This is a genomic window from Duganella aceris (assembly GCF_011090165.1).
Taxonomy (GTDB): domain Bacteria; phylum Pseudomonadota; class Gammaproteobacteria; order Burkholderiales; family Burkholderiaceae_D; genus Rugamonas; species Rugamonas aceris.
Map to the genome: position 1 here is coordinate 170659 of NZ_JAADJT010000004.1, position 335478 is coordinate 506136.

General features: G+C 64.6%; 277 protein-coding genes, 5 tRNA genes and 4 pseudogenes (1 of these 286 only partly in view). 146 read left to right on the top strand and 140 right to left on the bottom strand.

The features are described from left to right. From GW587_RS10360 to GW587_RS10370, 3 genes are all read right to left on the bottom strand, one after another. On the bottom strand, window positions 1-448 hold the 5' portion of the coding sequence (locus tag GW587_RS10360; RefSeq protein ID WP_207393425.1) for an alpha/beta hydrolase. 662 nt of this gene lie to the left of the window's left edge; only the first 448 of its 1110 coding nucleotides appear in the window; its start codon is at window positions 446-448; its stop codon lies off the left edge, out of view. Continuing rightward, window positions 445-840 carry a hypothetical protein gene (locus GW587_RS10365; RefSeq protein ID WP_207393426.1) on the bottom strand — a complete coding sequence of 132 codons (396 nt, stop codon included), beginning with the start codon at window positions 838-840 and terminating at the stop codon, window positions 445-447. Before GW587_RS10365 ends, GW587_RS10360 begins: the two co-directional genes overlap by 4 nt. Before the next feature lie 199 nt (window positions 841-1039). Beyond that, entirely contained in the window at window positions 1040-2539 is a 1500-nt protein-coding gene (locus GW587_RS10370) for a peptide MFS transporter (protein ID WP_166102040.1), read from the bottom strand. A 231-nt stretch (window positions 2540-2770) separates the two neighbouring features. Here GW587_RS10370 and ppnN point away from each other — a divergent pair, with 231 nt between their 5' ends. Continuing rightward, window positions 2771-4141, top strand: coding sequence for a nucleotide 5'-monophosphate nucleosidase PpnN (gene ppnN, locus GW587_RS10375; protein ID WP_166102043.1), 1371 nt, complete (start codon window positions 2771-2773; stop codon window positions 4139-4141). A 49-nt stretch (window positions 4142-4190) separates the two neighbouring features. Here the strand turns inward: ppnN and lysS are convergent, their stop codons facing one another. From lysS to prfB, 3 genes are all read right to left on the bottom strand, one after another. After that, the gene (gene lysS, locus GW587_RS10380; RefSeq protein WP_166102045.1) at window positions 4191-5720 is read right to left on the bottom strand and encodes a lysine--tRNA ligase; all 1530 of its coding nucleotides are present in this window, start codon (window positions 5718-5720) and stop codon (window positions 4191-4193) included. A gap of 25 nt (window positions 5721-5745) precedes the next feature. Then, window positions 5746-6423 (bottom strand): HAD family hydrolase, encoded by a 678-nt coding sequence (locus GW587_RS10385; RefSeq protein ID WP_166102048.1) that lies wholly within the window; start codon window positions 6421-6423, stop codon window positions 5746-5748. 11 nt (window positions 6424-6434) lie between these two features. After that, a protein-coding gene (gene prfB, locus GW587_RS10390) for a peptide chain release factor 2 (protein WP_166102051.1) occupies window positions 6435-7539 on the bottom strand; the annotation gives its coding sequence in 2 pieces (ribosomal slippage) (window positions 6435-7457 and window positions 7459-7539; 1104 coding nt in all). 223 nt (window positions 7540-7762) lie between these two features. Here prfB and GW587_RS10395 point away from each other — a divergent pair. The 6 genes from GW587_RS10395 to GW587_RS10420 all read left to right on the top strand — a co-directional run bounded on the left by GW587_RS10395 (window position 7763) and on the right by GW587_RS10420 (window position 15343). After that, window positions 7763-9766, top strand: a complete 2004-nt coding sequence (locus GW587_RS10395; protein ID WP_166102053.1) for a bifunctional 2',3'-cyclic-nucleotide 2'-phosphodiesterase/3'-nucleotidase — start codon at window positions 7763-7765, stop codon at window positions 9764-9766. Between the two features lie 11 nt (window positions 9767-9777). Continuing rightward, the gene (locus tag GW587_RS10400; RefSeq protein ID WP_166102056.1) at window positions 9778-10311 is read left to right on the top strand and encodes a tetratricopeptide repeat protein; all 534 of its coding nucleotides are present in this window, start codon (window positions 9778-9780) and stop codon (window positions 10309-10311) included. Between the two features lie 218 nt (window positions 10312-10529). After that, window positions 10530-11687, top strand: a complete 1158-nt coding sequence (locus GW587_RS10405; protein WP_166102058.1) for an ABC transporter substrate-binding protein — start codon at window positions 10530-10532, stop codon at window positions 11685-11687. A gap of 80 nt (window positions 11688-11767) precedes the next feature. Then, window positions 11768-12658, top strand: a complete 891-nt coding sequence (locus GW587_RS10410; protein ID WP_166102060.1) for a branched-chain amino acid ABC transporter permease — start codon at window positions 11768-11770, stop codon at window positions 12656-12658. Between the two features lie 3 nt (window positions 12659-12661). Beyond that, entirely contained in the window at window positions 12662-14611 is a 1950-nt protein-coding gene (locus GW587_RS10415) for a branched-chain amino acid ABC transporter ATP-binding protein/permease (protein ID WP_166102063.1), read from the top strand. Window positions 14612-14620: 9 nt separating this feature from the next. Beyond that, entirely contained in the window at window positions 14621-15343 is a 723-nt protein-coding gene (locus GW587_RS10420; protein ID WP_166102066.1) for an ABC transporter ATP-binding protein, read from the top strand. 10 nt (window positions 15344-15353) lie between these two features. Here GW587_RS10420 and GW587_RS10425 read toward each other — a convergent pair whose 3' ends face one another. Next, on the bottom strand, window positions 15354-16223 hold the full coding sequence (locus GW587_RS10425; protein WP_166102069.1) for an REP-associated tyrosine transposase: 870 nt from the start codon (window positions 16221-16223) through the stop codon (window positions 15354-15356). A gap of 103 nt (window positions 16224-16326) precedes the next feature. Here GW587_RS10425 and GW587_RS10430 point away from each other — a divergent pair, with 103 nt between their 5' ends. From GW587_RS10430 to GW587_RS10455, 6 genes are all read left to right on the top strand, one after another. Then, window positions 16327-17166 (top strand): aldo/keto reductase, encoded by an 840-nt coding sequence (locus tag GW587_RS10430; protein ID WP_166102072.1) that lies wholly within the window; start codon window positions 16327-16329, stop codon window positions 17164-17166. Window positions 17167-17180: 14 nt separating this feature from the next. Further along, entirely contained in the window at window positions 17181-18254 is a 1074-nt protein-coding gene (locus GW587_RS10435; RefSeq protein WP_166102076.1) for a DUF4272 domain-containing protein, read from the top strand. 78 nt (window positions 18255-18332) lie between these two features. Continuing rightward, the gene (locus tag GW587_RS10440) at window positions 18333-18746 is read left to right on the top strand and encodes an RcnB family protein (protein WP_166102078.1); all 414 of its coding nucleotides are present in this window, start codon (window positions 18333-18335) and stop codon (window positions 18744-18746) included. 55 nt (window positions 18747-18801) lie between these two features. Then, window positions 18802-19257 carry a YbaK/EbsC family protein gene (locus GW587_RS10445; protein WP_166102081.1) on the top strand — a complete coding sequence of 152 codons (456 nt, stop codon included), beginning with the start codon at window positions 18802-18804 and terminating at the stop codon, window positions 19255-19257. A 36-nt stretch (window positions 19258-19293) separates the two neighbouring features. Then, on the top strand, window positions 19294-21306 hold the full coding sequence (locus GW587_RS10450) for an alpha/beta hydrolase domain-containing protein (protein WP_166102084.1): 2013 nt from the start codon (window positions 19294-19296) through the stop codon (window positions 21304-21306). Beyond that, window positions 21303-22667, top strand: a complete 1365-nt coding sequence (locus tag GW587_RS10455; protein ID WP_166102087.1) for an 8-oxoguanine deaminase — start codon at window positions 21303-21305, stop codon at window positions 22665-22667. Before GW587_RS10450 ends, GW587_RS10455 begins: the two co-directional genes overlap by 4 nt. Here GW587_RS10455 and GW587_RS10460 read toward each other — a convergent pair. Together GW587_RS10460 and GW587_RS10465 are read right to left on the bottom strand one after the other, a co-directional pair. After that, the gene (locus GW587_RS10460; RefSeq protein WP_166102089.1) at window positions 22664-24268 is read right to left on the bottom strand and encodes a 2Fe-2S iron-sulfur cluster-binding protein; all 1605 of its coding nucleotides are present in this window, start codon (window positions 24266-24268) and stop codon (window positions 22664-22666) included. The genes GW587_RS10455 and GW587_RS10460 overlap by 4 nt on opposite strands. Before the next feature lie 23 nt (window positions 24269-24291). After that, complete coding sequence (locus GW587_RS10465; RefSeq protein ID WP_166102093.1) at window positions 24292-24837, bottom strand: carboxymuconolactone decarboxylase family protein; 546 nt, start codon at window positions 24835-24837, stop codon at window positions 24292-24294. Between the two features lie 119 nt (window positions 24838-24956). Here GW587_RS10465 and GW587_RS10470 point away from each other — a divergent pair, with 119 nt between their 5' ends. Beyond that, window positions 24957-25856 carry a LysR family transcriptional regulator gene (locus GW587_RS10470; protein ID WP_166102096.1) on the top strand — a complete coding sequence of 300 codons (900 nt, stop codon included), beginning with the start codon at window positions 24957-24959 and terminating at the stop codon, window positions 25854-25856. On the opposite strand, the gene GW587_RS10475 is transcribed toward GW587_RS10470, so the two are convergent. The 3 genes from GW587_RS10475 to GW587_RS10485 are packed head-to-tail and all read right to left on the bottom strand — an operon-like array spanning window position 25853 to window position 27308. Then, window positions 25853-26182 (bottom strand): DUF2288 domain-containing protein, encoded by a 330-nt coding sequence (locus tag GW587_RS10475; RefSeq protein ID WP_166102099.1) that lies wholly within the window; start codon window positions 26180-26182, stop codon window positions 25853-25855. The two genes, GW587_RS10470 and GW587_RS10475, sit on opposite strands and share 4 nt — an antisense overlap. Window position 26183: 1 nt before the next feature. Beyond that, window positions 26184-26873 (bottom strand): RES family NAD+ phosphorylase, encoded by a 690-nt coding sequence (locus GW587_RS10480; protein WP_166102101.1) that lies wholly within the window; start codon window positions 26871-26873, stop codon window positions 26184-26186. Then, window positions 26874-27308 (bottom strand): antitoxin Xre/MbcA/ParS toxin-binding domain-containing protein, encoded by a 435-nt coding sequence (locus GW587_RS10485; protein WP_166102104.1) that lies wholly within the window; start codon window positions 27306-27308, stop codon window positions 26874-26876. A 92-nt stretch (window positions 27309-27400) separates the two neighbouring features. Between GW587_RS10485 and GW587_RS10490 the strand changes: the two genes are divergently transcribed. Beyond that, entirely contained in the window at window positions 27401-27841 is a 441-nt protein-coding gene (locus GW587_RS10490; RefSeq protein ID WP_166102106.1) for a YybH family protein, read from the top strand. A gap of 393 nt (window positions 27842-28234) precedes the next feature. Here the strand turns inward: GW587_RS10490 and GW587_RS10495 are convergent, their stop codons facing one another. From GW587_RS10495 to GW587_RS10505, 3 genes are all read right to left on the bottom strand, one after another. After that, window positions 28235-28855 carry a hypothetical protein gene (locus tag GW587_RS10495; RefSeq protein WP_166102109.1) on the bottom strand — a complete coding sequence of 207 codons (621 nt, stop codon included), beginning with the start codon at window positions 28853-28855 and terminating at the stop codon, window positions 28235-28237. Beyond that, complete coding sequence (locus tag GW587_RS10500) at window positions 28848-29651, bottom strand: endonuclease NucS domain-containing protein (RefSeq protein ID WP_166102112.1); 804 nt, start codon at window positions 29649-29651, stop codon at window positions 28848-28850. The genes GW587_RS10495 and GW587_RS10500 overlap by 8 nt, the downstream gene beginning before the upstream one ends. A gap of 288 nt (window positions 29652-29939) precedes the next feature. Further along, a complete protein-coding gene (locus GW587_RS10505) occupies window positions 29940-30239 on the bottom strand; it encodes a YajD family HNH nuclease (protein ID WP_443090647.1) in 300 nt (99 codons plus the stop codon). A gap of 377 nt (window positions 30240-30616) precedes the next feature. Here GW587_RS10505 and GW587_RS10510 point away from each other — a divergent pair, with 377 nt between their 5' ends. From GW587_RS10510 to GW587_RS10520, 3 genes are read left to right on the top strand one after another with little or no spacing between them, the layout of a single operon-like run. Continuing rightward, complete coding sequence (locus GW587_RS10510; RefSeq protein WP_229259386.1) at window positions 30617-31120, top strand: carboxymuconolactone decarboxylase family protein; 504 nt, start codon at window positions 30617-30619, stop codon at window positions 31118-31120. Further along, window positions 31113-32303: a patatin-like phospholipase family protein gene (locus GW587_RS10515; protein ID WP_443090649.1), complete on the top strand. Its 1191-nt coding sequence runs from the start codon at window positions 31113-31115 to the stop codon at window positions 32301-32303. Before GW587_RS10510 ends, GW587_RS10515 begins: the two co-directional genes overlap by 8 nt. Window positions 32304-32312: 9 nt before the next feature. Next, entirely contained in the window at window positions 32313-33095 is a 783-nt protein-coding gene (locus tag GW587_RS10520) for a 3-hydroxybutyrate dehydrogenase (protein ID WP_166102117.1), read from the top strand. A 1-nt stretch (window position 33096) separates the two neighbouring features. On the opposite strand, the gene recJ is transcribed toward GW587_RS10520, so the two are convergent. Together recJ and GW587_RS10530 are read right to left on the bottom strand one after the other, a co-directional pair. Continuing rightward, window positions 33097-34791 carry a single-stranded-DNA-specific exonuclease RecJ gene (gene recJ / locus GW587_RS10525; RefSeq protein ID WP_166102120.1) on the bottom strand — a complete coding sequence of 565 codons (1695 nt, stop codon included), beginning with the start codon at window positions 34789-34791 and terminating at the stop codon, window positions 33097-33099. Window position 34792: 1 nt separating this feature from the next. Continuing rightward, window positions 34793-35830: a hypothetical protein gene (locus tag GW587_RS10530; protein WP_166102122.1), complete on the bottom strand. Its 1038-nt coding sequence runs from the start codon at window positions 35828-35830 to the stop codon at window positions 34793-34795. A 255-nt stretch (window positions 35831-36085) separates the two neighbouring features. On the opposite strand from GW587_RS10530, the gene GW587_RS31635 reads away from it, so the two are divergent. The 6 genes from GW587_RS31635 to GW587_RS10560 all read left to right on the top strand — a co-directional run bounded on the left by GW587_RS31635 (window position 36086) and on the right by GW587_RS10560 (window position 47961). Continuing rightward, on the top strand, window positions 36086-41593 hold the full coding sequence (locus GW587_RS31635; RefSeq protein ID WP_166102124.1) for an SdrD B-like domain-containing protein: 5508 nt from the start codon (window positions 36086-36088) through the stop codon (window positions 41591-41593). A 28-nt stretch (window positions 41594-41621) separates the two neighbouring features. Then, window positions 41622-42326, top strand: coding sequence for a PEP-CTERM sorting domain-containing protein (locus GW587_RS31265; RefSeq protein ID WP_229259387.1), 705 nt, complete (start codon window positions 41622-41624; stop codon window positions 42324-42326). 119 nt (window positions 42327-42445) lie between these two features. After that, window positions 42446-43711 (top strand): lipoprotein-releasing ABC transporter permease subunit, encoded by a 1266-nt coding sequence (locus GW587_RS10545; RefSeq protein WP_166102127.1) that lies wholly within the window; start codon window positions 42446-42448, stop codon window positions 43709-43711. Then, window positions 43704-44399, top strand: coding sequence for a lipoprotein-releasing ABC transporter ATP-binding protein LolD (lolD, locus tag GW587_RS10550; RefSeq protein WP_166102130.1), 696 nt, complete (start codon window positions 43704-43706; stop codon window positions 44397-44399). The genes GW587_RS10545 and lolD overlap by 8 nt, the downstream gene beginning before the upstream one ends. Before the next feature lie 6 nt (window positions 44400-44405). Further along, window positions 44406-45206 (top strand): TatD family hydrolase, encoded by an 801-nt coding sequence (locus tag GW587_RS10555; protein ID WP_166102133.1) that lies wholly within the window; start codon window positions 44406-44408, stop codon window positions 45204-45206. 115 nt (window positions 45207-45321) lie between these two features. Next, on the top strand, window positions 45322-47961 hold the full coding sequence (locus GW587_RS10560; protein ID WP_166102136.1) for a TonB-dependent receptor: 2640 nt from the start codon (window positions 45322-45324) through the stop codon (window positions 47959-47961). A gap of 101 nt (window positions 47962-48062) precedes the next feature. On the opposite strand, the gene GW587_RS10565 is transcribed toward GW587_RS10560, so the two are convergent. Then, window positions 48063-48221 (bottom strand): hypothetical protein, encoded by a 159-nt coding sequence (locus GW587_RS10565; protein ID WP_207393427.1) that lies wholly within the window; start codon window positions 48219-48221, stop codon window positions 48063-48065. Between GW587_RS10565 and GW587_RS10570 the strand changes: the two genes are divergently transcribed. The 5 genes from GW587_RS10570 to GW587_RS10590 all read left to right on the top strand — a co-directional run bounded on the left by GW587_RS10570 (window position 48220) and on the right by GW587_RS10590 (window position 53236). Further along, on the top strand, window positions 48220-48648 hold the full coding sequence (locus GW587_RS10570; RefSeq protein ID WP_166102138.1) for a LysR substrate-binding domain-containing protein: 429 nt from the start codon (window positions 48220-48222) through the stop codon (window positions 48646-48648). The genes GW587_RS10565 and GW587_RS10570 overlap by 2 nt on opposite strands. 128 nt (window positions 48649-48776) lie before the next feature. Then, window positions 48777-51263 (top strand): DNA internalization-related competence protein ComEC/Rec2, encoded by a 2487-nt coding sequence (locus GW587_RS10575; protein ID WP_166102141.1) that lies wholly within the window; start codon window positions 48777-48779, stop codon window positions 51261-51263. A gap of 68 nt (window positions 51264-51331) precedes the next feature. Continuing rightward, window positions 51332-52168, top strand: a complete 837-nt coding sequence (locus tag GW587_RS10580; RefSeq protein WP_166102143.1) for an alpha/beta hydrolase — start codon at window positions 51332-51334, stop codon at window positions 52166-52168. A gap of 56 nt (window positions 52169-52224) precedes the next feature. After that, on the top strand, window positions 52225-52791 hold the full coding sequence (gene dcd / locus GW587_RS10585; RefSeq protein ID WP_166102146.1) for a dCTP deaminase: 567 nt from the start codon (window positions 52225-52227) through the stop codon (window positions 52789-52791). Between the two features lie 91 nt (window positions 52792-52882). Next, window positions 52883-53236, top strand: a complete 354-nt coding sequence (locus GW587_RS10590) for a FlxA-like family protein (RefSeq protein ID WP_166102149.1) — start codon at window positions 52883-52885, stop codon at window positions 53234-53236. Here GW587_RS10590 and GW587_RS10595 read toward each other — a convergent pair. Beyond that, window positions 53226-54812: a sensor histidine kinase gene (locus tag GW587_RS10595; RefSeq protein ID WP_166102152.1), complete on the bottom strand. Its 1587-nt coding sequence runs from the start codon at window positions 54810-54812 to the stop codon at window positions 53226-53228. The two genes, GW587_RS10590 and GW587_RS10595, sit on opposite strands and share 11 nt — an antisense overlap. A 4-nt stretch (window positions 54813-54816) precedes the next feature. Beyond that, window positions 54817-55509: a response regulator transcription factor gene (locus tag GW587_RS10600; RefSeq protein ID WP_166102155.1), complete on the bottom strand. Its 693-nt coding sequence runs from the start codon at window positions 55507-55509 to the stop codon at window positions 54817-54819. Window positions 55510-55683: 174 nt separating this feature from the next. Between GW587_RS10600 and GW587_RS10605 the strand changes: the two genes are divergently transcribed. The 3 genes from GW587_RS10605 to GW587_RS10615 all read left to right on the top strand — a co-directional run bounded on the left by GW587_RS10605 (window position 55684) and on the right by GW587_RS10615 (window position 57884). After that, window positions 55684-56208, top strand: coding sequence for a Spy/CpxP family protein refolding chaperone (locus GW587_RS10605; RefSeq protein ID WP_166102158.1), 525 nt, complete (start codon window positions 55684-55686; stop codon window positions 56206-56208). 28 nt (window positions 56209-56236) lie between these two features. Then, complete coding sequence (locus GW587_RS10610; protein ID WP_166102160.1) at window positions 56237-56905, top strand: hypothetical protein; 669 nt, start codon at window positions 56237-56239, stop codon at window positions 56903-56905. A 67-nt stretch (window positions 56906-56972) separates the two neighbouring features. Next, the gene (locus GW587_RS10615; RefSeq protein WP_166102162.1) at window positions 56973-57884 is read left to right on the top strand and encodes an intradiol ring-cleavage dioxygenase; all 912 of its coding nucleotides are present in this window, start codon (window positions 56973-56975) and stop codon (window positions 57882-57884) included. Here GW587_RS10615 and GW587_RS10620 read toward each other — a convergent pair whose 3' ends face one another. The 5 genes from GW587_RS10620 to GW587_RS10640 all read right to left on the bottom strand — a co-directional run bounded on the left by GW587_RS10620 (window position 57885) and on the right by GW587_RS10640 (window position 65126). After that, entirely contained in the window at window positions 57885-59321 is a 1437-nt protein-coding gene (locus GW587_RS10620) for a DUF1501 domain-containing protein (protein ID WP_166102165.1), read from the bottom strand. A 10-nt stretch (window positions 59322-59331) separates the two neighbouring features. Beyond that, window positions 59332-61095, bottom strand: a complete 1764-nt coding sequence (locus GW587_RS10625; protein ID WP_166102167.1) for a DUF1800 domain-containing protein — start codon at window positions 61093-61095, stop codon at window positions 59332-59334. Window positions 61096-61553: 458 nt separating this feature from the next. Further along, on the bottom strand, window positions 61554-63806 hold the full coding sequence (locus GW587_RS10630) for an arginine/lysine/ornithine decarboxylase (protein WP_166102170.1): 2253 nt from the start codon (window positions 63804-63806) through the stop codon (window positions 61554-61556). A gap of 197 nt (window positions 63807-64003) precedes the next feature. Next, a complete protein-coding gene (locus GW587_RS10635) occupies window positions 64004-64606 on the bottom strand; it encodes a DUF4337 domain-containing protein (protein ID WP_166102171.1) in 603 nt (200 codons plus the stop codon). Window positions 64607-64640: 34 nt separating this feature from the next. Then, window positions 64641-65126 (bottom strand): dihydrofolate reductase, encoded by a 486-nt coding sequence (locus GW587_RS10640; protein WP_166102174.1) that lies wholly within the window; start codon window positions 65124-65126, stop codon window positions 64641-64643. A 120-nt stretch (window positions 65127-65246) separates the two neighbouring features. Between GW587_RS10640 and GW587_RS10645 the strand changes: the two genes are divergently transcribed. Further along, window positions 65247-68129, top strand: coding sequence for an insulinase family protein (locus tag GW587_RS10645; protein WP_166102176.1), 2883 nt, complete (start codon window positions 65247-65249; stop codon window positions 68127-68129). 6 nt (window positions 68130-68135) lie between these two features. Here GW587_RS10645 and GW587_RS10650 read toward each other — a convergent pair whose 3' ends face one another. The 12 genes and pseudogenes from GW587_RS10650 to wrbA form a co-directional block, all read right to left on the bottom strand. Beyond that, window positions 68136-68831 (bottom strand): alpha/beta fold hydrolase, encoded by a 696-nt coding sequence (locus tag GW587_RS10650; RefSeq protein ID WP_166102178.1) that lies wholly within the window; start codon window positions 68829-68831, stop codon window positions 68136-68138. Further along, on the bottom strand, window positions 68828-69799 hold the full coding sequence (locus GW587_RS10655; RefSeq protein WP_166102181.1) for a thymidylate synthase: 972 nt from the start codon (window positions 69797-69799) through the stop codon (window positions 68828-68830). The genes GW587_RS10650 and GW587_RS10655 overlap by 4 nt, the downstream gene beginning before the upstream one ends. 578 nt (window positions 69800-70377) lie before the next feature. Then, a pseudogene (locus GW587_RS10660) lies at window positions 70378-71799 on the bottom strand (DEAD/DEAH box helicase); the annotation flags it as partial. Between the two features lie 60 nt (window positions 71800-71859). Further along, window positions 71860-72945: a threonine aldolase family protein gene (locus GW587_RS10665; RefSeq protein ID WP_207393428.1), complete on the bottom strand. Its 1086-nt coding sequence runs from the start codon at window positions 72943-72945 to the stop codon at window positions 71860-71862. A 32-nt stretch (window positions 72946-72977) separates the two neighbouring features. After that, window positions 72978-73748, bottom strand: a complete 771-nt coding sequence (locus GW587_RS10670) for a sterol desaturase family protein (protein ID WP_166102183.1) — start codon at window positions 73746-73748, stop codon at window positions 72978-72980. A gap of 67 nt (window positions 73749-73815) precedes the next feature. Further along, window positions 73816-75651, bottom strand: a complete 1836-nt coding sequence (locus tag GW587_RS10675; RefSeq protein WP_166102185.1) for an ABC transporter transmembrane domain-containing protein — start codon at window positions 75649-75651, stop codon at window positions 73816-73818. 61 nt (window positions 75652-75712) lie between these two features. Continuing rightward, complete coding sequence (locus tag GW587_RS10680; protein WP_166102186.1) at window positions 75713-76801, bottom strand: lipocalin-like domain-containing protein; 1089 nt, start codon at window positions 76799-76801, stop codon at window positions 75713-75715. Further along, window positions 76801-79389: an FtsX-like permease family protein gene (locus GW587_RS10685; protein WP_229259389.1), complete on the bottom strand. Its 2589-nt coding sequence runs from the start codon at window positions 79387-79389 to the stop codon at window positions 76801-76803. Before GW587_RS10685 ends, GW587_RS10680 begins: the two co-directional genes overlap by 1 nt. Continuing rightward, entirely contained in the window at window positions 79389-79823 is a 435-nt protein-coding gene (locus GW587_RS10690) for a DUF4124 domain-containing protein (RefSeq protein WP_166102189.1), read from the bottom strand. The genes GW587_RS10685 and GW587_RS10690 overlap by 1 nt, the downstream gene beginning before the upstream one ends. An 11-nt stretch (window positions 79824-79834) precedes the next feature. Next, window positions 79835-81241, bottom strand: a complete 1407-nt coding sequence (locus GW587_RS10695) for an FAD-binding oxidoreductase (protein ID WP_166102191.1) — start codon at window positions 81239-81241, stop codon at window positions 79835-79837. Further along, window positions 81238-81645, bottom strand: a complete 408-nt coding sequence (locus tag GW587_RS10700; protein WP_166102194.1) for a DUF2069 domain-containing protein — start codon at window positions 81643-81645, stop codon at window positions 81238-81240. The genes GW587_RS10695 and GW587_RS10700 overlap by 4 nt, the downstream gene beginning before the upstream one ends. Before the next feature lie 13 nt (window positions 81646-81658). Next, entirely contained in the window at window positions 81659-82270 is a 612-nt protein-coding gene (gene wrbA / locus GW587_RS10705) for an NAD(P)H:quinone oxidoreductase (protein WP_166102196.1), read from the bottom strand. Window positions 82271-82335: 65 nt separating this feature from the next. On the opposite strand from wrbA, the gene GW587_RS10710 reads away from it, so the two are divergent. Beyond that, window positions 82336-83712, top strand: a complete 1377-nt coding sequence (locus GW587_RS10710) for a YihY family inner membrane protein (RefSeq protein ID WP_166102199.1) — start codon at window positions 82336-82338, stop codon at window positions 83710-83712. On the opposite strand, the gene GW587_RS10715 is transcribed toward GW587_RS10710, so the two are convergent. Together GW587_RS10715 and GW587_RS10720 are read right to left on the bottom strand one after the other, a co-directional pair. Further along, window positions 83696-84517, bottom strand: a complete 822-nt coding sequence (locus GW587_RS10715) for an alpha/beta fold hydrolase (protein WP_166102201.1) — start codon at window positions 84515-84517, stop codon at window positions 83696-83698. The genes GW587_RS10710 and GW587_RS10715 overlap by 17 nt on opposite strands. Before the next feature lies 1 nt (window position 84518). Then, the gene (locus GW587_RS10720; protein ID WP_166102204.1) at window positions 84519-85829 is read right to left on the bottom strand and encodes an O-acetylhomoserine aminocarboxypropyltransferase; all 1311 of its coding nucleotides are present in this window, start codon (window positions 85827-85829) and stop codon (window positions 84519-84521) included. Between the two features lie 198 nt (window positions 85830-86027). On the opposite strand from GW587_RS10720, the gene GW587_RS10725 reads away from it, so the two are divergent. Next, a complete protein-coding gene (locus GW587_RS10725; RefSeq protein ID WP_166102206.1) occupies window positions 86028-86483 on the top strand; it encodes a CBS domain-containing protein in 456 nt (151 codons plus the stop codon). Window positions 86484-86518: 35 nt separating this feature from the next. Here the strand turns inward: GW587_RS10725 and GW587_RS10730 are convergent, their stop codons facing one another. Then, window positions 86519-88780, bottom strand: coding sequence for a putative bifunctional diguanylate cyclase/phosphodiesterase (locus GW587_RS10730; RefSeq protein WP_166102209.1), 2262 nt, complete (start codon window positions 88778-88780; stop codon window positions 86519-86521). Window positions 88781-89033: 253 nt separating this feature from the next. Here GW587_RS10730 and aroC point away from each other — a divergent pair, with 253 nt between their 5' ends. Together aroC and GW587_RS10740 are read left to right on the top strand one after the other, a co-directional pair. Further along, entirely contained in the window at window positions 89034-90131 is a 1098-nt protein-coding gene (gene aroC / locus GW587_RS10735) for a chorismate synthase (protein ID WP_166102211.1), read from the top strand. A 3-nt stretch (window positions 90132-90134) separates the two neighbouring features. After that, the gene (locus GW587_RS10740) at window positions 90135-91286 is read left to right on the top strand and encodes an MFS transporter (RefSeq protein ID WP_166102213.1); all 1152 of its coding nucleotides are present in this window, start codon (window positions 90135-90137) and stop codon (window positions 91284-91286) included. On the opposite strand, the gene GW587_RS10745 is transcribed toward GW587_RS10740, so the two are convergent. From GW587_RS10745 to GW587_RS10760, 4 genes are all read right to left on the bottom strand, one after another. Continuing rightward, window positions 91287-92777 (bottom strand): HDOD domain-containing protein, encoded by a 1491-nt coding sequence (locus tag GW587_RS10745; protein WP_229259390.1) that lies wholly within the window; start codon window positions 92775-92777, stop codon window positions 91287-91289. Further along, a complete protein-coding gene (locus tag GW587_RS10750; protein ID WP_166102214.1) occupies window positions 92774-94447 on the bottom strand; it encodes a putative bifunctional diguanylate cyclase/phosphodiesterase in 1674 nt (557 codons plus the stop codon). The genes GW587_RS10745 and GW587_RS10750 overlap by 4 nt, the downstream gene beginning before the upstream one ends. A 135-nt stretch (window positions 94448-94582) precedes the next feature. Then, window positions 94583-95962, bottom strand: coding sequence for an enoyl-CoA hydratase-related protein (locus tag GW587_RS10755; RefSeq protein ID WP_166102216.1), 1380 nt, complete (start codon window positions 95960-95962; stop codon window positions 94583-94585). Window positions 95963-95972: 10 nt separating this feature from the next. Next, window positions 95973-97175 (bottom strand): acetyl-CoA C-acetyltransferase, encoded by a 1203-nt coding sequence (locus tag GW587_RS10760; RefSeq protein ID WP_166102218.1) that lies wholly within the window; start codon window positions 97173-97175, stop codon window positions 95973-95975. Window positions 97176-97313: 138 nt separating this feature from the next. Between GW587_RS10760 and GW587_RS10765 the strand changes: the two genes are divergently transcribed. From GW587_RS10765 to GW587_RS10780, 4 genes are all read left to right on the top strand, one after another. Next, on the top strand, window positions 97314-98999 hold the full coding sequence (locus tag GW587_RS10765) for an isovaleryl-CoA dehydrogenase (protein WP_166102220.1): 1686 nt from the start codon (window positions 97314-97316) through the stop codon (window positions 98997-98999). Window positions 99000-99050: 51 nt separating this feature from the next. Continuing rightward, window positions 99051-99701: a uracil phosphoribosyltransferase gene (gene upp / locus GW587_RS10770; protein WP_166102221.1), complete on the top strand. Its 651-nt coding sequence runs from the start codon at window positions 99051-99053 to the stop codon at window positions 99699-99701. 4 nt (window positions 99702-99705) lie between these two features. Continuing rightward, on the top strand, window positions 99706-100059 hold the full coding sequence (locus GW587_RS10775; RefSeq protein WP_166102222.1) for an Hpt domain-containing protein: 354 nt from the start codon (window positions 99706-99708) through the stop codon (window positions 100057-100059). 277 nt (window positions 100060-100336) lie between these two features. Then, entirely contained in the window at window positions 100337-100540 is a 204-nt protein-coding gene (locus GW587_RS10780) for a cold-shock protein (protein ID WP_020703630.1), read from the top strand. Between the two features lie 71 nt (window positions 100541-100611). Here the strand turns inward: GW587_RS10780 and GW587_RS10785 are convergent, their stop codons facing one another. Next, window positions 100612-101523, bottom strand: a complete 912-nt coding sequence (locus tag GW587_RS10785; protein ID WP_166102224.1) for a LysR family transcriptional regulator — start codon at window positions 101521-101523, stop codon at window positions 100612-100614. Window positions 101524-101676: 153 nt separating this feature from the next. Here GW587_RS10785 and aceB point away from each other — a divergent pair, with 153 nt between their 5' ends. Then, window positions 101677-103275 (top strand): malate synthase A, encoded by a 1599-nt coding sequence (gene aceB, locus GW587_RS10790; protein ID WP_166102226.1) that lies wholly within the window; start codon window positions 101677-101679, stop codon window positions 103273-103275. Between the two features lie 38 nt (window positions 103276-103313). Here aceB and gloB read toward each other — a convergent pair whose 3' ends face one another. After that, entirely contained in the window at window positions 103314-104120 is an 807-nt protein-coding gene (gene gloB / locus GW587_RS10795; protein ID WP_166102228.1) for a hydroxyacylglutathione hydrolase, read from the bottom strand. A gap of 20 nt (window positions 104121-104140) precedes the next feature. On the opposite strand from gloB, the gene GW587_RS10800 reads away from it, so the two are divergent. The 4 genes from GW587_RS10800 to GW587_RS10815 all read left to right on the top strand — a co-directional run bounded on the left by GW587_RS10800 (window position 104141) and on the right by GW587_RS10815 (window position 106246). Beyond that, complete coding sequence (locus GW587_RS10800) at window positions 104141-104917, top strand: class I SAM-dependent methyltransferase (protein ID WP_166102230.1); 777 nt, start codon at window positions 104141-104143, stop codon at window positions 104915-104917. Further along, complete coding sequence (gene rnhA, locus GW587_RS10805; RefSeq protein WP_166102231.1) at window positions 104910-105353, top strand: ribonuclease HI; 444 nt, start codon at window positions 104910-104912, stop codon at window positions 105351-105353. Before GW587_RS10800 ends, rnhA begins: the two co-directional genes overlap by 8 nt. A gap of 41 nt (window positions 105354-105394) precedes the next feature. After that, a complete protein-coding gene (gene dnaQ / locus GW587_RS10810; protein ID WP_166102233.1) occupies window positions 105395-106111 on the top strand; it encodes a DNA polymerase III subunit epsilon in 717 nt (238 codons plus the stop codon). Between the two features lie 60 nt (window positions 106112-106171). Further along, window positions 106172-106246 (top strand) — tRNA-Val (locus GW587_RS10815). Between the two features lie 185 nt (window positions 106247-106431). Here the strand turns inward: GW587_RS10815 and GW587_RS31640 are convergent. Beyond that, on the bottom strand, window positions 106432-106569 hold the full coding sequence (locus tag GW587_RS31640; protein WP_166102759.1) for a helix-turn-helix transcriptional regulator: 138 nt from the start codon (window positions 106567-106569) through the stop codon (window positions 106432-106434). A gap of 295 nt (window positions 106570-106864) precedes the next feature. Here GW587_RS31640 and GW587_RS10825 point away from each other — a divergent pair, with 295 nt between their 5' ends. From GW587_RS10825 to GW587_RS10845, 5 genes are all read left to right on the top strand, one after another. Next, complete coding sequence (locus GW587_RS10825; protein WP_166102235.1) at window positions 106865-107242, top strand: hypothetical protein; 378 nt, start codon at window positions 106865-106867, stop codon at window positions 107240-107242. Window positions 107243-107312: 70 nt separating this feature from the next. Further along, window positions 107313-107864 carry an RHS repeat-associated core domain-containing protein gene (locus GW587_RS10830; protein WP_166102236.1) on the top strand — a complete coding sequence of 184 codons (552 nt, stop codon included), beginning with the start codon at window positions 107313-107315 and terminating at the stop codon, window positions 107862-107864. Between the two features lie 511 nt (window positions 107865-108375). Next, a complete protein-coding gene (locus tag GW587_RS10835; protein ID WP_166102238.1) occupies window positions 108376-108978 on the top strand; it encodes a tetratricopeptide repeat protein in 603 nt (200 codons plus the stop codon). Between the two features lie 592 nt (window positions 108979-109570). Next, the gene (locus tag GW587_RS10840; protein WP_166102240.1) at window positions 109571-109717 is read left to right on the top strand and encodes a hypothetical protein; all 147 of its coding nucleotides are present in this window, start codon (window positions 109571-109573) and stop codon (window positions 109715-109717) included. A 70-nt stretch (window positions 109718-109787) separates the two neighbouring features. After that, a complete protein-coding gene (locus GW587_RS10845; RefSeq protein WP_166102243.1) occupies window positions 109788-110036 on the top strand; it encodes a hypothetical protein in 249 nt (82 codons plus the stop codon). 332 nt (window positions 110037-110368) lie between these two features. On the opposite strand, the gene GW587_RS10850 is transcribed toward GW587_RS10845, so the two are convergent. Then, a complete protein-coding gene (locus GW587_RS10850) occupies window positions 110369-110974 on the bottom strand; it encodes a PEP-CTERM sorting domain-containing protein (RefSeq protein ID WP_207393429.1) in 606 nt (201 codons plus the stop codon). 242 nt (window positions 110975-111216) lie between these two features. On the opposite strand from GW587_RS10850, the gene GW587_RS10855 reads away from it, so the two are divergent. Continuing rightward, window positions 111217-112035, top strand: coding sequence for a dienelactone hydrolase family protein (locus GW587_RS10855; RefSeq protein ID WP_166102246.1), 819 nt, complete (start codon window positions 111217-111219; stop codon window positions 112033-112035). A gap of 71 nt (window positions 112036-112106) precedes the next feature. On the opposite strand, the gene GW587_RS10860 is transcribed toward GW587_RS10855, so the two are convergent. Next, complete coding sequence (locus GW587_RS10860) at window positions 112107-113552, bottom strand: NAD-dependent succinate-semialdehyde dehydrogenase (protein WP_166102248.1); 1446 nt, start codon at window positions 113550-113552, stop codon at window positions 112107-112109. A gap of 172 nt (window positions 113553-113724) precedes the next feature. Here GW587_RS10860 and GW587_RS10865 point away from each other — a divergent pair, with 172 nt between their 5' ends. After that, complete coding sequence (locus GW587_RS10865; protein ID WP_166102251.1) at window positions 113725-114171, top strand: TadE/TadG family type IV pilus assembly protein; 447 nt, start codon at window positions 113725-113727, stop codon at window positions 114169-114171. A 23-nt stretch (window positions 114172-114194) separates the two neighbouring features. Here GW587_RS10865 and GW587_RS10870 read toward each other — a convergent pair whose 3' ends face one another. After that, window positions 114195-115562: a UDP-glucose dehydrogenase family protein gene (locus tag GW587_RS10870; protein WP_166102254.1), complete on the bottom strand. Its 1368-nt coding sequence runs from the start codon at window positions 115560-115562 to the stop codon at window positions 114195-114197. Between the two features lie 236 nt (window positions 115563-115798). Here GW587_RS10870 and GW587_RS10875 point away from each other — a divergent pair, with 236 nt between their 5' ends. Then, the gene (locus GW587_RS10875; protein ID WP_166102256.1) at window positions 115799-117904 is read left to right on the top strand and encodes a PAS domain-containing sensor histidine kinase; all 2106 of its coding nucleotides are present in this window, start codon (window positions 115799-115801) and stop codon (window positions 117902-117904) included. Between the two features lie 13 nt (window positions 117905-117917). Here GW587_RS10875 and GW587_RS10880 read toward each other — a convergent pair whose 3' ends face one another. From GW587_RS10880 to GW587_RS10890, 3 genes are read right to left on the bottom strand one after another with little or no spacing between them, the layout of a single operon-like run. Beyond that, window positions 117918-118865 (bottom strand): sensor domain-containing diguanylate cyclase, encoded by a 948-nt coding sequence (locus GW587_RS10880; protein ID WP_166102272.1) that lies wholly within the window; start codon window positions 118863-118865, stop codon window positions 117918-117920. Then, entirely contained in the window at window positions 118859-119272 is a 414-nt protein-coding gene (locus tag GW587_RS10885) for a hypothetical protein (RefSeq protein WP_166102274.1), read from the bottom strand. The genes GW587_RS10880 and GW587_RS10885 overlap by 7 nt, the downstream gene beginning before the upstream one ends. 9 nt (window positions 119273-119281) lie before the next feature. After that, window positions 119282-120064, bottom strand: coding sequence for a Crp/Fnr family transcriptional regulator (locus tag GW587_RS10890; protein WP_166102276.1), 783 nt, complete (start codon window positions 120062-120064; stop codon window positions 119282-119284). 325 nt (window positions 120065-120389) lie between these two features. Here GW587_RS10890 and GW587_RS10895 point away from each other — a divergent pair, with 325 nt between their 5' ends. Both GW587_RS10895 and GW587_RS30980 read left to right on the top strand, forming a co-directional pair. Continuing rightward, window positions 120390-121127: a polysaccharide deacetylase family protein gene (locus GW587_RS10895; RefSeq protein ID WP_166102279.1), complete on the top strand. Its 738-nt coding sequence runs from the start codon at window positions 120390-120392 to the stop codon at window positions 121125-121127. A 439-nt stretch (window positions 121128-121566) separates the two neighbouring features. Beyond that, the gene (locus tag GW587_RS30980; RefSeq protein WP_207393430.1) at window positions 121567-124086 is read left to right on the top strand and encodes a hypothetical protein; all 2520 of its coding nucleotides are present in this window, start codon (window positions 121567-121569) and stop codon (window positions 124084-124086) included. Here the strand turns inward: GW587_RS30980 and GW587_RS10905 are convergent, their stop codons facing one another. The 14 genes from GW587_RS10905 to GW587_RS10970 all read right to left on the bottom strand — a co-directional run bounded on the left by GW587_RS10905 (window position 124087) and on the right by GW587_RS10970 (window position 141790). Further along, window positions 124087-124374, bottom strand: a complete 288-nt coding sequence (locus GW587_RS10905; RefSeq protein ID WP_166102281.1) for a hypothetical protein — start codon at window positions 124372-124374, stop codon at window positions 124087-124089. It abuts the gene before it with no gap. Further along, entirely contained in the window at window positions 124371-125132 is a 762-nt protein-coding gene (locus GW587_RS10910) for a WecB/TagA/CpsF family glycosyltransferase (RefSeq protein ID WP_166102284.1), read from the bottom strand. Before GW587_RS10910 ends, GW587_RS10905 begins: the two co-directional genes overlap by 4 nt. Beyond that, the gene (locus GW587_RS10915; RefSeq protein WP_166102287.1) at window positions 125125-126291 is read right to left on the bottom strand and encodes a glycosyltransferase family 4 protein; all 1167 of its coding nucleotides are present in this window, start codon (window positions 126289-126291) and stop codon (window positions 125125-125127) included. Before GW587_RS10915 ends, GW587_RS10910 begins: the two co-directional genes overlap by 8 nt. After that, window positions 126288-128246, bottom strand: coding sequence for an acyltransferase family protein (locus GW587_RS10920; protein ID WP_166102289.1), 1959 nt, complete (start codon window positions 128244-128246; stop codon window positions 126288-126290). The genes GW587_RS10915 and GW587_RS10920 overlap by 4 nt, the downstream gene beginning before the upstream one ends. Continuing rightward, complete coding sequence (locus GW587_RS10925; protein ID WP_166102292.1) at window positions 128233-129555, bottom strand: O-antigen ligase family protein; 1323 nt, start codon at window positions 129553-129555, stop codon at window positions 128233-128235. Before GW587_RS10925 ends, GW587_RS10920 begins: the two co-directional genes overlap by 14 nt. Then, complete coding sequence (locus tag GW587_RS10930; protein WP_166102294.1) at window positions 129536-130456, bottom strand: glycosyltransferase family 2 protein; 921 nt, start codon at window positions 130454-130456, stop codon at window positions 129536-129538. The genes GW587_RS10925 and GW587_RS10930 overlap by 20 nt, the downstream gene beginning before the upstream one ends. Further along, entirely contained in the window at window positions 130431-131717 is a 1287-nt protein-coding gene (locus tag GW587_RS10935) for a polysaccharide biosynthesis protein (protein WP_166102297.1), read from the bottom strand. The genes GW587_RS10930 and GW587_RS10935 overlap by 26 nt, the downstream gene beginning before the upstream one ends. Window positions 131718-131723: 6 nt before the next feature. Continuing rightward, window positions 131724-132803: a GDP-L-fucose synthase family protein gene (locus GW587_RS10940; RefSeq protein ID WP_166102300.1), complete on the bottom strand. Its 1080-nt coding sequence runs from the start codon at window positions 132801-132803 to the stop codon at window positions 131724-131726. Between the two features lie 12 nt (window positions 132804-132815). Then, entirely contained in the window at window positions 132816-133964 is a 1149-nt protein-coding gene (gene gmd / locus GW587_RS10945; protein WP_166102302.1) for a GDP-mannose 4,6-dehydratase, read from the bottom strand. Window positions 133965-134003: 39 nt separating this feature from the next. Then, the gene (locus tag GW587_RS10950) at window positions 134004-135377 is read right to left on the bottom strand and encodes an undecaprenyl-phosphate glucose phosphotransferase (RefSeq protein WP_166102305.1); all 1374 of its coding nucleotides are present in this window, start codon (window positions 135375-135377) and stop codon (window positions 134004-134006) included. Window positions 135378-135505: 128 nt separating this feature from the next. Beyond that, the gene (locus tag GW587_RS10955) at window positions 135506-137170 is read right to left on the bottom strand and encodes a GMC oxidoreductase (RefSeq protein WP_166102308.1); all 1665 of its coding nucleotides are present in this window, start codon (window positions 137168-137170) and stop codon (window positions 135506-135508) included. A gap of 33 nt (window positions 137171-137203) precedes the next feature. After that, on the bottom strand, window positions 137204-138325 hold the full coding sequence (locus GW587_RS10960; protein WP_166102311.1) for a GNAT family N-acetyltransferase: 1122 nt from the start codon (window positions 138323-138325) through the stop codon (window positions 137204-137206). A gap of 27 nt (window positions 138326-138352) precedes the next feature. Then, window positions 138353-140617: a polysaccharide biosynthesis tyrosine autokinase gene (locus GW587_RS10965; RefSeq protein ID WP_166102314.1), complete on the bottom strand. Its 2265-nt coding sequence runs from the start codon at window positions 140615-140617 to the stop codon at window positions 138353-138355. 48 nt (window positions 140618-140665) lie between these two features. Continuing rightward, complete coding sequence (locus GW587_RS10970; RefSeq protein ID WP_229259391.1) at window positions 140666-141790, bottom strand: polysaccharide biosynthesis/export family protein; 1125 nt, start codon at window positions 141788-141790, stop codon at window positions 140666-140668. 215 nt (window positions 141791-142005) lie between these two features. On the opposite strand from GW587_RS10970, the gene GW587_RS30985 reads away from it, so the two are divergent. The 3 genes from GW587_RS30985 to GW587_RS10990 all read left to right on the top strand — a co-directional run bounded on the left by GW587_RS30985 (window position 142006) and on the right by GW587_RS10990 (window position 144823). Continuing rightward, window positions 142006-144249: a glycosyltransferase family 4 protein gene (locus GW587_RS30985; protein WP_207393432.1), complete on the top strand. Its 2244-nt coding sequence runs from the start codon at window positions 142006-142008 to the stop codon at window positions 144247-144249. 28 nt (window positions 144250-144277) lie between these two features. Then, complete coding sequence (locus GW587_RS10985) at window positions 144278-144544, top strand: hypothetical protein (RefSeq protein WP_166102318.1); 267 nt, start codon at window positions 144278-144280, stop codon at window positions 144542-144544. 87 nt (window positions 144545-144631) lie between these two features. Further along, the gene (locus GW587_RS10990; protein ID WP_166102321.1) at window positions 144632-144823 is read left to right on the top strand and encodes a hypothetical protein; all 192 of its coding nucleotides are present in this window, start codon (window positions 144632-144634) and stop codon (window positions 144821-144823) included. 25 nt (window positions 144824-144848) lie between these two features. Here GW587_RS10990 and GW587_RS10995 read toward each other — a convergent pair whose 3' ends face one another. Beyond that, the gene (locus GW587_RS10995) at window positions 144849-147011 is read right to left on the bottom strand and encodes a TonB-dependent receptor (RefSeq protein WP_166102322.1); all 2163 of its coding nucleotides are present in this window, start codon (window positions 147009-147011) and stop codon (window positions 144849-144851) included. A 120-nt stretch (window positions 147012-147131) separates the two neighbouring features. On the opposite strand from GW587_RS10995, the gene GW587_RS11000 reads away from it, so the two are divergent. Then, entirely contained in the window at window positions 147132-152213 is a 5082-nt protein-coding gene (locus GW587_RS11000; RefSeq protein WP_207393433.1) for an alpha-2-macroglobulin family protein, read from the top strand. A 125-nt stretch (window positions 152214-152338) separates the two neighbouring features. After that, the gene (pbpC, locus tag GW587_RS11005) at window positions 152339-154732 is read left to right on the top strand and encodes a penicillin-binding protein 1C (RefSeq protein ID WP_166102768.1); all 2394 of its coding nucleotides are present in this window, start codon (window positions 152339-152341) and stop codon (window positions 154730-154732) included. A 180-nt stretch (window positions 154733-154912) separates the two neighbouring features. Here the strand turns inward: pbpC and GW587_RS11010 are convergent, their stop codons facing one another. Together GW587_RS11010 and GW587_RS11015 are read right to left on the bottom strand one after the other, a co-directional pair. Then, window positions 154913-156193, bottom strand: a complete 1281-nt coding sequence (locus GW587_RS11010; protein ID WP_166102325.1) for a M20/M25/M40 family metallo-hydrolase — start codon at window positions 156191-156193, stop codon at window positions 154913-154915. A gap of 13 nt (window positions 156194-156206) precedes the next feature. Beyond that, on the bottom strand, window positions 156207-158414 hold the full coding sequence (locus GW587_RS11015) for a hybrid sensor histidine kinase/response regulator (protein ID WP_166102328.1): 2208 nt from the start codon (window positions 158412-158414) through the stop codon (window positions 156207-156209). A 69-nt stretch (window positions 158415-158483) separates the two neighbouring features. Here GW587_RS11015 and GW587_RS11020 point away from each other — a divergent pair, with 69 nt between their 5' ends. The 8 genes from GW587_RS11020 (at window position 158484) to GW587_RS11055 (ending at window position 169040) form a co-directional block, all read left to right on the top strand. Next, window positions 158484-159638 carry a branched-chain amino acid ABC transporter substrate-binding protein gene (locus tag GW587_RS11020; RefSeq protein WP_166102330.1) on the top strand — a complete coding sequence of 385 codons (1155 nt, stop codon included), beginning with the start codon at window positions 158484-158486 and terminating at the stop codon, window positions 159636-159638. A gap of 78 nt (window positions 159639-159716) precedes the next feature. After that, window positions 159717-160232: a sigma-70 family RNA polymerase sigma factor gene (locus tag GW587_RS11025; RefSeq protein ID WP_371875576.1), complete on the top strand. Its 516-nt coding sequence runs from the start codon at window positions 159717-159719 to the stop codon at window positions 160230-160232. Then, window positions 160225-161175 carry a FecR domain-containing protein gene (locus GW587_RS11030; protein ID WP_166102335.1) on the top strand — a complete coding sequence of 317 codons (951 nt, stop codon included), beginning with the start codon at window positions 160225-160227 and terminating at the stop codon, window positions 161173-161175. The genes GW587_RS11025 and GW587_RS11030 overlap by 8 nt, the downstream gene beginning before the upstream one ends. A 2-nt stretch (window positions 161176-161177) precedes the next feature. Next, entirely contained in the window at window positions 161178-163541 is a 2364-nt protein-coding gene (locus GW587_RS11035; protein ID WP_166102338.1) for a TonB-dependent siderophore receptor, read from the top strand. Window positions 163542-163633: 92 nt separating this feature from the next. After that, the gene (locus tag GW587_RS11040) at window positions 163634-164095 is read left to right on the top strand and encodes a Fur family transcriptional regulator (RefSeq protein WP_166102340.1); all 462 of its coding nucleotides are present in this window, start codon (window positions 163634-163636) and stop codon (window positions 164093-164095) included. 81 nt (window positions 164096-164176) lie between these two features. Continuing rightward, a complete protein-coding gene (locus GW587_RS11045; protein ID WP_166102343.1) occupies window positions 164177-166492 on the top strand; it encodes a TonB-dependent receptor in 2316 nt (771 codons plus the stop codon). A gap of 319 nt (window positions 166493-166811) precedes the next feature. Beyond that, entirely contained in the window at window positions 166812-167180 is a 369-nt protein-coding gene (locus GW587_RS11050) for a hypothetical protein (RefSeq protein ID WP_207393434.1), read from the top strand. Window positions 167181-167378: 198 nt separating this feature from the next. Continuing rightward, on the top strand, window positions 167379-169040 hold the full coding sequence (locus GW587_RS11055; protein WP_166102346.1) for a glycosyltransferase family 39 protein: 1662 nt from the start codon (window positions 167379-167381) through the stop codon (window positions 169038-169040). On the opposite strand, the gene GW587_RS11060 is transcribed toward GW587_RS11055, so the two are convergent. Continuing rightward, window positions 169037-169717 carry a Fe2+-dependent dioxygenase gene (locus GW587_RS11060; RefSeq protein ID WP_166102349.1) on the bottom strand — a complete coding sequence of 227 codons (681 nt, stop codon included), beginning with the start codon at window positions 169715-169717 and terminating at the stop codon, window positions 169037-169039. The two genes, GW587_RS11055 and GW587_RS11060, sit on opposite strands and share 4 nt — an antisense overlap. Window positions 169718-169909: 192 nt before the next feature. Between GW587_RS11060 and GW587_RS11065 the strand changes: the two genes are divergently transcribed. Further along, on the top strand, window positions 169910-170950 hold the full coding sequence (locus GW587_RS11065; RefSeq protein WP_166102350.1) for a bifunctional UDP-4-keto-pentose/UDP-xylose synthase: 1041 nt from the start codon (window positions 169910-169912) through the stop codon (window positions 170948-170950). A gap of 7 nt (window positions 170951-170957) precedes the next feature. Here the strand turns inward: GW587_RS11065 and GW587_RS11070 are convergent, their stop codons facing one another. After that, window positions 170958-171392 (bottom strand): EamA family transporter, encoded by a 435-nt coding sequence (locus tag GW587_RS11070; RefSeq protein ID WP_166102352.1) that lies wholly within the window; start codon window positions 171390-171392, stop codon window positions 170958-170960. 86 nt (window positions 171393-171478) lie between these two features. On the opposite strand from GW587_RS11070, the gene GW587_RS11075 reads away from it, so the two are divergent. Together GW587_RS11075 and GW587_RS11080 are read left to right on the top strand one after the other, a co-directional pair. Further along, window positions 171479-172477 carry a glycosyltransferase gene (locus GW587_RS11075; protein ID WP_166102355.1) on the top strand — a complete coding sequence of 333 codons (999 nt, stop codon included), beginning with the start codon at window positions 171479-171481 and terminating at the stop codon, window positions 172475-172477. A gap of 11 nt (window positions 172478-172488) precedes the next feature. After that, window positions 172489-173151 carry a response regulator gene (locus GW587_RS11080; RefSeq protein WP_166102770.1) on the top strand — a complete coding sequence of 221 codons (663 nt, stop codon included), beginning with the start codon at window positions 172489-172491 and terminating at the stop codon, window positions 173149-173151. Between the two features lie 9 nt (window positions 173152-173160). Here the strand turns inward: GW587_RS11080 and GW587_RS11085 are convergent, their stop codons facing one another. The 8 genes from GW587_RS11085 to GW587_RS11120 all read right to left on the bottom strand — a co-directional run bounded on the left by GW587_RS11085 (window position 173161) and on the right by GW587_RS11120 (window position 181110). Further along, window positions 173161-174213, bottom strand: coding sequence for a PstS family phosphate ABC transporter substrate-binding protein (locus GW587_RS11085; protein WP_166102357.1), 1053 nt, complete (start codon window positions 174211-174213; stop codon window positions 173161-173163). After that, window positions 174213-175286 carry a PstS family phosphate ABC transporter substrate-binding protein gene (locus tag GW587_RS11090; RefSeq protein WP_166102360.1) on the bottom strand — a complete coding sequence of 358 codons (1074 nt, stop codon included), beginning with the start codon at window positions 175284-175286 and terminating at the stop codon, window positions 174213-174215. Before GW587_RS11090 ends, GW587_RS11085 begins: the two co-directional genes overlap by 1 nt. Beyond that, complete coding sequence (locus GW587_RS11095) at window positions 175283-175975, bottom strand: hypothetical protein (protein WP_166102772.1); 693 nt, start codon at window positions 175973-175975, stop codon at window positions 175283-175285. Before GW587_RS11095 ends, GW587_RS11090 begins: the two co-directional genes overlap by 4 nt. Window positions 175976-175998: 23 nt before the next feature. After that, complete coding sequence (locus GW587_RS11100; RefSeq protein ID WP_166102363.1) at window positions 175999-178113, bottom strand: TonB-dependent siderophore receptor; 2115 nt, start codon at window positions 178111-178113, stop codon at window positions 175999-176001. 69 nt (window positions 178114-178182) lie between these two features. Beyond that, the gene (locus GW587_RS11105; RefSeq protein WP_267878061.1) at window positions 178183-178806 is read right to left on the bottom strand and encodes a response regulator transcription factor; all 624 of its coding nucleotides are present in this window, start codon (window positions 178804-178806) and stop codon (window positions 178183-178185) included. A 21-nt stretch (window positions 178807-178827) separates the two neighbouring features. Next, the gene (locus GW587_RS11110) at window positions 178828-179121 is read right to left on the bottom strand and encodes a PepSY domain-containing protein (protein ID WP_166102368.1); all 294 of its coding nucleotides are present in this window, start codon (window positions 179119-179121) and stop codon (window positions 178828-178830) included. 64 nt (window positions 179122-179185) lie between these two features. Then, window positions 179186-180298 (bottom strand): DegT/DnrJ/EryC1/StrS family aminotransferase, encoded by a 1113-nt coding sequence (locus GW587_RS11115; RefSeq protein ID WP_166102371.1) that lies wholly within the window; start codon window positions 180296-180298, stop codon window positions 179186-179188. Continuing rightward, window positions 180295-181110, bottom strand: coding sequence for an undecaprenyl-diphosphate phosphatase (locus GW587_RS11120; RefSeq protein ID WP_166102374.1), 816 nt, complete (start codon window positions 181108-181110; stop codon window positions 180295-180297). The genes GW587_RS11115 and GW587_RS11120 overlap by 4 nt, the downstream gene beginning before the upstream one ends. Window positions 181111-181263: 153 nt before the next feature. Here GW587_RS11120 and GW587_RS11125 point away from each other — a divergent pair, with 153 nt between their 5' ends. Then, window positions 181264-182622 carry an ATP-binding protein gene (locus GW587_RS11125; RefSeq protein WP_166102376.1) on the top strand — a complete coding sequence of 453 codons (1359 nt, stop codon included), beginning with the start codon at window positions 181264-181266 and terminating at the stop codon, window positions 182620-182622. On the opposite strand, the gene GW587_RS11130 is transcribed toward GW587_RS11125, so the two are convergent. Next, a complete protein-coding gene (locus GW587_RS11130) occupies window positions 182540-185611 on the bottom strand; it encodes an efflux RND transporter permease subunit (RefSeq protein ID WP_166102379.1) in 3072 nt (1023 codons plus the stop codon). The genes GW587_RS11125 and GW587_RS11130 overlap by 83 nt on opposite strands. Then, window positions 185608-186747 carry an efflux RND transporter periplasmic adaptor subunit gene (locus tag GW587_RS11135; protein ID WP_166102382.1) on the bottom strand — a complete coding sequence of 380 codons (1140 nt, stop codon included), beginning with the start codon at window positions 186745-186747 and terminating at the stop codon, window positions 185608-185610. The genes GW587_RS11130 and GW587_RS11135 overlap by 4 nt, the downstream gene beginning before the upstream one ends. 182 nt (window positions 186748-186929) lie before the next feature. Here GW587_RS11135 and GW587_RS11140 point away from each other — a divergent pair, with 182 nt between their 5' ends. From GW587_RS11140 to GW587_RS11150, 3 genes are all read left to right on the top strand, one after another. Next, entirely contained in the window at window positions 186930-187592 is a 663-nt protein-coding gene (locus tag GW587_RS11140) for a response regulator (RefSeq protein ID WP_166102384.1), read from the top strand. Continuing rightward, the gene (locus tag GW587_RS11145; RefSeq protein ID WP_166102386.1) at window positions 187589-188896 is read left to right on the top strand and encodes an ATP-binding protein; all 1308 of its coding nucleotides are present in this window, start codon (window positions 187589-187591) and stop codon (window positions 188894-188896) included. The genes GW587_RS11140 and GW587_RS11145 overlap by 4 nt, the downstream gene beginning before the upstream one ends. Window positions 188897-188997: 101 nt before the next feature. Beyond that, window positions 188998-189540, top strand: coding sequence for a VTT domain-containing protein (locus GW587_RS11150; RefSeq protein WP_371875571.1), 543 nt, complete (start codon window positions 188998-189000; stop codon window positions 189538-189540). Between the two features lie 38 nt (window positions 189541-189578). Here GW587_RS11150 and GW587_RS11155 read toward each other — a convergent pair whose 3' ends face one another. Then, entirely contained in the window at window positions 189579-191756 is a 2178-nt protein-coding gene (locus GW587_RS11155; protein ID WP_166102388.1) for a TonB-dependent receptor, read from the bottom strand. A 203-nt stretch (window positions 191757-191959) separates the two neighbouring features. Here GW587_RS11155 and GW587_RS11160 point away from each other — a divergent pair, with 203 nt between their 5' ends. Further along, window positions 191960-192436: a Fur family transcriptional regulator gene (locus GW587_RS11160; RefSeq protein ID WP_166102390.1), complete on the top strand. Its 477-nt coding sequence runs from the start codon at window positions 191960-191962 to the stop codon at window positions 192434-192436. 94 nt (window positions 192437-192530) lie between these two features. On the opposite strand, the gene GW587_RS11165 is transcribed toward GW587_RS11160, so the two are convergent. From GW587_RS11165 to GW587_RS11175, 3 genes are all read right to left on the bottom strand, one after another. Beyond that, window positions 192531-194810, bottom strand: a complete 2280-nt coding sequence (locus tag GW587_RS11165; protein ID WP_166102391.1) for an outer membrane beta-barrel family protein — start codon at window positions 194808-194810, stop codon at window positions 192531-192533. A gap of 85 nt (window positions 194811-194895) precedes the next feature. Further along, window positions 194896-195396, bottom strand: a complete 501-nt coding sequence (locus GW587_RS11170; protein ID WP_166102393.1) for an Ohr family peroxiredoxin — start codon at window positions 195394-195396, stop codon at window positions 194896-194898. 39 nt (window positions 195397-195435) lie between these two features. Then, a complete protein-coding gene (locus GW587_RS11175; RefSeq protein WP_166102396.1) occupies window positions 195436-196179 on the bottom strand; it encodes an SDR family oxidoreductase in 744 nt (247 codons plus the stop codon). 176 nt (window positions 196180-196355) lie between these two features. On the opposite strand from GW587_RS11175, the gene GW587_RS11180 reads away from it, so the two are divergent. The 5 genes from GW587_RS11180 to GW587_RS11200 all read left to right on the top strand — a co-directional run bounded on the left by GW587_RS11180 (window position 196356) and on the right by GW587_RS11200 (window position 199472). Next, window positions 196356-197387 (top strand): GlxA family transcriptional regulator, encoded by a 1032-nt coding sequence (locus tag GW587_RS11180; protein ID WP_166102398.1) that lies wholly within the window; start codon window positions 196356-196358, stop codon window positions 197385-197387. Window positions 197388-197413: 26 nt separating this feature from the next. Continuing rightward, a complete protein-coding gene (locus GW587_RS11185) occupies window positions 197414-197809 on the top strand; it encodes an OsmC family protein (protein ID WP_166102435.1) in 396 nt (131 codons plus the stop codon). Between the two features lie 148 nt (window positions 197810-197957). After that, window positions 197958-198437, top strand: coding sequence for a carboxymuconolactone decarboxylase family protein (locus tag GW587_RS11190; protein WP_166102438.1), 480 nt, complete (start codon window positions 197958-197960; stop codon window positions 198435-198437). 10 nt (window positions 198438-198447) lie between these two features. Beyond that, window positions 198448-198855 carry a cupin domain-containing protein gene (locus GW587_RS11195; RefSeq protein WP_166102441.1) on the top strand — a complete coding sequence of 136 codons (408 nt, stop codon included), beginning with the start codon at window positions 198448-198450 and terminating at the stop codon, window positions 198853-198855. A gap of 5 nt (window positions 198856-198860) precedes the next feature. Next, window positions 198861-199472 (top strand): LuxR C-terminal-related transcriptional regulator, encoded by a 612-nt coding sequence (locus GW587_RS11200; RefSeq protein WP_166102443.1) that lies wholly within the window; start codon window positions 198861-198863, stop codon window positions 199470-199472. 44 nt (window positions 199473-199516) lie between these two features. Here GW587_RS11200 and GW587_RS11205 read toward each other — a convergent pair whose 3' ends face one another. Beyond that, entirely contained in the window at window positions 199517-200641 is a 1125-nt protein-coding gene (locus GW587_RS11205; RefSeq protein WP_166102446.1) for a mechanosensitive ion channel family protein, read from the bottom strand. A 242-nt stretch (window positions 200642-200883) separates the two neighbouring features. Between GW587_RS11205 and GW587_RS11210 the strand changes: the two are divergent. After that, window positions 200884-202263, top strand: a pseudogene (locus GW587_RS11210) (RecQ family ATP-dependent DNA helicase); the annotation flags it as partial. Window positions 202264-202318: 55 nt separating this feature from the next. Here the strand turns inward: GW587_RS11210 and GW587_RS11215 are convergent. Next, complete coding sequence (locus tag GW587_RS11215) at window positions 202319-203728, bottom strand: MFS transporter (RefSeq protein ID WP_371875572.1); 1410 nt, start codon at window positions 203726-203728, stop codon at window positions 202319-202321. Between the two features lie 79 nt (window positions 203729-203807). On the opposite strand from GW587_RS11215, the gene GW587_RS11220 reads away from it, so the two are divergent. Then, window positions 203808-204677, top strand: coding sequence for a LysR family transcriptional regulator (locus tag GW587_RS11220; protein WP_166102451.1), 870 nt, complete (start codon window positions 203808-203810; stop codon window positions 204675-204677). Here GW587_RS11220 and GW587_RS11225 read toward each other — a convergent pair. Beyond that, entirely contained in the window at window positions 204674-205588 is a 915-nt protein-coding gene (locus GW587_RS11225) for a LysR family transcriptional regulator (protein WP_166102454.1), read from the bottom strand. The genes GW587_RS11220 and GW587_RS11225 overlap by 4 nt on opposite strands. 113 nt (window positions 205589-205701) lie before the next feature. Here GW587_RS11225 and GW587_RS11230 point away from each other — a divergent pair, with 113 nt between their 5' ends. Beyond that, a complete protein-coding gene (locus GW587_RS11230) occupies window positions 205702-206433 on the top strand; it encodes an SDR family NAD(P)-dependent oxidoreductase (RefSeq protein WP_166102458.1) in 732 nt (243 codons plus the stop codon). Window positions 206434-206437: 4 nt separating this feature from the next. Here GW587_RS11230 and GW587_RS11235 read toward each other — a convergent pair whose 3' ends face one another. From GW587_RS11235 to GW587_RS11245, 3 genes are all read right to left on the bottom strand, one after another. After that, window positions 206438-207583 carry an esterase-like activity of phytase family protein gene (locus GW587_RS11235; RefSeq protein ID WP_166102460.1) on the bottom strand — a complete coding sequence of 382 codons (1146 nt, stop codon included), beginning with the start codon at window positions 207581-207583 and terminating at the stop codon, window positions 206438-206440. A 15-nt stretch (window positions 207584-207598) separates the two neighbouring features. Further along, window positions 207599-208762 (bottom strand): GTP-binding protein, encoded by a 1164-nt coding sequence (locus GW587_RS11240; protein ID WP_166102462.1) that lies wholly within the window; start codon window positions 208760-208762, stop codon window positions 207599-207601. A gap of 84 nt (window positions 208763-208846) precedes the next feature. Then, window positions 208847-209275: a Fur family transcriptional regulator gene (locus tag GW587_RS11245; RefSeq protein ID WP_166102465.1), complete on the bottom strand. Its 429-nt coding sequence runs from the start codon at window positions 209273-209275 to the stop codon at window positions 208847-208849. Window positions 209276-209390: 115 nt separating this feature from the next. Here GW587_RS11245 and GW587_RS11250 point away from each other — a divergent pair, with 115 nt between their 5' ends. Then, window positions 209391-209732 carry a hypothetical protein gene (locus GW587_RS11250; RefSeq protein ID WP_166102468.1) on the top strand — a complete coding sequence of 114 codons (342 nt, stop codon included), beginning with the start codon at window positions 209391-209393 and terminating at the stop codon, window positions 209730-209732. 95 nt (window positions 209733-209827) lie between these two features. Next, window positions 209828-211813 carry a TonB-dependent receptor gene (locus GW587_RS11255; protein WP_166102470.1) on the top strand — a complete coding sequence of 662 codons (1986 nt, stop codon included), beginning with the start codon at window positions 209828-209830 and terminating at the stop codon, window positions 211811-211813. 4 nt (window positions 211814-211817) lie between these two features. On the opposite strand, the gene GW587_RS11260 is transcribed toward GW587_RS11255, so the two are convergent. The 4 genes from GW587_RS11260 to hmpA form a co-directional block, all read right to left on the bottom strand. Beyond that, window positions 211818-212528 carry an ABC transporter ATP-binding protein gene (locus tag GW587_RS11260; protein WP_166102473.1) on the bottom strand — a complete coding sequence of 237 codons (711 nt, stop codon included), beginning with the start codon at window positions 212526-212528 and terminating at the stop codon, window positions 211818-211820. After that, window positions 212525-213511 (bottom strand): ABC transporter permease, encoded by a 987-nt coding sequence (locus tag GW587_RS11265; protein ID WP_166102475.1) that lies wholly within the window; start codon window positions 213509-213511, stop codon window positions 212525-212527. The genes GW587_RS11260 and GW587_RS11265 overlap by 4 nt, the downstream gene beginning before the upstream one ends. A 9-nt stretch (window positions 213512-213520) precedes the next feature. Next, window positions 213521-214516, bottom strand: coding sequence for an aliphatic sulfonate ABC transporter substrate-binding protein (locus GW587_RS11270; protein ID WP_166102478.1), 996 nt, complete (start codon window positions 214514-214516; stop codon window positions 213521-213523). Window positions 214517-214611: 95 nt separating this feature from the next. Beyond that, window positions 214612-215793, bottom strand: coding sequence for an NO-inducible flavohemoprotein (gene hmpA, locus GW587_RS11275; protein ID WP_166102479.1), 1182 nt, complete (start codon window positions 215791-215793; stop codon window positions 214612-214614). Window positions 215794-215939: 146 nt separating this feature from the next. Here hmpA and GW587_RS11280 point away from each other — a divergent pair, with 146 nt between their 5' ends. After that, window positions 215940-218024: a TonB-dependent receptor family protein gene (locus tag GW587_RS11280; protein WP_166102481.1), complete on the top strand. Its 2085-nt coding sequence runs from the start codon at window positions 215940-215942 to the stop codon at window positions 218022-218024. A 33-nt stretch (window positions 218025-218057) separates the two neighbouring features. On the opposite strand, the gene GW587_RS11285 is transcribed toward GW587_RS11280, so the two are convergent. Continuing rightward, window positions 218058-218906, bottom strand: a complete 849-nt coding sequence (locus tag GW587_RS11285; protein WP_166102483.1) for an REP-associated tyrosine transposase — start codon at window positions 218904-218906, stop codon at window positions 218058-218060. A gap of 279 nt (window positions 218907-219185) precedes the next feature. On the opposite strand from GW587_RS11285, the gene GW587_RS11290 reads away from it, so the two are divergent. After that, window positions 219186-219935, top strand: a complete 750-nt coding sequence (locus tag GW587_RS11290) for a Crp/Fnr family transcriptional regulator (RefSeq protein WP_166102484.1) — start codon at window positions 219186-219188, stop codon at window positions 219933-219935. On the opposite strand, the gene GW587_RS11295 is transcribed toward GW587_RS11290, so the two are convergent. After that, complete coding sequence (locus GW587_RS11295; protein WP_166102486.1) at window positions 219936-220166, bottom strand: hypothetical protein; 231 nt, start codon at window positions 220164-220166, stop codon at window positions 219936-219938. Between the two features lie 169 nt (window positions 220167-220335). Between GW587_RS11295 and GW587_RS11300 the strand changes: the two genes are divergently transcribed. Further along, window positions 220336-221784 carry a SulP family inorganic anion transporter gene (locus tag GW587_RS11300; protein WP_166102487.1) on the top strand — a complete coding sequence of 483 codons (1449 nt, stop codon included), beginning with the start codon at window positions 220336-220338 and terminating at the stop codon, window positions 221782-221784. A gap of 15 nt (window positions 221785-221799) precedes the next feature. Here the strand turns inward: GW587_RS11300 and GW587_RS11305 are convergent, their stop codons facing one another. The 5 genes from GW587_RS11305 to GW587_RS11325 all read right to left on the bottom strand — a co-directional run bounded on the left by GW587_RS11305 (window position 221800) and on the right by GW587_RS11325 (window position 228708). Continuing rightward, the gene (locus tag GW587_RS11305) at window positions 221800-223239 is read right to left on the bottom strand and encodes a catalase (protein WP_166102489.1); all 1440 of its coding nucleotides are present in this window, start codon (window positions 223237-223239) and stop codon (window positions 221800-221802) included. Between the two features lie 46 nt (window positions 223240-223285). Next, window positions 223286-224635, bottom strand: a complete 1350-nt coding sequence (locus tag GW587_RS11310; RefSeq protein WP_166102491.1) for a chloride channel protein — start codon at window positions 224633-224635, stop codon at window positions 223286-223288. 65 nt (window positions 224636-224700) lie between these two features. After that, entirely contained in the window at window positions 224701-225234 is a 534-nt protein-coding gene (gene pal, locus GW587_RS11315) for a peptidoglycan-associated lipoprotein Pal (protein ID WP_166102494.1), read from the bottom strand. Window positions 225235-225372: 138 nt separating this feature from the next. Continuing rightward, window positions 225373-227565: a UvrD-helicase domain-containing protein gene (locus GW587_RS11320; protein ID WP_166102496.1), complete on the bottom strand. Its 2193-nt coding sequence runs from the start codon at window positions 227563-227565 to the stop codon at window positions 225373-225375. Window positions 227566-227580: 15 nt separating this feature from the next. After that, window positions 227581-228708, bottom strand: coding sequence for a LacI family DNA-binding transcriptional regulator (locus GW587_RS11325; protein ID WP_166102499.1), 1128 nt, complete (start codon window positions 228706-228708; stop codon window positions 227581-227583). Window positions 228709-228880: 172 nt separating this feature from the next. On the opposite strand from GW587_RS11325, the gene GW587_RS11330 reads away from it, so the two are divergent. The 3 genes from GW587_RS11330 to GW587_RS31745 all read left to right on the top strand — a co-directional run bounded on the left by GW587_RS11330 (window position 228881) and on the right by GW587_RS31745 (window position 232080). Next, complete coding sequence (locus tag GW587_RS11330; RefSeq protein WP_166102502.1) at window positions 228881-230131, top strand: Hsp70 family protein; 1251 nt, start codon at window positions 228881-228883, stop codon at window positions 230129-230131. A gap of 13 nt (window positions 230132-230144) precedes the next feature. After that, window positions 230145-230765, top strand: a complete 621-nt coding sequence (locus GW587_RS11335) for a 3'-5' exonuclease (RefSeq protein ID WP_166102505.1) — start codon at window positions 230145-230147, stop codon at window positions 230763-230765. A 106-nt stretch (window positions 230766-230871) separates the two neighbouring features. Then, the gene (locus tag GW587_RS31745; RefSeq protein ID WP_166102508.1) at window positions 230872-232080 is read left to right on the top strand and encodes a tetratricopeptide repeat protein; all 1209 of its coding nucleotides are present in this window, start codon (window positions 230872-230874) and stop codon (window positions 232078-232080) included. Here GW587_RS31745 and GW587_RS11345 read toward each other — a convergent pair. Continuing rightward, entirely contained in the window at window positions 232077-233846 is a 1770-nt protein-coding gene (locus GW587_RS11345) for a GGDEF domain-containing protein (RefSeq protein WP_207393456.1), read from the bottom strand. The genes GW587_RS31745 and GW587_RS11345 overlap by 4 nt on opposite strands. A gap of 215 nt (window positions 233847-234061) precedes the next feature. Here GW587_RS11345 and GW587_RS11350 point away from each other — a divergent pair, with 215 nt between their 5' ends. The 4 genes from GW587_RS11350 to GW587_RS11365 all read left to right on the top strand — a co-directional run bounded on the left by GW587_RS11350 (window position 234062) and on the right by GW587_RS11365 (window position 239030). After that, complete coding sequence (locus GW587_RS11350) at window positions 234062-234703, top strand: methylamine utilization protein (protein WP_166102510.1); 642 nt, start codon at window positions 234062-234064, stop codon at window positions 234701-234703. Window positions 234704-234723: 20 nt separating this feature from the next. Next, a complete protein-coding gene (locus tag GW587_RS11355; RefSeq protein WP_166102512.1) occupies window positions 234724-237141 on the top strand; it encodes a putative bifunctional diguanylate cyclase/phosphodiesterase in 2418 nt (805 codons plus the stop codon). Window positions 237142-237492: 351 nt separating this feature from the next. Next, window positions 237493-238302 (top strand): hypothetical protein, encoded by an 810-nt coding sequence (locus tag GW587_RS11360; RefSeq protein WP_166102515.1) that lies wholly within the window; start codon window positions 237493-237495, stop codon window positions 238300-238302. 329 nt (window positions 238303-238631) lie between these two features. Further along, window positions 238632-239030: a VOC family protein gene (locus tag GW587_RS11365; protein WP_166102517.1), complete on the top strand. Its 399-nt coding sequence runs from the start codon at window positions 238632-238634 to the stop codon at window positions 239028-239030. Here GW587_RS11365 and GW587_RS11370 read toward each other — a convergent pair. Both GW587_RS11370 and GW587_RS11375 read right to left on the bottom strand, forming a co-directional pair. Then, complete coding sequence (locus GW587_RS11370) at window positions 238957-240189, bottom strand: MFS transporter (protein ID WP_166102520.1); 1233 nt, start codon at window positions 240187-240189, stop codon at window positions 238957-238959. The genes GW587_RS11365 and GW587_RS11370 overlap by 74 nt on opposite strands. A gap of 247 nt (window positions 240190-240436) precedes the next feature. Beyond that, on the bottom strand, window positions 240437-240862 hold the full coding sequence (locus GW587_RS11375; RefSeq protein WP_166102523.1) for a DUF4019 domain-containing protein: 426 nt from the start codon (window positions 240860-240862) through the stop codon (window positions 240437-240439). A 252-nt stretch (window positions 240863-241114) separates the two neighbouring features. On the opposite strand from GW587_RS11375, the gene GW587_RS11380 reads away from it, so the two are divergent. The 3 genes from GW587_RS11380 to GW587_RS11390 all read left to right on the top strand — a co-directional run bounded on the left by GW587_RS11380 (window position 241115) and on the right by GW587_RS11390 (window position 247264). Further along, window positions 241115-243289 (top strand): prolyl oligopeptidase family serine peptidase, encoded by a 2175-nt coding sequence (locus GW587_RS11380; protein ID WP_207393437.1) that lies wholly within the window; start codon window positions 241115-241117, stop codon window positions 243287-243289. After that, entirely contained in the window at window positions 243286-245889 is a 2604-nt protein-coding gene (locus GW587_RS11385) for a zinc-dependent metalloprotease (RefSeq protein WP_229259392.1), read from the top strand. Before GW587_RS11380 ends, GW587_RS11385 begins: the two co-directional genes overlap by 4 nt. 172 nt (window positions 245890-246061) lie before the next feature. Continuing rightward, window positions 246062-247264: an ammonium transporter gene (locus GW587_RS11390; RefSeq protein WP_166102526.1), complete on the top strand. Its 1203-nt coding sequence runs from the start codon at window positions 246062-246064 to the stop codon at window positions 247262-247264. Here the strand turns inward: GW587_RS11390 and GW587_RS11395 are convergent, their stop codons facing one another. Next, complete coding sequence (locus GW587_RS11395; RefSeq protein ID WP_166102528.1) at window positions 247265-247840, bottom strand: helix-turn-helix domain-containing protein; 576 nt, start codon at window positions 247838-247840, stop codon at window positions 247265-247267. Window positions 247841-247999: 159 nt separating this feature from the next. On the opposite strand from GW587_RS11395, the gene kbl reads away from it, so the two are divergent. Genes kbl through GW587_RS11410 form a run of 3 tightly spaced genes read left to right on the top strand, consistent with a single transcriptional unit; the run spans window position 248000 to window position 251596 of the window. After that, window positions 248000-249205: a glycine C-acetyltransferase gene (kbl, locus tag GW587_RS11400; protein ID WP_166102531.1), complete on the top strand. Its 1206-nt coding sequence runs from the start codon at window positions 248000-248002 to the stop codon at window positions 249203-249205. A 25-nt stretch (window positions 249206-249230) separates the two neighbouring features. Continuing rightward, complete coding sequence (locus tag GW587_RS11405) at window positions 249231-250202, top strand: NAD-dependent epimerase/dehydratase family protein (protein ID WP_166102534.1); 972 nt, start codon at window positions 249231-249233, stop codon at window positions 250200-250202. Next, window positions 250202-251596, top strand: a complete 1395-nt coding sequence (locus GW587_RS11410) for an L-serine ammonia-lyase (protein ID WP_166102537.1) — start codon at window positions 250202-250204, stop codon at window positions 251594-251596. Before GW587_RS11405 ends, GW587_RS11410 begins: the two co-directional genes overlap by 1 nt. Here the strand turns inward: GW587_RS11410 and GW587_RS11415 are convergent. Beyond that, complete coding sequence (locus GW587_RS11415) at window positions 251577-254330, bottom strand: putative bifunctional diguanylate cyclase/phosphodiesterase (protein ID WP_166102541.1); 2754 nt, start codon at window positions 254328-254330, stop codon at window positions 251577-251579. The genes GW587_RS11410 and GW587_RS11415 overlap by 20 nt on opposite strands. Window positions 254331-254504: 174 nt before the next feature. Here GW587_RS11415 and thrC point away from each other — a divergent pair, with 174 nt between their 5' ends. Genes thrC through moaD form a run of 3 tightly spaced genes read left to right on the top strand, consistent with a single transcriptional unit; the run spans window position 254505 to window position 257457 of the window. Beyond that, window positions 254505-255980, top strand: coding sequence for a threonine synthase (gene thrC, locus GW587_RS11420; RefSeq protein WP_166102544.1), 1476 nt, complete (start codon window positions 254505-254507; stop codon window positions 255978-255980). A gap of 2 nt (window positions 255981-255982) precedes the next feature. Then, entirely contained in the window at window positions 255983-257203 is a 1221-nt protein-coding gene (locus GW587_RS11425; RefSeq protein ID WP_166102547.1) for a molybdopterin molybdotransferase MoeA, read from the top strand. Further along, window positions 257203-257457 carry a molybdopterin converting factor subunit 1 gene (gene moaD, locus GW587_RS11430; RefSeq protein WP_166102550.1) on the top strand — a complete coding sequence of 85 codons (255 nt, stop codon included), beginning with the start codon at window positions 257203-257205 and terminating at the stop codon, window positions 257455-257457. Before GW587_RS11425 ends, moaD begins: the two co-directional genes overlap by 1 nt. A 67-nt stretch (window positions 257458-257524) precedes the next feature. Here moaD and GW587_RS11435 read toward each other — a convergent pair whose 3' ends face one another. After that, on the bottom strand, window positions 257525-257770 hold the full coding sequence (locus GW587_RS11435; RefSeq protein WP_229259393.1) for a hypothetical protein: 246 nt from the start codon (window positions 257768-257770) through the stop codon (window positions 257525-257527). A 31-nt stretch (window positions 257771-257801) separates the two neighbouring features. Between GW587_RS11435 and GW587_RS11440 the strand changes: the two genes are divergently transcribed. Next, on the top strand, window positions 257802-259073 hold the full coding sequence (locus tag GW587_RS11440) for a TIGR03862 family flavoprotein (RefSeq protein ID WP_166102553.1): 1272 nt from the start codon (window positions 257802-257804) through the stop codon (window positions 259071-259073). 1 nt (window position 259074) lies between these two features. Here the strand turns inward: GW587_RS11440 and GW587_RS11445 are convergent, their stop codons facing one another. From GW587_RS11445 to hpnD, 4 genes are all read right to left on the bottom strand, one after another. Then, window positions 259075-259881: a head GIN domain-containing protein gene (locus tag GW587_RS11445; RefSeq protein WP_166102556.1), complete on the bottom strand. Its 807-nt coding sequence runs from the start codon at window positions 259879-259881 to the stop codon at window positions 259075-259077. 10 nt (window positions 259882-259891) lie between these two features. Continuing rightward, on the bottom strand, window positions 259892-260692 hold the full coding sequence (locus GW587_RS11450) for a DUF1700 domain-containing protein (RefSeq protein ID WP_166102559.1): 801 nt from the start codon (window positions 260690-260692) through the stop codon (window positions 259892-259894). Window positions 260693-260803: 111 nt separating this feature from the next. Continuing rightward, the gene (hpnE, locus tag GW587_RS11455) at window positions 260804-262240 is read right to left on the bottom strand and encodes a hydroxysqualene dehydroxylase HpnE (RefSeq protein WP_371875573.1); all 1437 of its coding nucleotides are present in this window, start codon (window positions 262238-262240) and stop codon (window positions 260804-260806) included. Beyond that, window positions 262233-263066 carry a presqualene diphosphate synthase HpnD gene (gene hpnD, locus GW587_RS11460; RefSeq protein WP_166102562.1) on the bottom strand — a complete coding sequence of 278 codons (834 nt, stop codon included), beginning with the start codon at window positions 263064-263066 and terminating at the stop codon, window positions 262233-262235. Before hpnD ends, hpnE begins: the two co-directional genes overlap by 8 nt. A 154-nt stretch (window positions 263067-263220) precedes the next feature. Between hpnD and GW587_RS11465 the strand changes: the two genes are divergently transcribed. Then, window positions 263221-263628: a hypothetical protein gene (locus tag GW587_RS11465; protein ID WP_166102565.1), complete on the top strand. Its 408-nt coding sequence runs from the start codon at window positions 263221-263223 to the stop codon at window positions 263626-263628. On the opposite strand, the gene GW587_RS11470 is transcribed toward GW587_RS11465, so the two are convergent. The 3 genes from GW587_RS11470 to hpnC all read right to left on the bottom strand — a co-directional run bounded on the left by GW587_RS11470 (window position 263617) and on the right by hpnC (window position 265188). Beyond that, window positions 263617-263811: a hypothetical protein gene (locus GW587_RS11470; protein ID WP_166102567.1), complete on the bottom strand. Its 195-nt coding sequence runs from the start codon at window positions 263809-263811 to the stop codon at window positions 263617-263619. The two genes, GW587_RS11465 and GW587_RS11470, sit on opposite strands and share 12 nt — an antisense overlap. A gap of 64 nt (window positions 263812-263875) precedes the next feature. Continuing rightward, entirely contained in the window at window positions 263876-264280 is a 405-nt protein-coding gene (locus GW587_RS11475) for a hypothetical protein (protein WP_166102569.1), read from the bottom strand. A gap of 65 nt (window positions 264281-264345) precedes the next feature. Next, the gene (gene hpnC / locus GW587_RS11480) at window positions 264346-265188 is read right to left on the bottom strand and encodes a squalene synthase HpnC (RefSeq protein WP_166102570.1); all 843 of its coding nucleotides are present in this window, start codon (window positions 265186-265188) and stop codon (window positions 264346-264348) included. A gap of 203 nt (window positions 265189-265391) precedes the next feature. Here hpnC and GW587_RS11485 point away from each other — a divergent pair, with 203 nt between their 5' ends. The 13 genes from GW587_RS11485 to GW587_RS11545 all read left to right on the top strand — a co-directional run bounded on the left by GW587_RS11485 (window position 265392) and on the right by GW587_RS11545 (window position 279480). Continuing rightward, on the top strand, window positions 265392-266459 hold the full coding sequence (locus GW587_RS11485) for an efflux RND transporter periplasmic adaptor subunit (protein ID WP_207393438.1): 1068 nt from the start codon (window positions 265392-265394) through the stop codon (window positions 266457-266459). Then, entirely contained in the window at window positions 266456-269545 is a 3090-nt protein-coding gene (locus GW587_RS11490; protein WP_166102574.1) for an efflux RND transporter permease subunit, read from the top strand. Before GW587_RS11485 ends, GW587_RS11490 begins: the two co-directional genes overlap by 4 nt. After that, the gene (locus GW587_RS11495) at window positions 269545-269958 is read left to right on the top strand and encodes a DUF4124 domain-containing protein (RefSeq protein ID WP_229259406.1); all 414 of its coding nucleotides are present in this window, start codon (window positions 269545-269547) and stop codon (window positions 269956-269958) included. The genes GW587_RS11490 and GW587_RS11495 overlap by 1 nt, the downstream gene beginning before the upstream one ends. A 173-nt stretch (window positions 269959-270131) precedes the next feature. Then, window positions 270132-270218, top strand: a tRNA-Leu gene (locus GW587_RS11500). 32 nt (window positions 270219-270250) lie between these two features. Beyond that, a complete protein-coding gene (gene tig / locus GW587_RS11505; RefSeq protein WP_166102578.1) occupies window positions 270251-271591 on the top strand; it encodes a trigger factor in 1341 nt (446 codons plus the stop codon). Window positions 271592-271679: 88 nt separating this feature from the next. Then, a complete protein-coding gene (gene clpP / locus GW587_RS11510) occupies window positions 271680-272297 on the top strand; it encodes an ATP-dependent Clp endopeptidase proteolytic subunit ClpP (RefSeq protein ID WP_371875574.1) in 618 nt (205 codons plus the stop codon). A 162-nt stretch (window positions 272298-272459) separates the two neighbouring features. Next, entirely contained in the window at window positions 272460-273728 is a 1269-nt protein-coding gene (gene clpX / locus GW587_RS11515) for an ATP-dependent Clp protease ATP-binding subunit ClpX (protein WP_166102582.1), read from the top strand. A gap of 281 nt (window positions 273729-274009) precedes the next feature. Then, complete coding sequence (gene lon / locus GW587_RS11520) at window positions 274010-276421, top strand: endopeptidase La (protein WP_166102586.1); 2412 nt, start codon at window positions 274010-274012, stop codon at window positions 276419-276421. A 217-nt stretch (window positions 276422-276638) separates the two neighbouring features. Beyond that, on the top strand, window positions 276639-276911 hold the full coding sequence (hbs, locus tag GW587_RS11525; protein WP_070266615.1) for a non-specific DNA-binding protein Hbs: 273 nt from the start codon (window positions 276639-276641) through the stop codon (window positions 276909-276911). Between the two features lie 50 nt (window positions 276912-276961). Further along, window positions 276962-277037: transfer RNA gene (locus tag GW587_RS11530), tRNA-Val, on the top strand. A gap of 45 nt (window positions 277038-277082) precedes the next feature. Further along, window positions 277083-277159 (top strand) — tRNA-Asp (locus GW587_RS11535). 25 nt (window positions 277160-277184) lie between these two features. Next, a tRNA-Asp gene (locus GW587_RS11540) sits at window positions 277185-277261 on the top strand. A gap of 305 nt (window positions 277262-277566) precedes the next feature. Continuing rightward, on the top strand, window positions 277567-279480 hold the full coding sequence (locus GW587_RS11545; protein ID WP_166102589.1) for a SurA N-terminal domain-containing protein: 1914 nt from the start codon (window positions 277567-277569) through the stop codon (window positions 279478-279480). A gap of 49 nt (window positions 279481-279529) precedes the next feature. Here the strand turns inward: GW587_RS11545 and GW587_RS11550 are convergent, their stop codons facing one another. The 3 genes from GW587_RS11550 to GW587_RS11560 form a co-directional block, all read right to left on the bottom strand. Continuing rightward, window positions 279530-281968, bottom strand: a complete 2439-nt coding sequence (locus GW587_RS11550) for a TonB-dependent receptor plug domain-containing protein (RefSeq protein WP_229259394.1) — start codon at window positions 281966-281968, stop codon at window positions 279530-279532. 292 nt (window positions 281969-282260) lie between these two features. Beyond that, window positions 282261-283322, bottom strand: a complete 1062-nt coding sequence (gene mnmH / locus GW587_RS11555) for a tRNA 2-selenouridine(34) synthase MnmH (RefSeq protein WP_166102591.1) — start codon at window positions 283320-283322, stop codon at window positions 282261-282263. Then, a complete protein-coding gene (locus GW587_RS11560; protein ID WP_166102593.1) occupies window positions 283319-283969 on the bottom strand; it encodes an arylesterase in 651 nt (216 codons plus the stop codon). Before GW587_RS11560 ends, mnmH begins: the two co-directional genes overlap by 4 nt. Window positions 283970-284000: 31 nt before the next feature. On the opposite strand from GW587_RS11560, the gene GW587_RS11565 reads away from it, so the two are divergent. Further along, on the top strand, window positions 284001-284720 hold the full coding sequence (locus GW587_RS11565; RefSeq protein ID WP_166102596.1) for an ABC transporter ATP-binding protein: 720 nt from the start codon (window positions 284001-284003) through the stop codon (window positions 284718-284720). Next, window positions 284720-286243, top strand: a complete 1524-nt coding sequence (locus tag GW587_RS11570; RefSeq protein WP_166102599.1) for a S41 family peptidase — start codon at window positions 284720-284722, stop codon at window positions 286241-286243. Before GW587_RS11565 ends, GW587_RS11570 begins: the two co-directional genes overlap by 1 nt. A gap of 103 nt (window positions 286244-286346) precedes the next feature. On the opposite strand, the gene GW587_RS11575 is transcribed toward GW587_RS11570, so the two are convergent. Beyond that, on the bottom strand, window positions 286347-287864 hold the full coding sequence (locus GW587_RS11575) for an NAD(P)H-hydrate dehydratase (RefSeq protein WP_166102601.1): 1518 nt from the start codon (window positions 287862-287864) through the stop codon (window positions 286347-286349). A 92-nt stretch (window positions 287865-287956) separates the two neighbouring features. Between GW587_RS11575 and GW587_RS11580 the strand changes: the two genes are divergently transcribed. The 3 genes from GW587_RS11580 (at window position 287957) to GW587_RS11590 (ending at window position 293751) form a co-directional block, all read left to right on the top strand. Next, complete coding sequence (locus GW587_RS11580) at window positions 287957-291550, top strand: hydantoinase B/oxoprolinase family protein (RefSeq protein ID WP_166102603.1); 3594 nt, start codon at window positions 287957-287959, stop codon at window positions 291548-291550. 121 nt (window positions 291551-291671) lie between these two features. Then, window positions 291672-292490, top strand: coding sequence for an alpha/beta fold hydrolase (locus tag GW587_RS11585; RefSeq protein WP_166102605.1), 819 nt, complete (start codon window positions 291672-291674; stop codon window positions 292488-292490). A 262-nt stretch (window positions 292491-292752) separates the two neighbouring features. After that, the gene (locus GW587_RS11590) at window positions 292753-293751 is read left to right on the top strand and encodes a TraB/GumN family protein (protein WP_166102608.1); all 999 of its coding nucleotides are present in this window, start codon (window positions 292753-292755) and stop codon (window positions 293749-293751) included. On the opposite strand, the gene GW587_RS11595 is transcribed toward GW587_RS11590, so the two are convergent. Beyond that, on the bottom strand, window positions 293748-295388 hold the full coding sequence (locus GW587_RS11595; RefSeq protein WP_166102611.1) for a response regulator: 1641 nt from the start codon (window positions 295386-295388) through the stop codon (window positions 293748-293750). The genes GW587_RS11590 and GW587_RS11595 overlap by 4 nt on opposite strands. Window positions 295389-295635: 247 nt before the next feature. Between GW587_RS11595 and purL the strand changes: the two genes are divergently transcribed. Continuing rightward, window positions 295636-299685, top strand: coding sequence for a phosphoribosylformylglycinamidine synthase (purL, locus tag GW587_RS11600; protein WP_166102613.1), 4050 nt, complete (start codon window positions 295636-295638; stop codon window positions 299683-299685). A 127-nt stretch (window positions 299686-299812) separates the two neighbouring features. On the opposite strand, the gene GW587_RS11605 is transcribed toward purL, so the two are convergent. Next, complete coding sequence (locus GW587_RS11605; protein ID WP_166102616.1) at window positions 299813-300661, bottom strand: oxidoreductase; 849 nt, start codon at window positions 300659-300661, stop codon at window positions 299813-299815. A 100-nt stretch (window positions 300662-300761) separates the two neighbouring features. Between GW587_RS11605 and GW587_RS11610 the strand changes: the two genes are divergently transcribed. Beyond that, the gene (locus tag GW587_RS11610) at window positions 300762-301661 is read left to right on the top strand and encodes a LysR family transcriptional regulator (RefSeq protein WP_166102619.1); all 900 of its coding nucleotides are present in this window, start codon (window positions 300762-300764) and stop codon (window positions 301659-301661) included. Here GW587_RS11610 and GW587_RS11615 read toward each other — a convergent pair. Beyond that, window positions 301645-302364 carry a DNA alkylation repair protein gene (locus tag GW587_RS11615; protein ID WP_229259395.1) on the bottom strand — a complete coding sequence of 240 codons (720 nt, stop codon included), beginning with the start codon at window positions 302362-302364 and terminating at the stop codon, window positions 301645-301647. The genes GW587_RS11610 and GW587_RS11615 overlap by 17 nt on opposite strands. A 36-nt stretch (window positions 302365-302400) precedes the next feature. Between GW587_RS11615 and GW587_RS11620 the strand changes: the two genes are divergently transcribed. After that, window positions 302401-302715, top strand: a complete 315-nt coding sequence (locus GW587_RS11620) for an ArsR/SmtB family transcription factor (RefSeq protein WP_166102621.1) — start codon at window positions 302401-302403, stop codon at window positions 302713-302715. Between the two features lie 2 nt (window positions 302716-302717). Next, window positions 302718-303203 (top strand): SRPBCC family protein, encoded by a 486-nt coding sequence (locus GW587_RS11625; protein ID WP_166102624.1) that lies wholly within the window; start codon window positions 302718-302720, stop codon window positions 303201-303203. A 41-nt stretch (window positions 303204-303244) separates the two neighbouring features. Here the strand turns inward: GW587_RS11625 and GW587_RS11630 are convergent, their stop codons facing one another. From GW587_RS11630 to GW587_RS11655, 6 genes are all read right to left on the bottom strand, one after another. Further along, window positions 303245-304021 carry a peptidylprolyl isomerase gene (locus tag GW587_RS11630; RefSeq protein ID WP_166102626.1) on the bottom strand — a complete coding sequence of 259 codons (777 nt, stop codon included), beginning with the start codon at window positions 304019-304021 and terminating at the stop codon, window positions 303245-303247. 99 nt (window positions 304022-304120) lie between these two features. Continuing rightward, the gene (locus GW587_RS11635) at window positions 304121-304900 is read right to left on the bottom strand and encodes a peptidylprolyl isomerase (RefSeq protein WP_166102629.1); all 780 of its coding nucleotides are present in this window, start codon (window positions 304898-304900) and stop codon (window positions 304121-304123) included. Window positions 304901-305023: 123 nt separating this feature from the next. Continuing rightward, a complete protein-coding gene (locus tag GW587_RS11640; protein WP_166102632.1) occupies window positions 305024-305305 on the bottom strand; it encodes a BolA family protein in 282 nt (93 codons plus the stop codon). After that, window positions 305302-305931, bottom strand: a complete 630-nt coding sequence (locus tag GW587_RS11645; protein WP_166102634.1) for a septation protein A — start codon at window positions 305929-305931, stop codon at window positions 305302-305304. Before GW587_RS11645 ends, GW587_RS11640 begins: the two co-directional genes overlap by 4 nt. 9 nt (window positions 305932-305940) lie before the next feature. Continuing rightward, the gene (gene msrB / locus GW587_RS11650) at window positions 305941-306339 is read right to left on the bottom strand and encodes a peptide-methionine (R)-S-oxide reductase MsrB (protein ID WP_166102637.1); all 399 of its coding nucleotides are present in this window, start codon (window positions 306337-306339) and stop codon (window positions 305941-305943) included. Window positions 306340-306353: 14 nt separating this feature from the next. Beyond that, a complete protein-coding gene (locus tag GW587_RS11655) occupies window positions 306354-307835 on the bottom strand; it encodes a protein adenylyltransferase SelO (RefSeq protein ID WP_443090658.1) in 1482 nt (493 codons plus the stop codon). Between the two features lie 127 nt (window positions 307836-307962). Here GW587_RS11655 and GW587_RS11660 point away from each other — a divergent pair, with 127 nt between their 5' ends. Together GW587_RS11660 and GW587_RS11665 are read left to right on the top strand one after the other, a co-directional pair. Continuing rightward, the gene (locus GW587_RS11660) at window positions 307963-309609 is read left to right on the top strand and encodes a 3-(methylthio)propionyl-CoA ligase (protein WP_166102639.1); all 1647 of its coding nucleotides are present in this window, start codon (window positions 307963-307965) and stop codon (window positions 309607-309609) included. 234 nt (window positions 309610-309843) lie between these two features. Further along, on the top strand, window positions 309844-311436 hold the full coding sequence (locus GW587_RS11665; RefSeq protein ID WP_166102642.1) for a methyl-accepting chemotaxis protein: 1593 nt from the start codon (window positions 309844-309846) through the stop codon (window positions 311434-311436). A gap of 10 nt (window positions 311437-311446) precedes the next feature. Here GW587_RS11665 and GW587_RS11670 read toward each other — a convergent pair whose 3' ends face one another. The 6 genes and pseudogenes from GW587_RS11670 to GW587_RS11690 form a co-directional block, all read right to left on the bottom strand. Next, window positions 311447-312139 carry a DUF4197 domain-containing protein gene (locus GW587_RS11670; RefSeq protein ID WP_166102645.1) on the bottom strand — a complete coding sequence of 231 codons (693 nt, stop codon included), beginning with the start codon at window positions 312137-312139 and terminating at the stop codon, window positions 311447-311449. A 45-nt stretch (window positions 312140-312184) separates the two neighbouring features. Then, on the bottom strand, window positions 312185-312697 hold the full coding sequence (locus GW587_RS31825; RefSeq protein WP_371875577.1) for a chemotaxis protein CheW: 513 nt from the start codon (window positions 312695-312697) through the stop codon (window positions 312185-312187). A gap of 75 nt (window positions 312698-312772) precedes the next feature. Further along, window positions 312773-313726, bottom strand: a pseudogene (locus GW587_RS31830) (chemotaxis protein CheW); the annotation flags it as partial. Next, complete coding sequence (locus tag GW587_RS11680) at window positions 313704-314291, bottom strand: chemotaxis protein CheD (RefSeq protein WP_166102650.1); 588 nt, start codon at window positions 314289-314291, stop codon at window positions 313704-313706. The pseudogene GW587_RS31830 and the gene GW587_RS11680, both read right to left, overlap by 23 nt. After that, complete coding sequence (locus tag GW587_RS11685; RefSeq protein WP_166102653.1) at window positions 314260-315126, bottom strand: CheR family methyltransferase; 867 nt, start codon at window positions 315124-315126, stop codon at window positions 314260-314262. The genes GW587_RS11680 and GW587_RS11685 overlap by 32 nt, the downstream gene beginning before the upstream one ends. Window positions 315127-315128: 2 nt before the next feature. Then, entirely contained in the window at window positions 315129-316826 is a 1698-nt protein-coding gene (locus GW587_RS11690) for a methyl-accepting chemotaxis protein (protein ID WP_166102655.1), read from the bottom strand. Between the two features lie 363 nt (window positions 316827-317189). Between GW587_RS11690 and GW587_RS11695 the strand changes: the two genes are divergently transcribed. The 3 genes from GW587_RS11695 (at window position 317190) to GW587_RS11705 (ending at window position 320716) form a co-directional block, all read left to right on the top strand. Then, window positions 317190-319277 carry a 3-hydroxyacyl-CoA dehydrogenase NAD-binding domain-containing protein gene (locus GW587_RS11695; RefSeq protein ID WP_166102659.1) on the top strand — a complete coding sequence of 696 codons (2088 nt, stop codon included), beginning with the start codon at window positions 317190-317192 and terminating at the stop codon, window positions 319275-319277. A gap of 179 nt (window positions 319278-319456) precedes the next feature. After that, window positions 319457-320125, top strand: a complete 669-nt coding sequence (locus GW587_RS11700) for a PEPxxWA-CTERM sorting domain-containing protein (protein WP_166102662.1) — start codon at window positions 319457-319459, stop codon at window positions 320123-320125. A 219-nt stretch (window positions 320126-320344) separates the two neighbouring features. Beyond that, entirely contained in the window at window positions 320345-320716 is a 372-nt protein-coding gene (locus tag GW587_RS11705) for a response regulator (protein ID WP_166102665.1), read from the top strand. On the opposite strand, the gene GW587_RS11710 is transcribed toward GW587_RS11705, so the two are convergent. Both GW587_RS11710 and GW587_RS11715 read right to left on the bottom strand, forming a co-directional pair. Next, window positions 320713-321873: a sensor histidine kinase gene (locus tag GW587_RS11710; protein WP_166102668.1), complete on the bottom strand. Its 1161-nt coding sequence runs from the start codon at window positions 321871-321873 to the stop codon at window positions 320713-320715. The two genes, GW587_RS11705 and GW587_RS11710, sit on opposite strands and share 4 nt — an antisense overlap. Window positions 321874-322000: 127 nt before the next feature. Then, complete coding sequence (locus tag GW587_RS11715; protein ID WP_166102671.1) at window positions 322001-323698, bottom strand: MFS transporter; 1698 nt, start codon at window positions 323696-323698, stop codon at window positions 322001-322003. Window positions 323699-323906: 208 nt separating this feature from the next. On the opposite strand from GW587_RS11715, the gene GW587_RS11720 reads away from it, so the two are divergent. From GW587_RS11720 to GW587_RS11745, 6 genes are read left to right on the top strand one after another with little or no spacing between them, the layout of a single operon-like run. Continuing rightward, on the top strand, window positions 323907-325085 hold the full coding sequence (locus GW587_RS11720) for an acetyl-CoA C-acyltransferase (RefSeq protein WP_166102674.1): 1179 nt from the start codon (window positions 323907-323909) through the stop codon (window positions 325083-325085). A 5-nt stretch (window positions 325086-325090) separates the two neighbouring features. After that, window positions 325091-326962 carry an acyl-CoA dehydrogenase gene (locus GW587_RS11725; RefSeq protein WP_166102676.1) on the top strand — a complete coding sequence of 624 codons (1872 nt, stop codon included), beginning with the start codon at window positions 325091-325093 and terminating at the stop codon, window positions 326960-326962. 12 nt (window positions 326963-326974) lie between these two features. Next, complete coding sequence (locus GW587_RS11730; protein ID WP_166102681.1) at window positions 326975-327277, top strand: Dabb family protein; 303 nt, start codon at window positions 326975-326977, stop codon at window positions 327275-327277. A gap of 9 nt (window positions 327278-327286) precedes the next feature. Beyond that, window positions 327287-328069 (top strand): SDR family oxidoreductase, encoded by a 783-nt coding sequence (locus GW587_RS11735; protein WP_166102684.1) that lies wholly within the window; start codon window positions 327287-327289, stop codon window positions 328067-328069. An 11-nt stretch (window positions 328070-328080) separates the two neighbouring features. Further along, window positions 328081-329076, top strand: coding sequence for an MDR family NADP-dependent oxidoreductase (locus GW587_RS11740; protein WP_166102791.1), 996 nt, complete (start codon window positions 328081-328083; stop codon window positions 329074-329076). Between the two features lie 4 nt (window positions 329077-329080). Then, a complete protein-coding gene (locus GW587_RS11745) occupies window positions 329081-329989 on the top strand; it encodes an SDR family oxidoreductase (protein ID WP_166102686.1) in 909 nt (302 codons plus the stop codon). Here GW587_RS11745 and GW587_RS11750 read toward each other — a convergent pair. After that, window positions 329986-331053, bottom strand: a complete 1068-nt coding sequence (locus tag GW587_RS11750; protein WP_166102689.1) for a tartrate dehydrogenase — start codon at window positions 331051-331053, stop codon at window positions 329986-329988. The genes GW587_RS11745 and GW587_RS11750 overlap by 4 nt on opposite strands. An 82-nt stretch (window positions 331054-331135) precedes the next feature. Here GW587_RS11750 and GW587_RS11755 point away from each other — a divergent pair, with 82 nt between their 5' ends. From GW587_RS11755 to GW587_RS11765, 3 genes are read left to right on the top strand one after another with little or no spacing between them, the layout of a single operon-like run. After that, window positions 331136-332059 carry a LysR substrate-binding domain-containing protein gene (locus GW587_RS11755; RefSeq protein ID WP_166102692.1) on the top strand — a complete coding sequence of 308 codons (924 nt, stop codon included), beginning with the start codon at window positions 331136-331138 and terminating at the stop codon, window positions 332057-332059. Between the two features lie 2 nt (window positions 332060-332061). Beyond that, window positions 332062-332493 carry a GNAT family N-acetyltransferase gene (locus GW587_RS11760; protein ID WP_166102694.1) on the top strand — a complete coding sequence of 144 codons (432 nt, stop codon included), beginning with the start codon at window positions 332062-332064 and terminating at the stop codon, window positions 332491-332493. A gap of 12 nt (window positions 332494-332505) precedes the next feature. Further along, window positions 332506-333003, top strand: coding sequence for an SRPBCC family protein (locus GW587_RS11765; RefSeq protein ID WP_166102697.1), 498 nt, complete (start codon window positions 332506-332508; stop codon window positions 333001-333003). Here the strand turns inward: GW587_RS11765 and GW587_RS11770 are convergent. Further along, entirely contained in the window at window positions 332982-333386 is a 405-nt protein-coding gene (locus GW587_RS11770; RefSeq protein WP_166102699.1) for a GFA family protein, read from the bottom strand. The two genes, GW587_RS11765 and GW587_RS11770, sit on opposite strands and share 22 nt — an antisense overlap. Before the next feature lie 965 nt (window positions 333387-334351). Here GW587_RS11770 and GW587_RS11775 point away from each other — a divergent pair. Together GW587_RS11775 and GW587_RS11780 are read left to right on the top strand one after the other, a co-directional pair. Further along, window positions 334352-334807: a hypothetical protein gene (locus GW587_RS11775; RefSeq protein WP_166102702.1), complete on the top strand. Its 456-nt coding sequence runs from the start codon at window positions 334352-334354 to the stop codon at window positions 334805-334807. Further along, on the top strand, window positions 334785-335228 hold the full coding sequence (locus GW587_RS11780; RefSeq protein ID WP_166102704.1) for an Imm42 family immunity protein: 444 nt from the start codon (window positions 334785-334787) through the stop codon (window positions 335226-335228). The genes GW587_RS11775 and GW587_RS11780 overlap by 23 nt, the downstream gene beginning before the upstream one ends. Here GW587_RS11780 and GW587_RS11785 read toward each other — a convergent pair. After that, window positions 335225-335353 (bottom strand): annotated as a pseudogene (locus tag GW587_RS11785) (IS3 family transposase); the annotation flags it as partial. The gene GW587_RS11780 and the pseudogene GW587_RS11785 overlap by 4 nt on opposite strands. Window positions 335354-335478 lie beyond the last annotated feature (125 nt).

Genomic DNA, 335478 nt, shown 5'->3' on the forward strand with positions numbered 1-335478 from the left:
CGACCGAGACCACGATGGCGCCCGAACGCGAGGCCAGTGCCCGTATCGACGCCTCGTAGGCCAGCGTGCCGCCGGTGACGAAGCCGCCGCCATGGAAGTACAGCAGCACCGGCAGCGGATCCTTGCCCGCATCGGCGGGGGTGTAGACGTATAAAGGGATTTTGCCTAGCGGGCCATCGATCTGCAACGGCGTCAGCGTGACATTCGGTGCCGGCGCATCGCCCTTGCCGGCGGCGCGCAGCAGCTTGCCGACCGCGTCGGCGGTGGTGGGCTGCCGTCGCGCCTCGTCGGGCGACAAGGACTCCACCGGCTTGCCGCCCAGGGACTCCAGCGCATCGAGCACCAGCTTCATGGCCGGATCCGGGCTCGGCGGCGGCGACTGGGCCGGCGCGGCGCCGGCCGCCATCGACAAACAGACGGCGACGGCAAGCGGTGCGATTGTTTTCATGTGGGCGGTCCGTGAACTAAGTCGGAAGTCATTGTCTCACCCAAGCGCCGCGTGCGGCGCACGTCGAAGGCGACGTCTTCGATCCGGTAGCGGAATTTTCGGCGTTCGGGCTCCGTCCAGCCGGGACCGGGGACGACTTGGCGCTCCAGCATCGGCGATATGGAGATGACCGTGCCGCCGTCGCGTTGCGGAGCGAAAGGTTGATGTGGCGCCGGCAGCGACGCGGGCGTGGCGAGATGCGCTGGTGTGGGCGGCTGCGGCGGCTTCGGCATGGGCGGCGCCGGCGTGCCGGCCCCGCTGCCCTGCTTCATCGCGGCCAGCCAGTGCAGCACGGCGGCATCGACCGCTTCGGCCGGATCGGTGGCGGCGCCGCTGTCGCGCAGGTGGTCCATCAGCGCTGACTCCTACTGAGTAAAACCACGTCAGTGGGATTCAGTTCCATTCAGTAGAATTCAGTAAAAATTTCAGTAGGTCTGCCAGAAGGAGAATATAACGACACCCAGGGTAGATACTCCTCCGGCGCGGTAGTGGCTGATCACGTCCATGAAAAAAGGCGCCCGCAGGCGCCGTCTATTTGTGAAGCGTGCGGGGTTACTTCACGCCGTGCATCAGCTTCTGGATCAGCGGAGCGACCAGGAACAGCAGCACGCCGCCTGCCATCAGCGAGTAGAAGCCGAAGGTGTAGCCGGACAGCGCCGACGTCACCGACATGCCGCTTTCGCCGCTCACCGCCGAAGCGAAGATGCCCGACAGGTTGTTGCCGATACCGGTCGACAGGAACCAGCCGCCCATGCCCAGGCCGACCAGACGCGTCGGCGCCAGCTTGGTCACCATCGACAGGCCGATCGGCGACAGGCACAGCTCACCGACCGATTGCAGCACGTAGACCATGAACAGGGTCCAGAACGGAATCTTGTTATCGATATTGACCAGCATCGACAGCGCGTACATCAACAGGCCGAAGGCGGCGCCATTGAACAGCAGGCCCAGGCCGAATTTGCGCGGGATCGATGGGTTGTTGCTGCGCAGGGCGATCCAGACGAAGGCCACCAACGGTGCGAAGGCGATGATCGCCAGCGAGTTCACGGTCTGGAACCACGCCACCGGGAAGGTCCAGTTGAACATCTCGCGGTCGACGATCTTATCGGCCAGGAAGGTGAACGAGCTGCCCGCCTGTTCGAAGAACATCCAGAACATGATATTGAAGAAGAAGATCACCAGCATCGCGATCACCTTGTCGCGCGCGACCTTGCCGTTCTTGATCCCCTCGACCATCAGCATCACCGACAGCAGGATGAACAGCACGCTCAGCACCACTTGCAGCTTTTGCGCGCCGGCGGCCAGCAGGAAGTACACCACCGGGATCACGCACAGCGAGCCCAGGATCACGTACATCATGCGTTTCGGATCGGCGTTGACCGCGTCCGGCGCGCCGATGCCTTTCAGCTGGCGGCGGCCGATGAAGAACCATACGAGGCTGATCAGCATGCCGACGCCGGCCGACATGAACACCACTTTATAGGCCGGCATGCCGCCGGTGCCGAAGATGGCGGTCGCCAGCCACTCGGTCAGGACCGGTGCGACCAGCGCGCCGGAGTTGATGCCCATGTAAAAAATCGTAAAGCCCGAATCGCGGCGGGTATCGGCGGTGCTATACAGCTTGCCGACCATGGTCGAGATATTAGGCTTGAACATGCCGTTGCCGACGATGATGGTGGCCAGGCCGATCTGGAACACGGTCTGGTCGGGGAAGGCGATCATGAACAGGCCGGCCGCCATGAAGGCGGCGCCGACAAGGATCGAGCGCTGGTAACCGAGGACGCGGTCGGCCACATAGCCGCCGAACAGCGCGGCGGCGTACACCAGCGCCAGATAGGATCCGTAAATCAGGTTGGCGTGCGACTCGCCGGTGGCATCGCCATTGTAGAACTGTGCGACCACGTAGAGCACCAGCGCCCAGCGTATGCCGTAGAACGCGAAGCGCTCCCAGAACTCGGTCATGAACAACATCCAGAGCGGAGCAGGGTGGCCCATGATCTGCTTGAATTCGGGGATAGCGACTTCCGTGTTGGTGGTGGTAGCACCGCTCATGCGGTTTCTCCTAATTTATGTTCAAAAAAATGGATAGTATTCCCTCGTGAGGAATCCAGCGCGCGCCATTTTAATCTACAAATCGGTCCAGACGCACCTTTTGATGGGCTTCCTGCAAAGCTGTGTCATTTGTGCTAATAAACCGCGCGCGCATTCTCCGACCCAAAAAAGGCCGAGTTGTCGTATATTGGCACTGCAGGCCCTCAGAATATGAATAAGGATTTACGCATCATGGAACATGACGTTGTCGATACCCTGATTTCGCCCGAAGGACAGCTGGAGATCCTTTCGAAGGCGGAAGTGAACAAGCTGCTCGACACAAGCCAGGGCGGCCTCTATAACATCTTCCGCAACTGCGCACTCGCCGTGCTCAATTGCGGCAGCACCATCGACGATGGAAAGGAACTGCTGGAGCGGTACAAGTCGTTCGACATCAGCATCGTGCAGCGCGAGCGCGGCATCAAGCTCGATATCAAGGGCGCGCCGGCGATCGCCTTCGTCGACGGCAAAATGATCAAAGGGATCCACGAGCACCTGTTCGCGGTGCTGCGGGATATTATCTTCGTCAGCAACGAGGTCACCGACAATTCGGAATTCGACCTGGCCAAGACCGAAGGCATCACCGACGCCGTGTTCCACATCCTGCGCAACGCCGGGGTGCTGAAGCCGATGCTCAACCCGAACCTGGTGGTGTGCTGGGGCGGTCACTCGATCAACCGCGCCGAGTACAACTACTCGAAGGAAGTCGGTTATCAAATGGGCCTGCGCGGGCTGGATATCTGCACCGGCTGCGGTCCCGGCGCGATGAAGGGCCCGATGAAGGGCGCCACCATCGGCCACGCCAAACAGCGCATGGCCGCGGGCCGCTACCTGGGCATCTCCGAGCCGGGCATCATCGCGGCCGAGTCGCCGAACCCGATCGTCAACGAACTGGTGATCATGCCGGACATCGAGAAGCGGCTGGAAGCGTTCGTGCGCACCGGCCACGGCATCGTCGTGTTCCCGGGCGGCGCCGGCACCGCCGAGGAGATCCTTTATATACTGGGCATCCTGCTGCATCCGGATAACGCCGACATCCCGTTCCCGCTGGTGTTCACCGGACCGGAGACCTCGCGCGAGTACTTCGTGCAGATCAACCAGTTCATCCACGACACGCTGGGACCGGAAGCGCAGCAGCGCTACAAGATCATCGTCGACGATCCGGAGCTGGTGGCGCGCGAGATGCAGGCGGGGATCAAGCAGGTGCGCGAATTCCGCAAGTCGCGCAGCGACGCCTACTACTACAACTGGGGCCTGAAGATCGACCAGGAGTTCCAGAAGCCGTTCGCGCCGACGCACGAAAACATGCGCAACCTGAGCCTGCACAAGAACCAGGAAGTGCACCTGCTGGCGGCCAACCTGCGACGCGCGTTTTCCGGCGTCGTCGCCGGCAACGTCAAGGACGAAGGCATCCGCGCGATCGAGAAGTACGGCCACTTCGAAATCCACGGCGACAAGCAGATCATGGGGCCGATGGACGAACTGCTGGCCTCCTTCGTCGCGCAGCACCGCATGAAACTCGCCGGCAAGGCCTACACGCCTTGCTACCGCGTGATTCAGTGATCAAATGATCCCTTAAACGAAAAAGCCGCTCGATTGAGCGGCTTTTTTATTACTCTTCGCGGCGCAGGTGCGGGAAGAGCAGGACGTCGCGGATGTTCGGCGAGTCGGTGATGATCATCATCAGGCGGTCGATGCCGATGCCGCAACCGCCGGCCGGCGGCATGCCGTATTCCAGCGCGCGGATGTAGTCGGCGTCGTAGAACATCGCCTCTTCGTCGCCTGCGTCCTTGGCCGCCACTTGCGCCAGGAAGCGCGCCGATTGGTCTTCGGCGTCGTTCAACTCGGAGAAGCCGTTGGCGATCTCGCGGCCAACCATGAACAGTTCGAAGCGCTCGGTGATGCCGGCGGCGGTATCCGATGCGCGCGCCAGCGGCGACACTTCGGCCGGGTAGTCGATGATGAAGGTCGGTTCCCACAGCTGCGCTTCGGCGGTTTCCTCGAACAGCGCCAGTTGCAGCGCGCCCAGGCCGGCCGTGGCGAACGGCTTGACGCCGAATTTCAGCAGTTCCTTCTTGATGAACTCAGCGTCGGTCAGCTGCTCCGGCGTGTAGCCCGGCGCGTACTTGTTGATCGCTTCGACGATGGTCAGGCGGTGGAACGGCTTGGCCAGATCCAGCTCGCGGCCGCCGTAGGTCAGCGTCGCGGTGCCGTGCGCGTCGACGGCGGCCTGGCGGATGATCTCTTCGGTGAAGGTCATCACCCATTTGTAGTCGGTATAGGCCGCGTAGAATTCCATCATCGTGAATTCGGGATTGTGACGGATCGATACGCCTTCGTTGCGGAAGTTGCGGTTGATCTCGAACACGCGGTCGAAACCGCCGACCACCAGACGCTTCAGGTACAGCTCGGGCGCGATACGCAGGAACATCTGCATGTCCAGCGCGTTGTGGTGGGTGATGAAAGGCTTGGCCGCCGCGCCGCCTGGAATGGCGTGCAGCATCGGCGTTTCCACTTCCATGAATTCGTTCTTTTCCATGAAGCGGCGCATCGACGAGATCGCGGCGGTGCGCGCCTTGAAGGTGCGGCGGGTCTCTTCGTTCATGATCAGGTCGACGTAGCGCTGGCGGTACTTGGTCTCCTGGTCGGCCAGGCCGTGGAACTTGTCCGGCAGCGGGCGCAGCGACTTGGTGATCAGGCGCAGTTCGCTGACCTTGATGGTCAGTTCGTCGGTCTTGGTCTTGAACAGCGTGCCGACCACGCCCAGGATGTCGCCCAGGTCGTAGTGGTGCAGCGCGGCCATCGCGGCTTCGCCGGTCAGGTCCAGCGTGGCGTAGATCTGGATGCGGCCGTCCGCTTTAGGGCCCGACGAATCCTGCAGCGTGGCGAAAGCGGCCTTCTTGCCGGCTTCGCGTTTCAGCATCATGCGGCCCGCCAGCACCACGCTGACCGGATTGGCTTCCAGCTCTTCGCGCGTCTTCTCGCCATGCTGCGCGTGCAGGTCGGCGGCCTTGTTCTCAGGCTTGAAGTCGTTCGGGAAGGCGATGCCCTGTTCGCGAATGGCGGCCAGCTTGGCGCGGCGCTCGGCGATGATCTTGTTTTCATCAGGAGCGGCTGCTTGTTCTTGGAGATCCGTAGTCATGGTGTATTTCTGGTTGAGGTGATGATTAGTTGGTGGCCGCTGCGAACAGCGCGTCGATATCGAGTTCGCTGAAGTCGCGCGCCATGGCGATGACGTTGTCGAATTCGGCGAAGGCTTCGGCCGGCAGGGTGGTGGTCAGCACCACCGCGCGCATGCCGGCGCGGCGCGCCGCTTCCACACCCAGCGGCGCGTCTTCGAACACGATGCTGTTGACGGGCAGGGCGCCGCTGCGCTCCGCCGCCAGCAGGAACACATCCGGATTCGGCTTGCCGCGCGCGACGTCGGCGGCGCCGGCGATGGCGTGGAACTCCTTGCGCAGATCCAGGCCGTCCAGCGTGAAGGCGATGTTCTCGTTCGGCGCGGCGGTGGCCACGGCCAGCTTGATGCCGGCCTCCTTGGCGCGGGCGATGAAGTCGACGAAGCCGTCGACCGCCGCCAGGTGCGGGCCGTACAACTCGCGGTACAGCGATTCCTTCTCAAAATCGAGCGCGGCGCTTTCTTCCTTGGTCAGGTGCGAACCCATATAGGCGCTCATGATCTCGTGACCCTGGCGGCCGGCGGTGGCGCGGAAGAATTCATCCGCGTCCAGCGTCTTGCCGCGACGCTCGAAAAACGCCAGCCACGATTTGGTGTGGAAGGCCATGTTGTCGACGATGGTGCCGTCCATGTCGAAGATGAACGCGCGCTGCGATGGTGAGGTCATCGGGTTTGCCATTAAACGCCTTGCTTGAGCGATGCCGAGATGAAGTCGTCCAGGTCGCCGTCCAGCACGCCCTTGGTATTACCGGTCTCGAAGTTGGTGCGCAGATCCTTGATGCGCGACTGATCCAGCACGTAGGAGCGGATCTGATGACCCCAGCCGACGTCGGTCTTCGAATCTTCCAGCTTCTGCTGCTCGCTCATGCGCTTGCGCAGTTCCATCTCGTACAGCTTCGCCTTCAGCATTTCCATTGCCTCGGCCTTGTTGCGGTGCTGCGAGCGGTCGTTCTGGCACTGCACGACGATGCCGGACGGGCCGTGCGTCAGACGCACCGCGGAGTCGGTTTTATTGATGTGCTGACCGCCGGCGCCGGACGCGCGGTAGGTATCGATGCGCAGGTCGGCGGGGTTGATCTCGATGTCGATCGAATCATCCACTTCCGGGTACACGAACAGCGACGTGAACGAGGTGTGGCGGCCGTTGGCCGAGTCGAACGGCGACTTGCGCACCAGGCGGTGCACGCCGGTCTCGGTGCGCAGGAAGCCGTAGGCGTACTCGCCCTCGACCTTGATGGTGGCGGTCTTGATGCCGGCCACCTCGCCGTCGGACTGCTCCATGATCTCGACCTTGAAGCCCTTGCGGTCGGCGTAGCGCAGGTACTGGCGCAGCAGCATCGACGCCCAGTCCTGGGCCTCGGTGCCGCCGGCGCCGGCCTGGATGTCGATGAAGCAGTTGTTCGGGTCCATCGGATTGTTGAACATCCGGCGGAACTCCATGCCTTCGATGACCACGCGCACGGCTTCCGCGTCGACGATCAGCGCTTCCAGCGTGTCGTCGTCGCCTTCTTCCTTGGCCATGGCGAACAGGTCGCCCATGTCTTTAAGGTCGGTGTCGGCCTTGGTCAAGGCGAACACGATCGCTTCCAGGGATTTCTTTTCCTTGCCGAGGTCCTGCGCCTTTTTAGGGTCGTTCCAGACGGCAGGGTCTTCCAGCTCTTCGTTTACTTGTTCGAGTTTCTCTGACTTTTTATCGAAGTCAAAGATACCTCCGAAGTTCGGCTTCGCGCGCCGTGAGGTCGCTGAGCAGGGCGGAGAGGGAGTTGATGCGTTCGGCTTCCATGGTTTTCTTCTTTTCTATGGCTACAATCAAACCTCGGATTATACCCTAGCCGGCGGCACTCTCCCAGCGCCGCGCGGCGACAGGGAAAAGCTGACATTTTCACCACAAAACAACAAAAATATTGTGCTTTCTACTTAAATGCTTGATCCAAAGAAACCCGCTGCGTATGATGTTGCGCATCGGTCCGTTGCCTAAAAAACCGCAACTTTTTTTTGGTTGATCCATGCGTTTAGCGTATTTTGCGTTGCCCACTCTGCTGATCGGCTGTTCCAGCCTGCCGCACGGTGTCGTGCCGCCGGTCGGCACCGAGGCCACGCTGGCGCTGCTGGAGACCACGGATCTGCACGCGAATGTGCTGGGTTACGACTATTACAAGCTGCAGGCCGATCCTTCGATCGGCCTGGAGCGCACCGCGACCTTGATCAGGCAGGCGCGCGCCGAATTCCCCAACAATCTGCTGCTCGACAACGGCGACGCGCTGCAAGGCACGGCGCTGGCCGACTACCAGGCGCTGGTCAAGCCGGTCGCCTGCGACCAGACGGTGGCGATCTACAAGGCCATGAACCAGCTGGGCGTCGACGGCGCCGGCATCGGCAACCACGAATTCAATTACGGCCTGGCCTATCTGAGCCAGGTGACCGGCAACCGTTTCGACGTCGACGGCGTGCCGGCCGACGCGCCGCGCTGCGCCGGCCCGAACTTCCCCATCGTGCTGGCGAACATCTACAGCCTGAAGACCAGGCGGCCGCTGTTCGAACCGTTCCGCATCCTGACGCGCGAGATCGCCGCCGCCGGGCCGGATGGCAAGCCGCTGAAGGCGTCGATCAAGGTCGGCATCATCGGCTTCGCGCCGCCGGGCGTGCTGTCGTGGGACAAGCGCTGGCTGGACGGCAAAGTCTACGCCGAAGGCGTGCGCGAATCGGCCGAGAAGTACATCCCGCAGATGCGCGCGCAGGGCGCCGACATCGTGGTCGCCATCTCGCACGGCGGCATCTCCGGCGCGCCGTACACGCCGGAGATGGAAAACGCCAATTACTACCTGGCGCAGGTGCCGGGCGTGGACGCGATGCTGATCGGTCACGCCCACCTGCCGTTCCCCAACGCCGCCAGCACCACGCCCGGCTTCAACCTGCCGGAGGTGGACAAGGTCAAGGGCACGGTGCGCGGCGTGCCCGCCGTGATGGCCAACCTGTGGGGCAAGCACCTGGGTGTGATCGGCCTGCACCTCGCCTACGACGGCAAGGCCTGGGTCATCGACAAAAGCCGCACCACGGTCGAGGCGCGCGGCACGCAGAATCCGGACCGCAGCTACGTCGCCGCCGATCCCGCCATCGGCGCGCTGATCGCCGACGAGCACGCGGCCACCATCCGCTACGTGCAAACGCCGGTCGGCAGCAGCGATTTCCGCATGGCGTCGTACTTCGCCGATGTGGGCGACGTCAGCGCCATCGAGCCGGTCAACCAGGCGCAGACCGCCTACGTGCGGGACTTCGTCAAGGCCAGCATGCCGCAGTACGCGGCGCTGCCGGTGCTGTCGATGGCGTCGCCGTTCAAGACCGGCGCGGCCGGCGTCGGCGACTACACCGACGTCAAGGCGGGCGGGCTGGCGCTCAACAACGCCGCCGACCTGTATCTGTATCCGAACGCGCTGCACGCGGTGAAGATAGACGGCGCCGGCCTCAAGGCCTGGCTGGAAAAGGCGGCCGAGCGCTTCAACCGGATCGACCCGTCCAGCGCCGCGCAGCAGGAGCTGGTCAACACCGCCTTCGCCGGCTACAACTTCGACATGCTGACCAGCGCCGACGTCACCTATCAGATCGACGTCACCAAGCCGCTCGGCCAGCGTATCACCGCCTTGCACTATAAAGGTGCGGCGATCGCGCCGTCGCAGGAATTCCTGGTCGCGACCAATAACTACCGGGCCAGCGGCGGCGGCGGATTCCCCGGCCTGGACGGCGGCAAGACCGTGCTGGCCGCGCCGGATTCCAGCCGCGATGTGCTGATCGCCTACATCCGCGACACCAAACAATTGACGCGCGCGCGCAACGGCGCCACCCGCAGCTGGCGTTTCGCGCCGGTGGCGACCAAAGGCGCGGTGGTGTTCCACTCGGCGCCGGGCATGCTGCAGCTGGCGCGTGAGGCGGGCCTGAAGTCGGTCACGCAACTCAAACAGGACGATGGCGGCGGCAAGGGCTTTGCCTTGTACGCCATCGATTTGTCGCAATGAGCGGGGCGCGCATGCGGAGCATGATCGCGGCCTTGCTGCTGGCAGCGGCCGGTTCGGCCGGCATGGCCGGCGCGGCGGGCACCATCGCCGCCAATCCGGTCGAGGAAGCGCGCCTTTACCTGCGCGGCTCCGCGCGGGCGCCGGCGAATCTGCCCAAGGCCTTCCAGCTGTTCAGCGGCGCAGCCAGGACCGGCGATCCGCTGGCAGCCTATTATCTGGGCATGATGTACAAGAACGGCATGGCCGTGGCGCGCGACGCCAAAGTCGCCGCGCAGTGGCTGCAGTTCGCCGCCGACCGCCAGATGCCGGCGGCGATGTTCATGCTGGCGAATCTGTATCTCAGTGGCGACGGCGTGCCGCGCGACGACCAGGCGGCGCGACGATTGATCGAAAAAGCCGCCGATCTGGAGTATCCTGAAGCGGTGATGGCGATGGCCATCGGCCTGCGCGACGGTTCCATGGGCTTCGAGCGCAACGAGGCGCTTGCCGAGACGCAGCTGCGCTTCGCCCACCGGGCGCTGGCGAAGCGCGCTCCGGCGATGTAATCCCTGCACGATCCCTACACGATCCATACACCTTATCCTTACTGCTTGCTTACATCCGCGCGGCCTTTGCGCTTGCTGCGATGCCGCACATCTATCTGTTGCTGCTGTCGTTCTACTAACCTACAATGTTTCATCGATGGGGCGACTTTCCAGCCGATTTTCCAAGCGTTTTACACCTAAGCGATTATTATAAAAACGTTGTAAACAGGAGATGACACATGAATTTCAAATTGAAATTGCTCGTTGCAGGCATGGCACTCGGTTTCGCGGCTTCCTCCCAGGCGGCTGACCCCATCAAGATCGGCGTCGCCGGTCCGTTCACCGGCGGTTCCGCGCCGATGGGCGTATCGATGCGCGACGGCGTCAAGCTGGCGGCGGCGGAGATCAACGCCAAGGGCGGTGTGCTCGGGCGCCAGATCCAGCTGATCGAACGCGACGACGAGGCCAAGAACGAACGCGGCGTGCAGATCGCCCAGGAACTCATCAACAAGGAAAAAGTCGCCGCCACCGTCGGCTACATCAACACCGGCGTCGCCCTGGCGTCGCAGCGCTTCTACCAGGAAGCCAAGATCCCGGTGATGAACAACGTCGCCACCGGCTCCATCATCACCCAGCAGTTCGCCAAGGAACCGGAGAACTACATCTTCCGCAATTCCGCCAACGACCAGATCCAGTCGCACATGATCATCAAGGAAGCGGTCGATAATCGCAAGTTCAAGAAGGTCGCGATCCTGGCCGACTCCACCAACTACGGCCAGCTGGGCCGCGAGGACCTGGAAAAAGCGCTGGCCGAGAAAAAAATGACGGCGGTGGCCATCGAGAAGTACAACATCAAGGACGTCGACATGACGGCCCAGCTGTTGAAGGCCAAGCAGGCCGGCGCCGAAGTGGTGCTCACCTACGGCATCGGCCCGGAACTGGCGCAGATCGCCAACGGCATGGAAAAACTGGGCTGGAAAGTGCCGCTGATCGGCAGCTGGACCCTGTCGATGGCCAACTTCATCGACAACGCCGGCAAGAACGGCAACGGCACCCGCATGCCGCAGACCTTCATCCAGGACGGCACCACGCCCAAGCGCAAGGCCTTCATCGACGCCTACGTCAAGGCCTACAACCCGCCGGGCGGCCGCATGCCGTCGCCGGTGTCGGCCGCACAGGGCTATGACTCGATCTACCTGCTGGCCGCCGCCATCAAGCAGGCCGGTTCGACCGACGGTCCGAAGGTCAAGGCCGCGCTGGAGAACCTGAGCGAGAAGGTCGAAGGCGTGGTCACCACCTACGCCAAGCCTTACTCCAAGGACGACCATGAGGCGATCACCGCCGACATCACCGTCTTCGGTGAAGTCAAGGACGGCAAAGTAGTCCAGGCCAAGTAAGGCCGCGCCGCTGTAACACTGGCCAGACTTGAGGATTCAAGCCTGGCCTTTTTCTTATCGTCCGCAGCAAAGGTGAAATCATGGAAATCCTCTTGCAACTGGTCTTCAGCGGCATCGCGCTCGGCATGATCTATGCCGTCATCGCCTTCGGCTACCAGCTTACGTTCGCCACCTCCGGCACACTCAATTTCGGCCAGGGCGAATCGCTGATGCTCGGCGCGCTGGTCGGCCTCAGCCTGGTCGGCACCATCCACGGCGGGCCCTATATGAGCTACCTGCTGATGATTCCCCTGGTGATCGTGTTCGGCGCGCTGCAAGGCATGTTCGTCGAATGGATAGGCGTGCGGCCGGCGATCAAGATCAAGTCGGAATTCGGCTGGATCATGTCGACCATCGCGCTGGCCATCATTTTCAAGAACGTCGCCGAGAACATCTGGGGCAAGGACGACCTGACGTTTCCGTCGCCGCTCAGCTCCGCGCCGATCAATATCCTGGGCGCCAACGTGCAGCCGATGCAGTTCGCGGTGGTGATCGGCGCGCTGGCCATGATGGCGGCGGTCGAGATCTTCAACCGCAAATCGATCTACGGCAAGGCGGTCGTCGCCACCTCCAACGACCGCGACGCGGCGGGGCTGATGGGGATTAACACCGGCGTCGTCATCACCTTTTCGTATGCGCTGTCGTCGGCGACGGCGGCCTTCGCCGGCGTGCTGGTGGCGCCATTGACGCTGACCGGCGCCACCATGGGCGCATCGCTCGGCCTGAAGGCATTCGCGGTGGCGATCATCGGCGGCCTGACCTCCGGCGTCGGCGCCATCGTCGGCGGACTGATACTGGGCATCGCCGAGACCACGACCGGCTATTACATCTCGACCGGCTACAAGGAAGTGCCGGGATTGCTGCTGCTGTTGCTGGTGCTGGCGATCAAGCCGTCCGGCCTGTTCGGCAAAGCCGCCATCAAAAAGGTCTGATCCATGAACAAGAAAATCCTCGCGGCGAGCATCGTGGGTCTGGCGGTGCTGGTGCTGTATCCGGTGCTGATTCCGAATCCGTACTACATTCATTTGTTTGAAACCATCCTGATCTACGCCATCCTGCTGTTCGGGCTCGATATCGTGGTCGGCTACACCGGGCAGGTGTCGCTGGGCCACGCCGGCCTGTTCGGCATCGGCTCCTACGCCACCGGCGTGATGGTGTTCAAGCTGGGGGCGCCGTTCTGGGTCGCGATCCCGGTCAGCATCGGCAGCGCCGCCATCTTCGGCGCCATCCTCGCGCTGCCGGCCTTGCGCGTCACCGGCCCGTATCTGGCGATGGTGACGCTGGCCTTCGGCACCATCATCCAGATCCTGATCAACGAGATGACCTTCCTCACCGAAGGGCCGATGGGCTTGAAGATCACCAAGCCGCTGGTCTTCGGCCAGAAGCTCAGCGAGGTTGAGTACTACTATATGTGCGCCGCGCTGATGGTGGTGTCGCTGATCGTGGTGCACCGGATCCTGAAATCGAACCTGGGCCGCGCCTTCGAGGCGCTGCGCGACAGTCCGATCGCCTCGGATTGCATGGGCGTGTCGGTGTACCGCTACAAGGTGTACGCCTTCATCATCAGCGCCGGCTTCGCCGGGCTGGCGGGCAGCCTGTATGCGTATTCGGAGGAGTATATTTCGCCGAACACCTACAACTTCGAGCTGACCATCCTGTTCCTGCTGGCGGTGATCATGGGCGGCCGCAAGACCCGCTCCGGATCGCTGATCGGCGCGTTGATCGTGGTGATGCTGCCTAGCCTGTTGGCGGACATTGAGCTGTTCCGCAAGATCGCCGTCGCCGCCGCCGTGCTGGGCGTGATCGGCTCCGCCTTCATGGTGGCGAAGAAGCGCTCGACGCCGCGCGACGTGCTGATTCCGCTGATCGCCACCATCGGCATGGCCGCCTTCTCCTACAAGCTGGAAAACATCGTCGACTGGCGCCTGACCGTGTTCGGCTTGATGACGCTGTTCGTGGTCTACTATCTGCAGGACGGCATCATCGGCTTCCTGTTCAGCCTTATCGGCAAAGGCGCCGTGCATGCCAAGGCGGTGGCGGCCAGCGGAGTCGAACCGTTCGACCGCGCGCAGGGCGGCAAAACCGGTGAGACGCTGCTCGACGTCGAACGCATCCTGATGCAGTTCGGCGGCCTGAAGGCGCTGAACCAGGTCGACCTGAAGGTGGCCCAAGGCTCGGTGCATGGACTGATCGGCCCCAATGGTTCGGGCAAGAGCACGATGATGAACGTGCTGACCGGGATCTACAAGCCGACCGACGGCAAGGTCTCGTTCGCGGGCGCGGTGATTTCGGGCCGTACGCCATCCGAGATCGCGCTGGGCGGCGTGGCGCGCACCTTCCAGAACGTGCAGCTGTTCGGCGAGATGACCGCCACCGAAAACGTGCTGGTCGGCCTGCACAACACCTTCAAGTCGAACGTGCTGGACGTGATGTTGCAAACGCCGCGCTACAAGCGCGAGGAGCGCGCCGCGCGCGAACGCGCCGCCAGCATTCTGGAATTCGTCGGTCTGTCGGCGATGGCGGACGAGGAGGCGCGCAATCTCCCGTACGGCAAACAGCGGCTGCTGGAGATCGGCCGCGCGCTCGGACTCAGCCCGCGCCTGCTGCTGCTGGACGAGCCGGCGGCCGGCCTGACCGCTCCCGACATCAAGGAGCTGATGGCGATCATCCGCAAGATCCGCGACCATGGCATCACCATCATCCTGATCGAGCACCACATGGATGTGGTGATGGCGTTGTCCGACACCGTCACGGTGCTGGACTTCGGACAGAAGATCTGCGAAGGCGCGCCCGCGATGGTGCAATGCGATCCGAAGGTGATCGAAGCCTACCTGGGCGGCAGCAGCGAAGAACACGGTGGAACCACGGCGCCGGCGGCGCATTAAGGACAGCACATGCTATCGATCACCAATCTGCAAGCGTCGTACGGCAAAGTGGAAGTCCTGCACGGCATCTCGCTGGAAGTCCCGAAGGGCAAGCTGGTGACGCTGATCGGCTCCAACGGCGCCGGCAAGACCACCACCATGCGCGCCATCTCCGGCATGATCAAGCCGAAGGGCGGCAAGGTCACGCTGGACGGCAAGGACATCACCGGCGCCGATTCGCACAAGATCGCGCGCGCGGGTCTGGCGCATTCGCCGGAAGGGCGGCGCGTGTTCGCCTCGATGACGGTCACCGACAACCTGCTGCTGGGCGCCTTCCCGCGGTTCACCCGCGCGCGGCCCAAGGGCGACATCAAGCACGACCTGGAAAAGGCGCTGGAACTGTTCCCGCGCCTGAAGGAGCGGCAAGGGCAGCTGGCCGGTACGCTGTCCGGCGGCGAGCAGCAGATGCTGGCGATGGCGCGCGCCATCATGCTCAATCCCGACGTGGTGCTGCTGGACGAACCGTCGATGGGCCTGGCGCCGATCCTGGTGGAGGAAGTGTTCCGCATCATCCAGCGGCTGAAGTCCGAAGGCGTGACGATGCTGCTGGTGGAACAATTCGCCGCCGCCGCGCTGAACGTCGCCGACTACGGCTATGTGCTGGAAAACGGCAGCATCTCAGTCCACGGCCCCGCCGAAAGTCTGAAAACCGACCCCAAAGTCATCGCCGCCTACCTCGGCGGCGGCCACTGACCCCCGGGGCTTAGGTGTCAGTGCCGACATTTGGACACGGACTGGGCTGTTCGAAGCGATTCACGGCCCGGCTGACCGTCTTGGCGGAGACGCGGAAATGTGTGGCTATCTGCTCCATCGTGTAAGCGGTGGAGTGGTATGCGCGTGCCATCGCCTCATCGCGGGTTGGATAGCGCTGTTGATATTCCGCCAAAGTGAGGCTGACGGCACGACGCTGCGTTTTCGCAACGGCCACAAGCTCGCCGGGGAGGGCGCCGCCTTGGGTCTTGGCGATAAATGCGTCATCCCCTAGTATTAGCTGATGCCGGAGGTCTTTAAGCGGGCTGCCGCAGCCTATCCCGGCGAGAACGAAACGGTGATATGCATGTATTGCCGTAGCGCGCTCGCCGCCGAATTGCTGAAGCGTTGTCGAGGTGTCCAGCCAAGCCGGTGCTGGCCTACTCCCCATCATGTACGCATGACTGCTCCAAGGCCAGTCCTCCAGTGAAGTCACGATGCCGGCCCGCAAGGGATTCAATACCACATAGCGCGTCAGTTCAAGGAGGTAGGATTCCCGTTGCACCAGAATCGCGTGATAACGCCCCTGGAAGACGTGCCCGAGCAGTTCGTGGCGGCGATTGAAGTACTGGGAGTATGTACCGTTCAGTACGCGCATCCCTTGCGACAGATTGCCTTCGATGGTCTCCAGCACGACGTGGTAGTGATTTGTCATCAGGCAAAAGCCATGGATGACGAAATTGTAGCGGGCGCATACCTGAGCGAGTATCGCCATCCAGACGGTGCGGTCGACATCATCCAGAAAGATCGCTGCCTGCCGGTCGCCCCTGGAGGTTACATGGTAAAGCGCGCCTGCGAATTCGATTCTGAGAGGGCGGTTCATCCGGCTATACTAGCTTTGGGATCACGCGCGCGACTGCGCCGCATCAATTAAGTTCATATTTGTCCGAATGTCGGCACTGACACCGGGTTGGAAAGGGTTTGCAATGAAGACAATCAGTTTTCCTTCCGGCGCGGTGGTGCCGGTGTTGGGGCAGGGCACCTGGAATATGGGCGAGGTGGCGCTGCGCAAGGCCGATGAGGTGCGCGCGCTGCAAACCGGCCTCGATCTTGGTATGACTTTGATCGATACCGCCGAGATGTATGGCGAGGGCGGGGCGGAGAGCGTCGTCGGCGAGGCGATCGCCGGCCGGCGCGACGAGGTTTACCTGGTCACCAAGGTGTATCCGCATAACGCCAGCTTCGAGGGGGTCCAGGCGGCGTGCGAACGCAGCTTGCGTCGTTTGAAGGTCGATTGCGTCGATTTGTACCTGCTGCATTGGCCCGGACCGTTTTCGCTCGACGAGACTTTCGACGCTTTCGCGGCGCTGAAGAAGGCCGGCAAGATCAAGGACTTCGGCGTCAGTAACTTCGACCTGGAAGGTATGCAGGACGCCGTCGATTGCGGCGCCGTCGCGACCGACCAGGTGCTGTATAACCTGATGAAGCGCGGCGTCGAGTTCGATCTGCTTCCTTGGTGCCGCCAACAGCGCCTGCCGCTGATGGCCTACTCGCCGCTCGAATCGGCAGGCCGCGAACAGGCCGCGTTGCTGGATAGTCCCGGCCTCCAGACCGTCGCCGCCGCCCATGGCGTGACGCCGGCGCAGATCGCGCTGGCCTGGGTGCTGCATCAGGACGGCGTGATCGCCATCCCCAAGGCCGTCGATCCTGTACACTTGCGCGCTAATCGCGCCGCCGCCGATATCGTGCTGTCGACGGACGACCTGGCGGCGCTGGACCGAGCGTTCCCGCCGCCGCGACGTAAGCGGGCGCTGGATATGCGTTAATTGATAAATAATTTATGTTAAATCGACTTAAACAGCTGTTCTCACCCAAAGACACCAGTCACCTCATCCTGATCAACGCCTACTGCACCGTCGCCGATGCGCCGGAGCCGGGCTTCGCCCATGTGCTCAACGGGCGCCGCGACCTGTCCGATCCTGAACTGTCGCCGCATCTGAACGGCTTCATGAACCATCTGGCCGACGCGGGGCAGGGCAAGATGTCGCGCGTCCGCTACCATGTGATCCGCCATCTGCAACGTGTGCGCCAGCATGTCAGCCTCTCCATCGAGCCGAGCGAAATGGATCGGTTCCGCGCCTGGGCCGAGGCGGCGAACGCCATCGTGTTCATGGAAGACGGCGCCGTGCGCGATCCGCAGGGACGCATCCTGTTGCCGGCCTCCGGCGACGATGGCGATCCGCAAGCCGTCGTTCCATATCCGCCGCAGGCCTGGCAACGAAAGGCGCGCTCCGACCTGGCCATCGCCGCGCGCAAGGTGTCAGTGCCTGCGGATCTGCCGCCCGTGGTCTCCGAGCCCGAACTGCGCCTGCGCACGCCGGAGGATGTGCTCAGGCGGATGCTCGCCCTGTTCGTGGTGGCGATCCGCGCCGAGTCGCTGACCGGCGATAATCCGATCAGCGCCGCCGATCTGCAACAGCGTTTTCCACCAGCCTTCGCCGGCCTGACCGACGCGGAACGCGACTTCATCGCGCAGGAGGCGCCGACCGAACAGGAGATCACCCGCTTCCTGTGGCGCTACGAAGCCATCCTGGTGCTGCAATGGGTATTGGGCCTGCAGGACGCGCTGCCGTTCGCCGACGCGATCTGCGATGTGTCGGCGATTTCGCGCACCGCCATCGAGCGCGGCACCGAGGGCTTGCGCAAGCAGCCGGCGATGCGGCCGGCGGAGGAGATCCTGGACGCGCTGGACCTGCACTACCGCCTGCACTGGGCCACGCGCCAGGCGATTTTGAAGAAGCTAACGGCGCCGGCGGGCCTGAACGACGGCGTGCTTCAGGAGCGCCACCATGCGCTGAACTGGCTGGTGCGCTTCGAGGATCGCGAATGGGACGACGTCGATACGCCCACCTGAGGCTGTGTACGCTAGCGAACGGAACACATTGCCGGCGGGGAGTACATTGGCTCATTGAAGCGCAACCAAGGAGCTGACATGAACAAGAAAATCATCATCGCCGCCGTACTCGCCGCCTATCTGGGCGCGGTCGGCGCGGCATCCGCACAGGATCGCGGCAACCGCGATAACGATCGTGGCAACGGCAAAAGCCGTGGCGATCAGCGCGATGACCGTCGTGACGACCATGACAACGGCGATCGCCGCAACGATCGTAATGATTACCGCCATGACGACCGTGGCGGCGATCGCGGCGCCGGCCCGCGCCATGACCTGCGCAAAGGCGGCCGTCTGCCGTCCGAATATCGCGGCCGCCAGTACGTGGTGGATGACTGGCGCGGTCACCGTCTGAGCGCGCCGCCGCGCGGCTACCATTGGGTGCAGACTGGCGGCGACTACGTGCTGGTCGCTGTGGCCACCGGCATCATCGCCAACCTGCTGCTGAATAACTAAGCAAGCCGGCGGCTCTGCTACACTGCTGGACAGTGCAAACTGTCCAGCAAATTCCATGAGCCTGCAATCCGTACGCGATTTTTTCCTCTCCCGCGACATCCAACTCCCCATTATCGAAACCGACGTGAGCACCGCGACCGTGGCGCTGGCCGCCGAAGCGCATGGCGTCGAGCCGGGCCGCATCGCCAAGACGCTGGCTTTCCGCGTCGCCGAAGGCCGCGTGATCCTGCTGGTCGCCAGCGGCGTGGCGCGCATCGACAACCGCAAATTCAAGGACACCTTCGGCAAGGGCAAGATGCTGCCGCCCGATGAAGTGGCCGCGTCCACCGGCCATCCGGTTGGCGGCGTTTGTCCGTTCGGCCTGGCGCAGCCGCTGCCGATTTATCTCGACAAGTCGCTGAATGATTTCGATGAAGTGCTGCCCGCCGCAGGCTCGGTCAACAGCGCGATCCGCATCACGCCGGCGCTGATGGCTTCCGTGACGCTTGGGCAGTGGGTCGACGTCTGCTAGCATAGGTGGTTTGCAATCGGACGGGGGCGGGGAATAATGAACAAGCATAAGCTGGCGCTGGTGGTCGCCGTCGCGGCGGCCTCGCTGTCGGCGCGGGCCGCGGTGGAACGTGTCGAAGTCATCGAGCGGGTGCCGTTCGCCGCCGGCGTGGCGTTCCGCGAGGCCGGCGCGTATGAAAAGATACGCGGCGTCGCCCACTATGCGCTGGACCCGAAACTGAAGGCCAACCAGGCCATCGCCGATTTGAAGCACGCCAAGCGCGACGCGCGCGGCCGCGTGGTGTTCTCCAGCGAGTTCATTTTGCTGCGCCCGACCGGCGCCCAGCCTTCCACCTTGCTTTACGACGTGAACAACCGTGGCGGCATCGCCATCATGGGGCAGGTCAACGGCCGCAGCCCGGTCAACAACGATCCGACCAGCGCCGCCGACGCGGGCGACGGCTTCCTGATGCGGCACGGTTTCTCGTTGCTGTTCTCCGCCTGGACCTGGGACGTGGCGCCGCAACCGGCCGGCGCCAGGCCGCTGGTGTTCGCGCCGCCGGTCGCCAGCGGCATCAAGGGCAAGGTGCAGAACGAGTTCACTGTCAACGCGCCGACCGATATCGTGACCTACGCCGGCATGCGCGGCCTGACCTATGAGCCGGCGACGCCGGAGGATCCGCACGCGCAGCTGACCGCGCGCGCGCGTCCCGACGACAAGCGCCGCGCCATCCCGCGCAGCAGCTGGCATTTCGTCGCGCCGGAGCAGAAGGGCGGTCCGGGCCGCGTGCAGCTTGAAGGCGGCTTCAAGCCGGACACAATTTATGAGCTGAGCTATGTGGCGAAGGATCCGTATGTCACGGGCGCCGGCCTGGCCGGCATCCGCGACCTGCTGGCGTATTTCCGCGACCAGCCGTTCGAAGGCGCGGCGACGCCGAGGAATGTGCTGATGTTCGGCATCAGCCAATCCGGCCGCGTCATTGGCCGCATGCTGCACGATGGCCTGAACCTCGATGAATCCGGCCGCATGGTGTTCAACGGCGCGTATCTGCAAGTGCCCGGCGCCGGCGGTTCGGCGGGCTTCAACAGCCGCTTCGCCCAGCCGACCCGCCATCCGTCTATGCTGGAGGAGCACGACTATCCGGCGGACGCCTTCCCGTTCACCACCGCGCCGTCGCGCGATCCGGCCAGCGGCAAGACCGCTTCCTATCTGGACAAGGCGCGCGACCAGCAGGGCAACGCGCCCAAGCTGATCTTCGCCAATACCTCCACCGAGTTCTGGAATCGCGGCGCCTCGCTGATCGCCACCACGCCGGACGGCGCGCGCGACGTGGCGCCGGCGGACAATGTACGCATCTACGGTTTCATGGGCGCGCAGCATTACGTCGGCCGTTCGCGCACGCGGGCGCCGTTCACCGCCTGCGTCTCGACCAGCGATCACTACCTGCCGATGCGCGCGCTGATCGTGGCGCTGGACGACTGGACCGTCAAGGGCAAGCAGCCGCCCGCCAGCGCCTATCCGCAGATCGCCGACGGTACCTTGACCACAGTGGCCGATTACCGCGCCATCTTCCCGAAAGGCTTCGGCCTGACGCCGCCGGAACAGAACCTTCGCCAACCGCGCCTGATCGGCGACGCCATCCCGCCCAAACACGGCGATGACTTCGAGACCCGCGTGCCGACGCCGGATGCGGACGGCAACGACCGTGGCGGCGTGCGCCTGGTCGAGTTGCAGGCGCCGCTCGGCACGCACACCGGCTGGAACCTGCGCGCGCCGGAGACCGGCTTCGCCTGGGCGACGTCGCGCTTCGACGGCAGCTTCGTGCCGTTCGCGCGCACCGAGGCCGAGCGTGTGGCGGCCGGCGATCCGCGGCCTAGCCTGGAGCGCCGTTACGCGTCGCGCGACGATTATGTGGCTGCGGTACGCGCGGCGGCCGAGCGCCAGGTCGCGGCCGGCCTGCTGCTGCCGGAAGACGTCGAGCGCACCATGACGGAAAATGTCGGCCTTTATGACCGCATCCTGGCGCGCGACCCCGCCGACCAAGGCTGCTCCTACCTCTACGCACAATGAGCAAAACGCTACTGATCAAGAACGCCCGCATGCTGGTGACCATGGACGACGAACGGCGCGAGATCGCCGACGGCGCCGTGTTCATCCGCGACAACGTCATCGAGCAGGTCGGCGCCAGTGCAGACTTGCCGCAGCAGGCCGACGAAGTCATCGACGCCACCAACCACGTGGTGATGCCTGGCCTGATCAACACCCACCACCATATGTACCAGAGCCTGACGCGGGTGATTCCCGCCGCGCAGAACGGCGAGCTATTCAACTGGCTGACCAACCTGTATCCGATCTGGGCCAACCTGACGCCGGAGATGGTGCACGTGTCCACGCTGACGGCGATGTCGGAACTGATCCTGTCCGGCTGCACCACCAGCAGCGACCACCTGTACATCTACCCGAACGGTTGCAAGCTCGATGACAGCATCGAGGCGGCCGGCAAGATCGGCATGCGTTTCCATGCCGCGCGCGGCTCGATGAGCGTGGGCCAGTCCAAGGGCGGCCTGCCGCCGGACCGCGTGGTGGAGGAGGAGGGCGCGATCCTCAAGGATACGCAGCGCCTGATCGAAACCTACCATGACGCCGGCCGCCACGCGATGCAGCGGGTGGTGGTGGCGCCATGCTCGCCGTTCTCGGTCTCGCGCGACCTGATGAAGGAATCGGCGGCGATGGCGCGCGCCTTCGGCGTGTCGCTGCACACCCACCTGGCGGAAAACGCCAACGACATCGCCTACAGCCGCGAGAAATTCAATATGACGCCGGCCGAATACGCCGAGGATTGCGGCTGGGTGGGACACGATGTGTGGCATGCGCACTGCGTGCAGCTGGACGACGACGGCATCTACATGTTCGCGCGGACCGGCACCGGCATCGCGCATTGCCCGTGTTCGAACATGCGGCTGGCCTCGGGCATCGCGCCGATCCGCAAGATGCTGGATGCCGACGTTTCGGTCGGCCTGGGCGTGGACGGCAGCGCCTCCAACGACGCCGGCCACATGATGGGCGAGGTGCGGCAGGCGATGCTGTTGCAGCGCGTCGGCTACGGCCCGGATGCGATGACGGCGCGGCAGGCGCTGGAAGTGGCCACGCTTGGCGGCGCGAAGGTGCTGAACCGCGACGACATCGGCGCGCTCAAGCCCGGCATGTCGGCCGACATCGTGATGTTCAAGCTGGACGGCATCGGCTTCGCCGGCGCGCTGCACGATCCGGTCGCGGCGCTGGTGTTCTGCACGCCGCCGAATGTCTCGTACAGCATCATCAACGGCAAGGTCGTTGTGCGCGACGGGCGGATATGCAGCATCGACCTGCCCGTCGTCATCGAGAGCCACAACGCGCTGGCGCATCAACTGGCGCTGGCCACCGGCGCTTAAAGATCCAGCGTCAGCGCCGGCCCCTTGGCGCGGGAGACGCAGATGCACATGCGGCCCTGCGCCCGTTCCTCTTCCGACAGCGCTTCGTCTCGATGGTCCGGCGTGCCGGCCAGCACGTCGACCGCGCAGGTGCCGCAGTTGCCGATGCGGCAGGAGGCCGGCGCCGCCACGCCCGCCGCCTGCACCGCATCCAGGATGCTGGTGTCGGCCGGGACCTCGATCACCTTGCCGCTGCGGCTCAGCGTTACGAACACCGGCTGGTCGTCCGGCCGGGCCGCGTCGCTGGCGAAGCGTTCGAAGCGCACGCGGTCCGTCGCGATGCCGGCGTTGGCTGCGGCGTCGCGCACGGCGTCGATCATGCGCAGCGGGCCGCAGGTGTACAGCACCGTCGTGGCGTCCATGCCGGCGACGATCTCGCCGATATCCATGCGTCCGCCATCATCGACGATGTGCATCACGACGCGCTGGCCGAAGTCCGCGATCAGCTGGTCGGCGAACGGCGCCTGTCCGCGCGAGCGTGCCGCGTAGTGCAATTCGAAGTCGCGGCCTTGCGCCAGCAGTTGATGCGCCATCGCCTTGATCGGCGTGATGCCGATTCCGCCGGCGATCAGCAGTGCCGGCGAGCCGTCGTCGGCCAGTGCGAAATCGTTGCCGGGCATCGAGCAGTTCAACTCCAGTCCTAGCCGGAAGTCGGCATGCACCGCCTCCGAACCGCCGGTGCCATGCTCTTCGCGCAGCACCGCGATCTCATAACTGTTCGGCAGCGCCGGATTGGACGAGATGGAGTAGCAGCGGGTCGTGCTGCCACCTTCCGCCAGCAGCATCGGCACGTCCAGATGCGCGCCGGCGCTCACCGGCGGCAGCGGCGAGCCGTCGGCGCTGCGCAGTTCATAGGCGCGCACGCGCGGCGTCAACTGGCGCACGCCGGCGATGACCAGGGCCAGCGGACCGTCGCCCAGCCGGGTCGGCGGCGCCGCCTGCAACTGCGCCTGCAATTGTGTCAGCTGCGACACCTGCTCCTTCAGCCGCTTGATCTGCGCGTGCAGCGGCGCGCTGAGGATGCCCACCTCCTGCTCGGTGAAGCGCGGCGTGATGTGCTGCGGGCAGTTCCAGTCATAGCCCTCGACCGTGATGATGAAGGCGCGCTCGATCCTGGCGCGGTAGCCGGGCATCCGCAACCGCTCGATCAGCGCCGGATCGTCCGCCGCTTCCACGGTGCGGGCGCGGCCGATGATCTTCAGCCGCACCTGCTCCGCCTGGTCGACCAGGATCAGCGAGATGCGGTCGTCCTTCTTCAGGTTGCCGACGCTGAGATACTGCACATTGCCGTGGAAATCGGCGAAGCCCAGCGTCTTCGGATCGATCACCTTCAGGAAACCGGCCGGGCCGCCGCGATGCTGCACATACGGCCAGCCCGTTTCGTTGACCGTGGCCTGGAAGAAGTGGTCGCGCTGCTCGACGAAGCGGATCTCCTTGCGCCCCAGGCTATCCTGGCGCTGTTCGAAGTCGTCGAGGAATTCGTACTGGGCGCGGCTGCCCATCCTGCGTTGAACGTCACGCACGGCCGGCGTGAAGGTGATGTCAGAATAGGCGCGTCCCATGATGTGCTCCTTGCTTGGGTGAGTTAGGCGGCGATTTTCAGTTCGACTTTCGGGAAGTCGATTTCAACCCGGCTGGCTTTACCCAGGATGTTGGTGAGGAAATTCATACCGACGTGGGTGATGATTTCGACGATGTCGGATTCACTGTAGCCCGCACCGCGCACTTCCGCCAGTTCCAGCGCGCTGATTTCGCCCTTGTTCTCCATCAGACTTTGCGCGAACTTGACGGCGATGGCGGCTTGCGCATCTTCGCTGGTGCCGGCGCGGGCGGCGGCCATTTCGTCGCCGCTCAAGCCGGTTTTGCGGCCGATGGCGGTGTGCGCGGAGACACAGTATTCGCAGCCGTTCTGCTGGGCCAGCGCCAGCGCGATGCGTTCGCGGGTCGCGGCGCTCAGCGTCCCGTCGGTGGCGACGCCGTGCAGGCCGAGGAAGGCGCGCAGCGCGACCGGCGAGTGGGCGAAGATCTTCAGGAAGTTGGGCACCATGCCGAGTTTTTCCTGGATCGCGTCCAGCAGGGCTTTTTGTTCCGGGGTGGCGGTGTCGTTTTCGATGGTGGCGATGCGGCTCATGCTGTGCTCCTTGGGGTTGGTTGGTCGGTTCGTCTTGCGAACACTTGCAGTTTCGACGATTGCTGCGGTAATGTGAATGCGCGGCGTTCGCAATGGACTGTTTCGGATTCGGGAATAATATGGACAAGCTCTCGGCCATGGCAATTTTCGTGGCGGTGGTGGAAGAAGGGGGATTCGCGCCGGCGGCGCGCCGGCTGCAGATCTCGCCGCCGGTGGTGACGCGCGCGATCACCGAGCTGGAGGAGGTGATGGGTGTGCGCCTGCTGTCGCGCACCACGCGCGTGGTGCGGGTGACCGACGTCGGCGCGCGCTATGCGGTCGACTGCCGCCGCATCCTGGCCGACGTCGCGGACACCGAGACCTCGGCCGCCGGCACCCATGCCGCGCCGCGCGGGCGGCTGGTGGTGACGGCGTCGGTGATGTTCGGCGCGATGTACGTCACGCCGATCGTGACCGACTACCTGCGGCGCTATCCGGAGACCGAGGTCGAATGCCGCTTCCTCGACCGGGTGGTGAACATGATGGACGAGGGCGTCGACGCCGCGATCCGTATCGGCACGCTGCCCGATTCAAGCTACCAGGCGGTGACGGTGGGGCAGGTGCGGCAGGTGGTGTGCGCTTCGCCCGGCTATCTGAAAGAGCGCGGCATCCCCCTTGTGCCGGAGGATCTGGCGCGCCACGATATCGTCGCGGCGCTGCCGGTGACGCAATCGCTGGACTGGAAGTTCGACCGCGACGGCAAGCCGCTGGTGGTCCGGGTGCGGCCGCGCCTGAGCAGCACCAGCAACGACGCGGCCTTGCGCGCCGCGCTGGACGGCTTCGGGCTGACGCGGGTGATTTCCTACATGGCGGCGCCGCATCTGGCGGCGGGGCGGCTGAAGACGGTGCTGACGCAATTCGAAACGCCGCCGGTGCCGGTCAGCCTGGTGCATCACGAGGGACGCCAGTCGACCGGCAAGGTGCGCGCCTTCCTCGACCTTGCGATCGCTTCCCTGCGCGCCAACACCGCGATGAATTAGTGGACCTGGTCGGCGACGGCCTTGTCCTGTTGCACCAGGATGAAGGGGTGGACCACCACCGCCCACAGATGGGCGTCGGCTTGCAGCCAGCCCTGCGCCTGTTCGTCGCTGACCTTGCCCAGCAGGCCGGCGCCCATCCACTGCGCGATGTTGGCCTTGTCGTCGTGCGAGACGCGCACGGCGACATCCACCAGGTCGAGCGAATTGGCGACCCATACCACGTTGCCGGCGGCGAAATGCTTGAGCAGTTCGGTCCATGGCAGGCGCGCGGTTTCGCGGTTGACTTTGAGGCGGAGGTCGGTGTCGTTTTCAGGTTTGGTTTGCATATTAAATAATATCGATGTCTGGTACCGGGTTGCCGCGCCATGTTAACCGATACGCCGCGCCTTTGCGCACATTCCCCACCAGCGCGGGACGGAAGCAGGCCAGGTTGATGCCCTCGGGGCGCCGCACGCTGGGGTAGATGATGCCGAGCGAGCCGCCGTCCAGCAGGCGTTCCGCCAGCGTCTGCGATTCGATATAACTGTCCGGCGCCAGGCAGGCTTCGTAGCGCGCCTGGCCGCGCAGGTCGTGGAAGGTGGCGGTGAAATCGGCCAGCATGCACTGGTACTGCACGCTGTCGTCGAAGCGGTTGATCTCGGCGTATTCGACGGCTTTGTGGAAGCTGACTTCCGCCAGCGCGGTCTCGACGTCGAAGGCGCAATACCACGCGCCGCGCCGGCCGTCGTTGAAGCGGCTGCCCTGCGGATGGGCGTAGGTAAAGGCGGCGTTGACGATGCGGAAGTTGGGCACGCCGAACACCAGCTCGTCGACATTGATGCCGGCCGCGCCGCCGTTCTGCGTGCGCAGGCGGGCGTTGGTGGCATTATCCAGGTCGAACAGGTCGCGCAGGTGGTCGTCGCTGTCGGCCAGCGGCGCCAGCACCGAATCCTCGACGTCGGCGAAGCGGGAGGGCAGCAAACGGCAAGTGTCGAACTGGCGCAGCGTGGTTAAAGGGGGAATCAGGCTGACCGGCACTTACAGTCCTCCACGGCGCGCGTCCAGCAGCTGGCGCACGGTTTGCATCGCCAGCAGGCCGCCGCCCAGCATATACGCCAGCGGCGTGCGGCCTTCGAAGATCTGGTTGCTGTTGGGCAGGCCGATCCATTCATCGGCGAGCTTGTCGCCGTAGATGATGTGCAGCGCCTTGTAGATGCCGAGCAGGTAGCTGATGCGCGTGATGCAGTCGACTTCCAGCGTGCGCTCGGGGTTCTTTTTCCAGTCGTAGTAGCTGCTGTTGGAGAGGCCGCCGAGCAGTTGGCGCGCGTCCTCGTCGCGCACCTTCCAGGTGGCGACCAGCTTGAAAAAGCCCTTCAGGGCGGACTTGGACAGCCGCTCGCGCTCGGCCTTGGCGTTCAGATCCACCAGTACGGTCGGCTCGAAGCGGCTGCGGGGGTAGGCATAGGTCAACATAAATCCTCCGTTAATGGATGATTTATACTCCTATTTCGGAAAAATGGCAATCCGTGTGCAACTGGATTAACATCGCTGCAGGGAGGTGGGTGATGAAAATACTATCTATTGCAATGCTTGCCGCGCTGGCCATGCCGGCATGGGCGGCGCCGGTATTCACCGGAAGACAGCTGGAGGTGGCCAGTGTCGAGCGGGCCTTCGCGGCGACCATGAAAGCGCGCGACCATGCGGCGTTTGCGGTTTTTTTGTCGGAGGAGGCGGTCTTCACTGGTGACGGCAAGACCTTGCAAGGCAAGCAGGCGGTGGCGGAGGACTGGAAGAAGTTCTACGCCAAGCCCGACGCGCCGTTTTCGTGGGAGCCGGATCAGGTGGATGTGCTGGCCTCCGGCACGCTGGCGCGCACCTCGGGCCCTGTCTACGCGCCGGACGGAAAGCTGATCGCCCGCTTCAACTCGATCTGGCGGCTGGAGGCACCGAACACTTGGCGCGTCGTCTTCGATGGCGGCACGGAAGTGTGCAGCTGCAAAAAGTAATGTTGCCGTACCGTTGATTCAATGAGGTGGTTGATGGACTTCCGCTAACGCCCCATAGCTGCCGTTTGAGTTTCGATAGCCAATGTCTACTTTGCAGCGAGTTGCCGTCTCTCATATTGCGCCACGAACGTCTTGTGTACGACTTTGTGCCGACGAGTATCCGCGCGAGAAGTTCTGTGGCAGAAAGACTGAAAAACCGAGCCTCAGTCGTTAGCGACTGCTCGAAAGGTCGCCAATCCTCATGTCAGCCCTGAGCGTTCGCGCATTTCTCCTGGTAATACATTTCGGATGAGAGTTCAATCTCGTCGACCATGTTCTGACCTCCAACAACTCCAGATCGTCCGTGTAATGCGGCTACGCGGCCAATGCTGTGGGCGCCGTGCCGTTCAGACCTCAGCGTTTAGGCCGGGCGTTTCGCTTCGCATCGGCCTCGTCAAGGAGGCTCGTGATCTTGGGAAACTTTTCGAGGTAGATCCTCAAACTGTGGTTGCCCTTGCGCACGTCGTGCGATGCGGCAATGCCGATAAGGTCCGCCTGGTCGATCGGATCATCCTTACCCTCCGGCCATGAGGCGAACCCGTAAATGATTAGAAGTGAGGGCGGCGCCAATCCTAACTTCCCCGTGGCCCGGTCCTCGTCGTACCATCCCGGCTGGTGCAGGGCGTGCATGTCGATGGCCAAGTAGACCCGATGTCGCCAATACTCCTCGTGATCCTCGCAAAGCACCTTGTGCGACAGCTCCGTCACGCCCCGTTTGAGCACTTTGTACGTTTCGATGTGCCGCGCAGCGGTCAACCAGACCAGACGGTCCGGACGGACATGCTCGCACCGTCCGTCGTCGGTCAAGGCCGCGTGGGCTCGTTGAAGTGAAAGGATCGCCTGATCGAGGTGGTTCTTACTTTCGCGATCTTTCCGGTTAACGTTGATCGCCAACCACGCGAAATAGCCTGACACGCACATGGCGACGACCGAGGCGGCCGGGGCGAGCAAGGGCACGATATTGATATCAGCCATGGAGCGCTACCGGTCGCAGGTCCACTTTCAGGTCGTACTCCATGAGACGAACGTTGGGCACCTGCGTCGCTGCATACCGGAGTTTCTGCCCGATGTCGGACGCAACGATGACTCCGTAGACCTTCTTCTCGCCAGCCAGGTGCTCTTTCACCCAGCCCATGTAGCGCAGGATCTGCCCTAGCGTGGCGTCGGGGCCGCGACCCAGTTTCAGTTCAAGCACGTAAAAATCGCCGCTGCTAGTAGCGAGGATATCAATCGGTCCAACGTCCGTCTGGAACTCAACACCGTCACGGTCGTCGGTGCGGTAAAGAGTCAGCGGTGCGGTGTGATCGGGAAGCTTGGGTAAGTTTCTGGCGAGGTAATCGCGCAGGTGCGCTTCGAGCGCGAACATACCGTACGCGTTGTCCGTCACTTCGATGGTTTCGACGACTGACGGCGAGTTTTCGCCAACACCGTCCGCTAGGCGCACCACTAAATCCCCATCCGTCGCCTTGGCGATCTCCCAAACGCCATGCTTTTCAGGCTCATACCGAACGACCTTGCCGCGACCGGTGTTGAACAGATAGTCGTAGGGCGTGTCGGAGATCCGGGGCTTCTTGTTCTCGCTGTAATGAATACGTGACGGGTGATTCACCGCGCCCGAAATGATGCTACACGTCATTGAACTGTCGTTGACATCGTCCCCATACATCGAGCGGATCTTCGCCTTAATGGCGGGATAGGTGCATTCCCCGTTCATCTGCTGTACCGCTTCCTTGACCATTTGCCAGACTGGTTTCTTGCTCCCGTTGTTCATCGTTTGTCGCCCTCGCATTCGTTGGTGGTTTTGTCGGGATGGGACGGATCCGTCCTGCTGCGTCGAGAATTTTTACATAGCGAGGCAGTCGACGAAATTCGTTACAGAAGCATCGACGTCACAGATGAAGCCAGAAGCGGTCAGCCATCCGGTTGGATCGAATGTCGCCTTTTGGCCGATTGTGCTCATTTACGCCGTCGGTACCACCCTGATTTTATTCTTTCTTTTTCATCAGACCGGCTAATGAGGCAAACGGATTATGCGTTGCCGGCGCGATCTCGACCGATTTCAGACTAGTCCCCGGTCGGCCTCAAGATAACGCGAGTGTTCGTTATCGTGGCAGTAGAGACACAGCAATTCCCAGTTGCTGCCATCAGGCGGATTGTTGTCGTGATTGTGGTCACGATGGTGCACGGTAAGTTGCGACACATTGGTATGCGTAAATTCGCGCATGCAGCGACCGCACACCCACGGATACATTTTCAGCGAGCGCTCGCGATAGCCTAGATCGCGCTGGTCGGCCGCGCGTCGGGCTTCAGCCACAATTTTGTCCAGCCGCGCGGCGTCCGGCTTTTTTCCAACGGTCATAATTATTTCCTTCCCCAAAGGCAATCGGATTCGCTCAGCATAGCATTCTCACTCAACACCGAGGCCACCCCAACGCCGTTGGAGGATGCAAGCATGATGGAAATCTCATTAAGACATTACATGTTCGTAAGGTTCAGTGGTTGCCGACTGCTGTGTCATTAGGCCTCATCACCTGGGTCCCCCTATGAAAACATTCGTGAGTCGGCGAAAAATCGTGGTTGTCCGCATAAATTCGCGGCGCCAATCGAACGCGCAACTGATTTCTAAACTGCCAGAATAAAAACCGAGGCAACCCATCAACATGCGAGGACACATTGCGACTTCCACTCATCCCCCCGAACCAACTCACCCCCGAACAAAAGCCGCTGTACGACAGCATGCGCAAGGGGATTGCCAGCAACTTCAACGCCTTCAAGGTCGAGAACGAAGAGGGCGCCTTGATGGGGCCATGGAATCCCTGGCTGCATGAACCGGGCATCGGCAAGGCGATCTGGGATCTGACGCTGGCCATGACCGCGAATGCCGTCTTGCCCGACAACGTACGCCAGATCGCGATCCTGGTGGTCGGCGCCCGTTTCGACGCGGCCTATGAGTTGTATGCCCATGTCGCCGTCGCTGAAAAAGAGGGCATGTCGGCCGAACGTCTGGCCGCGCTGGTGGCGGACCTGAAGCCGGCCGATCTTTCCAAGGAAGAGAACGTCGCGTTCGATTTTTCCTACGCTTTGAGCCGCGGAGGCACGCTGCCCGAACCGCTGTACCGCCTGGCGGTGAGCACGTTCGGCCAGCACGGCACCAACGAGCTGATCTACCTGGTCGGCCTGTATGCGCTGGTGTCGACGACGCTGAACGGTTTCAACGTGCCGGTGCCTGAACGTGAATAAACGTGATCCTGCGGTGTCGCGCGACGCCCGTATCGCGCCGGCCAGCCGGGCCGGGTCCGAGTTCGGCAGCGTCGCCCTGGTGCTGCAGGGCGGCGGCGCGCTTGGCGCTTACCAGGCCGGCGTGTATGAGCGCCTGCTGGAAGGCGGCATCGAGCCTACCTGGTTGGCCGGCATTTCAATCGGCGCCATCAACTGCGCCATCATCGCCGGCAACGCCAGGGAGAACCGGGTCGCGCGCCTGCGGGAATTCTGGGAGCTGGTGAGCGACAGCGATCGCGGCGCGCCCGGCGTCTTCACCGGCCTGCCGATGGTCGATGCCACGCGGGCGTGGGTCAACCAGCTGGCGGCCGGCCGTGCATTCGCGCAGGGCGTGAGCGGCTTTTTCGAACCGCGCGTGCCGCCGCCTTATTTGCTATGGAACGGCGGCGGCGCCACCAGCTACTACGACACGACGCCGTTGCGCGCCACCCTCGAGCGGCTGGTCGATTTCGACCGCATCAACGCCGGGGAGACTCGCCTCAGCGTCGGCGCGGTCAACGTCCGCACCGGCAATTTCGCTTATTTCGACAATACCTCCGACCTGATTATCCGGCCCGAGCACATCATGGCCAGCGGCGCCTTGCCGCCGGGCTTCGATGCGGTGGAGATAGACGGCGAAAAGTATTGGGACGGTGGCATGGTGTCCAACACGCCGCTCGATTGGGTGCTGTCCAACAGCTCCGGGCGGGATACGCAGGTGTGGCAAGTGGACCTGTGGAGTGCCCATGGTGAACTGCCGAGCGACCTGGCCAGCGTCGCCACGCGCATGAAGGAGATCCAGTATTCAAGCCGCACGCGCAGCGCCACCGACTCCTTGCGCAAGGTGAAGAAATTGCGCGCCGCGCTGAGCGAGCTGCTGGCCCTGATCCCCGCCGACATCGCGGACTCGCCTCAGGCCCGTTTGCTGGCGGGGGCGGCCGACGCTACGCTCTACAACATCGTTGAACTGGTGTACCGCTCGGCGACCTACGAGGGCCAGTACAAGGACGTGGAATTCTCACGCCGGACCATGACCGAGCATTGGCAGGCCGGCTATACCGACGCGGACGCCACGCTCGCGCATCCGGAAATCATGAAGCTACCCAGTATCGAAAACAACCCAGCCATTTTCGACTTCCTCACGAAGCCGGCTCAACCTATTTAAAAGACCATCATGAATCTTCAAGACAAAGTCGCAGTCGTCACCGGCGCCGCCAGCGGTATCGGCAAACAGATCGCCACCGTATATTTCCAGAACGGCGCCAAGGTCGTCATCGCCGACCTGAACCTGGAGCAGGCCCAAGCGGTCGCCACCGAACTCGATCCATCGGGCCAACGCGCGATCGCGGTGGCGATGGACGTCACCAATGAAGAGCAGGTCGAGGCCGGCATCGCCGCCGCCGCGGACCAGCTCGGTGGAATCGACATTCTGGTGTCGAACGCCGGCATCCAGATCGTGGCGCCGATCGAGTCCTTCGATTTCGCCAACTGGAAGAAGATGTTGGCGATCCACCTGGACGGCGCTTTCCTGACCACGCGCGCCTGCCTGAAGCGCATGTACGCGCAAAAACGCGGCGGCAGCGTGATCTACATGGGTTCCGTGCACTCAAAAGAAGCCTCGGTATTGAAGGCGCCGTACGTCACCGCCAAGCATGGACTGATCGGTCTGGCCAAGACGGTGGCGAAAGAGGGCGCGGCGCACGGTGTGCGCGCCAACGTCATCTGCCCGGGCTTTGTGCGCACGCCGCTGGTGGAAAAACAGATTCCAGAACAGGCCAAGGAGCTGGGTATCACGGAGGACGAAGTCATCAAGAACGTGATGTTGAAGGAGACGGTCGACGGTGAATTCACCACGGTCGACGATGTGGCGCAGACGGCGCTGTTTCTGGCGGCCTTCCCGAGCAATGCCTTGACTGGACAGTCGATCGTGGTCAGCCACGGGTGGTTCATGCAATAGATTACATCGCTTCGGCGTGCTCCACCAGCAGCTGCACCTTGGTGACGCCGTTGTATTCGTTGGCGTCGAGGCGGAAGGCGACCTTGGCGCGTTCGCCCAGCGAGTCGACGTGGCTGAACCAGATGGCGTCGTAGCGGGCGCCGTTTTTTTCCAGCACCAGCTTGAGGTGGCGCTCCTTTAAAATCCGCTGGCTCACCACGCGGAACTCGTCGCAGAACACCGGCGGCGCGAAACCCTGGCCCCACACCTGGCCGGCCATCAGCTCGATGAAGGCGGTGGTGTAATACGCATCCTCCAGCGGGCCGTCGGTCTCGATCACGCGCTCCAGCTGCTGCTGGCTGAGCCACGAACGGCCCACTTCCTCGAACGCGGCGGCGAAGGCGTCGAAGGCGTCGGCGCGGATCGTCAGGCCGGCCGCCATCGCGTGGCCGCCGAACTTGTCGATCAGCGTCGGCGCCTTCTTGTACACCAGGTCCAGCGCGTCGCGCAGGTGGAAGCCGGGGATGGAGCGGCCGGAGCCCTTGATCCAGCCGTCCGCGCCCGGCGCGAAGGTGATCGTCGGGCGGAAGAACTTCTCCTTCAGCCGCGAGGCGACGATGCCGATCACGCCCTGGTGCCAGCTGTCGTCGAACACGCAAATGGTGCTGCTGGCGGCCGGCTCGTACGCGTCCAGGTGCAGCAGCGCCGTGTCCTGCATTTCCGCCTCGATCTCGCGGCGCTTCAGGTTGATCTCGTTGAGCTGCTGCGCCAGTTGCCAGGCGCGTCCCTCGTCGTCGGTGATCAGGCATTCGATCCCGAGCGACATGTCTTCCAGCCGGCCGGCCGCGTTCAGCCGCGGTCCCAGTGCGAAGCCCAGGTCGAACGGGCTGGCGGTGCGCGGTTCGCGTCCTGCGACGCGGAACAGTGCAGCGACGCCGGCGTGCATGCGGCCGGCGCGCATGCGCTTCAGCCCTTGCGCCACCAGGATACGGTTGTTCGGATCGAGCCGCACCACGTCGGCCACGGTGCCCAGCGCCACCAGGTCGAGCAGGGCGTCGAGCTTGGGCTGCGGTACGGTCTCGTAGGCGCCGCGCTTGCGGAACTCGGCGCGCAAGGCCAGCAGCACGTAGAACACCACGCCGACGCCGGCGATATGCTTGCTCGGGAAGCCGCATTCCGGCTGGTTCGGATTGACGATCACGCGCGCGGCGGGCAGGGTGTCGGCCGGCAAGTGGTGGTCGGTCACCACCACTTCGATGCCGCGCCGGTTGGCTTCGGCCACGCCGTCGATGCTGGCGATGCCGTTGTCGACGGTGATGATGATGTCCGGCTGCTTCTCGCGCGCCGTCAGTTCGACGATCTCCGGCGTCAGGCCGTAGCCGTATTCGAAGCGGTTCGGCACGATGAAGTCGATGTTGGCGCCCATCGCCTTCAGCCCGCGCAGCGCGACCGCGCAGGCGGTGGCGCCGTCGCAGTCGTAGTCGGCGACGATCACCATGCGCTTGCCGGCCGTGATGGCGTCGGCCAGGAACACGGCGGCGAGGTCGATGTGCAGCAGGCCGGCCGGCGGAATCATCGACGCCAGTTCACTCGACAGCTCCTTCGGATCGGTCAGGCCGCGCGCGGCGTACAGGCGCGCCAGCACCGGGTGGACGCCACCCTGGCGCAGCATTTCGGATTCGCGGTAAGGGCAGGGGCGGATGGCGATACGGGTCATGTCAGGCTTGCTTTAGTGAGTTCAGGGTGGGCTTGCGCCAGAATTTGCGCTGCGCCAGCTTGCCGCCGGCGACCGTCATCCAGCCGTTGCGGTGGCTCAGCATCAAGTTCACGCGGCCGACGCGGCCGTCGTTCAGCGCCGCCAGCAGCGGCGCGAACCACTCCTGCTCGATGCGCTGCATGCGGGCGATCCAGTCCGACCAGTCGCCCGTCTGGGCCGACGGGATCAGTTCCGCCAGGACGACGGTCCCCGGCTGGGCGATCAGCTGGGCGGCGCTCGGTTGCCGCTGGTCCGGCGCGGCCAGCGCCTGCATCCAGGCCGGACCGCCGGCGATCGCCGCCGCTGCCGCCGCCGGCGCCGCGTGCGAGCCGCCCCACATCCAGAATGAATTCACCGGCTGCAGGCCGCGCTCCTGGCGCGCCACGTTGATCGGATGCTCGTGCCACAGCATCTGGATCTCGTTTTGCAGCTTGCGGTAGTCGCGCGCGTGCTCGCCTTCCGGCATCCAGTCGCTCAGGTTCTGGGTGGCGGCGGCGTCCGGCGTGGCGGTGCTCAGGCCGGTCCAGTCGTCGGCACGCACGAACCACAGCCCTGGAGCGCCGTGCAGCAGCGGCTTGCCCAATTCCTCGAAATAGCCGCGGGCGATGTCGTACAGGCCGCGCGATTCCGCTTCCGTCAAATGCAGCGCGCGCAGGTCGGACAGCAGCAGGTGGGTGCGCGATAGCTGGATATGGGCCGGTTGCACCATGAACCAGTGGCCTTCTGCGGCCTCGGCCTGCAGGCCGCAGCCGCGCATCGCCGCGATCGCCAGCGGCGCGCCGGTGTCCGGCCGGTCCGGCGGGCTGGCCAGACCGAGTTCGTGGGCCAGCCAGGACTCGTGCGGCAGCACCCGGCTGTCGTTGTCGTAGATGTGATATTGCAAATTGTTGTTGCGACTTAGCAACGCAGCCAGCGCGGGCATTTTCAGCGCGCGCATCAGGTCGGGCGCCATCTCCGGCGGGGGCAGGGCATAGGGCAAAGCCAGTGTTATTTCGGTCATGCCGAGATTGTAGGGCATTGCGCGATTTGGCGAATTAATTCTTTAAAGAACTAAATTGGTAAAAAAATCATTCACATGGAAAAATTTTAATTATTTCGGGAAAATATTAGCTATAATTGCGACAACTTAAATGTATTGAGAGCATTACTTGAATCCCGTGATGCTTGTGCTCCACCTAGCCACTGCCTACCCAATCCCGTAGTCAAGTCGGCTTGTTCGATAACTCCAAAAAACGACTTTTTCAAGGCTAAAAGCATGAGCGTCATTAATATCGCCACCACAATTCATATTTGCGAAGATACCAACGGTACCTTCGACATCCGTGAAATCCTGAAGGATGCTGGCTACATCAGCACCAATACGTTGAAAATCGACGAAATGACGGTGAACTTGCCCGATGGCACGGTCGCCGAGGAGAACACGCCGCTGTTCGGCATGGTGGACCAGGACACGATTTATGTGCGCCCTGGCCAATGGCACGTGGACTACAACGGCACGTTCAAGACCATCGAATTCGTGCTGGACCAAGGTGTCGATGAAAACTCCATCTCGTTGAAGCTGCAGATCATCGTTGATCCGGTCAACGACGCGCCGACCGGCGCCAACAAGACGTTCAGCCTGAGCAACGGCGCGCCGGTAGCGCTGGCGCAAGCCGACTTCGGCTTCGTCGACGCGGTCGAGCACGACGCCTTCCAGTCCGTCATCATCACCTCGCTGCCGACCGCCGGCAAGCTGACGTTGAACGGCGTGGCCGTGGTCGCCGGCGCGGAAATTTCCGCCGCCGACATCGCCGCCGGCAAGCTGGCGTTCGAGCCGAGCCAGAGCACCTCCGGCAGCTTCGACATCGGCTTCAAGGTGCGCGACGCCGGCGGCCTGGTCGGCTGCGGCGCGGCCGACACCAGCGCCACGCCGAACTATCTGACCTTCAAGGTGCCGCAAGCCCACCTGGGCGATTTCGTCTGGGAAGACGGCAACGCGAACGGCGTGCAGGATGCGGGCGAAGCCGGCATCGCCGGCGTCGTGGTGCAGCTCAAGGCCACCGACGGCCACGTGGTCGCCACCACCACCACCGACGCCAGCGGCAATTACCATTTCGACGTGGACGCAGGCACCTACTCGGTGACCGTGCAGGCGCCGGCCGGCTATGCCGTCGCGCCGCAGCACCAAGGCGGCAACGACGCCCTGGACAGCGATATCGACGCCAGCGGCAACACCGGCGCGATCGTGCTGACGCCGGGCGAGACCAATAACAAGGCCGACGCCGGCCTGTACCGTTCGGCTTCGCTGGGCGACACCGTCTGGTACGACACCAACCGCAACGGCGTGCAGGACGCGGGCGAAGCCGGCGTCAAAGGCGTCAAGGTCACGCTGCTGGACGCCAGCGGCAACGCCGTCGGCGCCAGCGTCACCACCGACGACAGCGGTCATTACCAGTTCAGCGGCCTCAAGCCTGGCGCCTACAGCGTGCAGTTCGACAAGGCCAGCCTGCCGGCCAACTACCTGTTCACCGGCCAGGGCCAGGGCGGCGACGCCGCCAAGGATTCCGACGCCGACGTCACCACCGGCAAGACCGCGCAAGTGACGCTGGCCTCGGGCGACAGCAACCAGCATCTGGACGCCGGCATCGTCATCGAGCAGGCCACCGTGGGCGACCGCGTGTGGGAAGACACCAACGGCAACGGCGTGCAGGACAACGGCGAGTTGGGCGTGGACGGCGTGGCCGTCTCGCTCAAGGACGCGTCCGGCAACACCGTCGGCACCGTCACCACCCACGACGGCGGCATGTACAGCTTCACCGTCGATCCAGGCACCTACACCGTCTCGGTGGCGCCGCCTGCGGGCTACAGCTTCACCGGCAGCGGCAAGGGCGGCAACGGCGCGACGGACAGCGACGTCAACGCTTCCGGCGTGGCCAGCGTCACGCTGGGCGCCGGCGAGCACAACAACAACATCGACGCCGGCATCTACCGTCCGGCCTCGCTGAGCCAGGTGGTCTGGTTCGATACCGACCGCGACGGCCGCCTGAACAACGGTGAAACCGGCGCCGCCGGCGTCAAAGTGATCCTGCTGGACGCCAACGGCAACCCGATCCCGGGCGCCGTGGCCACCACCGACGCCAACGGCCACTACCAGTTCACCAACCTGGCACCGGGCAGCTACAGCGTGCAGTTCGACAAGAGCAGCCTGCCGGCCGGCTATGACTTCACTAGCGCCGCACAAGGCGGCCCGGGCAGCGGCGGTTCGGATGCCGACACCGGCACCGGCAAGACCACCCAGGTCACGCTCGCCTCCGGCGAAGACATGACGCTGCGCGCCGGCCTGGTGATCCAGCAAGCGACGCTGGGCGACCGCGTCTGGGAAGACACCAACGGCAACGGCATTCAGGACGCGAACGAAGCCGGCATCGTCGGCGTCAAGGTCGACCTGAAGGACGAGGCTGGCAATGTGGTCAAGACCACCACCACCGGCGCCGACGGCAAGTACAGCTTCACCGTCGATCCGGGCAAGTATTCGATTTCCGTCACCGCCCCGACCGGCATGACCGCCACCGGCGCACACACCGGCGCCGACGGCGTCGACAGCGACATCGATGCGGCCGGCCAAAGCGGCGTGGTGACCCTGACCGCCGGTCAGACCAACAACAACGTCGACGCCGGCTTCTACAAGGGCGCGACGCTGGGCGACCGCGTCTGGCTGGACACCAACCGCAACGGCGTGCAGGACAGCGGCGAAGCGGGCGTTTCCGGCGTCAAGGTCATCCTGCTGGATGCGGCGGGCAATCCAACCGGCGCCACCGCGACCACCAACTCCGACGGCGTCTACAGCTTCACCAACCTGAAGCCGGGCACCTACAGCGTGCAGTTCGACAAGACCACGCTGCCGGCCAACCACGTCTTCACCACCGCCGACCAGGGCAACGACGCCAGCGATTCCGACGCCAACGTCAGCACCGGCAAGACCGCGCAGGTCACGTTGGCCTCCGGCGACGTCAACAACACGCTGGACGCGGGCATCGTCACCACCAAGGCCAAGCTGGGCGACTTCGTGTGGGAAGACAGCAACGCCAACGGCGTACAGGATGCGGGCGAAGCCGGCATCGCCAACGTGACCGTGCAGCTGAAGGACAGCACCGGTAAAGTGGTGCAGACCACCACCACCAACGCCGACGGCAAGTACAGCTTCACCGCCGACGCGGGCAACTACACGGTATCGGTCACGGCGCCGAAGGACTACGTCTTCACCGGCAAGGATGTCGGCAGCGACGACGCCAAGGACAGCGACTTCGGCAGCACCGGCCAAAGCAATTCGGTCACGCTGAAAGCCGGCGACGAGATCACCAGCGTCGACGCGGGCCTGTACAAGACCGCCTCGATCGGCGACAAAGTCTGGCTGGACAGCAACAAGGACGGCCTGCAGAACAACGGCGAAGGCGGCATCTGCGGCGTCAAGGTCACGCTGCTCGACGCCAACGGCAACAAGGTCGGCAACTCGGTCACCACCGACGCCAACGGCAACTACCTGTTCACCGGCCTCAAGCCTGGCACCTACAGCGTCCAGTTCGACAAGGACTCGCTGCCTGAAGGCATGACCTTCACCGTCGCCAACAAAGGCGCCGACGACGCGGTCGACTCCGACGTCAACGCCAACGGCCTGTCGCACAGCGTCACGCTGACTTCCGGCCAGGTCGACAAGACCGTGGACGCCGGCGTGCTGGCTGCCGCCACCATCGGCGACCGCGTCTGGCTCGACAAGAACGGCAACGGCGTGCAGGACGACGGCGAAAGCGGCAAATCCGGCGTCACCGTGCAACTGCGCGACAGCAGCGGCAACGTCATCAAGACCACCACCACCGACAGCGACGGCAACTACAAGTTCAGCGTCGCCGCCGGCACCTATTCGGTGGACGTCAAGGCGCCGACCGGCTACCTGTTCACCAAGCAAAACGTCGGCACCAACACCAACACCGACAGCAACGCCGACGCCAACGGCAAGCTGGGTTCGGTCACCGTCACCGCCGGCCAGAACGTCACCAACATGGACGCCGGCCTGGTCACGCCGAAGAGCGAAATCGGCGACAAGGTCTGGTGCGACGCCAACGGCGACGGCATCCAGAACAACGGCGAAAGCGGCGTCAAGGGCGTGAAAGTCACGCTGCTGAACGAAAAAGGCGTGGCGATCGCCACCGCTACCACCGACGCCAACGGACTGTATTCGTTCAAGGATCTGGACGCGGGCAAGTACTCGGTCAAGTTCGGCGCGGTGGACGGCTATGCCTTCACCAAGCAGAACGCGGGCAACAGCGACCTGCTCGACTCCGACGTCGACAGCAGCGGCCAGGGCGCCCAGTTCACGCTGGCGGCGGGCGTGGTCGACAAGAGCCATGACGCAGGCATCGTCAAGACCGGCAGCATCGGCAACCGCGTGTGGGAAGACAGCAACGCCAACGGCGTGCAGGACAGCGGCGAAGTGGGCGTGGACGGCGTGACCGTCAAGCTGTACGACGCGGTCACCGGCGCGCTCAAGGGCACCGTGGTCACCAAAGGCGGCGGCCAGTACCTGTTCGACGACCTGACCGCCGGCAGCTACAAGGTGGAAGTGGTGAAAGACACCGCCTGGACCTTCAGCAAATCCGGCGCCGGCAACGACAGCACCGATTCCGACATCACTGTCATCTCGGGCAACAGCGGCAAGACCGGCGCCATCGCGCTGGGCATCGGCCAGGACATCACCACCGAGGACGCCGGCATCTACCGCAAGGCCAGCATCGGCGACAAGGTATGGCGCGACGCCAACCACAACGGCGTGCAGGACAAGGGCGAGGAAGGCATCGGCGGCATCACCGTCTCGCTGTTCGACTCGGCCACCAACGCCAAGCTGGGCACGGTGAAGACCGCCGCCGACGGCACCTACAAGTTCGACGGTCTGACGCCAGGCAACTACTACCTGCAGTTCGACAAGACCAACGTCAAGGTCACGTTCGCCTCCGATCACGCCACCTACAACATGAGCGACTGGAAGTGGGGCGTGAAGAACGTCGGCAGCAACGACGGCATCGACTCCGATGTGGCCGGCGACGGCAAATCGCTGGTCAACATCACCAAGACCGACACCATCACGCTGACCTCGGGCGAGAACGACATGAGCTGGGACGCCTCGATCACGCCGATCGCGATCGACCTGAACGGCGACGGCATCCACACCATCGCCCGCCAGAACATGACCGGCACGTTCGACCTGCTGGGCACCGGCAAGGCGATCCAGTCGGGCTGGCTGAGCGGCGACGACGGCTTCCTGGCCATCGACACCAACGGCAACGGCCAGATCGACAACATCAGCGAACTGTTCGGCGGCGCCAGCAAGGGTTCGGGCTTCGCCAAGCTGAGCAGCTACGACAGCAACGGCGACGGCCAGGTCAATGCCGCCGACGCGCTGTTCAGCAGCCTGATGATCTGGCAGGACGCCAACAGCAACGGCAAGACCGACGCCGGCGAACTGATCAGCCTGGCGAAGGCCGGCGTGGTCAGCCTGACGGTGGCCTACACCGAGCTGCCGTTCCTGGACGCCAACAACAATTTGCACCTGGAGCGCAGCAGCGTCACGCTGAGCAACGGCAAGACGGCCGACATGACCGACGTCTACTTCAACGTCGCGGCATCCGATGCCGCCGCCGCCGGAGTCAGCGCGCCGACCATCGCCGACCTGATGCAGGATGGAACGCAAGCGGCCCAGCTGGTGGGTCAGTGCCCTGTAGTTACTGCTTAACTTGAATCAACCACTAAGAGAAAATATTATGACCATCAAATTCGCACTGAAAACCATCGCCGTCGCCGCCGCCCTGGCATTCTCCACCGCCGGCCAGGCCGCTATTCACTACAGCAACGCCGGCCATGCGACGGTCAACGCCGCCGGCACCACCTGGACCGGCGACACGCTGGACGTCGCGGTCTACGACCTGACCGGCACCACGCTGGGCAACCACATCCTGGCCTTCTGCATCGAGCCTCTGGTGGAACAGGCGCAGGGCACGGTTTATACCCAACAAGGTACGACCTCGAATCTGACCTTCTTTAACGACGCGGCCCACGCCAGCCGCGACACCATGGTCAAGGCCCTGTTCGAGACGCAGTACGCGTCGCTGACCAACGCCGACCCTACCATTCAAAAGGTCAACCGCGTGGCCTTCCAGCTGGCGCTGTGGGAAATTGTTGCGGACAACGCCAATATCACGAGCGGCGACTACCTCTACAACTCCCTGTCCAACAAATACGTGTCCGCCGCTAACAACATGCTGCTCGGTATCGACGGCTACACCGTACTCGGCAAATACAACTACACGACCTTCAACGGCGTGGCCGGCAGCAAAGGCTCGCAGGATCTGATCAGCGTTTCGGCGGTGCCGGAAGCCGACACCTGGGCCATGCTGGCCGCCGGCCTGGGCCTGATCGGCTTCATGGGCCGCCGCAACACCCGCCGCACCGAAAAGTTCGCAGCTTAATTCGTGCTTAAAAACGCCGCACCGCGCCCGGTTTTTCGGGCTGGGTGCGGCGTTTCACCCATGAAATCCTATTTATATGGCACACTGCGGGCTCAATCACGTTGATCCCTGCGGAGCCCATGAGTATTCTCAAGAATTTGCCGTTTGAATGGCTGGTCGGACTGCGCTACACGCGCGCCGGCAAGCGCAGCGGCCGCAATAGTTTTATCTCCTTTATCTCCCTCATTTCGATGGCCGGCATCGGCCTTGGCGTCGCCGCGCTGATCGTGGTGCTGTCGGTCATGAACGGCTTCCAGAAGGAAGTCACCGACCGCATGCTGTCGGTGCTGGCCCACGTCGAGATCTTCGACGCGCGTGGCTCGATGCCGAACTGGGAAGCCGAAGCGGCCCAGGCGCGCAAGAATCCCGAAGTGATCGGCGCCGCGCCGTTCGCCGAAACCCAGGGCATGCTGGTGCGCGACGACGTGCTGCGTCCGGCCATCATCCGTGGCGTGCTGCCCGAGCAGGAACCGAACGTCTCCGACGTCGCCAAGCAGACCAAGCGCGGCAACTTCAACGCGCTGCAGGCGGGCACCTACAACATCGTGCTGGGCATCGAGCTGGCGCGCTCGCTGCGCGTCAACCTCGGCGAGAAGGTCACGCTGGCGCTGGCCCAGGGCCAGCCGACGCCGGCCGGGGTGCTGCCGCGCCTGCGCTCCTTCACCGTGGTCGGCATCTTCGAAGCGGGCCACAACGAATTCGATTCCGGCCTGGCCTTCGTCCACCTGACCGACGCCGAGAAACTGCTGCGCATGGACGCGCCGGCCGGCCTGCGGCTGCGCCTGTCCGACATGCATCGCGCGCCGCAGGTGGCGCAGGACCTGAAGAACTCCATGTCCGGCGACCTGATCGTGCGCGACTGGTCCAAGCTCAACGCCAACTGGTTCGCCGCCGTGCAGACCGAAAAGCGCATGATGTTCATCATCCTGACGCTGATCATCGCGGTGGCCGCGTTCAACCTGGTGTCGACGCTGGTGATGACGGTGACCGACAAGCAGGCCGACATCGCCATCCTGCGCACGCTGGGCGCCTCGCCGCGCTCGATCATGAAGATCTTCATGATCCAGGGCGCGCTGGTGGGCATCCTCGGCACCGCGCTGGGCGTGGCCGGCGGCGTGCTGGTGGCGCTCAACATCGACGTCATCGTGCCGTTTATCGAACATTTATTGGGAGTGCAGTTCTTGTCGAAGGATATCTATTACATCAGCACCGTGCCGTCCGACCTGCGCTGGCCGGACGTCGGCAAGATCGGCGGCGTGGCCGTGGTGCTGGCCTTCGTGGCCACGATCTACCCGAGCTGGTGGGCCGCCCGCGTCAAACCTGCGGAGGCGCTGCGCTATGAGTAATCTTGAACCAGTTGTTCTGTCCAGCCGCAACCTCGGCAAGACCTTCACCCAGGGCGCCTACTCGGTCAAGGTCTTGGCCGGCATCGATATCGACGTGCGGCGCGGCGAGCGCGTGGCCATCGTCGGCGCCTCCGGCTCCGGCAAGTCCACCTTGCTGCACCTGCTGGGCGGACTGGATACGCCGACCAGCGGCAGCGTGACCCTGCTGGGCAAGGACTTCGCCAGCCTGAACGAAACCGCGCGCGGCGATCTGCGCAACGCGTCGCTGGGCTTCGTCTACCAGTTCCACCACCTGCTGCCGGAATTCACGGCGCTGGACAACGTCGCGATGCCGCTGATGATACGCCGCGTCAAGCGCAGCGAAGCCACCACGGTGGCGCAGCAGATCCTGGCCCGGGTCAACCTCGCCAAGCGCGTGACGCACGTGCCGGGCGAGCTGTCCGGCGGCGAGCGGCAACGGGTGGCGCTGGCGCGCGCGCTGGTGACGCAGCCCGCCTGCGTGCTGGCCGACGAACCGACCGGCAATCTCGATCACGCCACCGCGCAGCAGATCTTCGACCTGATGCTGGAGCTGTCGCGCACGCTGGGCACCGCCTTCGTCATCGTCACCCACGACATCGAACTGGCGCGCCGCTGCGACCGCGTGCTGCGCCTGACCGACGAAGGCCTCAAGCCCTACCTGGAGTAAGCCGCCATGTGGATCGACACCCACTGCCATCTCGACGCGCACGAATTCGGCGACGAATCGGCGGCGCAGGCCGTGCGGGCCAGGGCGCAGGGTGTCGGCATGATCGTGATCCCGGCGGTGGAGAAGGCCAACTTCGAGGTGGTGGCGCAACTGGCCGCCAGCGTCGACAACGCCTGCTACGCGCTGGGCATCCACCCGATCTACGTGCCGCACGCCGACGAGGACGACCTGCGCCTGCTGCGGGTGCGGGTCGAAGCCGCGCTGAGCGATGCGCGCTTCGTCGCCCTCGGCGAGATCGGCCTGGACTTCTTCATCCCGATGCTGACCGAGCCGGCGATGCGCGACAAGCAAATCTTTTTTTTCCGCGAACAGCTGAAGATCGCGCGCGACTTCGAGCTGCCGGTGCTGATGCACGTGCGCCGCTCGCAGGACGTGGTGCTCAAGCATGTGCGCCAGATCCGGCCCGCCGGCGGCATCGCGCACGCCTTCAACGGCAGTTTCCAACAAGCACAGGGCTATATTGAGCTGGGCTTCAAGCTGGGCTTCGGCGGCGCCATGACTTTTACCCGGGCGTTGCAAATACGCCGCATGGCGAGCGAACTTCCGCTTGAATCCATCGTGCTGGAAACCGACGCGCCCGACATTTCCCCGAGCTGGATCCACCCCGGCCGCAACTCGCCGGACCAGATTCCGCGCATCGGCGCGGTGCTCGCCGAGCTGCGCGGCATACCCTTGGCGGAGGTGGAAAGCGTGACCACCGCCAGCGCCCAGGCGGCCATGCCGCGCATGCATCTCCCAGGCAAGTGATACGCAAAAGAGTATCGGGAGGTGAAAAAAAACGATTGGATCGTTTGTTGTGATCTCCATAAGATGATTTTCAGCAGTGCTAAAACTGCACTAGAAAATTACAAAGGGAGACAATATGAACCACCACACCGGCCGCCTCGCGGCGCATGCCGCACGCCCATTCACCCTCAAGATATCGACCGCCTTGCTGCTCGGCGCGGGCTTGCTCAGCAGCGCATCCGTGTGGGCGCAGGACGCGCAAGCCGCCGCCGACAAGGACCAGGCCGCGCCGCTGACCACGGTGCAGGTCAGCGGCGTGCGCCGCGCCGCGCAAAGCGCGCAAGCGATCAAGAAAAATTCCGACGAAGTGATCGACTCGATCGTCGCCGAGGAGGCCGGCAAGTTCCCGGACAAGAACGTGGCCGAGATCCTGGGCCGCGTCTCCGGCGTGCAGATCCGGCGCGAATTCGGCGAGGCCAGCTCGGTGGTGATCCGCGGCCTGTCCGGCCTGGTGACGCTGCTCAACGGCCGCGAAGTCTACACCTCCAACAGCCGCAGCCTGTACCTGGCCGACATCCCGACCACCATGCTGCAGCGGGTCGACGTCTACAAGACGCAGGGCGCGGAGATGGTGGAGGGCGGCACCGCCGGCGTGATCGACGTGCGCACCGCGCGTCCGTTCGACAACAAGGGCTTCAGCGCCAACATCGCCGGCCGGGTCGAGAACCGCGACAAATCCAAGACCAACGACCCGCAGGTGTCGGGCACCATCAGCAACCGCTGGACCACCGGCATCGGCGAGGTCGGCGCGTTGCTGGGCCTGTCCTACCAGAAGGGCAACTACCACGACGAAGTGACCTTCAACTCGCCGCCGGAGAAGGTGCTGGGCGCCGCCTCGCCGGTCACCGGCCCGTTCGACCTCGGCCACGTGCTGTACCAGGGCGAACGCAAACGCCTCGCCGCCAACTGGGCGCTGCAATGGCGGCCGAACCGCGAAGTCGAAGTGTTCGCCGAAGGCTGGTCGACCCGCATCGACCATGACGCGCAGCGCCAGTTCTTCGTCGCCAACCTGGGCTGGAACGCCGGCTCGCAGTACACGCTGATCCCCGGCACCAACCAGATCGCCACGGTGACCAGCCCGAATTCGAATCCGTTCTCGCTGTCGTCGACGCAGGCGCCGAACGACGACTCCGAAACCCACCAGGGCGCCATCGGCGCGCGCTGGAAGGTCAACGAAGACTGGACCGTCAGCACCGAATTCGCCCGCACCAACAGCAAATGGAAGGAGGAGTTCCCGATCCTCGACTTCCTGGCCTCGCCGCCGACGGTGCACGGCGAGACCTACCGCAACGGCGGCGGCTACTTCACGTATCCCGGCTACGACATGATGAACCCGGCGAACTTCCGCATGAATACCTTGTTCGACAACTGGAGCAGTTCGCACGGGCAGTCGAACGACTGGCGCGCCGACGTCGTCTACAACCCCGGCACGGACGGCTTCTTCCGCGAATTCTCGTTCGGCACGCGGATCGCGAAGCGCAAGGCATCCTACCAGCACGAAAGCAACGGCCTGATCGCGGTGCCGGCCGGCGGCGTGCCCTCCGTCGCCTCGCTGCCCGGCCTGTCGTGTCCATCGATGGAAATGGCCAACGACTACGGCCTGGCGCAATGGCAGACGCCCTGCGCCGGCTACCTGCACACCAATCTCGACCAGTTGCGGGTGCTGTTCGGCCGCCCGGCCGGCCGCCAGCCGGCCGACCCGTTCTCGCTGTACAAGAACCAGGAAGACACCACCGCGATCTACGGCAAGACCAAGTTCGGCTTCAACCTGGCGGCGGTGCCGGTCGAAGGCACGGCCGGTGTGCGGGTAGTGCGCACCGAGCTGGATGTGAACGGCTTCAACGGCGTCTACACCGACGGCGTGCTGACGCCGATCGCGGTCAGCAAGAGCACCTCGACCACCGACGCGATGCCCAACCTGACCTTGAAGGCCTTGCTGACGCCGGACCTGATCGCCCGCTTCAACGCCGGGAAAGCGATCCAGCGTCCGGTGTTCGGCGACTTCAATCCGGGCACCACCTACAACGCCGGCGGCGGCGGCACGGTCGCCCCGACCGCGACCGGCGGCAATCCGGACCTGAAGCCGATCGAAAGCACCAACGTCGACCTGGCCGGTGAATGGTACTTCGCCCCGACCGGCAGCCTGACCGCCACGCTGTTCCGGCACGACTTCAAGAACTACGTGATCCGCCGCTCGACGTTCGAGACCGTCAACGGCATCCGCTACCTGATCGACCGCCCGCGCAACTTGAACGGCGGCGAGCTGAAGGGCGTGGAGCTGGCCTACCGCCAGTTCTACGACTGGCTGCCGGGCTGGCTGAACGGCTTCGGGCTGGAGGCGAACTACACGTACATGAAAGGGCACCTGGACGACGAAGGGGTGCAGACGCCGTTCGTCAACATGTCGAAGAACGCCTACAACGTGGTCGCGCTGTACGAGCGCGGCCCATGGTCGGGCCGGCTGGCGTACAACTACCGCTCGAGTTTCGTCGACACGTACAACTATCGCGGACTCGGCTTCGACCTGATCGTCGACCCGATCAAGACCGCCGACGCCTCGATCACGTACAAGATCAGCGACAACGTCGGCGTCACGCTGGACGTGGAGAACCTGACCGACCGCACGTACAACGACTACCACGGGATCGCCTCCAATCCGCGCGACATCCGCCGCTACGACCGCGTGATCGGCCTGTCGCTGCGCTGGAAGCTGTAATGTCCTAACTCCGGGGTCAGAGCTAAAAACTGGACACGGGCTCTACCGTAGCGTCCGCTACGGTAGAGCCCGTGTCCAGTTTTTAGCTCTGACCCCGGAGTTTAGCGGCGAGTGCCGATCACCGTCAGGCCGAAGCCGGCGTCGATCGTTACCCCGCCGGCCCAGGCGCCCATCGCGTTGCCCAGGTTGCAGGCCGCCAGAGTCATCGCGCCCATCAGCAACGGCGCTTCCGGCGCCAGCGTGGTCAGCCGCACCTGCATGGTCGGAATCGACCTGTCCGAAACCGGCGTGATATCGGGCACCACCGACATGGTGATCGGCCGCATGGTCGATCCGCCGGACAACCTGATTATTCAGCACCTGATGGACGATGGCCTGGCCTGCGTGGTGCGGGCCGACCACCCCGATCTCGGCGACAGCATCTCGCAGGAGCAGTACGAGCGCATGCGGCATGTCAATGTGCTGCCGCCGGGCCGCATGCGCATCGGGCTGTTCCAGACGCTGAAGCAGCATGGTTTGCGGCGCGAGCTTGCGATTTCGGTCACGCACTTTCTGGCGGTGCCGGAAATCATCGCCATCACCGATTACTGCGCGACGCTGCCGCGACTCATTTGCGATCGGATCGCCAGGGATCCGCGCCTGAAGATGCTGCCGCCGCCGAGTTGGCCGATTGGTGACCGGCCATAATCCGCACCGGATGGGCCGCTGGCCCAGGCGATCGTCAAGCCGCTGAACTGATCCGCATCAAACGGCGGCGGCTTGCGAGCGTGCCGCCGTGGTTGTTTGCGTAGTATCGCCGGGAGGGAGGCGATGCTATGCGGATGGCGATAATCGGCTTTGCGGCAGGCGCGGCGTGCTTGCAGATGCGGGCAACACTGCCCGCCGTTTCCTTGATCGCCACGGCCGCCGCCGTCCTGCCGGTCTGGTTGATTTTTATGCGGCGGATGCCGTCGGCCTGGCGTCCCTGGGCGGCGCTGCTGGCCGGCGCGGCCGCCGGCTTTCTCTGGGCCGCCTGGCTGGCGCATCGCGCGCTGGCGCCGCAGTTGGCGGCCGAGGATGAAGGGCGCGACTTCACCGTCATCGGCACCATCGATAATCTGCCGTATCGCTTCGCGCAAGGCGTCCGCTTCAATTTCGCCGTGGAGCGGGTGCTCGACGCGCCGGGCCGGGTGCCGCCGCGTATCGCGGTGTCCTGGTATTCCGGTTATCGCGGTGAGACGGCCAGGGCGGCCGAAGTCGGCGACGTGCAGCCCGGCGAGCGCTGGCGGCTCACGGTGCGCTTGCAGCGGCCGCACGGCAACGCTAATGCCTACACCTTCGACTATGAGGCGTGGCTGCTGGAGCAGGGCGTGCGCGCGACCGGTTATGTGCGGCAGGCCCGCGACAACCGCCGGCTGGACAGCTTCGTCTTCAGTCCCGGCAACGTCGTCGAGCATGGACGCGCGTTGCTGCGGGCCCGTATCCTCGCCGCGCTGCCGGGTAGGCCGTATGCCGGCGTGATCGTCGCGCTCGTGGTCGGTGATCAGCGCGGCATCGACCAATGGGACTGGAAGGTCTTCAACCGCACCGGGATCGGGCATCTTGTCAGCATCAGCGGCTTGCATATTACGATGGTGGCGGGGCTGTTCGCCTTGGCGGCTTTCACCTTGTGGCGGCACTCGTTTTTCACCGGCGCGCATTTGCCGCTGCTGCTGCCGGCGCAAAAAGTCGCGGCCCTGGTCGGCGCGGCGACGGCGTTGTTGTATGTGCTGCTGGCCGGCTTCGGCGTGCCGGCGCAGCGCACGCTGTATATGCTGATGGTCGTTGCCGCCGCGTTGTGGCTGAACCGGATCGCCGGCGTCTCGCACGTGCTGTGCGTCGCGCTGGGGGTGGTGGTGATGATCGATCCCTGGGCCGTGTTGTGGCCCGGGTTCTGGTTGTCGTTCGGCGCGGTCGCCATCATCCTGTATGCGACGGTCGGCCGCGTGATCCGGCGCACGGCGCCCCGGCTGCGCGGTACGCCGCAACGCGAGCCCATCGCCGGGCCACCGCCGCAGCGCGCGCCCGGTGCCGCGCCGTCGTCGCTGGCCGCGCGCCGCGAAAAACTGTGGCACGCGCTGCGCGCCGCCGCCCACACGCAGTACGCGGTGACCTTCGGCCTGGTGCCGCTGACGATGCTGCTGTTCGGCCAGGTGTCGGTGGTCAGCCCGCTGGCGAACGCCGTGGCGATCCCGCTGATCAGCCTCGTGGTCACGCCGCTCGCGCTGGTCGGCAGCATGCTGCCCGCGCCGTTGATGGACCCGGTGCTGGGTCTCGCGCATCTGCTGGTCGAGTGGCTGGCGGCCTGCCTGCAATGGTTCAGCGCGCTGCGCTACGCCGTCTGGACAGCGCCGGTGCCGCCGTTCTGGCTGTTTTGCTGGGCGATGCTGGGCACCATCTGGCTGCTGGCGCCGCGCGGTTGGCCGGTGCGCTGGCTTGGACTGGCGACCTGGATTCCGCTGCTGGCCGCCGAGCCGTCGCATCCGGACCCGGGCCGCATGACCGTCACCGCCTTCGACGTCGGCCAGGGCATGGCGCTGCTGATCGAAACCAGCGGCCACCGGCTGCTGTACGACACCGGCCCATCCTACGGCCCGGAATCGAACGCCGGCAACCGCATCATCCTGCCCTACCTGCGCGCGCGCGGCGTCGCGGCGCTGGATGGCGTCGTCATCTCCCACAGCGACACCGACCATGCCGGCGGTGCGCTGTCGGTGCTGGACGGCGTCAAGGTCGGCTGGATGCTGTCGTCGCTGCGCCGCGAGCATCCGGTCGCCAAGGCGGCGCGCCAGCATGTGCAGTGCGCGGCGGGGCAGGGCTGGACCTGGGATGGCGTGCGCTTCGAAATGCTGCACCCGCTACCAGCCAGCTACGCGGACGCCACGCTCAAGCCCAACGCCCGCACCTGCGCGCTGAAGGTCAGCACCAAAGGAAAGTCGATCCTGCTGGCGGGCGACATCGAAGCCGCGCAAGAGGCGCAACTGCTGGAGCGCGACGCCGGCCGCCTGCAGGCCGACGTGCTGCTGGCGCCGCACCACGGCAGCGGCACCAGCTCGACGCCGGCCTTTCTGCTGGCCGTGCGCCCGCAGGCGGCGATATTCCAGGTGGGCTACCGCAACCGCTACCAGCATCCGAAAAAGGAAGTCTACCAACGCTACGCCGAGCTGCACATCCAACGCCTGCGTACCGATCAAGCGGGTGCGCTCACCATCAAGTTCGGCGAGGAGATCCAGATCGAAAGCCAGCGCGAAGTCCGCGCCCGCTATTGGAGCGCGCGGGATTAGAGCCTTTCCACCAGCCAATTCCGGGAACTGCCATTACAATTGGTCAAAAATAACCATATGGAGACCTTGTGAGCAAGCCCAAGCTGCATTTCGCCCACGCCAACAGCTATCCGGCGGGCGTCTACCGCCAATACTTCGCGCTGCTGGCCGATGACTTCGACATCCAGGCGCTCGACATGCACGCGCACAACCCAAGCTACCCGGTCACCGACGGCTGGCCCCGACTGGTCGATGAATACATCAACGAACTGACCACGCGCTACACCGAACCGGTGATCCTGGTCGGCCACTCGCTGGGCGGCATGCTCAGCCTGATGGTGGCGCACGCCCGGCCTGACCTGGTGCGCTGCGTCGTCATGCTGGACGCGCCGGTGGTCGCCGGCTGGCGCGCGCTGGCGTGGCGGCTGATCAAGCTGAGCGGCCGCGCCAACAGCGTCGCGCCGGCCAAGTTCTCGATCCGCCGCCGCAACGTGTGGCCCAGCGCGGAAGCGGCCTACCAGCATTTCGCCGGCAAGGACCTGTTCGCTGCCTGGGCGCCCGGCGTGCTGGCCGACTACATGGACAGCGGACTGAAGCCGCATCCCGACGGCGTGCAACTGCGCTTCACCCGCGAGCAGGAGACCAAGGTCTACGCCACCTTGCCGCACCATCTGCCAAAGCTGGTGCGCAAGCCGTTCCCGGCGCCGATCGGCTTCATCGGCGGCATCGATTCGTGGGAGACCAGCCAGTCGGGCCTGGGTCACACGCAGGCGCTGGTCGGCGAGCATTTCCGCATCATTCCCGGCGGCCATCTGTTCCCGATGGAGAATCCGGCCGCCGCCGCCGAGGCGACCCGCGAAATGATCGCCGGTCTGCTGGGCGGGGAATCGCTCAAAACTGTTCAGAAAAGCCAAGCTTTAGCGTAAAATCTCGTGCATTCGGCGCAGCCGCGCCCCCTCAGCAATTTTAGGAATGCCTTGCGATGACGATTAAGAGCGATAAATGGATACGCCGTATGGCGGAGCAGCACGGAATGATCGAGCCGTTCTACCCGGACCAGGTGCGCATGGAAGGCGACCGCAAGGTAATCTCCTACGGCACGTCCTCTTATGGCTACGACATCCGCTGCGCCGACGAATTCAAGATCTTCACCAACATCAACAGCACCATCGTCGATCCGAAGAACTTCGATTCGAACTCCTTCGTCGACATCAAGAGCGATGTCTGCATCATTCCGCCGAACTCGTTCGCGCTGGCCCGCACCATCGAGTACTTCCGCATTCCGCGCAACGTGCTGACGGTCTGCCTGGGCAAGTCGACCTATGCGCGCTGCGGCATCATCGTCAACGTGACGCCGTTCGAGCCGGAATGGGAAGGCTACGTCACGCTGGAGTTCTCCAACACCACGCCGCTGCCGGCCAAGATCTACGCCGGCGAAGGCTGCGCACAGGTGCTGTTCTTCGAAAGCGATGAAGTGTGCGACGTGTCGTACAAGGACCGCAACGGCAAGTACCAGGGCCAGCACGGCGTAACATTGCCGAAAGCCTAAGCTCCTTTACCTGTCTTTACACCAGGCGGGCTACGGCCCGCTTTTGTTTTGCCGATAATGTCATTAATGAACAAATTAATGGAGGTGAAACATGGTCACAGCAGTGGGATCGAGCACGGCCGTCGCGAGCAGCAGCGGCTCGGATAGCGGCAGCGCCATCGCGGCGTTGCAAAAGCAGTTGCAGGCAGCGCAGAAGGATTTGCTCGAAGCGACCAAGGATACCTCCGACGCCGGCAAGCAAAAGGCGCAGCTGCTGCAAACGCAGATAGAATCGATCTCGGCCCAGATCGCCCAATTGCAGGCGGCCGCCGCGCAGAAGGCCGCGCAGCAGGCGCAGGCCGCGGCCGAGGCCAAGCAGCAATCGTCGGCCAGCATCAGCACCGGCGCCGATAGCGAAAAGTCGCGTTACGCCACCATCGGCAGCGTGATCGACACTACCGCTTAACCGGCAATATCATCTCCACACACAAGCCACCACCCGCACGGTTGGTGGCTTTGATGCTTCCGCCGTGCGCTTCGATGACGTGCTGGGCGATCGCCAGGCCGAGGCCGTGGCCCTCGGTGCTGGCGTTACTCGCCCGGAAGAAGGGCTGGAAGATGGTCTCCAGGTCGGCCGGCGACACGCCCGGTCCGCGATCCAGCACCAGGATGCGCAGTTGCCGCGCCTCCGCCTGGATGCTCGATTGCAGCTGGACTTCGCCGCCCTCTGGGCTGTGCTTGATAGCGTTGCGCACCACGTTCTCGATGGCGCGGCCCAGCAAATCGGCCTGGCCGGCGACCAGCACGTCGGCATCGCCGAGCTGCACTACGCCGCGCCGCTGGCTTTCAGCCTCGTAACGGGCGTCGTCGGCGATCTGGTCGAGCAGCTCGGCCATGCTGATTTCTTCATGGCTGGCGCGGATGGCGCCGGCTTCCAGCCGCGCCAGCGTCAGCAACTCGCCGACCAGCTTGTCCATGCGCACGCTCTCGCGTTCGATGCGCTCCATCGACGCGCTCCATTTTTCCGGCTGCTGGTAGGCCAGACCGATGGCGGCCTGCAAGCGCGCCAGCGGCGAGCGCAATTCGTGCGAGACGTCGTGCAGCAAACGGGTCTGGCCATCGATCAGGCTGCGCAGACGCGCGGTCATGCGGTCGAAGTCTCGGCCAAGATCGTTGAGCTCGGTGCCGCTCTTGCCGGACGCGGTGGCGAAGCGCGGCGCCAGGTCGCCGCTGGCGGCGGCGTCGAAGGCTTGCCGCAGCGCGCGGATCGGGCGCGAGAAGTACCACGCCAGCAGCACCGCCACCAGCAGACTGGCCACGGTGGCGGCCGCGACCGGCGCCCACGGCGCCAGCGGCTGGAAGCGCGGGCCCCAGGGACCGCCGCGTTGATCGCCGCCCATGTCGTGGCGATCGCCCTGCATGCCGGGACCGCCGGGGGCGGGGCCCGCGCCGATGTCCGGGCTCGCGCGCCCGGCCGCGCCGGGGCCGGCGGCTCCGCCGGCGTTGAAGTCTGGGCCGGGGCCGTAGCCTTCACCGCGGCGTGAGCGATCGGCTGCGAAATCCGGACCCGGTCCGCCGCCGCGCGCGGCGTTGGCGAGGCCGGCCAGCAGCGGCCGCGTCTCGGCTTCGAGACTGCGCAGACGCTCGCCGTACGGCAGGAACAGCAGATAGCGCTTGCCGTCCGGCGCCGCCACCTCACGCACCACGCGGCGTTTGCCTTCTTCCTTCAGGCGAACGCGCGATTCCCGCAACGTCGTCGGGCTGACGGCGCGGCCCAGCAGCTCATGCTCCTGCTGGTCGACCGCATACACCCGATGCCGGTCCATATTCTCCAGCATGCGCCGCAGCGCCTGCTCGCCGCCGTACTCCAGCGTGGCGGCGGCCGAGTTGATCGCCATCTCGGCCGGCGGGCTGGTGTCCAGCACCACCGGGGTGGTTTGTTGATTGCGGTTCTTGAGCCACAGCGCGCCGCCGAAGCCGGCGGTCGCGGCCAGCTGCGCCAACAGGATGGCGAGGAAAAACTTCCAGAACAGACGGCCCACAGGCTTACTCCTTGATCAGCTGATAGCCCAGGCGGTACACGGTCTGCAGGCAGGAACGGCCGTCGGCGATGGTGCCGAGCTTGTGGCGCAGGCTGCTCAGGTGGACGTCGATATTGCGGTCGAAGCGCGCCAGCGGACGGCCCAGGCCTTGCTCGGACAGGGTGTTCTTGCTGACCGGGCGGCCGGCGTTGCGGGCCAATACTTCGAGCAGATTGAATTCGGTGCTGGTCAGCTCCAGCTTGGCGCCGGCCCAGGCGGCGCGACGCTGCTCCGGCCACATGGTCAGCTGGCCGACGGTCAACGAGGCTTGCGCGCCGCTGTCGACCGGCGCGCTCTGCGCGCGGCGCAGGATGGCGCGGATGCGGGCGGTCAGCTCGCGCGGGGTGCACGGCTTGGCGACGTAGTCGTCGGCGCCCAGCTCCAGGCCGACGATGCGGTCGGTGTCGTCGCCGCGTCCGGTCAGCATCAGGATCGGCAACTGGCTGTTGGTGCGGATCCGGCGCAGCGTCTCCAGCCCGTTCATGCGCGGCATCATCACATCGAGGATGGCGATCGAATACAGGCCGGTGAAGGCTTCGGCGGTGCCGGCCTCGCCGTCGTGCACGGCTTTGACATCGAAACCTTCCTGCTCAAGGTACTCCTTGAACATGCCCACCAGTTCGATGTCGTCGTCTATCAGCAGTACTTTGCTCTTCATTTGCCGCGCGTTTTCTTTACATGTAATCGCCCATGATAGCAGCCGCCACGCACCGACTATCCCCGATTTACCCGGTTTTACAAGCCGTCTTTACCCTGATTTACCTTGCCCTTACCGCACTTTACACGGCCGGATCCGAGAATGATAGCTCTCTACCAACTGAGGATTCCTTGCATGAAAACACCTAGCATCTTGTTGGCCGCGATCGTGGCGCTGCCGCTGTTCGCCGCCACCGGCCCCGCCCGCGCCGACGATGGCGAACCCGGCCGCCCACCTGCGATGCAGGGCGACGACCACGACGGCCCGGGCCGCGGCGGCCCGGAGCAGGGCGGTCCAGAGCACGGCCCCGGCCCCGGCTTCGGTCCTGGCTTCGGCCCCGGCCGCCCGCCATTCTTCCGCGGCATCGAGCTGAGCGACGCGCAAGAGGACAAGGTCTTCACGATTCTGCACGCCGAAGCACCCTACCTGCGCGAACAGTCCCGCGCCGCCGCAAAGGCGCACGAAGCGCTGCGCGCCCTGGCCAGGGCCGACAAATACGACGACGCCAAGGCGGTCGCACTGGCGCAGGCCGAAGCCACCGCCGAATCCAACATCGCGCTGCAACACGTGCGCACCCAGCAAAAGCTGCTGGCGGTGCTGACCCCGGAACAGCGCAAACAACAGGCCGAAGGCAAGCCGGGCCGTCCAGCGCGTCCTTGATTTTACTCACCCACCAGAGGAGAAACGTATGTCGATCAGTGCCGTCAGTTCCACCAGCGCCGCCAGCCAGCTCAGCTTCCTGAGCCGCCTGAGCAGCACCAATTCCGCCAGCAGCGCCCAGGGCGTTCGCCCGCCGCCACCGCCGGCCGGCGGCGGCTTCGCCGACGCGATCGCCGAAGCGCTGAAGTCCGTCGGCATCGGCGATAGCAGCAGCGACGGCACTACCACCACGGCCTCTGGCACCGACGGCACCGATACCACGGACACCACCGACGTCGCCGCCGCGCTGGGCAGCTTCCTGCAAAGTCTGATGGGCGCGCTGCACGCGCAGAACAGCGAAAGCGCCGACGCGCCGCCGCCATATGGCGAGCAGCAGGGCGGCGGCTCGGGCGGCCCGGGGAAATTGCAGTCGGACCTGCAAAGCCTGCTGTCCAAGCTGACCTCCGGCACGGCCGACGCCTCCACCAGCAGCGACGGCAGCGACGCCGTCAGCGAACTGGAAAGCAGTTTCGCCAACCTGCTGGACAAGCTGGGCGGCACGAGCAGCACCAGCACCACCAGCACCGACGACGCCAGCGGCACCGACAGCACCAGCGGCACCGACGCCGCCAGCAAGCTGGAGGCCTTCCTGCAAGCGCTGTCGACCAAGGTCGGCGGCAGCGGCAGCAGCGGCAATCTGGTCAACACCAGCGTTTAATTCACCGATGACAAAGCCGCGCCGCCGGGAGCGACGCGGCGGTTTTCTCACCCAAGCAGGAGTAGGTATGGAATTCCATGACGATACGCATGAACACAGCCTGGCGGCCGATCTGAGCGCCATGTTCAACCTCGCCAGCGACCGGCGCCAGACGCTGCGCTGGCTGCTGGCCGGCGCCTCGGCGTTGCCGGTGCTCGGTTGCGGCGGCGGTTCCGGCAGCGACAGCGTCAGCAGCAGCACCACCTCGACGGCCACCACCACCACGCCGACGGTCACCACCCCGACCACGACGACGACCACCACCACCACCACCACGACGCCCGCAAGCGGCACCTGCGCGGCGATCCCGGAAGAAACCGGCGGCCCGTATCCCGGCGACGGCACCAACACCGCCAACGGCAGCGTGGTCAACGTACTGACGCAATCGGGCGTGGTGCGCAGCGACATCCGCAGCAGTTTCAACGGCGCCACCGGCGTCGCCACCGGCGTGCCGCTGACCATCAAGCTTCAGATCGTCAACACCAACGGCAGCTGCGCCGTGCTGGAAGGCTACGCGGTCTACCTGTGGCACTGCACGGCGGACGGCCTGTACTCGCTGTACTCCAGCGGCGTGACCAATCAAAACTACCTGCGCGGCGTGCAAGCGGCCGACAGCAGCGGCAGCGTGACTTTCCAGTCGATTTTCCCGGGTTGTTACTCGGGGCGGGTGCCGCACGTGCACTTCGAGATCTACCCGACGCTGGCCAAAAGCACCAGCGCCGCGAACCGCATCAAGACCTCGCAGTTCACCTTCCCGGTCGCGACCTGCAACGAGGTCTACGCCACCAGCGGCTACAGCGCCAGCGTGCGCAACATGGCGCAGATCAGCCTGGCGAGCGACAACGTCTTCAGCGACGGCTACTCGCTGCAGATGGGCACCGTCACCGGCAACGTCACCGACGGCTACGTCGTGACGCTGACGGTCGGCGTGGCCGTCTGATCAGGCGGTCATAAAGCCCAGGTTGCGGGTGCTGAAGTTGCCGATGTTCGGGAAAACGTCGGCGATTTCGGTGGCGGTGAGGCCGAACCAGCTGGCCAGCGTGGCGCCGTACTGGTCCACCGAAGTGGTCGGCAGCAGGGCGCCGGAGCCGACGTCGAGCTCATGGCCCAAACCGGTGGTTGGGAAGGCGCCGTAAATATTGCCGCCCTTGACCGCGCCACCGACCACGAAGTGGTGCGAGCCCCAGCCGTGGTCTGTCCCGTCGCCGTTGCTGCTGAAGGTACGGCCGAAATCGGACGCGGTGAACAGCGTGACCTGCTTGCGCAGGTCGGTGCCTTGCAACGAAGTCATGACGCCGTTGAAATAATCGATGGCGTGCGCCAGGCGCGCCAGCAAATCTGCCTGCAAGGAGATCTGGTCGTCGTGCGTATCGAAGCCGCCCATGGACACGTAAAACACCTGACGCTTGAGCCCGAGCGCGTTGCGGGCGCCAATCACCCTTGCCACGGTCTGCAATTGCACCGCCAGCGGATTGACGCCGGACGCCTTGGTCAGTGGGTTGACGTAAGGCGTGGGGTCGGGGATGCCGCCGGCGCCCGCCGCGAGCATGACTCCGCTGAGCGTGCCTTGCGCTGCGACGGCACGGTTCAGCGCGTCCGTATAGGTCTTTTCGAATACCGAGTTGCTGCTGGCGGCGGCGACCGACAACAACGGGTTGCTCATGTTTTGAGCGTGGTACAACATGCCCGTCGAGGCGCGCACCGGCACGGCGCCGGCGGCCAGCAGCTGGTATTGGCGAATGGCCTTTCCCGACAAGAAAATCGGTCTGCCGGAGGTCGAAATCGAGGCGAAGGTCGGGGCTGAATTGGCCGACGCCAGGATATCCAGCATCCGGCCGCCCCAGCCATAGGCCGCGCCTTCCGGCTGGTAGGCTTGCCATGCGGACGTCTGGTCGTTGTGCGAGAACAGTTTGGACGGCAGCGTGGTGGTACCGGCGGCGTACTGCGCCTTGGTGGTGGGCTGCACCAGCGTACCCACGTTGGCCAAAATCGCCGCGCTGCCGCCATCGAACAGCTGTTTCAGCGGTCCCATGCTAGGGTGGAGCGCGAAGGTGCGGCCAGCTTGGGCGGTGAGGGGCTTGATCGATAACACGCCGCCGGCGGCACTTGGTCCAGGTAGCACGATGGAACCGCTGTCGGTGGTGGTGCGCAGGCGGACGTAGTCGTTCCATGACGTGCTGTCGGTCGCCAGTACCGTGTTGTGGCCGTCGTTGCCGCCATTCATGAACAGACAAACCAGCGCCTTGTAGTCGGTCGCGGTGGCCGCCGCCGCCGTGCTCATGGCGGCCAGGTTCAACGTGAAGGGCAGCGCGCTGCTGCCGGTGGCTGCCAGCATCTGGCCCAGAAAGCGACGGCGCGAGGTATTTGGAGTGGTCATGGTCGGGTACTCACTTCTGGATCAAATATTCGGGGGAGATCATGGCCAGGTAGATCGCGATATAGACGCGATGATACCTGGCGGTCGTCTGGGCCTCGGCGGTGGTGCCGGCGGCCACCGGAATCGGGGTGGCGTTGATCGCGGCGATGATTTGCGCGCGTAACCCGGCCGACATATTGCCGTTCAATATTAATAAATTGATTCGATCCGCCAGCTTTTCCGGCTGGTTGGACAAGGACATCTCCGACACATAATTCGGCACCATGTCGCGCCCCCCGCCCATGCCATACGCAATAGCGATCTGCATGTAGTTCAGGTAGCCGATGATTTCCGGCTCGGACACCAGTTGCATTTCCGGCGCCACCTGGTTGGCGGTGGCGATCGGCGTATTCGGCGGGACGTAGCCTGGGCGGAAGAAATTAAACACCGACGGCGAGCGTAGCGGCGTTTGGCCCAGCGCGCTCAACGGATCGTCGGTATTGTCGATGTTGAAGTTGCCGGACAGCGAATTGACCTTGAACGCGCGCATCCAGTTGGCCAGACGCAGCACCGGCTCACGCACTTTTTCGCGTCCGCTGACACCCACGGCACGGGCTTCCGGATCCAGCAGGATGGCTTTGATCAAGGCTTTCATATCGCCCCGCACGCCGGCGCCGTTGTCGGCGAAGACTGCGGAGACCCGGGTAACATAAGCGCGACTCGGGTTGCTGGTGACTAAACGCTGAATCAACTGCTTGCCGATGAACGGACCCACATTGGGGTGCTGGAACAGGGTATCCAGAGCGACTTTCAAGTCCGCCTCGCCGGTGGTGGCGCCGCTGATGGTTTTCCCCAGGAAGCGTTTTTCAGACGTCGAATGGAACCATGGATAGTTCTGCATCGGTTTCCAGTCGCGGTCGGCGTCCGGTACGCCGCCGAGGAAGCGCGCCGTGCTCAGATCCGGACCGGCCCAGCTCCAGCCGGTGAATACCTTGGCCAGGCCGGCAACGTCGGCGGCGGTGTAAGTCTCCACTGGTTTGCCATTTACCAGCTTCGGCATCCCGTCGGGATTCAGTTGGTACAGACCGATGGTCATCAGTTGCATCACTTCGCGCGCGAAGTTTTCATCCGGTGTGCGGGTGTCGCTTTCCTTTTGATTGCGCAGGTAGCTCAGGTAGATGCCCATCATCGGGTGACGCGCCACCGATTCCAGCAATTGGCGGAAATTGCCGAAGGCTTGCTGGCCCAGCATATCGTAGTAGGCGGCCCCGCCGCGCGGGAAGGTTGCGACATTGCTGTCGAAGGAAATCACAAAGATTTGCGACAGGGCGAATTGGACGCGCTGGCGCAATTGGTCCGGTCCGGTCACCACCTGACGCCAGAACGAATTGTAGAAGGCCGGCGGTGTGACCTTCAAACCTGGCGCCAGCGTCGTGCGGAGTTGATCCAGGGCGATGCGGTGCAGCGATTGTGGCTTGCGGAACTGGGTGTCGAACCACGCTTCCGGGCCGATCGAGGCGACCTCGGCGATCGAACCTTCGGTGGGACCAAAGGTCGCCTGGGCCAGGAATTGAGAGGCGGCGGCCGGCGTCACGCCTGCCGAAACCGCTGCCGTCGTCGCGTCGCCGGTCGTTACCGAAGCGGCGGTGAGCGACGGCAATTCCGCAGCGAGCGAGCGGCCTCCCATCACCGTACGCGCGCTGGTTGCTGTGACGCTGTTGGTCTCGCCGTTGACGTCTGCGGGCGCGGTGGTGCCGCCGCAAGCACTGAGACCAAAAATCAGTACTGCATACATTAGGGTTGGAAACTTGAGCTGCATCAATAATTCCTCGTGGAATTTCAGAAGGCCCAATTTTATTGTGTAATGTTTTAAGATGAAATAACCGATTTCGTGAAGTTTGACAAGTTTGCTTTTTCGTCAATCAAATATGCAAAATTTAGGCGAAGAAGGCCGAATTTAGATGACAGTTCATTAGGGGAAACGAAAATTAATTTTTGATAATGTCGCGTTTACGCGTCAAATATCTTGTCATTGTATACTTTTCCGAGATTTTATTTGCTTATTTCTAAAATTAGGCTTAAGTAATTAGAGTTAGCTATAAGGTATTTTATTTGTGTTGATGATACTTTTTCTCAGCAAATTAAGATTGCAAAATGATAGCTTCGAATCGATTTTTGGTAAAAAATTGATTCCATAATGCAAAACGGCCCGGTCGAGTTACGACCGGGCCGCCTGTTGCTACGGTTTACTGCTTATTGCTTGACGCAATCAACAAAGTAGCCGCGCTTGCCGTCCACTTCGCGTTTGACCAGACCGTGCACGTCTGTCTCGAAGCCCGGGAAGCGCTCGTTGAAGTCGCGCGCGAAGCGCAGGTAGTCGACGATGGTCTTGTTGAAGCGCTCGCCCGGAATCAGCAGCGGAATGCCCGGTGGATACGGCGTCAGCAGGATCGAGGTGATGCGGCCTTCCAGCTCGTCGATGGCGACGCGCTCGATTTCGCGGTGCGCCATCTTGGCGAACGCGTCCGACGGCTTCATCGCCGGGATCATGTCCGACAGGTACATCTCGGTGGTCAGGCGCGCCACGTCGTAGGCTTTGTAGAAGTCATGGATCTGCTGGCACAGGTCGCGCAGGCCCATGCCTTCGTAGGTCGGGTTGGCGGCCGCGAATTCCGGCAGGATGCGCCACATCGGCTGGTTCTTGTCGTAGTCGTCCTTGAACTGCTGCAACGCGGTCAGCAGCGTGTTCCAGCGGCCCTTGGTGATGCCGATGGTGAACATGATGAAGAACGAGTACAGCCCGCACTTCTCGATGATCACGCCGTGCTCGGCCAGGTACTTGGTGACGATCGACGCCGGAATGCCGCTCTCGGCGAACTGGCCATCCAGCGACAGGCCAGGGTTGACGATGGTGGCCTTGATCGGGTCCAGCATGTTGAAGTTCGGCGCCAGGTTGCCGAAGCCGTGCCAGTCGTCCTCGGCCTTGATGATCCAGTCTTCGCGCGAGCCGATGCCTTCGTCGGAGAACTTGTCCGGTCCCCACACCTGGAACCACCAGTCCTTGCCCCATTCCTGGTCGATCTTCTTCATCGCGCGGCGGAAGTCCAGCGCTTCGAGGATCGATTCTTCCACCAGCGCGGTGCCGCCCGGCGCTTCCATCATCGCCGCCGCGACGTCGCACGAGGCGATGATCGAGTACTGCGGCGAGGTCGAGGTGTGCATCAAGTAGGCTTCATTGAATGCGTCGCGGTCCAGCTTGACAGTCTCCGATTCGCGCACCAGCACCTGCGAGGCCTGCGACAGGCCGGCGAGCAGCTTGTGGGTCGACTGGGTCGAGAAGATCATCGACTCCTTGGCGCGCGGACGGTCCTTGCCGATCGCGTGCATGTCCTTGTAGAAATCGTGGAAGGTGGCGTGCGGCAGCCAAGCTTCGTCGAAGTGCAGCGTGTCGATCTGGCCGTCCAGCATTTCGCGCAGCGTTTCCACGTTGTAGACCACGCCGTCGTAGGTCGACTGGGTGATGGTCAGGATGCGCGGCTTCTTGTTCTTGGCTTCGCGGGCGAACGGGTTCGCCTCGATTTTGCGCATGATGCTTTCCATCGTGAACTCTTCCAGCGGAATCGGACCGATGATGCCCAGGTGGTTGCGGGTCGGCATCAGGAACACCGGAATCGCGCCGCACATGATGATCGAGTGCAAGATCGACTTGTGGCAGTTGCGGTCGACCACGACGATGTCGCCCGGCGCCACGGTCGAGTGCCAGACCATCTTGTTCGAGGTCGAGGTGCCGTTGGTGACGAAGTAGCAGTGGTCGGCGTTGAAGATGCGCGCGGCGTTCCGTTCCGACGCGGCGACCGGGCCGGTGTGGTCGAGCAGCTGGCCGAGTTCCTCGACCGCATTGCAGACGTCGGCGCGCAGCATGTTCTCACCGAAGAACTGGTGGAACATCTGGCCGATCGGCGACTTCAGGAAGGCGACGCCGCCCGAGTGGCCCGGGCAGTGCCACGAGTACGAACCGTCGTTGGCGTAGTGCACCAGCGCGCGGAAGAACGGCGGCGACAGGCCGTCGAGATAGGACTTGGCTTCGCGGATGATGTGGCGCGCGACGAATTCCGGGGTGTCCTCGAACATGTGGATGAAGCCGTGCAGTTCGCGCAGGATATCGTTCGGGATATGGCGCGAGGTGCGGGTTTCGCCGTACAGGTAGATCGGGATGTCGGCGTTCTTGTAGCGGATCTCTTCGACGAAGGCGCGCAGCGATTTGAGCGCGGTGTCGGTTTCCTCGGCCGAACCGGCGCCGAATTCCTCATCGTCGATCGACAGCACGAAGGCCGACGCGCGCGATTGCTGCTGGGCGAACTGGGACAGGTCGCCGTAGCTGGTCACGCCCACCACTTCCATGCCTTCTTTTTCCATTGCATCGGCCAGTGCGCGTATGCCCAGGCCGGACGTGTTCTCGGAACGGAAATCCTCGTCGATGATGACGATGGGGAAACGAAATTTCATGCATGTCTCCAAAAAAGCAAGCCGCCCCTGACGGATTTGCAGGGGCGGACAGGGCGCGACCGGTTCGGTCGCAAAAAATAAGAACGGGATTCTCGCAGAAATAGGGCGGCTGCGGGAAAAAAATTATCCTAACAGAATGCATGCCGGACATGACGTCCGTATTACACGTTTTGCCGTTAGTGCAATGTTGTCGGGGCCTATTGGCCGCCGCCCAGCAACGCGCCGATCGGGTCGATGTGCAACCAGGCGAACACGCCCAGCGCGATGCCGACCGCCGCCACACCGTAGGCCAGGCCCATCATCCACTTCTTGCGGGTCAGCAGCGTGATCGCGGCCAGCGAGATCGCGATCTGCTCGGCGGTGGTGGCCAGCGCCCATTGATGGTGCTGATGCATGGCTTCGTCCGACTTGTGGTTCCACTCTTTGGACGATTCCTCCCACTTCTCGGCTTCCTTCTTGATGTCGTCCTTTTCGGTCTTGTAGCGCGCTACTTCCGGCTCGTAGCGCTTCGGATCGACGCCGGGCAAGGTCATCAGCAGCTCGGCCAGGTTTTGCTTGCTGGACTTGGCCTGGTAGTAGTTCCAGCTGTTGGCGGCCTGGGTCTTGTCGATGGCCGCGTTGTTTTTATAGAGCGCCGCGTCGTTCTGCGTCGCGCCGCCGAGGTAGCCGAAGGCCGCGCCGACCGTGGCCAGGATCGCCGTCATGACCGCGATGTTGTTGGAGAAACCGTCGCTGCCGTGTGCTGCGTGTTCGACCGCGTGATCGTGCGGTCCGTGTACGTGAAAACCGTCGCCTGACATAGTGGTGTTGAATCCTTGATGAAGTGGGTGAAGCTTAGGCCTTGCGGCGCAGTGTAACAAAAGCATAGCGCAAACCGGCGGTCTCCGACGTGTGCTGCTCGCGCCCGGTTTCCTGCCAGTCGGCGGCGTCGATCTCGGGGAAGAAAGCGTCGCAGTCGTAAGTGTGGGCGATTTCGGTGATAATCAACTGGTCGGCCAGCGGCAGCGACTGTTGGTAGATCTCGGCGCCGCCGATAATGTAGCCAGGCGCGCCGTCCAGCAGCGCGACGGCGGCCTCGACTGAGCAGACCGTCTCCACGCCGTCGTGGCGCCACTCGGCGTTGCGGGTGATGACGATGTTGCGCCGGTTCGGCAGCGGCCGGCCGATCGATTCAAAGGTCTTGCGGCCCATGACGATCGGGTTGCCGGTGGTCAAACGCTTGAAATGTGCGAGGTCTTCCGGCAGCTTCCACGGCAGGGTATTGTTGATGCCGATGCCGCGCTGGGCGTCGGTGGCGACGATAATGGTGAGCTGGCTCATTCGTGTATGTGTGATTTTTGTTTCCGGAAGCGCGCAATTATAAGTCTCTTTTTCGCGATTCCCACTTGAAACGCCCGATTACCGTATCATTTGATTAGTACCCTTATAGATTGAGTGTTTATGACGACTTTTAACAAAACCGGCAGCCGTGCAATTCCGTCGCTGCAAGCGACCGTAGAAGAATATATCGAGCCGCAAACCGGCGCCCGCCACATCCACCTGGCCAGCGATTCCGGCGAAATGGTGTTCCTGGTCGCCTTCCCGACGGTGCCCGATGTCAGCGACGGCCGTGCCCACATCCTGGAGCACCTGGCGCTGTGCGGCTCGCAACGCTATCCGGTGCGCGACCCGTTCTTCGCGATGATGCGCCGCTCCACCGCGACCTTCATGAACGCCTTCACCTACGCCGACCGCACCGTCTACCCGTTCGCCAGCACCGACAAGACGGACTTCCTGAACCTGCTGGACGTCTACCTCGACGCCACCTTCTTCCCGAACCTCGACTACCTGAACTTCCTGCAGGAAGGTTGGCGCCATGAGCTCAAGGACGGCAAGCTGACCTACCAGGGCGTGGTCTTCAACGAAATGAAGGGCGCCTTCAACGATCCGATCCGCGCCTTGTACAGCGGCGTCGAAAGCACGCTGCTGCAAGGGACCACCTACGAGGTGGAATCCGGCGGCGATCCGCTGGTGATCCCTGAACTGACGCACGCGATGCTGAAGGAATTCCACGCCAGTCACTACCATCCATCGCAAGCCGTGTTCATGACGGCCGGCGACATCAGCGCGGCCGAAGTGCAGGAGCAGATCGCCAAACGCGTGCTGTCCAAGCTGACCGGCACCGCGTCGCGCATGCTGCCCGAGCTGGCCGAAGGCTGGACCGCGCCGAAGGTCAACGAAGTCCGCATCCCGTCGCAAAAAGCCAAGGCCGACGAATACGGCCTGCAACTGACCTGGCTGATGGGCGAATCGGCCGACATGGAAGCGTATTACAACGCCTACCTGCTGTCGGCCGGCCTGCTGGGCGATTCGTCGTCGCCGCTGATGAAGGCGATGGAATCGGCCGGCTATGGCCGTCCCTCGCGCCTGAACGGGCATGACAACAGCCCGCGCCAGTTGATTTTCCACATCGGCATGGAAGGCTTGACCGAGCCGCAGATCGAGAAGGCGCGTGTGCGTCTGTGGGCCGCGCTGGAAAAAGCGGCGGTCGACGGCGTGCCGATCGAAGCGCTGCAAGCGGCGCTGCGCGACATCCGCTACACCCAGCGCGACACCGCCAGCGGCCGCATGCCGAACGCGCTGTCACGCCTGCTGCACGCGCTGCCGGTCGCCATGCGCGACGGCAGCGTGTTCGATTCGCTCGACAGCGACGCCGACCTGGCCAAGCTGGAGATCGCGATCCAGGATCCGGACTATTTCAAGGGCCTGGTGCGCTTCCTGCTCGAATCGCCGACACGCCTGACCACCAGCGTGGTGCCGGACGCCGAATACTTCACCGCGCGCGATGCGGTCGAGGAAGCGCAACTGGCGGCGCGTACCGCCGCGCTGAGCGACAGCGAACGCGCCCGCATCGAAGCCGATACTGCCGCGCTGGACAAGCACCAGAAGCTGCCGTCGAACTCCGAAGTGCTGCCGCGTATCCGTCCGGACGAACTGTCGCCGCAAGTCCGCGCCAGCCTGCCGCTGCCGCCGCATCAGGAAAACGGCATGGCCAAGATCCTGCCGTTCACCATCGCCTCCAACGGCCTGTCGTATGTGCGCGTTGCCTACGACGTCTCCGGCTTCGACGCCGCCGACTGGCCTTGGCTGCACCTTTACTCCGACCTGGCGTCGGAACTGGGTGTGGGCGATATGGACTACGAAGATGCGGACGCCTGGCGTCAGCGCATGGCGCCGTCGTTCAACATCGGCGTCGACGCGTCGCAGCAGCCGGATGGCGCGCTGCGGCTGGAGCTGTGGTTCGGCGCGAGCGGTCTGCGCGAGGAACACGCAGGCATCGCCGAACTGATTTCGCGCACCCTGGCCGAGACGCGCTTCGACGAACACGAACGCATGGCCTTCCTGATCGACAGCGATGTGCAGGACCGTCTGAACGGTCTGGCGCAATCGGGCAACCGCTACGCCATGCTGTCGGCCGCCGCGCCGCTGTCGCAGCTGCGCCGCTTCGAAGACATGACCGGCGGCACGGCATCGCTGCCGTTCGAGGGCCAGATTCTCAAGCAGAGCAAGACGCCGGAAGGCATCGCCGCCATCGCGGCGAAGCTGAGCGAGCTGCATCGCCGCATCACCGCGATCACGCCGACCGTGCTGTCGGCCGGCGCCGGCGATGATGGCAAGGAGCTGGGCGGCCTGCTGGTGCTGCCGGCGTCCGAGCCGGTGGCGCGCGCCGTGGCGCCCGCGCAAACCGAAGTGCCGTTGGAAAGCGCGGCGCTGCACGCGGTCAGCCAGATCAACCACTGCGTCGCCGCATGGCGCGCGCCGATGCTGCACGAGGAGGGCGCTGCTGCGCTGGCGGTCGCCGGCGAGTTGATGACCAACCAGCTGCTGCACACGGCGCTGCGTGAAAAGGGCGGTGCTTATGGCGGCAGCGCGGGCTACACGGGCAGCGCCGGCACCTTCGTGATGTCGTCGTACCGCGATCCGCGTCTGGCTGAAACCTACGCGGACTTCAACATGGCCATCGACCAGATGCTGGAGACGGAGTTTTCTCAGGAAGAATTGGAAGAGGCCATCCTCGGCGTCATCAAGGGCATGGACAAGCCGAACGCGCCGTACGACCAGGTGCTGCACGCATGGAGCCTGCACCAGCGCGGCGTGGACGACACGGTGCGTCAGCGCTTCCGTACCGATGCGCTGAACTGCACGCTGGAGAATATCCGCGCGGTGGTGCGTCAGTGGCTGAAGAACGGCAAGCCAAGCCGCGCCGCCTTCGCCGGCAACCTGACGCAGGATCTGTCGGGACTGAAGGGCGTCGACCTGCTGGAACTGGCCAACGCGGCTTGATCAAGCTTACTGGCCGTCGAAGAAATTTTTCAGATCGGCGGCCAATAGTTCCGGCACTTCCAGCGGGATCATGTGGCCTGTGCCTTCGTACAGGCGCAGGCTGGCATTGGGGAACAAGGGCTGCATCTCGGGCAGGATGGCCGGGTTGACCAGCTTGTCCTCATGCGCCCCGACCAGCAGCACCGGGCAGGTGATCTCGTGCAGGCGATCCATCACGTCGGGGCGGTTCATCGACGCGCGGAACTGCGTGATCAGCACGTCCTTGCCGAGGTCCAGCGCCATTTGCTGGATCAGATCGATGGTGTGCTGATCGTCCTTGTGCGTCGGATGCAGAATCTCGCGCAGCCGCATGCCGGACAGGCCGGCATACACGGTGCGCTCCAGCAGCGGGATGGTGCGCTCGCGCAGTTCCTTTTCCTTCTCGCTCAGGCCTTGCGCCGAACCGGCGATCAGCACCAGCGACTTGACGCGCTCAGGATGCGCCAGCGCGAACTCCAGCGCCATATACACACCCAACGAAAACGCCACGATATTGGCCTGCGGCGCGCAGTGATCGGACAGGATCTGCCGCATCTGCGGCCGGTCCTGCGCCATGTACAGCGGGACGTAATTGAATTCGAAGCCGTCGCCCAGCAGCGGCGTCAGGCGGGACCACATCCGGGCGTCGCATAGCGTGCCCGGGACCAGGTCGAGCCGCGTCATACTGCCATTGGCGCTGTGATCGGCGCGTGGTGCTCGTAGCCTTCCAGCGAAAAGTCGGATGGCTCGACCAGTTCCAGCCATTCGGGCTGGTACTTGCCGGTCTTGGCGAAGTCGGGGACGCGGTCGGAGATGCGGAACTGCGGGGCGGGGAACGGTTCGCGCTTCAGCTGTTCCTGCACCATGTCCATATGGTTTTCATAGATGTGCGCGTCACCGATGAAGTAGGTGAACCAGCGCGGCGTGTAGCCGGTCAGGCGGCCCACCAGGTGCATCAGCGCGGCGCCTTCGGCGAGGTTGAACGGTGTGCCCAGGCCCAGATCGTTGGAGCGGACGTAGAGGCACATCGACAATTCGCGCGTGGTTGGATTCGGGATGAACTGGTACAGCAGGTGACAGGCGGGCAGGGCGACCGCGTCCAGCACGGCCGGATTCCAGCCGTGGAACAGGATGCGGCGGCTGCCTGGGTTGCAGATAATCGTGTCGAGGCATTCGCGCAGTTGGTCGATTGCCTTGTAGAGCAGGACCTTCTTCACGCCGTCTTCTTCAAGCGGCGCGACCAGCGTGAAGCCGTTCTTTTGCGCGTCGGCGATCTGTGCGGCCTGGTCGGCGTCCAGGACTTTGTAGCCTGGCCATTGGCGCCATTGCACACCGTAGACCGGCCCCAGGTCGTCTTCACCGAGGCGGTAGGGGTTTTCCAGCCATTGCTTGTTTTCGTTGGCGTTCTGGTCCCATACTTTACAGCCCAGCGCGCGGAAGTCGGCGGCGCTGCGGGAGGCGCGCAGGAAGGCGCACAGTTCGCCGACGACGGATTTGAATGCCAGCTTCTTGGTCGTCACAGCAGGAAAACCTTTGGCCAGGTCGAAGCGCATCATCGCGCCTGGAACGCTCAGCGTGCGGATGCCGGTGCGGTTGTCCTGCCAGCTGCCGGTGTCGATGATGGTTTGGATCAGTTCCAGGTATTGCTGCATTCAGTTCTCCAACGTGGGGCATGGGCGGCGTGGCCCGCAAAGGTGACTATTTTAACAGGCGTCCGGCCGGCAGCGCAGAGCTAGCGGCGCGGGTCGATGGCCGCTGGCGCGGCGCGGCGGCTTGGCTGAGGCCTGGCCGCGGCCGCGCGACGGATCAGTGTGTCCGGGGTTGGCGTGTCGCCAGTTCAGCGCGGGCCTGGCTTGGCTTTGCGGGCGCCGCCTGGCTTGGCGGTGACCTTGCCGGCGGCGCGGGCCAGCGACTTGGCGCCGCGTCCACCGGTCACGACGACCGCGCCCTTCGGCGCAGCAGGTTTGCCGACACCGCCATAGATACGGCCGCCCGGTTTGCCTCCGCCACCGGAGCGCGCGCCGCCGGCGGGGCCGCCGGTTTTGACAGGCGGCTCCCAAGTGCCCAGCGACGCATCGCCGCCGGCTGGACGAGCGACCACGCCGCTGCTGGCCGGACGTGCGCCAGCCTTGCCGCCAGCTGAGCGCGCGACATCACCTGCCGTCGATCGCGCCGTCGCCTTGCCGCCAGCGGAGCGCGCGACATCACCAGCCGTCGACCGCGCCGTCGCCTTGCCGTCGGCGGAGCGCGCGGCATCACCAGCCGCCGACCGCGCCGTCGTCTTGCCGCCAGCGGAGCGCGGTGTCTCGCTTCCGGCCGACCGCGCGGCCGCTTTGCTGCCGGAGGAGCGGGGCGCTTCGCCGCCGGTCGGCCGCGTGGCGGCGTTCGTCGCGGTCGAGCGCTCGCCCGCGCTGCCGGCGGGGCCGGTGAATGGACGCTTCTTCTTGGCCGGCGCCTCGGCCGCCATTTTCTTGGCCAACGCGATGGCGACGCCTTTCGGGCCGGTCTCCGGCACGCGGTGATCGGCTTCGAATCCCGGTTCCTCCTGGCGCGCGATGACCTGACGCGTCAACGTCTCGATAGCCTTCAATATCTCGACTTCATCGGCGCACACCAGCGACACGGCCTCGCCCTCCATGCCCGCGCGGCCGGTGCGGCCGATGCGGTGAATGTAATCCTCGGCCACGGTCGGCAGATCGAAGTTGACCACCTGTGGCAACGCCTCGATATCCAGCCCGCGCGCCGCGACGTCGGTCGCGACCAACAGCTGCACCTCGGCGTTCTTGAACCGCGCCAGCGCCTTCAAGCGCGCCGGCTGCGTCTTGTCGCCATGGATCGAATCGGCCGAAATGCCATGCTCCTGCAAAGTCTTGACCAAGGTCTCGACGCCCTTGCGCGTCTTGACGAACACCAGCACTTGGCCCCAGCCCAGCTTCTTCAGCAGATGCAGCAGCAGCTCCGGCTTGCGCCGCTTGTCGGTCGGGATCAGCCACTGCTTGACGCTCTTGGTGGCCGTATTGCTGGCACTGACCTGAATCGACACCGGATCCTTCAGCATGCCGCCGGCAAGCTTGCGGATCTCATCCGAGAACGTCGCCGAGAACAGCAAGGTCTGACGCTGCTTCGGCATCGCCGCCAGCAGGATGTCCAGATCGCGCTCGAAGCCCAGGTCCAGCATGCGGTCGGCCTCGTCCAGCACCAGCGTTTGCAGCAGCGCGAAGCTGAGCGCGCCCTGGTCCAGCAGATCGATCAATCTCCCCGGCGTCGCGACCAGCACATCCAGACCTTTGCGCAGCTTGGCGATCTGCGGCTCGATCGGCACGCCGCCGTAGGCCACGGCCGATTTCAGCGGCAGATTGCCACCGTAGCTGCGGAAGCTCTCGTAAACCTGCTCGGCCAGCTCGCGCGTCGGCACCAGCACCAGACAACGCACCGCCTTCGGCTCGGTCACGCCGTCCATGGTCAGCCGCTGCAGGATCGGCAGCGCGAAACCGGCGGTCTTGCCGGTGCCGGTCTGCGCGGCAGCCATCACGTCGCGGCCCGCCAGCACTGCGGGAATGGCCTGCTTCTGGACGGGCGTGGGCTGCTTGTAGCCCAGGGTATCCAGGGTGCGCTGGATAGGATCGATCAGGCCGAGTGCTTGGAAAGTCATGATGTATGCCGTAAAACGTAAAAAGGGCGCAGTGTAGCCGGTTGCACCGGCTTGTGCGAATTAATTGGCGAGCGCCGCCGACCAGATGCCCAGGATCTCGCGCAGGCGCTGATCCGGGATGTTGAGCAGGTTGTCGCCGACGTACAGCTCCACCGAGCTGCGATTCTCAAGCGCCGCATGGCTGGCGCCGTTGAACAGCCAGACGCCGTGCCGCTCCGCAATCTGGTTGCGGATCTCCAGCGCGCGCTCGCGGCCGACCGGCAGGTGCAGGTGCAGCATGCTGGCCTGCGGCTTGGACGGATTCGGCGTCAGCAGCGGATAGTCGCGCAGCGTCTCGTACAGCCACTGCGTGCGTCGGAAGTAGGCCGGCATCGCGGCCAGCCGCGCGTCGAACTGCATCGCCGCCGCGACCACATACGGCGTGCGCTGGTAGACGTTGCCGCCCTGGCGGCGGAACCACTCCTGCGCCTTGGCGACGAAGGCCTCGGTGCCCAGCAGCATGGCGCCGCCCATGCCGCCGATGCCTTTGTATAGCGAGACGTAGACCGAGTCGAAGCCCGCTGCGATCTCGCTCGCCGGACGTTGATACGCGGCGGCGGTTTCCCACAAGCGTGCGCCGTCCAGATGCAAATGGATGGACTGCTCGCGGCAGTAGTCCTTGATCTCGGCCAGTTCGTCCCAGCTCGGGCAACGCCCGCCGATTTCGCGCATCGGCAGTTCCAGCGTGGCGGCGCCCAGTTGGTCCGGGATGCCTTTCAGGTCGTCCAGGGTCCAGGGACGGTGCTGGTCGCCGATTTGCAGCGCCTGGAAATGATCGAACAACTGATGATTGCCACGCTCGTGACGCAGGATGTGCGAGGTCGGATGCAGCGCCACCAGCTTGCTGCCGCGCTCCGCGCAGGCGATGCGCAGCGCGGTCGCTTGCGTCATGGTGCCGGTGATGCAGAACAGCGCCGACTCGAAGCCGAGCAGCTTTGCGACTTTCTGTTCGAAATCCTGTATCAGCGCGCCGCTGCCGTACGTGTCGTGCACCACGCCATTGGCCTCGCACCACGCCGCCATCGCCGCGAACAACTGCGCTGGCGAGGGCTGGCGGTGGCCAGGAAGGTGGGTTGTGCAGCTAAGCCGCAGTTCGGCATCGGTCAAAGCGGTCTCCTGAAAGGGAGAATGTTACCACTTCACCCCGGATCGGCGCGGAATCCGGCCTTGCGATAGTGCTCGTCGTAGTCCGGCGACAAGGTGCCCATCATGCGGTCCCAGAACAGGAAGTACCAGCTGAAGTTGTAGCGCGCCTTGGCGTGATGCAGATTGTGGGCGGTCGAAGTATTGATCCAGCGGCCGAGCCAGTGCCGCGACATCGAACGCGGAAACAGCTCGTAACCAAGGTGCGTGTACACCGCATAGATGGTGTTGATGGTCGTGAAGATGATCAAGGCCCAGCCGGTAATCGGCAGTATCAGCAGGATCAACACGCCGGAGCCGCTGTCCACGATCGCCTCCAGCGGATTCAGTGAATAGGTGGACCACGGATTGGTATTGGTAGAGCGATGATGCGTGCGGTGGAACCAGCGGAACAGGCGGCGGTGATGCATAAGCCGGTGCGTCCAGTAAAAATAGGTGTCCTGAATGATCATCGCCAGCAGGATGCTGAGGAAAAAATACGGCCACCCGTATTCGGCGATGCGTGGATAGAAGTGCGTGTATTGGCCGAGGCCGAGCAGGAACAGGATGGGCAGGAAGCTGGAGAACACGGCGACGCTGCCGACCGACACCAGCAGCTCGCGGCGTATCTGCGGCGCCTCGACCTTTTTGGTCTGAAGCGGCCGGCGCTGACCGGGCCGTGCGCGCCACCATGACCACAACAAGAAAAAGACGCCGGCGATGACCACATAGTACAAAGTGGTGCGCTCAAGATTGAAGAGCATGTTGCGGAGCAGGTTGTCGGACATGGCGTCTACCGAATGTGGTGAGACGCCATGTTAAAGCCAGCGGGTGCCGGCTGTGCTTATGAAATGATTAATGCTCGACGTGGACGTTGTGGAACTGCAGCGCGGCCAGGTTGGCGTAGATGCCGCCCAGCGCCACCAGCGACGAGTGGGTGCCGGTTTCGACGATCTTGCCGTCTTCCATGACGATGATGCGGTCGGCGCGCTGCACCGTCGCCAGGCGGTGCGCGATGATGACGGTGGTACGGCCGACCATCGCCGCCTCCAGCGCCTTTTGCACCAGGCGTTCCGATTCCGCGTCCAGTGCGCTGGTGGCTTCGTCCAGCAACAACAGCGGCGGATTCTTCAACAGCGCGCGCGCGATGGCGATGCGCTGGCGCTGTCCGCCGGACAGGCGCACGCCGCGCTCGCCGAGGAAGGATTTGTAACCCTGCGGCAGGCGTTCGATGAATTCGTGGGCGGCGGCCAGCTTGGCTGCCTGGATCACTTCCTCGTCGCTGGCGCCGGCGCGGCCGTAGCGGATGTTTTCCATCGCGTCGGCCGAGAAGATCACCGTATCCTGCGGCACGATGCCGATGGCGTCGCGCAGCGTGTGCAGGTCGAGTTGCGTGATGTCGACGCCATCGAGCTTGATACTGCCGCTTTGCGGATCGTAGAAGCGCAGGAACAGCTGGAACAGCGTGGTCTTGCCGGCGCCCGAAGGGCCGACCACGGCCACGGTTTCACCCGGCTTGATCTCCAGGGACAGATGGCCCAGCGCCGACGTCTCGGGACGCGAAGGATACGAGAAGGTGACGTCGTGCAGGCTCAAGGCCGCGCCGTTGGCGGCGCGCGGCGGCAGCGCCAACGGCGCAGCCGGCGATTGAATCGACGATTTGACCGACATCAGCTCCAGCAGGCGCTCGGTGGCGCCTGCGGCGCGCTGCGCTTCGCCCATCACTTCGGACAGCGCGCCGATGGCGCCCGCCACGATGGAGGCGTACAGAATGAACTGGCCAAGGTCGCCGCCGGTCATGTCGCCGGACAGCACCGCGTGCGCGCCCAGCCACAGCACGAAGACGATGGTGCCGAACACCAGCACGATGGCGATCATGGTCAGCAGCGCGCGGGCGCGGATTCGGCGCATCGCGGTCTGGAACGCGCCTTCGACCGAGCCGCCGAAGCGCGACGATTCGATGTGCTCGTGCGTGAAAGCCTGCACGGTCGGCATGGCGTTGAGGATTTCGCCTGCCATGGCCGAGGCGTCGGCGATGCGGTCCTGCGAATCGCGCGACAGCTTGCGCACGCGGCGGCCGAACATCACGATCGGCAGCACGGTCAGGATCAGCAGGCCGATGATGATGGCCGACAGCTTGGGGCTGGTCACGAACAGCATCACCAGGCCGCCGAGGAACAGCAGCACGTTACGCAGCGCCATCGAGATGCTGGTGCCGACCACCGCCTGGATCAAGGTGGTGTCGGTGGTGATGCGCGACAGGACCTCGCCGGTCTGCGTGGTCTCGAAGAACTCGGGGCTCTGTGTGACGACGTGTTTGTACACCGCGCTGCGGATGTCGGCGGTGACGCGTTCGCCGAGCCAGGAGACGGTGTAGAAGCGCGCCGCCGTCGCCAGCGCCAGCACCGTGGCCACGGCGAACAGCGCCAGGAACACCAGGTCGACATGCTTGATGCTCTTGGCGCCGTTGCCGCCGAAGCCCAGGTCGATCATCTGCTTGAAGGCGGCGGGAATGGCCAGCGTGGCGCAGGCGGCCACCACCAGCGCGATGGCGGCCATGACGAACTGGCGCTTGTATGGCAACAGAAACGGCGTCAGGCCGCGCAAGGTGGCGAGGCTGCCTTTCTTTAATTCGCGGGCGGTGGTCGGTGCTGCGGTGGACTGCTTGCTGGCGGTGGTGCTGTTGGTCATTGTGTGGCTGCGGTTTCGGTAAGTATGCTGTGTAGACGATTGGTAAGGCTTTATATTGTTTTTACAGTTCCATCGGTCGAACATATCCCGTCATTTCCAGGTAGGCGCGGCCGGCGGGCTTACCATCCCGGCTCAGCGTCACCGCGCCTTCCCAATACACCGCGCCCGTCGATCGGCGCGAATCGAGCTCCTGATCATCCTGCAACGGCACGATCTCCCAGACGGCATCGCCAGTGGAGAGTCGGGTCGCGACCGGATACTCGGCATTGGTGCGCGGCGAACGCCACCGGCGCTGCGGGCTGAAACTGACCTGGTCCGGCGAATACTGCGTGATTCTACCGGATGCGTCGCGCCATGTCGCGTGGGCCCATAGTTTAGCACCGGCCTTGTCGCGGACCTGGAAAGCCATCAGCGCGCCGCCGTCGGCCAGATTGGCGCCGATCCAGTCCCACCCCGATGCGTCGGGATCGAGGGCCTGACTGGACCATTCGTGATCCAGCCAAGCGGCGCCCGTCACGGCGACGGCCTTGCCGGCGCGGGTGACGGTGCCGCTGGCCGTCAGTTGCGGCTCGCTGTAGTAATAACTGCTCTGCGCCGGTTGCGGTCCCTTGCGCGAGTAGCCGCGCTCACCTTGCAGCAGCTTGGGTTGCGACGATGTCAGCTTGATATCGAAGGAGAAGCTGGCGGCGTCGACGCGGATGGCGTAGCCGCCGTCGGCGCCGCGCACCATGCGCCAGTCTTCCAGCTTGACGTCGGTGTCGCCGACCTTTGCGTAGGACAGGCCGAAGCCTTCGCGCGCGTTGCGCTGGTCGTGCAGCAGCTTGCCGTTCGCCGGGTCGGACAGCGCGGCGTGGCCGACGATCAGCTGCTTGGGGGCGAACTGGCTTGGGTTGGCGCGGTCATGGCCGGTGGCGCTGCGGAAGAAGGTGACCTGGAATCCCAGCGGCTTGCCGTCCGGTGTGTTGAGCCAGCCGGTGACGTACCACCATTCGGTCTTGTAGTCGGGATGGGCGCCGTAGTCGGCCGGGAAGCGCAGCGCGGCGTCGGGCGGCAGCGGCGTGACCGGCTTGAATTCCGGCGCGGCGGCGCGCGCCGTCCCCGCCAGCAAAGGCAGCGCGAGCATGGCCCAGGCGAACAACCGTTTGAACATTACCAGTCCTCCCTGACTGCGCGTATCGGTCCGCCGGATAGCGACTGGCGCCCGGCCAGCAGCGCGGTCAGCGCGGCGGCGGCCAGCAGCAGGCCGGCCACGGTTGCCAGCAGCGGCCAGGGCAGGTGCAGTTGCATGGTCCAGTGGAAGGACTGCGGATTGACGACAAAAACCAGTATCAGGCTGATGACCCAGCCCAGCGCGAAGCCGGTGGCGATGCCGAGGCCCGTCAACGCGCCGCCCTCGATCGCCAGTATCGACAGGATCTGGCGGCGCGTGACGCCGACGTGGCGCAGCATGCCGAACTCCTTGGCGCGCGCCAGCGTCTGCGCCGAGAACGTCGCCGCCACGCCGAACAAGCCGATGATGATGGCGATCGCCTCCAACAGATAGGTGATGGCGAAGCTGCGGTCGAACACCTTCATGCTCATGACACGGATCTCGGACGGCACGCTGGCGTCCAGCGCGGCGGCGAACGGCAACTGTTTCAAGGCTTGTTGCGTGTCTTCGGCCTTGGCGCCCGGCTTGAGCGTCAGCGCGACGCCGCTGGCATCGTTGTCGCCGGTGATGGCGCGGTAGTCGCTCAGGCGCATCTGGATGGTGCCGGTCGGCCGCGCGTAATCACGCCACACGCCTGCCACCTGGAACGCATGCAAGGCGCCGTTCAACGGCAACGCGATGCGCTTGCCGACATGCATATCGTACAGATCGACCATCGCTTCCGAGACCCACACCGGCGCCGGCGCGCCGGGTGCGGGCGGCTTGACGTCGCCGACGATGGCCAGCGTGCGGCCCGGATCGGCGGCATCGATGTTGCGCGCCATGAGCATCACCGGCGGCCGGGCGGACGCCAGCGAAACGGATCGGGTGCGCAGGAAGTCGACGCCGGCCACGCCGGGCAGGGCGGCGATGGCGGCCTGCTCTTGCGGATGCAGGCCGGCGGTGGCGCCGCCGCTGGCGGTGCTGACATAGATGTCGGCCGGCAGGATGCGCAGCAGCCAGTCGTCCAGCGAGACGCGGAAGCTGGCGACCATGATCGCCATCGCCACCATCAGGCTGAAGCTGGACAGCACGCCGCCCAGCGCGATGCCGGCCTGGCTGGAGGCGTTGGCCAGCCGCGCCAGAGTGAGCGTCAGCACCGGCGAAGCAACCGGCTTGTCGGCGGTGGCGGCGCTCCAGCGCCGGTGCGCGTAGCGGAACACGATGGCGGCCAGGCGCGGCATCAGCGAAATGGCGCCGATCAGCAGCAACGCGATCGACAAATAGCCGAACAGCGGCAGTTCGAATATCGGCGGCGCCTGCGACAACAGCGCGGCCAGCGAGATGCAGATCAGCGACGGCCAGGCCTTGGCCAGGCGCGACATCGCCGCCTCCTCGGTGCCCGACTTGAGCGCCACCGCAGGCTTGGCGCGCGCCGCGTCCAGCGCCGGCGCGGCGCAACCCAGCAGCGCGACGGCGACGCCGAGCACGAAGTAGACGGCGGCGGCGACCGGCGTGAAGCGCACAGTCGGCTGCACGCCGGAGAAGAATCCGGCGCCCAAATCCGCGCCCATGAAATGCAGTGCGGCGGCCGCCATGCCGTAGCCGGCGGCGATGCCGATGGCCGAACCGGCGATGCCGAGGGCCAGGCCTTCGATCAGGATCTGGCGCAGCAGGCGGTGGCGGTCCATGCCCAGCACGCGCAGCAGCGCGAACTGGCTGCGACGGCGGATCACCGACAGCGCCTGCGTCGAGAACACCAGGAAGGCGCCGGTGAACAGCGCCACCAGCGCCAGCACGGTCAGGTTGACGCGGTAGGCGCGGCTCATGCCTTCGTTGCTGCTGTTCTGTTCCTCGTCGTTGGGCTGGTTGACGCGGAAGCGGCCCGGATAGTCGCGCTGCAGCTGCTGCTCCAGCTGCGCCTTGAAAGCGTCGCGATTGACGCCGTCACGCAGCTTGATGTCGATGCGGGACAGCTTGCCCAGCTTGTCGAAGCGCCATTGCGTCGCGCCCAGGTCCATCACGCCGATGCGCTGGCCGGCGCGGGCGCGTTGCAGCGAGCCGGCCACGCGCAGCTGCAAGGCATGGGTGCCGACTTGCAGCGTCAGCGTGCCGGCGTCGGGCTTCAGCCATTGTTGCGCGGCCGGCGACAGGAACAGCGTGTCGTCGGCCAGCGTATCGCCCACGTTGTCGCCGGCCGGCACGCCGATCAGGTCGGGCGAGATGTAGCCGGCGCGGAAGACGTCGATGCCGATGATCTTCAGCGCGGTGCGCTGGCCGGGCACCGAGGCGTCGAACTCCAGCACCGGCGAGGCCACCGCCACGCCGTCGCGCTGCGCCAGCATCGGATAGACCGCCTCGTCGAAGAAGGGTTCGGTGCCGCGCACCTGTACGTCGGCCACGCCGGACAGGCCTTTGATGGCCGAGGAAAATTCGTTGAAGGCCGCCGCGTTAATCAGGTGGATGGCGAAACCGAGCGAGATGCCGACCGCGATGGCGGCAATCGCCACCAGCGCGCGCACCGGATGCGCGCGCCATTCTCCCAGCAGCAGCCAGCGTGAAAGACGCCGCATCGAGGCGGCCGGCGCTGCGGGGATGGGATGGGACATCAGCGCGGACACTCCAGCGCCATCGCTTCGCCGGCGCGGCGGGCCTTGAGTCGGGCCGGATCGGCGGCCTTGCCGGTGGCGCTGCGGGCGTCTTCGTCGGCCCAGCGCTTGTTCAGCTGCAGTTTCGCGCACTTCTTGCGCTGCACGGCGGCGGCGCGGCTGGCGGCCGCATCTTCGCGCTCGTCTTTTTCCTGGCGTTTGAGGCGCGACTTTTCCAGCGTGTCGGCCTGTTTCTTTTGCTGGCGCAGCGATTTGATGGCTTCCGGATCGGCGGCCGGCGCGGCGGGAACGTCAAGCACGGCGCGTGCGGCGGTGCCTTCGGGGCAGGGCTGGTCGCTGTAACTGACCTTGCCGTCGAGCGTGCATTTGTGGACGGTCTGGGCGTGCGCGGCCAGCGTGGCGGTGCACAGTACGACAACAGCGCAGGTTTTCATCTCGGCCTCACTCAAAGGATTTTACCGGGATTCATGATACCCAGCGGGTCCAGCGCCGCCTTGATGGCCCGCATCATGTTGAGTTCCACCGCCGATTTGTAGTGCGCCAGTTCGTCGCGCTTCAGCGCGCCGATGCCGTGTTCCGCCGATATCGATCCGCCGAAGGCGACCACGCTGTCGTGCACCACGCGGTTCACCTTGTCTTGGTTGACCAGGAAGTCTTCGTTGGAGATGCCTTCGGGCGGCGCCACGTTGTAATGCAGATTGCCGTCGCCGAGGTGACCGAAGCACACCAGCTGGCAGCCGGGGAAGGCCGCCTCCAGTTGCGGGCCGGTGGCGGCGATGAAGTCGGCGATGCGCGACACCGGCAGCGAGATGTCGTGCTTGATGTTCTTGCCGGCCTTGGCCTGCGCCAGCGGGATGTGCTCGCGCAGCTGCCACAGTCCGGCCGATTGCGCCACCGACGTCGCCACCACCGCGTCGGCGATGACGTCGCGATCCAGCGCGGCGCCTATCGAGCGTTCCAGCAGACCGACCGCGTGTTGTTCCGATTCGCTGCTCGACAGCTCCAGCAGCACGTATTGCGGATGCGGCGTGGCGAACGGCTTGGGCAGCTGCGGGAACTCGCGCGCCACCAGCTCCAGGCAAAAGCGCGACATCAGTTCGAAGCCGGTCAGGCTGGCGCCGCAATGGTCCTGCATCAACACCAACAGCTGTTGTGCGGCGGCGGGCGAGGGCACTGCCGCCAGCGCGGTGATGCTGGCCTTGGGTTGTGGGTACAACTTGAGCACCGCGCCGGTGATAATGCCCAGCGTGCCTTCGGCGCCGATGAACAGATCGCGCAAATCGTAGCCGGTATTGTCCTTGCGCAGTCCGCGCAGGCCGCTCCAGATCTCGCCCTGCGGCGTGACCACTTCCAGCCCGAGGCACAGCTCGCGCGTGTTGCCGTAGCGGAGAACCGCCGTGCCGCCGGCGTTGGTGGACAAGTTGCCGCCGATGGTGCAGCTGCCCTCGGCCGCCAGCGACAACGGGAACAGGCAGCCTTCGGCGGCCGCTGCATCCTGCACCTGTTGCAGAACGCAGCCGGCGTCGACGGTCATGGTGCGGTTGACCGTGTCGATTTGACGGATGGTGTTCAGGCGGGCCAGCGACAGCACCACGGCGGCGCCGCTGGCATCGGGCACGCTGCCTAGCACCAGGCCCGTATTGCCGCCTTGCGGCACCAGCGCCACCCGGTGTTCTGCGCAGGCGCGCACCAGCGCCGCCACTTGCTCCACCGAGCCGGGACGCAGCACGGCGGCGGCCTTGCCGGTGAAGCGGCCGCGCCAGTCGGTGAGGAACGGCGCCATGTCGGCCGGCGCGTCGAGTACATAGGCCTCGCCGACGACGGCGCGGCATTGCGCGAGGAAGTCGCTCATTTGACGGTGGTGACTTTCACCTTGTCGAGCAGTTCCTTGGCCATCTTCTTCGCCGCCTTTTTGTAGGGACGCAGATACATGATGGCGCAGACGAAGTAGACGCAAACGATCGCCGCCTCGCCCCAGCCCAGCCAAGCGGACAAGGTGCCCTTGTCGCTCCAGCCGCGCACCACGCCTTCGGTGAAGTACAGCAGGATCATCATCGAGGTCCACTGCAGCGTGTAGATGTCGCGCTTCCACACGCCGTACAGCGGCAGCAGCAGCGGCGCGGCCTTCAGCACCAGCCAGGAGCCGCCCGGCTTGAGCGGCGCCAGCACCATCTCCCACAGCACGCACCAGATAATCAGCGTCACCAGGCTGCCGATGGCGCCCCAGTGAAAATACTTCTGCATCGTGTTTTGCATTTTGCGTCTCCGATCAAGATACAGCGCGCAGCTTGACGGCCGTTTCAGCCAGGCGCCTTCCCAGCGCGATGGCCAGGCGTTTTTCATCTTCGGTAATGGTCTTCTTGCCATCCAGTCCGGCCCAGTGGCTGGCGCCGTAAGGCGTGCCGCCGCTGGCGGTGGTCATCAGTTCAGGGTTGGTGTACGGCAGGCCGAGCACCATCAGGCCGTGGTGGAACAGCGGGATCATCATCGACAGCAGCGTCGATTCCTGGCCGCCGTGCAGGCTGCCGGTCGAGGTGAAGACGCAAGCCGGCTTGCCCGCCAGCGCGCCGGACAGCCATTGGCTGGCGGTGCCGTCCCAAAAATACTTCATGGCCGAGGCCATGTTGCCGAAGCGGGTGGGCGAGCCCACCGCCAGGCCGGCGCATTCGTTCAAATCGTCGAGTTCCACGTAAGGGGCGCCGTCGGCCGGCACGTCCGGCTCGGTCGCCTCGGCCACGGTGGAGACGGCGGGAACGGTGCGCAGGCGCGCGTCGCAGCCCGGAACGCTCTCGACGCCCTGGGCGATCAGCTCCGCCAATTTGCGCGTGGCGCCATGGCGCGAGTAAAACAATACGAGAATAATCAGATTAGGTGGGTTCATCAGCGGTATTATAGGGCGCTTTGGCGGGTGGCATCGCTGCCACTTTTGTAATCCGATTATCGCTCATGTACGCAAAATATATCCGTCCGTTGTATATCTACCTGCACCGCAGCTGCCGTAGCGGCCTGGCGACGGTGCGCTCGCTGTCCTGGCCCGAAGTACGGGACCTGTTTTTGTTCGCGCAGCGCCGCTTGCGCGAGGAAAGCCTGCCGCAGGTCGCCGGCAGCCTGACCTTCACCACCGTGTTCGCACTGGTGCCGCTGCTGACCATCGCGCTGGCGATCTTCACCACCTTCCCGCTGTTTAACACCTTCCGCACATCGCTGGAGGCGTATTTCGTCCAGAGCGTGATGCCGAAGTCGATTTCGAGCACCATCCTGAATTACCTGACCATGTTCGCGTCGAAGGCCACGCGGCTGTCGGCGGTGGGCGCGGTGGCGCTGATCTTCACGTCGATCGCGATGATGAACCTGATCGAGCGGGTGTTCAACCGCATCTGGCGCGTGCGCGAGGTGCGCAGCTGGACCCGGCGCATTCTCGTTTACTGGGCCATCATCACGCTCGGGCCGTTGCTGATCGGCGTGTCGCTGACCTTGTCGTCGCAGGTGTTCATGGCGACCAGCGAGTTCGTGGGCCAGGTGCCGGTGTTGGGTGCGCTGATCTACACCGTGGTGTCGCTGGCTTTGACCACGGCCGGTTTCACGCTGCTGTATGTGGCGGTGCCGAATCGCGACATCGACTGGCATGACGCGGCTTGGGGCGGCCTGGTGGCGGGCCTGGCGTTCGAGCTGGCCAAGCGCGGCTTCGGGATTTTCATCACCCAGTTCCCGACGTATTCACGGATCTACGGCGCGCTGGCGGCGCTGCCGCTGTTCCTGCTGTGGGTGTATGTGTCGTGGATGATCACGCTGATCGGCGCTTTGCTGGTGGCCGCGCTGCCGGTGGTGAAGTACGAGCGCTGGTGGCATGAGGCGCAGCCGGGCGGCGAATTCGTCGACGCGATGGCGATCCTGAAGGTGCTGCATGTGGCCTGCAAATGCGGCGACACGGCGCTGGTCAGCGCCGGCGCGATCCGCGCGCGGACCCGCCTGGGTTTCGACGAGATGGACAATATGCTGGAACGGATGATGGCCGAAGGCTGGGTGGGGCGGGTGCCGGTGGCCGCGCCGAAGCGGGTCCAATGGGGCAAGCGCGTCAGCGACGGCGTCGACCACTGGGTGATCCTGGCCAACCTGGACAAGCTGACCCTGGCCGACGTCTACCGCCTGTTCGTCTTCGCCGGCATGCCGGTCAACGCCGGCGTGGTGGCGGTCGGCGACGACGAGCGCGACCTGTTGGCCGCGCGCGAGGCGGCGATGCTGGCGCGCGAAGTGGAAACCGCCGTCGAGAAGGGCCTGGACAAGACCCTGGCCGATCATTTCGGTCCTATCGACTGCCGCTAAGACTAACGCCGACAAAGCTGAACAGCGCGTCGAGCACGGCGTCCGGCCGCTCGGACATCAATGAATGGCCGCTGTCGACCGTCACCACTTTGGCGTGGGCGATGGCGGCGGTCAGCAGTTTGGTGGATTTGGGGGGCGTCATCATGTCGCGCGCGCCGAACAGGAACAGGGTGGGGCAGCGCACCGCCTGCGCCGCCGCTTCGCCGTTGGCGTAGCCGTTGCAGGCGGCGAAGTCGGTGTAAAACAGCTGCTGCGGATTGATGCGCGAGATGCGCTGCATCAGCCGCCGCGCGCCGCCCGTCACGCTGAAGCCCGGCACCGGCGACGGCGCATTCTGCGCGACCGCCGAGTGCGACCAGATGTTGACCATGTCGATCGCGCTTTGCTCGTCGCCGCGCGCGGTTTCCAGCAGCGCGTCCGAGACCTTCATCGGATAGGTGGTGCCGATCAGCGCCAGATGACTGACCCGCTGCGGCGCCTTGAACGAGGCTTCCAGCGCGACGAGTGAGCCCATGCTGTGGCCGAACAGCGCCGCTTGCGCCACGCCCGCCGCGTCCAGCACCGCCAGCAGCCAGTCGGCCAGCTCGGCCACGCCCGTCTTGGCCGCGCCCTTGCTGCGGCCGTGGCCCGGCAGGTCGACCGCCAGCACGCCATAACCGTGATGGGCGAAATAGCGGGTCTGCAAAGCCCACACCGAATGGTCGTTCTGTGCGCCGTGGATGAACACCACGGTCGGCAGCGCGGGATCGAACGGTTTGCCGCCGGTGTAGCAGTAGGCGTCCACGCCCTGTACGGTCAGCAGCATCTCAGGCTCCCTTCTGCGACAGCTTCAGGCCGCGCGCCAGGTCTTCGATCAGGTCGTCGACGTCTTCCAGGCCGACCGACAGGCGCATCGTGCCTTCGGCGATGCCCGCTGCCGCCAGCTGCTCGGCCGGCACGCGGAAGTGCGTGGTCGACGCGGGATGGATCACCAGCGATTTGGCGTCGCCGACATTGGCCAGGTGCGAGAACACCTTCAGGCCGTCGACGAAGCGCCGGCCGGCCGCGCGGTCGCCTTTCAGGTTGAACGAGAACACCGCGCCGCAGCCCTTGGGCAGCAGGCGCTTGGCCAGTTCGTAGTCCGGATGCGACGGCAGCTCGGGGTACGACACCGTTTCCACCGCCGCGTTCGCGAGCAGGAACTCGACCACCTTGCGGGTGTTGGCGACATGCCGGTCCATGCGCAGGCTGAGCGTCTCCACGCCCTGCAGCACGGCGAAGGCGTTGTGCGGACTCATGACCGCGCCGAAATCGCGCAAGCCTTCGCGCCGCGCGCGCAGGGCGAACGGCGCCACCGTCGATTCCTCCGCGAAGACCATGCCGTGGAAGCCGTCATACGGCTCGCATAGCTCGGCGAAGCGGCCGGTCCGGTCGTAGGCGGCCTGCCAGTCGAAGCTGCCGCCGTCGACCAGCAGCCCGCCGATGGCGGTGCCGTGCCCGCACAGGAACTTGGTGGCGGAGTGGAACACCAGGTCGGCGCCATGCTCGAAGGGCCGCAACAGATACGGCGTGGTGAAGGTCGAATCCATCATCAGCGGCAGGTGATGCTCGTGCGCCAGCGCGGCGACGGCGCCGACGTCCAGCACGTCCAGCCCCGGATTGCCCAGCGTCTCGGCGAACAGCACCTTGGTGTCGGGACGGATCGCGGCGCGCCAGGCGTCCAGGTCGCGCGGGTCGACGAAGCTGGTCTCGATGCCGAAGCGCTTCAGCGTGTAGGCCAGCAGGTTGTGCGAGCCGCCGTACAGCGCGCGCGAGGCGACGATGTGCGAGCCGGCGCCGGCGATCGTGCACAGGCCCAGGTGCATCGCGGCCTGGCCGCTGGCGGTGGCGATGCCGGCCACGCCGCCCTCCAGCGCGGCGATGCGCTCCTCCAGCACCGCGTTGGTGGGGTTGGAGATGCGCGAATACACATGCCCGGCGCGCTCCATGTTGAACAGCGCGGCGGCGTGGTCGGAGTCCTTGAACGCGAACGAGGAGGTGAAATACACCGGCGTGGCGCGCGCGCCGGTGGCAGGGTCGGGCGCCGCGCCGGCGTGCAGCGACAGGGTGTCGAAACCGGGATATTGGGGTCCGCTCATATCGTCTCTGTGGAGTTATAGGTATGCCGGGCATCCTAACCCGAATCGCGCGCGGACAACAGCACGGCAATTATGTTGTGATTTGCTCATCCGCATCGCTGGATTTTTTGCCGGGCATAGGCTACATTCGCTATAAGGCTACAATAACTAGAACCCCTCCATTCACAAAGCCTATATCAGCGGACAGGACGGCCCCAAATGAAAGTCTCCGAAATTCTCCAGGTTAAAGGCAGCATCCTTTACACCATTTCCCCAGATCAACCATTGGCGGATGCCGCCAATACCATGGCTGAAAAGGACATCGGCTCGCTGGTCGTCATGGAATTTGGCGATCTGGTCGGCATGCTGACCTTCCGCGAAGTGTTGCGGGCGTTGCATGACAACGCCGGCACCGTCGGCGCCGGCACGGTGCGCAAGCACATGGACGATCACCCGATCACCGTCACGCCGGACACCGAAGTCAACGAAGTGCGCCGCATCATGCTGGAAAAGCATGCGCGTTACCTGCCGGTGATGAACGCCAAGACCATCCTCGGCGTGATCTCGTTCTACGACGTGGCGCGCGCGGTGCTGGAAGCGCAGAGCTTCGAGAACCGCATGCTCAAGGCGTATATCCGCGATTGGCCGGCCGAGACGGCCGACCAGAACGACTAAGCAAAAAAACGCTATCCTCGGATAGCGTTGTCGTTTCAGGCCGCGCCTTCCAGCGCGTCGTTGCTGAGCCAGCCGTTGAGGGCGGTGGCGGTCATCGGCCGCGCGAACAGGAAGCCCTGCGCCAGCGGGCAGCCCAGCGCTTGCAGGATCTGCGCCTGGCGCTCGTCCTCGACCCCTTCCGCGATCACCGCCAGGCCCAGGTTGCGGCCCAGCTGGATCACCATCTCGGCGATGCTGCTGCCGCGCGCCGAACCGGTGATCTCGGTGACGAAGGCACGGTCGATCTTCAGCCGGTCGATCTGTAGCCGCTGCAAATACGACAGCGACGAGAAGCCGGTGCCGAAGTCGTCGATCGCGATGCTGACGCCGGTTTGCTTGATCTGCCCCAGCATCTTGATCAGCAGGTCCGGTTCCTCCATCGCCATCGATTCGGTGATTTCCAGTTCGATATGCTCGGGCGGCGCGCCGGTATCTTCCAGCGCGTTGCGCAGCATGTCGAGGAAGTGCGGATGACGGAACTGCACCTGCGACACATTGATCGACATCATGAAATCATGGTGGCCGGCCTTGCGCAGGTCGACCAGTTCGCGGCAGGCGGTGCGCAGCACCCACTCGCCGAGGTCGATGATCAGGCCGGAATACTCGGCGATCGGGATGAAGCGGTCCGGCGAGATGAATTTGCCGTCCGGCGTCTGCCAGCGCAGCAGCGCCTCGGCGCCGACCGGACGGCGGGTAGCCAGATCGATCTGCGGCTGGTACACGACGAATAATTGGTTCTGGCCGAAGGCGGTGCGCAGCGCATGCATCATGCGCACCCGTTCGCGGATCTCCACGCCCATCGAGCGCGAGAAGTAGAAGTGGCCGGCGCGCTGCTGCGACTTGGCGCGCTTGAGCGCGATGTCGGCGTCCTTGAGCGCGTCGGCGCCGCTGCCTTCGTGCTCGCCCAGCCGCACCAGTCCCAGCGTGGCGGACAGCTGCACATCCTGGCCGTCGATGCTGAACGGGCGCTGGAACAGCGCCAGGATCCTGGCCGGATTCACCTGCTCGGCGTCGCCCACCAGGCAGAAGATGTCGCCGCCGATGCGCGCCACCGTCAGCTGGCCGCCCAGCTCGTTTTGCAGCCGCCCGGCCACCGCGATCAGCAGCAGGTCGCCGAACTGATGGCCCAGCGCGTCGTTGGTCTCGGCGAAGTGATCCAGGTCGACCAGCGACAACGTGGCGTCGTCGCGCGCCGGTCCGGCCAGCGTGGCGTCGAGGATCTCGACCAGGCGGGTGCGGTTGGGCAGCTTCGACAATTGATCGTAAAAGGCGGCGTTGTGCAGGTGCGTGACCAGTTCGACATTGTCCAGGCCGACCGCCACGTTGCTGGTGAACACCTCCAGCAGCCGCTCGTCGATCTCGCTCGGGGCCCGGACGACGTCCATGAAGGCGACGAAGTCGCGGCTGGCCTTGCCGGCGAAATACAAGGTGATGAAATCGTTGCCGTAGACGTTGCGCCGTTGCGCCAGCGCCAGTTCGATGGCGTCGTGGATGCGCTGGTCTTCGCGCACCGTCAGCGTGACCTTGTCGAGGTGGCGGTAGGCGCCGGCGGTGGCCATCACCATCAGTTCGTTGCAGCCGCTGTCGTGGCATTCCTGTACGCACAACACGCCGCTGGCCTCCTGGCCCAGCAGGTCGGCGATCTGCGCCAACACGCCGGCGGCGAAGTTCTGCACGCCGTGCAGCGCCATCAGCTGGGTGCTGGCGTGGACGATCTGGTTCAGGCCGCGCCGGCTGTCGTTGATCTTGCGGATCTGCTCGTAGGAGCGGATCGCCGCCGTCACCGTGGTGAACAGCTTGATGCGGGTCAGCTCGGACTTGGTCTTGTAATCGTTGATGTCGAAATCGCGGATGGCGTCGATTTCCGGCGCGTAACCGGGTTGGCCGGTGCGCAGGATGATGCGCACGTCGGCCAGTTTCAGCGTCTCGCGGATGTAGCGCACCAGATGCAGTCCGGCGTCGTCCTGTTCCATCACCACGTCGAGCAGGATGACGGCGATCTCCGGCTCGTGCTGGAGCATCTCGCGCGCCTGACCGGCCGAATAGGCATGCACGAATTCAAGCGGACGGTGCTGCATGTCGAGGTTGCCGAGCGCGAAGGTGGTGGTGGAATGAACGTCCTCATCGTCGTCGATGATCATGACCCGCCATACGTTGCGCGCGCCCGTCGATGCGGGCGCTGCCGGATGCTCTTCTAAGAATACCAGATCGTCTTGATCGTCCTTGGATAGCTCAAGGGGGGTGATCGGTGGGGGCATGTGTAGCTTCTCCAGGATTTCACGGTGTTCTTGCGTTTAAGTATATAGCGGATTGTTGAAAACCACGCGGATTTCCAGCGCTTTCGATCGAACCTGAACGGATGATGTGCAAGTTCCACCATACTTGTATCAAAAGAATGAAATATTTCCAAGTGAAACTTGCATTGTGGAAATTATTGTGCGGCCGGGACGCCACAGGCGGGCGACTGGTAGAATTAGGAACTTTCCACCTTTTTCCAAAGATTCTCTTCCTATGTCCGGCAATACATTTGGCAAATTGTTTTCTGTTACCACGTTTGGTGAGTCGCACGGTCCCGCGATCGGTTGCGTGATCGATGGCTGCCCGCCCGGGTTGCCGCTGTCGGAAGCGGATATCCAGCCTGAGCTGGACCGTCGCAAACCCGGTACTTCGCGCCACGTCACGCAGCGCCAGGAGTCGGACACGGTGGAGATCTTGTCCGGCGTCTATCAAGGGGTCACGACCGGCACGCCGATCGCCTTGCTGATCCGCAATGAGGACCAGCGCAGCAAGGATTACGGCAACATCGCCGAGAGTTTTCGCCCCGGTCATGCAGACTACACCTATTGGCACAAGTATGGCGTCCGCGATCCGCGCGGCGGTGGCCGCTCGTCGGCGCGCCTGACCGCGCCGGTGGTCGGCGCGGCGGCGATCGCCAAGAAATGGCTGCAGCAGCAATACGGCACCGTGTTCAAGGGCTGCATGAGCCAGCTCGGCGACATCGTGGTGCCGTTCCAGGACTGGTCGCATACGCAGGACAACCCGTTCTTCGCCGCCAGCGCCGACGCCGACCTGATCGGCCGCATGGAGGCGGCGATGGACGAGCTGCGCAAGGCCGGCGACTCGATCGGCGCCCGCATCGACGTCATCGCGCAAAACATCCCGGTCGGCCTCGGCCAGCCGATCTACGACAAGCTGGACGCCGACATCGCCTACGCGATGATGGGCATCAACGCCGTCAAGGGCGTGGAGATCGGCGCCGGCTTCAAGTCGGTGGCGCAGAAGGGCACCGAGCACGGCGACGAGCTGACCCCGACCGGCTTCGTCGGCAACAACGCCGGCGGCGTGCTGGGCGGCATCTCGACCGGCCAGGACATCACGGTCTCGATCGCCATCAAGCCAACCTCGTCGATCCGCACCCCGCGCCATTCGATCGACAAAGAGGGCAATCCGGTGCTGGTGGAAACCTTCGGCCGCCACGACCCGTGCGTCGGCATCCGCGCCACGCCGATCGCCGAGGCGATGCTGGCGCTGGTGCTGATCGACCACGCGCTGATGCACCGCGCCCAGTGCGGCGACGTCCAGGTGGCCACTCCCAACATCATGTCGTAAGCGGTGCCGGTACAAGCTTTCAGCTTCGCCTTATTCCTCTTCTGCTACTACGCGCACGCCGGCACCTGGAGCACCTACGCCACGCTGTTCTTCGCCGACAAGGGGATGACGGTGGCGCAGATCGGCGTCCTGATGTCGATGATCCAGGTGCTGCGCATCGTCGGCCCCAACGTCTGGGGCTATGTCGCCGACCACTACGACCGCAGGGTATTGGTGTTGCGCGTGGCGGGCTTCTGCGCGCTGGCCGGCTTCTCCGGCTTCTTCTTCGGCGCCGGCTTCGGCCACTTCATGCTGGCGATGATCGTGCTGAACCTGTTCACCAGCGGCCAGGCGCCGATCTGCGAAGCGTTGATGCTGTCCGAGATGAAGGGCGACCTGACCTACTATGGCCGGATCCGCATGTGGGGCTCGATCGGCTTCATCGTCTCGGTGACGCTGGCCTCGCTCGCGCTGGAGCGCTACGGCATCATGACGCTGCCGTGGGTGGCGGCCGCGCTGCTGGTGTGCACCATCGGCGCCGCGTTCCGGCTGCGCGACGTGCCGCGCCGCGTGCACCGGGAAGCGCCGCCGTTATTGAGCGCGCTGCTGCGCCGGCGCGAGGTGATCGCCTTCTTCGCCTCGACCGCGCTGATGGTCGCGGCGCACACTTCGCTCTACACCTTTTACTCGCTCTACCTGGAGCGCAACGGCTACAGCAAGACTGTGATCGGCGCCATGTGGTCGCTGGGCGTGACGGCGGAGGTGCTGCTGTTCTACTTCCAGGCGCCGCTGTTCAAGCGCTGGGGCGCGATGCGCATGATGTACCTGGCGCTGGCGGTGGCGGTGGTTCGTTTCGTGATGATAGGCGCCGGCTCGCACATGCTGTGGCTGCTGATCGCGGCGCAGCTGATGCATGCCGCCACCTTCGCGCTGCATCATTCGTCGTCGGTGATGACCTTGCAGCGCTGGTTCTCCGGATCGCTGCAGGCGCGCGGCCAGGCGCTGTACATGAGCATCTCGTACGGCGTCGGCGGCTCGCTGGGCGGCTTGTTCCTGGCGCAGTGGTGGGAGCGGGCGGGGGCGGAATCGGTGTACTACGCGGCGGCGGCGCTGGCGCTGTTGTCGGCGCTGGCCGCGCTGCTGTCGTTCCGCTGGCAGCGGAACGATGCATACTGACTAGCGGCTCACCACTTCCACCTTGTGGCGGCGCTCGACCGCCCGCATCACCATCGCGCGCATGTCGTTCAGCAGCGCGAACTCGGTGGCGCTGAGGGAGATCGGCGGGAAGGAATCGTCCCAGTCGCCATACAGGAAGCCGGCCGGCTGGCCGTTGGACGACAACGGCAGGATCACGAAGCTGCGCGCCTCGGACAGCGAACTTTTCCACCACAGCGGCAGCTTGGCCGCGAACTTGGCGTCGCGCGCGTTTTCGATGAAGATCACGCGGTCGCTATTGAGCGCGGCGTGGAACACGTTCGGTTCGTAGGCGTCGTCGAAAGTCATCGCGGCCAGCAGCTCGCGGGTACCGTCGCCGAAGCTGATCTTGGCCGAATAGTGGTTTTCCTTGCGGTTGCGGACGAAGGCCACGGCGCGCGAGAAGTCCAGGCCCTTGTAGACCGTCTCCAGCGCGATCTGCACCATCTGGCCGGGACTGGCGGTATCGAGCACGTCGCGCATGTCGGCCAGGCCGCTGAGCAGGATCTTGTTGCCGGCGGCGCGCTGGCGCGTCTTGGCCAGCGCCTTGGCGCGGCGTTCGGCGGGACGCGACAGCGGGGCGATGGTCAGGTCGTTGGCCGCCACCACCTTGGCCTGCTCGATGGCGTGCAGCAGGTTGGCCGGCTCCACGCCCAGCATGCCGGAATAGCTTTCGGTCAGCGCGCGCACCCTGGCGGCGCCGGCTTCGTCGTCGTGCCACAGCGATTCGGCGCACAGCGCCGACATGGTCGACAGGCCGGCGATCCAGTCGGCCGCCGATACCTCGGCGCCCGCTTCGGGCGGTTCCATCTTGCGCATGCCGTCGATCAGCGTGGCCGGCAGGCCCCAGTGCAGCGCGGCGGCGTGGCCGACTTCCTCCAGGCTCAGGCCCAGCAGCACCGGCGCGGTGTCCTCGACCGTGGTGCCGCCCTGGTCCGCCATGCGTTGCAGCTCGTGCCAGCGCTCCGGCATGTAGAAGGTCAGCATCATGCGGCCCAGCGTGTGCAGCATCGAGCACACCACGGCTTCTTCGCCGTGGCGGCTTTCGGCCGCGTACGAGATCTGCTGCGCCACGATCCCGGCCAGCACCGCCTTTTCCATTTCGATGTGGGCGACGGTGGTGTCGTTCGACGTCGCCGCCAGCTCCTCGATCAGCTTCAGGCCCAGCGCCAGATGGCCGATGGCCTCCGTGCCCAGCACCAGCACCGCCTTGCTGACGGTATTGACGTGCTGGCCGAAGGCCGAGTACATGCCGCTGTTGGCCAATCTCAGGACTTTTTGCGTCAGCACCGGATCGGACAGCACGGTGCGGGTCATGTTGAATTCCTGCTCATCCTCGCCGCGCATGGCGCCGAGGATGGCGGTGATCGCCTTGGCGAAGCCCGGCATGTCGCCGCGCCGGCGCGTGCAGTCCCACAGCTGGCCGAGCGTGGTGTCGCCCAGCGGGGTGCCCGCTTTGAAGCCGCCCATCATTGGCCCACCTGGCGCAGTTCCGGCGGCACCACCTTGCGGTGCATGCTTTCCTTGAGCGCGGCCAGCGCCACGTTGGCCGCCATCGGCTTGCCGGTCAGGTAGCCCTGGATGTATTGGCAGCCGCGTTGTTCCAGATACTGCAGTTGTTCCACCGTCTCGACGCCCTCGGCCACCACCGACAGGTCCAGGTGCTTGGCCAGGTCCAGCACCGCGTTGCAGATGGCGCCGTCCTTCTGCGATCCCGGCAGGTCGCGGATGAAGGCGCGGTCGATCTTCAGCACCGAGATCGGGAAGCGTTTCAGATAGGCGAGCGAAGAGTAGCCGGTGCCGAAATCGTCGATCGCGATACGGGCCTTGCGTTCGGTCATTTTAGACAGGATGGACTCGGCGTGCACCGGATCGATCATCAGCGTGCCTTCTGTGATTTCTAAAACCAATTGCTCACCAAGTAGGCCGGAGAAGGCGATGGCATCGTCCAGCACATCAAGAAATTTATCGTTGCGGAATTGTCGCGGGCTGATATTAACAGAGATGTACAGCGGCCGCTTGGCGACCTCCTCGAACTGCTTGAGCTGCACGCAGGCCGCCTTCAGCGCCCAGGCGCCGAGCAGGTTGATCAGGCCGTTGGTCTCGGCGATCGGGATGAAGCGCGCCGGCGGCACCATGCCCAGGGTCGGATGCTTCCAGCGCATCAGCGTCTCGAAGCCCTGGATCTCGCGCGTCTGGGCGTCGACGATCGGCTGGTAGTACAGCAGGAATTCGCCCTCGCGCACCGCCTGGAACATCGCCGCCTCCAGCGAGATGTCGTGCTGTGGCGGGCCGGAGTGCCCCTGGCTGTAGACCACGCAGCGGCCCTTGCCGGTTTCCTTGGCGCGCGACATGGCGGCGTCGGCCAGCGCGACCAGGCGCACTTCGTCTTCGGCGTGCTGCGGGTAGACCGAGACCCCGACCGAGGCGCCCAGATAAATGGTGTGGCTGTCGATTTCGAACGGCGACTGCAGCGTGGCGATCAGGCGGCCGGTGACCAGCTTGATCTGCGCCTCGCTGGCGGTGCCGGGCAGGATGGCGACGAATTCGTCGCCGCCCACGCGCGCCAGGGTGTCGCTGTCGCGCAGGGTCTTGCGCAGGCGGCCGGCGGCCATGCGCAGCAGCGCGTCGCCGATCGGATGACCGAGGCCGTCGTTGACCTTCTTGAAGCCATCGAGGCCGATGGTGGCGACCGAGAAGCCCTGGCCGGAGCGGCGCGCGTTGGCGATCACCATCCGCATGCGGTCCGACAGCAGCAGGCGATTCGGCAGTTCGGTCAAGGCGTCGTGCGTGGCCAGGTGGCGCAGCCGTTCCTCGGTCGCGTGCTGGATGGTCATGTCGCGGCCGACGATCAGCACTTCGGTGGCGTCGTCGGCGGCGGTATAGCAGGACACGCGCAGCTCGTGCCACACCTCGGCCTCGGCGGTCTTGAGGCGGACTTCGAGCAGACGCGTGGCGCGCGACTCGGTCACTTCGGCCAGCACCGCCGTCAGCGGCGCCTGGTCGGCGTCCGCCACCAGCTTGGTCAGCGCGGCGCCGAGCAGCGGCACGGCGCCGCCGATGCGGGCGGCCGCGCGTTGGCTGGCGAACAGCAGCTGGCCGAACTGATCGAGGCGGAATACAACATCGCCAGCCTCCTCCATGAGGTGATCCAATTCATGACGGGGCTGGGAGGAAAGGCTGGATGGCATCGCTGGGTCTAATCTTTTAAATATGAACGAAATGTATCACTGATGAGTGTTAAATTACATGAAAAATAGCAACATCTTTAGTATGTTTTACAGAAAACTGTCGAGTTGGTCATAAAATCCGCCGGGCAGAGGGAAAATTCCGCGTATTTTACCTTCCGCGGGATGGTCTCCGGACTCCTGACCCGGGGGCGGCGCGAAGCGTGGGCCGAGCTCGGCCGCGCGGGCGGCGAAGGTGTCTTTGCCGATGTGCTGGACAAACCGCAGCGCGCCGCCGGTGTGGGCGGGAAAGCCACCGCGCCGCACCGAGATCAGGTCCGCCTCGTCGCGGCTGACGGGCGCGCCGCGCGCGATCGCGTGCAGCGCGGCGACGGCCGGAGCGTACAGCAGGCGGTCGTGGATCTGCTCGAAAGCGGGCGGCGGAGCGTTGTCGCCGCGCTTCGCCCGTTCCGGCGCGGCCGGGGAGGGCGGCGGCAACCCGGCGGCGCGCGCGGCGTTGCGCAGCAGGCCTTCCGCCACGCCTTCCGCGCGCAGCGCGCGCACTTCCTGATCCAGCGCGGCGCGCAGCGTCGCCGCCAATGCCACGGCGGCCGGCGCGGCCAGGTCGGCGCGGATCTGGCTCAAGCGCATCAGATTGCGCGCGACCGGGCAGATCGCGGTCTGGTAAAAATAACGGCTCTCGATCAGCAGCGCGCTGTCGAAATCGACCTGAAGGCCTTCCACCATCGCGCACAGGATGGCTTCCGGCGCCGGCGCGTGGCCGCCGGTGCGCGCCCGCAGCATGGCTGGCGCCACCTGCAGCAAGGCTTGCAGCGGCGCCGACGCCAGCTCGCCACCCGGGAGGCGGAATCCCTTGGCGTCCCATGGCTGTACGGCGGCGTCGGCCAGCGCCGCGCCGACCAGCCGCGCCATCTGCTGCTCGTCCTCGGCGACCGCGCCGACCAGGCCGGCCTGCAAGGCCTGCGCCGCGCTCAATGTCGCGCCTTCCAGCAGCAGCGGCATGGCGGCCTGCAGGCCGGTCAGGCGCACGGTGCGGGCGATCTCGCCGGCCACCGGCGCCAGGCCCAGATGCACCTGCGGCAGGCTGAAACCGGCGTCGGCAAGGCTGATGCGATGATGGCAGGCCAGCACCAGTCCCAGCGCGTGGCCGCCGACGGCGCCGCTCAGCGTGGCGACCACCGGCACGCCCAGCCCCTCCAGCCGCCGCAGCAGCGCGTTGTAAGCGGCCAGCACCTGCATGCAGTCGGCCGCCTGTGTTTCGGTGAGCGCCATCAGGTGTTCCAGTTCGTGCTGCGAGTCGCCCGCCTCGGCGTGGAAGCCGACGACGACGCCGGAAAGCATCGGCCGCTGCGCCTCCAGCTTGTCGAGCAATGCCGACAACTCGCGCTGGAACAGGCGGCTCAACGGATTGATGGTGCGCGCCGCCAGTATGACGGTGACGGTGGCGCCGTTTTGATGGGTGGTGATCATGACGGTTTCCTCAAACGCGTTCGATGATGGTGGCGATGCCCATGCCGCCGCCGACGCACAAGGTGACCAGGCCGCGTTTCAGGTCGCGCGCCTCCAGTTCGTCGAGCAGGGTGCCGAGCAGCATGCAGCCGGTGGCGCCGAGCGGATGGCCCAGCGCGATGGCGCCGCCGTTGACGTTGACCTTCGCTTCCGGCACGCCCATCTCGCTCATGAAGCGCAGCACCACCGAGGCGAAGGCTTCGTTGACTTCGAACAGGTCGATCTGCTCGATGGACAGCCCGGCCTTGCGCAGCGCCTTGCGCGCGGCGGGGGCGGGGCCGGTCAGCATGATGGTCGGATCGGCGCCGGTGACGGCGGCGGCCAGCACCCGCGCGCGCGGCTTGAGCCCGATCCGCTGGCCGGCGGCCTTGCTGCCGATGAGCGCCAATGCCGCGCCGTCGACGATGCCGGACGAATTGCCGGCGGTATGTATATGTGCGATGCGCTCCAGTTGCGGATATTTGCGCAGCGCCAGCTCGTCGAAGCCCATCTTGCCGGCCGCCTCGAACGACGCCTTCAGGCCGCCCAGCGTCTCCAGCGTGGTGGCGGGCTTGATGAATTCATCCTCGGCCAGGATGGTCACGCCGTTCTGGTCGCGCACCGGCACCAGCGAGCGGAAGCGGCCTTCGGCGCGCGCGGCGGCGGCCTTCCGCTGCGAGCGCAGCGCGTAGTCGTCGACCTGGGTGCGGCTGTAGCCGTCCAGCATCGCGATCAGATCCGCGCCTATGCCTTGCGGCAGGAAGTCGGTGCGAAAACTGGTCTCCGGATCCAGCGCCCAGGCGCCGCCGTCCGCACCCATGGCCACCCGCGACATCGATTCGACACCGCCGGCCACCAGCAGATCCTCCCAGCCGGAGCGCACTTTTTGCGCCGCCAGGTTGACCGCTTCCAGGCCCGAGGCGCAAAAGCGGTTCAGCTGCATGCCGGCCACCTTGTTATCCCAGCCCGCCGCCAGCGCGGCGATTTTGGCGATGTCCGCGCCCTGGTCGCCGACCGGCGTCACGCAGCCCAGCACCACATCGTCGATCAGCGCGGTGTCGAGCCGGTGGCGGCGTTGCAGCTCGCGCATCAGGCCGCCCAGCAGCGACACCGGCTTCACACTATGCAGGCTGCCGTCTTTTTTGCCCTTGCCGCGCGGGGTGCGGATGGCATCGTAGATATATGCTTCCGTCATATTGTCTCCATTTATTATTCGCTCATCATAGATGCGACTTATCAGTAAAGCAATTGCTTGATTCGTGCATTTATTTCGGCTAGTGTGGTTTGGGATTGTTAAGCAAATTCGCAGCGTCCGAGTTGCCAGGAGACAAGAATGGATCCGTTCGATACGCATGAGGTACGCAATACGGTGGCGCCGCTGCAGGACATCAACCTGTACGCTGCCGATCCGGCGCTGCAGGAAGCCCTGCTGCGCGAAGGAGGCGGCGCCGACGCCGACTCGCTGCGGGAACTGGGCGCGCTGCTGGGCCGCGCCGACACGCTGGACCTGGCGCGGCTGGCCAACCAGCACGGGCCCAGGCTGCATAACTTCGACCGCAACGGCCAGCGCATCGACGAGGTGGAATTCCATCCCGCCTGGCATAGCCTGATGGCGCTGCTGATCGAACACGGCGCCCACTCGTCGCCGTGGCGCGGCGGCGCGGGCGCGCAGGTGGCGCGCGCGGCCCGCTACATGCTGTTCGGCCAGGTCGAAAACGGCTCGCAATGCCCGGTGACGATGACCTACGCCTGCGTCCCGGCGCTGCGGCAGGCGCCCAGGATCGCCGCCAAGTGGCTGCCGAAGATCCTGTCGAACGACTACGATCCGCGCTCGCTGCCGGTGGAGCGCAAGCGCGGCGCCATCATCGGCATGGGCATGACCGAGAAGCAGGGCGGTTCCGACGTGCGCGCCAACAGCACCCGCGCTGAAGCGGTGCCGGCGGACGAGGCGCGTTCCATGTTCGGCGATTGCGCCGAAGGCTGCGACGAGGTGTTCCGCATCGTCGGTCATAAATGGTTTTTCTCGGCGCCGCAGAGCGACGCGCACCTGATCCTAGCGCAGACCGACGATGCCGGCGGCGCCGGCCTGTCCTGTTTTTTCCTGCCGCGCTATCTGCCGGACGGCAGCCGCAACCAGATCCGCGTGCAGCGGCTCAAGGATAAACTGGGCAACCGCTCCAACGCCTCGTCGGAAGTGGAGTTCACCGGCGCCTACGGCTGGCTGGTCGGCAAGCCGGGGCGCGGCATCCCGACCATCCTCGAAATGGGCGGCCACACCCGGCTCGATTGCGTGCTGGGCAGCGCCGGCGCCATGCGCGCCGCGTTGACGCATGCGCTGCACCACGCGCGCCGCCGCGTCGCCTTCGGCCGCCCGTTGGCCGAGCAGCCGCTGATGCAGAACGTGCTGGCCGACCTGGCGCTGGAGTCGGAAGCCGCCACCGCATTCGCGATGCGGCTGGCGCGCTGTTTCGATCAGAGCGACGATCCGGCGCAGGCGCTGCTGGCGCGCATCCTGACGCCGGCCGGCAAGTACTGGATCTGCAAGCGCGGCCCGGCGTTCGGCGCCGAGGCCATGGAGGTGGTCGGCGGCAGCGGCTACGTGGAGGACGGCCCGCTGGCGCGCCTGTATCGCGAACTGCCGGTCAATTCGATCTGGGAAGGCTCCGGCAATGTGATGTGCCTCGACCTGTTGCGCGCCTTCGGCAAGAGTCCCGCCGCGCGCGAGGCGCTGGCAGCCGAGCTGATGCTGGCCTGTAACGCCGACACTTTCTACATCGCTTACAAAAGCACGCTGCTGGCCGATCTGGCCGAACCGCAGACCGACGAATTCGGCGCCCGCGTGCTGGCCGAGCGCGTGGTGCTGGCGATGCAGGCGGCGCTGCTGCTGCGGCACGCGCCGGATTATGTGTCGTCGGCGTTCATCGCCTCGCGTCTGAAGCGGGAGCCGGGCGGCGCCTTCGGCCGGCTGCCGGCGGGCGTCGATTGCGCCGCCATCCTGGCGCGCGCGCTGGTCGAATGAGGCCGAAGGCCTAGTATAATGCGGCGTATAACGTCTATATAAGAGCAACCAATGAAACAAGATCCGCGCTTCCCGAACCTGTTCATCACCGACCACCCGCTGATCCAACATAAACTGAGCCACATGCGCGCCAAGGATACGTCGACCCGTACCTTCCGCGACCTGCTCAAGGAAATCACACTGTTGATGGGTTACGAGATCACCCGCGACTTGCCGCTGACCACCCGCACCGTCGAAACCCCGCTGATGACCATCGACGCGCCGGTGATCGCCGGCCGCAAGCTGGCCATCGTGCCGATCCTGCGCGCCGGCATCGGCATGAGCGACGGCCTGCTGGACCTGGTGCCGTCGGCCCGCGTCGGCCACATCGGCGTGTTCCGCGATCCCGAGACCCATCAGCCGGTGGAATACCTGGTGCGCCTGCCGGACACGGTGGAACGCACCTTTATCCTGTGCGACCCGATGGTGGCGACCGGGAATTCGGCGGTGCACGCGGTGGACGTGCTGAAAAAGCGCGGCGTCACCGACGAACAAATCATCTTCCTGGCGCTGGTGGCCGCGCCGGAAGGCGTTGAAGTGTTCCAGAAGGCGCATCCGGGCGTGAAGCTCTATTGCGCCTCGCTCGACTCGCACCTGAACGACCACGCCTACATCGTGCCTGGCCTGGGTGACGCCGGCGACCGCATCTTCGGGACCAAATAAGATCATGGCCACGCCCGTCGACCCCGATTTCCGCGCCCGCCTGTCGGCGCTGAACGACAAATTCGCCGCCACCGTGCCGGGCACGATGGAGAAGATCCGCGTCGCGCTGGCCGAGTGCGCCGCCGGCGGCGCGACGCCGTCGTCTGCCGCGCTGCACCAGTTGCATGAAGCGCTGCACGGCGTGGCCGGATCGGCCGGCACCTTCGGCTTCGCCACGCTGGGAACCGAGTGCCGCCGCATCGAACAGACGGTGCGCGCGGTGCTCGCGGGCGGCGACGGATGGGCCACGGTGCCGCCGGCGGTGGAAAAACTGTTGCATTGGGCGTCGATTGATCCTCGTTCCGCCGATTATCAATGAATCATGCGCTTGACATCGATCAAATCGGTTAGTATTAACTTGTCTATAGTGACTTTTACGCCCTGAATCTTTACGACGAAGAGTCAGCAGAGTTCGGTTTTTCTACCAAAAAAAATCGTGCTTTGCATTTATTTTCGTGAATTCGTGCTTTTCTCTCGTAAATGGGTATAATACGGGATCGTTTAGATTCAAGAGTAGTGCAGTTAGTCTGTCATTTCTTTCTTGCCTCAAACGATATCACGGGCGCAAGCCCAACTTAACTGAAATAGGAATTGTAATGGCAACTGGTATCGTAAAATGGTTCAATGATTCGAAGGGCTTCGGCTTTATCACCCCTGACGAAGGCGGCGAAGATCTGTTCGCTCACTTCTCGGCGATTCAGTCCGCAGGCTTCAAGTCGCTGCAAGAGAACCAACGCGTTTCTTTTGAAGTGACCGCTGGTCCTAAGGGCAAGCAAGCTTCGAACATTCAGCCAATCTAATACGCTGAATCTAACGAAATAAAGAAATCCTCGGTATCCGAGGATTTTTTTTCGTCCGCGTTTTCGTAAGGCTACTTTCCGGACTTGCGCCAATAGTCCGGCTGCGCGTAAGTGTGCCGCAGGAAATCGACAAACGCGCGTATCCGCAGCGGCAGATGGCGGCGCTGCGCGAACACCGCGTAAATATCGTTGCCCGGCGCCGCGTGCTGGTCCAGCACCGTCTGCAATTTGCCCGCCTCGATCGCGCTGCCCACCTCCCACATCGAACGCCACGCCAGGCCTTTGCCGGCCAAGGCCCATTCGTGCAGCACCTGGCCGTCGTTGCAGCCCATGTTGCCGCTCACCTTCAACACCACGTTCCGCTCGTTCTCGCGCAGGGTCCAGCCGCGCTGGCTGCCTTCGGAGCTGATCGCCAGACAGTTGTGCCTGGCCAGGTCGGCCAGCGTCTTCGGCTCGCCGTAGCGCTTCAGATACGACGGCGCGCCGACGATCACGCGCTCGTTGTCGGCTAGCTTGACGCTGACCAGGTTGGAGTCGGACAGGCTGGCGATGCGGATCGCCACGTCGATGCCTTCGCCGACGATGTCGACCACGCGATCGCTCATGTTCAGCGTGGCGGTGACGTCGCGGTGCTCGGCCAGGAAAGAGGGCAGCAGCGGCGCCACATGCTGGCGTCCGAAGCCGGCCGGCGCGGAAATCATCAGGTGCCCTGTGGCGTGCGCGCTACGTTCGGCCACCGCCGATTCGGCTTCCTCCAGCTCGGCCAGAATGCGCTGGCAATCCTCCAGGAAGGCGGCGCCTTCGTCGGTCAGCGCCAGTTTGCGGGTGGTGCGTTGCAGCAGCTTGACCCCGAGCCGGCTCTCCAGCGCATCCAGCCGGCGGCCTATCATGGCCGGTGCGATGCCCTCGGCGCGCGCGGCGGCCGACAGGCTGCCCCTGGCCACCACTTCGACGAACGTGGAAATCTGTCTGAATTGCCCCATAGCCCGTTTGTTCCGTCACTTGTGATAAAAACGCATAGATGATGTGATTTATAGTCTTGTTTGCATAACTTATTAGTGAATATACTGTAAAAAAACGCGGCCCAACAAGCTTATAATTTGATCTGGTAGTTAATATTTCTTACGGAGATACTCATGACGCAGTCCACCATCACTCTGCCGGCAGGCATGGAAATCACGGGCGACATCAAGCCCGGCTACGAAAACATCCTGACCACCGAGGCCCTGTCGCTGGTGGTCAAGCTGACCCGCGAATTCGAAGCGCGCCGGCAGGAGTTGCTGGCGGTGCGCGTCGAGCGCGCCAAGCGGCTGGATGCCGGCGAGCGTCCCGACTTCCTGGCCGAGACCGCGCATATCCGCGCCGGCGACTGGAAGATCGCGCCGATTCCGAAGGCGCTGGAATGCCGCCGCGTCGAGATTACCGGTCCGGTCGAACGCAAGATGGTGATCAACGCCTTCAACTCGGGCGCCGACAGCTACATGACCGACTTCGAAGATTCCAACACGCCGAACTGGGACAACCAGATCACCGGCCAGATCAACATGGTCGACGCCGTGCGCCGCACCATCTCGCTGGAGCAGAACGGCAAGTCCTACAAGCTCAACGACAAGATCGCGACGCTGGTGGTGCGCCCGCGCGGCTGGCATCTGGACGAAAAGCATGTGCTGGTGGACGGCAAGCGCATCTCCGGCGGCATCTTCGACTTCGCGCTGTTCATGTTCCACAACGCCAAGGAGCAGCTGGCGCGCGGCGCCGGGCCATACTTCTATCTGCCGAAACTGGAATCGCATCTGGAGGCGCGGCTGTGGAACGACATCTTCGTGCTGACGCAAAACGAACTGGGCCTTCCGCAGGGCACGATCAAGGCCACCGTGCTGATCGAAACCATCCTGGCCGCATTCGAGATGGACGAGATCCTGTACGAGCTGCGCGAACACAGCGCCGGCCTCAACGCTGGCCGCTGGGATTACATCTTCTCGTGCATCAAGAAGTTCAAGCTGGACAAAGAGTTCTGCCTGGCCGACCGCGCCAAGGTGACGATGACCGCGCCGTTCATGCGCGCCTACGCCTTGCTGCTGCTGAAGACCTGCCACAAGCGCAACGCGCCGGCGATCGGCGGCATGGCGGCGCTGATTCCGATCAAGAACGACCCGGAAAAGAACGACATCGCCATGGGCGGCGTGCGCACCGACAAGGCGCGCGACGCCACCGACGGCTACGACGGCGGCTGGGTCGCGCACCCGGGCCTGGTCGAGCTGGCGATGACCGAGTTCACCAAGGTGCTGGGCGACAAGCCGAACCAGATCGACAAGCAGCGCCTGGATGTCGACGTCAGCGCGGAACAGCTGTTGGAATTTAAGCCGGAAACGCCGATCACCGAAGCGGGCCTGCGCTACAACATCAACGTCGGCATCCACTACCTGGGCAGCTGGCTGGCCGGAAACGGCTGCGTGCCGATTCATAACCTGATGGAGGACGCGGCCACGGCGGAGATCAGCCGCTCGCAGGTGTGGCAGTGGATCCGTTCCGACAAGGGCGTGCTGGACGACGGCCGCAAGGTCACCGCCGACATGGTGCGCGCGATGATTCCGGAGGAGCTGGCCAAGGTGCAGCGCGATGCGCCGGGCGGCGACGGTCCGACCTATGTGCGCGCGGGCCAGATCTTCGAGGAGATGTCGACCTCGGAATCGTTCGCGGAGTTCCTGACCTTGCCGCTGTACGAAGAAATCTAAACGCCGACGGCCCATGCAGCGCATGGGCCGTTTTTCATTCAGAAGTCATTCTTCCACAGACGCAGCGCGGTGAAGGTCGCCAGCGGCGTATCGATGCGATCAAGCCGGCCCGCCTTCACCAGCTGTTCGGCGATCGCCGGCTCGCGGTAGCGGAGGAAGGGATTGGTGGCCTTCTCCACGCCGATGGTCGACGGCACGGTCGGCAGATTGTGCTCGCGCTTGTCGGTCTCGACCTTCACGCGCTCCTGCAGCGCCACATTGTCCGGCTCCACCACGCGCGCGAAGCGCAGATTGGACAGCGTGTACTCGTGGGCGCAAAACACCTTGGTGTCCTCCGGCAGCGCCGCCAGCTTGCCCAGCGAGCTGATCATCTGCGCCGGCGTGCCTTCGAACAAACGGCCGCAGCCGCCGGCAAACAGCGTATCGCCGCAGAACAGCCAGGCGGGCTCGTCGCCGGAACGCTCGCGCACATACGCGATATGTCCCATCGTATGCCCCGGCACATCCAGCACCGACAAGCGCAGCGCCAGGCCCGGCACATCGAACTGCTTGCCTTCGCCGACCGGCAGCGTGACGGCCGCGATATGCTCGTTGCGCGGACCGAAAACAGGAACCTGATAATGCTGTAATAATTCAGGAACGCCGCCGATGTGGTCAGCATGGTGATGGGTGAGTAGAATGGCGGTGAGCCTGAGCCCGTTCGCCTTCAGCGCCGCCAGGATCGGTTTGGCGTCGCCGGGGTCGACCACCGTGGCGTGGACGCCATCATGTATCAACCACAAATAGTTGTCGTGGAACGCAGGTACGGTCAGAACACTGAGAGCTTGAGTAGAAGATATGGTCATTGGATTGCTAAAGGCTAAGCATGGATAGGGCGGGATCGGAGAAATCCATTATAGCGCTGGAAGGCTGGATGCAGACGCCCGCAGGCGTGTACTTGCGCGCGTGGGAACAAACCTGTCTCGATAATTTAACAGCCGATATCTTCGGCTACAACGCGGTGCAGATCGGCATGCCGCAAATCGACGCGCTGGCCGCCAACCGCATGCCGTACAAAATCCTCGCCGACCGCAAGGTGCGGCCGGTGCAGGATGCGTTACGCCCGGTCGACCTGACCTTCGATTACACCGAGATGCCGTTCGCCTCGCAAAGCATCGACCTGATGGTGCTGCCGCACGTGCTGGAATTTTCCGACGATCCGCACCAGGTGCTGCGCGAAGTGGAGCGGGTCCTGATTCCCGAAGGGCAGGTCATCATCTGCGGCTTCAACCCGGCCAGCCTGTGGGGCGCGCGCAATATGCTGCGGCGCGTCGGCGGCACCTCGTTCCTGCCGCGCACCGAAGAGCTGATCTCTATGCCGCGCATGAAAGACTGGTTAAAATTATTGAACATGGGCGCCAGCCAGAGTCACTTCGGCTGCTACGCGCCGGCCTGCCGCACAGAAAAGTGGCTCAACCGCTACACATTCATGGATAATGCCGGGCCGCGCTGGTGGCCTTATTTCGGCGGGGTCTACGTCGTACAGGCGATCAAGCGGGTGAAGGGCATGCATTTGATCGGTCCGGCGTGGACCAAGAAAACGGCATCGAACACGGCGGTGGTGCCGGCAACAAATAAAAGACGGGAACAGCAGGATGGATAAGGTTGAGATTTTTACCGACGGCGCGTGCAAGGGCAATCCGGGCCTGGGCGGCTGGGGCGCGTTCCTGGTGGCCGAAGGCGCCGAGAAGGAAATCTGCGGCGGCGCGCGCGACACCACCAACAACCGCATGGAATTGCAGGCGGTGATCGAAGCGCTGATGGTGCTCAAGCGGCCGTGCTCGGTCACGCTGCACACCGACAGCCAGTATGTGCAAAAAGGCATCAGTGAATGGATCCACGGCTGGAAGGCGCGCGGCTGGAAGACGGCGGCCAAGGAACCGGTCAAGAACGAGGATCTGTGGAAGGCGCTCGACGCCGCGCAGGCGATGCACACGGTCGAATGGCGCTGGGTGCGCGGCCATAACGGCCATCCCGGCAACGAGCGCGCCGACATGCTGGCCAATCGCGGGGTCGAGGTCGCGCGGGCCAGCAAGTGATGCCTGTTATACTGCTGCGCTTGAACGGATAACCACACACTATGCGCCAAATCGTACTCGATACCGAAACCACCGGCATCAACCCCAAGCTGGGCAACCGCGTCATTGAGATCGGTTGCGTCGAGCTGGAAAACCGCATGCTGACGGGGAATAACTTCCACGTCTACATCAACCCGCTGCGCGACTCGGAAGAGGGCGCGCTGAACGTCCACGGCCTGACCACCGAGTTCCTGAGCGACAAGCCGCAATTCCACGAAATCGTCGAAGCGCTGCGCACGTATATCCAGGGCGCCGAAGTCATCATCCACAACGCGCCGTTCGATCTGGGCTTCCTGAACCACGAATTCAAGCTGTTGAACCTGCCGGATTTCAGCAGCCACATCGGCGGCGTCATCGACACGCTGGTGCACGCCAAGGAACTGCATCCGGGCAAGCGCAACTCGCTGGACGCGCTGTGCGACCGCTACGGCGTCTCGAACTCGCACCGCAAGCTGCACGGCGCGCTGCTGGATGCCGAGCTGCTGGCCGACGTCTACCTGTCAATGACGCGCGGACAGAACAGTCTGGGCATGGATGTGGAAGAGGAAGTGGTCTCCGGCGCCGAGCTGCTGGCGCCGGTGCCGCTGGCCGACATCATCTTCCTGCCGGCCTCGGCGGAAGAACTGGCGGCGCACGAAGCGACGCTGGCGGGGCTGGACAAAGCGGTCAAAGGGCAATGCATCTGGACCGCGACGCTGGCGCCACAACTGGCCGCATGATATTTTCGCGCCAGGGTCTTCCCATCACGGGAAGTTCTATGCGATAATTCGCCCCGCTTCGGGAGGTTAGCTCAGGGGTAGAGCACTGCATTCACACTGCAGGGGTCACAAGTTCGAAACTTGTACTTCCCACCAGAATACGTTTGAGATAAGGGCTTGGCGAGAAATCGCCAGGCCCTTTTTTCATGCCTAAGAAAAAAGTACGGAAAACGGTGGCGGACATGATCGGACGTGGCTGGACGATGAGGCGACGCTGTGAGTGTGCTGTCAAATGAGGATATGAGAGGCAACAATCTATTCAGTCCACATTTCTACTGTTCCTACTGGCCCTGATGCACGCGTCGTCCCAACTTGACTGGCGCAGGGAACTCTCTTTTCTTGATCGACTCGTATATGCTGCTGCGCGATTTGCCACAAATAGCCAGCACTTCCCTCAGGCGAATGAACCGTAGGAGGATAAATGCCCGCGTCCGCGATCAGGGCAACCCGTTGCTCGCTTATTTTTGAGGAGGCCATGGCCTCCTCCTAATTCGGTGCGCAGGTCATGCCACTCCTGTCGCCGCGGATCCCACGGTAGGTTTCGAATGGCCTCGATGAAGTTAGGTAGTACGTCTACGACACCAACGCGCGACTGTGCAAAACGATCGCGCCGGAGATCGGCGCCACTGTGCTCAATTAGGACGCGGACGGCAACATCGCGTAGCGCGCGATCGGCCTGAAGCTGCCTCGACGGCCACGTGCGACCAGGCCAGCGTGGCGACGACCAAGAAAATCACCTACGGCTACGACGCGCGCAATCGCTTGAAAACCACCACCTACGGCGACGCCAGCCCGGCGATCAGCCGCATCTTCTTCGACGACGGCTTGCCCGCGAAGGTCAGTTCGAACGGCACGGTGTGGACCTACACCTACAACAAGCGCAGGCTGCCAGAACAGGAAAGCCGGGCCTACGCCGGCAAGACCTACAACATCGGCCGTGCCTACGACGCCAACGGTGCGCCGACGAGCCTGAGCTATCCGGGCGCCAGCGCGCTCAGCGTGAACTTCGCGCCCAACCCAACGCGCTGGGCCAGGCGACGACGGTCGGCGGTTACGCCGCCAACATCGCCCACGCGCCGAACGGCGCTGTGAACAATTTCACCTATGGCAGCGTGCTGCATTCGCGGCTGGAGACCATCCGTGGCATGACACCAGCAAGCGCTTGACCTCGATCAGCGGCACCACCGCGCTGACCTTGGGGTATGACACCCAAGGTAACCTGACCAGCCGTGGTGGCGCCGCTTACGTCTTCGACCAAGGCAACCGGATGAGCAGCGCGACCGGCAAGGCAAGCTATGTCTACGATGGCTGGGGCCGCCGCGTGAAGCTGGCCAAGACCGATGGCACGACGGTGATTCAGGTCTACAGCATGGAAGGCAAGCTGTTGTACGGCAGTTCAGCGGTCGGTGCGGCGACGCCGACCGAAAGCCGATATATATACTTAAAAGATCACTTGCTGGCCGAGGCAGGCGTGGCTTACGTGCACACGGATGGACTGGGCAGTCCGATCGCTCGCACCGGTCCGACCGGCACGGCGCTCACGCGTACGCGCTACGAGCCGTATGGCCTGACGGCGGCCGGCACGGCGCCGGCGACCATCGGGTTCACGGGACACGTGAACGATACCGACACCGCGCTGGGGTATATGCAGCAACGGTACTATGATCCGGTGGTGGGACGGTTTATGAGACCGATCCATTGCTCACGAATGTAAGCAATGGGGAAAGCTTTAATCGTTACACTTATGCTAACAATTGCCCATATAAGTTTATTGACCCAGATGGACGAGATCCAGAATTGCCCAGCTTTTTTGGACTGTCAACAGTGGCGGGATAAAGGCGGGATACGACGTTAGATCAGGCAGTATCGCAGGGTAGCGTAGCGAGAGATATTACATTACCTGCCATTGCTGTTGCTGCGGCTCCATCGGCTATTGGGTTAGGGAGCGCTACTGCGGCTGTCCCTTTAACGATTGGAACTGAGGTCATTGCATCTAACGGATCGCTCAAAAATGGACGTTTAGTATTGAAATTTCTGGAGGTGCTGGGTAAGGCGGAGCATGACGCGCCTAAGGCGCCTATACCTCAGACCCTCAAGCCGGCGACGATTGAAAAAATTGTTAAAAAGATAAAAAATATTCGAAGATGCCCGTCGCGAATAAAGATCCAAGCTCTGTACCTCCCCCTCCGCCACCGCCCAAATCATCAATTAACTAGCTGCTAAATATGATGGAAAAAACTCATAATGACGAGAAGTTGCTTTGGCAAATGATTGATACTGCCTTGTCCGACAGTAATCTTAGAGAAGTTGTTTTACTTATGCAAAAGCTCGCCGGACTTGGTGTTTGGAGAGCGCTGGCGCGTATCGGTGAAATTTACGAGTTAGGTGTCGTTGGCGTGGAAATTGATACTGAGGAGGCAGTCAATTGGTATCGTAGAGCTATTTTCGAATGTGACGATCCCATGGCTCACCTTGGCTTAGGTCGCATATATTTTAGTGGGCGCGATTCAATTCAGCAAGATTTCTCAAAATCTTATATTCATCTAATGAAGGCATATTCTCATGGATTAGTTGAAGCTGGAATTTTTCTGGGAATCATGGCGATGCATGGCCATGCAATGGAGCTTAATTGGAATGTGGCAGAGGATTTTTTCATAAATGCCACGAAAGGAAGATTCCCAATCGCCTATCGTTATTTAGCCTACATGGCGGGATGTTCTGGCAAGCCTTATCTAAGGATTTGGTACATCTTAAGAGAATTTTTTTCTTCATCTCGATTAAGAATATCGGATAGAAACCATCCCAATCTGTGGAAGATCCCCGACTAATGGATTTTAAATATTTAGAATCGATTATATCTTTGGTCCGGTGCTGGCGGAAAAAATACTGGCTGCCGAAATACCTCGCCAGCAGATCATCCGAAGCGCCGCGTCCGATGTTATCTGAATGGTCCGGTTCCCTGACCTGAGAATCCATGCGCGGCGCCGATAACTTAACCAGCTGGCGCCGACACTGAATTGAACTATGCGGCCCAGTTACGACGGTGCCAGCAAAATCGTCTGGCCCGAGGGGGATGTTCGATGGGTAACGGCAACGTGACCGGGTTGACGGATATCGGCGAACGGCGCCGGCATGTGGGGCACGGCGAGCTATCTGAGCGACGCGCTTGACAACATCCGCACCATCGCTGTCACCGCCGGCGCGAACACGCGCAATATCAGGCTCAACTATGACACAGCAAGCAATTGACCGCCATCAGCGGCACCACCGCGCTGACTTAGAGCTACGACACTCAAGGCAACCGGACCAGTCGTAGCGCCGCCGCGTACGCGTTCGGCCAGGGCAACCGGATGAGCAGCGCGACCGGCAAGGCGAGCTATGTGTATGATGGCTGGAGTCGCCGCGTGATTCACGGGACATGTGAACGACACCGACGCCGCGCTGATGTATATGCAGCAGCGTTATTATGATCCGGTGCTGGCCGACGCAAATAATGGTGTGAATTTTAATCGGCATATATTGATCCGGATGCGGGTCGTCATGTTTTCTCCGATCAAAAAATTTTAAATTCGACTATTATTAAAAAATGTTATTTAAGAACAAATATAGAGTTATGTTGCATGGTGAAAATCTTTGGATGACTTTCGGTGAAAATAAATGCATCGGTTTTTATGCGACGAGATATGTGAGAGGAATTGATTTTGAAGAGGCATCAAAAATTGCTATCGATTCGGTACAAAATGAACTGCAATTAAATTCTAATGTGTTAAATTCTAAAGAGAATCCAGTAATAGTGGTTGTTGAAGAAATATTTAAATTACCATATTTTAAAAAGCAATTGAGCCCGGGTGTAGGATTTACTTTTTACCTTGAAAATGATGCCTGAACGGCAGTCTATTTGTCCAGTTCCGTGCGATCATATTTCTCGTCGTAGCTGGCCTTTATTTTGGATAAGGCCATGCTGGAAGAATTGATCGCTGATTCATCGCGTTCAGCTAGCCCCCGCCTATCAACGGTAGTGCCACATGGCTCACGGGTGGGGCCTAGCCCTGTTTTGTTGATGGTTGTTCTGGGAATGTCATGAAGGAGTTATAGATGGATAGCAAGTTTGCAAAGCCTATCAATGACTATTTTCCTGAATTCGAGCGCCGGCGCAAAAGCGGAGAACTGCACTGATGCGCAGGCGCGGAATTCGTCTTCTCAATGTACAAGGGAAGATCAAGAGGTTGCGCGCTTGCGCCTCATCAGCCCTAGTAATCCCAATCCGAGACCGAACATCGCGTAAGTGGAAGGCTCCGGGACTGGAGTCGAAATTGGGTATGGTAGCGACGAACCGTACCACAGCGCGCCCGTCAAAATCGCGGGCTCATAGACTGAGTGGAGACTAAAGGTGACGGCAAGACTCTGTATCATGCCGTTCTCAGCTCTCGTCAACTCATATATGTGAAATGACCCTGTGGGGCCGGTTGATAGATTGATGCCTGGGTGGGTCAGATTTAAATACGGTCCGAGTGGATTGGAAGTTTCAGTGGTCGTGTTTACGTATTCGCCGGGCACCAATACACTTCCGTCGCCAGATGAGAAGCCTCCGCTCCACCATGCGGAGTATGCTTCGTCCGCGATCCAGTAGGCCCCGTCGAGCGATTGGCCCGTGTTCATGATCAAGTGCTGATTTGCAGAACTGAACCTCAGGAAATAGTAAACATCATTCGCTTCTGCATTGCCTAGGGGCTGGTAATGGACAGAAAGGAATGTTTCGGCGGCCGCTGGTGGGCCGAGCGATGAAAGCAGGAGAAGAACGGCGCCGAGCATCTTTTTGAACATGATTCATCCCTTGAGTTATATAAGACGGTTGAGAAAGCTCAAGCTTATACAGATGACCCAGTGTCGAGCTTGATGACCGTCACGCGCTGCGATGAAATCAAGGAGCCGCGCCTTGCGGCGCTCTAAGCGCACTGTTTTACGCATCGAAATGGTCTCTTGCTCGATCCGGCCTAGTCGATCACTCCAGGCTTGACTATAGTTCTTATCGTCTCTTCACCTTGATATCACCGAAAGGAGCGCGCATGAAAACGCGAGATGTCAGTATTGACGATCCCTTGGAGGACTTTTCCACGCGGCAGTTTGAATTTGAAGGCGCCAGCAAACGCGTGTTTGTGGCGGGTACCGGTCCCGCCGTCATCGTCATGCCGGAGGTTCCGGGCATTAGCCCTCAAGTCGCCCGCTTTGCCCGCTGGGTGCGGGATGCCGGCTTCCGCGTCTACATGCCCTCGCTGTTCGGCCGCGACGGCGTGGTGGTGTCGGCGGAGGAAGGCTATGACGTCTTCCAGCGTCTTTGCGTCAGTGCCGAATTCAATGCATTGGAGTCGGGCCGGTCCAGCAAGGTCACGACTTGGCTGCGGGCATTGGCGAAGCTCGCGCACGAGGAGTGCGGCGGGGTCGGCGTGGGGGCGGTTGGTATGTGCTTCACCGGAAATTTTGCATTGACGATGATGCTGGATGCGGCAGTAATCGCGCCGGTGCTTGGACAGCCGGCGTTGCCGTTGAACGATCCCGGCGGACTCGAAATTTCGTCCGAGGAGCTGACCCAGGTGCGCGCCAGGCTTGATCGCGAGAAGCTCAAGGTGATCGGCCTGCGCTTCCGCGATGATCCGTTTTGCACCGCAGCCAGGTTCGCTGCGTATCAGCAGGCGCTGGGCGAGCATTTCGAAGGGGTGGTGTTGCCGGACGAGGTGGCGAACAGGAACGTGTCGCCGTTCATGGCCCAGCACGTCCCTTCGCCGCACAGCGTGCTGACGCAGAGCCTGGTCGACAAGGAGGGGGAGCTGACGTTGAAAGTGCGCGACGACGTCATCCAATTTCTCAAGGATCGTCTTCAACCTTGATAAATTCGAGCGCCGCCAGTGCCGCCGTCGACACCACGCGGCGCCTGGCAGCGCTCCGGCTTTCGCTGCGTTTATACGCCCAGCAGCGACACCGACTTGGTGTTCAGGTACGACTCCAGCGCCTCCGGTCCGCCTTCCGAACCGTAGCCGGAGTCCTTGACGCCGCCGAACGGCATCTCGGCGCTCGGCGTGGCCGGCTGGTTCAGCCACAGCATGCCCACTTCGACGTTGTGCATCAGCTGGTGCGCGTTCTTGATCGAGCGGGTGAAGGCGTAACCGGCCAGCCCGAACGGCAGGCGGTTGGCCTCGGCGATCGCTTCGTCCAGCGTATCGAAACCGCGAATCGCGGCGATCGGGCCGAACGGCTCGTCGTTGAACACGCTGGCGTCGAGCGGCACGTCGGCCAGAATGGTCGGCGCGAAGAAGTAGCCCTCGGTGCCGACGCGCTGGCCGCCGGTGGCGACGTTGGCGCCCTTGGCGCGCGCATCCTCCACCACCTGGCTCATGGCGGCCACGCGGCGCGGATTCGCCAGCGGCCCCAGCGTGGTGCCGTCGGCCAGGCCGTCGCCGATCTTCAGCGACTCGGCGTGCGCCACCATGGCGCGGGTGAATTCTTCCTTGATGCTGTTGTGGACCAGGAAGCGGGTCGGCGAGATGCACACCTGGCCGGCGTTGCGGAACTTGGCGCCGCCGCTGGCCGCGACCGCCAGCGCGACGTCCGCGTCCTCGGCCACGATCACCGGTGCGTGGCCGCCCAGTTCCATCGTCACGCGTTTCATGTGCGCGCCGGCCAGCGCGGCCAGCTGCTTGCCGACCGGGGTTGAACCGGTGAAGGTGACCTTGCGGATCACCGGATGCGGAATCAGGTAGCTGGAGATCTGATGCGGATCGCCGAACACCAGGCCGACGGTGCCTGCCGGCACGCCGGCGTCGATGAAGCACTGGAACAGCGCGGCCGGCGATGCCGGGGTTTCCTCCGGCGCCTTGCACAGGAAGGAGCAGCCGGTGGTCAGCGCGGCGGCCAGCTTGCGTACCACCTGGTTGATCGGGAAATTCCACGGCGTGAAGGCGGCCACCGGACCGACCGGTTCCTTCAGCACCAGCTGCTGCGCGGCCGGATTGCGCGACGGCACGATGCGGCCGTAGACGCGCATGCCTTCGGCGGCGAACCAGTCGATGATGTCGGCGCCCGCCAGCGCTTCGGCGCGGGCCTGGGCCAGCGGCTTGCCTTGTTCCAGCGTCAGCAGGCGGGCGATGTCGTCGGCGCGCTCGCGCAGCAGGTTGGCGGCGCGGCGCATGATGGCGCCGCGCTCGAAGGCCGGCACCTTGCGCCAGGCGTCGAAGCCGCGCTGGGCGGCCGCCAGGGCGCGATCCAGGTCGGCGATGCCGGCGTGGGCGACGTTGCCGATCGGCTTGCCGGTGGCGGGGTTCAGCACCGGGATGGTCTTGCCGTCGGTGGCCTCGACCCATTCGTTGGCGATGAGGAGGCGGATGTCTGGGTAGCTGCTGGTGGTCATTGAGGGATCTCCGGTCATTAAGAAATATTGCGGTGTCAGCCCGCAGGCAACCGCTACTGTGCCAGAAATTCGCGAAACCGGTATGGTGGGCGCCAAGTTGCTGTTTATCAATTGCAAACATCGATGGAGCGTATACCATTGCCTAAAGGAACTTTCGTTGGGGAGCGCGGTCATGATACGAGCGGCGAGATGGCGTCAGCGCGGCATCGCGGCGGTCGAGTTGGCGGTGGTCTTGCCGCTGCTGGTGCTGATGCTGGCGTTTCCGGTCTACCTGGGCCGGGTGCTGTGGCACTATGCGGTGATCCAGCAGGCGGCGCAGGATGGCGCGCGCTATCTGTCCAAGGCGCCGCTGGCCGAGATGAGCAACCCGGCGCGCGCGGCGGCGGTGGCGTCGGTCGCCGAGCAGATCGTCGCGGCGGAGCTGGCCGAGCTGGCGCCGGGCAGCGTGCCGTATATCGTCTCGGTCATGTGCGACGGCAGGACGTGCGGCGGGATCGTCAAGCCTGCCAATGTCCGGGTCGGCGTCCAGGTCCTGATGCAGGACTTCTTCTTTCCCGGATACACGGTACTGACCTTGCCCTTGATCGCCGACGTCAATTACCCATATCTCGGTCGATAGAGGGTGCAATGAATGCGTGCTTTTTAGACTCGGGTCAAAATCGAGCGGCCGATGCCGTGGTATTCGAAACCCGCTTCAGCCATCAGGTCCGGCCGGAACAGATTGCGGCCGTCGAAGACGATGGCTTGCTTCAGCGCCAGCTTGATGCGCTCGAAGTCCGGGCTGCGGAAGGCTTTCCATTCGGTGACGATCACCAGCGCCTCGGCGTCGGTCAGCGCATCCATCGGGCTGACCGCGAAACGCACCCGCGCCATGTCGCCGGCGCTTAAGTCCAGCGCCAGCACGCGCCTCGCTTCCTTCATCGCCACCGGGTCGTAGACCGCGACGCTGGCGCCGTCGTCGAGCAATTGCTTGATCAGCACCCGCGCCGGCGCTTCGCGCATGTCGTCGGTGTTCGGCTTGAAGGCCAGGCCCCAGACGGCGAAATGCTTGCCGCGCAGATCGTGACCGAAGCGCTTGGCGATCTTTAGTCCCAGCACCAGCTTTTGCTTGTGGTTGACCTGTTCCACCGCGCGCAGGATCAGCAGCTCCTGGTCGTACTCGCGCGCGGTGCGTTCCAGCGCCTGCACGTCCTTCGGGAAGCAGGAACCGCCGTAGCCGGCGCCGGCGTACAGGAAGCTGTGGCCGATGCGCGGATCGGAGCCGATGCCGTAGCGTACCGCCTCGATGTCGGCGCCGACCTGGTCGGCCAGGTTGGCCAGCTCGTTCATGAAGGAGATGCGCGTCGCCAGCATCGCGTTGGCGGCGTACTTGGTGAACTCGGCCGAACGCACATCCATCCAGAAGGTGCGCTCGTGGTTGCGGTTGAACGGCGAGTACAGCTTCCTCATCAGGTTGCGCGCGCGTTCGCCCTCCGGCGTGGCGTCGCAGCCGATGACGATGCGGTCCGGGCGCATGAAGTCCTCCACCGCCGCGCCTTCCTTCAGGAATTCGGGATTCGAGACCACCGAGAAGGCGGCGCGTTCGCCGCGCGCGTCCAGCTCGGCCTGCACGCAGGCCTTGACGCGGTCCGCCGTGCCGACCGGGACGGTGGATTTGTCGACGATGACCTTGAAGCCGACCATGTGCCGGCCGATGTTGCGCGCGGCCGCCAGCACGTATTGCAGGTCGGCCGAGCCGTCCTCGTTCGGCGGCGTGCCGACGGCGATGAATTGCAGCTCTCCGTGCGCGACCGAGGCGACCACGTCCGTGGAGAAGTGCAGCCGGCCGGCGTCGCGGTTGCGCGCCACCACTTCCTCCAGTCCCGGTTCGTGGATCGGAATGGCGCCGCTGTTGAGCAGCTTGATTTTGAATTGATCGATGTCGAGGCAGACCACGTGGTTGCCCAATTCCGCCAGGCAGGCGCCCGTGACGAGGCCGACGTAGCCGGTGCCGATGATGGTGATGTTCATTTCGTCGATATATGTTTTCCGCGTACCGCTATGCTGCGACCCGAGGCGCAGGTGGGAACCGCCAACTTCCGCCTCGGCTGTAGCGTGCAGCGGGCGTAGTACAGAATACGCGCGCCGTCGCGCCGGCTTCTGATGATTGTCACTTTTTCATTAATTAGTTTATGCCAATTCCGCCGCGCCACGCGCCGTGGCACGTATTATGCAAACACATCCCACTCGCAGCGGCGGAGCACTTGATGAAGTTGAGCGATCTCCCGGACCATTACTATTTCGGCGAACCCGGCGCGACGCTGTTTCATGCGCCGTGCTGCAGCGACGACAAGGACGCCGACGACCCGCTGCTCATCCTGCTGCGCTGCCACGACACCATGGAGCCGTGCGAATATGTGCTGGCCGCCGCGCTGGTGGCCGAGGCCAGCGTCGACAAGATGCTGGCGCTGTTGCTGCCGACGTATGACATCGGGCCGGAGCCGGCCGGGCGCAAGATCGCCTTGCTCAAGGCGTTCCGGCTGATTCCCGAACACCTGCCCGAGGCCGCGCGGCTGCTGGACCAGGTCAGGGAGCAATTCGTCCGCCAGCGGACGGTGACCGGCTTCGCGCAACTGGCGCGCGCCTGTGCGCCCACCGTCCAGGAGCTCAACCGCTTTGGCGCGCGGCGCGGACTCAGCCATGCGCAGGACGGCGATCTGGCCGGCCTGTTCCACCAGGTGGCGGTGCTGGCGATCGGCGGCCTGCATCGGTATGTCGAGAACGTGCGGCGGTACGCGGCGCGGGCGCGCGCGCCGGAGGTCGCGCCAACCGAAGATCCTGATCCGCAGCAGACGCGTCGGCGCCTGGAGGCGATGCGGGCGCTGTATCGCGCCTTGTACCAGGGCGCGCCAGTGGGCTATTGCAGCATCGGCCCCGACGGCGTGGTGTTGCAGACCAATCCGGGCGCGACCGATTTGCTCGACGTACCGCACGAACATCTGCTCGGTTCCATGCTGACGCAGCATATCGCGCCCGCCGACCAGGACGCGGTGCGCCTGCTGAAGGAAAAAGCCCTGGCCGGCGAGCAGGCGCAGCGCTGCGACGTGCGGCTGGCGCGCGCCGGCGAGGCGCAGGCCTGGGCGAGGCTGAGCGCCAGCGTCGGCGTCGACGAGGCGGGCGCGCCGGTGATCCTGATGGCGCTGGAAGACATCAGCGCGCTCAAGCATACCCAGTACCAGCTGAAGGAAAGCGAATACCGCTGGAAATTCGCCATCGACGGCGCCGGCGATGGCTTGTGGGACTGGAATATCCAGGACCACACCTTGTTCCTCAGCGCGCGCTGGAAGCGCATGCTCGGCTACGACGCCGACGAGATCGGCGAGGGCGTCGATGCGTTCTGGGCGCTGGTCCATCCGGAGGACCGGGCGCATACCGCCGACGCCTTGCAAGCCCATCTGGCGGGCGCGACGCCGGTGTTCAACGTCGAGCACCGCTTGCGCCACAAGGACGGACGCTGGATCTGGATGCAGGACCGGGGCGCGGTGGTGGCGCGCAACGACGACGGCGCGACGGCGCGCATGATCGGCATCCACACCGATATCAGCGAGCGGCGCAAGGCGGCGCAATTGCTGCGCCAGCTGCATGCGCAGCTCGGCGAACTCAACCAGCATCAGGACATGGTCAAGGAGGACGAGCGCAAGCGCATCGCCCGCGAGATCCACGACGACCTGGGGCAAAACCTGCTGGCCCTGCGGCTGGACGTGGCGATGCTGCACAACCGCACCGCCGGCGGCCATCCGCGCCTGCACGACCGGACCACGGCGGTGCTGGACTGCATCGACCGCACCGTGCGCAGCGTGCGCAACATCATCAACAATCTGCGGCCGGCGGTGCTCGACCTCGGGCTGGAGGCGGCGTTCGACTGGCAGGTCAGGCAATTCGAGCGCAGCTCCGGCATCCGCTGCCGGCTGACCATCGACGGCGCCGGCGTGGGCCGCGACGAACGGCGCGACACCGCGCTGTTCCGGGTGCTGCAGGAATCGCTGACCAACGTCAGCCGGCATGCCCAGGCGACCCGGGTGACGGTGCGGCTGCGGATCGGCGAGGCCGCGATCCGGCTCGACGTCGAGGACAACGGCCGTGGCATGCAGGCCCTGCCGCGCAACGACGCCACCCGCTCCTACGGGCTGATGGGCGTGAAGGAGCGGGTCGAATCGTTCGGCGGCGACTTCCAGATCCACAGCCGGCCCGGGCGCGGCGTGCGGCTGTCGGTGACGATACCGGGGCCGGGCGCGCCGGGCGCGGCGGCCAGCGGCGCGCCCGGCGTCTGGGGCAACTTCTTCAAGCTGTTCGGCCTGGGGCCGGACGACTAGCCGGCCGGCGCCGCTAGCAGTGCGGGCAGGTGCGCACGCCGTTGCCGCCGTTGTGCTTGACGTCGTACATGGCGCGGTCGGCCTTGATCAGCAAGGTGCGCGCGTCGGCGCCGTCCTGCGGGTAGATGGCGACGCCGATGCTGGCGCTGACCTGGACCTTGTGGTGCTGCAGGATGAAGGGCCGGGCCAGCGCCGCCAGCAGCTTGTTGGCCAGCGACACCGCCATCAGCGCATCCGGCATCTCCTTCAGCAGCACGGCGAACTCGTCGCCGCCGCAGCGCGCGATCACGTCGCCGTTGCGCACCGCGCCGCGCAGGCGGTTGGCGACCGTTTCCAGCAGCAGGTCGCCGACATGGTGGCCCAGCGTGTCGTTGACCGGCTTGAAGTGGTCGAGATCGACGAACAAGGTCGCCAGCAATTGCTGGTTCAAGCCGGCCTGGACGATCGCCGCGCTCAGCTCGCGGCGGAATTTGGTGCGGTTCAGCAGTCCGGTCAGCTCGTCGTGATCGGCCAGGTGCTGGATGTGCTCGCTGCGCTGGCTGCGTTGGGTGACGTCGTGGCGGATCACGAAGAAATGCGTGATGACCCCATGCTCGTCGCACAGCGGCGTGATGATTTCCTCGACCGTGTACGGGGTGCCGTTGCGGTGCGCGTCGACCACCTCGTTGCGCAATTCATGGCCGCGCTGCACCGTGCGCCAGGCCTGGGCGTAATGCCCGGGGTCGCGTTTGCCGTCGCGCAGGATCGACGCGGGCATGCCCAGCAGCTCGCTTTCGGCGTAGCCGCTGAGGGCGACGAAGGCCTGGTTGACCCAGACGATCTGGCCGCGGTAGTCGGCGATGAAAGCGGGGCTGCCGGTGGTCGCCAGCGCCTTGGCCAGCAGCGGTTGCTGGGCCAGGCCCGGCATGACGGCGGCCGGCGGCGCGTCGGGTCTTGCGGGTTGGTCGGTCGACATCAGCATCTTACCTTTTCCTCGCCTGGGGTTGTGGGAGTGTCATCGTCGGCCGGCGGCGGCGCGCGCCAGCGCGGCCGCTGCGGCGGCCTGCCGCTGCGTTCGTCGGATACCGCCGCCGTCGGCTGGTAGCGGGTCAGCCGGTCGTAGATCGTCAATACCTTGGCCACCGCCTGCGCCACCTCGGCATCGCTCAAGCCATCCACCAGCAGCGCGATGCCGCCGGGGTTGCGCTCCCAGTCGTTGCCCAGCAGTTGGATCAGCGCGTCGAAATCGGCCCGCGCCTCGCGTGGAATTTCCTTGCGCTTCATGCCCAGCAGGGCGGGGCCGCAGGCCAGGGCCAGCCGTTGACGCTGCGGCCCGGGGCCGGTCAGCTGCGCCATCGCCTTGTTGAATTCGCGCCACGCGGCCGACATAGGGCTCCCTCAGGTTTGCCGGGCGCGGTGGCGCGGCAGGCGCTTGAGCGTCAGCAACGCTTCGGCGTCATGGATGCAGACGGTGCGCTGGCTCAAGCTGATCAGGCCGTCCTCCTCCAGCGACAGCAGGGCGCGGCTGACGGTTTCCTGCGCCATGCCCAGGTAGTTGCCGATGTCCGAACGCGGCATCGGCAGGTTGAACACGCTGCGCGCATAGCCCATGGCGGCAAAGCGGTCCGCCAGGTCCAGCAGGAAACGGCCCAGCCTGGCCTTGGTGGACAAGCCGCGGCGCATGTTCACCGACAGCTCGCGCGCCAGTTCGCCCGACATCGCATAATAAATGCCGCGGCTGAAGCCGGGACAGCAACGCCCCAGCATGCGGATGGTGGACATCGGCATGACGATCAGTTCGCTGTCGCACAGCGCCACCATCTCCACCATGTGCTGGCCGTAGGCGATGCCGTCGACCCCGACCAGCGAGCCCTTCATCGGAAAACCGACCACCTGTTCGCGGCCGTTGACATCGAGCACCACGGCTTTCAGCACCCCGGCCTTGACCGCATACAGCTGTTTGAACGGCTGGCCGGCGCGGTACAAGGTCTGGTCGCGGTGGACACGCACGTGGCGCAACCGTAAATGTTGGTGGTTTTGCAATTCGGCGGTGATGTCCAGCAACGTGCATAACTCGGCCAGCGTGGAGGATTGGGCCGCCACGGCGGGCACCGTCAGATCCAGCGCGTCGTCGTCGAAGACACCGCCGGCGCGGAGTGGAAGCTCTTGCATGTAAAACATAGTCGTCTCCTGATAAAGAACAAGCACAGTGCATTTTGCAATCGCAAAGAGCCGAAAAATAGATGACCATGGAACAGCCCGCTATTTCTCCTGACGCCTGAAAGATTTTTCTAGGGAATATGTTGATACGCGTAAATGTCAATAGGAGAGTGCTGAATCGCAAGTTAAGATTGATCCTAAAATAATATTTCTTCAACTCCTAAGTTGATGGTTTTCTGATATTGGTCACTTGCGCGCAAATATCTTCTTCAATATCGGCTTAAAAGCGACACAAGAGGGCGCCACGAGGGTGCGCCGGATGAAATTATTACTTGGAGGAATCTAAATGACGATCTTGTTCAGCTGTTCCGTCGACGACGGCCATCCTTCCGACTTGCGTTTGGCGCAACTGCTGGCGGCGTATGAGCTGAAGGCGACGTTTTATTTGCCTATCGCCAATATCGAAGGCCCGCCGGTGTTGCACGGTCCGCAGATCCGTGAATTGGGACAGGCGTTCGAGATCGGCTCGCACACCCACGATCATTGTTTTCTCAGCCTGCTCGGCGAGCGCCAGGCGCGTTTCCAGATAGAACGCGGCAAAAGCGTGCTGGAGAATCTGCTGGGACGCCAGGTGACCGGATTTTGCTATCCGGGCGGGCGCTACGGCGGCGTGCACGTGCGCCAGGTCGAGGCGGCCGGGTTTCGCTACGCGCGCACCACCCGCAACCTGTACCTGGAACCGGGACCGGGCCGCTTCGAGATGGCCACCACCTGCCAGTTCTACCCGCACGGCCGGGCGGTCTACCTGCGCAACTTCGTCCGCGGCGGCCAGTGGCTGAAGCGGCGCGCCTCGCTGCGGCGCGCGCTGCGCCACGACGGCTGGGGCGCGCGGCTGCATGCGATGCTGGACGGCGCGCTGCAGGACGGCGGAGTGTTCCATCTGTGGTTACATACTTTGGATATCGACCGGCTTGGCGCCTGGTCGGAACTCGACGCCTTTTTACGTCGCGTGGCGGCCTGCGTTCCGCCATCCCGGCGTCTCACCAACGGCCAATTGGCCGACCATTTTTTCCCGCCGGCTTGACCCGCAAAGCCTTTAAAACTTTTCCTCAAGGAATTAAATCCGTCCTTGACGGCCAATCGTGCGCGCCGCCGCAAATTTTTTTTTGCTCCTTAAAAATATCCCCGATTCAATACCTATGAACATTTGGAATTTGTTTATATTAAATTAATTTATTCATGTAGAAAAAGCTTCGGCGGACACGCGCTCATAGGTAAATAAACGTCGGAGCTATTGGAGAAAGGAATTTTTTATTTGGTTTGTTGCATCAAAAAAAGTAACATCTAGAACAATTTCTCCATGGAATTCAGATATTTTATTTGTATTGTAGTTTTTCCATGGAAATTTTACACTGTAAAGTTTCTCTTGTGGATATGAAATAACCTGACTTAACATTGCCGTAGAAAAAAAAGATCCAACGAGGTCTGCAAGGTTATTTATTCATTTCTACAAGGAACTTCACATGATGGATTTGTCATTATTGAACCGCTTCGGGATGCCTGCTTTATCGATGGCCGCGTTGGCCTCGCTGGCGGCCTGCGGCGGCGATAATCGCACTGCCGATATCGAAACGGCCAAGGCGCCACAATTGCTGGCGCAGACCGTTGTCAGCGGCGGTACCTCATTGAACGCGGCCACCTGCGGCTTTGCCGACGTGCAGGCGGCGGTGAAAAAAGCCACCACCGGCATGACGGTGCAAATTCCGGCCGGCAGCTGCAGCTGGGGCACCCAGCAGCTGAACGTGCCCGCCGGCGTCTACCTGAAGGGAGCAGGCCAGGACGCCACCGTGATCAGCCGGGTCGGCGCGGTCAGCCGCGAGACCTATCTGGTCGCCTATGATTGCTCCAACGGCAAGGTTGCCGATTTCTCCAACATGACCCTGGTCGGCAATGCCAACGGCACCATCCAGGATACCGGCCTCGGCCTGCTGAAGGGTTGCGCCGGTTTCAAGGTCACCGGGTCCACCTTCAAGAATTTCGTCCATGCGGCGGTGTATGTCGGCGACGCGCCGAACCAGCGCGGCGTGATCGCCAAGAACCGCTTCACCAATAACTACAGCGCCGCGCTGAAAGACCTCGGCTTCGGCGTGCTGGTCTCGGGCGGCGGCGCGTGGAACGCGCTGAGCCTGGGCAGCGTCAACGCCGTGTATGTCGAAGACAATAGTTTTTCGGGCAATCGTCAAAGCATTTCGTCCACAAATGGCGCAAGCTATGTGTTCCGCCACAATACCGTGACGGCGACCGACGCGACGAAAGACTTCTACATGACCGACGTCCAGGGCCTGAGCAGCGCCACGCACGGCACCCGCAGCTATGAAATCTATAGCAACACCTACCAGACCTCGGGCGTCAGCGGGCTGGCGCGCACCGCGATCGGTGTCGACGGCGGCGACGGCGTGATCTACAACAACACCGTTCCAGCCACCATCAGCCGCGGCGTCGAGCTCGACACCTCGGGCTTCAGCTGCGGTAAATATCCAGGCGCGGACCAGATCCGTTCGCTGTATATCTGGGGCAACAGCATCGGCAACACCAGCTACGCCGCCGGCGGCATCGCCAACAACTGCCCGGCCTCGGTGGCGCAGAACCGCGACTACTTCCTGAGCGCCAAGCCTGGCTACACCGCCTACGCCTATCCGCACCCGGCGCTGGCCACCGCCAGCCCTGGTCCGGGCACCACGCCGACCACGCCGACCGCGCCGGTCTGCGACTACCCGAACTGGGTCTGGGGCCGCAACTACGCCGAAGCCGCGATCGTCCGCTACGCCGACAACGGCAAGTTCTACAAGGCGACGCACGCCAATCCGGGTTGGGATCCGACCATCAGCACCTACTTCTGGAGCCCGTACACCTGCAGCGCCGGCACGCCGACCACGCCACCGACCACGCCGCCGACCACGCCGGTGCCGCCGACCACGCCGACCAATCCGCCGGTCGTGGCCGACCGTACCGCGAAGAGCTGCAACTTCGCCGACGTCAGCGCCGCCATCAACACCGCCAGCAAGGGCATGACGGTGGCGATCCCTGCCGGTGATTGCAACTGGGGCAGCCAGCAGCTGAACCTGCAGGCCGGCCTGCACCTGAAAGGCGCGGGCAAGGACAAGACCGTCATCCGCCGCGTCGGCTCGGTGCCGAACACCAGCTACCTGATCGCGATCGACTGCAGCAACGGCGCCGCCGCCGCGCTGTCAGGCATCACCATGATCGGCAACGGCAACGGTTCGATCCAGGACAAGGGTCTGGGCCTGCTGAACGGCTGCCGCGACTTCCGCGTCTTCGACTCGTCGTTCAAGAAATTCGTCTTCAGCGCCATCTATGTCGGCGATGCGGCGAACCAGCGTGGCGTCATTTATAACAATGACTTCATCGACAACTACAGCGCCGACCTGAAGAACCTGGGTTATGGCGTGGTGGTGTACGGCGGCGGCGCATGGCCTGCGCTGGACCTGGGCTCGGCCAACGCGGTCTATGTGGAAAACAACTCGTTCTCGGGCAACCGCCACAACATCGCGTCGAACAACGGTTCGGTCTATGTCTTCCGCTACAACAAGGTGGTCGGCACCGACGCCGCCAAGGACTATGCGATGACCGACGCCCACGGCGTATCGTCCTCGCCGCGTGGTTCGCGCAGCTATGAGATCTACAACAACGACTACTCGACGAATATCAGCGGCGGCCTGCAACGCTCCGCGATCGGTATCCGCGGCGGCGATGGCGTGATCTTCAACAATACGTCGACCCCGACCATCAGCCGCACCATCGAGCTGATGACCGAAGGCTTCAGCTGCGGCGCGTACGCCGGCCAGGACCAGATCCGTTCGCTGTACATCTGGAACAACTCGAGCAACGCGCAGAACGGCTACACCACCAACGGTATCGACAACGAATGCCCGTCGTCGATCGGCCTGAACCGCGATTACTTCCTCAGCGCGAAACCAGGCTACAAGCCGTACACCTATCCACACCCGCTGCGTTCCAGCTAACTAACGCTCGCGCCCATGGTCGCCCGGCATCCGCACCCGCGTACGCCGGTCGCCCATCAGGGCGCGCAGTTCCCCGATGCTGAGGGCGCTCACTTCGTGCATCCTCAGCAACATCGCCGCACCCACCCGGATCCGCTTATGGCGGATCTTGCTGATTGTGGGCGCCTCCACCGCCAGCGCGCGCGACAGCGCGGCATCGTTCTTCAGCCGCATTTTCTCCAGCAGCGCGTCGAGCAGCCGGTTCGGGTCGTATTCCGGCTCGTGTTCCGGTTCGGGCGGCGGGCTCATTTCGGCGCCGCCAGCCGCCCGGCGGCCATCTGGCGCAGCAGGCGCAGCACGAACAGGCTGTTGCCGACCAGATAGCGGCCCGCCAGCCGGCGCGGCTCCTTGCCCAGCCGATACAACCATTCCAGACCATGTTGCTGCCACCACAGCGGCGCCCGTTTCAGCGTGCCGGCGTGGTAATCGAAGGCGGCGCCGACCCCGATCAGCGGCGCGGCGACGCGGCCGCAATGGGCCGCCATCCAGCGCTCCTGCTTCGGACAGCCGAGTCCGACGAACACCAGGCCGGCGCCGCTGCCGTTGATGCGCGCGGTGTGCTCGTTGTCCTCCTCCGGGGTCAGCGGGCGGAACGGCGGCGACAGCGCGCCGGCCAGCCGCAGCCGCGGAAAGCGGCGCAGCGCCGCCGCCTCCAGCGCGGCCAGCGTGGCCGGCGAACCGCCGTAGAAATACACCGACAAGCCCACCTGTTCGGCCGCCGCCAGCGCGCGCCACATCAGGTCCGGGCCGTTGATCCGCTCCTGCGCCGCGCCGGTGAAGTGGCGCACCGCCCACGCCACCGGCGCGCCGTCCGGCGCCGCGATGTCGGCGTTGTTGACGATGCTCTCGAACAGCGGATCGGCGGCGGCGGTCACCGCCGAATGCACATTGCACAGACAGATGTAGCGGCTGTCGTGGCGCCGCCCCCAGTCCAGCAGGCGTTCCAGCGCCGCCTCCCAGGTCAGGCGGTCGATATGTGAGGACAAGACAAGCTGGCGGCTACGCATGATGGTCTCCCGATGACAACACATGTTGATAAATTGAATGCAACAGTTTGAAGTTGCGCTGCGGCGTGTACAGCGCCAGGTAGCGGGCGCGGGCGGCGCGGCCCATCGCCGCCATCGCCTCCGGGTGGCCGCGCGCCCAGGCGATCTTGCGCGCCAGGTCGGCGGCGTCGCCGGGCCGCACATGCAGGCCGGTGACGCCGTCCTCGATCAGCTCGCCGAGCCCGCCGTGGCCGCTGGCGATCACCGGCAGTCCGGCCGCGAACGATTCGATCGCCACCAGGCCGAAGGTTTCCAGGCAGGTGCTGGGCGCCACCAGGAAGCTGCTGGCGCGCATCAGCGCGCCGACCTGGGCCGGGCTGCGCGGTCCCAGGTAGCCGTCGCCGAAGGTGGTCCGCACCGACGCCGCCAGCGGCCCGTCGCCGACCACCCGCAGCGCGCCGGCGCGCTCGCCGAGCAGGGCGGCGGCGTCGATCAGCGCGGCCACGCCTTTTTCCGCCGACAGCCGGCCGACGAACAGGCCGCCGCTGCGCTTCAGCGGCGCCGCCTCGCCGCTGTCGGCGACGAAATTCGGCTTGACGTGGATGCGCTGCTCCGGCAGCCCGCCCAGGATGTACTGGGCCCGGCTGAAGCAGCTCAGCGCGATGTAGGCCTGCACCCGGCGCCGGTAGCTGCCGATGACGCGGTGCGCCACCAGCGCGGCGGCGGCGACGCCGGACTGCGCCGCCGAGCCGTGGTAGCAGCGCCGCGTCACCGCGCGCCATGGCAGCCGGCCGACGCAGTCGTGGCACGGCGCGCCGTCGCGCAGCAGCATCGCCTGCGGGCACAGCAGGCGGAAGTTGTGCAGCGTCTGCACCACCGGGATGTGGCGCGCCGCCGCCGTCCAGTACGGCGCCGCCGACACCAGCGGGAAGGTGTTGTGGAAGTGGATCAGGTCCGGCCGCTCGCGGTCGCACAGCGCGCCGATCTCGCGCGCGGCGCGCTGCGACCACACCGTCGACAGCGCCGCCAGCGCCGCCGGCATGCGCCGCAGCTCGTCGTTGCTGCGCTGGTAGACGCTGACCTCGACCCCGTTGGCGCGCAGCAGCGCGGTCTCGGCCTCGGCCACCACGTCCTCGCCGCCGCGCAGCTGGTAGCGGTTGTGCACGATCAGGACTTTCATGGCGCCGGCTCCTTGTGGGTGTTCATGCTCAGGCGCAGCGGCAGCAGCGGGTTGCCGGCCGCCGCCAGGTAGCGCTGCCCCAGCAGCCGCGACGCTTGCGTGTTCAGATGGTTGTCGTCCTTGTACAGCGCGGTGTTGCCGATCGAGGTCAGGCAGCGCCGCGCGTCGCACAGGATGCGTTTCGAATCGACCACGCGCACCTGCGGCATGGCGGCCTGCAGCGCGTCGATGGTGCGGTCCATCGAGCCCTGCGCGTCCAGCACCTCGGCCCAGGGGAAATCGCAGTCGCGCTCGGGCCCGACCCAGCCGCGGCGCTTGAACAGGATGCAGCGCGACAGGTCGGTGTGGGTCGACGGATTGTCCTTGAACACCACCAGCGTCGCGCCGGCCGCCTCGACCGCCTGCGCCGTGCGCCGCAGCCGGCGCGCGAACAGCGCCTCGTCGCCCTTGTAGGTCCAGCGCCCGGACACCATCACGTAGCGGTACTGGCCGGCCACCGCCAGCAGGTCGGCGTTGCGGCGCTGGCACGAGGTCGGCGCCTGGCCCGGCTCGGCCAGGTCGATCGGTTCGCAGCTGCCTTCGACGTGGAACACCGCGCGCAGCCCGGCCTGGCGCGCCAGCTGATCGACGAAGGGCTTGAAGTGCTGGGCGTGCGAGTCGCCGAACAGCAGCACCTCGGGCCGGGCGTCGCCGTCGCTGCCGAAGGCGCAGCGGCCGCGCAGGTAGGCCGGGGTGACGCCGACGTATTCGCCGGCGCGCAGCGCGCAGGCGCCGCCGAGGTCGCGCTCGTAGGAATAGCTGGCCAGCAGCTCGCGCGCGTCCGGCGAGAAGCGCCGCGGCGCGCCGTCGGTGGCGTACGAATACAGCCCGACCGCGAGGAAGAACGAGGCCGGCGCCACGTAGTAGCGCAGCGCGCTGGCGCGCAGCGGTTCGCGGCGCCGCCGCAGCGGCGTCTCGACGTAGCGCCACGACAGCCACGACACGGCGAAGATCGCGGCCAGCGCCGCCGCGCCGACGCCGGCGTCGAGCGGGATGCGGCGGTAGCGCAGGAAGGACAGCAGCGGCCAGTGCCACAGATACAGCGAATACGACATCAGACCGATGCCGGCCAGCGGCCGCCAGCCCAGCAGCGCCGACACCGGGTTGACGCGCGCGCCGCCGTACAGCAGCAGCGCCGCGCCGGCGCACGGGTACAGCGAATTGAGGCCGGGGTAGGGATGTTCGCGCTGCAGCAGCAGCATCGAGCCCACGGTCAGCGCCAGCCCGGCGAACGCCGCCGGCGCGGCCAGCTCGGCCAGCGGCGGACGGCGCCGCAACAGCCGCGCGGTCAGCGCGCCCAGCACCAGCTCGTGGGCGCGGTAGGGCAGCAGGAAGTAGCTGCCGACCTTGCCGGTCTGCCACTCGGACAGCGCCAGCGTCGCCACGCCGAGCAGCACCAGCACCAGATCCAGGTGGCGCCGCCAGTGGCGGTAGACCAGCATCAGCAGCAGCGGATAGCAGAAATAGAATTGCTCCTCGACCGACAGCGACCAGGTGTGCAGCAGCGGAAACTCCTCGGTGCGCTGGCCGAAGTAACCCCAGCTCAGCATCGAGAAAAACACATTCGAGACGAAGCCCCACGACGCCGCCAGCGAGGTGGTGTAGAACACGTAATCGTCCGGGATCAGCAACCAGCTGGCCACCGCCAGCGTGCAGGCCGCCACCAGCAGGTAGGCCGGCAGCAGGCGCTTGATGCGCTGGTGGTAGAACCCGGCCAGCCTGAATTCGCCGCGGTCCAGCGCGCGCGTGATCAGCTGGGTGATCAGGAAGCCGGAGATGACGAAGAAGGTGTCGACGCCGGCGAAGCCGCCCTGCAGCCAGCGCGGCGACAGGTGGAAGCCGATCACCGCCAGCACCGCCAGCGCGCGCAGGCCGTCGATGTCGGCGCGGTGGCGGCCGAAGTCAGGCTGGCGCATGGAAAGCCTCGCGCATCAGCGGCGCCGGCACCGCGCCGCGCGGCGGGGTGCGGCAGGCGCCGAGGAACAGCAGCGCCAGGAAGATCACCCACATCTGGCCGCGCGGCGACACGTAGGACGCCTCGGTCATGTTGTGCATCATGTAGGCCAGCACGAAGGGCACCGAGAAGCCGGCCACGCGCGGCGCCAGCAGCGAGCGCTGCAGGTGGCGCAGCGCCCAGGTCAGCATCAGCACCCCCAGCAGCAGCACCGCGACCACGCCGCCGTTGACCGCCAGGTCGAGCACGCCGTTGTGATAGCTGGAATACGGCATGCCGGCCGAGGCGATCAGGTAGGCGTGGTCGTCGAAGCCCCAGCCCAGCAGCGGCCGGGCGCGGATCGCCTGGTAGGCGTCGCGCCACACCGAATCGCGCCCGGTCAGCTGGCTGTCGCGGCCGAGCAGGTCGTACAGCCAGCTGAGGTCGATCGCGCTGGAGAGCAGCTTGAACAGCAGGAAGGCCATCACGCTGCCGGCCAGCACGGCCAGGTAGGTGTGGCGGCTGGCGCCGTGGCGGCGCAGGAAGCGCAGGCCGAGCAGTAGCAGCAGCGTCACCAGCGAGCAGACCTTGGAGGTGACGCTGTCGGCGCCGAACACGGCGGCCAGCGCCAGGCCGCAGCCGATCCAGTGCCAGCGCGCGTACGGCGGGCGCGGACCGGCCGCCAGCGCCGCCGCGTTGGCCCAGAAGGCGGTGAAGCCCAGCGCGCCCAGCGTGTTCGGGTGCACCGTCAGACCCTGCCAGCGGCCCTGCCAGTCGATGGCGTAGCCGGGCAGCAGCAGCACCGCCGCCACGTGCAGCCCCATGTTGGCGCCCAGCACCAGCCCCATTTCGCGCGGCAGGCTGGCCGGCTGGTGGCGGTAGTACAGCGCCGACGCCAGCGCCACCAGCAGCACGCCGTTGTTGTGCACCACGTTCATCATCACCTTTTCCGGCAGATAGGTCCACAGCGCGCTGGCCAGCAGCATCGCCATCAGCAGCAGCAGCGGCCAGCTGCGCCCCAGCACCGCCGTCACGCTGCGCGGCCGGCTCAGCAGCATGGCCGCCGACCAGCCGTACAGCCCGCCCAGCAACAGCATGTTGCCGACCGAGTTCAGGGTACTGGCGCTGGACGCCGCCGCCGCCGTCATCTCGGCCGCGTCGGACAGCGCCATCACCCGGGTCGGCTGCAGCGTGTAGCTGATCGGCATCCCCGAGCTGGCCATCAGGATCAGCAGCGGCCAGGCGCGCCAGGCGTCCGGGTGGCCGCGCTGGCTACGGAAGACGGCGTGCATGGTATTCCTCGTAGTCGCGGGAGACCAGGCTGCGCGACAGCTGGCCGGCGGCGCCGGCCAAGCGCAGCGTCAGGCCGACGAAGGCCGGATAGCTGGCCAGCCGCAGCGCCGGCGCCACCGCCAGCCCGAGCAGCAGCTGCAGCGATTTGCCGGCGAACCACAGCAGGCCGGCGCCGCGCGTGTAGCGCCGCACCACCACCCGGTAGTAGGTCTGCCCGCCACGGAAGGCGCGCCGCCGCGCCCAGCGCACCTGCAGCCGCGCCTCCGGCACCGGTTCGCTGGCGGCCGCCTCGTTGCACCACACCAGGCGCTTGCCGGCCAGATGCAGTCGGTAGAACCAGTCGGTGTCCTCGCCGCCGGTCAGCCCGAAGCTGGGATCGAACCACTGCGGATGCAGCGCCAGCACGCTGCGCCGCAGCAGCACGTTGCCGGCGCCGCCGTACGGCATCTCGGCGTCGGTGGCGCGGCTTGGCTTGCTGAAGCAGGCGTGCGCCCAGGCCGGCGCGTCGGCCGGCAGGATGCTGTCGACCGGGCCGAACACCAGGTCGGCGCCGGTGCGCTCGGCGCAGTCCAGCAGCGCCGCCAGCCAGCCCCGGCACGGCGTCTCGTCGTCGTCGATGAAGACGATGGCGTCGGCCTCGCACAGCTGCAGCGCGCGGTTGCGCGCCAGCGCGATGTTTTGTCGCGGCTCGATCTGGTACAGCACCGGCAGTCCGCTGTCGGCGGCGAATTCCTCGGCCGTGGGGCGGGCGGTGCCGGCCAGGTCGTTGTCGATGATGATTACGCGCAGCGTCGCGCCGCGCCTTTCCTGGCGCGCCAGCGCGTCCAGCAGCGCGGCCAGCATGGCCGGGCGGCGGAAGGTGGCGATGCAGATGTCAACGGTGTTCAGCGCGGGCGCCATGGCCGATCTCCTTCCACACAAGTAGGGCGAGCAGCATTTCGCCCGCCAGCACGCCGGCGATGGCGCCGGCTTCCTGATACTGCCGCATCAGCAGCACCGCCGCCGCCACCGCCAGCGCGGCGCTGGGCACGGTGATCAGCGTCAGCTGCTTGAACTTCAGCTGCATCTGCAGCAGCAGCGCGCCGCCGCTGCGTCCGACCTGGAACAGCAGCACCACGCACCACACCGCCACCAGCGCCGGCAGCGCCGGCAGGGTGTAGCCCAGCACCAGCGGCACCAGCCAGCCCAGGCAGGACAGCAGCACCAGCGCGTACAGCGCCGCCAGCAGCACCAGCGCGGCGGTGATCAGCGTCGACAGCCGCCGCATGCGGCGCGGATCGCTGCGCCGCAGCGACACCAGGCGCGGGATCACGATCTTGTTGATCGCCGGCAGCAGGAACGTGAACGGCGAGATGAACAGCCGGCTCAGGTTGGCCAGTCCGGCGCCGGCCGGCCCCAGCATCGCCGCCAGCGTGTAGGTCGCGCTCTGCGCCTGGATCCAGCTGATCGCCACCCCGCCCAGCGCCCAGCGGCCGTGGCGCCAGGCGGCGCGCCACTCGCCGGCCAGCGCGCGCGGCCGCTGGCGCAGCACCAGCGGCGCGCCGGCGCCGGCCAGCAGCGAGCCGAGCGCGGCGCCGGCGGCGTACAGCAGCAACACCCCGGCCGCGGTCGGCGTGTAGCCGCTCAGGTGCAGCGCCAGCAGCCCGCCGGCCAGCGTCGCCATCGCCGCGCCGTTGACCAGCAGCGCGGCGCGTTCCTCGTGGCGCACGTAGGCGTAGCTGATGAAGAACTCGGCGCACAGCAGCAGCGCCGCCGTCAGCGTCACCGGCGCCACCAGCGACAGGTAGGGCGAATCCAGCCACCACAGCCACAGCGCCGCCGCCAGCGCCGGCGGCACCAGCGCCAGGCCCAGCGCCATCACTCCGGCCAGCATGCTGCCGGCGTAGGCGGCGCGCGCCGCCGCCGGCTGGTCGGCCATGCCGACCGTCATCTGGGTCAGCAGCACCGCGTTGCCGACGCCGATGTACAGCATGCAGATGCCGTAGCAGATGCCGAACAGGCCGAACTGCTCCAGCGGCAGGTTGCGCGCCAGGTACAGCCCCACCAGGAAATTGCCGCCGCTGCTCAGCATCTGGTTGCCCAGGCTCAGCAGCAACGGCCGGCCGAGCGCCGCGAGCGCGCGCGCGCGCGGGGCGGCGTCGGTCATGGTCGGCACACGCATGCGCGCTCAGTACGGCGAACGCATGTCGGCATAGGCGTGCTCCAGCGCCACCGGCGGCAGGTACATTTCGCGCCGGCGCCGCGATTGCTGGTCGAGCGCGCGCGCCAGCTGCTGGCGCGTGCCGGCCTGCTCGGCGCGCAGGAAACTGTGGTAGGTTTCGCGCAGGCCGCGCTCCAGCGCCACCTCGGCGCGCCAGCCCAGCGCGTTCAGGATGCCGACGTCGAGCAGCTTGCGCGGCGTGCCGTCCGGCTTGCTGGCGTCGAACACCAGCTCGCCGCCGTAGCCGACCGTCTGCGCCAGCAGCTGCGCCAGGCGGGCGATGCTGACCTCCATGCCGCTGCCGACGTTGATGTGCGAGACCATCGGCAGCGTGGCGCCACGGTAGCGGTCCTCGCTCAGGTTCATGACGAACAGGCAGGCGTCGGCCAGGTCGTCGACATACAGGAACTCGCGGCGCGCCTCGCCGGTGCCCCACACCGCGACCTCGTTGGCGCCGGCCAGCTTGGACTCGTGCAGGCGCCGCATCAGCGCCGGGATCACGTGGCCGTTCTCGTTGTGGTAGCTGTCGCACGGGCCGTACAGATTGGTCGGCATCACGCTGCGGTAGCGCGTGCCGTACTGGCGGTTGTAGCTTTCGCACAGCTTGATGCCGGCGATCTTGGCGATCGCGTACGGTTCGTTGGTCGGTTCCAGCGCGCCGTGCATCAGCGCCGTCTCCGGAATCGGCTGCGGCGCCAGCCGCGGATAGATGCACGAGGAGCCGAGGAACAGCAGCCGTTGGGTGCCGTGGCGCCAGGCCTCGTGGATCACATTGGTCTCGATCGCCATGTTGGAGTAGATGAATTCGGCCGGATAGCTGTTGTTGGCGTGGATCCCACCCACCGTCGCCGCCGCCAGGTAGACGGCGTCGATCTGCTCGCGCTGGAACAACTGGCGCACCTGCGCCTGGTCGGTCAGGTCGAGGTGGGAATGCGGCACCGTCAGCAGATTGTTGTAGCCCTGGCGCCGCAGCGCGCGCACGATGGCCGAGCCGACCAGGCCGGTGTGGCCGGCGACGAATATGCGTTGGTTTAATTGAGTGATCATGGCGCTTGCTCCTTAGACGGGGTGATGAATGGCGGCGCGGGCCGGCGCCGGTTCGGCGCGCACCTGCGCCAGGTCGGACCGCACCATTTCGCCGACCAGTTCGGAGAAGGTGCATTGCGGCGCCCAGCCCAGGCGCTGCATCGCGTCGCCGGAATCACCCAGCAGCGCATTCACTTCGGTCGGCCGGAACATGGCCGGATCGACCCGCACCACCAGCTGGCCGAGGCGGCAGTGGGCGGCCGCGACCGAGGTCGGGGCGATCGCGGCGATGGTGGCGCGCTCCTGCACGCCGCCGCCGTCCCACGCCAGCGTCAGCCCCAGTTCGGCGGCGGCGCAGTCGACGAACTGGCGCACCGTGTACTGCACGCCGGTGGCGATGACGAAATCGCGCGGCTGGCGCTGTTGCAGCATCAGCCACTGCATCGCCACGTAGTCGCGGGCGTGGCCCCAGTCGCGCAGCGAATCGAGGTTGCCCAGCTGTAGCGTGCCTTGCCGGCCGCAGGCGATGCGCGACAGCGCCAGCGTGATCTTGCGGGTGACGAATTCGGCGCCGCGCCGCGGCGATTCGTGGTTGAACAGGATGCCGTTGCAGGCGTAGATGCCGTAGGCTTCGCGGTAGTTGACCGTGATCCAGTAGGCGTACAGCTTGGCCGCCGCGTACGGACTGCGCGGCGCGAAAGGAGTGCGCTCCGACTGCGGCGATTCCAGCGCGTCGCCGTACAGCTCCGAGGTCGAGGCCTGGTAGAAGCGGGTACGCTGCGCCAGCCCCAGCGTGCGGATCGCCTCCAGCAGCCGCAGCGGCCCGAGCGCGTCGGTCTCGGCGGTGTAGTCCGGCGCGTCGAACGAGGTGGCGACATAGCTTTGCGCCGCCAGGTTGTACAGCTCGTCGGGCCGCACCGTCGCCATCACCCGCATCAGCGAAACGCCGTCGCTCATGTCGCCCTCGTGCAGGAACAGGCGCGGCGGCGCGGCGCCGTCGGGCTGCAGCAGGTGGGCGATGCGGCCGGTGTTGGGCGAGGAACTGCGCCGCACCAGGCCATGCACCACATAGCCTTTGTCGAGCAGCAGTTCGGCCAGGTAGGATCCGTCCTGGCCGGTGATGCCGGTGATCAGCGCCACCTTCGGGGCGAGCAGGGACGGCGTCGCGAGCTTGTCGTTCATATCGGTTGTCTCCGGGTTTAAAAATCGGTGCGGCGTTCGTCAATAGACGTTGTTGCCGGTCCAGCCTTTGCAGGCGGTCCACAGGACGATGCGGATATCCATCCACAACGACCAGTGTTGCAGGTAATAGAGGTCGAACTGCACCCGCCGGATCATCTTGTCCAGCGTATCGGTCTCGCCGCGCGCGCCGTTGATCTGGGCCCAGCCGGTGATGCCGGGCTTGGCGCGGTGGCGCACCATGTAGACGTCCAGCTGGCGGCTGTACATCTCGGTGTGCGACACCGCGTGCGGCCGCGGCCCGACCACCGACATGTCGCCCAGCAGCACGTTGATGAACTGCGGCAGTTCGTCCAGGCTGGTGCGGCGCAGGAAGCGGCCGACCCGCGTGACCCGGGCATCCTGGCGCGCCGCCTGCTGCAGCGTGGCGCCCGGCTCGTGGCGGTGCATGCTGCGGAACTTGAACACCTTGAACTGGCGGCCGTTCAGGCCGATGCGCGGCTGCACGAACAACACCGGTCCACGCGAATCGAGCTTGATGGCGGCGACGATCAGCAGCATCAGCGGGGCGAACACCACCAGCGCCGCCAGCGAGAAGCATTTGTCGAAGATGTATTTCTCGATATGGCTGGCGGCGCTGGGCTTCATGCAGTTCAGGTCCATCACCGGGAAGTCGTACAGCGTGCGGCAATTGATGTTCAGGATCTGCAGGTCGCGCACATCCTGCAGCCAGCGGATGTCGACCATGGTGTTGCGCAGCAGGTGCTGCAGCCGCGCGATGTCGCCGGCGTCGCGCAGCGGCAGCGCGATCCAGATCTGGTCGATGCCGTGGCGGCCGACATAGTCGGGGATCAGCGCGGTGTCGGCGATGCAGTCGATGCCGGTGGCCTGCGGCCCGGCGGCGCCGTCGGTGATGCAGAAGGCGTCGATGCGGTACGGGCGGCGCTTGCACAGCCGGTTGCGGCGGTACAGTTCGTGGCTGACGTCGCCCTTGCCGATCACCAGCACCCGGGTGCTGGCCCAGTTCAGGTTGCGCGCCGCCAGGTGCGGCGCCAGCAGCGCCGGCAGCGCCAGCATCAACCAGTGCGCCAGCCACATGCCGGACAGGCGCGCCGTCGGGTGCAGCAGCGCGGCGAACAGCATGGCGCCGGCCATCACCGTCAACAGCGCCGCCGCCAGCCGCAGCGTCAGCGTCGGCGGCGCCTCGGGCGCATCCAGCTGGTACATGCCGAAGCGGGGGAACAGCGCCAGCGACAGCGCGCCGCCGACGTACAGCGAGGTCAGTTGCACCGGCGCCGCGCCGCCGTCGGCCTGCCAGTGCAGGGCGCCGAGGCCGGCCAATCCGAGCAGCGCCAGGTCGCCGAGCCGCAGCGCGAAGCCGAGCCGCTCGGTGTCGTTAAGGAGGGGAATACGCATGATATCGACCGTTATATTCTATGGACATCTCGGTTGTTCGGCGCCGCGAAAACTGTATAAATCATATCGGAAAGCGTCGCCCCGCAGAGCGATATGGAGGCTTCCTTGATGACTATCATTTTCCGTTTTCACACCATGACGCCGGCGCTGTGGCGGCGCGCCGGCGCGGCGTCGGCGTGACGCGCGACGGCGCCCAGATGGTCGGCCAGCCGCAGCGCCAGCGCGGTCAGCGTGATGGTCGGGAAGTTGGCGCCGGCGGTCGGAAACAGCGAGCTGCCGGCGACGTACAGATTACCGACGCCGTGCACGCGGCAATGCCGGTCCACCACGCCGTGGCGCGGCGAGTCGTGCATGCGGGTGGTGCCCATGTGGTGCCAGGTGCCTTCCGGTTCCAGGCTGGCGGGCCAGGCGCCGCCTTCGATCGGCGGGTCCAGCGTCACGCTGGCGACGCCGGAACGTTCCAGCTCGGCGCCGATGATGGCCAGCGTGCGGTCGAAGGTGCGCTGCACGTTGCCGCCCAGGCGCCAGTCGACCCGCACCCGCGGCATGCCCAGCGCGTCGCGCTCGGTGGTCGACAGGGTGACGCGGCTGCGCGGATCCGGTTCCGGTTCGACGATGGCCTGGAAGCGCACGTCGCGGATCAGACAACGCGGTTGCAGCAGCCGCGTCACGCCGTAGCCCAGCGTGTCAAGCGGATGGCGCGCCATCATGGCGGCGTCCTGCAGCGGCCGCCAGCCCGGCTGGTCCTTCTTCAGCACCGCCTGCTTGTAGCGGAACAGCGCCGCCGCCGCCGCGCTGCCTTCGCCGGGGAAGGTGGAGCAAAACCACACCCGCGCGTTGAGCAGGCCTTCGCTGGCCAGCGTCGGTTCGCTCAGCGCCAGCTGCGCCGCGATCTGCGTGCCGCCGGCGGCGACGGCGGCGTTCTGGTAATGGTATTTGATGTCGTACAGCTTGTTGCGGCGCCACGCCGGCTGGAAATCGACCCGGCCCGACAGCATGCGCGGGTGGTCCATGAAGTAGCGGCCGACCAGGTCGTTGCCGTTGCCCAGGCCGGCGCGCTGCACGCCGTTCGACGCCAGCAGCAGCCGCGCGTTCTCGATGCCGCCGCTGGCCAGCACGTAGAACCTGGCCTTGACGCTGAACTTGCGGCCGTCCAGCGTCGCCGCCTCGACCTGTTGCAGGCTGTTGCCGTCGCGCGCCGCCGTCAGGCCGGTGGCGTTGGCCCATAAATACACCCGCACATGCTGCGAGCGCATCAGGTCGCCCCGATACAGCGTGCCGAAGCGCACCGGCGGGCTGAATTGCGAGATCGTGTCGCGCACCTTGCCGCTGGTGAGCGGCAGGCGCCGCACGTCGGCGCGGTCGATCGCGGCGGCCCAGTAGTCCGGCGCGTAGTTCTGCGGCCCGAGCCGCAGCACCGCGTGGGTGCGCAGATAGTAGGGCGCCAGTTCCTCGATGCCGAACGGCCAGCCGCTGTGCGGGATCCACGGCCGCGCCGCGAAGTCCCAGGCGTCCAGCGGCCGGCACCAGCCGCCCCAGCAATTGCTGCTGCCGCCCAGGTAGCGGCTGCGGCAGCCGTCGGCGAAGCGGTAGGGCAGGCCGATGTCGCTGCCCCGGTACAGGTCGCGGGTGGCGTCGTCGGGATGGAAGCCGCCGCTTTCGAGCAGGCAGGTGGCGATCCCCAGCCGTTCCATTTCCAACGCGATGGTGAGGCCGGCCACGCCGCCGCCGATGATGCAGACGGTGGCGTCGATCCGGGCGGCGGGGTCGAGCTGGCGCGAGTCGATGAACATGGGAAGTCTTCCTGTCTGGACGAGGGGTGGAGGTCAGAGCGCCGAATGGCGGGCGCGGCGTTGGCGCCAGCGGCGCGCCAGGTTGTACAGGCCGAGCGCGAAGCGCGCGGCGGCGCCGTCCTGCTGCTTGGCCTGCTGCAGCCACAGCATGGCGCGCCGCTGCTGCGCGCGGTACCAGGTGCGCAGCGCGAGGCGGGCGTGGCGCGCCACCGCCAGCTGCGAGCGGTACAGCAGCAGCTGATCGAGCCGGCGCAACTGGCCGAGGAAATTGCGCTTGTAGTCGTAGCGGCCCCACAGGAAGTGGAATTCCTTGCCGCCGCGCTCGATGCAGGCGCAGATGGTCCAGTAGCAGCACAGGAAGCCCAGGCTGTAGCGGTCGTATTCGGGCGAGTGCGCCAGCACGATCAGGAAGTAGTTGTCGCCGACGCGGTAGCTGATCGCGCCGGCGCAGACGCGGCCGTCGATGGTCACCACCGCCACCAGGCCGCAGCTGCGCACCAGGCTTTGCAGGCGATAGGCCTCGGCGGCGTCGATGATCGATTGCTTGTTCTTGGCCGCCATGCGGGCGTGGTTGAGCGCGATCACGGCGTCGATCTGCGCCGGATCGGCCGCCGCGCCCAGCGCCACGCTGAAGCGGAAGCCGGGCAGCTCCTCGGTCACCGCTTGGCTGTAGCGGCGCACGTTGCGGCGGGTGTTCTTGCTCAGGCTCTCGGTGTAGGCGGCGGCGCCGGCCGGCAAGGTGATGATGGTGTCCTCCAGGTAGTCGTACTGCTGGCTGGGGAAGCGGCGCGGCGCGCGCGCCACCTGCACCGCGCGCAGGCGGACTACCTGCGCCGCCGGGAATTCGGCGAAGACGAAGCGCGCGAAGTCGACGATCTCGTCCTCGCGCAGGCTGATCACCTCGTTGTACAGTTCGACCTCGCCGTCGCGCAGGCCGAACACGAACAGCGTCAGCAGCTCGCCGCGGCGGTACACCGCGTAGGTGTGGGCGCCTTCCAGCCCCCGGCTGAGACGGAACTGCGGCAGCGACGAAAACAGGTTGCCGTACAGGCGCTCCAGCGCCGGCCCGACCCAGTCGGGCACCTGGCCGTGCCAGCAGCGCACGTCCGGGGTGTCGCTGTGGGTCGCTTGCAGGTTATCGATAATCGCTGACATGATGTTCCTATCTAAAAAAGTCGGGCGCTATTGCACCAGGGTGGGCACCGACGGCGCGGCCAGGCGTTGCGGCCCGCTGGCGCGTACCGTCATGTCGTTGAACAGCACCCCCTGCGGCGCGACGCCGGCGTGGTTGAGGCGCTTGACCGATTCGTTCAGGTCGTCGTCGGTGGTCTGGCCGGCGCGCGCCACGATGAACACCGCGCCGGCGTGGGCGCCGACCACCAGCGCGTCCGACACCGTCAGCAGCGGCGGCACGTCGATCAGCACGTAGTCCCAGGTCATCGAGGCCACCGCCAGCAGCAGGCCGACGTTCTGGTGCAGCAGGAATTCGGCCGGATTCGGCGGCAGCGCGCCGGTGCTCAGCAGCTTCAGGCCGTCGATCGCGGTGTCGCGCGCCGCCTGTTGCAGCGTCAGCGCGCCGGCGATGGTCTCGCTCAAGCCGATGCCGCGCTCCAGCTCGAAGTAGCGGTGCAGCTGGCCGCCGCGCAGGTCGGCGTCGATCAGCAGCACCCGCTTGCCGCTGGAGGCCAGCACGGCGGCCAGGTTGGCGCAGACGAAGGACTTGCCCAGGCCCTCGGTGGCGCCGCAGATCTGCACCACGTTGTTGCGGTTGTGCGGCATGCCGATCTGCAGCGTGGTGCGGAAGCAGCGCAGGCTTTCGATCGCCGGGTCGCTCGGCGCCAGCGTCGCCAGCAGCGGCAGCGGGCCGTGTCCGTCCTTGTCGGCGCTGCGGTACAGCCGTTTCTGGGTGCCGCTGTGCGGGATGTTGGCGTACACCACGCGCGAGCCCAGCAACTGCTCGATGGCGCGCGGGGTCTGGATGCCCTTGATCAGCAGCCGTTTCAGCATCACCGACGCCAGCGCCAGGCACAGGCCGATCGCCGCCGCGATCGCCATGATGGTGCCGCGGTTCGGCTTGGCCGGTTTTTCGGGCAGCATCGGCATGTCGATCAGGCGCACGTTGCTGACCTTGCCGGCCTTGACCAGCCGCAGTTGCTGCGCCGAGTTCAGCAGCGCGCTATACAGCTCGGTGTTGACCTTGACTTCGCGGCTCAGGCGCAGCAGCTCCTGCTCCAGGATCGGCAGCTGGCGGATATGGTGGGTGGCGCGGCTGATCTCGCGGTCGAGGTGGGCGATCTGGTTGTCCAGCGATTCGACCACCGGATGGGCGCTGGTGAAGCTGACCAGCTGTTCGTCGCGCTTCTGCAGCAGCTCCAGGCGGCGCGCCTTGACCGCCGCCAGTTGCTGCAGGCTGATCTTGCTTTCCTCGCCGAGGTCGATGGTGCCGCTTTCGTTGCGGAAGCGGTAGTAGGCGCTTTCCGATTCGTCCAGCCGCTGCTTGATGTCGGGCAGTTGCTTGGCCAGGAAGTCCAGCGATTTCTCCGCCTCCTCCAGCTTGCGGGTGACGTTCTGGTGCAGGTATTCGCGGCCGATGGTGGTCAGCGTGTCGTAGGTGGCCTTGGCGTCGGCGCCGCTCATGGTGACGCTGATCAGGCCCGACTGCTTGCCGATCTCCGCCACCAGCATCGCCTTCTGCACCTGCTCGATCGCGGCCAGCTTGGGGATGTAGCGCAGGCTGAATTCGGTGCCGGGCAGGGCGTCGAGCTGCTGGATCGTCAGCAGCAGCTTGCCTTGCGGCAGATCCAGCGCCAGCGGCACGCCGACCCGGCCGGCGACGTCGATCCGCGCCGCCTCCTGCTTCAGGCGGAATTTGCCGTCGCCGTTGGCGAACAACTGGAAGCTGGAATTCTGCAGCGCGTCCGGCACGTAGAAGCGGGTGATGTCGATCGCTTCCGCGCCCCAGGCGTAGCCGCCGTAGCCGAACAGGCCGGGCGTGGACAGCTTGCGGTTGTAGCGCGCGATGGCGGCGCCGATCACCGGAAAATACTTCGGCGTGGCGTCGATGTACAGGCCGAGGTTGTCGACCGACTTGGCGATCACCATGCGCGACTTGATCAACTCCATCTCCGAGATCGCCGCCGCCTTGACGTCGAACATCGCGGAAATCTCGCCGATCATGTTCTTGGTGTTGTTGTTCGGCTGGTCCTCTTCGACGTGGATCAGCATCGTCGCTTCATACACCGGCGCCGACAGCAGCGCGTGCACCGCGCCGCCCAGCAGGCACAGCACCATGATCAGCGCCATGCGCCAGCGCTGGTCGACGAGTATCTGCAGATAGCTCGCCAGTTCGATTTCTTCTTCATAATGCGGCAGCGGCGCCGCCGGCTGCAGCATGGCCGGTGGCTGGATTTCGCGACGCGCTTGCACGCTTCGGCTGAAAGGGGTCATGGCGGTCCTATCGGTGCTTGGGTTGCGGGAGGGGCGGGCCGAGCGGGCTTACTGCTTGCCGGCGCTGACGGCGGAGGTCAGCGAACCGGGGATCATCATGCTGAGCGTGCGGTGCCAGTTGGCCAGGCCGGTGGCGTCGACGAACACCAGGTCGCGCGGCGCCAGCTCGAAGCTTTCGGCGATCGCCAGCGCGCCGGTGTCGCGCGCGTCTAGCTGATACAACTCGATCGGGCCCTGGCCGCGCCGCACCACGAACACGCGGCGCGCGTCGCCGGTCAGCGGATTGATGCCGCCGGCCTCGCCGATCGCCTCGTTCAGCGACAGCCGGCCGCTGTGCATCAGCAGCGCCTTCGGCGTCACCACTTCGCCGCTGACGAACACCTTGCTCTCGTCGAGCGCCTGCACCCGCAGCACGTCGCCGTTGCGCAGCATGATGCGGTTCGGATCCTCGCCATGCTGCACCAGCGCCGGCAGGTCGATGCGGTAGCGCTGGCCGGCGCGCACGATGGACAGCTGGCTCTGGTCGCCGGTGGGGGTGACGCCGCCGGCGCGGTTGATCGCCTCGGTCAGCGTCATCGGGATGTCGTTGATCACCTGCACCCCCGGCGCCTTGACCTCGCCGTCGACATAGATGCGCTGGCTGCGGAAGGCCTGCACCCGCAGCGTGACGTTGGGCCGGTTGATGACCGGCGCCAGCTGCCTGGCCAGCAGGTCGCGCGCCTGCAATTCGGTCAGGCCGGCCACCGCCAGGTTGGCGGCGAAGGGAAACTGGATCGTGCCCTGTTCGCTGACCACGAAGCCTTGCGGCGCGGCGGCGGCGGCCGCCTGTTCGGCGGCGCTGATCAACGGGCTTTGCGCATTCAGCGTGGCGGCCGACAGCTCCGGATGGCCCCACACCAGGATCGCCAGGATGTCGCCGGCGCCGATGGTGTACGCCGCGGCCGGCGCGGTCAGCGGCGCGATATCCTGCACGCCGTCGCGCCGGCGCTGAATCTTCTGGCTGGCCACCAGGTCGGCGGTGATCATCACCGGCACCGTGGGCAGCGCGGTGTCGACGCCGGTGCGGCCGTCGGCGACGTTTCGGGTGGCGCAGGAGCTCAAAACAACTATGCCGGCCAGCATCGCGATGCCGCGGCCAACGAGTGCTAAATTAGATGTGACGCAATAAGACATGACATTTCCTCGCATGGCGTTTGATGCAGATTAAAACCTTCGTGCGCCGAGGATTTGAGCATTGTCACAACAATAAACGAGAGTGCAAAAACAAGAGGCGGGCTGTTGCGTTAACGCGTGAATGCCATGCTTTTGTGACAGTTAGCAAACCGTGTTTGCCTGTGTGGTATTCAATGGCGGTTGGCAAGTGTGCCATCTTGGCCTGAGAGGATTCCATGCTGAAAATCGCTATCGTCACCAACACCCTGGCGCCGTACCGGACGCCGGTCTTTTCCGAATTGTCCGAGCTGCCGGAGGTGGATGTCCATGTCTTCAGCTGCGTCGAGCGCGAGCCGAACCGCGAGTGGGACTATCCGCCGCTGCGCACCGCGCAGACCACGCTGCGGCGCTGCTTCGTGGTGTGGCGCAAGCGCTATATCCACAGCAATTTCGACGTGATCGCCGCGCTGCGCCGCTACCAGCCGGACGTGGTGGTGACCGACGGCTTCAATCCGACTCACCTCTACGCCTGGATGTATTGCCGGCGCAACGGCGTCGCCCATGTCAGCATGACCGACGGCACGCTGGAATCGGAGCGCACGCTGACCGCAGTGCACCGCTGGGTGCGGCGCCGGGTGTACGCCCGTAGCCAGGCGTTCGTCGCCGCCAGCGCCGGCGGCCACGCGCTGTTCGACAGCTACGGCCTGTCGCACGCGCACCGCTTCACCTCGCGCCTGTGCGTCGACAACCAGGCATACCAGCTGGAGCCGGCGCCGCCGCGTTATGACCTGATGTTCTGCGGCCGGCTGGAGGCGGTCAAGAATCCGATGTTCGTGCTCGACCTGGGCGTGGAGCTGGCCAAGCGTGCCGGGCGCTGCATGCGGCTGCTGATGGTCGGCAGCGGCGAGCAACTGCCGCTGCTGCGCGCCGCCGCCGCCTGCTACCCCGGCTTGATCGAGGTCGAATTCGCCGGCTTCGCCACGCAGCAAGCCTTGCCCGCGCTGTATCGCAGCGCGCGCCTGTTCGTGTTCCCGACCCGCTGGGATCCGTGGGGCGTGGTGGTCAACGAGGCCTGTGCGGCCGGGCTGCCGGTGCTGGCCACGCCGGCCGCCGGCGCCTCCGGCGAGTTGGTGCGCGACGGCGAGAACGGCTACGTCGATGAACTCGATGTCGAGCGCTGGGCCGACCGCGCGGCGGAGCTGCTGCGGGACGACGCCTTGTACCAGCGCTTTTCCGAGCGATCGCGGCAACTGGTGGCCGACTACACCTACGCCGGCGCGGCGGCGGGGATGGCGCACGCGTGCCGCCGCGCCGCGCAGCGGCAGCAGGCGCAGCGCCGCCCGGACGGCATCTATCGCTCGCGGCCCCGGGTGCTGATCGTCGAGCGCCAGCTGCTGCAGTACCGGGTCGGCTTCTACCGCAGGCTGCACGAGGTGCTGAACGCGCAGGGGATCGAGCTGCAGCTGCTGGTGGGCGAGGGCACGCCGGCGGAAAAGCTCAAGCGCAACGAAGCGCATCTGGAGTGGAGCATCACCATCCCGACCCGCTACTTCATGAACCACCGCTTGTGCTGGCAACCGTATGGCGACTATGCGCGCCAGGCCGACATCGTGATCGTCATGCATGAAAATAAGATTCTCTACAACCTGTGGCTGATGTTCGTACGGCGCCCGGCGCGGCTGGCGTTCTGGGGCCACGGCGCCAACCTGCAATCGGAGCACCCGGACGGCTGGAAGGAGCGCTTCAAGCGCTGGACCGTCAACAAGGCCGACTGGTGGTTCGCCTACACCGACATCAGCGCCTCGCTGATCGCCCGCGCCGGCTTCCCCGCCGCGCGCACCACGGTGGTCCGCAACGCCATCGACACCAGCGCCATGACCGCGCTGGTGCGGGCGATCGACGCCGACGAACTAGCGCTGCGGCGCGGCGAGCTGGGTCTGGGCGACGGCCCGGCCGCCATTTATCTGGGCTCGTTGTACAAGGAGAAGCGGCTGGAGTTCCTGATCGAGTCCGCGCTCGAAGTGCGGCAGCATATCCCCGATTTCCAGCTGCTGATCGTCGGCGCCGGGCCGGAACAGGCGCTGATCGACGCCGCCAGCGCCGAGCATCCATGGATTTTCGTGCTCGGCGCGCTGCAGGGCAAGGACAAGGCGATCGCCATGTCGCTCGCCGAATTGATGCTGAATCCCGGGCTGGTCGGGCTGGGCATCCTGGATTCATTTTCAAGCGGCAAACCGATGTTCACCACCGATTGCGGCTTGCATTCGCCGGAGATCGCCTATCTGGAGAACGGCGTCAACGGCGTGATGACGGAGAACGATGTGGCGGTGTACGCCGCCGCCATCGTCAAAGTGCTGCGCGCGCCTTCGGAACTGGCGTTGCTCAGCGCCGGCGCGCGCCACAGCGCCGGCAAGTACACGGTCGACGAAATGGCGACCCGCCTCAGTTCCGGCATCGGCTCGGCATTGGCCGGCCATTAGCATTTTCACCCCTCAAGGAGAGACAGCCATGGCTACACCCTACAATCCCGGTAATCTGCTGGACAGCATGATCAGCCATCTTCAACTCAGGACCGACGCCGACCTGTCGCGCGCGCTGCAGGTGGCGCCGCCGATGATCAGCAAGATGCGGCATAGCCGCCTGCCGGTCGGCGGCGCGGTGCTGATCCGCATGCACGAGGTCAGCGGCCTGAGTCTGAGCACCCTGCGCGACATGATGGGCGACCGACGACGCAAGTTCCGCTTTTCCAACGCTTACGGCCGGCCCAAGACCTGACGCCGTCGGCGCTGTATCTGTGCCAGGAGGGCTGCGTGCGCGTGGCCAACCTGCGGCCGATCGCGCCGCGTTGACATTGAGGTACTCATGAACTTCCGTAGACTTCCCGCCATCTTGACGGTGATGGTGGCGAAGTTCAGCGTCAGCGGCCGGCCGAAACGCGCGGCCGGCCAACCATTCCTGTTTTCCGGACGATCGATGATTGTCTATGTGCGCGATGCGCGTAGCCCTAGCGGCTGGGTGACGTATCGGGAAATGATCGTTCCCGAAGCCTCGTAGACGGCGCGATGTCCGCCTTGCGCGATCAGAACTCGGTGCTGGCCGTCAGCGCGAAGGTGCGCGGCGCGCCGAGCACCAGATAGCCGGAGCCTTGCGAGCCGCCGGCCGACGCCCAGTAGCTCTTGTCGGTCAGGTTGTCGACCCTCAGGCGCAGCGTGACGCCGTGGCCGTCCACGTCGAAGTGGTAGCGCGCGCTGGCGTCAAGGCGGTTCCACGACGGCAGGTTCTGGGTGTTGGCCGCGTTGACCGCCTGCGACGCCGTATGCAGCGCCCGCGCCGAGACGCTGAAGCCGCGCACGCCCGGCACGTCCCAGTCCAGGCCCACATTGGCCTGCAGGTCCGGCACGCCGATCACATCCTTGCCGTCGGTCAGGCCGCCGGCGGTCTTCCGCTGCGTGGCATCGAGCAAGGTGACGCCGCCCAGCACGCGCAAGCCGCGCACCGGTTCGCCGAAGGCCGACAGCTCGACGCCGCGATTACGCTGCTCGCCGTCGATGCCGAACACCTTGGTGGCGGGATTCAGCACGCCTTGCGGCTGGCTGGTGCTGAACACGGCGGCGTTGGCGCCGAAGCGGCCGCCGTCGTACTTGACGCCGACCTCACGCTGGCGCGAAGTGTAGGGCGCGAAGATCTCGCCGATGTTGACGGCGGTGGTGCCGGCCACCGGGCCCTGCTGCAAGGCTTCGATGTAATTGGCGTACAGCGACACGGTCGGCGCCACCTTGTAGACGATGGCGGCGATCGGCGAGTTGGCGCCTTCGCTGTAGTAGGAGCTTTGCTTGTTGGTGTTGTAGGCGTAGCCGACCTGCCTGATGTTCTGGTGGCGCACGCCGACCGTCACCAGCACGCTGTCGTCGAGGAAGCCGATGCTGTCGGCCAGCGCCTGGCTGACCAGCGTCAGCTTGTTGGTGGTGCGCGGGTCGTTCAGGTTGTTGCCGAAGGTGGTCAGGGTCGGCAAGGCCAGCGCCGGCGGGTTGTACAGCGACGTGTTCTGGTACGCCGAGGTGGCGTAGGCGTTGCGCGAATCGAGGTCGAAGCCGGTCGCGGTCAAGGCCAGCTTGTGGCTGACCGGGCCGGTGCGCACGGCGGCGCGCAGGCCCAGTTCACCGGTGTTGATATGGTCCACGCGCGCATTGTCGAAGCGGCGGATGGTGCCGGCGCCGGCCGCCGTGGCCAGGTTCAGCGTGCTGGCCAGGCGGTTCAGCTCATGGCCGCGACGGTTGCCGTACGACGCCCACGCCACCACGTCCCTGGCCACATCCCATTCGCCGCGCAAGGTGCTGAACACATCGCGTTCGCTGGAGAAGTCCCACGGCTGGCCGAAGTTGGCTTTGCCGTCCGGCGCCGAAGGCACGGCCAGTCCGGCCGCGACGTTGACCGCCGGCCGGCCGCGATACAGCTTGCTGTCCTGCCAGCCCAGGTCGGCCGACAGGCGGAAGCCGCGGCCGCGGTAGTCGGCGCCGATGGCGGCCAGTTGCAGGTCGCGGTCTTCGTTGTCGATGCCGGTGCCGCCCTTGCGCTGCACCGCGTTGACGCGCACGCCGATGCGGTGGTCGTCGCCGAAGCGGCGCGCGATGTCGGTGGCCAGGTAGGTCTGCCTGCCGGTCTGCAGGCCGGCGCTGACTTCGGTCAGCGCCTGGTTGGGCGCGCGCTTCGGCAGCAGGTTGATGGCGCCGCCGATGCCGCCGCCGCCCGGCGAGGCGCCGTTGAGGAAGGTACTGGCGCCACGGAAGACTTCGACCCGTTCCAGCAGCTCGGCCGCGATGTACTGGCGCGGCAGCACGCCGTACAAGCCGTTGTACGCCAGCTCGTCGGAATTGACCGGGAAGCCGCGAATCACGTACAGCTCCTGGTAATTGCCGAAGCCGCGCGCGACGCGGACGCCCGGATCGCTTTGCAGCACGTCGGCCACGCTGTGGGCCTGCTGGTCCTGGATGAATTGCTGCGTGTAGTTGGTGCTGTTGAACGGCGTGTCCATGCTCTCCATATTGCCCAGCAGGCCGACGCGGCCGCCCTTGGCCACCTGGCCGCCGCCGAAGGTTTTCGACAGGCCGCCGGCGGACGCGTCGGCGCTGGCGTTGATGACGACGGTCTGGACGGGGGCTTCGGCGGCGGTTTGGGCTTGCGAGGGCAGGGCGTACAGCGCGGACAGGACACACACGGTCAAAGGCTTCAAAACAGGATGCATGGCGGCTTCTTTAAATGATAATGATTGCTATTATCATTCAATTCGGATGGCCTGACCACCCCCCAATGGGATAAAGGTAATCTGTTATTATTGGCAATTGGCATTAAAACAAGGAAAATCATGGCGGGGATGAACCGGAAGGCGGCGATCGGGCTGGTGGTGGCTGCGGTGGTGGCGGCGGGCGCCGCCGGCGCCTGGTGGGTGAGCAAGAAGGGGCCGCCGCGCAGCGTCGCCGGCGACGCCGTGATCGCCAATCCGAACGCGCCGTTCGCCGTCAACAGTTGCCAGGCGCGCCTGCACGAGGACCGGCCGGCGTTGGCGCTGACGTTCTCCGCGCCGGTCGGCGAGGGCCAGGCGCTCGACCAGCTGATCGAAGTCTCCGACCTGGGCGAGAGCATGGCCGCGCCGGGCGAGAAGAAGCCGGCGCCCGCCGCCGCCGAAGCCGCCAGCGTGGTCAAGGGCGCCTGGGTGGCCGCCGACAATCCGCGCGTGCTGGTGTTCCCGTTTGTGAAACCTGGCCACCGCTACAGCATCAAGGTCGGGCCGGCGCTGGCCGCCGACGGCGGCCGCAAGCTGAGCGCCGCGCACCAGTGTGATGTGCTGAGCGACGCGATGTCGCCATCCTTCTTCTTCGCCAGCAAAGGCACGGTGCTGCCGGCCGGCCTGAACGGCGGCCTGCCGGTGGTCACAGTGAATATTCCGGAGGTCGACGTCGAATTCCTGCGTGTCGCGCCGGGCAAGATGGCCAAGTTCTTCGACCTGGTGCAGGGCCGCCGCAACCATGAGGGCGAGGACGAGGAGGAGGGCGACGGCTATTTCAATTACTGGAGCAACCGCAACCAGCTCAAGGGACAGACCTCGGGATGGCAGCTCAATAGCCTGCAAGGCATCGCCGACAGCGTGTACTCCAACCGCTTCGTCACCAACGAAGTGAAGAACAGCCGCAAGACCAGTTTCCTGCCGGTCGAGAAGATCAATGAGCTGAAGGAACCCGGCGTGTACGTGGCGGTGATGCGCCGCCCCGGCTTCTTCGACAACGACTACCAGGTCACCTATTTCTACGTCAGCGACATCGGCCTGCACGTGCGGCGCCAGGTCAAGCAGACCGACGTCTTCGTCACCTCGCTCAAGACCGGCAAGGCGCTGGGCGGGCTGGAACTGGAAGTGCTGGGCGAGGGCGGCAAGGTGCTCTTGCACGGCAAGGCGGACGGCGACGGCCACGGCGTGCTGCCCGGCCTGCCGGACGGCGCCCAGCTGCTGCTGGCGAAACGCGACAAGGAAATGTCGGTGGTGGTGCTGCACGAGCCGGGCCTGGACCTGGCCGAATTCGACATCGGCGGCCACCTGCCGCGCGACGTCAAGCTGTTCCCGTGGTCGGGCCGCGATCTGTACCGGCCGGGCGAGAAGTTCACCGTGTCGCTGCTGGCGCGCAGCGCCGACGGCACGGCGCTGGCGCCGCTGCCGGTCAAGGTGGAGTTGAAGAAGCCGGGCGGCGACGTGGTCAGCACCGTGGTCTGGCAGCCGAACGCCAGGACGCCGGGCTATCTGCAGCAGCGCATCGATCTGCCGGCGGATGCGGCGACCGGCAAGTGGAGCCTGGAGTTCCGCGCCGATCCGTCGGCCAGGCGGCCGGACGCGATCTACCAGTTCCAGGTCGAGGAGTTCCTGCCGGAGCGCATGAAGCTCGCGCTGACCAGCGACACCGGGCCGTTGAAGAAAGACGCCGATGCCTTCGCGGTCGCGGTGCAGGGCGATTATCTGTACGGCGCGCCCGCCTCCGGCAACCGCCTGCTGGGCAGCGTGGCGCAGGAGCGCGCCCGCAATCCGCTGCCGAAGGAGTGGCCGGGCTTTATCTTCGGTGACTTCAACGACGACAGCGCCAAACAGCGCGCCGAGTTGCCGGAGCAGACGCTCGACGACAACGGCAAGGCCGAGATCAGCGTGCCGGTCAAAAACGATGCCGATTCGCCGATGCGGGTGCGTGCGTCACTGAGCCTGCTGGAATCGGGCGGCCGTCCGGTGGTGCGCTCGATCGAGCGCGTCTGGTGGCCGGCCGACGCCATGATCGCGGTGCGGCCGGCGTTCGACAGCGACGTGACGCGCGAAGGCAGCATGGCCGAATTCGAGCTGATACGCGTCACCGCCGACGGCAAGTTCGCGCCGCTCAACGAGGTGGCGTTCCGCCTGGTCAAGGAGGACCGTCAATACTACTGGCGCTTCGACGCCGACCGTGGCTGGCATTCGGGCTTCACCGAAGCCGAGGAGGCGGTGCAGGCCGGCGCGGTGGCGCTCAAGGGACGCTCCAAGTTGACCGTACCGGTGGAGTGGGGCCGCTATCGCCTGGAAGTCACCGATCCGCAGACCAAGCTGGTGGCGCGCTACCGCTTCTACGCCGGCTGGAACGCGCAGGACGCCGAGAACATCGGCAATCGTCCCGACCGCGTGCGGCTGCAACTGGAGGGTGCGCCGGCCAAGCCGGGCGACGACATCAAGCTGAAGATCATGCCGCCGCACGACGGCGAGGCGCTGGTGATGGTGGAGGCGGACAAGGTCCTGTGGAGCAAGCGGGTGTCGGTCAGCACCGGCGGCACCACGGTGACGATCCCGGTCGACAAGGCCTGGAACCGCTCGGACATGTACGTGTCGACCGTGGTGTTCCGTCCCGGCAGCCAGGGCGACCGCGTGACGCCGGCGCGCGCCGTCGGCATGACGTGGCTGCCGCTGGCGCGCGAGTCGCGCAAGCTGAAGGTCAGCCTGACCGCGCCGCAGCAGGTGGTGCCGGACAAGCGCATGGTGGCCAAGGTCAAGGTGGACGGCGCGGCCGGCAAGGCGGCGATGGTCACGGTGTCGGCGGTGGACGTGGGCATCCTGAACATCACCAGCTTCAAGTCGCCGGATCCGTTCGACTTCTTCTTCGGCAAACACCGCTTCGGCCCGGAGCTGACCGACATCTACGGCAAGCTGATCGAGCGCATGGACGGCACGCCCGGCAAGATCAAATGGGGCGGCGACGCCGGCAAGCGCGATACGCAAAGCATGCCGAAGAAGGTCAAGCTGGTCGACCTCTTCTCCGGTCCGGTGCAGCTGAACGCCAAGGGCGAGGCCGAGGTGCCGCTGGATATCCCCGACTTCAACGGCACGCTGCGGCTGATGGTGGTGGCCGCGACCGCCGATTCCTACGGCAGCGCCGAGCGCGAGGTGGTGGTGTCGGCGCCGATCGTGGCCGAGCTGTCGATGCCGCGCTTCGTCGGTCCCGGCGATAAATCGACGTTCGCGCTGGACGTGACCAATATGATGGGCGGCGAGCAGGATATCGACATCAAACTCAGTTCCGACAATCTGCTGAAGGTGAGCGAAGGCGATCGCAAACTGAAGCTGGCCAACCGCCAGCGCAAGGTGCTGCGCTTCGCGGTCGAGCCGACCGAGCCTTACGGCCTGGCGCGGGTGGTGGTGGACGTGAAGTCCGGCGGCGCCAGGCCGGTGGTGATCCATCGCGAGTTCGCCTTGCAGATCCAGCCGCCGGTGGCGCGCGAGCAGGATGCGCGCCGTCTGCGCATCGAGCCGGGCGCCAGCCAGAAGATCGATTCGGCCATGGTGGAGCGCTTCTTCCGTGGCTCGGCCACGCTCAACGTGACGGTGTCGAACAAGCCGCCGCTGAATGTGCGCAGCATCGTCAAGGGGTTGCTGGACTATCCGTACGGCTGCCTGGAGCAGACCACCAGCGCGGCCTATCCGCACGTCTTCATCGACGAGGCCAGCGCCAAGGCGGTCGGCCTGGCGCCGCACACGCGCGAGGAGCGCGCCAAGTTCGTCGAAGGCGCGATCAGCCGCATCGCCGGCATGCAGGGCGAGGCCGGCGGCTTCCGCCTGTGGAAGGGCGACTCGGGCGAGTACGAGGGCTGGCTGACGCCGTATGTCACCAGCTTCCTGATGGATGCGCGCGAGGCCGGCTTCAATGTGCCGGAGACCATGACCAAACGCGCGCAGCAGTGGATGGTCGAGCGCCTGAACGGCGCGGGCAGCCAGTTCTCGGCGCTGCCGGCCGGCGTCAAGCCGGATGCGGACGGCCGTTACAACTATCGCGACGCCGAGCTGCTGCGCAACAGCCATCAGCGCTTCGCCGAGCTGGCGCACATCGGCTACATGCTGGCGCGCGAGCAGAAGGCGTCGCTGGCGTCGCTGCGGCTGCTGCACGACCAGTACCGCGACCGTGCGCGCTCGCCGCTGCCGTTGATCCACCTCGGTATCGCGCTGCAGCTGATGGGCGACGCCAAGCGTGCGGAGGTGGCGATCAACGACGCCATGACCCGCCCGTACGGCATCAACCCGAGCTGGGAGTGGGATTGGCTGGGCGACTACGGCACCGACGTGCGCGATCTGGCGATGGGCTACGGCCTGCTGCATCGTCATCAGATCAACCATCCGCAGCGTGAGCTGTTGCTGACCAATGTGTCGGAGCGCCTGAGCAAGCCGCGCGGTTACTATTCGACGCAGGAGCGCATCGCGCTGTTCCTGGCGGCGCGCGCGGCCGGCGGAACAGCCGGCGAGGGCTGGGAGGCGGTGCTGAAGACGGCCGACGGCAATACCGGCATGGCGTCGAAAACCAGCGAGATCCGCAGCATCGATCCGGCGCTGGCGGCCAAGGGCGTCACCATCGACAACAAGGGCACGACGCCGATCTGGGTCGAGGTCGAGGCCAGCGGCTTCCCGCTCAAGCTGCCGGTGCCGAGCACCGAGAAGATGACGCTGGAGCGCAGCTGGTTCGGCACCGATGGCAAGCCGTGGAAAGGCGGCAACCTGAAGGTTGGCGACATGCTGCTGGTGCGCGTCACCGCCAAGGCGAAGCAGGTCATCAACGATGGCATGGTGGTCGATCATATTCCGGCCGGTTTGGAGGTGGAGAACCTGAATCTGTCGCAGGGGCCGCAGGCGGGCGAGTTCGCGGTGGAAGGCGTCAACCTGGCGGAGGCCATGGCCGACAAGCGCATCAAGCATATCGAGTTCCGCGATGACCGCTTTGTCGCGGCGGTGCGCCTGGATGGCAATCCGATCCGGCTGTTCTACATGCTGCGGGTGGTGACGCCGGGACGCTTCAACGTGCCGGGCACCTTCGCCGAAGACATGTACCGTCCAGGCATTCGCGCCTATGGTCCGGCCGGCGAGCCGGTCAACGTGGTCGACCCGGCGGGAGCAGGGAAGTAGGCGCGATGGATGGGCAGGACGCACGTTCCGCGGCCGCCGGCGTGCCTGGCCCGTCCGCCGCCGGCTGGTCGCGCATGCTTCGGGCCGCAACGGCGGCTGGTCCGTCCGCCGCCGGCTGGTCGCGCATGCTTCGGACCGCGGCGGCGTGGTCGCGCCGGCACCCGTGGCGCGCGGGGTTGGCGGCGGCGTTGACCGTTCTGTTGTTGCTCGACCGCCTGTTTCCGCCGCCGCTGCCGCGTGATGCGCCCGGCATGGTGGTGGTGGCGCGCGACGGTACGCCGCTGCGCGGCTGGCCCGACGCGGACGGCGTATGGCGCATCCCGGTCGGGCCGCAGCAGGTGTCGCCGCGCTATCTGGAGGCGCTGCTGACTTACGAGGACCGCTGGTTCTATTGGCACCCGGGCGTCAATCCGGTGGCCATGCTGCGTGCCGGCTGGCAGCTGGCGAGCGAGGGCCGCATCGTCTCCGGCGGCTCGACGCTGAGCATGCAGGTGGCGCGCGCGCTGGAGCCGGTGCCGCGCAGCGTCGGCGGCAAGCTGCGGCAGATCGTGCGCGCGCTGCAGATCGAACTGCGCCTGTCAAAACGGGAGATCCTGACGCTGTATCTGAACCACGCGCCGATGGGCGGCATCGTCGAAGGCGTGGAGATGGCCAGCCGCAGCTACCTGGGCAAGAGCGCCGCGCAGCTGTCGCCGGCCGAGGCGGCGCTGCTGGTGGTGCTGCCGCAGGCGCCGTCGCGGCTGCGGCCGGACCGTCATCCGGAACTGGCGCAGCAGGCGCGCGACAAGGTGCTGCGCCGCATGGCGGAACTGCGCCGCTGGCCGCAAGCCGACGTCGACGACGCGCTGATCGAACGCGTCGGCGCCAATCCGCCGCGCATGGCCTGGCTCGCGCCGCTGGCCGCCGAACGCCTGCGCCAGGCCGCCCGCCGCAGCGCCCGCAACGGCGGCGCCAACGCCGCAGGCTCCGGCTCCGGCTCCGGCTCCGGCTCCGGCTCCGGCAGCGCGGCCATCGTCCAGTCGACGCTGGACCGCGACATGCAGGCCATGTTGGAGCGCACGCTGGCGGACCGCGTCGGCCAGCTGCCCCGCTTCGTGTCGATGGCGGCGCTGGTGATGGACAGCGCCTCGCTGGAAATCCTGGCCTACGCCGGCTCGGCCGACTTCAACGACGCGCGCCGCTTCAGCCACGTCGACATGGTGCGCGGCATCCGCTCGCCCGGCTCCACCTTGAAACCCTTCCTGTACGCGATGGCGCTGGACGAAGGCCTGATCCACTCCGAAAGCCTGATGGCCGACACCCCGCAATCGTTCGGCGGCTACGACCCCGGCAACTTCCAGGCCAACTTCTCCGGCCCGGTCAGCGTCTCGGAAGCCCTGCAACGCTCGCTGAACGTGCCCGCCGTCGACCTGCTGGACCGCGTCGGCCCGGCGCGCTTCAGCGCCAGATTGTCCAGCGCCGGCCTGCGCCTGCGGCTGCCGAAGGACGCATCGCCGAACCTGAGCATCATCCTCGGCGGCGCCGGCACCAGCCTGGAAGAACTGGTCGGCGCCTACCGCTCGCTGGCCGCCGACGGCATGGCCGGCACGCCGCGCATCACGCCGGACGCGCCGCGCCACACGGCGCGCATGATGAGTCCCGGCGCTGCCTACATCATCCGCAGCATCCTGGAGGGCGGCGGCCATCCCGACCAGCCCTTCGTCGAGACCGAACCGGGCGGCGTGCGGCTGGCCTGGAAGACCGGCACTAGCTATGGCTTCCGCGACGCCTGGGCGGTCGGCGTCAGCGGCCGGTACACGCTCGGCGTGTGGATCGGCCGGCCGGACGGCACGCCCAACCCCGGCTTCTTCGGCGCCAACGTCGCGGCGCCGCTGCTGCACCAGATCGCGCTGTCGCTGCCGCGCGGCGGCGAACCGGCGCGCCCGCGTCCGGCCGAGGTGTCGGTGGTGCAGATATGCTGGCCGTTGGGCACGGCGGCCAGCGTGACGCCGCCCGAGCATTGCCATCAGAAGCACACCGCCTGGGCGCTGCGCGACACCGTGCCGCCGACCCTGCCGGACCGCCTGCGTGCGCGCGGGCTGTTGGAGACGGTGTGGATCGATCCGCGCAGCGGACTGCGCACCACGCCGTCGTGCCAGCCGGCGGCCGTGCCGCGCCAGGTGGCGCGCTGGCCGTCGCTGCTGGAGGCGTGGATGCCAGCGTCGGAGCGCAGGCAGCTGGGGTTGGGCGCGTGGTCGCCGGATTGCGAGCAGGGCGCGATCGTGGGCGGCATACGCTTGATGGGACTGCGCAACGGCAGCCGGCTACGGGCGGCGCCGGGTCTGCAGGCGGTCAATGTGACGCTGGAGGCGGTCGGCGGCAATGGCCGCAACTACTGGCTGTTGGACGGCAAGCCGGTGGCCTCGGCCGCCAACGGCGGCAAGCGCCAGGTGTTGGCGCTGTCGGGCAGCGGCGCCCACACCGTGGCGGTGATGGACGCGGCCGGTCACTACGACAGCTTGCAGGTGATTCTGGATTAGCGCGGCGAGCGCCTGAGCGCATTCGCCGGCGGCCCGCCTCGCACCGCGCCGGCCTCGCATCGCACCCGCCTTGCGCCCGCCTCGCACCGCGCCCGCCAGGCGCTCGGTGCCGCATGCCGGCGCGCTGCGGCGGCACGCATTCGGCCGGCGCGCGGCGGCACGGGGTGGCGCAGCGGCAGGTCAGTCGCGCACGCCGGCCAGGCCGAGCAGCGTCAGCATGACGTTCTGCGGCCCGGCGTGGGCGTTCTTCGGCGACCACCATTCGTTTTTCTCCGAGTGGTAGCCGCCCGAAGTCCCGCCGGCGGACATGGTGATGGCCGGGATGCCAAGGCTCATCGGCAGGTTGGCGTCGGTGGAATGGGCGTCGTCGAGCAGCGCCGGCCGGCCCAGCGCGGTGGCGGCCGCCATCGCGGTCTTGACGATGACCGCATCCTTGGCGGTCTGCCCGGCGGGCCGGTCGCCGATCAACTCGATATCGGCGGTGATGGCCTTGCTGTTCCAGCGCTGGTTGGTCTCGTCCGCGCCTTGCTGGATCGCCGTCTTGATCTGCTGCTCGACCTTGGCCAGCAGCGGCGCGTCGGCCGAGCGGATGTCGATCAGCATGGTCGCCTCGGCGGAGATGCTGTTGACCGATTGCCCGCCCTGGACCACGCCGACGTTGAACGTCACCTTGGGCTGATGCGGCACGCGGATCTCGTCGATGCGCGCGATGGCGCGGCCCAGCGCGTGCACCGCCGACGGCAGGCCGAAGCCTTCATAACTGTGCCCGCCGGGACCGCGCATCGTCACCTTGAAGCGGCGGCTGCCGGTGCCGATGTGCGTCACCGGATCGCCGTTGGTGCCCAGCGCCGGCTCCAGGCCGATGAAGGCCTTGATGTCCTTGCGCTGGCTGAACAGGTACTTGACCCCCTTTAGGTCGCCCAGGCCTTCCTCGCCGACGTTGGCGACCACCAGGATATCGTCGGCGGTCCGGAGCTTCGCCTCGCGCATCGCGCTCACGATGGTCAGCATGGCCGCCAGCGAACGGGCATTGTCGGCGATGCCGGGCGAATAGTAGCGGCCATCCTTCTCGCGTACCGTCAGGTCGGTGCCGGCAGGGTAGACGGTGTCCAGGTGCGCCGCCAGCGCGATCACGCCTTTGGCTCGGCCGTCGCCGTCGCCGCGCCAGGTGCCCAGCACATTGCCCGCGCCATCGAGATGCACGTCCTGCAACCCGGCCGCCTTCATCCGCTCCGCATAGTCGCGCGCGCGGGCGCCTTCGGCGAAGGTGGGCGCAGGGATGGCGTTGATGGCCAAGGTGTTGGCGGTGGTGACGGCTTCGTTCTTCTCGATGTAGGCCAGCGCCTGCTTAACCGCCGGCTGCGCGGCGATGCGCGCCATGGAGGTGTCCTGCGCGCGGGCGGGAAGGGCCAGCGCCATGGCGCCGCATGCGATGCCGAGCAACAGATGTCTTGCGGTCATTGGGTTCCTGAGTTTAAGGTAGCTTCGCGATCAGCGCCAACAGCGCTTCGACGTCCACCGGTTTAACGAAATAGTGATCGAAGCCAGCGGCGACGGCCTGGTCGCGGTCCTCGCGGCGGCCGTAGCCGGTCACCGCCACCAGCGTCGCTTTCGCGGTGCCAGCCATCGAACGCAGGCCGCGCGCCAGTTCGTAGCCGGTGATGTCGGGCAGGCCGATATCGAGCAGGCACAATTCCGGCGCGTGCGCCTGCGCCGTCTCCAGCGCCGCCAGCGCGGTATGCACCACCGTCACCTGGTGGCCGCCGGCCTCCAGCAGCAGTTGCAGCGTCTGCGCCGCGTCCACGTTGTCGTCCACCACCAGCACCCGCATGCGACGCGCGGCCCTGGCGGCAGGCGCCGCGCTCGGCGCAACCGCCGGGGAGGCGGCTATGCCGGGCAGCGACATGGTGAACACGCTGCCTTGCCGCTCGCCCGCGCTGTCGACGGCGACGCCGCCGCCGTGCAGCTCGACCAGCGACTTGACCAGCGCCAGCCCCAGTCCCAGCCCGCCCTGCGAACGGTCCGAATTGCGGTCCGCCTGCGCGAACAAATCGAACACCCGGCTGCGCAGTTCCTGCGACATGCCGATGCCGTTGTCGCTGACGACCAGCCTGACCTGTCCGCCGTCGGCGCTGGCGGTCAACTTGACGCTGCCGCCCGGCGGCGTGTACTTGGCCGCGTTGTTGAGCACATTGACCAGCACCTGCACCAGCCGCTTATGGTCGCCGTTGACCATCAACGGCGAATCCGGCAGCTCCACCTCGAAGCGGTGCTGGCGCGATTGCATCAGCGGCTCCGACTGCTCCACCGCGTCCGCCACCACGCCGGCGATATCCAGCGGCGCGCGCGTCAGCGTCACCAGCCCGCGCGTGACGCGCGACACGTCGAGCAGATCGTCCACCAGCCGCGTCATGTGCCTGACCTGGCGCACGATGATGCCGGCCGTGCGCTGCACCGCGTCCTGTCCGGCGTGGCCGCTTTGCAGCAGCTGCGCGCCGGCGCTGATCGGCGCCAGCGGATTGCGCAGCTCGTGCGCCAGCATCGCCAGGAATTCGTCCTTGCGGCGGTCGGCCTCGCGCAGCTGGCTTTCGGCCTTCAGGTGCTGCGCCTCCTTTTCCTGCAAGGCCTCGGCCATCGCGTCCAGCGCCCGCGCCAGTTCGCTGATCTCCTCCTTGCCGTAGACGATGCCGCTGCGCGCGGCCAGCGTGCCGGAGGCGATGTTGTTGGCGGTGGTTGCCAGCCGTTTGACGCGGCTCAGCACCAGCACATCGCCGACGAACCACGCCGCCAGCATCGCCAGGCCGAGCGTCGCGGTCAGCGCCAGCAGGTCCAGGATCTGGTCGTGGCGCGCCACGGCGGTAATGTCGTCGGCCGGAATGCCGATGGTGACCGTGTAGTCGGACAGGCCGTTGTTGCCGACGCGGGCGAAACGGTGCAGCCGTTCGATGCCGTCGGGACCGGTCAGCAGCACCGGTTTGCCCGGTTCGCCGGCCATGGCCGCGCGCATCTCCGGCCATACCAGCTTGCCGAAGCCCTGCTCGGGGTTGGGGCGGCGCGAGATGATGCGGCCTTCGGAATCGGCGGTCAGCAGCAGCGAGCCGGCGGGCAGCTTGATATCGGCGACGAAGCGGTCGAAATTGGTCAGGTCGAGCGCGGCGAACACCACCGCCCGCACCTTCTGATCCTCGTCCAGCACCGGATAGGTGAGGTTGACGGTGTGCTTCTGGATCACGCGGCCGAACACGTAGCCGCCGGCGACGAAGCGCTTCAGGTGCACGGCGCGGCGGAAGTGCGAGCGGTCGGCCAGGTTGACCAGCGTGGTCGACGGGATCGCGCTGCAGGTCACGTCGCCGTTCAACTGGATTAATCCCAGGTTGGCGTAGTCGGGATTCTGGCGCCGGATATTGGCCAGCAGGCGGCTGCAATGCGCCTGGTCGTCCATCAGGTCCGGGATGCTGGCCAGGTCGCGCAGCAGCTGGCGCGCGCCTTCGAGCGACTGCGCCTCGTTGGCGGCGGCCAGGTTGGTGAGGCGCTGCAGATTGTCCTCGGCCACCTGCACCGCATGTTCGCGCTCGCGGAAGCCGCTGATGATGGTCATGATCGCGATCGGGGCGATCGCCAGCGCGACCAGCAGGAGCAGGCGGCCGCGCAGGCTATTGAACTGAAAGAGAAGAAAACCCATGCTGCGTGCGTTCCATGGCGGAGATATATGCCGGATGGTATCCTATCCGGGTTAACTAATGAGGAACTTATGCAGCTCACTACAAAAACAATTTGCCAGGCCGTCGCCCTGGCCTTGATCGCCACTGGCGCCGCGCAGGCGGAAGACATCATCAAAATCGGCCACGTGGCCGCCACGTCGGGCGCCATCGCCCACCTGGGCAAGGACAATGAAAACGGCGCCCGCATGGCGGTCGAGGAGCTCAACGCCAAGGGCCTGCTCATCGCCGGCAAGAAGTACAAGGTGGTGCTGGTGCCGGAAGACGACGCCGCCGACCCGAAGCAGGCCACGGCCGCCGCGCAGAAGCTGGTCGACGCCAAGGTGCTGGGCGTGGTCGGCCACGAGACCTCGGGAACCTCGATCCCGGCCTCGCGCATCTATCACGACGCCGGCATTCCGCAGATCTCGCCGTCGGCCAGCAATCCGCAGTACACGCGTCAGCGTTACAACACCACCTTCCGCAACGTCGCCAACGACGAGCAGCTCGGCGCCGCGCTGGCGCGCTACGCGGTGCAGACCATGCAGGTCAAGCGCATCGCCGTGGTCGACGACCGCACCGCCTACGGCAAGGGCCTGGTCGATGAATTCAGCAAGAACGTCAAGAAGACCGGCGCCACGTCGGGCGCCGGCATCGTCGCCACCCAGTTCACCAACGACAAGGCGACCGACTTCAGCGCCATCCTGACCGCCATCAAGGCCACCAAGCCGGACATGATTTTCTTCGGCGGCATGGACGCCGTGGCCGGCCCGATGCTGCGCCAGATGAAGCAGCTGGGGATTCCGATCAAGTTCATGGGCGGCGACGGCATGTGCTCGGATTCGGTGCCGCGCCTGGCGGGCGAGGGCATGAGCGACGGCCAGGTGATCTGCGCCGAGGCGGGCGGCGTCGAGCCGTCGCAGGAAAAAGGCATGGCCGATTTCCGTGCCGCCTACAAGAAGCGCTACGGCATCGACGTGCAGACCTACGCGCCGTATTCCTACGATGCGCTGATGACGATCGTCGAGGCGATGCAGCAGGCCGGCTCGCCGGACCCGGTCAAATACCTGCCGGTGCTGGCCAGGATCAAACACAAGGGCGTCACCGGCAACATCGCCTTCGACGCGCGCGGCGACGTGCAGGACGGCGTGCTGACCATCTTCACCTTCAAGGGCGGCAAGCGCGCCAAGCTGGCGGTGGTGAAGTAATGTAAAGACCGGGCGGCGCACTAGCCACCCATTGCAATTCGTGGCACAATAGGAATGATTCTCATTATTCATTAGTCTATCGTGTCCCCACCCGCGTCAACCGCCGATGTCGTCGGCTCGCTGTACAGCAGCCATCATGGATGGCTGCACAACTGGCTTTGGCGCAAGGTCGGATGCCGCGACGGCGCGGCGGACATCGCCCACGACACCTTCCTGCGGGTGCTCAGCGCCGATGCGCTGGAAACCCTGCGCGAGCCGCGCGCCTATCTGACTACGATCGCCAACGGCCTGCTGGTCAATCACTGGCGCCGCCTGACGCTGGAACGCGCCTATCTGGAAGCGCTGGCGATGCAGGACGGTGCGCTGGAACCCTCGCCGGAGGAGCGCGCGTTGACCATCGAGGCGCTGATGCAGGTCGACGCCATGCTGGCCAGGTTGGCGCCGAAGGCGCGCGAAGCCTTCCTGCTGTCGCAGATCGATGGCCTGACCTACGCCGCCATTGCCGAACAGCTGCAAGTCTCCGATCGCATGGTGAAGAAATACATGGCGCAGGCGATGCTGCAATGCCTGTTGATCGGCAACGGCGATGCCTGAGCCGGTGGCGCTGGAATTCAGCGTGTTGGAGCAGGCGGCGGAATGGTTCGCGGTGCTCAGCGCCGCCGACGCCACGCCGGCCGAGCGCCGGGACTGGGAGCGCTGGCTGGCCGCCGCGCCCGCGCATCGCGAAGCCTGGCGCCGGGTCGAAGACATCAATACGCAACTGCACGCCTTGCCCGGCGCGCCCGCGCGCCTGGCGCTGGTGGCCGGGCCGAAGCGCCGCCGCGCCATCAAGGCCTTGCTGTTGCTGGGGCTCGGTGGCGGCGTCGGCACCATGCTGGCGCGGCGCGACGACGCCCAGCTCTATCTGGCCGCGCTGAACGCGCAACACCGCACCGCCGTCGGCGTCACGGCGGCCTTGCCGCTGCCGGACCGGACGCGCGCCTGGCTGAACACCGACAGCGCGGCCGACCTGGCCTATGACGACGGCCGGCGCCTGATCGTGCTGCGTCGGGGCGAGATCCTGCTGCACAGCGGCGCCGACGACCATGTGCCGGCGCGGCCGCTGCTGGTCGAGGCGGGCGGCGTGCGCTTGCGCGCGCTCGGCACCCGCTTCTCGGTGCGACTGATGAAGCGCGGCGTGCGGCTGGCGGTGTACGACGGCGCGGTCGGCATCAACGACGGCGCGGTGGTGCCGGCCGGTTCGCAGGCCGATATCGCCGATGGCCAGCCGGGCACGATGACGCCGGCGCTGGAGGAGGGCAGCGCGTGGTCGCGTCATTTGCTGATCGCGACGCAGATGCGGCTCGATGACTTCCTCGCGGAGTTGGGCCGCTACCGGCATGGCCACCTGGCCTGCGACCCGTCGCTGGCGGCCATGCGCCTGGTCGGCAGCTACCCGCTGGGCGACACCGAGCAGGCGCTGGACATGCTGCAAGCAGCGCTGCCGGTGCGCGTCAAGCGCGTCATGCCGTGGTGGGTCACGATCGCGCCGCGCTGACGATGAAGAAGCTTGCCCTGGCGGCGTTGCTGCCGATGCTGTCGGCGTTGGCGACGGCCGCGCCGACCATCCCCGCCGGTGCGCTCGACCAGGTGCTGCGCAGTTATATGCTGGCCAGCGGCGCCTTGCTCAGCGCCGATGGGCGCTTGACGCAGGGCGTCGACAGTCCCGGCTTGAATCAGCTGTCGGCGCCGGAGCGCGATCTGCCGGCCATCCTCGCCGGCACCGGCCTGCAGGCCGCGCGCCAGCCCGACGGCAGTTATCTGCTGCGCGCGGCGCCGCCGGTGATGGCCGGACCGGCGGCCGCCGTTCCGATCAGCGAGGCCGAGATCGACGCCTTGCAGCGCCTGCCCGAGGTGTTGGCCCATGCCGAACCGCAGTCGCCGTACGATGGCGTCAGCCGTTTCGCCGTCAAGGGCGGCGCAGCACTGCGCGACACGCCGCAGGCGCTGACCATCGTCGACGCGGCGCAGATCCGCGAGCGCAACCTGCTCAGCATGGGCGATCTGCTGGAGTACGTGCCCGGCGTGCAGGCCAGCCAAGGCGAGGGCAATCGCGACAACGCGGTGTTCCGGGGCTATAACTCCAGCGCCGACTTCTATCTGAACGGCATGCGCGACGACGTGCAGTACTTTCGCGATTTCTACAACATCGACGCGGTCGAGGTGCTGAAAGGTCCGAACGCGATGGCGCTGGGCCGGGGCGGCTCCGGCGGCGCGGTCAACCGCGTCGGCAAGCAGGCGCAATGGCGCGCGGCGGGCTTGGTGGGCGAGGCCGGCCTGCTGCTCGGCGCCTGGGGCCGGCGCCGCGCCACGCTCGATGTCGGCGATGCCGTCAATCCCGCGCTGGCATGGCGCCTCAACGCGGTCGACGAGGATGCGGACTCCTTCCGCGACGGCGTCTGGCTGAAGCGGCGCGGCATCAGCCCCGCGCTGGCCTGGCGCGACGGCGCCGCGACGCTGGTGCAGCTCAACTACGAGCACTTCCGCGACCGTCGCACCACCGATCGTGGCGTGCCGTCGTTGAACGGCCGCCCGGTCGCCAGCGATGCCTCGACCTTCTTCGGCGACCCGGCCAACAGCCATAATGGCGTCGCCATCGACGGCCTGACCGCGCGGTTGGAGCACCAGCTGTCGCCATCGGCGCGGCTCTATACGCAGCTGCACTACGCGCGCTACGACAAGTACTATCAAAACGTGTTCCCCGGCGGCGTCGACGACGGGGGCGCGACGGTGCGCATGCTCGGCTACGGCAGCACCACCCGGCGCGGCAATCTGTTCTACCAGATCGACCTGGAGCTCGACGCCAGCACCGGCGCGCTGCGGCACCGCGTCACCACCGGCCTGGAACTGGGGCGCCAGCGCACCGACAACGCCCGCACCACCGGCTACTTCGACACGCTGGGGCCGGAGGTGCGCTTCGTCTCGGTGCCGATCGGCAGCCCGAACTTCAGCCTGCCGGTCAGCTTCCGCACCTCGGCCACCGACATGAGCAACGCCAGCACCGCCGAGAATATCTCGCTGTACGTGCAAGACCAGGTCACGCTGACGCCGCAATGGCAACTGCTGGCGGGGCTACGCTACGAATCGCTGGACGTGGACTTCCGCGACAACCGCAACGCGCTTCAATTGGCCAGCCACGACCGCCCGCTGTCGCCCCGGCTCGGAATGATCTACCGCCCGCTGCCGGCTCTGTCGCTGTACGCCAGCTACAGCAAGGCCTACGCGCTGCGCGTCGGCGAGCAAATGGCTTCGCTGACCGTCGACAACCAGGCGCTGGCGCCCGAGACTGTGCGCAACACCGAGATCGGCGCGAAGTGGGTCGGCGGCGCCGGCATGTCGGCCAGCGCCGCGATCTATGGTCTGCGGCGCGGCAATGTGCTGGTCGCCGATCCGGTCGATGCCGGCGCGATGGAGCTGGTCGAAGGCCAGCGCGGGCAGGGCGTCGAGCTGGAACTGGCCGCCAGGGTCAGCGCCGGCTGGAAGCTCAGCGCCGGCTACGCGTGGCAGCGATCGCACCTGACGGCGACGCAGTCGGCCAACTCGCAGGCCGGCGCACGGATGCCGCACGTTCCGCGCCAGACGCTGTCCCTATGGAGCACCCACGCGCTGGGCCACGGCATGGAGGCGGCGCTGGGTCTCGTGGCGCGCAGCGCCATGTTCAGCTCCACCAGTAATCTGGTCACGCTGCCGGGCTATGCGCGCCTCGACGGCTCTCTGTCCTGGCGGCTCGACGCGCACAACCGGCTGCAATTCGGCGTCGACAACCTGCTCGATCGCGCGTATTACATCTCCTCCTACAACGACAACAACATCTCCCCCGGTGCGCCGCGCGCGGTACGTGTCAGCCTGTTTTCCGGCTTTTAAGAAGAATAATAAAAATAATTCTCGTTCTGGTTCCCTTTTTCAAATCTCGCTTGGCAAGGTAGGTACAGGACCAGGCGATAGAGGGGAAGTACATGCAATCACCAGAGGTATCGGCGCCGCACGCTCGCGTAAAGGAGTGGATGCGCAAGTCGCCGTTGCGCATCACGCGCGCCCGCGCCAGCGTGGCGGCCGTGCTGCTGCGTCATGAGCATCCGCTAAGCGCGGAACTGGTGTTCCGCCAGCTGATCGGCGACGGCGAGGACGTCAGCCTCGGATCGGTCTACCGCATCCTGAAGCAGATGGAGGACGAGGGACTGGTCCAGCGCGAGCGCCAGGTCAGCGCCGGCGGCGTCAAGGCGGTCTACGCCATCCCCGACGACGCCGCGCAAAAGCGCAGCTACGTGTTCCACTGCGATGTCTGCCAGCGCCGCCAGCGCATCGCCGACACCAGCCTGGCCGGCCAACTGGCCAACGTCGCCACCCTCGAAGGCTATGCCCTGCCGGCGGAGATCGTCATTCCGGCGCGCTGCCGCACTTGCAAGCCCGGGACCTGAGAAGAATTCAACACCAGCAGCCAGCCACGGAGCCGTAGCTCCCAGCCAGCCAACCACACCATGACCGACCTACGGATGACCATGAAATCGACAGTAAAAACAGCGGGCATTAAAAGCCGCAAGCACGACACCCCAAAACTGAGCCGCATGCACCTCGCCGCGCTGGCGACGCTGGCCATGCCGCTGGCGCTGCACGCGGAGACCACGCCGGATCCGCAGAAACTGCCGGAAGTGACGATCGAAGGCGCGCGTACCAGCGACTTCCAGATCAAGAAATCGGCCAACGAGAAGTTCACCGCGCCGTTGCTGGACACGCCGAAGTCGGTCACCGTCATCACCTCCGAAGTGATTTCGCAGACCGGCGCCGTGTCGCTGACCGACGCGCTGCGCACCGTGCCGGGCATCACCATCGGCGCGGGCGAGGGCGGCAACCCGGTCGGCGACAACCTGTTCATCCGTGGCTACAACGCGCAGAGCGACACTTATATCGACGGCATCCGCGACAGCGGATCGCAGTCGCGCGAGATCTTCGCGCTGGAGCAGATCGAAGTCGTCAAGGGCCCGAATTCAGCCTACGGCGGCCGCTCGTCCGCCGGCGGCGGCATCAACCTGGTGAGCAAAACGCCGAAGGCGGAGAACTTCTTCAACGGCAGCGTCGGCGCGGGTTCGTCCGAATACCGCCGCGTCACGGCCGATATCAACCGCATCATCAACGACGACGTCGCGGTGCGCCTGAACGTCATGGGTCATGACGCCCACGTCGCCGGCCGCAATGAAGTCAACGGCAACCGTTGGGGTGTGGCGCCGAGCATCGCCTTCGGCATGAACTCCAACACCAAGGTCAACCTGGGCTACTACCACATGGAGTCGGACGAGCTGCCGGACACCGGCATCCCGTTCAACAATCCGTTCAGCACCGGCGCCAACGTCGCCAAGAACGGCGACGGCACGCCGATCAGCGTCCCGCGCGACACCTTCTATGGCCTGGTCAACCGCGACTTCCGCAAGACCCAAAGCGACATCGGCACCGTCGACCTGCGCCACGAGTTCGCCAACGGCATGGTGTTCCGCAACGTTACCCGCTACGGCCAGACCGACAACGACTACGTCTGGACCCAGCCCGATGACTCGAAGGGCAACACCATGTTGTACGGCACCGTATGGCGCCGCGCCAATACCCGCGTCACCAGCACCGACTCGCTGGCCAACGCCACCAGCCTGACCGGCAGCTTCGTCGCCGCCGGCATCAAACATAGCTACACGGGCGGGGTCGAGATCAGCCGCGAAGAGACGGACCGCAGCAGCTACATCTTCACGCCGGGCACCAACAATCCGCTGACCGGCACCACCACCTGCCCGACCTCCGGCGCGGCCACGCTGTACAACTGCACCACCACCGTCAATCCGAATCCGTTCGATCCTTGGGCTTACACCGCCAGCGTCTCGCCGGCGCGCACCAATGTGGTCAGCAACACCCGCTCGGCCTACGTGTTCGACACCGTCGAATTCACACCGAAGTGGCTGCTGAACGTCGGCCTGCGCTGGGACGACTTCCGCACCACGATGAATGTGCCGGCGTATGTGCTGAGCGGCGTCACCACCCAGGCGCAGCGCGCCGAAGTCGACGCCGACTTCACCAACTACCAGGCCGGCCTGGTGTACAAGCCATCGACCAACAGCAGCGTCTACGTCTCGTACGGCACCTCGTCGACGCCGCCGGGTAACGACGGCGGTGACGGCCTTGATGCGATCAGCACCACGGTGCAGAACCTGGCGCCGCAGGACAGCAAGAACTATGAGCTGGGCACCAAGTGGGAAGTGCTGCCGGGCGGCCGCCTGTCGCTGAGCGGTGCGCTGTTCAAGAGCGAGATGAACAACGCCCGCGTTACCGCGCCGGACGGCACCACGCAAAACGTCGGCAAGAAGACCATGAAGGGTGTGGAGCTGGGCGTCAGCGGCAACATCACCAAGGAATGGCAGGTCTTCGGCGGCTACACCTACCTGGACGGCAAGGTGGCGAACAACGGCTTCGTCAACACTGGCACCACGGCGGCGCCGGTCTATGCGCCGTCGCCGTACAACGGCAACGTGTTCCCGACCACGCCGAAGAACAGCGCTTCGCTGTGGACTTCGTATGCGGTGATCCCGGGGCTGGTGGTGGGCGGTGGCGTCAACTATGTGTCGAAGGTGTACGCCAACATCAACAACACCAAGTTCGCGCCGGGCTACAGTCGCTTCGACGCGATGGCCAGCTATGAGGTCAACAAGCACATCGCCTTGCAGCTGAACGTGCAGAACCTGGGCGACAAGACCTACTTTGACCGGGTATCGTCGCCGCACTACGCCGGCGTCGGCGCCGGCCGCAGCGCGACGCTGACCGCCAACTTCAAGTACTAAGCACCAAGCCCGCGTCAAGCGGGCTTTTTTACGGAGTATCCGTGTAGGGGGTGTCGTTTTTTCGGTTTTCTCTAAAGCTTACGATTTCATGCTGCCTTGAGATAACCGCCGATATTTCATCAGAGTGGCCACTAATTGGGGAACTAAACGGCGATATCAGGCTCTAACGTTTATAGGCTGTAGAGCTTTTAGTAAGTGGTAGCTGGCGGTAGTAAAGCTTCGCAATGGTTATCAGCGCCTAGTAAAAACCGATTTTCAGGAGCCCCCACCGTGTGTACTGACCTTCCTTTCGCTTTCCCCATTCGCGCTTCCAGATAATTTGCTGGTGGAGTTCGGGAAATTCACCGGCCTGCATTGGAATGATACGTTCAGCATGGAGCCCTTCGTCTGCGAAGCGCTCCGCAACTATATGAATCCGGCCCCGGCCGCGCAGGAGCAAGCGGTGGCGCCGTCCGAATCCGGCTATCAATGGAAGGAAGTGTTTCTTCCCGAAGGGACAAGGCTGCGCGCGAGCTTCGATCGCAAGCAGTACTTCGCCGAGGTGGCGGGCGCGGAAATCAAATACGGCGAGCACGCCATCTCGCCGTCGTGCTTTGCCAATCTGTTCGGTAGCGGCAACCGCAACGCGTGGATAGCCGTGTGGCTGCGCCTGCCGGGAAGCACTGAATGGCTGCTTGCCGATGTCTGACGCTCGGCGCGCAAAGCCGCGATCGCGCGCCTGATGGCAGGCGATGCGGACCAGCAAGGCCAATCGACGCCGGCCGCGCCGTAAGCACATCCCCGCCGATCCGCGATGAACCTTTTTTGTTTGAGGCGGATTGCTTAATGCTCGGTTAATTCTCGGTGAAATAGACTTCGGGCACTTATCCATGATCCCCGCACTCCCATGTCCGATTTCTTCCGCTCCAAGGCGGCGCTGTATTTGCTGGCCGCCTGCTTCATCCTGCTCTCGCTGCTCGTGCTGGATATCCGCACGCTGATACCGCCGGACGAAGGCCGTTATGCGGAGATGGCGCGCGAGATGTTCGTCACCGGCGACTGGGTCACGACGCGCCTGAACGGCATCAAATACTTCGAAAAGCCGCCGCTGCACACCTGGATGAGCGCCTTGTCGTTCACGCTGTTCGGCCCGGGCGAATGGCAGGCGCGCCTGTGGAACGGCGTGTGCGGCATCTTCGGCGTGCTGATGGTCGGCTACACCGGGCAGCGCATTTTCGGCGGCCGCTCCGGCCTGTACGCCGCGATGGTACTGGCCTCGATGACCTTCTGGGCCGCCGCCTCGCAATTCAATTCGCTCGACCTGGGCGTGGCCGCCACCATGTCGCTGGCGTTGTGCGCGCTGCTGATCGCGCAGCAGGACGACGTCGACACCGCGCAGCGCCACCGCTGGATGCTGCTGTGCTGGGCCGGTATGGCGCTGTCGCTGCTGGCCAAGGGCCTGATCGGCATCGTGCTGCCGGGCGGGGTGCTGTTCATCTACGCGCTGACCAGCGGCGACCGTGGCATCTGGCGCCGGCTGCATCCGTTTTCCGGCCTGGCGCTGTTCCTTTTGATGTCGCTGCCGTGGTTCCTGCTGGTCGCGCAGCGCAACCCGGAGCAGCCGCAGTTCTTCTTCATCCACGAACACTGGGACCGATTCTTCCTGAAGACTCACCACCGCGAAGGACCGTGGTACTACTTCCTGGTGCTGCTGCTGCCGGCGACGCTGCCATGGATCGTCGCGCTGCCGGCCAGCCTGGCGCTGGCGCGCAAGCGGATGGAAGGACGCTTCCAGACCACCCGCCTGCTGCTGGCCTGGATAGGCTTCATCCTGTTCTTCTTCAGTATTTCCAAGTCCAAGCTGCCCGGCTACATGCTGCCGGTATTCCCGGCGCTGGCGCTGCTGGCGGGCGTGTACCTGGAGCGGGCCTCGCGCGCCACCGCGCTGTCGCTGGCCGCGCTGCTGGCCGTGGTCGGCGCCATCGGCCTCGCGTTCACGCCCTACACCGGCAAGCTGGCGCAGACCCCGACCAATCTCGCCATCTACGTCAGCATGCAGCCGATGCTGAGCCTGGCCTTCCTGGCGGCGCTGCTGGCCGGCGTCGCGGCCTGGTTCGCCGAGCGGCGCGGCCTGCGCGGCACGATGGTGCTGGCGGCCGCCCTCGGCGGCTGGCTGCTGACGCAATTCACCATGGCCGCCTACGAACCCTATGGCCGCTTCCGCGCCGGCACCGATCTGGTACAGGCGATCCGCGGCGAGCTGACCGAGGCGGCCACCATCTATTCGGTCGGCACCTATCAGCAGTCGATGACGTTCTACATGGGCCACACGGTGATTCCGGTGCAGTACACGGATGAACTGGAGTTCGGCCTGCAACAGGAGCCGCAACGCGGCATCGCCACGCTGGAGCAGTTCTACGCGCGCTGGCGCCAGGACGCCGCCGGCGGCAAGCCGCAATACGCCATCGTCAACGCCGGCCTGTTCGGCCGCTTGCAGCAACAGGGCTTGCCGATGTCGATACGCGCCCGTACCGACGACCTGGTGCTGGTCTCGGGCACCGCGCCTTAGACGTCAGCCCACTGCCGCAGCAGGTTGTGGTAATGCCCGGTGAGGCCGACCATTTCCGCGCAGTCGCCGAGGCGGCCGCGCAGCGACTGGATGTTGCGGTCCAGCTCCAGCAGCAGCGCGCGGCGGGCGTCGTCGCGCACCATGCTCTGGGTCCAGAAGAATGAGCAGACCCGCGCGCCGCGCGTCACCGGCTCGACCCGGTGCACGCTGGTCGACGGGTACAGGATCAAGTCGCCCGCCGGCAGTTTGACTTCATGCACGCCGTAGGCGTCCTCCACGATCAATTCCCCGCCGTCGTATTCCTCCGGCGCGCTGAGAAACAGCGTGCTGGAGACGTCGGTGCGCAGCCACTCATTGCCGGTGGGGATGCGCCGCATCGAACCGTCGATGTGATTGCCGTAATGTTCGCCGCCGGCGTAGCTGTTGAACAGCGGCGGGCAGGTGCGCTTCGGCAGCGCCGCCGAGAAAAACAGCGGATTGTTGGCCAGTGCGTCGAGCACGATCTGGCCCAGCTCGCGCGCCAGCGGCGAATTCTCCGGCAATTGGCGGTTTTGCTTGACCTGGGCGCCCTGGCTGCCGACGGTGGCGCGGCCGTCGACCCAGTCGGCTTCGGCCAGCCGGGTGCGGATCGTGGCGACCTGTTCGGCGGTCAGGACGTCGGGAATGTGCAACATCATGGTGGCTTTACTCCGGTTGAGCGATGGGGTGCGGCAAGCTTAATCGAAGCCGATCAGCCTGGCGATGAGGCAAATTGTCCGCTTCCTTACGGATTGGTAATCTGGCGCCTTACGGATAGGTAATTTTAATGCTCGGTTAATGATCCAGCATGCACAATCCGGTCTTCTTAAGATCAATTTATCGGTGCAACCTTGAAAAAAGTACTCATCCTTGGCGTTAACGGCTTCATTGGCCACCACTTATCCAAACGCATCCTGGAGACCACCGACTGGCACGTCTATGGCATGGACATGAGCACCGACCGTATTTCGGACATGCTCGACCATCCGCGCATGCACTTCTTCGAAGGCGACATCACCATCAACAAGGAGTGGGTCGAGTACCACGTCAAGAAATGCGACGTGATCCTGCCGCTGGTGGCGATCGCCACCCCGTCGACCTACGTCAAGGCGCCGCTGCGCGTGTTCGAGCTGGACTTCGAGGCCAACCTGCCGATCGTCCGCTCCGCCGCCAAGTATGGCAAGCATCTGGTGTTCCCGTCGACCTCGGAAGTGTACGGCATGTGCCACGACGAGGAATTCGATCCGGAGAACTCGGAACTGATCTGCGGCCCGATCAACAAGCCGCGCTGGATCTACTCCAACGCCAAGCAGCTGATGGACCGCGTGATCTGGGGCTACGGCATGGAAGGCCTGAACTTCACGCTGTTCCGTCCATTCAACTGGATCGGCGCCGGCCTCGATTCGATCCACACGCCGAAGGAAGGTTCGTCGCGCGTGGTGACCCAGTTCTTCGGCCATATCGTGCGCGGCGAGAACATCTCGCTGGTCGACGGCGGCTCGCAGAAGCGCGCCTTCACCGACATCGACGACGGCATCGACGCGCTGATGAAGATCATCGCCAACAAGGACGGCGCCGCCAGTGGTAAGATCTACAACATTGGCAATCCGGTCAACAACTACTCGATCCGCGAACTGGCCGGCATGATGCTGGAGCTGGCCGGCAAGTACCCCGAGTATTCGACCGGCGCCAAGCAGGTCAAGATCGTCGAAACGACCTCGGGCGCCTACTACGGCGCCGGCTATCAGGACGTGCAGAACCGCGTTCCGAAAATCACCAACACCTGCGAAGAACTGGACTGGGCGCCGACCACCACCATGGCCGACGCGCTGAAGAAAATCTTCGACGCCTATCGCGGCCAGGTGGCCGAAGCCCAGGCCCTGATGGACTAAGCCGGCTTCAACGCTTCAGCGCGAGCACCAGCACACCGCCACCAACCATGGCGATGCCGGCCCAGTCGCGCAGCGATGGACGTTCGCCGAGGAAGGCGAACGCGAACACAGCCACCAGGACCAGGCTGAATTTGTCGACCGGCGCGACCTGGGACGCCGGCCCCAGTTTCAGGGCGCGGAAGTAGCAGACCCACGACGCACCCGTCGCCAGGCCGGACAGCACCAGAAACAGCCAGGTCTTGGGCGACAGTTGCCACGGCGAGCTCCACTTGCCCGCATAGGCGATGAAGGCCGCCAGCACCACCATGATGATGGCGGTGCGGATCAGCGTGGCGAGATCGGAGTCGACGCCCTGAATGCCGATCTTGGCAAAGATCGCGGTCAGCGCGGCAAAGATGGCCGACAGCATTGCCCAGTAAAACCAGCCGTTCGATACCGTCATGTTGTCTCCTCTACGTGGTGGTTTTAATGCGGCGTTAATTCGCCACTATTTATGATGGCCGTGAGCGCGTCAAGAACAGGACCCATATGAACCGAGAGCCGCATTTTCCTGAAGTGTCCGTCGTTATCCCAGTGTATAACGAGCAAGATGGCCTGGCGACACTTTTTGCACGCCTGTATCCGGCGCTGGACAAGCTCGGGACCAGCTATGAGATCGTGTTCGTCAACGACGGCAGCCGCGACCAGTCGGTGGCCATCCTGGCCGAGCAATTCCGCGCCCGTCCCGACGTCACCCGGGTGGTGCTGTTCAACGGCAACTACGGCCAGCACATGGCGATCCTGGCCGGCTTCGAAGCGTCGCGCGGCCAGATCATGATCACGCTCGACGCCGACCTGCAGAATCCGCCGGAGGAAATCGGCAACCTGGTCGCCAAGATCCGCGAAGGCCACGACTACGTCGGCTCGATCCGCCGCAAGCGCAAGGATTCGGTGTGGCGCACCTACGCCTCCAAGGCGATGAACCGGCTGCGCGAGAAGATCACCAACATCAAGATCACCGACCAGGGCAATATGCTGCGCGCCTACGGCCGCAACGTGGTCGACCTGATGAACCAGTGCGCCGAGGTCAACACCTTCGTGCCGGCGCTGGCCTACCGCTTCGCGCGCAACCCGACCGAGATCGTGGTCGAGCACGAGGAGCGTTCGGCCGGAGAATCGAAATACTCGCTGTACAGCCTGATCCGCCTGAACTTCGACCTGGTCACCGGCTTTTCGCTGGTGCCGTTGCAAATGTTCTCCATGCTCGGCATGCTGATGTCGTTCGCCTCGGCGACGCTGGTGCTGGTGCTGGTGGTGCGCCGCTTGTTCATGGGCGCGGAGGCGGAGGGCGTGTTCACGCTGTTCGCCATCGCCTTCTTCTTCATGGGGGTGATTTTGTTCGGCATCGGCCTGCTGGGCGAGTATGTCGGGCGCATTTTCCAGCAAGTGCGCGCGCGTCCCCGCTATGTGGTCCAGACCATCCTGCAACAGGAAGCCGAGCCTGTTGTCTCGCTACGCGGTAATATGACGGTGTTTCCAACGAAATGACGGGTATTACGGTGCGCTTGCTGTTGGTGGAAGACGATCCGATGATCGGGGAAAGTATCGAGGATGGCCTGCGCGGCGAGAACTACGCCGTCGACTGGGTGCGCGACGGCCGCGACGCGGAACTGGCGCTGGGCGGCGTCGACTACGATCTGATGCTGCTCGATCTCGGCTTGCCCGGCAAGCAGGGCATGGACGTGCTGCGCACCGCGCGCACGCGCGGCGCCGATCTGCCGGTGCTGATCATCACCGCCCGCGACGGCACGCCGGCCCGGGTCGAAGGTCTGGACGCCGGCGCCGACGACTACCTGGTCAAGCCGTTCGACCTGGACGAGCTGCTGGCGCGCATCCGCGCGCTGTTGCGGCGCCGCGTCAGCCGCACCCGTTCCGTCATCGAGCATGGCGGACTGCGGCTGGATCTGGCCAGTCATGAAGTGACCTTCGGCGGCGAGGCGGTCAAGCTGTCGGCCCGCGAGTTCTCCGTGCTGCGCGCCTTGCTCGACAATCCGGGCAGCGTGGTCTCCAAAAGCCAGCTGGAGGAAAAGCTGTACGGCTGGAATACCGAGGTGGAGAGCAACACCGTCGACGTCTACGTCCACCACCTGCGCAAGAAATTCGGCGCCGACTTCATCAAGAACGTGCGCGGCGTCGGCTACAAGATTCCGGCGGCGCCGTAGCGCGGCCTGTCACAGACCTTCCAGCTTCTTCAGCTCCGCTTGCAACGCCTTGGCGTCGAGCGGCACATAGCCTTCTTCCGTGTCGCGCTGCCGTTCCAGGATCGCCTGGCCTTCGGCCGACAATGCCAGTCGCAGATATTCGCGCACCAGCGGATCGAGCGGCTTGCCCGGCGCGCGGTTGACGTAGAACTGCACGGCGGCCGACAACGGATACTCGCCGCGCCGCACCTCGTCGTAGGACGGGCCGTGGAACGCGCCGTCGTCGGCGGCGGCAAGCGGCAGCACCCGCACGGCGGCCGAGGTCCTGGCCGCATCGATCCATCCCAGCAGCGCGATGCCGTACGGGTCGGCGGCGACCGCCTTGATCACCGCCTCGCGGTCGCGCAACGCCTCGTACTTGATGGCGAACGGCCGGCCGCCCAGGCGCGCGATGCGGATGCCGGTGGCGAAGCCGCCGTCGTCGCGCAAGCCGTAGGCGTGGATGCGGCGCTGCGCATAATCTCCTTCCAGACCCAGTTGCGACCACAGGTTGATGTCGCCGCGCGGCGCGCCGGCGGTGAACACCCGGCCCAGCTGCTCGAGGCTCAGGCCGGGAAGCGGGTTGGCGGCGTGGACGTACACCGCCGGCGGCGTCTTGGACGGCGGGCGCGGGCCGTGGCCGTTGTAGCCGATGCGGATCGCCGTGGCGTCGTAGCCGTGCACCTGGCGGAAGGCGCTGCGGTCGCCGGGCCACATGTCGCGCGTCAGCGGCGCGAACGCGGTGGCGCCGGCGGTCAGCGCGGGCATGCCGGCCGACGAGCCCTCCATGCGCAGGCTGAATCGCACGCCCGGATGGGTCTTGACGAACAGCGCGTTGAATTGCTTGATGACGTCCTCGAGGCCGTCGTTGCCGACGATGGCGACGCTGCCGTCGCGCAGCACATAGGGCTGGTCGGGCGCCACCGCGACCGGCAACGGTTGGTAAGGCGCGGGCAGGGTGTCGGCGGCGGCTGCGGCGCCGGCCCACAAGGCCAGAGGCAGCGCGGCGACGAGGCGTAAAGAGAAGGTTGGCATGGTGGGCATCAGTCGAGTTTCGCCAGCTCGGCGGCGGCTTGCGTGGCGGTCAAGGGAATGTAGCCTTTCGGCTGCGAGGCGATGATGGCTTGGCCGTCGCGCGACAGCACCAGGCGCAGGTATTCGCGCACCAGCGGATCGACCGGCTGGCCCGGCAGGCGGCGCACATAGAAGTACAGCCAGCGCGCGTAGGGATAGCTGCCGTCCGAAACCTCGGCGGCGGTGCCGGTGGTGACCCGGCCGTCGGCGCCGACGATCGCCAGTTGCCGCACCTGTGGGTTCTCCATGCCGATCGCCGCCACGCCCATGCCGGCCGGGTCGGCGCCGATCCGTTGCAGGATCGCCTCGGTGTTGGATGCCTGTTCGTGCAGCGGCGCCAGGGTGCGTTTGTTCAGATGCTCCTGTTGCAGATAGTCGCCGAAGCCGGTGTATTCCGGCGTGCCGTAGGGATGGATACTGCGTTGCGCCCAATCGCCTTTGAGGCCGAGCTGGCCCCAGGTCGAATAGTCGCCGCCCGGATTGCCGATCGAGAGCATGCGGGCGACATCGGCGGCGCTGGCCTGCGTCAGAGGATTGGCGCGGTTGACGTAGACCGCCAGCGAGGTCGCCAGGTGGCCGCTGGTGTCGTCCGCCGTGCGGGCGACGCGGATTTCCAGCGCGTCGCGGCCGACGATTTTGCGGTACGGGACCGCTTCGATCGGATTGATCGCGCGGCCCATCGCGCCGAACAGCGTCTTGCCGTGCATGAGCAGCGGCACGGCGCTGGTGGTGCCCTTGCCGTCGACGACGAAGCGCACGCCGGGATGCGTGGCGCTGAACTGGGCGTTGAAGCGCTCGACGATGTATTGCACGTGTTCGGCGCCGTTGATCTTGACCGCGCCGTCCGGCGCCAGGTAGGACGCGTCGGCCGCCACGGCCACGGCCTGCGGCCGGTAGGCGGTCAGCGCCGGGTCGAGCGGCCGCACGCCATCCGCCGCATGGCCGGCCGCGCAGCACAGCAGCAGGGGTAGCAGCAGCGGCGGCAGCTGCGCCGCGCCGACAGCGCGCGGCGGCGAGGCGTTGGTGGACCGGGCGCGCATCATCGGGCCGCCTGCGGCGCGGCCAGCGCCCAGTCGACCGCCGCGTCGAACAGCTTGCGGCCGGCCGGCGACAGGTTGCCGAAGGTCTCGTTATCGAGGAAGAACATCACCCGCCGCGCCGGCGCCAGCGCCTCGTAGTCCATGGTCGCGCCTTGCTCGTAGCCGAAGATGGCCGCCTTTTCCGGCTCGCCGTAGATCGTCGCGATGGTGGTCGCGCCGAGTCCCGGCTTGCCCCAGCTCATGGTGGCCTGTTTTTCATACGCGTCCACCACGCCGGCCGGCAAGCCCGCCGCCAGCGGATGCGGCGCGTTCACCAGCCACAGATAGCGCACCTTCTCGACGGTGCCGTAATCGACTCCGGCGCGCTTGCCGCTCATCGACAGGTCGTCGAGCAAATCCTGTTCCCAGGTCAGCAGCGGCGCCTTGATGTCGCGGTAGGCGCCGAGCAGATCGTGGCTGCGGATGGTCGACGACAGGATCACCAGATCAGCGCCGGCGCTTTCCTCGACCGGCTTGTACTGGCTTTGCAGCGTCACCGCGAAACCGCGCGACTCCAGATGCGCCTTGATCTTCTCGTCGAACGGCAGGCTCTTGCCCTCGACCCGCACCACCAGCATCACCTTCTTGCCGGCCGCCTGCGCCGGCGGCGCCAGCGTGGTCAGGCAAGCCAGCGCCAACCCGGCCAGCAGCATCAGCCGGCGTTGCGGACGCGCGCTCACAGCTCCACCTTCATGGTCAGCTTGATGGTGCGCGGCGCACCGGCGGCGAGGCGTCCGCCCGAGCCGGCCCAGTATTCCTTGTCGCCGAGGTTTTCCACGTTGATCTGCCAGGTGGTGCGCTTGCCCATGGTCTGGTTGATGTAGCGGCCGCCGACGGTGAACAGCGTCACACCGCCCAGAAACGCCTGATCCAGATCGTTGACCGGACGACGGCCGGTGTAATAAGCACCGCTGTTGAGCGACAGCCCCGGCACATATTCATCGAACGCATACGACAGGAAGGCGCTGGCGGTCTGCTTGGACGCGTTCTCCGGCAGTCTGCCGTTGTAGGTCGCGTTGATGTTGCGGAACTCAGGCCGCAGCAGCTGGGCCGAGGTCTGCCACGCCAGCTGGCGCGTCAGCTGGCCCTGCGTCGCCAGCTCGATGCCGCGATAGTGCTGCTCGCCGTCGGCGACGAAGCGGTTGGCGGCGTTGGTGTAGTAGCCGGGACGGTTGATGTCGAACAGCGCGGTCGACAGCAGCGTGCCGCCCGGCGCGCGCCAGCGCATGCCCAGTTCCTTCTGCTTGCTGACGCCCGGCGCCATGCGCTCGTTCTGGTTGACGGTGCCGGTCGGCGCCGGCTCGCCTTCCTCCAGCCCCTGCGCCGCCGAGGCGTAGAACGACAGGTCGGCGCGCGGCTTGTAGATCACCGCCGCCATCGGCGTGGTCTTGTCGGCGGTGTAGTGGTTGACGCCCTGGTCGCTCTTGTAATTGACCTTGCGCGCGCCGCCGATCACCTGCCACTGCGGCGAAAACTCGATGCGGTCCAGCGCGTAGACGCCGGTGTCGCGGGTGTCCAGCGCCGGCGTGGTCGGCGTGGTCGGCAGCGGGCTGTAGGTGATGCTGGTGATCTGCGTCGGGTTGTACAGGTTCTGCGACGCCACGGCGTAGTTGCTCTGGTAGATGGGATCCTGCGTCTTGTCGGTGCGGCTGACGCCGACGGTGATCTCGTGCTTGACCGGGCCGGTCACGGCGGTGCCGAACAGCTCCGCGCGCACCATGTCGGAACCCACCACGTGGTGCTGCGAATTGCCGGCGATGCGGCCGGCGCCGGTGGCCACCGCCGCCGAATTGGTGAAGCGGAAAATCGCCAGGTTGCGGTCGCGCGCCACTTCGGAGTGGCCGCCTTCCAGCGTCAGCGCCCAGCCTTCGGCCAGCGCGTAATCGGCGCGCACCGAGACGCTCTTGCTGGTGGCTTCGAACCTGGCGCTGTCCGGTCCGACCAGGCTGGAAGGATCGACCGGGCGTGGCAGCGGAATCACGCCGTTGACGGCGGCCGGCAGCGCGATGCCCGCCTCCTCGGTGACTTTGCGGTGATCGTATTCCAGGTCGGCCTTCAGCAGCAGGCGGTTGTTGACGCGCCAATCCAGCGCGGCCGAGGCGAAGGCGCGGTTGCCGTCGTCGACATGGTCGAGGAAGCTGCCGAGCGAGCCGCCGGCGGCGTTGACCCGCACGCCGACTTCCTGCTGCTCGCCGAAGCGGCGGCCGATATCGACGTTGGCCACCGCCGTGCCCTTGTCGTCCAGCGTCAGGCCGGCGCTGGTGACCGGGGTGGCGCCGGCGCGCTTGGTGACGAAGTTGACCACGCCGGCCGGCGAGGTGAAGCCGTAGTACAGCGCCGACGCGCCTTTGAGCACCTCGACCCGTTCCTTGTTCTCCATCGGTACCTGCGAGAAGTTCATGATCGGCACCGAGCCGTTGAGGCGATAGTTGGTGCGGTTCTCGACCGCGATGCCGCGGATGACCAGCTGGTCCCAGGTGTCGCCGCCGTTCTGCTGGCGCGTCACGCCGGCGGTGTTGCGCACCGCGTCGTATAGGCCCGCCGCCGCCTGCAGCTCCAGCACTTCGCGCGTGATGACGTTGACCGTCGACGGCACATCCATCACGTCCGAGCCACGGAAGCTGCCCGCCGCGACCGAATTCGGCGTGAAGCCCTGGGCGCGCACGGCGGTGACCTTGACCGCCTCCAGCACGCTGTCGTCGTTGCTTTGTGCGAGCAGATGGCCGTGGACACAGGCCAGCGGCAGGGCGAAGTAGAGGTGGAAGAAGCGAGGGCGTCGGGTCGCGGGCATGAACTATACTTTCAATTGACGGAAAACCGGGATCATATCGTAAATGAGAAGCATTATCAATTGCGGTTGCTACGTAGAAGACGGCGTGGCGCCGCCGAGCTTCTTGCGCAGCGCGTGGATCAGGAATTCGACGGCGTTGCTGTCGACTTCCTCGCCCCAGCCGTAGATGCGTTCCTCCAGCTCCGGGCGCGACAGGATGGCGCCGGGCCGCAGCAACAGCGCTTGCAGCAGCGCGAATTCGCGCTGGGTCAGCTGGACCGCCGGCACGTCCGGCGCCGAGGCCTCCCGCGTCGCCGGATCGAGCGTCAGCACGCCGTTGCTCAACACCGGAGCGCCGTCGCCGCCGCGCCGCCGCAGCACCGCGCGCATGCGCGCCAGCAGTTCGCTCATCTGGAAAGGCTTGACGACGTAGTCGTCGGCGCCGGCGTCGAGACCTTCGATGCGCTCGTCGAGCGTGTCGCGCGCGGTGACGATCAGCACCGACGCCGGATTGCCGGCCGCGCGCAAGCCGCGCAGCACGCCGATGCCGTCGCGCCCCGGCAGGCCGAGATCGAGCAGCACCAGGTCGTAATGCTGGCAGGCGAGCGTGTCGGCCGCCGTGGCGCCGTTGCGCACCCAGTCGGCGGCGTAGCCGGCGTCCTTCAGCGCGGCCAGCATGGCTGCGCCGATCATGGTGTCGTCTTCAACCAACAACGCGCGAGGCCGCCTCCGTGCTTAGTCGTTGTCCTTGTCATGCTGGTCGACGCGGTCCTCCACCGACGACAGCACCTTGCCGCTGGCGGCGTCGACGCGCACGTCGTACACCTTGGCGCCGCTGACGACTTCCACGTCGTAGTGCTGGCCGCCGCGGTCCTGCTCGTACTCGGCGCGCGCCGCTTTGCCGTTGACGGTCTGCTCGGCCATGGTGACGGCCTGGATCAGAGACACCCGCGCCTTGAGCACGGCCTGGGCATCGTTTTCCTGCGTATCCATTTTCTCGGCGGCATACAATGTGCGTTTCTCAAACATGGTGGTTCTCCTGAATTCACGCGGGATTGCGCTGGAACCCAGCATAAGCGGCCCCACTTAGCGCTCACTGAGCGGGCAGCACCTCGGCCACCGCCGCGCACACCAGGTCGACATCGGCGCTGGTCATGGCGACATGCAGCGGCAGGGTCACGGTCTCGCGCGCGATGCGCTCGGCGTGCGGGAACTGGCCATCGGTGTAGCCGAACCCGCGCCCGACGCTGGTCTGATGGCAGGCCTCATACGACATGCCGGTGCCGACGCCCCGGTCCTGCAAGGCGGCGCGGAAGCTCTGGCGCGTATGCCCGAAGCGCTCATACGGGATCAGCAGGTTGAACATATTCCAGCTCTGGCGCGCCACGCCGCGCGGCGGCGCCACCACGCCGGGCAGCGCCGGCAATTGCTGGAAATAGCGATCGGCCAGCGCCGCACGCTGTGCGAGAAACGCCGGCAGTTGCCGAAGCTGATGCAGCCCGATGATCGCCGATACGTCGGACATATTGAATTTGCCGGCGGCGACGGCGACGTCGCGGGTGTCGTCCGGCAGGCGGCGGATGCCGTGGAAGCGCAGCAGGTCCACCAGCGCGGCGTCGTCCTCGCTGGCGACGACGATGGCGCCGCCTTCGATCGAGGTCATGTTCTTGTTCGGGTGGAAGCTGAAGGTGGCGATGTCGCCGAAGCCGCCCACCGGCCGCTCGTTCCAGTACGACCCCTGCACCAGCGCGGCGTCCTCGATCACGCGCAACCGGTGGCGCCGGGCCAGCGCGTACAGCGCATCCAGGTCGCCGAGCGCGCCGGGGAAGTGGGTCGGCATGATCGCCCTGGTGCGCGGCGTGATGGCCGCCTCGACCTGCGCCAGGTCGATGGCGCGCGTGTGCAGGTCGCAATCGACGAACACCGGCGTGGCGCCGACCTTGACGATCATGTTCATCGCCGAAAAGAAGCTCTGGGCCGAAGTGATCACCTCGTCGCCGGCGCCGATGCCGCACACCTGCAAGGCGATCTCGATGGCGCCGGTGGCCGAGGTCACGACCCGCGTCGGCCGGCCGCCGAAGCTGTGCGACAAGGCCTGCTCGAACGCCGTCACATGCGGGCCGGTGGCGAGCCAGTTGGAACGCAGCACGCCGGCCACGGCCTGGATGGTGTCTTCGTCGAGTTGAGGTTGGGCGAATTTGATCATAAGTGACTGCTACCGGAAAAATAATACAGGATGAACAGGCCGAAGCCGATGCGATACCAGGCGAAGCCGGCGAAGGTGTGGTTGGTGATGAAGCGGATCAGCGCCCGGATGGCGAAGAAGGCGCTGACGAAGGCGGCGATGAAACCCACCGCGAATATGCCGGCGTCGTCCATGCTGAGCGTGGCGCGCACCTTGTACAGGCTGTACAACGACGCCGCGCCCAGCGTCGGTATGCCGAGGAAGAACGAGAACTCGGTCGCGGTCTTGCGCGACAGGCCGACGAACAGTCCGCCGATGATGGTGGCGCCGGAACGCGACGTCCCCGGCAGCAGCGCCAGGCACTGCAGCAAACCGACCTTGACCGAGTCGCGCAGCGACATGTTGTCGACGTCGTGCACGCGCGCGGTGTGCTGCAGCCGTTCGACATACAGGATCACCAGCCCGCCGACGATGAAGGCGATCGCCACCGGGACCGGGGCGAACAGATAAGTCTTGATGGCCTTGCCGAACAGCAGTCCCAGTATCGCGGCGGGAACGAAGGCGGCGGACAAACCCAGCAGCAGGCGCCGTTGCGGGCCGCCGCGCGCGGCGCCGACCAGGGTCCCGCCTATCCTGGCGCGGTATTCCCAGACCACGGCCAGCATCGCGCCAAGCTGGATGAAGATTTCATAAATGTCGCGCTTTTCCTTGTCGAGGAAATTGAGCAATTCGCCGGCGATGATCAGATGGCCGGTACTGGAGATCGGCAGGAATTCGGTGACTCCCTCGACCACACCCATGACGATCGAGCTTAGCAACAGCGGTATATCCATGTGACTCCCTGAAAGATCGCGCCACGGCCGGGCACAAGCGTCACGATCATAGCGACGGCAGGGTTAAGTCAGCATTAAAGCCGGCCGAGGGCGATTTCGCGGCTCGGAGTAAAATAACGGTATTTTCAACCAGACAACGGGCATGCAAGCGCCATGAAGACCATCCGCCGCCAATTGTTGCTTGGCCTGCTAGGCGCCACGCTGCTGTGCGTGCTGGTGGCCGGCTATTCGCTGTACCGCTCGCTGCGCCACGAAACCAACGAAGTGGCCGATCTCCAGCTGCGCCAGCTCGCGGTGGCGTTGCCCGACGAATTCGCCCCCGACACCGCCTTGCCCGCCGCCGAAGACCCGGAAGAGGAATTCGTGCTGCAGGCGTGGGATGACGCCGGCCTGCCGGTGCCGATGTCGCTGTCGACCGGCGCGCAGCAGTTGCCGCGCTATCCCTTGAACGGCTTCAGGACCGTCACCTGGAACGGCCAGCACTGGCGCTTGTACGGCCAGACCCGGCACGGCCGCTATGTCCAGGTGGCGCAGCTGATGTCGGTGCGCGACATGCTGGCGGCCCACATGGCGCTGCGCGCCGGCGCGCCGCTGCTGGCGCTGGCGGCGGTGTTGTCGCTGCTGATCGTGGCCGTGGTGGGACGCGCGCTGAAGCCGCTGGACCGGCTGGCGCAGGCGGTGGCCGGACGCTCGGCGGAGACGTTGACCCCTCTGGTCGCCGACGACATGCCGCCCGAGCTGCGGCCGGTGGTGCTGGCCTTGAACGGCTTGATGCGCAAGTTCGACGAGGCGCTGACCGCGCAGCGCACCTTTGTCGCCGACGCCGCCCACGAGCTGCGCTCGCCGCTGACCGCGCTGAAACTGCAATTGCAGCTGGTCGAGCGCGCCGGCAGCGATGAAGCCCGGGCGGTCGCCGTGGCCAAGCTGCACGAGCGGCTGGACCGCAGCACCCATCTGGTGCGTCAGTTGCTGAGCCTGGCCCGGCACGAGGCCGCGCCGCCGCAGGAGCGTCTGCACCAGGTCAACCTGGGGCAGATGCTGGAGGCGGCGGTGGCCGACCATTCGGCGCTGGCCGACAGCCGGGGCATCGATCTGGGCGTCGACGCGCCGGCGCACGTGATGGTGCAGGCCGATCCCGACGGCTTGCAGGTGCTGCTGAATAACCTGGTCGACAACGCGCTGCGCTACACCCAGCAGGGCGGCCGGGTCGACCTGCAGTCGGCCTACGAGCAGGGCCGGCCGCTGCTGCGGGTCAGCGACAATGGTCCCGGCGTCGCGGCGCAGCACCGGGCGCGCCTGTTCGACCGCTTTTTCCGTCCCGACGGCCAGCAGGCCTGGGGTTGCGGCCTCGGTTTGTCGATCGTGCGCAACATCGCCGACAACCATCGCGCCGAGATCAGCCTGGCCGACACCGAGGCTGGACGCGGTCTCAGTGTGACGGTGCTGTTTCCACCGGAAGCCGCGCCGGACGCCGCCCCAGCCGGTCGAACCAGAGAAACAGCACCGGCGTGATGAACAGCGTGATCAGCTGCGAGAACAGCAGGCCGCCGACGATGGCGATGCCCAGCGGCTGGCGCAGTTCGGCGCCGGCGCCGAGGCCGAGCGCGATCGGCAACGCGCCCATGATGGCGCACAACGTGGTCATCATGATCGGGCGGAAGCGCAACAGGCAGGCCTGACGCACCGCGTCCTGCGGCGCCAGGCCGCCGCGCTGCGCCTCCAGCGCGAAGTCGATGATCATGATGGCGTTCTTCTTGACCACGCCGACCAGCAGCAAAATCCCGATCATGGCGATGAAGCTCAATTCCAGTCCCGCCAGCCGTAGCGCCAGCAGCGCGCCGACCGCCGCCGACGGCACCCCCAGCAGGATGGTGACCGGGTGGATCCAGCTCTCGTACAGCATGCCGAGAATGACGTAGATCGCCGCGATGGCGATCGCGATCAGCCACAGTTGGCTGTTCTGCGATTGCTGGAACAGCGCCGCCGCGCCGGCGTAGGCGCCGAAGATGGAGGAGGGCAGGCCGATGCGCTGCTGGGCGTCGGCGATGGCGGCGGTGGCGTCGGACATCGACTTGCCGGCCGCCAGGTCGAACGAGATCGTCACCGCCGGCAGCTGGCCCTGGTGGTTGACCGCCATCGTGCCGCGCGCGCGGCTGACGGTGCTGAAGGCGCTGAACGGCACCAGGTTGCCGGCGGCGTTGCGCACCTGGATCCTGGCCAGGCTGGCCTCGTCGCGGCGGAACTGGTCGGCCAGCTCCATGATGACCTGGTAGCTGTCCTCCGGCGCGTAGATGGTCGAGACCTGGCGCGTGCCGTAGGCGGCGTACAGCGTGTTGCGCACGCTGGCCATGTCGACGCCCATGGTGGCGGCCTGCTCGCGGTCGACCTCGATGCGCGCGTCGAGGCCGTCGTACTGGGCGTCGCTGTTCAGGCCGACCAGCACGTCGCCTTTTTTCAGTTCGGCGATCAGCTTGGCCGACCACAGGTTCAGGTCGCCGGGGCTGACCGACTGCAGCGTGTACTGGTAGGTGCTCTTCGAGCCGCGTCCGCCGATCTTCAGGTTCTGCACCGGGCTGTAGAACACCTGGATGTTGGGCAGGAAGGCGGTGGACTTGCGCAGGCCGGCCAGCACCGCCGGCATGGCCGGGCGCAGCGCCGCGTCCTTCAGGGTGATGTAGAACGAGGTGGTGTCGTGGTCGACCTTGGCCACCACGTCGGTGACGTTGGCGTCGGCCATGATCGCCTGTTGCAGCAGCTTCAGCACCGCCAGCCGGCCTTCGTACGACATGTCCTGCGCCGCCTCGACGTTGGCTGAGATCTGGCCGGTGTCCTCCTGCGGAAAGAAGCCCTTGGGGGCGCTGGTGTACAGCCACGCGGTCAGGCCGAAGGTGGCCAGCGCCGCCAGCAGCACCGGCGTGTGGCGCGCCAGCGCCCACTCCAGCGCACGCGCGTACAGGTCCAGCACGCGCTGGAAACCGGCCTCGAAGGCGCGGCTCCAGGCCGGGGCGGGGCGGTGCAGCTGCGCCACCTTGATGAACTTCGGCACCAGCACCGGGATCAGCGTCAGCGAGGCGGCCGCCGACACCGCGATCGCCAGCGCCACCACCACCGCGAATTCATGGAACAGCAGGCCGATCGTGCCCGGCATGAAGAAGATCGGGATGAACACCGCCACCAGCGACACCGAGATCGAGACCACGGTGAACGCCACCTCGCCGGCGCCGCGCACCGCCGCGTCGTACGGCGCCATGCCTTCTTCGATGTAGCGCATGATGTTTTCCAGCACCACGATGGCGTCGTCCACCACCAGCCCGACCGCGATGGTTAGACCCATCAGCGAGATATTGTCCAGGCTGAGATTGAGCGCGAACATCAGGCCGAAGGTGCCCAGCAAGGACACCGGCAGGCTGATCGCCGGGATCAGCGTCGCCGCCAGCTGGCGCAGGAACAGCAGGATCACCAGCACCACCAGCGCGATGGTCAGCAGCATGGTCAGGTTGACGTCGTGGATGGCGTTGCGGATCGAGGTCGAGCGGTCGTTCAGCAGCTGGATGCGCACCGAGCCGGGCATCTGGCTGGCCAGGCGCGGCAGCATGGCGCGGATGGCGTCGATGGTGGCGACGGTGTTGGCGCCCGGTTGCCGCTGCACCTGCAGCAGGATCGCGTCCTTGCCGTTGATGGAGCTGGTGTTCTGGGTGTTCTCGATGCTGTCGAGCACGGTGGCGAAGTCGGTCAGGCGGATGTTGCGGCCGTTGCGCGCGGCCACGATCAGCGCGGCGAAGTCGTTCGCCTTCATCAGGCCGGGCGGCATCTTCAGCGTCATCATCTGGCGGCTGCTGTCGAACTGGCCCAGCGGCGCGTTGGAGTTGGCGGCCTTCAGCGCCGCGCTGACCTCGTCCAGCGTCAGGTTCAGCGCGGCCAGGCGGTCGGGATCGACTTCGATGCGCACCGAGTAGCGCTTCTGACCGTTGACCGTTACCTGCGCCACGCCGCTCAACGTCGACAGCGCGGGCACGATCAGGTTGTCCGAGTAGCCGTTCAACTCGGTCAGCTTGAGCGACGGCGAGTCGAGGCCGATCAGCAGCACCGGCGCGTCGGCCGGGTTGACCTTGCGGTAGGACGGCGGCGTCGTCATTTCGGTCGGCAGCGTGCGGGTGGCGCGGTACAGCGCGGCCTGGACGTCGCCGGCGGCGGCGTCGATATTGCGGCTCGGGTCGAATTCCAACGTGATCTGGGTCTCGCCCTGGATGCTGCTGGAGGTGGTCGACAGCAGGCCGGGGATGGCGGTGAATTGTTTTTCCAGCGGCGTCGCCACCGAGGTCGACATGGTGTCCGGGCTGGCGCCGGACAGCTTGGCGGTGACCTGGATGGTGGGTGTGTCGTAATTGGGCAGCGCGGCCAGCGGCAGTTGCAGCCAGCAGGCGGCGCCGCCGACGATGATGGTCAGCCAGGCCAGCAGCGTGGCGATCGGACGGCGCAGGCAGAAGGCGGCGATGTTCATGGCGTCACCCCGGCCGGCCTGGCGGCGCTGCTTGCGGTGGCCGTGCTGGTCGCATTGGCCGGCGCAGCGACGCGGATCGGATCGCCGTCGCGCAGATTGGCGCCGCCTTCCAGCACCACGCTGGCGCCGCCGGCAATGCCGGTGACCACCGCCTGGCCGCCCTGGACGCGCAGCAGCGTCACCGCTTGCCGCGTCGCCTTGCCGCCGGCGCCGAGGTAGACGAAGCGGCCTTGCGGCCCCTCCAGCAGCGCTTGCGGCGGCAGCACCACCGCGTCCTTGTCCAGCCCCGCCAGCACGGTGATGCGGGCGTAGGCGCCCGGCCACAAGGTCCGGTTCCGATTGGGCACGGTCGCCTTCAGCGCGATGGTACCGGTGTCGCTGTTGACGATGTTGTTGATGAAACTGAGCTCCCCGGCGATGGGCGCGCCGTCCGGCCCGTCGATGTACACCTTGACCGGCCCGCCCTGGCGCGCGCGCAGGATCGCCTGCAAGTCCTGCTGCGGCAAGTTGAACTCGACGCCGATCGGCGTGAATTGCGCCAGCGTCACCAGGGGCGCGGTGGCGCTGGTCTGGGCCAGGCTGCCCGGATGCACCGCCACCGCGCCGCTGGTGGCGTCGAACGGCGCCACGATGCGGGTGTGGCTTACGGCCAGCCGCGCGCTTTCGATATCGGCCTGCGCCGCCTTGAGTTGGGCCTTCAGCGCATCGACCTTGCTGGATGCCGTGTCGGCCGCGCTGGAAGTAATGAAGTTGGACTTGACCAGCGTGGTGGCGCGGCCGAAATCGCGGTTGGCGTCGACCAGCTGCGCCTGGGTCTGGGCCGCCAGCGCCTTCGCCCGTTGCAGCGCCGCGTTGGCGTCGGCGCCGTCCAGCGTGAACAGCAGCTGGCCGGCCTTGACCTCGTCGCCCTCCTTGAAGTGGATGGCGGTGATGGTGGCGGTCAGCTGCGGTCGCACGTCGACGATGTTGAGCGCGACCAGGTGACCCTGCGCGCTCAGTTCCAGCGGCAGATCCTGGCGCCGCGCCTCGGTCAGGCTGACCAGGGCGATCTTGGCCGGCTTGGGCGCGTCGGCCGGCGCGCTGCGCAAGCTGAACGCCAAAGCGGCGCCGGCGCAGGCCAGCGGGATCAGGAACAATATTGTTTTTTTCAGAGGAGGCATGGGAAGGCGGGACAGCGTTGATGTGCAGCGGATGCTATCGGGCTTTGCATTAACCCCGCATTAAACGCGGACTGAAATTTCGCCGCGCGCGGCGTTAATGGTGGCTTAATGAAGCCCGTTCTACACTGCGATTCGGAAAATGGCCGTAGAGGATAGCCGTGCGCATACTGTTGATAGAAGACGATCCGATGATCGGCGAAAGCATGGAGGAAGCCTTGCGCGGCGAGTGCTACGCGGTGGACTGGGTGCGCGACGGCGTCGCGGCCGAGCTGTCGATCCGGCACGGCATCTACGATCTGCTGTTGCTCGATCTCGGCCTGCCCAAGCGACAGGGCATGGACGTGTTGCGCCGCCATCGGGCGCAGGGCGGCAACACGCCGGTGCTGATCGTCACGGCTCGCGACGCCACCGCATCGCGGGTCGAAGGACTGGACGCCGGCGCCGACGATTATCTGATCAAACCCTTCAACGTCGACGAACTGCTGGCGCGCGTGCGCGCGGTGCTGCGCCGGCGCGGCAGCCATACCAACTCGGTGGTCACGCACCGCGGACTGACCATCGACCTGGCCGCGCACGAGGCCAGCCTCGACGGCGCGCCACTGACCTTGTCCGCGCGCGAGTTCGCGCTGCTGCGGGCGCTGCTGGAAAATCCCGGCAGCGTGGTGTCGAAGATGCAGCTGGAGGACAAGGTGTACGGCTGGGGCCAGGAAATCGAGAGCAACGCCATCGATGTCTACATCCACCATCTGCGCAAGAAGCTGGGCACGGATTTCATCAAGAATGTGCGCGGCGTCGGCTACAAGCTGGCAAGCGTCGTATGAAATCGATCCGCGCGCGCTTGTTGATCGGCCTGCTGTCCGGCACCTTGTTGTGCACGCTGGTCGCCACCTTCATGTTGTATCGCCTGGCCGACCACGAGGCGGACGAGCAGTCCGACCTGCGCCTGTTGCAGGTGGCGTGGGCCTTGCCGTTGCAGATGTCGGACGCGGTGCGGATCCCGGTGGAGCCGGACTTCGACGACGTGGTGCTGGCGCAGGTCTGGAATCGCGACGGCGCCAGGATCTATGTGTCCGAACCGTCGCACGCCTTGCCGCGTCAGGAGGCCACCGGCTACCGCACCATCGCGGCCCGGGGCGAACGCTGGCGCGTGTATGCGGAAGTGCGCGCCGGCTATTTCGTCCAGGTGGCGCAGCCGATCGCGGTGCGCAAGCGGGTCGCGGCGCATATGGCGTTGCGGGTGATGCCGCCGTTGCTGCTGCTGTTGCCGGCGCTGGCGGTGATGATCTGGGTGGTGGTCGGCGCCGCCTTGCGTCCGCTGGAGCGGCTGGCGCAGGCGGTGCGCGGGCGTTCGGCCAGCGCCTTGCAACCGCTCGACACCGACGGCCTGCCGCCGGAACTGATGCCGATCGCCGCATCGCTCAACAGCCTGTTGATCAAGATCGACAGCGCCATGTCGGCCCAGCGCAACTTCGTCGCCGACGCGGCGCATGAGCTGCGCTCGCCGCTGACGGCGCTCAAGCTGCAATTGCAATTGGCCGAACGCGCCGGCGACGAAGCGGCGCGCGCGGAATCGTTCCGCAAGCTGCACGAGCGTCTCGACCGCTCGACCCATCTGGTGCAGCAGTTGCTGACGCTGGCCCGGCACGAGCAGACCCAGGCGCCACCGCCGCGCCTGCCGTGCGACCTGCTGGCGCTGGCGCAGACGGTGGTGTCGGATCACGCCATCCACGCCGAAACCAAGGGCATCGACCTCGGCATCGCCGAGGACGCGTCCAGCCTGGTGGCCCAGGTGCACGTCGAAGGCTTCAAGGTCATGCTGAGCAATCTGGTCGACAACGCGCTGCGCTACACGCAAGCGGGCGGGCAGGTCGATGTGGCGGTCGCACGCGAACACGGCCGGGCGTGCCTGCGGGTCAGCGACAACGGCCCCGGGGTGCCGCCGGCCGAGCGCGCACGTCTGTTCGACCGCTTCTACCGGCCGGACGGCAACGCGCTGTGGGGCTGCGGGCTGGGGATGTCGATCGTCAAAAACGTGGTCGACGGCCATGGGGCCGAGATCGAATTGTCGAGCAACGCCAGCGGCGTGGGTCTCGTTGTGACGGTGCGCCTGCCGGCGGCCGCTTAATCCAAGGGAGTGATATGCAGGAATTTTTTGCGTTGGCGTCGGCGTGGGCGCTGCATCTGGACGTGCATCTGGCGGAGCTGGTGGCCGCGCACGGCGCCTAGGTGTACCTGATCCTGTTCGCGGTGATTTTCATCGAGACCGGGGTCGTGGTCATGCCTTTCCTGCCGGGCGACTCGCTGTTGTTCGTCGCCGGCGCGCTGGCCGCCAAGGGTTTGTTCGACCCGTGGTATCTGCTGGTGTTGCTGTTCATTGCTGCCGCCAGCGGCGACGCGCTCAATTTCGCCGTCGGCAGCGTGGTCCGGCGCCGGGCGGTCGATGCCAGCCGCATCAAATTCATCAAGCCCGAGCATCTGCGCCGCACCCATGAATTCTTCGACCGCCATGGCGGCAAGACCGTCATCCTGGCGCGGTTCGTGCCGATCGTGCGCACGCTGGCGCCGTTCGTGGCCGCGCTGGGCGCCATGCCGCCGCGTATCTTCTTCCTCTACAACGTCGTCGGCGCCGCGCTGTGGGTCGGCTCGCTGCTGCTGGCCGGTTACGTGTTCGGCGCGATTCCGTGGGTGAACAACAACCTGACGGCGGTAGTGCTGGGGATGGTGGTGCTGTCGGTGTTGCCTGCGGCGTTTTCTTTCCGCAAGAACTGATCGCCCGGCCGGGACCGGGCGATCGGCGTCACGCCTTCTTAGAAGTTGGCGTGCAGGCTGACGCGGTAGGCGCGCGGCGAGCCAGGGGTGATGTTGTTGTCACCGTTCGCATACTGGTAGTACTTCTTGTCGGTCAGGTTTTCCACATTGACCTGCAGCTTGTAGTTGGCGTTGACGGTGTAGAACAGCGCCGCGTCCACGCGCGTGTAGCTCGGCAGCACCACGGTGTTGCTGGTCGAGGCGAACATGTCGGAACGGCGGCTCACGCCCAGACCCGCGCCGAACTGCGGCAGGAAGTCGTAGCGGTTCCACAGCGAGATGGTGTTCTTCGGCACCATGCCGACGATGGCGCCGTTGAGCGCGGTGGCCGACGCGGTGGCCAGCAGCTTGGCGTCCTGGTGGGCGTAGCCGCCGTTGATGCTCCAGGCGCTGGTGAGCTTGCCGTTGATGCCCAGTTCCACGCCGTTGGTGCGCTGGCCGTCGACCAAGCGGTCGGCGATGCCGGTGACCGGGTTGGTCACGGCGACGTTGTTGCGCTTGAGGCGATACACCGCCAAGGTCGCCAGCAGGTCCGGATTGATCTCCAGCTTGCCGCCGATTTCGTAGTTGATGAACTTCTCCGGCTTCAAGCCCTGGTTGATGCTGTTCAAGCTGCTTAACTGATCGCCGCCGCGCGGGAACGACGCCACGCTGTAGTTGGCGTACAAGGTCGCGGCCGGCGCCGGCTTGAACACCAGGCCGAGTCGCGGCGAGACCAGGTTGTCGTCGCTGGAGAAGTCGGCCGGACCGGCCGGCAGCGCGCGCACGCCGCCGGCGACGTTGTTGTGGTAGTCGAGCTTGAAGCTGTCGTAGCGCAGGCCGGCGATCAGTTGCCATTGCGGGCTCAGCTCGATCTGGTCCTGGATGTAGACGCCGGCGATCTTGGCGCTGCTGTTGCCGTCGCGGTCGGCCGAGCTGCCGCCGAGGATGTAGTTGACCGGCAGCGTGCCGTCCGGGCTGGCCAGCGGCACGTTGACGCTGGCGGCGTTGCCGGCGAACAGGCCGGTCATGCGCAGGTAATCGGTGTCCTGCTTGCCAAGTTCCAGGCCGGTCAGGATCTTGTGCTTGATGGCGCCGGTTTGCAGGTCGAAGGTCAGGTCGGTCTGGTTGAACAGGTTCTTGCGCCACTGATGGTTGTTGTAGGCCGAGATCGGCACCAGATTGGTTCTGGTGTTGAGCGCGCCGGCGTTGTAGTTCTGGTAGAACTTGTCGTAGTCGGTGTAGCGGGTCTTGTTCGACAGGTGCATGCCGTTGCCGAAGTCGAAGTCGATCAGGCTGCTGAGCGCGTCCGAGTTGAGGCGGGTGGGGCGGGTATCCGGGTTGGCGTCGCCGAAGAAGGTGTCGACCGGCAGGTCCAGCGGACGGCCGTTGAGCGACGGCACGCCGCGATCGGTGGCGCGCTTGTCCTCGAAGTGTTCATAGCCCAGCACGATGCGGGTATCGCGGTTGGGGCGGATCGCCACGGTCGGGTTGATGCCGTAGCGTTTCAGCGTCGCATTGCGCTGATAGCCTTCGGAATCCTCGACCAGGCCGGTGACGCGCAGCGCCACGGTGTCGCTGATGGCCTGGCCGACATCGACCGTCAGGCGGCGTTTCTGCTGGCTGCCGAGGGTCAGGTCGGCGGCGCGCACCGGCGCGTCGAAGTTGGCCTGCTTGGTGGCGCGGTTGATCACGCCGCCCGAGCCGCCGCGACCGAAGATCATCGCATTCGGGCCGGTCAGCGCCTCGACCTGCTCGACGTTGTACAGATCGCGGTAATACTCGACGTCGTCGCGCACGCCGTCGATGTAGAAGTCGCCGGAAGCGCTGGCGCTGCCGCGGAAGATCGGCGAATCGCGGTTGCCCTCGCCGTTGGCCATGCCGATGCCCGGCACATAGCGCACCACGTCGGCCATGCTCTGCATGCTGAGGTCCTTGATCAGCGCCTGGTTGATGATGGTGACGGTCTGCGGCAGGTCGCGGATGGCGGTATCGGTCTTAGTGCCGGCGGTGGTGCGCTTGACCAGATAGGCGTCGGCGTCGCTGTGGCCGGTGACGGTGACGCTCGGCAGCGTGGCGTCGGTTTTCTGTTCGGCTTCGGCGGCGTGGGCCAGGGCGCCGGTGGTGGCGGCGCCGGCGAAGGCCAGGCGCAGCATCAAATTCAGCGGGGACAGGCGTGGGCGTGACGTGTGTTGCATGTGTTTTCCAATCGCAAATATAAATGAGAACGAATCGCATTTTTATTTGCATTGAGGCCGGGCCGCAACGAAAAACATTTATTTTTTGATTACGTCGCTTTGCCGCAACCGCTTAATGATCGGTTAATGCTTGGTTCATTATGATCCGCCGGTTGCGCGGCAATCCGCAGCGGAGCGCCGCATCAGATCTCTACCCGAGGCACATGGAAAAAGCTCAGTTATTCCCTTATCAGGCCCCCCGGCACAACGACGCCTATGTGTTTGCGCAGTTGCGCAAGCTGGGGATGCGGCCGACCAGCGCCCGCGTCTGCGTATTGCAGGTGATGCACCAGCACCCGGACGAACCGCTGGCGGCCGAGCAGATCTTCCAGCATTTCGTCGAAATCGGATTGAGCGTCAGCCTGGGAACGATCTACCGCGTGCTGAACGAGATGGAGCACAGCGGGCTGTTGCAGCGCGAGCGGCGCGCTGACGAAGCCACTGCGAAGTCGCGCTACCGGCTGGCGCCGGAGGTGTTGCCACCGTCATCCTACGCGTTTTGTTGCCGCGTGTGTGCGAAGGTGATGGTGGTGGCGGACAAGCAGTTCAGCGAAACGCTGTACCAGCAAGCCCGCAGCGCCGGCTTCGACCGCATGCTGCCGCAGATGTCGATCCAGGTGGTCTGCAACGACTGCGCATAATCCGGGGTCAGAGCTAAAAACTGGACACGGGCTCTACCGTAGCGGTCGCTACGGTAGAGCCCGTGTCCAGTTTTTAGCTCTGACCCCGGAGTTTTCAGGCGTCGGGCGATGGGCCGCCTGGTGCGCCGGGGCCGCCCGGGCCGCCGGGACCACGGCCTGGACCGAAGCGCGGTGGCTCGTCCTTCGATTCGCCCGAGCTGGAGGCGCCGCCGAAGCGGTACGACAGGCCGACGTACAACACGCGGCCGTCGAAGCGCCGGGTGCTGGTCTCGCGCAGCGTGCTGCTGTTGACCACCGTCTCCATCTTGTTGGTGTTGAACAGGTCGGTGACGTTGGCCACCAGGCTCAACTGCGGCGTCACCGTGTGGCGCCAGCTCATGTTGAAGGTGTGGTTCGGCGAGCGGTAACCCTGGCCCGACAGGGTCTTGCCCATCATTTGCAACGCCATCTGGATCTGGTTGGCGGCGTTGTACTGGTAGTTCAGGCGCGCTCGGCCGCTCAGCGAGTTGGCGGTGCGCGTGACCAGCGCGCCGGTGCTGTCCTGCGTGGTCTGCTCGCTGCGCGCCAGATTGCCGCTGGTGTTCAGGGTCAGCGACGGCGTCAGCTTGCCGCTGACCGTGAATTCCAGCCCGCTCGAATGGCTGCCTTCGCCGTTCTGCTTGGTTGTCAGCAGCACGTTGTTGCCGATGAAGGTGCGGTAGTCGACGATGGCGTCGGTGTCGCGCCGGTAGTAGCCGCGCAGATTGGTCTCCAGCCCGTACATCTTGGTCTCGTAGCCCACTTCGAACGAGTCGGTCTTGGTCGGCTTCAGGTTGGGATTGCCCGACGAGACGTTGAATTCGTCGCGGTACGTCACGTACGGATTCAGGTCGTTGGCGTTCGGACGGCGGATCCGGCGCGCGTAGGCGAAGCGCATGTTCGCCGTTTCGGTCGCCTTGTAGGTGGCGAAGAAACTCGGTATATAGTTTATATAGTTGTTCTTGGCTTCGACGTTGCCGGTGATCTGGTGGATGTCCATGTCGGTGTACTCGGCGCGCAGGCCGGCCAGCGCGCCCCAGCGGTCGTTCAGGCGCATCTGGTAGCTGCCGTACAGCGCCAGCGTGGTTTCCTCCAGCTCGTAGCTGTTGGTGCGGCCCATGTTGACGCGCGCGGCGCCGGTCACGGTGTCGATGTCGGTGTACAGCGTGTCGAAACTGCTGGTGTTGGTGGCGGCCTTGTAGCCGGCCTTCAGCGAGCCGCCCGCCAGCGGTCGTTCGTAGTCGCCGGTGAAGTCGACGATGTGCACGCTGTTGTTGCTGTGCTGGTTGGCGCGGGTGTCGGGCTGGGTGTCGCCGAGGTAGTCGTTGGCGTAGGCGCTGTCGCTGTCGTTCTCCGACGCCGACACGCGCAGGTCGATCTTCAGCGTTTCGCCCGGCAGCTCGCCCTTGTGGTCGTAGCGGCCGCCCCAGCCGAAGTTCTTGCTGTCGCCGCTGCGCGCGGTGGTGCGCACGTAGTCGCTGGCCGGGATCAGCGCGGTGGCGCCGTTCAGGTAGTGGTCGGTCGAGCGCTGGTCGTTGCCCCGGCTGCTGTAATTGGCGCTGCCGGTCAGCGTGTCGGTGGTGCCGAGGTTGTAGCTGACGGTGCCGTTCACGCCGGCCATGTCGTTCAGCCCTCGGCTGACCGACGACTGGCTGCTCGGCACGAAGGCGCCGGTGGCCGGGTCGAGCCGCTCGCGCGTGACTTCGGCGGTCGAGTTGCGGCCGTCGTGGCGTACGTTGGCGCTGCCCTGGAAGCCCCACGGGCCTTCGTTGTAGGTGCCGTTGACGGCGCTGTTGTAGCGGCCGGCCGTACCGGCGTTGCCGTTGACGGTGGCGAAGCCGCCCGGCTTGCGGTTGCGCCGCATCACCAGGTTCAGGATCGGGCCGCCGCCGGCTTCGTTGCCGAACTGCGCGCCGGGATTGTTGATCACTTCCACCGATTCGATGTCGTCGGCGGCCATCGCCTGCAGCGCGGCGCCGCGGTTTTCGCCTTGCAGCATGGCCGACGGCTTGCCGTCCACCAGGATCTGCACGTTGCTGCTGCCGCGCAGCGTCACCGAACCGTCCGGATCGACCGCGACCGACGGCACGTTGTTGAGGGCGTCGGCGGCGGTGCCGTTGGTGCTGGAGACGTCCGACTTCACATCGTAGACCTGGCGGTCGATGCGGTTGGTCGGGCGTTCGCCGGCGACCGTGACGGATGGCGTGGTGGGGGGTTCTGCAACTGGCTGGGCTTTTGTGACCGGCTTTTTATCGCTGGTCGCCTTGCTGGCGGTATCGGTTTGGGCCAAAGTGTCTGGAGGAGCTAACAGCAGGGCGCCGCCGGTGAGGCAGCAGGTCATCAATAGCTTTTGCATGGTTGGGGGCAGGTGGTCTCTAAAATAGCTTGAATGTTGCTATTTTACCTGTTCGCCAACGGAAACTTTTTTGATTTACGACCTTTTACGAGTGTGTCGCGATTGTTGCTGCACTGTTAATGCCATGTAGCGTCATCTTTGTGTACGGACACAAACGCTCGGTGTTGCGCACCAATTCCTCGGCCGTGGCCTTGGGCAGGCTGGGCAGGTGGATTCTAACGTCGGCGCTGAGCAAAAACAAGCCGTCCATCGGATCGCGCGCGAAGGTCACCGCGACCTCGACCGCCGAGCCGGCCACCGACAGCCCGTCGCGCGCCGCCAGCAGACTCATGGCGCCGTGGAAGCAGGCGGCGTAGCCGGCGGCGAACAGCTGTTCCGGATTGGTGCCGCCGCCGTCGCCGCCGAGCTCCGGCGGCAGCCGCAGTTGCAGGTCGAGGTTGCCATCGTCCGAGCGCGCGACACCGGAGGCGCGCGCGTGTCCGGTCGCGCCGCCGGTCACGCGGACCCGGGCGGTGTACAGCGGCAGCACCTCCGGCCCGACATATTTGTCGAGCAGGGTCACCGGTGGCGGCGTGAGTGGTTTCATAGCTTCTCCGGGCGCGGACCGGCCGCGCCGTTGCGCAAATTAGCGGTTCAACCAGCTGTCGATGTGGATCGCGCCCAGGCGTTCCTTGCCGCTGACCGGCACCAGCGTGGTTTCCTTCAGCTCGGCGCCGAAGTAGCGCGCGTGCTCATCGGCCACGACCTTGCGCGGGTCCTTGATCGAGACCAGGTATTTCTGCACCAGGTCCGACAGGCGCATGCGGTCCGGGCCGGCGATCTCGACGATGCCGTTGACCGGCGCGGCCAGCGTGATGTCGGCCATGGCGGCGGCCACGTCGTCCGACGAGATCGGCTGTATCAGCGCCGGCGACAGGTGCACGTCCTCGCCGGCGGTGGCCGAGGCCGCGATGCCGCCGAGGAATTCGAAGAACTGCGTCGAGTGCACGATGGTGTAGGGCATGCCGGATGCGCGGATCAGCTTTTCCTGCGCGATCTTGCCGCGGAAGTAGCCGCTCTCGGACAGCAGGTCGGTGCCGACCACCGACAGCGCGACGTGGTGCTTGACGCCGGCTTCGGCTTCGGCCGCCAGCAGGTTGGTGCCGGATTTGGTGAAGAATTCCAGCACCGCGTCGTCGGCGAACGACGGCGAGTTGGCGACGTCGACCACGATGTCGGTGCCGGCCAGCACCTCGGCCAGGCCTTCGCCGGTCAGCGTATTGACGCCCGACGCCGGCGAGGCGGCGATCACTTCATGGCCACGCTGCTTCAGCAGGGCGACGGTCTTGCTGCCGATGAGTCCAGTACCGCCGATGATTACGATTTTCATGATGCTCTCCAGTTGCACCGCGAGGGATGCGGTATGAGATTCAGTGTAGGCCGGTGCGCCGCGCGGCGGTAGGTCCGTGGCGGGATTTACACTGGTGCACGCCAGGCACCAATGGCGGCGCTGCGCCTTGGTTGTTGATTGACAGTCAATGATATTAATGAAAGAATTCCCCGGCAATGTCCAATAAACAGCATATCCCGCCCAACTCCCTGACGCAGCAGCGCCTGGTGCTGTTTGTCGCCTTTCCCGGCATGTGCATGCTGGACATGGCCGGACCGCAGACGGTGTTCTGGAGCGCCTGCCGCTGGCTGGCCGAGCGCGGCTCCCCTGAATATATCCGCCACACGGTCAGCCTGGAGGGCGGGCTGGTGCAGACGCTCGAAGGCGTGCCGATGCACACCCGGCCGCTGTCCGACTTCGCCGGCCAGGAAATCGACACCATCATCGTGCCCGGCTCGCCGCACATCGAACAGGTGATCGAGCACTCCGGCCTGCTGATCGCGTGGCTGCGCGAAGCGTCGAAGCACGCGCGGCGCACCGCGTCCGTCTGCAGCGGCGCGTTCATGCTGGCCCAGGCTGGACTGCTGGACAACAAGCGCGCCGCCACCCACTGGGCGATGTCGGACCGGCTGGAACAGGTGCATCCCTCGGTGACCACCGACCGCGACGCGATCTTCGTCCAGCAGGGCAATGTCTGGACCTCGGCCGGCGTCACCGCCGGCATCGACCTGTCGATGGCGCTGGTGGAGGCCGATTGCGGCCGGCAACTGGCGTTGCAGGTGGCGCGCGAGCTGGTGGTGTTCGTCAAGCGGCCCGGCGGACAGGCGCAGTTCAGCAGCCTGTTGCAGGCGCAGGTGCAGGACGGCGCGGCCTTCGACGACCTGCATCTGTGGATCACCGACCATCTCGGCAGCGACGGCCTGACGGTGGATGCGCTGGCGGCGCGGGTCAGCATGAGCCCGCGCAACTTCGCCCGCGTCTACAAGGAAAAGACCGGACGCACACCGGCCAAGGCGGTGGAGATTTTCCGGCTGGAAGCGGCGCGCCGTCTGCTGGAGGAATCCGACAAGCATATCGACCAGGTGGCGCGCCAGTGCGGCTTCGGCGACGAGGACCGCATGCGCCTCACCTTCCAGCGCAACCTCGGCATCTCTCCTTCGGAATACCGCAATCGCTTCTCCTCGCCAAGCTTGGGCACGCTAGAATAAGCACCTTACTCTTCAAGGAGCGGCACATGGCCAGCGGCGTTGCACACATCGGCAAGGACACCTATCACACCACGATCGAAGTCGGCGGCCACGCGCTGGTCGGCGACGAGCCGCCGCGCAACGGCGGCGCCGACAGCGGGCCGGCGCCGTATGATTTCCTGCTGGCCGGCCTGGGCGCGTGCACCGCGATCACGCTGCGCATGTACGCCGACCGCAAGCAGTGGCCGCTGGACGCGGTCGACGTGGCGATGCACCTGGCGCCCGACGCCGACGGCGGCCTGCAGGTCAAGCGCACGCTGACCTTGCACGGCGAGGTGGACCAAGCGCAGAAAGCGCGCCTGGCCGAGATCGCCGAGAAGACGCCGGTGACGCTGACGCTGAAGGGCGGCCTGAAGATCGTCACCACGGTCGACGCCGGCTAAGCCTGGCGATTGGTGCCGAACGGGCACCACTGTAAGGCCTGTCACAGGCCTACCGCACTGAAGCGTGTTTACCTAAACTTGGTTCTGTATTGCGAACAGTCGCAACCGGAATTCCCAGCCGCACTGGGGGCACACCAAGGAGGTCATCATGACGCAACGTTTCAATTACCAGGCCGAATCGCCGGAACTGTTCAAGAAGCTCATCGAGTTCAACACCGCGTTCAAGGGCAGCACCATCGAGGAATCGATCCGCGACCTGGTGTCGATCCGCGCCTCGCAGCTGAACGGCTGCGGCTTCTGCCTCGACATGCACATCAAGCAAGCCACCATCCACGGCGAGCGTCCGCTGCGCCTGCACCACCTGGCCTCGTGGCGCGAATCGACGCTGTTCGCGCCGCGCGAACGCGCCGCGCTGGCGTGGACCGAAGTGCTGACCAAGCTGCCGGAGCAGGGCGTGCCGGAGGACATCTACGACCGCGTGCGCGGCCAGCTGTCGGAAAAGGAAGTTTCGGACCTGAGCTTCGCCGTGGCGTCGATCAACGCGTGGAATCGCGTCAACATCGCGGCCAAGTTCGTGCCCGGTTCGTTCGACAAGCCGTTCGGCCTCGACAAAGCCAACTTGGCCTGAGGGGAACACGATGATCCGAATCAAGACCCTGCTGGCCGCCGCCGCACTGGCGACGGCGCAGCTGGCGACCGCCGCGACCGCCACCGATCCGGTGGTGGCCGCGCTGCTGTCGAAAGACCTGGCCAACGTGCCGGGCAAGGAAGTGCTGATGCTGACCGTCGTGTATCCACCCGGCGGCTTCGATCCGGTGCATCGCCACGACGCGCACGGGTTCATCTACGTGCTGGAGGGCTCGATCGTGATGGGCGTCAAGGGCGGCAAGGAAGTCACGCTGAAGCCGGGCCAGACTTTCTATGAAGGCCCGGACGACCTGCACACCGTCGGCCGCAACGCCAGCAAGACCAAGCCGGCCAAGTTCCTGGTGTTCCTGCTCAAGGACAAGGGCAAAGAGCCGGTGATCCTGGTCAACCCGGAGTAACAGCGATGCCAGTTTCCCACCGCACGATCCAGGTGTATCTGCAGCATTCCTGTCCCATCATGCGTGCGGGATTGCACGCCGTGCTGTCCGGGCAGGATGACTTCTCCGTACTGAACGATCCGCATCGGTGCGCGCCGCAAGGCGGCGCCTGCGTGATCGTCACCGACTACGAAGGCGGCCTGCGCGCGGCGCGCGAAGCGCCGCCGCGCCACACCGGCCAGCTGACCCGGCTGCTGGTGCTGACCACGCAGGACAAGGAATGGGAAATCCGTCACGCCATCGAACACGGCGTGCACGGCTACCTGCTGCAAGGCTGCGACGCCGCCGAACTGGTCGACGGCGTGCGCATGCTGAGCCGTGGCAACCGCTATCTATGCGAGACCGCGCACCGCAACGTGGCCGGCTCGTTCGAGCGCGACGTGCTGACGCCGCGCGAAACCGATGTGTTGCGGGTGTTGGCGCGCGGCAGCTCGGACAAGCTGATCGCGCGCGAACTCGGCATCACCGCCGGCACCGTCAAGTCGCACATGAAACAGTTGCTGCACAAGCTGGGCGCCACCGCGCGCACCCACGCCGTGGTGGTGGCGATGGAGCGCGGTTTGCTGGTCGATCAATAATAAACTCCGGATGACGCCGAAGCGACAGCAGGGCAGATCCGCGCTTATCGCGGCTGGACCTTGAGCGCCGGCGGACCGGGGCGCAACGCCGGCGCGTCGGTCCGCAGCTGGCGCTCCAGCACCAGGTGCTGCGCCGGGTTGTTGATGGTCACGCCCAGCTGGTCGAACTTCTCCATGGCGGCCAGCAGGATGGCTTGTTGCGCATCCATGTAGCTTGCGTAGGATGAGTTGAGGATGTAGAACACCAGCTCGAATTCCAGCGCCTCCTGGCTGACCGCTTTCAAGTGCACGCGCTCGAAACGCACGTCCTGCTGCTGCTCGATGATGGCTTTCAATTCGCCCGGAATGCTCGCCGCCAGCGCGGCCGGCGTGGACGGATTGACCCGCAGCGAAAACTGCACGCGGCGCGTGGTCATGCGCTTGTAGTTGCGTACCACGTTCTTCAGCAGGTCGGCGTTGGAGATCACGATCTGCTCGCCGCTGTCGGCGCGGATGCGGGTGGTCTTCAGGCCGACATGCTCGACCGTGCCGGAGGTGTTGAGCACGGCGATGGCGTCACCGACCTCGAACGGTTTGTCGACCGCGATCGACAACGAGGCGAACAGGTCGCCGAGGATATTCTGCACCGCCAGCGCGATCGCGATGCCGCCGATGCCCAGGCTGGCGACGAAGGTGGTGACGTTGATGCCGAAATTCGACAGCACCGCCAGGAAAAAGATCACCCACAACAAGGCTTTGACGCCCATGCTGACCAGCGTGTTGGCGACGGTCGACGGCGCGTCGTCGTCGTCGAGCGGCTGCTGGAAGTAGCGCCGCGTGCCGATGGTGACCGCGCGGTCCAGGTACAGCAGCAGTTGCAGCCCCAGCACGACGAACGACAGGTGTTGCACCCGCTGGTCCCACGGCGGCGCCAGGTCCAGCAACGAGACGCCGATCAGCAGCGAAATCAGGATCACCGCGACATTGCTGGTGCGCGCCAGCGTCCCCTTGAGCAGTTCCGACAGCGGCTTGCCGCCCTGGCCGCGCTCGGCCATGCGGCACAGCGCCTTCCTCAGCAACACCACGCCGCCGTGGATGGCGACGAAGCTGATCACGCTCGCGCCGATGGCCAGCAGCCAGTCCTCGCTGCTGACGCCGACCAGCGGCGTATAGAACTTTTGAATATCCATGGTCGCCTCTTTCGATTCAGATAGCCGCCAGCCTACCCGCAGTTGCGGCTGCGCTCGCACACTTTTCCGCAACGCATCATGTGGCGGCGAGCGGGCGTTAGTTGACGTACATACCGATTTTCGGCCGCTGGCTAATCTGGCGTCAGTGCGGTGCTCATCCGCTGAACCAAGGAATGGATATGGCAAGCCCGCAAACCAAACAGAAAAAACAAATCGCCACCGTGCTGCGCCAGGTGTTCGGCATGGAGGAACTGCGCGACGGCCAGCGGCTGGTCATCGAAAGCGTGCTGGCCGGCCAGGATACGCTGGCCGTGATGCCGACCGGTAGCGGCAAGTCGCTGTGCTATCAGCTGCCGGCCTGTCTGCTGGACGGCGTGACGGTGGTGGTGTCGCCGCTGATTTCGCTGATGAAGGATCAGGCGGAGAAGCTGGAGGAGGCCGGCATCGCCAGCGCCGCGCAAATGAACAGCAGCCTGTCGCGCAGCGACGAGCAGGCGGCGCTGGAGGCCATCGAGCGCGCCGACACCGACATCATTTTTTGCACGCCGGAGCGGCTGGTGACGGCCGAGTTTCTGGCGCTGCTCAAGCAGAGCAGGATCGCGCTGGTGGTGATCGACGAGGCGCACTGCATCTCGCAGTGGGGCCACGATTTCCGCCCGGCCTACCTCGAGATCGGCGCCGCGCTCGATGCGCTGGGCAAGCCGCCGTTGCTGGCCCTGACCGCCACCGCGACCGACGAAGTGATCGCCGATATCCGCAGCCAGCTGGGACGCTCGCGCATGGCGGTGGTCAACACCGGCATCTATCGCCCGAACCTGCATTACCGCGTCAAGCAGGTGACCAACCCAGATGAAAAATACGCGGCCGCGCTGCAACTGGTGCGCGACAGCGAAGGTGTCGGCATCATCTACTCGGCGACCGTCAAGGCGGCCGAGGAAGTGCACCAGCTGCTGCTGGACGCCGGCGAAAGCGTCACGCTGTACCACGGCAAGCTGAAGGCGTCGGAGCGCAGCGAGAACCAGAACCTGTTCATGAGCGGCGAGCGCCGCGTGATGGTGGCGACCAACGCCTTCGGCATGGGCATCGACAAGAGCGATACCCGGTTCGTCATCCACCTGCAGGTGCCGGCCAACCTGGAGGCTTATTATCAGGAGTCCGGCCGTGCCGGGCGCGATGGCCTCGACGCCGAATGCACGCTGCTGTACTACCACGCCGACAAGCGCCTGCAACAATACTTCCTGATCAAGCACTACCCGTCGGCCGACGAGCTGCGCGCCGTTTATGACGCCGCCGTGGCGCTGGGTCAGCGTTCGTTCACCGAGACCGAGCTGAAATCGCTGGTGGAGCAGATGCCGGCCAGCCAGCTGAAGATCTGCCTGAAGATGCTCAAGGACGGCAAGCTGCTGAAGCGCGACCGCAAGCTGGCCTACGCGCTGGCGCCGGCCGATCCGAAGGCCGAGCAGTTCGAGCGCATGGCGCAAGTCTACGTCGACAAGCATGAACGCGACCGCGACGGCCTGGAACAGATAGTGTCCTACGCGCAGAGCGGCTACTGCCGGTGGAAGCTGTTGCTGGACTACTTCGGCGACAGCCCGCCCGGCTTCGAACACTGCTGCCGCTGCGACAACTGCCTGTCGCCGCCGTCGATTCAGGAAAGCCCGCCGCCGCTGGAGCAGATCACGCCCGCGCCCTCGCCGGAACTGGCGCTGGATCTGGATCGCGCCGACGGATACACGCAAACGCCAGCGCTGCCGCCAACAGCAGCCATCCACTCGATATCCCCATCGCCAGCCGAATTCCGCTGAGGATGTCGGCGTTGGCGCCGCCCGCCACCAGCGCGCCGAACACCGCCACGCCGACCGCGCCGCCGACCTGGCGCGCGGTGTTCAGCACCGCCGACGCGGTGCCGGCCTGGCGCTTCTCGACGCCGGACAGGATCGATGTGGTCATCGCCGGCACGCCGAGGCCCATGCCGGCCGGGATCAGCGCCAGGCCGGGCAGCATCTGCATGAAGGTGGCGTCGTTGGAAATGCCGATCCAGCCCAGCAGCGCATAGCCCGAGGCGCCGATCAAGCCGCCCAGGATCATCGGCGTGCGCGGCCCGGTGCGCGCCTGCATCCAGCCGCTGGCGATGTTGGCGAAGATGAAGGTGCCGGTCAGCGGCAGGAACACCAGCCCGGCGTGCAGCACGCTGAAGCCGCGCACCTTTTGCAGATAAAAGCTCAACACGAAGATCACCCCGTAGTACGAGAAATTCATCAATACGCCGAACAGCACCGCGCCGGAGAAGGGCGCGCTGCGGAACAGGCCGAGCGGCAGCATCGGCGACTTGCTGTTCGCCTCGACCCAGACGAACACCCCGGCGGCGACGGCCGCCACCAGCATGCCGCCGCTGACCAGCCAGTGCTGCCAGCCCAGCGCCTCATACTCGATGACGGCGCCGATAAATCCCGTCAGCGTCACGATCGCCAACAGCTGGCCCTTGATATCCAGGCTGCGATGCGGATCGCGCCCGGCCGCCGCCGGCACCACGCGGCTGGTCAGCCAGAAGCCGGCGATGCAGATCGGGATGTTGACCCAGAAGATGCTGCGCCAGCCGGCCACCGACATCAGCAGCCCGCCCAGCACCGGCCCGGCCGCGATCGACAGGCCGCCGGACGCGGTCCACCAGGCGATGGCCTTGGCCAGCATCGCCTTGTCGTCGGCGTAGGTGGCGTTGAGGATGGCCAGTGAACTAGGCACCAGCAGCGCCGCGCCGATGCCCTGCACGGCGCGCGAGATGTTGAGCACCATCGCGGTCGGCGCCATGGCGCAGGCCAGCGAGGCGGCGGTGAACAGCGCGAAGCCGGTCATGAAGGTGCGGCGCGAGCCGAATTTATCGCCCAGCGCGCCGGCCGACAGCAGGAACACGGCAAAGCCGAGCGTGTAGGCGTCGACCACCCATTGCAGGTCGGTGACGCCGGCGCCCAGCTCGTGCCCGATCTGCGGCAGAGCGACGTTGACGATAGTGACGTCCAGCTGGACGATGATGAAGGCGAAGCTGCATGCGAGCAGGATGGCCAGGGAGGGAGCGGTATGGGTTTTCATGACCGTACTATAGAATCCTTTGACTATTTAAAAAAATGAATAATAATGAAGGAATCTATCTCTTTTTAAGAATCAAATCATGGAACTCTCCGCCCTGCGCATCTTTAAAGCCGTGGCCGAGGAGGGCAGCGTGACGCTGGCCGCCTCCCGCCTCAACCGCGTGCAGTCGAACGTCTCGGCGCGCCTGACCCAGCTGGAGGAATCGCTGGGCGTGACGCTGTTCCACCGCGCCAGCCGCAAGCTGCAGATCACCAGCGAGGGCGAACGGCTGCTGGCCTACGCCGACCGCCTGCTGCAACTGGCCGACGAGGCGCAGGCGGCGCTGCGCCCGGACCAGCAGCCGGCCGGCCAGTTGCGCATCGGCTCGATGGAGACGACGGCGGCGGCGCGCCTGCCGCAGGTGCTGGCCGCGTTCAACAGCATGTATCCGGCGGTCGACCTGGTGCTCGACACCGCGCCGACCGACCATCTGATCGACGGCGTATTGAAGCATCGGCTCGACCTGGCGCTGGTGGCCGGGCCGATCGAGCATCCGGAACTGGCGCAGCGCGTGGTGTTCAAGGAAGAGCTGGTGCTGATCACCAACCATGTGCACCCGCCGGTGTCGTCGCCCCGCGACCTGGAACGGCGTACCTTGCTGGCGTTCCGTAGCGGCTGTACCTACAGGCGCCGTCTGGAATCGTGGTTCGCCGAGGGCGATGTGGCGCCGGCGCGGGTGTCGGAGTTCGGCAGCTACGAGGCCATCCTCGGTTGTGTCGCCGCCGGCATGGGCGTGGCGATGATGCCGAGGGAGCTGGTCGAGCAGCGCAAGCTGGCGAAGACGGTGCGCCAGCATGCGCTGCCGCCGCATATCGCCAACGTCGAGACCATGCTGGTGTGGCGCAAGGACGTGCTGCACCATCCGGCGCGGACGGCGTTCGCTGAGAGTCTCGGCGCGGCGGCCAACTAGGAGCGCGGCAGCTTCTCCACCAGGAAGTCGACGAAGGTCCGCACCCGCAGGGACAAATGACGCGCGTGCGGATACAGCAGGATGAAGGGCCGCGACGTGCCGCCGTGCTGCGGCAGCAGTTCCACCAGGTCGCCGCGCGCCAGGTCCTGTTCGACGATGTAGCGGTAGGTCTGCACCAGGCCCGCGCCGCTGCGCGCCAGCGTGACGATGCCCAGCACGTCCTCGGCGCAGCACAAGCCGCCGGTGGTGGGCAGGTCGATCTGCGCGCCGTCGACCATGAAGGTCCACGGAATCTGCTTGCCGGTGCTGGGCAATTCGAACTGTATGCATTCGTGTTTGGCCAGATCTTCGATGTTCTTCGGCTTGCCGGCGCGCTTGAGGTAGGCGGGGGAGGCGACCAGCACCAGTTCCGCGTCCTCCAGCTTGCGCGCGATCAGGTTGGAATCGGCCGGCGAGCGGCCGCGTATCGCCAGGTCGTAGCCCTCGTCGGCGAAGTCGATGTTGCGGTTGCTGACGTGGATGTCCAGCGTCACCTCCGGATACAGCTTGCGGAACTCGCCCATCAGCGGCAACAGCCGATAGTGGGCGTACGGCGTCGGCGCGCTGATGCGCAGCGCGCCTGCCGGCCGGGATTGGCCGCCGGTCACTTCGCGCTCGGCCTCGGTCAACTGCGACAGCGCCTGTCGGCATTGCTGGAAATAGCGTTGGCCGCCGTCGGTCAGGCGGATCTGGCGCGTGGTGCGGACGAACAGGCGCACGCCCAGGCGTTCCTCCAGCCGCGCGATCGAACGGCTGACCGCCGCCGGCGTCACACTGGCCGCCTGCGCCGCCGCCGTGAAGCTGCCCAGCTCCGCCGCGAAACAGAACAACTCGATGCTGCCCAGGAGTACATCGTCGAAATAGCGCTTCATCTCAGCCTCATTAGTTACATGCTGTATGAATTATCTTGTATTCGCGTGTGTTTATCAACGCCTGCGTTGTGAGTACAGTGTTCCTACACCAACCCACTTTGAGGAGCACCACCATGAAAACAGTCATCGTCACCGGCGCATCGAGCGGCATCGGCTTCGGCATCGCCCAGGCTTACCTGAAACGCGGCTACAACGTGGTCGGCAACGCCCGCACCATGGACCGCCTGAAGCAGGCCGCCGAGCAGCTGGGCAACCCGCATAACTTCCTGCCGGTGGCCGGCGACATCGCCGACCCAGCCACCGCCAAGGCTTTGTTCGAACGCGCCGTCGCCGCCTTCGGCAAGGTCGATATCCTGGTCAATAACGCCGGCATCTTCCTGGCCAAGCCGATCGCCGACTACAGCGAGGCGGATGTGGCGTCCATCGTCAACACGAATCTGCTGGGCTTCTTCTATCCGTCTCAGGAAGCGGCGAAGCACATGAGCGCCAACGGCGAGGGTCACATCGTCACCATCACCGCCAGCGTCGCGATGCAGCCTAACGTCAAGGTGCCGGCGCTGCTGCCGGTGTTGATCAAGGGTGGTTTGAACAGCGCGACGCGCGGCCTGGCGCTGGAGCTGGCCGCGTCCAACGTCAAGGTCAACGCGGTGGCGCCCGGAATCATCGCCACGCCGATGCACGGCACGGACGAAGGCACGCAGAACTTCCTGAAAGGTCTGTCGCCGAGCGGCCGGACCGGCGTGGTGCAGGACATCGCGGACGCGGTGCTGTACCTCACCGAGTCCTCGTTCACCAGCGGCGCCGTGCTGCCGGTCGACGGCGGCGCCACCGCCGGCACTTGGTGAGCGCTTAGGGAATAATTTCAAACAGCAGTAGCTGCGTGACCTGGTTCTTGCCGAAGTTATCGTCGGAGATCAAGACCAGGCTTGCGTGGCCGTTGGCCAGCACCGGACCGAAGGACATGCCTTCCAGATTGTCGACGATGGGCAGGTTCAGCGTGCCGACATCCAGCACCAGGCGCTTCTTCATCAGCTTGTAGGAGGCGCCTTTCAGCGTCGGCAGCTTCTGGATGTCGCTGGCGCCGTCGGCCTCGATTTCGTAGATGCGCACGTAGTCGGTGTATTTGCCGTCCTCGCCCTGGACGCCGGCGCGCTCCAGCACCAGCAGGCGCGTGGCGCCGATGGCGAGGATCTCCGAGATGCCGTTGTCGGCGTACTTGCCCTTGCCCGGCGCCGCCGGAATCGGGTCGAGCGGATAGGCGTATTGGCCCAGCACCTTGCCGTCGCGCGCGAAATGCGTGATGCGGTTGACCGCGCCGTTGACCGGGTCGGGCGCCGGGCCGTCCTGGTACATCGGGCCTTCCAGCGACACCCACAGCGTGCGGCCGTCCGGCGAGAAGCTCATGCCTTCGAAACTCTGATTGTTGCGCGGCCCGGACGAGTGATCAGTCGATACGGTGAACATCGGCGGCAGGGGCAGGGTGGACAGATAGCGGCCGTCGCGCGTGGCGTGGCGCACGAACGGATCGAGGCCCAGGCTCACATCGCCTTCGCTGCCGTACCAGATGCTGCCGTCCTGCGGATCGACGCGGATGGTTTCGAGGTCGGATACCACGCCGCCGGCGCGCTTGTAGTCTTCCTTGGACGGATAGGTGCTGCCGTCCGGCTGCAGGAACAGCGCCACGCCGCTCAGCTCCACCGGCTTGAAGGAGTCGCCATCATATTGCAGGCGCGCGCTGTAGAAGCGGGCCGGGTTGTGCTGCGAGCGGTCGTCGCTGATCATCACCCACTCGCCGCTGGCGGCGTCGTAGTCGATGCCGGACAGGCCGCCCACCATGGTGTCCTTGTATTGCAGGCGCCACGGCAGCCGCTGTTCGCCGATGAAGCGCAGGCTGGAAACCGTGTCCGGCATGGCCGGCTTGTAGGGGGTGAATGGAGCGCAGGCGGCCAGCATCAGCGCGCCGGCCAGGGCGAGGATCGAGGTGGATTTTTTCATAAGCCCGCGATGGTATCACCTCTCCGCCATCCAGTCAGGGAAAGGATCGGCGTAGCGTCGCCATGCGGCGACACCGGCCGCGTTCTCGGCATCGCTCAGGACGCAGTCGTCGAAGGCGGCTTCGATCGCGGCGCGGTCCATGTCGCGGCCGATGAATACCAGCTCGTTGACGCGGTCGTCGTAGGGCTCGGCCCACTGGCCGACCGGCTCCACCGAGGCGATCTTGCCGGCCCGGGAATACGCGACCGCCCATTCCGGCCGCGTCGCCAGCCACAAGTAGCCCTTGGCGCGTATCAGGCCGGGAAAGTCCCGGTCCAGGAAATGGTCGAAGCGCTGCGGATGCAGCGCACGTCGGTCGCGCAGCACGAAGCTGGCGATGCCGTATTCTTCGGTCTCCGGCGTGTGGTTGCCGGCCAGTTCCTGCGCCCAGCCGGCCATCTCGCTGGCTTTCTCCAGGTCGAACTTGCCGGTGCCGAGGATCAGGTGCAGTGGCACCCGGCCTTTTTCGGCGTCGATGATGGTGGCGCCGGGATTCAGCGCCTTGATGACCGCGTGGACTTCCTTCAGCTTCGCCGGCGCGACCAGGTCGGTCTTGCTGACCACGATGACGTCGGCGAACTCGATCTGCTCCGACAGCAGCGCCGCCAGCGTGCGGTCATCGCCTTCGCCGGCGGTCTCGCCGCGCTGGGCGAGAAAGTCGACGCTGTTGTAGTCGTCGAGCAGGTTGACCGCGTCGACCACGGTGACCATGGTGTCGATGCGCGCCAGGTGGTTGAGCGAGTCGCCGTGTTCATCCTCGAAATCGAAGGTGGCGGCGACCGGCATCGGCTCGCCGACGCCGGTCGATTCGATCAGCAGGTAGTCGAAGCGGCCGTCGGCGGCGAGCTTGCGCACTTCCAGCAGCAAGTCTTCGCGCAAGGTGCAGCAGATGCAGCCGTTGCTCATCTCGACCATCTTCTCCTCGGTGCGCGACAGCGCCGCGCCGGCGTTCTCGGCACCCTGGCGCAGCAGCGAGGCGTCGATATTCACCTCGCTCATGTCGTTGACGATGACCGCCACCCGCAATCCCTCGCGGTTGGCCAGCACGTGGTTGAGCAACGTGGTCTTGCCGGCGCCGAGGAAGCCGGAAAGAACGGTGACGGGCAAGCGGGTGTCGCGCTTTGGATCGGATACGGTCATGGGAATCTCGCTATGGTTATTGCAAACGAGTTGCATCATAGGCGGATTCAAATCCTAATGCAAGTTAACTGCATTAGTCATGCTTTACTTTTTTCGGGCGCAGTGGGGGCAGGTGCCCTTGATGAGGAAGTCCATTTCCTGGCTCTCGAAGCCGGCCGGCAGCTTGATCTTGCGCGGCAGTTCGACTTCGGTGAAGCACGTGACCTGTTCGCACTTGGTGCACTGGAAGTGCGCGTGTTCGTGCGAATGCTGGCCGGCGCCGGCGCTGAAGCGCCACACCTGGTCGGCGCCGGGGATGCGGTGGATCAGCTCATTTTCGGTCAGCCATTCCAGCACGCGGTACAGCGTGACCGGGTCCAGCGCCTCGTCGGACAGGCGGTCCTGGATTTCGTGGTGGGTCAGCGATTTGTCCTGGCCGAGCAAAAAATCGAGCACGGTGATGCGCTGCCGCGTAACGCGGGCGCCGGTGGCTCGGATCAGCGATTCTGCCTGGTCTGCGGTGGATGTTTGCATCTGGTCTTGGTTAATTTCTACTCGTAGCAGCGCTATGGTAACACGTCGGCCGCTGGCGTTATTCCGGCGCTTGCGGTTAGAATGAGCGCTTCGTTCCTCTCCGGCCCGGCCAAACTTGATGCAACGCCGTTCGATAGTTCATGTATTCCTCGCGCTTCTGCTGCTGTTGACGCAGCAGATCGGGGTAACGCACGTCTATACGCACTGGTCCGACATCAACCAGCAGGTCTCGCAACTCAGCGACGAGGAACATGCCGAGCACCGCAAGAGCGTCGCCGCGCACAAGCTGTGCGCCGAATGTGTCTCGGTGGCGCAGATGGCGGCGGCGATCACCGGCGCGCCGCCGATGCTGGCCCTGGCCACCGTCGGCGCCGGCCCGGTCGCCGTACCCACCACCATGTCCGCCTGCGAGCGGACCACCTGCGTCTTCCAATCCCGCGCGCCTCCTCTGGCCTGACAGCCGAAATCCGTCCTGATTTTTGAGTTGTAGCGTCACCGCGAGCCTTCCGCTGCGCGGTGCGCCCTGTCATCCATTTTTGCTAGAGGTATCACATGAAGAACCAACGCACGCTGCTGGCCAGCGCGATCCTGTCCGCCTTTTCCACGCTGGCTGCGGCCCAATCCAACGACGCGGTCGTGCCGCAAGTGGTGGTGACCGCCACGCCGTTCGGAAACAGCGCCAGCGATCAGATCCTGGCCCCGGCCAAGGTGCTGGCCGGCGACGAACTGCGCGACAAGGCCGGCAGCTCGCTGGGCGAGACGCTGTCGCAGGAGCTGGGCGTGTCCGCCTCGGCGTTCGGCGCCGGCGCATCGCGGCCGATTATCCGTGGCCTGGAAGGCGCCCGGGTCAAGATGCTGGAGAACGGCATGGCCGTCTCCGACGTCTCCGGCCTGTCGAACGACCACGCGGTGGCGGCCGAAGGCGCGGTGGCGCAGCAGATCGAAATCCTGCGCGGCCCGGCCGCGCTGCTGTACGGCTCGGGCGCCATCGGTGGCCTGGTCAATGTGGTCAACGAACGCATTCCGACCGCGCTGGAACCGAAGCTGACCGGGCAACTGGAAGTGCGCGCCAGCTCGGTCGACGACGGCCGCAACGCTTCCGGCACCGTCGACGGCTCGGCCGGCAAGTTCGCCTGGCACGTGGACGGCAACGCCCGCAACGCAGGCGACTACAAAATCCCCGGCAATCGCGTCATGGGCGATCCCGATTCGGCCTCCGGTCATCTGCCGCACTCTGACACCAAGGAACGCAACGCCGGCTTGGGCGGATCCTTCGTCGACAGCTGGGGCTTCATCGGCGCCTCGGTATCGCACCTGACCAATGTCTACGGCATCCCGAGCGACGAAGGCTCGAAGATCGACCAGAAGCAGACCCGCTACGACATCGACAGCCTGGTCAAGGCGCCGTTCGACGGTTTCGAGACCTTCAAGTTCAAGGCCGGCTACACCGACTACCAGCACGCCGAGCTGAATGACGAGAACGCGCCGGAAGTGATCTTCCAGAACCACTCGCTGGAGACCCGCTTCGAATTGACGCACAAGCCGGTGGCCGGGTGGCACGGCACCTTCGGTGTGCAGACCGAGAACACGCGCTTCTCGGCGCTGAGCGCGGAGGGCGGCCCGGACACGGTGCCGGTCACGCGTTCGACCTCCAAAGCCGCCTTCCTGGTTGAAGAAACCGACTTTGGCCCGGTGCGGTTCAACGCCGGCGGCCGCGTGGAGCGCGTCGAACGCGAGCCGGTGACGGGCGTCGACCGCTCGTTCAATCTGCAATCGGGATCGGTGGGGGCGATGTGGCCGTTCATTCCGGGCTATGGCCTGGGCGCCACGCTCTCCTACGCGCAGCGCGCGCCGTCGACCGAGGAACTGTATTCGGCCGGCCCGCATGACGCCACCGTCACCTTCGACGTCGGCAACGCCGATTTCAAGAAGGAGACCTCGCGCAATATCGAACTGACGGTGCAGAAGACCACGGGCCTGGTGCGCTGGAAGGCCAACCTGTTCCGCAACAAGGTCAGTGACTTCATCTATGGCCACATCACCGGCAACCTGCTTGACGCCGAGGGCAACCCGGGCGATGAACTGCGCGAGCGCATCTTCGAGCAGGCCGACGCCACCATCCACGGCGCTGAAGCGGAGCTGGAATACAACCCGACCGGCGCCGGCTGGTCTGGCCGCGTGTTCGCCGATACCACGCGCGGCAAGCTGGATCGCGGCGGCAGCCTGCCGCTGCAACCTGCGACCCGTGTCGGCGCCAGCACCGCCTACAAGATGGGCGCCTGGCGCGCCGGCCTGTCGCTGGTGCACGCGCAGTCGCAGGATCGCCTGGCATCGTTCGAGACCTCGGATACGCCGAGCTACAACCAGCTCAACGCCAATGTCTCGTACACGCAAAAGATCGGCGGCTACGACCTGACCTGGTTCATGCTGGCCAAGAACCTGACCAACGACGAGATCCGTGTTTCGACTTCGGTGCTGAAGGATATCTCGCCGCTGCCGGGGCGTAACGTGGTGTTCGGTGTGCGCGCCAAGTTCTGACGCGTCAGACGTGAAGGCTGTCGAGGATGGCGGCCTTCAATGCCGCCGCGCCGACGTCGCTGCGTTTGCGCGGCGCTGGGCCGGGATGGAATTCCGTCAGCGCCGGTGCGGCCGTGCCGTCCAGCAGGACCACGCGGTCGCTCAGGTACAGCGCTTCATCGATATCGTGCGTCACCAGCAGCACGGTGAGCTGGTGTTCCTGAGCGACGCGCAGCAGCAGGTCCTGTAACTTCATGCGGGTGAAGGCGTCGACAGCGGAAAACGGCTCGTCGAGCAGCAACACGCGCGGTTGCGTGAACAGGCCGCGCGCGATGGCGGCGCGTTGCGCCTGGCCGCCCGACAGCTGCTTGGGCAGCGCGGCGGCGTGGTCGTCGAGCCCCACTTCCGACAGCAGGCGCTTGACCAGGCGCGGGTTCTTGTCGTTGTCGAAGGCGACGTTCTGCGCCACCGTCAGCCAGGGGAATAAACGCGGCTCCTGGAAAATGAAACCGATCTCGCGGCTGACGCCGTGAAGCGGCGCACCGTCCAATTTAATTTGACCGCTGAAGTCGCGGTCCAGTCCCGAGGCGATCGACAGCAGGCTGCTTTTGCCGCAGCCGCTCGCGCCGATCAGGCTCACGATTTCCCCTTGTTGCAGTTGCAGGCTGACGTCGCGCAGCACCGCGCGCTCGCCGTAGCGTTTTTCCGTGATGTGGATGTCGAGGGCGATGCTCATGCGGTTAGCGCTCCTTCGTAGCTGTCGCGCCAGGCGAGGCAGCGGTGTTCGATGGCGGCCATCAGGCTGTCGCTGACTTTGCCGAGGATGGCCAGCAGCGCGATCGCCGCCAGCACGATATCGGCGCGGCTGGTCTCGCGGCCGTCGGAGAGCAGGTAGCCCAGGCCCCGGCTGGCCGCGATCAATTCCGCCGCGACCATGAACATCCACGCCAAACTGAGGCCGTTGCGCAGGCCGGTCAGGATGGAGGGCAGGGCGGCCGGCAGCAGCACGCGCCTGGTCAGCGCGAAGTTGGACAGCCGGTACAGGCGCGCTACTTCTATCAGCTTGCGGTCGACACCGCGGATGCCGGAGGCCACGCCCATATAAATAGGGAAGAAGGCGCCGATGGCGATCAGCACCAGCTTGGGCGCTTCGTCGATGCCGAGCCAGAGCAGCAGCAACGGCACCCAGGCGAGTGACGGGATGGCGCGCAGGGCCTGAAAGGTCGGGTCGAGCAGGGCTTCGGCGCGGCGACTGAGGCCGACCGTGGCGCCGAGCAGCACCGCCAGCAAGGCGCCGATGCCGAAGCCGGCCGCGACGCGCAGCGTGCTGGGGCCGATGTGGCCCAGCAATCCATGCGCGCCGAGATCGGCCAGGGTATCGAGGATTTGCGTCGGCGCCGGCAGCAGATGCGAAGGAATCACGCCGCTGCGCACGGCGATCTCGGTTGCCGCCAAAGCCGTCACGGGGAGCAGCGCGCCAAGCGCCACGCGCCGCCAGCGCTGGCCGCCAGCCGTGAGCGGAGTCCCGGCTGGCGCATTGTGCGGCGTTTGCACGCCTGAGCCGCTGCCCGGGGCGGCCGCTCGCGGCACGGCACCGGCCGCGCCGTCCGCCGGCGGCTGCGCTGCGCGGGCATCGCGCCGCTCGCGAGGAACCAACGCGGCAGTGGTGCTGTTGGCTGCGGTCACGGCTTGCGCGCTGACGGCCGACTGGCTGCTCATGCCGCGCCCCTAGCTGCGCGCAATGAAAGGCTGCGCGAAACGGGTATCGATCAAATCGCCGATGGCCCGATTCAGATCTGTATCCGCCTTGACCAGCGCCTCGTCGCGCAGGATCGGGGCCGCGAGCTGCAAAGCCTTCACATGTTCGCTGCCCGGCTGCGGATTGCTAAAGTCGCTGCGCAGTTTGATTTGCAACAGCGCCACCGGCAACGACACCTTGGCCTCCTCGGACAGTATCTTGGCCGCCTCGGAGGGATTCGCCCTGATCCACCCTCGCGCCTTTTCATAGGCCTTGATCACGCGCGCCACTTCGGCCGGCCGCGTCGCCAGGAACTCCTCGCGCACGTTCAGGAAGCCATAAGTATTGAACGCCACATTCCGATAGATCAGCCGCGACCCGCTCTCCAACTCGCTGGCCGCCATGTGTGGATCGAGCCCCGCCCACGCATCGACCTTGCCTTGTTCGAGGGCCGCACGCCCATCGGCATGCTGCAAGCCGATATGCTCGATATCGCCGCGCTTCAAACCGACCGTCTGCAACGACCGAAGCAAGAACAGATAAGGATCCGTCCCCTTGGTGGCCGCGATCTTCTTTCCCTTCAAATCCGCCAGCGTGCGAATCGGCGAATCCTTGCGCACCACCAGCGCCGTCCATTCGGGACGCGAAAAGATATACGGCGTCTTGATCGGATTGCCGTTGGCCTTGGCCAGCAACGCCGCCAGGCCCGCACTGGAGCCGATGTCGATGCTGTTCGCATTCAGGTATTCGAGCGCGCGGTTGCTGCCAGCGCTGAGAACCCAGCGCACCGACGTGCCGTCGGCCTTGAACTCATCCTCCAGCCAACCAAAGCGCCGCAGCACCAGGCTGGTCGGCGAATAGTAGGCGTAATCGAGCCGCAGTTCCTTGAGCGGCGCGGCGGCGGCAAAGGAGACCGGCGACCAGCCGGAGGCCGCAGCGGTGGCGGCGCCACCGGCCGCCAGTTTCAACAGGGTTCTGCGCTTCATGTTTTCCTAGGGTGAGGGCGACGATGCATAAAGTATTGCACCGCCGCCGTCCCCAGTACACGAAGATATCCGGCTTTACTTAGTTGAAAAACGCATCAGGCCAACGCCTCGGCGGGACCGAAGAACTCATAGTAGGTCTGCGACTGCGGCACGCCCAGTTCCAGCAGGTGCGACTTGACCGCCTTCATGAACGGCGTCGGACCGAGGAAGTAGGCTTCCAGGTCGCGCGTCTCCGGCATCCATGCCGACAGCGTTTGCGGATTCAGGTAGCCGGTTGCGTGCGGCTGCGGACCATCCGCGTCCACCGTCGCGTAGCAATAGAAACGCTGCAGCTGCGGGTGCTTTTCGGCCAAGGCATCGATATGATCGCGGAAGGCATGCACGCCGGCGTGACGCGCCGCGTGGATGAAGTGGATCGGACGGTTGGTGCGCAGCGCCGCCGTCAGCATCGCCAGTGTCGGTGTGATGCCGACGCCGCCGCTGATCAGCACCAGCGGCTTGTCGCTGTCGGCCAGCACGAAGTCGCCGGACGGCGGGAACAGATCGAGGCTATCGCCGACATGGACCCGATCGTGCAGGAAGTTCGACACCAGGCCGCCCGGCTCGCGTTTGACGCTGATGCGGTAGCTGACGCCATTGCTGGCCGCCGACAGTGAATACTGACGGCGCGCCGACTCGCCATCGACCGACACCACCAGGCCGATGTACTGGCCGGCATGGTGCGCCACGACCTTGCCGCCATCGGCCGGTTGCAGCACGAAGGAGGTGATCTCGTCGCTTTCGACCGTCTTGGCGACCACCTTGAAGCTACGGGCGCCGCGCCAGCCGCCTTCGGCCTGCTCGTTCTGCGCATAGATTTTTTCCTCGGCGCCGGCCAGGATGTCCACCAGCTGGCCGTAGGCCGCGCCCCAGGCCTCGATCACCGCGTCGGTCGCGGTTTCTTCACCGAGCACTTCGCGGATCGCCTTCAGCAGCGACGTGCCGACCAGCGGATAGTGCTCGCGCTGGATCTGCAGCGACACGTGCTTGTTGATGATGGTCGCGACCATCGGACCCAGGTTCTCCAGCTTCTCGATATTGCGGGCGTACTTCAGCACCGCATCGGCCAGCGCGCGCTGCTGGTTGCCGTCGGCCTGGTTGGCCTGGTTGAAGAATGGCTTCACTTGCGGGAAGTCGCGGAACAGGGTCAGATAGAAGTGGCGGGTCAAGGCTTCGCCGCCTTGTTCCAGGATAGGGACGGTGGCGCTGATGATGGCTTTTTGAGCAGTGCTGAGCATGGTATGACTCTTTCTCTTTGGTGATGAACTAAAAGAAGTATATCACATGAATGTTTAAAGTGTCGACGCCGAGCTTGCGCTGCCTATGAATTGCGAATGAGAAGTGTTATCATTCGCAGCTTCAGCCACGTTAACTTTTCAGTCTCATGAACAACTTCAATCTGCACGCCGCTCCCTTCAAACCTACCGCGCTGGCCACCGCGATCGCGCTGCTGAGCGCGCCGGTGATGCTGCACGCGCAGGAAGCGGACGCGCCGATCGAATCGATCCAGGTATCGGGCAGCTGGCTGGGCTCGGGGCTGCAGAACAGCGTCAAGAATTTCGCCGGCGCGCGCACCGTGATGAACAAGGAAGAGATCGACGACACCGGCGCCGCCAACATCGGCGACGTGCTGCGCCGCATTCCCGGCGTGCAATCGACCGACAACTCCGGCACCGCCGGCAGCGCGATCTCGCTCAACATCGGCGTGCGCGGCCTGACCGGACGCTACTCGCCGCGCTCGACGGTGCTGCTGGACGGCATCCCGCTGGCGGTGGCGCCGTATGGCCAGCCGCAGCTGTCGTTCGCCCCGGTCAGCCTGAACAATATCGAATCGGTGGACGTGGTACGCGGCGGCGGCGCGGTGCGCTACGGCCCGCAGAATGTCGGCGGCATCATCAACTTCCGCAGCCGCGCGATTCCCGACGGCCCGGGCGTCAGCGGCGACGCCTCGGTGCGCTACAACCACTTCGGCGAAGGCGGCCACAACACGCAATACAGCGCCTTCATCGGCACCACGCTGGACAGCGGCCTGGGCCTGGCGCTGATGTATTCGGGCCTCGACGGCACCGAATGGCGCGCCGGCAGCGACGAGAAGGTCAACGACTTCGCCGCCAAGTTCCGCTACAAGCTCAACGCCAGCAGCGAGGTGTACGGCAAGGTTTCCTATTACGACGTCAACTCGCGCACACCGGGCGGGCTGACGGTGGCGCAATACAACGCCGACCCGTTCCAGAACACCCGCCCGACCGACTTCTGGAGCGGCGACCGCAAGGGCGTCGACGTCGGCTACCTGAACACGCTGTCGGCGACGCAGGAGTTCGAAGTCAAGGCCTACTACAGCAAGAGCTTCCGCCAGAGCGCGCTGATCAACGCCGCCAAGACGCAGATTACCTGGCAACCGCGCAACTACGAAGTGACCGGCATCGAACCGCGCTACACGCAGCGTTTCGCCGGCGGCGGCATGACGCACGACGTCACGGTCGGCTACCGCTATCTGACCGAGCGCGGCGACGACAACAACTACATCCAGACGGTATCGACCGGCGTCAACGGCGCCATCTCGACCTTCGACAACAGCACCGACGCGCACTCGGCCTACATCGACGACCGCATCGCGCTGGGCAAATGGCGCATCACGCCGGGCGTTCGCTACGAGCGCATCTCATCGGAGCGCAACGACCTGGCCGGCAAGACCACGTTCACCACCGACAACAACAAAGCCTTGCCGTCGCTGAACGTGGCGTATTTGATCAACCCAGCGCTGACAGTGTTCACCAACTACACCACCTCGTTCGGACCGGTGCAGAACACGCAACTGAACTCGCAGACCCCGACCAACCCACTGAAGCCCGAGCTGGCCAAGACCGCCGAGGTGGGCGCGCGCTGGAAGACCGGCGCCGTGAGCGCCGAAGTGACCGCCTTCAAGCTGAAGTTCGACAACCAGATCATCCAGGTGCCCGGCATCACGCCGGCCACATTCCAGAACATCGGCGCGACCAAGCACGACGGAGTGGAGACGGCGCTGGACTACAGCTTCGACGACGCCAGCGTGCTGGCCGGCCTGAACGTCTACGCCAACTACACCTACACGAAAGCGATCCAGGATTCGGGCACGACGGCCGGCAAGGACGTCCCGTTCTACTCGCGCAACACCGACACGCTGGGCGCGCGCTACCGCCTCGGCGGCTGGACCGCCAACGTCTCGAGCACGCACCAGACCAAGCAATATTCGGACACCGCCAACACGGTGGCGGAAGCGGCGGCCGGCAACGTCGGCCAGATCCCCGGCTTCCGGCTGTGGAACGCGCAGCTGGGCTGGAAGCTGAAGGGCAAGCCCGGCTACGAAGTGCTGGCGGGCGTCAACAACATCAGCGACAAGCGCTACTACACCCGCAACGTCGACGGCAACGCCGGCCGCATGGTCGGCGCCCCCCGTCTAGCCTACCTACAACTCCGCGTGTCCTACTAACTCCGGGGTCAGAGCTAAAAATTGGACACGGTCTCAGCCGTCGAGCAGCCCGCGCCATCGCTTGATGGCGCGGGCTGCTGTCTTATGCGAGACCTTGAAGTGGCGCGCGATGACGTCGATGGTGTACGACGACGTGGCGTGCGCCCTGGCGATTGCCTCGTCGCGGTCCGGATACTGTTCTAGAAACGCTTGCAGAGGAGGCCCGATTGCCCGCCGGTGCTGGCGAGTGATGCCCTTGTCTTGGACGATCGCCCGAGGCGCCTGGAAGCGGGCAACGAATGCTCCGTCACCCAAGATAAGCTGGCTGTTGACATCGGCGAACGGACTGGCGCATCCGATTCCCGCATAGACGAAAGCGCGGTAGGCCTCGATCGCTTCCGGACGCGATGAATGAAATATCTCCAACGTCCATTGCACGCTCAGCCACGAAGGCGGCGATGCATCGGCGGTTGTCAAACGGTAGCTGCTCCAAGGCCAGTCACCGGGTCGCTTGACGAGGTTGGCGCGCACCGGGTTCAGGACGATGTAGCGTGCCAGTTCGAGTAGATAGCTTTCTTTCTGCACCAGGACCGCATGGTAGCGTCCTTGGAACACGTGGCCAACCAGATCGTGCCGGCGGTTGAAATATTGCGAATATATTCCATTCAATTGCTGCATGCCTGACGCGAGATTGGCTTGCTCGGTTTCCAATAACAGATGGTAGTGATTCCCCATTTGGCAAAAACTATGCACTACAAATTTGAAGCGAGCACAGACCTCCGCCAATGCCTGCATCCAAAACGCCCGATCGGTGTCATCCAAATAGATCAGCTCTCTACGGTCTCCGCGCGCGGTGACGTGATAGAGGGCACCTGCAAATTGGAGTCGTAGAGGTCGTGCCATTCGATGACACTAGCCTGCTGCGAGGATGCGGATTTGAGCCACCTCAAGCGGCGACAAGGCAGTCAGCTGAGCCCGTGTCCAGTTTTTAGCTCTGACCCCGGAGTGCGTAGGACAAAGATGACATTCTGCAATGTTCATAGCCTACATAGGACTACAAGGTGGTCCTATACCGGGGGATTGGGCCGAAAGATATAGTGTCATCAACGGTGAGGCAAACAGAACCCAACCGCGATCCACACGACATTATTCGAAGGATCAACAAGACACTTGAGGTACACCATGAACGCTATCAACACCATGACCACCGCCGCTCCACAATCCATCAGCCTGATCGGCGCTCAGCAGAACGATTTGCTCCGCGCGCTGTCCCGCGATGATCTGACGGCTCTGTTCGGCGACCTGGAATTGGTGACGTTGCCAGCGGGTAAGCACTTGTTCGATTACGGCGATAACGTGGAGTTCACTTATTTCCCAACAAATGCCATCGTTTCCCTCCAGTATGTGATGGAAGATGGCGCGACCACCGAAATCGCCGTCGTCGGCCGCGAAGGTGTCGTCGGCGTGGCGCTGTATCCAACCGAGCGTGCCAGCTACTCGGCAGTCGTGCAGACCGCCGGTTATGGCTACCGTCTGCGCACCTCGGTGCTGCGCGAAGTGTTCTACACCGGCGGCCCGTTGGCCCAGCAATTGATGCGCTACACCAGCGCGATGTTCGCCCAGCTGGCGCAGAGCGTCGCCGGTAGCCGTCACACCAGCATCGAGCAGAAGCTGTGCCGCTGGTTGCTGGAACGCCTGGATCGCTCCATCGGCAATGAATTGAAAGTGACCCAGGAAATGATCGCGAACATGCTCGGCGTGCGCCGCGAAAGCATCACCGGCGCGGCCGGCAAGCTGGCGGAAGAGGGTTTGATCGCTTACCGCCGCGGTTGTGTAACGGTGCTGAATCGCGATGGCATGGAACGCCGCGCCGGTAGCTGCTACCAGGCGCGGGTCAGCAACACGGCGTCGGAACAGCGCTACGCAGCTTGATTAATGTAAGACGCGGGATGGCGGATTCACCAGGAATCCGCTGAAGTCCGCCCGGATCACCACTGGGCGGGCGGCCAGATCCTGGTCCAGCTTGCGCTGAACCAGTTTGTGCCAGGCGCTGGCCCAACGTGCGGCCAGTTGCGATTCCTCCGCCGAACGCGCGTACAGCGTCCTCTCCACGGCGATTTTCTGTCTTTGCAGGGCGTAGGTGGCGGATATCAGAGTAGTCATGGCGTAGTCGGACTAAGAGGTTGAGTGATGATGCCTCGCCATTCTGCTCCGCTCGCCGCCGATTGAATGTGCGCCACTTCACCCATGACGATGAGATTTCAACCTCGGCCGTGTAAAATATGCACGCTGTTGCGTTTTTGCATCCTTCCTCTTTGTCATCACTCCCTCTATGTGGTCATCCAATTTTTCTAAAAACGCGCTCGCCGGCTTGACCACGTCGTTTGCGCTGGTTCCTGAGTGCATCGCTTTCGCGCTGGTTGCGCACCTGAATCCGTTGACCGGCTTGTATGGCGCGTTCTTTATTTGCACTTTGACGGCCATTTTCGGCGGCCGTCCGGGCATGATTTCCGGCGCGGCCGGGTCGATGGCGGTGGTGATCGTGGCGCTGGTGGCGCAGCATGGCTTGCAGTATTTCCTCGCGACCGTGGTGTTGAGCGGCTTGATCATGCTGTTGTTTGGCTTGCTGCGCATGGGTAAGCTGGTCAGCATGGTGCCGCATCCGGTAATGCTGGGCTTCGTCAACGGCCTGGCGATCGTCATTGCGTGGTCGCAATTGCAACATTTCAAGGCGGATGGCCAGTGGCTGCATGGCTCGAACCTGCTGTGGATGTGCGGGCTGGTGGTGTTGACCATGCTGGTGGTGTATCTGTTGCCGCGACTGACCAGGTCGGTGCCGCCGGCGCTGGTGGCCATCGTCGGCGTGGGGCTGCTGTCGGAGGGACTGCGGCTGCCGGCGCGCACGCTGGGCGACATGGCGCATATCGCCGGCGGCTTGCCGGTGTTCGCCTTGCCGTCCGTGCCGTTCAATCTGGAGACGCTGCACATCGTGCTGCCGTACGCGCTGCTGATGGCGGTGGTCGGTCTGCTGGAGACGTTGCTGACCTTTAACCTGACCGATGAGATCACCGAGACGCGCGGTCTGCCGAACCGCGAGTGCGTGGCGCTGGGCGCGGCCAATGTGGCGTCCGGTCTGTTCGGCGGCATGGGCGGCTGCGCGATGATCGGCCAGACCATGATCAACCTCGGTTCCGGCGGCCGCACGCGGGTGTCGGGCGCGGTCAGCGGCATCATGATTTTACTGTTTATACTGTTTTTGTCGCCGCTGATCGAACGCATTCCGCTGGCGGCGCTTGTGGGTGTGATGTTCGTGGTGGCGCAGCAGACTTTCGCCTGGGGCTCGCTGCGGGTGCTGGGCAAGGTGCCGCGTCATGACGCCTTGTTGATCGTGGTGGTGACCGCCATTACCGTGGCGACCGACCTGGCGGTGGCGGTGCTGTGCGGGATCGTGATCGCGGCGCTGAGCTTCGCCTGGCGCCATGCACGCGAGATCCGCGCCGATGTGGCGCTGGATGCGGTCGGCGTCAAGCACTACACGCCGCATGGCACTTTGTTCTTCGCGTCGATCGCGCGCTTCAATGATTTGTTCGATCCGCAGGGCGATCCGCTGCAGGTGGTGCTCGATTGCCGTCATATGCGGCTGGCCGATCATTCGGCGGTGGTGGCGGTGTCCACCCTGAGCGAGCGCTACGCGCGCGCCGGCAAGCATTTGCAAGTCCAGCATTTGTCGAAACGCTGCGGGCTGCTGTTGCAGCGCGCAGGTGTCGAAGTCGCGGCGTAAGTACCGCGACCTAGCTTATTTCCCTTCGAGTGCGGCGATCGCCGCCGCCACGCCCGCGCCGTAGGCCGGATCGGCCTGGGTACAGTTGTAGATGTGGCGTTCCTGCACCGGCTTGGAGACGCCGTGGATGGCGCGCGCGGTGTTTTCGAACAGCAGTTGCTTCTTCTCGGGCGTCATCAGGCGGAACAGGTTGCCCGGCTGCGAGTAGTAGTCGGTGTCGACCCGGTGGTCCCAGTGCGCGGCGGCGCCTTCGATCGACAGCGGCGGTTCGGCGAACTGCGCCTGCTGCTGCCATTCGCCACGGCTGTTCGGTTCATACGGGGTCTGGCCGCCGCCGCTCGGCGTGATGCGCATGGCGCCGTCGCGGTGGTAGCTGTGGAACGGGCATTTCGGCGCGTTGACCGGGATCGAGTGGTGGTTGACGCCGAGCCGGTAGCGCGCCGCGTCGCCGTACGAGAACAGCCTCGATTGCAGCATCTTGTCCGGCGAGAAGCTGACGCCCGGTACCACGTTGGCTGGCGAGAATGCCGATTGCTCGACGTCGGCGAAGTAGTTCTCGGCGTTGCGGTTCAGCTCCAGCACGCCGACGTCGATCAGCGGGTAGTCCTTGTGCGGCCAGACCTTGGTCAGGTCGAACGGGTTGTACGGCACTTTCGACGCGTCGTTTTCCGGCATGATCTGCACCGCCAGTTTCCAGCGCGGGAAGTTCTTGTTTTCGATGGCGTCGAACAGGTCGCGCTGCGAGCTTTCGCGGTCGCCGGCGACAACCGCCGCCGCTTCGGCGTCGCTGAAGTTCTCGATGCCTTGCTGGCTGACGAAGTGGAACTTGACCCAGAAGCGTTCGTTGGCGGCGCTGATGAAGCTGAAGGTGTGGCTGCCGAAGCCGTGCATATTGCGGTAGCCTTTGGGGATGCCGCGGTCGCTCATGACGATGGTGACCTGGTGCAGCGCCTCCGGCAGCAGGGTCCAGAAGTCCCAGTTGTTTTCCGGGCTGCGCAGATTGGTCTTCGGGTCGCGCTTGACGACGTGGTTCAGGTCGGGGAACTTGAGCGGGTCGCGGAAGAAGAACACCGGGGTGTTGTTGCCGACCACGTCCCAGTTGCCTTGCTCGGTGTAGAACTTGACGGCGAAGCCGCGGATATCGCGCTCGGCGTCGGCCGCGCCACGCTCGCCGGCGACGGTCGAGAAGCGCATGAAGATCTCGGTCTGCTTGCCCACTTCCGAGAACAGCGCGGCGCGCGTGTAACGGGTGATGTCGTGGGTGACGGTGAAGGTGCCGAAGGCGCCCGAGCCTTTGGCGTGCATGCGGCGTTCCGGAATGACCTCGCGCGCGAAGTGCGCCAGTTTTTCCAGGTGCCAGACGTCCTGCAGTAGCACCGGTCCATGCGGCCCGGCGGTCTGGGTGTTTTGGTTGTCGACGACGGGGGCGCCGGCTGCGGTGGTGAGGTTTTTCATGAAACTTCCTTCTGCGTGTGATGAATGGAAACTTCCAGCATAACCATTAGCGGAGATTTTGACCGCTCTCTTTGGAGAGAGCCTCGGGCGGAAGTCGGCCCAGCTGCGTCTGCGCCAGCGTCGCGTACAACGGCGGACTCAGCACGTGGGACACGGTGCGCGCCACCAGCGCGCAGGCCATCAGGCTGAGCACCATGGCGTGGCCGTCCACCATTTCCATGACGATGATAAACGAAGTCAGCGGCGCCTGGGTCACCGCCGCCAGGAAGCCGACCATGCCCAGCGCGATCAGGGCGCTGGCGTTTGGATAGTGCAGCAGCTGGGCGATGTCGTTGCCGAGCGCGGCGCCGATCGACAACGATGGGGCGAAGATGCCGGCCGGGACGCCGGACCACGACGTCAGCCAGGTCGCCACCAGCTTGAACAGCACGAAGATCGCCGGCGAGTGATCGGCGCCGGCCAGCATGTCGCGGGTATGACTGTAGCTGCTGCCGAAGATGGCGCCGCCGGACAGCAGCCCCAGCACCGCGACCGCCAGCCCGCAGGCGGCGGCGAACCACACCGGGCGGCGCAGGCGGACCCGGCTGAACCAGTCGCGCGGCGGCCCGCTCAGCGAGGCGATCAGCAGGCGGGAAAACAGACCGCCGGCCAGTCCGCTGGCCAGCGCCACCATCAGCCCCGGCAGCAGCAGCGACAGGTCGATCGCCTGGGCGTGGATCAGGCCGAAGTAGGTGGCGTTGCCGTTGATCGAGACCGCGATCAGGCCGGCCAGCACGATCGCGGCCATCAGCAGGCCGCTGCTGCGCTGCTCGGGCGTGCGTGACAATTCTTCGATGGCGAACATGACGCCGGCCAGCGGCGTGTTGAAGGCGGCGGCGATGCCGGCCGCGCCGCCGGCCACCAGCAGGCCGTGAGTGGAGACGGCCGAGCGTTCCGGCAGCCAGCGCCGCGCGGTCAGCATGATGCCGGCGGCGACCTGCACCGACGGACCTTCGCGCCCGAGCGACAAGCCGGCCACCAGACCCCAGGTGGTCAGCGCCACTTTGTACAGGCTCAGGCGCAGGGAGACGAAGATGCCTTGCTGGGCGGTGGACACCGCCGGCTCCAGCGCGGCCATCACCTGCGGGATGCCGGAACCGCTGGCGCCGGCGGCGTAGCGGCGCGTCATCCAGACGATGGCGGCGGTGCAGAGCGGGGTCCACAACAGCGGCGTCCACCAGTAATGCCGGTACATGGCGCTGAATTGCTCGAAGCCCCATTCGGACACGGCGGTGAAGCCGACCACGCTCAGGCCCGCCAGCACGGCGAAGGCGACCACCAGCGCGCGCGTGATCCACACGCGCCAGTCGCTGAATTCGTTACGGAAGGCGCTGCGGATATTGTGTTTGCTGTTCATCGACGCCGGATTCGTACCCACCAACAAAAACGCCCGGCTTGCGGCCGGGCGTCTGGGACTTCAGATTACTTGCTTGGGTAGGCCAGGTCGGCGCGACGGTTCTGCGCGCGTGCCGCGTCGTCGGTACCGGTGGCTTTCGGCTTTTCCTTACCGTAGCTGACGGCTTCCAGTTGGCCTTCTTTCACGCCTTGCACTTTCAGTGCGGCGACGACGGCTTGAGCGCGCTTCTGGCCCAGAGCCAGGTTGTACTCGGCGCTGCCGCGGTCATCGGTGTTGCCTTCGATTTTGATGGCGACGTTCGGGTTGGCGGCCAGGAACTTGGCGTGGTCGGCGATCAGCGCATCGGCTTCAGGCTTGACGGTGTACTTGTCGAAGTCGAAGTAGACGCTGCGGTTTTTGTAGATCGAGCTGTTTGGGTCCAGGTACGCTGGCAGGGCTGCCGCGACTGGCGCTGGCACTGGCGCTGCGACCGGTGCCGGGGCTGGTGCTGGTGCAGGCGCCGGGGCAGGTGCCGGAGCGACCACTGGTGCTGGGGTCGAGCAAGCGCTCAGCACGGCGACGGTGATGGCTGCCAGCAGGAAATTGGTTTTGGTTTTCATCGAAAATACTCCCGAATTGGTATTTTGTTATGGGTGACACACGTGGGTGTGAGGCTGTTCAGCCAGCCGCGAGCGATATTATATAAGGGTTTCCCTCTGAAATATTGGTGCGGTGCATTATTTTGCGTCATTTTGTCATTATTTTTTTAACCAAGACGCGAAAACCGTCAGATCCTTGCCCGCTTCGACATACCAGGCGCGGCGGGCGATGTCGAATTGGGCGCCGAGCGCCTTGACCTGGTCTTTTTCGTTGAAGCCGGCGGTCAGGTAATGCCGGGCCGGCGCGCCAGCCGGGGCGGTCTTGGCGGCCAACGCCAGCTGCTGGTTGCGGCCGATGGCGCCGTCGGCGGCGGCCGAGGATTTCGACAGCCGCATCTGTGCGATGAAGCCGCTGCGCAGCGCCGCGTCGGACGGCGACAGCAGGGTCAGCCGGGCGCGGGTGCGGGTGGCGGCGACGTAGAACAGGTTTTCCTCGTCCCGCCGGGGTTGCTGCGGGTGCGGGAATTCGCCGACCTGCAGGAACGGCAGGATCACGTGCTCGAACTCCTTGCCCTTGGCGTTGGCGACGCATTCGATCAGCACCGCCTTGCGGTCGCGCTTGCGGCGGGTGAAGGCTTCGCGGGCGTTCATCGCGGTCCAGAAGTCGCGCAGGCTCAGGCCGGAGGCCGCGGCCGATTCCAGCAGGCCTTCGACCGATTTGTTGACCACGCCCGCTTCATACGGACGCACGAAGATGCGGCGCGCGGTGGCCACCAGCTTGACCCGCTCGCACAGCGCGGCCAGCACTTGCGCCGCCGGCGTCGCCGGATCCAGCGCCGACAGCCAGCCGATGGCGTCGATGACGGCGCGCTTGGTGGCCTGGCTGGCGACGTCGCGATAGCCGGGTTCGACGCCGTCGCGCTGCTCGTCTTCGATCAGGAACAGCTCGCCGAGCAGCGCCGGATCCTTGACGATCTGGGTCTTGAGGTTGTCCAGCCGCCGCACCGCGAACTTCATCTCGCTGAAGGCGATCATGGCGTCGACGATGGCGCCGCGCACCTGTTCCGATTTGACGGCGGCGAAATCCTTCAGGCCGATCGCCAGCAGGCCGCGCAGGAACAGGATCTCGTCGCGTTGCAGATAGCCGGCCATGACCGGCGTGCGGTAGTCGATGTCGGCGTCGATCAGCGCGTTTTCGATCGCCATCGATTGATGGCGGTCGCGGATCAGGATGGCGCAGCCGTCCAGCGCGTGGCCGTCGGCCTTCCATTGCTTCACCGCCGCCACCGCCTGCTGCGCGCACTGGGCAGCGCTGTCGTAGTGGGCGTGCAGGATCTCGGTGCGCAACGGCAGGCCCGATTCGACCGGCTTCTGCTTGAACTCGGCCATGGCGTAGGCCAGGTGCGGGCCGTGGCGGTAGGTCTGCGTCAGCGGGTAGCGCGCCAGCTTCGGATAGTGCTGGGCGAAGCGGCGCTTCAGGTAGTCGTCGCTGGCGCCGAGGCGGGCGTGGATCACCTGGTCCTTATCGCCGGCGCCGACGAAGAAGCATTGCGGCCGCCGCACCAGCGCATCGAGGATCAGGAAGGCGGCCTCGTTCAGATCGTGCAGTTCGTCGCACAGCACCAGCCGGTAGTCGAGGAAGCGCTCGGCCAGACGCGCGCCGGCGTCCAGATTGCAGGCCAGGTCGTAGGTGGCGTCGAACGGTCCGCGGAACACCGCGCCGGCGCCGCCGTCGAGGCGCAGGGTTTCGTACTCGACCGTGGTCAGGTAGTCGGCCAGCGGCACGCCCAGCAGTTCGCTGGTTTCCTCCAGACCCATGAATTCGACGTCGGCCGCCAGCGCCATGGTCGCCTTCAGCCCCAGCTGCACGTCGAGGAATTGCGCCAGCGCGATGCTGTGGGTGTTCAGCTCCAGGCCGTCGACCTTGCCGGCGTAGCGTTCGCCGGCGCGGTCGACCGCCGCCAGCGCGTAGTCCTTCAGCTGGCGCGCCTCGTCGCAGACGCGCACCTCGTCGCCGTCGACCGGGTCCAGCTGCTCGCGCGCGAAGTCTTCGAAAGTCAGCACCGCGATGCGCGCCACCAGCGCGGCCGGCACGCCGACGTCGAGCAGGCGCTGGCGCAGTACATCGCGCGCTTCCGGCGTGAAGGTGAGGGCGAGAATGGCTTCCGGCGGCAGCTTGCGCGCCAGCGCTTCGCCGATGCGGATCGCCAGCGTGGTGGTCTTGGCGGCGCCGGCGTTGGCGTCGATCAGCACCACCTTGTTCTGCGCCAGTTGAATGGCGGTCTGTTCAGCGGTGGGGATCAGGCCGTGCGGAGTGAAGCGGGGGGTGTTGGGAGCTGGGGCGGCGGTCATCGCCCATTATAGCTGTTACATGATGGCGACCGGGGCGCGCATGCCGGCCGCGACCGTGGGCGCGGCCGGTCCGACCGGCGTCAGGCGCGCGGTGGCGCCTTCGATGAACTGGGCGTTGAACACGCGCCGTTCGGCCTCGTCCGCGTCCGGGCGGTCGATGATGCTGCTCAGCAGGTCGGCGGCGGCGGCGGCCATTTTCGGCATCGGCTGGCGCAGCGTGGTCAGGTTGTAGCTGAGCCAGTTGGACGGCTCGACCGCGTCGAAACCGGCCACCGACAGCTGGCCCGGCACCTCGATGCCCAGTTCGTGGCGCGCGTAGTCGAGGCAGCCGATCGCCATGACGTCGCTGCCGCAGATGATGGCGTCGGGCACGCCGCCCAGTTGTTCGATGATGGCTTTCAGGCCGACCGCGCCGCTGCGGTAGTCGTATTCGCCCGGCACGATCACCGGCGGCGGCAGTCCCAGCTCGGCGATGCGCTCGCAGGCGCCGCGCCGGCGTTCGCTGGCGACCACCGAATCCTCGGTGCCGGCGATGATGCCGAACTGGCGGTGGCCGGCGGCGGCCAGGCGCGAGGCCAGCATGCGGCCGGTCTCGTGGTGGTCGCAGGTGACGGTGTTGACCGAGTGGTCGCGCAGCGTGCGGTTGAAGACCACCAGCGGCACGCGGCGGCGCTTGAATTCGGCGATGTGCTCGCCGGACAGGCTGGCGGCGGCGATCACGCCATCGACCTGGAATTGCCAGACATCGGCCAGCACCCGGTCGGCGTCGGACTCGCGCGCCAGCGTGAACAGCAGCACGCGCTTGCCGCGCGCCGTGATTTGCTGGCTCAGCTCGGCCAGCAGTTCCGGGTAATACAGATTGGCCTGGTTGGTGATGATCAGCGCGATCATGTTCGAGCGGCGCGTGATCAGGCTGCGCGCGGCGGCGTTGGGGATGTAATCGAGCAGCACCGCCGCCTTCATCACCCGCGCATGGGTGGTCTTGGAAACGCTGGCGCCTGGCTTGAAGCAGCGCGACACCGCCGACTGCGACACGCCGGCCACCAAGGCGACGTCATACGAGGTCACGCGGCGGTTTTCACGGGCGATCGAGGCTCGGTGTTCGGCGGCGCAACGTTCGACTGTCAGCTTGGAAGTGGTCATCGTCTGGGTTCTACTTATGGTCAGACCAGCATAATTAAAATCTTACCGGATGGCAACTAATATCGCCTGAATGTAAAGAAAAGTCAGTCTCCCTTGTGGCTAGGTTGCAATTTTTACTGCGCAAGCGGTTTTTCTGATAGCATAACGCCCCTTTATTACGTGAAGGGTCGACATGGCCATTGCTTGCGGCGTCGATTTTGGCACGTCCAATTCCACCGTCGGCTGGGTGCGTCCCGGCCAGCCGGTGATGCTGGGACTGGAGGACGGCAAGACCACTTTGCCGTCGGTCGTCTTCTTCAATGCGGACGACGAGGAAGTCACCTTCGGACGTGCGGCGCTGGCCGAATATCTGGCCGGCTACGAGGGGCGCCTGATGCGCTCCATGAAGAGTTTGCTCGGGACCAGTCTGATCGACGGTCAGACCGAGGTGGGCGGCCGCGCGCTGCCGTTTCGTCAGTTGCTGGCGCAGTTCATCGGCGAGGTCAAGCGCCGCGCCGAGCAATCGGCCGGACGCGAATTCAGCTCGGCGGTGTTCGGCCGCCCGGTCTACTTCATCGACGACAGCAAGGAAAACGACCAGCTGGCCGAGGACACGCTGGCCGACGTCGCGCGCTCGGTCGGCTTCAAGGACATCGCTTTCCAGTTCGAACCGATCGCCGCCGCCTTCGACTACGAGTCGCAGATCGACCGCGAAGAGCTGGTGCTGATCGCCGACATCGGCGGCGGTACCTCGGACTTTTCGCTGGTGCGCTTGTCGCCGGAGCGGGCCAGGAAAGCCGAGCGCCGCGACGATATCCTGGCCAACGGCGGCGTCCACATCGGCGGCACCGACTTCGATAAATACCTGAGCCTGTCCTCGGTGATGCCGCTGCTGGGCTACGGCAGCCGCCTGCGCAACAACGCCGACGTGCCGTCCAGCTACTTCTTCAATTTGGCCACCTGGCACACCATCAACCAGGCTTACACCAAGAAGATGTGGACCCAGCTGTCCGACCTGCTGCGCGATTCGGCCGAACAGGAAAAGCTGGGTCGGCTGCAAAAGCTGATCGACCAGCGCGCCGGCCACTGGCTGGCGATGAAGGTCGAAGAGGGCAAGATCGCGCTGTCCGACGCGGCCAAGGTGCAACTGGAGCTGGACCGGCTGTCGCCGGCGGTGACGCTGGAGCTGGACCGGGCGCAGTTCGACGCCTCGATCAGCCACCTGGTCGGCTCGATCGAATCGACCGTCACCAATCTGCTGCGCGACGCCGGGGTAGCGGCGGGCGACGTGGATACTGTATTCTTCACCGGCGGTTCCAGCGGCGTGCGCATGTTGCGCGAGCGCATAGGCGCCTTGTTGCCGGCGGCCCGCAAGGTCGAAGGCGACTTGTTCGGCAGTATCGGCGCCGGCCTGGCGCTGGATGCCGTGCGCAAGTTCGGCTAACCAGGAAGTGTAAATGCTCGACAAATCGATCGTCATGCTGGACTTTGAGACCACCGGCCTGTCGCCCGACATGGGCGACCGCATCACCGAGGTGGCGGCGCTGCGCATCCGCGGCGGCCGGGTGGTCGAGCGTTACGTGTCGCTGATCAACTGCAAGGTGCGCATCCCATCCTTCATCACCGGCCTGACCGGCATCACCCAGGCGATGGTGGACGGCGCGCCGCCGGTGGCCAAGGTGTTGCCCGAGCTGCTGGACTTCATCGGCGACGACGCGCTGTCGGCGCACAACGCCAGCTTCGACGAGAAATTCCTGCGCGCCGAGGCGGCCCGGCTGGCGCTGAACCCGCGCCATTCGGCGCTGGTGTGTTCGCTCAAGCTGTCGCGCCGGGTGTTCCCGCAATTGTCGAGCTACAAGCTGGGCAATCTGTCGGGCGAGCTGGGCATCAAGTTCCGCAGCGCGGCCCACCGGGCCGAGTCGGATGCGGAAGTGGCGGCAGAGGTGCTGATCCATATCGGCAAGCACATCGGCTCCGCCTACGGCATCGCCGCCGTCGATCCGGCGCTGCTGGTATCGGTCAACAAGCTGGCGGCCGCCAAGGTCCACCAGTTCCTGCAGAAGCAGTCGGCCGCGTAAAAAACGATAACATTTCATCATCACTCGTTTGAGCGCGCGCAAACCTCGCGCCGGGCCGGGTTTTACACTTTAGCCAACATTGTCACGTTGTTGGCCGAGGTGTACCGTGAAAAATCAGAGCTCCGCCAGGGATGGCTACGACAGTTATCTGTGGTACCGGGAGGCCGCCCAGCGCGGCAACGCCTACGCTCAATTCAACCTCGGCCTGCTGTATAAAAAGGGCCGGGGCGTGGCGCGCGACCAGGCCCTGGCTTTCTACTGGATGAACAAGGCGGCCCGGCAAGGGCTGGCCTTCGCCCAGAACCATCTCGGCGCGATGTACTACAACGGACGCGGCGTGGCCGGCAACGACAAGGCCGCCGTGCGCTGGTTCCGCAGCGCCGCGCTGCAAGGCGACGCCTCGGCGCAGCAAAATCTCGGTCAGATGTATCACAAGGGACGCGGTGTGCCGCACAGCGACGAGATCGCGCTGTCGTGGTTTTACCGCGCCGCCGAACAAGGCCTGGCCAGCGCGCAGACGCTGCTGGGCCGGGCCTACGCGCACGGCCTCGGCGTGCGCCGCAACTTTCCCCTGGCGCTGGCGTGGTTCCGCAAGGCGGCGCTGCAGAACGATGCCGGCGCCCAGCTCAGTCTTGGACAGATGTACAAGCACGGCCATGGCGTGCCGCGCAGCGATGCGCAGGCGCTGGCCTGGTTCCGCCAGGCGGCGGCGCAGTGCGATCCGGTGGCGCAGCGGCTGGTCGGCGTCGCCTACGCCGAGGGGCTGGGCGTGGCAACCGACCTGCTGCGCGCCTACGCCTGGCTGTCGCGCGCCGCCGAGCAGGAGGACGCCGACGCCCAATTCAACCTCGGCATCATGCTGGCCAACGGCAAGGGCGTCGAGCGCGACGACGAGCTGGCCTTCAGCTGGTATCGCCGCGCGGCCGAGTCGGGCCACGTGCTGGCGCAGTACAACCTGGGCGGCATGTATGCGCGCGGGCGCGGCGTCGCGCGCGACGAGCGCAGCGCGCTGGAGTGGTACCGGCTGGCGGCGGAGCAGGGCGCGCCGAACGCGCAGTTCAATGTCGGCGTGATGTACGCCAACGGCCACGGCGTGCCCAAGGACGAGGCGCGCGCCGTGGCCTGGTATCGCAGCGCCGCCGAGCAGGGCGACGCCAGCGCGCAGAACAATCTCGGTGTGATGTACGCCAACGGCCACGGCGTGGCGCAGGACGATGCGCTGGCCGCCGAGTGGTATCGCAAGGCCGCCGCGCAGGGCCATGCCTTGGCGCGCAGCAACCTGGACGGCATGGTCCGCAGCGGCCGCCTGGCCTAGCCGGCGGCCGGGGTTGCGGCGGCCTGGCGGCGGTCGATGAACAGGCTGTTGCCGTGGATTTTCTTGGCTTGCTTCTTGGATTCCGCCGCCGCCGTCGCGATCTGGTGATGGGTGTAATACTGGCGCGGCTCGACACGGATCGCGCCGATCGACAAGCTCATCAGTGAATAAAACACTTTCCTGCCTTGCCGGTCCTCGCTGATATAGCCGCCGCGCTCGCGGTCGTCGATGCTGTAGAAATCCTGCACGTTCTGCTCGAACTCGGCCAGCACCGCCTGGCAGCGCGCCTCCCAATCCTCGCTCTGGAACAGCACCATGAAGTCGTCGCCGCCGATGTGGCCGACGAAGTCGCGGTCGCCGTCGCAATGGCCGGCCAGGATCTTGCCGGTCAGCTGGATCACGTCGTCGCCGCGCCGGTAGCCGTACACATCGTTGAACGGCTTGAAGTGGTCGAGGTCGAAATAGCAGACCCAGAAGCGCGTGCCGGACGCCAGCAGGCGGTCGATATGCTCGTCGATCGGGACGTTGCCCGGCAGCTGCGTCAACGGATTGGCGTAGCGCGCCGCGTTGATCTGCATCTGCGTGATCTCGCGCATCAGGTCGTGGCCGGTGCCCATGCCGAGGTAGCGGCCGTGCTCGGTGATGATGAAGCCGTTGAACAGGTGGTGTGCCGCGGCCTGCACCATGCGGAAGCTGAGGTCTTGCAGGCTGGTGTCCTTGTCGGCGATCAGCGGATTGCGGTCCATGAACTGCTTGCACGACTTTTTGCCGTACAGCTCGCGCTGATAGGGGCGGGCGAAGTGCTCGATCATGTCGAAGCGGTTGATCAGGCCCAGCGGCAGCTCGTCGTCGACCACCGGGATGATCATCAGCTTGGGCTCGCGCACGAAGATTTCGTAGACCTCGTTGTTGCTCATGTAGGACGGCACGGCCGCGACTTCGTTGAGCAGTTTGTACACGCTGACGGCATTGTTCTCGGCACCGCGCTGCGGGTAGACCGCGACGCCGTTGCGCGCCAGCGCCTTGACCACCTCGGCCGGCGCGGCGCGGGCCGGCGCCGGATGCGGGCGGCCGAGGTGGTAACCCTGGCCGAAAGCGACGCCGACGTCGCGCAGAACCAACAGCTCGGCTTGCGTTTCGATACCTTCGGCGATCACCAGCGTGTTGGATTTTTCCGCGATCTCCTGGATCGAGCGGACGAATTGCAGTTTCACCGGATCGTGGTTGATGCCCTGGATGAAGTGCATATCGATCTTGACATATTCCGGCCGCAATTCCGACCACAGGCGCAGGCTGGAGAAGCCTTCGCCGAGGTCGTCGATAGCGATCTGAAAGCCCATCTGGCGGTAATGCAGCACCGCTTCGCGCATCAGGTCGTAGTCGTAGGTCGGCTGGTTTTCGGTCAGTTCGATGATGACGCGTTCGGGGTTGATGCCGATGCGGTGGATGTGCTCCAGCGTCTCGCCGTGGCGGGCTTCGCGCTGCAGCAGGCACTCCGGGCTGACGTTCAGGAACAGCTTGCCCGGCAGTTGCAGCTCGGCGAAGCGTTCCAGCACCACCTTGCGGCACAGGTGCTCGACCTGCACCGTCAGGCCGTTGGCGCGCGCCACCTTGAACAGATTCATCGGCGCGTGCAGCGGACTGTCCGACGGGCCGCGGATCAGGCCCTCGTAGGCGACGATGTCGCCGCTGCGCATGTCGACGATGGGCTGGAACAGCGCACTCAACTGTGCACGAGAAATGATGTCGAGCAGATGCGCGCGCAGCACGGCGTCCTCGTCCTCTTCGCGAGGTTTGAGGTAGGTGACGGTGGCGCCGGCGGGCGCCTGAAGTGCTGGATTCACGATGTACGCTTTGCCAAAGTTCGGTTTAACTGTACGATCCTAATATTATTTTGTGACGGCATGATGAATTGTGGAAACAATTTTTGCCGTGCAGGCGCTACAATATCCTCTCCTTTTAGACCATCGTCAGGGTTTCCATGCACCGTTATGCCAGCCGCCACATCATCTTCAGCCTGTTGTCGCTGGCCGCCGCAAGTGCCGGTGCGACCGGCATCGCCGTGCAGGTGCAGGACGCGAACGGCAAGGTCTTGCCCGACACCGTCATCTACGTCGAACCGGAAGGTGGCGCGGCAGGCGGCAAGACGCCGGCCGCCGCCGAGATCGAGCAGAAGGGATTGAAGTTCATGCCGCTGGTGACGGTGGTGCAAACCGGCAGCAAGATCAACTTCCCCAACAATGACAAGGTGCGCCATCACATCTATTCATTTTCGCCGGCGCACAAGTTCGACCAGAAGCTGTATTCCGGGCAGTCGGCCGCACCGCAGGTGTTCGACAAGGCCGGCACGGTTGTACTCGGTTGTAATATCCATGACAAAATGCTGGCGTACGTGAAGGTGGTCGATACGCCGTACTTCGCCAAGACCGACGGCGCCGGCGCCGCCCGCATCGAGCTGCCGGCCGGCGGCAAGTACGTGGTCAAGGCGTGGCATTTCAACACCGTCGGCGGCGCGACGCCGGAACAGTCGCTGACGGTGAAGGCGGGCGACGCGCTGACCACCGCCGTGTTCAAGCTGCCGATGAAGCCGCCGTCGGCCGACGACGCGTCCACTAATCTTTAAGGGATAGCTCCAGCATGCGCATGCGCCTTCGTTTTCGCAGCCTCGAAAGCCGGATCGTCACGCTGTTCCTGGTGCTGATTGTCGCGGTGCAGGTGATCGGCCTGCTGGTGATCCAGCGCGGCATCGAAAACAATGCGCGGCTGTCGATCAGCGCCGAATTGAATAACGGCGGCAAGATCTTCCGCCGCCTGCTGGACCAGAACGCGCAGAGCCTGCGTTTCGGCGCCCGCCTGCTGGCGCGCGACACCGCGTTCCTGGCGGCGATCGGCAACAACGAAGAGGGCGACCGCGCCACCATCGAATCGGCGCTGGTCAACAGCGGCCGCCGCATCAAGGCTTCGCTGACGATGCTGATCAATTCGGAGCGCAAGATCAGCGTCTCGACCAATAACGCGCAGTCGGCCGGCCTGGAGAAGCTGGTGTCCAGCATGCTCGACGCCGCCGAGGCCGGGGACGGCGCCAACGGCGTCGCCATCGTCGACCACCGGCCGTACCAGATCGTGGTCATGCCGATCAAGGCGCCGATCACCATCGGCTGGATCGTGATGGCGTTCCCGATCGATCGCCAGCTGGCCACCGACATGCGCGAGATCAGCGCGCTGCACACCACGGTGCTGACCCGCGACCAGCAAGGCAAGTGGCTGTCGGCCGGCTCCACCTTCATCGGACCGTCGGCGCAGGCCGTGGTCGACCAGCTGCAAGCGCTGTCCGCCGCGCCCACCGGACCGTTCGATATGACGGTCGAGACCTCGCAATACAGCACCCGCCTGCTGTCGATCGGCGAGGACAACGGCCAGACCGCGAGCGTGCTGTTGTCGCGTTCGATCGACGAAGCCACCGCCGAATACCGGCGCCTGGAACGCTGGCTGATCGGTCTGACGCTGGCCGGCATCGTCATTTCGGCGCTGGCCATCGTGCTGACCGCGAAGCGCATCGCGCAGCCGATCAGCCAACTGGCCGACACCGCCAAGCGCCTGGAGCAGGGCGACTACAAGGGCCAGATCGACACCAGCCGCGAAGACGAGATCGGCGCGCTGGCGCAAGCCTTCGATGCGATGCGCGAAGGGATCGCCAAGCGCGAACAGGAAATCCGCCGTCTGGCGTACTGGGACACGCTGACCAACTTGCCGAACCGCGCGCAGTTCGTGCTGCTGCTGAACGACGCGCTGCTCGACGCCCGCAAGCGCGAGGAGGCGGTGTTCGTGCTGATGATGGACCTGGACCGCTTCAAGCACGTCAACGACGTCATGGGCCTGAGCTTCGGCGACGCGCTGCTGCGCCAGGTGGCGGGCCGCTTGCAGCTGCTGCTGGCCAACCGGCGCCAGTCGTCGGCGCAGGTGGCGCGCCTGGGCGGCGACGAATTCGCGGTGCTGCTGCCTGCCTCCGACGTCGAGGCGGCGCAGCGCATGGCGGCCGAGATCCTGCAGGCGCTGGAGACGCCGCTGTCGCTGGAGGACCAGATGGTCGACATCGGCGCCGGCCTCGGCATCGCCGGATATCCGGAACACGGCAGCGACGGCGAAGCGCTGTTGAGCATGGCCGAGGTGGCGATGTACGCCGCCAAGCAGCGCAACGACGGCGCCGTGGTGTATGACCCGGCGATGGACAAGTCGAGCGAGAAGAGCCTGTCGCTGCTGACGGAGCTGCGCAACGCCATCGAGCGCAACGAGTTCCGCCTGCATGTGCAGCCGAAGATCATGCTCGATACCGGCAAGGTGGTGGGCATGGAATCGCTGGTGCGCTGGGTGCACCCGGAGCGCGGCAATGTGTTCCCCGACGAATTCATTCCGTTCGCCGAGCAGACCGGCTTTATCCGCGTGCTGACGCGCTGGGTGATGGAGAGGTCGGCCGAGCTGTGTCACGAGCTGGCGAGCAAGGGCCATCATCTCAAGGTGTCGGTCAACCTGTCGACGCGCGATTTGCTGGACCAGGATCTGCCGGCCAAGTTCGCCGACCTGCTGGCGCGGCACAAGCTCAGTCCCGGCTCGTTCTGCCTCGAGATCACCGAGAGCGCCATCATGGACGACCCGGTGCGCGCGCAGACCACGCTGGAGCGCTTGAGCGCGATGGGCGTAGACCTGTCGATCGACGATTTCGGCACCGGCTATTCGTCGCTGGCCTACCTGAAGCGGTTGCCGGTGAATGAACTGAAGATCGACAAATCCTTCGTGCTCAACATGGAGAACGACGTGGGTGACAGCAAGATCGTACGCTCGACCATCGACCTGGGCCACAACATGGGCCTGCGCGTGGTGGCCGAGGGCATCGAGAGCGAGGCCGTGTGGCGGTTGCTGGCCAAGATGGGCTGCGACCAGGGGCAGGGCTACTTCATGAGCCGCCCGATTCCCGGCGACCAGCTGATCGGCTGGCTGGAGAAGTGGCAAGCCCCGATCGCCATCGCGGCGCCCGACGACATCGAAATCGCGGTCGATAGCTGAGTGATATGAGCAAAACAGACACCGTGATTAATACCGTTGAGCGATTCTCAATAGGAATTGACCAGAATTCTGGGCAGTATTATTTTTCCATTCCTGTATCGAATCGACTCATTGATTATGAGGAGTACTACGAGGTCACGGAGTTGGAATATCAAAATCTGGTATCCGACTCTGCCCTCGCAAGTCGTTTTGCTGCCGACTGCAGAGCGCACCGCGCGGATGCTCGCTTGATGACTAAACCGGGGACGGATAGAGGGGTATAAGGGCTACGACTGATGAAAGTGAGAAAGCGCGTAAATTTGTAAAATTATCTCGTGTATCCTGTTGATTTTTGGAATCAAAGGATCGCAAATGCGACTTATTCGAATTGCTGCTACTGTATTCTTTTGTATCTTCACCCTAGTCTTAAACGGCTGTGCAACCCCAAATAAGCTATCCATATACGAATCATCTGCGCAAGGCAGCATAACTGAACAACAGATGCCGACGCCGTCTGAAGACACCACGCCGCTCGTGGAGGTTCGCTGGCAGGATCGTAGCACCGACACACTCATGGTTTTTGCTGGCAATGGAAAATGGTTAGCGATTAGCGAACTATGTTATCGATATACAAAAGAAAAGAACATCGAACAGGCTACGATATGGTGCGACAAGGCAGGCACTAAAGATGTGAAAATATATGATTACGATCCGTCCCCGGTTCCTAAGCATGAATTTCTATACAGAATAGAAACCGGTGCGCTGAGCGAGAATTTCTTCCGGTTCGATCCATCCAAGATGCGCAGAGTGAAGGTTAAGCTTAGCAATTCACGGTCTGATCAGCATTGGGGGGCTTTGTTATCCTTATGTCTTGATGGACCAGCATCAATTGATACGGCGTGTCTGTCGGTAACCAGTTACGGTGACAACAATGATAAGCTGATATTCAAAACTTACCGGTATAAGGTAAACAAAAAGTATGCTATTCAAGAGATGCCCACTACCCATAAAATGGGAGATGCCATTGAGCTAGCTATCTATTTGGATGATAAAAAACTGCATTTTATCATCAACGGAAAGGATGATATGGCGCAGGACATCGCCTTCCCCGTGGAGGCGCTTAGCTTGTATTGCACCACAGCGGATTGTGCTTATGAATTTTTTCATGCGCCGAAACTTTGAATTTTTTTTGAAAGTCTCCGTCCGCGTATTTCGAGAAGAAAGTGGTATTTGCATGGGAGCGGTTATGGCCCTTTTAACTTCGGGTGTAAAGCAGTGCGAGCTAAGTCGAAAAGTGGTTAATGTTCTGTAATTAAGCGACAGTCCGCTTTGGGGAATTCTGTATGGCCGTGGCAAAGTATGGTTCTTTAGTATGAGCACGATGCTATCGTATTCACTATCGACCAGTACGTGGTCGAAATATTTTTCGAAAGCGTGTCGATTTGGTGTGCCGCCATCCGTCGTAGGGATGAAGCACCGATTGCCCATTCCACCTCAACCAAGGAACAGCCATGAAAAAACACATCATCCTCAACTTGCCGGTGAAGGACCTGAGCAAGTCCAAAGCCTTCTTTTCCGCGCTCGGCTTTACTTTCAGCGACCGGTTCAGCGGCGACAACGCGGCATTCATGAACATCGCCGGCGATACCATCCAGGCCATGCTGACAACCGAGACCTTTTTCGCGTCCCTGATCGACAAGCCCGTCGCGCAGGCGAAGGAGGCCAATGAACTGGTCATCTGCCTGAGTTGCGACAGCAAGGAGGAAGTCGACACCATCATCGCCAAGGCCGTCGCCGCCGGCGGCCGCACGCCGCACCCGCCGGAGGATCATGGCTTCATGTATGACCAGGGTTTTGAGGACATTGATGGTCACCTGTGGAACCTGGTCTGGACGGCGCCGGAGGCCTGAGCATCAGCAGCGTGCCCGCCGCGAGGAACACGACGATGGCGGCCGCCGCATAGGGCGCGCCGGCGAATAATCCGTACAGCCACGCGCTGGCCAAGGGACCGAACATGCGCGCGATGGATTGCTGCGCCTGATTCGCTCCCTGCACTTCGCCCTGGCGGCCGACCGGCGCCGCGTCCGCGATCAAGGCGCTGACCGATGGCTGGAACAGGCCATCGCCGAAAGTAAACATCGCAATCCCGCAGACCAGCAGCGGCAGCACGGGGAAAATCGCGAGCAGCGCCAGAAGCACCAGCCCCAGGCCATTAATCAGCAGTCCCGAACCGGCTACGCGCCGTTCGCCGAAGCGCGGCAGCAGCCGTGTCGCGACCAATCCCTGGCTGACGATATCCATCACGCCGATGCCGGCCAGCACCAGTCCAATGGCGGCGGGGTTGAAGGACAGCCGCTCCTTCAGCAGCACCGCCAGATTGGATTGCAGCACCACGCTGCCGAAAGCAAAACAGAACACCACCGCGAACAGCAGCCGCAAACGCCGGTCGCGCAGCGCCGCGCCGAGCTGGCCGATGGCGTTGAACTGGCCCCAACGCAGGCCGCCGCTGCGGCTTTCGGCCGAATGGCTCTCAGGCAGATGCAGATAAACCAGCAAGGCATTCAGCAGCGCCAAGCCGGCCGCGCCATACAGCGGCGCGGCCAGCGACATCTGTCCGAGCAGGCCGCCGAGGACAGGCCCCAGCATGAATCCCAGGCCGCCGGCGACACCGAGCATGCCGAACGCCGGCCCGCGCTCCGCCGGCGCATGGGTATCGGCGACATAAGCGTAGAGGGCCGAGATGCTGCCCGCCGTCAGACCTTCCAGCACGCGGCCAAGCACCAGCACCCACAGCGCGCCGCCGACGCCGAACACCGCGAAGCCGAGCGCCGATCCGCATAACGACAGCAATAACACCGGGCGCCGGCCGAAACGGTCGCTCATCGCCCCGAGCACCGGCGCCGCGACGAAGGAACACAGCGCGTAGACAGCCAGGATCGCCGACATCCAGAACGCGACATCGGGCGCGGCGACATAGCGCCCCACCGAAAACGGCAGCACCGGAATAATCAGCGTAAAGCCGGCGAAATTGAGGAAAACGGAAATGAAGAGAACGCGTATGCGTCGCATGAACTACTCCTTTGTCGTTGTCCGACCGGAGCGGTTCATCGGTTGAGAACCACACGGACGAACAATGGACGCTAAACAGCATCCGAAGTTCGTCGAGGGGACTCATGCAAGAAGCAAGGAACAGAACTTTCGTTTCCGAAAGGATTTGGGCTTACCTATGACCAAATCTGCCTTTTCCGACCGAAGTATTATTTCATAGTTGAGCGATATCTGGCAACAACTGCGGCGCCGGTGCCGCTCATGCCTGCTATTTTTTCTCGTCGCTGAAGTTGTAGCCCGTCACCCGCCACTCACCGTCCGCCTCATGGATGGCGGTGATGGTTTCATACACAGTCGGTTTTTTGGTATAGACCGAGACATACTCGAACGACACCGATACGTTTTTTCCGGTCGAGGCCTGCTTGATGTTCGCGGATTTGAACGCGCGCGACTTGAGATCACCCAACGCCAGATGCTTCCCATTGCCGACCACCGACCAGGTAAATTTTGACATGTCTTTCCGCAGTCCCTCGGAGCTGTTGTCCCAGGCCGTCGCGAAATCTTCGGTGTCCATCAATTTCAGCCAATGCTCAGTCGCAGCGCGCGCATTCGCGACATCTTTGTCTCCCTGGGCGTATGCCAGGGAGCCAGTCAACAAGAATACGGCCAGGATGGCCGAAGTCAGTAATTTCATCAGGAATCTCCGGGCGTTTAACGTGAACGGATAGTAAAGCACATCATCCTATCGGGTCACGATCTTGCGATGGAATGCAAAATATGACGCCTGGACCGGAAAATAGGCGCTTTACCCCAGCACGAACAAGATATTGCGTTGAACGCCTTCTAACATTTCATATTTATTACAAAGCAAGTTATGATTTACGGTCGGCGGCGCCACAGCGCGGTCCGCCGCTTCCGAATACTCATCAACGATACGGACTCTCGCATGAAGCAATTGAAACGCGCGGCCCTGGCCGCCGCCGTACTGATGGCGCACGGCGCCATGGCGCAAACCTGCACCGTCGCCGGCGCCGGCCTGACCTATCCGGTCACCCGCACCGTCGATCAGACCGACGATTATCATGGCGTGAAGGTGGCCGATCCGTATCGCTGGCTGGAAGACGCCAACAGCGCCGAAACCGGCGACTGGGTGCAGGCACAGAACAAGCTGACACAATCGTATCTGTCGCAGATCCCCGGCCGCGACGCGATCAGGGCGCGCCTCACCAAATTGTGGAACTACGAGCGTTTCAGCGTGCCGTTCAAGGAAGGCGGCCGCTATTTCTACAGCCGTAACGACGGCCTGCAAAACCAGGCGGTCCTGTACACGATGAAGACGCTGGCCGACGTGCCGCGCCTGCTGCTCGACCCGAACACGCTGGCCGCCGACGGCACGGTGGCGCTGGCCGGCCTCGCCGTCAGCCCGAACGGCAAGTTCCTCGCCTACAGCACCGCCGCCTCCGGCTCCGACTGGAACGAGATCAAGGTGCGCGACATCGAGAGCGGCAAGGACACCACCGATCTGGTGAAGTGGGTCAAGTTCTCCAACACCGCCTGGCTGCACGACGGCTCCGGATTCTTTTACAGCCGCTACGACGAGCCGGAGGAAGCGACCAAGCTGGCCGGCGTCAACTACTTCCAGAAGCTGTACTTCCACAAGCTCGGCACGCCGCAAAGCGCCGACGCGCTGGTCTACGACCGACCAGACCACAAGGACTGGGGCTTCGGCGCCGAGGTGACCGAGGATGGCCGCTTCCTGATCATCACCGGCTCGCAAGGCACGGAGAACAAGAACCGCATCTTCTACAAGGACCTGAGCAACAAGAACGCCAAGGTGGTCGGCCTGCTGGAGGACTTCGACGCGGCCTATAACTTCATCGGCAACGACGGTCCGGTGTTCTGGTTCCGCACCGAGCGCAACGCGCCGCGCGGCCGCATCATCAGCATCGATACGCGCAAGCCGGCGGTGCTGAACTGGAAGCAGATCGTGCCGGAAGGCGGCGACACGATGGTGTCGGCGTCGATGGTCAACAACCAGCTGCTGGTGGACTACCTGAGCGACGCGCATAGCCTGGTCAAGGTGTACGACCTGAAAGGCAAGCCGCTGCATGATATCGAACTGCCCGGCCTGGGCACCGCTGGCGGCTTCAGCGGCAAGCGTTCGGACGGCGAGACCTTTTACTCGTACACCAGCTTCACCGCGCCGACCACCATCTATCGCTACGACCTGAAGGCCAACAAGAGCAGCGTGTACCGCCAGCCCAACGTGGACTTCGACGCCGGCAAGTTCGAAACCCGCCAGCAGTTCTTCACTTCGCGCGACGGCACCAAGGTGCCGATGTTCATCGTCGCGAAAAAGGGCCTGAAGCTGGACGGCGGCAATCCGACCTATTTATACGGCTACGGCGGTTTCAATATTTCGCTGACGCCGACCTTCTCGGTGGCCAATCTGGCGTGGCTGGAAATGGGCGGCGTCTACGTGATGGCCAACCTGCGCGGCGGCGGCGAATACGGCGAATCGTGGCATGAATCCGGCACCAAGCTGCAGAAGCAGAACGTGTTCGACGACTTCATCGGCGCGGCCGAATGGCTGATCGCGAACAAGGTGACGTCGCCGGCCAGGTTGTCCATCGGCGGCGGCAGCAACGGCGGCCTGCTGGTCGGCGCGGCGATGACGCAGCGTCCGGAATTGTTCGCGGCCGCGATTCCGCAGGTGGGCGTGATGGACATGCTGCGCTTCCATAAATTTACCATCGGCTGGGCCTGGACCTCGGACTACGGTTCGTCCGACAACGCCGACGAATTCAAGGCGCTGGTCAAGTATTCGCCGCTGCACAACCTGAAGAAGGGCGTGTGCTACCCGGCCACCATGATCACCACCGCCGACCATGATGACCGCGTGGTGCCGGCGCACAGCTTCAAGTTCGCCGCGACCGCGCAGGCCGACCAGGCGCAAGGCGGCGCGCCGATCCTGATCCGCATCGACAGCAAGGCCGGGCACGGCGCCGGCAAGCCGACCACCAAGCAGATCGAGGAGGTCGCGGACCGCTGGGGCTTCCTGGCGCGGGCGCTGAAGATGGACGATGGCGCCGAGGCGGCAAAGACGGCGGGCCAGCAATGATGCGCCCTCCAATCGCCGTATCGCTGCCACGCGCGCCGGCCGACTCCGCGCCGCTGTCGCGTACGCCGGCGAGCCGCGCGCCGCTGTTGTTCGCCCGGACTGGCCCTGCGCCGCTGCTGCTGGCCCTCATGCTGTCCGGCGCGGTGCCTCTGGCGATGGCCGCCGACGCCGCCGGCGCCGCAGCGGCGTCGGGCGGTGCTTCCGCCGCGGCCACCGCCAAGAAGATCGCGGACGTGACGCGCGGTCTGCAATCGCAGCCCGGCTTCATCGACGTCTGGCGCGACGCCGACAAAGGCCGTGTGCTGCTGTCGGTCGCCGCGCTGGAGCAGCCGTTCCTGCTGGTCAGCTCCCTGCCGTACGCCTTGGGCTCCAACGATATCGGCCTCGATCGGGGCCAGCCCGGCGAGATGCGCATGGTCCATTTCGAAAAGCGCGGCGGCAAATTATTCCTGGTGCAGGAGAACACCGCCTTCATCGCCGCCTCGGCGGACAAGGACGAACGCGCCGCCGTCAAGGAATCGTTCGCCAGCTCGGTGCTGTGGTCCGGCGACATCCTCGCCAGCGACAACGAGCGCCACCTGGTGGACTTCTCCAGCTTCCTGCTGGCCGACCGCCACGGCGTGAGCGCCAGCCTGGCCGCCGCCAAGCAGGGCGGCTACGCGGTCGACCCTGCGCGCAGCGCGGTGCTGGCCGAAGAAGCCAAGGCCTTCCCCGACAACGTCGAACTGGAAGCGCTGCTGACCTTCGCCGGCCCCGGCCAGGCCGATTACGTGCGCAAGGTCGCGCCGGACGCCGCCAGCCTGTCGCTGCGCCAGCGCATCAGCTTGGTGCGGCTGCCGCAGATCGCGGAGCAGGGCGGATGGCGACCGCGCAGCTACCATCCGTATTCCGGCGGCTTCGATGTCAGCTACTACGACTTCGCCACCCCGCTCGCCAGCAGCATCGACGTGCACTGGCAGGTGCGCCACCGCCTGGAGAAGACCGACCCGGCGGCCGCCGTCAGCACGGTCAAGAAGCCGATCGTGTACTACGTCGACCGTGGCGCGCCGGAGCCGGTGCGCTCGGCGCTGATCGCCGGCGCGTCGTGGTGGGCCAGCGCCTTCGAAAAAGCCGGCTTCAAGGACGCCTACCGCGTCGAGCTGCTGCCTGAAGGCGTCGACGCGATGGACATCCGCTACAACGTGATCCACTGGGTGCACCGCGCCACGCGCGGCTGGTCGTACGGGAACGCGCTGGCCGACCCGCGCACCGGCCAGATCCTGCGCGGCGCCGTCACGCTGGGATCGCAGCGGGTGCGGCAGGACATCCTGATCGCCGAAGCGCTGCTCGCCCCGTACGGCAAAGGCGCGCCGGCCGACAAACAGAAGATGGCCGAAGAAATGGCGCTGGCCCGCCTGCGCCAGCTGGCCGCGCACGAAGTCGGCCACACGCTGGGCTTCGCGCACAACTTCGCCGCCAGCCGCATGGGCAATGGCTCGGTGATGGATTATCCGCACCCGATCCTGAAGCTGAACGGCAAGGGCGAAGTCGACTTGGCCGATGCCTACGGCGTCGGCGTCGGGCCGTGGGACGACTACATCGTCAAATACATCTACGGCGATTTCGGCGCCGGCGCGCAGGAGCAGGCGGCGTTGACCAAGCTGCGCGCCGATGCGCGCGGCGCGGGCATGCTGTATTCCAGCGACCAGGACGACCGGGCGCCCGGCGCCAGCCATCCCGACGGCCTGTTGTGGGACTTCGGCCCGGACTCGATCAAGACCTGGGACCAGCTGGGCGCCGTGCGCCAACGCGCGCTGCAAACCTTCTCGCCGGACGTGCTGCCGGACGCGCGCCAGATCGGCGAGCTGGAAGCGCGGCTGGTGCCGGTCTATCTGCTGCAACGCTATCAGGGCGAAGCGCTGGCGCGCCTGATCGGCGGCGGCGATTTCGACTACACCAGCGCTGGCGACGTCAAGGCCGGCATCGTCAAGGCCGGCATCAAGGCCACGCCGGCGGCGGTGCAGCGCCAGGCCTTGAGCCGTCTGGCCGACAGCCTGCGCGCCGAATACCTGGCGCTGCCGGCCAACGTGCTGGATATTCTGACGCCGCCGGCCATGAGCCATGAGCGCAGCCGCGAATACTTCGCCACCCACATGGATTCGGTGTTCGACGCCTTCTCGATCGCCGAAGCGGGCGCCGCGCAGACCGCCGGCTTCCTGCTGGACGCCGGCCGCGTCAACCGTCTGTCATGGCAGCACGCGCGCGACGCTCAGCAGCCGGGCGTGCAGGAAGTGATCTCGCTGCTGTTGCAGAAGACGTGGCAGCGCGAGCCGGTGCCGACGTCGGTTATCGGCGGCGAGGCGGTGCAGCTCGCAGCCAACTGGGTGCTGGCCGACGGCCTGCTCAACCTGCTCGACGGCGGCAAGCTGCATTCGCAAGTGGCGGCCGAAGTGCGGCAATCGGCGCGCGAACTGGTGCAGTGGCTGCAAAAGAATCCGGGCAAGGGCGTGACCGCCAACAGCCGCAAGCAGGCCGCCGAGCATATCGCCGCCTACCTGGCCGATCCGCGCAGCGTCAAATTGCGGGCCGCGCCGCCAATTCCGCCGGGAGCGCCGATCTGAGCGCTGCACCAAAATAATGCCTTGCAACAGTGCGCACCGGGCCGGTGCGTGCTGGCGCACTATTTGAAAACTCATTGAAATCAGTCACTTAAAATTTGCACCAAATTGGAACGATTATTGCTTTTAGGGATATTCGTTTTTAATTTTTGCATTATTTTGGGGAGTGATTTCGATGGGTGAACACAAAGACGGCGCCGACGCACTATTCATTTTGCTCGGCGCCATCATGATCCTGGCCATGCACGCGGGTTTCGCGTTCCTGGAGCTCGGGACTGTGCGCAAGAAAAACCAGGTCAATGCGCTGGTCAAGATCCTGGTGGACTTCGCGGTATCGACCATCGCCTATTTCTTCGTCGGTTACAGCATCGCCTATGGCGTCAATTTCTTCGCTTCGGCCGACCTGCTGGCGGCCAGGAACGGCTATGAGCTGGTCAAATTTTTCTTCCTGCTGACCTTTGCCGCCGCCATCCCCGCGATTATCTCGGGCGGCATCGCCGAGCGGGCGCGCTTCCATCCTCAATTGATAGCGACCGCCTTGCTGGTCGGCCTGGTCTATCCCTTTTTCGAGGGGATCGTCTGGAACAACCGCTTCGGCGTGCAGGAATGGCTGGCGCAGGCTTTCGGCGCCGGCTTCCACGACTTCGCCGGATCGGTGGTGGTCCACGCGGTCGGCGGATGGATCGCGCTGCCCGCCGTGCTGCTGCTGGGCGCGCGTCGCGGACGCTACATGAAGAACGGCGCCATCGCCGCCCATCCGCCGTCGTCGATTCCGTTCCTGGCGCTGGGCGCCTGGATCCTGACCGTGGGCTGGTTCGGCTTCAACGTGATGAGCGCGCAGTCGTTGGACAAGATGAACGGCCTGGTCGCCGTGAATTCGCTGATGGCAATGGTGGGCGGCACACTGGTGGCGCTGCTGATGGGGAAGAATGATCCGGGCTTCGCCTACAACGGCCCGCTGGCCGGACTGGTGGCGGTATGCGCCGGCTCCGATCTGATGCATCCATTGGGCGCGCTGGTCACCGGCGGCATCGCCGGCGCCATCTTCGTCTGGATGTTCACGCTGGCGCAAAACAAATGGAAGATCGACGACGTGCTGGGCGTCTGGCCGCTGCACGGCCTGTGCGGCGCATGGGGCGGCATCGCGGCGGGCATCTTCGGGCATAAGGAGTTGGGTGGCGTCGGCGGCGTCTCGCTGCTGGCGCAACTGGCTGGCACCGCGCTGGGCGTGACGATCGCGCTGGCCGGCGGCTACGCCATCTACGGCGCGCTGAAGGCCACGCTGGGCCTGCGGCTTGATCCGGAGGAGGAATTCCAGGGCGCCGACCTGTCGATCCACCGCATCAGCTCCACGCCGGAGCGCGAAGCCAACTGGTGATCAGCGGTGGATCACCACCAGCAGCGCCTTCGCCTCGGTCTTGCCGACGTTGCGGATGATGTGCTGCTGGTCTCCCGGGTAGCGCGCGGTGCTGCCCAGTTTGATTTTCTTCTTGTCCGCTCCAACCTCCACCTCCACCGAGCCGTGGAGCAGCGTCAAATGTTCCTGCGCGCCGGGATCGTGGCCCTGCGACGCCAGTTCGCCGCCGGGCGCCAGCGTCAGTTCATACCATTCATACTTGCTGGCCAGTTCCAGCGGCCCCAGGATGCGCAACACATAGCCGGCGTGATGGCCGGGCAGGGTGGGGATCTCGTGCGCTTCGATCACGCGCACGGTCTCGGTCTCGCGCTGCGCCGTGGCCAGCAGTTCGCCGATCGGCACCCCCAGCGCATTGGCCAGGCGCCAGGTGATGGCGATGGTCGGATTGGCTTTCTCACGCTCGATCTGCGACAGCATCGACTTCGATACCCCGGCGATACGCGATAAATCCTCCAGCGTCAGGCCTCTGGCAAGGCGCAGCCGTTGCAGGGCGGCGCCGACTTCCGGAGGAGCATTCGTCGAAACGGTTGTTTTCATTGTTTTATTCGGCAGATGGACTAAATTTCAAAGGAATCATTGCGCTCGCGCGTCTTGCGAAGTTCACTGCTTCTCTGTAATATTCGATATATTGAATTTGAGTTCGAAATAACGGATTTCTTCTAACGCGGTGAAATCGTACCATAGACAAGGATCATCATGAGCATCCCGGCAAAAAACACTTTCTTCAGCGGCCTGCAGCAGAACCTGGACCAATTGCGCGAACAGGGCCTGTACAAGCCTGAACGCGTCCTGGCCTCGCGCCAGGGTTCGGAAGTGCAGAGCGAGGATGGCCGAATGCTGATCAATATGTGCGCCAACAATTACCTCGGCCTGTCGGGCCAGGAATGGGTGGCGCAGGCGTCCATCGCGGCCACCGAGAAATACGGCTATGGTCTGTCGTCGGTGCGCTTCATCTGCGGCACCCAGACCGTGCACAAGCAGCTGGAGCAGGCGATCTCCACGTTCCTTGGTACCGAAGACACCATCCTGTACGCGGCCGCCTTCGACGCCAATGGCGGCGTGTTCGAGCCGCTGTTCGACGAGAACGACGCCATCATCTCCGATGCGTTGAACCACGCCTCGATCATCGACGGCATCCGCCTGTGCAAGGCAGCGCGCTTCCGCTACGCCCACAACGACATGGCCGACCTGGAAGCGCAGCTGATCGCGGCCGCCGACAAGCGCCACAAGGTCATCGTCACCGACGGCGTGTTCTCGATGGACGGCACCATCGCCCAGCTGGACAAGATCTGCGACCTGGCCGACAAGTACGGCGCGCTGGTGATGATCGACGAGTGCCACGCCTCCGGCTTCATGGGCAAGACCGGCCGCGGCACGCACGAGCACCACAACGTCATGGGCCGCATCGACATCATCACCGGCACGCTGGGCAAGGCCCTGGGCGGCGCGATGGGCGGTTTCACCTCGGCGCGCAAGGAAGTGATCGACATGCTGCGCCAGAAATCGCGTCCCTACCTGTTCTCGAACACGCTGTCGCCGTCGATTGCCGGCGCCTCGCTGGCGGTGCTGGAGCGCCTGTCGCAATCGACCGAGCTGCGCGACCGCCTGCACGAAAACACCGCTTACTTCCGCAAGGAGATCGAGCGTATCGGCTTCACCATCAAGCCGGGTACGCACCCTGTTGTTCCCGTCATGTTGTTCGACGCGCCCGTCGCGCAGAAATTCGCGGCACGAATGTATGAGCTGGGCGTTCTGCTCAGCGGCTTCTTCTACCCGGTGGTCCCGATGGGCCAGGCGCGCGTCCGTGTTCAACTCTCCGCCGCGCATAGCCGCGAGCAGTTGGACACCGTGCTGAAAGCATTCGAACAGGCCGGCAATGAGCTTGGCCTGCTCAGCAAATAACATGAAAATCGTCAGGAACAATAATATGAATAACCCACAACGCATCCTCGTCATCGGCGCCAACGGTCAAATCGGCAGTGAACTGGTCGAGGCCCTGGCCTCCCGGCATGGCGCGCAGAACGTCATCGCCAGCGACATCAGCCCGACCAACCTGTACAACGCGGCGCGCTACACCCCGCTGAACGTGCTGGATAAGGAAGCGCTGGCGGCGCTGGTCACCGAAGAAGGCATCACCCAGGTGTATCAACTGGCGGCGATGCTGTCCGCCACCGGCGAAGCGGCGCCGCTGAAAGCCTGGACGCTGAACATGGACGGCCTGCTGAACATCCTGGAAGTGGCGCGCGAGCGCGGCGCCATCGGCAAGCCGCTGAAAGTGTTCTGGCCATCGTCGATCGCCGCCTTCGGTCCGAACACGCCGGCCGTCGACACGCCGCAGACCACGGTGATGGATCCGACCACGATCTACGGCATCAGCAAGCTGGCCGGCGAGCGCCTGTGCGAATACTACTTCATCAAGTACGGGGTGGACGTGCGTTCGATCCGCTACCCAGGCATCATCAGCTTCAAGTCGCCACCGGGCGGCGGCACCACCGATTACGCCATCGCGATCTTCCACTCGGCGCTGCGCGGCGAGCGCTATGAATGCTTCCTCGGCCCGCAAACCACGCTGCCAATGATTTACATGCCCGACGCGATCCGCGCCACCATCGAACTGATGGAAGCGCCGGCGGAGCAGGTCAAGGTGCGTTCGGCCTACAACGTGGCCGGCGTGTCGTTCAACCCTGAACAGCTGGCCGCCGCGATCACCCGCGCCGTCCCCGACTTCAAGATCGGCTACAAGCCGGACAGCCGCCAGGGCATCGCCGACACCTGGCCGCAAAGCCTGGACGACGCCACCGCGACCGCCGACTGGGGCTGGAAGGCCCGCATCGGCATCGATGAAATGGTGGCCGACATGCTGGCCAACGTCGATGTCCACCTGGGCAAGGCGGCATAATGGACATGAGCGTTTTCGACCTGTTCAAGATCGGCATTGGTCCGTCGAGTTCCCACACCGTGGGTCCGATGGTGGCGGCCCGCCGTTTTCTGCTCGATAGCGCTCCGCTCGACGATGTCATCGAAGTCAAGGCCGAGCTGTATGGTTCGCTGGCCCTGACCGGCATCGGCCACGCGACCGACAAGGCGGTGATCCTCGGCCTGATGGGCGAAACCCCGCAGGACGTGGTGCCGACCGAGGTCGACACGCAACTGGCCGCAGCCGAAGCGGCCGGTGAACTCAAGCTGCTCGGCAGCCGCACCGTGCCGTTCAAGCGTGGCACGCACCTGGTGTTCCACATGGCCGAATCGCTGGCCGAACACCCGAACGGCATGCGCTTCACGCTGACCCGCGCCGACGGAACCACCTTCAGCAAGGTGTATTACTCGGTCGGCGGTGGCTTCATCAAGGAAGCGGGTGAAGCGCAGCAACCGGCGCCGGTGACTGGCAGCGCGCCCGCCGCCGCCATTCCGTTCCCCTTCGATACGATGGAACAGCTGCTGGCCCACGGCGAAAAGAGCAGCCTGACCATCCCGCAAATGCTGCGCGCGAACGAACGCGTCAAGCTGTCCGACGATGAGCTGAATACCGGTATCGACAAGATCTGGAAGGTCATGCATGACTGTATCGCGCACGGCCTCGACACCGCCGGCACGCTGCCGGGCGGCTTGAACGTCAAGCGCCGCGCCGCCAACCTGTGGACCCAGGCGAACATCAACGGCGCCCGCGCCAACGAACTGCCGCACGACGCGCTGCACCAGGTCAGCCTGTATGCGATGGCGGTCAACGAGGAAAACGCCGCCGGCGGCCGCGTGGTCACGGCGCCGACCAACGGCGCGGCCGGCATCATCCCGGCGGTGCTGCGCTACTACGCGGAAGACTGCAAGCCGAGCGACCCGGTCACCGGCGTGCGCGACTTCATGCTGACGGCCGCCGCCATCGGCATGCTGTGCAAGCGCAACGCTTCGATCTCCGGCGCCGAAATCGGCTGCCAGGGCGAAGTCGGCGTGGCATGCGCGATGGCCGCCGCCGGCCTGGTGGCGGCGCTGGGCGGCAGCAATGGCCAGATCGAGAACGCCGCCGAAATCGGCATCGAACACCACCTGGGCATGACCTGCGACCCGATCGGCGGCCTGGTGCAGATCCCGTGCATCGAGCGCAACGGCATGGGCGCGGTCAAGGCCATCACCGCCGCCTCGCTGGCTTTAAAGGGCGACGGCACCCATTTCGTCAGCCTCGACGAAGTGATCGAGACCATGCGCCAGACCGGCGCCGACATGCAGGCCAAGTACAAGGAAACCTCGCTGGGCGGCCTGGCGATCCACGTCATCACCGTCAATCACGCGGCTTGCTGAGCAGCTGCCGGAACTCCGCTTCCGGCACCGGCTTGCTGAAGTAGTAGCCCTGCATTTCATCGCAGTGCTGCTCGCGCAGGAACGACAGCTGTTCGGCGGTCTCCACGCCTTCGGCGATGGTCTTCAGCCCCAGGCTGCGCGCCATGTTGATGATGGCGCTGACGATGGCCTTGTCCTCGGCATCGGTGCTGATGTCGCGCACGAAGGATTGGTCGATCTTCAGCTTGTAGACTTTGAATTTCTTCAGGTGGCTGAGCGACGAGTAGCCGGTGCCGAAATCGTCGATCGACATCCGTACGCCGCGTTCGTGCAGCTGGTTCATGATGGCGATCGCGCCCTGCGGGTCGTGTGCGGCAACGCCTTCGGTCAACTCCAGTTCCAGGTAGGACGGTGGCAGACCTTCCTCTTCCAGTATTTGCGCGATCAGCTCCGGCAGTTCGGTATTCCGGAACTGCATCGCCGACAGATTCACCGCCATCGCCACCGGCGGCAGGCCGGCGTCGATCCACGCGCGCGCCTGGCGTACGGCCTGGCGCAGCACCCAGGCGCCGATCGGCAGGATCAATCCGCTTTCCTCGGCGGCCGGGATGAATTCCGCCGGCGTCACCGCGCCGCCCAGCTCCGGTGTGGTCCATCTCAGCAGCGCCTCGGCGCCGACGATGCGGCCGGTCGCCAGTGAAATCTGCGGCTGGTACACCACCTGCATCTGCTCGCGCTCCAGCGCGTAGCGCAGCGCGTTGACCATTTGCAGATGGCGCGCCGCGCGGTGCTGCATGGCCAGGGTGAAGAAGCGGTAGTCGTGGCGGCCGGTGCGCTTGACCTGGTACATGGCGGCGTCCGCGCTTTGCAGCAGAGTTTCCAGATCGGCGCCGTCGGCCGGGTACAGGGCGATGCCGATCGAGGCCGAGACCTTGAGATCGTGCACGCCGATGCTGTAAGGCTGCCCGATCATGTCGATCAGCTTGCGCGCCACCGCCGCCGCGTCGGCCGCCTCCACCTGTTCCAGCACGAAGATGAATTCGTCGCCGCCGAGGCGGGCCACCATGTCGTCCTCGCGCAGGCATTGGCGCAGCCGTTGCGACAGTTCGCACAACAGCAGGTCGCCGACGCTGTGGCCCAGCGAGTCGTTGATGTCCTTGAAGTGGTCGAGGTCCAGCATCAGCAGCGCCAGCGAACTGCGGTTGCGCCGCGCCAGCGCCAGCGCGTGGCGGGTGTGCTCCTGCAATTGCGCGCGGTTCGGCAGGCCGGTCAGGGCGTCGTGGTGGGCCAGGTACTGGATGCGTTCATTGGCCTGCTCGCGTTCCGCCTCGCGGTCGAAGTTCTTCAGCGCGAACTCGATATCGAGCGTCATCTCCAGCAGCAGCGCCTGGACTTCGTTGTCGAAAGCATGGGTGGTGTCGGCGCACAGCACGAAGAATCCGATAATTTCGCCGCGGCGCCGCAACGGGATCGCCGCCGACGCCCGCCAGCCGTAACAGGCGCCTTGTTCGTGCCAGCTTCCGGTTTCCGGCGCGGCCTGGAAGTCCTGGCACCAGTGCGGCTCGCCGCCGCTGTATGCCAGGCCTATCGGGCTGCCGTCTTGGGGTTGGCCGGAATCGAGAGGCAGGACCAGCTGGCCCAGATATTCGATGCCGGCACCGGCGGCTGCCGCCGACCGCACCTCGCGCCGCTGCGGATCGATGATGCCGATCCAGGCCATGGTCATGCCGCCGTGATCGACCACGCCGTCGACGATGCGCGCGAACAGTTCGGCCTCGCTGCGGCTGCGGACGATGGCCTGGTTGCACTGGCTCAGCGCCGAATACAGGCCGCTGACGCGTAGTGTGCGCTCCAGCGCGGCGGCGCGCTCGGCGTCCAGCCGCGCCAGGCTTTTCTGCATCGCCGACAGCCAGCTCCAGACGCTGTCGGCCGACCGCGCCGGTACCGCCAGCGGCGTGCCGAAGTCGCCCCGGCCCAGTCGACCCATGGCCGCCTGCAGCTGGTCGACCGAGCAGCCCAGCGCCGTATCGAGCTTGCGCTTGGCGCGCCAGGTCACCGCCACCAGGATCAGCGCGAACAGCACAAACAAGCCGCGCGCCAATGCCGCTTCCTTCACGGTGGACTCGACCTGCTGCCCGGTGCGCCGGTCGACGCTGTCGTTGACATCGGCGATGGGTCGCATGATCGACGCCTTGGCGCGGTGATAGGCGTCGTCGTACAGCATGGCCGTGGCGGCGGCGATCACGCGCGCGTCGCCGTGCGCGCCGTCGCGCATGTTCAGGGCGACGATTTCGGTGGCGGCCAGCTGGTCCGACGCCGATTTGGACCTGGCCAACAGCGCCAGCTCGCCTGGCGAAAAGCCGGCGCGCGCCATCAGGTCCAGCAGCGATATGGCCGGCTCCGAAGGGCGTGGCGGCTGGCCGGCGTCCAGCACCAGATCCCAGTAGACGTTGTCGTAGCCTTGCGGGTGCGGGCGCACGCCATCGCGGATGTCGATGATTTCCTGATAGTGCAGGCGGTATTGCGGCTCGCCGGTGACGACGTAGGTGCGCGCCATGCGCGTCAGGTCGTCCGACGAGTGGCGCAGTTCGTTGACCAGTTTGCGCGCCGCGTAGCGCTGCAGGTTGGCGCGGTCGATGCGCTTTTCGGACCAGACATACAGCACGAAGGCCGCCGTCACCACGCACAGCGCGCCGAGGCATAGCCACAGATAATGGGCGAAACGGCGCGGTGCGGCGGACGGGGGCAGGGACATGATCTTCACACTGTTGCGCAAGCCGCAAGTATAGAGCTTGTCGCCGTGCAAGTGGCCGCCGATACCGATAAAACAACGGTGATTTCACGGATGACGGCCGGGCGCACTATAATATCCGCTCGCTTTGTACCGTTCTGCCTTTTAGCCGTCAGCTCAACCGGACTTTTCTAATTTATGCAATACGTGTCTACCCGCGCCGCCGCATCGGCCGCCGCCTCGTCTTCCCAACAATTCTCGGACATTCTGCTGGGCGGCCTGGCCGCCGACGGTGGCCTGTTCCTGCCCGCCGACTATCCGCAAGTGACCGGCGCCGAACTCGATGCCTGGCGCCAGCTGTCCTACGCCGACCTGGCCTTCGAGATCCTGAAGAAGTTCGCCACCGATATTCCGGAAGCCGACCTGCGCGCGCTGACCGCCAAGACCTACACCAAGGAAGTCTACAAGAACGTCCGCGCCGGCGAAAAAGCCAGCCAGATCACGCCGTTGCGCGTGCTGGAGGAAGAGGGCGGCAAGAAGCTGGTGCTGCAAGCGCTGTCGAACGGTCCGACGCTGGCCTTCAAGGACATGGCGATGCAACTGCTGGGCAATCTGTTCGAGTACGCGCTGGCCAAGCAGAGCGCACAGCTGAATATCTTCGGCGCGACCTCCGGCGATACCGGCAGCGCCGCCGAATACGCGATGCGCGGCAAGAAGGGCATCCGCGTTTTCATGCTGTCGCCGCACAAGAAAATGAGCGCGTTCCAGACCGCGCAGATGTTCAGCCTCCAGGATCCGAACATCTTCAACATCGCCATCGAAGGCGTGTTCGATGATGCGCAGGACATGGTCAAGGCGGTGTCCAACGACCTGGAATTCAAGGCGAAGCAAAAGATCGGTACCGTCAATTCGATCAACTGGGCGCGCGTCGTGGCGCAGGTGGTGTATTACTTCCGTGGCTATCTGGCCGCCACCACGTCCAACGAGCAGAAAGTGTCGTTCACCGTCCCGTCGGGGAACTTCGGCAATATCTGCGCCGGCCACATCGCCCGCATGATGGGACTGCCGATTTCCAAGCTGGTCGCCGCCACCAACGAGAACGATGTGCTGGATGAGTTCTTCCGCACCGGCGTGTACCGCGTGCGCAAGTCGGCCGAGACCTACCACACCAGCAGCCCGTCGATGGACATCTCCAAGGCGTCCAACTTCGAGCGTTTCATCTACGATCTGGTGGGCCGCGACAGCGAGCGCACCCGCGCGCTGTTCCACAAGGTGGAGACGCAGGGCGGCTTCGACCTGTCCGGCAAGCCTGGCAGCGACGGCGACGAGTTCAAACTGGTGGCCAAATACGGCTTCAAGTCCGGCAAGTCGACCCATGAAGACCGCCTGAACACCATCCGCGACGTGGCCGACGATTACGGCATCGTCATCGATACCCACACCGCAGACGGCATCAAGGTCGCCAAGGAAAACCTGGAAAACGGCGTGACCATGATCGTGCTGGAGACCGCGCTGGCGGCCAAGTTCAATGAAACCATACTGGATGCGCTGGGCGAGGATGCCGAGCGTCCGGAAGGCTTCGAGAACATCGAAGACCTGCCGCAGAAGTTCGTCGTCATGAAGCCGGATGTCGAGGTGATGAAGGCTTACATCGCGGCCAATACCGGACTCTGAAGATGAGCGAATACAAGCCGAAGCCGATGTTGGCGGTCAGCGAGGCGCTGGCCTTGATGCTGGCGGCCGCGCGTCCGGTGGCGCAGTCGGAGGTCATCCCGACCTTGTCCGCCAATGGCCGCGTGCTGGCGACGGCGCAGGTGTCCGGCATGAACGTGCCGGGCATGGACAACACACAGATGGATGGCTACGCGGTGCGCGCCGCCGATTGCGCCAGCGGTAACGCGGCGCTGACGGTGTCGCAGCGGATTCCGGCCGGTTATGTCGGCCAGCCCTTGCAGCCGGGGACCGCCGCGCGCATCTTCACCGGCGCGATGATTCCCGAAGGCGCCGATGCGGTGGTGATGCAGGAGCAGTGCGAACTGGTGGGCGACACGGTCACCGTCAAGCACGCACCGAAATCCGGCGAGTGGATCCGCCGCGCCGGCGAGGACATCAAGACCGGCGCCGTGATCCTGCCGGCCGGCGTGCGTTTGCGCAGCCAGGAATTGGGCTTGGCCGCATCGGTCGGGCTGGCGGAGCTCCCGGTCAAGCGCAAGCTGCGCGTGGCGGTGTTCTTCACCGGCGATGAGCTGACCATGCCGGGCGAGCCTTTGGCGCCGGGGGCGATCTACAATTCCAACCGCTTCACGCTGCGCGCATTGCTGGAGAACCTGGGCTGCGAAATCAGCGATTTCGGCATCGTGCCCGATTCGCTGGACGCCACCCGCTCGGTGCTGCGCGAATGCGCGCAAGGCCATGACTTGATCATCACCTCCGGCGGCGTGTCGGTCGGCGAAGAGGATCACATCAAGCCGGCGGTCGAAGCCGAGGGCAAGCTGAACATGTGGCAGATCGCCGTCAAGCCGGGCAAGCCGCTGGCGTTCGGCGAAGTGAAGGATGCGTTCTTCGTCGGTCTGCCGGGCAATCCGGTGTCGAGCTTCATCACTTTCCTGATGTTCGTGCGGCCGTTCATCTTGCGCCTGCAAGGCGTGGAGGGCGACACCGCGCCGCGCGCCTTCGCCATGTGCGCCGATTTCAACTGGCCCAAGGCCGACAAGCGCAACGAGTTCCTGCGCGCGCGCATCAACGCGGCCGGCGGTCTGGAGCTGTTCAGCAACCAGAGTTCCGGTGTGCTGACGTCGACCGTGTGGGGCGATGGCGTGATCGACAATCCGCCGGGCCAGGCCATCGCTTCCGGCGATGTGGTTCGATTTATACCGTTTAGCGAGTTAATGCACTGATGGCTGTTACCGTAAAATTCTTTGCCAGTGTGCGCGAGGCCGTGGGCGCGGCGTCGGAGACAATCGAATTGCCGGCGGGCGTGGCCACCGTCGGCGCGCTGCGCGAGCATCTGGCCGCGCGCGGCGAGCAATGGCGCACCGCGCTTGCCAGCCCGGCGTTGCGCATGGCCTGCAACCAGCAGATGTGCGGTGCCGACACAGCGGTGGGCGACGGCGCCGAGGTGGCGTTCTTCCCGCCGGTTACCGGCGGCTAGGAGCGGCGAGCTGCGGCTTCTGTGGCTGCGGCGGCCGACGGCGGCGCAACAGCCTTCGGCGGCGCGCTTAGCGCGGCTTCTTGACCTTGCCGACGCCCGGCAGACTGTCGCACACGGCGCAAGCCTGGTCGTTGCGGAAGCGGCGCCAGGCCATATAGGTGAAGATGCCCGCCGCTATGGCTGCCCAGACGGCGGCGCTCAGATAATCGTTGGTCGTGGTCGAGCCCTTGAACCATTCCACCGCCGCCAAGATTGCGAACAGCGGCAAGGCGGCCAGCAGATAGCGTTTAATCCAGAATATCGCGCCCATCATATCTCCCTGTAATTAGTATCGGACCGAATGCATGCAGTCTAGTTTGACATCTTTTCGCGTCGCCGTCATCGGCGGCGGTCCCGCCGGGCTCATGGCCGCGCAAACGCTGGCCGAGGGCGGGGCGCAGGTCGACGTCTACGACGCGATGCCGTCGGTCGGTCGCAAGTTCCTGCTGGCCGGGCGCGGCGGCATGAACATCACCCACGCCGAACCGTACCCCGACTTCGTCACGCGCTACGGCAAGGGAGCGGCGCCGCTGCGGGCCATGCTGGACGCTTTCGGCCCGCAGGATGTGCGCGACTGGGTACACGGCCTGGGCGTGGAAACTTTCATCGGCACCTCGGGCCGCGTGTTCCCCACCGATATGAAGGCGGCGCCGCTGCTGCGCGCCTGGCTGCATCGCCTGCGCGAGCGCGGCGTGCAGTTTCATCAACGCCACCGCTGGCTGGGCTGGCGCGACGATGCGCTGCTGTTCGCGGCGCCGCGCGAGGATGGCGCCACCGCCGAGCTGACGCTGCGCGCCGATGCGGTGGTGCTGGCCCTGGGCGGCGGCAGCTGGGCGCGGCTCGGCTCCGACGGCGCTTGGTTGCCTTTGCTGCAAGCGCGCGGCGTCGATGTCGCGCCGCTGGTCCCGGCCAACTGCGGCTTCGACGTCGACTGGAGCGAACATTTCAGCAGCCGTCACGCCGGCGAGCCGCTAACCACCGTCGCCATCGTCTCGCGCGGCGCCGACGGGCAGACCTCGCGCAAGCAGGGCCAGTTCGTGGTGACGCAGGGCGGGGTCGAGGGCAGCCTGATTTACGCGCTGTCGGCCGCCTTGCGCGACCAGATCGCGGCCGACGGCCACACCACGATCCACCTCGACCTGCTGCCCGACCTGAGCGCGCAGCGTGTGGCCGATGAGGTGGCGCGGCCGCGCGGCGCGCGTTCGATGGCCAGTCATTTGCAGAGCCGCCTGGGCATCAAGGGCGTCAAGGCGGGCTTGCTGCGCGAGTGCCTGAGCAAGGAGGAATTCGCCGACGTGGAGCGCTTGGCGCAGGCGATCAAGCTGCTGCCGGTGCGGCTGCTGCGCCCGCGTCCGATCGACGAGGCGATCAGCAGCGCCGGCGGGGTGCGCTGGGATGCGTTGCAGGGGACGATGCTGAAGGCGGCGCCGGGCGTGTTCGTGGCCGGCGAGATGGTCGATTGGGAGGCGCCGACCGGCGGCTATCTGCTGACCGCCTGCCTGGCCGGTGGCTTGGCGGCGGGGCGCGATGCCCTGGCCTGGGGCGGGTCAGGCGGCGGCGCCGGCGCCGGCGGCTGACTTACTCCCAGCTGACTTCGCCGGAGCCGGTGCGGCTGACGTTGCGCTGGTCCGGATTGCCGAGCACGCGGATATCGCCACTGCCGCGCAGCGTCAAGTCGGCCGACTGCTTGGCGAAGACGTGGCTGGTGCCCGAGCCCTTGAGGTTGACCGTGACCTTGTCCGACGCCAGATGCCGCGCGTTCAGGTCGCCGGAGCCGGTCAGCTCGGCGGTCAGTTCCTTGCAACTGCCCGAGGCGGTGATCTGGCCCGAGCCGACCATCTCCAGCTCCACGGTCTCGCTGCTGCCGGCGTTCAGGTTGAGGGTGCCGCTGCCATGCGCGCTGGCGCTCATTTCGCGATAGCGGCCGTTGAAGTTCACATTGCCCGAGCCGTGCAATTGCAGTTCCAGCTTCTCGCCGTTGAAGCCGCTGACCTTGGTGTCGCCGCTGCTGCGCACCACCAGTTCCTCCAGCGACGGCAGCACCAGCTCCACCTGCAATTTGTGCCGCGGATTGAGCAGCATGCCCTTGGTGCCGATGTGCAGGTCGCGGCCATCCTGGATGGTTTCGATATTCGCCAGCGAGCGCTGTTCGCCGCGCACCTTGAGCGAAGCCACCGGTCCTTGGGTCAGCGTCAGGTCGATCGGGCCGTTCAGGTCGATCACCGTGGCCATGGCGTCGATCTTGCGGGTTTCACCGCCCAGCGAACGGCCGGCCACGCTGGTGGGGCTGGTGCTGCCGTAGGCCTTCAACATGCTGTAGGTCACGCCGATCAGCACAAAGGCCAGGACCAGCAGGCCGGCGCCGATTTTCATTAATGCTCGCATCAGTTGCTCCTTAGCGTCCGCGCAGCAGCGAGACGTTCATCGCCGCATAGCGTTTCAGGCCGACGATGGTGTAGCGCGTCAGCACGATGCTGAGCAGGCACAGGCCGATTCCGCCGAGGATCATGCCGAAGCCGATCAGGCTTTGCGTGGTGCGGGCGCCGCTGTCGAAATCGGTGGTGATATGCACGTCGCCGGCGGCCACGGCCTCGGCGCGGTTCAGCAGGCGGCCGCTGCGGCTGAGTTTCTCGTCGCCCGAGGGGGTGCTGTCGGCGCTCGGCTGGTCCTTGCTGACCTGCACGCCCATGCTGTTGATGGCCACGCTCCAGCCTTGGGCGTCCTCTTCCTCTTGCTGATTGTCGAAATGCGCGTTGGTGAATTCCATCACGTGTCGCAGCGGACCCTCCAGCGCCAGCTCGTTCTGGCCGGACAAGCCGCTGGCGGTCAGCGCCACGCCGCCGATGTAGAAGGCGAAGGCGGTGATGTAGACCGCACCCAGCAGGCAGGCGTAGACCATCGCCGGAATCACCATGAACAAGTTGAAGATCGCCAGGCCAACAAAGGAGACCATCATGCGCGCCAGGTTGACCGGGGTTTTCTTTTGCTCAAAAGCATTTAAATGGGCGGTGGCGCGCAGCGTCATGGCGATCTTGCGCGGCTCGTCGAGTTCCTGGTAGACCTCGGCTTCGCTTCGGCCGGCCACCAGGCCGTCGATGAAGCGCTGCTCGTAGTAGGCCAGGGTCTTGGCCACCGTTTCCGGTGGCAGACCCTGCATTGCCTGCTTGAGCGCGTCGAGGTATTGCTGCTTGGTCATGATTTCAATCCGATAGGCTTAGCCGATGGTGCAACTGTACGCAAGCATCTGTCCATACGCCACGGGCATGTGACAGGCTGCATGAATTGCGGAACAGGCGACAAAATAGGGCTACTGGACGGCGCTCCGGTTGAGCAACGCGGCTGCGGCGATGCCGCTGCGCACCGCCGTTTCCAGCGTCGCCGGGTAGTCGCTGGCGGTGTAGTCGCCGGCGATGGCCAGGCCGGGCAGACCGCTGGCGTTGCTCGGGCGCACCAATCCGGGCGAGCAGGCGTAGGTGGCGCGCTTTTCGGTGATGACCTTGAACCAGGTCGGACGGCCGAGTTCCGGGCGCTGGAACACCACCGCCAGCTGCACCGCCAGCGCCTCGGCCAGCAACTCTTGCGGCTGGTCGGCGGCCTTGGCGGAGGCGCTGATGATCACCGCCAGCAGGCCGGCCTGGGCGGGATCCAGCTGGCCCCGGTCGAACACGAACTGGCCGTATTGGTGGTTTTCGGCATCGTCCAGCAAGGCGTAGAACGGCTGGCCAAGTTTGGTGGCCGGGTCGTATTGCAGATAGCAGGTGGTGATGGCTTCCGGCGCGAAGCCGGTCAGCTGGGCGCACAGGGCGGCGGTGTCGGTGTCCGGGATGTCGTGCAGCAGGGTGGCGGCCTGGCTGGCGCCGGTGGCCAGCACCACGCCGCTGAAATAGGTGCTCCAGGTGCCGCCGACCGCCGCGCCGCTGATGTTCAACTGCCACAGCCGGTTTTCGATCGGGCGCAGCGCCTGCACCTTGGCGCCGGTGCGCACCGAGCCGCCATGGGCTTCGACGAAGGCGGCCGCCGCTTGCGGGAACAGCGCGCTCAGGTCGACGCGCGGCAGCAGCATGTCGGAAGCGCTACGGCGGCGCGCGCCCAGGCTGTCGCGCAGCACGTTGAGGAAGATCCGGGCCGAGGCGCGCTCCGGCGGCGTGTTCAGCGCGGCCAGGCACAGCGGGCGCCACATCAGCTGGATCAGGCGCGGAGTCTGGTCGAAGCGTTGCAGCAGTTCACTGACGCTGCAGTCGTCGTTCAGCTGCCAGCCCATCCAGCGGGCGGCGGTCGAGAAGCGCATCAGGCTCAGTTTGTCTTCCCGTTGCAAGCCCTTGGCGCGCAGCAAGGCGGCGGCCAGATGCAGCGGCGCGGGCAGCGGCAGCTCGGGAACGGCGAAGTCCATGCCGCCGCTGCCGTCCGGATAGCGCATTTGCAGCGGCAAGGTCAGCAGCGCCTGCTTGCGGTCGACGCCGGTGAGCTTCATCAGCCGCAGCGTTTCGCTGTAGGCGCCGAGCAGGATGTGCTGGCCGTTGTCGAGGTGGGCACGGTCGGTGTCGACCCGGCGCGCGCGGCCGCCCAGGGTGCGGGCCGATTCCAGCAGCGTGACCTTGTAGCCGGCGCGCGCCAGCTCGACGGCGGCTGCGCAACCGGCCCAGCCGCTGCCGATCACGGCGATCGAGCGCGAAGTCAGATCGGGTTCGGCCTTGGCGGCCAGGCGTTTGTCTTCAGGCGGCTCGGCCACGATCACCTCAGCCACGAATGTAGGTCTTCCACGCCAGCCAGAGCTTGCGGATGGGCGTGAGCGAAATGCGCTGCGAGAGCACGTGGTAGCCGTCGGCTTCCACCTCGGTCAGCAGCGTGCGGTAGATGGCGGCCATCATCAGGCCGGGGCGCTGGGCGCGGCGGTCTTCCTTCGGCAGCAGCGCGAAGGCGTCGTCGTAGGCGGTCTGGGCGCGGGCGATCTGGAACGCCATCAGCTTTTCGAAGTTCTCGGTATGGCGGGCGTTGAGCAGGTCGGCGGCGGTGACGTTGAATTGCTGTAACTCGCTGATCGGCAGGTAGATGCGGCCTTTGCGGGCATCCTCGCCGACGTCGCGGATGATGTTGGTCAGCTGGAAGGCATGGCCCAGCTTTTCGGCGAATTGCAGCGTCTGCGGCTTGGTCACGCCGAAGATGCTGGCCGACAGGATGCCGACCACGCTGGCGACGTGCCAGCAATAGCGGGTCAGGGCGGCGTAGTCGAGGTAGCGGGTCTGGTTCAGGTCCATTTCCATGCCGTCGATGATGGCTTGCAGGTGTTCCTGCTTCAGGTCGTAGACCGCAACATGCGGTTGCAGCGCCAGCGTCACCGGGTGGGTCTGGGTGCCTTCGTACATGTTGGCGATTTCCTTGCGCCACCAGGCCAACTTGATGCGGGCGATCGATTCATCGGTGCATTCGTCGACGGTGTCGTCCACTTCGCGGCAGAAGGCGTACAGGGCGGTGATGGCGCGGCGGCGTTCAGGCGGCAGGAACAGAAAACTATAGTAAAAACTGGAGCCGCTTTGGGCGGTCTTTTGCTGGCAGTAGTCGTCTGGGGACATGAATAAAAAGCAAGATGGACTATCGAAGCCGCTATTCTATAGGAAGGGCCTGCACTCCCGGTTCATTATTTGGCACAAGCAGGTAATTAGCACAGGATGCTAAAGAAAGTCATTTGAGGATACAATACGTTACCTTTGAAGGAGAAGTATCCGTATGAATCCGCAGATAGTCGCAGCTTTGATCCTCATCCCCTTGCTTGGCGGATGCGACGGCTTGTCGGCGGAAGACACGACGCCGATGAAGTCTGCCACCTATTACACCCAGAATCTGCAGGAGGCGAACGACGTGGCCGGCCGCTGCAAGCAGTTGGATGAGCAGAAACAGCGCGAGCTGAGCACCGGCGATTATCAGGAGTGGCAGATCTCCAACGAGGGCATCAATTGCCAGACGGCGATCTCGGTGTCGGAAGCGGCGTCGGTGCGCGAGTTCGTGCTCAAGCAAACCAAGCCGTCGGCGTTGCCGGTCAAGCAATCCGTGCCATCGTCTTCTGCTCCCGCACCGGCTATTCCGGAGCGGACCGCTGAGCGGAAACTTAGCTCCAACCAGAACCTAGCGCCGTAGTCCCGAACGGCGGCGCCATGGCGGGTCCGACAGCACCCGTACGATCACGCTGAACGGAATATCCCGCCGCACCAGGAACTCGGACGCGAATGCGCGGCCCCGGCTATGCAGCAGGCTGATGCCTGTTTCCACAATTTTCGATGTTTCGGTATCGGGTCGCGGCGACCTGTCGATGGCTTGCATCTTATTACCTCACGATTTTTGTGAACGGTAACATGACAATGTGAAATTGTGCAGCGGCAACGAGTTAATCGTGCGCGGCTTGCTTGCCGTATTTTTCCTGCATCTGCTTCAGCAGCGCCGCTGTCTGTTCGACCTGTCTGCGTGTTTCCTGCTGCATCTCCGCGTTGCTTTTTCCGGAGTCATACATCGAAGTCATGTTCGAAAGCAGGGCGGCGTTGAAGCTTGCCACTCCGAAGATGATTGCAAGTGAAGAGCTGATGCCGGTGAGGATGACCGTGGTCCTCAGGCTGGACAGCATCCCGGTCGTGGCTTCGATCGTACGCTCCAGGCGATCCATCCGTTGCGAGTGGCTATCCAGCCTGTTGATGAGGATGTCGATTTTGCCATTGATCGACGCAATCTGGGCATCTCGCCGCGCCTCGGTCGCTTCGAGCTTTGCATCGATCTCCTCGCGCGTCATGTCGTTCATTTCTACGATCCGGAAGTGTGTCTTTCCAGTGTAGTGCTCCCCACGGATGTTTCAATTGAGCGGGATCAAACCGCGCTGAAGGCGGTTTTTAGCTGCTTTTTCATACGCAGCGCGGCCCAGACGATGCCGATATAGTCGCGCCGGGTCAGCTTGGGGCGGTGCAGGAAGACGTCGTATTCGGCCGCTTCGATCGCATCCAGGATGCGCAGCCCGCCTTGCACCACCAGCCGCAGTTCGAGGCCGATCCTGCCCTTCAGGCGCAAGGCCAGCGGCGCGCCGCTCAGCATCAGGGCGCGGGCGCGGTCCACTTCGAACCGCATCAGCGAACGCCAGCGTGGCCGCGCGCTCGCGCTGTCCAGCGCCGCCGGCGAGATGGCGTGACGGTTCAGATCCTCCAGCGGTATATAAATGCGCTCCTTGTGCAAATCCACCGCCACATCCTGCAGGAAGTTGATCAGCTGTAGCGCGGTGCAGATCGCGTCCGAGTCGCGGATGTTGTCCTCGTCCGCCGCGCCGTACAGATGCAGCATCATGAAGCCGACCGGATTGGCCGAACGCGCGCAATAGTCCAGCAGCGACTCGTAGGTCTGGTAGCGGCTGACCACCACATCCTGCTTGAACGCCGACAGCAGGTCGTACATCGGCCGCAGCGGCAGCTCGTACTCGCGCACCACCTGCGCCAGTTGCTCGAAGATCGGCTCATGGCCGCTTCCGCCTTGCTCGATGCGCTGCAACGACGCCTCGTAGGCGTTCAGCGCCGCCAGCCGCTGCTCGGGCGTGGCGTCGCCTTCGTCGGCCAGGTCGTCGGCGCTGCGGGCGAAGGCATAGATGGCTTCGACCGCCGGCCGTAGACGGCTTGGCAACAAAATCGAAGCGACGGGGAAGTTTTCGTAGTGATCAACCGGCATAAAACGGGGCCTAAAGCAAAAATTTAAAATTAATGACGCGAAAGTCATTTGCAAACGAATTTGCTCGGCATATAATTAATTAACGGAAAGTCATTAATTTCCAACCCGTAATAGTAGTGCCATCCAGACTACAGAGCAAGCTAAAGGACAATATCGTGGTTGTGCCGAAAATTCAGCGTCAGATTTCCCCTCTCTTATTCAGTATGCTCTTCGCCGCCACCTTGGCGGGCTGTTCCAAGCCGGCCGAAAAGGTCGAGGATATCCGCCCGGTGCGCGTCATCAAGCTGGCCAGCAACGATATCGACGTCAACGCCGAGTTTTCCGGCGAGGTGCGGGCCCGCGTCGAATCGCGGCTCGGCTTCCGCGTCGGCGGCAAGATCGTCGCTCGCAAGGTCGATGTCGGCACCTTGGTCAAGCACGGCCAGGTGTTGATGCAGCTCGATCCGCAGGACCTGAAATTGTCGCAGGCGCAGGCGCTGGCCGGCCTGCGCGCCGCCGAAACCAATCGCGACCTGGCCAAGGCCGAGCTGCAGCGCTATCAGGAACTGCGCAGCAAGAGTTTCGTCAGCCAGGCGGTGCTGGACGCCAAGGAATCCACCTATAAGGCGGCGCAGGCCAATGTCGACGCCTCGCAGGCGGGGTATCGCGGCCAGTCCAACCAGGCCGGCTACGCGGCGCTGGTGTCCGACGTCGACGGCGTGGTGACGTCGGTCGACGCCGAAGTCGGCCAGGTGGTGACGCCGGGCACGCCGGTGGTGCGGGTCGCCAAGTCGGGCGAGAAGGAAATCGTCATCGGGCTGCCGGAAGACAAGGTCGAGACGCTGCGCCGCGTACAGGACGTGCAGGTGCGCCTGTGGGCCGATCCGAAGAAGCTGGTGGCGGGCAAGATCCGCGAGATCTCGCCGGTGGCCGATCCGGCCACGCGTACTTATACGGTCAAGGTGTCGATCCCGGACAGTCTGGCTGAAGCCAAGCTGGGCATGACGGCGGTGGTGCAGTTCGCCTCCAAGACGGCGACGCCGCAGATCAAGGTGCCGTTGACGGCGCTGTTCTATGAAAAATCCACGACTTCGGTGTGGGTGGTGGAGGGCGGCGCGGTCAAGCTGGTGCCGGTCAGCATCGCCGGCGCCGCCGGCAACGAGCTGGTGCTCGGCAGCGGCGTCAAGGCCGGCCAGACCGTGGTCACGGCCGGCGTCAATCTGCTCAAGCCGGGGCAGAAGGTCAAGATTCTCGGCGAAGACCTGCCGGTCGCCGCAGGGGCCGCCAAATGAAGGATGGCTTCAACCTCTCACGCTGGGCGCTCGAACACATTCCGCTGACCCGCTACCTGATCGCGGTGCTGCTGATCGGCGGCGCGCTCAGCTATTCCAACCTGGGGCAGGACGAGGATCCGCCGTTCACCTTCCGCGCGATGGTGGTGCGGGCCAACTGGCCGGGCGCGACCTCCTTGCAGATGGCCGAGCAGGTCACCGACAAGCTGGAGAAAAAGCTCCAGGAAACCCCCGACATCGACGAGATCTCCAGCTACTCCAAGCCGGGCGAGACCACCATCATCCTCAAGCTGCGCGAATCGGCGCCGCCCAAGGAAGTGGCGCAATCCTGGTATCAGGTGCGCAAGAAGATCGGCGACATCCGTGGCACCTTGCCGCCGGGCGTGCAGGGGCCGTTCTTCAATGACGAGTTCGGCGATACCTACGGTTCGATCTTCGCGCTGTCCGGCGACGGTTTCACCTATGCCGAGATGAAGGACTACGCCGACTTCGTGCGCCAGCAACTGCTGGGCGTGCCGCTGGTGTCCAAGGTCGAGCTGTTCGGCGTGCAGGACGAGAAAATCAATATCGAGTTCTCGCACAAGAAGTTCGCCCAGCTGGGCGTGCCGTTCGAGGCCATCGTCAACCAGATCGCGACCCAGAACAGCGTGGAATCGACCGGCGTGCTGGTGACGCCGACCGACAATCTGCAGGTGCGCGTCACCGGCGCGCTGAAAACCGTCAAGGACCTGGAGGAGCTGGAGCTGCGCGCGAACGGCACCACCTTCAGGCTGGGCGACTTTGCGGTCATCAAGCGCGAATACCAAGACCCGCCGGGCAACAAGATGCGTTTCAACGGCAAGGAAGTGATCGGCCTGGGCGTCTCGATGGAGAAGGGCGGCAACATCATCGAGCTCGGCAAGCACATGGAAAAGACCGTGGCGGCGATGAAGGCCAAGCTGCCGGTCGGTATCGAGCTGGAGCGGGTGTCGGACCAGCCGGAGGCGGTCAAGGCCTCGGTGGGCGAATTCGTGCACACGCTGATCGAGGCGGTGCTGATCGTGCTGGCGGTCAGTTTCGTGGCGCTGGGCTTGCACAGCAAACCGAAGCTGCGGCTGGACGTGCGGCCGGGCCTGGTCGTGGCGCTGACGATACCGCTGGTGTTGTCGGTCACCTTCCTGTTCATGCGGGTGCTGAACATCGACTTGCATAAAATATCGCTGGGCGCGCTGATCATCGCGCTGGGCCTGCTGGTGGACGACGCCATCATCGCGGTGGAAATGATGGTGCGCAAGATGGAGGAGGGCATGTCGCGCTTCGACGCCGCCACCTTCGCTTATAAATCCACCGCGATTCCGATGCTGACCGGCACCTTGATCACGGTGGCGGGCTTCCTGCCGATCGGGCTAGCCAAGTCGGCGGCGGGCGAGTACACCTTCTCGCTGTTCTCGGTCAACGCCTTGGCGCTGGTGATTTCGTGGGTGGTGGCGGTGACGTTCACGCCTTACCTCGGCTACGTGCTGCTGAAGGTCAAGCCGCATGCGGACGGCGCCGGCGATCACGATCTGTTCGACACGCCGGGCTTCCGCAAGTTCCGCGCCGTGGTCAACTGGTGCGTCGAATACCGCAAGACCACGATCGTGGCGACGCTGGTGGTGTTCGCGCTGGGCGTGTACGGCTTCAAGTTCATCGAGAAGCAGTTCTTCCCGGATTCCAGCCGGCCCGAGCTGATGGTCGAGCTGTGGACGCCGGAGGGCACGACCTTCGCCGCCAACGAGGCGCAGGTGAAGAAGTTCGAAGCCTTCATCCGCAAGCAGGACGGCGTGGTCAGCGTGACCAGCTATGTCGGCACCGGTTCGCCGCGCTTTTACCTGCCGCTGGACCAGATCTTCCCGCAGACCAACGTGTCGCAGATCGTGGTGCTGCCGAAGGACCTGAAAGCGCGCTCGGCGCTGCGCGACAAGATCGTCGACATCTTCAAGCAGGACTTCCCTGAAGTGCGCGGCCGCGTCAAGCTGCTGCCGAACGGGCCGCCGGTGCCGTATCCGGTGCAGTTCCGCGTCACCGGCGGCGAGGTGGACAAGGTGCGCGCCATCGCCGACCGGGTCAAGGACATCATGCGCGCCAATCCGAACACGCTGGGCGTCAATGACAACTGGAACGAGTCGATCAAGGTGCTGCGGCTGGATCTGGACCAGGACAAGATGCGCGCGCTGGGCGTGACCTCGCAAACGGTGATGCGCGCCGCCAACACGATCCTGTCGGGCACCACCATCGGCCAGTTCCGCGAAGGCATCAAGCTGATCGACATTCAGGTGCGCCAGCCGATCGAGGAGCGCAACACGATCTCGATCCTGAACGACACCAACATCCCGACCAGCGACGGAAAGTCGGTGACCATCAGCCAGCTGGCGCGCGCGCATTTCGTGTGGGAGCCGGGCGTGGTATGGCGCGAAGGGCGCGACTGGGCGATCACAGTGCAGTCCGACGTCGCCGACAATATCCAGGGGCCGACCGTCTCCGGCCAGATCGACCCGCAGCTGAAGGCGCTGCGCGACGCGCTGCCGGCCGGCTACGCCATCACCGTCAAGGGCGCGGCGGCCGACAGCGGCACGGCGGAGGCGTCGATCGCCGCCAACCTTCCGCTGGCGATCTTCCTGATCTTCACGCTGCTGATGTTGCAGCTGCATAGCTTCTCGCGCGCGCTGCTGGTGTTCCTGACCGGGCCGCTGGGCGTGGCGGGGGCGGCGATGGCCTTGCTGGTGATGGGGCGGCCGCTGGGCTTCGTGGCCAACCTTGGCATCATCGCGCTGTTCGGCATGATCATCCGCAACTCGGTGATCCTGGTCGACCAGATCGAGCAGGATATCGCCGCCGGCCACGATCCGTGGACCGCGATCGTCGAATCGGCGGTGCGGCGCTGCCGGCCGATCATCCTGACCGCGGCGGCCGCCGCGCTGGCGATGATTCCGCTGTCGCGTTCGGTGTTCTGGGGACCGATGGCGGTGGCCATCATGGGCGGGCTGATCCTGGCCACCGCGCTGACCCTGCTGTTCCTGCCGGCGCTGTACGCGGCCTGGTTCCGCGTCAAGAAGCCGCAGGCGTGATGAGGATCAAATGGCTATCGGCCTGCGCGCTGCTGCTGGCGGCGGGCGCCGCGCAGGCCGAGATCTACCGCTGCAAGCAAGCCAGCGGCCAGCTGTCCTACCAGGACACGCCATGTGCCAGCGGCGAGCAGCGCAAGATCGACGGCCCGGCCACTGCCCGGCACGACCCGCCGCCCGCGCCGCCGATGCCGGTCGTGTCCGACAACCGGCCGGCGTACCCGGAGCAGGAGTTGCGCCAACTGGTGCGGGAAACGGTGCGCGAAGAGCGGGGCGCGGTGGCGCAGAAATCCTGCCCGACGGAGCACGACATCCGCAAGCTGGAAGTCGATATCAGCAGTATTCAAAATCGGGACAAAGACCGCCTGCAGGCCGAGCTGCGCAGGCAATTGCGCGAGGCGAAATCCTGCCGCTGAGCGTTAAATCGGGCAAAAATCGCGCTAATGTTGGCGAGAGAATAAAAATCGCCACATTTCGCTAAAAAACCCGTTAGAATATCGCGTTGAAGTTGAAAGCTCCCGGGTATTTAATGGGAACAGGGCGACCGTTTTCACTTACGGGTCGCCCTTTGCTTTTGTGCAAACATGCCGCGAGGATGGCGAAATTGGTAGACGCACCAGGTTTAGGTCCTGACGCCAGCAATGGTGTGGGGGTTCGAGTCCCCCTCCTCGCACCAACTGTATTTCTTATTTTTTGGACGATTTTTACATGGCAACTGCAGTCGAAACCTTAGGCAAACTCGAACGTCGTATCACGATCTCCTTCCCGCTGACCGAAGTCCGCACGGAAGTTGAGAAGCGCCTGAAAGTGCAAGCCAAATCGGCTAAGGCACCGGGCTTCCGTCCGGGCAAAGTTCCAATGAAAATGGTCGCGGCACAATACGGTTATCAGATCGAGACCGAAGTGCTGAACGATAAAGTTGGCCGCGCATTCAACGATGCAGCAAACGAAAACCAACTGCGCGTGGCCGGCTACCCGAACATCGAGCCGAAGCAGGATTCGCCGGACGGCGTCCTGACCTTCGACGCGACCTTCGAAATCTACCCGGAAGTCGTCGTCGGCGACCTGACCACCGTGGAAATCGAAACCGTCAAGGCCGAAGTGTCGGAAGCGGAAATCGACAAGACCATCGACATCCTGCGCAAGCAGCGCGTGCACTTCCACGCCAAGGGCGTGGCCGGTGAGCACGGCGACGGCGGCGAAGCAGTCGCGGCCAACGGCGACAAGGCAACCGTCGACTTCGTCGGTTCGATCGACGGCGTTGAGTTCCCAGGCGGCAAAGCCGAAGACTACCCGTTCGTGCTGGGCGAAGGCCGCATGCTGCCGGAATTCGAAGCCGCCACCATCGGCCTGAAAGTCGGCGAATCGAAGACCTTCCCACTGGCCTTCCCAGAGGACTACCATGGCAAGGACGTGGCCGGCAAGACCGCCTCGTTCACCATCACCCTGAAGCAGCTGGAATGGGCGCACCTGCCGGAAGTCGACGCCGAGTTCGCCAAATCGCTGGGCGTGGCCGACGGCGACATCGCCAAAATGCGCGAAGACATCAAAGTCAACCTGGAACGCGAAGTCGCGGGCCGTGTCAAGGCACGCAACAAGGAAGCCGTCATGGACGCGCTGGTGAAAACCGCGACCCTGGACGTGCCTAAAGCCCTGGTCGCCCAGGACACGGAGCGTCTGGCCGAAATGACCCGTCAGGACATGGCGCAGCGCGGCATGAACGTCAAGGACGTGCCATTCCCACCAGAACTGTTCGCGGAAAAAGCCGAGCGTCGCGTACGCCTGGGCCTGATCCTGTCGCAACTGGTCGGCGAGAACAAGCTGCAAGCCCAGCCTGAACAGGTCAAGGCGCAAGTCGAAGACTTCGCACAGAGCTACGAAGACCCGCGCGAAGTGCTGAAGTACTACTACAGCGACCGTCGCCGTCTGGCTGAAGTCGAAGCCCTTGTATTGGAAGAAAACGTCGTCAACTACGTCCTGGGCCTGTCGAAAACGTCGTCCAAGGTTGTGGCCTTCGACGAACTGATGGGAAGCAACGCTCAAGCGTAATACAGCTCGGGCCGGACGATGCGATTTTGATATATGATGAAATCTCCGGCCTCTTAAAGCTGCTTCACAAGGAAATGGAATGACTGGTATGAACCGAAATCCGGCGCTGGACACTGAAATGCTCGGCCTGGTGCCGATGGTGGTGGAACAAAGCGGCCGCGGCGAGCGCTCTTACGACATCTACTCGCGTCTGCTCAAGGAACGCATTATCTTCATGGTCGGCCCGGTCCACGACCAGATGGCCAACCTGGTGGTGGCCCAGTTGCTGTTCCTGGAAAGCGAAAATCCGGACAAGGATATCTCGCTGTACATCAACTCGCCTGGCGGTTCGGTCTCGGCCGGCCTGGCGATCTTCGATACGATGCAGTTCATCAAGCCGGACGTCTCGACGCTGTGCACCGGGATCGCCGCCTCGATGGGCGCCTTCCTGCTGGCCGCCGGCGCCAAGGGCAAGCGTTTCTCGCTGCCGAACTCGCGCATCATGATTCACCAGCCGTCGGGCGGCTCGCAGGGCATGGCTTCGGACATCGAGATCCAGGCCAAGGAAATCCTGTACCTGCGTCATCGCCTGAACTCGATCATGGCGGAGCGCACCGGCCAATCCGTCGAGCAGATCGCCAAAGACACCGATCGCGACCGCTTCATGTCGGCGGAAGAGGCTGTAGAGTACGGTTTGATCGACAAAGTGTTGGCCACCCGGGCTTGATGCGTCCATCGCAGCATTGCTGAAAAAACGCCCGGGCGATCAATCGTTCGGGCGTTTCGTTTTTATTTCGGGTAGCATGTGGTTGTAGGCGGACTTTTCCGGACTCCAATACGTGCTGCCTGGCATAGCCAAGCCATTCTGTAACCCAAAGAAAACTGCCCCATGTCAGACAAAAAATCCTCCAGCGGTGAAAAATTACTGTACTGCTCGTTTTGCGGCAAAAGCCAGCACGAGGTAAAAAAACTCATCGCCGGACCATCGGTCTTCATCTGCGATGAGTGCATTGACTTGTGCAATGACATCATCCGCGACGAAACCTCGGCCATCGAGTCGGTCTCCGGCGCCAAGTCGGACCTGCCGACGCCGCACGAAATCAAGGACTTGCTGGACCAGTACGTCATCGGCCAGCAAACCGCCAAGCGCATCCTGTCGGTGGCGGTGTACAACCACTACAAGCGCTTGAAGCACCTGGGCAAGAAAGACGACATCGAACTGGCCAAGTCCAACATCCTGCTGGTCGGCCCCACCGGCTCCGGCAAGACGCTGCTGGCGCAGACCCTGGCGCGCATGCTGAACGTGCCGTTCGTCATCGCCGACGCCACCACGCTGACCGAAGCCGGCTACGTGGGCGAGGATGTCGAGAATATCATCCAGAAACTGTTGCAAAGCTGCAACTACGATGTCGACAAGGCCCAGCGCGGCATCGTCTACATCGATGAGATCGACAAGATCTCGCGCAAATCGGACAATCCATCGATCACCCGCGACGTGTCGGGCGAGGGCGTGCAGCAGGCGCTGTTGAAACTGATCGAGGGCACCATGGCCTCGGTGCCGCCGCAGGGCGGGCGCAAGCATCCGAACCAGGACTTCGTGCAGATCGACACCACCAACATCATGTTCATCTGCGGCGGCGCGTTCGACGGCCTGGCCAAGGTCATCGCCAACCGTTCGGAGAAATCCGGCATCGGCTTCTCGGCCAGCGTGAAGAGCAAGAAGGAACGCAGCGCCAGCGACGTGCTGCTGGAAGCGGAACCGGAAGATCTGATCAAGTTCGGCCTGATCCCCGAGCTGGTGGGCCGCCTGCCGGTGGTCGCCACGCTGTCGGAGCTGACCGAGGAAGCGCTGATTCAGATCCTGGTCGAGCCGAAGAACGCGCTGGTCAAGCAATACGCCAAGCTGCTGGACATGGAAGGCGCCGAGCTGGAGATTCGTCCGGCGGCCCTGCACGCGATCGCCAAGAAGGCGCTGGCCCGCAAGACCGGCGCGCGCGGCCTGCGGTCGATCCTGGAACACGCGCTGCTCGATACCATGTACGAGCTGCCGAATGAAAGCAACGTCACCAAAGTGGTGATCGATGAAAATACGATCACCAGCGGCGCGAAACCTTTATTGATCTATCAAGACCAGGCCAAAGCATCCGGTGAGAATTAAATAACTTGTGCACACTTGCCCCGCGCCGAAGCAAAATTCATTTCGCATCCATGGGGCAAGGCGGTACAATTTAAATCAATAAAAGAATACAGGCTTCATTCGGAAAGCCACTCGTGATAGTCCGCTGTCGCGCGTGGCTTTTTTATTTGATGTATTCTTTTAGAGGCTAGACTGGCATGATTGAATAAATCTTCATCGGGAGAATTATTTGTTGCAGTTCGGTCTTGTGATTCGGCGGAGTAGCGCCCACATCATAATCACGCTTTCACATAAGGTACGCCATGACAACTTCCAAATTAACTGAGCAAACTCAACTGCCGTTATTGCCGCTGCGGGACGTTGTAGTTTTCCCGCATATGGTGATACCGCTGTTCGTAGGGCGCCCAAAATCGATCAAGGCGCTGGAAGCCGCTATGGAGCAGGGCAAGAGCATCATGCTTGCCGCGCAAAAAGCCGCTGCCAAGGACGAACCTTCTGCTTCCGATATCTACGAGATCGGCTGCGTGGCCAATATTCTGCAAATGCTGAAACTGCCCGACGGCACCGTCAAGGTGCTGGTCGAGGGCGCACAGCGCGCGCGCATCAACCGCATCACCGATGCGCCGACGCACTTCATCGCCGATCTGACGCCGCTCGATTCCGAGCTGGGCGACGATTCGGAAATCGAAGCGATGCGCCGCGCCATCGTTCAGCAGTTCGACCAGTACGTCAAACTGAACAAGAAAATCCCGCCTGAGATCCTCGCGTCGCTGTCGGGCATCGACGACGCCGGCCGCCTGGCCGACACCGTCGCCGCGCACCTGCCGCTGAAGCTGGAACAGAAACAGGTGATCCTGGAGATCTTCAGCGTCGCCAAGCGCCTGGAGCATCTGCTGGGCCAGCTGGAAGGCGAGCTCGACATCCTGCAGGTCGAGAAGCGCATCCGTGGCCGCGTCAAGCGCCAGATGGAAAAATCGCAGCGCGAGTACTACCTGAACGAACAAGTCAAAGCCATCCAGAAGGAACTGGGCGAGGGCGAGGACGGCGCCGACCTGGACGAGCTGGAGAAAAAGGTCGCGCTGGCCAAGATGCCGAAAGAGGCTTTGGACAAGGCCACCGCCGAGCTGAAAAAACTGAAGCTGATGTCGCCGATGTCGGCCGAAGCCACCGTGGTGCGCAACTACATCGACACGCTGGTCAGCCTGCCATGGAAGAAAAAATCCAAGGTCAACAACGACCTGTCGAACGCCGAGAAAGTCCTTGAGGGCGATCACTACGGCCTGGACAAGGTTAAAGAACGTATCCTGGAATATCTTGCAGTCCAACAACGCGTCGACAAACTGAAGGCGCCGATCCTGTGCTTCGTCGGTCCTCCGGGCGTGGGTAAAACCTCGCTGGGCCAGTCGATCGCCCGCGCCACGAACCGCAAGTTCGTGCGCATGGCGCTGGGCGGCGTGCGCGACGAGGCCGAGATCCGTGGTCACCGTCGTACCTACATCGGCTCGATGCCGGGCAAGGTGCTGCAATCGCTGGCGAAAGTCGGTGTGCGCAATCCACTGTTCCTGCTGGACGAGATCGACAAGATGGGCGCGGACTTCCGTGGCGATCCGTCGTCGGCCCTGCTGGAGGTGCTGGATCCGGAACAGAACCACACCTTCTCCGACCACTACATCGAAGTCGATTTCGACCTGTCCGATGTGATGTTCGTGGCCACCTCGAACTCGTACAACATCCCGCCGGCGCTGCTGGACCGGATGGAAGTGATCCGCCTGTCGGGTTACACGGAAGATGAAAAGACCAGCATCGCCCAGCGTTACCTGCTGCCGAAACAGATCAAGAACAATGGTCTGAAGGAAGAGGAAATCTCGGTGGCCGAGTCGGCCCTGCGCGACATCATCCGCTACTACACCCGTGAAGCCGGCGTACGTTCGCTGGAACGCGAAGTGTCGAAGATCTGCCGCAAGGTGGTCAAGATGCTGCTGCTGAAGAAGACCGAGAAAAAGGTCATCGTCAACAGCAAGAATCTGGACAAGTTCCTGGGCGTGCGCCGCTACGATTTCGGCGTGGCCGAGAAGGAAAACCAGATCGGCCAGGTCGTGGGTCTGGCATGGACCGAAGTGGGCGGCGATCTGCTGACCATCGAAGCCGTGCAGATGCCGGGCAAGGGCGGCGTGATCCGTACCGGCACGCTGGGCGACGTGATGAAGGAATCGATCGAAGCGGCCCGCACCGTCGTGCGCAGCCGTGCCAATCGCCTCGGCATCAAGAACGAAGTGTTCGAGAAGAGCGACATCCACATCCACGTGCCGGAAGGCGCGACGCCGAAAGACGGTCCTTCGGCCGGCGCGGCGATGACGGTGGCGATGGTGTCGGTGTTCACCGGAATCCCGGTGCGCGCGGACGTGGCGATGACGGGCGAGATCACCCTGCGCGGCGAAGTGCTGCCGATCGGCGGCTTGAAAGAGAAGCTGCTGGCGGCCCAGCGCGGCGGCATCAAGACCGTGCTGATCCCTGAGCAGAACGTCAAGGATCTGGCCGACATCCCGGACAATGTCAAAAACAAACTGGAAATCGTGCCGGTGCGTTGGATCGACAAAGTGCTGGAAATCGCGCTGGAACGCATGCCGGAGGCGCTGGTGGAAACCGCGCCGGTGGAAGCGGTGGCGGCTGCGGCGGTCAAGGCCGATGGCCAAACGGAAGTGGTAAAACACTAACTTTTCCGTTGCTTTAGTAACTCGTAGTGGACAAACAGGCGCTTTTATAGCGCCTGTTTGCTATTTAAGCCTATTTTTCTACTGTGCGGCGCTTGACACGGGGGCGGGCTGGCTTGTTTAATACGGCCTGAGATTTTTTCTCGGCTCCACATCCGGTTTTTAAATGCCGAGTTTCTTTGTGGAGCGACCGATATAACCTTTGTGACGGGGAATTGCTTTGAATAAGACTGAATTGATCGACCATATTGCCACCACCGCTGATATCTCCAAAGCGGCTGCCGCACGCGCGCTGGACGCAGTGATCGACGGTGTAACCACCACCCTGCAAAAGAACGACAGCGTCACCCTGGTCGGCTTTGGCACCTTCTCCGTGAGCGAACGCGCCGCCCGTACCGGCCGCAATCCGCGCACCAAGGAAGAGATCACCATCGAAGCAGCTAAAGTTCCTAAATTTAAAGCTGGTAAAGCTTTGAAAGATGCTGTAAACTAACGGACTTCAGTGAGCAGCACGGCAACAAGCTGCTCACAAAAGGTAAGATTGGGCGGTTAGCTCAGTTGGTAGAGCGGAGCCCTTACAAGGCTTAGGTCGGGAGTTCGAGCCTCTCACCGCCCACCAGTCTTGCTGCAGTAAAGTAGTGATGGTAATACCCAGTGTTTTGTTGGAGCGGTAGTTCAGTTGGTTAGAATACCGGCCTGTCACGCCGGGGGTCGCGGGTTCGAGTCCCGTCCGCTCCGCCAACAAAATACACAATCGTTTGACCAAGGAGCGGTAGTTCAGTTGGTTAGAATACCGGCCTGTCACGCCGGGGGTCGCGGGTTCGAGTCCCGTCCGCTCCGCCAAGAACAAGATACCCCGCAGCTTATATTAAGCTGCGGGGTTTTTCTTTTTGCGCGGCATATTATTCGTTTGAATATCGCGTGGGACATCTTTATTATCCCGGCACACGCCGAATTAATACCGCCGAGTCGCGCGGGCGCGCATCGATGGTGACTTTTTGTCGCTCCCGGCGGCAACGTGACCGTTTTGCCAAGCATTTACCCTTGCTATGGAGGGGGGCGCACTGTAAAATCCGCGAACCGGAATTGGCGAACGCGAGTTCGCCTTTTTTGTATGTGCAAGTTCCACTCAACCGAATTGGCAGACCATGTTTGAATTTATTCGTACCCATCAACGCTTGATGCAGATCCTGCTGGCGCTCATTATCGTTCCGTCGTTCGCCTTCGTCGGCATCGGCAGCTACAAGAGCTTCGGCGACGACGCCACCACGATCGCCAAGATCGACGGCAAACCTTTGAGCCAGCTTGAGTTCGACAACGCCCTGCGCAACCAGCTCGACAGCTACCGCCAGCGCCTCGGCGCCCAGTTCGACCAGAAGGTGTTCGACACGCCGGAATTCAAGCAAAACATCCTCGACCAGCTGATCGCCGAACGCGCGATCGCCGCCGAAGTCATCGGCGCCAACCTGAGCGTCTCGGACGCGCAGCTGCAGAAGGCCATCATGGACATGTTCGGCGGCCCGAGCGGCTTCGACATGGAGCGCTACAAGGCGATCCTGGCCGCGCAAGGCCTGCGTCCGCAGGACAACGACGCCCGCATGCGCCGCGACATGGCGCTGCAACAACTGGGCGACGCGGTGCAAGGCACCGGTTTCGCGCCGCGCACCATCGCCAGGACGCTGTCCGACATCGGCGCGCAGGAACGCGAAGTGCAGGAGCTGCTGCTGCCGGTGGTGGATTTCGTGCCGCAGGTCAAAGTCACCGATGAAATGGTCAAGGCCTTCTACGACAAGAACGCCAAGTTCTTCGAAGTGCCGGAGCAGGCCAAAATCGAATACGTGGTGTTCAACGCCGACGTCGCCGCCGGCCAGGTCAGCGTGACCGACGCCGAAGTGGCCGCGTATTACGCCGCCAACCAGGCCGGCTTCACCACGCCGGAATCGCGCCGCGCCAGCCACATCCTGGTGACCCTGAAGAAGGGCGCCAGCGCCGCCGACAAAGCGGCCGCGAAGGCCAAGGCCGACGCCATCGCCGCCGAAGTGCGCAAGGCGCCGGCGCAGTTCGCCGCGATCGCCAAGGCCAAGTCGGAGGATCCGGGTTCGGCCGAGCAGGGCGGCGACCTGGGCGTGATCGAAAAAGGCACGCTGGTGGCGCCGGTGGAAGCCGCGATCGCCAAGCTCAAGCAGGGCGAGATCAGCGATCCGGTGGAATCGGAATTCGGTTACCACGTGCTGACCCTGACCGAGCTGAAGCCGGCCGTGGTCAAGCCGCTGGAGTCGGCCAAGGTCGAAGTGGCCGAAGCGCTGAAAAAACAAAAAGCCGCCAAGAAGTATTCGGAACTGGCTGAAGCCTTCACCAACACCGTCTACGAGCAGTCGGACAGCCTGAAGCCGGTGGCCGACAAGCTGGGCCTGAAGATCATGACGGCCGAAGGCGTATCGCGCACGGTGTCGCCGATGGCCGCCGCCGCGCCGTACAACAACGCCAAGTTCCTGGCCGCGCTGTTCTCGAACGACTCGATCAGCGCCAAGCGCAACACGGAAGCGGTCGAGACCGCGCCGAGCACGCTGGTGGCCGGCCGCATCGTCGACTTCAAGCCGGCCAGCAAGCGTCCGCTGGCCGAAGTCGACGCGCAGATCCGTCAGCGCGTGACGATGGAAGAAGCCGCCAAGCTGGCCGCCAAGGCCGGCGAAGAGAAACTGGCCGGGTTCAAGAAATCGGGCGACGCGACCGGCTTCGGCGCCGCCAAGGTGGTGTCGCGCTCCAAGGCCGAGAACATCAACGGCCTGGCGATGCAGGCGATCATGAAGGCCGACGCCAGCAAGCTGCCGGCCTATGTCGGCGTCGATGTGCCGGGCATGGGCTATGGCGTGTACCGCATCGGCAAGGTGCAGCAGCCGGCCGAGCAGAACGTCGAGCAGCGCAAGGCCGAGGCCGAGCAGATCGGCACGCTGATCGCGCAGCAGGAGATGCATGAATACGTCGAACTGCTGAAGCAGAAGCACAAGGTGAAGATCCTCAAGCCGATCGCCTCGGCGACCGTGGTCACCGAAGTGAAGTAATAAAAAAAGGGCTGCGAAATTCGCAGCCCTTTTTACATCCAACGATGGTTTAGAACGTGTAGTTCAAGCGTGCGTAGTAGTAGCCGCCGTTGATGCCGATCGGCGAGAACGATGGGTATTGCGTCACCGCCGCCGTGTTCTGCGCCGCGCGCGCCGCTGCGATGTAGGCCTGGTTGACCTTGCCCGGATACTTGTTGAACACGTTGTTGGCGCCGGCCGAGGCGGTGATCGCCTTGGTCACGCGGTACGAAACTTCCAGGTCGGTGGTGAACAGCGTGCCGATCTTGGTCTGGAAGTAGTCGACGTTGTTCAACGAGCTGTACGAGGACGACGAGCCGTACATCGATTCACGCAGGTTGACGGTCCAGTCGCCCAGCTTCCACAGCGCGCCCAGGTTCAAGCGGGTCTTCGGCGACGAATTTTCCAGCGAGGCGACCGCCGCCAGGTCCAGCAGCTTCTGCGGCAACAGCTGCGACGGCGCCTGGTTGATCTTGGTGACGTCGACCTTGTTATAGTTGAACGCCGCCGACCAGTCCACCCGGCCCATGTCGCCGAAGTTGCTGCCGTACGAGAACACCGCTTCCAGCCCCTTGTTCTTGGTGTCGACGCCGTTCGAGAACACGCTGATGCCGGTGCGGGTCACGGTCGGATCGAGGATGTTGCCGTTGGCTTTGATCGCCGCCACCACCGCCGGCGAATTGACCGAGTTGCCCGAACCGAACAAGGTGCCGCTGCCGACGATGCGGTCGCGGATTTCGATGCTGTACGCGTCCACCGTCAAGGTCGCCTTCGGCATCGGATGCAGCACGAAGCCGACGCTGTAGTTGGTCGATTTCTCCGACTTCAGGCCGTTGATGCCGACCAGCGACGCGGCCGGCGAGTTCGGCGCCAGCTGCACCGACGCTTGCGTCGGCGAGACGTTGGTGGCCGAGTAGTATTGCTCGGCCATGGTCGGGGCGCGGAAGCCGTTGCTGATGGTGCCGCGCAGCGCGAACGCCGGCGTGAAGTCGTAGCGGCCGGTGAACTTGCCGACACGGGCGCTGCCGAAGTCGCTGTAGTCCTCGTAGCGGGCGGCGACGTCCAGCTTCAGGTTGGCGATCGGCGAACCGGCGATGTCGATGTACACCGATTTGTTGTTGCGGCTATGGCTGCCGGCGTCGGTCAGCGAGAAGCCCGGATACGATTGCGAACCTTCCTTGTAGCGCGAGGCGGCGTCGCCGGCGCCGATTTCGTAGGTGTCGCGACGGTATTCGATACCGCCGGCCACGCTCAGCGGGCTGTTCCAGCCGACCGCGAATTCATTCGCCACTTCGAGCGAGGTGGTCCATTGGCTGGCGATGAACTGGCCGGCGTGGAATTCGGTCGGGGTCGAGCCGGTGTCGTTGAACAGCGAGATGTTGCCGGAGTTGATCACGCCGATGTCGGCCTTGTCGCGGCCGTAGGTGCTGCTCAGGTCCCAGTTCCAGCCAGCGGCCTGGCCCTTGGCGCCGGCGGTGAAGCCGAAGTCGGTCTCGTCCAGCGCTTCGCGCGGGTTGAAGCCGTTCGGATAGACCTTCGGCAGGCGGCTCGGCACGCGATAGTTTTCGAAGGCGTCGGCGGTCTTCTTGCCGTAGGTGGCGATGCTGTACAGCTCGGTGCCGCCGAGGTCGATGCCGGCGTTCAGCGCCAGCAGCGAGATGTGGTAGGCGGCGTCGCCGGAAATCTTGTTGGCGTAGGGGTAGCCGTCGGCCTTGGTCAGGTTCGGCATCGAGGCCAGGTTGGCGGCGTTGACCACGCGCGGGTCGATGTCGGAGCGGTCGCTGTGGGCGTGGTACTTGTGTTCGCCGGTCAGGTTGATATAGCTCTTGTCGCTTGGTTCGAAGCCGATGTTGAACGAGGCGTCGCCGGTCTGGCCGCCCTGGTCCATATAGGCGCCGCCGGTGGTGGTGAACGAGCCGCCGGAACTGTCCTTCTTCAGGATGATGTTGATCACGCCGGCGATGGCGTCGGTACCGTACTGGGCGGCGGCGCCGTCCTGCAGCACTTCGATGTGGTCGATTGCGGCCACCGGAATGAAGTTCAAGTCGGTCGCGGCGCCGCCCTGGAACGGACCGGCCAACACGGCCAGGTTGGCGGTGGTGTGGCGGCGCTTGCCGTTGACCAGCACCAGCGTGTCGTTCGGGCTCAGGCCGCGCAGGCGGGCCGACAGCGTCAGGTTGGCGGTGTCGCCGCCGAAGGCTTGGGCGGTGAAGGAGGGCATGTTCTGCGCCAGCGCCTGGATCAGGTCGGGCTGGCCGGTGCGTTCCAGCGAACCGGAGTCCAGCACCTGGATCGGCGATGCGCTGTCGACGGCCTTCAGGCCGCTGCGGCGGGTGCCGGTGACGATCACGGCTTCGACATTGTCGCCGACGACGGCAGGGGCTGCGGGCGTGGCCGCGCCGGTGTCGTCGGCGGCAAAGGCTGCGCTGGCGACGCCTGCCTGCAAGGCCAGCAGGACGGCTTGGGTCAACAAGCGTTTCTTGATTCGCATCGGTTGCATCATTAGTACAGCTCCTTCAGGTTGAGAAATGAAACTTTAGTAACACTCCTTACCTGATCGCAAAATGCATGCCATCAATACAAAAATGGAAACGATGTAAACACTTTATATAATTGGATGTCGCGCGGAGAAACAGACTTACTTCGGGGATATACGAAAATCCCGTAAGTAGCATTACCCTCGCCGCTTTGTAACAAAGTGTGTTCGGGCGGCGAGGGTGGTCTGCACTACTTTGGGAGATGCACTACTGTGGGCGTTGTGGTTAATACGTAGTAGCGATCAATTGCAGGGCGGCGGCGCTGAAGGCCGCCTGGTCGATATCGTCCAGATCCAGCGGCGTGGCTTGGTCGAATTTGCTGAAGTTGCGGTCGATCGAACGCAGATAGGCCGGGTCGTAATGGTCGGCCAGCAGTTCCTCGACCAGCGGCGCCATCTCGCCCGCGTCCGACATCGCGTGCCAGCGCGCGATCTTCTCGCGGCCGTGCAACGGCGCCAGATGGCCCAGCTGCTCGTTGAGCGTGGCCGGGCTGACCAGGAAGTGCCGGTAGTCCTCCATCAGCAGCCGCACGCGGTTGGCGCGCGACAGCGTCAACGCGATGCAGTCGGAGGCGCGCATGGTTTCCATCAGCACCGCCGGCACGCGCAGATTGCCGACCTTCTTGCTTTCCGATTCGACGAACACCGGGCGCGCCGGATCGAAGCGGCGCAGCACGTCCCAGATGCGGCTCTCGAAGGCCTTCTGGCTCGGCTGCGGCTGACTGGGCAGGCTGCCCAGCACCGAGCCGCGATGCGCCGCCAGCTGTTCCAGGTCCAGCACCTGCGCGCCGTGGGCGTGCAGCACCTCCAGCAGGCGGCTCTTGCCGCTGCCGGTGGTGCCGCAGATCACCTTGAAGTGGAGCGCCGGCGCCTGCTCCAGCGCGGTGTTGACGTGTTGCCGGAACGCCTTGTAGCCGCCGTCCAGCTGCACCACCGGCCAACCGATCTTGGCCAGGATGTGCGCCAGCGATCCGCTGCGGTTGCCGCCGCGCCAGCAGTAGACCAGCGGCCGCCAGTCGCGCGGCTTGTCCAGCCAGAGCTGCTCGATATGCATCGCGATATTCTTCGCGACCAGCGCCGCGCCGACCTTCTTCGCCTCGAACGAATCGATCTGTTTATACATGGTGCCGACGCGGATGCGTTCCGCGTCGTCGAGCACCGGGGCGTTGACCGCGCCCGGCAGGTGGTCCAGCGCGTATTCGCTCGGGCTGCGGGCGTCGATGATGGCGTCGAAGCGGTCCAGTTGCGCGAGGACGTCGTCGAAGCTGAGAATTTCGGGATACTTCATTTGGCCTTGATGGTTTTTTGCAGCGTCGGCCAGATGTTGGCCAAGATGATGGGGTGGGCTTCGGCCAGCGGATGCAGCCGGTCCGGCTGGAACAGCTGCGGCTTCTCGGCCACGCCCTCAAGCATGAACGGCACCAGCGGCGCCTTGATTTCCTTGCTCAGCGTGCCGTACATGGCGAAGAATTTGTCGGCGTAGTCGCGGCCGTAGTTGGGCGGCATGCGCATGCCGATCAGGATCACTTTGGCGTCGGCCTTGCTGGCGGCGTCGAACATGGCCTTCAGGTTGGCCTGCGCGGCGGCGACCGGCAAGCCGCGCAGGCCGTCGTTGGCGCCGAGTTCGATGACGACCAGCGCCGGTTTATATTTTTCCAGCAAGGCAGGCAGGCGCGAACGGCCGCCGCTGGTGGTCTCGCCGCTGACGCTGGCGTTGACCACGGTGGCGTCGAGGTTCTGCTGCTTGATCTTTTGCTCCGCCAGTGCGACCCAGCCGGCGCCGCGCGCCAGGCCGTACTCGGCGGACAGGCTGTCGCCGAGCACAAGCACGGTTTTTGGTGCAGAATAGGCGCTCGCCGCTGCCGAGAACATGAGCAGGGCGGCCAAGGCGTGTACACTCAGTTTTTTTGATAAATCATTTAATATATTCCGCATGCCCGACTTTCCTAAAGCGTCTTCCAATTTCATGCCGGATGGTCCGGGTTCAGTTACTGCCGCAGCGGTCGCGGCGCCCGCCACGGCGACGCCGGCCATCGTGGTCAGCGGTCTCGCCAAGCGCGTGGCCGACGCCAGCGGCGAGCTGACGATTCTGCACGAGGTGGATTTTACCGTGCAAAAGGCAGAGACGCTCGCCATTGTAGGCGCATCCGGATCGGGCAAGTCGACCTTGCTGGGTTTGCTGGCCGGCCTGGACACGCCGAGCGCCGGCACCGTCACGCTGGACGGCGTCGATATCTACGCGCTGGACGAGGATGGCCGCGCCGCGCTGCGCAAGGAAAAGCTGGGCTTCGTATTCCAGTCCTTCCAGCTGCTGGCGCATCTGACGGCGGTGGAAAACGTGATGCTGCCGCTGGAACTGAGCGGCGCCAGCCACGCGCGCGAGAAGGCCGAGGCGATGCTGGAGCGGGTCGGGCTGGCCAGCCGCCTGAAGCATTATCCGAAGTATTTGTCGGGCGGCGAGCAGCAGCGGGTGGCGCTGGCGCGCGCCTTCGTCACCGAGCCGCCGCTGCTGTTCGCCGACGAACCGACCGGCAGCCTGGACGCGGCCACCGGCGAAGCGGTCATCAAGCTGATGTTCGAACTGAACCGGCAGCACGGCTCGACCCTGGTGCTGGTCACCCACGACCAATCGATGGCGGCCCGCTGCGGCCGCACCATCACCATCGCCGCAGGGCGGCTGGTGTGATGGCGCGGCGTCTCGCCGCATTATTGCCGTTGCTGTTCGCGGCCGCCACCGCCCTCGCAGCCGCGAGCGACACCGCAACGGCTGTCGCCACTACGGCGGGGACGCCCCAGACGCCGGACCAATGGCGCCGCGCCGCGAGCGCCGACATCGAGGCGGCCTATCAGATCACGCTGGCGAATCATCCCGGCGTCCACGATCCCGCCAACCCGCAATTCGCCGCCAAGCTGGATGAGGCGCGCAAGCGCGGCCTGGCGCTGGCCGCGCGGGTGACGGAGGTCGGCGGCTATGTGGCCGCGCTCCAGTTATTCAACACGCAAATCCATGACGGCCATGCCGGCGTGGTGCCGCAACAATCGCTGCGCACGCCGTGGCGCTCGCCCGGATTCCTGACCGCATGGCGCGGCGACAGCCTGTACGTGGCCGCCTCCGAGCCCGACGGTCCACCGGTCGGCGCCCGCGTCGACGATTGCGACGGCAAGCCGCTCAAGCCGCTGATCGAGAGCAACGTCTTCGCCTTCAGCCAGCGCAGCGACGAGCTGGGCCACTGGTGGGTCTACGCGCGCGACGTATTCGTCGACAAGAACAACCCCTTCATCGCCTTGCCGGCGCAATGCCGCTTCAGCGCCGACGGCAAGTCGTTCACGCGGACGCTGGCCTGGCGCACGATCACGCCGAAAATGCAACAATGGCGCAACCAAAGCTATAACGGCGCGACGCTGCCGGTCGGCCTGACCGAGCCGCGCGCCAGGCTGTACTGGGTCGCCATGCCGAGCTTCCAGCCGGACGCAGCGCAGCGCGACGCCTACCGCGCCATGACCGCCGAAGTGGCGCAGCACCGCCAACGCTACCTGGACGCCGACGCCGTAGTGATCGACCTGCGCGACAACCAGGGCGGCTCGTCGATCTGGAGCCGCGACTTCGCCAAGGCGCTGTGGGGCCAGGCACGCTTCGAGCGTCGCGATACAGCGCGGTCGGCGGGGCAGCAGGTGTGGTGGCGGGCGTCGGAAGGCAATACCGCGCACGCGCGCTACATCGTCGGCGTATTGAAAGACGAGAAGCAGGAAGATTACGCCGCCGAAATGACCCGCATCGCCGACGGCATGCAGGCGGCACAGGCGCGCGGCGAAAAATTCTTCGTCAACCAAAGCGAAGCATCCGGGACGGCAACGGCCGCCGACCGCGCCGAGGACTTGCCGGGCGACGCACCGGCGTTCAGCAAGCCGGTATACGTCATCGTTCCAGGCCAATGCGCCAGCGCCTGCTTGGACGCGCTGGACTATTTCACCATGTTCCCCAACACCAAGCTGATCGGCGCACCGAGCGCGGCCGATTCCACCTATATGGAAATCCGCATGCAGCCTTTGGCATCGGGCCTGGCCAGCGTGATCGTGCCGAACAAAGTGTACGTGAACCGCCCGCGCAAATCCGGCCAGTTCTACACGCCGTCAATCTACGAAAACGCGCTGGTCTGGTCGCAGCCAGCATTCCTGAAAACCATCGAAGCCGACCTGGCCAAGCGCTAAAAACACAGGTGTCAGTGCCGACATTCGGACACGGACGCTGCCGTAAAGGCGCTACGGTACAGCTCGTGTCCGAATGTCGGCACTGACACCGAAGTGGGGGGCGTTAGTGGCTGTGGTGCTGGACCATGCGGTTCAGCGCGACGCGGATTGCGGGGATCAGCTCGCTGGCGGTAAGGCCGATCGGACCGGCGCCGTCGGTCACCAGTACGTCGGCGGCCATGCCGTGCAGCCACACCGCCGCCAGCGCCGCCTCCCATTGCGGCCAGCCCTGCGCCAACAGGCTGCCGCACAGGCCTGCCAGCACGTCGCCGGTGCCGGCCGTCGCCAGCGCCGGATTGCCGGTGGTGTTGACGACCGCGTCGCCGTTCGGCGCGGCGATCACCGTGCCAGACCCCTTCAACACCACGCAGGCCTGGAAGCGCGCCGCCAGACTGCGCGCGGCGCCGACCCGGTCGGCCTGCACTGCGCCGCTGCCGACGCCCAATAAGCGCGCCGCCTCCCGCGGATGGGGCGTCAACACCACGGCGGCATGACGCTTGGCCAGCGCGCTTTGCAGCCCCGGATCGGCGGCCAGCAGATTCAGCGCGTCGGCGTCGGCCAGCAGCGCGCTGTCGCAGGCGATGGCGCGGGTCAGCAACGCCGTCGCGTGGTCCGATGCGCCGAGACCGGGCCCGATCACCAGCGTCGCCCGGTTCAGATCGAAGCCGTCGGCGGCGCGGCACATCAGTTCCGGCTGGCCGGAGTCGCAAGGCAAGGGGTCTTCGGCGAACAAGGCGTAGACGCGTCCGGCGCCGCTGTTGAGCGCGGCGCGTGCGGCGAGCAGCGGTGCGCCGCTCATGCCGCGCGCGCCGCCGATGACGGCGACGTCGCCATAGCTGCCCTTGTGCGAGTTCTGCCGCCGCGCCCGCAAATGGCGCGAGAAGAATTTCACATCGTTCAGATGCAGCTGCACCGGCGCGAAATGGCTGGCGTCGATCTCCAGCCGCGCCACCTCGACCAGACCGGCGTAGTCGCGGCCGTCGCAGGTATGCAGGCCCGGCTTGTCGCCGATGAAGGTGACGGTGTGGCTGGCGTGCACCGCCACGCCATCGGCGCCCCCGGCCGCGCCGACCACCGCGCCGGTATCCGCATCCAGCCCGCTCGGCACATCCAGCGCCAGCACCTGGCAGCGCAATGCATTGATCGCCAGCACCAACTCGCGCACATCGCCGGCCAGCGGGCGCTTGAGGCCGATGCCGAACAGGCCGTCGATCACCAGATTCCACTCGGTGCTGCCGATCTCGGCGTCGGCGGCGCTGCGGAAGCGGGCGTCGCTCATGCGCGCGCGTTCCAATGCGTTGGCGCGCTCAAGCGAAGAGGCCGCTTGCGGCGCATAATAGATGATGGTGACTTGCGCGCCCGCGTGCGACAAATGCGCCGCCGCCTCCAGCGCGTCGCCGCCGTTGTCGCCGGGGCCGGCCAGCACCAGCACCTTGGCGTGCGCGGTGGCGATCGGCAGCAAATCCAGCGCGGCGTTGGCGCTGGCCTGGCCGGCGCGTTGCATCAGGGCGCCGGCGGGCAAGCTGGCGGCCGCCGCCTGTTCGATGGCGCGGATCTCGGTGACGGAATAGAGTGGATTCATGCTGCAATATTAGCATCGATATTCCGTAATGCCTCTGGGCGGTTGTCCTCCCAGACACTACAATGAGCGCTTCTACGATTAGCGAGGCTGGCATGGATTGGCAATTCTGGATAGACCGGGGCGGTACGTTCACCGACATCGTGGCGCGTCCGCCCGACGGCCGGCTGCGCACGCTCAAGCTGCTGTCCGAGAATCCCGAACAATATCCCGACGCCGCCATCGCCGGCATCCGCCAGTTGATGGGCGTACCGAAGGGCAAGCCGATTCCGGTGGCGCAGATCGGCGCCGTCAAGATGGGCACCACGGTCGCGACCAATGCGCTGCTGGAGCGCAAGGGCGAGCCGACCGCGCTGGCGATCACGCGCGGCTTCCGCGATGCGCTGCGCATCGCCTATCAGAACCGTCCGCGTCTGTTCGATCGCCACATCGTGCTGCCGGAACTGCTGTACAGCCATGTGATCGAGATCGACGAGCGCATGGACGCGCGCGGCGAGACCGTGCTGGCGATCGACCTGGCCACCGCCCGCGCCGGCCTGGCGCGCGCCTACGACATGGGCCTGCGCTCGCTGGCCATCGTCTTCATGCACGGCTACCGCTACCAGGCGCACGAGGTCAAGGTGGCCGAGATGGCGCGCGAGATGGGCTTCACGCAAGTGTCGGTCTCGCACGAGGTCAGCCCGATGATGAAGCTCGTGGCGCGCGGCGACACCACCGTGGTCGACGCCTATCTGTCGCCGATCCTGCGCCGCTACGTCGACCAGGTCGCGGCCGAGATGCCGGGCGTGAATCTGCAATTCATGCAATCGAGCGGCGGCCTGACCGACGCGCGCGCCTTCCAGGGCAAGGACAGCATCCTCAGCGGTCCGGCCGGCGGCATCGTCGGCATGGTGCGCGCCAGCAAGCTGGCCGGCTTCGACAAGGTGATCGGCTTCGACATGGGCGGCACCTCGACCGACGTGTCGCACTACTCGGGCGAGTTCGAGCGCGTGTTTGAAACCCAGGTGGCAGGGGTGCGCATGCGCGCGCCGATGATGAGCATCCACACCGTCGCTGCCGGCGGCGGTTCGATCCTGCATTTCGACGGCAGCCGCTACCGCGTCGGCCCGGACAGCGCCGGCGCCAACCCCGGTCCGGCCAGCTATCGGCGCGGCGGACCGCTGGCGGTCACCGATTGCAACGTCATGTTGGGCAAGATCCAGCCGAATCATTTCCCGCAGCTGTTCGGCGAAGCCGGGCAACAGCCGCTCGACGCGGCGGCGGTACGGGACAGCTTCGCCGAACTGGCCGGGCGCATCGCCGCCGCCACCGGCAAGCAAACCGCGCCGGAGCAGGTGGCCGAAGGCTTCATCGAAATCGCGGTGGGCAATATGGCGAACGCGATCAAGCAGATCTCGGTGCAGCGCGGCCACGACGTCACCGAATACGCGCTGACCAGCTTCGGCGGCGCCGGCGGGCAACACGCCTGCCTGGTGGCCGACGCGCTCGGCATGACGACCGTGTTCGTGCATTCGCTGGCGGGCGTGATGTCGGCCTACGGCATGGGCCTGGCCGACCAGACCGCGATGCGCGAGGCGGCGGTTGAAGCCCGCCTGGTCGCCGACTCGCAGCCGGAGCTGGAGGCGCGGCTGCACGCGCTGGGCCGGCAAGCGCGCGCCGACCTGCATCACCAGGGCGTCGACGACGCGCGCATCGCGCTGATCCGCCGCGTGCACCTGCGCTACGAGGGCACCGATTCGGCGCTGATCGTGCTGTTCGATACCAACGACAGCATGCAGGCGCAGTTCGAGGCCGCCTATCGCAAGCGCTATTCCTTCCTGATGCCGGGCAAGGCGCTGATCGTCGAGGCGGTCTCGGTCGAAGCGATCGGCAAGTCCGACGCGCCGGCCGAAACGGTCGAACCGGCCGCACGCCGCGTCTCCGGCCTGATGCCGCACGCGGTGGTGCCGATGTACTCCGGCGGCAAGTGGCGCCAGACCAATCTGTTCCAACGCTCGGCGACCCGCATCGGCGATATCGTCAAGGGCCCGGCGATCATCGCCGAAGCCAATGCCACCACCATCGTTGAAGCCGGCTGGCAGGCCGAGGTGTCGCTGCACGACCACCTGGTGCTGCGGCGCGTGGTGGCGCTGCCGGAGCGGCGCGCCATCGGCACCACCGCCGATCCGGTGATGCTGGAGATTTTCAACAACCTGTTCATGTCGATCGCCGAGCAGATGGGGCTGCGGCTGCAAAACACCGCGTACTCGGTCAACATCAAGGAACGGCTGGACTTCAGCTGCGCCATCTTCGACGCCGACGGCAACCTGATCGCCAACGCGCCGCACATGCCGGTCCACCTCGGCTCGATGGGCGAAAGCATCAAGACCGTGATGCGCGAGAACGCCGGCCAGATGCGCGACGGCGACGTGTTCATGCTCAACGACCCGTACAACGGCGGCACCCACTTGCCGGACGTGACGGTGATCTCGCCGGTGTTCGACCAGGACGGCGCCGAGATCCTGTTCTACGTCGGCTCGCGCGGCCACCACGCCGACATCGGCGGCACCACGCCGGGATCGATGCCGCCGGATTCGCGCGTGATCGAGGACGAGGGCGTGCTGATCAACAATTTCAAGCTGGTGGCCGGCGGCCAGTTGCGCGAGGCGGCGACGCGCGCCATGCTGGGCGGCGCGCGCTACCCGGCGCGCAACCCGGACCAGAACCTGGCCGACCTGCGGGCGCAGGTCGCCGCCAACCAGAAGGGCGTCGACGAGTTGCGCAAGATGGTGGCCCATTTCGGGCTGGACGTGGTGCAGGCCTACATGGGCCACGTGCAGGACAACGCGGAGGAGGCCGTGCGCCGCGTCATCAGCGCGCTGAAGGACGGCAGCTACACGCTGCAGCTGGACAACGGCGCGCAGATCGCGGTGGCGGTGCGGGTCGACACGGCGGCGCGCAGCGCCGAGATCGATTTCACCGGCACCTCGCCGCAGCTGGAGAACAACTTCAACGCGCCGTCGGCGGTGTGCATGGCGGCGGTGCTGTACGTGTTCCGCACGCTGGTCAACGACGAGATTCCGCTGAACGCCGGCTGCCTCAAGCCGCTGAAGGTGCTGATCCCGCCGGGCTCGATGCTCAATCCGCATTATCCGGCCTCGGTGGTGTCTGGCAACGTCGAGACCTCGACCTGCATCACCAACGCGCTGTACGGCGCGCTTGGCGTGATGGCGGCGGCGCAGGGGACGATGAACAACTTCACCTTCGGCAACGCGAAGTACCAGTACTACGAGACCATCAGCGGCGGCTCCGGCGCCGGACCGGGCTTCGACGGGACCAGCGTGGTGCAGACCAATATGACCAACTCGCGCCTGACCGATCCGGAAATCCTGGAATTCCGCTTCCCGGTGCGGCTGGAAAGCTACGAGATCCGCGAAGGCAGCGGCGGAGCGGGACAGTGGCGCGGCGGTGACGGCGGCGTGCGCAAGGTGCGCTTCCTGGAGCCGATGACGGCCGCCATCCTGTCCAACAACCGCATCCACGCCCCGTTCGGCATGGCCGGCGGCGCGCCTGGCGCGCTGGGCCGCAACAGCGTGCTGCGCGCCGACGGCACGGTCGAGCAACTGGGGCACATCGGCAAGACCGACATGCAGACAGGCGACGTGTTCATCATCGAAACGCCGGGCGGCGGAGGCTACGGACCGCCTTGACCGCGTTTCCGGACGATCGGTCATGAAGACCGGTCTTGCGGGCATGGCCGCGTGAGGGCGCGGTCTCTATCATTTGGTATCGGCTTCGACACGCAAGCCCACACAACTGAAAGAGACCATCATGAACCTGAACTTCCGCACCCCGCTGGTGAAAGCACTGGCAACCCTCAGCATCCTCTCCGCCTCGGCCGTGCTGGCCGGTTGCGGCTCCAGCGACGCCGCCACCATGCCCGAAACCCCGACCACGCCGACCACCGTGGTGCTGGTGCACGGCGCCTGGGCCGACGGTTCCAGCTGGTCGAAAGTGACGCCGCTGCTGCAACAGCGCGGCCTGAAAGTGATCTCGGTGCAGCTGCAACGCGCCTCGCTGGCCGAGGACGCCGCCATCGTGCGCCGCGCCATGGAGGGCGTGACCGGGCAAGTGGTGCTGGTGGGCCACTCCTACGGCGGCGCGGTCGTCACCGAAGCGGGCATCGACGCCAAGGTCGCGACCCTGGTCTACGTCGACGCCTTCACGCCGGGCGACAATGAATCGATCACCGACATCCTCAGCCCTTACCCGGCGGCGGATTGGCAGAAGACCCTGCTGCAAGACAGCAAAGGCTACCTGAGCCTGCCGCTCGACACCTACGTCAAGACCTTCGCCTCGGATCTTCCGGTCGCCGACGCCACGTTGATGTCGACCTACCAGGGGCCGATCTTCTACCACGTGCTGGACGACAAAGTCACCAACGCCGCCTGGAAGACCAAGCCGTCGTTCTTCGTCATGGGCAGCAACGACATGATCATTCCACCGCAATTCCAGCAAGGCGAAGCGGCGCGCATCAAGTCGACCAAAGTGACATCGATCCCCGGCGCCAGCCACATTTCGATGGTCTCGCATCCGACCGAGGTGGCGAACGTGATCCTGGACGCGGTCACCAGCGTGCACGGCCTATAATTCGATACCCATCGCAGCAAAATCCGATACCTGCGATTCCTCTCTTGTTCGCCCCTGGCCGTCAACGTAAAGTTTGATTTTTGACATGCCAGGGGAGCACAAGGTGCGAACATTACTGAGAATCTTGCAGACCGGCGGCTCGCCGCGCATTGCGATTCTGTCCGCCTTCGCGCTGTGCGCGTTGTACTTCGCCTCTTGGTACATCATCACCCACTATTGCAGTAGTGGCGTGATTTTCTTCTGAGTCGAAAGGATGCATACGATGCCCAACCGCCTGTTGCCGGCGCTTTGCCTTGCCTTGTTCACGTCCGGCGCCTTCGCGCAGGCCGACCAGGTGACCGCCGAAGCCGACGCGCCGACCGAAAAAATCCTGTTGGTCGGCCAGCGCCCCGGACCGGGACTATGGAAGGTGAGCAAGGACGATCACGTGCTGTGGGTGTTCGGCACCTACTCGCCGCTGCCGGAAAAAATGGAATGGCGCTCGCAGCAGGTCGAAGCCATCCTGGCGCAGTCGCAGGAATACCTTGAGCCGCCGACCGCCCACGCCAAGGTCGGCTTCTTCCTCGGCCTGACCATGCTGCCCAGCCTGATCGGTGTGAAGAAGAATCCGGACGGCGCCACCTTGCAGGACGTGCTGCCGGCCGACGTCTATGCCCGCTGGCAGCCGCTGAAGGCGAAATACCTCGGCGACGACCAAGACATCGAGCGCGAGCGCCCGATCTTCGCGGCGCAGACTTTGTTCTCTGCCGGGCTGAAGCAGGCCGGCCTGTCCAAGGGCTACGAGGTCGGCCGCAAGATCGATGGCATCGTCAAGCAGCGCAAGATCAAGGTCACCGAGACCGGCATCAAGCTGGAGATGGACGATCCGTCCAGGATGCTGAAGGAGTTCAAGAAGTCGCCGCTGGCCGACGCGGCCTGCTTCTCCAAGACGCTGGCGCGGCTGGAAAGCGACATCGACGCCATGCGCGTGCGCGCCAACGCCTGGGCCAAGGGTGACCTGGAAGCGATCCAGAAACTGAGCTACGCCGATCAGGAAAGCGAATGCGGCGACGCCATGCTCAACGCCGACTTCGTCAAGAGCCGGCCCGGCTTCCAGAACATCAAGGAGCGCGTGCTGGCCGCCTGGGTGGCGTCCGCCGAGAAGGCGATCGCCGCCAACGGCACCAGCTTCGCCATGCTGCAAATGGCCGACATCGTCGGTCCCGACAGTTATCTGAGTGCGCTGAAAGCCAAGGGCTACCAGATCGATAGCCCCGATTAAGCGACCGTCGCGATACCGTACTTGCGCTGGGTGTGGTTGTACTGCGCTTCCAGCGCCTGCAACGATGGATGGGCGGCGTCGATCTTGCGCATGCGCTCCAGCAGGAACGCGCATTGCTCGGCCAGCGGCATTTCCCAACCGAGGTCGTCGAGCTGCTTGAGGATCGCCGAGGCCGCCGCCGGCAGCAGCGACATATTCGCCGGCGCCTTGCGCAGCGCGGCGTTCAGCGTATCGACCGCCGCGCGCAAATCGCCGTGGCCGCGCTGCTCCTGGGCGTGGGCGATCAGTTCCTCGACGTGCAGCTTGATCTGCTCGCCCATGCCGGCGGCCAAGTCGTGGCGGCCGGCTTTTTCAAACACTTCCACCGCGTCGTCCATCGAGACGCCGCTGTCGGTATCGTTCATCAGGTTCAGCATCAGGTCGGACGCCTGCTGGTCCAGCTTGACGTTCAGGCAGCTCTGCACCAGCCCCAGCTTCAGCCCGGTCGACAGGCCGCGGCTGGCGCCGACCGCGTTGACGGCGGTGGTCAGCTCGGCGGCCGCGCCGGCGACGTTGCCGGTCATCTCCTGCAGCAGGCCGGCGGCGATGGCGCGGCAGGCGTCGACGTTGGCGCTGGCGCGCAAAGAGCGCTCCATGTCGCGGATCACGTTGCCGGCCTGGTTGGCGTCGCCTTTCTTGACCAGCGTCTTGACCAGCTTGACGTGGTCCTCGGGATCGCGGAACTCCGAATACTTGGCCTTTGCCACGACCTGCTTGAAGGCCTTCTCGGCCACGCTGACGTCGCCGGTCTCGTAGGCCACTTCGCCCAGATGCCGCAGCCGGCGCACCATGTGCGGCGAGATCGCCACCGCGTCCTCCAGGATCTTCTTGGCCGACTCCTGCTGGCCCAGCGCCTCGTGCGTGCGCGCCAGCAAATCGTAGGCCGCCATGTACTTGGAGTTATGGATCAACAATTCCTGCAGCGTGTCCTGCGCTTCGATGTATTTGCGCTGGCCGAACTGGCAGCGCGCCATGCCCAGGTGGGCCCAGGCGATGGGGCGGGTCATCAGGATCACCTGGTAGACCAGCTCGGCCTCGGCCAGCTCGCCCAGTTGCACCAGCAGCTCGGCGCGCAGGCGGGCGAAGTCGATGGCGTAACGCGGGTTGTTGCCTTCGCCGGCCTTGCAGTCGGCGATGGCGCGGCGCAGGCTGCCGCCTTCGATCAGGTCATAGATGGGCAGGAAAACGTCGCGCCGCTCGACCGCCTTGCGCAGGCGTTGCAGCAGCGAGTCGACGGTGAAGGGCTTGAGCACATAATCGGTCGGCGTCAGCTCGGCCGCGCCGATGACTTTGCTGTACACGCCTTCGGAGGTCAGCATGACGAAAATGGTCCACGGCAGGATCAGCTTGTGGTGGCGCAGGTCTTCCAGCAGCTGCTGACCGTCCTGGCCGTTGTTCTCGCCGCTGCCGTTGCCCAGGTCGTATTCGCACAGGATGATGTCGAACGGCTTCTTGGCCAGCTGGCGGATCGCCGTGCCGGAACTGACGGCGTATTCGACCTTGGTGATCGACGCCTGGGTCAGCATATTGTGCAGGCTGCCGCGCATCCCCGGATTGGGGTCCACGATCAGCACCGACAAGTCGCTATATTCCGCCATGTTGCACATCCCTGCTTAGTTAAGGGATAGCATACTCCAAGGCAAGTCGAAATGTGCCGAATTTGCGCGGTTTGCGGGGCAAAGCGGGGCAAAACGTTGCTTCTGTGGCAGTTTTTGGCCGTAATTGCCGCTGTATAGGCAGAGCGGTAAGGGGTATAATGCGCGCAAAGGAAATTCTGCATTACAAGTATCTCGTGCTCCATCTACCTTTAATCCGCAGCCACGCTGCATCAACCATCCTCCAAATATGTTGATCCTGCCGGGCTCCAACGCCCTGTCCGCATTCCGTAGCCAACGCCTGTTAACGCAATTGCAAGCGGTGCTGCCCGCCGTCGCCGCCGTCCAGGCGCGCTATGTCCACTTCATCGATGCCGCCGCGCCGCTGTCGTCCGACGACACCGCGCGCCTCGGCGCCATGCTGACCTACGGTGACCCGGCCCAGGCCGACAACACCGATGGCGTGGCCGAAGAATTCTTCGTCATCCCGCGCTTCGGCACGATCTCGCCGTGGGCCTCGAAGGCCACCGACATCGTCCACAACTGCGGCATGGCCGACATCAAGCGCGTCGAGCGCGGTATCGCGTTCCGCATCAACCTCAAGACCGGCATCCTCGGCAGCAGCATCGGCGCCGCCAAGAAGCTGTCGGACGAGGAAACCCAGGCCGTCGCCGCGCTGCTGCACGACCGCATGACCGAATCGGTGCTGCGCCATGCCGACGACGCAGCCGGCCTGTTCCGCGAGCTGGAAGCCAAGCCGCTGGAATCGGTCGACGTGATCGGCATGGGCAAGAACGCGCTGGAAAAAGCCAACACCGATCTCGGCCTGGCGATGTCCGACGACGAGATCGACTACCTGGACGCCGCCTTCACCAAGGCCGGTCGCAATCCGACCGACGTCGAGCTGATGATGTTCGCGCAGGCCAACTCGGAACACTGCCGCCACAAGATTTTCAACGCCGACTGGACCATCGATGGCGAGGCGCAGACCAAGTCGCTGTTCGGCATGATCAAGAACACCCACCAGTTGCAGCCGAAAGGCACCATCGTCGCCTACAGCGACAACTCGTCGATCATGGAAGGCGCGGAAGTGATGCGCTTCTTCCCGCAAGGCGACGGCCAGCAGTACGCGCCGATCACCGAGCTGACCCACACGCTGATGAAGGTCGAGACGCACAACCACCCGACGGCGATTTCGCCGTTCCCTGGCGCCTCGACCGGCGCCGGCGGCGAGATCCGCGACGAGGGCGCGACCGGCCGTGGCGCCAAGCCGAAGGCCGGCCTGACCGGTTTCACGGTATCCAACCTGATGCTGCCTGGCGCCGTGCAGGCCTGGGAAAACGATGCCGACGTGACCGCGTCGGTGGCGGACTACCGCGACAGTGGCAAAGCCTACGGCAAGCCTGACCGCATCGCCTCGGCTTTACAGATCATGATCGAAGGCCCGTTGGGCGGCGCCGCGTTCAGCAATGAATTCGGCCGTCCGGTACTGGGCGGTTACTTCCGTACCTACGAACAAAACATCGGCAAGCGCTTCGCCGGCGCGCACGACACCGTGATCGGCTACCACAAGCCGATCATGATCGCCGGCGGCATCGGCAACATCTCCGGCCAGCACACGCACAAGAACGACATCCCGGTCGGCAGCCTGCTGGTGCAGCTGGGCGGTCCCGGCATGCGCATCGGCATGGGCGGCTCGGCCGCGTCGTCGATGGCCACCGGCACCAACACCGCCGACCTGGACTTCGACTCGGTCCAGCGCGGCAATCCGGAAATGGAACGCCGCGCCCAGGAAGTGATCAACGGCTGCTGGCAGCTCGGCGCCAACAACCCGATCATCTCGATCCACGACGTCGGCGCCGGCGGTCTGTCGAACGCCTTCCCGGAAATCACCAACGACGCCAAGCGCGGCGCGATCTTCGACCTGCGCAAGATTCCGCTGGAAGAGAGCGGCATGGCGCCGAAGGAAATCTGGTCCAACGAATCGCAGGAACGCTACGTGCTGGCCATCGCGCCGGAAAGCCTGCCGATGTTCAAGGCGCTGTGCGAGCGCGAGCGCTGCCTGTTCGCCGTGGTCGGCACCGCGACCGAAGAACGCCAGCTGAAGCTGATCGATCCGGAACTCGGCAACGAGCCGGTCGACATGCCAATGGATGTCCTGCTGGGCAAGCCGCCTAAAATGCAGCGCGACGTGCATCACGTGCAAAACGATTTCCCGGCGATCGACCTGACCGGCATGGATCTGGAAGAAGCCGCCAAGCGCGTGCTGCTGTTGCCGACCGTCGGCGACAAATCGTTCCTGATCACCATCGGCGACCGCACCGTCGGCGGCATGTCGGTGCGCGACCAGATGGTCGGCCCATGGCAGGTGCCGGTGGCCGATTGCGCCGTCACCGCGATGAGCTTCGAGGGCTACCTCGGCGAAGCGATGGCGATGGGCGAGCGCACGCCGTTGGCCGTCATCAACGCCGCCGCCTCGGGCCGCATGGCCGTCGGCGAGGCGATCACCAACATTGCCCCCGCGCCGATCAAGGATATCTCCGACATCAAGCTGTCGGCCAACTGGATGGCCGCCTGCGGCCAGCCCGGCCAGGACGCGGCGCTGTTCGACACCGTCAAGGCGGTCGGCATGGAGCTGTGCCCGGCATTGGGTATCTCGATCCCGGTCGGCAAGGATTCGCTGTCGATGCGCACCACCTGGAAGGATGAGGGCGAATCGAAAGCGGTCACCTCGCCGGTATCGCTGATCGTCTCGGCATTCGCGCCGGTGCACGACGTGCGCAAATCGCTGACGCCGCAAATCAAGACCGACGCCGGCGACACCTCGATCATCCTGATCGACCTGGGCCGCGGCAAGAACCGCCTCGGCGCCTCGGCGCTGTCGCTGGTCATGGGCCAGCTGGGCAACGAAACGCCGGACGTCGACAGCGCGGAAGACCTGAAAGGCTTCTTCGCCGCGATCCAGCAACTGAACAACGACGGCAAGCTGTTGGCCTACCACGACCGTTCCGACGGCGGCCTGTACGGCACGCTGACCGAGATGGCCTTTGCCGGCCGCGCCGGTCTGTCGATCAACCTCGACATCCTGACCCTGGAAGCCGGCCACGGCGCCGACCACGGCGACGCCAAGAACTGGGCCGGCCAGATCGCCGAACGCCGCAACGAGCAAACGCTGGCCGCGCTGTTCTCGGAAGAGCTGGGCGCCGTGATCCAGGTTCGCGCCGACGAGAAATCGCTGGTCATGGACGTGCTGCGCACCTTCAACTTGGGCGCGTGCAGCCACATCATCGGCAAGCCGAACGACCGTGGCGTGATCGAGTTCACCCGCGATGCCAAGGTCATCTACGCCAAGCCGCGCGCCGAACTGCACCGCCTGTGGAGCGAGACCAGCTGGCGCATCGCCCGCCTGCGCGACAATCCGGCCTGCGCCGATGCCGAATACGACCGTATCCTGGACGAAACCGATCCAGGCATGACGCCGAAGATCAGCTTCGACCTGAGCGACAACGTCGCCGCGCCGTTCCTGGCCACCGGCGTGCGTCCGCGCGTCGCCATCCTGCGCGAGCAGGGCGTCAACTCGCATATCGAGACCGCGTATGTCATGCACCAGGCCGGCTTCACCGCCGTCGACGTGCACATGAGCGACCTGATCGCGGGCCGCGCCAAGCTGGACGACTTCCAGGGCGTGATCGCCGTCGGCGGTTTCTCGTACGGCGACGTGCTGGGCGCCGGCGAAGGCTGGGCCAAGACGATCCTGTTCAACGCGGCATTGTCGGACCAGTTCGCCCGCTTCTTCGCGCGCAGCGACAGCTTCGGCCTCGGCGTCTGCAACGGTTGCCAGATGATGAGCAATCTGAAGTCGATGATCCCGGGCGCGCACGCGTGGCCGAAGTTCACCACCAACAAGTCGGAGAAGTTCGAAGCCCGCTTCGCGATGGTGGAAGTGCTGGATTCGCCGTCGATCTTCTTCAACGGCATGGCCGGCACGCAGACCCCGATCGCCATCGCCCACGGCGAAGGCTACGCCGACTTCACGCAGACCGGCAACATCGGCGAAGCGGTCGCGGCGATGCGCTTCATCGACAATCGCGGCGCCGCCACCGAAGCCTATCCGTACAACCCGAACGGCTCGCCGCAAGGCCTGACCTCGGTGACCACGGCCGACGGCCGCTTCACGGTGATGATGCCGCACGCCGAGCGCGTGTTCCGCACGGTGCAGCAATCGTGGCATCCGGAAGCGTGGGGCGAGGATTCGCCGTGGATGCGCATGTTCCGCAATGCCCGCAAGTTCGTCGGGTAAAAAGCAGAAAGGCCGGAGACGATCCGGCCTTTTTTTTTAAAAATTCGGTGTCAGTGCCGACATTCGGACACGGGCTCAGCAACTAATGGCTGAGCTCGTGTCTGAATGTCGGCACTGACACCTTTTTTTATATTGCGGTCAGCGCTGCGAGGGTGGCGACATCGAGCCGCAGCGTGCCGGCGGCGACATTTTCACGCAGGTGCGCCACCGACGAGGTGCCAGGGATGACCAGTATGTTCGGCGAGCGCTGCAGCAGCCAGGCCAGGGCCACCTGCATCGGCGTCGCCTCCAGCGCGGCGGCAGCCTGCGTCAGCGCGTCCGATTGCAGCGGTGAGAAGCCGCCCAACGGGAAGAAGGGCACGTAGGCGATGCCCTGCGCCGCCAGCGTGTCGATCAGCGCGTCGTCGCCGCGATGCGCGAGGTTGTAGTGGTTCTGCACGCAGACGATGTCGGTGATCCGCTGCGCCTCCGCCACCTGTTGCGCATCGACGTTGCTCAGGCCGATGTGGCGGATCAATCCTTCCTCCTTCAAGCGCAGCATCGTCGCCAGCGATTCGGCGATCGACGAGCCGTCGGGGCCTTCCAGGCCTGGTGCGCGCAGATTGACCACGTCCAAGTGATCCAGACCCAGGTTGCGCAGGTTGTCATGGACCGCGTCGCGCAGTTGCTGCGGCGAGGCCGCCGGTTGCCACGAGGCGTCGGCGCCGCGCAGGAAGCCGATCTTCGTGACGATGGTCAGATCGTCGCGGTACGGGTGCAACGCCTCGCGGATGATTTGATTGGTCACGTGCGGGCCGTAGAAATCCGAGGTGTCGATGTGATTGATGCCGAGCTCGATGGCCTCGCGCAGCACGGCGACCGCTGCCGCGCGATCCTTCGGCGGACCCCAGACGTGCGGGCCGGCCAGCTGCATCGCGCCGTAGCCGATGCGGTTGAAGGCGATGGCGCTGTTTGCGGGTGTGAATGGGGTACTCATGAAAACTCCTGAATTGGGTGGGTGACGTGAACATCATAGCGTCGTAGATAGTGTGTGATAATCCGGTTAATGCCACACAGGCTGTACCGGATTCCGCACAATGAACGAACCGCATTCCCTGTCCGACCTGTCGACCTTCGCTCTGGTGGTCGAACATCGCGGCTTTCGCCAGGCGGCGCGTGCCAGCGGGCAATCCGCGTCGGCGTTGAGCGAGTCGCTGCGAAGGCTGGAGAACCAGCTCGGCATCCGCCTCCTGCTGCGCACCACCCGCAGCGTGACGCCGACCGAGGCAGGGGCCTTGCTGCTGAGCCGGCTGCGGCCGGCCCTGAACGAAGTCGCCAGCGCGCTGGACATCCTGAACGACCTGCGCGCCAGCCCGCGCGGCACGCTGCGGCTGAATGTTCCGGTCGGCGCGGCGCTGTTTTTCCTGCAGCCGTTGATCGATCGCTTCATGCACGCGTACCCTGAGATCTTGCTGGACATCGTGGTCGACAACAACTTCGTCGACGTTGTCGCCAGCGGTTGCGACGCCGGCATTCGCTACGGCGAGCGGTTGGAGCAGGACATGATCGCGGTGCCCATCGGCCCGCGCACGCAGCGCTTCGCGGTGGCCGCCGCGCCGTCGTATCTGGCGCGGCGTGGCGTGCCGCAGCATCCGCGTGACCTGCTGGATCACGCCTGCCTGCGCGGCAAGTTTCTCAGCGGTGCGATGCCGCAGTGGGAATTCGAGCGTGATGGGCAGACCTTAAGCGTCGAACCTAACGGCCCGTTGATTGTGACGCCCACGGTATTCGATCTGGCGGTCAGCGCGGCGGTGGCGGGGCACGGCGTGATTTATCTGTTTGAAGAATGGCTTGAACCATATATCACCGCCGGCCGATTGCAGCCGATATTGCAGGATTGGTGGATGGATTTTCCAGGGCCGTATCTTTATTATTCTGGCCGACGCCATCTGCCGGCGCCGCTGCGCGCATTCGTGGATTTTATTCAGGCGCCTTGAAATGTTTATTCGCCTCACGGAAGGTCAACGGCGATAAACGGTGTTTCTGTTCAAGTGTAAATGTCCGCACCGTCTGCGCATCGTGGCGCGCGAAATCCCGCAAAGCCCAGCCGATGGCCTTTTGAATAAAGAATTCCTTCTCGTGCGCCAAGGCCAGCGAATATTCAAATAAACGATTTACATCGACATGCTCGCGCCAGCCCAATTGATGCAATACCGCGACGCGACGCATCCACATATTCTCGTGCTTCAGGGCGGCGTCCATATGCTCGTGGCCGTATCTTAAAACGTCGCCGACCGTTGAGGCCAGCGCGTCAACGGTATCCCACCACGATTTCTCTCGGCAAAACTGCAGCAGCCGGGGAATGTCGTCGATCTTGAATTCTTTCCAGTGCATCGCCAGCAGATCCAGCGCCACGTATTGATATTCGCGCTGCGGCAAGGCCCATAGCTGCCACGCTTGCGCGAGCAGAACGTCCGCGCCGCTGCCGGCCAGCGCCTTCAGCAGCGGCTTGGCGGCCGTCCTGCGCTGCGGTGTGCCGATACCGAGATAATCGAACTGGTCGCGCATGTAGGCGCGCATCGCGGGCGCGCGGGAGGGATCGATGAACGGGGCGAGGGCGCTATCAAGCTGAGGGAGGAAATCGGAACTCATAGGCAAATTATGCCAGTCATTGCTTGCTTGACGCACGACCAATTGCATTGTAAATTACCAAGTAGTTATATAAGGAGCGCATCGATGCGGGAACACCAACTCAACCGGGCCTTCGCGGCGCTGGCCGATCCCACCCGGCGCGCCATCATCGCGCGCCTGGCGGCGGGCGAGGCCACCGTGATGGAATTGGCCGAGCCCTTCGCCATGACCCAGCCTGCGATCTCCAAGCACCTGAAGGTGCTGGAGGGCGCCGGATTAATCTCGCGCGGCCGGGTCGCGCAAACCCGTCCCTGCCGCCTGCAGCCGGGGCAGTTGAAAGAGGTCGCGCAGTGGATCACCGCGTATCGCACTCTCTGGGAACACAGTTTCGATCGTTTGGATGATTTTTTAAAGGACTGAAAATGGACGCCGAATTTATGATCACCCGACAGTTTAAACAGCCGCTGGAAAAAGTATGGCGAGCGTGGAGTCAGGCCGAACAAATCGGCAAATGGTGGGGGCCGAAAGGATGCAAGGTGGACGTGCGCCGGTTTGAATTCCAGCCGGGCGGATTCTTCCATTACGCCATGAATTTCGAAGGCGCGCCTGCGATGTGGGGACGATTTAATTATCGCGAAATAACGCCCCAGAAAAGTATTGCGTGGCTTAATTCCTTTTCGAATGAACGCTGCGGTATCGCGCGCGCACCGTTCAGCGATATCTGCCCGATGGAGATATTAAACACGGCCACATTCAGCGAGCAGGACGGTATTACCACCATCTCGCTGAAAGCGGCGCCGTTCGGCGAACTGGATGCCGAGCGCCAGTATTTCATCGACCTGAAGCCGTCGATGGAGCAAGGCTACGGCGGCACCTTCGACCAACTGGCCGACTGGCTGCAGGCGTAAAAAAAGCGCTCCGGGGAGCGCTTTTTCAATGAAAAGCCGGATTATTGAATCTTGGCTTTTTTCAGCAGTTCTTCGCGGTAAGCGGCGATCTTGCGCTGTTGCAGGGCTTCAGCGACCTGGCCTTTGACTTCGTCCAGCGCCGGCAGCTTGGTCGCGCGCGACTCTTCCAGCTTGATCACGTGGTAGCCGAACTCGGTCTTGACCGGGGTCTGGGTGATTTCGCCGTTTTTCAGGGCAACCATCGCATCGGCGAAAGGCTTGACCAGCTTGCCTGGAGCCATCCAGCCCAGATCGCCGCCGTTGTTGGCCGAACCGTCTTTCGACACCTTGGCCAGTTCTTCGAACTTGCCGCCGGCTTTCAGCTTGGCGATGATGTCCTTGGCTTCCTGTTCGGTGGCCACCAGGATGTGACGCGAATGATATTCCTTGTCGCCTGCGGCGGCTTTGTACTTGTCGTACTCGGCCTGGATCTCGGCATCCTTGACCGGGTTTTTCTTCACGTAGTCAGCCAGCATCGCGTTGATGATGATGCTTTGACGCGCGTTTTCCAGCGCGGCCTTGACCTCGGCCTTGTTGCCGAAACCTTGTTTGTCCGCTTCCTGCAGCAGCACTTCGCGGCCGATCAGCTCTTTTTTGACCATTTCACGCAGTTGCGGGCTGTCAGGTTGCTGACCTTGGGCGACGACTTGCTTGACCATTTGATCAACGCGGGCGGCGGGGATAGCCTTGCCATTGACGGTCGCGACGTTTTGCGCAAAAACTGGAGCTGCTACGACAGCGATCAGTGCTAACAACAGGCGGGCTGGTTTCAACATCATTATTAAATCCTATAAAAAAACAAGAAATCGCACTCGGCGGTGCATAGTACCAACGCTTACGTAAAAACGGCGCCCCGCAGGGCGCCGCCTATCATTACATTACTGCACTTTTGCTTTCTTGACCAGTTCTTCTTGGTAAGCTTGCAGTTTCTTCTGGACCAGCGCTTCCGACACTTGCGGCTTCACTTCTTCCAGGGTTGGCAGCTTGGCGGCACGGATGTCGTCCACTTTGATCACGTGGAAGCCGTTCGGGGTTTGCACCGGCTTCTCGGTGACCTGGCCTTTGCCCAGCGCCACGAAGGCGGCCGAGAACACAGGTGGGAACGACGAAGGCGAGGCCCAATCCAGATCGCCGCCGTTGGCAGCCGAACCGGTGTCTTTCGACGCTTTGGCCAGGTCTTCGAACTTGGCGCCGGCCTTGATCTTGGCGATCACGTCGTTCGCTTCAGCTTCGGTGCCCAGCAGGATGTGGCGCACGTGGTATTCCTTGTCGCCGGCCTGCTTGGAGAAGCGATCGTATTCCGCCTTGATGTCGGCGTCCGATACCGGGTTTTTCTTGACGTATTCGCCGACCATGGCATTGATGATGATGGCTTGGCGGGCGTTTTCGATTGCTGCCTTGACGGTCGCATCTTTACCGAAACCCTGCTTTTCCGCTTCCTGCATCATGACTTCGCGGCCGATCAGGTCTTTCTTGATCAGTTCACGCAGCTGAGGGGAATCCGGTTGCTGGCCCTGAGCAACGACTTGCTTGACGACGGCTTCAACGCGCGAGGTCGGGATGGCCTTGCCATTAACAACGGCAACGTTTTGAGCAAAAGCTGGAACAGCGGCAACGGCGAGAAGTGCAATCAGCAACTTGGCTGGCTTGAAAGTCATTATTAATTCCTGTAAGGGGAAAGTTTTAGCGAAATGGCCTGGCGTGGGAGTGTGATCTGCTATCTGTTCTTGTGTTCAATTATTTTGAAACCGATAGGGACCGCTCCCTTACCAAGCGCTACATCATACTTCGGACGGAGCCAATGCGGTAATGGCCAATGCATGAATTTCTTTATGCATCATATCGTGCACGGAATCATACACGAGTCGATGTCTTGTGACGAGTTTGAGGCCTTCGAATTGTAACGAAACAATTCGAACGTTGTAATGCCCGCCGCCGGAGGCCGCGCCGGCATGGCCGGCGTGCATGGCGGAGTCGTCTTCCAGCACCAGCTCGACCGGCGTCAGCGCCGCCTCGAAGCGGGCGCGCATGCGCTCCATGCGACTATCTTGAATCTGGCTCATGCCTGGTCCTTCATGTGGCGCGACAAATAAATCGTCTGGCCGACGATAAACACGAACATCAGCGACGTCGAACCGAAGGCTTTAAAACTGACCCAGGCGCTGGTATCGCCTTTAAACAGCACGAAGGCGATATACCAATTCAGGAAGCCCATTGCGATAAAGAAACAGATCCAGGCGGTATTCAACCGGGCCCAGATCAAGGCAGGCAACTGGACGATTTCGCCCATCGATTTCTGCATCAGATTCTTTTTAAACACACGGTCGCTGATCAGCAGGCCGGCGGCGAACAGCCAATACACGATGCTCAGTTTCCATTTAATGAAATCCTCGTCGTGCAGGTAAATGGTGAGCCCGCCGAACACCACGAACATCGCCAGCGAAAACCACAGCATGCCGTCGACCTTGTGCTTGCGCAGCTTGAGGATGGCGATCTGCGCCATCGTGGCCAGGATGCCGACCAGGGTCGCGATGACGATCGGCGCCTGGTCCGGCGTCACCGTTCCGCCCGATATCATGCCGCTCAAGTAAGTGTTGATGAAGTGCTGCGCCGCGTCGGCATTCCAGCCCGACAGTTTGTAGGCGGCAAAAAACAGCAACAGCGGGATCATATCGAACAGAAATTTCATGATGTCTTATTAGTCTTGTGGATCGAAGCGCAAGGACGCGGAATTGATGCAATAACGCAGGCCGGTCGGCGGCGGACCGTCCGGGAAAACGTGACCCAAGTGCGCGTCGCAGACCGCGCAAATGATTTCGGTGCGCAGCATACCATGGGAACGGTCGACAATTTCGGTCACATTGGCCGGATCGATCGCTTCGAAATAGCTGGGCCAGCCGCAGCCGGAATCGAATTTGGTGTCGGAACGGAACAGCGGCGTGTCGCAGCAGACGCAGGTGTAGACGCCATGCTCGTGATGATCCCAGAACTTGCCGGTGAAAGCGCGTTCGGTGGCGGCGTGGCGCGTGACTTCATATTCCATAGGGTCCAGCTGGGCGCGCCATTCGGCGTCGGATTTGATGACTTTATCGTTCATGACTTATTACTCGCTTAAGAAGAACAGCTGACTTCGAGATGACTTGCCCAGTCGGGCGGCAAGGCGGCGTAATGTTCGTGCTCGGGCTGTTCGTCGTATGGGCGCTGCAACACAGTCAGCAGGCGCGCCACTTCCGTAAAGTCCTTATTTTGCGCCTTTTCGATCGCCACTTGGGCTAGATAATTGCGCAGCACGTATTTGGGGTTCGTTTGATTCATCGCAAGCCGGCGCGTGGCGTCGTCGCTGTTTTCCGCGCGCAGGCGGGCGCGGTACTGCTCGGCCCAGGCGTCGAAGGCCGGGCGATCGAGGAACAGGTCGCGCAGCGGTTCGTCGCCGCCGGCGTCGGCCGCGCGCATGCCGCTCAGACGGCGGAAGAACAGCGTGAAATCGACGCTGTTCGCCTGCATCAGCGCAAACATGGCGTCGAACAGCGCGCGGTCGGCGTCCAGATGCTGGTCCAGCAGCGACAGGCCCAGCTTGGCGTGCAGCAGTTCATCCATCCTGGCGGCGAACTCGGGCTGGTAGACGGCCAGCGCCGCCTCGGTCGCCTCGACCTCGCCGATCAACGGCAGCAGCGCCTGGCCCAGCGCGTAACAGTTCCAATGACCGACCTGCGGCTGGTTGGCGTAGGAATAGCGGCCCTGCTGGTCGGTGTGGTTGCAGATATGCTGGGCGTCGAAGGCTTCCATGAAGCCGAACGGGCCGTAATCCAGGGTCAGGCCGAGGATGGACATATTGTCGGTGTTCATCACGCCGTGCATGAAGCCGACCGCCTGCCAGTGCGCGATCATGTGCGCGGTACGGCGCGTGACTTCGGCCAGCAGCGCCTGGTAGGGATTGTCGGCGCCGAGCAGCTCCGGGTAAAAGCGCTCGATGACGTAGTCGGCCAGGATCTTCAGCTCATCGTTCTTGTTGCGGTAAAACCAGTGCTCGAACGAGCCGAAGCGCACGAAGCTCTGCGCCATGCGCACCACCACGGCCGAGGTCTCGACCGTCTCGCGCATCACGCCCTGGTCGGAACCGGCCACCGACAAGGCGCGCGAGGTCGGCACGCCCAGCGCATGCATCGCCTCGGAGCAGAGGAATTCCCGGATCGACGAGCGCAGCACGGCGCGGCCGTCGCCCATGCGCGAGTAGGGCGTCAGGCCGGCGCCTTTCCATTGCAGCTCCATCGGCCCCTGCGTGGTGGCGACGTCGCCGAACAGCATGGCGCGGCCGTCGCCCAGCTGGCCGGCCCAGACGCCGAACTGGTGGCCGGAATACACGGCCGCCAGCGGCAGCGCGCGGTCCGGCGCGACATTGCCGATCAGGACATCGAGGCTGTCGGCCAATTGTTGCGGCGTCAGTCCGACCAGTTCGGCGGCCGGCGCGCTGACCGCGACCAGATAGGGGGCCGGCAGCGGCGTCGGCATCAGCCGGGTATAGAAGGCGGGCGGCAGGGACGCGAACGAATTGTCCAGCGGCAGTTTGGCGGCAGTGATGATAGTTCCCGTGATGAGTCGGCGTAAGCGGTGAATTTTACCGCAGGCGGCGCATGCGGCGTTGCAGCATCGAAAACCGTTGACGTGTATCGTGCGCGCGTTTCAAACTCGTTCCATAAAATCAATCTTTCCGGAGACCGCCATGTACCCCCAAAGTCCGCTGATGGGCCAGATGATGAACCAGCCGCTGCTGATTTCCGGCATCCTCGAATTCGCGGCCCGGCATTACGCCAACAGCGAGATCGTTTCGCAGCGGGTGGAAGGGGATCTGCACCGCTACACCTTCCGCGATTGCCACCGGCGCGCCAGGCAGCTCGCCAACGCGCTGGAGGCGCTGGGCGTGCGCATGGGCGACCGGGTCGGCACGCTGGCCTGGAACGGCTACCGCCATCTGGAAGCGTATTACGGCGTCTCCGGCTCCGGCGCGGTGCTGCACACCATCAATCCGCGGCTGCATCCGGAGCAGCTGGCCTACGTCTGCAATCACGCCGAAAACCAGTACCTGCTGTTCGATTTCTGCTTCCTGCCGATCGTGGAAGCGATCGCGGCGCACTGCAAGACCATCAAGGGCTACATCCTGCTGGGAGACGCCGACCGCATGCCGGCCGACAGCAAGATCCCCAATCTGCTGTGCTATGAAGACCTGCTCGCGGCGCAGACCGACGAGTACGCATGGCCGCGTTTCGACGAGAATTCGGCCTCGACGCTGTGCTACACCTCGGGCACCACTGGCAATCCGAAAGGCGTGCTGTACTCGCACCGCTCGACGGTGCTGCACGCCTACGCCTCGGCGCTGCCGAACGTGCTCAACGTCTCCTCGCGGGACACGGTGATGCCGGTGGTGCCCATGTTCCACGTCAACGCCTGGGGCTTGCCGTACTCGGTGCCGCTATCCGGCGCCAAGATGGTGTTTCCCGGCCCGGCGCTGGACGGCAAGTCGGTCTACGAATTGATGGAGGCGGAAAAAGTCACCTTCTCGGCCGGCGTGCCGACGGTGTGGCTGGGCCTGATCAATTACGCGCTGCAAAACAATCTGAAATTCTCGACCTTCCGCCGCACGGTGATCGGTGGCTCGGCCTGCCCGCCGGCGATGATGAACACGCTGATCGACGAATTCGGCGTCGAGGTAATCCACGGCTGGGGCATGACCGAGATGTCGCCGCTTGGCACCACCGGCGGCCTGCTGACCAAGCACATGGAACTGCCCAAGGCCGAGCAGCGCAAGATCCTGCAAAAGCAGGGACACGCCATTTACGGCGTCGATATGAAGATCGTCGACGACGATGGCACCGAATTGCCCTGGGATGGCGTCGCTTACGGGAATTTGCTGGTCCAGGGCCCATGGATCGCGGCGCGCTATTTCAAGGACGAGGGCGGCGATGTGCTGCAGGACGGCTGGTTCCCCACCGGCGACGTCGCCACCATCGACCCGGACGGCTTCATGCAGATCACCGATCGCAGCAAGGATGTCATCAAGTCCGGCGGCGAATGGATAGGTACCATCGACCTGGAGAACATCGCCATGTCGCATCCGGCGGTGATGCAGGCGGCCTGCATCGGCGTATTCCACCCGAAATGGGATGAGCGGCCCTTGCTGGTGGTGGTGCGCCGTCCCGGGCAGGACGTCAGCCGCGAAGCGCTGCTGGCGCACTTCGACGGCAAGGTCGCGAAATGGTGGCTGCCGGACGACGTGGTGTTCGCCGACGCCTTGCCGGTCGGCGGCACCGGCAAGATCCAGAAAAACAAGTTGCGCGAACAATACAAAGAACACCGCCTGCCCACCGCGTGAAGCGGCCGCCAGTGGGGCGATGGGTTTTTTTAATCGAAAATCCGGGTCATTCAGCAATAAACTATTTGACCTGTGGCAACATTCAGCTTACATTATTGCCTCTGAGCACTTAGCCACCCCGGCTTACCCAGGCGCGCAATCCCGGCCAGCGATGGCCGCGGCGATACAGTACCTCATATCCGACACGCCCCCGGTCAATCGCGGACCCAGATCCGCACCGAAAAAGAGATTTCAATGTTTACTCGCATCACTATTCGCCTGCGACTGATCGCCAGCATGTCGTTCCTGGGTATTTTGATTGTCACCATCGGCGGCGTCAGCCTGTTCGGCATGAACACCGTCAACGTCGCGTTGAAGGATGTGTACTCGAACCAGATGGCGTCCGCCATCGTCCTCGCCAACGCCAAGAATTTCCTCAACCGCTCGCGCTTCGTCATCGATCGCGGCGTGTTCCATCCGGAAGCGGCCGACCTGGAGAAAACACTGGGACGCGCCGATGGCTTCATCGTCGATTCCGACAAGGCCTGGGCCGAATATCTGGCGCTGCCGCTGGGCGAGGGTGAAAAAGAGCTGGCCGCCAAGCTGGACAGCGAACGCAAGCTGTACATCGGCGAACTGCGCGCGCTGATGTCCGCGCTGCGCGCCCAGGACGCCGACAAGATCGAAGAGATGGCGATGAAAAAACTGTCGGCGCAGTTCTCGATCTTCGACGCCGCCTCCAACAAGCTGGAGCAGTTCCAGGTCAAATCGGCCGAGGAGCATTACCTGCAAAGCCAATCGTTCTTCTCCAGTTTCCAGAAGGGTTTCGTGATCGTGCTGCTGGTGGCCGCCGCGCTGATCGTGTTCTCCGCGCTGCGCCTGCTGCGCGCCATCCTGCAACCGCTGTCGCATGCGCTGGGCCATTTCGACGCCATCGCCGCCGGCAAGCTGAACAACCACATCGTCGTCGAGCGCGAGGATGAAATGGGCAAGCTGATGCGCGGCCTGATCAAGATGCAGGAACAGATGTCGGGCACGGTGCGCAGCATCCGCACCGGCAGCAGCGCGATCGCCACCGCCAGCGCCGAAATCTCCGACGGCAATCTGGACCTGTCGCGCCGCACCGAGAACCAGGCCGCCGCGCTGGAGGAGACCGCCTCGTCGCTGGAAGAGCTGACCTCGACCGTGCGCCAGAACGCCGACAACGCGCGCCAGGCCAACCAGCTGGCGCTGACCGCGTCGGACGTGGCGGGCCAGGGCGGCCAGATCGTCTCGCAAGTGGTGGACACGATGAGCGCCATCAACGGCTCGTCGCGCAAGATCGCCGACATCATCGGCGTCATCGACGGCATCGCGTTCCAGACCAACATCCTGGCGCTGAACGCCGCGGTGGAAGCGGCGCGCGCCGGCGAGCAGGGCCGTGGCTTCGCGGTGGTGGCCTCCGAAGTGCGCAACCTGGCGCAACGGTCGGCGGCGGCGGCCAAGGAAATCAAGGAATTGATCACCGCCTCGGTGGAGCAGGTGGACGCCGGCACGCAGCTGGTCGACAAGGCCGGCGCCACGATGGATCAGATCGTCAGCAGCGTCGAGCGCGTCACCAGCATCATGACCGAGATCATGATCGCCGGCGAAGAGCAAAGCGAAGGCATCAACCAGATCAACCAGGCGATCGTGCAGATGGATGAAGTAACGCAGCAAAACGCCGCGCTGGTGGAAGAAGCGGCGGCCGCCGCCAACTCGCTGCAAGAGCAAGCCGCGCAGCTGGAAGACATGGTCAGCACCTTCAAGCTGGACAGCCACAACGAACCACGCGCCGCGCAACGCCGCCCGGCGCTAGCACTCCGCTAAAAACCCCGGATTATTTGAGGGCGCCGAAGACTTTGCCGATGAGCTTGCTTCCGGTGCCCAGCGGGTCGGCGCGGATCGCTTTTTCTTCTTCGGCGATCATCGTGTACAGCCCGTCCAGCGCGCGCTGCGTGACGTAGCCTTCCACCGTCATCTGCTCCTGCGCCTTGATGCCCATCTTCGGCGCCAGCGCCATCGTGCTGTTGTATTTGTTGGCCAGGTCGGAGCGGTCGGTGACTTTCTTGACGATCGGCAGGAACTGCGTCGCCAGCTTGGGCGAGGTTTTTTCGCGGAAGAAGTCGGTCACCGAGGTGTCGCCGCCGGTCAGGATGTTCTTGGCGTCGCTGATGCTCATCGATTTGACCGCGTCCAGCAACAGCGGCTTGGCCATCGGCACCGCCGCTTCGGCGGCGTGGTTCATCTGCACCACCAGCTCGTCGAGCTGCTTGCCCTTGCCGGTCATCTTTAGCAGCGGCCGCGCCTGCTCCAGGATCTTCGGCAGCGGGATGCGCACTTTTTCATTGTTGAGGAATCCGTTCTCCGCGCCCAGTTTGGACACCGCCAGATTGGCGCCTTGCTCCAGCGCGGCCTTCAGGCCGCCGGAGGCGTCCTGGTTGCTCAGGTCGGCCAGCGACAACGCATAGGCGCTGGCGGCCAGCAGGCTCAACGGAATTAGCAGGGCGATCGAACGGCGGGAGACGGACATGGCGGACCTCGTGATGTAAGTTCCGCTACTTTACCCCACCACCGCCTAGGCCGCCAGCGCCGGCATCTCGCGCGCCAGCCGTTGCAGCAATCGTTCGCATTCGAACACGCTCAGCGTCTTGTGCTGGTCGCCTTCGCCGTCGATGTCGATCACTTCCTCCATCTCGCTGCGCGGGTCGCCGTGCGCGCTGGGGTTGCGCATCATCTTTGGCGCCGTGAAGCGGCGGTTGTCGTTGACCGTCATGATGTTCTCGACCGCGTCGACGATCAGGCCATAGCGGTCCTCGCCGCGCTCGATGATCAGGATCTTGGCGTGCGCCGCGTCGTCCAGCGGCGGCATCTGGTACAGGCTGCGCAGGTCGATCACGCTGATCATCTGCTGCCGCAGGTTCAGCATGCCGCGCATGAACGCCGGCATGCCGGGCGGGCGCGTGATGGCGTCGGAAAAGTCGATGATCTCGCGCACCTGCTTGATTTCCATCGCGTAGGTGTTGCCCAGCCCGAAGGTGATGTAGACCTGGCGCTGGCTGCGCAACGCGGCGCGGTCCAGCGCGTGCACTGATTTGGCTTCGTCCTTGGGATACAGGTTGGCGTGGCCGGTGCGCATTTCGGTGATTTCATTGCTGGAGAAAATCTGCTTGTGGTCGAGGAAGATCACGTCGCCCAGCTCCGGCTTCGACAGGCAGCCGCCGAACATGCCGGCGCGGGCCTTGCTCAGCAGCGGAATCGGCATGATCTCTTCGTTGTAGAAATTGATGATGTTGTCGACCGAGTCGACCAGGAAGCCGATGGTGGCGTTATCGATGCGGGCGATGACGATGCGCTGGTCGCCGTCGAACACGCGTCCGGCCGCCGCGACGCCCGGTCCGGCGTTCAGCAGCGTGGCGAAGTCCACCACCGCGACCTGGCTGCCGCGAAAATTGATGCGTCCCAGGCACAGCGCGCTGTTCAATATCGACGCCTGCAGTTCCGGCACCCGGATGATTTCCTGGATCGCGCTCATCTCGAACGCGAACGCCGAGCCGTTGACGCGGAAGCTGACACACTGCCGCCGTTCGCCCTGGCTGCGCCGCGCCGACTGGCGATGGGCGCCTTGCAGCGCCAGCACCTGCGGCACATTCTCGATCCGCACCAGTGCCGCCGGATCCAGCACCTGCAGCAGCCGCGCGCCGTCGTCGAGCAGGATGGTGCCGGCCACCACGCCGTGCACGTCGCAGGACGCATAGCTCAGCGTGCTGCGCTGCTCGGGCCGCACCCGCAAAATCTCGCCGGTGGCGTGGAACAGGATGCCGATCAGCACACCGTCGTAGTCGAGGATGGCGATCTTGTGGCTGGGCTCGGACGCCGGCGCCGCCGGGTTGAACACGCGCCCCAGGTTCACCACCGGAATCACGCTGCCGCGCAAGGTGAACACGCCCTCCAGGAACAGCGGCGACAGCGGCAGGGCGGTGATCTTCTCGGGGAAGTTCACCACCTCGCGGATGCAGACGGCGGGCAGGGCGAATTCATCGCCGCCCAGCACGAACGAGCCGAACAGCTCGGTGGCGGGGGCGGCGGCAGCGGTCTCAGGCGTTTGCATAGGCGGCATTCGGTTGGGCGGTGACGATCTCGTTGACGATGAAGCTGCTGGTGGCGCAATCGACGGTCAGGGTGCGGCCGCACTTGCCGCCGATGCGGCAATACTGCACATTCAGGCCGGACTTGCGCAGATGCCGTTTGGCGGCGTCGGCGTTCTGCTGGCCGATCTGCAGGCGGCTGGAACGGGCGTTGAGCATGGTTGCGCCGCCGGCCAGCACCACCTGGATGTCCGGGTAGTCGGCCTCGGTGGCGCCGATCAACAACAGCAGCGCCGGCACCGCCTGGCTGACGTAGCGCGCGCTGAGCTCGGCCTGCGCTTCCGGCGCTTCCGGCAGCAGGCAGTGCGCCAGGCCGCAGCGGCCGCGTTTCTTCCAGATGAAGGCGATGCCGACGCAGGAGCCGAGCAGCGCCTGCAACTGGTCGGTGCGGCCGCCGATCTTCAGCTGGCCGATGCCGACCTGCACCGAGCGGGTGCTGACGACGGTGCGTTCTTCGGCACCGCCGAAGTCGAAAGCAGCCCAGTGGTTGACGGTGGCCGCCGCGTTATTGCTCGCGTTGATTGTTGTTGTTTGCATGGTAATCCGCCTGTTCAATTTGATAAATCATCGGTCTTACGAACTGGTAGGCGGTGTTTAGGCCACTGATTGATTCTGATTCGCCGACGATCAGCCGGGCGTGGGGCGCCATGCTGAGTGCGGCTTGCCGCAGTACGGTCTCGGTGTGTTCCTGATCGAAGTAGATCAGGACGTTCCGCAGGAACACGAGATCGAACTGTTTGTTCGGCTTGAGTGGAACCAGCAGGTTATGTTGGGCTAGTTCCACGTGCTTCTTTAATGCATCGACTACTTGCAGCCCGCCGCTGTCGCCGCTGGGCCGGAAATACTTTTTGACCCAGTCCGGATGCGTGGCCTGGATCTTTTCCACCGAACGCCCGCCGTACTTGCCGGCGCGCGCCACTTCGAGGATCTGCCGCGAAATGTCCGTGGCGTGGATCTGGTAGCTGAAACCGGGGTTCGCGGCGGCGAACTCCTCGCACAACATCGCCATCGAGTACAACTCTTCGCCGCTGGCCGCCGCCGCCGACCAGATCTTCAGCCGCTTGCCCGGATGCTCGCGCGACCACTGCGGCAAAAATTCCTTCTCCACATACGTCCACACCTGCGGGGTGCGGAAGAACAGCGTGTCGTTGGTGGTGACCAGGTCGATAAAATGCGGCACTTCGGCCCGGTCCTGCTCCACCTTGTCCAGGTAACCCTGGTAACTCTCTATCTGCAGCGCCCGCATGCGTGGCCGCAGGCGCCCCTCCAGCAAAACACTTTTCCGTTCCGTCATCGCGATCCCGGTGTGCTTGCGCACCAGGGCGATGAGTGCGGTCAGCGTCGCCGGGCTCAATCCCGCGCCGCCGTCCATGCTCACACCACGAAGCCGGCGACGGTCTGGTTCAGATTGCCGGCGCGGTCGTTCAAACCTTCCACCGAGCGGGCGATGCTGTCGCAGGCGGCGGCCGATTTCTCGGCTTCCTCGGCGATGTACTGCACCGCCGTGCTCACTTCACGCGCGGTCAGCAGCTGTTCGTTGGTGGCTTTCGAGATATCCGAAATCGCCGCCGTGGTCTTGGCCACGCCGGCCACGATCTTGTCGAAGGCGTCGCTGGCCTGGCGCGAGATCTCGCTGCCGGCCGAGACCCGCTTGACCGATTCGTTGATCAGCTTGGAGATTTCCTTGGTGGCCTGCGACGAGCGCTCGGCCAGCTTGCGCACTTCGTCCGCCACCACCGAGAAGCCCAGGCCGTGCTCGCCGGCGCGCGCCGCTTCGATCGCGGCGTTGAAAGCGAGCATATTGGTCTGGTTGGCGATCTCGCTGATGACCTTGACGATTTCGCCGATGTCTTCCGACGAGCGGTTGATCAGGTCCATCGCCTCGATCGACTTGGCCACGGCGCGGGCGCCGGCTTCGGCTTCGTACTGGGTGGTCTTGGCCATGGTGTCGGCGTCGGCGGTGTTGTTGGCGATCACGTTGATCGAGCTGGTCAGGCCGTCGATCGAGGCGTTCATCTGCTCGACGGTGGCGCCCAGCGCCTGGGTGCCGTTGGCCACGCCGTTGGAGCGTTCGGCGATGGTGGTCGACGCGTCGGCCAGGCCGTTGGCGGAAGTGACGACATCGCCGATCACCTTGCGCAGGTCGGCGATCATCTTGCTGATGCCTTCGGCCAGATGGTCCAGCGGCTCGTCGCCTTCGACCGCGACCTTGCTGGTCAGGTCGCCGGCGGCGGCGCGCTCGACCGACTCCAGCAGACGCTTGATCTTGGCGCCGTCGGCCTCGTTCTTGGCGGCGACGGATTCCTCCAGGGCGACCTGGGCGGTGATATCGGTGGCGAACTTGACGATTTTATATGGATTGCCGTTCAAATCCAGAATTGGATTATAGGTGGCCTGAATCCATACGGTTTTCTTATTATTGCCAATTCGTTTATATCGGCCGCTGTCGAATTCGCCGCGATTCAGTTTTTGCCAGAAGCGTTTATAGTCCGCGCTGGTGGCGTATTCGGCCTCGCAGAACATCCGGTGGTGTTCGCCCTGAATATCTTCGATGTAGTAACCCATCACGTCGAGGAAGTTCTCGTTGGCGTTGAGCACGTGGCCCGTCATGTCGAACTCGATCACGGCCTGGGCCTTGGCGATGGCGCTGACCTTGCCTTCGTACTCGGCGTTGCGCATGCGGGTGGCGGTGATGTCGGTGGCGAACTTGATGACTTTGTACGGCTTGCCGTCGGCGTCCAGGATCGGATTGTAGGAGGCGTTGATCCAGACTTCCTTGCCGTCCTTGGTGATACGCTTGAACTCGCCGTGGTTGTATTCCCCTGCGCCCAGGTTGGCCCAGAACTGTTTGTAGGCGGCGCTGGCGGCGTATTCCGGCTCGCAGAACATCGAATGGTGACGGCCCTGCACATCGGCCAGCGAGTAGCCCAGCACCCGCAGGAAGTTTTCGTTGGCGTGCAAAATCCTTCCCTCCAGGTCGAACTCGATCACGGCCTGCACGCGGTTCAGCGCGGCGTGGATGGCCTGGAGTTCGATGTCTTGCATCTGGAGTGCCTGGTTTGGTGCGTTCATGTGGGAGTCCCTGTCATATTTAAGATTACTAAATGCATAGATATTTTTATATGCTGTGACATTTAGTGAGATTCAGTTTGATATTCGGGGGTGGGGAATATGTACAGTACGTTTATTATTCCGCTTATTCAAATCCGATTCAAGTGCGCAGCCCGGTATTTATTGAATCCTGTCCTTTCCTGACGACATTTATTTTTGCTTTTCTCCTGCTTGCAAAGTAATCCCTCCGCCAGCAAAAGTGGCACGGGATGGGAGCGCTGTTGTAGTATGAGTCGGGGCTGGCATCAAAAAAATAATACGATCGTACTTTTATGCGGTATAGTTGACGCGCGACAGTTCCCACCAAAAACATAAGGAAGAGACATGACTGCTGAATATCAGGTTCACGGTTCCGTGGCCGTCATCACGCTGAACAATCCGCCGGTCAACGGCATGGGCCTGGTGACGCGCACCGCCGCCGTCAAAGGCATCCAGCAGGCGCTGGCGGACGACGCCGTCAAGGCCATCGTCATCACCGGCGCCGGCAAAGCCTTCTCGGGCGGCGCCGACATCAAGGAATTCAATTCGCCGAAGGCGCTGGCCGAACCCAGCCTGCACACGCTGATCGCCACCGCCGAGAGCTCGACCAAGCCGGTGGTCGCCGCCATCCACACCGTCTGCATGGGCGGCGGGCTGGAGCTGTCCTTGGGCTGCCACTACCGGGTGGCGATGCCGGGCGCGCAGATCGCGCTGCCGGAAGTCAAACTCGGCCTGCTGCCGGGCGCCGGCGGAACGCAGCGTCTGCCGCGCGTGCTGGGGCTGGAAATGGCCTTGAACATGATCGTTTCCGGCACCCCGGTGCTGTCCGACAAGCTGGCCGGCACCGGCTTGTTCGATGAAATGTTCGCCGCCGATGCCGATCTGCTGACCTCGGCCGTGGCTTTCGCCGAAAAGATCGCCGACGCGCGTCCGCTGCCGAAAGTGCGCGACCGCAAAGTCGATTACCCGAACCACGAAGCCTTCCTGCAATTCTCGCGCAACACGGTCAAGGCGATGTCCGGCCCGTTCCCGGCGCCGCTGGAATGCGTGGAAACCGTCGCCGCCTCGATCACGATGAAGTTCGACGAGGGCATGAAATTCGAGCGCGAACGCTTCATGCATCTGATCCAGACCACTGAATCGAAATCGCTGCGCCACGCCTTCTTCTCCGAGCGCATCGCCAGCAAAGTGCCCGATGTGCCGGCCGATACGCCGGTGCGCGCCATCAAGTCGGCGGCCATCATCGGCGCCGGCACCATGGGCGGCGGCATCGCCATGAACTTCCTCAACGCCGGCATCCCGGTCAAGCTGCTGGAGACCAGGCAGGAAGCGCTGGACAAGGGGCTGGCCACGATCCGCAAGAATTACGAAAACACCATGAAGAAGGGCAAGCTGACGCAGGAGAAATTCGACCAGCGCATGGCCCTGGTCAGCGGCACCCTGTCCTATGCGGACATCGGCCAGGCCGACATCGTGGTCGAGGCGGTGTTCGAGGAAATGGGCGTCAAGGAGGCCGTGTTCCGCAAGCTGGACGAGATGATGAAGCCGGGCGCGATCCTGGCCACCAATACTTCGACGCTGGACGTCGATCAAATCGCCGCCTTCACCAAGCGCCCTGAAGACGTCATCGGCACCCACTTCTTCAGCCCCGCCAACGTGATGAAGCTGCTGGAGATCGTGCGCGGCGCCAAGACCGGCAAGGATGTGCTGGCCACCGCGCTGGCGCTGTCCAAGAAGTTGAAGAAAACCGGCGTCGTCTCCGGCGTCTGCGACGGCTTCATCGGCAACCGCATGATCGAACAATACAGCCGCCAGGCCGGCTTCCTGCTGGAGGAGGGCGCGCTGCCGGAACAGGTCGACAAGGCCGCCGAGAAGTTCGGCTTCGCCATGGGCCCGTTCCGCATGGGCGACCTGGCCGGCAACGATATCGGCTGGGCCATCCGCAAGCGCCGCTATGTCGAGAAGCCGGAGATCAGCTATTCGAAGACCGCCGACCTGCTGTGCGAAATGGGCCGCTACGGCCAGAAGACCGGCGCCGGCTGGTACGACTACAAGGCGGGCGACCGCAAGGCCTACCCCAACGAGCAGGTCAACGCCATGATCGTGCAGCATTCGGCCGGCCTCGGCGTCGCACGCCGCAGGATCAGCGACCAGGAAATCGTCGAGCGCCTGGTGTACTCGCTGGTCAACGAAGCGGCCAGCATCCTGGAGGAGGGCATCGCGCTGCGCGCGTCCGACATCGACATGGTCTACCTGACCGGCTACGGCTTCCCGCTGTACCGTGGCGGCCCGATGTTCTACGCCGACACCGTGGGCCTGCCAAAGGTGCTGGCGGCGATCAGGCAGTACGCCACGGGCCACCACGGCGAAGCCTGGACACCGGCGCCGCTGCTGGTCAAGCTGGCCGACGAGGGCAAGACCTTCAACGGTTAAACAGTGACAAATGACCCGGCGCGCCGGGTCATTTGTCATGATTTGAAGAAATTTTAGTAGCATATGAGCATTTATTTAAAAAGCTCGCTATAATCGCTCCAACGGTCACACCTCTCTATGCAACCCTAAAAAACGGTTCGAGTGGCGAAGCCCAACTCACAACTTTTAGGGGATTTCATATGAAACGCATCATCATCGCCGCCGTCCTGTCCATCGCAGCAATCTCGGGCGCGCAAGCGGCCTCCATCGTCGGCCTGAACAACACCGGCCTGAACAGCGCCGGCACCGCCGTCGGCGCCGGCGGCGCGGCGGACGGCAGCTACAAGCTGACCGCGGTCACCGGCAACGACGGCCTCAGCACCGGCGTGCCGACCATCACCTACGACAACCAGTGGCCGATCAATCCATGGCTGGCCAACAGCGGCACCTCGAAGTGGATCACGCCGACCGCCAGCCAATCGCAGACGCTGGATGCCTGGAGCGCCGGCAGCTACACCTATTCGCTGTCGTTCGACCTGACCGGCTACAACGCCGCCAGCGCCGCCTTCACCGGCCGCCTGGCCGCCGACAACTCGGTGGTGATCAAGCTGAACAATCAAACCATTTCCAACGCCTCCGGCTTCACCGACTGGACCAGCTTCTCCGCCAACAGCGGCTTCGTCTCCGGCGTCAACACGCTGGACTTCGTGGTCAGCAACTGGGCGCAAAACGGCGGCAACCCGACCGGATTGCGCGTCGAGTTCGCCTCGTCCAACGTGGCGGCCGTACCTGAGCCAGAAACTTACGCCATGATGCTGGCCGGTTTCGCGCTGCTGGGCGTGGTCGCCCGCCGCCGCAAGGCCGCGTAGTCCCCGGATTCCCGATTCAGCTTTAGGCCGCCTCTCCTGGCGGCCTTTTTTTTATTTCCGCGCAGGTGCGCTGGAGTGTGTCCTACACGAGTGCGTTCCGCACTCCTACCTTTCCGGGCATGATTGCAACGTAGAATACAACTAGGTTCATTGTTATACGCACTGTTTGACAACGCGGCCGATGGGAGAGCACACATGGGCGGCAATACGCTACGCATTTTGATTATCGACGACAACCGGGACGCGGCCGACATGCTGGTCAGCATCTTCGAACTGCACGGGCATGTGGCGATGGCCACGTATGATGGCATGCAGGGGATCGCGGCGGCCCTGACGTTCGCGCCGGAAGTCATTTTTCTCGACCTGGGCATGCCGCAGATGGACGGCTACCAGGTCGCCGCCAGGTTGCGCCAGACCCGGCTGCCCAAACGGCCTTTGCTGATCGCCTTCACCGCGTGGAACGACGCGGCGTCGATCGCCCGCGTGGCCGAGGCCGGGTTCGATCTGCACCTGACCAAAACCTCTCCGCTCGACGCGCTGCTCGGCGCGCTCCAGACCGTGCCGGTGCAGCGCGCCGCCGCCGGGGTCTAGCCGGGACGGTTGGCGTCGCCCGCGCCCGGCACCGGCTCGTGGTCGGCGCCGACGAAGGGGCGGCAGTCCACCGGTACGTCGATCAGGAAGGTGGTGCCGGTCGCCGGCGAACTGTCCAGCGCGATGCTGCCGCCGTGGCTCTCGGCCACGCTTTGCACGAACGGCAGGCCGATGCCCCATCCGTCCTGGTTGCCGCCTTCGCGCCGGAGATATTCGAAGATGCGGCCGCGATGTTCCATCGGAATGGCGGTGCCGGAATTATGCACCGACAGCATCATGCGCTCATGCGCCTCTTCGATCTTGACGTCGATGCCGCCGCCGTCGCCGTACTTGACCGCGTTGGTGACCAGATTCTCCAGCGCCCGGCGCATCGAATTCTCGCACCAATAGCCGATCACCGATTCGCCCTCGACGGTGCAACCGGCGTTTTCCGTATCGTTGGCTTCGTCGCAAACCTTGCGCGCCAGCTCCATGATGTCGAAACGGGTCAGCACCAACGGCAGCTTCTGGCCTTTGTTGAAACTCAGCGCTTCGAGTAGTTCCTCGATCATCGCGCCCAGCCGGCGGCCGTTGTCCAGGATTTTACGGGCGAAAATGGGCGCCTTTTCCGAATGCGGCGCCATGGTCAGCAACTGCGCGGCGCTGACCACCACCGACAGCGGATTGCGCATGTCGTGCGACAGCGAGGCCGCCACCCGATGGCGGAAGGTGTCGTGCATCGAGGTGAATTTCTGCACCGATTCGCGCACCGCGCTGTCGATTGAGCGGATGACCACGGCGCGTTCTTCGCCGGACAGTGGAATGCCGCGTTCCTCGGCGATGCGGAAAAACACGTCGCGGAACAGCTGGTACTCATGGATGATCTGCTCGGCGCTGTAGGACGTCATGCGTGCGCGCTCATTGCCGTGGGCGGCTGCGATGTCGGTATTGCTGGTCGCGCGCGCGCGCGGATGGTCCGGCGTCATCGCCTCGGCGATATTGTCGTAAAACACCGGCAGCGTATTGATCAGGACCGGCGGCAGGATCTCCTGCGCGTTCTTGATCAGCGCGCGCACTTCTTTTTCCCATGCTTCGAATACCGCCTCGCGCATCTCGAGGACTTTGATGGATGTGCTGGAAAGGCCGTCTTCACCGTTTATCTGATCTGTCTCCAACATGCGTACTTGTCCGTTAATGGAGGTGGTCCGGAATTGCCACCGCCAGACCATGATACGGCATCCGCAGACCGATGGACGAAAAAAAGACCGCTATCGCTAGCGGCCTTGATGTTTGCGCGGGGGAGGGTCAGTCGGCCGCGTAGATATCGTTGTTTTTGGTTTCACCCACGAACAGCGCGCCGATCACGGCGGTGATCAGGGCGATGATGATCGGATACCACAGGCCGTAGTAGATGTCGCCCTTGAACGCCACCAGCGCGAACGAGATGGTCGGCAGCAGGCCGCCGAACCAGCCGTTGCCGATGTGGTAAGGCAGCGACATCGAGGTGTAGCGGATCCGGGTCGGGAACATTTCCACCAGCATCGCGGCGATCGGGCCATACACCATGGTCACGTACAGCACCAGGATGAACAGGATCAGGACCATCATCGGCTTGTTCATCTGCGCTTCGTCGGCCTTGGCTGGGTAGCCTGCGGCCTTGATCGCGCCGCCGACTTCCTTCTTCAGTGCGGCTTCGGTGTCCTTGCTGCCCTTGTCGAAGTTCAGGCCGTCAGGCGTCAGCACCGCGTTGAACGAGGAGATTTCCTTGTCGCCGACCTTGATCTTGGCGACGCTGCCGGCAGGCGCATCCTGCGTGGTGTAGTTGACCGACGCGTTGGACAGCATGCTGGTGGCGATGTCGCACGACGAGGTGAATTTCTTCTGGCCGGTCGGGTTGAACTGGAAGTGGCACGAGGTTGGATCGGCGACGACGACGACCGGCGAGTTCTTCAGCGCCGATTCCAGCGCCGGATTGCCGTAGTGGGTCAGCGCGCCGAACAGCGGGAAGTAGGTCGCGGCGGCGATCACGCAGCCACCCAGGATGATCCACTTGCGGCCGATCTTATCCGACAGCATGCCGAAGAAGATGAAGAACGGGGTGGCCAGCGCCAGCGCGATCGCGGTCATGATGTTGGCGTTGGGGCCGTCGACCTTCAGCACCTGGGTCATGAAGAACAGCGCGTAGAACTGGCCGGTGTACCATACCACCGCCTGGCCCATGGTCAGGCCGACCAGCGCCAGGATCACCACTTTCATGTTTTTCCATTGACCGAAGGCTTCGCTCAGCGGCGCCTTCGAGGTCTTGCCTTCCGCTTTCATCTTGGCGAAGGCCGGCGATTCATTCATCGACAGACGGATCCACACCGAGATACCCAGCAGCAGCACCGAGACCAGGAACGGCACGCGCCAGCCCCAGGCGTTGAACGCTTCCTCGCCGATGGCGGTGCGGGTGCCCAGGATCACCAGCAGCGACAGGAACAGGCCCAGCGTCGCGGTGGTCTGGATCCAGGCGGTGAACGAACCGCGCTTGCCGTGCGGCGCATGCTCGGCCACATAGGTGGCCGCGCCGCCGTATTCGCCGCCCAGCGCCAGCCCCTGCAGGATGCGTAGCGAGACCAGGATGATCGGCGCCGCGATGCCGATCGCCGCGTACCCGGGCAACAGCCCGACAATGAAGGTGGAGGCGCCCATGATCAGGATGGTGATCAGGAAGGTGTACTTACGGCCGATCATGTCGCCCAGGCGGCCGAACACCAGCGCGCCGAACGGACGCACGATGAAGCCGGCGGCGAAGGCCAGCAGCGCGAAGATGAAAGTGGTGGTCGGTTCGCCGATGAAGAACTGCTTGGCGATGATCGGAGCGAGCGAGCCGTACAGATAGAAGTCGTACCACTCGAAAACGGTGCCGAGCGAAGAGGCGAAGATCACCTTGCGCTCTTCCGGCGTGATGGTGTGGGCCTTGACGGCATTGCGCGGGTCCACAGTGCTCATAGTTGATGCCATGATTTGTCTCCTATAATTTTTTGAATTTCCCCAGCTGCGTTAGTTAGTCTTTCGTCAGCTTGGAGTGGAGTGTGGGCGCGTAACCTTACAACATGCTTGCTTCAAACTTACACCAAACTTACAAAAATCTTCTTTCAGATTTTGCGAACGACCGTACTTAAATATGCTATTCTCGATCCACTATAACTACCTTCCCTAGGAGACTTTCATGATCGACGCCGTCATTGTTTCGACCGCCCGCACCGCCCTGGCCAAATCGTGGAAAGGCGCGTTCAACATGACGCACGGCGCCACGCTCGGCGGCCACGTCCTGCAGGCGGCCATCGCCCGCGCCGGCATCGAGGCCGGCGAAGTGGAGGACGTGCTGGTCGGCTGCGCCAATCCGGAAGGCGCCACCGGCGGCAACATCGCGCGCCAGATCGCGCTGCGCGGCGGCTGCCCGGTGACCACCGCCGGCATGACCATCAACCGTTTCTGCTCGTCCGGCCTGCAGACCATCGCCAGCGCCGCCCAGCGCATCATCGCGGGCGAGGGCGATATCTACGCGGCCGGCGGGGTCGAGTCGATCTCCTGCGTGCAGCAGGAAATGAATATGCACATGTACAAGGAAGTCTGGCTGTCGCAACATAAGCCGGAAATATACTGGCCGATGCTGCAAACCGCCGAGACCGTCGCCAAGCGCTACAACATCAGCCGCGAGCGCCAGGATGAGTACGGCGCGCAAAGCCAGCAGCGCGCCGCCGCCGCCCAGGCCGCCGGCTTGTTCGACGCTGAAATCGTGCCGATGACCACCGTGATGGGCGTGGCCGACAAGGCGTCCGGCATGCTGCTGTCGCGCGAAGTGACCATCTCGGCCGACGAAGGCATCCGCGCCGACACCACGTATGAGGGCGTCTCGAAGATCCGTCCCGCGCTGCCGGGCGGCGTCATCAGCGCCGGCAACGCCAGCCAGTTCTCCGACGGTGGTTCGATGGCGATCGTGATGAGCGCGCAGGTCGCCGCCGCCAAGGGCCTGGCGCCGCTGGGCATCTTCCGCGGCTTCGCGGTGGCCGGCTGCGAGCCCGACGAGATGGGCATCGGCCCGGTGTTCGCCGTGCCCAAGCTGCTGAAGAAGGCCGGCCTCAAGGTCGAGGACATCGGCCTGTGGGAATTGAACGAAGCATTCGCGGTGCAGGTGCTGTATTGCGCCGATACGCTGGGCATCCCGCTGGACCGCCTCAACGTCAACGGCGGCGCGATCGCGGTCGGTCATCCTTACGGCGTCTCCGGCGCGCGCCTGGTCGGCCATGCGCTGATCGAGGGCAAGCGCCGGGGCGTCAAATATGTGGTGGTCACCATGTGCATCGGTGGCGGCCAGGGTGCGGCGGGCCTGTTCGAAGTGGTGTAAGCGGCATGGCCTCGACCATCCTGTCGCGCCGCGACCTCAGCTTCATGCTGTACGAATGGCTGGACGCGGAGGCGCTCAACAAGCGTCCCCGTTTCCAGGACCACAACCGCGAGACCTTCGACGCGGCGCTGGACACCGCCGAACAACTCGCCACCGACCTGTTCGCGCCGCACAACAAGAAGGCCGACCAGCACGAGCCGCACGTCGGCGACGGCGGCCAGGTCCGGATCATCCCGGAGGTGAAGACCGCGCTCGACGCCTTCTCCGCCGCCGGCCTGATGGCGGCCGGGCAGGACTACGAACGCGGCGGCATGCAGCTGCCGGTCGTGGTCGAGAAAGCGCTGGCTGCCTATTTCACGGCGGCCAACGTCGCCACCTCGGCCTATACCTTCCTCACCATGAGCAACGCCAACACCTTGCTCAAGTGCGGCACGCCGCAGCAGATGCGGCGTTTTGTCGACCCGATGCTGGCAGGGCGGTTCTTCGGCACCATGTGCCTGTCCGAGCCGCAGGCCGGCTCCAGCCTGTCGGACATCACCACCCGCGCCGTGCCGGATCCGCAGCCCGGGCCCGAAGGCGAACGCCAGTTCCGTCTGACCGGCAACAAGATGTGGATCTCGGCCGGCGAACACGAGCTGGCCGAAAACATCGTCCATCTGGTGCTGGCCAAGATCCCCGGGCCGGACGGCAAGCTGATCCCCGGCGTCAAGGGCATCTCGCTGTTCATCGTGCCGAAGTACCTGGTCGACGACGACGGCGCCATCGGCGCGCGCAACGACGTCGCGCTGGCCGGCCTGAACCACAAGATGGGCAATCGCGGCACCACCAACTGCCTGCTGAACTTCGGCGAGCACGGCGGCGCGATCGGCTACCTGGTCGGCAACGCGCACCAGGGCCTGGCGAACATGTTCCATATGATGAACGAGGCGCGCATCGGCGTCGGACTTGGTGCGGCGGTGCTGGGCTACACCGGCTATCTGCACGCGCTGGACTACGCGCGCAACCGCCCGCAAGGCCGGCATCCGGCGCAGAAGGATCCGGCCCAGCCGCAGTTGGCCATCATCGAGCACACCGACGTGCGGCGCATGCTGCTGGCGCAGAAGGCCTACGTTGAAGGCGGTCTCGGTCTCGTGCTGTACAGCGCGCGTCTGGTCGACGAGCAACAGAGCGCGGAGACGCCGGAAGCGCGCGAGCACGCCGGCCGGCTGCTCGACTTCCTGACGCCGATCACCAAGTCGTGGCCGTCGCAATGGTGTGTCGAGGCCAACAGCCTGGCGATCCAGGTGCATGGCGGCTACGGCTACACGCGCGAGTACAACGTCGAACAGTTCTACCGCGACAACCGCCTGAACGCGATCCATGAGGGCACGCACGGCATCCACGGACTCGACCTGCTGGGCCGCAAGGTGGCGATGCAGGACGGCGCGCTGTTCAAGGCCTTCGGTGCCGAATTGAGCAAGACGGTGCGCAAGGTTCGCGGCAGCGTGGCGCGGCCGGGTGCTGTCCCACATGCCGACGCCGGGATCGAAGCCATCGGCGCCGAACTGCTGTCCCATGCCGATGCGCTCGACGCGGCATGGCAGGCGGTGGAACAAGTGACGCAGAAGCTGTATGCTGTCGGCGACATGAACAAGACCCTGGCCAACGCCAGCCTCTACCTGGAAGCGGTCGGCCACGTGGTGGTCGCCTGGATCTGGTTGCAGCAAGCCCTGCTGGCCGCAAGGGCACTTGACGGTGGCGACCACGATTTCTATCGCGGCAAGCTGCAAGCCTGCCGTTACTTCTTCCGCTGGGAGCTGCCGAAGGTCGAACCGCAGCTGGAACTGCTGGCCAGCATAGACACCACCACGCTCGACATGCGCGACGCGTGGTTTTAACAAGGACAAGCAATGCTCAAACATATCGTACTGTGGAAACTGAAGGAATTCGCCGAAGGCGGCGACCGCCGCACCAACGCCGTCAAGATGAAGGCCATGCTGGATGGCTGCGCCAACGTGGTGCCGGGCATCCTCAAGTTCGAAGCCGCGCTGGCGCAACCGGGGCTGGAAGCGACCTACGACGTGATCCTGTATTCCGAGTTCGCCGACAAGGCCGCGCTGGACGCCTATCAGAACCATCCGGACCACGTGGCCATCAAGCCATTCTTCGGCGCCGTGCGCGATGAGCGCCAGTGCATGGACTACGAAATCTAAGGAGCACGCATGCGCACCACCCAAGAATTATTCTCGCTGGCCGGCAAGACCGCGCTGGTCACCGGCGGCTCGCGCGGGCTGGGCCTGCAAATGGCGCTGGCGCTGGGCGAGCAGGGCGCCCGCGTGGTCGTCTCCGCGCGCAAGCAGTCCGATCTGGATGAAGCGGTCGTCTTCCTGACGGCGCGCGGCATCGACGCCCACGCCGTGGCCGCCGACCTGTCGCAGGACGCGCACGCGGCCGCGCTGGTCGATGCCGCGCTGGCCCACCTCGGCCACATCGACATCCTGATCAACAACGCCGGCGCCAGCTGGGGCGCGCCGGCCGAGGATCATCCGCTCGAAGCCTGGGACAAGGTGATGAACCTGAACATCCGCAGCATCTTCGTGGTGTCGCAGCTGGTCGGCAAACGTTCGATGATTCCGCGCAAATCGGGCCGCATCATCAACATCGCGTCGATCGCCGGACTGGCCGGCAATCCGCCGGGCACCATGCAGACCATCGCCTACAACACTTCCAAGGGCGCGCTGGTCAACTTCACGCGCACGCTGGCCGGCGAATGGGGCCGTCACGGCATCACCGTCAACGCGCTGGCGCCCGGCTTCTTCCCATCGAAGATGACCAAGGGCCTGCTGGAAAAACTCGGCCCGGACGAGCTGGCCAAGGACGCGCCGCTGAACCGCCTCGGCGACGATGAAGACCTGAAGGGCGCGGCGGTACTGTTCGCCTCCGACGCGGGCAAGCACATCACCGGCCAGATCCTGGCGGTCGACGGCGGGGTATCGGCGGTTTGAGCATGAACGATATTCCCCCAAGTTACCAACGCGTGGTGCTGGCGGCGCGTCCGCGCGGCCCCGTGGCGCCCGAAAACTTCCGGCTGGAGACGGTCGCGGTGCCGGCGCTGGCCGACGGCCAGGTGCTGGTCCGCAATCACTATCTGTCGCTGGACCCGTACATGCGCGGCCGCATGAGCGCGGCCAAGAGCTACGCCAGTTCGCAGGCGCTGGACGACACCATGATCGGCGGCACCGTCGGCCAGGTGGTGGCGTCGCGCAATCAGGACTATCAGGTCGGCGAGTTCGTCGGCGGCATGCTGGGCTGGTCCGAAATGGGCGTGTCCGACGGTGAGCTGCTGCGCAAGCTCGACACGCGCATTCCCTTGTCGGCCTTCCTCGGCGCGGTCGGCATGCCGGGCATGGCGGCGTGGTACGGCATCAACCAGATCCTCGCGCCGGCGGACGGCGAAACCGTGGTCGTGTCGGCCGCCAGCGGCGCTGTCGGCAGTGTGGTCGGCCAGCTGGCGCGTTTGCGGGGCTGCCGCGTGGTCGGCATTGCCGGCGGCCCGGAGAAATGCGCCTACGTCGTCGACCAGCTCGGCTTCGACGCCTGCGTCGACTACAAGGCCGGCACGTTGGAGGCCGACCTGGCCGCCGCCACGCCGGACGGGGTCGACGCGATTTTTGAAAACGTCGGCGGCGCCTGCCTGGACGCGGCGCTGGCGCGCACCAACGCCTATGCCCGCATCGCGCTGTGCGGCCTGATCGCCGGCTTCAACGCCAAGGAACTGCCGATCAACAACGCGCGGCTGCTGTTGATCAACCGCTTGAGCGTGCGCGGCTTTATCGTCACCGAGCATATGGAGTTCTGGCCGCAGGGCTTGCAGGAACTGGGCGAGCTGGTCGCCGGTCATCAAATCAAGTATCGCGAATCGGTAGCGGACGGCCTGGCCGCCGCGCCCGAGGCGTTCATAGGCCTGCTGCAAGGGCGTAATTTCGGTAAACAACTGGTGAAGCTCATCTAAAAAAATGAAAACATTCCGAGACAAAGTCGCCGTCATCACCGGCGGCGCAAGTGGTTTGGGCCGCGAATTCGCCAACGTGGCGGCGCGCGAGGGCATGAAGCTGGTGCTGGCCGACGTGCAGCGCGATGCGCTGGACCGCGCGGTCGAGGAGTTGAAGGCGCAGGGCGCCAGCGTCATCTCCGCACTGTGCGACGTGCGAAAGGGCGAGCAGGTGCAGGCGCTGGCCGATGCTGCGGTGGCCGAGTTCGGCGCGGTGCATCTGTTGTTCAACAATGCCGGCGTCGGATCGGGCGGGCTGATCTGGGAGAACACCGAGGCCGATTGGGAGTGGGTGATGGGCGTCAACGTCTGGGGCGTGATTCATGGCGTGCGCATCTTCACCAAGCTGATGCTGGCCGCGGCCGGCAAGGATGCCGCGTTCGAAGGGCATATCGTCAACACCGCCTCGATGGCAGGGTTGCTGAATGCGCCGGCGATGGGCGTGTACAACGTCTCCAAGCACGCGGTGGTGTCGTTGTCGGAGACGCTGTACCAGGACTTGCAGCTGGTCGGCGCGCCGATCGGCGCCTCGGTGCTGTGCCCGTACTTTGTGCCGACCGGGATCAGCCAGTCGCACCGCAACCGGCCGGAGGATGTCGGCATGACGGCGCGGCCGACCGCCAGTCAGCTGGCGGCGCAGGCGATGACGGACAAAGCGGTTTCGTCCGGTAAGGTGTCGGCGCAGGATGTGGCCGAGCTGACCTTCAAGGCGATCGCAGACGGGCAGTTCTATATTTATTCGCATCCAGGCGCGCTGGCCGGCGTGCAGGAGCGCATGCAGCATATTGTCGCCGGCACCAATCCCGGCGATCCATACGCCGCCACGCCCCACGTGCGCGAGGCGTTGCGCTCGATGATGAAGCTGACCGGCTAGGCGGCCAACCTGGCGGCGATGGCTTCGCCCGCTTCGGTGGTGCTGGCCTTGCCGCCCAGGTCCGGCGTATGCGGCCCGTCGAGCAGATAGGCTTCGATCGACGCCAGCATCGCGTCATGCGCCTCGCGGTAGCCGAGGAAATCCAGCATCATCGCGCCGGACCAGATCATCGCCACTGGATTGGCGATGTTCTTGCCATAGATATCAGGCGCAGAGCCGTGCACCGGTTCGAACAACGACGGCAGCGTGCGGTCCGGATTCAGGTTGGCCGACGGTGCGATGCCGATGGTGCCGGTACACGCCGGCCCCAGGTCCGACAAGATATCCCCGAACAGATTCGACGCCACCACCACATCGAAGCGCTCCGGCGACAGCACGAAGCGCGCCGTCAGGATATCGATGTGGTACTGGTCCCATTTCACATCCGCGTAATCCTTGCCCATCAGCGCCACGCGCTCGTCCCAGTACGGCATGCTGATCGAGATGCCGTTCGACTTGGTGGCCGAGGTCAGATGCTTTTTCGGCCGGCTCTGCGCCAGGTCGAAAGCGAACTTCAGCACGCGGTCGACGCCGGTGCGGGTGAAGATCGATTCCTGCAATACGAACTCGCGGTCCGTGCCTTCGAACATCTTGCCGCCGACGGAAGAGTATTCGCCCTCGGTATTTTCGCGCACGATGTAGAAGTCGATATCGCCGGGTTGTTTGTTGGCCAGCGGGCAAGGTACGCCGGGCATCAGCCGCACCGGGCGCAGATTGACGTACTGATCGAAACGCCGGCGGAACTGCAACAGCGAACCCCACAGCGAGATGTGATCGGGCACGATCTCCGGCCAGCCCACAGCGCCGAAGAAGATCGCCTCGAAGCCTTTCAATTGCTCGAACCAGTCGTCCGGCATCATTTTGCCGTGTTGCTTGTAGTAGTCGCAATTGGCCCATTCAAAGGTGGTCCACTCGATATTGATGCCGAAGCGGCCGGCTGCAGCCTCCACCGCCCGTATGCCCTCGGGCATGACTTCCTTGCCGATGCCGTCGCCGGCGATGACCGCGATTTTATGGGTTTTCATATTGCTCTCCTCGAAAGACTCAGGATACCCCGTTCCTGTTCGTTTACAATTATCGCCAATGTAATCTCATAAAACACGCCGCGTGAACAATAAAATCGAGAACGACGACCTGCGGGTCTTCGTCGCCGTCGCCCGCAAGTCCAGTTTTGCGGCTGCGGCGTCCGAGCTGGGCATGTCGCCGGCCTACATCAGCAAGCGCATCGGCGTACTCGAAGCCACGCTGGGCATCCGCTTGTTCCACCGCACCACGCGGCGGGTGGTGGTCAGCGAGGACGGTGAACAAGTGTTCGTCCGCGCCCAGACCATCCTCGCCAGCCTGGACAGCCTGTTCGACGACGTCGCCGAGCGCCAGGGCGTGCCGCGCGGGCAACTGCGCATCAGCAGCAGCTTCGGTTTCGGCCGCAATTTCGTCGCGCCGGCCGTGGCGAGGCTGGTCGCCGCGCATCCCGAATTGCAGGTGCGCTTCGAAGTATTCGACCGGCTGGTGGACATCGTCAGCGAAGGCTTCGATCTCGACATCCGCGTCGGCGACGACATCGCCCCGCAGCTGATCGCGCGCAAGCTGATGGCCAACCACCGCATCCTGTGTGCATCGCCGGCCTACCTGGCGCGGCGCGGCACGCCGCGCAACCTGCACGAGCTGGCCGGCCACGACAATCTGGCGATCAAGGAACGCGACATGCCGTTCGGCGTCTGGCGCCTGCGCGGCGCGGCGGGCCAAGAGGCGGTCAAAGTCACCGGCGCGCTGTCGACCAACCACGGCGAGATCGCGCTGCAATGGGCGGTGGCCGGCGCTGGCATCGTGCTGCGTTCGCTGTGGGACGCGCAGCCGCATCTGGACAGCGGCGAACTAGTGCAAATCCTGCCCGAGTACCGGCAGGACGCCAACGTATGGGCCGTGTATCCGCAGCGGCTGGCCGGCTCGGCCAAGGTGCGCGTGTGCGTGGACTTCCTTGAGCGCCGTCTCGCGTGCGACAATCGGGCTTCAGCCAACTCTATTATTTAGCCATGACCGTTCAATACGACATCCGTTTCGGCGACTGGACCGCGCTCAGCGCGGACGCCAAGATCATCCGTTTTGAAGTTTTCGTCGAAGAGCAAAAAGTGCCCGCCGAGCTGGAGATGGACCAGATGGACGCGGTCTGCCTGCACGCCGTCGCCTACGACGCGGCCGGCAGGCCGGTCGGCACCGGACGTCTGCTGCCGGACGGCCACATCGGCCGCATGGCGGTGCGCAAACCGGGACGCGGCACCGGCGTCGGCAGCGCACTGCTGCAAGGCCTGATGGCGCAAGCCCGCGTGCGCGGCGACCGGCAGGTGATGCTGAGCTCGCAAACCCACGCCGCCCCGTTCTACGAGCGCCACGGCTTCGTTATTGAAGGCGAAGAGTTCTTCGAAGCCGGCATCTCGCACATCAACATGCAGTACACCTTTGCCTGAAGGAGCACGACCATGACGCACATCGTAGAGAATTTCGATTCCAAGCTGGACCTGGTGTTTGAGCGCGATGTCGACATCGCGCCCGAGCTGATCTGGGCGGCATGGACCAAGCCCGAGCATCTGGTCCACTGGTTCACGCCGGTGCCGTGGAAGACGCTGGAAGCCGAGTGCGACGTGCGACCGGGCGGCCTGTTCCGCTCGGTGATGGCCGGACCCAACGGCGAGCGGCACGAGAACATCGGCACCTATCTGGAAGTGGTGGCGCATCGCCGCCTGTGCTGGACCGATGCGCTCGGGCCCGGCTACCGGCCGACCAGCAACGCTTTCGTGACGGCGGTGGTGTCGATGGAACCGCTGCCCGGCGGCGGCACCCGCTACATCGCCTGCGCGCGGCACAAGGACGAAGCGACGGTGCAAGCCCACATCGCGATGGGCTTCAAGGACGGCTGGGGCAAAGCGCTCGACCAGCTTGTCGCCTACATGAAAACTCAGTCCGGGTCTTTGTCGTAAGCGGTCGTGCCCGGCGGCAGCTGCACCCACGGATGCCGCCGGCAATCGTAGACCGACACGGTCGGTGCGGGAAACTGCGGATCACCGAACGCACCGACCGCCACGCTCACCGAACCTTCGTGGCCGACTTCGGTGTGAAACAGGTTGGTGCCGCAGACCGGACAAAACCGAAACAGGAACTGCGCGCCCAGATCGCCGGTGCGCAGATATTCAGTGGCTACGCCGCTGACTTTATACGGCGCGGAGAAGCCCGCCAGCGCCGCGAACACACTGCCGGTGCGGCGCTGGCAAGCAAGACAATGGCAAACGCCGACACCGCGCGGCTCGCCATGAACCTCTATCCTCAACTGCCCGCAGCAGCACGATGCGATTCTGGATTCCATCTCAAATCTGTTTGAAAGGTGTTGATGGCATATTAAGGACGTACGTATAGGATACTCTCGTTCCACCGGCACGCTGTTGCTGGCGATGTAAAGGAACGACCACCGACTCGCAATGGCATAGCGCACGAACATGCTACTAGCTCAGCTATGCGCCGTACATAGACCGCATCTTCTCTAACAGGGCAATTATGTATGTCCTTTTCTGACAAACGCCTACCGGTCGTGTGAGAGTTTGCGTATTTTCTACATTGGCAATATGCTATCCTGACAGCATCTCCTTGCTGGCTTTGTCTTCGAAGACGCCTATGAGATGGCAAGGGCACGGCGCGCTGAATGCGTCCGCAAAAAAAGCAATGTACAAGAGGCTACCGTTGTCATCTTCGAACAAGCACGGGCCGCTGCAATTACGGGGAAGTCGTCAATTAAGCTCGACCATGTACCAAATCGCCATCCTCGATTCCGACATTTGCGGACATCGAAATATTCTTAAATGACGAGGAAAAAATGCATAAGTGCGCGAAGTTTATCTGCTCAGCGCTGGCATTCCCGGAGTTGCTCCATCCAAAGTTACATCGGAGAGCGATGTTGATCGATCTTTCAGAGTCTACGCGGAATACTTCGGTGTGCATCTGGGTAGACTGCAACCATAATCGGACATACAGATCTGTGAGGAAGTTATGCACTTCGGTACTATATTAAGTATTGTAGGTTCGGGTGTTGCAATGGTTGGATTTGCATGGCAGAAGCAATGGCTGCCGTCGTTAATTTTTGCCTTTTCGCTAAGCTATACAGTATTCGATAAAGTATTTCCCGACCTGCTACCTGAGTATTTGGTCACTGCGTTATCCGTCTTATCGTTGGTCCTGGCTTTAATTTTTTACTTGAAGACTTTCTTTCGCAAACGAGTCAGCTAACGCCTATGTTCTGAGTACGGTCTTTCAACAACACTGAGTCGCGCTACACCCATGAAGAATGTATTCGCCCTTACGGTCTTGCTTCTAATTTCTTCAGTCGCGTCAGCAATGGGCGAGGTTGAATGTGTTAGCGCGAAAGTCGCAATTGCGCTGGCTCCAAGCTCGAGCGGCGCGCCGGGTTTTGAGGCGATATTGACTGTTTCGCGCGACGAGAAGGTGACGACGCTTCGTTACGACATGAACATCGACTTCATCGGCGTTGAATGCCGCAAAAACCATTTGGGACGGACTTTTATTGTTTTTCAGGCTTATTGCGGTGGGTCGGGATGCAAAGACTTGGATAATTTTGGAATCATCGACCCAACGGACCTAAGAGTCTTGCTTGTACCAAACGACTGGAATCGTGCGGACGCGGCAAGAATATTTGGCGGGCCAGTGGGCGCGGTGGATAACGTGATTTCCCTGGATGATATAAGAGGAGCGCATGCTTTTTGGCTCAATAGATAGTTTTGCAATCGAATCGATGACTGAGCCGAATTTGCGCGCGCCTTCACAAGTTTGGGGGCGTATGCGGATATGGTGCGAAGGTACTGAAATCGGTGACTACTCTGACGAACATTGTGGACTGTTCGACGCATATGCTGGCTTCAGGGAACTCAGGGGGCTCCTCGCGTGGAACTGGATGTCGGAATTCAACGGGCTCTCTGATAAAGACCTTTGGGATTTTCTTGACGGTGCACTTTTTGGCTATCACGGGGACGTGGAACTACACGACAGCCGCACGATAGACGAATGTAGGGCGGACTGGGTGCGATATGGGAAATTTAGTTTTCTGACTAATTGGGGCGAACAGTTTGATAAAAATGGCAAGTCGTTTATAGTTTGCAGTCCCGATGGCGTCGTGCGTGAATCGCCACGAGTTTGCTAGACACTCGCGAGCCTCTCAAAATACCGCTTTTCAAAATTGACCGGTGAAAGCTTCTCATTGAAGCCATGCCGACGTTTTGGATTGTAGAACATCTCGATGTAATCAAAGACGTCTTCCCTTGCCTCAGCTGTAGTGATCGCGACTTGATCTGACAGTTACCCGGTTTGAAGCCTGCGACTGTCAGGTCAAATTCAGCTGTTCAGTGTGGTGATTTTATCGCGCCACGCCTCCTTTCCGTCAACTAGAGTTT

Excerpts from the sequence above, each read along its gene's own strand:
- GW587_RS10500 (WP_166102112.1), bottom strand. The coding sequence starts at position 29,651 with ATGAACAACGGGAGCAAGAAACCAGTCTGGCAAATGGTCAAGGAAGCG.
- GW587_RS11295 (WP_166102486.1), bottom strand. The coding sequence starts at position 220,166 with ATGACTACTCTGATATCCGCCACCTACGCCCTGCAAAGACAGAAAATC.
- GW587_RS11235 (WP_166102460.1), bottom strand. The coding sequence starts at position 207,583 with ATGAAAAAATCCACCTCGATCCTCGCCCTGGCCGGCGCGCTGATGCTG.
- GW587_RS10600 (WP_166102155.1), bottom strand. The coding sequence starts at position 55,509 with ATGAAGAGCAAAGTACTGCTGATAGACGACGACATCGAACTGGTGGGC.
- GW587_RS10860 (WP_166102248.1), bottom strand. The coding sequence starts at position 113,552 with ATGACCACCAGCAGCTACCCAGACATCCGCCTCCTCATCGCCAACGAA.
- rnhA (WP_166102231.1), top strand. The coding sequence starts at position 104,910 with ATGGATAAGGTTGAGATTTTTACCGACGGCGCGTGCAAGGGCAATCCG.
- GW587_RS11165 (WP_166102391.1), bottom strand. The coding sequence starts at position 194,810 with ATGCAAAAGCTATTGATGACCTGCTGCCTCACCGGCGGCGCCCTGCTG.
- recJ (WP_166102120.1), bottom strand. The coding sequence starts at position 34,791 with ATGACCCGTATCGCCATCCGCCCCTGCCCTTACCGCGAATCCGAAATG.
- GW587_RS10570 (WP_166102138.1), top strand. The coding sequence starts at position 48,220 with ATGGTCGGAATCGACCTGTCCGAAACCGGCGTGATATCGGGCACCACC.
- pal (WP_166102494.1), bottom strand. The coding sequence starts at position 225,234 with ATGAAAACCAAAACCAATTTCCTGCTGGCAGCCATCACCGTCGCCGTG.
- GW587_RS10920 (WP_166102289.1), bottom strand. The coding sequence starts at position 128,246 with ATGCGCCAGCCTGACTTCGGCCGCCACCGCGCCGACATCGACGGCCTG.
- GW587_RS11775 (WP_166102702.1), top strand. The coding sequence starts at position 334,352 with ATGAAGAATGTATTCGCCCTTACGGTCTTGCTTCTAATTTCTTCAGTC.
- GW587_RS11435 (WP_229259393.1), bottom strand. The coding sequence starts at position 257,770 with ATGATGGGCGCGATATTCTGGATTAAACGCTATCTGCTGGCCGCCTTG.
- GW587_RS10765 (WP_166102220.1), top strand. The coding sequence starts at position 97,314 with ATGGATCCGTTCGATACGCATGAGGTACGCAATACGGTGGCGCCGCTG.
- GW587_RS11310 (WP_166102491.1), bottom strand. The coding sequence starts at position 224,635 with ATGAACAGCAAACACAATATCCGCAGCGCCTTCCGTAACGAATTCAGC.
- GW587_RS10760 (WP_166102218.1), bottom strand. The coding sequence starts at position 97,175 with ATGACGGAAGCATATATCTACGATGCCATCCGCACCCCGCGCGGCAAG.
- GW587_RS11300 (WP_166102487.1), top strand. The coding sequence starts at position 220,336 with ATGTGGTCATCCAATTTTTCTAAAAACGCGCTCGCCGGCTTGACCACG.
- GW587_RS10935 (WP_166102297.1), bottom strand. The coding sequence starts at position 131,717 with ATGCGTGTGCCGACCATGACCGACGCCGCCCCGCGCGCGCGCGCGCTC.
- GW587_RS11015 (WP_166102328.1), bottom strand. The coding sequence starts at position 158,414 with ATGGGTTTTCTTCTCTTTCAGTTCAATAGCCTGCGCGGCCGCCTGCTC.
- GW587_RS10465 (WP_166102093.1), bottom strand. The coding sequence starts at position 24,837 with ATGAGCCGCATCGCCACCATCGAAAACGACACCGCCACCCCGGAACAA.
- purL (WP_166102613.1), top strand. The coding sequence starts at position 295,636 with ATGTTGATCCTGCCGGGCTCCAACGCCCTGTCCGCATTCCGTAGCCAA.
- GW587_RS10925 (WP_166102292.1), bottom strand. The coding sequence starts at position 129,555 with ATGCACGCCGTCTTCCGTAGCCAGCGCGGCCACCCGGACGCCTGGCGC.
- GW587_RS11240 (WP_166102462.1), bottom strand. The coding sequence starts at position 208,762 with ATGACCGTATCCGATCCAAAGCGCGACACCCGCTTGCCCGTCACCGTT.
- lolD (WP_166102130.1), top strand. The coding sequence starts at position 43,704 with ATGAGTAATCTTGAACCAGTTGTTCTGTCCAGCCGCAACCTCGGCAAG.
- tig (WP_166102578.1), top strand. The coding sequence starts at position 270,251 with ATGGCAACTGCAGTCGAAACCTTAGGCAAACTCGAACGTCGTATCACG.
- GW587_RS11750 (WP_166102689.1), bottom strand. The coding sequence starts at position 331,053 with ATGAAAACCCATAAAATCGCGGTCATCGCCGGCGACGGCATCGGCAAG.
- GW587_RS11385 (WP_229259392.1), top strand. The coding sequence starts at position 243,286 with ATGATGCGCCCTCCAATCGCCGTATCGCTGCCACGCGCGCCGGCCGAC.
- GW587_RS10505 (WP_443090647.1), bottom strand. The coding sequence starts at position 30,239 with ATGACCGTTGGAAAAAAGCCGGACGCCGCGCGGCTGGACAAAATTGTG.
- GW587_RS11380 (WP_207393437.1), top strand. The coding sequence starts at position 241,115 with ATGAAGCAATTGAAACGCGCGGCCCTGGCCGCCGCCGTACTGATGGCG.
- GW587_RS10400 (WP_166102056.1), top strand. The coding sequence starts at position 9,778 with ATGCGGAGCATGATCGCGGCCTTGCTGCTGGCAGCGGCCGGTTCGGCC.
- GW587_RS11270 (WP_166102478.1), bottom strand. The coding sequence starts at position 214,516 with ATGAAGCGCAGAACCCTGTTGAAACTGGCGGCCGGTGGCGCCGCCACC.
- gloB (WP_166102228.1), bottom strand. The coding sequence starts at position 104,120 with ATGACCATATCTTCTACTCAAGCTCTCAGTGTTCTGACCGTACCTGCG.
- GW587_RS11580 (WP_166102603.1), top strand. The coding sequence starts at position 287,957 with ATGGATTGGCAATTCTGGATAGACCGGGGCGGTACGTTCACCGACATC.
- GW587_RS10655 (WP_166102181.1), bottom strand. The coding sequence starts at position 69,799 with ATGCAGCAATACCTGGAACTGATCCAAACCATCATCGACACCGGCAGC.
- hpnC (WP_166102570.1), bottom strand. The coding sequence starts at position 265,188 with ATGCCGGTTGATCACTACGAAAACTTCCCCGTCGCTTCGATTTTGTTG.
- GW587_RS10510 (WP_229259386.1), top strand. The coding sequence starts at position 30,617 with ATGCGCAAGGGGATTGCCAGCAACTTCAACGCCTTCAAGGTCGAGAAC.
- GW587_RS10910 (WP_166102284.1), bottom strand. The coding sequence starts at position 125,132 with ATGCGTAGCCGCCAGCTTGTCTTGTCCTCACATATCGACCGCCTGACC.
- GW587_RS11405 (WP_166102534.1), top strand. The coding sequence starts at position 249,231 with ATGAATAACCCACAACGCATCCTCGTCATCGGCGCCAACGGTCAAATC.
- GW587_RS10855 (WP_166102246.1), top strand. The coding sequence starts at position 111,217 with ATGAAAACGCGAGATGTCAGTATTGACGATCCCTTGGAGGACTTTTCC.
- GW587_RS10385 (WP_166102048.1), bottom strand. The coding sequence starts at position 6,423 with ATGACCTCACCATCGCAGCGCGCGTTCATCTTCGACATGGACGGCACC.
- GW587_RS10455 (WP_166102087.1), top strand. The coding sequence starts at position 21,303 with ATGAGCAAAACGCTACTGATCAAGAACGCCCGCATGCTGGTGACCATG.
- GW587_RS11215 (WP_371875572.1), bottom strand. The coding sequence starts at position 203,728 with ATGAAAACCCATACCGCTCCCTCCCTGGCCATCCTGCTCGCATGCAGC.
- GW587_RS10745 (WP_229259390.1), bottom strand. The coding sequence starts at position 92,777 with ATGATGGGCGGCTTCAAAGCGGGCACCCCGCTGGGCGACACCACGCTC.
- GW587_RS10680 (WP_166102186.1), bottom strand. The coding sequence starts at position 76,801 with ATGTTCAAACGGTTGTTCGCCTGGGCCATGCTCGCGCTGCCTTTGCTG.
- GW587_RS11595 (WP_166102611.1), bottom strand. The coding sequence starts at position 295,388 with ATGGCGGAATATAGCGACTTGTCGGTGCTGATCGTGGACCCCAATCCG.
- clpX (WP_166102582.1), top strand. The coding sequence starts at position 272,460 with ATGTCAGACAAAAAATCCTCCAGCGGTGAAAAATTACTGTACTGCTCG.
- GW587_RS10710 (WP_166102199.1), top strand. The coding sequence starts at position 82,336 with ATGTACGCAAAATATATCCGTCCGTTGTATATCTACCTGCACCGCAGC.
- GW587_RS11195 (WP_166102441.1), top strand. The coding sequence starts at position 198,448 with ATGATCCGAATCAAGACCCTGCTGGCCGCCGCCGCACTGGCGACGGCG.
- GW587_RS11710 (WP_166102668.1), bottom strand. The coding sequence starts at position 321,873 with ATGTTGGAGACAGATCAGATAAACGGTGAAGACGGCCTTTCCAGCACA.
- GW587_RS10620 (WP_166102165.1), bottom strand. The coding sequence starts at position 59,321 with ATGACCACTCCAAATACCTCGCGCCGTCGCTTTCTGGGCCAGATGCTG.
- GW587_RS11390 (WP_166102526.1), top strand. The coding sequence starts at position 246,062 with ATGGGTGAACACAAAGACGGCGCCGACGCACTATTCATTTTGCTCGGC.
- GW587_RS11760 (WP_166102694.1), top strand. The coding sequence starts at position 332,062 with ATGACCGTTCAATACGACATCCGTTTCGGCGACTGGACCGCGCTCAGC.
- GW587_RS10630 (WP_166102170.1), bottom strand. The coding sequence starts at position 63,806 with ATGAAATTTCGTTTCCCCATCGTCATCATCGACGAGGATTTCCGTTCC.
- GW587_RS10530 (WP_166102122.1), bottom strand. The coding sequence starts at position 35,830 with ATGACCGAAATAACACTGGCTTTGCCCTATGCCCTGCCCCCGCCGGAG.
- GW587_RS11585 (WP_166102605.1), top strand. The coding sequence starts at position 291,672 with ATGAACCTGAACTTCCGCACCCCGCTGGTGAAAGCACTGGCAACCCTC.
- GW587_RS10410 (WP_166102060.1), top strand. The coding sequence starts at position 11,768 with ATGGAAATCCTCTTGCAACTGGTCTTCAGCGGCATCGCGCTCGGCATG.
- GW587_RS11285 (WP_166102483.1), bottom strand. The coding sequence starts at position 218,906 with ATGGCACGACCTCTACGACTCCAATTTGCAGGTGCCCTCTATCACGTC.
- GW587_RS11415 (WP_166102541.1), bottom strand. The coding sequence starts at position 254,330 with ATGTCCCTGCCCCCGTCCGCCGCACCGCGCCGTTTCGCCCATTATCTG.
- wrbA (WP_166102196.1), bottom strand. The coding sequence starts at position 82,270 with ATGAACCCACCTAATCTGATTATTCTCGTATTGTTTTACTCGCGCCAT.
- GW587_RS11635 (WP_166102629.1), bottom strand. The coding sequence starts at position 304,900 with ATGACTTTCAAGCCAGCCAAGTTGCTGATTGCACTTCTCGCCGTTGCC.
- GW587_RS10610 (WP_166102160.1), top strand. The coding sequence starts at position 56,237 with ATGTCGATCAGTGCCGTCAGTTCCACCAGCGCCGCCAGCCAGCTCAGC.
- GW587_RS10635 (WP_166102171.1), bottom strand. The coding sequence starts at position 64,606 with ATGTCAGGCGACGGTTTTCACGTACACGGACCGCACGATCACGCGGTC.
- GW587_RS10590 (WP_166102149.1), top strand. The coding sequence starts at position 52,883 with ATGGTCACAGCAGTGGGATCGAGCACGGCCGTCGCGAGCAGCAGCGGC.
- GW587_RS10880 (WP_166102272.1), bottom strand. The coding sequence starts at position 118,865 with ATGCTGATGTCGACCGACCAACCCGCAAGACCCGACGCGCCGCCGGCC.
- GW587_RS11350 (WP_166102510.1), top strand. The coding sequence starts at position 234,062 with ATGCACCGTTATGCCAGCCGCCACATCATCTTCAGCCTGTTGTCGCTG.
- GW587_RS10895 (WP_166102279.1), top strand. The coding sequence starts at position 120,390 with ATGACGATCTTGTTCAGCTGTTCCGTCGACGACGGCCATCCTTCCGAC.
- GW587_RS10690 (WP_166102189.1), bottom strand. The coding sequence starts at position 79,823 with ATGAAAACCTGCGCTGTTGTCGTACTGTGCACCGCCACGCTGGCCGCG.
- GW587_RS11090 (WP_166102360.1), bottom strand. The coding sequence starts at position 175,286 with ATGATGCGCGCCCGGTCCACCAACGCCTCGCCGCCGCGCGCTGTCGGC.
- GW587_RS10425 (WP_166102069.1), bottom strand. The coding sequence starts at position 16,223 with ATGAACCGCCCTCTCAGAATCGAATTCGCAGGCGCGCTTTACCATGTA.
- moaD (WP_166102550.1), top strand. The coding sequence starts at position 257,203 with ATGGCTGTTACCGTAAAATTCTTTGCCAGTGTGCGCGAGGCCGTGGGC.
- GW587_RS10720 (WP_166102204.1), bottom strand. The coding sequence starts at position 85,829 with ATGAGCGGACCCCAATATCCCGGTTTCGACACCCTGTCGCTGCACGCC.
- GW587_RS10565 (WP_207393427.1), bottom strand. The coding sequence starts at position 48,221 with ATGCAGGTGCGGCTGACCACGCTGGCGCCGGAAGCGCCGTTGCTGATG.
- GW587_RS11700 (WP_166102662.1), top strand. The coding sequence starts at position 319,457 with ATGAAACGCATCATCATCGCCGCCGTCCTGTCCATCGCAGCAATCTCG.
- GW587_RS11640 (WP_166102632.1), bottom strand. The coding sequence starts at position 305,305 with ATGAGCCAGATTCAAGATAGTCGCATGGAGCGCATGCGCGCCCGCTTC.
- GW587_RS31265 (WP_229259387.1), top strand. The coding sequence starts at position 41,622 with ATGACCATCAAATTCGCACTGAAAACCATCGCCGTCGCCGCCGCCCTG.
- GW587_RS10365 (WP_207393426.1), bottom strand. The coding sequence starts at position 840 with ATGGACCACCTGCGCGACAGCGGCGCCGCCACCGATCCGGCCGAAGCG.
- GW587_RS11175 (WP_166102396.1), bottom strand. The coding sequence starts at position 196,179 with ATGAAAATCGTAATCATCGGCGGTACTGGACTCATCGGCAGCAAGACC.
- hmpA (WP_166102479.1), bottom strand. The coding sequence starts at position 215,793 with ATGCTCAGCACTGCTCAAAAAGCCATCATCAGCGCCACCGTCCCTATC.
- GW587_RS10950 (WP_166102305.1), bottom strand. The coding sequence starts at position 135,377 with ATGCGTATTCCCCTCCTTAACGACACCGAGCGGCTCGGCTTCGCGCTG.
- GW587_RS11320 (WP_166102496.1), bottom strand. The coding sequence starts at position 227,565 with ATGACCGCCGCCCCAGCTCCCAACACCCCCCGCTTCACTCCGCACGGC.
- GW587_RS11395 (WP_166102528.1), bottom strand. The coding sequence starts at position 247,840 with ATGAAAACAACCGTTTCGACGAATGCTCCTCCGGAAGTCGGCGCCGCC.
- GW587_RS10475 (WP_166102099.1), bottom strand. The coding sequence starts at position 26,182 with ATGCAAACCAAACCTGAAAACGACACCGACCTCCGCCTCAAAGTCAAC.
- aroC (WP_166102211.1), top strand. The coding sequence starts at position 89,034 with ATGTCCGGCAATACATTTGGCAAATTGTTTTCTGTTACCACGTTTGGT.
- GW587_RS11120 (WP_166102374.1), bottom strand. The coding sequence starts at position 181,110 with ATGGATATACCGCTGTTGCTAAGCTCGATCGTCATGGGTGTGGTCGAG.
- dcd (WP_166102146.1), top strand. The coding sequence starts at position 52,225 with ATGACGATTAAGAGCGATAAATGGATACGCCGTATGGCGGAGCAGCAC.
- GW587_RS11485 (WP_207393438.1), top strand. The coding sequence starts at position 265,392 with ATGCTCTTCGCCGCCACCTTGGCGGGCTGTTCCAAGCCGGCCGAAAAG.
- GW587_RS10915 (WP_166102287.1), bottom strand. The coding sequence starts at position 126,291 with ATGAAAGTCCTGATCGTGCACAACCGCTACCAGCTGCGCGGCGGCGAG.
- GW587_RS11290 (WP_166102484.1), top strand. The coding sequence starts at position 219,186 with ATGAACGCTATCAACACCATGACCACCGCCGCTCCACAATCCATCAGC.
- GW587_RS11365 (WP_166102517.1), top strand. The coding sequence starts at position 238,632 with ATGAAAAAACACATCATCCTCAACTTGCCGGTGAAGGACCTGAGCAAG.
- GW587_RS11605 (WP_166102616.1), bottom strand. The coding sequence starts at position 300,661 with ATGAGTACCCCATTCACACCCGCAAACAGCGCCATCGCCTTCAACCGC.
- GW587_RS10845 (WP_166102243.1), top strand. The coding sequence starts at position 109,788 with ATGACTTTCGGTGAAAATAAATGCATCGGTTTTTATGCGACGAGATAT.
- GW587_RS10645 (WP_166102176.1), top strand. The coding sequence starts at position 65,247 with ATGACGACTTTTAACAAAACCGGCAGCCGTGCAATTCCGTCGCTGCAA.
- GW587_RS10870 (WP_166102254.1), bottom strand. The coding sequence starts at position 115,562 with ATGAACATCACCATCATCGGCACCGGCTACGTCGGCCTCGTCACGGGC.
- GW587_RS10955 (WP_166102308.1), bottom strand. The coding sequence starts at position 137,170 with ATGTTCATCGACTCGCGCCAGCTCGACCCCGCCGCCCGGATCGACGCC.
- GW587_RS11715 (WP_166102671.1), bottom strand. The coding sequence starts at position 323,698 with ATGGCATCAACTATGAGCACTGTGGACCCGCGCAATGCCGTCAAGGCC.
- GW587_RS11200 (WP_166102443.1), top strand. The coding sequence starts at position 198,861 with ATGCCAGTTTCCCACCGCACGATCCAGGTGTATCTGCAGCATTCCTGT.
- GW587_RS11145 (WP_166102386.1), top strand. The coding sequence starts at position 187,589 with ATGAAATCGATCCGCGCGCGCTTGTTGATCGGCCTGCTGTCCGGCACC.
- ppnN (WP_166102043.1), top strand. The coding sequence starts at position 2,771 with ATGGAACATGACGTTGTCGATACCCTGATTTCGCCCGAAGGACAGCTG.
- GW587_RS30980 (WP_207393430.1), top strand. The coding sequence starts at position 121,567 with ATGATGGATTTGTCATTATTGAACCGCTTCGGGATGCCTGCTTTATCG.
- GW587_RS10865 (WP_166102251.1), top strand. The coding sequence starts at position 113,725 with ATGATACGAGCGGCGAGATGGCGTCAGCGCGGCATCGCGGCGGTCGAG.
- GW587_RS11615 (WP_229259395.1), bottom strand. The coding sequence starts at position 302,364 with ATGCAATTGGTCGTGCGTCAAGCAAGCAATGACTGGCATAATTTGCCT.
- GW587_RS11620 (WP_166102621.1), top strand. The coding sequence starts at position 302,401 with ATGCGGGAACACCAACTCAACCGGGCCTTCGCGGCGCTGGCCGATCCC.
- GW587_RS10625 (WP_166102167.1), bottom strand. The coding sequence starts at position 61,095 with ATGTATGCAGTACTGATTTTTGGTCTCAGTGCTTGCGGCGGCACCACC.
- GW587_RS11220 (WP_166102451.1), top strand. The coding sequence starts at position 203,808 with ATGGAACTCTCCGCCCTGCGCATCTTTAAAGCCGTGGCCGAGGAGGGC.
- GW587_RS11570 (WP_166102599.1), top strand. The coding sequence starts at position 284,720 with ATGGCGCGGCGTCTCGCCGCATTATTGCCGTTGCTGTTCGCGGCCGCC.
- GW587_RS10485 (WP_166102104.1), bottom strand. The coding sequence starts at position 27,308 with ATGTTGACCTATGCCTACCCCCGCAGCCGCTTCGAGCCGACCGTACTG.
- GW587_RS11765 (WP_166102697.1), top strand. The coding sequence starts at position 332,506 with ATGACGCACATCGTAGAGAATTTCGATTCCAAGCTGGACCTGGTGTTT.
- GW587_RS11035 (WP_166102338.1), top strand. The coding sequence starts at position 161,178 with ATGAAGAAGCTTGCCCTGGCGGCGTTGCTGCCGATGCTGTCGGCGTTG.
- GW587_RS10575 (WP_166102141.1), top strand. The coding sequence starts at position 48,777 with ATGCGGATGGCGATAATCGGCTTTGCGGCAGGCGCGGCGTGCTTGCAG.
- upp (WP_166102221.1), top strand. The coding sequence starts at position 99,051 with ATGAAACAAGATCCGCGCTTCCCGAACCTGTTCATCACCGACCACCCG.
- GW587_RS10775 (WP_166102222.1), top strand. The coding sequence starts at position 99,706 with ATGGCCACGCCCGTCGACCCCGATTTCCGCGCCCGCCTGTCGGCGCTG.
- GW587_RS11465 (WP_166102565.1), top strand. The coding sequence starts at position 263,221 with ATGAATCCGCAGATAGTCGCAGCTTTGATCCTCATCCCCTTGCTTGGC.
- clpP (WP_371875574.1), top strand. The coding sequence starts at position 271,680 with ATGAACCGAAATCCGGCGCTGGACACTGAAATGCTCGGCCTGGTGCCG.
- GW587_RS11475 (WP_166102569.1), bottom strand. The coding sequence starts at position 264,280 with ATGAACGACATGACGCGCGAGGAGATCGATGCAAAGCTCGAAGCGACC.
- GW587_RS10685 (WP_229259389.1), bottom strand. The coding sequence starts at position 79,389 with ATGTCCCATCCCATCCCCGCAGCGCCGGCCGCCTCGATGCGGCGTCTT.
- GW587_RS10970 (WP_229259391.1), bottom strand. The coding sequence starts at position 141,790 with ATGTCTTATTGCGTCACATCTAATTTAGCACTCGTTGGCCGCGGCATC.
- GW587_RS11040 (WP_166102340.1), top strand. The coding sequence starts at position 163,634 with ATGCAATCACCAGAGGTATCGGCGCCGCACGCTCGCGTAAAGGAGTGG.
- GW587_RS10520 (WP_166102117.1), top strand. The coding sequence starts at position 32,313 with ATGAATCTTCAAGACAAAGTCGCAGTCGTCACCGGCGCCGCCAGCGGT.
- GW587_RS11690 (WP_166102655.1), bottom strand. The coding sequence starts at position 316,826 with ATGAACGCACCAAACCAGGCACTCCAGATGCAAGACATCGAACTCCAG.
- GW587_RS11100 (WP_166102363.1), bottom strand. The coding sequence starts at position 178,113 with ATGCCCGCGACCCGACGCCCTCGCTTCTTCCACCTCTACTTCGCCCTG.
- lysS (WP_166102045.1), bottom strand. The coding sequence starts at position 5,720 with ATGACTACGGATCTCCAAGAACAAGCAGCCGCTCCTGATGAAAACAAG.
- GW587_RS11735 (WP_166102684.1), top strand. The coding sequence starts at position 327,287 with ATGCGCACCACCCAAGAATTATTCTCGCTGGCCGGCAAGACCGCGCTG.
- GW587_RS11410 (WP_166102537.1), top strand. The coding sequence starts at position 250,202 with ATGGACATGAGCGTTTTCGACCTGTTCAAGATCGGCATTGGTCCGTCG.
- GW587_RS10985 (WP_166102318.1), top strand. The coding sequence starts at position 144,278 with ATGGCTACACCCTACAATCCCGGTAATCTGCTGGACAGCATGATCAGC.
- GW587_RS10940 (WP_166102300.1), bottom strand. The coding sequence starts at position 132,803 with ATGATCACTCAATTAAACCAACGCATATTCGTCGCCGGCCACACCGGC.
- GW587_RS10445 (WP_166102081.1), top strand. The coding sequence starts at position 18,802 with ATGAGCCTGCAATCCGTACGCGATTTTTTCCTCTCCCGCGACATCCAA.
- GW587_RS11450 (WP_166102559.1), bottom strand. The coding sequence starts at position 260,692 with ATGACCAAGCAGCAATACCTCGACGCGCTCAAGCAGGCAATGCAGGGT.
- GW587_RS11160 (WP_166102390.1), top strand. The coding sequence starts at position 191,960 with ATGGAAAAAGCTCAGTTATTCCCTTATCAGGCCCCCCGGCACAACGAC.
- GW587_RS10800 (WP_166102230.1), top strand. The coding sequence starts at position 104,141 with ATGGATAGGGCGGGATCGGAGAAATCCATTATAGCGCTGGAAGGCTGG.
- GW587_RS10435 (WP_166102076.1), top strand. The coding sequence starts at position 17,181 with ATGTTAAATCGACTTAAACAGCTGTTCTCACCCAAAGACACCAGTCAC.
- pbpC (WP_166102768.1), top strand. The coding sequence starts at position 152,339 with ATGCTTCGGACCGCGGCGGCGTGGTCGCGCCGGCACCCGTGGCGCGCG.
- GW587_RS10905 (WP_166102281.1), bottom strand. The coding sequence starts at position 124,374 with ATGAGCCCGCCGCCCGAACCGGAACACGAGCCGGAATACGACCCGAAC.
- GW587_RS10930 (WP_166102294.1), bottom strand. The coding sequence starts at position 130,456 with ATGGCGCCCGCGCTGAACACCGTTGACATCTGCATCGCCACCTTCCGC.
- GW587_RS11495 (WP_229259406.1), top strand. The coding sequence starts at position 269,545 with ATGAGGATCAAATGGCTATCGGCCTGCGCGCTGCTGCTGGCGGCGGGC.
- GW587_RS11010 (WP_166102325.1), bottom strand. The coding sequence starts at position 156,193 with ATGACCGCAAGACATCTGTTGCTCGGCATCGCATGCGGCGCCATGGCG.
- GW587_RS10670 (WP_166102183.1), bottom strand. The coding sequence starts at position 73,748 with ATGTCCGACAACCTGCTCCGCAACATGCTCTTCAATCTTGAGCGCACC.
- GW587_RS10650 (WP_166102178.1), bottom strand. The coding sequence starts at position 68,831 with ATGACGCGGCTCGACCTGGTCCCGGGCACGCTATGCGACGCCCGGATG.
- GW587_RS11000 (WP_207393433.1), top strand. The coding sequence starts at position 147,132 with ATGGCGGGGATGAACCGGAAGGCGGCGATCGGGCTGGTGGTGGCTGCG.
- GW587_RS10835 (WP_166102238.1), top strand. The coding sequence starts at position 108,376 with ATGATGGAAAAAACTCATAATGACGAGAAGTTGCTTTGGCAAATGATT.
- GW587_RS11115 (WP_166102371.1), bottom strand. The coding sequence starts at position 180,298 with ATGATCAAATTCGCCCAACCTCAACTCGACGAAGACACCATCCAGGCC.
- GW587_RS10850 (WP_207393429.1), bottom strand. The coding sequence starts at position 110,974 with ATGTTCAAAAAGATGCTCGGCGCCGTTCTTCTCCTGCTTTCATCGCTC.
- GW587_RS11630 (WP_166102626.1), bottom strand. The coding sequence starts at position 304,021 with ATGATGTTGAAACCAGCCCGCCTGTTGTTAGCACTGATCGCTGTCGTA.
- GW587_RS11110 (WP_166102368.1), bottom strand. The coding sequence starts at position 179,121 with ATGTTTGAGAAACGCACATTGTATGCCGCCGAGAAAATGGATACGCAG.
- GW587_RS10415 (WP_166102063.1), top strand. The coding sequence starts at position 12,662 with ATGAACAAGAAAATCCTCGCGGCGAGCATCGTGGGTCTGGCGGTGCTG.
- GW587_RS10725 (WP_166102206.1), top strand. The coding sequence starts at position 86,028 with ATGAAAGTCTCCGAAATTCTCCAGGTTAAAGGCAGCATCCTTTACACC.
- GW587_RS10700 (WP_166102194.1), bottom strand. The coding sequence starts at position 81,645 with ATGCAAAACACGATGCAGAAGTATTTTCACTGGGGCGCCATCGGCAGC.
- GW587_RS11665 (WP_166102642.1), top strand. The coding sequence starts at position 309,844 with ATGTTTACTCGCATCACTATTCGCCTGCGACTGATCGCCAGCATGTCG.
- GW587_RS10995 (WP_166102322.1), bottom strand. The coding sequence starts at position 147,011 with ATGCATCCTGTTTTGAAGCCTTTGACCGTGTGTGTCCTGTCCGCGCTG.
- GW587_RS11680 (WP_166102650.1), bottom strand. The coding sequence starts at position 314,291 with ATGCAAACAACAACAATCAACGCGAGCAATAACGCGGCGGCCACCGTC.
- GW587_RS11185 (WP_166102435.1), top strand. The coding sequence starts at position 197,414 with ATGGCCAGCGGCGTTGCACACATCGGCAAGGACACCTATCACACCACG.
- GW587_RS11425 (WP_166102547.1), top strand. The coding sequence starts at position 255,983 with ATGAGCGAATACAAGCCGAAGCCGATGTTGGCGGTCAGCGAGGCGCTG.
- GW587_RS10560 (WP_166102136.1), top strand. The coding sequence starts at position 45,322 with ATGAACCACCACACCGGCCGCCTCGCGGCGCATGCCGCACGCCCATTC.
- GW587_RS11355 (WP_166102512.1), top strand. The coding sequence starts at position 234,724 with ATGCGCCTTCGTTTTCGCAGCCTCGAAAGCCGGATCGTCACGCTGTTC.
- GW587_RS10730 (WP_166102209.1), bottom strand. The coding sequence starts at position 88,780 with ATGCCCCCACCGATCACCCCCCTTGAGCTATCCAAGGACGATCAAGAC.
- GW587_RS11205 (WP_166102446.1), bottom strand. The coding sequence starts at position 200,641 with ATGGATATTCAAAAGTTCTATACGCCGCTGGTCGGCGTCAGCAGCGAG.
- GW587_RS10545 (WP_166102127.1), top strand. The coding sequence starts at position 42,446 with ATGAGTATTCTCAAGAATTTGCCGTTTGAATGGCTGGTCGGACTGCGC.
- GW587_RS11330 (WP_166102502.1), top strand. The coding sequence starts at position 228,881 with ATGGCCATTGCTTGCGGCGTCGATTTTGGCACGTCCAATTCCACCGTC.
- hpnD (WP_166102562.1), bottom strand. The coding sequence starts at position 263,066 with ATGTCCCCAGACGACTACTGCCAGCAAAAGACCGCCCAAAGCGGCTCC.
- GW587_RS11560 (WP_166102593.1), bottom strand. The coding sequence starts at position 283,969 with ATGCGGAATATATTAAATGATTTATCAAAAAAACTGAGTGTACACGCC.
- GW587_RS10675 (WP_166102185.1), bottom strand. The coding sequence starts at position 75,651 with ATGACCAACAGCACCACCGCCAGCAAGCAGTCCACCGCAGCACCGACC.
- GW587_RS10640 (WP_166102174.1), bottom strand. The coding sequence starts at position 65,126 with ATGAGCCAGCTCACCATTATCGTCGCCACCGACGCCCAGCGCGGCATC.
- GW587_RS11370 (WP_166102520.1), bottom strand. The coding sequence starts at position 240,189 with ATGCGACGCATACGCGTTCTCTTCATTTCCGTTTTCCTCAATTTCGCC.
- GW587_RS10965 (WP_166102314.1), bottom strand. The coding sequence starts at position 140,617 with ATGACCCCTTTCAGCCGAAGCGTGCAAGCGCGTCGCGAAATCCAGCCA.
- GW587_RS10370 (WP_166102040.1), bottom strand. The coding sequence starts at position 2,539 with ATGAGCGGTGCTACCACCACCAACACGGAAGTCGCTATCCCCGAATTC.
- GW587_RS10460 (WP_166102089.1), bottom strand. The coding sequence starts at position 24,268 with ATGGGACGCGCCTATTCTGACATCACCTTCACGCCGGCCGTGCGTGAC.
- GW587_RS11490 (WP_166102574.1), top strand. The coding sequence starts at position 266,456 with ATGAAGGATGGCTTCAACCTCTCACGCTGGGCGCTCGAACACATTCCG.
- GW587_RS10440 (WP_166102078.1), top strand. The coding sequence starts at position 18,333 with ATGAACAAGAAAATCATCATCGCCGCCGTACTCGCCGCCTATCTGGGC.
- GW587_RS10875 (WP_166102256.1), top strand. The coding sequence starts at position 115,799 with ATGAAGTTGAGCGATCTCCCGGACCATTACTATTTCGGCGAACCCGGC.
- GW587_RS10885 (WP_166102274.1), bottom strand. The coding sequence starts at position 119,272 with ATGTCGGCCGCGTGGCGCGAATTCAACAAGGCGATGGCGCAGCTGACC.
- GW587_RS11305 (WP_166102489.1), bottom strand. The coding sequence starts at position 223,239 with ATGAAAAACCTCACCACCGCAGCCGGCGCCCCCGTCGTCGACAACCAA.
- gmd (WP_166102302.1), bottom strand. The coding sequence starts at position 133,964 with ATGAACGACAAGCTCGCGACGCCGTCCCTGCTCGCCCCGAAGGTGGCG.
- GW587_RS11045 (WP_166102343.1), top strand. The coding sequence starts at position 164,177 with ATGAAATCGACAGTAAAAACAGCGGGCATTAAAAGCCGCAAGCACGAC.
- GW587_RS11575 (WP_166102601.1), bottom strand. The coding sequence starts at position 287,864 with ATGAATCCACTCTATTCCGTCACCGAGATCCGCGCCATCGAACAGGCG.
- GW587_RS10450 (WP_166102084.1), top strand. The coding sequence starts at position 19,294 with ATGAACAAGCATAAGCTGGCGCTGGTGGTCGCCGTCGCGGCGGCCTCG.
- aceB (WP_166102226.1), top strand. The coding sequence starts at position 101,677 with ATGACGCAGTCCACCATCACTCTGCCGGCAGGCATGGAAATCACGGGC.
- GW587_RS11060 (WP_166102349.1), bottom strand. The coding sequence starts at position 169,717 with ATGATGTTGCACATTCCCGACGTCCTGACCGCCGAACAGGTCGCCACG.
- GW587_RS11565 (WP_166102596.1), top strand. The coding sequence starts at position 284,001 with ATGCCGGATGGTCCGGGTTCAGTTACTGCCGCAGCGGTCGCGGCGCCC.
- GW587_RS11660 (WP_166102639.1), top strand. The coding sequence starts at position 307,963 with ATGTACCCCCAAAGTCCGCTGATGGGCCAGATGATGAACCAGCCGCTG.
- msrB (WP_166102637.1), bottom strand. The coding sequence starts at position 306,339 with ATGAACGATAAAGTCATCAAATCCGACGCCGAATGGCGCGCCCAGCTG.
- GW587_RS11075 (WP_166102355.1), top strand. The coding sequence starts at position 171,479 with ATGAACCGAGAGCCGCATTTTCCTGAAGTGTCCGTCGTTATCCCAGTG.
- GW587_RS11725 (WP_166102676.1), top strand. The coding sequence starts at position 325,091 with ATGGCCTCGACCATCCTGTCGCGCCGCGACCTCAGCTTCATGCTGTAC.
- GW587_RS11335 (WP_166102505.1), top strand. The coding sequence starts at position 230,145 with ATGCTCGACAAATCGATCGTCATGCTGGACTTTGAGACCACCGGCCTG.
- GW587_RS11225 (WP_166102454.1), bottom strand. The coding sequence starts at position 205,588 with ATGAAGCGCTATTTCGACGATGTACTCCTGGGCAGCATCGAGTTGTTC.
- GW587_RS11545 (WP_166102589.1), top strand. The coding sequence starts at position 277,567 with ATGTTTGAATTTATTCGTACCCATCAACGCTTGATGCAGATCCTGCTG.
- GW587_RS11155 (WP_166102388.1), bottom strand. The coding sequence starts at position 191,756 with ATGCAACACACGTCACGCCCACGCCTGTCCCCGCTGAATTTGATGCTG.
- GW587_RS10695 (WP_166102191.1), bottom strand. The coding sequence starts at position 81,241 with ATGAGCGACTTCCTCGCGCAATGCCGCGCCGTCGTCGGCGAGGCCTAT.
- GW587_RS11095 (WP_166102772.1), bottom strand. The coding sequence starts at position 175,975 with ATGCTGCTGGCCGGGTTGGCGCTGGCTTGCCTGACCACGCTGGCGCCG.
- GW587_RS11375 (WP_166102523.1), bottom strand. The coding sequence starts at position 240,862 with ATGAAATTACTGACTTCGGCCATCCTGGCCGTATTCTTGTTGACTGGC.
- GW587_RS11745 (WP_166102686.1), top strand. The coding sequence starts at position 329,081 with ATGAAAACATTCCGAGACAAAGTCGCCGTCATCACCGGCGGCGCAAGT.
- GW587_RS11055 (WP_166102346.1), top strand. The coding sequence starts at position 167,379 with ATGTCCGATTTCTTCCGCTCCAAGGCGGCGCTGTATTTGCTGGCCGCC.
- GW587_RS11590 (WP_166102608.1), top strand. The coding sequence starts at position 292,753 with ATGCCCAACCGCCTGTTGCCGGCGCTTTGCCTTGCCTTGTTCACGTCC.
- GW587_RS10750 (WP_166102214.1), bottom strand. The coding sequence starts at position 94,447 with ATGGAGGAGGCTGGCGATGTTGTATTCCGCCTCGATCAGTTCGGCCAG.
- GW587_RS11125 (WP_166102376.1), top strand. The coding sequence starts at position 181,264 with ATGAAGACCATCCGCCGCCAATTGTTGCTTGGCCTGCTAGGCGCCACG.
- GW587_RS11685 (WP_166102653.1), bottom strand. The coding sequence starts at position 315,126 with ATGGACGGCGGCGCGGGATTGAGCCCGGCGACGCTGACCGCACTCATC.
- GW587_RS11670 (WP_166102645.1), bottom strand. The coding sequence starts at position 312,139 with ATGTCCGTCTCCCGCCGTTCGATCGCCCTGCTAATTCCGTTGAGCCTG.
- GW587_RS10395 (WP_166102053.1), top strand. The coding sequence starts at position 7,763 with ATGCGTTTAGCGTATTTTGCGTTGCCCACTCTGCTGATCGGCTGTTCC.
- thrC (WP_166102544.1), top strand. The coding sequence starts at position 254,505 with ATGCAATACGTGTCTACCCGCGCCGCCGCATCGGCCGCCGCCTCGTCT.
- GW587_RS11190 (WP_166102438.1), top strand. The coding sequence starts at position 197,958 with ATGACGCAACGTTTCAATTACCAGGCCGAATCGCCGGAACTGTTCAAG.
- GW587_RS11030 (WP_166102335.1), top strand. The coding sequence starts at position 160,225 with ATGCCTGAGCCGGTGGCGCTGGAATTCAGCGTGTTGGAGCAGGCGGCG.
- GW587_RS11645 (WP_166102634.1), bottom strand. The coding sequence starts at position 305,931 with ATGAAATTTCTGTTCGATATGATCCCGCTGTTGCTGTTTTTTGCCGCC.
- GW587_RS11020 (WP_166102330.1), top strand. The coding sequence starts at position 158,484 with ATGCAGCTCACTACAAAAACAATTTGCCAGGCCGTCGCCCTGGCCTTG.
- GW587_RS10615 (WP_166102162.1), top strand. The coding sequence starts at position 56,973 with ATGGAATTCCATGACGATACGCATGAACACAGCCTGGCGGCCGATCTG.
- GW587_RS10890 (WP_166102276.1), bottom strand. The coding sequence starts at position 120,064 with ATGTTTTACATGCAAGAGCTTCCACTCCGCGCCGGCGGTGTCTTCGAC.
- GW587_RS31635 (WP_166102124.1), top strand. The coding sequence starts at position 36,086 with ATGAGCGTCATTAATATCGCCACCACAATTCATATTTGCGAAGATACC.
- GW587_RS11265 (WP_166102475.1), bottom strand. The coding sequence starts at position 213,511 with ATGAGCAGCCAGTCGGCCGTCAGCGCGCAAGCCGTGACCGCAGCCAAC.
- GW587_RS11445 (WP_166102556.1), bottom strand. The coding sequence starts at position 259,881 with ATGCGAGCATTAATGAAAATCGGCGCCGGCCTGCTGGTCCTGGCCTTT.
- GW587_RS30985 (WP_207393432.1), top strand. The coding sequence starts at position 142,006 with ATGCTGAAAATCGCTATCGTCACCAACACCCTGGCGCCGTACCGGACG.
- GW587_RS10470 (WP_166102096.1), top strand. The coding sequence starts at position 24,957 with ATGGACAAGCTCTCGGCCATGGCAATTTTCGTGGCGGTGGTGGAAGAA.
- GW587_RS10420 (WP_166102066.1), top strand. The coding sequence starts at position 14,621 with ATGCTATCGATCACCAATCTGCAAGCGTCGTACGGCAAAGTGGAAGTC.
- mnmH (WP_166102591.1), bottom strand. The coding sequence starts at position 283,322 with ATGAAGTATCCCGAAATTCTCAGCTTCGACGACGTCCTCGCGCAACTG.
- GW587_RS11695 (WP_166102659.1), top strand. The coding sequence starts at position 317,190 with ATGACTGCTGAATATCAGGTTCACGGTTCCGTGGCCGTCATCACGCTG.
- GW587_RS11325 (WP_166102499.1), bottom strand. The coding sequence starts at position 228,708 with ATGACCACTTCCAAGCTGACAGTCGAACGTTGCGCCGCCGAACACCGA.
- GW587_RS10780 (WP_020703630.1), top strand. The coding sequence starts at position 100,337 with ATGGCAACTGGTATCGTAAAATGGTTCAATGATTCGAAGGGCTTCGGC.
- GW587_RS11070 (WP_166102352.1), bottom strand. The coding sequence starts at position 171,392 with ATGACGGTATCGAACGGCTGGTTTTACTGGGCAATGCTGTCGGCCATC.
- GW587_RS10405 (WP_166102058.1), top strand. The coding sequence starts at position 10,530 with ATGAATTTCAAATTGAAATTGCTCGTTGCAGGCATGGCACTCGGTTTC.
- GW587_RS11085 (WP_166102357.1), bottom strand. The coding sequence starts at position 174,213 with ATGCCCACCATGCCAACCTTCTCTTTACGCCTCGTCGCCGCGCTGCCT.
- GW587_RS10495 (WP_166102109.1), bottom strand. The coding sequence starts at position 28,855 with ATGGCTGATATCAATATCGTGCCCTTGCTCGCCCCGGCCGCCTCGGTC.
- GW587_RS11610 (WP_166102619.1), top strand. The coding sequence starts at position 300,762 with ATGAACGAACCGCATTCCCTGTCCGACCTGTCGACCTTCGCTCTGGTG.
- GW587_RS10490 (WP_166102106.1), top strand. The coding sequence starts at position 27,401 with ATGAAAATACTATCTATTGCAATGCTTGCCGCGCTGGCCATGCCGGCA.
- GW587_RS10555 (WP_166102133.1), top strand. The coding sequence starts at position 44,406 with ATGTGGATCGACACCCACTGCCATCTCGACGCGCACGAATTCGGCGAC.
- dnaQ (WP_166102233.1), top strand. The coding sequence starts at position 105,395 with ATGCGCCAAATCGTACTCGATACCGAAACCACCGGCATCAACCCCAAG.
- kbl (WP_166102531.1), top strand. The coding sequence starts at position 248,000 with ATGAGCATCCCGGCAAAAAACACTTTCTTCAGCGGCCTGCAGCAGAAC.
- GW587_RS11470 (WP_166102567.1), bottom strand. The coding sequence starts at position 263,811 with ATGCAAGCCATCGACAGGTCGCCGCGACCCGATACCGAAACATCGAAA.
- GW587_RS10960 (WP_166102311.1), bottom strand. The coding sequence starts at position 138,325 with ATGTCAGCGATTATCGATAACCTGCAAGCGACCCACAGCGACACCCCG.
- GW587_RS11255 (WP_166102470.1), top strand. The coding sequence starts at position 209,828 with ATGAAGAACCAACGCACGCTGCTGGCCAGCGCGATCCTGTCCGCCTTT.
- GW587_RS11180 (WP_166102398.1), top strand. The coding sequence starts at position 196,356 with ATGTCCAATAAACAGCATATCCCGCCCAACTCCCTGACGCAGCAGCGC.
- GW587_RS10430 (WP_166102072.1), top strand. The coding sequence starts at position 16,327 with ATGAAGACAATCAGTTTTCCTTCCGGCGCGGTGGTGCCGGTGTTGGGG.
- GW587_RS11280 (WP_166102481.1), top strand. The coding sequence starts at position 215,940 with ATGAACAACTTCAATCTGCACGCCGCTCCCTTCAAACCTACCGCGCTG.
- GW587_RS11245 (WP_166102465.1), bottom strand. The coding sequence starts at position 209,275 with ATGCAAACATCCACCGCAGACCAGGCAGAATCGCTGATCCGAGCCACC.
- GW587_RS11780 (WP_166102704.1), top strand. The coding sequence starts at position 334,785 with ATGCTTTTTGGCTCAATAGATAGTTTTGCAATCGAATCGATGACTGAG.
- GW587_RS10715 (WP_166102201.1), bottom strand. The coding sequence starts at position 84,517 with ATGCTGCTGACCGTACAGGGCGTGGACGCCTACTGCTACACCGGCGGC.
- GW587_RS11440 (WP_166102553.1), top strand. The coding sequence starts at position 257,802 with ATGCAGTCTAGTTTGACATCTTTTCGCGTCGCCGTCATCGGCGGCGGT.
- GW587_RS11360 (WP_166102515.1), top strand. The coding sequence starts at position 237,493 with ATGCGACTTATTCGAATTGCTGCTACTGTATTCTTTTGTATCTTCACC.
- GW587_RS11130 (WP_166102379.1), bottom strand. The coding sequence starts at position 185,611 with ATGAACATCGCCGCCTTCTGCCTGCGCCGTCCGATCGCCACGCTGCTG.
- GW587_RS10605 (WP_166102158.1), top strand. The coding sequence starts at position 55,684 with ATGAAAACACCTAGCATCTTGTTGGCCGCGATCGTGGCGCTGCCGCTG.
- GW587_RS11720 (WP_166102674.1), top strand. The coding sequence starts at position 323,907 with ATGATCGACGCCGTCATTGTTTCGACCGCCCGCACCGCCCTGGCCAAA.
- GW587_RS11230 (WP_166102458.1), top strand. The coding sequence starts at position 205,702 with ATGAAAACAGTCATCGTCACCGGCGCATCGAGCGGCATCGGCTTCGGC.
- GW587_RS11170 (WP_166102393.1), bottom strand. The coding sequence starts at position 195,396 with ATGAAACCACTCACGCCGCCACCGGTGACCCTGCTCGACAAATATGTC.
- GW587_RS10755 (WP_166102216.1), bottom strand. The coding sequence starts at position 95,962 with ATGATCACCACCCATCAAAACGGCGCCACCGTCACCGTCATACTGGCG.
- GW587_RS11625 (WP_166102624.1), top strand. The coding sequence starts at position 302,718 with ATGGACGCCGAATTTATGATCACCCGACAGTTTAAACAGCCGCTGGAA.
- GW587_RS11260 (WP_166102473.1), bottom strand. The coding sequence starts at position 212,528 with ATGAGCATCGCCCTCGACATCCACATCACGGAAAAACGCTACGGCGAG.
- GW587_RS10990 (WP_166102321.1), top strand. The coding sequence starts at position 144,632 with ATGAACTTCCGTAGACTTCCCGCCATCTTGACGGTGATGGTGGCGAAG.
- GW587_RS10785 (WP_166102224.1), bottom strand. The coding sequence starts at position 101,523 with ATGGGGCAATTCAGACAGATTTCCACGTTCGTCGAAGTGGTGGCCAGG.
- GW587_RS11730 (WP_166102681.1), top strand. The coding sequence starts at position 326,975 with ATGCTCAAACATATCGTACTGTGGAAACTGAAGGAATTCGCCGAAGGC.
- GW587_RS11770 (WP_166102699.1), bottom strand. The coding sequence starts at position 333,386 with ATGGAATCCAGAATCGCATCGTGCTGCTGCGGGCAGTTGAGGATAGAG.
- lon (WP_166102586.1), top strand. The coding sequence starts at position 274,010 with ATGACAACTTCCAAATTAACTGAGCAAACTCAACTGCCGTTATTGCCG.